The following is a 407,786-nucleotide window of genomic DNA, read 5'->3' as shown; positions in this document are numbered from 1 at the left end:
CATCTAAATAAGCTTGAATGACTTTTAATTTTAACTCTTTTGAATGCTTCGGAATTGGCATAGGGCACACCTCATAAGTTTAAAAAGTCTAACTTATGGGGTGCAGTTCAGGACGGGAGAGGGACACCTTCGGGTGTGCTGGTTGTTGTACCAGTCCGCGAACCCTTTCTCGTTCTGCCACCATAATTTCTATTCATGTCGGCAGAACTCCCAATAAAAAGGAGTTGGCTTTGTACATCCATTATTTCTTGGCTCTCAATGCCAAAAGCTATAACGACACGGCTTAAAAATTAAAGCAGCTTGAATGCCTTAAGGTTTTCAGGCTTAAAGTCATTTTTACTTAAAACATAGCAACAACAAAACTTGAGATGTGCCAAGCACAGTCTTTACGGCTTTGCTGTGCCTTTTTTTCTCCCAAAAAGGGCACAGGCTTTTTTATCTCTACATACAACAAAAATTTTTATAACGGTAAAACTATGCCAAATTTAGTTCTCCCAACACGTACCTTATATGTTGTAAATAAAGCAATTGATCTGTTCCATCACCGTGGTTTTCACCTTATTGGCGTCGACAGAATAGTGAAAGAATCAGAAATTACGAAAGCGACTTTTTATAATTACTTTCAATCAAAAGAACGGCTTATTGAAATCTGCCTGATTGTGCAAAAAGAAAAGCTCCAAGAACAAGTGGTCGCAATGGTCGAGTATGACTTAAACACTGCTGCAATAGATAAACTTAAGAAGCTTTATTATTTACATACCGATTTAGAAGGGCCGTATTACTTATTATTTAAAGCCATATTTGAGATTAAAAATAGTTATCCCAAAGCCTATCAGACCGCAATGCGCTATAGAACATGGCTCAAAAATGAAATTTATAGTCAGCTTAGAGTGCTAAACGCGGATGCTTCTTTTACCGATGCCAAGCTATTTGTATATATGGTGGAGGGCACAATTATTCAGCTTTTAAGTTCAGATGGGGCAATCGAGCGGGAAAAGATGTTGGATTGTTTTTTAAACTCTTTTGTTAGAAATTTTAGTCCGTGATTGGGGAAGCATATGTATGAACTGAATTGTGAGAGTTTTATGATGTTATTCCATAATCAGCTTTTAATACTCAGTAAATTAATTTAGATTTGATTTTAACTTGGTAAGTTTAAGCTTTTGATAATATTTTATTTATCAGAATCATAGGCGAGAAATATAAAATTTTTATAATTCTATATATTTATTATAGCGTTATGAGTTTCAAGTTATAAGATGGGTCATCTGTAGTGCATATAGAAAATATTATTCGTAAATTGGATTTGGTCACCTTAACGATTTTCCAGTCTGTTTGTGATGAAAAATCTCTGAGCAAGGCCGCTGAAAAAAATATGATTGCGCTGTCTGCGGCAAGTAAGCGTTTGACTGATTTGGAGCATTTGATTGGAACCAAACTGTTTATTCGTGATGGTAAGGGCATGCAAATTACACCTGCTGGTGAAAGCCTGCTTTATCATTGCAGAACCATCTTAGACTCGGTTTATAAAGCTTCGGTTGAGTTAGAAGAATACAAAATAGGCATTAAAGGTTTTGTACGATTACAGGCAAATTTATCAACGATCATTCAGTTTTTACCCGAAAGTCTACATCCTTTTATTGTTGAAAACCCCCAAATTAAGATTGAGCTTGAAGAACGCCCTAGTATAGAAATTATTCAAAATGTAAGTAATAAAATTGCCGACTTAGGCATCTGCATTGCCGAGAATTTGTCAGAAGATCTGGATTATTATCATTATCGTAGCGATCGGCTGGTCGCGGTCATACAAAACCAGCAATATTTAAGTGAACAGAAAATCATTTCCTTTGAAGATGCATTAGATTACGACTTTATTGGTTTGCATACTCAAAGTGCGATTAATCGGATTTTGCAGCAAAAGTCTGAAGCGTTAGGAAAGCAGCTCAAACTCAGAATATTGGTGACAAGTTTTGATGCTGTTTGCCGTATGGTACAGGCGGGTATGGGGATTGGGATTTTGCCACATAAGGTATTTGAAATCTTTGGTAAACCATTAGGACTGGCAAGTGTAGAGTTAACCGATGATTGGGCAAAAAGAGACTTATATCTTGTGTCCAAGCGTGATGAGTTTTTAAATCCAGTAACTTTGCTTTTAAAACAATATTTTATGCATCCACATAAAGAAATTATACCTAAATGATTTTTATAGGTTTCGCAAAACACGAAGACTTGTTGATCTTTTAAGAATTGTATTACTGCTCATTGCGCCATAAATTTAATTCTATCGGAAGTAGATATAATATGGATTGCTATGAGTCTAGCCCTTGAAAAAATAAAAGTCCTAGAAATAGGAACGCTAATTGCAGCTCCTTTTGCAACACGTATTCTTGCTGAGTTCGGTGCTGAAGTCATAAAAATTGAACCTATTGGCAAAGGCGATCCACTTCGTAAATGGCGTAAGTTACATCACGGAACATCTTTGTGGTGGTATTTACAGTCACGTAATAAGAAATCTTTAGCTCTTAATCTTAAGTCACCGGAAGCAATTGCTTTAATCAAAAAGATGATTGTCGATACCGACATTCTGGTCGAAAACATGCGTCCCGGTGCGCTTGAAAAGCTGGGGTTAGATTGGGAAACCCTAAAATCAATTAATCCTAAACTAACTTTTGTTCGCATATCTGGTTATGGTCAATCTGGCCCTTATAAAGACAAGCCGGGCTTTGGTGCAATTGGTGAGGCAATGGGTGGAATTCGTTATACAACGGGTTCTCAAGATTCTGCGCCTGCACGAGTTGGCGTGAGTTTGGGTGACTCACTTGCTTCATTACATGCAGTGATTGGCGCTTTAATGTCGATTGTGAATATTAAAACCAATAATGGTAACGGACAGATTGTTGATGTGTCACTCGCAGAGAGTGTCTTCAATATTATGGAAAGTGTTGTCCCGGAATACGACTTGCATGGTTTTATTCGGGAGCGTTCTGGAGGTTCATTACCGGGTATTGCACCTTCAAATACCTATCGAACCAAAGACAATGCTTTTGTGGTGATTGCAGGAAACAGTGACCCAATTTTTAAGCGCTTAATGCATGTAATTGGTCGTGAAGATTTGGCAAATCGACCTGAGTTTGAACACAACGATGGGCGTGCGCAGCAAAGTGATTTACTCGATGCTGCAATTGAATCATGGAGTCGACAGCATTCAATTGATGAAGTCTTACAACAGCTTGAACAGGCTGAGGTTCCATCTGGGCGTATTTATTCTGTAGCCGATATGGTCAATGATCCGCACTTTAATGCACGTGATATGTTGCTTTCAACCGAGTTGCCTGATGGTCAGGTGGTAAAAATGCCGGGTATTGTTCCGAAGCTTTCCGAAACACCGGGGCAGGTCAAATGGCGTGGTCCTGAGCTGGGTGAGCATACCGAATCTGTTTTAAAACAATACGGATATCAAGCTGAAGAAATTGAAAGCCTACGTGTATCGGGAGTAGTGCAATGACAGCATTTTCCGACTTACTTGTTGTACAAGAAGTTTCTCCACGAGATGGTTTGCAAATTGAGCCAACTTGGGTACCTACCGATAAGAAAATTGATTTGATTAATCAATTGTCGACAATGGGTTTCTCTCGAATTGAGGCAGGGTCTTTTGTCTCGCCAAAAGCGATTCCGAATCTGAGAGATGGTGAGGAGGTTTTTACAGGAATTACACGCCATAAAGATATTATTTATGTTGGGCTAATTCCAAATTTAAAAGGCGCGCTTCGGGCAGTGGAAGCCAATGCAAATGAGTTAAATCTTGTCCTCTCTGCTAGCCAAACCCACAACCTTGCCAATATGCGTATGACTAAAGCTCAATCGTTTGCGGGATTTACCGAAATTGTGGAGCAACTACAGGGAAAAACACAGTTTAACGGAACTGTTGCGACAACGTTTGGCTGTCCATTTGAAGGTAAGATTAGTGAAAGGGAAGTGTTTAGCCTAGTTGAGCATTATTTAGAACTAGGTATTCATAACATTACACTGGCAGATACCACTGGTATGGCGAACCCAGTGCAAGTGAAAAGAATTGTCTCTCACGTTTTATCGTTAATTTCGCCTGAGCAGTTGACCCTACATTTTCATAATACACGTGGATTGGGATTAACTAATGCTCTTGCAGCTTATGAGGTTGGAGCAAGACGGTTTGATGCTGCATTGGGTGGTTTAGGTGGGTGCCCGTTTGCACCAGGGGCTTCTGGAAATATCTGTACTGAAGATTTGGTCAATATGTGCGAGGAAATGGGAATACCCACCACTATTGATTTAGATGCTCTCATTCAACTTTCCAGAACCTTACCAGCTCTTTTAGGGCATGACACGCCAAGTCAGCTTGCCAAGGCGGGGAGAAATACAGACTTGCATCCTATACCGGATTATATCAAATCACTTAATTAAGATACGTTACTCAAGTTAGTTCGAGATAAGACGATATTCGTATCGTCATCGGTCAACTCGTCTTTAAAATCTTGATAGGACGCGTCTTAAGGCTCATTTTCAGGAGAAAATAAATGAGTTTAACGCAAAGCATGGAATTATCGGCTGAAGCAATTGCCGAAAAGCAATTAATAAAAAAAGTAGCATGGAAAATCATGCCATTAATTATGGTGTGTTACTTATTTGCTTTTTTTGATCGTATCAACATTAGTTTTGCCAAGTTTCAGTTACAAGCTGATTTATCTCTAAGCAATACAGCTTATGGCCTTGGTGCCAGTTTGTTTGTAATTGGGTATGTAATATTTGAAGTACCGAGTAATTTATTGCTACATAAATTTGGTGCAAGAAAATGGATTGCACGCATCATGATTTCTTGGGGTGTTGCAACGGCCTTAATGGTATTTGTGACCACAGAGTGGCAATTTTATGTATTGCGTTTCTTGATTGGTGCAATGGAGGCTGGCTTTGCTCCGGGTGTGCTGTATTACATGACGCTTTGGTTTCCTCAAAGCTATCGTGGTCGAATTATTTCATTATTTTTCCTTGCTTCTGCTTTTTCAGGCATCTTTGGAGGACCAATCTCAGGGGTGTTATTGTCATCACTTGATGGTGTGATGAACATGCGTGGCTGGCATTGGTTATTTTTAGTCGGTGGCGTGCCTTGTGTTTTACTGGGTCTTTGTGTTCTTACTTATTTAAAAGATCGTATTGATGATGCGCAATGGCTATCATCCTCAGAAAAAGCTCACTTAAAACGTTTGGTTGAACCTAAACAACCAGAAAAGGCTTCTCATTCATTATGGGCTGCCATTAAAACCCCGGGATTATTAATTTTAGGTGCTATCTATTTTCTGATTCAGATTGCATCTTATGGTTTAAATTTCTGGGGGCCACAGTTAATAAAAAGCTCAGGTATTGATGATACCCAAATGATTGGTTTTCTTAGTGCCATTCCATACCTCATGGGAGCAATTACAATGGTAATTGTCGGACGTTTAGCAGATAAATCTGGGGAGCGTTTAAAATTTACTGCTGGTTTACTCTCTTTAGGTGCTATTGGTTTCTTTACAGCAGGTTTCTTTGATGCGAACCCCGTTGTTGTAGTCATTTCGCTTGCTTTATTAGGGGCAGGTATTGTTGCTGCAATTCCTTCTTTCTGGAATTTACCACCTAAAGTCTTGGTCGGAGCTGGGGCGGGGGCTGCGGGTGGTACAGCGCTCATTAATACATTAGGGCAAGTAGGGGGAATTGTTAGTCCTATTATGGTTGGCCATATTAAAGACATAACAGGTAGTACAACGCCTGCGCTGTATATTATTGCAAGCTTATGTGTTGTGTGTATTGCACTACTAATATGGGCTACGCCAAAACGGTTAAAAGAGAAAGGTTAAACGATTCACTCATGCTCAAAGCCAGTTGGTTGGCTGGGGCATGAGTGTATTTAATATGAAAATGACCTAATAGTTAAAATATAAAATTTATAGCCAACTTATAAAACTAAAAGCCAATGTGACTTTTCAAAATGTGGGAACTTTTACTTTTTTCGTTCCCATGCTTTATTTATCTCCATTCAAATGTTAATAAACTTAATAATAACCTCACGGTACGTAACTTATATGGCCCACAAATAAATATTATATTAAGGTTTATCACTATTGGATCCAGAAATTTCGGGATTTTATTTACTTAGCTAATCTTGAACATAATTCCATCAATATAAGTAATACTCTTTTTATAGGATCAAACTTTTCTTTATAAATGCAGCTATATAATTTACACAGGATGAAGAATGAATAATTTGAATTTTAAAACTCTAAAGAAGTACTGGCTGCGATTCGTAGGTATTGCTGTAATTGCAGGCGCTTTAGTATTGGCATTTGCTTGGACCGCTGGTCTATTTGGACATCGAACAACATCCAAAACTTTTTTGGGTGACACATTAAATAACTTTGATCCCGGATATCGGCGTGCACACGGAAAGGGTATTTGTTTTGATGGCACTTACCACAGTAATGGTGCGGCAGCAGCACTCTCTAAAGCCACTGTATTTGCCAAGTCTGATATACCAGCAATTGGCCGATTTTCTATTGGAAGCGGTAATCCGCATGCGGCAGATAATTCTACCGCAACAGTAAGTATGGCTTTATTACTTTCCGCAGCTGATCATTCACAATGGCGCATGAAATTAAATAACTTTCCCTATTTCCCGACGCGAAATGCTGAAGGTTTTTTGGCGCAGCAAAAAGCATTTAAACCAGTTCCAGCTACTGGCAAACCTGATCCAGCTCTTGTTGAGGCTTTCTTAAAAGAATATCCCGAAGCGCGTAAGTCTATTGAGCAAAAGGCCAAGATGCCATTAACCGGTAGTTTTAGCGGTGCAGAATTTTATGTTGTAAATGCCTTTATATTGCGGGCAGCCAATGGACAAGAACAGCCCGTCCGTTGGTCTATGCGTCCTCATTCAAAATTTATTAGTCTGACGAAAGAGCAACGTGATCAAGCTGATCATGATTTCTTATTTAAAGACATCAAAAAACGTTTGGCTGAAGGGCCGCTCTATTGGGACTTAGTTTTGCAACTAGCCGAGCCAGGAGACCCGGTGAATGACCCATCTCAGCCTTGGCCAAAAGACCGTAAAGAAGTTATAGCCGGAACATTAGAAGTCAAAAATGTAACTGATCAGGTAAATGGCGCTTGTCGTGATATTAACTTTGACCCAACTTTGGTGCCACCGGGAATTGAGTTATCAGATGACCCAGTACTCGCAGCACGAGCGGCTATCTATTCACAGTCTTACAATGCTCGATTACGTGAAATTGGATTTGGCAAAGCAACGGATGCCGTGGGCAAATAGGAGAGATGAACAATGCAAAATAAATCTAACGATAATGCTCCACGTCATTTTAATTTGACTGCTCGAATATTGCATTGGCTTATGGCGGCAGCAATTCTGGCTATGCTATTTATTGGGGTAGGAATGACCACCTCAATTACTTGGCGTCCGTGGTTAATTGATATTCACCGTCCTTTAGGAATCGCAATCTTACTATTGGTCATCATAAGATTAATAAATCGAGTCTGTTACCCAATTCCACCTTTGCCGCCGACTGTACCGCGCTGGCAGGCATTTCTTGCCCATGCATCACATTGGCTACTATATATTTTGATGTTTAGTTTGCCATTGCTCGGATGGGCAACACTATCGGCAGGTAATTGGCCTGTCACTTTATTTCCGGGTTGGGATCTTCCACCTATAGCACCAACCAACTCTACGCTTTACGCTTGGTTCCGTACTCTACACGGAATTTTGGCTTGGTTATTATTTGCTGTCGTTATTGGTCATCTGTCTGCTGCATTATTACATGCGTGGATTTATCGCGATGGCGTATTTTCGAGTATGGCTTTGGGGTCTTCTTCTAAAAAAGAAGAAGCTGATTAGTTTGCTTGAAATTTTTTCGATTGAACGATGAGTTAATGGTGAGGTTTTTATAAGGTTTATTTAAAACATATAAATAAGCTCGCCGATATAACAACTTAAAATAGAATTGATTTCTCAAGTTGAGAAATCAATTCAGCAATTTAGATCCCTTCAACAAAACTCACCATGACATCACAGCAGCCTTGGCGTTTACTTTTGGCAAGCTGATATTCAGGTGAAAAATAACATTCACGTGCAGTTTCCATATCTGGAAACTCAATCACCACGTGGCGTTCAAACTCTTGTCCTTCTAAGACTTCAGAGGCACCGCCACGCGCAAGAAACTTGGCACCATACTTTTGAAAAGCTTGCGGAGCAGTGGCCATATATTGTTTATATTGTTCCATATCATGAATGGTGACATGAGCAATCCAGTACGCAGACATATCGTATTTCCCTATAACTTATTCAATAAAGGTCTATTTACCTTTTCCTAAAATTTGTGATTTCAAGCATCTAAAATATTTTTTGCGACAGCAGCAGCTTCAGCAATATGTTCAGCAACAGCTTGTTTTGCCTTTTCAGGGTCTTTGTGAAGATAAATGGCCTCACACATATTTTTAATACGTTGATAACCTGAAATTTCACGCTTTGTCGATTTCATGGTCATGGCACGAAGACGGCTAATTCGACCGTTTAAACGTTGAACCACTTCCCAAGCAATATGGTGATTGGCTGTAGTAAAAATAGTTTCATAAAGCCGGGTAGAGGTCGCAATAATGAGATTGATGTCATCGGCGGCAAACGCAGCTTTAAGATCTTCTAATAGAAGTTTTAATTTTTCAGCAGTTTTTTCATCTAGATTTTTAGTGCAGTCGACCACAGCACTTTGCTCTAACAAAAGACGAATTTCATAAATTTGTGAAGCGATGTCCCAGTTAAGTAGCGAAACAATAGGGCCTTTGTTTGGCAAAATCTCGACTAAACCTTCTGCTTCCAAATAACGAATCACTTCACGAACTACAGAACGGCTTACGCCAAGTTCTTCACATAACGTTCTTTCAACCAATCTTTTTCCTGAAGGAAAATAGCCCGTAATAATGGCATTACGCACTTTATCTAAACACAGCTCTCGTAAAGTTACGGGCGGGTTTTCAATTTTAAGATTCATAGGTAATTAAATTTTCCTGTTTTTTAACATGTTGAGTTTCATTACATGTTTTTCAATAAAAATTAGCATAGCAAACTCTTGCTTTTTTTTCAGTATGTATTATGGTATACCATAATACGAATGACAAGATAATTTACTTGCAAGGAAGAGCAATGGAACTCATACGTAAAACTGTGCTTCATGTAGAAACCACTTATGTAGATGGCGGCAAAGAAGCAGCCAAGCCTTTAAAAATGGTGGCAGCAGCAGCGGTGATTAAAAATCCGTGGGCAGGGCAAGGTTATGTAGAAAACCTAACACCGGAAATTCGTCGTATCGCTCCAATCTTAAGCGAGCATTTAACCAAGCTTATTCTTGATGAAGTCGGTTCGGGCGAGGCTGTTGAAGCTTTTGGTAAAAGTGCAGTGGTTGGCTTAAATGGTGAACTTGAGCATGCATCAGCTTTAATTCACACCTTACATTTTGGTAATACTTACCGTAGTGCTGTTGGCGCGAAGTCTTATTTGGCATTTAACAATACCCGTGGCCCAGCAAATGCGCCGATTTTAATTCCAATGATGGATAAAAATGACGAAGGCCGCCGTTCTCATTACTTAACATTGCAATTTGCAATTCCAGATGCACCTGCTGCTGACGAACTGGTTGTTGTGATTGGTGCAGCAACAGGTGGTCGACCACATCATCGTATTGGTGATCGTTATAAAGATTTGGAAGAGTTAGGTCATGATGTCAAAAACCCTGCAGCTGTCAAATAACCGTATTGCTCACTATTTTGAGCAAGGCGAAGGAGAGCCTCTGGTTCTGATCCATGGAGTGGGAATGCAAGCTGCGGCATGGTATCCACAAATTGAATATTTTTCTAAACATTATCATGTGATTTCAGTAGATATGCCGGGACATGGTCAAAGCACCAAATTACCGGCAGAAGCAAAATTACAAGATTTTGTTGAATGGACCATCGAATTTATTACAGCCTTAAATTTAGGCCCGGTAAATTTAGCAGGGCATTCAATGGGATCACTCATTACGACAGGCGTCAGTGTTACCCGTCCTGATTTAGTTAAACGGATGGCTGTACTCAATGGTGTGTATAAACGGACACCACAGGCGCGTCATGCAGTCATCCAAAGAGCTGAAGAGTTAAAAACAGGCCGTATTGATGTTGAAACTCCGCTACAACGCTGGTTTGGTGAAAGTGAAGTCGAGCGTATAGCAGCTGCCAAAGTGAAAACTTGGCTCGAAAATGTCGACTTATCTGGTTATACCACTGCGTATTCTGCGTTTGCACAAGGCGATGAAACTTATGCAGATGACTGGTCAAAGATCACTTGTCCTGCTTTGGTGTTGACCGGTACGGATGATCCGAACTCAACAGCGGAAATGGCAATACAAATGGCAAAACAGGCAAAGCATGGCACTGCAATTGTCATTGAAAATGAACGTCATATGGTGAATTTAACTGCACCTGACAAAGTGAATAATGCAATGCAAGCGTGGTTGGAAACCAGCGTTTAATTTGCCACACATTGCTGAAGGAATATAACAATGAGTGAAATGGATACTATCAATAAAATGCGTGAACTACGTGATGCCTTCGGGTCATTTATGACGGGCGTTACGGTGGTCACAACCTGTAAAGAAGATGGAACGCCACTTGGCTTTACAGCGAACTCTTTTGCTTCGGTGTCTTTGGACCCAGCTTTACTTCTAGTGAGTATTGCCAAGACATCAAGCAATTATCATAACTTTGCAAATACCACTCATTTCGCAATCAATATTTTGGCAGAAGAGCAAAAGGATGTTTCAAATACCTTTGCTCGTCCAAGCGAAGACCGTTTTGCAAATCTTTCATGGTCAAAAAGCGCTTGCCAGAACCCGCTGATTGATCATGTCAGTGCTTGGTTTGACTGTACAACCTACCAAGTTGTCGATGCAGGTGACCATGCCATTTTAATTGGTAAAGTTGAAGATTTTGCTTCAACCGGTTTTGCAGGGCTTGGTTATTATCGTGGTGGATACTTCACACCAGCGAAACTTTCTGCCGAGGTGATCTCTGGCCCTAAAGTGGTGATGAGTGCCATTATTGGACATGAAAATACCATTTTGCTTGAAGAAACTGCCGATCATAAATGGACTATTCCGCATGTCATGGTCGATAAAGACGGTGCCGATAAAGCACTTGAGAAAATCTTTGCACAATATCAGCCAGATGCTTCTGCCAACTTCATTTACTCTGTATATGAAAACGTTGAAAACCAGCAGCAATATATTTCATTTTTATGCAACACACCCGTAGCTCAAGCCACTAAAGGTCAGTTTGTCGATTTAAATGATCTTGAGAAACTTGAGTTTGTAGACAGTGCTTTAGAAAGTATGCTGATGCGCTATCGCAAAGAAAACCATTTGAAAACTTATGGTGTTTATTACGGAAATCAGACAACAGGTACAGTTCGTCAAATCGTTAAAGAGGAAGTTTAATCATGCGTTTTTCATTATTTGTGCATATGGAACGTGTTTCTGATCAGCAAACCCAGAAGCAGCTTTATGATGAAATGATTGAGCTTTGTCAAATTGCAGATCGTGGTGGTATGCATGCGGTTTGGACAGGTGAGCACCACGCCATGAACTTTACCATTGCACCAAACCCATTTTTAAATCTGGTCGATTTAGCGAATAAGACTCAAAATGTTCGTTTAGGTACGGGTACGGTAGTAGCGCCATTCTGGCACCCGATTAAACTTGCAGGCGAAGCTGCAATGACCGACATTATTACCAACGGCCGTTTAGATATTGGTATTGCTCGTGGTGCTTATTCGTTTGAATATGAACGTATGGTTCCGGGCATGGATGCATGGAGTGCAGGTCAGCGTTTACGTGAAATGATTCCCGCAATTAAAAACCTTTGGAAAGGCGATTATGAGCATAACGGGGAATTTTGGCAGTTTCCAAAAACGACTTCGGCGCCTCAACCGCTTCAACAACCGCATCCACCAATTTGGGTTGCTGCCCGTGATCCAAATAGCCACGAATTTGCTGTGCAAAATGGCTGTAATGTACAGGTAACGCCGTTACATTTAGGTGATGAAGAAGTTGAAAAGCTCATGGGGCATTTCAATGCAGCTTGTGAAAAGTTCAGTGATGTACCGCGTCCGGAAATTATGTTGCTCCGACATACCTATGTGGCAGATAGTGAAGAAGATGCTCAACTGGCAGCAGATGAAATCAATACCTTCTATAACTACTTCGGCGCTTGGTTTAAAAATGAGCGTGAAATTAAACAAGGTTTAATTGCACCTTTAAGCCCTGAAGAAATTGCAGCACATCCTTTTTATACACCTGAGGCGATGCGCAAAAATAACGTGATTGGGCAAGCCCAAGAAGTCATTGATCGCTTAAAAGCCTATGAAGCGATGGGCTATAACGAATATTCTTTCTGGATTGATACAGGCATGAGCTTTGAACGTAAAAAAGCCTCATTAGAACGTATGATCAATGAAGTTATGCCGGCATTTGCATAGAGGCGAATATCATGACAGCAGATTTTCAGCTTTATATTAATGGTCAGTTTGAATCTGGTGCAGCGACGTTTGAAAGTATTAACCCTGCAACAGGTGAAGTCTGGGCATACATGCCGGAAGCGAGAACCGATGAAGTCAATCGAGCAGTTCAGGCGGCATCTAGTGCGTTAATAGCACCGGAGTGGGCAGGTTTAACGGCCTCCCAGCGCGGTAAATTGCTCTATAAACTGGCTGATTTAATTGAAAAAGCTGCACCGCAACTGGCTCAAATTGAAACCAGTGACACGGGCAAAATTATTCGTGAAACATCGAGCCAGATTGCCTATGTCGCTGAATATTATCGCTACTATGCAGGTATTGCCGACAAATTAGAGGGCAGTTTTCTACCGATTGATAAGGCAGACATGCAAGCATGGATTGTTCGTGAACCTGTGGGTGTGGTTGCTGCAATTGTTCCTTGGAACAGTCAGTTATTTTTATCGGCAGTGAAGGTAGGTCCAGCTTTAGCGGCAGGTTGTACCGTCGTGCTAAAAGCCTCTGAAGACGGCCCTGGACCATTGTTAGCCTTTGCTAAATTGGTCCATGAAGCGGGTTTTCCGGCAGGAGTGGTCAATGTGATTACCGGTTTCGGGCCTGAATGTGGCGCCGTGTTGAGTAGTCATCCTGATGTTGCCCATGTTGCGTTTACCGGTGGACCAGAAACCGCACGGCACATTGTGCGTAACTCGGCTGAAAATCTTGCAAAAGTTTCACTCGAATTAGGTGGCAAATCACCATTTATTGTATTTGCTGATGCAGATATTCAAAGTGCGGTAAATGCTCAGGTCGCTGCTATTTTTGCGGCCACAGGGCAGAGTTGTGTAGCAGGTTCACGTTTACTGGTTGAAGAAAGCATTAAAGATGAATTTGTTCAGCGTTTGGTTGAGCGTGTACAAACCATAAAAATTGGTTTACCTCATGAGATGGCAACCGAGTTTGGACCACTTTGTACCTTACGCCAACGCCAAAAAATTGAGCAAGTCATTGCAAGTTCAATCCAGCAAGGTGCAAAACTGCTTACCGGTGGTAAAAGCATTGAGCGAGCAGGTTATTACTATCCACCGACCATTTTAGATTGTACCGATGCACCTCAAGCAGATTGCATTACCACAGAACTATTTGGTCCGGTGTTATCGGTAGATAGCTTCAAAGATGAAGCGGAAGCTGTGCAAAAAGCCAATAGTACGCCTTACGGGCTGGCAGCAGGCGTTTTTACCACCAATTTAAGCCGTGCGCACCGTATGACAAAAGTCATTGGGTCGGGAATTGTTTGGTTAAACACTTACCGAGCGGTTTCTCCACTTGCGCCTTTTGGTGGACATGGGCTTTCGGGACATGGGAGGGAAGGTGGCGCAAATGCGGTTCTAGATTACACCACCACCAAAACAGTTTGGTTACGTACCTCAGATGAGCCAATTGATGACCCATTTGTCATGAGATAAATCATGACTTGAGGTATGAAAATATAACGGGATTTTAATTTCAAGGATGAAAAAATGAATCAGTCAAACTCAGCAATCGCCTAAAGCTTTAAATAGTTGAAAACGTAAAACTAGATGTATCGATGCTTAATCAAGTATTGATCGGACTGGCTTTACCTTTTTCTTGGCAAAAACAACACAAACAGAGAAATGAGCTGTTTGTAAAAGGAAATAAAAAGATGAAGCCGAGTCATATTGAAATGGCTTTGGCTGGGCAGATTTTTTGATGTTGAGGAAATGAATTCCTCAAAGAGAGATTAAGGATATGAGCCAAAACGAAAATAGCAATAATGCTTTCGCTATCGAAAGTCATTCCATTGATTATGTTGCTCCCTCTGAACGTAATGGGAAAGTTCGCGATCTATTCACATTATGGTTTTGTACCAATATTGCACCGCTCGCCGTGATTACGGGTGCAATGTCAATTTTAACCTTTAACCTCAATATTGTAAGTGCATTGCTTGCGATCTGCTGCGGACATTTTTTTGGTGCAGCGATTTTAGCTTTAACCTCTGCACAAGGTCCGCAGGTCGGCATTCCTCAAATGATTCAAAGCCGCGCACAGTTCGGACGTTATGGGGCATTGCTGGTTGTACTGTTTACCACCCTCATTTATTTAGGTTTTTTCATCTCTAACATTATTTTGTCAGGCAAAACACTTCATACCGTTGTTCCTGCCATTCCTGTGCCGACCGCAACCGTGATTGGTGCAATTGCAGCAACCACAATAGGCGTGATTGGTTATCACTTTATTCATAAGTTCAATAAAATTGGAACTTGGTTTATGGGTGGTTCGTTGCTCATTGGCCTCATGATTATGGTGCCGCATATTAATGCAGATGTACTTGCTAAAGGCTCTTTCAATATGAAAGGCTGGTTTGCCATGTTTGGTTTGTGTGCGGTATGGCAAATTAGTTTCTCGCCTTATACCTCAGACTATTCACGATATTTGCCGAAGTCGATTGGTATTTATAAGCCATTTATCTTTACCTATTTAGGCGCATCGTTAGGAACAATTTTTGCGATGGCATTTGGGACGATTGCGGTCAGTATTGGCTCAACCACAGATGCCATGGAAGCAGTAAAGTCAGGTACTGGACTGTTCGGTTATGTTCTTATGATTTTGTTCTTATGCAATATCATTGGTCATAATGCCATGAACCTATACGGCGCGGTTCTTTCTTGTATTACCTCTATTCAGACTTTTGCAGGGCAGTGGATGCCAAGCCGAAATATCCGAGTCGTGTTATCAATCATTGTGTTAGTTCTAGCGACTTTAACGGCGCTTTGGGCATCAAGTAACTTTATTAGTTTCTTCTTGAATGTGATTTTTGCTCTGTTATTTATTTTGGTGCCATGGGTGTCTATTAATTTACTAGATTTCTATGTGGTAAATAAAAAGTCTTATGACATTCAATCCATCTTTGCACGTGATGGTGGTATTTACGGCAAATTTAATGCAAAAGCGCTTACGGCTTATTTCATTGGGATTGCGGTACAAATTCCGTTCTTAAAAAATGCGTTTTTCACAGGTGCATTGGCTGATGTAATTCCGGATGCGGATATTTCATGGGTCATTGGATTGGTGGTGAGTCTGGTGGTGTATTACGTCTTTAATCTAGGAAAGATTAAATGTTCTGCACCTGCATTAAACGCAAAATTACCTCAATAAGCATTGTAGTGAAAGGAATCCGACAATGAAAAAAAGCTATTTACAAGTGGCTCTAAGCACAGCATTGATGGCTGTAATCTATCCGAGTTACGCAGGTATAAGTTTTGGAAACACCGATGATGAATACGGCAAGCTCACCGTATCCGGCTATGTTCGCGCTAACTATCAAGATAAACACTATGGAGAGTCTGCTTCTGATCAAAAAATTCGTTTTGATGCTGCGCAGTTAAAACTGGACTACGAGCGTGGACCGTTATTTGGTCATGCGGAATATCGTTGTTATCAATATGACCGTTTATGTGATTTTTCAACCTTAATTGATGGTTATGTAGGGTACAAATTAAATAAAACAGATCAAGTGGTGGCAGGTGTTCAGCCGATTCCATTTGGACCGGGACGTTTTTGGGGCAATAGCCTATATGGAAGTATGAGCACAACCGCAGGTTTAGAAGACGTTCATAATCTTGGTTTGAATTATCATTTTGAATTGCCGACAGCAACCAAGTTTGATGTGGGGTATTTTGCGGTAGATGGTGGAAGTTACACAGGCTCTACCCAAGATTCAGGTCGCTACACTGCAAATTATGTGAGTTCAGACGATCCGAATAAAACCGATTTGCAAGAAAAGAACATGTGGGTAGGCCGAGTGACTCAAGATATAAATCTTGGAATTAATGGTTTAACCACACAGCTGGGTGGCTCATATTGGACATCCGATATTGAAAATAAAGCTGCTTCGAGTGATGGGCGCCGTCATGCATGGGCACTTTTTGGTAAAGCCAATTATGGCAATTTTAATGTGACCCTTACTGGCGGTAAAAATGATGTAACTAATCAGGACCAGCTTAATCCTAATCAGTCGCTCATGGGCTCTTACGACAGTGAATATTATGTAGCTAACAAAGGAACTTTCTATACGGCAGATGTGGGCTACTCTTTCAAAAATGTTAAGCAGATTGGAAACATTACGCCGTACTTTATGTACAGTCAGTACGATAAAGATCAGGACAGTATGAAAGATTCGATTCGTAATATTATTGGTGTGTCTATTGACCATAAACAGCTATCTTTGGTGGCTGAATACATCATGAGTAAAAATGATCCATTCATTGGTGGGACTCAAGATTCATTGGCAAAAGGAGATGATAACCAGTGGAATAAGTTGCTTAACTTAACGCTGTTTTATTATTTCTAAATACATTTAAACATTCGGGCATACCGAAAATTTTTTAAATTAATTTTTGGTATGCCATAATACAAAGTTGATGGTGAGCTATTTAATTTATGTATCGCTCGACTATCAATGCAGAAGATCTTAATAGGATAATGATCATGCAGCTTAATGAACTCGCTTTATTTCGTCAGCAAGCTTTTGTTGCTGGAAAGTGGTGCGATGCAGACCATCAACAAACATCCGAAATTTTAAATCCGGCGACATTAGAGGTTATTGGTACTGTCCCAAATATGGGCAAGGCTGAAGCCGAGCGTGCCATTGAAGCTGCCAAAGAAGCTTGGCCGCTATGGAAAAATAAAACAGCAAAAGATCGATCAATTATTTTAAAAAAATGGTTCGATTTAATTATTTCAAATGCAGATGAATTGGCTTTTATTTTAACGAGTGAGCAAGGAAAGCCCTTAGCTGAAGCCAAGGGTGAAATTTTATATGCTGCCAGTTTTATTGAATGGTTTGCCGAAGAAGCAAAACGAGTGTATGGAGATATTATTCCAAGCCCATATCCAGATGCTCGTATTGTTGTAAATAAACAGCCTATTGGCGTCGTTGCAGCTATTACGCCGTGGAATTTTCCCGCTGCCATGATTACGCGTAAGGTTGCTCCAGCCTTGGCGGCAGGTTGTCCTTGTATTGTAAAACCGGCACCAGAAACGCCTTTTACTGCTTTGGCTTTAGTGGACTTAGCTGTGCAAGCGGGCGTGCCTGCTGAAATTTTTAGTGTGATTACAGGTGATGCAGTTCATATTGGTGATGCAATTTTTGAAAGTGATATTGTACGCAAGTTTACTTTTACGGGTTCAACACCAGTTGGCAAAATGTTGCTTGAGCGTTCAGCAAAAACCTTAAAAAAAGTTTCCTTAGAATTGGGTGGCAATGCACCGTTTATTGTATTTGATGATGCCGATTTAGATGCAGCAATTGAGGGAGCACTCATCGCCAAATTTAGAAATGCAGGGCAAACCTGTGTCTGCGTCAATCGATTCTTAGTGCAGGCGGGTATTTATGAAAAATTTATTGCTGCCTTAAGCCAAAAAATCCAAAACTTTAATATTGGTAATGGATTAGAAGCTGGGCATGACATTGGGCCATTAATTAATGCCAATGCGGTGAAAAAAGTTGAAGCTCATATTCAAGATGCATTAGATAAAAATGGTCGTCTTGTGATTGGTGGTAAAAGGCATACTGCGGGTGAATTATTTTTTGAACCGACACTAATTGCAGATGTTACCGCTGATATGGATGTGGCAACCCAAGAAACGTTTGGTCCGCTAGCAGCTGTATTTAAATTTGAAACCGAGCAACAAGCAGTTGAAATGGCAAATGCAACTGAATTTGGTTTAGCCGCATATTGTTATACCAAAGATTTAGGCCGTGCTTGGCGAATGAGTGAACAGCTTGAGTATGGCATGGTCGGAATTAATAAAGGCCTTATTTCAAATGAAGTTGCGCCTTTTGGTGGAATTAAACAGTCTGGTTTGGGGCGTGAAGGTTCTAAATACGGTATTGAAGATTATCTGGAAATTAAATACACCTTGTTTGGAGGATTGAATATATGAGTAATGAAAAATTTGAAAAGGGTTTAGCAATCCGCAAACAAGTTCTTGGTGAAGAATATGTAAATAATTCAATCAACAATGCCGATGAATTTAGCCTTCCTCTTCAAGAATTAGTCACTGAATATTGCTGGGGAGCTGTTTGGGGGCGTGAAGAGTTAAGTAAGCCTGAGCGCAGTTTAATTAACTTGGCAATGATCTCAGCTTTAAATCGTCCGCATGAATTAAAACTACATGTTAAAGGTGCACTTCGAAATGGTGTACCTAAAGAGAAAATTCGTGAAGTGCTTTTGCAGGTTGCAATTTACTGTGGCGTCCCTGCTGCTGTAGATAGCTTTCGAATTGCTAAAGAGGCAATTAAAGAATTTGAATCTGAGCAATAAACGTTGCCTTTAAATAATTAAAAAAGGCCTTGTTCAAGTGGACGAGGCCTTATTTATTTTAAGCTTGTTTGTTAAGTTTAGAGGGTAAATGCTGCGCCAAATAATCAATTGCAAGGCGGGTTTTTAGTGGCATAAAAGGCAGTGTAGGCCATACCAAATGAATCGGAAAAGCAATGCTAGACATGGTGTCTAACACTTGTACCAGCTTACCGTCCTGTAATTCATTTTGACTGAGCCAGTCGGGTAGCCAAGCGATACCAGCTCCAGCAAGCGCTGCATTTTTAATAGCTTGTAGATCATTTAAAAGAAGTTTTGCTTTCGGTTTAATAAATAAAGGCTCGTCATTTTCCTTTTGAAGTCGCCATTTCTGCATTTGACCAAAATGCGGATCGGCAATCGTGGCGTGATGCTCTAAGTCTTCAATATGTTCTAAAGGACCTGTTTTATTTAAATAGTCAGGTGAGGCACAAAGTAGCATTCGATGCTCACCAATCGGTTTGGCAACGAGCTGAGTGGTGTCAGGCAATGCCCCGATTCTTATACATAAATCAAAACCTTCTTCGATCAAGTCTACATTTCGGTCATTAAATGAAATTTCTAACTGTAAGTCCGAATGGTGCTGAGCAAATTTAACCATGAGCGGGGCAGCAAAAAGTTGCCCGAACAGAACTGGCACAGACATTCTTAATCGGCCTGTTGCGTTAATTTTGCCTTGGTCTAATAAAGCCGCCGCATTTTGTATTTCACTTAACGCTCGACGGCTATGTTCATAAAACAAAGCGCCTTCGTCAGTCATGCTCAGTGAACGTGTTGTTCTTTTAAATAGAGCCACACCAAGCTGTTCTTCCAGCCGAGCAATATTTTTACTTATAGCTGAGCGAGTTAAATGCAATTGCTCGGCAGCTTTAACAAAACTTCCAGCTTCAGCCACAGTCACAAATATAGAAATTGCACTTAGCTCATGTTGCATGATTGTTGCCTAAAAGGAACCAATATAAAGAAATAATATCATCACTGTTGAATTTATTGTGGAGTTAATATGGCTTCATCAAAAACGTGGAGACAGTCATGGCTAAAATATTGGTATTAAAATCCAGCATTATGGGTGAGGGTTCACAAACCAATCGTCTAATCGATGTAATGCTTGAACACCGTAAAGACCAAGGTTTGCAAGATGACATTACCATACGCAATTTAGCTGAAATGAACTTGCCTGTATTAGATTTAGAAATCTTTCAGGCGCTTCGTGGGGCTGAAAATGTAAATCAAGACATTCAACGAATCGTTGCTTTGTCTGATGAATTAATTGCTGAATTAAAAAGCGCTGATTTATTGGTCATTGGCGCACCCATGTACAACTTAAATGTCCCGACTCAACTTAAAAACTGGTTTGATTTGGTGGCACGAGCAAGACAAACATTCCGCTACACCGAAACTTATCCTCAAGGTTTGGTTGAAGGCGTAAAAGCGGTGGTGGTAAGTAGTCGGGGTGGTATTCATGTCGGCCAAGAAACTGAGGCAGTCACGCCTTATCTCAAAGCAGTGTTAGGGCTAATGGGCATTCATGACGTCGATTTTATCTATGCAGAAGGCTTAGACATGCAGGCCTATCGCAGCAATGCTTTAGATTTGGCAAGCCAGCAAGTTAAAGAATTCGCTATTTAAAATTATGAGTTAAAACTCTTGTACCTCTAATTGATGACAAGAGTTTCTAAGTCTATTTAAATTACATTTCTAAGTTCATTTGCCGTGTTGCGTAGCAATGGCAAAATTTGCTGAACCAAATAATCTTCTTGTATGCGGTTGGTTTGAGACATGCAGTTAAGTGCTGCCACTGCTTGACCTTGTGCATTAAAAACGGGCACGGCAATCGCAATTACACCAAGTTCATGTTCTTCTTTAGAAAGACAATAATCCGATAACGAAATACCCTTAAGCACTTCAAAAAACTTTGACTCATCTACTATGGTAAAAGGCGTTAAGCGTTTTAAACCGTAATTTTTTACCCACGTATGTTGGGCTTCTTCAGGTAGTGCTGCCAGCAATACTTTACCCGTGGAAGTGGCATGGGCAGGGAGACGGTTTCCTAAGTGCATGCCATAAGGACTAACGCGCAAATTATCTTGCTGTGGTAAATAACTACGGGCAATCGGCACCACTTCGTTATCGTCTAACACCACAATCGAAAAAGTCAGCGACGTCTGCGCGCACAAAAGATTTAAAAATGATTGAGCAACTTTAGGCAGGTGGGCAGAGCTTAGATAAGAACTCGAAAAGCGCAGCACGCGATGAGTGAGCCAAAAGTAATGTTCATCGGTTTCTAAATAGCCTAAGTATTTTAAAGTTTTTAGGTAACGCCTTGCCGCTGTACGACTAATACCTGTTCGTTCTGCCACTTGAGTGACATTAAGCCGCTGGCGATCTGTTCCAAAAGCTTCCAGTAAAGCCAAGCCTTTTGCTAATCCTGCAATGTAGTCATCTTGACGAATTTTCTCATGCGAGTTCGGGTGCTCTAGAAAAGCATCGAGAGAAGGCATCCTTTCATTCCTGTTATTTTGGTTGTTTCTGTCCGCTATTCGGACAAACTAAATGATAAACGGTTATTTTCGTCTTGAATACATAGTGAACAAAACTTAAAGCCAGTAATTTAAAAGTCAGGATGAAACAAGGATGAAGTTATGGATATTTTAAAGACACAGGTTGCAATTATTGGTTCTGGACCAGCAGGGTTATTGCTTGGGCAACTTCTATATAAAGCTGGAATTGATCATATTATTGTTGAGCAACGTAGTGCTGAATATGTGGCTTCACGGATTCGCGCAGGAATTTTAGAGCAAGTTTCAGTCGACTTACTAAAACAAGCAGGCGTTGACCAAAACTTAAAAGAAAAAGGATTACCGCATTCAGGCATCGAAATCTTAACCAATGGTGAATTGCATCGAGTTGATTTGGCTGCACTCACAGGTGGTAAACAAGTGACTGTATATGGTCAGACCGAAGTCACCAAAGATTTAATGACTGCGCGTGAAGCAGAGCAGCTCACTTCATATTATGAAGCTCACAATGTACAAGTGAAAGATTTCTACACTGCACCAAAAGTTGAGTTTGAGTACCAAGGTAAAGCCTTTCAAATTCAGTGTGACTTTATAGCAGGTTGTGATGGCTATCATGGTGTCTGCCGTGCCAGTGTGCCTGAAGATAAAATTAAGACCTTTGAAAAAGTTTATCCGTTTGGCTGGTTAGGGGTGTTGGCCGATGTGCCACCTGTAGCTGATGAACTCATTTACGTACAGTCAGAGCGGGGATTTGCTTTATGTAGTATGCGCTCAGAAACACGTAGCCGTTATTATTTACAAGTCCCTTTAACAGATCACGTCGAAGACTGGTCGGATGAAAAGTTTTGGGATGAGTTAAAAAACCGCCTAGACCCTGAAAGCCGTGAAAAGTTAGTGACAGGACCTTCTATTGAAAAAAGTATCGCGCCGTTACGTAGCTTTGTGACCGAGCCAATGCGTTTCGGAAAACTATTTTTAGCAGGCGATGCTGCGCATATTGTTCCACCGACAGGAGCAAAAGGCCTCAATCTCGCGGCTTCCGATATTGCATATTTATCAAGCGCACTCATTGAATATTACGCCGAAGGTTCCGAACAAGGGATAAATGAATACTCTGAAAAATGCCTACAACGCGTATGGAAAGCAGAGCGTTTTTCTTGGTGGATGACTCATTTATTGCATCGTTTTGAAACTGAAAGTGAGTTTGATCACAAGATTAAACAAGCCGAGTTAAGTTATGTACTTGGCTCGATCGCAGGTAAAACAACCTTGGCTGAAAACTATGTCGGGTTGCCTTATGAAATTAAGCAAATTGATAGTTTTAAGCACGCCAGCTAAAGACTAAGTAAAAATAAAAAGGGCATAAAAATGCTCTTTTTTTATAGAAAAATTTAAGTGGGCCGTACTAGCTTAAGAGATTGTTTTGCTTAAAAGATCAGCATTAATAAAAGCTTTTGTCATATTTTTTCAGTATATTGCTATTAATTTCTTTATTTATAAATTCTAAGTTTGTATGGAACAGGACCAAGCACGCATACCTAAATATATTCCTATTCGCGATGCAATTGCCCATGATATTGAATCTGGCGTATTAGAAGCCCACGCAAAACTCCCTTCGGAAAGAGTACTTTCGGAACAATTCCAAACCACACGAGTGGCTGCACGTGAAGCTTTACTGGCTTTGGAAACTGATGGTCTGATTTATCGACTAGACCGCCGTGGTTGGTATGTTCGTTCTCCTCGTATTATTTATCACCCACAGTCGACTAAAAACTTTAATCAGTTCGTGATTGAACAAGGTTATGAACCTTCGACAGAAGTGATTTCGAGTGAGCTAACGACAGCTACTTCTTGGGATGCCAAACATTTAAAAGTTGAAAAAGGGCATCCGATTTATTCAGTTTGGCGACGTCGTTGTATTAATGGTCGACCTGTTTTGGTTGAACATTTACGTGTGAATGCCGAGCTTTTTCCCGAGTTTTTAACTCATGATCTCAAGCAATCCATTACTTTACTGATGGCAAATCAATATAACTGCCATATCACCAGAGCTGACATTAACCTCTATCCAACGGCTTTATCGGAACAGCAGGCCAAAGCACTGCATGTGAATGTTGGCGCGCTCGGTTTATATATTTGCCGTAGCAACAGAAATGAAGAGGGCGTGATTACCGATGTTGACCAAGAATATTGGCTACACGATGTTTTAGATTTACATTTCGAAGCGCGAGCATAAAAATGCAATCTGGTTTAAACCAGATTAATTAAACTGTCATATAAAGCTGTTGAAATACGATCATCAAATAATTGCATTCGATGGTTTGCAGATGAAAAAGTATATTCAACAGACAATTAAACTCGGCACTGCATCAATTTTAGGTGTAGTAGTTACTATTCAAATGGGATGTTCATCAGCAACATCAAAACAATCAGAAGAAATTACAGTCTATACGGCAGTGGAAGCCGATCAGCTTAAGCAATACCAAGAAGAATTACACAAAGCCTATCCAGAACTCAAAGTAAAATGGGTACGTGATTCAACTGGTGTAATCACCGCGAAACTTTTGGCAGAGCAGAAAAACCCACAAGCGGATGTGGTTTTTGGTGTGGCTTTAACCAGTTTGCTGGTCATGGAAAAAAAAGACATGCTCGAGCCTTTTAAACCTGAAGGCGTGCAAAATCTAAAATCGGAATTTGTAAGTCAAAAATCTGTACCAACGTGGACGGGTATGGATGCATGGGAATCTGCAATCTGTGTCAATAAAGTCGAATTAGAAAAACGTAAGTTACCGATTCCAAAAACTTGGAAAGATTTAACCAACCCAATTTATAAAAACCTGATTGTGATGCCAAATCCGGCTTCGAGTGGCACAGGCTATTTGGATGTCACGGCTTGGATGCAAATTTGGGGTGAAAAGCAGGCATGGGATTATATGCAGGCTTTGGATAAAAACATTTCACAATATCCTCACTCGGGTTCAAAACCTTGCAAGATGGCAGCACAAGGTGAAATTCCAATTGGGGTTTCTTTTGGTTATCCGGCATTTAAATTAAAAGCAGAGGGTGCGCCTTTAGAAGTGGTTTATCCAACTGAAGGTTTAGGCTGGGAAATGGAAGCCTCAGCAATTGTGAAAGGAACCAAGAAATTAAGCAGCGCACAGAAATTTATAAATTGGTCGGTAAGCAAAGCGGCAAATGAAGCCTATGCCCATAACTTTTCAATGGTAGCTTATAAAGGCATTGAAAATACCACTATGGACTTCCCGAAAAATCTTCCTCAAATGCTCGTAAAAAATGATTTTTATTGGGCGGCCGAGCAGCGTGAACGTATTTTGGCTGAATGGTCAAAGCGTTTTGAAAAGTGATCTTTTGGATAAGGGCCTCATTATGCAAATACCTTCGTTATTGCAATCATCGCTGCTAGGTCAAAACCAAAAGGGCGAGTTCGCAGGGCATTTATTGTCGACATTAACGACTTATAAATATCCTGAACATGGCCCTTCGGTTTTAGAAGTGGTGGATATTCAAAAAAAGTTCCAACACTTTCAGGCCCTAAGTCATATTAACTTAGACCTGAAAGCAGGCGAATTCGTGAGCTTTTTGGGCCCTTCAGGGTGCGGTAAAACCACATTGCTACGCATCATTGCGGGTCTAGAAAAGCCTGATTATGGAAAAGTCATAAAAAAGGGCACGGACATTACGTTGCTGAGCGCTGAAAAGCGTCACTGCGGCATTGTGTTTCAGAACTATGCGTTATTTCCAAACTTAAATGTAGAAGAAAATATTGCTTTTGGCTTAGACAAAAAGAAGTGGGATAAGGCACAGCGTAGCCAACGGGTTCAACAGTTATTAGAGCTGATTGAATTACCCGATATTGCTAAAAAATATCCAAACCAATTGTCGGGTGGGCAGCAGCAACGTGTTGCGCTTGCTCGGGCAATTGCACCGAAGCCTGATATTTTACTGTTGGATGAACCATTGTCTGCACTCGATGCTCAGGTACGTCTAAACCTTAGACAAAAGATCCGTTCGATTCAATCGCAGCTTAATTTACCAACCATTATGGTCACACACGATCAAGAAGAAGCATTAAGCATTTCTGATCGTGTGGTGGTGATGAATCATGGCGTCATTGAGCAAATTGATACACCGCATAATATTTATTACAAGCCACAAACCCAATTCGTTGCTAAGTTTATTGGCACCATGAACTTTTTAAAAGCCACTTGTTCGGTCGTTAATCAGCTCGAGGTTTTGGGTTTTATTCCTCTAAATTTGGAGCAGCAAAAACTTAAAGCAGGGGAAAACTACAGTATTGGTTTTAGACCGGAAGCTGTTGAGTTGGTTGATGATTTTGGTAGTGATAAAGAGTCGTTGTATTTGCCGGTTAAAGTATTAAGCACTGAATTTTTAGGTGCCAAGCGTCGTTTATTTTGCGCTATTCATATCGATGGAATTGAGCAGGAAAAACACCTTTTGCAAATTGAAATTGAAAATACCAAGTTCAAAACTTTGCAAGAACTGATGTTTATAAAAGTGCCTAATCAGCTCATTCATGTCTTTGACGAACAAGGGTACGCACTATGTTAAATGAAGCTGCTTCAGCGGTTTTAAAAACACAGCCGCGTCGAAAAACTGAATATTCATTAAGATCAAATGTTGCTTTAGCAGCCGTTGCAATCGCTTTAACTTTAGCGATTATTGCTCCTTTAATGATGTTGTTTGAAACTGCATTTTTTGATGAAAATCAAAATTTTGTTGGTCTTGAAAATTTTTATAACTATTTTGTAAGTCCAGCTTTACTCAGCTCTGTATTTAACTCGGTGTGGGTTGCTTGTGCTGCTACTGTCATTACAGTATTTCTTGCCAGTATTTATGCTTTTGCACTCACCAATGTGAATATAAAAGGCAAAGGCTTCTTTAAATTGGTTGCTTTCTTACCGATTTTAGCACCGTCACTTTTGCCTTCTTTGGCATTGGTTTATTTGTTTGGTAAGCAAGGTGTGTTTAAACCTTTGCTGGGCGATATACAAATTTATGGTCCAATCGGCATTTTAATCAGTTACTGCTTTTGGCTATTTCCGGCAATTTTAATGTTGATGATGGTGTCTTTTCGCAGTGTCGATCAGCGTTTAATTGAGGCATCTTTGTCACTGGGTAAAAATATCTGGAAGACGCATTACCATGTCACACTACCAGCAATTCGGTATGGACTCATCAGCGCAAGTCTGGTGGCTTTTATTTATGTGCTGACCGATTTCGGAATTCCGAAAGTCATTGGCGGGTCATTTAACATGATGGCGCTTGATGTCTATAAGCAGATTATTGGTCAGCAAAACATGAGCATGGGTGCGGTGATTTCCATCTTGTTATTGCTACCAGCAGTGTTCGTCTTTATTTTCGATCGTATTCAAAGCAAACGTCATGCACGTTTTCAAGCCTTTCAGGCTAAACCTTATATTGCGACATCGAATAAAAAACTTGAAATGGTTTTGAGTCTATTTTGTGGTTTGGTTTCAGGGGCGATTTTACTGATTATCTTTACGGCAGTGCTGGCTTCATTCATTCAGTCTTGGCCTTATGATTTGTCTTTGACCTTAGCGCATTACAGTTTTGAATATGTCGATGGTGGCGGTTGGGCAGCGTACTTTAACTCGGTTCGCATGGCACTCTTTAGTACGGTTTTTGGAACAGCACTGATTTTTATGGTGGCACTATTAACCGAACGTTTTAAGGCACATCCATTCATTAAAAACTATGTGCAAGCTTTGGTTTTATTACCACTTGCTGTGCCGGGGCTGGTTCTAGGTATTGCTTATATTTTGTTTTTTAACCAGCAGAGTAATCCGTTAAACGTGCTGTATGGAACCATGACCATTTTGGTGATTTCAACCATTGTGCATTATTACACCGTGCCACATCTGACTTTAACCAATGCGATTAAACAAATTCCGCTACAGCTCGACCAAGCAGCACAAACTTTAGGAACATCGAAGTGGAAAACCTTATGGAAAGTGTATTTGCCCATGTGCTTTCCAGCGCTATGCGATGTATCGGTCTATATTTTTGTCAATGCCATGACCACTGTGTCGGCTGCCATTTTCCTTTATTCACCAGACACTAGTTTAGCTGCGGTGGCCGTTTTAAATATGGATGATGCAGGAGATACTGTTGCTGCTGTTGCGATGAGCATTCTCATTTTAACCACTTCATGTGTTGTAAAACTCATTCACTGGTTATTTACCAGAAAAATTATGGCAAGAAGTCAGCAATGGCATGAAAGCGCTCACTAAGTTTTAGCTAAACACAATTTTTATTTAACCGATTGAAACGAAATGCTTTGTTCAACAAGGCAAGGGTTTGTTCATCCTAAATTTCGCAAATTGGAAGTCTTATGAATAACGCACAGTTTGATTTAATTGTTGTCGGAGCCGGTATTTTAGGTTTGTCCGCTGCAATACAGGCACAAGAACAAGGCTTGAAAGTCTGTATCTTCGAGAAAAATGCCAAACCTGTAGGGGCTACTCGCCGTAATTTTGGCATGGTCGGAACTTCGACCTTAACCCATCCAGAGCAACAGTGGCGAAAGTACGCGCTTGAAACGCGTTCTTTTTATCAGCGTATTCAAACTGAAACCGATATTTCGTTTGCTCAACGCCAAGGTGTCTATCTGGCAAACACGGCACTTGAATGGCAGGTTTTAAATGAGTTTGCCGAGCGTGCAAATGATTACCAAATTCCAGTTCATTTGTTTAGCCATGAGGAATTGGTCACCCAATTTTCTTATTTAAATCCTTCGCAGCAGTTTCAAGGCGGTTTGGTTTTTGAAGAAGATTATTCGGTCGAACCGCATGTGATTGGGCAGCGACTATTGGCATATGCCGAAAGAAACGGTGTAGAGATTTATACCAATGCCTGTGTTGTTCAAACCCAATATCAGCAGGAAAGTTGTCAGGTTCGTTTGGCAAGTGGCGAGGCATATCGGGCAAATAAAGTTTTGATCTGTCACGGCGAAGTCATCGATGTTTTATATCCAGATATCTTACAAAGCTTAAATCTGAAACGTTGTGGCTTACAAATGGCCCTGACTCAACGGTTTCACCAAAAACTAAATGCTTCTCTTTATTCAGGCTTATCTATTTCACGCTATCCAGCTTTTGAAATTTGCCCAAGTCATGCCGAGTTAGTTAAAGCGTCACAAAAAGGCTTCATTAAAGAATTCGGTATTCATATTCTGATTAAACAAAACGAATTTGGCCAACTGATCATAGGGGATAGCCACGAATACCATTCAATTAATGAAGCGCCTCAGTTCGAGCAGCGTGAAGAGATTAATGAGTTTATTCAAACGTACTGCCACGAAAAACTAGGGCTGACTTTACCTCCAATTCAAAAACGCTGGAATGGTTATTACCTGACCCATGAACATGAGTTGGCCTGTTTCACTGAAGCTGAAAAAAATATCTTTCTGGTGAGTGCAATAGCTGGCAAAGGCATGACTACAGGGGCTGGCTTTATGAAAGAAATATTAGAACAAAATATTTACTAGTTTGTCATCTGGTTTAAACCAGATTGATGTATATTGAAATGAACGCGAAAGAAATGAGTAACATTATGAACATGCAACCCCAACTCGATATGGATTTAGAGAACAAGTATTTGCTTCTTACTCCAGGACCATTATCAACATCGGTAACAGTACGCCGTGCAATGCAAAAAGATTGGTGTACTTGGGACCAAGAATACAACTCGCTGGTACAAGATATTCGCTCTCGTCTAGTCAACTTAGCAACCAGCCAACCTGAAAAATATACGGCTGTGTTAATGCAAGGCAGTGGAAGTTTTGCTGTGGAGTCTGTACTTGGTTCAGCTATTCCGCGTGATGGCAAAATCTTGATCATTAATAACGGCGCATATGGTGCACGTATGGTGCAAATGGCGCGTTGCTTAAATATTGAAGTTGTAGAGCTGAACTATTTAGAAACTCAAACACCAGATTTACAAGAGATTGAGCGCGTTTTAGAAGATAAAACCATTAGCCATGTTGCTTGTGTGCACTGTGAAACCACCACTGGTATTTTAAATCCGATTCAAGACATTGGCCGTTTAGTTAAAGCAGCAGGAAAAATCTGGATTGTGGATGCCATGAGTTCATTTGGTGGAGTACCTATGGATATGGCTGAGCTTGAAATTGATTTTCTAATTTCAAGTGCAAATAAATGTATTCAAGGTGTTCCGGGCTTTGGCTTTATTTTGGCAAAGCGTGATTGCCTAGAAGCATGTAAAGGCTTGGCACGTTCGGTCAGTCTCGATTTGTATGACCAGTGGAATACGATGGAGCAGCATAACGGTAAATGGCGTTTTACCTCGCCAACCCATGTGGTACGTGCATTTTATCAAGCATTACTTGAGCTTGAGACAGAAGGCGGTGTTGCTGCACGTTATCAACGTTATTTACAAAACCAACAAACCTTATCTAAAGGTATGCAACAACTTGGCTTTGAATTGGTGCTCGGTGAAGAGTGCCCACAATCACCCATCATTACCACTTTTCTTTACCCAACAGCCGAGAAATTTAGCTTTCAGTCATTCTATGAAACGCTAAAAAAATCAGGCTATGTAATTTATCCGGGCAAAGTCACAGATCTCAACTGCTTCCGTATAGGCAATATTGGCGAAGTTTATATTCAAGATATTGAAGGGCTTCTTGCTGCAATTGCGAGCTACTGCGAAAACCACCTAAACCAAGCTGTAACAGCATAATTTTTATTAAATTAAGGGGATACATCATGACAACCAACAACACACAAATTCAGGCTGTGGTTTTTGACTGGGCTGGTACAACAGTAGATTTTGGCTCACGCGCACCAATTTTAGCTTTTATGGCTTTATTTAAAGACAATAAAGTTGAAATTACGGTTGAAGAAGCGCGTGCCCCAATGGGGTTAGAAAAACGTGACCATATTGCAGCTGTTTTAAAAATGCCGCGTGTAGCAGCGGCATGGCAGGAAGTATACGGGCAGGCGGCAACTGAAGCAGATATTGACCGTTTATATAAAGACTTTATTCCGTACCAGTTAAATTCTATTCCGAAATGTTCTGCTTTAATTCCGGGTGCATTGGAAACGTTTGAAAATATTAAAAAGCGTGGTGCAAAAATTGGTAGTAATACGGGCTATGCATCCATGATGATTGGCCGCTTGGTCAAAGATGCTGCCGATCAGGGCTACCGTCCAGACTGTATCGTTACTGCCAGTGACGTGAAATATGGCCGTCCATATCCTGAAATGTTATGGAAGAACTTAATTCAACTCGACGTATCGGACATCAAAACTGTTGTAAAAGTAGATGATACCGTGGTGGGTATCGATGAAGGTTTAAATGCTGGATGCTGGACCGTCGGACTTGCGATTAGTGGCAATGAAGTCGGTTTAAGCTATGAAGAGTGGAGTGCATTATCGGCCGATGAACAGATTGTTCTAAAAGATAAGGCATACCAAAAAATGAATGCGTCGGGCGCTCACTATGTGATTGATAGTGTCGCTGATTTGCCAAATGTACTCGATGATATTGAACGCCGTTTGGAGCAGGGTGAACGTCCTTAAAGATAGTTTAGGCCAATATATTTTTAAGCTTAGCTCCCTTGGGAGCTAAGCTTACCTAAAAAATTAAAATGAAGAGTAATAAACTCTACATACGTGGAAATAAGGAATAACTTTGAAACGTCAATTCCTTATTTCTTGCTAACGATCCAAACCATGTGTTTAGTTCGTTAGACCATCAATCCTATAGTCATAGGACCTATAGGATTTTTTGTGATGGATCTTTTACGACTTTTGAGGGTCGTATATTTTTTCTTTAATGAATAGGGCTGGTATCACACCACAAATCAGGTAGGCAGCGCCCATGACGACAAAACCTAAACCAATTGAGCCGCCAGAGGCTAAGAAACCAATCGTTGCAGGGGCTAATGCAGCGCCTAAACGTCCGACGTTATAAGCACCACCAATAGCTGTACCGCGAATAGCAGTCGCAAAACTTTCGGTCATATAGGTTGCATTTACACCATAAGGGATGCCGTATAGAAAACCAAAGGTCACCAGTAAATATAGAATGTTGCTTGGCGAGTTATAAAAGACAATCAGAGGTAGGAAAATAGCAGTACCGATTGCACCAAAGGCATAGGTAAAACGACGCCCTAATTTATCGGCCATCATACCCGCAAGAACTTTACCTAAAATCATAGCGGTATATGTACCTACCATATAGGCGGTCATTTCCTTAAATTTCATACCCAGTTCGCTTTCTAGATATGACGGCATCCAGTTATTTACGCCATAGTAGCCAAACTGTAAAAAGCCTGCCGTTAACGCCCATAAGATAAACATATTACGGTTTCGTTTATCTTGGAAAATAAGCTTAAATGCCGAGGTTTTCGATGCGTTTTGAGCCATGACTGGTTGTTGTAGTCGAGACTTTTGCCATGCTTCTGGTTCTGGTACAAGCACATGCATGAGAACAGCAATAATGACCGGAATAATCGCAACATAAAACAGCATGCGCCAGCCATGATCAGGAATAATCCAGCCTGCAAGCAAGGTCGCAACAATATAGCCGACGGTCCAGCCAGCTTGTAGCGTGCCTAGTACTGTGGTGCGATAACGGGTTGGGACATATTCGGCCATGAGGGTATTACAGGCAATATAAAGTGAACCCAAACCCAGTGATGCAAAAAATCTTAAAATACCAAACTGAAGAAAGCTCTGGGTAAAACCTAAACCACAGGTGAGGAGCGAGAAAGTTAAAATAGAAATAACCACAATGCGCACGCGACCAAATTTATCGCACGCCCATCCCCCAAAAATTCCACCAACAGCCATACCTGCCAATGTAAAACTGCCAAGCATACCTGCTTGTACTGAACTTAATCCAAAATCTGCCTTAATACTATTTAAGCTATAAGACAGCAGCATCAAATCTGTCCCATCTACCAATAGTGCTAGAAATGCAAAAATAAATGCTATTTTCCACGTATGAGGCTGTATACGAGAAAGACCTTCTTTGTAATTTGTAGCCATAATCCATTACCTACATTTGATAAAAAGCACTCCAAGTCGTTTTAAAGTGCTTAAAATTTAATTAAGACGCAGCGCGAATCATGTTTCGGGCAATAATCACTTGTTGAATTTGAGTGGTCCCTTCATAAAGACGGAACAGACGAACATCTCGATAAAAACGTTCAATGGCATATTCACTGATATAACCTGCACCGCCGTGAATTTGTACGCAGCGATCAGCAACGCGGCCACACATTTCGGTTGCAAACATTTTTGCGCAAGAAGCTTCGGTGCTAACGTTTTGCCCTGCATCGCGTAGGCGTGCAGCGTCTAAGACCATACATTTGGCGGCATAAATTTCAGCTTTCGAGTCAGCAAGCATGGCTTGAATGAGTTGGAATTCGGCAATTGGTTGTCCAAATTGCTTGCGTTCGATGGCGTAATTTAAAGAATCATCTAGCATTCGTGTTGCTGCGCCGACACTCAAGGCAGCAATATGCAAACGGCCTTTATCGAGCACTTTCATGGCAGTTTTAAAACCAACCCCTTCAACACCACCAATGAGTGCTGAAGCTGGAATGCGACAATTTTCAAAAATAACGTCACAGGTATGGGCGCCTTTTTGCCCCATTTTTTTATCGCGCTTGCCAAGAAAAATACCGGGAGTTTGGCTATCAACAATAAAGGCAGAAATGCCGCCAGCACCTTTAATGTCAAAGTTTGTGCGTGCCATGACTGTAAATACACCAGCATGAGGTGCATTGGTAATAAAGCGTTTGGTGCCATTTAAAATATAAAAATCACCATCTTTTACTGCACTGGTTTTTAAAGATGCCGCATCAGAACCTGCATCCGGTTCGGTTAAGCAAAAAGAGCTGATCACTTCACCACGTGCTAAACGCGGTAAGAAAAAGGATTTCTGTGCTTCGGTCCCATCAATAATCAGGCCACTTGAACCAATGCCATTATTGGTTCCAATCAGAGAGCGAAAAGCAGGAGAAGTACGACCCAATTCAAAAGCGACATAGACTTCTTCTTCCATCGTTAAGCCAAGACCTTCGTACTCTTCAGGAATGGTTAAACCAAATAAGCCGAGAGCTTTCATTTGCTCAACGATATCTTGAGGAATTTCATCTGTTTCAGCGACTTCATTCTCATGAGGAATTAATACACCTTCAACAAATTGTCGAATCATATCAACAAGTTGATTTAAGGTTTCCTGATCTCGAATCATAGTCTCGTCCTTTTACTACATGCAGAAAACATCAATGTGATGTTCGTAAAATCACCAATATTTGAAGTGATAGTAATCAAAGGACGAACGCAAAACAATATATTTTGAAAATTAATTTCGCAATGCGATACTCTGTTGTTGATTTATATTTGGCTAATTTGTTGATTTATTTAAGCTATATTTTCTTGTAAAAAATCATTATTTTTAGTGGAAAATTAAAGTTTGATTTTTCAAAAGAGGTGTGTATATTAAAAATATATATCGCTATGCGAAATTTTAAATGGATAAGTTTTCCTATAGGAAATAAGTCACAAAATATAGTGGGATAAAGATGGGTGCTTTAAATGGAATTCGGGTGCTTGACTTAAGTCGGGTATTGGCTGGGCCTTGGTGTGGGCAGATTCTTGCCGATTTAGGCGCAGAAGTAATCAAGATTGAACGGCCGAAAGTTGGTGACGATACCCGTTCTTGGGGACCACCTTGGATGAAAGATGACTCAGGCCAAGATACTCAAGAAGCCGCTTATTATCAGTCAACCAACCGCAATAAACTATCGGTTGCCATCGACATTGCCAATCCTGATGGCCAAGAATTGATTAAAGCGCTTATTCAAGATACCGATGTCGTGATTGAAAACTACAAAGCGGGTTCTTTAAAGAAGTACGGTTTGGATTACGAGTCTTTATCTGCGATTAACCCTAAACTGGTGTATTGCTCGATTACTGGTTTTGGTCAAACTGGCCCAAGAGCAGAAGAGCCCGGTTATGACTTTATTATTCAGGGCATGGGCGGACTCATGTCAGTTACAGGTGAGCGTGATGATTTGCCGGGTGGTGGTCCACAAAAAGTAGGCGTTGCATTTTCTGACTTAGCCACGGGACTTTATTCTACGATTGCCATACAGGCTGCTTTACTCAACCGCCATGTGACGGGTTTAGGCCAATATATTGATATGGCTTTGCTTGATGTTCAAATTGCCACAATGGCAAATCAGGGAATGAATTATTTGTCATCAGGAAATATCCCTAAGCGTTATGGCAATGCACACGCTAATATTGTGCCTTATCAAGTGTTCAAAGCTTCTGACCGTGATTTTATTATCGCGTGTGGAAATGACACTCAGTTTATTCAACTCTGTCGTAGTATTGGTTTACCCGATTTACCAAATGATGCACGTTTTGCCCGAAATGCAGACCGAATTAAGCATCGCGATGAAATTATCGGAATTTTACAAACTCACTTTTTAACAAAAACAGCAGATGAATGGGTAGATGCAATTTATGCTGCTAAAGTTCCCGTAGGTGTAATCAATAACTTGGAACAAGCTTTTCAAGAACCGCAAGTGATTGCCCGTGAAATGTTAGTCGAGATGAACCATCCTCAACGTGAAAAACTGAAGGTAATTGGGTCACCAATCAAACTTTCTAGAACGCCAGTTGAGTACAAAACAGCACCTCCGCTGTTGGGTGAGCATACGCAGGCCGTTTTGGGGCGAATAGTTTCTTCAGAAAAACTAGCAGAGCTTAAAGAAAAGGGCGTAATTGGGTAGGTGGCTTAGAAGCGGAAGATTAAAATTATATTTAAAATCAGAAAATAAAATATTTAATCTTTCGCTTTAATAAGTTAAATGAAGTTATCTTTAAAATGCAGACTAGGATGTTTGCTCTTTTGCTATTTATAGAAAAAATAGATTATAATTTTCGCAGTGCGAAACAAAATATGGATTGGTATGACAATGAATGATGCAGTTGATGCAGAACAGACAGAAAAATTATTAGCGCCTTTAAGGCATGAATTATTACATCCGATTGAAGACATGCAGGATGAAAATGATCGTCAATTTATTACTGCATTAGCACGTGGTTTAGAGCTATTACGTTGTTTTACGCCTAAACATCAGCATTTGGGCAATCAAGAGCTTGCTCAGATGACAGGTTTGCCAAAACCAACCATTACTCGCCTCACACATACCTTGTCGCGTTTGGGTTATATCAAACAAGTACCTAACTCAAGCAAATTTCAGCTTTCAGTTGGAGTTCTTGCGTTTGGTTATTCGATGCTGTCTAACGTATCGATTCGCTCTATTGCTCATCCATATATGAAAAATTTGGCAGACTATGCTGGCGCTGCTGTAGCCATGGCAACACGTGATCGACTGAACATGATTTATCTTGATGTGGTGCAAGGCAAAGGCAATATGACCATGCGCCGTCAAGTTGGAACCTATTTACCGATTCATTTAAGTTCGATGGGACGTGCGTGTTTAGCTGCAATGCCTGAAGATGAAAGAGAGTTCTTACTTAATGCCATTCGTAACAAGCACAAAGAAGACTGGATCAAAATTAACCGTGATTTAGACAAAGCCTTTAAAGATTACCAAGATTTTGGATACTGTTTTTCTATTGGCGAATGGCATAAAGATGTCAATTCGGTTGCGGTTCCACTCATTCATGAACAACATGGTTTATTGGTGTTTAACTGTGGTGGTCCAAGCTTTATTATGAACCGTGAAAAACTCGAAGAAGATATTGCACCACGTCTTTTACATATGGTGAATAATATTCGTACCGAGATTAGCTAAACCTATTTGATCCATTTATAAGAGCCAGCTTTGTTTTTTTCAAGGCTGGCTTTTTATTGGGTAAGCTTTAGGCTGTTTGCTTATGAAAGTTCGGTTTCCGTTTTTCTTTGAAAGCACTTAATGCTTCTTTAAACTCGGAACCTTGTAAACAATGCGAGAAAATAGTCGACTCATGGTCAATACGATTGAGTAGATCATCAATTGGCATATCTCTTAGTAACTTTTTACTGAGCTGTAAGGCTTGGCTTGGTTTGTGAGCAAGTTTAATTGCCACATCTTCAACCACTTGATCCAGCTCATTGGCTTCAAATATTTCATTTACCAGACCATAATTTTTTGCTTGTTCCACCGAAAACTTTTCACCGAGTAAAATAATTTCCGAAGCTCGAGCAAAGCCCAATAATCTTGGCAAGATGTAACTTGAACCCGCTTCAGGTACAAGCCCTAAATTCACAAAGGGGAACTGAAAAATAGAGTTTTGGCTTGCATATACAAGGTCGCAATGTAGAAGCATAGTGCTGCCAATGCCAATTGCCACACCATTTACTTTAGCAATAATCGGTTTTGGAAAAGTTGCTAAGCTTTTTAAGAAAACAATCGAAGCGGGTGGTTCTGAAGTGGTGGTATCTCGTTTTTCAAATGCGTTTACATCATTGCCGCTGGTAAATGCGGAGTCTTCACCAGTAAGCACAACCACATGAATGTCTTGATTGGTTGCAGCTTGATCTAATGCCTGACTTAAAGCTGCATACATTTCATAATTAATTGCATTCTTTTTAGTGGCATTACTCATGGTGAGCGTTAGTATATTTCTATCAAAATACTTATGAATTGTGCCTGTTTTAAGCTCGCTTTGGGTTTTGTTGTTCTGCTGCATCGTTCATTCCTTTAAATAATTTTCCGTCTAAAATTTAAACTGATGCTATCGAAAAATAATTCCGTTATCAATTATTTTGTTTTATATTGTGGTATAAAATTTTGTATTGTGAAATTTTTAACTTAAATTACTTTAAATACTGATAGGATTTATGTGTAAATAAGCATCTAGCCCTGCTAGGGAAATAAGAGGCTGGCTATAGAACAGTGAGTGGAAAGAATATGAAGACCAAAATTACAGAACTATTTGAAATTGAGCATCCAATTATTCAAGGCGGTATGCATTATGTTGGTTTTGCAGAGCTTGCTGCTGCGGTTTCGAACGCGGGCGGGTTAGGTATTATCACTGGCCTGACTCAGCGTACACCTGAAAATCTGGCAAAAGAAATTGCACGTTGCCGAGAAATGACCGATAAACCTTTTGGGGTAAATTTAACCTTTTTACCTACCGTAAATACTCCTGATTATCCGGGTTTTGTAGAGGCAATTATTAAAGGTGGCGTAAAGATTGTAGAAACAGCAGGGCGTAATCCTGAACAGGTGATGCCATATTTAAAGGCTGCTGGTATTAAAGTAATTCACAAATGTACTTCGGTTCGACATAGCTTAAAAGCTCAGCAAATTGGATGTGATGCGGTTTCTGTAGATGGTTTTGAGTGTGGTGGGCATCCTGGTGAAGATGACGTGCCAAATATGATTTTATTGCCCTTAGCAGCCGATGCATTAGACATCCCGTTTGTTGCCTCAGGTGGTATGGCAGATGGGCGCTCACTCGCGGCTGCTTTAGCGATGGGAGCTGATGGAATTAATATGGGCACGCGTTTTATTGCGACTCAGGAAGCTCCCGTACATGAAAATGTGAAACAGGCGATTTTAAATGCAACCGAACGAGATACGCGTTTAATTATGCGTGCTTTGCGAAATACTGAACGTGTCATGAATAATGCGGCCGTAGAAAAAATCGTGGCAAAAGAAAAAGCACTCGGCGATAACATTAAATTTGAAGATATTATTGAAGAAGTTGCAGGGGTTTATCCAAAAGTCATGATTAATGGTGATGTTAATGCAGGTGCATGGTCATGCGGTTTAGTCGCAAGCTTAATCCATGATATTCCGACATGCGATGAACTGGTTAGCCGGATTGTCAAAGAGGCAGAAGATATTATTCGTGGTCGGTTATTAGGGGTTCTATAACGAACTATTGCCTACTTTATATAAGATCAGCACAAGCTTTAATTGTGCTGATTTTTTGCATCAAGCACACAATAATAAAGACATAGCACGGCAAAAATTAAGCCTAAAATACAGACACCTGTCCATCCGAAGTGTTTCCAAGCATAACTTCCTGCCGTTGTGCCTAAAGCGCCGCCAGCAAAGTAACCTGTCATATAAATGGCATTAAACCGCGAACGTAGTTCTTGATTAAGTTTAAATACAATACTTTGATTGGTGACATGTACCGCAGAAAGAGAAGCGTAGAGAATAAGTAAGGCTATAATATAAAAAGCAAAATGGTAGGGTAAAAGTGAAAAAAGAATCCAACTTACAATAAGCCCAATGCCGCAATAAATTGAAATTTTATGGATATAGCCTTAGTCAATAAATTTACCTGAAAAATTGGCAACGAACGTTCCTAACACGCCAACAAAACTGAAAAGCCCAATGGTAAAGTCACTAAAAAAATAAGGTGCTGGAGCCAGAAGCAACGACATGGTGGTAAAGGTTAAACTTACACAAGCAAATGTAAAACCACCAATATAAGTTCTGGTTCTTAACCGCCAATTTTGAATAAAAATCTGCGGTAAAGAGCGAATAGTTTTTACATAGTTTTCAGATTTGGTTGATGGAAATAACCCGATATTACGATGCAAAATAAAGGCAATAACAAGTAATAGAAAACCACTGACCAGATAAATAATATTCCAAGCGAAAAGCGTAGACATCAGTCCAGAAAGGGAGCGGGCGAGTAAAACCCCCATCATCAGTCCACTCAGTAAAAAGCCTACGACACGGCCACTTTGTTGAATTGGAACCAGACTTGCAGCAAGCGGTAACAACAGTTGGGCTGCGCTGGAAAATAAACCAGTAATGATAGTGCCAAGCAGTAAAAGATAAATATTGTGCGAAAAACCGCTAATAATTAATCCACTTGAAGCCAATAACATAAAGATAAATAGTAGCTTGCGCTTTTCTATTATGTCCCCTAATGGCATTAAAAAGAGTAAGCCACATGCGTAGGTGATTTGGGCTAGAGTGGGCACCCACGCTGTGGTTGTTTCGGTTAAATTTAGGCTTACACTAATTGAGTGAATAAGTGGCTGATTAAAATAATTTCCACCTGTACAAATGCCTGCGGCAATCGCCATTAAAATAATGGTTGGGGTATAGAGTGCGTTTTTCATCATGCCTATCGTCATAATGAAAGTGGAACCTTAATCAACACAACCATGACTGTCTAAGCACGATTGTTAGTGCGTTTCATTCAAAGCATCTTGAATATTGTGCACCATGTGGATTAAACGTGGTCCAATTTCACCTTCAAGTTTTTCTGGATTTAAATGAAAACTTGGCGCACCACAGTTAAAAACATAAAGACCGTGTTTAGAACTAACCAAAGGTACAGCCACCGAGTTCACTTCTTTATGCCACTCACCTAACGACAAACAATATCCATAATCTTGATAATCACGGAAAGCTCGTTCTAATGAGCGTTTTATGGCTGGCCAGTTTTCTGGATTTTTTTGTTTCAATGCATCAAGTAGAAAGTTGCGCTCACGTTCAGGAGTCGCAGCCAAGCATGCTCGTCCCATCGAACTGCTATGCAGTGGTAAAGTCGAACCAATTGGACGGCGCATATTTAAGGCTGTTTCAATTTGCACAACATCGATATACACCATATTTAAGCGATCACGCGTTGCCATCGCCACAGGCGCTTGAACATACTGGCTCATCTCTTCCATATATTGATGAGCAATATTACGAATCGAGATGTTAGATAAAGCTGCATATCCTAAAGATAAGACACCAATATCTAGTGTGTATTTGGTCGAGTTAGGCAATTGTTTTAAATAACCTAATGAAACAAGGGTATTGGTAATACGTGCAATGGTCGGTTTAGGTAAACCTGTCATTTTTGCTAATTCTTGGTTGCCAAGCACCTGATTATTTGCAGAAAAGCATCTTAAAAGTTCTAAACCGCGCGCTAAAGAAGCAATAAATTGCGGGTTATTTTCCCGATGTATATGCGAAATAGGATCTAAACGTATCTCATCAAAATTTATTGGTTTTTCAGTTTCCGTGTTTTGAGACATTCGATCCTCAAATATAATTAAAGCAATAGTTTTGCCATTATATTTCGCTCTGCAAAATAAATCCATTCATCACTGCGCTGTTGTGATGAATGGATATCGGGTTCAATGGTTATGAAGCGTTTTCAATCACCATCGCAAGACCTTGACCTACACCAATACATAGGCTCACCACGGCATATTTCTTCTTACGGCGAATTAACTCGCGCGCTACTGTTAACGCAAGACGAGCGCCTGAAGCACCAAGTGGATGACCAACAGCAATCGCGCCACCGTTCGGGTTCACACGTGGGTCATTAAAATCAACATTTAAACCTTTTAAACAAGATAAAACTTGTGAAGCAAAGGCTTCATTAATTTCGATAATGTCCATGTCATCTAAAGTAAGGCCAGCACGTGCAACCGCTTTTTTAATGGCTTCGATCGGACCTGCACCCATAATGCGTGGCTCAATACCAGCCGCCGCAGCAGACAAGATTTTTGCCATTGGTTTTAGGCCATATTTTTGACCCGCTGCTTCTGAACCAATCAACAGGGCTGCTGCACCATCATTAATACCTGACGCATTACCAGCTGTAACCACGCCACCTTCAAACAGTGGTTTTAACTTTGTGAGTGCTTCAACAGTTGAGCTTGGGCGAGGGTGTTCATCTTCTGAAACGAGTTTAGGGGGCAATTTTTTGCCTTGGAAAACCTCAATTGGTGTAATTTCATCGGCAAAGAAACCTTCTTCTTTGGCTTTTTGATATTTGGCTTGTGATTGAGCTGCAAAAAAATCAGCTTGTTCGCGGCTAATCCCAAACTCGGCTGCAACGTTATCGCCCGTTTCAGGCATTGAATGTCCGCCGTACTGAGCAATAATTTTTTTATTTGGAAAGCGAGAGCCAATGGTAGTGTCATAAATTTTTGCATCACGGCTATAAGCACTTTCCGCTTTACCCATCACGAAGGGAGCACGTGACATACTTTCTACACCACCTGCAATATACAGTTCGCCTTCACCACAAGTAATGGCACGTGCTGAGTCAATCACAGCGCCTAAACCACTAGCACATAGGCGGTTTACTGTCTGGCCCGGTACAGTAACAGGTAAACCAGCAAGTAATAATGCATTTCGTGCCACATTACGACTATCTTCTCCAGCTTGGTTGGTGTCGCCTAAGATCACATCTTCAATATCCGCACCCGGCACACCAGTTTTTTCTAGTAGTTTTTGAATGACAGTTGCGGCTAAATCATCAGGGCGAATTGAGGCAAGTTCACCTGCATGACGACCAAATGGACTACGTAAACCATCATAAATATATGCATTTAACATTGAGAAATTCCTTTTCAAGACTCATGAGTAAAAGTAAGAGGTAAGTGAAGTGCGACTCGACGCTGTAACCATGGACTAGGGCGGTAACGCGGGTCATACGTAAGCGCTGTTATACGGTTCAGAATGAGTAAAATTTTTTCGCTGCCGACTTGATCGCCCCATTCAATTGGGCCAAATGGATAGCCTAAGCCAAGACGCACTGCGGCATTAATGTCATCTACAGTGGCAATATTTTGCTGGGCAATATCACAGCCTAAATTAATGACCATTGCTAAAACGCGCTGCGCAACAAAGCCAATACTTTCAGCAATCATGCTCACCACATTTCCATCTAGATTGAAAATAGAGTGAGCTGCTTGACGATATTCAGGTTTGGTAACAAGTGAAGGCATTAAGGTACGGTGCTTTGCAATGCCATAAAGCATGTCTATAGCAACAGCATGTTCTGGATTAACCCCAAGGCGAGTAGCCGCTTGAGTGGTATCTTCACCGTAACAAGCAAGTAAACATAAGCTATCTGTTTGTGGTTCAGAATTGGTGTCTAGGGTAATATTTTGCTGAGTTAAATAATCTTCGAGCTGTTTCTTATCATCTAAAAAATCGGCAGCGATCCAAACTTTTGGATATTGTGCTAAACGCTCTACAAACTTCGCAGGTTGTTCACCTGTTTTTGAACCAGTTTCATAGTTATAAAAACCCTGATTAACTTTACGTCCAAGTTGTTTAGCATCTAGCATTTGTTTGGTGAGCGGGTTTGGTTTGTAGCGGGCTTCTTCATAGTACTGATGATAAATCGACTCCATAACTGGATGCGAAACATCAAGGCCTGTTAAATCGAGTAATTCAAAAGGACCCATTCTAAATCCTACGCCGTCACGTAAAATTCGATCAATTTCACTGATATCACAGACATTCTCATTTAAAATTTTGAGCGCTTCGGTGCCATAAGCTCGGCCCGCGTGATTAATAATAAATCCAGGGGTGTCCTTCGCTACAACAGGGCGGTGACCAAATGCACGAGACAGATCGTTTAAAGCATCAATAATAAGTGGATCTGTTTTTAAACCACGAATGACTTCGACCACTTTCATAAGTGGAACTGGGTTAAAAAAGTGATAACCCACAACACGCTCAGGCTTTTTGCAATTTGCAGCAATGGCTGTAATAGAAAGAGAAGAAGTGTTTGAGGCTAAAATAGTAATATCCGAAACAATATCTTCAAGCTGCTGCATCAAGCTTTGTTTGATATCAAGACGTTCAACAATTGCTTCTACAATGAGGTCGCAATTTTTTAAATCTTCAATTTGATGAGCAACAATTAAATGGTTATTTGCCGCTGCTGCTTGCTCAGATGTAATCTTATTTTTATCGACTAACTTTTGAAATGTAGCAGCCAGTTTTTCTTTAGCCTGTTCTGCTGCACCTGCTTTGGCATCATATAAATAAGTGGTATGACCTGACTGTGCAGCAATTTGAGCAATACCACTGCCCATAACACCTACACCAATCACAGCCATGCTTTTAATATCATAAGTCATGTCGATCATCCTGGTTATTGATCTATATTTGAAATTAAACGGAAAAATAGGGTTAGGTGATTTAGCTTAAGCATTGTTTATCACCATCAATGGGTAAGATTTGTCCTGAAATTGAGCGGCCACTATCTGATGCTAAAAATAGGCATAAATCTGCAATATGCTTTGGATTGACAAAATATTTGAGCGACTGATTTTTCAGTGCATTTTGAGTGACTTCTTCAAGTGAGGTATGCGCTACATCGGCACGGGCCTGTAATACACGTTGAACTCGATCACCATCGACTGCACCCGGAAGAATGGCGTTAACTCGAATATTATCTGCACCGAGTTCCATAGAAAGCGTTTTGGTAAAACCAATCAGTCCCCATTTTGAAGTGGAATAGGCCAATCGATATGGATAGCCTAAGCGTCCGGCAATAGATGACATATTTATAATCACGCCTGCCTGTGCTTGCTTTAAATAGGGAATGGCTAACTGGGTAATTAAAAAAGTGCTATTCAGGTTTAAATTAATCACCGTGTTCCAATCTTCAAAACTTAACTCATCTGCTGCAACGGTCGGACCTGAGATGCCTGTGTTATTGACTAAAATATCAATACCGCCAAGTTTCTGAATGGCTTGACTAAACATCAGTTCAATTTGTTTATGATCAGCCAAATCACAGGTATATATATGTAGCTTTGGATAATCTTGTTGAAATTGTTCTAGGCTTTTAGCATTAATATCGCAAACAAAAACTTCATCCTGATTGTTTAAAAATACCTCGGCAATGCATCGTCCAATCCCTGAACCACCTGCACTAATCAATACTTTTCTGGCCATTTTCATTCCTTTGTTATTATGGTTTTAAATTATTTACCTTGATACGACGGCTTACGCTTTTCGATAAAAGCTTGAACGCCTTCATTTTTATCTTCCGTAGAAAACAACAACTGGAATGCTTTTCGTTCTAGAGTTAAGCCTGCATTTAATGGAACATCTTCGCTCATAAGCGCAACTTCTTTAATTTGTTGCAGGGCAATCGGCGGCATTTTGGCTAGGCTTTGTGCCATTTGAATTGCAGTTGAAATGGTTTGGTCATCTTCTGTGACTTGTGTAACAAGACCAATCAAATAAGCTTCTTCGGCTTTAACCATGGCGCCTGTCATAATCATGCGCATGGCATGGAATTTACCCACAGCACGGAATAAACGTTGTGTACCGCCAGCACCAGGCATTAAACCAACTTTAATTTCCGGCTGGCCAAATGTTGCGCCTTTACCTGCAATAATAATGTCAGCGTGCATTGCAAGTTCGCAGCCACCCCCTAATGCATAACCATTTACGGCAGCAATCACGGGTTTAGGGCACTGGGCAATCGCATTCCAATAACGTTCTGTATGACGCAATAACATTTCTGTGGAAGTTGCGGTTGCCATTTCTTTTAGATCTGCACCTGCAGCAAAGACTTCTTCACCGCCTGTGAGCACAACCGCATTGATCTCATCGTTAAAACTTAACTCGGTAAAAACTTGTGCGAGTTGTTTACGAACTTCACCGTTTAAAGCATTTTTTGCTTCTGGGCGGTTAATTTTAACAACCGCTATTTTTTGAATAGAAAAGTCGACTTCTACGAAATTATTCCCTGTTGACACACTCATTTTTGAATTCCTTGTTTCGCATATCAAAACTATATTCCTTTTATGATGCTTATTTTGGAATTTATTTCAAGTCTTATTTCTTTTAAGAGCGTAGTTGTTATCTTTTAAAAGATCTAAGTTATTGATATTACGTAGTGGTCTAATTTTAAATTTCGTTAAACGAAATTAATTTTCAAAAAAGCTTGAAATTTGTATTTTTGTTCTCGTACTATGAAACACATCCGCAGTAAACAAGATTTAAAACATGGTATCCAGATTAGCTGGAGATGGCTGATGGGTACGATGGAAATATATAAAAAGGGAGATCACAGATGATCCGTGATGAAGGGATGTTGGAGCAGTTACTTTCAACAATTCGAGATTTTGTAAAAAATGAATTGATCCCTCGTGAAAACGAAGTGGTAGAGAAAGACAAAATTCCGGATGACATTGTGCAGCAAATGCGTGAGCTTGGTTTGTTCGGTCTTACAATTCCCGAAGAATATGGTGGCTTAGGCATCACTATGGAAGAGGAAGTCAGAGTTGCATTTGAACTTGGACAAACTTCACCGGCTTTTCGTTCTTTAATTGGTACTAATAACGGTATTGGCTCAAGTGCAATTTTGATTGATGGCACAGAAGAGCAAAAGCAGAAATATTTACCACGTTACGCAAGTGGCGAAATTATTGGTTCATTTTGTTTAACCGAGCCTGAATCTGGTTCTGATGCTGCCTCTTTAAAAACCAGTGCAGTAAAAGACGGCGATTTTTATGTGTTAAACGGCACCAAACGTTTTATTACCAATGCACCCCATGCTGCAACTTTTACCGTAATGGCTCGAACGAATCCTGAAATTAAAGGGTCGGGTGGCATTTCAGCTTTTTTAGTCGAGGCCAATACACCAGGCATTACATTAGGCAAAATTGACCAAAAAATGGGGCAAAAGGGTTCACATACCTGTGATGTGATTTTTGAAAATTGCCGTGTACCTGCTTCTGCACTCATTGGTGGCGTAGAAGGTGTCGGTTTTAAAACGGCCATGAAAGTGCTGGATAAAGGACGTTTGCATATTGGTGCCTATAGCGTAGGTGTTGCCGAACGCATGTTAAACGACGCACTGCACTATGCGATTGAGCGTAAGCAGTTTGGTCAACCTATTGCAAACTTCCAGCTTATTCAAGCCATGCTTGCCGACTCAAAAGCCGAGATTTATGCAGCTAAATGTATGGTCCTAGATGCAGCTCGCCGCCGTGATAATGGTGAAAACATTAGCACGGAAGCTTCTTGCGCAAAAATGTTTGCGACCGAAATGTGTGGTCGTGTTGCTGACCGCTGTGTACAGATTCACGGTGGTGCGGGCTATATCAGTGAATATGCCATCGAGCGTTTTTATCGAGATGTGCGTTTGTTCCGTTTATATGAAGGAACCACGCAAGTTCAACAACTTATTATTGCCAAAAACATGATTAGGGAAGCTACAGCCTAATAAAAAATCAAATGCCATGAGGCATGGGATGCCTCATGTTCCTTCTGAGGATATGGACATGACAACAAAGACTGTTACAGAGAATATGAGTAGCACTGAAGCTATTCAAACACCAAAAAAGATTTGGATTACAGCTTTTATATTCGCTTTTTTTACACTTTTATGTGACGGGGCCGACTTAGGTTTTTTGGCATTAAGTCTCACTAGTCTTAAAGCAGAGTTTCATTTAACTGGTGTGCAAGCCGGAACATTAGGAAGCTTGACACTATTTGGTTCGGCCGTGGGTGGTCTTATTGGTGGTTGGGCTTGCGACCGTTTTGGTCGGGTTCGCATTATTGTTTTCTTTATTGCTTTTTCTTCGATATTAACCTGCGCACTCGGCTTTACACATTCTTATATGCAATTTGCAGTTTTAAGAACAATAGGCGCCATGGGCTTAGGTGCATTATATATTGCCTGTAACATTCTTATGTCTGAAATGGTGCCAACCAAACACCGTTCTACCGTTTTAGCAACGCTGATGACAGGTTATACACTAGGTTCTTTATTAGCGACCTTATTAGCTGGACATATTATTCCTGAACATGGCTGGCGTTTCCTATACTGGATTGCAATTACGCCTGTGGTTTTGTCAGTTTTGATGCACTTTTGCGTACCTGAACCTGAGTCATGGAAAAAAGCCCGTCAACTAAAAGCGCTAGAAGTCGCTCAAAGTAACCAACCTAAAAAACGCCAAAATCCATATCTTGAGATTTTAAGAGATAAGAAACATGGCACCATGTTTGTTCTTTGGATTATTAGTACGGGTGCATTGCAGTTTGGTTATTACGGCGTAAGTAACTGGTTACCTGCTTATTTAGAGTCTGACCTTGGCATCAAGTTTAAAGAAATGGCGATGTATATGGTCGGTACATTCCTAATTATGATGTTTGCCAAAGTAATTGCAGGTATTGTTGCCGATAAATTAGGACGCCGCGCTGTATTTGCTTTCGGAACCATTGGTACAGCCTTATTTATTCCGGTCATTGTCTACTTAAATACACCAACCAACATTTTATGGATGATGCTGTTCTTCGGTTTCCTTTACGGTATGCCTTACGCAATTAATGCCACCTATATGACAGAAAGCTTCCCGACTTCTATTCGAGGCTCGGCAGTGGGCGGTGCTTATAACATTGGCAAAGTACTTTCAATTTTCTCTCCATTAACAATTGGTTATCTATCGCAAAACGGTTCTATTGGTTTAGGGCTCTTGGTGATGGCTGCAGCTTATTTTATCTGCGGTGTAATTCCATTGTTATTTATTAAAGACCGATTATTTAACCCGCAAAAGGCAGAGTGACAGATCAATCTGTCACCTTAAATTAAGGATGAAAAGGGACAAGTGAGATGATAAATAAAATCACCAGTGACATTGAACCGATTTTAAAAGCTATTCCTGATGGGGCAACCATCATGACAGGCGGGTTTGGTGTGACGGGGCAACCTGCTGAATTAATTGAAGCCTTAATCGATTTAGGAAAAAAAGAACTCACCATTGTAAATAACAATGCGGCCTCTGGTGATCGTGGTTTAACAAATCTGATTATTGCCGGTTGTGTTAAAAAAATGATTTGTTCATTTCCGAAATCTGCTGGATCAACCGTTTTTCAAGACTTATATAGAGCGGGAAAAATTGAGTTAGAACTGGTTCCACAAGGTAATTTGGCTTGTCGTATTCAGGCCGCAGGTGCTGGTCTCGGGGCTATTTTTACTCCGACTGGTTATGGCACTAAAGTTGCCGAGGGTAAAGAGACCCGAACCATTAACGGTAAAAACTATGTGCTTGAATACCCACTTGAAGCTGATTTTGCACTGATTTATGCCGATAAAGCTGACCGCTGGGGCAATTTAACTTACCGCAAAGCGGCCCGCAATTTTGGCCCAATTATGGCAAAAGCCGCCAAGACCACGATTGTTCAAGTGAATGACACCGTAGAGCTAGGAACGCTTGACCCTGAGTGCATTATTACACCGGGAATTTTTGTTCAGCACGTTGTAAAAGTAGGAGATATCTAATGTCAGTTCAAAAGCGTTCTCGTGAAGATATTGCCAAACTCATTGCCAATGACATTCCGGAAGGTTCTTATGTCAATTTAGGGATTGGCTTACCGACCAACGTTGCTAAATTTTTGCCAAAAGACAAAGAAATCTTTTTACATTCGGAAAATGGTGTTTTGGCTTTTGGGCCGCCGCCACAACCTGGTGAAGAAGATCAAGATTTGGTTAATGCCGGAAAAGAACTTGTTACTTTGTTAGACGGTGGATGCTTTATGCATCATGGCGACTCATTTGACATTATGCGTGGCGGTCATCTGGACATTTGTGTGATTGGTGCATTCCAAGTTGCGGTAAATGGAGACTTGGCAAACTGGCATACTGGTAAAGCAGATGATGTGCCGGCAGTTGGCGGTGCTATGGATTTGGCAGTTGGTGCAAAAACGATTTATGTCTATATGGAGCATGTCACTAAAAAAGGTGAGCCCAAAATTGTAAAAGAACTGAGCTATCCAATAACGGGTGAGCAGTGTGTAAACCGTATTTATACCGATTTATGCATTATTGAACTCAAAGACCAAAAAGCTTACGTCAAGGAAATGGTAGACGGCTTAACTTTTGATGAATTACAGGCAGTCACTGACTGTGAACTAATCGATGCACGTGTAGCCTAAATACACACGGAAAAACGCTTCTTTAAGGATTAAAAGATGAAAAAATTAATTTTAGCTGCAGCTTGTGCTGCGGCTTCAGGGACTATTTTTGCAAATTCTTCAGATACCACAGAACAAAGAATTAATTTGCTAGAAACCGAGCTGCAAAAATTAAAAGCAGAACTTGCTGCTCAGAAACAAACTCAAAATAATTTACAGGTCAAACAGGTTAAGATCGAAGAGAACATTGAAAAAACTAAAGCAACGGTAACAGAAAAGCCTGTTGCTCCTTCGTGGGTCACTTGGACGGATAACGTTAAGGTTTACGGTATTGCCCGTATTGATGCAGCGGTCGATTTTAAATCATCACCTGACTCGGGTGGTAGAACGACCAGCAGCCTGTACCGAACACCTTTTGAAAGTGAAAAACGTTCAAACCATGCACGTTCTGATGCCATGATTAATGCAAGCCGATTAGGTGTTTATTTTAATAGCCCAAATAAAGCGGTTACAGGGAATATCGAAGCCGATTTCTTTGATAGTTCTAACATGGGAACGGGAGATGGTAAATTCCGTATCCGTCATGCATTTTTTACCTATAAAGACTGGACCTTTGGTCAAACATGGTCACTCATGTCTAACATGGAAACCCGTACAGAAGCTGTTGATTACACCCAATTTGTGGGAACCTCTTATACGCGTACTCCTCAAATTCGCTATGACTGGAAAATTGATACCAATAATGATTTAAAAGTAGCTTTGGAATATACAGGTTCGAGAGTCTCGGCATTTCCAACTTTAACGGGGCGCTATACCTTTAAACAAGGGCCTTTAACAGCTCTTGCTCAAGGCTTTATTAATGAAAAGTCTACAGATGTCGCAACTGCCACGGTGAAAAAAGTAAGTTGGGGTGCTGGCGGCGGTTTAAAATATCAACTCACGCCACAACAATCGGTACAAGCAAATTATCAATATATTGTCGGTGATCAAAAATTTATGCCGTATACCACCCAAAGTGGGTTGGCAAATTCAGCAAGTTTAAATGCCGCGGGTGATTTCTCTTTAAACGAAGATAAAACAGATTTGGTTATGAATAAGTTGAATAGCATCAATATTGGCTATTCATATAAATTTAATGAGCAATGGCGTGCAAACTTATCGGCTTCAATGTTTGATTATGATGACGACACGGCTTATGCCAAACTCAACCCAGATGCCAACAAACGCTTAACTGACTATGCCGCGAACGTCTTTTATTCACCCATTGAGCAAATGGATATTGGTATGGAATATCATCAAGGTAAACGAGAAGTGTTTGATGGCAGAACTGCTGATGTATCACGTGTAAACTTTGTTTCGATGTATAAATTTTAAAATAGGGCGTAGTTAAAAATGGAAAAAATAGTTGAGCCCAATGCAGAAAATATACTGTCAAAAAGCTTTATTTTTATCATGGCAATGACATGTGGAATTTGTGCGGGTTCAAACTATTATAACCAGCCCTTAATCTATTCGATTGCTGAAGCATTAAAAGTTAATGCCGATCAAGTCGCTTTAACTATTGTGATTAGCCAACTGTCCTACGCAGTTGGCCTTTTTATATTGGTTCCCTTAGGCGACTTTTTTGAAAAGCGCAGTTATATTTGCTTGCTCATGTGCTGTACGGGGCTTGCACAAGTAGGGCTATCCTTAAGTCAAACCTTGCCAGCTTTATACGGTTTTACCTTTTTAGCCACATTCTTTTCGATTGCGACTCAAGTTTTGGTTCCTTTTGCCGCAGGTTTAGCCAGCCCGAAAAAAAGCCCTCAAGTTGTAGGTACTCTCATGAGTGGTTTGTTTTTGGGAATATTATTGGCGCGCTCTATTGCAGGCTTACTTTCTACAGTTTGGTCTTGGCATGCGGTTTATTTAATTAGTGGAATCGTCATTTTGGTGTTTGCATGGGTAATGTGGGTGAAGTTACCAGTTGCGCGCAAATCCCACCAACTCAATATTCTACAGATTTATGGTTCACTATTTTCATTAGCAGCTCACCAGCCGCATTTATTACGCCGTGGTTTTGCTGGTGGAATTGGCTTTGGAATTTTGGCTCTTATTTTTACCACCATGACTTTTATTTTGGCGAATGAGCCTTATCACTTTAACGATTTCCAGATTGGTTTATTTGGAATTGTGGGCTTGGCTGGCGTATTTGCGACTCCTTGGGCAGGTAAGAAAATTGCGGCAGGGCTTGAGAATAAAATTGCAGTGATTTGCATGGGGTTATTAATGAGTGCATGGATACCACTATTTTTTGCGCAGCAGTCTCTGGTTGCCTACGCTGTTGGTGTGATTATGGCGTACTTCGGTTTGTCAGCATTTCATGTGCTTAACCAAAATTTGGTCTACCGAATTTCGGCCGAGGCACGTTCTCGTATTAATTCAATTTATATGACTTTATATTTTGGCGGAGCCGCCTTAGGTTCTTTTATTGCAGTGTATGCTTGGAAACACTGGGGATGGGAAGCATGTGCAGCCTTAGGTTTAGCGATGGCAATGCTGAGTTTTATGATTGATCGCTTAGATTTTTATGAAATGAACAAGATAGCAAAGCAAGAAAAAGCTCCATAAATAGGAGCTTAGATATTTTATTATTTGCGAATAATCATTAAGGTTGCCGAAGCAAAAGCATACACTTTGCCGTTCTCATCTACGATTTTACCTTGGGTACTAATAATATTGCGGCCCGCATTGATCAACTCGGCCGTCGCATAGTAAGACGTATCAACCTGCATGGGGCGGATCATTTTTACATTTAAATCAATGGTTCCATAGCCAACACCATGTTCAAGTAGGGTATGGGCCGCACTGCCTGTCGCCGTATCTAAAGCTGTGGCACAAAAGCCGCCGTGTACACCGCCTTGTATATTTCTATGTTCTTTGCGAGGAGTAACTTTATAAGTTGCTTTACCTTCGGAAACTTCAACGAGTTCCATCGGTATGGTGTGAGCCATAGGTGATGGAGAAACTTCACCATTTTTTAAAGCGGTTAAAAACTCAAGACCTGTGTATTTCGGGCTTTCCATAAATCGTCCTTGCATGATTAAGCAGTCTAATTACCATACTATAAATTGATTTTTTACGGAATAAAATTTTGCAATACAAAATAAAAATTTATTCTAGTTAAACAAGACTAATTAATTTTTATCTTATATTTGTATTTAAAAACATATGTTTATATTTTATCTCTATAACTAAGTTAGGATAATTTTATTAAATTAGTGAAAATATATTTTGCTATAAGAAATTTTTTGATATTTTGGTGAGATTGAAACAATAAAAGTCCATTTTAAGGAAAAACGATATCTGCCCATGACACAGGCAGTGAAGTGAAAGGAAAAAAACGATGCCTTTATACAAAGCTCCATTACGTGATATGCAATTTGTACTGCATGAAATGCTTCAAACAGAACAAAACTATCAAGGTTTAAGAAAATATCAGGAAAGCGTAAATCGAGAATTAATTGATCAATACTTAGAGGCAGGAGCAGATTTTTGTGAAAATGAATTAGCGCCTATTAATCAAAATGGCGATCAGGAAGGCTGTCATTTAAATCAAGGCGTAGTCACAACACCGAAAGGTTTTAAAGAAGCCTACCAAAAATATGCCGAGCTTGGGTTTACTTCATTAACCGCCGATCCAGAATATGGTGGGCAAGGTTTACCGACTTTACTGCGGATTGCGATTTCTGAAATGTTATGTGGTTCTAATTGGGCTTGGGCAATGTATCCGGGATTGTCACATGGCGCAATGAGAACGATTGAGCATCATGGGACCGAGCAACAAAAACAAAAGTTTTTGACTAAACTCATTAGTGGGGCTTGGACCGGAACCATGTGTTTAACCGAATCCCATGCAGGCTCAGACCTTGGGTTAATTAGAACGAAAGCAGAACCAAATCCGGACGGTAGCTACTCCATTACAGGTGAAAAGATTTTTATCTCGGCGGGTGAGCATGATCTTTCTGAAAATATTATTCATATTGTTTTAGCCCGTTTGCCTCAGGCACCTGCAGGGACTAAAGGCATTTCTTTATTTATTGTGCCTAAATTTAATGTAGACGATGAAGGTAATTTAGAAGACCGTAATAAAGTCGTTTGTAGTGCGATTGAACATAAAATGGGGATTCATGGTAATGCTACCTGCGTACTTAATTTTGATGGTGCCAAAGGTTATTTGATTGGTCCGGAAAATCGCGGGCTTAATTGTATGTTTACCTTTATGAATACCGCACGTATTGGAACAGCTGTACAAGGGCTTGCTGCTTCTGAAATTTCATTTCAAGGCGCATTAAGTTATGCCAAAGAGCGCCTCGCTATGCGTTCGTTATCCGGTCCTAAATATCCTGACAAAAATGCCGATCCAATTATTGTGCATCCCGCTGTACGTTCGATGTTAATGACCCAAAAAGCATTTTCTGAAGGTGGTCGTGCACTGGCTTACTTTTTAGCCCAGCATGTCGATATTGTCGAAAGCTCAAACGATCAGGAACAGCAAAAACACTCTGACGAATTACTGGCTTTTTTAACGCCAATTGCTAAAGCTTTTTTAACAGAGTCGGGTAATGAGTCTGCAAAGCATGGCGTTCAAGTATTTGGCGGCCACGGCTTTATTGTTGAGCATGGTATGGAGCAAATTGTACGTGATGCGCGTATCTCAACCTTGTATGAAGGAACGACCGAAATTCAGTCTCTAGATCTGCTGGCACGTAAAGTCCTCAAGTCGGAAGGCAAACTTTTAAAGAACATGACTGATTTAATTGATCAGTTTATTAGCCAGCACCAATCCAATGAAGTGCTGAAACCTTATTTAGAAAAATTAGCTGAGCTTAAGCAGCAATGGCTGTCACTGACCAAATCGATTGCAGAGAAAGCCAAGCACAACCCTGAAGAAATAGGAGCCGCTTCAGTAGATTATCTTTATTTTTCCAGTTACGTTGTGTTCGCGTATTTGTGGGCTCGAATGGCACAAGTTGCCCATGAAAAATTAGAATCGGGTACACAAGAGGAAGATTTTTATAAAGCAAAATTAACGACAGCTAAGTTTTTCTATCAAAAGCTTTTGCATCGTACACAGAGCCATGCCGCTTCTATTGAGTCAGGAGCTGAATCTGTGATGGAGCTCGATCAAGATGCTTTTGCATTTTAGTGAATGATAAGTTCTAGAATCACTGGGTGAAATTGACATGCGAAATTTTACCTAGTGATTAAATTTGTAATTTTAGACTCATCAGTTTTTGGTAGGAAAAACCAGTTGAGCCAATGAAATAGAGGGTTAACATAAGCATTAAAACGTGAATTTTCATCAAATATTGAAGTTGTATAAGGACTAAGGAAAGAAAATCATGAATGCTTATTATCAATTACTGAATAGAACAATTGGTCCTCAAGGTGAAGTGATTGCTCATTATTGCTCAACTGTTCATGCGCAAGGTGCTTGGAACCCTCATGAACAGCATATGGCGCCTGCAAGTGGCGTGATCGCAGTAGAGTTAGAACAGTTTTCACCGCGACAAGATATGCGAATTGGCCGAATTAGTTTTGATATTTTTGGATTAATTGCATTTGGTGAATTTACGATTAAGACCCATGTGATTCGTGCCGGTAAAACGATTGAATTGATTGAAGCAGAACTACAAGCACAAGGTAAAACTTGTATTGTGGCTAGAGCATGGCGCATGTGCACTCAAGACAGTTCCGAGATTGCGGGGCTTGAAGATCAACCAATTCATCATCCCGATACCTTTACCGAATGGACGGGCATGAAAAGATGGCCGGGTGGTTTTATCCAGACATTAGTCACTAAAACTAATGATCAGCACCGCGCGGGCAAAGGCATTGTGTGGCTAAACAATGACAAAGAAATGGTTGAAGGGCAGCCGACCACAGATTTTGCGCATTTAATTGGCATGGTAGATGCGGCAAACGGCATTGTACCAAGACAAGAAGGAGAATTTACTTGGGGCTTTCCAAATCTTGATTTACAAATCCACATGCACCGTTATCCGCAAGGGAAATGGCTGGGTTTGGAAACCGTTCAGCAATATGGTTCGGATGGCATTGGTTTAACCAGTGCAGTTTTACATGATGTATATGGCCCATTTGGACGAAGCGAGCAGATTTTGACTTTGCGTAAAATGATTAAATAAATTTTTGAGCCAATAAAAAAGTCATCCCTAAGGATGACTTTTTTATTTTGATATTTAATTTTAGTTACGGACTTTTAGCAGTGTTGGGGTAAGTTCATCCCAACGTTGTTTTGCAGCGTCCATTGCTTTCATTTTGATATGACCATAACCGCGGACTTCTGCTGGTAATTTTGCAATTTGCTCAGCAACTGCCAAGTTATGATTGTCTGGTGCTTCAACAAGTGCTTCAACAAATGCGATATAACGGTCACGCCAAGCTTGTTCGTGTTGACGTTCTTCTTGACGTGCAAATGGGTCAAGGAAAGTTTCACGAAGCCATTGTAAGCGAGCAAGCATCATCATTGGGAAGCGCATCCAGTAACCAAACGCACGTTTACGGACATTTTTCAGGCCACCAAGTAACGCTGGCGGAGCAAGATGATACGTTAAACGTAAGCCTTTACCGAATTGGGTTTCGATCGATTCTTTGAAGCTTTTACCTGTTAGTAGACGTGCAACTTCATATTCATCTTTATAAGCCATAACTCTATAAAGCTGAGTTGCAATCGTACCTGTTAACTCTTCTGGTAACTTTTTAGCTGCCAATTCTACAAGTGTGCGGTATTTAGCTGCATAAGCTTCATTCCAGTAGTCTGTTAGACGAGCAGAACGGTCTTCAACAAGTTCAGCCAAAGTTTGCGGAGTTTTAGTTTTTGGCATTGCTGCAAGTAAACGAGCAGCTAAAGTCGGGTCACTTGCAAGATGACAACCCACGCGGAAAGCTTCAATGTTCTTTTCAACAGCCGTACCATTTAGGCGAATTGCTTTTTCAATGCTTTCACGTAATAGTGGAATGCGACCAGATTGCCATGCCATACCGAGTAATAACTGGTTGGTATAAATTGAATCACCTAAGAGTAGTGTGGCAATGCGAGCCGCTGGTAGAGAAACCAGTTGACCTTGACGAACACGACCACGAAGACGGTCAATTAAATCGGTAATAGGCGCATACCAGTCACGAGATTTAATAAACTCAGAAGTAGGAGTGCTGTCTTCATTCACAATCACTAAGGCATCTTCTTTTAAGCGCGAAAGGGCTGCACCACTACCAGCAACTACCGCATCTGCACCAATGAGTAATTCACATTGACCTGCTGGAATTTTGGTTGAAGAAATTTGCTCATCACTTGCTGCAAGTTGTACGTATGAATAAACCGTACCACCTTTTTGCGCAAGACCTGCCATATCCATAACACGTGTTGCTTTGCCTTCTAGGTGAGCTGCCATACCAAGAAGTGCACCAATAGTCACAACACCCGTACCACCAATACCACCAACCATAATACGACTTGGAACGTCATATAACTGAGGAATAATTGGGGATGTTGGCCATCCTGCGCTAATACCTTCAAATTTAGCAGGACGTTTCATATCACGTGTATGAACAGTTACAAAGCTTGGGCAGAACCCTTCAGCACAAGTGAAGTCCTTATTACAGCTACTTTGGTTAATTTGACGTTTAGTGCCTAAAGCTGTTTCTACTGGCTCAATAGATAAACAGTTTGATTTTTTAGAACAGTCGCCACAGCCTTCGCAAATATCGGTATTAATGAATAAACGTTCAGCTGGGTCAGGATAAGCATCGCGTTTACGGCGACGGCGTTTTTCACTGGCACAGGTTTGTACATAAATTAAAGCAGTTACACCTGAAATTTCACGCAGCTCACGTTGAACTGCATCAAGTTCATTACGGTGGCGAATTTCTACACCTGGTGCAATACCGTCTTCTTCATTTAACAGTTTGATTTCATCAGTCACAATAACTTGTTTTTTAATACCTTCGGCATCGAGCTGACGAGTTAATTGTGCAACACTCAAATGACCATCTACATGCTGACCGCCTGTCATAGCGACTGCGTCGTTGTAGAGGATTTTATAGGTGATATTGGTTTTTGCGGCAATAGACTGACGAATTGCCAAGTAACCTGAGTGGAAGTAAGTCCCATCACCAAGGTTAGCAAAAATGTGTTTTTCATTGGTAAAAGGTGATGCACCGACCCAGCTTACACCTTCACCACCCATTTGAGAGAATGTTTCCGTGCCACGGTCAAGCGAAACGGCAATATAGTGACAACCAATACCACCTAATGCACGGCTACCTTCAGGAACGACTGTTGATGAGTTATGTGGGCAACCACTGCAGAAATAAGGTTTACGTTCAGCAAGGTCAATAACACGTTTTGATTCTTGCTCTGCTTTTAGCAGTAAGTCGATTCTGCCTTGAATTTGTACTTTTAAGCTTTCTGGAATATCTAGTTTTAAGAAGCGAGCAGCCAGCATTTTTGCAATCGGTTCAGGCTGGTACTCATAGTGACCAATGAGTGGTGCTTCTTCAATAGAGGTACTCCATTCACCTTTGCCGTCAGTTGCTTTACCAATGACACGAGGACGTTGGTCATCAGGAAGTGAGTAAAGCTCATCTTTAATTTGTGTTTCAAGAATTGGACGTTTTTCTTCAATAACGATCAACTCTTCTAAACCTTTGGCGAATTCACGAATACCTTGTGGTTCTAAAGGCCAGATTAGACCAACTTGATAAACACGTAGCCCAAGCTGTTGGGCTGTTTCATCTTCAATTCCTAAAATACGTAGGGCTTCAATGGTATCTAAATAACCTTTACCACTTGCAGCAATACCAATACGGGCATTTTCACAAGGCCATGTTACGGTATTGATTTTATTGGCACGGGCATAGGCCAAAACAGCAGGTAAGCGATATTTATAAAGGCGTTCTTCTTGTTGGATACCATGATCGGGCCAACGAATGTTAACGCCACCCTCTGGGAAATTAACATCTTCTGGTATAACCGGGGTAACACGGTCTAGGTCGACATGAACTGAAGCGGAAGTTTCTACAATTTCACTAACCAGCTTCATGGAAGTCCAAAGACCAGAAAAACGTGAAACTGCAATGGCGTGAACACCAAAGTCTAAAATTTGTTGAACGGATGTTGGGTAGAAAATTGGAATACCACAACCAATCATGACATGTTCAGACTGGTGGGGAACTGTAGAAGATTTACATGAGTGGTCATCACCAAATAAAGCAACGACACCACCACGTTCAGAGGTACCAGCTAAGTTAGCATGGCGGAGTACATCGCCTGAACGGTCAACACCCGGGCCTTTACCATACCACCATGAAGACACTCCATCATATTTGCCTTGACCTGAAAGATTTGCTTGTTGTGTACCCCAGATTGCGGTAGCAGCCAAGTCTTCGTTTACACCAGGTTGAAATACGACATTATGGGATTTAAGTAATCCTTCAACTTGCCAAAGGAAATTATCATAGTTACCAATAGGGGAGCCACGATAACCAGAAATAAAACCAGCAGTATGATAACCATTGATCGCGTCACGGCGAGTTTGGGCAAGAGGCAACCGAACAAGTGCCTGAATGCCGGTCATAAATGCTGTACCGTTATCACTTACATATTTATCTTCAAGTGACACATCCTTTGTTGCAATAATATTTGGAGTGACTTTTGTAGCTATATTCATTTATATCTCCTTAGAATTTTTAGTAGCTCGGACTACTTTCTTTTTTCAACATCCAGTTGAATATTTGGAGCAAGTGACATACGAAATAAAAAAGATCGGTTCCTCTTCTTAAAAAAAGAATTAGTGCCAATGTATGTACATTTAGTCATTGTGGTTGATCTAAACTGGTGCAACAATCCGTAATTTAGGAAAAGATATTTACGTTATGCGCAAAAATCTCGATGGTGGACTTTTGCATGCAATGCATGCATTCCTGAAAGTGATTGATAGCGGGAGTTTCACAGCAGCAGCTGAGCAGATGGATCTGACCACAGCACAGGTTTCACGTCTTATCAGCGAGCTAGAAACACGCTTAGGTACAAAATTAATACAACGCTCAACGCGCCAGCAGGCACTGACTGATATTGGTGCAACTTATGCAGAGCGTTGTCGGCAAGTTATTTCAATGGTGGATGAAGCAGAGGCAGAAGTCACCGGAACGGCATCTAAACCTAAAGGTCGTTTACGTGTATTAAGTATGGGAAGCTTTGGGCATCATTATGTTTTCCCTGTCATGGCCGAGTTTTGTAAGCATTATCCCGAATTAACCGTGGAATATACGACCTCACAATACGTTCCAGACCTGTTAGCAAAAGGGGTGGATGTCAGTCTTTATCTCACTGAATCATTAACAGACTCTCGTTTTGTTGCACGCAGAATTGGCACTATTTTTTCTGTTTTATGTGCTTCACCTGCGTACCTAGAAAAACATGGCGTTCCTAAGTCTCCAGAAGACTTAAAAAATCATGCCTGTTTACGCTTGGTAAACCCGTCTATTACGCCAGATTGGCATTTGTTAAATGCCAATGGTGAGTCTTGTCAAATCGACATTGGAGGGCAACTCATTGCAGATAACCCCGAGTTATTGTTAGATGTGGTGCAACAGGATATGGGGGTTGCGTTATTGCCAATGTTTTCGGCTTTAGACGCGGTTCAAAATGGAAGATTATGTCATATCTTGCCAGAGTGGCGTTCGCCTGATATTGGGGTTTATACCTTATTGCCTTCACGCCATTTTATTGATGCCAAAACACGCGCATGGTTGGATTGGGTAGAAGAATATATTTCTCCAAGAATTGAAATGGATGCATCTTATTTTTATAAATAATGAGTTAAATTTTTTAAGGATTACAATTGAAAAAGGATGAAGAATAATACGGATTAGAATAAAAATAGGGTAGAAAATGCTTCTTTTTAAAGAGGCATTTAATACAGAGATGAACGGTAAATTTTAAAAAAATTGTATGAGGAATTGAGTCCCAATTCCTGAACAGAATGAGATAAAGATGAGATAGGATGATCTGGTACTTTGCCTAATATTCAGCTTTATACCAGATGCTGAGCTATTTTAATTGATTACTATGCACACTTGGTCTGCCAATACGCATTTGCATAATTCGACAAGCTTTTTCGGTTTAATACATTGCTAATATTTTGGCTGGCTTGCATCAGTTTCTCTAAGTCAATGCCAGTTTCAAAGCCCATGTGTGACAGCAAATAAAACAAATCTTCGGTTGATACATTGCCAGAGGCGCCTTTGGCATAAGGGCAACCGCCAAGTCCTGCAAGAGACGAGTCAAAAACACGAATGCCTTGCTGTAAAGACTGATAAATATTGGCAATAGCCATGCCATAGGTGTTGTGGAAATGCCCAGCTAAAACCTTGCTGTCGAGTTCAGCAAGACAGGCTTGCCATACCTTTTGAACGCGATCTGGTGTTGCGGTGCCAATGGTTTCACCTAAAGAGACTTCATAGCAGCCCATGTCATAGAGTCGTTTAACCACTTTCACCACTTGCTCAGGTGCAATTGCGCCTTCATAAGGACAATCGACAATACAAGAGACATAGCCGCGTACACGGATGTTATGTGCTTTTGCTGCGTTCAGGACATCGCTAAACTTTTCAAAGCTTTCGTCGATTGAACAGTTGATATTTTTACGGGTAAAACTTTCAGAAGCTGCGGTAAACACCGCAACCTCTTTGCATCCTACCGCTTGAGCCGTTTCAAAACCTTTGATATTAGGGGTAAGCAAGCTAAATTGCATATCGGTTGTTTGGGGTAATAATTTAAATAGCTCGTCACTTTGGGCCATTTGCGGTACCCATTTTGCCGAAACGCATGAACCGACTTCAATGGATTTTAAGCCCGCACTGATTAGGTCATTAATAAAGTTTAAGCGTTGTTCGACAGTTAAAGCCTGTTTTTCATTTTGGAGGCCGTCTCTGGGACCGACCTCCACGATTTTGACAAATTCACTCATGCAACTTCCTCCTGAGCAGGCTGAAATTCCACAAGCTCATCGCCAGCTTTGACCTGATCGCCCACTTGGAAATAGGAGTCTACAATCACGCCGTCTTTAGGGGCACGGATGGTGTATTCCATTTTCATTGCTTCAAGCGTCATTAAAATATCGTCTTTCTTCACGCTATGATTTGCACTGACTAGCACTTGAGTGACCACACCCGGCATTGGGGCTTTTAAATGACCTTCATCGGCTTGGCTATCTGCCTGATTAAAATCTTGGCAAATATAAGCAAACTTATAGCTTTGTCCATTTTGGAACAAGGTAATGCCTTGCTGACTTTGGTTAAAAGATAGCTTTTGCTGAGTCCCACCAATTTGAACAGAGGCAGTATGAGCATCAATCAATTGACCTGAAATTGGGTAGCTTTGACCGTTATATTCTGCGGTGAAGCCATCTTCATTTGAGGCAAATTTGATTTGAATATTTTGGTTTAAATAATTCAGTTTAATGCTGTGCTGATAAGCAATATTTAAACGCCAAAGTGGCTGAGCTTGCCAAAGCTGTTTTTGGCTTGAGCTGTTGTTATTCAGTTTGCTTAAAAACTCAATAAATGCCGCTGCTACCACCAGTTCCGGTTTAATTTCTTCAGGACTAAACAAGAAGTTTTGTTCACGTTGAATCAGGTTGGTATCAAGCTTGGCTTGTTTAAAAGACTCACTGCGTACAATTTTTTCAAGAAAGGCAATGTTGTTACCTAAGCCATCCACATGGAATTGGCTTAAAGCATTTTGCATTTGAATAAGCGCAGCTTCACGGTTTTTACCCCATACGATGAGTTTGGCAATCATTGGGTCGTAATAGGTCGTGATTTCATCGCCTTCAACAATACCGCTATCTACACGCACATATTGGTTTTGCGTTGGGTAGTGCAGATAGTCAATTTTACCAATTGCGGGTAAAAAGCCTTTTTCTGGTTCTTCTGCGTAGATCCGTGCTTCAAGCGCATGTCCATGAATCTGCAATTCGTTTTGTAGTTTAGGCAAAGGTTCGCCATAAGCCACACGAAGTTGCCACTCGACCAAGTCTTCACCTGTAATCATTTCAGTAACAGGATGCTCGACTTGTAGACGGGTATTCATTTCCATGAAATACGCCGTACCGTCTTGTTCTACAATAAACTCGACCGTACCTGCACCAACATAATTTACCGCGCGTGCAGCATCAATTGCCGCTTGGCGCATTGCATCGAGCTTCTCGCTTGGCATTTGTGGAGCAGGGGCTTCTTCTAACACTTTTTGGTGACGGCGTTGTACAGAACAGTCGCGTTCAAACAAATGTACATAGTTGCCATGTGTATCGCCAAACACTTGCACTTCAATATGGCGCGGTTGAATCACATAACGCTCAATCAAGACATCATCATTACCAAAGCTCGATTTGGCTTCACGTTTACAAGAGGCTAAAGCATGCAGAAAATCTTCACTACGTTCAACCAGACTCATGCCTTTACCACCGCCGCCCGCACTGGCTTTAATTAAAACAGGATAGCCAATTCGGTCTGCCTGTTGCTTTAAAAAATCAGCATCTTGGTTGGTTCCGTGATAGCCCGGTGTTAAAGGGACACCTGCTTTTTCCATTAAAGCTTTCGAGGTCGCTTTTAAACCCATCGCTAAAATGGCATCCACTGGTGGCCCAATAAAGCAAATGTTGTGTTGTTGGCAAGCGAGTGCAAACTGGTCATTTTCAGAAAGGAAGCCATAGCCCGGATGAACCGCTTGGCTGCCTGTATCAATGGCAGCTTGAATAATACGGTCAACCTGTAAATAACTTTGTGTTGCAGGGGACTGACCAATATAAACCGCTTCATCTGCAAGTTTGACGTGTTGTGCATTTGCGTCTGCATCTGAGTAAACGGCAACCGTTCTAATACCTAATTTTTTAGCTGTACGAATTACGCGGCAGGCAATCTCGCCACGGTTCGCAATTAAAATCTTTTCAAACATGATGATCGTCCTTAATTGTTGTTATTCGAGTTAGAAACCCAAGCAGGCTGTTGTTTATTTAAAAAGGCACTTAGACCTTCTTTTGCCTCACTGCCTTGACGAACTTGAGCAATATGATGTGCTGTCTGTTGCAGCAAGTCATTGCTCATGGTCTGGTTGCTCACCATTTGAATGAGTTGTTTTGAAGCCGCTTGAGCGTGCGGGCCACCGAGTAATAGAGCATCAACAATTTCTTGAACTTTTTTATCTAAGTCTTCAGCATCTGCTACTTCGTGTGCTAAACCAATTTGTTTGGCTTCACGAGCTGAAATCCGCTCGGCAGTTAAGAAGTAACGAGAGGCTTGTCTTGCACCAATCGCACGAATCACATAAGGACTAATGGTAGATGCAGCAAGACCTAAACGAACTTCAGAGGTTGCAAACTTGGCATCCGTGCTGGCAATGCAAATATCACATGCCGACGCTAAGCCCATACCGCCGCCAAAGGCAATGCCATGCACGCGGGCAATAGTCGGTTGTTTAAGTGTTGCAAGTGCATCAAGCATTTGCGCAAGTTTTAATGCATCTGCTTCATTTTCTGCTGAAGATGCCTGACCTGCCTGTTTCATCCAGTTGAGGTCGGCACCTGCTGAAAAGCTTTTACCGCGACCCGCTAGAACCACAACACGTATATCATCACGTGTATTGATTTGCTTAAAGCAAGTATGCAGCTCTTCAATGACTGTAGTATTGAATGCATTGTGCAATTCAGGGCGGTTCAGCCATACATAGGCAACCTGACCTTGTTGTTCGAGTTGTAAAAATTGATAGCTCATATACACCTCTTACATGCGGAACACGCCAAATTTGGTTGGCTGGATTGGGGCATTCATGGCCGCAGCAAGGCTTAAACCAAGTACCTGACGAGTTTGAGCTGGATCAATTACACCGTCGTCCCAAAGGCGGGCAGAAGCATAGTATGGATGGCCTTGGCGCTCGTATTGTTCACGAATCGGCTGTTTAAATTCGTCTTCTTCTTGCGCTGACCACTCGGCACCTTTTTGCTCAATTTGATCTCGTTTTAAAGTCGAAAGTACGCTCGCTGCTTGTTCGCCGCCCATCACTGAAATACGAGAGTTCGGCCATGTCCATAAAAAGCGTGGTGAATAAGCGCGGCCGCACATACCGTAGTTACCTGCGCCAAACGAACCACCAATAATCAGGGTAAGTTTTGGTACATTTGCGGTTGCAACTGCCATCACCAGTTTAGCGCCGTGTTTGGCAATCCCTTCATTTTCATACTGGCGACCGACCATAAAGCCGGTGATGTTTTGTATAAATAACAATGGAATATTGCGCTGTGTGCACAGTTCAATAAAGTGAGCACCTTTTTGAGCAGACTCGGAAAATAAAATTCCGTTATTGGCAATAATGCCGACTGGCATGCCGTAGAGAGAAGCGAAACCCGTTACAAGTGTTGAGCCAAAGCGGGCTTTAAACTCGTCAAAACGAGAGCCGTCTACAATACGTGCAATGACTTCACGCACATCGAAAGGTTTACGCGCATCACTTGGCACCACGCCATAGAGTTCTGAGGCATCAAATAAGGGTTCATCAATTTGCTTATTTAACTCATTTGGCTTTTTATTTAAGTTGGCAACAATGTTTCGTGCAATCGCAATGGCATGTTCATCATTTTCAGCTAAGTGGTCAGCTACACCTGAAAGTCGTGTGTGAACATCGCCACCGCCTAAATCTTCACTGCTCACCACTTCGCCTGTTGCAGCTTTTACCAGAGGAGGGCCACCTAAGAAAATCGTACCTTGATTACGTACAATAATGGTTTCATCAGACATCGCTGGTACATAAGCACCACCTGCGGTACAGCTACCCATTACCACGGCAATTTGAGCAATACCTAGGCTCGACATGCGTGCCTGATTATAGAAAATACGCCCGAAGTGATCGCGGTCTGGGAAAACTTCATCTTGCATTGGTAAATAGGCACCGCCTGAATCTACTAAATAAATACAAGGCAAGTGATTTTGTTCAGCAATTTCTTGTGCGCGTAAATGCTTTTTAACCGTAAGTGGGTAATACGTTCCACCTTTAACCGTTGCATCGTTGGCAACGATCATGCAAGTTACGCCGTTGACTTGACCAATACCTGCAATCACACCCGCAGCAGGAACATCATCTTCATAAACGTTGTACGCTGCCAACTGACCAATTTCTAAAAATGCCGTGCCGACATCAATCAGTTGATCAATACGTTCACGGGGTAAAAGCTTACCTCGAGACAAATGTTTCTGACGGGCATTTTCACCACCGCCTAACGCAATACGCTGGGCAACTTGTTTGAGATCTGTGACCAATGTTTGCATGGCTTGCTGGTTTGTTTTGAAGTCTTCACTTCGAACATTAATCTTGCTTTGTAATTGGTTCATAAGATGCGTCCTTATTTATAATTATTATTTGGTTTCATTGAAAAGTTCGCGGCCAATCAGCATGCGGCGAATTTCAGAAGTTCCCGCGCCAATTTCATAAAGTTTGGCATCGCGCCATAAACGGCCAGCCGGGAATTCATTGATATAACCGTTGCCACCTAAAGTTTGAATTGCTTCACCCGCCATCCATGTTGCTTTTTCAGCAGCATATAAAATGGCACTTGCAGCATCTTTACGTAGGCTGCGGTCATGATCCGCTTTGTCACAGGCAGCACCAACAGCATAAACGAGAGCTTTACATGCCAACCATGTTGAATACATATCGGCAAGTTTGCCTTGCATAAGTTGGAATTCACCTAAAGCCTGCCCAAACTGTTCACGTTGATGCAAGTATGGAATTACTACATCTAAACAAGCATCCATAATGCCTAAAGGTCCGGCACTTAAAACTGCTCGTTCATAGTCCAAGCCACTCATGAGTACTTTAACCCCGTTACCAACACCACCGAGTACGTTTTCAGCAGGGACTTCTACATTGTCAAAGAAAAGGGGGTAAGTGTTAGAGCCGCGCATACCGAGTTTGTCTAAGTGGTTGCCGTGACTAAAGCCTTTCATGCCTTTTTCAATCAAGAATGCGGTCATGCCTTTAGGGCCAGCTTGTGGATCAGTTTTAGCGTAAACGACCAGTACATCTGCATCACCGCCGTTGGTAATCCACATTTTTGAACCGTTTAAAACAAAGTGATCACCTTTTTGCTCGGCGCGTAATTTCATGCTGACGACATCGGAACCGGCATTCGGCTCAGACATGGCAAGGGCACCCACATATTCACCGGAAATTAATTTTGGTAAATACTTTTGTTTCTGCTGCTCGTTACCGTTACGGTTAATTTGGTTTACACATAAATTAGAATGAGCACCATAAGAAAGACCAATGGCTGCCGAAGCACGGGAAATTTCTTGCATGGCAATAATATGAGCTAAATAACCCATATTGGCACCGCCATATTCTTCAGAAACCGTCATACCTAAAAGGCCCATATCTCCGAATTTTTTCCAGAGATGTGCAGGGAATTTGTTGTCTTGATCAACTTGTTGGGCAATTGGTGCAATTTCCTTTGCACAAAATGCGGCTACCGAATCTTGAAGCGCAATTAAAGTTTCATCTAGACCGAAATTCAAGCTGCGTAGGTTCATGATATTTTCATCCTATTGGTTATATTTGTTGTCCATAAAATATTTTGTGGGTATTTGATAATTACCATACAATGATTTTTTGAAAAAGTGAATACAGATTCATAAAATGATTTACAATTCATTTTATTTGTTAGAGAATAAATTATGAGCTATAAACGATCATCTTTAATGCAAGAGCGGATGGAACAAAATCGAAAATCGATTTTGAGTTCAGCCAGAAAAATAATTTCAGAGGGAGGGTTCAAAGACGCACAAATACAAACAATTGCAGAGCAAGCGGGTGTATCTAGTGGACTGGTTTATCGCTACTTCGATAATAAAAGCCAAGTGCTAATAGAAGTTTTGTCTGATGCCATTAATACAGAACTATTGGTGATTGAATCGATTACCGAAAGTGACTTATCGGCAAAGCAGAAATTACACAAGGCGGTGGCAACCTTTGTAAAACGGGCACTGAATAGTCCTCAGCTTGCATATTCACTCATGTTTGAACCCGTCGATTCAACGGTTGAACATGAGCGTTTTCGTGTGAAGCAATTGATTAAACAAAGTATTAAAAAAATACTTGCGGATGGAAATGCAAGTGGTGAGTTTGTCTTGGATGATTTAAACACAGCAGCACTTTGTGTAGTCGGTGCTATGACTTATGTGGTGGTTGAACCCCTAGACCCAGCTCAAAATACAAAGTTTGATCATGCGCATAAAGACTATTTTTCAAAACAGATTGCTGACTTTTGTGTGGATGCTGTGCAGAAAAAAATAGGGCATATAAAGGATAAAACAACACAAAATAAGTAGTTTGGAAAAGTAGTTGCAGTAACAACAATTAGATCAGGTAAGAAGAGAATTAGAAGAATCAAGGAGAATGTTTCAATGCAACAAGAACGGTTAAGCTACGCCTCGGGACCAAGTACACAACCCTTATTGGGTATGACCATTGGTGAACAATTTGATCAGGCCTGTCAGCAATATGCTGAAAAGGAAGCGATTGTCAGTTTTCATCAAAACAGACGATTAACCTATAAAGCTTTACAGGATGAAGTAAACGCTTTTGCTTGTAGCCTATTAAAATTGGGATTAAAAAAAGGAGACCGATTAGCGATTTGGTCACCTAACTGTGTGGAATGGACCATTACGCAGTTTGCAGCTTTTAAAGCAGGGATTATTTTAGTCAATCTAAATACAGCTTATAAAAGTCATGAGCTTGAATATGTGTTGAATAAGGTCTCATGCAAAGGATTGATTATTGCTTCTCAATTTAAAACGACGGATTACCAAGAATTACTCACAAAAATTGCCCCTGAGTTAACCACCTGTACAGATAAAGTGCTCAGTTCAGAGCGACTGCCACATTTAAAATTTGTCATTAAAATTGATGACCAACAACATACTGGTATTTATCGTTTTAGTGATTTACTAACTACACCAACTTCTGAACAGCTAGAACAATTAAAACAATTAGCCAGACAGCTCCAGTTTGATGAAACTATTAATATCCAATTTACCTCAGGTACAACAGGTAACCCGAAAGGGACCATGTTAACCCATCATAATATTTTAAATAATGGTTATTTTGTCGGTGAAGGCATTCGTTTAACCCCCCAAGATAAAGTCTGTATTTCTGTACCATTGTTCCATTGTTTTGGCATGGTGATGGGGAATCTGGCGTGTGTGACGCATGGGGCAACCATGGTCTATCCATCGGCTGTATTTAATCCTTTGGAAACTTTAAAAGCGATTCATCAAGAACGTTGTACGGCAGCTTATGGCGTACCAACCATGTTTATTGCAACCTTAGAGCATGAACAGTTTAATGAGTTTGATCTGTCGAGCTTAAGAACAGGCATTATGGCAGGTAGTCCTTGTCCACGTGAAATTATGCAACGTGTTATAGACCGAATGCATATGTCTGAAATCACCATTTGTTATGGCATGACCGAAACCTCGCCAGTGAGTGTACAAAGCTCGGTAAACGATTCGATTGATAAGCGAGTAAGCACAGTTGGGCATGTTCATCCACATGTTGAAATTAAAATTGTTGATCTAGAAGGGCAAATTGTTCCGCAAGGGACTTTGGGTGAGCTATGCGTCCGTGGTTATTCAGTGATGGCTGGTTATTGGGGTGAAGAGGAAAAGACCCGTGAAGTGATTGACGCGGCTGGCTGGATGCATACGGGTGACATTGCCGAGATGGATCAAGACGGTTTTATTAAAATTAAAGGCCGTATTAAAGATGTCGTGATCCGTGGTGGGGAAAACCTCTTTCCAAAAGAGATTGAAGACTTTTTATATACTCATCCAGATGTAAGCGATGTACAGGTGATTGGCTTGCCAGATGCGAAATATGGTGAAGAACTTTGTGCATGTATTATCCTGCATGAGCATCACCAAGTCGATGAAGACAGCATCCGCCAATTTTGTAAAGAACACATTTCACATAACAAAGTGCCGCGTTATGTCCGATTCTTTAATGAGTTTCCAATGACTGCTTCTGGCAAAGCCCAAAAGTTTAAATTGCAGGAAATTATGCGAGCTGAACTTAATTTAACAGGAAATGTCTTTGACTAAATAAGTCAAAAGCTCGGTCAAAGTGCAGCAAAGGAAAATCGAAATACGGTTTAAATAGAGGACACGCAAAATGGCAAAAGACTTTAATAGCCCTAAAGTAGTCGAAGGATATGATGCGCATATTCGTAAATTAATTCCGGGCTATGAAGTGATCCACCAACAGGTGGATGCCATTTTGCAGTCGGTGTTGCCATCAGATGCTCATATCTTAATTGTGGGTTGTGGTACGGGTTACGAACTCGAATATTTACTTAAAAGACATCCAAACTGGCAATTTACAGCGGTTGATCCATCTTTAACCATGCTACAAAAAGCTCAGGAGCAGGTGGAGATTTTAGGTAAGTCTACCCAAGTCACTTTTGTTCACGGTGAAACTTCAGCTTTACCTCTCGAGAGTTGCTTTGATGCTGCACTTTCTATTCTCGTGGCTCATTTTATTGCAGATGACATAAAACCAGCCTTCTTTAAGGATATTTATAAGCGCTTAAAAGAAAAGGCGCCTTTACTTACCTATGACCTCATGACTTATGTAAATCCACAACAGCTTCAAGCATTGCGTTATTTGTGCTTGGCTCAAGGGTTAACAGAAGAACAATGTCAAAAAATGTTGGAGCGTATGGCGGAGGACTTTTTTAGTTTAACGACTGAAGGATATATAAAACTTTTGGAAAAGACAGGCTTTGAAAGCGTACAACCATATACGCAAATTTTGACTTATCAGGGGTTTATGGCAAAAAAATAATACTATTGGGGAATATAAATAAGGGTTTAAAACCGAATATTCTCAATGTGGAAGAGAATATAAAAAATGAAAAATTAAAAAGTTGCTTTTGCTGCACTAGGGAGGGTGGATCTAAAAAATATGAGGGAACGTTTTTCTTGTGAAAGAAAGGCAAATTTTCAAGGATCTATTTTAGATAGGTACATAACAAAAAGGATGTCGAGACTTTTAAGACTACTTAAAGGTCTAAAGGAAAATTTCATGATGAAAATTTTAAATACAACGGTTCAAAAAAGCTTGTTGGCAGTTTCTGTGACTCTGCTTATGTCTTCTGCTTTTGCAGGCCAAGTAAACCCTGAAATAGAGCAACTTCGCCAAGAAATAAAAGAACTACGAGCTATGCTACAAACTAATATGGAGGCTCAAAAATCTTTAGCTCAAAAAAGAGTAGAACAAGCTGCTCCTCTAGTTACTCAAGCTCCACAACCTATACAGCAAACATTAACTAAATCTGGTGCAGAATTTAACTTATACGGTTATATACGAGCAGATGCTTCTTATCAAATTAAGGGTGCATCTAGCATGTATAACAATATTAGCGGCGTTCCTCTTGAAAATACGCCAGAAGAATCTGCACAGAAAGACCAGTTGCACAGTACGGTTTATGTGACCCGTTTCGGATTGAATTTTAAAACGCCTACAGCCGTTGGTGATGTGGGCGGAAAGTTAGAAATGGACTTTTTTGGGGCGGCTACTCGTGATCAGTTTCGCATACGTCATGCCTATTTAACTTTTGATAAATGGCTTATTGGTCAAACATGGTCGACATTTATTGCCCCTGAATATTACCCAGAAACGATTGATGCGGGTACATTTGTAGGCAGTGCATTATTAAGATCACCGCTTGTTCGCTATAGCGATAACTTAACGGCAAATACAAGTTTTGCAGTATCAGTTGAAGACCCGAAATATACTGCGGCAACAGATCCAGATAATAAAATGCGTTTACCTGCTTTAGTCGGACGTCTAAATCATAAATTTGCCAATGGTTCGATGCTTTCAGGCCGTAGTTTTGTTGCAGAAAAAAGAACTAACAATGATAGCGAGTGGGCGTGGGGGGTAGGCTTGGGCGGTAAATATCAAATTACCCCTGATACATTACTTAAAGCCGATTATTACCATGTTAAGGGTGATGGACGTTTCTTGCTATGGAGTAACAGTGGCTATGCAATAGACGATCAAAACAATATGCATAGCAATGAATTTGACACGGTTTCTTTGGGTATCACTCATCAATTTACACCGCAAATTCGCTCGACTTTAGGCTATGGCTATATGAAGGCTAAAGATGATAACCGTTTTGCCGAATTACAGCGTACTAGTACCACCCAAAACAAACAGCTTTGGCAAGGTTGGGTGAATGCACTTTATAACCCGTATAAGCCGATTACTTTGGGTATCGAATATGTTTATGGGGAACGTGAAACATTCGATAATCGTAACGGGATTGATAACCGCTTCAACATGATAGCGAGTTATGATTTTTAAATAAGCAGCCCCATCATGTGAAGATTTCACCTGATGGGGGAATCATTATTTTTAATAATTTGATCTAAATCTACCAATTCTGCCATATGCTGATTGCCGCGATCATTAGGATGTAAATGATCTCCAGAATCATAAATTGGATTTAATCGATTGGGATGTTTTGGATCTTTTAAGCCTTCATCAAGATCAAGCACACCATCAAAGGTATGACTGGTTCTCATCCAGTGGTTAATGCGCTGACGTAATTGATCTTTGTTGGGTTGATAATAATTATCTAAAGGGGTATTAGGCAAAGCACCAGAGAACGGAAGTAAGGTTGCACCAATCACCTGAATATTATGTTTATGGGCCTCACTTACAACACGTCGATAACCTTGAGTGAGCGCCTCAAAATAGGGTATTTGCTGTTTAGGTGCAAAAGCTGTACCGGGCCATGAAATGTCATTGATACCAACCAAAACAATTAAAGTTTTAACACCTGAATATTGAAATATCTCACTGTTTAAACGTTTTAAAACGCTATCACCCATACCATCGGTAAGTAATCGATTTCCTGAAATACCACTATTAATCACTGCTACTTGGTGTGCTGATAAACGCTTCGCTAAAAAATCGGTCCATCTTGTATTTGCATCTAAGGTTGCAGTCGCCCCATCGGTAATTGAATCTCCAACAACTGCAACTACATGAGCCTTTTGTTTGGGTTTTACCTCTATTGCAGACAGTAATAACCGTGCCGTCGTTGTTTTGGCATCGGTTGGCGTAGTGAAATTTGTTGTCTGATTTCCACTAATCAGCCAACTGGTTTGTTTGGCATCCCAATGAAATGTTTTAAACATTGTAGGCTTTTGAATAAAGCTATTCACCACTAATTGAGTATGATCGGGTACAGGCAACTGAATTGGATCACTTATGAGTTGTTTGCCAGGTAAAATTCTTGCTTTAAGTTGACCAGAAAAATAAACGGGATAGGTGCTCTTAGATTTTAGAGTTACTGCGTTCGCTAAACCAATCGTTGTTTGATCGATATAAAGTGGCTGTTCACCATATTGATTGGTAAAAACGAGCCGAACAGCTTCACCGCCCAAACTAATTTTGCTCATTTGTCTAATAGTCTGATTAGATACTTGCTCTGGAATGAGTGTTGGAAAAACGAAGTCTTTATTCCAGACTTTTTGAGGGCTCGCAGACCAAGTGGTAATCCATTGACTGTTTTCTACATCAGCTTGTGCAAAGCTCGTAATTAAAACCAAAGAAAATAGGGTAGCTTGATAAAGTTTCATTTCAAGAACTCTTTAAAACGAATTAAAGGTATCTTGAAACAAATTGATGCCTTGTTATAGCGGTCTAAGCGGAATAAGATTTGTGAATACAATTCATAAATAAATTTTGCTATGTCTTATTTTGATATCAATCGTTCTGGCGAGTTGGCAATTTTTATACGGGTGGTCGAGCTTGGAAGTTTTTCAGCGGTAGCAAGAGCATGTAACATGACGCCGTCTGCCGTAAGCAAGTTAATTTCTCGTCTAGAAAAAAGACTGGGTGTGAGGTTACTCAACCGTTCAACACGTCAGTTTCAGCTTACCAGTGAAGGATGCCAGTTTTATGAGCAAGGCATTCAAATACTCAATGACTTAGACGAACTGGAACAATCGGTTACCGCAAATCATACACCGAAAGGGCGAATTAGAATCCATACCAGTTTTTCATATTGGACACACTTTTTATTGCCATGCATTAGTTTGTTTAATCAACGTTACCCGGAAATTGAATTAGAAGCTCATTTGAGTGATGAAGTAATTAATTTGGTTGAACAAAGAATTGATGTTGCGGTTCGAACAGGACCTTTGAAAAGTTCCAATTTGGTGGCCCGCTCGCTTGGCAGTACTTATAAACAGTATGTTTGCTCACCTGTATATATTGAAAAGTACGGTTGTCCTGAGCATCCAGATGAACTACATGAACATCAGCTTTTAGATGTAAGTTATCAACGCCAGAACAAAACCTGGCTATTCAAAAAAGCAACTCAGGAAATCAGCCTAACCCCCTCTAAAGTTTTAAAAGTAAACCATGGCGAAGCAATTTTACAGTTGGCACTGGCAGGTGCTGGCATTGCTCAACTAAATGAATTCCAGATTCGAAATGCGTTACAGCAAAAACAACTCGTCAAAATTCTTGAAGATTGGAATATTCATGCTTCTGAAGAATTTCATACTGTCTGGATTGGCCACGACAAGTATGTTCCTAATCGCGTACGTACATTCTTGGATTTTTTGGTAGAGCATGCCTCTATAAATTAGTTTAGTGTTTGCTCGCACTCAATTGGCACTGCTGCATTGTTTGATTCATGGTTTCTACAAAGTTCATTTTTGCATCAATATTTTGCAAACTTAATTTTGGTAAACTTTCTACAAATTGGGGTGAATAATGCTGCTCTAAAGAATTATAAATACAATTACACGCTGAAAGGTCATGTCCGGCCCATACACAACGCGTATTAAATTCATTTTTACTCATTGGCCTGCACCCCATCAAATTTAAAACACCTATTGTCAGAAGGCTCACCAAAACAAAACGATAGAGAAAAAACATTCTTGTTACTCTTCATAGGTTGTTGTTATCGTTAAGTGATGTTGATAGAAGTTTTAATCTTTATGTGATTTTGAATACATAAAACTTCTGCCCCAATCTTGTATATCAAGATGGGTACACAAAAAGATTAAGTAAAAATTTTTCGAACTCTATAGTGTGTAGTTCTTTTAAACAGAGGATGAGAAAGAACTCTAAGAAATGACTGCTTGAGTAAAAGAGGTTGAATGTAAGTAGGTTTAATAAAGGAATTTAAAAAATATAGAATAATAGTCATGAGTGACTCCTTGGTTAAAAGAAGTTATGCCCACTCATTGCTCATCATTATGGTGGCGAAACGAAAGAGGGTTAGCAGACTGATACCTAAGAAACCAGCACACCCAAGGGTGTCCCACTCCCGTTCCTCCATCAAAGGCACGAGGGGCGTCACACCAAAAAACGTGTTTTTAGTGCACTTAGGTAGACGGTCTGCTAAAACCGACTGACAAAATTGGTCAGCGCGAGCATCATAAGCTGAGCATTGGGGTGGGTCAATTGCAAAAATAAAAGATTGATTTATATAACTTGATATAAATATTTCACTGTTTTTATTTAGAAAATAGAAAAATTAAAAAATATAATATGAGTATAAATAATTTGAATATAAGTCACACTATTATTTTTTAATCTTATATATCAAATATTTATTAATTGTTTATTTGTATAGTATATCAATATCTCTAATTAGGTGTGTTGTTTGGCTAAACTATTTAATAATTCGAATTTTATAACATGACCAGAGTCTCCTAAACATTGCTTGCCAAAAAATAACCAAAATATCAATTGCAAGAAATATAATTTTATTAATCATAATTTTTGGTTTTTACAAAAGCTTGCATAATCTACAAAAGTTAAGAGAACCACTGCGGTAGCCCAACATAAGATAATGTTATTCATAAACCTACATTTTAATATTTATAAAGGTGTTTTAAATGGTAAGAATCTTTTGTGCAGTAAGTATGGTGTTGGCAATTGCTATGGGTATGAGTGCTTGCCAAGATCGTAATTCAAGAAATGACGGCATGCATGAAGCAAGTGATCCAGCTACATCTCATGACATGAATAAAAACTCGTAATAGATTAGCTTCTTTCAAAAGCCTACTTTATTAGTAGGCTTTTTTAATCGTTATTTTATATAAAAAATATAATTTAATAATAATGAAATATATAAAAATATAAAATTAATCAAATATTTATTTTGTTTTTACAATTTGGAGAATTTGTTGTTACCGTTTTGTTGCAATCTTAAGTTACCGTTTCAAAAAGTTAATAAAACAAACACAATAGCTTACTTATATTCATCCAAAATTCATTTTAGTAAGAGTGAACTATAAAAGGTAAGGATATGCCCCAATATTTAAAAATAGCTGAGAAAATATATCAAAATGTTAAAGAAAAAAAAGGCTTTACGGATGATCCGATGGAAGATCTTAATAATTTGATGATTGAACTCAGACAAGAAATAAAGGGGACAAAATTAAAGCTTTTATATAATTATATTGATTTTGCCGAAATACTCATTAAACCTTTGCAAGAGTCAAAAATTAAATTGGATTTAAGTCTTATTCCTAAAAGTAAAAATACTCAGGAGTTTGTACTTTGGCTTGCTGGTTTTATTGAGCGAATTACCACAGGTGGACAAGAAAAATTACCTCCAATTCGAGCTAAAATTACTTTACCCGCCTATGCCTATGAAGAAACTTACCCTTCGCAGAAAAAGCCTGTAAATAATGGGGAAGAAATAATTGAATATTTTAAGAAAAATCAAAGTTAATTTTGATGAAAGGCCTGACCTGATTATCTAGTCAGGCTTTATTTTTGATAAGACCGCTATGATGAGTAATATTTAAGGTAGTATGTATGTTTGTATATTTTACAGATGGAACTTGCATTAATGATTCTGAGATTTATGGTGTAAAAGCCAAATATGAGCAAAATAAGTATGTAGTGGAAGTTACTATTAAGCCGACACATGTACTCGCTACAACACCGAGTGTACAATTTAAAAAAGAAATTTTTGATGATCCAATTTTAGCAAATCAATATCTTAGTCATAATTTTAATATGCCACCATTTTTTTAATGCTCACAATTTTAGGACAATAAAAAAGCCTATTTCCCAGGGCCAATAGGAAATAAGCTTATAGCTATGGACCTTTTGAGGATGTTACATATCATCCCATGCATCTTTAATCGCTTGTTTAGCGTGTTCCCATTTTAGGCGGGACTCAGCTTTTAGCTCTTCCCATTTTTGCTGCAAGCTGCCTTCCATATCTTCAAACTGAGTTCCTTCTTTAGATTCAGAACGAGCTCGATGACCAAGTTCATAAGCCGCAGAGAAATCACGATCATAATCTAGATCTGGTGTAGTTAATTGCGCTTCTTGATAATAAGGTCGAGTAAGATAGCTTTCGCGCCAGCGAGAGTCAGAATAGTTATGATCGCCAGCTACCAATTGAGCATGATCTGTATTTTGATCTGTCATCAGAATTCCCTCATATTTTATTGAATTTTATGCTTATATTTTGATTTAGGAAGGTGAGGTCACCTTCCTAAATGATCGACCGCATCAAAGAACAACTACAAACGATTAACGTTGTTGGTTGTTATTTGAGTTTTGTTGGCCAGAATCTTTTTGGTTAGATCCTTGTTGTTGGCCGCGGTTATCATTTTGCTGTTGTTGCTGGTTATTTTGTTGCTGTTGATCGTTTTGCTGTTGGTTACCGTGTTGCTGTTGATTACGGTTGTCATTTTGCTGTTGTTGTTGCTGCTGATTATTGCGTTGATTTGCTTGATTATTAGTAGTGCTCATTTTTAATACCTCATATCAATTATGACGATGTGTTTTATCTGAGAGCTTCAGATAGGGTTATTAAAACATGTAGATTTTAAATGTGTAGGGTAGGGGTGTTACCCTATATTTAACTGTAAACTTAAAATTTATAAATTTTAAATAACTTGCTGATTTTTAATGTATGTAATTTTAAGTCATAAACATTATTAATATGAACATTTAAAAAATTACATTTCAGCACATAATATTTAAGAAAGATAATAAATATTTCTAAATGTATATTTGTTAACTTTTATATAAAATTAACGCCTTTTGTCTTCTAATATAATAAGTTTTATATCTTGAGTAACATAGTAAATCAACTTTCTTAGTTTTAAAAAGGCAGGACCCCTTAAAACACGTCTAAAATTATAAAAATTATTTTTATAATATATTGAGTAAAAGAAAGTACCTACAGGTTTTTCTGGTGTTTCAGAGCCGCCTTTTTTCAAAAGACCTGTGCAGGCAACATACAGGTCAGCATGTAAAAGTTCTTTACCTTTATTAATCATTTCAACAGTTACTTGCATTGATTCTGCAGTATATTTTTCAATAAGCTCTTCTGAAATATGCAAGGTATTTTCCTTTACGCGAAGGTCGTAACTCACAAGGCTTCCAATCAGAATATCGCCTGAATAAGGACTTAAAGAGAAACGATAAGCAAGGTAGCCCGCAGAGGCACTTTCAAAAAATGCAATTTTAATTTTTTCCTTTGCTAATAATTCGCAACATTTATTGAACATTTTAATTCTCCCTACAATTGTTTTTAAAATGTTATAAAACTATTTAATTGTTTGCTTTGTTATTTTTTTAATGTTTATAATTTTGATGGTGAAGTTAATGTAAAATTGGATTAAGATTTGCAAATTTTATATAAAAACAGCAGCTTAAATAATACTAAAAGTTTAAATGTAATTTTGCGTTATTTTATATGTCTATGAATTTTTTAGATTTATTGTATTTACCCTGTTTTTTAATAACGCAAAATAACAAACTTAAAACTCGATTATAGTTAGGGTGACGTATGGTAATTGATATCTCACAAACGGAGAATGAAAATGCCTGTTGTAGTGAAAAAACGATTATTAGACTTATTACAAGATAATCAACAAAATTATTATGAATTGTTTGTTTTTTTCCTTGATCCTGATGTTTCTAGCTTTGAGAAAGAGAAAAAGGCTAGAGATTTTCTTGTTAAAGAGATAGATAAACTAGAGATGAAGGAAATAGATTTTCCTTCGGATATCAATTTGATTAAGGCATGGTGTGAAAACGATAATAAAAAAAATTGTCAGGAATTTCAGGCATATTTAAATCGTAGACAATCTGGTCAAGATAGAGAGTATTTTAAGAACGTCGCTCAGGCATTTGAGTTTTTAATAAAGGTGTCTCCAACCAAAAAAGTAGACGGTGCATGGCTATATAGCTCAGTGCATTATTGGAATGATCCTATTTTTCATGAATTAATTATTACTTATCTCGAAGAGCTTGGGTTAGGTGAGCCAAAAGCAAACCATGTCTGTATCTATGATGACCTTTTACGCAGTCTAGGGCTAGACAGTTTCGATCTGCTTTTAGAAGACGAGTATTATCATCAAGCAGTTGTGCAGCTTGCTCTGGGTTATGCACCTCCTGAGTTTATTCCCGAGATTGTGGGTTTTAATTTAGGCTATGAGCAGTTACCACTGCATCTTTTAATTTCGAATTATGAGCTTGCTGAATTAGGTATTGATTCTAAATACTTTAATCTTCATATCACTATCGACAATATTGACAATGGTCATGCCTATAAAGCCATTAAAGTTATTGAAGATATTTATAATAAATATAGAGATAAAGAACTCTTCTTGACCAAGCTAAAACATGGTTTTGCCCTTAATAATCATGGGGTATCCTCTTCAAAAATTATAAAAAATTTAAATACTGAAGACTTTGTCCATAGAATTTTCAAAAGAAAGGCGCTTGTCGGTCAGTTAATCCATAACGAAACCAGACAGTTTGGGTGCAAGACCATTAATCAATGGTTATCAAATCCCGATGACATTGCAGGTTTAATCACTCATTTAACTGAACACAAATGGATTAAGTTTAATACCGACCCTGAACAGAGCGTATTCTGGCGAATGATTAATGAAGAAAATGGAAAAATGTTTGGGGTGTTTAACCCTGTAGAGCGCCAAATTATTCATGACTGGATTGCTGGTAGTGATCATTCTTCTAACTTCTTGGCATACAGCAGAGAACTAAAGAATAGCCAGCGTATTCAGGATTATTTATTTAGTTATATCTCGGATGGCGAACTTGATGCACTACAAGAGCGCGTCCAACAATCAAATGACCTTGCCATAAAAATTTGTAAACTTACTCCGTTTCTTGCCCCAGATTCTCATCATAAAAGTATTGGTCTTTGGAGTACTCGTAAATACGTAGAACTCCTTTTTCCTTATTTAGGTACGTTTAAAAACTAGTTTTATAAACGTTTTCTACTTCAACCCCAAGTTTAACTTTCAAAAACATAGGTAATGGACATGAACGACAATACTAAATCAACCAATAAAACAAGTGAAATGGCTGGTGCCGATGCAGCAAATAAAGCCAATACTACCCAGAAAACTGAACAGTTAGACACAGTTAGAGATGATGCAACTAATGAAGCTTTAACCACAAATCAGGGGGTTAAAATAGCGGATAACCAAAATAGCTTAAGAGCGGGTATTCGTGGCTCGACTTTATTGGAAGATTTCATTTTAAGAGAAAAAATCACCCACTTTGACCATGAGCGTATACCTGAGCGTATTGTGCATGCGCGTGGTGTAGGGGCACATGGTTATTTTCAGGCATATGAAGGAAACGAACGTTTAACCAAAGCTGGATTCTTGACAGACCCAACTATTCAGACGCCTATTTTTGTACGTTTTTCAACAGTGCAAGGGCCTCGTGGTTCTGCCGACACTGTTCGTGATATCCGCGGTTTTGCCATTAAGTTTTATACCCAAGAAGGTAACTTCGACTTGGTAGGAAATAACGCACCTGTCTTTTTTGTGCAAGACGGGATTAAATTTCCAGACTTTGTACATGCGGTAAAACCTGAACCGGACACAGAAATCCCAACGGGTGCAACTGCGCATGATACTTTCTGGGATTTTGTATCTTTAGTGCCCGAGTCAGCACATGCGGTAATTTGGGCGATGTCAGACCGTGCGATTCCTCGTAACTTACGTTCAATCCAAGGTTTTGGTGTGCATACGTTCCGTTTAATTAATGCTGAAGGTAAATCACATTTTGTGAAATTTCACTGGACACCAAAACAAGGTTTGAGTGCGCTGGTATGGGATGAAGCTCAAAAACTTGCAGGTAAAGACCCGGATTTCCACCGTCGTGATCTTTATGAAGCAATTGAGCAAGGTTTTTATCCAGAATGGGAACTCGGTGTGCAGATTGTCGAAGAAGAAGATGAAATGAACTTTGACTTCGATTTGCTGGACCCAACAAAAATTATTCCTGAAGAATTAGTTCCTGTTACACCAATTGGCCGATTTGTTTTAAATAGAAATGTAGATAACTTCTTTGCTGAAACAGAGCAGGTAGCTTTCTGTCCGGGTCATGTAGTACCTGGTATTGATTTTACTGATGACCCACTTTTACAAGCACGTCTATTTTCATACACAGATACCCAGTTAAGCCGTTTAGGTGGACCAAACTTCCACCAAATTCCGATTAACAAACCTGTGTGTCCATTCCATAACAATCAACGTGATGGTATTCATCAGCATACCATTCATAAAGGACAGGCTGCATATCAACCAAACTCAATTGATGGAAATTGGCCAGTAGAAACACCGCCAGCGGCATCAAATGGTGGTTTTGAAAGTTATCCTGAAAAAATTAGTGGACATAAACTTCGTCAAAGAAGTGAGACGTTCTCAGATTACTTCTCTCAACCGCGACTATATTACAAAAGCCTTGCACCCCATGAACAAAAACATGTAGTCGATGCCTATACTTTTGAATTAAGTAAAGTTCAAAGAAAGCATATTCGTGAGCGTCAAGTTCAACAAATTTTGGCTAATATCGACTTAGATTTGGCACGTCAAGTAGGAGCAAATTTAGGTATTGAAGTGCCTGACTTAACCCTAAACTATAAGAAAACAGCAGTTGAAAAATCTGCCAAGTTATCTTTTTTAGCTTTCCCGCCTGAAGATATTCAAGGTAGAAAAGTTGCTGTACTTATCCATAACATGGTGAAGTCTGATGCATTGGAGGCTATTAAAAACTGGGCAATTAAAGAAGGCGTAATCCTTCATTTACTAGCGCCGAGCTTGGCTCCAGTCAAAGATCATAAAGATAACGTTATTGTGGCTGATGGCATGCAAATGTCTGAGCCTTCAATTGCCTATGATGCGGTAATTATTCCGGATGGCGATAACCTAAATACGGTTATGCAAGACGGGGTAGCTCGCCATTACTTACTCGAAGCTTATAAGCACTTAAAGCCAATCGTATTTTTAGGTAATAAATCTGATTTGCTTGAACCATTAGGTTTAGTGGCAGATGAAGGAACTTTAATTGAAGATGAGTTCCAGCATGTTGCGGAAAAATTTAAGAACCTGATTAAAGCACACCGGGTTTGGTCACGAGAACAAATAGCCGCACATGTACCGGCTTAAATAAAAAAAGCCCTGAAAGTTTAAACGCTTTCAGGGCTTTTTCTAAATTATGTTATTAGCCATTAACAATTTGGCCGCCATTTACATGAATAACCTGACCAGTAATATAACTTGCATCATCTGAGGCAAGGAAAAGGTAAGCAGGGGCGACTTCACTTGGCTGACCCATTCTACCCATTGGGGTATCTTTACCAAACTTTTCGACAGTCTCGGCATCGAAACTACTTGGAATAAGGGGAGTCCAGATTGGGCCTGGTGCAACACCATTTACACGAATACCTTTTTTCTGCTTCATTAAATTGTTGGATAGACTACGAGTAAAAGAGGTAATTGCACCTTTAGTACTTGCATAGTCAATCAACTCATCATGACCTTGGTAACTGGTAATACTGGTGGTGTTAATAATGCTATCGCCTTCCTCCATATAAGGAATGGCTTCTTTGGTTAAATAAAACATGGCAAAAATATTTGTTTTAAATGTTTTTTCTAATTGTTCATTACTAATACTTTCAATTTCTTTTTGTTGATATTGCACACCCGCATTATTCACTAAAATATTAATTTTTCCAAAATGCTGTAAAACCTTATCAATATTTTGTTTTGCAAGGTCTGGATCGGAAATATCACCTTTTAATAAAAGACATTGTTGTCCTTCCTTTTCAATAAGCTGTTTAGTAATTTCGGCATCTTGGTCTTCTTCAAGGTACAGTACAGCAATATCGGCACCTTCACGGGCAAATAGTACGGCAACTGAACGGCCTATACCGCTATCACCACCGCTAATGACGGCAACTTTGCCTTTTAGTTTTTCACTGCCTTTATGGGATGCTTTAATAATTTCTGGTTCAGGATGCATTTTCTCCTGATCACCTGGCTGATGAGGTTGAACTTGTGCAGGAACTTCTGATGGATACTGATTCGTTGTATTTTCCATGTCTAGACTACCTCTATTTAATTTTCAGTCCCTCTATATTGGTTAATCTGCACGTGAATATGAGTAAATAGTCTTTTTTAAAAAGTTGTCTTTGTTATTTTATATATAAGGATGTAAAAAAATATAACATATCAAGTTAGGTTAGATAATATCCAATAACTTAACCTTGTTTTTATCAATCATACTTTCAACAATTGATCGGTTACCTGTATCATTTAGCCAATTTTCTATAGATATATAATTAGATAAATCTAAAATTTCTTTTATTACTGTTTCCGCTTCAACTATATTTTTTAAGTCATCTTTATTTTTAATGTTTTTAACAACTATATTATCTAGTAATTTTTTTATATCTTCCGTTTCAATATTTTTTGATTTAATAATATACAAGTCTCTCTGAAAAGGATGGCTTGCGTGAGGCGGGTCTAATCTATAGCTCCATTCTTGGTTATAATCTTGCCAAGAATTTTTTATTTCAATATTACTGAGTAAAATTTCAGGTACAGAAATATGAATATATTGTAGTGTTGAGTGTGTATGAGTAGGTTGCATCATTCTTTTCTCACAAATATTATATGTTAATTTTAAATCTTGATTTTAATCACTCAAGTAAAGTTTTTATGCAAAATTAATAGTTTATGTTATTGTTTTTAAATAATTTTAATTATATTTTATGTTTGTTTCTTCAATAGTGAAGATGTTTTTGTTTTTTATTGATTTGTACGTTATGAAAGTTTGTGTTATTTAGCCTGAATTTTTAAATGCATTTGTAAAAATATATTGTTATGTAGGTTTGAGTAATAATAAGTATGGTGAGTATTTAAAAAGTAAAATTAGCTAATAATTGATAAATATTTTAACTAAGAAAATCTTCATTTAAATAATGATGTTAGAGTTTTTGTTTGAAATTTAAATTATATACATTTAAAAAGATTGAAACATAGCATGGGTATAAAAATATTTTAAATCTCTTATCTTAAATTTATCCGTTCAATAAAAGCGGTAGCGACTTATAATTTTAATATAGGAAGATATAACTATGGCTAATACTAGATATGAAGATGATAACAATAGTTCAGGTACTTCAAATCGTGGATTTGCAAGTATGGATCCTGAAAGAGTCAGAGAAATAGCCAGTAAAGGTGGGCGAGCTGCACATGCCAGTGGCAATGCGCATGAATTTACTTCAGAAGAAGCTCGTGAAGCTGGCCGTGCTGCACATGCCAGTGGTAACGCACATGAATTTACCTCAGAAGAGGCTCGTGAAGCTGGTGCTTTAAGTCATAAAAACGATGATCGTAATGGTCGTGGTCGCAGCCGTTATGATGACGACGAAGATGATGACCGCGGCCGTTCAAGCGGTCGAGGCCGTGGCCGCAGTCGTTATGATGATGACGACGAAGATGATGATCGCGGTCGCTCAGGCGGTCGAGGCCGTGGCCGCAGTCGTGATGACGACGATGAAGATGATGATCGCGGTCGCTCAGGTGGCCGAGGTCGTGGTCGCAGCCGCCGTGATGATGACGATGAAGATGATGATCGCGGTCGTTCAGGCGGTCGAGGTCGTGGCCGCAGCCGCCGTGATGACGACGATGAAGATGATGATCGCGGTCGCTCAGGTGGCCGAGGTCGTGGTCGCAGCCGTTATGATGACGACGATGAAGATGATGACCGTGGCCGTTCAGGTGGCCGAGGTCGTGGTCGCAGCCGTCGTGATGACGACGATGAAGATGATGATCGCGGTCGCTCAGGTGGCCGAGGTCGTGGTCGCAGCCGTTATGATGACGACGATGAAGATGATGACCGTGGCCGTTCAGGCGGTCGAGGTCGTGGTCGCAGCCGTCGTGACGATGATGACGAAGATGATGACCGTGGTCGTTCAGGTGGCCGAGGCCGTGGCCGCAGTCGTTATGATGACGACGATGAAGATGATGATCGCGGTCGTTCAGGTGGCCGAGGCCGTGGTCGCAGCCGTCGTGATGACGATGACGACGACGATGACCGCCGTGGCCGTTCAGATGGGCGTGGTCAGAACTCTCGTAATCAAAAACGCGATGCTTATGGACGCTTTACGTCTTAAGCAAATAGTTTTTGAGAATAAAGGAGGCATTATGCCTCCTTTATTTTTATTATTTTAAACTTATGAGTGGGTAAGGGGGTGTAAGCCTTTTACAATATCTGTGAATTCTGAGCCATTTAACCAAAATGATTTCTTTAAAAATAGTGTCGTCATAATACTTTCGGCTGCTTCACTTTCCGGATTTTCACAGAAAATTCCATAGCTTTCGCCTAATACCGCATCATTTTCAATAAGACGGATATAGTAGGCATGTTGTTCATCTGCATAACCTAAAACTGCATCACGTTGATTTTTCATTTCGCATGTCTCCATACCAAAAACTGAATCTAACTCATATTTAAGTGTTCAGAATTTCATTGATAAAAATCAAAACAGTCAGTAATAAGAACTATTTCACAATAGGTTTTGATTCTCTTCAAATTACCATTTCCGTTTTAACATCCCTGTTAAAAGCAAAATGGATTAAAATCTGATCATGAAATTTATTGTTATGCAAAAAAAATATTTCGTCAACTTGAAAATGTAACTTTTTCAAGTTACATTGTTTGTGTAGGATTTGAACGGTGAAATGGAGGCGATATGCCAAAGAAGAAAGAATTCGAGCATGGCGGTGCACGGGAAAACGCCGGCCGTAAAGCACAGTTCAATGAACCCACCAAAGTGATTCGTGTTCCTGAATCTCAAGTCAACTTTATCAAAAATTGGTTACTGAATAATGTCAAAACCGATAACCAGACAGATTTCACTTCAAAACTAAAGATACAGCAGGTTCATCCGAACAACGATAAAATTTACCACATTCCTTTGGCGACAGAACGTGTTGCTGCGGGTTTCCCATCACCAGCGCAAGACGATATTGAGAAAGCACTCGATTTAAATGAATATTTAATTAGAAATGAAAATGCCACGTTTATTGTGAAAGCCAATTCGTTGTCCATGTTAGATGCCGGAATTGATATTGATGATCCGCTTATTGTGGACCGTAGTATTCCTGCTAAATCGGGCGATATTGTGATTGCACTTATCGACAATGATTTTACTGTTAAGCGCTTAATGATTGATACCCAATTTCAACCCCCTAAAGTGTGGCTGAAAGCAGAAAACCCTGATTATCAAAATATTTATATTGAAGAGGGGCAAGAACTGGTGATTTGGGGAGTCGTGACCTATAACCTTAAACGTATGAGATAAATTTTTTCCCGTATTTATTATTTAAGTTACTGACCTGAAATCGAGGCCAGTAACTTTTTGCTGAATGACTTTTAAATTTGCCCAATCAATAAGCACGTTGCGATAACGACCATTAAACCACCTGAAAAACGGCCGACTAACTGTGCTGCTTGTGGTCTGGTTTTCAAAATAGCCTCTGAACCATAACCCACCATTAAGTAAATAATTGCACAGCTAATCATGTGGACAACACCAAAGGCAAGAATTTGTGTCGTCACTGACCATGAAGCAGTGGTGTCAATAAATTGAGGAAGCAGGGCTAAAAAGAGCAAAAAAACTTTCGGGTTTAAGCCACTTACGTAAACGCCTTTGGTTGCCCAGCTCAACCATGACTGAGCCTTTTCAGAACCAGCCTGATTCGGAGTAGGAGGGGTAATGAGTAAATTTATTCCCATCCATAATAAATAGGCAGAACCCGCAACAGTAAGAATCATAAGCGCAGTTGGGTTATTTGCTACAAGCAGACCAACACCAGCCGCTACCAATAAAATCGTAATAAAGTGCCCAAATAGCATACCTGCAACAGCGGGTACGACAACTTTACCCTTAATACCTGCGGAAATAGCGTAGGCCCAGTCTGCCCCTGGCGTAATAATAAAAAGAATGGAGACACTCCAAAATGCAATAAAAATGTTAAAAGCCATATGTTTATCTCGGCAAACAATTTTCCAAAGGTTTCGCCCGTGGTTTAGAAAAAATCCCTATTTATTCGAGCTTGTTGAAAATAATATGCTCATGTATTTAGAATGTGCTTTTAAATATTTGCTCATATCACATACATTTGGGGTAAATTTTTCTAAATGGATCGCATAGATAAAAAGATTCTTGCTGAATTGCAATTAAATGGCCGATTATCTATCACTGAATTGGCAGAAAAAGTTGGTTTGAGCATTTCACCTTGTCACAGACGAGTGAAGGCTTTAGAAGAGTCGGGAGCTATCAAAGGCTATCGGGCAGAACTCGACCCAAACTTAGTCGGTTTTGAGTTTTCAGCGATTGTTTTTATTACGCTTAAAGAAGGCGATAAACAGGCGGTTGAGAAGTTTGAAAATGCCGTGATTGAGATTCCGCAAATTATTCAGGCACAGCGTTTGTTTGGTGAACCTGACTATTTACTCCATGTTGTTGCTAGAGATTTACCGGCTTTTCAGCGTTTGTACGATGAAAAACTATCTGCTATTCCAAGTGTGCAGCGGCTCATCTCAACCATTGTGATGAAAGATGTGGTACCTGAGCGCTTATTTCCGATTGGCTAAATCATCAGATATAAAAAAAGAAGCTTTAAAGCTTCTTTTTTAATTGGTAAGGGAGTTAAGCATCGAGTGTTTTACACAAAGAACAAATTGTACCGTTATGTTTGTGAGAGAACATAATATCTGGACGCTCATAGCCTTGCTCACATACGCGGCAGTGATAAACAGTTGCTACTGGTGTACCTTCAGCATCGTAACGTGGTTCTTTAACACCGTCATCGTGTGACTTGATGTAGTATTTTCCTTTGGTTAATAGACCCATGATTGGTGTTAATACAAAAGCAAGTACAAGTGCAATAATTGGAGAGTAAGGCGCCAAGAAACTACCAAGTAATCCGAAGAATGCTGCAATCGATAAACCTGCTGATACAAGGAAAGCAACCATACCGACAGGGTTTACGTTGTAGAGCATGTCACGGCGATATTCCGGTTCTTTAGGTGAAAGTTTTAAAACATATTTGTTGATTGAAATGTCTGTTGCAACCACCACCACCCAAGCAATCGCAAAGTTTGAATAGAACCCTAAGATTTTACCCAATACCGCAAACATGTTGCCTTCCATTAAAGCAAGTGCAATTGCCAAGTTTACGATCACAAAGACAATACGACCCGGATAATGTTTGCTAATACGAGTGTAGGCACTTGTCCATGCAAGGGAACCAGAGTAAGCATTGGTCACATTAATTTTAATTTGAGAAATAACCACCAAAATAACTGCAAGTGTTAAAGCAGCCCAGCCCGGAAGCATGTCATGAAACGCTGCATTAAATTGTTGAACAGGTTCAGTGCTGTTTACGCCCGGTATTTTAGTGAGTAAATAGAAACCTAAAAATGCCCCAATAATTTGTTTAATCGCCCCTAAAATCACCCAGCCCGGACCCGCTGAAATAACTGCAGCCCACCATGCTTTGCTATTTTCTTTTGTTTTTGCAGGCATGAAGCGTAGGTAGTCAATTTGCTCACCGATTTGCATGATGAGGGATAAGCATATACCCGCACCAAGCATAATCGCTGCCATATCTACAGGTGCAAAACCTTCATGACCTGTAAACGTTGCAAACTGGCTAACTAAGGTAGGTTCTTGGTAAATCAGATAGGCTACAGGACCAATCATTAGAACGAGCCAAAGTGGGGTAGTCCAGACTTGTAATTTACTTAAAGCTTTCATGCCGTAAATGACGAGTGGAATGACCATAACGGTTGAGATGAGGTAACCTGCCCAAAGCGGAATGCCTAAACCGAGCAATAACCCTTGCGCCATGATTGAACCTTCAAGGGCAAAGAAAATAAAGGTGAAACTGGCGAAAATGATACTGGTAAGAACCGAACCGATGTAACCGAAACCTGCACCGCGGGTAATCAAGTCAAGGTCGATGTTATAGCGAGCTGCGTAGTAGGCTAAAGGAATGCCGGTTAAGAAGATAATAATCGCTGCAAATAAAATGGAGAAAACAGCATTGGTTGTTCCATAAGACATACCAATACTGGCACCAATAGAAAAGTCAGCAAGATAGGCAATACCACCAAGTGCAGTAATAGCAACAACTTTGGGACTCCAGCGCCGAAAGCTGTGTGGAGCATAACGTAAAGTATAATCTTCTAAGGTTTCATTCACTGCTTTTTGTGAATCTGCACCTTGCACAGTGTCCAGATTTGGATGTTCAGATACACTCATAACATCAATCTCCCAATCATTTTCGGTCAATCAACACAAATATTGATCATTGTTTTTTGATGGTTTTGAGTGTGTGATTTTTGGGAAAAATTGAAAATACGTTATTTTGCGTATATGTGCGTATTAGAAAAAATCGCCATGATAAATGACTTTTGGCATAAGGATTGCTGGGTTTAATGCAGCCACATGCCAAACATGAGTGTTATGCCAGATTCTTCACGCCCCCAACAAGCGCCACAACGTGTGATCAAAACACGCCGTGAATATAATATTTGGGTGGCAGATGAAAGTATCGAAGATTATGCGCTCCGCTACGCACCCACTTCAGTAAGAAAATGGTCACCTTGGACGGTGACCAACACCGCAATTTCGACCGTTAGCTTTTTGGCGATGGAAGCCATTGGGGCGACCATGCTTTGGCAATATGGCTTTAGCAATGCGTTATGGGCAGCAATTGTCGTATGCGCCATCATATTTTTGACCAGTTGGCCGATCAGTTACTACGCCGCAAAATATAATGTAGACGTTGATCTGCTTACTCGTGGTGCAGGTTTCGGCTACATTGGCTCGACCATTACATCTCTAATTTATGCCAGCTTTACCTTTATTTTGCTTGCGTTTGAAGCCGCAATTATGGCAATGGCACTTGATCTGGCTTTAGGCATTCCGCAAGTTATTGGTTACTTAATTTCTGCCTTAGTGATTTTGCCTTTAGTGGTCAAAGGCATTGGTTTTATTAATAAAGTTCAGGCAATCACTCAGCCAATCTGGCTTTTATTGCTGTTGTTACCGTGGTTTTTTGTACTTTGGAAACAACCACAAATTTTAAGTAGTAGCCTGCATTTTGTTGGAGCAGTTTCAAACTCAACTGACTTTAATCTGTATTACTTTGGTGCGGCGTGCACTCTTATTTTTTCATTTGTGATCCAAATTGGTGAGCAAGCTGACTATCTACGCTTTTTACCACAAAAAGAACAGAACAGAACCGCGTGGCGTTTTGCCGTTTTTTTAGGTGGTCCGTCATGGATTATTTTCGGATTTCTAAAAGTTTTGATGGGCATGCTACTGATGGTGTTAGCTTTTCAGCTGTTTATTCCTGTCTCTGAACTAGACAATCCGACTTATCTATATTGGGTCGCCTATCAACAATTTATTCCAAACCCTCAGCTTGCTCTAATCTTGACTCTGGCACTGGTTTGCTTGGCACAAATTAAAATTAATATGACCAATGCCTACGCTGGCTCATTGGCATGGTCCAACTTTTTTGCTCGCTTGACTCATAGCCATCCGGGGCGAATTGTCTGGCTTCTTTTTAATATTTTTATTGCTATCGTTTTGATGGAAATGGGGATTAGCCATGCGGTTGAACGCATTTTGGGACTATATAGTAATATCGCTTTGGCATGGATTGGTGCCGTTGTTGCCGATTTAATTATCTGTAAGCCTTTAGGTCTAAGCCCGAAAGGAATTGAATTTCGCCGTGCTTACTTATATGACATTAACCCCGTAGGTGTGGGCGCTTTACTGATTGCTTCAGTGTTATCTATGCTGAGTTATTTGGGCTTTTTCGGACTCATGGCAAAAGGATTGGCGAGTTTTATTGCTCTAGGGAGTGCTATATTATGCGTTCCTGTCATTGCTTACCTAACCAAAGGCAAATATTACATTGCACGCCAGCCTGAAAAAATTCAGGCGACGTCGGTTGCTAACTGTGTGGTATGTGAACGGGATTATGAGCTTGCTGATATGGCGGGCTGCCCAGCCTATAACGGTACGATTTGTTCTCTATGCTGTTCACTTGAAGCCCGCTGTCACGATTTATGTAAACCCGATGCACGTTGGTCAGTTCAGCTCAAAAAAGCCATCTGGCACTATTTACCAGAGCGTTGGGCCAGCCGTTTAAATAGCAGGGTCAGTTTGTATCTATTGCTGACTCTAGGATTGTCTATTGTTTTGGCAGTGAGTTTGAGTCTGGTTTATATCCAAGAAAAAACCTACTTAGAAACCATTAATGCCGCAGCTGTTCCTCAACTATTTACGCTGTTTGTCAAAATTTATACCATTTTATTTTTATTAATGAGCGTTGCTGCATGGTGGTTAGTGTTAAACGATGAAAGCCGTCGTAATGCTGAAATCGAAACGCATCAGCAAACAGCATTATTGATTGATGAAATTGCTGCCCATGAAGTCACTTCAAAAGACTTACAAGATGCCAGAATAGCAGCAGAACGGGCCAATGATGCAAAAAGCCGTTATGTCATTGGCATTAGCCACGAACTACGGACACCCTTAAATAGTATTTTGGGCTATAGCCAATTACTTCAAAAACAAGAACAACTCTCTGAACAAGGCAAAATGGCACTCGGAGTGATTAGCCGTAGTGGGCAGCATTTGACTTCACTCATTGACGGTTTACTAGATTTAGCACGCATTGAAACAGGCAAAATTTCTTTAAATGTAGTGGATGTGCATTTCCCCAATTTTATTGAACAGATTATTCAAATGTTTCAGCCTCAGTTTGAACAGAAGAATTTACAGTTTGTTTATGAAATTGGAGAGAACCTACCGCACTATGTTCGTACCGACAAAAAACGCTTAGAGCAAGTGCTCATCAATTTGCTGGGCAATGCATTAAAGTTTACAACGAGTGGCACAATTACTTTAAAAGTCGAGTACCGTTTTCAAACGGCTTATTTTGAAATTAGAGATACGGGCTGTGGTATTGCCGAGGCAGATTTAGAGCGAATCTTTAACCCGTTTGAACGGGGCAGTAATGTGGTTCAAGGCGGATTTACTGGAACAGGACTCGGACTACCAATTGTAAAATTATTAGTCGATTTACTTGGTGGGCAGTTATCTGTGACTAGTCAGCTCAATCAGGGTTCACAATTTAAGATTAAGTTTTACTTACCTTCAAAAGAAGTGGTTCATCCGATTTCTAATGTTTACTCCAACCAGATTACGGGTTATCAAGGCGAGCGAAAACGAATTTTAGTTGTCGATAATGAAGCTGTGGATCGAGGTTTAGTTGCTAATTTTCTCAAACCTTTGGGATTTATGATTGAAGAAGCCGAGTCGGGCATTGACTGTTTAAGACGTGTACCTATTTTCCAACCTAATCTGATTTTGATGGATTTAAATATGCCTTTGATGGGCGGGTGGGAAACAGCACGATTATTGCGTCAGAATAATATTACCAATGTGCCGATCTTAATTATTTCAGCCAATGCAGGCGAGCGTGAAGTCAATCCACAAGACGCCGTCTTAAGTGAAGACTTTATGTTAAAACCAATCGACCTGAATTTGTTGCTGAGTAAAATTGGAGATAAGTTGGGCTTGGTGTGGATTGATTCCAAATCAGAGACACTCCTTGAAAATAATGAAGTTCAAGTACTCGATTTAAATATATATAAGCAAGAGCAAGTTGCTGTTCATACACCAATTCAACAACCAGAAAATAATGATCTGCTTGATTTACCGCAAAGCTTGCAACAGTTAAATGATTTAATTGGACAGGGTTATATTCGAGGAATTCAACAGACTTTAATGCAATGCCGTCAAAATTTTCCGGAGCATAATGAGTTATGGGAACAGCTTGAACAGGCTATTCAAAAGTTTGATTTAAAACACGCGCAACGATTGATTCAGGATAAGCAATGAGTACGCAACATGTTTCTTTTCAGCAAGCTTCGCCAAACGAGCAGGCTGTTATTCTGATTGTGGATGATGTGCCGGAAAATTTAGGCTTGTTACATGAAAGTCTGGATCAGGCAGGTTATCGCGTGCTTGTCACAACCGATGGGTTAAGTGCAATTGAAATTGCACACCGATGCTTACCAGATATGATTTTACTTGATGGCAATATGCCACATATGGACGGTTTTGAAAGTTGTATACAGCTTAAAGCGAGTCCAATTACGCAGTTTATTCCCGTTATTTTTATGACAGGTTTGTCTGAGACAGAACATATTGTGCGTGGTTTTCAGGTCGGCGGGGTGGACTATGTAACCAAGCCTCTGAATATTGAAGAAGTATTGGCAAGGGTAAAAACACATTTGGCACATGCCAAACTATTGCAACAACAAAAACAGGTCATTGATGCAACGGAAACAGCAATTCTTGCACTAGATGTTCACGGTAAAATTGTTTGGAAAACTCAAAAAGCCAGTGATTTACTGAATCAATATTTACCTGAATTAGAAGGTTTTGAAGCAGGCTTAAAAGCTTGGTTTTCAGATTTGGAACATGAAAAAGACCCAAAAAAATTAACCAGCTGTTCTTATTCGACACCATCTCAGCAATTACAGCTTTTATTGCTCACGCCGTGGGAAAGTGAGCCAAGTGTGGCAAAAAATTATCTTATCCAGATCAAGACAACTACGCCAGCTTTAGAAATGGCTGATATTTTGAAATATTGCCCGCAGTTGACTCAACGTGAGGCAGAAGTCATGCACTGGTTGTTGTTAGGAAAAACCAATAAAGACATTGCAGAAATTTTGGAGCTGAGTCCACGGACAGTGAATAAACATTTAGAGCATGTTTTTGAAAAACTTTGCGTTGAAAACCGAACTGCTGCGGTGGCGCATATTAATAGTCTGGTGCAAGAGTTTCACTAATTTAAGTGAAGATTGTATTTAAAAAGCATACAGACTCACTGCTAAAAATAGGCTATTTTTTTACAGTTAAATTTGTTCTTATAGATAAAGATTATACAAAGTCATTTTTAAATAAATACGATTTGTAATATGAGGAATTCATTGTGAATATTCAACAAAAAGATGATACAAAACACGGCAGCTTTAGCTTACTTGATGGTGAAACCGTTGCAGGTGAAATGACTTATACATGGGCAGGCGAAAGCATGCTAATTATTGATGCCACAGATGTAAACGAAAATTATCGTGGACAAGGTGTAGGTCGCCAATTACTTGATGCTTTGGTAGCTTTTGTTCGTGAAAAAGACGTAAAAGTAATTCCGCTTTGCCCATATGCTAAATCGGTTTTTGATAAAGACCCAAGTATTGGTGATGTACTTAGAAAATAAGCAATAAATTGAAAATCATTTAATAAAAATCGGGCATTGGTGTCCGATTTTTTATTGATTTTATTATTCATCTTTGTTTTAGTGAATATGTTTTAAGCAGTTGTATCCAACTGATTTGAAGGTTTTCGATTGCCAGATCGAATTTATCAAACTTATAGAAAAGCTTATCTAATAAAAATAGTTTTAGACCAATTGGGAAAAAAATAAACTTGTTACACAAATATTTAATGGCTGACGAAAGCTAAATATTTATAACGTTTTAATATTATTTGTTGGAATTTTCCTTGAACTGGCAGTATATCCATAGTGTGTTGCCGCAATTTTTCTCTGCAACTTTGACCACGCTGAAAATTTCAATTATCAGCATTATTTTGGCAATTATTGTAGGGTTGATTTGCAGCATTTTAATCACATATCGCGTGCGGGTGCTAAATAGAATTGCCCAGTTCTATATTGAGTTATCTCGAAATACCCCTTTATTAATTCAACTGTTCTTTTTGTATTACGGTTTGCCAAAGCTGGGTATCAAAATTGATGGTTTTACCTGTGGTGTGATCGGACTGACCTTTTTAGGCGGAAGCTATATGGCCGAAGCTTTCCGAGCAGGTTTGCAGTCTGTTGCTAAAGGGCAGATTGACTCTGCAAAAAGTATTGGTCTGCAACCGACTCAAATTTTTAGATATGTCATTTTCCCTCAAGCACTGGCTATTTCAATTCCAGCAATAGGGGCAAATTGTCTATTTCTAATTAAAGAAAGTTCTGTGGTTAGTGCCATTGCTGTCGTTGAACTGCTTTTTGTCACCAAAGACTTAATTGGCATGGACTATAAAACCACAGAAGCTTTGTTTTTACTCATCATGGCCTATCTCATTATTTTATTGCCCGTGTCCATTTTAACCAGCTATCTGGAGCACAGAAGTCGGAAGGTGAGCCATGGAACTTGATTATCTATTTCAAGCGAGTCACCTCGAACGTTTAATGTGGGGACTTTGGGCAACTGCAAAAATTGCATTTATTTCAGTGTTTTTCTCTGCAATTTTTGGCACAGTTTTCGGCGTCATTATGACTTCTAAAAACATAGTCGTTAAAGCGCTGTGCCGTCTGTACTTAGAAGCCATTCGAATCATTCCAATTTTAGTTTTGCTGTTCGTGTTTTATTTCGGCTTTGCGACATGGTTTAACTGGCAGTTTTCTGCAATGTGGGTGTGCATTGTTGTGTTTGTTTTATGGGGTACGGCTGAAATGGGCGATTTGGTTCGTGCTGCCATTACTTCAATTGACCAGCATCAACGCGATTCGGCCTATGCTCTTGGACTAACTCATGTCCAAGCTTTGATCTACGTCATTTTTCCGCAAAGTCTAAAACGAGTAACACCAGGCGCGATTAATTTATTTACCCGAATGGTGAAAACCAGCTCTTTGGCAGTCCTGATTGGTGTGGTTGAAGTCATTAAAGTTGGCCAGCAAATTATTGAAAATTCGCTGCTTACCGTGCCGAGCGCTTCTCTTTGGATTTATGGCTTTATTTTTATTTTGTATTTTCTGATTTGCTATCCCTTATCTCGTTTGGCGGCACATTTGGAAAAGGTCTGGGAGTAATTATGCCTTTGTTATCGATACAACAATTACAGAAATCATTTGCACAAAGTCATATTTTACAGGGCATTGATCTAGATGTAGAACAAGGAGAGGTGGTTGTTATTTTAGGCCCATCGGGCTGCGGTAAAAGTACTTTATTGCGCTGTATTAACGGCTTAGAACCGATTCAGGGTGGCGAGATTCGTTTAACAGGGTCAGGTGTTTTGGGTAAAGACGTGGACTGGACGAATGCTCGTCAAAAAATTGGCATGGTTTTTCAGAACTATGAGTTATTTGGGCATATGAACGTCATTGACAATATTTTGCTCGGGCCACTTAAAGTACAAAAACGTCACCGCGATGAAGCAGAACAAGTAGCAGATGAGTTGCTAAAGCGAGTCGGGCTATATGAGCGAAAACTTGATTATCCGCGACAACTTTCTGGCGGACAAAAACAGCGTATAGCCATTGTCCGTTCACTGGTCATGCAACCTCAGGTGATTTTACTTGATGAAATTACTGCTGCGCTTGATCCGGAAATGGTTAGGGAAGTGCTTGATGTGGTACTCAAGTTAGCGAATGAAGGAATGACTATGTTGATTGTGACACATGAGATGTCCTTTGCCCGTAAGGTTGCTGACCGCATTATTTTTATGGATAAGGGCAAGATTATTGAACAGGCTTCACCAGAAGAATTTTTTGAACAGCCAAAAACAGAACGAGCGAAAGCTTTCTTAAATATTTTGTCGTACTAAATTTTTATTATTTGAATCATGAGGAAGTGAATGTTTAAACGTAATTCAATAAAAATATTAAGCAGTCTTGCCGTTGCTGGGGTTTTATTAACTGCATGTAGTAAAACACCATCAACTGAACAGGCAAGTAATGCTCAAGAAGACCATTCTTTAGAACAAGTCAAAAAAAATGGGGTTTTACGCGTTGCCGTTTTTGCTGATGATCCGCCGTTTGGTTATGTAGATAGTGCGGGGAATAATCAGGGCTTTGATGTGGCTCTAGCAAAACGGGTGACTAAAGATTTGCTTGGTGATGAAAAGAAAGTTGAGTTTATTGTGACTGAAGCTTCAAATCGGGTGGAGTTTTTAAAATCAAATCGTGCCGATGTGGTGTTCGCGACATTTACAGTAACCCCTGAACGTAAGGAAGTTGTCGATTTTGCCGAGCCTTATTTAAAAGGGGCTTTTGGGATTGTCTCGCCTAAAGCCAAGCCGATTACTGACATTGCCCAATTAGAAGGTAAAACCTTAATCGTAAATAAAGGCACAAGTTCGGATACTTACTTTACCAAGCATTATCCGAAAGTGAATTTACTCAAGTTTGAAAGAAACTCGGATGCTTTTAAAGCCTTAACCGACGGTCGTGGTGACGCAATTTCACAAGATAGTACGTATGCTTTGGCATGGGCCGCGAAGAACCCAAATTATGTTGCAGGTATTCAGTCTATTGGTGATCAAGAGTTTATTGCACCAGCAGTTAAAAAGGGCAATACCCAATTATTGAATTGGCTCAATACTGAAATCAAGCAGCTCAGAACAAGCGGTGAAATTAAGAAAATTTATGATGAAACCTTGAAACCAATTTACGGTGACTCGGTCAATCCGAATGTGTTTTTAGACGTAGGCCAATAATTTTCGATATCGCTAGAGCAGTGCCTAAAAGTAGGCGCTGTGATTCTAAATAAGACTTTTACAAGAACGATAGGGTGAAATAATGACAACATTAACATTTCAAAACGTGAAGCATATTTTGGCTGCATCTTTACTGAGTTTGGGTTTGGTTGCATGTGATAAAGGAACTCAGTCTACTGAAAAATCGGCCGATACCACACAAACTACGTCAAGTATTGAACAGATCAAAAAGAATGGTGTGGTACGAATTGGCGTATTTAGTGATAAACCGCCGTTTGGATATTTAGATGCACAAGGTAAAAACCAAGGCTTTGATGTAGAGATTGCCAAGCATGTCGCTAAAGATCTGCTCGGTGATGAAAACAAAGTTGAGTTTGTTTTAACTGAAGCTGCGAACCGTGTCGAATATTTAAAAGCCAATAAAGTAGATATTATTTTTGCAAACTTTACCGTTACCCCAGAACGTAAAGAGGTGGTCGATTTTGCTAAGCCTTACCTAAAAGTGGCACTAGGTGTGGTCTCTCCTAAAAGCCATCCGATTACCGATGTAGCTCAACTGAAAGATAAAACTTTGTTGGTAAACAAAGGTACAACGGCTGATTCATTCTTCACCAAGACTCATCCTGAAATTAAACTACAAAAGTATGAGCAAAACACTGAAACTTTTGATGCTTTAAAAGATGGTCGTGGTGCTGCGCTTGCACATGATAACTTGCTGGTTTTAGCTTGGGCTAAAGAAAATCCAAATTACACCGTTGGCATTACCAATTTAGGTGAGCAGGACTTAATTGCACCAGCAGTGAAAAAAGGCGATAAAGAGTTACTGGACTGGTTGAACCAAGACTTAGAGAAACTGGCAAAAGAAGGTGTGATTCATCAGGCTTATGAAAAAACGTTAAAACCAGTTTATGGCGATACGATTAATCCAAAAGATCTATTGGTTGAGTAATTCTAACAAAGAGGACTCTAGATAGGATTTGCTCGAGCTAGGAGTCGACTAGATTTTTAAAGTCGGCTCTGCTGCTAATTTATCTGCCAAATATTGAATCAATACACTCAATTTAGGTGGGACATGCCGTGTCGGTGGGTAAAGTAACCACAGCCCACCACTGTAATAGGTTTTAAAATCCCAGTCTGGTAAAACCTGAACTAAGGTGCCTTGTTGTAGAGCATGGCGTGCAACGAAGTACGGCAAGCTCGCAATACCTAAATGCTGTAATGCAGCACTCAAACGCACACCCGTATGATTTGCAGCATAACGACCACGCACGGCAACACTTATCGATTTATTTCCTTGTTGAAATTTCCACTTTGAGTCACTGGCTTGTTCACCCAAGTAAATGCATTCATGCTGCTTTAAATCATGAGGATGGTTCGGTGTGCCATGCTTGGACAAATACTCAGGTGTGGCACAAACCAAGTGATCAATATCAATCAGCTTTCGACCCATAAGGCCACCCGGTGGTTGCTCTGTAATTCGAAGCGCTAAATCGACGCCATCATCAATGAGATCTACATAGCGATCTTCTAAAAGCATTTGAATATCAATTTTTGGATAACGTCCTAAAAATTCGGGTAAATGCGGATGAATCATAAAATGTCCCACAGCTTTCGGAACACTCATACGAATAATACCTTCGGGTTCGACATGAAATTGGCCCGAACTTTCCATGACTGCTTGTGCAGCATTCACCATATCTAAGCAACGTTGATAGACCTGTTGTCCGCTTTCACTTAAGCGAAGTTTCCGCGTAGTTCGATAGAGTAAGCGGGTGCCTAAAGCACGTTCTAATCGAGCAATCGCGCGGCTCACAGCAGAAGGTGTTGTACCAAGCTGGCGTGCAGTTTCAGAAAAGCTTTCCGACTCGACAACCTTAACGAAAGTCGCCATTTCATTTAACAGAACCAGACTTTGATTTGTGCTCATGAGGCAAAAGTTATTTGGATTTTGACTGGATTATCGCGTCTAAAAAATCGCAATACAATCTTTTAAGTGATTTTCAGGAAACTAAATTGTTATGTGGCAGTTGTATGGGCATGAGTTTTTAACGCTAGCTCTTATTCACTTTATGGCGGTGATTTTACCGGGACCAGATTTTGTGATTACGGTAAGACAAAGTGTACGTTATGGTTATTTGATTGGATGTCTGACTGCAATTGGTATTGGTGTCGGAATTTCAGTCCATGTGTTTTATACACTTGTTGGTATTGGCTTTTTGATTCAGCAAAGCGAATGGCTCATGTCACTGATCAGAACAGCGGGGGCAGCTTACTTAGTGTATTTAGGATGGCAGTGTTTACGTAGCCAGCCGAATACCACTATTGATATTAATGGCCAAGCAGGCAGTGATACGTCGAGTTTATTTAAAGCTTTTACAATGGGTTTTCTCACTAATGCATTGAACCCAAAAGCCACTATCTTTTTTCTGGCAATTTTTACGACGATTGTAAGTACGACCACACCAATGAAAGTTCAGGTTTTTTATGGGGCCTGGATGTGTATGGTCAATGCCATCTGGTTTATGGTGGTGAGTGTACTGTTTGCACAGCCTATCGTACGTAAAAGATTTTTGGAGTTTGGGATTTATTTTGAAAGGGTGATGGGAGTGTTGTTGATTGGGATTGCGTTGAGATTGATTTGGAGTTTGTTTAATTAAGTTGGATATCTATTGATATTTCCTCAGGTTAAAGTCATCTGCAAGTTTTTAGACTAGCACAACGGAGCCCATACTTGCATTTGCTAGTGCTAAATTTCATCCACAGCCTGCCCATAATTTATAAAGATAATGTATTTGCAATATTTTTTGAAAAATGAAAACAGAGAACAGGTTCTGTGGATGAGAAAGTTTTTGGTTACTTTTTTAAAAAAGTAATGGAATTAGCTACTTTCTTTGGAGACAAAAACGGTAAGACTCCGCCGTGATAACCACTAATAATTTTTAGCTCAACCTAAAGTCATCTGCGAACTATTGCATAGCACGACAGAGTATTATCGCTTAAAGTTTTAATTTCTTCAGTCGCCTTCGGCTGGACTTACTTTGGTTTCGCTCAAAGTAAGCAAAAGCATTGTCATCTGCAAAACCTGTCGACTTATTTCATTTAACTAGTGTTTCACAGAAACAGAATCTTTTTGATGCTACGCAGGTTGCAGACGACTTTTGCTCGAGTAAATGTGGTGCTAAGACTATTTGAGTTTTAATAGTTTCCTCATTGAAAAATTGAATTTTAATGATGGCAAATTAATTATAAAAAAGACCGCTCGAAAGCAGTCTTTTTTAATAAATTTAACTCGTACGTCGATTACGCGTTAGTTGATGTAACACCGACACCAATAAATCAATTTCTTCAGTTGTATTATAAAAAGCCAAAGACGGACGCACGGTCTGTTCTACACCAAAACGACGTAAAATTGGCTGTGCACAGTGGTGGCCAGAACGTACGGCAATGCCATGTTGATTTAAAGCTTTACCGACTTGTTCAGTTGAATAGCCTTGTAAGGTAAAGGACATCACACTGGCTTTGTGATGTGCCGTTCCGATCAGACGTAAACCAGACACACTGCTCAGCGCATTTTGACCATACTCGAGTAGATCATGTTCATAGCGAGCAATGTTATGAATGCCTAGACTTTCAACATATTCAAGTGCAGCACCTAAACCAACGGCATCGGCAATGTTTCCAGTTCCAGCTTCAAACTTGTTGGGTGCAGGTTGGTAAACTACCTGTTCGAAGGTCACATCCTGAATCATGTTACCGCCGCCCTCCCAAACAGGCATGCTTTCTAGCAACTCTGGTTTTGCATAGACCGCACCAATACCCGTCGGCCCAAACACTTTATGTCCAGAAAACACAAAAAAGTCTGCATCGAGAGCTTGAACATCGGTAGGGATGTGCGAAACAGATTGCGCACCGTCAACTAAAACGCGTACACCTTTGGCATGGGCAATTTTAATGACTTCAGCAACAGGTGTGACTGTTCCTAAAGCATTCGAAACTTGAGTAATCGACAGCAGTTTAGTGCGTTCATTAATCAGTTTTGGTAACTCTTCTAAAATAATCTGGCCCGTGTCATCCACAGGAATGACTCTTAATTTCGCTCCAGTTTTTTTAGTGAGTTGATACCAAGGCACAATATTGGCATGGTGTTCTAAGTGCGAAACAATAATTTCATCACCTTCACCAATATTTTGCTCACCCCATGTTTTTGCAATCAGGTTAATCCCTTCGGTTGTTCCTCGAACAAAGATAATTTCTTTAGAAGAGGGTGCACCAATAAATCGGGCAACTACATTTCTTGCATGCTCATAGGCGTCGGTTGCACGAGCCGCTAACTCATGGGCAGCACGGTGAATATTTGAGTTTTCATGCTGATAAAAATAAGCAATCCGGTCAATCACACGCTGCGGTTTTTGTGTGGTCGCTGCATTATCAAACCAGACCAAAGGTCGACCGTTGACGCGTTCTTGCAAAATTGGAAAATCGCGACGGATGGCATGCACATCGAGTGGTTGCGCACTGCTTGCCACAAAGGTTGGTTGTGATGGTTGATAATGGCTATAACTTTGTCCAGTTTGAGGCAAGTCTAAAAAGTAAAATGAAGAAGAACTTGCAGATGTTTGTGTAGGTGTATCAGCTGCAAAGCGGTCTTCAATCAATAAAGATTTGAGCTGATCACCATGTGGTAATTGAAATGACTGTGCAACCGAATAATTATCTTCAACACCTTTAACAGATGGTTCTGTTGCATTGGGGGCAGAAAAATCATTTAAAAAATAATAAGGTGATTCATCTGCACCAGTGGGTAAGTTTGGTTCAATGCGTGGCACATTTAGTTCACTATGAGCAGCTTGTGGCAAATGTGGTTCAAATGGTGGGCGTGGCAAATTAGCTCCACCCACCACAGGCGCAGACGCTACAATTCGGCGTTCAGGGTAGTCTGGCAAATTTGGAATATGCTCAGGATATTCCGGATTGAGACTTTTCTGAAAGGCGATATTGGGCGCACGACCACTGAGTGCAGAAAATGGTTCACCCGGTTGTGGTGGGTGCGGTGGTGCTCCGACAGGTAAATCCAAGTTAAGGCCCGATGGAGAAGTCGAACTGCTTGAGCTTGGCACTGCTGAAAAAAACTCATTAGCAAGTCGAGCAATGGTGGACTCATCGGGGAAGTTGGCTGGTGGGTTAACACCAGTCACTTCAGGCCCCGTTGGACTACCTTGCAGATTACTTGTAGTTAACTGGGTAGTCATGATATTTGTCCACCTCCACATCATCTAACACTGCCAAAGCATCGTCTGTTAATACTGCAAGTGAGCAATATAATGAGATTAGATATGAGGCAATCGCGTTACGGTTGATTCCCATAAAACGTACTGAAAGCCCCGGTGACTGTTCACCCGCAAGACCCGGTTGGAACAAACCAACAATCCCTTGACGCTTTTCACCAACACGAAGCAGTAAGATTTTAGTTTTGCCATCTTCTACAGGAATTTTATTTGATGGAATAAGTGGAATTCCGCGCCATGTAATGAACTGCGAACCAAACAGACTAACCGTTGGAGGCGGTACACCACGGCGTGTACATTCACGGCCAAATGCTGCAATCGCATCAGGGTGTGCTAGGAAAAATCCCGGTTCTTTCCAGACTTTACGTAGCAAATCATCAAGATCATCAGGAGTGGGTGGGCCATTTAAAGTCGAAATACGTTGGTCATCTGTCACACTTGCTAGTAAACCGTATTCAGGGTTATTGATAAGCTCGCTTTCTTGACGTTCTTTAATGGTTTCAATGGTTAAGCGAAGTTGTTCTTTAATTTGGTCATGTGGGCTGCTGTAAAGGTCGGCAACACGTGTATGCACATCTAAAACAGTAGATACACCATTTAAAAAGTATTCGCGTGGCTCTGGGTCATAATCAACAAAAGTTTGAGGTAAAGTTGCTTCATCACGTTGTGTGCAAGCCACCTGAATATCATCGGTATTATTGACACGGTTTAGGCGATAAATACCTGCTTCAACAGGAATCCACTGAAGTAAGTGAGTCAGCCAGCGGGGAGTAATTGTAGAAAGCTGGGGAGCTGTCTTGGTTGCATTGGCCAGTTGACGGGCCGCATGGTCCCCAAGTGCAAGTTGGGCTTTGTCTGTATTTTTCGCCATGAATCATTTTTCCTTATTACATTGGCTTTTTGAAAATAAAAATTCTAGGATGCATATAAACTAGAATTAGTTCTGGTTTTAAAATTAAAATCGCGTTATAAGTTTTTTAAATACTGAGCTTATTAATGAGTTATCTATTTCCTAAGTAAAAATATATTTAAACTAGAAATAAGCATTTTATTAATCTGCACGTTCTTTGTTTATTTATCTCCTTATCTATTTATTTCACATCTATAGTTTTTAACCGGCAATATGATTTTTTTGATAAGACTCATTCGGTGACTGTAAAATCTGACTACCTGCTGCCACACTATGGGTTAGCCAAACATTTCCCCCAATAATTGACCCTCGACCAATGGTAATACGGCCTAAAATGGTTGCACCTGCATAGATCACGACGTCATCTTCAACAATTGGATGGCGTGTATAGTCTTTTTTCAAAGCGCCATCATCATTGGTTTCAAAGCGTTTTGCTCCAAGAGTCACTGCTTGATAAATACGAACACGTTCCCCAATGACACTAGTTTCACCAATCACTACACCCGTACCATGATCGATGAAGAATCCTTTGCCAATTTGCGCACCCGGATGAATATCAATACCCGTTGCAGAGTGAGCCAACTCGGAAATAATGCGAGACAATAAAGGCACTTGGGCATAGAGTTGATGCGCAATTCGGTGATAAATAATCGCAAATATGCCCGGATAGCAGAGTAATACTTCATCTACACTATGTGCTGCTGGATCACCTTCATAAGCAGCACGCACATCGCCGTCTAAAAGACGTCGTATAGAGGGCAAGGTGTTGGCAAAATCCTGCACAATTGTTTGAGCAAATTCTTGTGGGTGCTGCACTGGGCTTGAATGACCTAAATGACGTTTTGCTTCATAATTCAAAGCCAGTTGCACTTGAGCATGTAAGGCTGTCAGCACCCGATTTAAAGTATAGGCAATATAAGAATCTTCAGTTTCTTGACGTAAGTCAGCAGGGCCTAAACGCATTGGAAATAAAATTCCACACAAGTCATCTAAAATGACTTTTAAAGCTTCTTTAGATGGAAGTTCACGGCCTCCAAATTCTTTTGTTCTGTGCTGTTGCTGACGCCAGTCATGCCTTGCTTGTTGTAAACCTTGTACAACCGCATTAATGTTCCATTGAGTCACAAGCTTTCCTTGATTCACTGAAAATTGATTGAAGTATTAGTCTTGTTGCCAAGGAAGTTGATGGATGCGCCAGCCATTTTTCTGATTACGCTTTTGCTGATCATTTAGATCGCCTTCGAAGCCTTCAAGAACGTTATAAATGTGCTCAAAACCTGCATTAAATGCGGCTTCAGCAGCTTGTGCTGAACGGTTGCCACTACGGCATAACAAAAGAATGGTTTTATCTTTACCAACTTTTGATTCGAGTTCTTTTAAAAAGCGTGGATTACGGTTAAACGATGTGCCTGTTGCCCAAGCGACATGAACACTTTCAGGGACATAACCCACAAATTTACGTTCTTCATTGGTACGCACATCAACTAAAACAGCTTCGCCTTGTTGTACGAGCTGCCATGCATCAGTAGGTGATAAACTGCCACTAAAATTAAGTTCATGGTCCTGTGCGTATTGCTGTGCTTTAGCAAGAATTTCTTCGGCTGAAAAGGATGTATTTGAACCATTTGAGATAAAACTTTGTGGAGTTTCAGTATTTAATTTAGCGTTCATTGAATATATCCTTATCTTTGATTCAGATTGTTAAGGTTCAATTTACGCGTTTTTAAATATAAGCAAAAATAAGGAATATCTATTTATATATATTATTTTGATAAATAAGAGCGGTGAATATTTTATATAAAAAAGTATTAGTTAATCTTATAAAGTTATTAAAATAAAATAGATTTAAGAAATTTTATTATTTAGTAAAAAACCGTACAGATTAAAATAATCCGCACGGTTTTTAAAATTAAGCAAATCCACCATTTACACGAATGACTTGAGAATTTACCCAGCCCCCATCTGGGCCAGCCAGCATGGCCACTACGCCAGCAATTTCGTCAGGTGTCCCGATTCGTTCCAATGGAGCAAGTTTTGCAATAGCTGCCACTTGCTCTTCAGTTTTTCCATTGTAAAAAAGGTCAGTGCCTGTCGGGCCGGGCGCAACGGCGTTTACAGTAATATTGCGTCCGCGTAACTCATTTGCTAACACATGTACCAAACCTTCGACACCTGCTTTTGAAGCAATATAAGGACCATAAGCCGGAAAAGATTTGGCAATTACACTGGTTGAAAGCGCAATAATCCGGCCACCATCTGGCACCGTTTCGGCCGCATGCGCCAATATTAAAAACGCGCCACGTAAATTGGTATGAATCACTTTATCGAAATCTGGCAGGCTTTCAGGTGTAATTTTTGCCATAGGCATAATACCGGCACTATGAACTACCACATCTAACCGACCGTTAATGGCCTTTGCTTCTTGAAACAAACGGCTCACCTCATGTTCATTTGCAACGTCCGCTTGAATAGCTGAGGCTTGACCACCTTGCTCAATAATATGTTCTACAATGGTTTGAGCATGCACTTTATTACCAGCATAGTTAACAATCACATAAAAACCATCTTGAGCTAAACGTTCTGCAATAGCACGGCCAATACCACGTGATGCGCCAGTAACCAGAGCTGTTTTTCTTGAAATATTCATTTTTAGATTGCCTGTTTGAGTAAGTATGGCTTATTTTAATAATATAGAAATATGGGATAAATCATTAAAATTGGATAAGATAATTCCATATAGATTAATAATAGGTAGGGTTAAAAGCGAGCACCATGGATAAATTTGATACCTTGCAACTTTTTACCCGCATCGTAGAGCTGGGTAGTTTTAGTCAGGCAGCCGATCAGCTAAATATCCCACGTGCTACAGCAAGTAATGCCATTAAGGAGTTAGAGAGCAATTTACAGTGCCGCTTACTAGAGCGGACGACTCGGCATGTAAGACCATCACTAGATGGACAGGCATTTTATGAACGCTGCACACAAATATTATCGGAACTTGATGATGCCGAATCATCTTTACGCAATGTAATTGCTCAGCCCCGTGGTTTATTACGTGTCGATTTATCCGGTGCACATGCGACTAAAATTGTTTTACCCAATATAGATCAATTTCACGAGTTATACCCCGACATTGAACTGGTAATCAGTACGGGTGACCGTTTGGTTGATCTGATCAGGGAAGGCATAGACTGCGTGGTGAGGGCGGGGCGTTTAGATGATTCCACTTTAATTGCCAGACATTTGGTCGATATGCCACAAGTCATTTGTGCAAGTCCTGACTATTTAAATAAACATGGAACGCCAGAGCAACCAGAAGATTTGTTATCACATTATTGTGTCAATTTCTTTTCGACATCAGGCGGGCGGAATTATCCATTTGAATTGATGGTGAATGGCAAAAAACAAGATTATTTTTTGAAAAGCTGGATCGCGGTAAATGATGCTGAAAACTATGTATTATCTGCCTTACAAGGGGCTGGCTTAATTCAAGTACCGCACTACCATGTGGCAAATGAATTAAAAAATGGGCGTCTGGTTCAGGTTTTATCTGAGTGGGAAATCCCGAAGATGTCAGTTTCTGCATTATATCCGCAGCATCGGCAGCTCTCGCCACGCGTACGAGTTTTTGTCGCTTGGCTGAGTGAGTTATACACGGGCTATTTTGCCAACTTTGAATACCCGCAAAAATGAAATATCTTGCGGGTAAGTCAAAAACTAAATGATATTTTTAAGACTGATTCTGCAATTTATCTTGAGTCTTGGTCTCAAAATCACTCGCATCATGGCGTTCATGCAACTGCGTAGCTAAATCACCAAAAGTACGATTGACCATACGGCCACGTTGTACCGCAGGGCGCGCTAAAATCGCATCTGCCCAACGTTGAACATTTTTATATTGATCGACACCTAAAAACTCCGCGCCGTTATACACCCAGTTTTTAACAAGACCGCCATACCAAGGGAACGCTGCAATATCAGCAATGCTATATTCAGAACCAGCCAAATATTCGTTTTTTGCCAGATGCTGGTCTAATACATCAAGTAAGCGTTTTGTTTCCATTGCAAAGCGGTTAATTGCATATTCAATTTTAACAGGGGCATAAGCATAAAAATGTCCAAAACCACCACCTAAGTAAGGTGCACTGCCCATTTGCCAGAATAACCAATTGAGGCATTCAGTACGTGCAGCAATATCAGTCGGAATAAACGCTTTAAACTTTTCAGCTAGGTAAAGCAAAATTGAGCCAGATTCAAATATTCTTAATGGCGGGTTTTGGCTATGATCAACCAATGCTGGAATTTTAGAGTTGGGATTAATTTCTACAAAGCCACTACCAAATTGCTGTCCTTCACCAATTTTAATCAGCCAAGCATCATATTCAGCATCTTTATGTCCTAACGTTAAAAGCTCTTCTAGCAAAATAGTGACTTTTTGACCATTAGGCGTTGCTAAAGAATAGAGCTGGAGCGGATGTTTCCCTACTGGAAGTGTATGCTCGTAACGCGCACCTGAGGTAGGTTGGTTTAAATCGGTTTTCTCTCCAGTCCATTGCCAAACTTGTGGAGGAATATAGTTTGAATCGCTCATTTTTTATCTCATGTTTGGTGTAAATATAAGGATTTATTTATGTCGCAAGGCAAGCCATTTTTGTACGGTCGGACGTTGCCATTGCTGTAATGCATAGGTTTTTAAAAGCTGTGGTACAGCATCACCATTTTGAATAAGGCGTTGCAACATCAGGGCAAGTTCAGCATCTACAATGCTCCATGAACCAAAAAGAAATTCCGCATCAGACCCAAGAAGTTTTTCTGCAACAAAGAAAAGTTTCTCGGCTGCTTTTTTGCCTTCTTCTGAAAGTGGAGTGGACTTGGGCTGAATAAAAATGACATCGGTTGGTCGTTCAGTTCTTAATGCCACTAAGTCCGATCTGAGCCATGCTTGAATTTGTCTTGCTCTTGCGCGAGCTTGAATATCTTTTGGATAAATAGCTGTGTCTGGATAAAGCTCTTCAAGATATTCCAAAATGGCGGAGGATTCTGATAAGGCAAAATCATTATGCTCAAGTACAGGCACTTTGGCAGTTAATGACTTTTCTACAAAAGATGTTTCAAACTGGCCTTGCTGACCTAAGTCGATGGTTGCTATTTCAAATGGAATTTGTTTTTCGTGTAGTCCTACAAAAACTGTAAATGCATAGGGACTTAGAAATTGTGAATCTGTATACAGCTTAAAATGCTCGTTATTCATTGTTATTGTCCGTGTGATAAACAGATGGGTCTAGTCTAAGTGAGCTAAGCCAAGATTGGGTAGCTTTTTTGTGGAAAAGCTTTATCGGTTTTTGAACTAAGCTATTTCGGTGGTCAACGTTAGGGTTTAATGTGCTGAAAATGTTGACGAACAATGCTAAGCCAAGCTTGTACCGCTGGTGAGGCAGGAAGATTCTTTTTCCAAGCCATGACTAAGTGCCACTGAATATTTGGTTTTTCGAGTGGCACTGCTGCAAATAAACTAGGGTCAAGCATGTCGGTATAATATTGAGGGAGAAGCGCAATTCCCATACGTTGTAACACCATGTCTGCCAAGAGGTGCCATTGGCTGGTACGGCAAGCAATGGTTGGGTAAAAACCATGCTGCTTACAAGCATCGAGAATAATACTGTTTAAAGAGAAATTTTCAGGAAACATTAAAAATGATTGGTGTTGTAGCTCTTCTAGATTTATTTTTTTGCGGGTTGCCCAAGTTGCATCACGACGTAAAAGTACCATTAAAGGGTAGTTACATAACTCGATGCTATTAAAAGTTTGTTCATCAAAAGGCTGCAATAAAACACCAACGTCTAGCTCATTATTGAGTAAAGCCTGTTCAATACCGCGTGAACCCACTTCCATAAAAGCCAATTCAATATCTGGCCATTGACGATGAAAGTCAAACAGCGCTGTTGTTAGGAGCTGTGAACCTAAAGGTGGAACGCCAAGTTTTAAAGTACCTGTTTTTAATTGTTGATAGTTTTCTATTTCAAGAAAGATGTTTTGCTCTGCCTGAAGAAGCTCGACCGCATGTTGATAAATACGCTCTCCAATTTCGGTTAATTCAATTTGTCTTTTTCGTCCATGATCGGGTTTAACTAAAAGCTGTACCTGAAGCTGCTCTTCGAGTTGTTGTAATATTTTACTAATGGTGGGCTGAGTCAGATATAACTCTTCAGCAGTACGGGTAAAACTTTTAGTTTTAACCAGAGTAACAAAGCACTGTAATGATTTTAGAGAAAGCATAATAAAGAATAGATTATTCCATTTTAGAATAATATTAACATGAATAATTCATATTTAGCAGGTTTAACCAAGCTAGCATAATAGTGTAGTTAACCATTTAATTTCGAAAAATGAGTACTGAATCTGCTTCTGGAACATCCTCACAACCATCACTGTTCGTGTTAGTTAAACAAATTCTCATTTTGGCTGGATTTTGGTGGATCGGATATCTCTTACACCAAAAACTCGGTGTGCCTGTCTCGGCAGGTATTTTAGGTATGTTTTTATTGCTTTTATGCCTGTTCTTTAAAATTATCAAAATGGATCAGGTGGCAATGGGAGCAACTGTGGTTTTAGGTGAGCTATTACTGTTTTTTGTGCCTGTAGTCGTTGCCGTTGTCCAGTATAAAAACCTGTTTATGACCGAAGGATGGCAAATCGTCTTAAGCATTGCGGTTGGAACCATTTTAGTCATGTTAAGCACTTCACTGACTATTCATTATTACAATCGTTTGAAGGCTTACTTACAGGCTAGAAAACGTCTTCAACATAAGCATATCTAAAGAGCATAATGACATGAATATCTGGTCAATTCTTTGTCTCATCTGGACTTTGGTCGCTTATGTTGTGGCAAAGCGAATCTATCAAAAACATCCAAAACTTTGGTTATCACCCGCAATTAGTGTGCCTGTACTTACCATCATTTTGATGACGATTTTTGGAATTTCATACCAAACTTATTCAAAAGATACCCAGTGGATTGTTAATTTATTAGGCCCTGCAACGGTAGCTTTCGCTATACCGATTTATCGCTATCGGGAAACGATTCGTAAAAACCTCGGAGTTCTTACGATTGCGATTATTGTCGGCATGAGTGTAGGCGTGATGACTGCTTATAAAATGGCGCAGTGGTTTCACTTTAGCCCTGAAGTCACCAACAGTTTGATGGCACGTTCTATTTCAACACCTTTTGCCATGATTTTAGCTGAAGATATTCATGGTTCGGCAGCATTGGTTTCCCTATTTACTGTTATTACCGGTTTGGTCGGTATGATTTGCGGCGATGCAATTTTAGCGATTACTAAAATCCGTTCTAATGTAGCAAATGGGGCAGCTTTCGGAAATGCAGCCCACGGTTTTGGTACAGTTAGAGCACAGCAGCGCAATAGTGAAGAAGGGGTGATTGCCAGTTTAACCATGGTTATTGCTGGTATTTTAATGGTACTCATTGGACCATTTGCGATTCATCTATGGTTGCTGTTGTAAGGTTTACCTACATTGACTTGGCGTGCTGTTGAATAATCTTTGATAATTTTTTGATAGCTTGTTGCATTAGTTCGGGTTCAAAATCGCCTAAGCCGACAATTAAACCCGAACGTCGCCGCTCTTTTGAAAATGTCGGTGAAATTGCTTTGATGGCAATACCTGCATCGACTGCCGAGCTTGCAACGTCAATATCATTAATATGTTGAGCAAGCCATAACACCATATGCATGCCTTGATCGCCCGGTTGTAACCAAGCAAGCTCTTGAGGTATGTATTTTTCAATCAAGCCAATAATGTATTCTCGAACTTCTGCATAGACATTTCGAGTACGTCGAATATGTCGCTCTAAATAACCCTCTTGAATAAAAGCAGCCAAAACGTGTTGGTCGGCAGCAGGCGGGTGTCTATCAATTAAGACTCTAAGCCCACAAAAAGGAGCTACCAGTTCTTTAGGCAACACTGCATAGCCAAGCCTAAGCGATGGAAATAAGACTTTGCTGAAAGTCCCAAGATAAATGACTTGGTCAGGTGCCATGCCTTGCAAAGATGGGAAGGGCTGACCGTTATAGCGAAGTTCACTGTCGTAGTCATCTTCAATGATCCATGCTTTTTGCTGTTTTGCCCAAGCTAATAAAGCTGTACGTCTTGCTAGACTCATTGGCATACCCAGTGGATATTGGTGAGACGGTGTCACAAAAGCAGCACGTGCATGTTTAGAAAGCTTAATTCCGGTTTCAACTTGAATACCTTCTTCATCGACAGGAACACGCACCATCCGAATGTTTTGTACAGCATGTTCAAAAATGGCTGTTGTACCCCGATAAGCTGGATCTTCTATCCAGACTTCATCTTTTGCTTCAAATAAAATTTGGCTGCAAATATAAAGGGATTGTTGAATGCCGGGTGTAATTACGATTTGGTCAGGTTCACAATGGACAGAACGGGATCGACGTACATAGTCGGCTATAGCAATTCGTAGTGATAACAGGCCTTGGGGTTCACCATATCCTGAAGGAACACCTGCACCCCGTGATCTATATTTATTACCAAATTTACGCCAGATATCACTTGGTTGAGTACGACCGACGGGGACAGATACTGCAAAAGGAACATGGGGAAGTGGCTTAAATTCATCAAGCACTTTGGCATAAGAACGTGCCGATTTGGTCAAAGATATCGAGTTAGGTTTATTTTCTTTTGATGAGTGTTGTATTGCAGATGTTTTAACCAAAGCATGAGACACATAAGTGCCAGTTCGTGGTTGAGAGTCAAACACACCTTCAGCTAAAAGCTGATCATAAGCTTCAATAATGGTTCCGCGAGCGACACCTAGGGTTAAAGCCAGTTCACGAGAAGAAGGCAACGGATCGCCGGGTTGTAAATCACCACTTTGTACAGCTTCACGTAAAGCTTGAGTCAGTTGAGCACTTATCTTTCCTTTGCTTTTATCAATCTTTGCAATAGACGGAAGTTCCACAACTTTTGCCATTCTTGCCATAATTCTGGTCTACTTAAAAAAATACAAAGTGGTTCTTTTTAATAAACCACATAAACCAGAAAATTTACAACACAAAATATAAATAGCCCTGATATTTACAGCGAGGTTTTTAGCCATGTATATCCCTGATGATTTTGCAGAAAACCGTTTGGATGTATTGCATTCTCTTATTACAGAACATCCATTTGGGGTGCTTTTTACGCATGGAAGTAATGGCTTAGATGCAAATCATCTTCCATTCGAGTTGCAAACAAATGAAGGGAAATTTGGCATGCTACATGCCCATGTGTCACGAAATAATTCTGTTTGGCAGGATATTAAAAATGGAGATGAGGTATTGGTCGTTTTTCAAGCAGGCGATGCTTATATTTCACCAAACTGGTATCCATCTAAACATGAACAGCACAGACAAGTACCCACATGGAACTATAGGGTTGTGCATGCTTATGGCAAAGTGACGATTCGAGATGATGAGCGTTATGTTCGTGGTGTGGTGGCTCGCTTAACCCGCACCCATGAAGCTTCTCAACCTGAACCATGGAAAATGTCAGATGCACCAAAAGACTATCTTGAACCGATGTTAAAAGCCATTGTAGGTATTGAGATTGAAATTACCAAGCTGCAAGGAAAATCAAAACTTGGGCAAAACAAAGAACGCCGAGACATTTTAGGCGTGGCAGATGGCCTATCGAAATCTGGTCATCAAACTATAGCGAATGCCATGTACAGTGTGGCTGATTTAAATAAATAATTTTGAAAATATAAAAGCTTAATATCAATTGAGGAGATAAAGATGTCTTTGACTACACCTGTTGAGTTATTGGGTGAACACGTTATTTTAAAGCCGCTAGATGTAACTCAAGCTGAAGTGCTCAAAGAGGCCGTTTGTGATGGGGAGCTTTACAATCTTTGGTATACCCGTGTGCCAAGACCTGAACAGATGACTGCTGAAATTGAAAGACGTCTTGATTTGCAAAAATCCGGCTCTATGTTGCCTTTTTATATTGAAGACCGAAAAACGGGGCGAGCGCTGGGCATGACAACTCTCATGCATATTGAAGAAGCACATCGCCGTGTAGAAATTGGTTCAACGTGGTACCGCAAATCTGCACAGCGTACCCCTGTAAATACTGAATGTAAAAAGCTATTGTTGGCTCATGCATTTGAGACTTTAAACTGTATTGCGGTTGAGTTACGCACATCTTCTTTAAATGTTCAAAGCCAAGCCGCGATTGTACGCTTAGGTGCAAAGCTCGATGGTGTGCTAAGAAGCCATCAAATTGTGAAAGATGATATTTTGCGGGACACTCATGTTTACAGTATTTTAAAACATGAGTGGCCTGCGGTTCGCCAGAATTTGGAATGGATGTTGAATAAACCGCGTTAGGAATTAATGCATAAGTCTATATTCTTGTGGAGTATTACCCGTCCAGTTTTTAAATGCTCTGCTAAAAGAATTGTGCTCTTGAAAGCCCAATAGAAATGAAATTTCACCTGTACTCATTGATGACTTTTCTAAGTAATGTTGGGCAAGAGATTGACGTGTTGTATCCAAAAGCGTTTTAAAATTAGTTTGCTCTTCTAAAAGTAGCCGTTGTAGCGTACGTTTGCTCATCGCGAGTCGTTGAGCAACATCTTCTATTGTACATAGTCCAGCAGGTAGGTTTTCTAAAAGTATAGCTTTAACTTTTTCGCTAACTGTTGCATCTTCATCAAGCTGTATAAGACTACGTTGCAAGTTTGGCTCGAAAAAAGACCACATGATCGGGTTGGCTGTTAAAAAAGGACGTTCAGCATCTTGGCGTGAAAAGACAATTGAAATGTGTTCACTTTTTTGTGGAAGTACGCCAAAAAATGTTTTGTACTCCGCCAGATTATTAGGTAAATCGGGCAGTGTAACTTTCAAAGGTATAACCTGATGTCTTGTACATATTCTTGCTAATTGAGCAAAGAAGACCAGTTCTGACATGGCAAGACTTTGCGGCGTTGGCGTAGATACATTATAAAATTTGAGTTCTAGCGTTGTTGTGTCGTTATCAATTGCTACTTGTAACTGCATTGGCCCAATCAGTCTTTTAAATTCAGATAGACGCTGTATCGCAATATTGAAGTTGGGACTACAAATACAGGCAAAAATCGCTGGGTCAAAAAGCTCAACTGTAATCATTTGACCGATTTTTAAAGGTAAGTCATTTATTCCTGCAAGTTGTTCAATTGCGTGCCAAAAATTGAAATATTGAACGGGCGTAAGGCTTGCATCTTTACGGTTGAACAAATCAAGCGGTAGAGATGCCAAACGTAATGCATCTTCAAGATTTATGCCTAGGTCATTCAGTAATAACTTCCAGTTGGTATTTAGGGCAAAATTTGAAGCATATTTCATTTGAGCATCTCAACATTAAACTTATACGGGTCACTTCATTTATTTAATAACTGACATCACCATACGATCAAATACACGGTCACCAAACCATTTACGTACAAATATCATCAGTTTGGCATATTTGCCACCCACATAGCGTGTTTTAGGTGAGGATGCATGAACAGCTTTCATCAGCATATCGACGACAACTTGCACGTCTGAAAGTTCACCTTTTTCTACTGTAGTTTTTGTTGAGTTAGCAACTGCGGCTGCCATATGGCTATACGCACTTTGCCCTGAACGTTCCAGCATAGGTTGGATCATTACATCTGCAAATTCAGTTGCGATAGCACCGGGTTCAATGACAACAACATCAATATTAAATGATTTTAACTCTAAACGTAGACAGTCAGACCAACCTTCAACAGCATGTTTACTCGCATGATACCAGCTACCAAGTGGTGTATAAATTTTCCCACCCATTGATGAAATATTGATAATTCGACCCTGCATTTTTTTACGCATACTAGGCAGAACCTTTTGGGTTAAATAGGCCATACCAAATAGATTCACTTCAAATTGATAGCGTGCATCGGCAAGTGTCGTATCTTCCATAGCGCCATACATACCAAAGCCTGCGCAGTTAACTAAAATATCAACACCATGGGTTTCTTTTTCAATAGTTTTCACAACTTGGTCGATATCATCCTGATTGGTAATATCCATTTTTAATGTATGAGCACCGAGTGTTTTTAGTTCTTGCATAGCATCAACGCGACGGGCAACGGCATAAACAGTTGCGCCTTCTTTGAGTAATGCTTTGGTAAATGCTTTTCCCATACCAGATGATGCGCCTGTGATGAGAACGATTTTTTCTTTAACTGTGTTCATATTCTGTCTCTCAACTAAAGTTTTAAGGAACTAGCTTTTCGATAGAGACATCATAGAAATTTGAATGATATTCATCCAAATCGAATGGCGACAATGTGTAATCAAAGTGCGCCAAATTTTAGTAAAGATCATTTATTAGAAATAGAAAAATAAACTCTGCATAAAGCGAAAGCTTATTTTTTGTTTAATCATGATGAACATAGGGCAATTAATAACCACGGGATTAAGCCATACTTAAATCATTAACCTGAAGTTAATAACTAACGAAGTAGGTTGATTGATCGAAATTCCATAAAGCGTTTTTATAGATTCAGAACAAAACTGCGATCTATAGGTAAGTACATGGAAGGATCAGTTCAGAATAAAGAACGATTATGGACAAAGCGGCGTCATGCCAAACAACTAAAACTAGAGATGGCAAACCAATATACCGATGGTGTGGTGATTCCAACTCAAGACATTATTAAAGTTTTGGAAACCTTAATTACACCGGGTGACAAAGTTGTACTCGAAGGGAATAACCAAAAGCAGGCTGATTTTTTATCGCGCTCTTTGGCTCAAACCAATCCAGATATTTTGCATGATTTGCATATGATCATGCCAAGCGTAGGGCGTTCAGAACATCTTGATCTGTTTGAAAAAGGCATTGCGCGTAAACTCGATTTTTCTTTTGCTGGCCCACAAAGTTTGCGTATTAGTCAGTTAATTGAAGATGGTTTACTAGAGATTGGTGCGATTCATACCTATATCGAACTATATTCACGTTTGGTAGTCGACCTCATTCCAAATGTGGTGCTCTCAGCGGGCTTTATGGCAGACCGCCAAGGCAATATCTATACAGGTCCAAGTACCGAAGATTCTCCAGCACTTATTGAACCTGCTGCTTTTAGTGACGGTATCGTGATTGTTCAGGTCAATGAACTGGTCGATGACGTCTCAGAGTTACCCCGTGTCGATATTCCTGCTTCTTGGGTGGATTATGTGGTGGTCGCAGACCAGCCTTTTTATATCGAACCGTTATTTACTCGAGACCCGAAACATATCAAGCCAGTGCATGTGCTCATGGCGATGATGGCAATTCGCGGAATTTATGAAAAGCATAATGTGCAATCATTAAACCATGGTATTGGTTTTAACACTGCGGCAATTGAACTGATTTTACCGACCTATGGTGAATCTTTAGGTTTAAAAGGAAAAATCTGCCGAAATTGGACACTAAATCCGCATCCAACCTTAATTCCTGCTATTGAAACAGGTTGGGTTGAAAGCGTGCATTGCTTTGGTACCGAACTCGGTATGGAAAAATATGTTGCTGCTCGTCCCGACGTTTTCTTTACAGGCCGTGATGGCGCTTTACGTTCTAACCGCATGATGTGTCAGCTCGCAGGTCAGTATGCCGTTGATTTGTTTATTGGCGCAACGTTGCAAGTTGATGGCATGGGCCATTCTTCGACTGTTACCAAAGGCCGTTTAGCTGGTTTCGGTGGTGCACCAAACATGGGGCATGATCCGCGTGGTCGTCGTCACGATACGCCAGCATGGTTAGATATGCGTTTGCAAGGTGCCAATGAAACCGAAACTTATTTGGCACGTGGTAAAAAGTTAGTTGTTCAAATGGTGGAAACCTTCCAAGAGGGTGGCAAGCCAACTTTTGTAGAACGTCTTGATGCGATTGATGTGGCCAAAACCGCAGGCTTGCCTTTAGCCCCGATCATGATTTATGGCGATGATGTGACCCATTTACTGACCGAAGAAGGCATCGCTTATCTATATAAAGCAAACAGCCAAGAAGAACGTCAAGCCATGATTGCTGCGGTGGCAGGTGTGACCAGTATTGGTTTAACTCAAGACCCAAAAACAACAGCACGTTTAAGAAGTGAAGGCTTGGTGGTATTCCCTGAAGATTTAGGTATTCGTCGCACCGATGCAACACGTGAACTTTTAGCTGCAAAAAATATTGCCGACTTGGTGACATGGTCAGATGGCTTATATCAACCACCTGCAAAATTCAGGAGTTGGTAATGATGGCACAAGTTCAATATCAAACGCTCAGCGATAATCAGCTTTTGGCAGATATGGCAGTCGAAGCGTTAATTGATGAAGTTAATCTGACACCGAAACCAGCTTTGGTAGATCGCCGTGGCAGTGGTGCACATGATGATCTGACTTTGGAGTTAATGGAGCGCTCTGCGAAAAGTTTAGGGCCTATGTTTGAGGAAATGGCTCAAGTTGCAAAACATCATGGAAAAGTCTGTTTAGCTTTGCGTGAAGACATTGGAGAAATCGGTCGCCAAGGTGAAAAGACCATGATGTTGGCAACAGATGGTGTAAATACACATCGCGGTGCAATTTGGGCATTAGGGTTAATGGTTACCGCAGCAGCATTGGCGCGCAGTAATCAGCAATATTTATCGGCTGTTGAGCTATGCCACTTAGCAGGTCAGATTGCTCAGCTTGAAGATCGCTTTATTCCAAAGCAGGCTTTGAGTCATGGTCAGCAAGTACAAAAGAAATTAGGCATCTTAGGTGCCAAAGAACAGGCACAACAAGGCTTTCCAACTATTGTGAATTTTGGATTAAAGCAACTTTATCAAAGTCGTAGTAAACCCATGAAAGAAGAGTTTGCTCGCTTAGATGCCTTACTTGCCATGATGACAGATTTGACCGATACCTGCGTGCTTTATCGCTCTGGCACATCTGGTTTAAAGCGTATGCAACAAGGTGCTCAGCAAGTATTGGATTTGGGCGGTAGCTCAAGCTTAGAAGGTCGACGTGCTTTGCATCTTTTAGAGATTGATCTGCTTCGGATGAAAGCTTCTGCTGGTGGTGCCGCAGACTTATTAGCAGCAACACTATTTATAGATCGTGTTGAGCAGACATCTGTGAAAAATAAAAAGGGATTTTGATTATGGAAACACTTCATTTTGAATTTGTGGCGACAGAGCCACCTGTAAAAAAAGCACTAGTAGGATGTGTAGGCTCTGGCGATTTAGAAATTTTGATGGAACCTGGTGAAAAGGGAAAGACCTCTATTCAGGTAGTGACTTCGGTAGATGGCAGTGCAGCACGTTGGCACAATCTTTTTGAACGGATTTTTACTGCTCAAATACCGCCAGCGGTCAATATTGATATTCATGACTTTGGTGCAACTCCCGGTGTCGTTCGCTTACGTCTGGAACAAGCATTGGAGGAGATTGCTCATGACTGATATTCAGAGTTTGTTAAATAAACAAGATTTTATTGAGCTGAGTGCGAGAGAGCGTGCTAAAGCATTATTAGATGAAGGGACTTTTCGAGAGTTATTGGACCCATTTGCCCGTGTTATGTCGCCTTGGTTGGTTCAGCAAAATATTGTGCCGCAAGCCGATGATGGTGTAGTGATTGCAAAGGGAACTATTCAAGAACAGCCAGTAGTTTTAATTTCTATTGAAGGTTTATTTCAAGGTGGCAGTTTAGGCGAGGTGGGCGGTGCCAAAATTGCGGGTGCCTTAGAACTTGCGGTTGAAGACAATCTAAAAGGCATTCCAACAGCTGCAATTTTATTGTTGGAAACGGGTGGCGTTCGCTTACAAGAAGCAAATCTGGGTTTGGCTGCAATTGCTGAAATTCAGGCTGCAATTGTGAACTTACGGCAGTATCAACCCGTAATTGCTGTGGTCGCAGGCAGTGTAGGGTGCTTCGGCGGTATGTCAATTGCAGCTGGACTATGTAGCTATATTGTAATGACACAAGAAGGACGTTTGGGTCTAAATGGCCCACAAGTGATAGAACAAGAAGCTGGTGTACAAGAATATAACGCTAAAGATCGTCCATTTATATGGAGTATTACGGGTGGTAATCAGCGCTTCACTAGTGGTTTGGCAGATGCTTATGTAGACGATGATCGCCAGAAAATTCGTCAGCAAGTCATCGATTATTTAACTCAAGGCGTGCCTCATCAGCATCGTAGTTCAAATTACTCATTCTATTTAGAAAAGCTACAACAAGTTGATACTGCTGAGCAGATTACCCCAGCACAAGTTCAAGCTTTGTATCAAGGAGAGCAAGCATGAATATCGCCGTTGATACATTAAAAACATCTACTCGTGGTGCACATTGGTTTAAAGCACTTACGCAGGATTTTAAGACAGTTGAAGGTTTTCCAGCTTCGATTTGGGTGGCTGATGGTCAGATTGATCAGCAAGTGGTGCGCGTGATTGCAGTTGTGCAAGATACCAATAATCTGTTCCCACGGGCAAAACAAGGAGAAGTTGGATTATTAGAAGGCTGGAGTTTGGCAAAAGTAGTCGATGATGTGATCCAAGCCGATGCACAGGCTGAAACTAAAAGCGCTATTTTATGTCTGGTTGATGTTCCAAGTCAGGCCTATGGGCGTCGTGAAGAATTATTAGGCATTCATCAAGCTTTAGCGGGTGCAGTAGATAGCTATGCTAGAGCCAGATTGGCAGGTCATCCAATTGTGAGTTTATTGGTTGGTAAGTCGATGTCTGGTGCTTTCTTGGCGCATGGATACCAAGCCAATCGTATTATTGCCTTAAAAGATTCGGGTGTTATGGTGCATGCAATGGGTAAGGAATCTGCTGCACGCGTTACCTTGCGCTCGGTTGATGAGTTAGAGCAATTGGCATCAAGCATTCCTCCAATGGCTTATGACATTGAAAGTTATGCCACGCTTGGTTTGTTATCTGAACTGTTATCTGTTGAAAACCCTGAACAACCGACAAACGATGATCTTTTGTTAGCGAAGCAGGTGATTGCTCGAGCATTTAAAGAAATTAATGCTGATCAATCTAGAGGATTGGAACAAAGACTTCACGGCCAAAACCGTCAAATGTCTAAAAAAGTCCGTGAATTATTGCGTGAGCAATGGTCATGAAACTTAGGCTCGAAGCCCATGATTTGTTATGGGGTATGACGGTCGATTGCTTGGCTGATGATGCTCCGCATTGGGTGAAAGAAGTATTGCAACGAGGTGATCCTGTTGTAGTTCGACGGGCAATTACTCCTGTAGATCAGGTGGCTGTGGGTGTAAGAGGACAACTTCGCTATCAACGATATGCAGCGCAAATGCCAAGATCTTTAATTAGCAGACAGCTTAAACCCGAAGCACTAGCTGAAGTAAATCCAAGTCACTTTAAACACTTGGCAGAACGTTTACAGAGCATTTCTAGCATTATGAAAAACTTTTCAGGATGTTGGGGATATACAGGAAGTTTCGGGTTTGAGCTAGCAACGGGCATTAAAACAGTAACCCCGCAAAGTGACATAGATTTGTTGATTCGAGCTGAACAACCTTTTGTTAAAAAGCAGGCGATTGAGCTACTCGAAAATTTTCACCAAGCTGGACTCAATGTGGATATACAGCTTCAACTTCCACAAGGTGGTTTGGCGTTAAAAGAATGGGCTAGGGATAGCGGAAAAGTTCTATTGAAACGTTCCGATGGTGCTGTCTTATTAGAAAACCCATGGAATTAGGGAATAGATATGATGGCTTCAATTTGGGTATATCCAGGACAAGGTGTGCAACGAAGCAATATGTTGCACGACTTACCTCAAACCGCTCTGGTTAAAGAATACCTTGAGCGTGCATCGGATGCACTCAATGAAGATGTCTTGATGCTGGACAGTTCGACAGCATTACAGTCAACACGTTCAGTACAGCTTTGCTTACTGATTTCAGGTGTGGTGAGTTCAGCCTTATTAACAGCGGAAAACTTAACACCAGATTATGTAGCAGGTTTATCAATTGGTGCATGGTCGGCTGCGGTTGTAGCGGGAGTTTTAGCCTTTGAGGATGCCGTTCGTTTGGTTGCCTACAGAGGTGAACTCATGCAAAACGCTTACCCCACTGGATATGGCATGACAGCTCTGATTGGTACAGACCGTGCAGCTGTTGAAACATGGGTCAAACAGATTTATGAAATAAAGCCAGAGGTGTTTGTCGCAAATATTAATGCACATAACCAGATTGTTATTTCAGGAAGTTTTGAAGCCATGAACCAAGTTGCTGTTTTAGCAAAGCAACAAGGCGTGGTGGCAAAAAAATTAGATGTATCGGTGCCATCGCACTGTGAATTATTAAGTCAGCAAGCAAAGCAACTTGCAGCGTCTATGGAGGGAGTGACTTTAAAGCAGCCTAAAATACGTTATTTAAGTGGTACAACGGCTCGTACGCTTAGCAGGCCAGAACAGATTGGTGATGACTTGGCTTTTAATATGAGTCGAACTGTAGATTGGGAAAGTACCATCCAAGCTGCATGGGAGCGAGGTGTGAGGTTACAGATCGAAGCTTTGCCGGGAACGGTGCTTACTACACTTGCACGTCGAACATTTAAAGAAGGAACTGTATTGTCATTTCAGGGAACACGTTTAGACAGCATTCAGATGGCAATGCAAAAAGAACAGGCAAATAGTTTTTCTTTTTGAGTCAGATTTTACAAAAGCATAAATGATCCAAGGATATGAGGGATTGTCATGATTATATATGGAGTTGGTTTACTCGCACTTTGCACCTTGGTTGGTGTAATTGCTGGTGATCTATTAGGCGTTTTATTGGGTGTAAAGTCCAATGTTGGTGGCGTGGGTATCGCCATGATTTTACTCATTTGTATACGGTTATGGATGGAAAAACGTGGAATGATGACAGTTGAAACTGAAAAAGGAGTTTCATTCTGGGGCACCATGTATATCCCGGTTGTTGTTGCTATGGCAGCCCAACAAAATGTAGTGGCAGCATTATCGAGTGGCCATATGGCACTCTTTGCGGCTGTAGTCTCAGTTGCAGTTTGTACGCTCACTATTGCTGGTCTAAGTCGATATAACAAAGCCAGCCCTTTACCTAAAGAAGAAGAGGACACAGCCTTAAACCGAATCGGAGGTAAAGTTCATGGTTGAATTATTATTAAAAGACTTAACACATTTAGGTTTAATTACAGCTTTTGCTTTAATTGCCTTAATTATGTGGTTGTCGACCAAGCTCTCTAAATATTTAACCAATGGACGTGTGCATGCTTCAGCAATTGCGATTGTAATTGGTTTGATTTTGGCATGGTTTGGCGGAAAAATGACAGGTGGTGAAAAAGGCTTGACCGACCTTGCACTTTTTACAGGTGTAGGACTCATGGGCGGTGCAATGCTTCGTGACTTTACTATTGTAGCCACAGCATTTGAAGTACAAGCGACTGAGGCCAAAAAAGCTGGATTTATTGGTGCCTTCTCTTTATTTCTCGGGACCATTTTGCCATTTATTGTCGGTTGTATGTTTGCGTGGATTTTTGGCTATCGCGATGCGGTAAGTATTACCACAATTGGCGCAGGTGCAGTGACTTACATTGTTGGGCCTGTTACGGGTGCGGCCATTGGTGCGAGTTCTGAGGTCATGGCGTTATCAATTGCAACGGGCTTGGTGAAAGCAATCTGTGTAATGGTCTCAACACCACTCACTGCGAAATTTATGGGATTAGACAATCCACGTTCTGCGATGATTTTTGGTGGTTTGGCAGGAACGGTAAGTGGTGTGTCAGCTGGTTTAGCTGCTACAGACCGCCGTTTAGTGCCTTACGGTGCACTTACAGCAACTTTTCACACGGGCCTTGGCTGTTTAATGGGTCCAACTATTCTGTTCTTTGCGGTTAAAGCTTTGGTGGGTTAATACGTATTTTATAATCAGGCAAAAGAGCTGTTGTTATTCGCAGCAGCTTCTATCTTTTAAAATTAGAGGCAAACATACGACATTCAGCAATCAGAGCAAGTAAGTTTGGGTCTCGTTCTTTGCTTTTTAGAAAGACCAAACCGATTTCTTGCTGCATATGATATTGCTGTTTTAGCGGAATGAGTTTGACTGAGCTTTCATAAACTGCAGAAATACGGCCGGGTAGTAGAGCAAAACCGACACCTGAGCTGACCATACTAATTAAGGTAAAAATATCATTGACCTGCAAAGCAACTTTAGGTGAAAAACCAGCTTTTTTAAAAATGATGTCGCTGTCGTTATGAGTTGCAAAACCCTTGGTTAAAGTTAAAAAAGTTTCTTCTTTTAAAAGGCTTAAATCAATATCTTTAAACTCAGCATATTTTGAATCTTTATTGACGGCCAAAAAAATGTCGTCTGAAAACATCGGCAAAATTTCAAAGTCATCATCTTGAGTGGTTTCATTTAAAGCTACAATGATTGCATCCAGCTCAGTTGCTTTGAGCTTTTTCACCAAATCCTGATTTGAACTCAGCAACAGTTGTATATCAAGCTCACTACGTCTGAGTTTGAGACCGCTAATCACATTTGGAATCGTATTTACAGTCAAAGAATAAAGAGACCCTAAATGTAAAACCTTGGCTGCAAAGCCAGCGGCTTCTCTGGTTTTATTTACGGTGATAAAAATGTCTTGTACGATTTTTTGCGCCCGTTCTTCAAATACATAAGCACTTTTTAAAGGAATGAGGTTACGGCCTTCATTTTTAAAAAGAGGACAACGTAAAGCGCTTTCTAAAGAGTGTAGTGCTTTATGAACACTGACATTACTCAGTTGCATTTCTGCCGCGGTTTTAGACAAGTTGCCACAGCGCATAAAGGCCAAAAAAATCTGTATTTTTTTAAGAGTCAGTTCTTCATCTATTTCCATATTAACATCCAGATATTCTTACCCTTAAAATCGCGCTTTAAGATGAAACTATCATAAATTAAATACTTTAAAATTGTGCTTAGGTCGAAGCATCACTTTACAGGCTTGCTTCGACCCTTTGTTGAATAGTTTTGATGACCTGATCTAAAGCAGCTTGAATTTTTTCGTTCCACTCAAAAGAACAATTGATTCTTAAATAATGTTGCTGTGCGGGTAAAACACTAAAGAGTGGACTTGGCGCAACACCAATATCTTGTTGGATGAGTTCTTCATAAATTTGCATGCTATCGAGTTTATGAGGCAATTTAACCCATAGAAAATAACCGCTTGGGTAATAATAAATCTCGCAGGTAGCGGGCAGATGTTGATTCAAATAGTGGTAAAACTGCTTTTTATAACGTTCAAGTGAAAGTCTAAGTGTGCGTAGGTGTTTTTCATAATGATGATGAGACAAGAACTCAACCAAGGCATTTTGGATGAGTGCATTCACTGAAATAGTACTCATGAGCTGCAAGTGTTGGATATGGTCCGAAAATTTACCCGCATAGACCCAACCTACCCGAAAACCTGCACCTAAAGTTTTAGAAAATGAAGAGCAGTGCAGTACCAGATTTTGTTGGTCAAAGTACTTCATCGAAAGTGGTTTTTGCCCGCCATAATAAAGCTCTTCATACACATCATCTTCAATTAAGTAAATTTGGTGTTCATGAAGCAGTTTGGCAATTTTATATTTAATCTCATCACTGACCGTAAACCCAATCGGGTTGTGGCTATTTAACATGAGCCAACATACTTTAATTGGATATGTATGAATAACCTGCTCAAAAGCCTCTAGGTCAAAACCATGTTGTGGATGTTCGGGAATGGTAATGACCTTAAGCCCTAAACGTTCAGCAGCCTGCCAAGCACCGTAAAACACGGTTTGTTGCAATAGAATATAGTCACCCGGTTTGGCTACTGCTTGTAAAGAAAGATTGAGTGCATCTAATCCTCCGGATGTAATGACAATGTCATCTGGATCGGTCTGTATGCCTTGCATACAGTAGCGCTGAGCAATTAGTTTTCTTAACGCTAAATTACCGGGAGGTAGGCTTGCTGTCTGGTCATAGCTTTGCCTTTGCCGTGCAAGTTGCCCCATAATTTGAATAAGTTTGGGAGCAGCTAAAAGTTGACTATCAGGGAAAGCTGAACCAAAAGGCACAACAGACTCATGTTGAATCGATTTAAGATATTTAAAAACTAAAGAATTAATTTCAATTTTAGAATTGAGTGAAACGACCGAATATTGTTCCAGTGGCTTTAGTGCAATTTGCTCGGCAACAAAATATCCCGATTTTTCTTTTGAATAGATCAGACCTTGTGATTCAAGCTCCTGATAAGCATTCATCACAGTCATTAAACTAAAACCAGAACGATGGACCTGATCTCTTAATGAAGGTAATTTCTCATGTGCATTTAAAGTGCCGCTTTCAATAAGTTGGCGAATGCTATGGGCGAGTTGTTCTGATTTATACATGTATGGGCTGCACGAAATAACAAAATAAAAGATGCACTGAACCAATAATAAATGCCGCTTGCAGAATCTACAAACGGCATTTGTTTATAAGGATGGGTTTACTTTAAGTAAGGGGCAGCATAAATCAATATCACTTTAAACAAACCCGCAATCACAGCTAAGGCTAAAAAACCGCCAAGCCATAACAGAATAAACCATTGGGTTTGACTGAGTTTAACTGACGACTTTTTCATAACACCCCCGTACCTTAATGATAACCTTCATCACCTACACGAACTTTGTCACGGAATACCCAGTAAGACACAATGGTGTAAGTAATAATGATTGGAATCAGAATAAGCGCACCCACTAAAGCAAACATTTGACTGGAATGAGGCGCTGCCGCTTGCCAAATCGTAACTGATGGTGGAATGATATTTGGCCACAAACTAATTACAAAACCAGTAAAGGCAAGGAAGACCAATGCCAAGGTATATATAAATGGTTTGTGATCTTGTTGTTTTTTACATGCCGATAAAATCAGGCCAACAAACAATAAGACCAAAATAGGCACTGGACTAAAATAAAACAGATTTGGTAAAGAGAACCAACGATCTGCAATTTCGGGGTGTGTTAACGGCGTATATAAGCTGACGGCACCAAAGATAATGAGCAGCGCAATAATTAACTTTGGCATCAGCTCATACATACGTTGCTGCAAGCCTTTTTCAGTTTTTAAAATGAGCCAACCACAGCCTAAAGTGGCATACATGGCAACTACACCAATACCTGTGAAAATGGAGAATGCAGTAAGCCAGTCAAAAGGGCCACCGGCAAAAATACCGTTTTCGGTTTTAATCCCTTGAATATAGGCACCTAAAATAATCCCTTGGAGGAAGCTCGTTAAAACCGAACCCCAAATAAAAGCTAAGTCCCAAAGGTGTTTGGTTCGATGAGCTTTAAAACGGAATTCAAAAGCAACCCCACGGAAAATCAAGGCAATCACCATGAAAATAATAGGCAGGTAGAGCGCAGATAAAACCGTTGAATAGACCAGCGGGAAGGCTGCATACAGGCCAGCACCCCCAAGTACCATCCAGGTTTCATTACCATCCCAGACAGGAGCGACGGTATTCATCATCACGTCACGTTCTTGGCTATTCTTAATGAAGGGGAACATAATCCCGATTCCTAAGTCAAAGCCATCCATGACCACGTAAATTAAAACACCTAAACCGATAATACCGACCCATATTAAAGAAAGATCAATCATGACGGTTCTCCCCAGAGTTTTGTTTGCTGTCAATATTTTCATCAACTGCACTAAGTGGACGCATCGGTGTTTTAAAGTGTCCTACGCCGCCTGCTTCCATATTTGGCGTGTCGATAAATACAGGGCCTTTATTAATGAGTTTTAAGGTGTAGTAAATTCCACTACCAAAAACGATGGTGTAAACCACCACAAAAATAAAGAGACTTAGGCCCACCTGATCTGCCGAAACAGTATGCGATAAACCATCTTTGGTTCGCATAATGCCATATACCACCCAAGGTTGACGGCCTACTTCGGTAGTAATCCACCCAGCCAGCATTGCCACATAACCTGCAGGCCCCATCACTACAGCAAATTTATGAAACCATGATGTTTCATAGAGTTTTCCTCTTTTACGTAACCAAAGAGCAATGAGTGATAAGGTGACCATAAGGACGCCAAGACCCACCATGACACGGAAACTCCAGAAAATAATGGTCGAGTTTGGACGGTCTTCAGGTGCGAATTCTTTTAAGCCAGTCACTTGCCCATCTAAACTGTGAGTCAAAATTAAGCTACCCAAATATGGAACGCCCACTTCAAAGTGATTTCGTTCTTCTTTCATATCCGGAATGGCAAATAACAGTAGTGGCATAGGCTCATTGTGATTGGTTTCCCAGTGGCCTTCCATAGCAGCAAGTTTGGCAGGTTGATGCTCACGAGTATTTAAACCGTGGTTATCACCAATCACCACTTGTAAACAAGAAGTCACAAGCACCATCCATAAACCCATCGAGAATGATTTTTTCACCAATTCATCACGACGGCCTTTCACCAAGTGCCAAGCAGATGTTCCGACCACCAATAAAGATGAAACCAAGAAGGCAGCAGCACCCATATGTGCAAAGCGGTAAGGGAAGGACGGGTTGAAGACAATAGCTAGCCAGTCTTTTGGCACAATAATGCCATTTTCGATGGCAAAACCTTGCGGCGTTTGCATCCAGCTATTGGACGATAAAATCCAGAACATCGAAATACATGTTCCGATGGCAACCATAAGCGTTGCAAAGAAATGGGCTCTAGGACCAACACGACCCCAACCAAACAGCATGATTCCTAAGAAACCCGCTTCTAAGAAGAAGGCACTCAAGACTTCATAGGTAAGTAAAGGACCAGTAATGCTTCCTGCTACTCGTGAAAACTCACTCCAGTTGGTACCAAACTGATAGCTCATCACGACACCGGAAACAACTCCCATACCAAACGCAACGGCAAAGATCTTAATCCAGTATTTAAATAGATCTTTATAGATAGGGTTTTGCGTTCTTAACCATTTCCATTCTAAAACTGCCAAAAAACAGGCAAGTCCAATAGAGGTGGCCGGAAAAATAATATGGAAGGATACTGTAAAAGCAAATTGTATTCGTGCTAATTCTAAAGCGGTTAGACCGAGGCTCATAAACTTTCCCCCTGTGAACTAGCTGATGATGATTAAATGATTTAAATACTTAATTTCAGGCAAAAAAGTACTTTGGCAATTAGGCTTACTTCTGTGATAAATGTTCTTAGCAAGTAAAGTGCCAACAGGGTAAATCAACATAATTGCTTGATATTTCAAGAGAATAGAACGATTGATTGTTCTCAATCTGTTAACAAAGTTTAGGCTTGATGTTGCATTTGTAAAAATACATGTTGCATTGAAACATTGAAGAAATATCTGGCGATATGCAATAGATCGTTTCATGAAAACTACCTACCTTAAGAAGTTTTCTTAATCATGCACTCACTGTATTTGTATATGTAGATACAGAAATTTTTTATAAAACTATAACAGTTAAACCGTGTTTTGATGGCGTGCTATAGTTTTTTTTCAATCATCTGTAGCTATATAACCAGTCCTCTAAAGTTCAAAATAAAAATGAACAGGATTTACGCCAACCTAAATCAACTTTCAAGACATAATGTGAACGCTGTTTTAGATTTTATATAAGTACATGATAGTGTTCTTCTTTTTTGTTCCATTGTTGTTTCGTGTAGGGCCTGGTTGTTGCGTGTTTCTTAAAGACCTAAGTGTAAGTGTAGCGCTTCTAAAATAGCTTGGATGTTAAAAAATGTTTATCACTTCTCAACTGAACATTATTCATAAAATTATTAAAAATCAGTCTATTTCCACCTTGGTAATAGATCAGTTGGAACAGACGTATGTGAACCTTGAAGCAACCTTACTTAGAGCGAAAGTACTCAGGGATTTTTCTAAAACTCAAACCGTGTATTTAATTCAGTCTCACATTGAGCCACATCAAAGTAGTTTGGCTTATCTATTCTCGCCATTTATTTTTGCGAACTTAAACAAAGCAGCCATTTATACAACACCGGCGACTCCACCTGTGCTAACTATCCTTAATAAATACTATCAAGCTGACAAGAAGGTCGTATTTAAGGTAGACGAAGTTTTAGAAAGCCTAAAAATATATCTAGATTTAGAATTAATAGAGATGGGAGAAGCTGAATTTATTTATTTAAATTTAATTAAAGCATTATGTCGAAGTGATATCTCTACAGTTTTTTTAATTACCCATTTAGAGCTTGATGTAGAAGCGTTAAAGCAACTTGAACAGTTCTTAAAAATAAAAATTCATTGGGTAAAAGTCGTAAAATATGAGGGTCTAAAAGACTTGGATCAGTTGGATATGCGTAAATTATTATTTAAAAATAAAGATGAAGTGTATGTTCAATTATGCGCTCTGTTTGCTCAAATGAATGCAGCACTGGTCGGCCTATGCGATACCTTTACTGTCAATCAAATGACACACTTAATTGATGATATGTTTTACTCAGAGCATATTTTCGAAAAACTTTCTGTTTATTCAGAATATATGCAAACCTTATTGCAAAGTCAGCATAGTCTTCACAAAAAACAAATTACTTAGCAATGCCATGCTTTTGGTTGGTGTTATATCAAGATTGAATACTGTTATAAAAAAATAATCGTTTTCATGTGAAATAAATATTTTATGGTAAAAGCAAAGCAATATTGGTTTTACTTACATGACAAATTTAAATTTTGAGCATCATCTCGGTTCATTAACTCACGCTGCACTGAGTCAGGCTTCAATCATTTCGCGGGTATGGGGTGAAGGACCTTCTGAACGGTATGATGAATTGGCAAGTAACTTCAGACCGACTTTTGCCCGTATTAAAGAAGGGGCTTTAATCCGTGAGCAGCAGCATATTTTGCCCTATGAACAACTTCAATGGCTTAAGGATATTGGTTTTACACGGTTAAGACTTCCTAAAGCTCATGGTGGTTTTGATGCAACTATTCCTGAACTATTTGCATTGCTCATTGAACTTGCAGAGGCCGACTCAAACTTACCGCAAGCTTTGCGTGTGCATTTTGGTTTTACTGAAGATGTGTTGGTAAGTAAAGACAAAACGTTTCAACAGCGTTGGCTTAGCCGAATTGCCAATGGGGAAACAGTGGGTAGTGCATGGTCTGAAGGCGGGAAAGAGTCAATCGATCAGTTTGAAACGCACTTATATCGAGATAGTGACGGAAAAATTCGCGTTAAAGGCAAAAAATACTACACCACAGGGAGCCTATATGCAGACTGGGTGGATGTTGGGGTAACAGATTTAAAAGGAGAGTCTGGCTCAGTTGTTGTTCGCCGTGAAGATGAAGGTGTCGAAATTGTCGATGACTGGAATGGCTTTGGACAGCAGCTTACTGCAAGTGGTACGGCATATTTCCATGATGTAGTGGTCGATGAAACTGAAATTTTACCTGACGATGACCGTTTTAAATATTCGGCTGCTTACTATCAACTGGTCCAACTGGCAATCATTACAGGTTTAGGGCGTGCCGCAACCTATGAGGTTTCTCAAGCTGTTGCTAAACGTACCCGAAACTATACGCATGCGAATGCCCAATTTGTAAAACAGGATCCGCAAATTTTACAAGTAGTAGGACAAATTCGTGGCGCGGCTTATAGTGCAGGAGCGATTGTTGAAAAAGTTGCACAAAGCTTACAACGTGCTTACTTAACTGCATTTAAAAATAATGAGCAGCTTGAAGAAGAGCAAAATGCACTTGCCGAGCTTGAAAGTGCACAGTCTCAAACGGTCATTACCGATCTAATTTTAAATGCTTCTACGATTTTATTTGACGCTTTAGGTGCTTCTGCAACTGACAAAGATTTAGGCCTAGATCGATACTGGCGTAACGTACGAACTTTAGCTTCACATAACCCGAGAGTATTTAAAAATCGAATTATTGGTGATTTTAGTGTAAACGGCACATTACCACCTTATCAATGGCGTATTGGTGAAGTTTCTAAACAATAAATTATAGTTTTAGATGTTAAGCTGCTATTTTTAGCGGCTTAACGTTATTTATATTTTTTAAAATAAATTATAAAAAAACTATTAGAATAAAATCATATTTTGTTTGGGGTATATATTATAAAGAAAATATAAAAATTGCTTTAGTATAAAATTAAATAAAATGCTGGTTGATATTTTATGACTAAGAGAATTAGTTTTAACGCTTTTGAAATGAATTGTATAGCCCATCAATCTCCTGGATTATGGCGACATCCTCAAGATCGATCTGTTGAATATAAAGATTTAGAATATTGGACGGATTTAGCCCAAATTCTTGAGCGTGGTTTTTTTGACGGTATTTTTATTGCAGATGTGCTTGGTATTTATGACGTTTATCATCAAAGTGCTGAACATGCCTTAACAGGTGCAGTTCAAGTTCCGGTCAATGATCCACTACAGATTGTACCAGCGATGGCCGCAGTCACAAAGCATTTGGGCTTTGGTGTCACGACCTCTATTTCCTTTGAACATCCTTATCCTTTCGCTAGACGTATTAGTACGCTAGACCATTTAACCAAAGGGCGAGTTGGTTGGAATATCGTGACGTCTTATTTGGAAAGCGGTTCAAAAAACTTGGGTTTAAAAACTCAGGTTAACCATGATAATCGTTATGATATTGCTGATGAGTATTTAGAAGTCCTTTACAAACTTTGGGAAGGTTCTTGGGAAGAAGGCTCAGTACTTCGCGACCGTGAAAATGGTATCTTTGCTGACCATAAAAAAGTGCATCCAATTCAGCATGAGGGTAAATACTTCACTGTACCGGGCATCCATATTTGTGAACCATCACCACAGCGAACGCCAGTACTTTACCAAGCAGGCGCATCTTCACGCGGGCAGAAGTTTGCCAGTCAAAATGCTGAGTGTGTATTTATTGCGGCGCCGTCTAAAATTGCCACTAAAAAAGTGGTACAGGGTATTCGTCAAAAGTTGGTTCAAGAAGGCCGCGACCCGTACTCAGTTAAAATTTATGCACTTTTGTCGATTGTCACTGATGAAACCGATGCAAAAGCACAGGCTAAGTTTAAAGAATATCAAAGCTATGGAAGCTATGATGGCGCTTTAACATTGCTGTCAGGCTGGTCGGGTGTGGATTTTTCACAATATCAACCCACCGATAAAGTTGAATATATTCAAACCAACGCGATTCAATCTTTATTAGATTCTTATGTAAATGCAGATCCGGAACGTGTCTGGACCATTGAAGAAATTGCAAACTGGAACAGCTTAGGTGGTAATGGACCTGTACTTGTAGGTTCGGCAGAAACCGTTTCGGATGCTCTACAGCAATGGGTTGAAGATACCGATGTCGATGGTTTTAACTTAGCCTACATTTTGGCGCATCAAACCTTTGCCGATGTAGTTGAGTTTATTGTGCCAGAGTTGCAAAAACGTGGGGTATATCAAACCTCATATGCACAAGGAACATTAAGAGAAAAACTATTTGGTGCTGGGCCATATTTGCCTGAAAATCACCGAGGTGCAAAATATCGTAATCTAAAAGAGTTAAAACTTGCTGAGGCTAGTTAAATATTTTGGAAAGTCTTTAAATAAATAGCTGGTTAAATGCCAGCTTTTATTTTGTCTTTTTATATCGATTTTATTGCTGAGTTAATAATGAAAAGATAATTCTATAATTTAGATTAAAACATCAGATTAATTTGTTTTTGTATGGTGTGAATAATCATTATTTTGTTTCTGTGATTAAAATACAGGAATTATTAAGTGAGCACACAAGAACTCGATCATAACCATCGTTATGAAATTAAATCTCCTGATGATGTTTCACAATTAATTTCCAAATTTGCAGGGAAGGGTAAATCGAATAAAGTTATTTGGTTGGCACTAATTGGGGTGTTTATTGATGCCTATGATCTAACAACGCTCTCTTTCGGTATTGAGCAAGTCATCTCAGAGTTTTCCTTAAGCCCTGTCATGACTGGTGTGGTGGCTTCAGCAATTGTCTGCGGAACCATTGTGGGTAACCTGATTGGTGGTTGGCTGACAGATAAAATTGGCCGTTATCGGGTCTTCATGGCGGACATGGTGCTGTTTGTTATTGCGGCAATTGTTGCAGGCTTTGCACCGAATGTATGGGTTTTGATTTTAGCCAGATTTATTATGGGAATTAGTGTTGGTATTGATTTGCCTGTGGCAATGTCATACTTATCTGAGTTTTCCAAATTTAACGGTAGTAGCAATAAGGCAGCGCGTTTAGCCGCATGGTGCCCAATGTGGTATGCCGCTTCTTCGGTGTGTTTTGGCCTAGTTTTGGCGCTTTATTTTCTTTTACCACCAGAGCATAGCAACTGGTTATGGCGAGCATCTTTAATTTTCGGAGCAGTGCCAGCGTTACTCATTATTTTTATTCGCGGTAAATATTTAACTGAATCACCAATCTGGCTTGCAAACCAAGGCGATTTAAAGGGGGCAGCTCGAGTTCTACAAGAATCCTATGCAATTAATGCAGTCGCTACAGTTGAAAAAGTAGAAAGAACTGCTGAAAAGAAAAAGCGCGAGGGGTTTGCGGTTTTATTTAATAAAACCTATTTGCCAAGAACTATTGTGGCCATTGTGATTCACATTTCGGTGGCATTTCAGTACACGACCATTGCCTTCTTTTTACCTTCTATTTTAACGCGTTTCTTTCATACCGATGTCTTGACGACCATTACTACCACACTCGGACTCAATTTGCTGTTTGCATTTACGGGCGGGCTGTTAGGTGTATTTGTTGCCAGCAGATTTAAATCTCGTCATGTGTTGCTTACAGGCTTTTTATTCCAGTTTATAGCCCTCATTGCGTTAGCATTAATTGGTGAACCCGGTAATAGCTTTTTACTTTACACAGCAATTGGCATGCTGGGTTTGTGGCTTTTTGCTGAAGGTTTTGGGCCTGGGGCACAAATGATGGTTTATCCAACTATGGCTTATCCAGCTTCGATTCGTGGTGTTGGGGTTGGCTTTAACCGTGCGGTAACAGGTGTTGCTCAAGCCATTGCTTTGTTTGTTTTACCGATCTGGATGGCGGGATATAAAACAGATGTTTACCTGATTATTTCTATCTTTGCGTTTATTCCTTTAATTGTGATTGGACTACTAATTAAGTTTGAGCCTACCGCTCAAGATGTCGATGTTGTCGATGAAGATAAAGCAGAACTTCCTCTCAATAATTCACCAGTAATCGACTAGAGTAAAAATAAATATCTAGATAAAAACAAAGGCCAACATCTGTTGGCCTTTGTTTTAAGAATTAGAAGTAATAAGCAAAAATTACAAATGCTTTTTTGTTCCATTTATCATTGCTTCCGCCAGCCGCAAGACCTTCACTGTCTCCTAGATATGGATCGTGTTTACCCATCAGCAACTCGGCTTGTACTGTCAATTTTTGATAGTTAAACGCAATGCCGGGAATAAAACGGGTGGAGTCTTTAAAGCCATCTTGCTCTTTTCGATAAGAACTATAGTTCAAGTACGGACGAACAGAGGTAATTGGGCCAAACTGCTGAGGAAATAAATAGCTGAGCTCGGCTGAATAAATCTGACCTTTGGTTGCCGAGTTAAATGAATAATCGAAACCGCCCAAAGTCAGATGATCTTTATATTCAGTGTCGGCATTATCAATGTCTTGATAACCAGCCAAAAGCTGTAAATTCCATTGGTTGTAATTGGTATTGCTAAAAACCGAATAAACTTGGCGATCGCCATCTTGCCCTGAACGTTTATTTTCAATGGTGGAATACCATGCGGAGGCGCCAAGTTGAGTAGAGAAATTTTCTTGGCCTAAGATATTCTTAAAGGTATGAGCACCGCGAACAACAATTGAGTTCTTTTCTTTGGTACTGGTACCTTGTGATACTGAGTCATCTGCATTGACAGGGTTGATACTAAATCGACTCGAGTCTTTGCTTTTACCTCTATAAGTGCCACCATCGGTAGGATAAAAGGCGAGTTGTGCTTCATTGATTCCATCATTGAAATCATATTTCACCCCAAGGTTATGTACATCTTCCCAACCTGCACTATTGGCAATGCCTAAATAATAAGTATTTCCCCAAAAGCGGCCCAAGCCAAAAGGAACTGGGTTTAAGCCAGCAATAATTTTACTGTTGTCATTAATTTTATAACCTAACCACGCATCGGTAAGCCAATTGGCATCTCCTAAATGCCCGTAATATTCATAAACCCGATAATCTAGGCGGCCAATCCATTTAGGGGAGTTGTAATCTAGCCATAAGACCGCGTCATTAAAAGAAAATTTACTGGTAGAGGGTTCAGAGTCAAAATCATAAATATATTTAGCCCGAACAGTACCACTTACTTTAAGTTCACCTTCTTCAACATTGCCAAAGGTAAGCGCTGCATGACTTGAGAGGCTGAATGTAAGCAAAGACGTTGTAATTAATGTTTTTGTCAAAATTTGAGAATGCTTAAACAAAAGAATTTTTCTCCTCTTAAAAATAAAAAGTAAATTTGCGTCATGTATAAACCAGAAAAAGATTTGTCCAAATCTCAATATTTGCAGAAGTTTTAAGATAAAAAGATAATAAAAATCTGACCGTTATAAAAAATCTCGAAAATTAATTAGATGCAAAAATCTGGGTATAGAGACAAAAATAAAAATGATGAAATATGAGTAGGATAAAATAATTAAAAGGGGGATGTCAGGGTCTTCTAATCATATGATTTGGGAATATCGTTTTTAATTATTGATATATAAGTAATTTAATTTTACCACTAATCTGTAAGTTTGCTTGAAATTTGCTTTTTACCAAAAGATAAAAACTTATGAAGAAAAGTTATTTATAAAAACCAGATAAGCAACTCATATTTTTTTATTTTTCATTATAAGGCCAGCTGCATACCATGAGCTTATATTATTGAAAGATCATGAAATTATGAGCACGAAGACCAAACCGTTGATTATCACGGCAATTGTTATAGTCGCAATTGTTGCATTTATCGTATGGCAAAATAAAAAAGACAATAATACAAGTGCTTCAGTTCGTGACAACAAACCTGTTGTGATTGCTTATCAAACTGGGGTTGACCCAAGCAAAGTTGCACAGGCGAATGGAGACTATGAAAAACATAGTCAACGTACTATTCAATGGAAAAAATTTGATGCGGGTTCAGATGTTGTCAATGCTCTGGCTTCAGGTGATGTGGTACTTGGTAATATTGGTTCAAGCCCACTTGCTGCCGCGGCAAGCCGTAATTTACCGATTGAAGTATTCTTAATTACTTCAAAACTTGGTGCATCTGAAGCACTCGTGGTGAGTAATAAATCAGGCATTAAAACTCCTCAAGATTTAATTGGCAAAACCATTGCTGTACCGTTTGTTTCGACAACCCATTACAGCCTTTTGTCTGCACTTAAACATTGGAACATTCCAGAAGACAAAGTAAAAATTATTAACTTGCGTCCACCTGAAATTTCAGCTGCTTGGGAACGTGGTGATATTGATGCTGCCTATGTGTGGGAACCTGCTTTAAGTAAAGCCAAAGCATCTGGTACGGTTTTAACCGACTCAAAACAAGTCGGTGAATGGGGTGCTCCAACTTATGACTTATGGGTTGTACGTAAAGACTTTGCAGAGAAAAATCCTGACTTTTTGAAAGCTTTTGTCCAAACCACACTTGAGCAACTCGAAAAATATAACCAAGACCCAGCCGCTTACGTTAAAGATGCTGATAACGTGCAAAAAATTGCGCAGCTCACAGGTTCCGATGCAAAAGATATCCCGCTTTTATTAAGTGGAAATATTTACCTTGACCACGCTCAGCAAAAACAAACGTTAGATGGTGAATTTGCGCAAAATATTTTTGATACAGCGAAATTCTTAAAAGGTCAGGGCAAAGTCGATCAACTTAAAGCCGATTATAAAGGCAATGTGAATTCTTCATTTTTGCAGCCTTAAGGAGTTGTCATGAGTGTACTTGAAGCCAAACATATTCATCTGACTTTTCCTAAACAGCAAAAGCCAGTTTTACAAGACATTAACCTAACCATTGAAGAAGGTTCTTTAACGGTGATTTTAGGTGAGTCGGGTTGTGGCAAAACAACTTTGCTTAATATCTTGGCAGGGTTTCAAAAGCCGAGTTCTGGTGATGTGCTTGTAAATCATGAAGTCGTAACTGGACCAGATGTAACTCGTGCTGTTGTATTTCAAGATCACGCCTTACTTCCTTGGTTGAATGTTGCAGATAATGTTGGCTTCGCTTTGCAGTTAAAAGGTTTAAAGCGTGCAGAGATCGAAGCACAAGTAAACGCAATTTTAAAAATTGTGGGTTTAAGTCACGTTGAAAAAGCCAATATCTGGGAACTTTCCGGTGGTATGAAACAACGTGTTGGTATTGCCAGAGCTTTGATCAGTCACGCGCCGTTTATTTTATTAGATGAACCTTTTGCCGCATTAGATGCTTTTACGCGTGAAAACATGCAGCAGTTAGTGCTCGATTTATGGATTCAACAAAATAAAAGCTTCTTTTTGATTACTCATGACATTGAAGAAGCATTATTACTCAGCAATCAGCTGGTACTAATGACAGCGCATCCAGGCAAGATTGTAGAAACTCTACACCTCGATTTTGCCCAACGGTACCGTCAGGGTGAGTCTATTCGCTCAATTAAATCGGATTCTCAATTTATTCAGCTCAGAGAACAGCTATTTGAAAGTTTAAGGGCACAAAAACAAAGCGGTAAGGAGGCGTTACCTACATGAACACTAAAGATAACGTCTATGAATATGACAAAGCAGAGCTTAAACCTGAGTTAAATGTGCAAACAGAAAATGCTTCATTTCTATCATCATTTTTTGAGAAGCATCGTACTTTGGCGGTCAGCATAATCAGTGTGGGAAGTGTAGTTGCACTCTGGTTCCTCATTACTGCTTTGCATGTTGTACCTGAACTGTTTTTACCGAGTCCACAGGCAGTCTGGCAAAAATTTATATCGGTCAGCCAAGAAGGCTTTATGAAAGCAACTTTGTGGCAACATTTGGCAGCCAGCATTTCTCGTGTATTTTTAGCTTTGATTGCTGCCGTGGTGATTGGTGTTCCGCTGGGTTTGTGGATGGGGCTGAACAAATGGGTTCGTGCTGTTCTAGATCCTTTGGTTGAATTATTACGTCCAATTCCGCCGTTAGCTTATTTGCCTTTACTTGTTATTTGGTTCGGTATTGGCGAGACCACAAAAGTACTTTTGATTTTCTTCTCGATTTTGGCACCTGTCATTATTAGTAGTGCGCATGGTGTGTTAAGCCATCAGCTTAATCGTGAACGTGCGGCATTGTCATTAGGGGCAAGCCAGTCACAAGTCTTTTGGCATGTCATTTTACCAACGGCTTTGCCTCATATTATTACCGGTATTCGTATTGGTCTTGGGGTGGGCTGGTCAACATTAGTTGCAGCTGAGTTGGTTGCAGCGGACCGTGGTATTGGTTTTATGGTGCAATCGGCAGCACAGTTCTTAATTACCGATATGGTGATTCTGGGCATTATTGTGATTGCGATTGTCGCAGTTAGTTTTGAGCTGTTTTTACGTTGGTTACAAAAACAGTTTTCTCCTTGGTATGGTCAGCAGTTGTAGTAAAGAAGATGAATACAGTAGTAGCAAACTTAAATATAGAAGTGATCAAGCCTACCATTGGCGCAATTATTCACGATATTGATTTGAATGCGTTAAATGAACAGACAACGCAACAAATCCAGCAGGCTTTGCTTGATCATCAAGTCATTTTTTTTCGAAAGCAACAATTAGCTCCGCAAGCACAAGCAGACTTGGCCCGTAGTTTTGGCACGTTGCATGTGCACCCGATTTATCCTTCAATTGAAGATGTACCTGAGGTGATGGTACTCGACAGTTGGAAACAAGATTTGCGTGACAATGAACTTTGGCACACAGACGTGACTTTTAGTAAAACTCCACCTTTAGGTTGTGTGTTGCAAGCCATTAAAATTCCACCTGTAGGCGGTGACACGTTGTGGTCGAGTAATACAGCAGCTTTTAAAGGGCTTCCGCTTGAGTTACAGCAAAAATTGCGTGGCTTAACTGCAACACACGATATTCGTAAGTCTTTTCCACTTGAGCGTTTTGCCCATAACGAAGAAGAGCGTGAAAAGCTTTTACAAACCTTTAAGCGTAACCCACCAGTGGTTCACCCAGTGGTACGTACTCATCCGGTTACAGGTGAGCCTTTGTTATTTGTAAGCGAGGGTTTTACCACACACATTAATGAGTTACCCGAGCAAGAAAGTGAGCAATTACTTAACTTCTTGTTTGAACATGCGACCCAAGAGCAATTTCATTTACGCTGGAAATGGCAAGACGGTGACGTCGCGATTTGGGATAACCGTTGCACACAACATAAAGCATTATTTGATTATGGCGACGCCCATCGAATTATGCACCGCGCAACTATTAATGGCGATGTGCCATTTTATAAAGAAGAACAACAACCAGTGTTAGCAGAGGCTTAATTCCTTTAATTATTCTTTGTTTCAATTCCAACGCAGCGTTTTGAGTTGGAATTGAAATATTAACTCTTTAGTGCATTCCAAATCCTGACAATATGCCTGTGTAATTTTTTACAGGAGGTGAGGCCCAATCACCAACTTTGCTGGTTTTTAAATTTAACTGAACTAACATTTCAACTTGTTTAACTGCTGCTGCAACGCCGTCAATAACAATCACTCCCAATTCGTTTTGTAGTTTTAGGCATAAATCACTCATACCTGCACAGCCCAAAACAATCGCATCGCTTTTATCTTCTGTGAGTACTTTTTTGCACTCATCTCGTATTGTTCGATAAGCATCTGAGTCAGGAAGCTCCAACTCTTCAACTGCAATGTCACAAGCTCGAACATTTTTGCAAAATGGTGTAGCCCCGTAGCGATGAGCCAGATGCCAACTCATATTCACTGTGCGTTGTAAGGTCGTGACCACACTAAAACCAGTACTTACATAACTTGCAGTTCGCATAGCTGCTTCGGCAATCCCAATCACAGGTGCCGAACTGATTTCACGTGCGGCATAAAGCGCAGGATCACCAAAACAGGCAATAACATAAGCATCTACATCTAGAAGTTCACCTTGGCGAATTTCCTCTAGCACACCTACGGCACTTAGGGCTTCATCATAATAACTTTCAATTGTTGCAGGGCCCATTTGAGGACTCACAGCAATAATTTGAGTATCAGAATTTGCGACTATCTTTGCTGATGCAGCAATTTTGTCAGTCATGCTTTGGGTGGTATTAGGATTAATAATTTTAATTTTCATTGTGCTTTTACCTTAGTCATTGCTGATTTAGCATGGGCAAGCGGTTGGTTAAGAAATCGGTAAATGACAAAACCGAATCCCATCCCAATAAACCATGTGAAATTAGCCAGCCCAGACAGTTGTGGTAAAAGTACGCAGAGAATAGGAATTAATGAAGCTGGAATTAACGCATAAAAGGCAGAGTGGTTATAACCATTTTTGTACCAATACGAGCCTTGAGTATCTAAAGTATATAAATCATCTACCACGATTTTTTGTTTTTTAACGAGGTAAAAATCGGCGAGCAATACACCAAAAAGTGGACCGATAAATGCACCTAAAATATCAATGGTGTAATGGATCACTTGAGGGTTATTAAACAAATTCCATGGGGTAATGAAAATTGAACCTACTGCTGCAATCATTCCACCCATACGCCAGCTAATTTTGCTCGGTGAAACGTTGGAAAAATCAAATGCAGGTGAAACAAAGTTAGCAACAATATTAATTCCGATAGTGGCAATCATTAAGGTCAAACTACCTAAAATGACTACAAATGTGTTATCCAGTTTTCCAACCATCTCGACAGGGTCTGTAATAAGTTTTCCATATACTGGAAGCGTTGCCGCAATACACACCACAGTAAGTAAAGAAAAGCCTAAGAAGTTAATTGGTAAGCCAAGAAAGTTCCCCATTTTAATCGCGTTAAAGCTTTTACCATAACGAGAGAAGTCGCCAAAATTCAGCATCGGTCCTGAAAAATATGAGACAACGAGCGCAATAGCACCAATCATGACTGGTACAACTGCAAAACCGTCGTATTGAACCCCACTTAAATTTAAATCAATATTCTGCCAGCCAGCTTTCCAGATCAGCCAGACTGCCATTGCAAACATCACAACGTAGACAGCCGGACCTGCCCAGTCAATAAATTTACGTATGCTGTCCATGCCAGACCAAAAAACAATCGCTTGTAGTAGCCAAAGCAGCATGAAGCCAACCCATCCTAAATAGGAAAGCCCAAGAAAGCCGTAAGTTGAAACATCAGCATAGACTGACCATTCTGGAGAGAACTTTAAAATGACCAATAAGAATGCACTTGAGGCCAAATATGTTTGAATGCCATACCATGCGACAGCAATAAGACCACGGATAACGGCAGGAATATTTGCACCAAGCACACCGAAAGTGGCACGACAAATCACAGGATAGGGCGTGCCTGTTTGTTGGCTAGACTTGGCAATTAGATTTGTAAAAAACTGAACTATGGCAATGCCGATGAGTAAAGATAGAAGTACCTGCCAGCTGTTCAGCCCGAGTGCAAAAAGGCTCCCAGCCATGACATAACCGCCGACGCTATGAACATCCGACATCCAGAAGGCAAAAATATTATAAGCGCCCCAAGTTTGCTTTTTTAAAGGAGCTAAGTCTTGATTTGTTAGTTTTGCATTATAAGAAGGTTTAATTATCGCTTCGGTATTATTCATCTTGAACACTCACTTCCCTATGTTGGGCGGGCACGTTCTTCAGCAGCTTGAAATACTGACTAAAAGAATGAAATTAAAATTGTGCACAATGTAATATTTGGATTGTGCACAATTTATTGAGCAAAAGTTATGCCAAACTTGAGATGTAGTATTGATGAGTGATTTCGCTTGATATGATTTTTGAATATAAAGAGAGAGATTTATAAACGGAGACGTGCTTAATTTTTTATAAAAAGCAAATAAATTTAGGTATATAAGTGGGTATTTATAGATTTAATATTGAATTATTCAGCTCAGCATAGATAGTGTGAAAATGAGAGAAATATTTCCAAACGCTTAAGTTAAACTTACACTATTCAAAATAGATGAAGTTCTAAAAAGAGGAGACATTAATAAAAATGGAGAAATCAATGTCATCGAATGCACCAAAAAAAGCCGTAGAAATGAGCAATGATGAAATTGATGACCATATATATAACGCAATTGTAGATGCTATTTTAAATCGACAACTCGCTCCGGGCGCACGTTTAGTTGAAGCACCTTTATGTGAAGCATTTGGTGTAACGCGAGGAGTGTTAAGACGTGTTTTCGTTAAACTTGCACATGATAAGGTTATTGAAATTCAGCCCAATCGTGGGGCACTCATCGCAAAACATAGTGCAAATGAAACAAAAGAAGTCTTTGAAGCACGCAGCATGCTTGAAATCGCCACTGTAAAAAAACTAGCACAAAAGTCTCATCACCTAGATTTTAGTGAGCTTCGGACTTTAGTAGAACAAGAGTCGGATGAGCGTTTAGCTGGAAATTGGGCCGAGTGGATTAAGCTATCAGGTCAATTTCATTTAAAGCTGATTGAAGCTAATCAAAATTCGATCATGTCCAGTTATTTGCAGACGCTTATTGCGAGGACTTCGTTATTAATTGGATTGTATGAAATTCCAAAACATAATAATTGTTCGGCAGATGAACACCGTGCAATTTTAGATGCCATTGAACAAGGTGATGAAAAACGAGCAACTCAATTGATGGAAGAACATTTAGAACACTACGCGACGACATTTATTGAAGAAAACAGTACAGTATCTGCCGAGCAAAATTTAATAAATTTATTTAAAAATAAGAAAATTGAAACACCTCAAACTAATTAAAAATCTGGGCCAATTCCTATAGAAAAGGCCCGGATTGGTTATTTTATGGGAATGATTTGACGTGTTAAAAAATCAATAAATAGTTTTACTTTCTTCGATAGAATCTTACGGTTTGGCCATGTGACATATAGGTGAAGCGGCTGACTGGTGTAGTCCTCCAAACATTTCTGTAACTTACCCTCTTTGTAATAAGGTTCTGCAATAAACTCTGGAAGAAAAACAATACCGTGATCTTTTAAACACATATCCAATAATAGTTCACCATTATTACACGTCATCACAGGGAAACAATTAAAAGACACTTCTTTCTGATCTTTTTGAAAAATCAATTTTTTATGTCGGCTATCTTGATAGTAAATTAGAAACTTATGTTCTTTAAGTTCTTCTAAAGAAGTAGGTAATCCATGTTGATTGAAATATTCAGGTGTTGCATATAAATAACGTTGATAGGTATTTAAAATTTTACTATTTGCCAAACTTGGCGCAGATCCATCTAAGCGTATGGTCAGATCAAATTTGTGTTGATTCACATCTAATAGCTGATCTGTCATAAACAAATCAATTTTAATACTGGGATATTTCTCAATAAAGTCTGAAATGATATGTTGAAGGAAGATGTTGCTAAAAGACATGGGCGTATTGAGCTTGAGTTCGCCTTCGGGATATTGCTGGTTATAGCTAATCTCGTAAGTTGCCCATTCAAATTCACTCAATATAACCTTGCAATGTTGGTAAAATTTTTCCCCACAACTGGTCAGATTCATTTGTCTGGTTGTTCGATTTAATAGCGTTGTTTTTAAATCATTTTCGAGGTAGCAAACACGTTTGGCTACCAAATCACGAGAAATATCGAGTGCTCTAGCTGCGCTACTAAAATTCCCATGTTCTACGACACTTACAAAAGTGGAAATACAGTCTAATCGATCCATGGATAACTAAAAATTAAAAAATATATATCCATGATTAAACTATAAAAATTAAAAAGCAATCATTGATTTGATTGTATCCATACAGGATACAGATTCGAGCTGTTTTGCTGTCTATGTTTTTACATTTTTATTTGTTTTGATAATAACCAGTAGGCAATTTTAAAAGCCTTATATAATGAATAATGGAGTTTAGACGTGAATAAATCACTTTTAGAACAACTATCACCAACCAATTGTCAGGTTATTTTTATTGATCACCAGCCGCAAATGGCTTTTGGGGTACAGTCAATAGATCGCCAAGTATTAAAGAATAATACTGTAGGGTTAGCAAAAGCAGCTAAAACATTCAATATTCCTGTCACCATTACCACGGTTGAAACTGAAAGCTTCTCTGGTCATACCTACCCAGAACTTTTAGATGTATTTCCAGATGCTCCTTTACTAGAACGTACTTCAATGAATTCATGGGATGATCAAAAAGTACGGGATTCGCTTGCAAGAAATAATCGTAAAAAAGTGATTGTTTCAGGTTTGTGGACTGAAGTGTGCAATAACACCTTTGCTTTTGGCGCCATGCTTGAAGGCAATTATGAGATTTATATGGTCGCAGATGCTTCAGGCGGTACATCGAAAGAAGCACATGACTACGCCATGCAGCGCATGATTCAGGCAGGTGTGGTTCCAGTAACTTGGCAACAAGTATTACTCGAATGGCAGCGTGATTGGGCACACCGTGATACATACGATGCAGTTATGGCGATTGTACGTGAGCATTCTGGTGCTTACGGTATGGGTGTGGACTATGCCTATACGATGGTACATAAGGCACCTGAGCGTACAACATCAAAACATGAAGTACTTGCACCCGTTCCTGCAAAATAAAACAGTACTGATTTAGATAAAGGTATGTCTAGTATTCAATATTTAAGTGATATTAATACAGATATATCTTTATTTTTTTAGAACGATAATTCACAAGAATGGAGTTCAGAATGACCGAAATAAACCTCATACTTAAAAACGGTAAAATCACAACACTAGATCCTCAAAACCCCGAAGTACAAGCAATTGCGATTGCAGATGGTAAAGTCGTCCACACGGGTACAACTGATGAGGTTATGAAACTCGCAACTCCAACAAGTAAAGTTGTAGACTTAAATGGTCGACGCGTTATACCGGGTCTAAATGACAGTCATCTGCATATTATTCGTGGGGGCCTCAATTACAATATGGAGCTGCGCTGGGAAGGTGTGCCATCCGTTGCCGATGCATTACGCTTACTCAAGGAACAAGCAGACGATACGCCAGCTCCACAATGGGTTCGTGTCGTAGGCGGTTGGACTGAATTCCAGTTTGCCGAAAAGCGTTTACCGACTTTAGAAGAAATTAATAAAGCTGCGCCAGATACTCCAGTATTCGTTTTACATCTATATGCCAGTGCCATGCTCAACCGAGCTGCCCTTGATGTATTAGGTTTTAATAAAGACACACCGGACCCGCCGGGTGGCAAGATTGCAAGAGATGAAAAAGGTGAGCCAACAGGACTGTTGCTCGCAACGCCATCCGCTATGATTTTATATTCGACCTTAGGTAAAGCACCGAAATTGCCAGTTGAAGACCAAATCAACTCAACTCGTCATTTCATGCGTGAATTAAACCGATTAGGTATTACTTCAGCAATTGATGCAGGTGGTGGCGGTCAAAACTATCCTGAAGATTATGATGTGATTAAGCAATTGCACGATCAAAATCAAATGACAGTGCGAATTGCTTATAACCTATTTGCTCAAAAGGCAGGCCAAGAGCTTGATGATTATCGCCGTTGGACAGAAATGACATTCCCGGGCGATGGTGATGAATTATTTAGAATGAATGGAGCAGGTGAGAACCTGACGTGGTCAGCGGGTGACTTTGAAGATTTCTATGAGCCACGTCCAGATTTACCAGAAAAAATGGAAGGTGAACTCGAAGCTATTGTAGAGCACTTGGCTGAAAAGAAATGGCCATTCCGTATTCATGCAACCTATGATGAAAGTATTAATCGTTTGCTCAATGTCTTTGAGCGCGTCAATTCAAAACAGCCATTTGCAACTCGATTTATTATTGACCATGCCGAAACTGTATCTGAGCGTAATATCGAACGTATTGGTGCGTTGGGCGGTGGTATCGCCATTCAACACCGTATGGCATATCAAGGTGAGATTTTCGTAAAACGCTATGGTGCCGAAGCTGCCCAAGCAACGCCACCAGTCAAGAAAATGTTAGAACTCGGTGTACCTGTGGGTGCGGGAACGGATGCGACTCGTGTTGCATCTTATAACCCTTGGGTGTGTTTGTATTGGCTGACTACAGGTAAAACAGTTGGTGGGTTACCTTTGTATGATGAAAAAAATTTATTAGACCGTCAAACAGCACTTAAACTTTGGACTAAAGGTTCAGCTTGGTTCTCTGGTGAAAAAGATGTCAAAGGTTCACTCACAGCAGGGGAACTTGCCGACTTAGTTGTGCTGTCAGATGACTACTTTAAAGTTGAAGCAGAAGATATCCAGTGGATTGAGTCTGTACTCACTGTTTTAGGCGGAAAAGTGGTATATGCAGGTGCAGAGTTTAAGCAAGATGATCTGCCGTTACCGCCTGCATCTCCAACATGGTCGCCAGTAAAACGTTTTGGCGGTCAGTGGCGTTTATCCGAAAACCGTAATGCACCATCGAATCAATCATTACAGTCACAAAGTGCATTGTGTGAATGTGCTAGCAGCTGTGGAATGCATGGACACAGCCACGCTTGGATGCTTGATGTTCCTGTAAATGATAAGGACAAAAAATCTTTCTGGGGCGCACTCGGGTGCTCGTGTTTTGCATTTTAAATAAACCAGTATGGGACCTGCCTCATTAAATGGCTTGTTTCCTTAAGGTATGTACGATGAAAATGTACTTGTTATCTTTGGCTGTAGGATTGCTTGTTGGTGTCTTATATTATGTTTTAAATGTTAAGTCACCAGCTCCACCTCTTGTTGCATTAGTCGGTTTATTAGGCATGGTAATAGGAGAGCAATTGCTTCCTTTTATCAAATCTTATTTTTAATCCGTTTCATTCAAAAAAAGCTAAACGGTGCCATGCCATTTAGCTTTTTATATTAATAAGTATCTTCAATTACTTTATACGACGGCCTTGCTCATCAATAATGATTTCACCATCTTCTTTTGCAAAATAGCCTAAGTTTTGTGAATCTAAAATGTCCAGTACAATCTCAGAAGGGCGGCAAAGTCGAGTACCTTTTTGTGTAACTACAAATGGGCGATTAATTAAAATTGGATATTGCACCATAAAATCAATTAACTGTTCATCAGTCCAATGGCCTTGTTCTAACTCTAAATCTTTATAGGGTTCAACATTTTTACGAATTGCTTCACGTACAGTTAGGTTTGAGTCCTTAATGAGTTGGATTAGTTCATCTGTACTTGGTGGTGTTTGCAAATATTCAATAACGATAGGTTCAATTCCTGCATGACGAATAAGCGCCAATGTATTGCGTGAGGTTCCGCAAGCAGGGTTATGGTAAATCTTCACTAGCTCAGTCATGACAAATTTATCGATGAATTAAGATATTGCATTTATATATGGATATCCGTATATTTGCAATAACGAATATATTCTGTTGAAGATATGATCAACCAAGTCGATTTCTTTAAATGTCTATCTGACCAAACTCGGTTAAATATTCTTAAATTAGTTCTAAATAAACAAAATATTTGTGTCTGTGAGCTAACCGAACAGCTTGAGTTGAGCCAACCGAAAATTTCTAGACACTTAGCTTTGTTACGAACTCATGGCGTATTATTGGATGAAAGAAAAGGCCAGTGGGTCTATTACAGCTTAAATCCTGATTTACCTGTTTGGGCTTTAGATATTTTAAAGGTGATAGAAAATGACGAGAGTGAGACGAGAGGAAAACAACAAGGTCAGCCTTTCATCACGACAACGTGTTGTGATTAATCTTCCTAGATTTCCGTCTTTAAAATTCAGATTTTCTTAGCATAAGTGCATAAGTCATTTGTGTGTATTGAGCAAAATTAATCAATTCTTTCTTCGAGTAGAACATGACTAAACAAGGGCTTTCCTTTTTAGATCGAAACCTGACGCTATGGATTTTTATAGCAATGGCTTTAGGTTTAGCGATTGGAGTTTTCTTTCCTCAGGCATCTGTGTCTTTAAATGAATTAAGTGTAGATAACGTTAATATTCCAATCGCAATCGGTTTGGTTTTAATGATGTATCCGCCATTGGCAAAAGTGGACTATGCGGCTTTACCAGAAGTATTTAAGGATAAGAAAACCTTAACTTTATCTTTGGTACAAAACTGGATTATTGCTCCAGTTTTAATGTTTATCCTTGCGATTGTTTTTTTGCATAGCTACCCGGAGTATATGACGGGCCTTATTTTGATAGGCTTGGCACGTTGTATTGCAATGGTTTTGGTTTGGAATGGTCTTGCTTGTGGTGACAATCAATATGTTGCAGCTTTGGTCGCCTTTAACAGTTTTTTTCAGATTTTATTTTTTAGTACCTATGCATGGTTGTTCTTAACTTTCTTGCCGCCATATTTTGGTGTGGCAGGACAAGTGATTGATGTCAATTTCTGGACCATCACACATGCTGTTTTGGTGTATTTGGGTATTCCATTTTTAATGGGGTTTTTAACTCGTTTGATTTTAGTTAAATCAAAAGGGTTAAATTGGTATCAAACCAAGTTTTTACCAAAAATTAGTCCATTAAGTTTAGTCGCGTTACTCTTTACCATTGTGGCGATGTTTAGTCTAAAAGGTGGCGATGTGGTGAGTTTACCTTTAGATGTATTACGTATTGCGATTCCACTCACGATTTACTTTGTCGTAATGTTCTTTATTAGCTTCTTTATGAGTAAACGGATGGGGAATAACTACCCACGTACCGCTGCTATTTCATTTACCGCGGCAGGTAATAACTTTGAGTTGGCTTTAGCTGTAGCTATTGCAACTTTTGGTTTAGCATCACCTGTAGCATTTACCACAGTGATTGGACCATTGGTTGAAGTACCCGTTTTAATTTCACTCGTCACCGTTTCGCTTTGGTTAAAGAAAAAGTATTACTCTTAAAATCGTAAAATTTATTTGAACTATTTTTTGCTAAAAATGACTTTAAAAAGTACCTTTATATAGGCATTTTTATTGCCTAGCTTTTACACTTAGGTCATTGTAGGTAATAGTTTTTGCATGAGTTCAATGAAGTTTGACACTTTAGCTGAGTTTTCATTTTCTCGTGTAATTAAGTAAATAGGCGCATTTAGTTTTATCGAATCATCAAACTCGCGATAGACGATTTCATGGTCCCAAAAGTTATGCATTGAAGCGGGCACAATACTAATTCCAATACCGGCAGCCACTAAATTGAGGGTCGCAGTAGGGCGCGGCGCTTCTTGAATAATACGCGGACTAAAACCTGCCTGATAGCAGCTATATAAAATATTGTCATATAAACCTTGCCCAGAAGAGCGACGGTATAAAACAAAATTTTCCTCTGACAAGTTACTTAAACTAATTTTTTTCTTCTGTGTAAGCGGATGGCCGATAGGTAAGGCCACCACCATTGGCTCATCTAATATATGAAGATGCTTCAAACCAATATCTCGGCTAATCGGCGCTCTTAAAAAAGCAATATCAAGTTTTTCTGAAATTAACCAGTCCAGTTGCTTTTGACTGCCTGCTTCTTCAAGTTTGGTTTGCACAGCAGGATACATTTCCCGATATGAACGTAATACGAGTGAAATGAGCGGATGCAAACCTGCGGAACTTGTAAAGCCAATATTGAGTTGTCCAGTTTTACCTTGGCTAACATCTTGGACCAATTTAGGAATATGGCGGGCATGTTCTAATAAAAGTTGTGCTTCTTTAAATAATGCTAAACCTGCTTCCGTCGGTTCAATCCCGCGCGGTTGACGAATAAGTAACTGTGTACCGAGTTCTTGTTCAAGTTTTTTAAGTAAACGCGTTAAAGGTGGCTGTTGAATAAACAAACGGTTTGCTGCATGAGTAATATTTCTTTCTTCAACCACCACTACAAAGGCATGAAGCTTATATAAATCGAGCATAGGAATACCTTTAGGGTATGGTTAATGAAAATAAAAGCATTTGTAGATATATCATAAAAGTATCATTCTATCTTGGTCGGATAAAGTGAAAAGTAACGAAAATGAACCATGTTGAGATTGCCGTGCAGAAGGATACCGTTCCTACTTGCACAGAGTTATTTTTAGGTTTTTTAACATTAGGTTTAATTGGATTTGGTGGTGTGCTGCCTTTAGCCCGTAAAGTTATTGTAGAGCAAAGGCATTGGTTAAGCCCTGAAAAATTCACTGAGTTACTTGGTCTGTGCCAATTTTTACCGGGCGGCAATATTATTAATTTATCGGTTGCGATTGGCATGGAGTTTCGCGGTGTCCGTGGAGCAGTGAGCTCACTGATTGGTTTAATCTTCGCACCTACCGTAATTGTTGTACTTTTACATTATGTCTATGAGCAGTTCCAAGACAACTTAATGGTTAAGCACCTTTTTGAAGGTTTAGGAGCAGCAGCAGCAGGGCTTCTGGTTGCCACAGGTCTGAAAATGCTTAAGCCTTTATTACGTAATCCATTAGCAATCTGTGTTGTAGTGGCGGCAATTGTCAGCATTGCCTTTCTAAAAATTCCTTTACTTTTGACTATGCTGATTTTACTTGCGTTTTATTCAGCCATCATTTGGAGACGTGTGTAATGGGTGCCGTACTACTTACTTTAGCAATCATTTTTACTCAGTTGTCTCTTATCGCATTTGGTGGTGGGAATACGATTTTGCCCGAAATGCAACGTCAAGTGGTTGATATCCATCACTGGATGACGGCACAAGAATTTAGCGCGTTGTTTGCCATGGCACAAGCTGCACCTGGTCCAAATATGATGATTGTACCGTTGGTAGGGTGGCATGTAGCAGGGTTGTCTGGCCTACTTGTGACGTCTACTGCTAAATTTTTACCATCATCTCTTATTACTGTATTTGTGATGAGAGGCTGGTCAAAATTCAAAGATAAGAAATGGCGCCGTGTTTTACAGCTTGCTTTACAACCTGTCACTGTGGGGACTGTGCTTGCCAGTGCATGGATTATTTCTGAAGCAGCGGCAATAAATACTTTACTTATCATTATGGTAGTCATTGCAACTTTATTATCTTTAATTAAAAAAGTTCATCCATTGCATGTTTTGATTGCTGGGGCTGTATTTGGTGTGGTCTTACTCTAGTTTAACCAGTTTGCCGACCTGCGCTGGGATGAGTTCAGGTTGGCTTTTTTTATTGAAGAAATAATAAAATCTAAAAAACCGATTAAATATATAAAAACATACTGTTTTACCTATTCATTGTTTTAACGTACTATGCATCTATTGAAAGAATTTGGATGTATTGGAGTAAAAAACAGATGTTAGATCAAAACATTAAAACTCAATTAAAAGCTTACCTAGAACGTTTAGAAAGTCCAATCGAATTAGTTGCTGCTTTAGATGAATCAGATAAAGCTGCTCAAATTAAAGAATTAGTAACTGAAATCGCTGAGCTTTCTGACAAGGTAACAGCCCGTTTTGATGGTAACAATACACGTCGTCCAAGCTTTGGTGTGGCTAAAGCAGGTGAACAGCCTCGTGTATTCTTTGCAGGCTTACCAATGGGCCATGAGTTTACCTCTTTGATCTTGGCTTTGTTACAAGTGTCTGGCTATGCACCTAAAGTGTCGGATGAAGTTTTAAATCAGATTAAAGGCTTAAACCTCAAAGCCAACTTTGATGTATTCGTATCATTAAGCTGTCATAACTGTCCGGATGTGGTACAGGCGCTTAACCTGATTGCCATTTATAATCCGAACACCACTGCAACCATGATTGATGGTGCATTCTTCCAAGACGAAGTGGAACAACGCAAAATCATGGCTGTACCGATGGTATTCCAGGACAATGAACACATTGGTCAAGGTCGTATGACGCTTGAAGAGATTGTGGCAAAACTTGATACCAACTCTGCTGAAAAAGACGCAGCAGCACTCAATGCCAAAGATGCGTTTGATGTATTGGTGATTGGTGGTGGACCTGCGGGTGCAACAGCTGCAATCTATGCGGCACGTAAAGGCATTAACACAGGTATCGTCGCTGAACGCTTTGGTGGTCAGGTCATGGACACCATGGACATTGAAAACTTCACTTCTGTGCAAAAGACTCAAGGTCCTAAGTTTGCTGCCGAGATGGAAGCACATGTTCGTGAATACGATGTGGATATCATGAACCTGCAACGTGTCAGCAAAATCACTGGTGCAGACCAAACAGCAAATGGCTTGGTTGAAGTTGAACTTGAAAACGGTGCAAAACTTGAATCGAAAACTGTAATCCTTTCAACAGGTGCACGTTGGAGAGAAATGAATGTACCGGGTGAAGCTGAATACCGTACCCGTGGTGTAGCGTACTGCCCACACTGTGATGGTCCATTGTTCAAAGGCAAACGTGTTGCCGTGATTGGTGGCGGTAACTCAGGTGTTGAAGCAGCGATTGACCTTGCAGGTATTGTTGAGCATGTGACTTTAGTTGAGTTTGACACTAAACTTCGTGCTGACCAAGTCTTGCAAAACAAGTTAAACAGCTTGCCAAACACCACTGTGATTATGAATGCATTAAGCACAGAAGTGTTAGGCGACGGTTCACAAGTAACCGGTCTTAAATATAAAGACCGTGCAACTGATGAAGAGCATGTGGTAGAGCTTGCAGGGATCTTTGTACAGATTGGTTTACTTCCAAACACTGACTTCTTAAAAGACAGTGAGGTTGAATTAACCAACCGTGGAGAGATCATTGTCAATGACCGCAACGAAACCAATGTAAAAGGTGTATTTGCTGCGGGTGACTGTACGACTGTACCGTACAAGCAGATCATTATTGCTACAGGTGAAGGCGCTAAAGCATCACTCTCTGCGTTTGATTACATTATTCGTTCTGGGCAGTAAAATCTAACCTAAAACAAAAGAGCCAAAGGATATCCTTTGGCTCTTTTTATTTTTTATGGTTTATACAAACCATGTTCAACTAAATGCTCTCGTAAAATACGACGTAGTTCTAATACGGCTTGTGGTGTTAACTGAATAGAGTGTCCACCCGGTAGAACTTTCTCAGATTTAGCACCTTCTAAGTGAGCACTTTTATAAGGAACAATACCATCGGTAATTACATTTGGATCATCACTTTTGGTAATGTTGCCCATAATTGAGTGGAAGATTAACCCTTGATGTGGATTAATATTCTCAGTGAGTTCAATAAATTTAGATTGATGGCTTAAGTCGCTTGGTCCATTTTGAATCAGGCCATTATCAATATTATTCAAGAAATCTTTAATATCTAAATTTTCTGTGGTGAGTGAAGTTGCAACAGCTGATAAAAAAGCACCCGGTAAGCGGATAATTTTACGCGCAGCTAATGTGAACCAACGATCGGCATAATCTGTACCTCGGTGTGGCGATGCCAAGAAAATTGCACGATCAAAGTTACTAATTGAATGCATTTGCAACCGTTCCGTCACCATAGGGTGTTTCTTAAAACGGTTTTGCTGACGGATCGTCATCATCTCCAAGGCAGGTTTAGTAATATCAGCATCACTTACAAGTAAACGGCTAATAATTCCTCCCATACTATGACCCACAAGCACAGCATCATGCGCAGCAGGATCACTTGGGTTTAACGAACCGAACGCTTGTTTTAAGAGTGCATAAATCTGGAACCGGCTTTCCAGAATTGGCATATTGGTCGAGTAGAAAACTTGCCAAACTTGATAGTTATCTCTTAAAACAGTATCGCCCATGACATCGTTAGTGAGTGCAATCCATGCCTCAGGACTACTTGCCAAACCATGGACCAACACAATAATTTTTTTGTTTGGATTATAAGGTTCAAGCATATATAAATGCGGCATGGTTAAGTGCTGATCACGATCAATCAAGCTTAAATAAGCCGCTACACCTAGGTTGTTTTCAGCTAACCACAGACCATAAGGAGCTGAGAAGTTTGCAGCTAAAGGATATTGCTTACCAGCGACATTAATATTATCGGTTCGATAAGGATCATAAACCCGAATTACAAATTCTGGGTCATTAATAATTTCTTGAACGGTTTTGGCATGTTTAGGCTCTGCAACAATAGTTGCCGCTAAATAACGTGCATGGTGAATATTAGGATTTACACCATTTTTATAGCTGTAATTAAGTGGATCTAAAATGTATTCATTAATGTCTTCTTTGCCTGAACTTGGGAAGACAGCTACAAATTCGGAACCGAAACCATCACGACGGTTGATTGTTCTTAAACCTGAGAAATTTAAGTTATAACTTGAAATTAATTTTTCTAATTTTTGGCCAGATAATTGTCTATGAAACTCAAAATCAATTGAATATACACTCTTACCAATATGGATTTGTGGCTCTACCACATTTTTTTGTGGATACCTTAAATCATACACACTGACCATTTTGGCAATCGCTTGATTATAGAAGTCGCGTATCTGAACTTGTCTATTATCAAAAATACGATCAGTTGGCTGACGTTTTGTAGAAAACAGATAAGCATAGCTATAACGGATACTCTTATCGAGTAGACTTAACTGTTGATCTAAGCATTCATCATATTTATTTTGAATAACTTTTTGTTCTTCAGTTGGCTTATGTTTAGTGAAACGACTAATTTTACATTCAGAAGAATCTGACAAAGCCATTGCTTTCGCCAGATACATTTCACTTGCAGCCGATAACAGCTGTTCATCTAAAATTTGGGGCAGATTTTTAAGTTGATTAACACAAGTATCTGGGGAGTCTGTACAGGCCTTAGCTTCTTGCCCTGACATGGACAAAACATTAAGACTTGCTTCACTTAGTTTATCTTGGGTAAGAATACTATTACGCTCATTTGCAATAGTAACGTTGAGAGCTTGTTGCTTAACATTGACGACCTGACATCCACTCAGGATTGAACCGAGGAGTATGACCGTGAAGAGCGCTGAGTTTCTTTTTCTAACAAACATTATGGTCAAATATGTGGATCAGTAATATGCTGATCATACAAATTTTAAAGTATTTTTCAATTGATCAAACATAAAAAAAGGGCTGTCAAATCAGCCCTTTTTTAAAGTTTAAGTGCTTACTTTTTTGTAGCTGCGCTTGGGGTAGCAGAAGACATAGCAGGGTTTGTTAAAACTTGCCATACATTCCAGCGACCTTGTTTTTCAATTTCTTGAATTAAACGGTCTGCTACTTCAGCTTCATCAGGGTATTTAACCTTGTAATTTTTTAAAGTCTGAATCGCATTTTTCTTTTGTTCCATTGCTATATAGTTATTTGCAGCGGCTAAATATGCTTCCTGAACATTACCTTTAATAGCTTTATCTAAATACGGAATAGCCTCACGTTGACCACCGCCTTCAGACAAACCAAAACCAAACCAGAAATTCGCTTCAGCATCATCTGGATTAATTTTTAAAAGTCTTTGTGCATATTCTAAAGACTTAGTGGTATGAGCAGTACCTAAATCAAGGTTACGGGCAAGTACACTTGCTTTAAAAGCACGAATAAGAATATCAAATGAAGCATCTGGATTAGCAGCTAAAGTATCTAAGCGCTGAGTAACTTCCTTAAGTTTGCTTTCAAAGCCTTTACGTTCTTGACGATCAGTAAAACGAGGTGGATAGTGACGCGCTTTACCTTCAACAAGTTGTAAGAAGTCATCAATTTCAGTTACATCAATTTCATTATCGCCCGCTAAAACTGCGTACTTCATTGAACGTTGTGAGTTGTTGACTGTAGGTACAATCAGTTTATTCGTATCTAATGTAAGTGTTTTGGTTGGATCGTCCTGACGAGTTACAACCATTTTGGTTACAGGCTGTGCAGCAGCTTCTTTTAAAGCAACTTCAAATGCAGGCGGAGCATCATAATTAAATGGGTTTAATGCATAAAATGGAGGTGTAAGCTCTGGTTCCTTAAAAACAAACGGCTCAATTTTTTGTTCTTTTACAGGTGCCATGGTACACGCTGTTAAACTTGAGGTCGCAAGAAGGATATATGCCAAAGGCTTAAAATTCATAGGATCTTCCGTTCATTTTATAAAGTTAAATAAGGTACAACAAGTCTAGGAAAACCTAAACCGACATGCAAGGGTAAGCGTGTTACATTATGAATCAAGAATATTACGTTTTTGATGTCTTGTTCTGCGCACCGCATTCACGGCGAACTTCTTCAAGAATTTTTAGCTCTTCATCACTAAAAGGCTGTTCATCTTGACTTTCTTTTTTGAAAGTTGGGTCAAGTTCGGACAAACGCTGGCACAAATTATTCATACGCGTTTCATTGTGCTGAATACGGTCAAGTAAAACTCGCATTCCTTCTAAAATTGGGTCAGATTGATCAGCAGTAGTCGCATACGGAGCAAAACCAATACTTTGTGCATAATCACGGCGACGTTCTTCATCTTTATCTTTAGTTTTGTCGGCATCTTTATAGATATAACGTGCAGGGTTACCAACAGCTGTTACACCAGCAGGAACTGCTTTTGTGACTACCGCATTTGAACCAACTTTGGCGCCTTTACCTACCGTAAATGGACCTAAGATTTTCGCACCAGCACCGACAACCACGCCATCTTCTAAAGTTGGGTGACGCTTACCTTTATTCCAAGTCGTACCACCTAAGGTAACACCGTGGTATAGCGTTACATCATCACCAATTTCAGCAGTTTCACCAATTACAACGCCCATGCCATGATCGATAAAGAAGCGTTTGCCGATTTTAGCACCAGGGTGAATTTCAATACCCGTTGCAAAACGACTAAATGACGAAACAAAACGGGCGGTACCTTTACAATCTTTTTTCCACAATTCATGTGCAAGCCTATGCAAAAGTAAAGCATGTATACCTGGGTAAGTGGTAAGTACTTCGAGTGTATTTCGTGCAGCAGGATCTCGCGCGAATACAGCCTGTATATCTTCTTTAAGCTGTTTAAGCATTGGATTGATCCTCCTTGTCCGATGATGCTTTTTTCCATTTGCCGCTTGTGAGGGCTTGGACTCGACTAAAAATACCGCGAAGTAAATGATATTCCATACGATCTAATTGTATACGACCAAATAAACGACGCAAGCGTAAAGGTAGTAAACGTGGATTTTCTGGATCTAAAAATTCAATTTCGGTGAGCATTTTTTCCAAATGAGGGTAGAACTCTTCCATTTGCTGCTGAGTCACTAACGGCTCATCCCATTGCATGCTTTGACCTTGAGCAAGCGGCATTTGCCCAGCATCAGAAGCAACTTCTTTTTGCTCTAATACCGACATACGAAGTTCATAACAAACTACTTGAATCGCTTGAGCAACGTTAAGTACACCATAGTCCGAGTTTACAGGAATAGTAAGGTGATAATTTGCCAAAGCCAATTCTTCATTGGTTAAACCGCGGTCTTCACGTCCAAAAACGATCGCAATTTGTTGTCCTTGAGCAGCTGCCTTGATTGCTTCTTTGGAAGCAGGGCGAACATCTAACAAAGGCCATGGAATAGTACGGCTTCTTGCACTTGTTCCGAAAACTAAATGGCAATCTTTAATTGCTTCTTCGAGTGTTTCAACAATTTCAACCTGTTCTAATAAATCTTGTGCACCAGCAGCAAGCGCCTGAATATCTGAATGTGGATAGGTTTTTGGTGAAACCAGAACCAACTTACTCAAGCCCATCGTTTTCATTGCGCGTAAAGCACTGCCAATATTAGCCGGTAAAGTGGTATTGACCATAACAATACGCACTTGTGCTAATTGTTTTGACACGGCGGTGTCGTCAAACAAACTCATAAGATTTCCAGAAATTACGAATATTGAGAAACTTCGCTTTGGTATGAATCCAATGCATCATCAATAGTCATGTCCACAGGAGGTGAGGCAACAGGTTGTGGACGAACAGGTTCTGCTGCTTTAGCTGCCTTAGATTTTACCTGATATTCAATATGAATATTATCCTTACCAAAGTAATCTCTTAGTTTGGCAAGAAGTTCATCTAAAGGAGCGACTTTCCATTGTGGGCCAAGCTGAAGCTCAGCCTGAGCATATGGTTGGTCAATCTGTAACTGTATTGCAATATGCTGATGCATATCGACATTACAATACGGCAATAATATATTTTGTAGATCTTTTGCCAAACTTGGTTGCAATAGATCATGGGTTAATTTGATTTGAATACTATTGGCACGTTTTTGTCTGATTTCATTTAAGCTAAACGCTTTGTTCAAGCGTCCCATTGGACGATCAAAACCTTCACGCTCATAGATCTCGCCTTCAAAGACGACTACGCGCTCAACTTGAATAATATCTTTAAAGCGTTGGAAACGTTCGTGGTTACAGCTGACTTCAATACGCGCTGTTCCGTCGTCAAGTACAATAACAACACGGTTTGGGAAATTCGCTACATCAAGGACAAGTCCTGCATAAACAGTCGTTACACCGCGACGAGTTGCGGTAATTTCATTAAGTTTTGCAGGAATAAACGCTTTGAGTTCTTGACGATAAACATCAATTGGGTGACCTGTTAAATATAGTCCAAGTGTATCTTTTTCGCCTTTGAGACGAACTTCATCACTCCATGGCTTAACAGGTTTAGCTGGTTTACGTTGAACTTCTTCAACTTCACCAAATAAGTCCATAATACCGCTTTCACGGTTACTACGTGCCTGTTCGGCAGCTTGCACAGCTTCTGGCAATTGAGCCATTAAACTTGAACGTTCAATACCTAAACAATCAAGCGCACCAGCACGGATAAGTGCTTCTAAGGTTCGTTTATTGATTTTTTTCAAATCAATACGATGGCAGAAATCGAATAGGTCAGTATAAGGTCCTTGTTGGCGACGTGAGTCAATAACAGACTGCATTGCCTGTTCACCAACACCTTTAATTGCCCCTAAACCATAGACAATGGTTTTATCATCGCTCGCATGGAAATGATAAGTCGACATATTGACTGATGGCGGTAAGACCTCGAGACCGTTATTTCGGCAGTCATCAATCAAAAATACGACACTGTCAGTGTTCTGCATTTCCGATGACATTACTGCTGCCATAAATTCGGCAGGATAGTGGGCTTTTAACCATGCTGTATGGTATGCAACAAGCGCATAGGCTGCGGCATGTGATTTGTTAAAACCATAGCCTGCGAACTTTTCCATATAGTCGAAGATATGGTTGGCTGTGCTTTCATCAATGCCTTTTTGTCCAGCACCCTCAAGGAAGATTTGGCGCTGTTTCACCATTTCTTCAGGTTTCTTTTTACCCATTGCACGGCGGAGCAAGTCAGCGCCACCGAGTGTGTAACCTGCACAAATCTGTGCAGTTTGCATTACCTGTTCTTGGTAAACCATAATCCCGTAGGTTGGTTCTAATACACCTTCAAGCAATGGATGAAGATACTCAAATTCTCCACCATGCATACGGTGAATAAAGTCTGGGATCAGATCCATCGGACCCGGACGATATAAAGATACGAACGCGATAATTTCTTCGAATTTACTTGGACGCGCTTCTTTAAGCATTCGTTTCATACCGACGGATTCAAACTGGAATACCGCGGTTGTATTTGCATCAGCAAAGACAGAATAAGCTTTAGGGTCGTCAAGAGGGACGTGCGAAATGTTTAAAGGGTCATTGCTATCGCGGTTTTTATTAATATTTTGGATAGCATCTTCAATAACGGTTAAGTTACGTAAGCCCAAGAAGTCGAATTTTACGAGACCTGCAGCTTCTACATCATCTTTATCGTACTGTGCTACACGGTTAGTACCGTCTGCGTCACAAAGCACAGCAGAGAAGTCGGTAATTTTACCGGGTGCAATAACAACACCACCGGCATGTTTACCTGTATTTCTGGTAATACCTTCTAACTTTAATGCCATTTCCCAAATTTCGCTGGCATCATCATTATCTGGGTTGGAAGGGTTGGTAACAATATCTTTAAGCTGAGGTTCCATTTCAATCGCAGTTGCCAAATCCACACCAAGTGGCTTAGTTGGAACCATTTTTGAAATACGGTCAGCTAGACCATAAGACTTCCCTAAAACGCGGGCAACGTCACGAATCGCACCTTTCGCAGCCATCGTACCGAACGTTGCAATCTGAGACACCGCTTCACGGCCATAAGTACGTGATACATAATCGATCACACGGTCACGACCTGCGATACAGAAATCGACGTCAAAGTCGGGCATCGATACACGTTCCGGGTTTAAGAAACGTTCGAAGAGTAGGTCATAACGAAGTGGATCAAGATCTGTAATTTTTAAGCTATAAGCTACTAATGAACCTGCACCTGAACCACGGCCCGGTCCAACAGGGACACCATTGTTTTTCGCCCATTGAATGAAGTCCATGACAATCAGGAAGTAACCAGGGAATCCCATTTTCAGGATGATTCCGACTTCATAATCTATTCGTTCATCATATGGTTTACGAATTTCAGGCCAGTCTTCACCACGCTTTTCGACAGGGTAAAGGTAATTTAAGCGCTCTTCCAAACCTTCTTTTGATAAGTGCTCAAAATAGGTATCGATGGTAAAACCATCAGGAATTGGATACTCAGGTAAAAAGTAAGTACCGAGCTTTAAAGTGACATTACAGCGTTTAGCGATTTGATAGGTGTTTTCAATAGCACTAGGAATATCTGAGAACAGTTCAATCATTTCATCAGAAGTTTTGAAATATTGCTCTGGGCTATATAAGCGTGGACGTCGATCATCTGCTAAAACGTAACCATCTGCAATACATACACGAGCTTCGTGCGCTTCGAAATCTTCTTTTTCAATAAAGTGCACATCGTTGTGTGCAACAACACCAATATTATATTTAGCTGCAAGTTTGGCAGCTTCTTGAATAAAGTCTTCTTCGCCAGGACGATCAGTACGTGTTAAGGCTAGATAAACACGATTACCAAACTTTTCGATCCACTCTTCAAGTAAAGGTTCTGCTTTTTGCGGGTTAGATGAGCAAAGCATTTGCCCAACATCACTATGTTGGCCAAGTAAAACAATAATATCTTGATGCTGCTCTAGGACCCATTCTTTTTGTACACAAGGGATACTGAGTTGTTGACCTTCAATAAAGCCACGCGAAACAATTTCGGTCAGTCCTTTCCATCCAATATCACTCATTGCAAGCAAAGTTGCACGATGTTGGGCATCATTAAGACGGATTGTACTACCCAAAATTGGCTTAATGCCTTTCTTAAGGCAAGAGTTATAAAACTTTACAGCAGCATGAAGGTTAGATAAGTCGGTAAGTGCCAGCGCAGGCATTTCATCCTTTACCGCAGTCTTGACCAAGTCGGGTATGCGAACAATCGACTCTGTAATCGAAAATTCTGTGTAAATACCGAGATGAACAAACTGCATAAACCAATCCTTAATGCGACCGCAGCATAGTTTAACACGCAAAGTTCAAACGAAATGCTTAATATTTTGGCAACTGTTATGGATTTTAGTATTTAAACAGAAGGTTGAGAACACGAAAGTGAAGGATTGATCAAAGTTGTTCTTTTATTTTTAAATAGAAAATTAAAGCGAATAAAAAGAACCAGCCCAAATTGATTTGGGCTGGTTAGAAATTTTAGTACTGCCAGAACATGCGTTGAATTTCTTTCGCATCGTTGGTTTTGGTAAGTGCCAGCGCTGCAAGAAGACGCGCTTTTTGAGGATTCAAATCATGAGCTGCTACCCAACCATATTTAGAGTCAGGTTGTTCTGCATCACGTAATACAAAACCTTGTGGAACGCGCGATGAGCGGATAATTTGAATACCGTTTTTGTCATGAAGGTTTTGTAATGTTGGAACGATATATTTCGCTACAGAACCATTACCTGTACCTGCATGAATAATCGCTTTAGCGCCAGCTTTTGCATATGCTTCATAAGCATCAGGAAGCATAGAGTCAGAACCATAAACGATTTGTACTGTTGGAAGAGCATCACCTTTAATATTTTCAATATTAAATTCTGAAGCATTGGTATGACGTTTAACAGATTGTCTAAACCAATATGGTTTGCCTTCAACAAGTGTACCCAAAGCACCCCATTGGCTTACAAAAGCATTTGTATGAATGTTGATGCCTTTAGTTACATCACGAGCAGCAAAAATAGAGTCGTTCATGAGAACCATAACGCCTTTATTTTTTGCATCATCAGAAGCGGCCAATGCAACAGCACTATAAAGGTTAAGTGGACCATCTGCTGAAAGAGCAGTTGATGGGCGCATTGAGCCAACAAGTACGATTGGTTTATCAGTATGAACAACAAGATTTAAGAAAAATGCTGTTTCTTCTAAAGTATCTGTACCGTGTGTAATCACAACGCCATTTACAGTTGGCTTTTTAACAAGTTCATTTACTTGACGAGCAATTTGTAATAATTCCTTGTCAGTAATACTTTCAGAAGCTACTTGTAATGCTTGGATACCAGATACATTTGCCAAATCTTGAATTTGAGGAACTGCATTGATTAAAGCATCAACTGGAACTTTTGCTGCTGTATAAGTTGCACTATTTGCTGAGCTTGCGCCAGCACCAGCAATGGTACCGCCAGTAGCGACAACAACAACATTGTTTTTTGCGTAAAGTGGGAGAGAGCAGGCTAATAAGCCCATCGCTAAACCGAAAGATTTAACAGTTTTAGTCAACATCGAAAATATCCTTATGAAGTGACGAAGTATAAAGTTTGCCGAATACGCCTGCTTTTCCTAAGCAAAATACATACCATGTAAAACATATCCGTAACTTGTTTGAATAAAAGCATCCTTGAATATCATTTTGTTTCGACAACAATCATTTAAACATTGCTTTTATTCAGCGCTAATAAATATCATGAAAAAAATAAAAAATCTATTAAGTTTTTCTAATTTATCTGAATTTATTTACTTTTTAATATAATTCACGCAAATGATTTTTTAGTCTTTATAAAATTAAAAAATAATAGGTTGGGTTGGGCCTTTATTTAACATTTGGTGGATTTATTGAATTGATTTTTAAAACTATTTTTATTAAGAATATAAAATAAAATTTTTCATGTTCGAATTAAATAATAATCTTAGTTGTTTAATATTATGAATCAATCATAAATTGAATTAAAAAATAATCATTTAGTATGTGTTTCTAAATATATAAATTTTTGAATGATGGTTTTTTATTCTGTTTTTAAGGTTTACTTTTAAGAAATTTAATAGGAAATAAAATCCATAATTTGGCCTATTATTTAATATAGAAATACTGATAACTTTTTATTGTTTAGTTTTGAAGAAAAAAAGAGCAATTTTATAAGGTCGTATAAAATTGCTCTTAAGTTGGGAGAGTGGGAGAAAAAGGAAACTTAAGCGATTGTTTGTTCTTGAGTTGATTTAATTAATACAGGCTCTGGTAATTCTTCAGTATCAGCAACTTTATCGCCTTCAAGTTTGGCAACAACTGCAGTCGCAATACTATTACCTACTACGTTTGTTGCAGTACGGCCCATATCAAGGAACTGATCAATACCAAGCAATAATAGAATGCCGGCTTCAGGCAAATGGAACATTGTGAGTGTTGCCGAGATAACTACAATAGAAGCTCTTGAAACACCCGCAATACCTTTACTTGTCACCATAAGCGTTAACAAAATCAAGATTTGTTGAGTGAAGCTCAGATCAATATTGTAAGCTTGAGCGATAAAGAGTACTGCAAAGGTGGTGTACATCATCGAACCATCAAGGTTAAATGAATAACCCAAAGGTAAAACGAAGCTAGTCACTTTTTTAGGCACGCCGAACTTATTTAAAGCATCCATAACTTTAGGATAGGCTGATTCACTTGAAGCTGTAGCAAAAGCAAGTGTTACAGGTTCACGAATCAATTTACCTAAACGGAAGATATCTTTTTTAAGTACGATTGCGCCAACAGAGAACAAAATGACCCAAAGTAATAGCAGACCGAAGTAGAATTCTGCGATTAAAATGCCATAATCAACAATTAAGCCTAAGCCTTGTACTGTAATTGCTGAAGCGATTGCAGCAAATACTGCAAAAGGTGCGAACATCATTACGTAGTCAGTAATGCGAAACATGATTTTACTGAGTTCATCAGTTAAGCGAATGATAACTGAGTCTTTTTCTTTGCCCTGATTTACAAAAGCAAGAGCTGAACCAAAGAAAATAGAGAAAACAAGGACTTGTAAAATATCATTGTTCGCCATTGCTTCTGCAATGCTGCGTGGGAACACGTGACTCAAGAATGATTGCAGGGTAAAACCAGTAGTTGTTGGGAGAGAAGAACTACTAAGTTGTTGAGCTGTTGGTAATGCTAGATCTAGTGCCGCGCCAGGTTGGAAAAAGTTTGCTAAACCCATACCGATGGCAAGTGAGACAAACGAAGCGGTAATAAACCAAGTCATTGACTTAAGTGTAATGCTACCAATTGAAGTTGATTTGCCCATTGACACAATGCCACACACAATTGTAGCAAATACCAATGGGGCAATAATCATTTTGATGAGACGTAAAAAGATATCTGTGACGATGTTGAAATAAGAAGCGATTTGCTTCAGTTGCTCGCCTTCATTAAAGAAGTGATGACAGATCCAACCCGTCAATACTCCTAGTAAAATAGCAACTACAATATACTTGAGCAATTTCTTTTGCTTCATAGGAACCTCTATCCTTTGGGTTCAATCATCTTTTAGATGGGATAACGATGATTGAAAGCTTTCCTTGTAGTTCAGTTCGGTCCTGTAACTGATTTCATCTTCCTAAATTTGCATCAGTATTAACCGAATCGAATATGGTGATGTTGTTATGGGAAGGGATTGTTGCTCGATTTTGAAGCAGTGTGAAATGCAAAAAAATATCAACTTATGCATTTTTTGCATAATAACGAAAGGAGGAATAGGGGATAAATATAGTAATTCAAACGTTTGGTAAAAAAATATGGATGAGGTTTTTTGAGAAAATAAGTCTTATATATTATTTTTAAAAGTTTATATTATTCAGTATATTAATTTGGTTTATTGATCTAATTAAAATAGGTGATATTAGTTATTAAATAATTATTTAAATGATATAAAAATAAAAAAAGGCACCTAATTTAAGATGCCTTTTTAGTATGCATTTTTTTAACGGCGATTGGCCAAGAAACGACCTAAACGGCCAATTGCTTCACGTAATTCGTTTTCTGCCGGTAAGAAAACAACACGGAAATGGTCTGGTGTTGGCCAGTTAAAACCTGTTCCTTGAACTAATAGTACTTTTTCAGCACGAAGTAAATCTAACATTAACTTTTCATCATCTTCGATTGGGTAAATGTTAGGGTCAAGACGCGGGAAACAATACATTGCGCCTTCTGGTTTAACACAGCTTACACCAGGAATTTCATTTAACATTTCCCATGCGATATTACGCTGTTCATATAAACGTCCACCTGGTCGGATCAAGTCATTAATAGACTGATAGCCACCAAGCGCCGTTTGAATTGCATACTGAGCTTGTACGTTTGCACATAAACGCATTGAAGCTAACATATCCAGACCTTCGATATAGTCTGCTGCACGGCTCTTATCGCCTGTGATTGCCATCCAGCCTGAACGGAAACCAGCAATACGATATGCTTTTGATAGCCCATTGAAAGAAATACATAATTGGTCGCCTGCTAAAGAAGCAACAGCAACATGTTCAATGCCATCGTAAACGATTTTGTCGTAAATTTCGTCAGCAAATAAAATCAGATCATGTTTCTTTGCAAGTGCCACAATTTGCTCAAGCACATGACGTGGATATACCGAACCAGTTGGGTTGTTCGGATTGATAATGACAATACCACGTGTGTTTGAAGTAATTTTACTTTCAATATCGGCAATATCAGGATACCAACTGTTTTCTTCATCACACTTATAATGAATGGCTGTACCGCCTGACAGGTTAACGGCAGCTGTCCATAGCGGATAGTCCGGCATCGGAATGAGCATTTCATCACCATCATCGAGTAGGCCTTGCATAGCCATGACAATGAGTTCAGATACACCATTACCGATATACACGTCATTAACGTGCATATTTAAGATGCCTTTTTGCTGGTAGTACTGGCAGATTGCTTTACGTGCCGGAAAAATACCTTTTGAATCTACATAACCAATTGCATTTGGTAGGTTTAAAGCAACGTCATTAATAATTTCTTGTGGTGCTTCAAAACCAAATGGGGCAGGGTTGCCGATATTCAGCTTAATGATTTTATGTCCTTGCTCTTCCATTTCATTGGCGGCTCGTAATACTGGTCCGCGAATGTCATAACAAACATGCTCAAGCTTCGATGATTTTTTAATTTCTCGGGAAGTTGGCATGGATTGGAGAGTAGCAGTATTTTTAGACATAGCTGGATTCACTTTTGCATATCGGTATAAATAACTTTTAAATGTTTTGACTGTCACCAAATTCAGATCATGTTGATCTTTAAGTAATTCAACAATTTTTTCATGGGTAAAGCCCGATTGCTGATACTGTTTGATAACTGGTAATAGTTGCTGGAAAAGCACACTTTTTTTCTGAGACATGTTTTGTCCTATACAACCGTGCCACACAAGAATAGCACCATCTTTGCTTCCTTAAAAGGAAATAAAATAAAAAATTGCTTTCTTTTGTTTTTATATTTTGCTTACTTTTTGCTTTCTGTTACTTAGATGTTTAAAATCCAACAAATTTTACGTTCAGAGACTAGTGTTTTTTTGATGAATGGCGTAAATATAAAATACGATTATCAATTTATGTTTACATCAGAATAAAAGGTGCAGGTCATGGGAAAAGTTAATAAAACAGACCGAGAATGGCAAAGAGAGTTATCACCTGAAGAATATCGGATAACGCGACAAAAGGGCACTGAACCAGCATTTACGGGGCAATACTGGAATACTAAGCAACATGGCACTTATGTTTGTCGTTGTTGTGGCGCGGAATTGTTTTCGTCAGATGCAAAATACGATAGCGGTTGTGGTTGGCCAAGTTTCTTTCGCCCTCTGAATGGAAGCGTTATTGATGAACATGAAGATTTAACGCATGGTATGGTCAGAACGGAAATTGTTTGTCATGATTGCGAAGCTCATCTTGGGCATGTTTTTGAAGATGGACCACAGCCGACAGGTTTGCGCTACTGTGTGAACTCGGCATCATTACAACTGAAAACACAAGAAAAAAATGATGAGGAAACCTATCCATGAGTAACATTTATCAGTTTGAAGCTGAATTGTTAGAGGGAGATATTAAACAATTCGCTGATTACAAAGGTAAAGTTTTATTAATTGTAAATACTGCAAGTAAATGTGGTTTTACTCCACAGTTTGCGGGCCTCGAAAAACTTTATGAAAAATATAAAGACCAAGGTTTAGAAGTTTTAGGTTTTCCCTGCAATCAGTTTGGTGGGCAAGATCCCGGAAGCAATAAAGAGATAGGTACATTCTGCCAGCGTAACTATGGAGTGAAATTCCCTATGTTTGCCAAAGTAGATGTAAAAGGTCCTGAAGCTCATGTGATCTTTAGATATTTAACCCGTGAAGCAAAAGGAATTTTAGGAAGCAGTACTATTAAATGGAACTTTACCAAGTTTTTAGTGGGTAAAGATGGTTCGGTTTTAAATCGTTATGCGCCAACAACCAAGCCTGAAGCATTGGAAGCTGATATTGAAAAAGCATTAGCGAGTTAATGGGTTCAATGAACGCTATTCCTCAAACTTTCGAGTTTTGGCAAGATCGGCGAATGCCTTATGTGGAAACCCGAAGGTCATGTTTTGGCAGAACATGTTATAAGTCTCATAGCCATCCAACATTTTCAATTGGTGCTATAGATGAGGGGAATAGTGTTTTTCAAAGTTCTTTTGGCACTGCACAAAAGATCTCGGCGGGTACATTGGTCATTGTGCCCGCACATGTTGAGCATTCATGTAATCCTATGCCAAATCAGGCATGGAGTTACCAGATGCTTCATTTAGATCTAGCATGGTTAAATCAACTGTATTCAGAATTTCAAGAGCAAGGTCTTGATTTACATATACCTCAGCATAAGCCGCTCATTATAAAAGACGAATCTTTATATGAAGCTTTTACTGAAATGAATGAGACATTATTTGATGCGCAAAAATTAATTTTTGAAAAAGAGCAGTCTCTTCTCCATTGCCTGATTCATTTGTTATTACCTCATTTTATTTTAGAAGAAATACAAAAGCCTCAATATTTATATAAAGACTTTTTAAACCTGATCGATGTGATTTCATCCTCAGAGGGTTTTATTTCTTTAGAAGAACTTGCTCAACGAGTAGGTTTAAGCAGATATGCAATCATACGTCTATTCAAAGCAAATGTAGGTTTAACTCCACATGCATTTCAAATTAATTTAAAGATTAATCAGGCTCGAGAGCAGCTCAAGCAAGGCGTGCCACTTGCCGAATTGGCTGTAAATTTAGGTTTTAGTGATCAAAGTCATTTCCATAAAGCTTTTAAAGCACATACAGGGGTAACTCCTCGGCAGTTCCAGCTCGCAGCCGCGCAATAATTTACAAGAAATTGTTTAGCTCTATTTTTAAGATTTTCCAGACTGTTTTACAGATGAAGCTGTTATGGAAGTTTTTTTAGTTATTGCATTTACTCATTTTTTAGCACTCTTATCACCGGGTCCAGATTTCTTTCTTATTCTCACTAGTCTTCTACAAAAAGGACGCCGTTATACATATGGTATTGTTCTAGGAATCACTTTGGGAAATGCTTTAATTCTGGCTGGATGCCTGTTTAGTTTTATGTTGCTTGGAAATCTAAGTAGTATCTTACTTTTAATATTTAAATGGCTTGGCGCTTTGTATTTGGCTTATTTGAGTTTTCTTTGTTTTAATGCAGCCCGATCTACAGTTCTAAATTTCTCAACCGATGTAAATAATTTAAGTGACCAAGCAGAAGATAAGCACAACAAAATTAAAAGCTTGGTATTAGGTTTGCAATCGAGTCTTCTAAATCCAAAAAATATTATGTTTTATAGTAGCTTAATGCTGCTTATACAACATAAATTTAGTTTATTTCAAAAACTGCTTATGAGTGTATGGATGGTCGGTGTGGTTTTAATCTGGAATATCTTATTGGTTAAACTACTGGCCTACGATCGAATTCTAATCAAAATTAAGCGCTCTGCAACAGGTTTATATTATTGTTCTGCGCTAGCTTTTATTCTTTTTGCTGTGCTTTTGATTACATATAAATAGTGTTATAGCCCAGTTGTACAACCTGAGTAATAGGCTGTACAACTGCTAAGAAGAGGCTTACAGAATCGCTTTTAAACGCTTAACTACTTCTTCACATTGAGCTAAATCTGCCACTAACGCCATACGTACATGGTTAGCTCCAGGGTTACCTTGTTCGGTATCACGAGATAAATAACGGCCCGGTAAGACTTTAATATGTGCTTTTTCCATCAGCATTTTGGCAAAAGTTTCATCATTATCCACTTTTAACCAATAGTAAAAACCAGCATCTGGTTTTTGTAATGGAAGCAAATGACCTAGCTCAGATTGAAATAAGTCAAATTTTGCACGATATTGCTTACGGTTTTCTTCAACATGGCTTTCATCATTCCATGCTGCAATTGAGGCCAGCTGATGTTGTACTGGCATTGCTGCGCCGTGATAGGTACGGTATTGCAAATATGGCTTTAATAAAGCAGCATCACCCGCTACAAAACCTGAACGCATACCTGGTAAGTTTGAGCGTTTTGAAAGTGAATGAAAAACGATGCAGTTTTTGTAGTCATCACGGCCAAGTTCCGCACATACTTCTAATAAACCCGTAGGAGCTTGGTCAAACCAAAGTTCTGAATAGCATTCATCAGACGCAATAACAAAATTATATTGATCAGATAAGGCAATCAGCTTTTTAAATTGTTCTTTAGAAAGCACAGTACCTGTTGGGTTACCCGGTGTACATACAAAAAGAAGGGCTGTCTTTTCCCAAACTTCTGCTGGTACAGCATCAAAATCACCTAAATAGCCATTTTCTTCTGTGCAATTAATAAAGTATGGCTTTGCACCTGCAAGTAAAGCCGCACCTTCGTAAATTTGATAAAACGGATTTGGCATCACCACATAAGGTGCATCTTCACGATTAATTAATGCCTGTACAAAAGAGAAAATGCCTTCACGTGTACCAGAGACAGGCAAGATGTGGTTTTCAGCACTAATACTGTTGAGTTTAAAGCGCTTAGTTAACCAATCTGCAATGCTTTGGCGAAGCTCTGGTAAGCCTTTGCTGTTTGGATAAGTTGATAAATGGTTAAAGTTATCAATAATAGCCTGTTTAACAAACTCTGGTGCTGGATGCTTAGGTTCGCCAATTGATAGAGGAATCAAGGGAAGGTTAGCAGGAGTAGTATCCTTAAAAAGTTGGTTTAACTTTTCAAATGGATACGGGTGTAATAACGACAAGCTAGAGTTCATTAAACAGTTACCAAGTAGTTGAGTTTCAGTGCTGACAAATTTGATTAGATGCTTCATCTAATGCAGCTTTCAGTTTTTCCGAGAAGAGTTTGACCTCTTCGTGATTCAGCGGTTTCCCATCTTTTTTGGTGACAAAGAAAATATCTTCGGCACGTTCACCTAAAGTTGCAATTCGGGCTGAATGGATGTCTAAACCTTGCATCATAAATAAACCACCCACGCGTGCAAGTAGGCCAGGATGATCGAGTGTTGAAATTTCGACCATATTTTGCTGTAAGGCTTCGTTTAATGTTACGTCGACTGTATTTTCGATATCGAAGTGACGTAATTGACGCGGAATACGGCGTTGCATGAGTCCCGGGTATTGGTCTGGTTGGCTAAGCGCCTTCACTAATGCATTTTTAACGGTTTCTTCACGTTCTGGGTCGGTAAGCAATGTACCGAAACGATCGAGTACAACATAAGTGTCTAAGCTAAATGCGGTACTTGCTGTGATAATTTTTGCGTCCTGAACGTCTAGGTTCATGCGGTCTAAAACAGCAACAGTAGTAGCAAACAGGTTAGGTTGGTCACGTGTATAAATAAAGATTTGCACCGCATCTTGAGCTGCTTTACGGTGAGCACGCAAGAGGACTAATGGCTCTGGATTATCACCATGTTTTAAAATTGCTTGTGTGTGCCATGCAATTTCATCTGCCGACTCTTTAATGAAGTATTCATCACCAAGTTCTTGCCATACTTTTTCGACATCAGCCAATGCAAAGTTATTTACCAGTAATTCACTTGCTGCAAATTTGGTGTCTTCAATTAACATTTGGTAGTCAACAGGGCGACCTAAACCTGTACGGATTACATCACGAGCATGCGTATAAAGCTGACGCATAAGCGATGCGCGCCATGTGTTCCAAAGTTTTGGATTTGTGGCGTTAATATCTGCAACTGTTAAAGTGTAGAGATAATCAAGATGCTCCATGTCGCCAAGTTTTTCTGCAAAATCTTTCACGACATCAGGATCAGAAATATCTTTTTTCTGAGCGGTCAAAGACATGAGCAAATGGTTTTGAATAAGCCATGCAATTAATTTACATTCACGCTCTGTAAAGCCATGTGCACGGCCAAACTCAATCGCGTCTTCTGCGCCAAGTTCGCTATGATCACCACCGCGACCTTTTGCGATGTCATGGAATAAAGCAGCAATAAAGACAATATCTTGACGAGCAAGACGTTGGAAAACTGAACTTACTACAGGGAATTCTTTGGCAAATTCAGGTTCTCTAAAACGATTTAAATTACGCAGCAATAATAAGGTGTGAGCATCGACTGTATAGATATGGAATAGGTCATATTGCATAAGACCCATAATTTGGCCAAAAGCAGGAATATAGTTTCCTAACACACCATAACGTTTCATCGCGACCAAGGTATCGTATAGTCGATATGGTGAGCGAATAATCGACATAAATAGTGCTTGATGCTCTGGGTTATCACGATAACTTTGGTTAATTCGTTTTGCAGCAAGAATGAGTAAGCGCAAAGTTCGAGCGCGAATACCTTCAATATCTGGTCGATTCGCTAAAATATAAAATAGCTCTAAGATCGCGCTCGGATGCTCTGCAAAAATTTTATGATGCTGTACTGCAAGTTTATTGTCGACAATCTTAAAGTGATCGTTCACAACTTCAATTTTGCGTTCATAGTTGGGGAGTCGAGGAGTAATGACAGACTCACTAAAATACGCCAGCAACATTTCATTGAGTGTTGAAACCTGCTGCGCCGTACGGTAGTAGCGTTTCATGAATTGCTCAACGCCATAATTTACAGGTTGGCCTTCTTGACGAACGTAACCAAATTTAGCAGCAATTTCTCTTTGGTGGTCAAAGAGTAAACGGTTTTCATCACGTTTGGCTAAACGGTGTAAATGATGTCGAATTTCCCAAAGAAAGCTTTCAGCTTCTTCTAAAACAGCCAATTCAAACTCTGAAATGAAACCTAAATGCACTAAGTCATAGATACGGTTCACTCGGAAGTGGCGTTTGGCAATCCAACCAATTTGATTAATGTCACGAATACCGCCCGGTGCATTTTTAATGTCAGGTTCTAAATTACTTTCAGTATTGTTGTGTTGGTGATAACGCTTGGCTTGTTCAGCCATTTTTGCGTCATAAAATGTTTTGTCTGTCCATGTCTGTGAAACAATACGGCGAGGCCATTTCGCAAGTTGCGTATTGCCCGTGATTAAACGCGCTTCAATTAATGTAGTGGCAACAGTTAAATCGGTAGCGGCTTGTTCAACACAGCTTTGAATGGTGCGAACACTAATACCTGGTTTGAAATTTCCTACATCCCATAAAGAGGAAATAAATGTAGAGATACGTTTTTCATTTTCTTCACTGATTTCATCCTCAGACAAAATCATGATATCTACATCAGAATAGGGTAGCATTTCACGGCGCCCGTAACCACCTACTGCAAAAAGACCTAGTTTTGACTGGTCAAGTTCTGCATGTTTCCATAAAAAGACGAGCGCTTCATCTACTAAATCTGAACGAGCTTTAATGATTTCTCGAATAGATTGCCCATTTTCATATGAATCTTGCAATTGCTTTTCTACATCCGTTCGCCACTGATTAATGGCTTTAATATCATGATGACTTGAGACATAGTTCAGCAATGGCGATGTATTGATCATGAAAATGGGTCTACCAATAAGTAAAAATTAAGAGTTAGTTTGAACGCTTACTTGATCAGCGGTTTCTTTCGCTAAAGTACGGGCAAGATCAGTATTTTCAGCGCGAGCAGTTGCGACACCCATACGACGACGTTTGAAACCTTCTGGTTTACCAAACAAACGTAAGTCGGTATCTGGATGAGCTAAAGCCACATTCAGATTGCTATAACTTAAATTGTTAGCATCAACTCCAGCATAAATTACCGCACTTGCGGCAACACTGTGACGTGCTGTATTTACAGGTAAGCCTAAAATTGCACGTGCATGTAATTCAAATTCACTTTGAAATTGCGATGCTAAAGTGACGAGGCCTGTATCATGTGGACGAGGTGAAACCTCACTAAACCAAACCTTGTCGCCTTTAATAAACAGTTCTACACCAAAAATACCACAGCCACCAAGTGCTGTAGTCACTTTATTTGCAATACGTTTGGCTTCCTCGAGTGCTGCAGGAGTCATTGGTTGAGGTTGCCAGCTTTCTACATAATCCCCGGCATCTTGGCGGTGACCAATTGGGTCACAGTAATGAGTTTCAATTTCACCTGTTTCAGGGTTTTTAGCGCGAACGGTAAGGAGTGTAATTTCAAAGTCAAAATCAATTTGAGACTCGATAATAACAGTGCCTTGGTTAACACGGCCACCTTGCATTGCATATTCCCATGCAGCATCGACTTCATCGAAACTTTTTACACGAGACTGTCCTTTACCAGAAGAAGACATGACCGGTTTTACAAAGTTTGGATAACCAATGTCATCACAAGCAGCGCGGAAGCTTTCGAGCGTATCAGCAAAACGATAAGCAGATGTAGGTAAACCAAGTTCTTCAGCCGCAAGACGGCGAATACCTTCACGGTTCATGGTCAGGTTTACAGCTTTAGCAGATGGGATGACTGTTGCAGTTTTATTTGCTTCAGTTTCCAGTAAAACTTCTGTCGCAATCGCTTCAATTTCTGGAACAATTAAATTTGGTTTAACTTTTTCAATGAGTTGTTTTAATTGGGCTGGATCTGCCATGTTTAACACATAAGAAAAATGTGCTACTTGCATAGCTGGAGCATGATCATAACGGTCGGCTGCATGTACTTCTACACCAAGGCGTTGTAAGGAAATTACAACTTCTTTGCCAAGCTCTCCTGAACCTAACAATAAAACTTTAAATGCAGAAGATTGAAGTGGGGTACCGAGTGTCACGCTCATGCGAATCATCCTGACAAAATTATTTTTTTAAGCATAGCAGAACTTAGGGTGGAGTTAAGCCTTATCATGCATAAAAAAGTAATTTTGTCGGACAATTAGAAATGTAGTTTTTAGATATTAACCTGATAGTTTAAAAGCAATTCATCTGCATTTTTACCACGGATGCCCCAATTTTCTTTAGGTGTTTCAAAAATGGTAATTTCAATGTCCTGAGGTGCAATTTTGCATTGCTCTTCAATATTGCGAAATAAGGTTTGAATAAGTTGCTTTTTAGTGGCTGGACTGCGGCCTGCAAACATTGAAAGTTCGATGATAATGTAATGTTGGCTTCTGTCAGATGGATAAATAAAATTCTCAGGTTTAAGACTAATGAAGCGTTGAAATCTTTTCTCGACGGGATACTTCAATTCTTCAATAAGTGCTTGATGGATCGCATGAGAGAGCAGTTCGCGATACTGAATAATGGTTCGTTCATTTGCATAAATTTTAACTTGTGACATTTTTATCTCTAATCGCTAGATGGATTTATCTTTTAATAAATTTCAAAAATGAGTTTTTATGCTAGAAGTTATTATTCTTAATCACTTCTAGCATTTATATATTATATAAGGTTGATCAGTTTATCTATTTATAAAGGTAAATAAGTATAGATAAGGCCATAAACGATTGCGGCTGTTAAGGTGGCAGGAACAATTTTCTTAAATTTAAAATAAAGACCAGCTAGAACCATAAAACCGATAAGCATTGCTAAGCTCTTATTTGGGGTTTCAAGTAAAGGTGGAAGGGTTGCAACCACAAGCATGGCGCTAATTGCAGATATACCAATACTTCCTAAAGCGATTTTTAACCAGATTGAGCCGCGTCTTTGTTGGTTGCCCTGTAGTTTTTGTATTACGAAAAATGGTCCGAAGCGTGAAGCAAAATTAGCGATACCCACAATAATGCCGACCAAAATAATTTCTAGGTTCATATTAAGTTTCAACCTCATCAAATTGTTTCAGCACATAATGTTTAAATAGACCTGCTAAAATGCCTGAAAGAATGCCAATAAAGATAGCTGCTGATAAGTTAATCCAATAACATGCTAAAGCTGAAACCACTAACGATACAGCAACTACAAGGCTATGCTTTCGTTCAAATGCCGCTAATAAAAAACTTAAAAATAAAGCAGGTAATAAGAAATCTAAAGCTGCTTGTAAAAACTTTGGAAGGTGTGCGACTTGATCTGCAAATAACCCGCCTAATAATGAACCACTTGCCCAAGACATCCAGCTAAATAGACTTAAGCCCAACATCCAAGACTCGGACCATTGTTGTCTGCGCTGTGAAAGTTGGATCATACCACTGGCAAAAACTTCGTCCGTTAAACCCCAAGCCCAAACGGCTGTCTTCTTTAAATTTAATTTAGTGGGAATTAAATTATAAAGAGCAGGCCCATAAAGTACATGTCGTATATCAAGTGCAATGACTGTTAAGGCGGTTAACCATATAGAAGAACCACTTGCTAAAAGTGCGACCACTAAAAATTGGCTTGCCCCTGCATACATGGAACAAGAAAGAAAAAATGCTTCCCATGGGCTAAAACCAAATTGAGATGCAGAAACGCCAAAGGCAAAAGAAACTGGTAAGTAGGTGAGAACGATGGCTTGACTATCTTTGGCACCTTGCCAAAAAGTTGCTGTTTGAGCAGCCATCTGTTGTTGATTTGACACAATACACCTTGGCAGTAAACCAATTATAAAAACTTGAAAGATTGAGTATTGTAGCCGAATTTAATAGCATAGTGCCGAAATGTTTAATTCGGCAGTTTGATATGTTCAAATCAAAGACTCGTTTAGTTTATATCGCCATCCTGAGTGCGAGCGTATTTATATTGCAAGGTTGTGATAATGGCAATCAGAGCTCAGATAAAAAAGTAGAAATTAAACCAGCGCCGAAACTAACGAATGATGCGACAGTTTATGCAAAAAAGGCATGGACATTAATCAATACTGTTGATCATTTAGTCTATGAAAAACAGCTCAGTCAAATTAATGATAATGTTCGTAAACCACTACGTCAGCTCAGTACAGACTGGCGTATCAATGTAAAAATGACAGATTCAGTCACTGAAGGAAAATATGCGCTTTGTCGTAAAGCTTTAACAAGTCTAGATGTATGGGCGCGCGAAACGCTTGAAAATAATAGTTCGGTTGCTCAAAAACAGGCAGATTATGAGCGCGATAAACAACAGTGTAAGGAAGCGATTGAAAATCCGAATTTAGGAAACACATCTCCTAAATAAAGCCTATACATATAAAAAAGCGAGATGATCAATCTCGCTTTTTTGCTTTAAACGATAATGGGTGAATGATAATTAAGGTTTTGTCGCTGCTTTAGCTGTGTTGGCAGTTTTTACAGCATCTTGCTTCATTTGGCGAGTCATTTGATGTGATTCATGTTGTGCATGAGTCGCACTGGTCATTGCATCATGCTTTTGCATGGTTAAGTCTTTTTTAACTTCCTGTTTAGTTTTAGTTGCCTCTTTCTTTGCTTTTTGAGCTGTAGCTTTTCCATGTACTGCTACACATTTTCCACCTTTGTGATTTGGTCCAGTACCGCCTTGTAGTTGAGTTCCTTTTGGACATGCAAATGCCGAAACACTTAACATAGCCAATACACCTGCTGTAAGAATTGTTGATAATTTTTTCATGTTAATCAGCGCCTTGTTGAGTATTATTGCTCAGCTTGAGTGTAAGGTGAAAAATTCTGCTTTAAAACATCTATTTTGTGGAAATAGAGTTTGAACAATGTTTTGATTTGCAGTGTTATCTAATTTTTTAATTTAATTTTAAGTTTTTATTATATAGCGGCACTTGGTACAATTATGAATGAACTTGAGCAATTACTTTTAATTTTTCAATATCTAAAATCTCAATTTTTCTAAAAGCAATTTTAATAATATTCTGTTTTTCAAGTTGGCTCAGTTCATGGTTGATCGTCTGCCTAGATGTAGTCAACATGTTGGCTAATTGCTCTTGAGAAATCTGAATGTGATGATCTTGAATAAGAATATGGTTACCGTATCCTTCTAGAATGAACAGAAGACGTTGTGCCAGCCTTTGAGAAATACTGCGTGTTTGTATCGCAATTTGTTCTAAGAAAACGTACCTGAGTTTTTGGCTGGTTAAACGTGCAAAATAATACCAATAATATGGATGTTCTTTTAGTAGCTCATTTAATGGTTTTGCGGGAATATGCAGAACTATACTTTTTTTCAAAGCAATCGCGTCGTGTGACCGTGGCTCATGATCAATTAAAGATATTTCACCGAACCACATAATCGGCTCAGCAATCGCAGAAAGTGCTTCATTACCATTTACATCGACATAACCCAAGCTAATTGAGCCTTCAAGGACGGTATAAATGCCATCAAATTCATCTTGAGCGTGGAAAACATAGCTGTTTTTCTCAAAAGTAATTTGCTTGCCATGTTCTAAAATAAACTTTTGGAATACTTCCGGAAGCACACTAAACCATGTGTTTTCTTTTAATCGGTTAATATAAATTAGGTCCAATATTTAGTCATCCATGAAAAAATTCATTACTTTGTCAAATAGCTGACAACTTTAAATTTTCCTTATTTGTACAGTATGACTATAGTTAGGTGAATAGGGAATAACTCATGTCAAATCTGGAGCAGAAACTGAGCCAATATGCGGCTTATCATTTAAATCATCAAAATATTTTGACGCATTTTATAGGCATTCCACTCATCGTGTTTTCAATTTTATGTTTAACAGCGAGGGCAGGAATCGATATTGGTAATTTTAAAGTTACTTTAGCTATGGTACTGATTGCAGCTAGTACGATCTATTATTTATTTCTAGATAAAGTTTTTGGCTTAATCATGCTCATGATATTGGTGGCTGTGTATCCATTAGCGAGCCAAATTGCCGAACTTTCTTTAGGACAATGGTTGGCTGCAAGTATTGGTTTCTTTGTTGTGGGATGGGCTTTTCAGTTTGTGGGGCATTATTTTGAAAAGAAAAAACCTGCTTTTGTTGATGATGCGATAGGACTCGCGATAGGACCGTTATTTGTATTGGCAGAATTTATATTTATGTTAGGTTTTAGAAAGCCTTTGCATGAGCGAATTTTACACGAGGCGCGCAGTAAACGAGAGATGATGGATTTAAGCCATTAAATATAAAAAAGCCCCAATCTAGTGGGGCTTTTTTAAGCTTTAACTTAAACGTTAAAACGGAAATGCATTACATCGCCGTCTTGAACAACGTAAGTTTTACCTTCTAAACGCCATTTACCTGCTTCTTTAGCGCCGTTTTCACCGTTGTATTGTACGAAGTCATCATATGCAACAACTTCAGCACGGATAAAGCCTTTTTCGAAATCAGTATGGATAACACCAGCTGCTTGAGGAGCCGTTGCACCAACTTTTACTGTCCATGCACGAACTTCTTGTACACCAGCAGTGAAATAAGTTTGTAAACCTAAAAGTTTATAGCCTGCACGAATAACTACGTTTAAGCCCGGTTCTTCCATGCCCATTGCTTCTAGGAATTCAGCACGATCTTCATCTTCTAATAATGAAATTTCAGCTTCGATTTGGTTGCAAAGCGGCACAACAATTGCGTTTTCTTCGGCAGCAAGTTTTTTAACAGCTTCTAAATGTGGGTTGTTTTCAAAACCGTCTTCTGCAACGTTTGCGATGTACATGGTTGGTTTCAAAGTCATTAAACCAAAACCACGAATTAATTTGCGTTCGTCATCAGACAAATCAGCCGCGCGAGCTGGTTTACCTTCGTCAAGTAACGGTTGAATTTTTTCTAAAACTGCTTTAGTTGCTACAGCTTCTTTATCGCCGCCTTTAGCAACTTTAGTTAAACGTAAAATTGCTTTAGCAACAGTCTCAAGGTCTGCAAGTGCAAGTTCAGTATTGATAGTTGCAATGTCATCTAATGGATCAATTTTACCATTTACGTGAATGACGTTTTCGTCTTCGAAACAACGTACCACATGAGCGATTGCATCAGTTTCACGAATGTTAGCAAGGAACTGGTTACCCAAACCTTCACCTTTTGATGCACCAGCAACAAGACCTGCAATGTCCACAAATTCCATAGTGGTCGGTAAAACACGCTGAGGGTTAACAATCGCAGCAAGTTTATCTAAACGTGGATCTGGAACAGGAACAATACCTGTGTTTGGCTCAATGGTACAGAACGGGAAGTTTTCCGCTGCAATCGCTGCTTTAGTTAATGCATTGAAAAGGGTAGATTTCCCTACATTTGGCAGACCAACAATACCGCAATTAAAACCCATGAAAACCACTCACAAATGTGTAAATTAAAAATTGTGGCTGATTTTACATGAAAGCCATGACAAAGTCATGGCTAGAGCAGGGTTCTGTTGTGTTTAAACTTTACGTTTATCGAGTTGCTGGGCTAATGCATCACCAGTCGCTTGTACTAACATGACTAAAACAATCAATACTAAAATAACAGCCAACATAATTTGCATATCAAAACGTTGATAACCATATCGATAAGCAATGTCTCCTAAGCCACCTGCACCAATAGCACCAGCAATCGCAGATGAGTTAATCATTGTCACAATAGTCACTGTAAAGCCTGCCACAATACCCGGCAAAGCCTCTGGTAAAAGTACGTGCCAGATAATTTGTTTGCGGTTACAACCCATGGCTTGTGCAGCTTCAATTAAGCCTTGATCGACTTCACGTAAGCTGACTTCTGCAATACGGGCAAAAAACGGAATGGCCGCAATCGTTAAGGGAACAACCGCTGCCCATACGCCATAACTTGTACCCACAATCCAGCGAGTAAGCGGAATAAGTGCAACCATTAAAATTAGAAAGGGTACAGATCGAGTAATGTTGATGACCCAACCCAAAGCTTGATTAATCTTTTGTGATGGGTGAATGCCATGTTCAGAAGTGCTGACTAAAATAACAGCGATAGGTAAGCCAATTAAAAAGGCAATGAATGCAGATGCGCCTACCATGAGCAAGGTATCTACAGTTCCAGTAATTAATAAATCAATGAGCTGGTCTTGCATAGCCAAGTACCTCAAATTGTGCAATTGCTGTTAATGTATCTTGTTGTATAGATGAAAGATCAATTTTTACGTTAGGAATACCGACTAAAAGTGAGCCAATAATGTGCCCTTGAATGGTATCGACCTGACTTTGATATAAATTGACTGGTGCTTTGAATCTGGCAAGTAGTTCTTGAATATCTGGAACCTGATGTGCTTCAGCCTCATATTTCAGTTTTACAATAATATGAGTCGAATCTTCATCGGGTAGACGGCTGATTTTAAAAGGCAGGGTAATTTGCTCAAGGTTTAATAGTTCTTGAGTAATTTGTTGCTCTGGTCGTGAAAATACCGACCAAACTTGCCCAGCCTCTACAATCTCACCTTGGTCAATCACCACGACTTGATCACAAATTTCTCGAATCACTTGCATTTCATGAGTGATTAATACAATGGTGAGACCAAGTTCCTGATTAATCTTTTTAAGCAAAGCCAAAATAGTGGCAGTACTTTCAGGATCAAGTGCCGAGGTGGCTTCGTCACACAGTAAAATTTCTGGGTGGTGAACAAGTGCACGTGCAATACCGACACGTTGCTTTTGTCCGCCAGAAAGTTGTGATGGATAATAGTTAGATTTATCTGCAAGACCTACGAGAGCTAGAACCTCATTTACGCGTTGGTCGATATCTGCTTTGTTGTAATTGGAAACTTTTAAGGGCAATGCCACATTTTCCCAAACTGTTTTTGCAGACATTAAATTGAAATGTTGAAAAATCATTCCAATTCGTTGACGGGTTTGAATAAGCTCGGAATGGCTCAATTCAGCAATGTTTTGTTGATGAATATGAATGCTGCCAGTATTTACTTGTTCTAAACCATTTAATGTACGAAGTAAGGAAGATTTTCCTGCACCACTTTTACCAATAATGCCTAAAATCTTACCTTGAGGAATATCAAGGTTAATCTCTTTTAACGCATGCAGTTTTTGACCTTGAGATTGGTAAAACTTATTTAAACCACGAATTTTGATGTGGGGTAGAGAAAAATCAACTTGTGATCCAAAACTCACCATTGTCATTCTCCTTATTTCCAGCCTTGAAACCACATACCTTGGCCAAAGTCTTTATCCAGAATATCTTGTGCTTGTTTTGAGTTCTGGAATGCTTTAACAAAGGTTGCAAGTTTTTGGTTTTTATCTTGGTAATCGCGACGGGTCACAAACAAAATTGCATATTTTTTATCGATTGGATCTAAAAATAATGCGCTATGTGGGTCGGTTACCTTTGCCATTTTTAAGTAGTGAGGGAAGCCGAAAATTAAATCGACATCGTTATATGCATGTGCTGTCTGTGGGCCTTCAACTTCAACAAAGCTCAGCTGTTTAGGATTAGCTATAATGTCTTGGGTTGTTGAAAGTTCATTATTTATATCTTTAAGCTGAATTAAACCTGCACGGTGCAATAAAATTAAAGCACGGGCTAAATTGACCGGATCGTTTGGAATAGCTACACGTGCTTTTGAAGGCAACTCTTCAAGTGATTTATATTTTTTTGAATATAAACCCACATGACTTCCTGAACCCACACCAAATGCATGTAAGTCATAACCCGTTTCTTTAACAGCATTACGTAGAAATACGCTTTGCTGGAAAAAGTTTGCATCAATATCACCGTTTTGTACGGCAACATTGGGTGCTCGCCAATCAGAAAATTCAACGAGTTTGACATGAACGCCTTGCTTTTCTACTTCATTGGCAACGCTTTGTAATAGCTCTGCATAAGGCGGGCTAATGCCAATCGTTAAAACATCATCGGCTTGTTTATTTTTAATATAACGGTAACCGACAAGGCCCAGAACTACGATTAAAATCGTAATTCCGAGTAACCAAGGCTTATGCTGTTTGAACTGAATCGCCATAATCTTTCCGTTATTACTTCCAGCCAGGGAACCAAAGTTTTGGCCCAATTTCAGCGTCTAACACAGCTTTAACTTTTGGCGAGTTTTGATAGATCTCAACAAATTTCTTTAATTTGTCGCCCTTATCCTCATAGTCATCACGCACTACAAACAAAATGGCATAACGTTTATTGGTATTGTCATCCAGTAAAAGAGCACTATTAGGGTCAGCTGTTTTTGCTAAGCGCAAGTAATGTGGATAGCCAAAAGCCAAGTCAACATCATCAATTGCACGAGCAGTCTGTGGTCCTTCAACCTCAATAAATTGCAAATTTTTAGGGTTTGAAACAACATCTTTGAGTGCAGATAAGTGATTATTTGAATCTTTAAGCGTAATTAACTTAGCTTGTTGTAAAAGAAGTAGGGCACGACCTTGGTTCACCGGATCATTTGGAATGACTACGCGTGCGTTTTGTGGCAATTCATCAAGACTTTTATATTTCTTTGAATACAGTCCCACATGTGAGGCTGCACCTACTGCAAATGCCTTTAACTTAAAGCCAGTTTCTTTAATTGCATTGTCTAAGAAAGGTTGATGCTGGAAAAAGTTCGCATCAATATCCCCATGATTTAAAGTAATATTTGGGGTATTCCAGTCAGAAAATTCGACCAGTTTTACATTTAAACCTTGTTTCTTTGCTTCATCGGCAGCAGCTTGTAAAGGTTTTGCAAATGGTGGACTAATGCCAATCACAAGTTCATTTGAGCCACTTTGACGATGTTTATTCCATAAGAACAAAGCAACAAAAAGGACTACAACGACTAAGCCTATGCCTAGCCATTTTTTAGAGGCTGTTTGAGCCATGTCTATCTCCAAATTTAAGCGGTTATTTCTTCAATTTTTGTTAAGTTTTTGCTGTTGTTATAGGGACTACATCGGAACGCTTGAACAGGGTGCTGTTCTGGTAAGTGATCACCCCGATTAAAAATTTTGTTCCGTAGTGAACCCGTTTTATATGCAGTTTTATAGCGACCACGTTGTTGTAGCTCAGGAATGACCAAGCGAATAAAGTCGTGGTGAGACTCTGGTGCAACTGTACGTGTCAAATTAAAGCCATCAATATCAGTCTCATCTAAAAGATGAATTAAGTATTCAGCAACTTCTTCGCCACTACCCACGATGAGGGGATAACGACCACCTAAAACATGCTGAGCTTTTAAGTCATTTTTCGTGATTTGCTGTTCTTTAAATTTTTCGGTAATCGAAACAATACTGTTACTTTTTTGGTAAGGAATCGCTTCATCGTCGGCAAATTTACTTAAGTCGATACCAGTTGAACTCGCATAATGCGCTAAGCCTGCTTCAGGGCTCGCATACTGACGATATTCATTAAGTTTTTGTACAGCCAGATCATGTGTTTCGGCAACAACAACGGTGATGCCAACGAAGACTTTAATGTCATTCGCTGAGCGTCCTTGCTGTTCAGCAAGAGTACGAATCTTTTTCACTTGTTCGCGTATCTTTTCGGGTTTATCCCCGCCAATAAATACACATTCAGCATGACGTGTTGCAAACTGCATACCTTTAGGTGAAGCACCTGCTTGAAATAGGGTTGGAGTGCGTTGCACAGAAGGAGATACCTGAAACACGCCTTCACTCTGGTAATACTTTCCATGGTGGTAAATGGTATACACCTTAGATGGGTCTGTAAAAACACGCCGTGTTTTATCTTTTTTAACTGCGTCGTTTTCCCAAGAACCTTCCCAATATTTGTAGCAAAGTTCTAAAAACTCTTCGGCTTGCTCATAGCGGGCATCGTGGTCTTTTAAACCTTTTTGACCAATTAAGCGTTCTGCACTATCTAGGTAACCTGTAACAATATTCCAGCCAATACGACCTTGAGTTAAATGGTCAAGACTCGCAAAGCGGCGAGCAAATTGATATGGATGCTCATAGCTTAAGTTCACAGTGACCCCAAAACTTAAGTTTTGAGTGACTGCCGCCATTGCTGAAATGAGTGTAGACGGGTCATGGCTCGGAAGCTGAATGGACTCTTTTAAAGTGAGATCTATACTGTTTTGATAGACGTCATACACACCGGTAATATCAGCGATAAACAAACCATCAAATAAACCACTTTCTAGAGTTTTGGCCTGTTCTGTCCAATAGCTCAGTTCATTAAAGCGGTGTGATTCATCACGTGGATGTGTCCATAAGCCATGATTGATATGCCCAACACAGTTCATATCAAAAGCATTTAGTAAAATTTCTTTTGCTTTGAAATCTGCCATTACAATGTCCCCCTCCGAGGTGGTAGAACACCGTTAAGAACATAGTTCCCAATAAAGTAATATTTCCATCGTGCAGCATCATGTAAGGTATGTACTCGCGCATTACGCCAGAAACGGTCTAGGCCATCTTGAGACTGACTACCACGGCTACCAGCAAGTTCAATCAGCTTAGACGATGCTTTGAGTGCGATATCGCTACTATGAGCACGCACTTTTGCAACATCGATGGATGCTTTAGCAATGCTTTCAGGTGTGGTTTCAATTTTTGCGGCATCAATTGATTGAGCTGCCTGTTTTAATAGGACTTCACTAGCTCGTACATCTACCGCAATGCGACCTAGTTCATAAATCGTTAAAGGATCTTGGTTGGCTGTTTCTACATTTGAATCAATCCATGGGCGAGCTTGATGCACTCTTTGCAAGCTTTCTTCAAAGGCTGCACGTGCAATGCCTACCTCAATCGATGCATGCATGATTTGGGCAAAAGGTCCGACTAAGGTTGGTTGTAAAAATGCAGTATCAAAAGGAATGATATCATCTGCATCGACAAAAACCTGATCAAATTTAACTGTACCGCTGCCTGTGGTTTTTTGCCCAAAGCCAGACCAGTCATCTACAAGTTTTAATCCTTGTGAACCACTTTTTACAAATGCCAGATACTCACGTCCTGCATCGTCTAAAACTAAGGTTGGGATACGGTGAGCAAATAAACTTCCTGTGCAGTAAAACTTTTCACCTTGAATGAGATAACCATTTTCATGCGGACGAATGTTAGTTTGTTTATGGGTTGAAGTTTTAGTTTTAAACTCAGCAAGTGCATTACCAAAGCGGGTGCCATTTAACACTTCGCCGTATAAACGTTGTTTCTGAGTTTCTGTACCTGTATTGCGTAACACTTCTAATGCATAGAAGTGGTTTTGTGGAATTTGCCCGATTGAACCATCTGCACCGCTTAAAAGTGCAATCACTTTAGCAACAGTATGACTTGAAACTTCGGCACCGCCATATTGCTTTGGTACTGTAATTGCCCAAAGTCCAGACTGGCTCAAAGCATCAATTTCGGTATACGGTAAAATTCGCTTAGCGTCTCGCTCAACTGCGGTTTTTTTAAATTGCTCAGCAAACTGTTTGGCAATTTCTAATGCTTCAGCATCATTTTGAATAATGTGCGCTTGGCCAGATGCCGATGTTTGTTTAGTTTGAACCGATTGATATGAAGTCATGACAATTGCTCCTTAAATCCAGGCATGGCGGGCAGGGAAATGACCATTAAGGTAATAATTGCCAATGGCATGTAATTTCCAGCGAACAGGGTCGTGTAAGGTATGTACACGGGCATTTCGCCAATGTTGATCTAAATTATGTTGGCTTAAGCTTGAGCGGCTACCGCCTAGCTCTAGTAGTTTTTCAGAGATTTGTAGAGCCGCATCATTGGCATAGACTTTTGCTTCTGCGACCAAAATTGAAGCTTTTGCTACTTGTTCGTCAGTCACCGTTTGAAGTTGATCAAGTTCATCTAAATATTCAGCAGCTTCATCAAGCAGTAAAATTGCTGCGTCGAGTAAAATATTTAACTTACCCACCTCTTGTAGGGTGTAATGTTCAAAGCTGGCTTTTTCAACATTTGCATCAATAATTGGGCGCGCTTTGTGTATAGTCGATAAAGTATCTTCAAAAGCAGCTTCCGCAATACCGACATCAATTGCCACTTGTAATAACTGCGAATACGCACCGCGATAGGTTGGAACTTGTGTTAATAAACGCTCATCAAAAATAAGTTCAGGATTAATTTCAACTTGATTTAATTTAACTGTACCACTCGCTGTAGTACGTTGACCAAACCCATTCCAGTCATTAATAATTTCAATGCCTTGAGCATCTCGATTCACAATGACTAAAACCACATGACCTTCAGGATGAACCGCTTTAATTGCGAGCCAATGCGCAAAACTTGTTCCCGTCGAATAAAACTTTTCGCCGTTTAAAAAATATTTGCCGTTTTCAATAGTAAGCGTGGTTTTTAAGGTTTTTGAGTCATGGGTATTTCGTTCGGGACCACCGTTGGCAAGACGTTTACCGGCTAATATTTCTGAAAAGATAAATTGTTTTTGTTGTTCTGTACCCATGATTTCAATCAGGTTTAACAGGCTAATCTGATTTTGTGGAATCTGACCAACATTTGCATCACCTTTACTTAAAATACGGAAAACTTGTGCCAGTGTTTTATTGGAAACGAAAGCACCGCCGTATTTTTTTGCAATACGAATTCCGCCTAAGCCTTTTTGGCTAAAGCTTTCGATTTGCTCATGCGGTAATAAGCGTTGTTGATCACGTGTATTACGACCCTCTAAAGCAAAATCAGCCACTTGATAAGCAGCATTAATTGCTTGTTGATCATTTTGAATGACTTGGACGTATGCCGTCGTTTTAGATAGAGAATTAGACATAATGACACCTTGTATTGCTGTCATTACCTTACAAAAGAAATATTTTTCCACTAAACGAGGACTTATGCTCAGCTTATGAATAAAAATGCAAAGCACTTTTTTTGATTTTTAATAGATAAATATAGATATAGAAATATATTAAAAATCAATAAATTATAATTTTTATTTGTAAAATGAATAACTAAAAAGTTTTTAATATGAAAAACAGCTATAAGTACGGTAAAAAAAGATATAAAAAATATAGACCTAACTGTCAGTGAAAAATGAGCACAATATCCATTGTTTTCATTAAAAATAGCTTCTAAAGTATCTACTTACCGAAGACGATTTTTGTACGAATAGTCAAATAAAAATAAACGTGGAGATTTTATGCGGGTTTTGTATCAGTTTCCTTTGTCTCATTATTGTGAAAAAGCTCGCTGGTTGTTAGACCATAAAGAACTTGATTACGTTGCACATAATTTGATTCCTGGATTTCACCGTGCTTTTGCACAACTTAAAACAGGTCAAAATTTGTTGCCGATTTTAAAAGATGACCATCGCTGGATTGCTGAGTCGACTAAAATTGCGCTTTATCTGGATGATACTTATCCGGAACATGCACTTTTACGCCGTGATGAACAACTTAGACAGCAAACTCTTAAAATTGATAGTTTGGCAGATGAACTTGGGGTGCATGTACGTCGTTGGGCACTTGCTCATACTTTAGCTCAAGGTGATCATGCTCTAGAGATTATGATGGGCGAACAAGGCTACTTACGACAGTTTGAGAAAATATCAAAACCGTTTCTCAAGACTCTAGTCAAGAAGAATTATAAGCTTGAAGAAGAGCTCGTAAGTCAGTCAAAAGGACGCATGGATGAACTCATTAATGAGTTAAACCACTATTTAATTGAAAACCAAGCACGTTATATGGTTGGTGACCGCTTAAGCCTCGCTGATATTTCAGTATGTTCTATGCTTGCACCTTTATTAGAAATAAAAGGTACACCATGGGAAAGGGAAGAAGATGGGGAAGTATCGCCTGATTGGAGTAATTATCAGAAATATTTACTTGATTTGCCGCTTGGACAGTATGTTTTAAGAATATATCAAACTGAACGTAATGCACGGGTTGACTGGCGAGGAATTTAAATTTTAGTTTTTAAAAAGCTCCGATAAAATCGGGGCTTTTTTATTTTTTAACTTTAAAGATACTTAAAAAATATTACTATCAATTTTATAAATGATTTTTAATAAAACATTTATGTACATTATTTTGATACTTAATTTAATATTTATTACTGTTTATTTAACTTAAGTATAAGCTACTAATAAATTTGATCTTTTATTTTGGGGATAAAAGTTACTTTTGCTAAAAACAGTTTTTAGAAAAATTTAAGCCACTTTATTGTGCATGTGTTTACATTGTAATCAATAATTGCCACATTTAAGTGTAAATAGATGAGCTTAATAATAGACAGAAGATTAAAACATAGATTAAAGTAGAAACATGTGAGCAGTTTTAAAGGTATTAATTCTGCGAAACAGATAAATAATAAGTGAAGCAAATGGACGTGTCCTACTTGGAAAAGTTGGCTCGATAATTGCAATTTAATAATAAATCACTCTATTTCTCTATATGAATGATTCTGTAGACAAATAGAGGGAATGATCATCAAGGAGTTCTTATGAAACGTTCTGCAACCTCTCTCATTGTTTCAACAGTTATGCTTTGTACGGTTGGTGCTACTTCTCAAATTCAGGCAGCAGATACATTAGCTAAGATTAAAAGTACTGGGAAAATCGTTATTGGCCACCGAGAATCGTCTGACCCGATTTCATATGTTGTTGCAGGTAAACCAGTAGGTTATGCAGTCGACATTTGTAACCAGTTTGCAAATGATATTAAAAAAGAATTGAAAATGCCTGGTTTAAAAGTTGAATACAAGGCAGTAACTTCATCAACACGTATTCCTGAGCTTTTAGCGGGCAATATTGATATGGAATGTGGTACCACCACAAACTCTAAACAGCGTCAGCAACAAGTGGGTTTCTCAACTAACTACTATGCAACAGAAGTACGCATGGCTGTTAAAGCAAACTCTGGTATTAAAAGTTTGGCAGACTTAAATGGTAAAGCAGTTGTTACTACTCAAGGTACTACATCTGACAAGTACATTAAGATGAATGAAAAAGGCCAAGCAATTAATGTACAAAATATTTATGGTAAAGACCATGCTGACTCTTTTGCCATGATGGCATCTGGACGCGCTGCTGCATTTGTAATGGATGATAATATTTTAGCAGGCTTAATTGCTAAGTCTTCTACACCTAAAGCATTTGCAATTGTTGGTCCAGTACTTTCATCAGAACCTTATGGCATTATGATTGCAAAAGATGATCCAAAATTTAAAGCAATTGCTGACCGTACTGTAAATAACTTATGGAAAACTGGTCAAATGGATGTTTTATATAAAAAATGGTTCTTATCGCCAATTCCACCGAAAAATACTAATTTGAATATGCAACAAAGTTCATCTTATAAAAAACTCAAAGCTCACCCAACAGATGCAGGAATCTAACTGGATCTTTTTGTCCTAAATTTACTTGTGCAGGTGTAAAAATTCATTTGCACAAGTGGTCTATTTTCTAAAGATATTAATTTAAGGGGCAAACATGTCAGTCGGCTCACTAAACTGGACTATATTCTGTGCGGAGTCTAATGAATATGGTGTCGATAAAGCCGCATGGGCAGAATCAGTTTGTAAGGTTATTGGTAGTTCTAGCTACAATGCCTATGCTGAGGCGCCCACATGGTTACAAATGTTAGGTTCTGGTGTCTTTACTATGGTTTGGACTGCCATTGTAGCCTTTCTTATCGCATTTTTATTAGGTTCTCTCCTCGGGGTAATTCGTACTTTACCCAATAAACCACTTGCTTTTATCGGCAACTGCTATGTCGAAATATTCCGTAATATTCCATTAATTGTACAGTTATTCTTCTGGGCTTTTGTTTTTCCGGAGTTCTTACCGGACAGTTTAAGTGCAGGAAGTGGAGATGTTGTAGCAGGGGGATGGTGGAAAAACATTTTAAATCAACAACCCGCTGTTATCGGTGTTTTTGCTTTAGGTCTTTATACTGCGGCACGTGTTTCGGAGCATGTCAGAGCCGGAATTAACACGGTTTCTCGTGGTCAAAAGTTTGCGGCATCGGCTATGGGTTTTACCACCGCTCAAAGTTATCGTTATGTGATTTTGCCAGTTGCATACCGTACGGTATGGCCAACGATTACGTCAGAAGCAATGAACGTCTTTAAAAACTCGGCAGTTTTATATGCCTTAAGTGTTTTAAATTTCTTTGCTTATACCAAAACCATGCGTGAAGAGACTTCACAGGACATTATTATTCTTATTCTGTCTACACCTGTCTATTTAATCATTACATACACCATTAAATTTATAATGGCATGGATTGAAAAACGCATGGCTGTACCAGGTTTAGGCTCGGGAGGAAAATAATTATGGATTTTTCTCTATTGCATAATCCTGATGTTATTGCGGCATTAAAAGAAGGATTTATTTTTACACTTACCGTAACCGTGCTTGCAATGATGGGGGGTATCCTCATTGGAACTCCTTTGGCAATGATGCGTTTATCCAACAACGCCCTTGCAAGTAACTTTGCCAAGTTCTATGTAGATTTATTGCGTGGTATCCCATTAATTCAAGTTATTTTTATTTTTTATTTCTTGTTGCCAAAGATATTTGAGTTTCAATCAGATACGTATTGGGGGCCATTATTTTCCAGCGTTGTGACTTTTGCCATTTTTGAAGCTGCGTTTTTCTCGGAAATTGTACGTTCGGGTATTCAGTCTATTTCAAAAGGGCAAGTCAATGCAGGCTACGCTTTAGGTTTTACCTATGGACAATCCATGCGTTATGTGGTGTTACCGCAGGCCTTTCGCAATATGCTTCCGGTATTACTTACTCAAACCATCATTTTATTTCAGGATGTGTCATTAGTTTATGTCATTAGTGCACCAGACTTCTTAGGTCGTGCAGATACTTTGGCTAATACCTATGGTCCTGAAACGAAAGCAACATTCTATTTAATCGTCGCTGTGGTGTATTTCTGTAGCTCGTTTGTGCTATCGCAATTAGTCAAACGTTTGCAGAAAAAAATTGCCATCATTCGCTAATTGGAGATTTTAAATGCCAATGATAGACATCCAACATATCTCTAAATGGTATGGTGATTTTCAGGTTTTAACAGATTGCACGACGAGTATTGAAAAAGGTGATGTCGTTGTTGTTTGTGGGCCATCCGGTTCAGGCAAATCAACGCTCATTAAAACTGTAAATGCTTTAGAGCCGTTTCAGCAAGGCGACATTATTGTTGATGGGGTTTCACTAAAAGATCCGAAAACTGATCTTGCAAAGTTCCGTTCTCGGGTAGGAATGGTGTTCCAGCATTTTGAACTTTTTCCTCACATGACTGTTTTGGAAAATTTAACCATTGCCCAAGTAAAAGTTTTAAAACGTTCAGTTGCAGAAGCACGTGAAAAAGGTCTTAAATATTTAGAACGTGTAGGTCTGCTTGCCCATAAGGATAAATTTCCAGGGCAACTTTCTGGTGGCCAGCAACAGCGTGTTGCTATTGCCCGTGGCTTATCAATGGACCCAATCTGTATGTTGTTTGATGAACCTACTTCGGCACTCGACCCTGAAATGGTAGGTGAGGTTCTTGAAGTGATGGTGCAACTTGCTCATGAAGGTATGACCATGATGTGTGTGACACATGAAATGGGCTTTGCAAAACGCGTATCTAACCGTTTAATTTTTATGGATGAAGGTAAAATTCTTGAAGATTGCCCAACCCATGAATTCTTTGATAATTTAGAGGCACGTCATGAGCGCGCTAAAATTTTCTTGGAAAAAATTCAGGCAATGCACTAATTGTGACAATAAAAAAGAGCCATGAGTGGCTCTTTTTTTACATCTAAATTTTAGAAATTATATTTTGCTAATAAATTTATGCGGGAGTAATCACCTTTATCACCTGCAAAAGTTTCACGCTGGCCGTAAGTATATTCTGCACCTAAATCAATATTTTTAACCGGATTCCAGATTAAGTTGACCAAAGCGTTATAAATTTCTTTGTTATAGCTAGTATTGGTTAAATTGCTATTTGCATAGACGTTATCATCTTTATATTGAATACCGCCTATTGCGAAAGTAGAGCGGAGAATAGGGCTCCATTTCCGTTGGTAGCCGATTACCGCACTATCAAATTCACCTAAGTTGATATCTTGAGTAGTTGTATCGTATGCATATGCAGAGTTGCTATAAGATAAATAGCGGCCATCACCTTTAACATGATAATAGTTGGCAACGACACTATCCTGAGGCGTGATATCGTACTTGCCGCCGATGCCTACACCCCAGCCAAATTTTTCTTCAGATGAACTATCTTTAGGCGCTACTCGATTTTCATGGGCAAGACCATGAAGCTGTAATAAGCCTTTATTATCTGCGGTTTTGAAATCATAACGAGTTGTTAGAGCAGGGAAACGGCTTCCTCCAGCAGCATTACTCACTTTTTCAACATCACCACCTTCTAAGGCAACTAATATTTTTTGTTGAGCATTAATTGGTTGAGTATAGCGAACCTGTACAGTACGTGTGGTTCCTGTACCTACTGCACCAGTAAAGTCTAGTGTTTCCGGAGAAGTATCTGTATTGACGAAAGGTGAAGTGGTTTGACCAACTAACCATTTACCTAAAGACATATAGGCATGGCGTACACGGAAAGTTCCACTGCCATTATCGCCATTGCCACCCATAAAATCGGCTTCAATTTTGCCTGTTAAATCGCCATATTGTGTAGGTCGAGTAAGATCTAACCCAATGCGTGTAGTCGCTGCAGATACATTTAAGGAGTCCTGTCTTGGGTCATCTTTATTTAAAGGGTAGTTAGCACCATTTGAAATGCTGCCATTTGACCCCTTAAAGTCATAGGTTGCATCTACACGTACATTCCCATAAAGCTTGACTTGCGTTTGACCATCAGGCATTTGCATCCAACCCGGTTTGCTCTGAGGAACGGGTGAGCTTGCTGTAATTGTGGTTGGCGGCACTGTTGGAGTATTTACTACAGCTACCGCTTTTTGCTGATTTGATAATTGCTGGACCAGTTGCTTTAACTCACTGACTTCTTTACGTAAAGCATCTACTTCTGCATCAGTAGCAGCATGAGCTGGCATAACTACACCAGTTAAGCTGATAGTGCTCATTGCAAGAATTAATGTTTTGATATTTTTCACAGGCATTCCCCACATTGGATATAAAAGATTTCCAATATGTGCATAACAAAAAGAGTGCCAACTTTTTAAAATTATTTAAACTCATTGATTTTAATTAAGAAATTATAAAATTTTTAAAAATTAAATATATTTTTATGCATATACTAATTAAATCATTGAATAGTTATAAGCTATAAGTAATTGAAAATGCGCTATGAACGTTATACTACTGCACAGTTAACAAGCAAAAGTTTAGATTAAGAGGGTGGTAAAGCTTAATTCTCTCTTTTAATGGTATTTGATTTCCAAAGTAGGCTTAGCTTTAGGATATACTGTGATTTATAAAGCGTGTTAATTGGAGCAAAGAATGGAGTTGGACCGTTTTGATAAACAAATTCTGGAAATTTTGTCTCATGAAGACCTGAATTTGAATGAGCTTTCAGAACGGATTAATCTTTCAGTTAGTTCTGTTCATCGCCGAATTAAACACTTGATTGAAGCTAATATCATGGGGCAACTCAAAAGAGAAATTAATTTTAGCAAATTGGGTTTTACCTTGCATATTTTGCTACAAGTCTCTTTAAGCAAGCATGATAGTGAGACATTTGATAAATTTCTTTCTGAAATTGAAGCTATTCCTGAAGTAACAAATGCTTTTTTGGTAACTGGTCAAAGCGCCGATTTTATTCTTGAATTAGTTGCACGTAATATGGACGACTATAGCGAAATTTTATTAAGACGGATTGGTAAAATTGATAATGTCGTTGCTCTGCATTCGAGCTTTGTCATTAAAGAATACAATGTATTTAACTGTTATAACTTATTAAATAAAGTATAAAAAAACGCACCAGTTGGTGCGTTTTCTCGTCTTAGGCATCAAGTTGCGCTAAAACTTCATCACTAAACTCAACGTTTGTATAAACGTTTTGTACATCGTCTAAATCTTCAAGCATATCAATGAGTTTCATCACTTGTTTAGCTTGATCAATATCAGTGATTTCTGCTTTAGTAGAAGGGCTCATCACTACTTCAGCATTGTCTGATTTTAAACCAGCAGCTGCAAGAGCATCTTGAACCTCACCAAAAGTCTCTGGAGAAGTGATTACTAAAATTTCATCTTCTGAAACTTCAATATCTTCTGCACCAGCTTCTAAAGCAACGTCCATGATCTTATCTTCTAAAGAAACATCGTCAAAAGTAATCTCACCACGTTTGGTAAATAGGTAAGCAACAGAACCTGCGGTACCTAAGTTACCATTAGTTTTGCTGAAACAATGGCGAACATCTGGAACTGTACGGTTCAGGTTGTCTGTCATTGTTTCAACAAGAACCGCAACACCACCTACACCATAACCTTCGTAGGTTACTTCTTTTAAATCATCATTATCTTCACCACCCACACCGCGTTGAATTGCACGGTTAATGGTATCTCGTGTCATGTTGACAGAAAGCGCTTTTTCGACAACAGCACGAAGGCGAGGGTTACTGGCAGGATCTGCACCACCAAGTTTTGCAGCAGTGACAATTTCACGAATATATTTAGTAAAAACTTTACCGCGACTGGCATCTTGTTTCGCTTTACGATGCTTAATATTGGCCCATTTAGAATGACCCGCCATGGAAGTGAACTCCAAAAATTAAAAAATGCAAAAGTGACAGAATATTAGCATAGGCATGGTTTTCTTGAAAACTGTTGCCTTACGTTTTGTTAGTCAATTAAATAAGCTTAGAGAGCCTAAATTTACATAAAAATATAGGCTCAAATTTCATGAGAGAGTTAGCTAGTTAATTTTCACATCAATATCATATTGCGCATAAAGTTCTTTAATCGTTTCAAGATCTTTCTGTAAATCGGTAGGATAAATCTTACCTAAAATACCGCCTTTTTTGGTTCTTGCATTTGCATACATCAGCACAATTGGAACATTTGCTGCCTTAGCAATATGCCAAAAACCGGTACGAATAGGTTTGCGTTCCGATCCATCTTTGGCACGCGTTGCTTCAGGTGCAATCACTAGGTTAAATGTATCGCTACTTTGGAATTTTTCGACCATTTGAGAGACGATATCTTTGCTTGCTTTTCGGTCAACGGGAATGCCACCTAGCTTTTCAAGGATAGGCTTCATTGGACCTTTGAAAAGTTCTTTTTTTATTAGTGTATGAATTTTTAAATCTAATATTTGAAACAAAGCAATTGATAAGATCGCATCAAGGTTAGAAGTATGTTCAAAACCGATAATAACTTGTTTTTTCTCAAGAATTGTAGGATCTGCATCATAGGTCCAACCAACTGCTTTGAAGATAGAATTGCCTAAAAACTTTTTCATAGAGATGTGGGAGACAATAAGGTTGCAGAATTCTAATATGAGTTTGTCTAAAAAGGTAGAAAATTATCTTCCAAACAAATTTTATTTATTTTAATTTAAAAATATTTTTAAATATTATATTCTAATTTTATAATAGAAAAATATATAATTGAATTTTTAAAATATTATTGTATATATTAGAAGTATTAAGGATTTTCAGTTTTAATCAAATACTCAATATATTGCCATTTCTTAGAGGGATCAATCAGATCTTTATCAATTGTCCCATCAATAATAATACCATCAATAATTGAAATGATGATATGAGTAAGTGGAGTAGGGTCTTTAATATCTAGCTCTACTAATAAACTATTTAATAAATTTATAAGCCAGTTTGTATATTCTTGAAATGGTTCACGAATTGAGGTGTATTGTTTAGACACTTCAATAAAAGCCTTTTTGAATAAGCAACCATTAAAATTCTTACTATTAATCCAGTCAATATACCAATTAAAAATTAGATGTATTTTCTCAATTGGACTCACATCTGGATGTAAGCTTAATTTTTCATAAATTGAATTTTGTATATTAATATTTCGATGATGTAGGCACTCCATGATTAAACTTTCTTTAGAGGGAAAATATTTGTAGAAAGTCATCTTGGCTACATTTGATTCAGCAATAATTTTGTCTACCCCTGTAGCATTGTAACCAATTTGGTTAAAAAGTTCTAAAGCAGTATTTATAATATCTTCTTTTTTTGACATTACATTTCCATATAATTGAAACTAATTATTACTTGATATAGATTTTAAAATTTTAATCAAATTAATCATAATCAAAAACATAATTTTATTCAAGTGAATATTATAAATGCTACTCAAGATTATTTTTAAATTTTTAAAATATTCTATTTGATTTAGTAGAATTTTAATTCTAATATGAATTTTCGATAAAAGGAGTCTTATTTTTATCTTAACTATTTGTTTTTAAAATAGAATATGGAAATTTAAAAAATTAATAAGTTTAATGAGAGTGGATTATGCCTAAAAAATTTGAGGACTTTAATAATCCTAGGAAAAAAGCACTTGCAGGGATGAAACAAAGCATTTCAGCTGAACTTTGGGACAAAAATCTTAATTTTTTAAATCAATTAAGAGCCAAGATCGCGAAACATCCAGTATCTCATCATCCTGCAATAGAAACTTTAAATAACGGTGAAATTAATAAAGAAAACTTAAAGCGTATTCATTTAGAGTATCGCCATGCAATCGTACAAACTTTTACAGATGCTTTATTAATGGCTCAATACCAGACAAAGCAGTTAGAACCTAGGTTGCATGCAGGTGCAAAGATGTTTCCGCGCTGTCTTTTGAGTCTTAACATATTTGATGAGTTTGGGTTTCGGCCTGGGACCGACAAAGACGGTTATTATCAAGGTAACCCAGAATATGCACATTATCCTTTATTTGAAGATGTCCTTGATGATTTTGGAGTGACGGAGGAAGAGCGCCGGAGTTATCAACCAACAGAAATTGCACATCAGGTGAGAGAGTTTCTAGAAAATTCCTATAAAGACTATAAAGCCGTTTCTGCTTTATTAGCTGTAGCTGAAGAAGAAGTTATTTTGTACAGTCCACCTTTACGAAAAGCAACCAGTGCTGTAGGTATAGCGGTCGAGGGTGGTGGCTATTACCATGTGCATGGAGTATCTGAAGATGAAACTGCTGAGGCAGCAGATGACGACCATGAAGAAGATCTATGGTTTATTTTAATGCAAGCTTGTACAGAAGAAGACTACACTTATTTAGAAAACCTATGCCTCGAATATTGTGATTTATGGGAAAAGTTTTGGGATGTTCAAATGGAAAACTCGAAATCAATCCTGAAACAAAATTTAGCTTAAGAACAGGTCAAATAATCAACTCAAACATTTATAACAGTCCTAAAGGTTGAAAAGGAATGCTCAACAATATGGAAATTGGAAAAGACTTTTAATGTTTAATTGAACAATTTTTGAATAATGAAGTGATATTTGGCTATATTTTAAAAATATCTAAAGTTAAAAAACCCCAAAAACTTAAAGTTTTTTGGGGTTTGTATTTGGTGGGCCCACACAGACTCGAACTGTGGACCAACGGATTATGAGTCCGCTGCTCTAACCGACTGAGCTATAGGCCCTATAATCAGAAAAGCTTTTAATCTCAAGGCTTTTCAGTGCCTGCAATACTAATCAATTTTTTTATTAAACACAAGTATTTTTCAAAAGTAGCAGCAGTAGACCTGAAAAATATTTTGCTATATTGTTAATTATCACAAGCGATAGGGATTCTAGCTTATGAGCACTTCACGAGTAAAGCTAACGAAGTCATTTATCGATCAACTTGAACTCACACCGGCTATTTATCGTGACAGTGAGATTATTGGCTTTGCTATTCGTGTAAATAACTCTTATAAAACTTACATTGTGGAGAAGAAAGTAAAGGGAAAATCAATTCGTTGTAAATTAGGGGATTATGAAAAAATTACTGTTGAAGACGCCCGTGTACTTGCACAGCAGAAGTTAAAAGAGTTAACTGACTCAAACCCTTTAAGCATTAAAAATAATAAAATATTAAAAAATAGTTTAAATGAGAAAATTGATCAGCCTTATCTTAAAGAAGCTTTCCAAGTATATATAAATCACCACGAGTTAAAAGAAAGGACATTAGCCGACTATAGAGAAGTTATAGAAAAATATTTAATAGACTTAAGTGAACTTAAACTGATTGATATTACTGAACAGAGGATTGAAGAAAAGTATATTCAGCTATCTCAGTATAGTTATGCAAAAGCTAATTTATCTATGCGTGTACTTAGAGCAGTCTATCGTTTTTCAATTATGTATTATCAAAATAAAAATTGTGAAGTAATTATACCAAGGATAAACCCGGTTAATTTGTTAAAGAAGAAACAGCTCTGGGAAGAAATTCCACCTCGAAGAAACTATATCGATGTGGATAATCTAACCAAGTGGGTGCAAGCAATTATTGAATATAAAGGTAGGGGACAGGAAAATGAAACAAATAAGGATTTTTTATTAACACTTATATTAACAGGGCTTTTTAGGAATGAGTGTGAATCTTTACATTGGAAAAATATAGATTTAGAGGAAGGAACTCTGTCTTTTATAAATCCATACAATAATGTGTACTATAAAATTTATATGGGAAACTTTCTTTGGCATCTGATGAAAAAACGAAGAATACAAAATAAAGGAGAGTGGGTTTTTCCATCTGTAAAATCTGAATCTGGTCATATTATTAATATTTCGAAATTTAGAAAAAAAATTAATGAGCAATGTAATCTTTCTTTTACTTTTCAAGATCTACGTAGAACATTTTATTTTGTGTTAAATCATTTAACTAATAAACCATTAGCTAGCAAAAGAACAGATCAGTATGAAGAAAAGCTGGACGTTAAGAATATTGCTCATGTTCAGGATATGCGTAATAGAATGAACAAGGTTGAGCAAATTATTCTTGGTCCCTATCGAGATGAACTTATTAAATCTATCAATATTAACCTATAAAATTTTGTCCTTTCAAAGCTAGAAATAGAAGCCGTACTGGGTCAAAAATAGTATAAATTTAAAGTAAGTTTTATGGATAAAACCTAGAATGAAGATTGTTTCTCATTTTCTACAACCTTTTGTAATTGATCAATTTTATACTTGACTAAAACACTTGGAATTTATACAGTAGTAGAGTATTTTTGATAATTATTATTATTGCTTAGTCCTGAAATACAGTAAGAAGCCTATTCATCATGAATAGGCTTTTTGCTTTCTTTAATTTAATCATAGAGTTCTCGTTTTTTATAAAAATTAATATAATAAAATCAATAAAATAAGTGTTTTTAATAAATTGAAAAAGATTGTCACGTAATTTTTCATTATGAACAAAACTGATTTAAATATTATTCAAAGTGAAACATGGCTAAATGCTAAGTTTAACTTTCAATCAATAAGGCATAGGAGTGTCATCATGTTTAAAGCAATGTTTTTCTTCAGTGCAGGTGCGATGTTTGGCTATTGTTATAAGCATTATGATGAAAAAGTTATAGAGTCTAATAAATCTAAATAGCTCCTAAAAAAACCGTCTAAATGGCGGTTTTTTAACGTCAATTTTGAGATAAGTTTGCTTGAACAATCTGGACAAGCTCTCTGGCTGCTTTCGATAACGGTTTATCTTGAAGCCAAATAAGATAAATAGATAAAGGCAAATGATTTTTCGTATTTTTAAAATCTAATTGAACTAAGTGGCCTTGTTCAATCTTTTCTTTTACCAAAGATAAGGGAAAATTTCCCCATCCTAAGCCAGCTTCGACCATATTAATTGCTGTTTGTAAGCTATTCGTTTTCCAGTACATTGCTCCAATGATTGAACGTGAGTCTTCCATATCCAGCTCACTACTTGCGACCACAATTTGCCGAATATTAATTAACTCTTCAATCGTGTTTAACTTATTCTGTTCTTTTAAAAACGGATGATGAGCAGAGATAGTAGCAACAACTGTTTCTGTCATTACTAATTGTAAGCTTTCACGCATTTTTATATTGAGGTTTGAACCTGCAAGGCAAAGGCTAATATTTTCTGTATAAAGTAAATTTAGAATATCATCTTGAGGAGCTGTAATAATTTCTAGGTTAAGAAGAGGAAACTTCTCTGCTAGTTGCTTTATGGCTTTAAAAAGTAATCCAGTATTCGCATCTGAAACCACACCTATTTTTAATTTACTTTCAAGACCAAGTGAAAGTTCATAAGCATGCGTAGCTAATAGCCTAAGCTGTTCAGCAATAATACGGGCTTGAGGTTCCAATGCTAAAGCCGCCGCGGTAGGAATAACTTTGCGGTGTGTACGTTCAAATAAGTGATAACCAAGTTCTGCTTCAATATTGGCAATTGCCATACTCACTGCTGATGGCACTCGATTTAACTTTCGTGCCGCGGCCGAGAAAGATCCAGTATCTAATACGGTTAAGAAAAGTTCGATATTTTCACTATTAAAATTCATTTTGATATCAGTAGAACTGAAAGCTGTTAACTTTATATGTGATTTTAACTGAAACTAAAATAAAAAGAAGTGATAAAAGTTGAAAGATTATGCAAGGTTTAAAACGTCGTATTGTTTATGTTTCTTCATATGAAATTATTGGAATGGTGATTTCATCAGTAGGTTTGGCTCTTTTGGCCGGAGATAGTGTAGAGCACACTGGGCCACTTTCAGTGATGATTACTACTATTGCGGTAACGTGGAACTTTATCTACAACATTCTTTATGAAAAATGGGAGGCTCGCCAAGAAAGTAAGTCGCGTACGGTTAAACGAAGAATTGCGCATGCGATCGGATTTCAAATTACTTTAGTAATGTTCTTAATTCCGCTTATTGCGTGGTGGATGAATATTTCTCTTGTTGCTGCATTTTGGTTAGATGTTGCATTTATTATTATCATTCCAATTTATACATTCATATTTAATTGGACATTCGACAAGTTATTTGGATTACCTGCCTCTGCACAACCAAGTACTGCTCAACAGTAGAAAATATTAATGAGATATCAAAGTGTTATTTTAGACTTTGATATCTCGTCTTAACATTATTTTATTCGTTCAAGTTGAAGAGCTTTTGAAATTTTTATTTGAGCTCTTTTGGCAAGTACATAATATAAAACTGCAGTGGATAACAATCCCACTAACCAAGATAAATCGACTCCACCCAACATTTCGGCAATTTGTCCTTTATAGAATTTACTATCAATAAAGGGCAACTGAAGTAAGATACCAATACAATAACAAGCGATTCCAATCGTGTTCCAGCGGCCATATTTACCATTTGGGTCATATAAGGCATCTACATCGCATTCTTCTTTAGAAATAAAATAGTAATCAACTAAATTAATTGCACTCCAAGGAATGAAAAATGTAAGAAGAAACAAAATAAAAGATTTGAATGCGCTTAAAAAAGTATGTTCACCTACAACTGCAATAAATGTTGAGATAATTACCATTGCAAGAACAATTGTAAGTCGCGTTAATTTTGAAATTTGAGCACTTGGCTTAAAACTGTTCCAAATGGTCGCAATACACATAAAACTGCCATAAGCATTGAGTGTAGATAACGTGACCTTTCCGAATGCAATACTAAAATATAAAAAAGTAATCACAAGAGCGATTGGATTCATGCCTACAACGTACTGAACTTCATTGCCAACAAAACCACCATTCGAGACTTGAGCAATGAATACACCGAGCATCATTGAAATTTGGGAGCCTATTAAAGACCCAAGCCCAACTGCCCAAAATACGCGTGTTGAAGATGTTTTTGTAGGAAGATAACGAGAATAATCTGCTACATAAGGTCCAAATGAAATTTGCCAAGAAGCAGAAAGAGAAACTGCTAATAAAAATGATGACCAGCTAAAATGCCGTACAGCAAGCAATTCTGAAATATTAGAGAGAGCTAAAATTTGAGTTAAAATAATAACAAAAGCAATTAAACCAATAACACTTGCAACTTTGCCTACCCAATGAATTAAACGATAGCCAATTGTCGCAAATATAATAATAAAACAAGCATAGATTAAAATACCTGTTGTATTACTCACCTGTGCTAGATGAGCAATTGCTTTACCAGCGAGTACCTCACCAGTGGCCGTAAAGCCAATATACATAAGACAAACAAGAATGATGGGGATACAGGCACCATATACCCCAAATTGGACTCGACTCGAAATCATTTGTGGGAGGCCGAGTTTTGGACCTTGAGCTGCGTGTAAAGCCATGACGGCAGCACCAAAGCATTGTCCAATAAAGAGGCCAATGATTGACCAAAATACATCACCACCTAATACGACGGCTAATGCACCTGTAACAATAGCTGTAATCTGTAAATTGGCCCCGAACCAAAGCGTAAATTGGGCAAATATACTGCCATGCCTTTCATTTTCAGGAATAAAGTCAATACTTCGGTTTTCAACAAATCCGCTTTTCGATTTCCCAGCTGATGAGTCCATAACACTCTCCTTATCCTTTAAGAGCTTTTCTATTATTAGATCCATTTATGTATAAACAAATACAAACATGTATATACAAGTTATTTGAAAAAGAAGCAAATGGTTTTTTGAGCCGAGATCTTAATTTTTTGTTTGTAAATTAAAACGAGTTGAGAAAACGAAACTGATGTTATGACTATTTTTATAAAGATGAGTCTGTTTGATCCGTAAATTCAGTTTATAAAAAAGCCCTCCATTGAGGGCAGATAATCAGACTTCTGCATCAAGGATTGCTTGAAAAAATACAGGTAACTCCGAAAATTGAACTAATTGTGTTTTATCAGCGTGTTTGTAATAGTACTGATAGTGGGGTGTTTCAAAACCACTATCAAGATATTGGGTTGCATCAGAAAATTGGGCTTTTGCAACGGGCTTATCCTTTTTAAATTTAACAATAATAGGATTAACGGAATTTAATTTAACAGGAACACCATTCTCGAATTTGGCTGTTTCAATGAGTAGAGATATTTTAAAATCACCAAATACTACACAAAACTGTCCTCCATTTTCTGTTTTAATTTCTCGATCATGAAAAAGTTCTTTAAATAAATTTTTTAAAGATTCTCTATGCTTGTCTAAAGCTAACTGAAAATCATGATCTTGCTGTTCTAGTTTCTCTTGCTCTTCTTTGAGCAATTTGGCCTGTTTTTCGATAGTTGTAAAATCCAAATTCATCTTAATTCTCCTTGTTGTGCTTTAAAACTATATATGGCAACCATTTGTTAAGTTTTAAAGAAACATACATTCTTTGTTACAACGCAATAATTAAGATGAATTTGTGTGATTATTACTTTGTGCAAGGCTTAGCTATAAGTGCAGGACGTTTAATCTGAATAAATCCTCCACTACTCATCACGCCAAGCATGACTAAAGCTGTGCCTATAAGTTGCCAGATATTAAGTGATTGACCAGCTAACAAGGCAACTAACATACTAAAAACCGGAACAAAGTTAAAAAAGATTGATGCTCGGCCTGCACCTAGTTTTTGAATACCATTAAACCAAAATAAATAAGCAATCATGGTAGAACAAATAATGACGTATCCCATAGCTAAGTGTGCAGTGATAGGCGCCATAGCAATTGCTTGAGAAGGGTGCTCAAAAATTACACTTAATATAATTAAAGTCAAAGCACCGAACATCATGGAAAAGGTTGTGGTCTCTAAAGGTGTAGCATTTTTTACATAACGGCGTGATAGCACATTCGCTAAACAAAAACTGACACCACCTAGTAAGATGAATAAGTCACCGATTGCTATTTTTAAGTGTAGTAGCGTTGAAATATGGCCATGACTAATAACAAAAAGTACACCACTTAAGCCAAATACAACACCAATAGACTTATTAAGCGTCAGTTTTTCTCCATCAAGTAAAATTGTTAACAGTAAAGTAATTAAAGGTGTTGTGGCCATGATTAAAGCGCCATTGACTGCTGAGGTGGTTTGTAAACCATAGAAACAGCCTAGGTTAAAACCGGCAATACCTATAATTCCAATAATAAGATAGATAGCTAAATTTTGCCGTAATGCGGCCCAACGTAGCTTTCCTATAGCTGCAAAAAGAATAAATAGACCAAGGCTTGCAATTGTAAAACGTTCAGCTGCTGCTGAAAGAGGTGGCATATATTGAATCACATAAGACATCGCATTAAATGCCGAGCCCCAAAACAGCATTGTGATTACAACACCAGTATAGGCATACACCATTGATTTATTCATGATTGGGCTCCGAAAAAGAATGTCTTTATTCTGAGTAATCACATAAAGGTGTACAATTCCATATTAATTCATCTCTGATGTGAAAATTTGCACAATGATTGATTGGGAAAATTTACATTACTTTTCAGTTTTTTCTGAAGAGAAGACACTTTCAGCTGCTGCAAGAAAGTTAGGTGTTGACCATGCTACTGTTGCAAGAAGAATTGCCCAGTTAGAAGATAATTTAAAACTAAAATTAGTGGACCGTAGACCTCGTACTTATATTTTAACTTCAGAGGGGGAGCGTCTGGCCAAAATCGTGACACGTATGATGGAAGAAACATTTTCTATTGAACGTCTGGCTCAGGCAGGACAACAGGAAATTAGTGGAGTAGTTTCGGTAAGTCTACCGCCAGCTACGGCTGCACATTTGGTAATGCCTCATCTTGGTAAGTTTTATCGTCAATATCCTGAGCTACAATTGAGAATACTTGGTGATGTTCATTATGCCTCCTTACAGCATCGCGAAGCAGATATCGCAGTTCGCTTTGGACGCCCTAAAGATGATTATCTAATTGCGCGTAAAGCTGGTGAAGTTCCTTTTGGCATATATGCAGCCCAAGAATATTTGGATGCTATACAAGAAGAAAACTATGAATGGATTAGCGTTGAAGTTGGTGGAGTTCAAGGACAAAAACAACAAAAGCTAAAACAACGGTTAAATTATAAAGAGCCGGTTATGGTTACGAATCATCCTGAGCTTCAATGGCGGGCTACTTGTGGAGCAGTTGGCTTAGCTGTACTACCTGATTTTTTAGGCCAGCAAGGTCATTTAGTAAAATTACCTGATGATGACCCAATGAGTGCTGAAATTTGGCTAGTAATTCATGAAGATCTGCGGAGTAGTCCTGCAGTAAGGGTAGTGATGGATTTTCTTTTAGATTGTTTTGAATCTTTTCGTGTTTAATATTGCTTAAGCCTTGACTTCAATTAGCTTAATTAATTTTTATTCATCAGGAAAACTTCCTGCATCTTCTCTTGCTTGCTTCAAGGCTAGAAAAAAACACAGCAAAAAAAGTAAGCCAATAAAAAATAAGAAAAAATCTAAATAACTAATACCTAAACCAACTCCGAAAGCCCCTAAACTTAATAATAAAATACAAAATATTTTCCAAATAATGAGCATGTGGTTTTGTAATAAAAACTTGAAGTTAGGCTGTAATTGAAAAATATTTCCAGATATGTGTTTGTTTTTTTTCTTATAGGTTGTGTAAAGCTTTATAATTTATCGAATTACATAATATTTACTTCTAACTAAACCCTCCTAATTGAGCACTTTTTAATTTTACTATACATTCGTATATATAAAATTTATGTTTTTTGAATTAATAGAATGATAATTCTTTAGAAAGCCTGTAAAATAGAAATTGCAAACTTTATTTTTAATTTATTTTTATTTAAAATTAAGGGGTTAAATAAATTTATCAAACTTTTGTTAAAAAAAAGACTTGATATTTAAGCTAAATTTTGAAATTATAGTCATGCAAATTGTGATCTATTTCCCACAATTTGTATTTCAGGTTAAGTGGTTATCACTAATGCTCATTAGCTTTTTTCGCTTATGAGCATTTTTTTAATTTATTTATTAGTAAAATTTAAAAAATAATGTGTGTGATCATTTGACTTTTTTAGTATTAATTAAAAATTATTCATTCTATAAAGCCTACTACTTACTACTAAGATCTAGTGTTTAGAAGAAATACTAATCATATTGGATCGTTACCGTTGCATTAGCTTTGACTTCACCAGCTGTTACATACGAAGCAGTTTGATAATAACGCGCCGTTAAAGGAATATCGTACTGTACTGTCTGGTTAGAACTTACTGTACCAATATCTAGTTTGTTTCCTTTTCGAATAGGATTGTTCGCGCCATTCATATTCCATAACAATTCCACACCAACTCCGTTCGCTTTAGTTGAGTCAGCAGCACTGTTATTAATAACCTGACTATTTGAAGTATCAGAATTGTAGTCAAAGCTTAAACTCAGTGTATTACTCGTTGGTACACCCGAGTTATTTTCCCCACCATTACAAAGAATCGATAAATTAAAGTTTTTCTCACCTTGAGTTGATCCAATGGCTCTAAAACCTGACTTCATCACAGTGGGAAGCTGAACAACCGTATCTATACCGTTTTGAATTTCACAAGAAGATGATGCAATAAGAATAGGGGAGCTGCTCAATACTGTAGTTGTTAAGAAAGGACGATTTTGTTGTCCTGTTACATAATAGGTACTGTAACGACCAGCAACTAATGCACCTGAACCTGTAGTTGCAGCAGTTTTAATCACTTCCATGACAAAATATCCTGGTGAAAGCGTATATGTTGTATTAGGAGTCAAGGTACGTTTATAAGGGTAATATCCAGAAAAATCTGTAGAGTCGAATGCCTCTCTATAAAGTCGAATACCTATACCCGGAATATTGGTTGCATACACATTATTTCCAATCGAGCTAACAGGATAGTTTAATGGAAGTGCCGCTGTAATTTGGTCACTGGCACGGTTGCAAGTTGCAGTAGAATTATTGGGTGAAATAGTAAAAGTATTCTTTTGGAGAACTGTTCCGATTGGATCGGTCGGGCGTACTACAATAGTCCCAATCGTCATTGGAATATCGACTGTGGTAAAGCCCTTGCTTAAAGTACAGTTGGCATAGGTTTGGTTATAAATAAAAAAACTAGTAATGAGTAAACCGCTCTTTATAAGCATTTTTTTCATTTGCAGACTGCCTCTGTCATAATAATTAATTGTTTTTCCTGTAAGATTTTTGATTGAATGTCATAATCAAGTTGACATTCTTCACTATTACTTTGTCCCCATTTCACATAAAGATGATCTTGAGTTAGGGGAGTACGTAAATAAATCCGGCTACCTTGGGCTACCATTCCGACTATTTCATTGTTTTGATTAAAAACTTGTGCTGCAAATGGCAAATGGCCGCCATTAGGTGTTTGGGTGCTAATAAAAACTGCATATCCCGTTTTTGTTGAAAAGTTAACTTTAGTGATTGATCCTGCATACGGGGCAATACGATGACTTGTTTCCGTAAGTTCAACAGTTGATGGCATCCCTTGAGGGTCAAGGCTAATGTCATTTAAGCGATAGGGGGTTACATAAGGAATGACAGCATAACCTTGTTTATTAATGCTTAGACCAGAGGTATTGCCGACTCGAGCACCAGTTGCTTGAGGCGCATATACCAATACCATGGTCTGTACTTGGTCTGGGCCAAATAAAATACCTTGTGAGTGAGCGACCAAGCTTCCATTTAAATTGATCATTTCTTGTTGGTATGTATCGGACTGACCAAAAGAAGCGCCTATAGTTGTATAGTTAGTACGGTAGGTGCCATTAATATTTAGGCTTGTCTGTCCTTGATCTTGATATGAAATTGATGAGCCATAATCAAAGCGGTTTCCGATATAACCACTCATTCCTAAAGTTCGGCTATCTTCTGAAATAGAACTATTAAAATTAACGGTATTTTTTTTAAATTGAAGTGGAAAAGATAAAGACAACAAATATTGAGTTTCATGACCAGAATTTTGATTTTCTTGGTCAAGCTCATGAGTAATTGCAGAAATACTGTAAGTCAGATCTTTAAATTGATTGCTATATCCAAATTGGAATTGTTGATTACGATTAGGCTGGTTCCAATAATTAATCCACGAGCCTACTAAATAAAAATTACCCCATTGATTTGGAAGGCCTTGGTTTAATGTGATCTGAAATTCACTTTTTTGTTTCCCCACGGAAAAGCTATCAATATCTTGTTGTTGCAAGTCTCGAATTAAAATTGAATCGCGTAATTTCAAATAATTTTCTGTGGAATATTTATACGTAGCTAAAGTTAAATTGGTGTTGGTTGAAGTAAATAGTCGGTTATAACTTAAACGATAACTTCGTCCTTTAAGGGTGGGCTTTTGTTCGAACTCAGCTGACGACTGAGTTGCATCAAATGAAATTGCACCGATTGGGGTTGCAAATGCGCTACCTATTAAAAAAGACTGGTAGTTTTCAGTTGCCTGAAAGCCTGTATAGCTTGTTAAATAGTTATTGATACCTCTTTGATATTTACCTTGCACTAGCCATGGTTTTAGATTGATATTGGCATCTCTAAAATGTCCCAAAGTAAAAGAATATCGGCTCATTTTAGGTCTTAGCATCTCAATGACAGAAGCATAAGGAATAGAAAACTTTTGAATTTCTCCATTTGTTTCATATATAGAGACTTGTAATTCGCCACCGAAGCCTGTGGGATAAAGATCATTAATTTCAAAACTTCCGGGTGTAACAGTCGTTTGATAAATTAAATTTCCTTGCTGACGTACCTCTACTTTTGCATTGGTTTTGGCATAACCTCGAATTTGGGGAGCATATCCGAGCATACTGTTAGGAAGCATGCGGTCATCACTTGATATGTTAATCCCACGATAAGGTAGGGCATCAAAAAAATTATTATTGGTAAAATAATCACCTAAAGTAACAACACTATTGAGCTTGGGAAAAGCCTTTTGGGCATATGTATTATTTGATGTGTAGGAAGAAACCTTTTCTTGTATTTCATTATGATCTTGCCATTTCCACTGCCCAGTATGGCGTAATTGCCAATCATAGAGATTTAGACCAACATTTGTACCCATAAACGCATGATTTGTTTCATGGTTATTATTTACAATACGATAGGCAGAAGCATTGTATGCAAAAAAAGCTGCATTTATACCACGGTCCCATAAACGTGGGTCGACATACCCTTGAGCATTCTTTTGTAAAGCAACTTGTGGTATTGAAATATCAAGTCTCAGACGAGAAGTATCAAATTGATAAAAAGCATCGTTAACCCACTTGTCTAAGTCATTACAGGTAAGGGTACTACTTACTTCATGATGAAGAATTTCTGGTTTAACTCCATATTCTAAAAGCATATCTGGGGTAAAACAGGTCTTTGCATTCTCATTCGAATGAGTGCTTTTAAAAACAAACTTTCGTTTTCCTAACCACTGCCCATTAATATAGACGTCAAGACTATATTCACCCGGTAAAATAGGATTGCCGTACTTAAATCGACCAATATCAATTTTCTGTGCATTTCCCACTAAAAAATTAGTATCAAAGTCAGCTTTTAAAATATTTTCCCTATTCATATTGTCTGATGCATATACAGTTAAGGGGATATTAATTGCGAGACTCAATACTAAATAATATGTAGTGCGCTTTTTAAAGCATATACTGGATATGAACCATTCTGACATCGTCTTTATGCCTGTTCATGAGTAGGTGTTTAAATTAAAAAGTAGGTAAGCTTAGAACCTTATTACTTGTTCAATTCTTCCACCATAATCATTTATATAAACAAAGCTCATATTTGTTATATTGCTATTTTTAAGTTTTATTTGATCTTCTGAAAAAGGAGAAAGCATTAAACCCTGTTTTAATAAATCTGTTTTTTGATGATTTATTTCTTGAAAAACTGAGCTTATTGTAATGTAAAAGGGAGTAGGGTTTTTAATAAGCAAGTTTTCACCATTTTTTACCCACTGAATTTTTTCACTTAATGTATTAATATTTTCTTCTAGACTTACTGGTCGATAAAAGAACTTAATTCGTGAACGTATCGCTAATTGAAGAAAATTATTGGTTAATACTTCATTATTTTCTTGTTTTTTACCTTCCGGCCTTGGTGGTATATCTAATACATTAAGCCAAAATACACTTTCTTTATTTTGGTTTAATTGAGAAGCATTAGGTAGTGCAGTAATTCGTAAAGTTTGCCCTTTAGAGGGTTCTACTCTTGAAATAGGTGGTGTAATGATAAAAGGGACATTCGCTTCATCGGGAGTTGATTTAGCGTTTCCATCATCAATCCAAGCTTGAACCAAGGAAGGTGCTGTACCGTTATTGCTGAGTTGTAAGTTTACTTCTCGAGCATCTGATGGATAGATTACACGTGTACCATGAAGTACTATTTCGGCATGCCCTATAGTAGCAATTAATGCTTGAAGACAAGCCATTCCCCAAAAAAATTTACGACCACGAAAAAGCATGAGTCATATTCTCAATAATAAATAATAGATGAGATATAGCTTCTATTTAAAAATAGAAGCTGGTTTTAATTTATTGATAAATAATCGTGTATTTCACTTGTGACGTTACAGTACCTGCTGTAGATGCTCCAGTTGCATAATATTCAGCATAATAGTTAAGATCGGCATTCCCCCCAGCAGAAACATTTACCCATTGTGAGTTATCTTGTGCACCAGAAGCACCTTTCGCAATTACAGGAATTACTGCATTGTTGCTACCCAATAATTGGATGTTGACATTGGCAGCTGCACCAGAGGTAGCTTGGTTCAATAGTCGACCAGTATTAAAATCAACTGTTGCGCCTGGTTCAAAATAAGTCGCGACTTTACCAACTGAAGCACAATTCGTTAAATTGATTTGAAAAGGTGTACGACCAGCAACATCGCCCGCATTTTTCAAAGATTGAGATGATACTGTTGGTAAATTTACAGTAAGATTTTTATCACCAGTATCAATCGTACACGTATTATCAGTTACTAAACCATTAATAGTGATCGTACCATCAGCTGCTTGTGCTGCTGCAATATTAAAAAGAGAACTAGCCGCAATAAAAATAAATTTTTTCATAAAATCCCCAGAATATTCAATAAATATCGCTTTATTACTCTTCAGTGCTTTTATTCTGATCAAGTAATGCGGTTGAAATATAGCACCTTTCAAGTAAAAAACAAGAATAACATTATATTTTTATGTATTTTGATTGGTTATTTTTTATTGATAAATGCGGTTTTTATTTTAATTTATACCATATGGTAAAATATCATGAAATTATTTTATTTGAATTAATTTGATAATAATTTTCATTTAAGTTTTTTAATTTTTAAGAATTGATTTTTTTATTGTAATTTTATATAAATTATATATTTTTGGATAAATTAACTGGTTGATTTTTATTATTAAAATTAATTTTTATATATCGTGTAAATATATTTATTTTTTTAAGAAAATTTTAAGGTTTAATTCCTAGTGTTTTAGTTGTAATTCAATAAAAGATCATCTGGAGTTTGGTTCCATGAACAACATGAAATACACGTATAAACCGAATTATTTTTTCTTTGCTCATAAATTAGTCTTGTTTTTAAAAGACTATTTACTCAAACATCCTACTGAACAGAACACGACGTTTAATTTACAAACAATTTATGATGTCTTTAGCCACGATCTAGCCTCTAGCACAACAAATCTAGAAGGTATTCTAAACATTGCGGATGAGTATGTTTTAGAAACAGAAGAGGGCCTTTTACCATTGATTAGTAGCCACTCAATCAATTTAAAGAATCATGTACTTTCTTTAGAGTTTTCACCTAAAGCGTTAACAAGCTTATTGTCGGGGCGTTCATTAGTGAATCCGAAGGCTGCTTAGATTTTCTTTTAAGGTAGAATGAACTCATATAAAATTCATAAAATTTATTTTTAAGAGTTATTTATGAGTAAAGACTTTAAAGCCTTAACTTATATTGCAGATGATAATATAGCAGATACAGTGACTTGGCTCTTACACCATCAAGATGTTTTTGAAACTTTTCACTTTGATGTATTGAGCCAAGAATTATCGGTTACCCATGCGGCAGGTAGGGATATTATTCGAGTTGGAACCTTTCTGAATGCTACTTATGGAATATTAGTCACTTCTGTATAAATGAAAAAAGCCCTGAATGATCAGGGCTTTTCAATTTTTATGAGGTTAAGCACTCATCGCATCTACTGATAAATCAGAAACAGTTGGTTTTGGCTTTTCAGCTGTTAACCCTAATTTATTAAATAACGCTTGGTCTTTACCTTCACCTGTATTTGGCGTCGTAAGTAATTTATCACCAGAGAACAGAGAATTTGCACCCGCCATAAATGCTAAAGCTTGATCTGAGTCACTTAATGATTCACGACCAGCAGATAAACGAATATAACTATGCGGCATAATGATACGTGCTACCGCAATAGTACGAATCCATTCAATAACATCTAGTTTTTCAACATCAGCTAATGGTGTACCTTCAATTGGAACAAGCATGTTGATTGGCACAGATTCTGGATGAATAGGCAAGGTTGCTAATTCATGTAACAAACCAATGCGATCTTCACGGCTTTCACCTAAACCAACAATACCGCCACTACATACTTTCATACCAGCTTGACGTACATAATCTAAAGTATTCAAACGATCATCAAAAGTACGTGTGCTGATGATGTGGGAATAATACTCGCGAGATGTATCAAGGTTATGGTTGTAATAGTCTAAACCAGCATCTTTTAGGCGTTCTGCTTGTGATTGATTAAGCATACCTAAAGTCATACAGGTTTCCATACCTAGTGCTTTAACTTCACGTACCATTTCTAAAACATAAGGCATATCACGCTCATGAGGGTTACGCCAAGCAGCACCCATACAAAAACGAGATGAACCTGAATCTTTTGCAGCTTTTGCTTCGCTAATTACTTTTTCAACAGCAATACGTTTTTCTGCTTCTAATTTTGAATCGTAATGTGCAGATTGAGAGCAATATTTGCAATCTTCAGGACATTTACCCGTTTTAATAGATAAAAGGGTGCTGACCTGAATTGTATTGGCAGTGAAGTGCTCACGGTGTACTTGTTGAGCCTTAAAAACTAAATCCAAAAAAGGTTGTTCATATAGAGCTTGGATTTCTTCACGAGTCCAATCATTACGTAGAGTCATTGTCATATCCATGATGATGGCATTAATTCACTGTACATAATCATACAGAATTCGTATTAAAGCTATAGGGCAAAAAACATCATTTTTTTAATTTGATAGCTAAAGTTGATTAAGTTGCTGTTCAATTGCCCAATCAATATGCACATTGACGATTTCGTCATGTAAACTTTTGCCTTTGTTTAGCTGATCTACAATTTCTTTTGAGTACGGTGCGTTACCTAAACCGATAGCAATATTACGTTTGAAGGATTGATAACCTGTACGTCGTATTGGGCTGCCTTCTGTATTGGCTAAAAAAGTAGCTTCGTCCCACTGCCAAATATCAAGCAGACTAATATTATCTAAACCATGTCTAGGATTGAAATCGGGAATAGACGCTGTTTTAGCAAAACTATTCCACGGGCAAATTAATTGGCAGTCATCACAACCAAATATCCGGTTACCAATGCCTGCACGTAATTCTTCTGCAATGATTCCTTTATATTCGATGGTGAGATAAGCGATACAGCGTCTAGCATCTAACATATAAGGTTCGACAATCGCTTGTGTCGGGCAAATATCAATACACGCACTACAAGAACCGCAGTGAGAAGTAGCAGGTTCATCAAAAGGTAAGTCAAGTGATGTAAATAGTTCACCTAAGACAAAGAATGAACCTGACTTTTTATGAATGAGTAAAGTATGTTTACCTGTCCAGCCCATCCCAGCACTTTCAGCTAATGATTTCTCAAAAATAGGTGCCGAGTCTGCAAAAGGGCGAGATTCAAAATCTCCCACTTTTTCACGGATACGTGTGGCTAACGTTTTTAATCTGCCACGCATCACCTTATGGTAATCACGACCACGAGCATAACGGGCAATAATCGCAGAGTTTGGTTCGAAAGGTACATATCGTGGTTTTGGCGATTCCACCAAATAATTCATACGTACGCAAATAATACTTTTTGTTCCTGGCACCAATAAAGTTGGATCTGCTCGCTTTTCCAGATTTTCTTCTAAATAGATCATATCTGCATGATAACCACGTTCAAGGTATTCTAAAAAACGTGGCATTTGCTCTTGAGCATCTGGTTTGGCAATGACACAATCAGCAAAACCCAAGTCTAATGCTTGAGCTTTGATCCATGCTTTTAATTCATGTGGATCAATTTGTTGCACTGCAATGCGTGATGTGTTGGAAGATGTCATAAACCGAAAAATGCAAGAGGATAAGAATATGCAGGCGGTAGTTTACCATAGCCAAGATATCCAGGCATGGGAGCAACGTTGGTTTGCTGCGCAAAACTCCTCATTAGGCTTAATGCAACAAGCAGCTTGGTCAATCACTCAACAACTTATTGTACTTTTTCAAAAACAAAATTTTAAGAATATTGCTGTTTGGTGCGGACAGAGCAATAACGCTGGTGATGGCTATTTTATAGCAAGCTATCTCAAAAAAGCTGGGTTTCAGGTTGAAATATTTGCGGCTGATTTGGGTGAATCAACTGATTTACACCATGCTGTCGATTTTGCGAAAAAAAATGATGTTCAGGTTCACCAAGGTTTTGAGGTGAGTAAAACCTTTGATTGCCATATTGATGCGTTGTTTGGGATTGGTTTAAACCGTGAATTAAACGGTTATTGGCAACACGCTATTCAACAATTTAATGGGCAAGCTGGGCTAAAAATTTCGATTGATATACCAAGTGGTTTACATGCAAATACTGGCTCTACCTTATCTTGTGCAATACGGGCTGATCATACATTTACTGTTTTAGGGCTTAAAGCAGGATTATTTACAGGCCAAGGCAAAGAATATGCAGGACAAATTCATTTAATTAATTTAATACCAATAGACCAAGAGCTGAAACCTCTTGCTTACTTGACGCCAACACATATCAAACTTCCTAAACGTTTGGCTTTTGGACATAAAGGAAGTTATGGGCATGTTTTGGTGATAGGTGGACATGAGCAAATGGGTGGGGCTGTTATTATGGCTGCTGAAGCTGCTTTTCATGCGGGTGCAGGCAAAGTGACAGTGGTTTGTCATAGCAACCACCATCAGGCTATTTTGTCGCGAGCTCCTAATATTATGCTTCGTGATATTAATGATTTCGATGAAAACGGTATTAAAGAAATTTTATCTCAGGTTGATGCAGTATGTTTCGGAATGGGATTAGGCCGTGATGAGTGGGCACACCAAATCTATCAACAGTGGTTTAATTATTTAAATCAGACTTCACATTTAGAAGTTGTATTAGATGCAGATGCCCTATGGTTTCTCGCAAAGCAGCCTGAAAAATTGAGTTTACATATTTATGCAACACCTCATCCGGGGGAGGCCGCTACATTACTTGGTTGTTCTACTTGGCAAATTGAAAATGACAGAATTGCTGCGATTTATGCGTTGCAGCAAAAATATGCAGGCCAGTGGGTGCTTAAAGGAGCAGGCAGCTTAATTTTAGAAGATAACTTGTATATTTGTACGCAAGGTAATGCAGGTATGGGAACTGGTGGAATGGGAGATGTGTTGGCGGGCATGATTGCAAGCTTAAAAGCCCAGTTCCACAAAGCAGTTACCCTACATGAGATCGTAACTCTCCATGCTCAGGCAGGTGACCAACTTGCCAAACAAGGCATGCGCGGTTTACAAGCTTATGAGATGAATCAAGCAATTACTCAAGTAGTAAATCAATAAACAATAAAACTTTAGCGTCTACGGCTACTAGAGCGACTTCGTCCACGAGCCATACCACCTAAGGCATTCAAGACGGTTAGTTTGCTCATACTTCCTGAAGCGTGGGCATGACAAATTGCAGCAGCAAGAGCATCGGCTGCATCGGCTTGAGGTTTAATGGTCAGGTTAAGTAAACGCATCACCATCATTTGTACTTGTTCTTTATCGGCAGCACCATATCCCACTACAGACTGTTTAATCTGGCGTGCAGTATATTCTGCAACTTGTAAATCTAAATTCACTAAAGCGGCTATAGCAGCTCCACGGGCTTGACCAAGTTTTAAGGCAGAGTCGGGGTTCTGTGCCATAAAGACTTGCTCGACCGCAGCTTCAGTAGGACCATGAAATTTCACAATTCGTTCAACACCAGCAAAAATACGCTTCAAGCGCTCTGGCATCTCTTGAGTTTCCGTTCGGATTGTACCGGCATCAACAAAACGTAGTTTACTACCATCTTTTTCAATGATTCCGTAACCTGTTAAGCGTGAACCTGGATCAATTCCAATAATCAATGGCATGTGAAGACTTACTTAAATAGTTTAGAGGGTATTGTTACATAGCCAAATCGGTTCTGCATGAGTAATTTAAAGAATGCTGCTATGAATGGTTATTTTTCGGTTTTTAATCCTAAAGATTTATATTGTCCACCTAATTTTCCATATATTCACAAGGAAGAGTTTGAAATCATTTGATGTAATTCTATTTTAATGGAATACTTATCTATAATGATGGAATTGAGCTTCTTTAATGGATGATATCAATATAAGGATTGCGCATCGAATACGAGAGCTGCGTTTAGCACGTGGATATACTTTAGATGTGTTAGCTGCCCGTTGCCAAGTTAGCCGTTCAGCTATTTCTTTAATTGAAAGAGGAGAAACGAGCCCTACGGCAGTTGTTCTTGAAAAACTAGCAAATGGTCTTGAAGTACCTTTAACTCAAATTTTTACGAATGAAGTAGGGAATTCATCATCTCAACCGCTTATTCGTCGGAATGAACAAGCTGAGTGGCGAGATCCGGAAACTGGCTATATACGCCGTACAGTTTCACCTCCGAACTTAAAATTACCCTTTCAGATGGTTGAAATTGAATTTCCGCCTCATTCTCGAATTACTTATGAAACTAATGAAAGCTCTAGAGTGGTACAGCAGCAGCTTTGGGTCGTTGAAGGGAAAATTGAAATTCAATTAGGTGAAACTTCTTATGCATTAGGTCAAGGGGATTGCTTGGCAATGCAATTAGATCAACCTGTCATATACAGTAATCATTCAGCTCAAGTTGCTCGTTATATTTTAGTCGTTTCTAATCAACTGGTGCCCGCTCTTAAGGAATCTTTATGAACTATTCCCTCGATTCTAATTTCCGTTTAATTGATTGTAATGAAGCAGAGCATGCGGTAGCAATATTAGAAATTCTAAATGATGCGATTGTTAACTCTACCGCATTGTATGACTATGTTCCCCGTTCACTTGATTCAATGAAAACATGGTTTTCGGTAAAAAGAGAAAATGGTTTCCCTGTCATTGGGGTAGTAGATGAGTCAGGTAAGTTATTAGGATTTGCCAGTTGGGGAACATTTAGAGCGTTTCCAGCTTATAAATATACGGTTGAGCATAGTATCTATATTCATCATGAACATCGCGGCTGTGGTCTAAGTAAAGTTTTAATGCAAGCGTTAATTCAACGAGCTCAACAGGCTCAATTTCATGTGCTCATTGGTTGTATTGATGCGACAAATCAAGCCAGTATAGGCCTTCATGAGAAAATGGGCTTTACCCACGCTGGTACTTTTAAACAAGTGGGCTTTAAATTTGGGCAATGGCTTGACGCTGCTTTTTACCAATTAATTTTGAATACTCCATTTGAACCAGTGGATGGATAGATTATCAGTTTTGAAAATAGGCAATGGCCCAGATCAAAATGGTAAAAGTGAACCGGGCTATAAACTAACTCTATAAAATACCTAATTGTTCTAAACTTTTATAAGTAATCTCTTTTCGAACAGAGCTAGGTATTCCTTTTTTCATTTCTAAGTTAAGGGAGAACGCTACAATATTCCCTTGAGGCTGAACAACCCATCCAGTTAACCAGCCTACTTGTGGGTCTACATCCCATCCCCAACCACTTTTTGCGTATATTTTATTTCCATTCTTTTCTTCTATGAATAACATGGATTGCACTTCATCTTGGACTTTTGGGCTAAATGGAAGCGTTTTATTAGCTAGCTTGTAAGCAAACTGTGCCTCTTGCTGAGGAGTAATTTTTAAAGGACCCACCAGCCAAAAATTATCGACTTGGGTACCGATATCTGCATTGCCATAACCAACACGCTTCACTTCCTTAGACATGAGTTCAAGTCCAATACGACGAGCTAAATCTTGATAAACCGGAATAGCGGAAGCTTTTATAGCATCACCTAGGGTCATGTCCTTTTCCCATTCTGGGAACAGCCTTTTTTGCCCGTCCCACTTAAATATTTCTGTGGTGGTTGCCTTATGGTGCTCAAGGCCGATCAAAGCATTAAGCATTTTGAAGGTCGAAGCAGGTACATACTCGGTCGAAGCACGAGCAAGATCATTACCATAGCTTTGTTGAGTTTGGCCTTGTTGGATAACTAAAACACCCGTAGTGTGTGCTTCGTTAAATAAATTTTTAATTTTCTCTGCTTTTTCATCAGATTTTGAAGCACTGTGATTTGGATTAGCAGACACTATATAAGGTGAGCAGGCTGAAATAAAAATAGCGCTTGTTATAAGTAAGAGGGCTTTAATGTTCATAAGACTTATAAGATTGAATTTGAAGTTTAGCTAATTAATGTAACTTGAGTAGATCAATTATTAGATATCAAAAATGTAAGTTAAATTTTATAGAAAAGCTGCTAATAGATAAAAGCATCGGCCAATTCATGAAAAAATTGCAATCTTGTAGAAAAAACACTTGATAAAGTTGATATAGCACTCATTAATAATAGAGTATGACTGTTTTATTAAGTTAGAATCAGTCTTATTTATAGTATTGCAGAACCTTAGTTTAGCTATGATTTTAGGTTACAACAAAAACATTGTCTAAGCTTCGCAACTAAATTTAATCCATGATTTCAAATGAAAAATGGATAAGTTTAGTTAAGTAGTAACAACTGCAATGAATTTTCTTTTTGAGATAGATAAAGTTTTACATGAATTTACTTCTTATTGTGGTTCTGGGCGCGATTGTTGAAATTGCCGTATGGATTGGCGTAGCACAGTTCATCAGTGGATGGTATGTGTTTTTCTGGTTCATTATTGCTTTCTTTATTGGTCTAACGCTTATTCGTAATAGTACGGCTGGTATTATGCCGCAACTACAACAAATGCAGATGACTGGACAATTGGGTAATGATCCGACTGTGACTAAAAAATTAGCTTATGCTTTTGCTGGTTTTTTATTAATGTTGCCAGGTTTGGTATCGGATGTATTAGCGCTCTTAATTCTTATTCCGGGCGTGCAAACTGCGTTTCGTAATATTGCAATGAGAACACTCGCAAAACGTCAGCAAGCCATGATGAACAAAATGATGGGCGGCATGGGTGGTGCAGGTGCTGGTCAAAACCCATTTGCAGATTTAATGCGTCAAATGCAGGATATGCAGAATCAACAAGGTGGTGGTAGCCAATATCATGATTCTAGTATTATTGATGGCGAAGCGAGAGAAGTTACTCCAGACCACAAGAAAATTGAGCATAAAAATAAAGATTAATTAATCTATTATACAAAAAGGGTCTAAATCTAAAAGAATTAGGCCCTTTTTAATTTATAACAATTAATCATCTGAAGTTTCAGAAATATCTGCTTTTGCTTGAATCATCTCATTTTGATTATCTTGGAGCTTAGTTTGAGGTTGATACTTGTTTGAAGGCAGAGCTACTTGCTTGTTTTCAGATTGTTGATATTTTCGGCTTCTATTGGCTCTTTCACGAAAGCCACCTTTATTAATGAGCTGTGTCATAAATTCGCCTAGAAAATAAAATATATTCCTATTTTAACAAATTCAACAAAATATCAAAATAAGAAAAATAGTGCTAAAAAAATAATATTTAGTCTATCTCTTTGTATAAATTAAATATTTGAAATTTGAACGGATTGTTCATTCAGATTGAATTATCTTTTCATTTCACATAGGATAAATATAAAGGATGTATAAATTTAAAAATGTAGCAAACCTATTAAAACAACAACGGTTGAAGTGAGGGAAGGAGGGTTACCTATGCTATATCAATATCATTGTGCTTGTTGCGACAAAGTTGTGGCATCAACTGATAAATCATGTCCATATTGCGGTTCACACCATATTCGTAGTCCATATGGCCTATGGATGTTTTGTGTGATGGCTTGTCTAGCAGTTGTTGTCGTATTCAAAGTTGTTCATCTTTATATCCAGAATCATCAAGATACACCTGTGCAATCGACTCTGTTAGATGTATTAAATGAAGGTGATAAGAGCACAAAACAATAATATTGCTTAATACTCACTACATGCCTTTAATAATGTATGTTGAAGGGGCTGTTGTTTAATTTTAATCAAATACAAAAATAATAAAAAAGCCCGCTGAAGAGCGGGCTTTTAATATAATCAGCTTAAAGGCCTGCGGCATCTTTAAGTGCTTCAACTTTATCGGCTTTTTCCCATGTAAATGCAGTATTTGAACCTTCACGACCAAAGTGGCCGTAAGCAGCTGTTTGTTTATACATAGGTTGAATTAAGTTAAGCATGCGAGTAATACCAAACGGACGTAAATCGAAATGTTCACGTACTAACTGGATAATTAACTCATCAGAAACTTTTGCAGTACCAAAAGTATTGATCGAAATAGAAGTTGGCTCTGCAACACCAATTGCATAACTCACCTGAATTTCACATTTGTCCGCAAGACCAGCAGCAACAATATTTTTAGCTACATAACGACCAGCATACGCAGCTGAGCGGTCTACTTTAGATGGATCTTTACCAGAGAATGCACCACCGCCGTGACGAGCCATACCGCCATAAGTATCAACGATGATTTTACGGCCAGTTAAACCACAGTCACCCACAGGTCCACCAATAACAAACATACCAGTCGGGTTAATGTGGAATTTAGTTGCTGCATGGAACATTTCAGCAGGAATGATCGGTTTAATGATTTCTTCAATTACAGCTTCTTTAAGCTGAGTTTGAGTAATTTCAGGATCATGCTGTGTAGAAAGTACTACTGCGTCTAAACGTACAGGTTTGCCATTTTCATAAGCAAAAGTTACCTGACTTTTTGCATCTGGACGTAACCATGGTAATGCGCCTGAACGACGAAGTTCAGCTTGGCGTTCCATTAAACGGTGAGCATAAGAAATAGGGGCTGGCATAAGCACGTCGGTTTCACGACTTGCATAACCAAACATTAAACCTTGGTCTCCAGCACCTTGATCTTCAGGTTTTTGTCGGTCTACACCTTGTGCAATCTCTGGTGATTGTTTACCAATCATGTTGATTACAGCACAAGTTGAACCATCAAAGCCTAAATCTGAATGGTGATAGCCGATACCGTTAACAGTTTGGCGAACAACAGCTTCTACATCAATATTCGCAGTTGTTGTGATTTCACCTGCAAGTACAACAGCGCCTGTTTTTACCAGTGTTTCACAAGCAACACGTGCGTATGGGTCTTCTTTTAAGATTGCATCCAAAATAGCGTCGCTAATTTGGTCGGCCATTTTATCGGGATGACCTTCGCTTACAGATTCCGAGGTAAAAACAGCGTACTCGCGCATGAAAGTCCTATCTTGGTTATTTCAAAAAGACATAATATGTTACATCGACTTGAGCTTGAGGACCAGTTCATACTGACTAAAAAGCATGAATTTCTTTCATTTCTACTATGTTTTAATTGATATGTGTATCAGGGAAATTGATATAGATAGATGAAAATTAATCATTTTTATATTAGAGTTTTAATAAAGTGTTTAAATTTTAAGCATTTGATTTTGTTAAATATTAACCAAGAAAATTTAGACTATGAAGTGAAAAGCTATAAATAAAGAAAATAAATACAACTCTATATGCTGATTAAGAGGAAGAAGCTTACAATCGTTGAGCATAGAAATAAGCATAAATACTATTGTTTTACACAGCTTAAGAATCTAAATGTTTTTTGAGTAACCAAGAAATAGTTAAAAATAAAGAAATATACAGTGTTGGGGTTTACCCCTAGGCGTTTTTTTAAGACAATATAGCGGCATTGAATGGTTATTCATCTTCTTCTTTTCATCAATCTATTAAAATTGGATTCTGATCTATGACGACCCCTTTAAACGAACGTCGTATTGCAAACGCAATTCGTGTATTGGCAATGGATGCTGTGCAACAGGCAAACTCAGGGCATCCGGGTGCTCCAATGGGGATGGCAGATATTGCTGATGTCGTCTGGCGCGAGTTTTTAAATCACAACCCAAATAATCCACAATGGGCAAACCGTGACCGTTTTGTTTTATCAAATGGCCATGGTTCAATGTTGCAATATGCTTTGCTTCATTTAACAGGTTATGATCTTTCAATTGAAGATTTAAAACAATTCCGTCAATTGCACTCAAAAACTCCTGGTCATCCTGAATATGGTTACGCTCCAGGGATTGAAACAACGACAGGTCCTTTGGGTCAAGGTATTGCGAACGCTGTTGGTTTTGCATTAGCAGAAAAAACTTTAGCTGCTCAGTTCAATAAAGATGACTTAAAAGTAGTTGATCACTTCACCTATTGTTTCTTAGGTGATGGCTGTTTAATGGAAGGTATTTCTCATGAAGTATGTTCTTTAGCAGGTACTTTACAGCTTGGTAAATTGATTGCTTATTATGATGACAACGGCATTTCGATTGATGGTGAAGTAGAAGGCTGGTTCAGTGATGACACTGAAGAGCGTTTCAAGTCTTATGGTTGGCAAGTTCTTCGTGTAGATGGCCACGATGCTGATGCGATTCGTCAAGCAACAGTTGAAGCTAAAGCAGAAACTCAAAAACCAACGATTATTATTTGTAAAACAATTATTGGCTTAGGTTCTCCAAACAAGCAAGGTAAAGAAGACTGTCACGGTGCACCACTTGGTAAAGATGAAATTACCTTAACTCGTGAAGCTTTAGGTTGGACTGAAGAAGCATTTGTTATTCCTGCTGATGTATATGCTGCATGGGATGCTAAAGCAAAAGGTAATGAAGCTGAAGCAGCTTGGAATGAAGTATTTGCTCAATACCAAGCAAAATATCCAACGGAAGCAGCTGAGTTACTTCGTCGTATTAGCGGTGACTTACCAGCAGAATTTTCAGCTCAAGCAGATGCATTTATTCGTGAAACAAATGCTAAAGCTGAAACTGTAGCAACTCGTAAAGCGAGCCAAAACACATTACAAGCATTTGGTCCTTTATTACCTGAATTATTAGGTGGTTCTGCGGACTTGGCAGGTTCTAACTTAACACTTTGGAAAGGTTGCCAAGGCGTTCAAGAAAACCCGGCTGGTAACTACGTGTATTATGGTGTACGCGAGTTCGGTATGACTGCAATCGCTAACGGTGTTGCATTGCATGGCGGCTTCATTCCTTACGTTGCAACGTTCTTAATGTTTATGGAATATGCACGTAATGCGGTACGTATGTCTGCATTAATGAAACAGCGCGTGATTCATGTGTATACACATGACTCAATCGGTTTAGGTGAAGATGGTCCAACACACCAACCAATTGAACAAATTGCTTCTTTACGTGGCACACCAAACTTAAATACTTGGCGTCCTGCTGATACTGTAGAAACAGCGATTGCGTGGAAATCTGCTTTAGAGCGTAAAGATGGACCTACAGCACTTATTTTCTCTCGTCAAAACTTACCATTCCAAACGCGTACTGAAGAGCAAATCCAGAATGCAGCAAAAGGTGGTTATGTTCTTGCTCAAGAGAAAGGTGAGTTGAAAGCAATTATTATTGCTACTGGTTCAGAAGTTTCTTTAGCAATGGAAGCTTATGCTCAACTTGAAGGTGTTCGTGTTGTTTCTATGCCATGTGCAGAAGAGTTCATGAAACAAGATGCTGCATATCGTGAAGCAGTATTACCAGCTCACATTCGTGCACGTGTTGCTGTAGAAGCTGCTCACGTTGACTACTGGTGGAAGTTTGTTGGTCTTGATGGCAAAGTAATTGGTATGACAACTTATGGTGAGTCAGCACCAGCAAAAGACTTGTTCCAATTCTTCGGTATTACAACTGAGGCTGTAGTTGCTGCGGTAAAAGAGTTAACTGCTTAATCTTTTGAGCAGAATAAAAAGCGTCCCGATTGGGGCGCTTTTTTATGGGCTATTTAAATGTTAAGTTCAGTTTGGATCGTAATATTAGAAGTTAAAAGCTTATGAATAGGGCAGTTTTCAGCAACTTTTAATAATCTTTTATGCTGATCCTCAGTAAATTCACCTTTTAGAGTAATTTTACGCTCAATATTATTTTGACCTGCTTCTGGATCACCATTTGGATTTAATGCTAAATCAACTTGTACATGCTCAATTTTGATGCCTTTGTGATTTGCATACATTTCTAGTGTAATTGTAGTGCAAGCTCCTAAAGCCGATAATAAAAGCTGAACCGGATTTGGAGCTGTATCTTGTCCACCTTTGTCGGTGGGTTCATCTGCAAACCATTGATGACCCGAAGGATCGGTAAGTGTTACTCGATAAGGAATTGAAGTACTTTGTGCTTGGGCAGTGTTAACCATGTTTTACCTTGTTATTTATCAATAAAATCGTAGTAAAAATTAATAGATCTGAAAGCTTCGAATAGAAGAATACCTATACTTTATAATATGGTTTTTGAATAACAACTGTAACGCTTTTATTGTTGCATGGATGAAACATATCGTTTTATAAAGAATAGTGAATTAAATTACTTGATGTATACACTAACGACTATATCAATAAAGGATACGAAAAATGCATCTTAAAACATTAAGCTTCGGTTTAGCAGTAACATTGGCAAGTACAGTTACATTAGCTGCACCAGTGGACTATAAAATTGATCCAACACACACAGCTACTGTTTTCTCGTGGAATCACTTCGGCTTTTCAACTCCAAGTGCTAACTTCTCGGACATCCAAGGTGTAATTAAAGTTGATAATGCTAAACCAGCAAACTCATCTGTAAATGTGACCATTCCTTTAAGCAGTGTGAATACAAACGTACCTGCTTTAGATAAAGAGTTCCAAGAAGAAGCTTGGTTTAATGCGGCTAAATACCCAAACATTACTTTCAAAAGTACGAAAGTAGAAACTAAAGATAAAAAACATTTTAAAATTACTGGTGATTTGACTGTTAAAGGTATCACTAAGCCAGTTGTACTTGATGCTGTCTTAAATAAGCAAGGCGAGCACCCAATGGCAAAAGTTCCAGCGATTGGTTTTAACGCGACAACTTCGTTCAATCGCTCTGACTTTGGTTTAGGTAACTATGTACCAAACGTGGGTGATAAGATCACTGTAAACATTACAACTGAAGCAACTGCGGCTAGTGCAGCTAAAAAATAAGTTGTAAGTTTTCTAAAAAAGTCCTCAACTTGAGGACTTTTTTAATTAGATAGTTTCTTTTTTATCTGGTTCTATAAAGACTAAAGGTGAGGTTGGGGCTATATTTCTTTTTTCGGCTTTTTCTCTTAGAAATTGATAAGTCGGAATATTCATTTTTGCCTGATCACGTAATTTCTTTTTAATATAAAGAACAAGAGCAAAGCAGGTGGTTGCTACGGTTAGCATCATGCCATTCATATAGCTCATGATTGAACTCACGTAACCAATGGTGGTTAAACGATGCATCATACGCTCAACTTGAGTACTACTTTCGATACCAGTAATCGCCCAACTGCATAAATGCTCACAATTATTAATAATCAAATGATAATGGTTTTCATGCATACGTGAACGCATACGTCGTACAACAACTTTTCCTCTGTAGCGTGGTGCATCGTAAGAACGTACATGAATTTTCTTGCCATGAGAAAAGGCATCTAGGGAAGTGATTTCAATGGGCCGTTTTTTGATGAAATGTGCGAGGCCCGAATAATGAATAACTCGACCTCTCCCAGCATAGATACCATGATGGCTATAGCCGAGATGTTTTACAATAAGATGAGCCCCTAAAGGGTAGCGTTTATTTGTTTGTTGCATATTCACGCTGATCCAATAAAGTTTAATCACTTTTATACAAAGCTGTGACTATTATAACGAATATAGTTGTGTTCTAGTGTATTGATTAGGTGGAATAAGCGACTTTCGGGTATATATCACTTCAAACATTTTTTATTTAATAAAGTGTGTTTATGAAAATAAAATGACATCTAAGGTTTGGCATTAATGAAAATACTAGTACTGTGTATCGTGAACTTCATAATCTTTACACAATCCGCTTTAGCACTAGAGTATCGACAGATTAGAAATACTACTGATGATCAGTTTGAGGTAATTGAAATTTCTAATTTAGAACAATTACGCTTATTTTTGAAAAATCCGCAAACTCATCAATATTATAAAAGTTTCGACAATATTCAATATCAACTTAAAGCATGTGAACAGCTTACTTTTGCGATGAATGGAGGCATGTTCCATTCCGGTTTTTCTCCAGTAGGACTATATATTGAAAACGGACGAGAGAACCAACCTTTAAATGAAGATAAAGGCTGGGGAAACTTCTTTTTGCAGCCTAATGGAGTTTTAGCATGGAATGACAAACAAGCCGTTATATTGACAACTGAACAATATAAAGCAAAAGTTTTTCAACCCGATTATGCTACGCAGTCCGGCCCTATGTTAGTGATTAATGGCAAAATAAATCCCTTATTCCTAGCAAATAGTGATTCAAAGAAAATACGTAATGGGGTAGGTATAAAAAATAATAAATTGTATTTTGTGATATCTAAAAATAGAGTGAATTTCTATAGTTTTGCTCAGTTCTTCCAAAAAAATCTTGAAGTCGAGCAAGCTCTATACCTTGACGGTTCTATCTCTAGTTTATATTTGCACAAGAATAATCGAAATGATAAAAGATTTAATATGGGGCCTATTATTGGATGGGTGGATCAGGCAGATTGTAGACCCAAGTAAAATATAAAAAAGCCAGTACAAGACTGGCTTTTTAATTAATGAATAGATGGTTTTTGAGTGAGTTCATTTAACTCTTTTCGGCTATAACCACGGGAAATAAGAACTTTCTTGATTCCCTTAATGACATCTTCATCAGTCGCTTGCGCAAGCGCACTTAGAAGTTGTTCATTAGTTTTACATGAGCAGTCATTTTCAACACAAGCAGTTTGGTTTTTATGCTCGTTATGCTGTTGATCTGCCAAGAACAGCTTTTGCCAAAAACTCATAGAGCCTTCATATACAACCTAACATAGCTCGAAATATAGCCAATATAAATTAAAATACAAGACTCTATATGTGATAAATCCACCAGTTGAACTAGAGAATTTTCGATAGTAATGGTCGAGTTAAACGAAATTATGACGAATAGATGACTTGATATTTTTTTTAAATTTAAATACTTAATTAAAAGACTTTGAAAAATAAGGAGATATTTTATCTCCTTATAAAATAGGGTTACATTGAAAAATTTTGTTTAAATCTTCTCAAGTAAGACACCAGACTCTACATGATGCGTATAAGGGAACTGATCAAATAAAGCAAACTTAGTAACGCGATGAGTTTGAGTGAGCGTTTTTAAATTTTCATATAAAGTGTCGGGGTTGCATGAAATGTAGATAATACGTTCAAAGCCCTGCAATAGTTTTAAAGTTTCATCGTCAATTCCTGCGCGTGGAGGATCAACGAATACCGTACCGAAGTCGTAGCTTTGAATATCAATATCTGCTTCTTGTAGACGGCGGAATTCACGTTCACCTTGATAGGCTTGAGTGAACTCTTCAGCCGATAGGCGAGCTACTTGAATATTATCAATCTGGTTCTGTTCGATATTCCACTGCGCCGCATAAACTGATGATTTTGCAAGTTCAGTCGCAAGTACTCTTTCAAATTTTAAAGAGAGTGGAAGCGTGAAATTACCATTACCACAATAAAGTTCTAATAGGTGTTTTTTTGATCCTTCAGCTGCATCACATGCCCATTGCAGCATTTTTTTGCAAACTTGTGCATTAGGCTGCGTAAAGCTACTTTCGATTTGTTTGTATTTAAATGAACGGTTTAAAAGTTCAAATTCTTCTACAACAAAGTCATCGCCAATAACAATTTTCTGGCCGCGGCTACGGCCCATAATTTTAATATTTAATTTTTCAGCAAGTGCTTTAGCTGCTTGTTCCCATTCCTGATTAAGCTTACGGTGATAAATCAAGGTAACTAACATTTCTCCGCTTAAAGTTGCGAGAAAGTCAACTTCAAATAAACGCTGAGAAAGTAAAGAGTTGGCCTTAAGTTCTGCTAAAAGAAGTGGCATTAAGTCATTAATGCTTTTATCTGCAATAGGAAACTCACCTATGCGTACAACGGTTTTTTGCTTGCCATCGTCATTACGTTCAAACATGGCATAAAACATATCATTTTCTGTATGCCAGATACGAAATTCAGCACGCATACGGAAATGTTGTTCAGGCGATTCAAACACTTCTAATGTAGGCGGTGTAAATTCAGAAAATTGAGTAGTAATGCGATCAATTTTAGCTTGAAGTTGTTGACGATAAGAAGAAGTCATAGACAAAGAAAATTTAGACAGAATCAAATGGTGAATGGTACCAAAAAATTGAGCTTAAAGGAGCCAATTTTAGTTAGTTATTCATAAAGAAAAAATACTTACACTAGGAGTGACTTAAAACGCGTTCAATAAAATTAGATTTTACTGCTCTATATTGGTCATGATCTAAGTGGGTGGACTGTAACTTTAATTGATTATATTCATTAACTAATGTTGGAGAAGCTATAAGCTTATCTCTAAAGGTTAAGAAAAATGTGAATATTGAACCGGTTACTACAACTTGAAAGGCAACATCATCGTTGTTGAGTGACTCGAGCATACAAAGCTCATTTGTTCTTAATGTATTTTGCTTTTCTATAAAATTAAGCGTTTTTAACTGTTCTATTGCAAACTCAAATTGATCGGGTAGAACCTCAATATAAATGTCTAAATCACCTTTTGAGAATGCATTAGGTATTGCAGATGAACCTATATGCTCAATTTGGGCAGATGGTAGCAGAGCGGAAATTTGTTTTCGGTATAAGCTAAAAAGCTGAGTGCATCTTTGTTGGTATTGTTCTGGTTCAAAAAAAATCATTATTAAAAACTCAAATTGATAAAATTTATATATTTAAGAATAGATTATTTTATTAAACAAAAAAGCCCAAATATCGTAATTTGGGCTTTTTAGAAAATTACTTAATTATTCAGACATTGTCATTAAGCTTGCATTACCGCCAGCCGCAGCTGTATTTACGCTAATTGCACGTTCAATTACCAAACGTTCAAGTGGAATCGACTCATTTGGTTCAACATGAGTAATACCAACAATTGCGCCAGAACGGCTAGCAATTTCTTGCTGTAATGAGAAGATCTCTTCGCGGTTGCCATGATGTAAAACTGCATCAAAATCATCTGTAGTGATGTTTTTAATGGTTGTAATCGCATCAAGTACATCTTTTGGCAACGTTTGTTTATGTTTTGCCAATAATGGACTATTTGGCATTACAGCAGCTTGGCTGCCAACTGCAAAGATTGCAAGTAACTGATGCAATTGATCTTGTTCTGTATCAGCAATTGAAAGAACACGATGACGCGGCAAAATAATATATTGGTTACTTTCCCCAGTAGGGCCTTGTAACTCATAAAACTTACCAACACCAAAAGGTTCAATTTCACGGTTTGCTTGTGGTAAATGTTGTTTTGCCCAGTTTTGTAAGCTTTGATAAACCTCACGGTTAAAGCCTTCAAAAACGGTTTGCTCATTTTTTACCGCAAATGGAGTTGCTAATACTTTGTTAGAACAATGCTGCATTAAGCGATACATATAAAGAGGGCCACCCGCTTTAGGACCTGTACCAGATAAACCTTCACCACCGAATGGTTGTACGCCAACAACAGCACCAACAATATTACGGTTGATATAAAGATTACCCACTTCAGCATGTTGAATTACGGTTTGGATGGTTTCATCAATACGGGTATGCAGACCCATGGTTAAACCATAACCTTTCGTATTAATTCTTGAGATGAGTTGCTCAAGTTCACCATACTTATAGGTAATGATGTGTAAAACCGGACCAAAAACTTCACGTTGTAAGTCATCAAGGTTAGGAAGTTCAATTGCTGTTGGCACAACAAAAGTTCCTTTATCTAATTCTGTTTGGCTTGTTGCACCAAACATCAATTGATGTACCGGATAACCCTTCGATTTCATTTTCTGGATGTGTTGGTCAATCGTCTGTTTTGCTTCATTATCAATAACAGGACCAATGTCAGTTTTTAAAATTGCAGGGTTACCTACGATCAACTGTTGCATTGCACCTTTAAGCATTTTAATAACGGTTGCAGCGCTGTCTTCTTGTACACATAAAATACGTAAAGCAGAGCAGCGTTGACCTGCGCTATCAAAAGCAGAACTTACAACATCTAATACAACTTGTTCAGTTAAAGCAGATGAGTCAACGATCATTGCATTTTGACCGCCAGTCTCTGCAATGAGTGGAATAGATTGACCATTTTCAGATAAACGTTTTGCAACGGTCTTCTGTAAAATTTTTGCAACTTCAGTCGAGCCAGTAAACATAATGCCATCGATACGGCTATCTTGGCTGAGCTGAGCACCTACTGTTTCACCGCGGCCAGGAAGTAGCTGTACAGCACCATGTGGAATACCAGCTTCCCATAAAATCTGAACTGCTTGGGCTGCGATCAATGGAGTTTGTTCAGCTGGTTTAGCAATAACACAGTTACCACTGACTAATGCCGCAGCAATTTGACCTGAGAAAATTGCAAGAGGGAAGTTCCATGGGCTAATGCAAAGTACAGTACCTAAAGGCTGAATAACTGTATTTGCAGGAAGATTTTCAACTTGGGTTGCATAGTAACGTAGGAAATCTACAGCCTCACGAACTTCTGCAATCGCATTGGCATAAGTTTTACCACTTTCACGGCAAAGTAATACCATCAACTCTTGAATACGGCTTTCCATGAGGTCAGCTGCGTGTTTTAAGTATTGAGCGCGTTGATCCTTAGGCGTATTTGACCATTCTGATTGGGTTTGTTCAGCTGCAGTAAGAGCGATTTCGACATGCTTAAGATCAGCTTCTTGTACATAACCAACAATTTCATCATTTTGTGCTGGGTTTGTAATTGCAACAGAATGACCTTGTTCTAAAGAATCAGCATTAGCCAACAACGGATGGCTTTGCCAAATACGATTACGTAATTCTTGAGCTGTGCTATCTAAAGCTGCAAGTGGGGTGTCATTTGCTAAGTCATAACCTGTAGAGTTTTTACGAAGCGTTCCGTACATATCTAAAGGTAGTGGAATTGATGGATGTTTTAAACCAACCGAACCTTCAAGTTTAGCTGCATTACGAATATCATAAATTGGAGACTGGATAAGATCTTCAACTTTAAGAGTTTTATCGGCAATACGGTTAACAAATGAAGTATTCGCGCCATTTTCAAGTAAACGACGGACTAAATAAGCTAACAATGTTTCGTGGTTACCAACCGGAGCATAAATACGGCATGGCACGCCTAATTTATTTTGTTCACGTGGACCAACAACTTGTTCATAAAGCGGCTCGCCCATACCATGTAAGCATTGGAACTCATATTGACCAGCGTAATATTTGCTTGGATCTGCTAAATGATAGATCGTTGCTAAAGTTTGAGCATTATGCGTCGCAAATTGCGGATAAATAAATTCTGGTGCTGCAAGTAATTTTTTAGCACAAGCGATATAAGACAAATCAGTATGAACTTTACGCGTGAAGACAGGGTAGTCATCCATACCTTCGATTTGTGCTTTCTTAATTTCGCTATCCCAATATGCGCCTTTTACAAGACGGATCATCAGACGCTTTTGGCTACGCTTAGCAAGGTCAATAATATAATCAACCACAAAGAAGCAGCGTTTTTGGTAAGCTTGAATTACGAAACCAATGCCTTTCCAGTTCGCAAGTTCTGGCTCAAAACAGAGACGCTCAAGTAACTCAAGAGAAATTTCTAAACGCTCTGATTCTTCTGCATCGATATTTAAACCAATATTGTACTGTTTAGCTAAACGAGCGAGCTCAAATACTTTGCCGTAGAGTTCTTTGTGAACACGTTCAATTTGCGCACGTTGGTAACGTGGATGCAAAGCAGAAAGCTTAATTGAGATACCTGGGCCATCATATACGCCTTTACCATTAGACGCTTTACCAATTGCATGAATAGCTTGTGTGTAATCATTAAAGTAGCGTTCAGCGTCATGGTCGGTTAAGGCAGCTTCACCTAACATGTCATAAGAATAGCGGAAACCTTTATCCTCAAGTACTTTTGCGTGGTCGACAGCTTCTTCGATGGTTTCACCAGTCACAAACTGTTCACCCATCATACGCATTGCAACGTCAACTGCTTTACGGATAATGCCACGGCCACTACGTGCTAAAAGGCCAGTAAGTACACTTGAAAGACTGGTTTGCTTTGGTGTTTCCATAAGCTTACCAGTTAACATGAGACCCCATGCAGCAGCATTCACAAACATTAAGCTGCTTTGGCCAACATGTTCTTTCCAGTTACCTTGATTGATTTTATCGCGAATGAGCAAATCACGTGTTGCTGTGTCTGGAATACGAAGCAAAGCTTCAGCAAGACACATCAAAGCCACGCCTTCTTGTGAAGAAAGAGAAAATTCTTGTAATAACCCTTGAACAATACCTGCTTTACCTGAAGAGGTCTTGCGTTCACGTAAATTATGGGCAAGGTTAAATGCAAGGTCATAAATTTTATGATCTAAATCATCAGATACCGCAGCAGCTTGTAATAGCTCTTCTACAGCTTCAGGTTCGGCACGTCGCCAAGCTGTATTAATGCGTTGTTCAAACTCACTTTTATCGTTGAATTCGGTGATATAGCCTTGGTGAGATTTATCCATTTGATGAAAAGTATCCATTGTGTTCATATCTATTTCCGCCAACCAGCTCTCGTAAACTCATCTTGAGTAGAGAGGTTTAGATAATTTATCATTACAGAAGAAACACCGAATAACTCACTATATTTTGCCCATTTTTTAGAGGAAAATTCAGATGAATGGCCCATTATTAAGCCTTGATCGCACCGATTTAAAAATTTTGGATATTCTTCAAACAGATGGGCGTATTTCCAACAGCAAATTAGCTGAACTCGTCAATTTGTCTCCAACAGCAGTTATGGCACGAGTGCAGAAGCTCACCAAAGATGAATTCATCTTAGGTTATGAAGCTAAATTAAATCCGGTTAAGTTAAATGCAAATTTTTTGGTTTTTGTTGAAGTCTTACTCGATAAAACCACACCTAATGTTTTAGATGAGTTTATTGACGCAGTCGTGCACTATCCAGAAATCGTTGAATGCCATATGGTCAGTGGGGGATTTGATTTTTTAATTAAATTACGCAGTGGAAGTATGGAAGAGTTTCGACGTATCGCAGGGCAAGTGCTATGGCAATTACCCGGTGTAAAAGAGACTCGTAGTTATCCCGTGATGCAAGTTGTGAAAGATAGTTCAAAAATTAAAATCAAAACTAAAAATAAATAAGGGGCCGAAGCCCCTTTATTTATTTCAATGAGTTATGTACTTTCTTTATAGAGTTTATCTGCTTGCTCAAAGCGACCAGTCACATCAGAGTTTGGCGCTTTGCTGATCAAGCTTACTACGATGATGCTGATAAATGCACAGATAAAGCCTGGAATAATTTCGTAAACACCAGTGCTTGCGAAAAGGTTTTTCCAACCGATTACAACAACAGCACCTACGATCATACCTGCTAAAGCACCTTCTAAAGTCATACGTTTCCAGAACAATGACAAGATGATGAGTGGTCCAAATGCAGCACCAAAACCAGCCCAAGCATAAGCAACAAGGCCAAGAACTTTACTGTCAGGGTTACCCGCAAGCACAATTGCTAGAACGGCAATTGCAAGAACCATGATACGCCCAACCCATACAAGCTCTTTTTGAGATGCATTTTTACGAATGAAGCCTTTGTACAAATCTTCAGTTAGTGCACTTGAACATACCAAAAGCTGACAGCTTAATGTACTCATAACCGCAGCTAAAATAGCAGCTAGAATGATACCGACAATCCATGGATTGAATAAAATTTTAGTCAATTCCATAAATACAGTTTCAGGGTTTTTGCTTACCACACCTGCAAGTTCAGGGTGTTGCTGGAAGTAAGCAATACCAAAGAAACCGGCACCGACAGCACCGACTAGACATAAAATCATCCAGGTCATACCAATACGGCGAGCAGCAGGAATTGATTTTACAGAGTCAGCAGCCATGAAACGTACAAGGATATGCGGTTGACCAAAATAGCCTAAACCCCAAGCCATGGAAGATAAAACGGCCACCACACTTAAATCAGAAATGATGTTAAATGCATGTGGACGAGCAGTTTCAATAAGCGTCACAAACTGAGTTGTGTCACCAATTGCGAGGTAAGTCACGATTGGGGTGAGCAAGAGGGCAAAAATCATTAAGCCAGCTTGGAAAGTATCAGTCCAGCTAATTGCTAAGAAACCACCAATACAAACATAACTGATTGTTGCAATAGCACTTAACCAGATTGCGGTGGTATATGACATACCGAATAAATTTTCAAATAAACGGGCACCAGCTACCATACCTGAAGCACAGTAAATAGCGAAGAAAACCAAGATAATAACGGCAGAGAAAATACGAAGTATCTTTTTCTGGTCATCAAATCGACTTGTAAAATAGTCTGGCAGAGTGAGTGCATTATTTTGGATTTCAGTATGAACGCGTAATCGACCAGCAACCAGTAACCAGTTAAGCCAAGCACCGATAATTAGACCAATTGCAATCCACGCTTCAGATAAACCAGAAAGATAAATCGCTCCTGGTAAGCCCATGAGTAACCAACCACTCATGTCCGATGCGCCTGCGGATAATGCAGTAACGAAACTGCCTAAACTACGACCACCAAGAATATAATCAGAGAAGTCGCTTGTAGCACGGTAGGCAAATAAGCCGATAAGTACCATTGCTACGATGTACACCATAAACATGATGAGGGTGGGATCAAAATAACTCATAATGGATGTGTGTCCTTATATCCATAATCCGTGATTGTAACCTAATCCAGGTCGCTGTTTTCTTGTACGGCATTTCAAGAGGTTGAGATTCAACCATAAAAGAATTTTTTTGCTCTGTTATCTTTGTGATGTATTTTATGTATCTTTGTGTAAACAAGTGTAAATTTGATTACATATTATATTTATTTTAATGAAATCAATTAATTATAAATTTAAAATAATATCAAAACTTATTAAAAAACTAATAATATAAAAAAACTAAGAGCTAAATTCAGTTTTTTAGTTACAAAAATAGTAATGACAGGGTGCCTTTTAAGAAAAGTTATTATTTAGATGAATAATTTCTCATCAATTTTACGCGAAAAAATGGTTTTAATAAGAAAAAAGAATATCAAAAGAGGAAATATTAACTCGTCAATTGATGAAATAACTCGTGCATACCTTCTGTAGCCGTCATATTTAATAATTTATATTGAGGTGGAACACGAGAATGATCTGCTTGGGGATCTATATAATACGCTTTGGCATAATGAGGAATCTCATGGACCAAGGCGGCAACTGGATATACGCTTAATGTCGACCCGATTACAATAAAAATATCAGCACTTTGTACTAAATGAATTGCTTCTTCATAAGCAGGTACAGCTTCACCAAACCAAATGACATGAGGTCGAAGCGGGTAGCCATTTGGACAAAAGTCCTGTTCTAAATCGAGCTTCCAACCATTAACTTCATAAAATTGAGTTGTATATTGTGCATCTGGCCCAGAACTTTTCGCTAGTCGAATATTGCCATGTAGATGTAAGACATTTTGGCTCCCAGCACGCTCATGTAAATCATCAATATTTTGTGTAATGACTTGTACATCATAATGGTCTTGTAGCTTAGCAATATATTGATGAGCTTCGTTTGGCTGGGCTTCTAAAATATTTTTACGACGTTCGTTATAAAAGCGTTGAACTAAAGCTGGATTTCTTTCCCATGCTTCGGGAGTCGCAACTTGTTGTATATCATAATTTTCCCAGAGACCATTACTATCGCGGAAAGTACGAATTCCACTTTCTGCACTCATACCGGCGCCGGAAAATACCACAAGTTTTGTCATATGAATGATCCATTATGAATTTGGTTTTTAAATCTGATCTATACATATATAAAAAAACCAGTTAAATCTAAACTGGTTTTTTTATTAAAAACTATATCTATATTATAGACCAGCTTCATACTCTGCATTTGTTAAAAGTTTTTCAACATCTGCAATATTGTCTGGTTTGATTTTATAAATCCAGCCTTTGCCATATGGATCTTCATTTACAAAATCCGGGTCATCTTCAAGATCAGTATTAACTTCTACTACTGTACCAGAGACAGGGGCATGAATATCAGAAGCAGTTTTAACTGATTCAACAACTCCGGCTTGTTCGCCAGCGGTTACTTGGCTACCCACTTCAGGAGTTTCAACATAGACCAAATCTCCAAGCTCATCTTGTGCATGGTCGGTAATCCCTGTAATAACAAGGTCTCCTTCAATTTTTACCCACTCATGTGTACGTGCATACTTCAATTCTGAAGGATGGTTCATGACAACTCCTTAAGCTTGTGTCCAATATTTTAATAACATTATAAATAGGGGTCTTTGCGCCAGTTGCTCGGACTACGACCGCTCCAGCGTTTAAAAGCGCGACTGAAATTTGCGACATCCGAGTAACCAAGTTCATCTGCAATTTGTTCAAGACTATAATCTGTACGCGAAAGCAGAGAGGTCGCATGACGATATCGAACTTCATCTACTAAAGTAGAAAATGAAGTACCTTCGGCTGCCAATTGTCGCTTTAAGGTACGATCTGACATATGTAAATATTCTGCTACACTTTCTATGCTTAAGTAATGTTGTTCCGAATTACTTAAAATATCACGTACACGCATGGCTAGACGTCGGCGTTCACCTAAAGCAGAGAGTTCAGCCTCGCATTGGTTAATAGCAATTTGACTTGCGATTGGATCGGCATTAACTAACTTAAAACCTAAATATTTTTTGTCAAAGCTAGAGATTAGATGAGGCTGGTTAAAGCGGATGGTGCTGCTTAGCTTGCTTCTATACTTATCAAAACCTTCCGGTTCTGGAAAGTCTAAATCAACATCGCCCGCTAAATCTTCAATACCCGTAATCGCTTTAGCCATGGTCATAATACCAATAGTTAAACCTAAAACGATCTCAGTACGAAGAGGTTCTAACTCAATATCACATTGCAATTGTAATGTGGCTTTTGGTCCGAAAGTAGAAAAATATAATTGTAAAAAAGGTAAGCGTAATTGGATAAAACGGGCAGCGAGAGCAATCGCTTCTGTAATATCTTTTGCTGTCATTATCGCGTAGCCAATAAATCCGTGAATGGAAATACGCATTTGAGTGCCAATGTGGTAACCCAGTGTACTTTCACCGGTAAGATTTAAGGCGTGTTTAACCAGCTCATTTGCTACGGGTGTTGAAATACGATACTCAGGATCGGCCAATTGCTCACTAGTAAGATGAAAAGGAGCAAATAATGTTTCATCGTTGTATCCCCAACGTGAAACTACATCTAATAGCAATAAGCCATAGACTCCTGGAATACCTTGATCTTGACGAGCTGAGGTAATTTTCATATGCGTTCCGTTGCTCTCATCAATTTTCTACGTGCATTTCTTACACATCTTGTCATGAAATATAATTTGAGTTTATAAAAACTGTTAGACAATCATATCAACGATTCATTAAACATTCTTTTTAAAGACAACGATTTTTGTCGTTGAAATAAGTAAAACATCCCCATGCTGATTTAAGGCTTGCGTAACGTAGCTTACAATACCACGATCCAATTTTGTTTTGGATGGCGTAATGGCGGAAATTTCAGCTTCAACATGAATACGGTCACCAGGCCGAGTAGGGCGTGGCCAACGTAGACTAGATTCTGAGCCTACTAGTCCACCATGAATCGGCATGCATTCAGTCCATAAGCGCATAGTAATTGCCGAGGTATGCCATCCGCTAGCGGCAATACCTTTAAAGATTGGATCTTCTTTGGCTAACTCTTCATCTGTATGGAAAGGTTGAGGGTCATAGTGGCTTGCAAATTGTTTAATTTCATCAAGTGTAATTTCATACTCACGACTGATAAAACGATCACCAATTTTTAAATCTTCTAAATAAAGCATTAATCTTGACCCTGTACTACTTTTTGCTCAATAAGAAAACCGCCCGTTTGACGTTTCCATAATTGTGCATATATACCATTTTTAGCAATTAATTCTTCATGAGTACCTTGCTCTGCAATTTTACCTTCATCAAGAACAATTAAACGGTCCATTTGAGCAATGGTAGACAAACGGTGAGCAATTGCAATAACTGTTTTATCTACCATTAGGTCATTTAAACTAGACTGAATAGCTGCTTCAACTTCTGAGTCTAAAGCGCTAGTTGCTTCATCTAAGATTAAAATTGGTGCATCTTTTAAGAAAACACGCGCAATAGCGATACGTTGTCTTTGACCACCTGACAGTTTGACACCACGTTCACCCACTTGTGCTTCATAACCTGAACGTCCTTTTAAGTCGACAAGTTGAGGAATAAATTCAGCTGCTTTTGCCTTATGCACGGCACTTTGCATATCTTGATCAGTTGCATCTGGACGGCCATATTTAATATTTTCGGCAACTGAGCGATGTAGTAGAGAAGTGTCTTGAGTAACTAAAGCAATATTTGCTCTCAAACTATCTTGTGTAACATCTTCAATATTCTGCCCATCAATTAAAATTGCACCTTCTTTAAGATGGTAAAAGTGTAGAAGTAATTGGATGAGGGTAGATTTACCCGCACCTGAACGGCCAACGATACCAATCTTTTCACCTGCTTTAATGTGTAAGTTAAAGTGATCGATGACATTTTTATTGTTATAAGCAAAGGTCACATCTTTAAATACAATCTCACCTTGTGTGACTGCAAGTGGTTTTGCATCTGGCTTGTCTTGAATATTGATTTTCTTACCAAGTGTTTGCATGCCATCTTGAATGGTACCAACATTTTCAAATAATGCTGACATATGCCACATCATAAACTCAGCCATGCTATTAAGTTTTAAAATCATGGCAGTAGTGGCTGCAATTACACCTAACGCTGCTAAGCCTTGAGTCCATAACCAAACTGCGGTACCAATTACCCCAACAAATAAAACAGCAGACAGTAAATTAATGCTAACTTCAAAAAGAGTGCCTAGACGCATTTGCGCATAGACTGTGGTCATAAACTCTTTCATTGACGCTTTTGCATATTGGCTTTCACGCCCAGCATGTGCAAAGAGTTTTACAGTTTGAATATTAGTGTAGGCGTCAGTTACACGACCAGTCATTACAGCGCGTGCATCGGCTTGTTGTTGTGATACTTTGCTTAAACGTGGAATAAAGAACCATGCGCTTAATAAAAATAACCCTAACCAAACCATAAGTGGAATAAGTAATGTGGGTGAGATTGCACCAAGAACAATACTTACGGTAATAAAGTAAATGCTGACGTAAGCCAACATGTCGCCTAAAATAATCCAGAATTCACGGACTGCTAAAGCTGTTTGCATGACCTTTGCAGAAAGTCGACCAGCAAAATCATTATGAAAAAAGTCTAGGCTTTGTTTTAATAAAAGGTTATGGAAGCGCCAACGCAAGCGCATTGGAAAAGTACTATATAAAATTTGATGTTTTATAATAGATTGAATATTAACAAATAAAATATTAGCAAATAACACGCTAATGAGAATAAGGATGTTTGAAGCATGTTGGCTCAAGAAACTTTCAGGCTGACTATTACTAAGCCAATCTACAAGTTGCCCAATTTTTGAAAAGAGCAGGGCTTCAAAGCTAGCTGCACCAGCTGTACATATAATAAGTAGCAATAAATATGGACGCACACCTTCAGTAGCTTGCCAAACAAATGGGAAAAAGCGTGTTGGTAAGGGCTCATCCAAGCCTTTGGTTGGATAAGGATCTACAAGTTTTTCAAACCACTTCAGCATGAATGACTACCTTTATACATCAGCTACTTTAGTAAAATTTCGCAATTTAATTTGCAATAAAGTCAGTTAGATCAAACTTAATTAAGGTATTGATCTGTTGGGTGTGTGGATACACGTCAAAGTTTATGTTGTATATCTTTGGCTAAAACTGACATGATTTAGTCAAGACATAAATTTGGAATCGGGAAGAAGCCTAAAAGGCATCGTAAAGACAAAAAAATGTTTTATTCATTATATCGATAATAATAGATGAAGTGGTGAATGAATTTGGCTTGAATGTAATTTTTAAAAATTTTTTTAATAAATGATAAAATATTAATATTTATTTTAAGCAGTATGAGCCTTTATCCGAATATTGATAAAGGCTCATAACAGTTACCACATTAAGTCATCCGGAATTACATATGCTGCATATGGATCTTCTTCATCAGTAGTTTGTTCATTTTTCTCAGCATTATTGATCAAAATAAATCCTTTCATTTTTTGATCAATTTTTTCAGCTAAGGCTTTAGGAAGGTAAGCATATTGATCTTGATCTTTAGCAATCACTAAACTGCCTGTAACAAGTGCATTATAAACTTGCTGAGATAGGTAAACCTTTTTAATCTTATTCTCGTCAATAAATTGATAAGCCACATCTCCGGCAAAATCTACAATTTTGTGTTGCTTGATCATTTGAATGATTGAAGCCTTTAATGCTTTTTCTTCGAGTTGCTGCTGCTTTTCTAGATTCAAAGCTTGATCTTTTGCTTGTTTCTCTTTTTGAGCTTTTTCAATATTAGCTTTAATTTCTGCTTCGTTGCTTTGACCAGTACGCTGCTCATGCTGAGCTTGTTTGGTAAGTTTTTTCGCTTTTTTATTGTCAACTAAACCAGCTTTGAGTAACTGAGCTTGTAAGGCATTTTTAACCATGACTTAATCCGAATTTGAAGAGGAAGAACTATGAAAGTAAACTGCCCAATACGAAATACTGAGAGTTAAGCTTAAAATTGCTGGAAGCAAAAATGATTGCAATTTTAAATAAGGGTGAACTAAAGCAGCAATTATACCGCCAGATAGAAAACCTATAAAAATAAGTAGATGCAAAATAATGCGGCGATTTTCTACTTTTAAACCTCGTGCTATATAACCAAGTGCAAGCCCAAGATCTGTTAAGACACCCGATAAGTGAGTAGTCCTAATAATGGTTCCTTTATAGTGGCTTACCATTGCATTTTGTAGCCCCATGGCGACACAGGCCCATAATAGTCCATATTTTGGAAAATAAGGCAGTAATAACCAACAGAGAAAAATAAATAGTGAAACTAGACTTAAAGGAAGGCCATACCGGCGGCCTAATTTGAAATGGCTATTGCCTAAAATAAAACCACTGTAAAATGACCCACATACATAACATAGTATAACTAGTACTAAATATATGATGTGTTCAAACTGCCAGTTTACCAAACTCATGGCTAGCATACTGACATTACCAGTCATATGCGACACCGATTGATGTAAAAGGGTGATAAGCCCTAATACATTAATCATTCCGGCATTTATTGCCAGTAAAAAGGCGCCAAGTTGGAACCAGTTTGGTAAACTTTGAAATGGCATGTTCTCTATGAGTTTTGTCTTGAGCGAATATCAACTGCGGCTGTAAATAAAACATCAGTAGATGAGTTAAGCGCCGTTTCTGTTGAATCTTGTAATACACTAATAATCATACCCACTGCAACAACTTGCATTGCAATTTCTGATGAAATACCAAATAAGCTACATGCAACTGGAATTAGAAGTAGGGAACCACCTGCAACACCAGATGCACCACATGCTGAAACAGTCGCAACTACAGATAAAATAATCATTGTTGCCAAATCAACATGAATTCCTAACGTATGCACAGTTGCTAAAGTAAGTACAGTAATCGTAACTGCTGCACCAGCCATGTTAACAGTAGCACCTAAAGGAATTGAAACGCTCGCAGTTGAAGGATTTACGCCTAAACGTTCAGCTAAATCAAGGTTTACAGGAATATTAGCTGCTGAGCTGCGTGTAAAGAACGCTGTGATACCACTTTCTTTTAAGCATTTAAATACTAATGGGTAGGGATTACCGCGAATTGTTAAACCTACCAGAATTGGGTTAATTACTAGAGCAACAAACAGCATTGTTCCTAATAGAACAGCAAGTAATTGGGCATAACTTTCAAGTGTTGCTAGTCCAGCGTCTGCAAAAGTTACTGCAACTAGACCGAAAATACCAACAGGTGCAAATGCAATAACTTTATGAATAATAGCGCTTACAGCATGTGAAACATCCTGCATTACTTGTTTGGTTGTATCCGAGCTATGGCGCATTGCTAAGCCGAGACCAATCGCCCACGCAAGAATACCAATAAAGTTCGCTTCACTGATTGCTTGAACAGGGTTTGCAATAAAACTTAAAAGCAGATTTTTTAATATATCAGCGAGACTACCAGGCGCTTGCAAATTATTATGTGAAACAGTGTTGAGATAAAGCGTACTAGGAAAAGATAAGCTAGCGATCACAGCACTAAAAGCAGCTAATAACATACCTACTACATAGAGTAGTAATACTGGGCGTAAATTTGCACTATGACCGACTTGGAAGTTGGCAATAGATGAGAGAACCAGTACAAAGACTAAAATAGGAGCAACCGATTTTAATGCTTTAATAAATAGTTCACCAAACAAGCTTAAGTACGGCGTAACGGTTGGAAATAATAGTGCGACGCCTATCCCTAAAATAATGGCGATAATAATTTTAGTGACTAAGCTTAATCGAGAAAAGAATTCAAGCATATAAAGGCCTTATTAACCTATTCATGGCTAAAGGTTGAACAAGCTGAGTATTTTATACGTAAGTGATGTGAATCTTAAGCTTTTTTATATCAAGTCATCAGTTTTATAAGGTTTGGTAATATTAAGTATTTGTTTTTAAATAAAGAAAATTGATTGGTTAAAGTTTGGCATCTGATGTTTTGCTTATATTACAGCCAGTAACCTTAAGTTCTTATTATTTGCCATAAAAATTAGTGAAGAGGGAGAAAAGATATAAAAAGAAATAGGAGAGGTTATTTTTGTTTTTTAATAGATTGGAATGCTAGAAAAACTACGCGAATTTTCAATCCTCTTTGCTTGGATAATTACCAGCTACCAAGTTGAAAAATCGCATATTTCAGGAATACATTAATATTATTATAATTTTATAAGTTTAGAGCAGTTATTCTATGCAGTATAACTGGTAAAGCATATTTAAAATTGAATGCATCTTATCATCCTTGATCGAATAGAAGATTTGCTTGCCATCACGTCGTGTTGAAACGACATCACTTTTACGTAGCATCATCAATTGTTGTGAAAGGGTGGGTTGGGTGATTTGTGTTTTCTCTTCAATTTGAGAGACATTTAACTCCTCATGGGCTAAGTGACATAAAATTAATAAACGGTCAGTGTTAGCTAAAGATTTTAATGTTCCTACGACTGAATCCGCCGCATTTTTCATTTCTTCAATTTGGAGTCCATCTTTCATACTTTATACCTATATCAATATGGCCGGCATAGTATAGATTGATCTTAAGAAAATGAATGTAGCAAAACTAATCAATCCAATTGTTTTTGTTGAAAAGGTTTATAAGTGTAATTGATAAATATATAACATTATTAAGGTAAAACAAGAATTTGTATTTGTTTTGTGTCAAAAGTGTTGCTTTGTGTGAGAAGCGTAATTGTTAAGTATAAATGAAACAAAGTCAAAGAAAATAAATTCTATTTTTCTCTCTATCAATAGTTAAATCTGATTTATATATAAAAGGGCAAGAAAAAAAGATTGTGTTTTTATTTTCTAAAGTTATAATCGACTATGTACAGACAGGTCTGTATATTCTAGTTTGGGATGATAATTTAAAAAAATGTCAAACTCTAAGCTAGAATGACTTTCAGACGCAGCGTGATGAATAAGAAGAAGATTCAACAAGATAAGAAGAATAATATCACGCTTTATTTTTTAATGTGCAATTTTTTCAAATTCAATGAGTTTCTCTACACGCTTCCAATAGTCATCAATTTTTACTGAACCATGCTCAACTTGAGCTTGAATGGTCATACCCTCTAAAATATTGACTAAAAGCAATGCCAAAGGTCGAGACTCTTCAATTTTATATTGAATAAGAAGATCTTGCATTAATTGTGTTAACCAGATTTTGTATAAAGTTGCTGGTTGATGTGTTGACGGGTATTGTTTTAATACTTCTTCTAAGGCTTTTTGGAACATGCAACCATTAAAGTCTTCACTATTAAACCAATCTGAATACCATAAAAAGATGGCTTTAATACGAGCTAGTGGGTTGGTTTCGTCTTCTTTAGAGATTGCTGCAGTAAGAGAATTTTGTAAAAGTGAGTTTCTTAATAATAAACACTCTTCAATAAGTTTCTCTTTTGAAGGAAAGTATTTATAAAATGTCATTTTCGCTACACCAGATTCACTGATGATACGATCTACCCCTATAGAATTATAACTATATGAATTAAAAAGTCTTAAAGCAGTGGTAATAATGTCATCTTTTTTTGACATATTTTAGTAGCCTCACACAAATATTTTGCTATTAGCCTAAAGGTCGAGTGTACAAATAAAAAGCACGAACGCGAAATTTTACATTGTATTGACTGTTATTGATAGAAAAAAATAGGTTTTTTAAAAATAATAAAAGGACAAAACTCAATGCTAAGCATTAATTTTTTTATAATTGAATAGCTATGTTTAGTAGTTAATTTTTTGATTTGGTAAGGTGGTTTTTACTATAAGTGGGCCTTTATAACTTTGATTTAAAGATTGGTATATTTAAACATGTATTTATAAAAGAAAAAAGGAGAAATTTTATAATTTCTCCTTTTATATATTTAGTTAGTATTACTCTGCAGGAGGTAACAACATAAGAATTGAATTATTCAATAATTGAACAATGTTTTCTAAAATATCTGTATTGTTAAGCTCACTATTGAAAGGAATGCTTTTCCCATCGGCAATCGATTTGAGTTGGGTGGCAAAAGATTCCACAATCGGTAATTCTTCTCCATTACCCCAAAACTTTAAAACGCCATTTTGTTCTGTATAAAGTAGACGCGAAGCAGGTTCGAGTAGCAGCTCATAGCCATCTGACAAAATAGCATTTAGGTCTTCAACCTCTATTTCATCTGGTTCTGGAATATTGTCTGGATATTTAGGCTCGCTCATGTACGACATGAGGGCAGCATCAAGTACTGTTGAATTTTTCAATTGAGCTAGCACTAAATCTCTTAAATAAGCCAACTCTTCCGTGTTTATTTCCCCAATTTGAGGAGGATTCTTACGGGTAATATCGACAACAGGATTTTGAAGTAATTCATCAGTAGCAAATTGATCGCTAATTCTATCGATCATGCCTGAAATATTAGGCATACGGAAACCAAAGGAGAAAGTTAAACAATCATCTTCGGCAACGCCATAATGTGATAATCCAGGTGGAACATATAATAAGTCGCCAGGAGCTAATACTTCATCAAAATGAACATCTATTTCTGGTAGCAACTTTAAAGGTTGATTAGGTACAAATTCAGTGCTTGCATCACACATTTGGCCGAGTTGCCAGCGACGATGACCATATCCTTGAACAAGAAAAACATCATAAAAGTCAAAATGTTTTCCTACTGAACCACCTTTTGGGGCATAAGAGACCATAATGTCATCACGGCGCCATTGCGGAATAAAAGGAAATTTCTTCCACAATTCAGCTATATCAAATGAATAATGGTCTACTGCTTGAACCAAAAGTGTCCATAACTTTGGTAGTTTTTGAAAATCACCTTTAGTTAAGGGAGATGATTTTACATGCCATTCATTTGGATTTTTATCTTTTTGACGGATAAGACGAGCAGTTACATGGTCTTCTAAAGCGAGTTCTTTTACATCATTCGGCTCTAACATACCCACAATTTCAGGCATAGCATTACGTACAAGTAATGGTTTTTTCTGCCAATACTCTGTTAAAAACTGTTCAGCAGTAATACCGCCTAAAACGGTTAAAGCTTCTGTCATGGAAATAACCTATAAATAAGCTAATAAATATTAAGGAATTTGAAGATTGAGTTGTCTTAAAATCTGACAAAGCTGAATCATGGGTAAACCCATCAGCGTGGTTTGGTCTTGGCCTATCATTTTTTCAAATAAACTAATGCCGAGACTTTCACACTTAAAACTTCCTGCGCATTGTAAGGGCAGATCTAAGTCGACGTATCTTTCGATTTCAGGCGCGCTTAAATTGCGAAACTTAACTTGATAATGCTCAACAAGCGTATGTTCAAAACTTCTTTCAAGGCACTGTACACTTAAAGCAGTACTAAAAAAGACTGTTCGGCCAGAGTTTGCTGCTAATTGAGCTTTGGCATTTTCAATTGTTAAGGGTTTGCCAATAAAATTATGAGGAGCATGCTCTCGCCATGCAACTTGATCTGAACCAATTACAATTGCTTCAGGATTTTTTTGTGCAATTACCTGTGCTTTAGTAAATGCCAGTCTTTTTGCTAAATCATCGGCATGCGTTTCACCACAAGGACTCTCGTCAATATCTGGGCTAATACAGATATATTCGATTCCTAAACGATTCATTAAATCTTTACGTGTCTGACTGCTTGATGCCAAAATAATTTTGGGTTGTTTCATTACACTGCAAATTCCATTAATACATCTAATGGAACATAGCTCAATACAGCCTGATGACAAGCATGAAGTTTAACAGGGGGTGCTTGACCAGCTTGATAAGCTTCTACCCAACGAGTTACACAAATGCACCAGAAGTCTCCCGGTTGTAGGCCAGGGAAGCCTGCTTCAGGTAGAGGAGTGATCAGATCGTTTCCGACTTTTTGTGAAAAATTTAAAAACTCAGAAGTCATTTGGGCGCACACCGTATGTTGACCAAGATCTGTTACGGCTGTATGGCAAAAACCATTCCGGAAGTAGCCAGTAATAGGGTCAAAACAACAGCTTGCTAAGGGTTCACCTAAAACATTTAAACGATTGATTTGTGGATCTGGATGAATAGACATAATGGATGAAATATTAGATGACTACCTCTATCATAATCAAAAGTTTGGCTTTCTACAGCTTTTATGCAAAAAAACTAACCTTTTTTGATGTAATCATTTAAAATTGGCGCGTTTTTAAAATCATAAAGAGAGCTTTACATGAATTTTCAGCGCATGACTGACCTTAATTTAGCAGGTAAACGTGTCCTTATTCGTGAAGATTTAAACGTTCCTGTTAAGAATGGTGTGATTACCAGCGATGCTCGTTTACGTGCCGCACTTCCAACAATAAAAGCTGCTTTAGAAAAAGGCGCTGCTGTAATGGTATTTTCACATTTAGGTCGTCCTGTGGAAGGTGAGCCAAAGCCTGAACAATCACTTGCACCAGTGGCTGCATATTTAACTGAAGCATTAGGTCAAGAAGTTAAATTATTTACTGATTATTTAAATGGGGTTGAAGTTGAAGCAGGACAAGTTGTTTTGCTTGAAAATGTTCGTTTTAATCCGGGTGAAAAGAAAAATAATCCTGAACTTGCACAAAAATATGCAGCTCTATGTGATGTGTTTGTAATGGATGCTTTTGGTACTGCTCACCGTGCAGAAGCTTCTACAGAAGGTGTAGCACGTTTTGCACCTGTTGCAGCGGCAGGCCCATTATTGGCTGCTGAATTAGATGCACTTGGCCGTGCAATGCAAACACCTGAAAAACCAATGGTGGCAATTGTCGCTGGTTCTAAAGTTTCAACAAAACTTGATGTGTTAAATTCATTATCTGGTATTTGTGACCAACTGATTGTAGGCGGTGGTATTGCAAATACTTTCTTGGCGGCTGCTGGTTACAATGTTGGTAAATCTTTATATGAAGCTGACTTGGTTGAAACTGCAAAACAAATTGCTGCTAAAGTAAGTGTTCCACTTCCTACAGATGTAGTTGTAGCTGATGCTTCACAAATTAACTTCGAAGATTTCTTAGGTTCTTTGGCAGCAGCGCAAGCAGTAATTAAGAAAGTTGAAGATGTCACAGCAAATGATATGATTTTGGATGTTGGTCCTGAAACAGCTAAAGCATTTGCAAATATTTTAACAACTTCAAAAACGATTCTTTGGAATGGTCCTGTTGGTGTATTTGAAGTTGATCAATTTGGTGAAGGTACTAAAGCACTTTCTCTTGCAGTTGCACAATCTGATGCATTCTCAATTGCTGGTGGTGGTGATACCTTAGCTGCGATTGATAAATATAATGTAGCTGATCAAATTGGTTATATTTCAACAGGTGGTGGTGCATTCCTTGAATTTGTTGAAGGAAAAACATTGCCAGCAGTTGCCGTTTTACTTGAACGTGCTTAAAAACTGTTATATTGAAATAAGAAGGGATTGAGTTATCAATCCCTTTTTCATTGATAAGTCATTAAATTGTCATATTCCTGAAATAATATAATGAGTACTAAATCACCAATTGTGGAAAATAGTGATGAATTTAAAACTTACCTTTGTTGCTTTGTTAATTGTCCCAATGATGTTGACTGCTTGTGCGAAAAAAGAAGAGGCGGCTCAAGCAGGCCAAGATGCGGCATCTACAGCTGTTGCTGACAAAGTAACTCCGGAACAACAAGCTGCAATCGATGCGCTTGATAAGCCAGTTTTAGATGAAAAGAATACAGATGTGGTTGAAGGTAGTGCATCTAGCGAGACGGCTGCTTCAGAAACGCATTAATTTGTTGTTTTTTGTTAAAAATTCCCTGCAAATGCAGGGATTTTTTTTGAAATACTGTGATTTGTTGCTGAATTGAAATAAATGACAAGGTAGAATAAGCCGCACTACCTGGGAGGATATTATGGCACTCATTTCAATGCGCCAGCTCTTGGATCACGCTGCGGAACATAACTACGGCGTACCAGCATTTAACGTAAATAACTTAGAACAAATGCGTGCAATTATGCTTGCCGCAGATGCTACCAATTCACCTGTAATTGTTCAGGCATCTGCTGGAGCTCGCAAATATGCAGGCGCTCCATTCTTACGCCATCTTATTTTGGCTGCAATTGAAGAATGGCCACACATTCCAGTGGTAATGCACCAAGACCATGGTACAAGCCCTGATGTATGCCAACGTTCTATTCAACTTGGTTTTAGCTCAGTGATGATGGACGGTTCATTAGGCGCTGATGGTAAAACTCCTACAACTTACGATTACAACGTAGATGTAACTCGTCAAGTGGTAGCAATGGCTCATGCTTGTGGTGTATCTGTTGAAGGTGAGATCGGTTGCTTAGGTAGCCTTGAAACAGGTATGGCTGGAGAAGAAGACGGTGTGGGTGCAGAAGGTGTACTAGACCATTCTCAGCTTTTAACCTCTGTTGAAGAAGCAAAACAATTCGTTGCTGATACAAATGTTGATGCTTTAGCAATTGCTGTAGGTACTTCACACGGTGCTTATAAATTTACACGTCCACCTACAGGGGATATTTTAGCAATTGACCGTATTAAAGAAATTCATGCGGCATTGCCAAATACTCACCTTGTAATGCACGGTTCAAGCTCTGTACCACAAGAATGGTTAAAAGTAATTAACGAGTTTGGTGGTAATATTGGTGAGACTTATGGTGTACCAGTTGAACAGCTTGTAGAAGCGATTAAACATGGTGTACGTAAAATCAATATCGATACTGACTTGCGTTTAGCTTCAACAGGTGCAATTCGTCGTTTCATGGCGGAAAACCCAGCTGAATTTGACCCACGTAAGTATTTCGCTAAAACTGTCGATTCAATGAAACAAATTTGTATCGATCGTTATGAAGCTTTCGGTACAGCTGGTAATGCTGACAAGATTCGCCCAATTTCTTTAGAGAAAATGGTTGATCGTTATAAATAATTCCCGTTAGGGTCTGATTTATAGAAACCGGTTATTCATATAACCGGTTTTTTAATGGCTGGGTTTTGTTTATAAAAAAACCTGTGATCAACACAGGTTTTAACGACAAAAGATTAACTTATTTTTGTAAGTTCTTTTTGTCGAGGCTTGGATCTTTAATTTCTACATAAGCATTTGCACGTACTTCACGCAACCAGCTATCAATTTCAGTGTTAAATTGACGCTCACCTAAAATTTGACGTGCCATACGCTCTTGATATTCATGTGTCATATCTTTTTCGCGTTTGTCTGTCACTTGTAAGATATGCCAGCCGAATTGAGTTTGGAAAGGTTCACTAATTTCACCTACAGGAATTTCCTGCATTTTTTTATCAAACTCAGGAACCATCATACCTGGCGTAACCCAACCTAGACTGCCGCCATCACGTGCTGAACCTGTATCGTTTGAATAAGTTGCAGCAAGAGTAGCGAAATCTTCACCCGCTTTTAATCGCTTGTAAATGCTATCAATAATTTGTTTCGCATTTTCAGGGCTTACCACTTCGGAAGGTTGAATAAGAATATGGCGTGTTTGATATTGTGGTACTAATGCTTTCTGTTCATTTTGCTTACGTTCTAAAAGTTTTAGAACATGTACACCATCGCGTACAGAAATTAAGTCAGTTGTTTGACCGTCTTGCAGTGGAGTAATACGAGCAGCAAGTTCAGCCGGTATATCAGAAAGAGGACGGAATCCCATATCTGCACCTTCAACTTTTACAGTTGCAGTTGAAAGTTTTTTAAGAGCGTTTAAATCATTGTTTTGAGCAAGTTGTGAACGAACTTCTTTTGCTACATTTTGAACTTCTTGAGGGTTATCTCCGGAAATTCGCATATGAATCACATGAGCTTGATTACCTAAAGCAGCTTGCCCTTGTGGTGACTTCAAGAAGTTATCTACATCTTGATCACTGATTTTAATGCGAGACATAACTTGCTGTTGACGCAGGCGATTAATTGCTAAATCTTCAGCAATACGGCTACGTAAGTTTTCATAAGTTCCAGGTGCAATCGCATCTAATTTTTGTTGAAAGGCTTCTAGGCTTTTGCTACCTGATTGACTTGCAACTTTAAGTACAGCCTCATTTAGACTTTTCTCATCAGGTTTGATGCCATATTTTTTAACTTGTTCAAGTTGTGCTTGACGTAAGATGAGTTGGTCTAATACTTGAAATTGTAAGTATTGTTGAGGTGGAACTTCTTTTTTTTGTGCTTGCAATTCATGAGCTGCTTCAGCCATTCCTTGTTCAAGGTCACTTTTTAAAATTACGCTATTGTCCACAATTGCCACAACTTCATCAGTAGGTTGGGCAAAACTATGCATTGATGAAGATATTAATACAGCAAGGGTCGTCGCTTTAAAAAACTGTTTAAGATGTTTTGTCTTCATTAACGTTGTGTCCAAGATTGATTAATTTTGTTAAAACCTAAAACGCGATTTTCAAGTAAAGACGCGAGTTTATTGTTTAAACCACCTAAACCTTTGAGTGTAATTTCGGCCATGATCGCGCGCTTTTCACTAACATCTGGAGATTTTGGATCGTCTAGATCGTTATAGTATGAGCGGCCATAGACAGAAATGCCCCAGCAACACGATTCATAATTAACACCTAGTAATAATTCACGGGCAACATCATTGTCCATGTCATATTGTACGTGCCCCATAATACGCCAATTGTCTTTAATTGGTTGTATAAACGATGCAACAACTTGGTCGTATGTATCTTGGTGACCAGGAATATCTTTACGGTAGAAATAGCCTAAATTATAGAGATTTCCTTTATCGCCTGTATAGTAAAGTTGAAAATCACGCTGTGCATTATCGCCATTTGACATCCATGCCGAATTGGCGGCAATGGTGAAGTTTTGATTAAGTTGGCTTGATAAGCTAACAACAGGACCTGTATTGCGTTCAGTATCAATTTCATCTTGTTGTTTCAAGGTGACGCGGCGATCTTCAAAATAATAGCTTTGGCCCACACTTGCGCGTAAACGCTCTAAGCCTACTGTGTCAAAAAGACTATAGCTTACACCTAACGATAAAAAGTTATTGTCTTCAAGGCGGTCATGTCCATAGAAGCGGTAAGGGTTAAATAACTGATCGTAACTAATTGACGCAGTGGTTGAGTCAAAGTTTGGGTAGCCATCTTGATTTTTGTATGGCGCATAGGCATAGAAGGCGCGTGGTGTAAGTGTTTGTAAATATTTACCCTCACGTTCAAAATTCAATCCAGTGTCCAATGTAAATTGTGGCACAACGACTGATTTGTTTTCAGAACCGCCATCTAAACCTTGAGAGGCGATACTGTCTTTGTCATAGAAGGTTTGAATAGAACGTACAGAAACCTCAGGAATTACAAAGGCTGCTGGTGTTCGATAGTTATAACGTGTTGCAAACTGGTTATAAATACGCGTACCGCTACTTTCTTGTGCAGAATCATCGTTAATTGATTTCTTAAAATAAGCAGTATCGTTATTAAATTCGTATTGTAGTCCTAGTGGATTACCAGTGACATAATTTAATAAAAATTGAGGTAAGCGGGCATATGGTTTATTGACGTCTTTTACTTCTGGGTCAAGGGTCTGGAAGTCTTCGACCTTAAGCTGAGCTTTTAACCCTGGTATACCATGCTGATAGTTAAGTTCCCAAGCTCTACGCAAGTTAAGATCTGTTTTAGAGTTAGGGCTACTATCTAAATCAGAGAAATAGTCTTTATCTGATGCGTAGTTATATTCAAGGTTGGTAGACCATTGGTCGTTGATATCCCAATTATGTAAAAAATGGAAATCTTTACGGTCTTTATCATCATATTCTTTATCAGATGGCAAAATGCCGCCCCAAATCTGTCCGGCACCAAACCCATCCGTCAAATATCGGAATTCACCTTGTAACATTGCCCCACGATCTGCTAAGTAACGTGGCGTAATTGTTGCATCGTAATTAGGCGCAAGGTTTAAATAAACAGGAACCGAAAGTTCAATACCACCATCGTTTGAGAAACCAAATTGTGGGTTGAGGATACCTGTAGTACGGCGGTCATCAATCGGGAAGTTAAAGTAGGGAACTGCTAGAACTGGAACATCTTTTACATATAGTTTTGTTCCGCGCGTAACACCGCGCCCAGTTTCTTGGTTCAACTCAATTTTGTTGGCTTGAATTTTCCAACCTGGTTTCTGGCCTGGCGGACAGGTTGTGTAAGTCGCATCATTGAGAACCATTACATTCGGAGAGGTTCTCTCGATCTTCCCAGCATGACCATGGGCATGTTGTTGTTCAGAAATATAAAAACTATTATCTAAATTTCCGGTTTGAGTCTTTAGATTGTAATCAATTTCATCACTTTGAGAGAGTAAGCCGCCTTGAGCTAACTGTACTCGGCCTTGTGCATGTGCAAATGTTTGAGTTTTATCGATGGTGACTTTATCGGCACGAACTGTACGGCCTTCCTGATCTATCACCACGTTTCCTTCCAACACAGAGTCGCCGGCAGGGTTGTAGTGCCCATAATCAGCCGTTACAACTGAAGTAGCCTTATCTGCATCTAACGCTTTAGTTTCAGGATTAATTGGTGTAATCCAAGTTCCTTGGCAGAATGCTGAACTCAAATATTTATTATTGCGCAATTGCGCCTCAGGAGCAGATTTATCAACATAATATTGTTGAAAGAATTCCTGCCCTGGATAGGCTTCCTTAATACTCGCCTTAAGTTGATTATTGTCTATGTTGGAGACAACACCAGCTGACTCAGCATAACTTGATTGTATGGAGCCACTACATAAGAGCGTAAAAATAGCGGTCGCTAAAGGATTAAATTTAAACTGATGCTTCATTGTCTCATTAACCAAGTATGCTAATTCACAATTAATTATTGTCGCATCATAGAGAAAAAGTTTATAAGTGGCTACACTTAACCCTTCAAAAATCTCAGCTTGTTTTAGATTTTATTGCAAATGAATACACAACGTGAACAATTGATACATACATGGCTTACATCTGTTCTTGAAAATGATCAATTTCAGATCGCTTATTTAGCAGGGGATGCAAGCTTTCGACGTTATGCTCGCATCCAGTTACAAAATAAAACGTATATGCTTATGGATGCGCCTCCTGAAAAAGAAGACTGTGTTCCGTTTGTGACCATTGACGAGTTTTTTGCAGGGCATGGAGTTCGGGTACCTCAGATCGTTGCAAAAGATTTAAATCAAGGTTTTTTATTGTTAGAAGACTTTGGTGATGTGCTGCTGTCTACATTGTTAAACGATGAAACAGTTGATCAATATTATGAACAGAGCTTTAAACAGCTTATTCATTTGCAATCGATTAATGGCGTTGAACATTTCCCGGTTTATTCTTATGAAAAGCTCTTATCGGAAATGCAGTTATTAACAGATTGGATGTTACCGTCACTTGATATCCATCCAACAGCTGAGCAAAAGAAAACTATTGATGATGCATTTGATTTCTTGGCTCAGGCAGCATTAGCTCAACCGCAAGTTATTGTACATCGTGATTTTCATAGCCGTAATTTAATGAAAATTGCTAATGAAGAAGAATTAGGAGTAATTGACTTCCAAGACGCAGTTATTGGTGCTGATACGTATGATTTGATCTCGATTACACGTGATGCATACGTGCAGTGGAATGCTGAGCGTGTTTATCAATGGTTTAAAGTGTTCTATGAGCTTTTACCAGCATCTTCTAAACAAAACCGAAGCTTTGACCAATTTAAACGTGATGCTGATTTAATGGCAATTCAACGCCATATCAAAATTTTAGGTATCTTTGTCCGTTTGTTTGAGCGAGATGGTAAGTCTGGTTATTTGAAGGATTTACCACGAGTCATGTGGTATTTACTTGAAGAGAGCCGTGGCTATCATGAGCTTGATGACTTCATGGCGTTTATTCACAGTTCAGTAATGCCTAAATTTATTGAAAAATATGGCCCTTATGAGGTTGCAGCATAATGAAAGCAATGATTCTAGCTGCTGGCTTGGGCAATCGTATGCGTCCACTCACACTATATACACCAAAGCCTCTGCTTGAGGTAGGTGGTAAGCCACTTATTGTGTGGCATATTGAAAAACTTAAGAAAATTGGTGTGACCGAAATAGTCATCAATTCTGCGTGGTTAGCCGACAAACTCATCAGTAGCTTGGGAGATGGTTCTCAATTTGGTGTGGAGATCCGTTGGACACGAGAAGAAGAAGGACTGGAAACCGCTGGTGGAATTATTAATGCTTTGCCACTGCTTGGAACCGATCCTTTCATTCTGGTGAATGGAGATGTATGGACTACAATGGATTTTGAAGCTCTACGCCATATTAAGTTAAATGATGATTTGGCACATCTTGTATTAGTTGATAATCCTAAACAGCATCCTGAAGGCGACTTTACATTATTAAATGGACGCGCTTTTACATTCGATCAAGATGTGAAGGGCGAGAACCTCACTTTTAGTGGTGTATCTGTTATCCATCCTAAGCTTTTTGATGGATTGGAAGCTGGTAAACGTCCGTTAGCCCCATTGTTGAAGCAAGCCATGCACAATCAAAAAATATCTGGTGAAAAGCTTAAAGGTGCATGGGTAGATGTGGGAACGCCTGAGCGTTTAATGGAGCTAGATTTGCAAATTCGTGAAGGCTTCTACGATTAACTGCGTAATCGCTAATCGTTAACTAGTGTTCCACGATGCATAAATGGGTATACTTTGTTTTAAATTTTACTTAGATGTTATCTGTTTATGCATCCGTTTTTTCAAGAGTTACAACAGGGTAGTCAAAAATTAGGTTTATCGCTTAGCGATGAAGCTTTGACATTATTGTTGAAGTATCAAGATGCTTTGGTACTTTGGAACAAAGCTTATAATCTAACAGCGATTCGTGATCCGAAAGAAATGTTAGTGAAGCATTTGTTAGATAGCCTAAGTATTTTGAAAGATTTGCCAGCAGGTCGTTTGCTCGATGTAGGTACAGGTGGTGGCATGCCAGGCATGATCATTGCTTTATGTCAGCCAGAACGCTCTTGTGTATTGCTTGATTCAAATGGTAAGAAAATTCGTTTTTTGAAACAGTTTATTGCTGACCTTAAGCTTAAAAACGTAATAGCTGTGCAAACGCGTGTTGAAAATCAAGATACAATTGATGAACTTGGCCAATTTGATGTAATAACAAGTCGTGCATTTGCATCATTAACAGATTTTGTTGAGGCTGCGCGTCCATATTTACATGAGCAGAGTATAATTGCCGCGATGAAAGGACTGATTCCAGTTGAAGAAATGGAAGAGCTTAAGCAGGAATTTTCATGTAAAGTGATTGAACTGCATGTACCGAGACTTGATGAACAACGTCATTTACTTTTACTTCAACGAATTTAAATAAAAAGTATTAGGGTTACCATGGCTCAAATTATTGCGATTGCAAACCAAAAGGGTGGTGTTGGTAAAACAACGACTGCAGTAAATCTTGCAGCGTCACTAGCTGTATTGAAAAAACGTGTGCTACTTGTTGATATAGATTCGCAAGGTAATGCTACGATGGGGTCTGGTATTCAAAAGAATGATCTACTTTATTCAATTACGGATGTGTTATTGGGTGAAGTGCCAATCGAAACGGCAATTCAAAAAGCTGAGGTTGGATATAAAGTTTTGGGTTCAAACCGTGAACTTTCTGGTGTCGAGCTTGCCATTGCCGAGCAAGAAGGTCGTGAGTTCATTTTAAAGAATGCTTTGAATGAAATTCGGGACTCATTCGATTACATTATTGTTGATTGTGCGCCTAGCTTAAGTTTAATTACCGTGAATGCTTTAGCTGCAGTAGATGGTGTAATCATTCCAATGCAATGCGAGTACTATGCATTAGAAGGTTTGGCAGATTTAACTCAAACGATCGATCGTATTCAAAAAGCGTTAAATCCAGATTTGGAAATTATTGGTGTTTTACGCACCATGTATGATGCGCGTAATGCCTTAACTCGCGATGTATCTGCTGAGTTGGAACAATATTTTGGTAAGAAACTCTACGACACTGTGATTCCACGTAATGTTCGTTTGGCTGAAGCTCCAGCACATGGTTTGCCAGTAATTTATTTTGAAAAAAGTTCGAAAGGTGCAGTTGCATACTTAAATCTTGCGGCTGAGATGTTAAAGAAAAGTAAAGTGAAGAAAGGAAGTAAAGTATGAGCATCAAAAAACGCGGATTGGCGAAAGGTCGTGGTTTAGATGCATTACTTGGTTCAATTCAAAAAGAAAAATTACAACTAGAAGCTCAAGCGCTTGATCATGGTCAGTTAAAGCAAATTGATGTGAAGTTGTTGAAACGAGGTGAATATCAACCACGTCGTTTTATCCATGAGCATGATTTGCAAGAGTTGGCATCCTCTATTGAAAAACATGGGGTAATGCAGCCAATTGTTATTCGTCCTGTAGATGATGAAGCTCATCCTTACGAAATTATTGCAGGTGAGCGTCGTTGGCGCGCAGCTCAAATTGCTGGCTTAACGGAAATCCCTGCAATTGTTCGTGATTTAAATGATCAGGTTGCTATTGCTTTAGCACTTATTGAAAATATTCAACGTCAAGATTTAAACCCGATTGATCAAGCGTTGGCGCTACAACGATTCCATGATGAATTCGGTTTAAGCCATCAAGAAATTGCTGATACAGTCGGTAAAGCAAGAACAACGGTAAGTAATCTATTACGTCTGTTGAGCTTGGCTGATGACATTAAAGAATTTATGCAGCAAGGCCAGCTTGATATGGGGCATGCTCGTGCCATCTTAACTTTAAAGGGCAAAGAACAACTTGAAGTTGCAAAAATTGTAATTGAAAAAGGATTATCTGTTCGTCAGACTGAGCAGTTAGTACGCGATTGGAACGAGCCTAAACAGGAAAAGGAAAAAGCTCCTGTTGCACCAGACATTGAGCAACTAACTCAGAAATTATCAGAACGTTTTGGTGCCAATGTTAAAATTGATCATAACCAGAAAGGTAAAGGTAAGCTTGTTATTCACTATCATTCACTCGATGAGTTAGATGGTATTTTGAATATTTGTTTACCAGATTAATTCTAAGTTAGGTCATATATTTCTAATTTATATTCTTGGGGAAGAAAATATGTGGGAACTTGTGAAAGCGGGCGGCTGGTTAATGCTGCCTTTAATTTTGTGTTCAATTTTAACCGTCGCAATTAGTATTGAGCGTTTTGTACGTTTAAGACGTTCACAAGTTTTACCTAAAGTACTAATGAATGATGGCAGTGCAGATATTTCTGTTGTTATAACAAATTTGGAGCAGGATACTAATGCGCAAAGCACGGCATTGGGCAATATTCTAAAAGCTGGTTTTGAGTATCAGGAACATGGCGAACAATTTGCGCGAGCACAAATGGAAGCTATGGCTTCTCAAGAAATTTCTTATTTAGAGAAAAATATTAACTTCTTAGGAACCTTAAGTGCTATTGCGCCTTTACTAGGACTGCTTGGAACAGTTGTGGGAATTATTGAGTCTTTTTTGGTTATTGATTTTGGTTCGGCAGGTAGTCCTAGTTTAATGATTCCCGGTATTTCCAAGGCTTTGATCACAACAGCAGTTGGTATGCTCATTGCAATTCCTGCGCTTATTTCCTATCGATATTTTCAAAGAGTAGTGCAAGATTATATTGCTGAGTTAGAGCAACAATCTACGCTATTTCATGCCTCATTGTTTTACAAACGTTCTTCAGTCATGCAAGAACATCGCCGCGTTGGTTGATGGGTAGATCGCAATATGAAGTTTAAACGTTCTCATGTTGAAGATATTCATATCAATCTAACACCTATGATTGACTGTTTATTGTTCATTCTAGTGTTTTTATTGTTATCTACCACTTTTAATCAGCCTAGTCGCATCAATTTAACTTTACCAGATGCACAAGGTGTTCCACCAAAACAGTACGATCATAAAATTGAAGTCGTGGTAGACTCTAGCGGACATTACGCCGTGAATGGTCAGGCGCTATCTAGCAAAGATGTGGCTGATTTGAGCACTGCAATTAAGCAGATTGCTCAAGAGCGACGTGACTTTATGTTTATCATTGCTGCTGATGCAAAAGCATCCCATCAGGATGTTATTCGTGTTATGGATGTAGCAGGACAACTCGGTTTTGTTAACATCAATATTAGTACCAAAGTTCCTTCTAGAGGTTTTTCTGAGTGAATCAAGATTTTAAGGTTTATTTGCGTCTCCTATCCTATTTAAAACCTTATTGGGGCGTGGCCTTATTAGTTCTTATCGGGTTCGGTATGAACTCAGCAACGGAGGTTTCTGTTGCTAAGCTCATTAAATTTATTATTGATGCAATTCAAAATGCGAGTAGAGCGGATCTAGATTGGTTCCCTTTATTAATCATTTTATTGGTATTCTTCCGTGGCCTTGGCCTATTTATGGGGGGGTACTATACGGCTGTAATCTCGCGTAGTTTGGTTTTTAGTATTCGCCAAGAAGTTTATGCAAAACTTCTAAGGTTACCGGCTCAATATTATCTCGATAACTCTTCGGGACATATTACTGCCAAAATTATGTATAACGTCGAGCAACTTACAGCTGCTTCATCTGAATCATTAAAGACCATTGTTCGGGATGGCATGATTACTTTGGGGTTATTAGGTTATTTGTTCTATACCAATTGGCGTTTAACAATTTGTATTATGGTGTTCTTACCTGTGATTGGGATTTTGGTGCGTAAAGCTTCAAAAAGAATGCGCAAGCTTTCGATGCAAGTTCAGGACACTATGGGTGATGTTAACCATGTAGTGCAAGAAAGTATTAATGGTAATGCAGTTGTTAAAAGTTTCGCTGGTGAAGAGTCAGAACAAGAGCGTTTTTATAAGTCATCGGAAGAAAACTTAAAACGTGGTTTAAAAATGGTGATTGTGCAAAACCTAAATAGTCCTGTTGTTCAAGTGGTGATGGCTTGTGCAATGGCTCTAATCGTATGGTTAGCATTAAGACCACAAATTTTAGGGAATACAACTGCTGGTGAGTTTGTTGCATATATTACGGCAGCAGGATTACTTTCAAAGCCTGTTAAAAACTTAACTGATATTAATGAGAAGTTACAACGTGGTTTGGCTGCAGCACATTCAGTTTTTGAATTATTAGATTTACCTGAAGAAGAAAATAGTGGTCAGCTTAAACCTCAGTTGCATGGTGCAATTCGTTTTGACCATGTTGTACTTAACTATGCTGACGGTACGCAAGCGATTAAAGACTTTTCTTTAGATATTCGTCCAGGCGAAACTGTTGCATTGGTAGGGCGCTCTGGTGCTGGTAAAACTTCTTTAGTGAACATGTTGGTACGTTTCCAAGAAGTCTCAAGTGGTCAAATTTATTTAGATGATTTACCAATACGTGATATTGAGCTTTCAAGTTTGCGTACACAAATTGCGATGGTAAATCAGCAAGTTGTTTTGTTTAACCGAACTGTACGTGAAAATATCGCTTATGGTCAGCTACATGATGCGAGCGATGAAGAAGTTATCGCAGCGGCAAAGGCTGCTTATGCCCATGACTTTATTATGAACTTACCAGATGGCTACGATACTGTTTTAGGTGCCCAAGGTCTAAACTTATCCGGTGGTCAACGTCAACGTATCGCAATTGCTCGTGCAATTTTGAAAAATGCGCCTATTCTCGTTTTAGATGAAGCTACAAGTGCGCTTGATAATGAATCTGAACACTTTATTCAACAAGCATTTGATGAGGCTATGCAAGATCGTACAACGATTGTGATTGCTCACCGTCTATCAACCATTGAAAATGCGGATCGTATTGTTGTGATGGACCGCGGACAAATTGTTGAACAAGGTACTCATCAAGAATTACTTGCTAAACATGGTGCTTATTATCAATTACATCAGCGTAATTTTGAGGACCATTAAGTATGTCTTTAGCCCAGCTGATCCAAAATGCATGGAATAAGCAATCAAGTTGGTTGATTGTTTTACGTCCTTTGTCTTGCTTGTATCGTGCTGGGTTTTTACTAAATCGTGGTTTTTATAGTTCAGGCTTTAAAAAAGTTTATACCGCACCTGTGCCAGTCATGGTAATTGGCAATATTACGGTGGGGGGAAGTGGAAAAACGCCATTATTAATAGAGCTCGTCAATTATCTAAAGCAGCATAATGTAAAGGTAGGGGTAATTAGTAGAGGCTATGGTGGAGCTGGCCCTTTTCCTGTGTTGGTAACATCGGCCAGTCAAGCAGCTGAAGCAGGAGATGAACCTGCTTTGATTGTACAGTCAACTGGCGTACCTATGGCAGTAGGACCCAATAGACAAGCTGCAATCGAGTTATTATTAGCATCGACTAAACTAGATTTAATTATTAGTGATGATGGATTGCAACATTGGGCATTAGATCGTCAGCTAGAATGGATCGTACTTGATCAAAATCGTGGCCTTGGAAATAGAAAGTTATTACCAGAAGGATATTTACGTGAACCTGCGGAACGTTTAAAAACTAGTACGGTAATCGAGCATACTTTCACACCAACAACTACATTGCATATGCATCTTGATGCAGGGCAACCTTACTTGTTGAATCCTTCTTCGGCAACTGAATTATCATTCAATATTCAAAATAATTACCATGCAGTAGTCGGTATTGGTTTTCCTCAGCGCTTTTACCAAACACTTAAAGGTTTAGGGGTGACACAACTTCAAGAGCATGCTTTTCGTGATCATCATGATTATGTTATTGATGACCTTCTATTTAATGATGACCAATCTATCATTACAACTGAAAAAGATGCAGTTAAGTTGTTACCATTACTTGAAAAGCATCCAGAATTTAAACGACCTATTTGGGTTGTGCCAGTTAAAGCTGTTTTGTCTGAAGAGTGCTATCAGGTTTTAAATCAGCAATTGCAAAAGCTTGATATTCAAATATCTTAGGAAGAAAAAAATGAAACACATCGTTATTCCAGCACGCTTCTCAAGTTCGCGTTTGCCAGGTAAGCCATTGTTACTTATTCATGATCGTCCTATGATTTTACGAGTAGTGGATCAAGCAAAAAAAGTTGAAGGTTTCGATGACCTATGTGTAGCAACGGACGATGAACGTATCGCTGAAATATGTCGTGCAGAGGGCGTTGATGTTGTTTTAACAAGTGCAGACCATCCATCGGGAACAGATCGTTTAAGTGAAGTTGCTCGTATTAAAGGATGGGATGCTGATGACATTATTGTAAACGTACAAGGCGATGAGCCATTACTGCCAGCCCAGCTTGTTCAGCAAGTTGCAAAGCTTTTGGTTGATAAGCCAAACTGTTCAATGTCTACATTATGTGAGCCTATTCATTCGTTGGATGAATTTCAGCGTGATAGTATCGTAAAAGTAGTCATGTCTAAACAAAATGAAGCATTATATTTTAGTCGTGCAACTATTCCTTATGATCGAGATAGTGCTAAACAAGCTGAACCAACTTTACATAGCCAAGCATTTCGTCATTTAGGTTTATATGCTTATCGTGTGAGCTTATTACAAGAATATGTTACATGGGAAATGGGTAAACTTGAAAAGCTCGAGAGTCTTGAGCAATTGCGTGTTTTAGAAAATGGACACCGTATTGCTATTGCTGTAGCAGAAGCGAATTTACCACCAGGTGTTGACACTCAAGCAGATCTTGATCGTTTAAATAATATGCCTGTTGAGTCTTTTGAGTAAGCGTTAATTTAATGAATCAGAATGTGACTTCTAAGGTTTATCCGTGGCAACAGACAATGTGGGAAACGTTAACAACACGTTTTCCTAATATTGGGCATGGCTTATTATTTTATGGTAAACAAGGTTGTGGTAAACATGCTTTTGCGAAGCATTTCTTAGCGTGGGTACTTTGTTTAAATAAACAACCTCAAGGTGCTTGTGGTGAATGTAGTAGCTGTCAATGGTTAAAATCAGATACGCATCCAAACTATGTTCATATCACGACAGATGAAGAAAATAAAAAACAGAATGCAAAAATTAAAATAGAAAAAATTCGAGATTTATTGCCATTTGTACAACAAACTGGTGAGGGATGGCGTGTTGTTGTTATTGAGCCAGCTGAAGCTTTAAATCTTGCGTCATCAAATGCGCTGCTAAAAACCTTAGAAGAGCCAGGTGAACGCGTCGTTTTAATCTTGTTGGCCGATCATTATTTGAAATTACCGGCAACCATTCGAAGTCGCTTACAGCATTTTGCTTTAGACCGTATTTCATATACAGAAGCCACATCTTATCTAAATGAACATTTAGCGGAAACAGCATCTGTACCACCTGAATTATTGCTAGGCCTTTCTAATGATATGCCGTTGCAAGCAGTTGAAATTGCGACTAGTGATTGGTTTGCTAAAAGACAGTCTTTTTTAGAAGATTGGACTAAAGTTGTAAATCAAAAAAATATGCCTTTATTTTATTCGGCTAAATGGCAAAAAGAACTCAACTTTAGTGATTTTATGATGCTTCTTGAATACTTGTTAGGGGATTTAATTTGTGTCAAGCTCAATCAACCACAGAAAAATATTGATTTACAGTTCGATCAATTAGCGCAAAACTATAATTTAGAAAGCTTATTCAGTCTTTATGAGGAATTACAGCAATCTAAAAGATTAGTTGAACAGAATGTACAAACACAACTCATCATAGATCAACTTTTTATAAAATTAATGAACGTTTAAGGGGAACACTAATGCAACCACAAATGGGTGGAATTATTCAGGTCAATATTCCAGATAGAGCAACATTGCAAGCAAGTTATATGGGATATGTACAAGGTGGGGGCTTGTTTGTACCATCGAAGCAAAAAGTGAAGATGGGTCAGGAAATTTTTATTTTAGCTACGTTACCAGAACAATCACAAAAAATTCCTTTAACTGGTAAAGTAGTTTGGATTTCACATAAGCAAAGTGGATTTAAACCGCAAGGTTTCGCAATTCAATTGAGTGGTGATAAAGGAATTTACTATAAAGCTGAAGCTGAGCGGATTTTAGCTGGTAGTATGTCTTTAGATCGCCCAAGTTATACCATGTAAGCAGATAGGAAAGAACAGTGTTTGTTGATACCCATTGCCATTTAACAATGTTAGATTTAACGCCTTATAACGGTGATTTAGATCTAGCACTTGCTGCTGCGCGAGCAGAAGGTGTTTCTAAGTTTATGGCAATTTCAGTTGACCTTGATGATTATATTGCTTTAGCTGAAATCGCAAAGCGTCATGAAGATGTGGGGTATACGGTAGGCGTACATCCGTGTGAGGATGTTGATACTATGGCTCGAGCAACGACTGAGTATTTGACTGAATTGGCTCAATCAGAAAAGGTGTGGGCTTTAGGTGAAACAGGTTTAGACTATTACCACAGCACTGACTTTATTAATGAGCAAAAAGATTGTTTTGCTCGTCATATTCAAGCCTCTAAAAATGTTAAAAAACCAGTAGTTGTTCATACACGTTCAGCAAAACATGATACGGTGGATATTATTCGAGCTGAACAATCTACACATGGTATTTTGCACTGTTTTACTGAGGACTGGGAAACAGCAAAAGCTGTATTGGACTGTGGTTACTATATTTCCTTTTCAGGAATTGTTTCATTTAAAAATGCTCAAGATCTACGAGATGTAGCCAAGCAAGTTCCTTTAGATCGGCTTTTGATTGAGACAGATAGCCCTTATTTGGCTCCCGTACCATATCGTGGTAAAACGAATGAACCAAAATATGTACCTTATGTAGCGAAAGCACTAAGTGAGGTATATGATAAGCCAGTTGAGGAAATTGCAAGAATCACCTCGCAGAATTTTGAAAATTTACTTAAAGCGATTTAACTTATAGAAACTATATAAAGAGAGTAATTGCGTGAAGATGGACCGTCAAGCTCAGTTCCGAGCAAGAGAAGCATTAATATTTCAAGTTGCGGAACAGTTGTTGTTAGAAAATGGCGAAGCCGGAATGACACTTGATGTGCTGGCTGCTGAGCTTGATTTGGCAAAAGGTACTTTGTACAAGCACTTTCAAAGTAAAGACGAATTGTACATGCTATTAATTATTCGTAATGAGCGCATGTTACTGGAAATGGTTCAAGATACTGAAAAGGCTTTTCCAGAACATTTAGCTTTCTTTATGTTGCATCATTTGCACCATCCGGAAAGAACAGTGCTGTTTCACCAAATTGAAGAAAAGCTTTCAATTACTGCCCAAGGTGTACACCATCTTTTTAATGAACTCTACCAAGTGAGAAAGCAACGCTTACGTATTATTATTCGTATGACTGATCACTATTTAGAGTCAATCCAGAGTCATATGACTACACGAGATTACTTGGCTTCAATCTGGTCACTCACTCATGGAGCTGCTGCAATTCTGAATTCAAGCTTTTATCAACGTTATTTGGGTTCAAGAGATACTTTGCGAGTAGCATACATTGACCAGGCATTAGCCTTACCCAAACAAGCAGTTGAGCAGTACGCTTAATAGGTCGATATGAAATCGAATCTACCATTTCAATCACAAAAAGGCTTTACCCTCATAGAAGTGATGGTAGTCATTGTGATTATGACAATTATGACTTCTCTGGTTGTATTAAATATAGGTGGCGTCGACCAAAAAAAGGCAATGCAGGCGAGAGAGTTATTTTTACTCGATTTGCAGAAAATTAATAAAGAATCGCTCGATCAATCACGTGTATTGGCTTTAGAAACTCATGGTGAGACAGATGTCTCACCATTTTCTTATGAACTTTATGAATATCACGATCAAAGCACTTTGCAAGTACAAGATATAAAAAACCGTTGGCAGAAATATACTGAGTTTAAAACACGGCAACTTCCTGCCCATGTTTCTTTTTCAGTACAACCCTTGGATGACCAGAATTATTCTAAAGCTAAAAATACAGATTTGATTGGAGGACAAACGCCTCAACTCATCTGGTTTGGCAATGGAGAAGCTAAAACCGTTAAAATACAATTTTATTTAGAACAAAAACCGATTGGTTCAGAAATACAAATAGATCACTTGGGTAAAATAAATGAAATCTAAAGGCTTTACCCTCTTAGAAGTTATGGTTGCTTTGGCAATCTTTGCAGTCGCAGCTGTCGCTTTAACTAAAGTGGCAATGCAGTACACGCAGTCCACTTCAAATGCAATTTTGCGAACCAAAGCTCAGTTTGTGGCAATGAATGAAGTTGCTATGATGGAGATTAATCAAGAATGGTTGCAAGGAACTCAAAGTAAGCAGGTAACTTCCCAAGGTGAAACTTGGCAAATTGATAAGTCAGCTCAATCTACAATTAGCCCAAATGTTCAAAAAATTGATTTACAAGTGAGTTTGTATGATCCGGATAAGGGAAAAGTACAAAATGGCATTACTCATATGGTTTTTTTTAATTATCCAGTGAAAGCAAAATAATGATAAAAAATAAATATATTCATATCCGCAGCTTTGCTTCTCGCCTTGCAGCACGATCGAGCAGTGCTCGATTAACTCGCGCCTCAGGATTTACTTTGGTTGAATTGTTAGTCGCGATCGCTATCTTTGCGGTTTTATCTTTATTGGGGTGGAAAATTTTCGATTACTTGCTCAAAGTTCGTGATCGTAATGCCGAACATGAAGTGCATTTATTTGAATTACAAGATGCTTATCAACAAATTCTTCGTGATACTTTGCAGATTATCCCTTTATCCGCAAACCAAGGTGGGCAACTTCATCCAGCTTTAGAAATCGATAATCAAATTCTACGTTTTAGTAAAGCTGGGGTAACAGATCCTTTAAAACAAGGCTTATCACCATTTGAACGAATTGAATATCGTTATGATGCAGATCAAAAAAAACTATATCGTCTTAAATATACAAATTTAAATACTTCGAACAGAGAGCAACCTTTATCGAGTACTTTGTTAAGTCAAGTCGACCAATATCAGATTATGGTTTTGACTCCGCAAGAAGTCACAAAATGGCCCGAGGTTAATATTGATCCAACGAAACCTAATGAGTTAAAAAAATTACCGAAAGGGATGAAAATCCAACTTACAGTCGCTGGTGTAAATTATGAGTGGATTTATAGCTTAAATCAGGGTGACTTATCGCTTTCACAGGAAGGTAATTCATAATGGCCGTTAGTTACAAACACCAACAGGGTGTCGCTTTACTGACAATACTTATTATGGTTGCCTTGGCTACAATTTTAGCGGCTTCTATTGCCAAGCATCAAAATAATACTATGGAAAATACAGCCTACTTAATGCGCCAAAATCAATCTTTGCTTTATGCAAAAAGTGCAGAAGCCTTTTTTTCAGAATTATTAATTCAAGATACAAATAATGCAGGTGGAGTAGATCATTTAAAAGAGACATGGGCACAACCTATGCCTCCGTTTCCTATTGAAGATGGTTTGGTATCTGGACGTTTGCTTGATGAGTCTGGTAAATTTAATTTAAATAATCTAACTAATGGGGAAGGCATTGTAAATGAAGATGCTAAAAGTTGGTTTGAACGTTTATTGGTACGTGTGGGATTACCAGCCGAATTAAGCCAAGCTGTGATTGATTGGCAAGATCCAAATGATGAGCCAACTGGGCCAATGGGGGCAGAAAGTAGTTATTATGAAGGCTTGGATCCAGGTTACATGGCTGCGAATACTAAATTCCACCGTATTGAAGAGTTAAAGCTAGTGAGAGGCTTTGATGGAAAAAAATTTGATCTAATCGCTCCATATATTTCTGCTTTACCAGAAAATTCGAAGTTAAATATTAATACTGCTTCGCCATTGGTTTTAGCAAGTATGGATGAAAAATTAGATATAGGGGCTATCGAAAGAGAATTACAGACACGCCAACAAAATTTAAAGTTCTTCCAAAATGTAGATGAATTATGGCAATTGAATGCTTTTTCAGCGGTTGATAGTCAAAAGAAAAATCAAGTAAATAGCCTTATTGATGTTAAATCCAGCTTCTTTCAAGCTCAGATTGAAGTTGTTCTAAATAATAGGAAGCGACAGTTTACTAGTGCTTTAATGAAAAAAGATAAACAAGTATATGTTTATTCAAGAAGCATGGCTCCATTTAACTAAATAAATTTATTGATATTTTTTCTGAGTCTGTAATACTTGAAACTTATTAATAAAAGGGATGAGGTCATACTTCTGTATAGGCAGTATTTAAAGTAAAAATCAATATCTTCAAAATTTCTTCACATCTCTTATCATACTTTTTGCTAATTGTTTCTATTTGAAAAGTGGTGCGAAGTTTTTATCTTTTGCTTTATAATAATGTTCTTAGAAGGAATGATCGATTTGGCACATGTTAATTCGTAAGTTATTTAAGTTTGAAAATGCACACGTTGTACGTAACTGTACATCGGATCGTTGTAAGCGATCCATTCATGGGCATAGTTATAAAGTCGAGTTATTACTTAAAGCTTCGAAATTAGATCATGGACAAATGGTATATGATTTTGGGCTGTTAAAAGGCGTAATTAAAGACCTTTTTGATAGCTTTGATCATGCGATTTGTTTCTGGGAAAAAGATGATCCTCAATATATTGATGCTTGTAAGACTTTTAGCGCGCGTTGGATCTCTTTACCAGTTTCGCCATCTGCTGAGCAATTTTCTCGAATCTTCTTCTATTTAGCTCAGCAAGTATTACAATCTACTGTTACCCAAAATGGGGAAGGTGATGTTGAAGTCTATTCAGTGATTGTTCATGAAACCGATACAGGTTATGCCCAAAGTTTTCTTGAAGATATTCAAAATGAACAAATGGGGCTGTTAAACCTTGAGGGAATTATTTTTTCAGAACAAGTCCAATCCGAATGGGCTGATCCAAATATGTATGAAAATTTAAAACAAGGGATTAAGTTTCATAATCCGCATGTTAACTTACAAGTAGAAGTGTAAGTTAACTTCCTTTTGTTTGTAGAAATGAAAATTGATCTAGGATGACATTAATGCAATTAACTGAGCAACAGCAAGACAAACTCAGTAAAGTTCAATTAGAAGAAAGCTGGAAAAGATCATTAACTCCATTTTTACTGAGTCCTTATATGGATAGTTTAAGAGACTTTTTGTTTCAACAAAAACAGGCTCAAAAAACCATATATCCACCAAGTAAACAAATATTTAATGCTTTAAATATTACGCCGTTAGATCATGTGAAAGTCGTTATATTAGGGCAAGATCCATATCATGGTCCAAATCAGGCAAATGGCTTAAGTTTCTCGGTTCAAAGAGGGGTTGCATTACCACCATCTTTACGTAATATTTTTCATGAACTACATACAGATTTAGGGGTGCCGGTTTCTCGTCATGGTGATTTAACCAAATGGGCTGAGCAAGGCGTACTTTTATTAAACAGTGTACTTACTGTAGAAGCAGGGCAACCCACATCACATCAAAAACAAGGTTGGGAAGAGTTTACTGACGCAGTAATTGATGTTTTAAATGAACAACGTGAACACATTGTTTTTATTTTATGGGGTGCTTATGCACAACGTAAAGGACAACGTATAAATAGAGAAAAACACTTGGTTTTAACTGCTGCACATCCATCGCCACTTGCGGCTAATCGTGGTGGTTTCTTTGGATGTAAAGTGTTTTCCAAAACAAATCAATATTTGAAACAACATGGCATTGAGCCCATAGACTGGCAATTGGACGCATGATGAACTCTCCCAATGTAAATAGCTATCATCCGGATTTGGTAGTTGAAGAAGCGAAAAATGGTTGGCGTATTGTACGTTTGAATCGACCTAAATCATTACACGCTTTAGATGAATCAATCGTAACGGCTCTATTACGAGTATTTGAAGACTTCCGTGATGATGAGCAAGTAAAAGCAATTTGGTTGGACTCGACTACACCAAAAGCATTTTGTGCGGGTGGAGATGTACGCAAATTACGTCAGCTGGTAATTAATCAGGAAGTAGAAACCGCAAATAAATTTTTCCAGCAAGAATATGCTTTGGATTTATTGTTACATAACTATGCTAAACCGGTTGTTGTTTGGGGCGAAGGCTATGTAATGGGTGGTGGTTTAGGCTTGTTTATGGCTGCACCTTTCCGTTTGGTTACACCATATTCACGTTTGGCTATGCCTGAAATTAATATTGGTTTATACCCTGATGTTGGAGCAAGCCGTTTCCTTGCTGACCGTGGGCAAATTGGTTTATTTACTGGTTTGACAGGTTCTATTATGACGGCTGCTGGGGCATATAGCATTGGTTGGGCGACGCATATTTGTGAAGCACAACGTGATAATGTTCTACAGAAAGTACTCAATATTAATTGGGCTCACTATCCGGCAGGTGATTTCCGTGCGATCGATGATACTTTAAATAGTTTACATCGCCCGGTTGCCGCAGGGCCATTACAAAATTCGTTAGACGTTATACATAGTGTTTGCCGTGGTTCAAGCTTTGAACAAGACTATCAAGCGATCGTCAGCTTGCGAGATGCAAGCAGTGACTGGTTGCGTCAAGCGAGTGAAAACTTACAAAAGGGTTCGCCTAGTACAGCAGCAATTACTTGGTTGTTATGGCAATGGGGTAAACAAGTTCATTCTTGGGATGAAGTTTTTGATTTAGAAGCGCAAATCTCTGAATGGAAAATTCGCCATCCTGACTTTGTAGAAGGTGTTCGCGCACGCTTAGTTGATAAAGATTTATCACCTGAATGGAAAGCATGTGAAGACCTTACATTACGAGGTATTTTGGCCGATGATCCACCGATCACGACGATTGATAGCTGGAATGCATTACTTAGACAATATGGTGTAGTGTCATAATCAATAATGTCTAAATTTAGTGATGAGTATTGGATGCAGCTTGCTTACGAGCAAGCTGAATTAGCAGCCGAGCAGGGGGAAATTCCTGTAGGAGCTGTAATCGTGAGCCAAAATAAGTTAATTGGAGCTGGTTTTAATGCTCCAATTGGTTTATCTGATCCTACAGCTCATGCAGAAATTCAAGCTATTCGTGCGGCTTGTGAGTCATTGAAAAATTATCGTTTACCTGAAGATGCGACTTTGTATGTTACGCTTGAGCCGTGCACAATGTGTGTGGGAGCATTAGTACATGCAAGAATTAAACATGTCGTATTTGGAACAACAGAACCTAAAGCTGGCTCACTCGTGAGTGCACGTCAATTATTAGAAAATGGTTATTACAACCATAAATTTACTTTTGAGCATGGATGTTTACATGAAAAATGTGCTCAACAGTTAAGTCTTTTTTTTAAGCAAAGACGTGAACAAAAGAAACAAGAGAAACAACAAAAAACGTCCTTAAATGATTAAAAAATGTCATGAGGTTATGGCACACTAACGCCGTTTCATTGACATGATTTATTTAAATAAGGAACTTTCATGCGTAATGTAATTACTATACAAAAAGAATTTAATGCTCCTCTTAGTGATGTCTTTAACCTGCTTTCTAAACATGCAGCTTACAACACTGCATTTGCTCCACTACAAGTTGTGCGTGTTAAAGATTCGGCAGATCCTGAAAGACCTGATGGAGTGGGTTCTGTTCGTCGTATGGGGTTTGGCGTGATTAAACCACTTAAAGAAGAAATCACGCATCTCGAAGAAAACAAACGTATTGAATATAAACTGATTGATAATCCTCTAGTGAAACACCATTTAGGTCGAATCGAGTTCTCAGAAATTACCCCTTATATTACTTTGGTTACGTATCGTATCGAATTAACCGCAAAAGCTCCTGTTGTAAGTAAATTAATTCTTGCACAGCTAAAACTAGCGATTACACTAGGCTTTTCGAGATTAGCTAAAGCATTTGCTTCTTCGTGAGAGTTCAATGACAGTTCAAATTATTACTATTGATGGTCCGAGTGGTTCGGGTAAAGGAACATTAGCGGCGAAACTTGCTGCGTATTATCAATTTCATTTACTTGATTCGGGTGCCTTATATCGTTTGTTAGGGTTGTCATTACATAAACATGATTTATTGGAAAAATTAGATAGCCATTTAGATGAGTGTGTTAACTATGCTCGTCAGCTTAATATTAAGTTTGAAACCTCGGCAGAGGGAACATTAGTTTTCCTCGATGGGGAAGATGTAACCCAAACTATCCGTACAGAGCGTGTTGGAGAATACGCATCTAAAGTTGCAGCAATACCAGAGCTCAGACAAGCACTCTTTGAACGCCAAAGAGCATTTGCACAAACTCCGGGATTAGTTGCAGATGGTCGAGATATGGCAACATCAATTTTCCCGGAAGCTAATGCTAAAATTTATTTGACTGCTTCAGCTGAGTCGCGTGCTGAGCGAAGAGTAAAACAGTTGCAGGGTATGGGGCTAGATGCTAAAATAAACGACATTTTAGCTAATATACAAGCGCGTGACAAAAGAGACATGGAGCGAGAAGTAGCTCCTCTCAAGCCAGCCGCAGATGCTTATATTATTGATAGTTCGGAATTAACGATCGATCAAGTATTTAAGTTGATGGTTGATTACGTCAATAGCCGTACTGTTAGCAACTAAGATTATCAGTTGACGCATAGCTTGATCAGTCTATAAAGACTATGTTGATACTTAACTAAACCGGCCTTGTCTGATCCAAGACCGCTGACTTTATCAGGTATATCATGACCGAATCTTTTGCAGCCCTCTTTGAAGAAAGTGAATTAAACCTCAACGTTGAAAAGGGTGCAGTCATCCAAGGTGTTGTTGTAAACATCGATAGTGACTGGGTTACTGTTGACACTGGCCTTAAATCTGAAGGCATTGTTGACCGTGCTGAATTTTTAAATGAACAACGTGAACTTGAAGTTCAGGTTGGCGATACTGTTGACGTAGTTGTTGAAGCTCTTGACAACGGTATGGGTCAAACAGTTTTATCACGTGAAAAAGCTAAACGTGCTGAAACTTGGACTAAACTTGAAAAAATCTTTGAAGATGGCGAAATCGTTACTGGTGTTATCTCTGGTAAAGTTAAAGGCGGTTTCACTGTTGACATCGGTCCTGTTCGTGCGTTCTTACCAGGCTCATTAGTTGACACTCGTCCTATCCGTGACACAACTCACCTTGAAGGTAAAGAGTTAGAGTTTAAAGTAATCAAGCTTGATGCTAAACGTAACAACGTTGTTGTATCTCGTCGTGCTGTTATGGAAGCTGAATCTTCTGCTGACCGTGAAGCATTACTTGCTCAACTTGAAGAAGGTCAAACAGTTACAGGTACTATCAAAAACCTTACTGATTACGGTGCATTCGTTGATCTTGGCGGTATTGATGGTCTTCTTCATATCACAGATATGGCTTGGAAGCGTATCAAGCACCCTTCAGAAGTTGTTGAAGTTGGTCAAGAAGTTACTGTTAAAGTACTTAAGTTTGACCGTGAACGTAACCGCGTATCTTTAGGTCTTAAACAATTAGGCGAAGATCCATGGTTAGCGATCATGAGCCGTTACCCTAAAGGTTCTATCGTTAAAGCACGTGTTACTAACTTAACTGACTACGGCTGTTTCGCTGAAATCGCTGAAGGCGTTGAAGGTTTAGTACACGTTTCTGAAATGGACCACACTAACAAAAACATCCACCCATCTAAAGTTGTTCAGATCGGTGACGAAGTTGATGTTATGGTTCTTGAAGTTGACGAAGAACGTCGTCGTATCAGCCTTGGTATCAAACAAACTCGTGCTAACCCATGGGAAGAGTTTGCTAAGTCTCATGAGAAAGGCGAAAAAGTTTCAGGTACAATCAAGTCTATCACTGACTTTGGTATCTTCATTGGTTTAAATGGCGGTATTGACGGTCTAGTTCACTTGTCTGATATTTCTTGGAACGAACAAGGCGAAGAAGCTATCCGTCGTTACAAGAAAGGTGACACTGTTGAAGCAGTTATCTTGTCTGTAGACGCTGAAGGTAACCGTATCAGCCTTGGTATCAAGCAATTGAACAGCGATCCGTTCAATGATTTCTTAGCTGCTAACGAACGTGGTGCTTTAGTTAAAGGTACTGTAACTGCAGTTGATGCTCGTGGCGCAACTGTTAAGTTAGCTGACGAAGTAGAAGCTACTCTTAAAGCTTCTGAAATCAACCGTGACCGCGTTGAAGACGCAACTAAATTCTTAGAAGTTGGTCAAGAAGTTGAAGCGAAAATTATCAACGTTGACCGTAAATCTCGCTCTATCAACTTGTCTATCAAAGCGAAAGACGAAGCTGAAGAGAAAGAAGCAGTTGCTAACTTGCGTACAGCATCAGCTTCTCAAGACAATGGTCCTAAGACTATTGGTGACTTGATCAAAGCACAAATGAAGTAATAAGTTAACAAAGTACAGTTTCATGTAACGAAATTGTACTTTTTATACAAATTACTGTAAACGGTAGCGTAGTATTCAACATACTGCGCTACCGTTTTGTATTTAAACAGGTTATTATCAAACGACTTAGAGTAGTAATAAATAACGAGGTCGTAGATGACTACTGAAGCTCTTAATAAGTCTGATTTGATTGAACGCATTGCGCTAAAAAATCCACACTTGGCTGAACCATTGGTGGAAGAAGCGGTTAAGATTATGATTGACCAAATGATCGAAGCTCTTTCGTCTGACAATCGTATTGAAATCCGTGGTTTTGGTAGCTTTGCATTACACCACCGTGAACCTAGAGTTGGTCGTAACCCTAAAACAGGTAAGTCAGTAGATGTTGCAGCGAAGGCTGTTCCACATTTTAAACCAGGTAAAGCACTTCGTGATGCAGTGAATGAATCTGGAAAATAAATAAAACTCATAAGTGGGGTGCCTATGCGTTATATTCTAATTGCATTACTCATTATTGTATTTGGCTATTCTTTAGCACTTGTTTTGCAGAACCCAACAGAACTTCCTGTTGATTTATTATTTACTCAAGTTCCTGCAATGCGTTTAGGTTTATTATTGTTGCTTACCTTAGCGCTTGGAATTGTAGTTGGGCTTTTATTAGGTGTACAAGTTTTCCGAGTTTTCCAAAAAAGCTGGGAAATCAAACGTCTTCGCAAAGATATTGACCATTTGAGAAAAGAACAAATTCAAAGTGCTCAATTGGCTGCAGCAGAAGCAGCTGCAAATGTAAGACATGAAAAAACTGTTGTAGATATTTATCCGCAAGATAAAAACTCTACTCCTTTATAATTTTTGGTACTACTCTTTATCTCGTCATAAAGAGTAGTATTTTCCCTTCTATATTCCTCATTATCCTTCTAGTAATCACTATTTCCTCATTTAAGAACTTGGTTCAATAGATTTCTTTATTACTGGCTGACTTGTCTATTATAATAGCGCTGATTTTATGTGATGGAAGAAAGTCTCTTGAGTATCATTGTTGCGTTGGACGCTAAAAGCCAATATGACGCTTTAAAAATTGTTGAACAACTTGATCCTACTTTATGTCGCGTAAAAGTAGGTAAAGAGCTTTTTACTCATGAAGGCCCATCTGTTGTAAAAAAACTTCAAGAAGAAAATTTCGAAGTTTTCCTAGATTTAAAATTCCATGATATTCCAAATACGACAGCTCAAGCTGTATGTGCTGCCGCAGACTTAGGTGTATGGATGGTTAACGTACATGCATCAGGTGGCCGTAAAATGATGGAAACCTGTGTAGAGCGTTTAAAAGCAGGTAATTATCAAACACAATTAATTGCGGTAACAGTTTTAACTTCAATGGGCCGTGAAGATTTAAAAGATATCGGGTTAGATATTGAACCTGTAGAACAAGTTAAAAGATTGGCGAAACTTACTAAAGAAAGTGGTTTAGATGGTGTAGTTTGTTCTGCTCAAGAAGCTAAAATTCTTCGTGAGTTAATCGGACAAGATTTCTCTTTAGTTACTCCGGGAATACGTCCTGAGGGTAGTAATGCAGATGACCAAAAACGTATTGTAACTCCGAAACAGGCAATGCTTGATGGGTCTACACATTTAGTTATTGGTCGTCCGATTACTAAAGCAGAAAATCCAACTGAAATGTTGAAGTCAATTCTTGCTTCAATTGCTTAAAAGTTTAAAAACACAGTAATTAAAAGTGGAGCGAGTAGACTTAAGAGTAAGCCGCTCATCATGGCATGTGGTACATAATGTGTACCACATGACTGTTTTACCATTGCTAATGTTACATCCATTGAGGTAGCGCCAGCACTTGAAATTGCTGGACGTGGAAACCGCCAACCCATGGTATACATGAGTAAAATTGCAACTATCTCTCTAAATAGATCTGTGAGCAAGGCAATCCCACCTAACTCAGCTGAATGTAGCTGTGTAAATAAAATACCTGACATTGAATACCAACCATAGCCTTGGCCCAAAGCTAATATTTCATTAAGTGTAAACTCATGACCAAGTAAGGAATAGTTGAGAAACCCAGCTAAGCACGAGCCTATAAAGGCGGCTAAAGGTACAATAAGAATTTTCCAGCTTAACCATGTGCGATTAAAATGAGTAAAAGCAAGTTCGATTCCGATTAAAAAAATAAAAAGTAATAGTAAATACCAGCTATTAAAGGGAATATGTGTATGTAATTGGGTAAGAAGAATTCCTAAAATCACGCCTATTGTTAAAGCTAAAAATGCCTTGGCAATATTTTTTAATGCATTCATAAAAAGTTGAAGTGAAATTTTCCCTTTAACACTCTCTTTATCAAAAATTGTATAGGCGAATAAGCAAGTAAAAAAAGAACCAAGAGAAGTGGTTAATGCAATTAATAGAGCAGGTGGAAGTATAGTAGAAGGATTATCAATTTGATCAAGGGCGAGTGTTAGTTCTAAAGCTACACTGGTTAGTAAAATATAAGAAAAATAAGGCAGGATTTTAAAAATAAAATGCCGAATATTTAGTGAGAGTTTAGGACCTAGAAAATAACCAAATGCTAATACAAGAAAAATTTGAATAATGAGACTAATGGACTGCATATAATAATAGATAGATTGTTATCAACCTATCTATTATGTATTGAACATTTTATGCTGCATAGCTCTGTGAGCATTTATTTAATAACAAATAATCTTTAGGATTAACTTTACGAGTGTCTAGCCAATATTTCCATGTATAAGTTGGCCATAAAGAAAAGTTCTTTCCATCGGCAGCTTGATACCAGCTGCTACATCCGCCAGCTTGCCATACAGTACCTTGAAGTTGTGTTTGTATTCTTTTATTGAAGGAATCCTGAACTTCCGGTTTAACTTCTATAGCGTGCTGTCCAGATTTTTCAATCAGATCAATAAGCTGTAAAATATAATTAACTTGTGACTCAATCATAAATATAATCGAGTTATGGCCTAAAACGGTATTTGGCCCGACCAGTTGAAATAGGTTAGGAAAATTCTTGGTCATAATTCCATAATAACTTTCTGCACCATTTTTCCAAGCCTGTTTCAATTCAATTTGATTGCGACCAATACAAGTAAAATGTTTTAAATAAATACGCGGATCGGTAACAAAACCAGTTCCATAGATTAAACAGTCAATTGGTCTTTCTTTTCCATCCTTTGTAATAATACTGTTCTCTTTAATTTCTTGAATACCCTCGGTCACTAATTCAACATTTTTTCGGTTAAATGTAGGGAAGTATTTATTTGAAATAAGAATGCGTTTACAGCCCATCACAAAGTCTGGTGTAAGTTTCTTGGCTAAATCTTTATCTTTAACTTGGAAACGTATAAATGCCTCAGCTAATTTTTGCCCATATTTCATGATTTGCGGCTGAACTATAGGAACAACGCGAGATTCATTACTCCAATAAAGGCGGCTGCGATGAATTTGTCGATAGAAGTTTGATTTTTTAAATAGAGCTTTGCTCAAATTAGAGTATTTACGCTCATCTCGTGGGATAACCCAAGCTGCTGTACGTTGGAATACATATAATTGCTTAACGTCTTTTGCGATTTCTGGAATATATTGAATTGCACTACCACCAGTACCGATGGAAGCAACTGATTTACCTTCTAGACTGTAGTCATGTTCCCATTGGGAAGAGTGAAAAACTTTACCCTTGAACTTTTCAATACCTTGAATATGAGGGATTTGTGGAATATGTAGCGGACCTGATGCAAAAACTACAAATTGTGCTTCGAGAGAAGGTTGGTTTGCAAAATCTAGTGTCCATATATGGCGCACTTCATCATACTGTACATGAGTAACCTCATGGTTAAACTTACAGTAGTTTTTAATTTGATATTGATCGGTTATATCTTGGATATAATCAAAAATTTCAGGAGCTTCTGCATAACGTTTTGACCAGTCAGTTTTAGGTGCAAAAGACAAAGAGTACATATGTGATTGAACATCACACGCAGCTCCTGGATAGCGGTTTTCACGCCAAGTTCCACCGACATCATTAGATTTTTCTAAAATAAAAAAATCTGATTGTTGGCTTTGTAACAGACGAATAGCCATGGCAAGGCCACCGAATCCAGCACCAATAATTGCGATTTTAGTTTTTTGAATAGCATGTTGTTTTGCGTTTAGCATTGGAAACCCTGCATATGCGGTAAAGAGGATTGCAGGCAAGACTAACGTTTTTTAAACAGTTTAAACATGATTGTATCGACGTGAAAATTGATAGATTCGGCAATTAATTTTATCACTTCTTTATAGTAAAACATTTCAGTCTAGGGAAATTGATAAAAGAATGAAACGATCGGCACTTGGTTTAATCTATTTAATTCAAGGAATGCGCAATGCGGGCATTGATGTCGACTCACGTTTGGCAGATATAGGTATTAAAGTAGATTCCCTGGACCCAAGCTCAACAATTCATGACAGTTTGGAATGGGATATACAGCAAATTATTAGTGAGAATGTTGACCCAGAGAAAGGATTATTTATTGGACAACATTACGCATTGGCAGGTTATGGTCCTTTGCTCATGTTACTTGTGACCAGCCATGATATACAAACAGCCTTAAAAAAAGGCATACAGTATCAAAAACTTACTCATTTATTTGGTACTTTGAGCTTACAAGAAACTGAAAATCACATCATTTTGAACTATTTACCGGTCGATTTAAAAACAGAAATCGGTTTACTCCGTGCCCAATGCGAAATTTCGGGTACTTATAAGTTTATTCAGGATATTTATATCATGATGGGCTTAAAAATGCCTGACATGCGTATAGATTTACCATTTCCGGAACCCTCTGATCCAGATACCGTTGCTCAATATTACGCATATTATGGAGATGATCTACATTTTAATTCTACACATGCAGCATTTAGCCTAAGTAAGAATGTGCTGGAAATAAAAATTCCTTCAGCAGATATTATTACTCATCGTATCTATGAGGCTAAATGTATTAAAGAAATAGAAAGATTAAATGAACAAGATCATCAAATACCGCCTATTATTCAATATGTGCAAGATTATTTAGAGCTACAACAAGGAATTATTCCGAGCATGGCGGAAACCGCTTTTGCTTTGAAAATGCCTGAAAGGACATTAAGGCATCAATTGCAGCAGCTTAATACGAGTTATAAACAGATTCGTGAACAGATTATTAAGAATAAGGCGCTTAAACTTATGGAATATAAAGAGTATTCAATAGAAGTTATTGCAGAAGCACTTGGTTATTCTGAACCTGCCGCTTTTAATCATGCATTTAAAAGATGGTTTGGGCAGAGTCCTCGGCAATATGGAAAAGAGTTTTACTGAGTATAACTCTTGATGCTAAAAGCTAATGTGGTCGGACAAAATGTTCGCTATACTCTCTTCAGTTAAAATTGAAATAAAATGATATGTTAAATTTAAAATCTTCTCATAGTACTGCATTTACTCCGTCTTCCCCAGCAGAGCGCTATGCTGAGGCATTGGCTTCAGGCCAGTTTATGGCAGATGAGGCACAAGCACAGGCAGTGCAAGAATTAGATCGTGTATGGAAAGAACTTTTAAATCGTTATAAGGCTTCTAAAAAAGCTTTCCGTCGTTTCCGCCGCCAAACTTCTCCAAAAGGTGTATATATGTGGGGCGGTGTAGGACGTGGCAAAACTTGGCTTATGGACCAATTTTATGAGTCTGTACCATTTCGCCGTAAAACACGTATGCATTTTCATCACTTTATGCAACATGTTCATAAAGAGTTAAATAAACTTTCGGGTCAACGTAATCCACTCGATATCGTAGCTGATCAAATTTATAAAGATGCTGTCGTTATTTGTTTCGATGAGTTTTTTGTCTCGAACGTAACTGATGCAATGATTTTGAGTGACTTATTCCAAAAGTTATTTGTTCGTGGTGTAACACTCATTGCAACCTCAAACATTGCACCAGACGGTTTATATAAAAACGGGATTCACCGTGATCGTTTTATTCCTACAATTGAAATGGTTAAAAAGAACTGTGTCGTTTTAAATGTAGATGCAGGAGTGGATTACCGTTTACGTGTTTTAAAACAGGCTCAATTGTTTAAATCACCATTAGGTAATGAAGCTCAAAGTTGGATATCAGAGCGTTATACTGCTTTAACTCATACTCAAACCAATTCTCATGAACCGATTGTGATCAATAACCGTGTTGTTGAAACCCTAGGGCATACGGAAGATGTTTTATGGTGTGAGTTTTCTGAACTTTGCTTAAAGCCCCGTAGTCCAGCAGACTTTATTGAAATTGCCAATATTTATAATACGGTTTTGGTCAGCAATGTTCCTCACTTAACAGACTTCTTGTCTGAAGGCACACGTCGTTTTATTTATCTAGTCGATGAATTTTATGATCGTGGAGTGAAACTACTTTTAACCTCTCAAGATAGTATTATTGATATCTATCAAGGCGAGAAATTGGCTTTTGAAATTGAGCGTACTCGTTCACGTTTATTAGAAATGCAGTCAGATGAGTATTTGCATTCTGAACATCGACATATTGATGCGACTAAAACTTCTTAAGAAATCAGATATGAAGAGCGCTCTAAATTGAGCGCTTTTTTTACAACAAAAAAAGATAAATTTAGCGAAATAGTACTTTTTCATTGTGCAAAGTTTGATATAACTAAATACGCTTTAGAAAAAACAAGATAGTGAAATTTTTTGTCTGTTAACAAAAAGTCTAGTTTCAGTATCTTTAAATATTGAATAAATTGTTGGGAATCCTAGTTAGAATTTTAATATTTTCCTAAATAGAAAAATTTATCTTTGTCAATAGTTATGCAAGGGAAAATGCTTACTATTTAGGAATGTGATATTAGTATTCAGCTTAATTTAAATCGGTATACTAGGATTCTCTTGGTATAAAAAGTAGCAACTTCAGGAAAGACAATGACTGCACGTATTCAAAAAGGCAAGTTAGCGATTGCTAAAGAACTTTACGATTTTATCGAAAATGAAGCTTTACCAGGTTCTGGTTTAGATAGTGAAACTTACTGGAAGAACTTTGAGCAAGTTGTTGTCGACCTTAGTCCAAAGAATAAAGCATTATTGGCTAAGCGTGATGAATTACAAGCAAAAATTGATGAATGGCACCGCAACAATAAATTTGAATTAGGTGCTTACAAAGCATTTTTAACTGAAATTGGTTATTTATTACCAGAAGTTGAAGACTTCCAAATTACTACTGAAAACGTAGATGAAGAAATTGCATTGTTAGCAGGCCCACAATTAGTAGTGCCTGTACGTAATGCACGTTATTGCTTAAATGCAGCAAATGCGCGTTGGGGTTCTTTATATGATGCACTTTACGGTTTTGATGTAATTTCAGAAGAAGGCGGTGCAGAAAAAGGAAAAGGATATAACCCTGTACGTGGTGCGAAAGTTATTGAGTTTGCTAAAAACTTCTTAAATGAAATTTTCCCGCTTGCGCAAGGCTCACATGCTGATGCAACTAAATATGCAATCGAGCAGAATAAACTCGTTGTGACTTTAAAAGATGGTACTAAAACTGGCTTAGCTCATGAAGCTCAGTTTGTGGGTTTCAATGGTGAAGAAGCGAACCCTTCAGAAGTTGTTCTTTTGAGTAATGGCTTACATGTCATTATTGAAATTGATGCGAATAGCCCAATTGGCCAAACTGATTTAGCGGGTGTTAAAGATCTAACACTTGAAGCTGCGGTTACAACAATTCAGGATCTTGAAGACTCTGTAGCAGCTGTTGATGCAGAAGAAAAGGTTGAAGGTTATCGTAACTGGTTAGGTTTGATGAAGGGTACTCTTCAAGAATCTATCGAAAAAAATGGTAAAACAATTGTCCGCGCTTTGAATAAAGACCGTGAAATTAAAAATTTGATCGGTGGCACAACAAAACTTCATGGTCGTTCACTTATGTTACTTCGTAACGTAGGTCATTTAATGACGAATCCAGCCATTTTAGTTGATGGTGAAGAAATTTTCGAAGGTATTATGGATGCGTTGGTAACGCCATTGTTATCAATTGCTGACATCCGTAGTGAAAACGAAAATAAAAACTCTCGTAAAGGGTCTATGTATATTGTTAAACCAAAAATGCATGGTCCTGAAGAAGTTGCTTTTGCTGTTGAGTTATTTGAGCGTGCTGAGCAAGCCCTAGGATTACCACCTAAATCGTTAAAAATCGGTATTATGGATGAAGAACGCCGTACATCTGTAAACCTGAAAAACTGTATTGCTGCTGCTAAAGATCGCACAATCTTTATTAACACTGGGTTCATGGATCGTACTGGTGATGAAATCCATACTTCTATGGAAGCTGCTCCAGTTGTTCGTAAAGAAGCGGTTAAAACACAAAAATGGATTGCTGCATACGAAAACCGTAACGTTGCAATTGGTTTGAAATGTGGTTTACAAGGTAAAGCTCAAATTGGTAAAGGCATGTGGCCAAAACCAGATAGCATGAAAGATATGTTGGCAACTAAAGCTGCTCATCCAAATGCTGGTGCTTCATGTGCTTGGGTTCCATCACCAACTGGTGCTGTACTTCATGCGATGCATTACCATCAAGTAAATGTAAAAGCACGTCAAGATCAGTTAAAAGCTGAAGAAATGTTGTCATTAGATGACTTGTTAACTCCTCCATTTGCAACTGATACAAACTGGTCAGCAGAAGAAATTAATAACGAACTTGAAAATAACTGCCAAGGTATTTTAGGTTACGTTGTTCGTTGGGTTGACTTAGGTGTAGGTTGTTCAAAAGTTCCTGATATTAACAATGTGGGCTTAATGGAAGACCGTGCAACATTACGTATTTCTTCTCAACATGTTGCCAACTGGTTACGTCACGGTATCGTGACTCGTGAACAAGTTGAAGAAGTGCTTAAACGCATGGCAAAAATTGTTGATGAACAAAATGCGAATGATCCATTGTATAAACCAATGGCAGCTAACTTTGAAACTAATATTGCTTTCCAAGCAGCTTCAGATCTTATCTTTAAAGGTTGTGAACAGCCTTCTGGTTATACTGAGCCATTACTACATGCGGCTCGTTTAAAATTAAAAGGTTATACAGGTGACTGATTTTAACCTGTTATAAAAAAAGCCTCTTCGGAGGCTTTTTTATTTTCGGTATATTTTGTGCTTATAGATAAGGCGTGAATTTATAAATAAAGGATTTCAAGTTTGATTAACTTAAAAACTCTCGATCGTGAGAATTGGCTTCTATGCGCAAAATTATCATTAGATAATTCTCAAAAGGACTACATCGCACCAAATGTATATTCTACTGCTGAGTCTAAAGTTGAGGAACACTTTAAAAAAAACGCTAACTGAGAATTCAAGTTAGCGTTGAAGGAAATGGAATTAACTAAAGTTAAAAGCGATATTAATTGCTACTCACAATCCCAATTTTAGTTACACCTAAACGCTGCGCCGTAGCCATGACCATCGCTACATTTTTATATTCAGCCATTTGGTCTGGTTTAAGTTTGATTTGGTCTTGATCTTTTTTGGCGACAACACCTTGAAATAAAGTCTCTAGTGCCTTGCGGTCAGAAACCTGTTGGTTATTCCAAAATACTTTGCCTGCTGCATCAATTCTTACATCAATGATTTCAGGTGGTTTTTCATTTGTTGGTGGCGGTGTGCCATTTGGCAAATTAATATTAATCGCATTGTTTGGTGCAGGTATAGTAATAATAAACATAATAATGAGTACCAGCATGACATCAATAAGCGGTGTCATGTTCACCTCTAGCATTACATCGTCATCATTATTTGAGCCAACATTCATACCCATAAAATTCTCCTTAAAATCATTACGGGGAAGCTGGAGGGGTAGTAACAAAGGCAATTTTGCCAATACCAGCTTGTTTGGTCGTACTAATGACCTGATCTATCGCTTCAAAATGGGTAAGCTGATCTCCTCGAATATGTACTTCCGGCTGCGGTCTTTTTTGTGCCACAGCTTGTAATTTTGCTAACAATATTTCTTTATTTGGTACATAACTCTCGTTCCAGAAAATATCGCCTTTCTTATTAACTGAAAGTTGAATATTTTCAGGCGTGGTCGCGTACGGAGTATTTTTTTCTTCTGGTAGTTTCACCGGAACTGTGTGTGTAACTACCGGAATAGTAATAAGAAAAATAATAAGTAAAACCAACATGACATCTACGAGAGGTGTCGTGTTAATCGTTCCAATCATTTCGTCATCATCTTCAGAACCAACACTCATACCCATAATGTCTGCTCCTGATTATTTAATGCTGCGATTAATTGAATTGTTGGTATTAATTTCTCCGCTTAATAAAACTGCATGTAAATCTGAACCAAATGAACGAACATTTTCCATCACTGCTTTATTACGACGAGTCAACCAGTTGTAACCCAATACAGCCGGTACTGCGACTGCAAGACCAATAGCTGTCATAATGAGAGCTTCACCAACTGGGCCTGCAACTTTATCAATAGATGCCTGACCTGAAATCCCGATTGCAGTTAAAGCGTGATAGATTCCCCATACTGTTCCGAAAAGACCTACGAAAGGTGCTGTAGAGCCAACTGTTGCTAAAAAAGCGAGACCGCCGCCTAAATGGTTTTGTACTTTTTCGATGGCACGTTGTATTGAAATGCTCACCCAAGTATTAAAGTCAATGCGTTCAAGTAGAGAGCCGCCGTGTGATTTAGTCGAGTTAATGCCTTTTTCTGCAATAAAACGGTATGCGCTACTTTGTTCTAAACCTTCTGCAGCATTATCAAGCGAAGTTGCCTCCCAGAAATGTTTTTCAGCTTCTTTACCTTGGCGTTTGACTTTACCTTGTTGTAATAATTTAGAGATGATGATGTACCAAGTACCAATCGACATGAGTACTAAAATAAATAAGGTAGACTTAGCGACTAAGTCACCTTCACGCCAAAGGGCTTCTAGACCATATGGATTTTTAACAGTTTCACTTGTTGCAGGCTTTGGTGGTGGAGTTGGAGTAGTTGTATTTGAAGTAGCTTCAGTAGTTGCTGTTGCCACAGGAGCATTGCTCGTTTCTTCTGCGAAAACTGAGCTTAATGGAAGTAACGAGCAAGCTGCGATTAAACTTGCAGAAGCGAAATGTACTAGTGGTTGAGTTGATTTTTTCATCATATATCTCCAATATTTTTTAATTTCTTGCTAATTCAATTGTTTATTCAATTACGAATGGATATTCAATTTCATACCAGTCTTGCTGAGGCACGCCATCTTTCATTGCTGGTTTGAACGTACATAAGCTGTAGGCTTTAGTTGCTGCTTTATCTAAAATTTTGCTGCCACTCGATTTTTTTACTTTGGCATCAATGACTTTGCCGGATGTATCAACCAAAACACGTATACGCACCGTTCCTTGCTCTTCGTTCATGAGTGCTTCGCGTGGATATTCTGGTTTTTCACAGCCCGCAGAGCCTTCTGAAACACCACGAGTTACACCAGCGGGTTTAGGTGCTGGTGCAGCAGCTGCCACTGGAGCTGGTGCAGCAACAGGACTCGGAGAAGGAGTACTAGGTGCAGCAGGAGCCGGAGTAGCGACTTTAGTCGGTTGAGCTACTGGCGTCGTTTTTTGTACTGGTGTTGCTACTTTCTCTACTTCTTTTGGTGGCTCAGGAACCTTGGCAACTTTTTCTACCATTTTTGGTGGCTCAGGTGGTTTTTCCTTTGGTTTCGGCTCTTCCGGTTTTGGTGGAGGAGGTGGCTTAATATCCTGAATAATTTGTAATTCCACAGGTTTTTCTGCTGGTTTTTGAATATTGTTTGCTAAACCTGACATCAGAATATAGGCAACAAGAAGATGCAGAAAAATGACTGCAGCAATACCAATTAGGCGTTTGGCAGATTTATTTTCTATGTCTGTAAAAGTCATGCCCATAGTTACTCCTGAAACTGTAGACAAACAATTTATATTGAAATGCTTGGTTAAAGATTTATGCATTTCTTGTTTGGCTAAGTGAGAATTTTATTCTGCAAATATGGTCCATCAACGTTATGGAGCCATATTTGCAAAAACACCCATTTAGAATTTGTAAGTACCACGTAAAAAGTACGTACGGCCTGTAGGGTCGCTATAACGGGGGTCATAACCCATTTGAAAGTTGTCCTCAACATTAGTTGCAGCGGGTTCTTCATCAAAGATGTTCTTGATACCAGCAGTTAACTCTAAATTTTTAAAGCCTTTGTATGTGCCCGAAACGTTGTAGAGTGTGTAGTCACTGACTTTATGGTTTTGATCATTGGCGTTTTGATCGTCATAACCACGAGTGAACTGTTGTTGGAAATTGAGAGCCCAGTCTTGGTAATTCCAGTTTAGATTGGCCACATGTTTCCATCGAATGATTGGACCAGTACCTTCGTAGCTGCCTACGTTGTGAATCCATTCGCCATCTTTTTCATTTTGGTAGTCATATTTGATGACATAAGTACCATCAATACCAAAGCTATAACGGCCTGTTGCTGTCATTGGTGTAGCATAGTTTAAGCTGACATCAATCCCGGAAGTTTTTAAATCTCCCATATTTTGTTGAGTAGTGATGATATATGCGAGTGAACCATCAGAATTACGTACAAACTTATCTGCATATTTAGTTGGATTGTTAAAAATATCGCTTTCTGGCAGAGCTGAAATTTGTTTTTCAACTTCGATATTGTAATAGTCTAAAGTTAAGACTAGGTTTTTGATTGGTTCTAACACGAAGCCGGCTGTGAATGATTTTGATTCCTCTGCATCTAAATCTTTGTTACCACCATTTTTACGGTCAAATTGCATATTACAATCGCGGCTTTTATCACCGCCAGCGGCTTCGTTTACTTTTCCACCTGGGCAGAGAATCGGATCATCATAGCTGGCAGATGTATTAGTTACAGAGTTTGGTGCATTCATTTCCCAAAGAGTAGGGGCACGGAAACCTGTACTATAAGAAGTACGGAACATTAATTGTTTGATTGGTTCCCAACGAAGTGCAAATTTAGGATTAAAAGTATCGCCAAAGTCACTGTAATCATCATAACGTGCGGCAAGTTGAGCTTCTAATGTTCTATGAAGTGGAATGTGCAGCTCGGTAAAAGCAGCTTTGATTTCACGTTTCCCTTTGTTGACTGGTTCATCTGGATCTACACCAGTACTTGGTGCGAGACTTGCGATTTCTGAATTTACTTTCGATGTCCAGTCATCACGACGGTAACTAGCCCCGACTGCGAAGCCAACGTCGCCTGCTGGTAATGTATAAATTGGTCTGCTTGCTGTGAAATCAACTGTGGTTGAATCAACATCGGCATCCATATATTTACCAGTTACGCCTAAAGTCCCCCATAAACCAGCATCTTCAGGTTGTTGTGCACCAAAAGGGTTAAGTTTCCCTGCAAGTAGTGCTTCAGAAGTCTTACCGTAGTTTAAGTAGCCGCTGTCTAATGCATCTGAGGCTTTACTTTTCGCATAGGTAATGCCTGTATTGATATCCCAACCATAAGCTTCGCCTTCTAAACCACCAAAGATACGATGGGATTCATTGACACTTGTACTTACACGATTGCCAGCTTGCGAGCGTAGAGATAGGGTAATGTCTTGTCCATTGACGCCTGCTAATGCAGGAGTAATGCCGTTACCTGGATAGTATTTACTATTTCCTTCAAGTGGTAAGTCAAAGAATACATCTGGAGCAACCGAGGTAGTTACTTCATTACGTGCATATACATATTCAGCTATAGCATTAAAATTATCATTGAGTTTGAAGGTTGCACGTCCCATTGCTGAGATGTCTTCTGTTTTTGGAACAATACCGATTACCGCTTGGCTATTGAAGCGGCAGGTATTTTCATCAACGTAAACAAGAGGATTATCTCCACAACCTGTTGCAGCGTAAGGATTTCCTAAATTTTTTGAAATATTTGCAGGAAATGCACCGCTACTACTTCTTTTAACACCTAGCTCAGGTAGTAAGCCACCACGTTCACTGACTTTACGGTCTTTTGCCATGATGTCATTACCATGACGATAATCTACAACACCAAAAACGTTGAAACCATTTTCATCAAGATCACCAAAACCACCAAAAACGCTAATATCTTGCGTATCTCCACCAGTCTGTTCTGGCTGAGTTAACCCGGCACTAATATTTAAACCAGTGAATTGTTTTTTGGTAATAAAGTTAATAACACCACCAATCGCATCTGTACCATAAATTGCTGATGCTCCATCTCGTAAGACCTCAATGCGATCTAACATAGCGAGTGGAATAATATTTAAATTAGTGACACCACTATCATAAGCATTAGCAGCTAAACGACGACCATTAAGTAAGATTAAGGTTTTATTGGCGCCAATACCACGTAGGTTTGCTGTTGAACCAGCTGTACCGCTTGCTCCTACATTTTGTGCCGTAACAAATCCTGCTTGGTTTGCGGTGATTTTAGATAATGCTTCCTCTGTTGTTGTTACCCCTTGTTTTAATATTTCATCAACTTTCACCACGGTAATTGGCGAAGCACTTTGTGCCGCAACCCCTTTAATTGAAGAACCTGTAACGGCAACTTTTACGACTTTTGTTGGTTTTTCATCGGTACTTGATTGTTCGGTTTCTGCTGCTTGTGCCATGGTAAGACACATCATGCTTAAACTAAGGGTGCTTAATTTAAGAATTGTTTTGCCAATCTTGGGGGTTGCCTGAGATCGAACATTGTATTTTTTTTTCATCGTGGACTTGATCCCTTTTTGTTGTCGTTAGCGATATTGCTGGAAAGTTTTTAAGCAAAGCAAGTGCCAACTATATATTTTTCTTTTTTTAGTTTATGCAAAATATTGATAAATATTGATTTTATTATGATTGAGTATGATGCTTTAGCTTTTTTGATATAAAAATAAATTTTCCATTTGGAAAATTTTTTTCATGTTGGCGAAAAGTTTCAAATTTATTTGTATAAAAAATATACATTACTGGACTCTTCACATGCTTATTAAATAAAAATGTATCGTTTTAGAGCCTTTTAATATGTAATGTTATAATATTTATCACTCCATGGTTGAATTATATTTTTATTATTAATCAATATATTGTTTTAAAATATCTATAATTTAGGCTTGATCTAATGTGGATCATAATTAATTTTTAATGTATTTTATTTGTGCATTTAAGGTATTAGATGATTAACTTATATGAATATAATATTTGGCAAAAAGTTACTTTTATTTATATAGTTCAAACGTTTTTAAGTATCTAATAAAAATATGAATTTTTAATGTTTTTAAATATTTTAAGATGGATATTAATAAATGGCATGAAATTCGCTTTATATTCAATGGTTACAAAACACTAGGTATTTGAGTTTATTTTTTCCATTTGATCAAAACGAAAGAGGATAAAGGAAAGTAAATTTTAAATCCTAAATAGGCCTATCTGTTGAAAAAGAACTTTTCTTATGCAGATTTAGATGTTACTCAAAAGGATAATATCTTTTAAAAAAACTAATTACGTGGGTATGAACTTGAAATTAAAATTTTTTAAGCTCGCCATTTTAAGTCTGGCTATTACATCAGTTCCTTGTGCTTACGCAATTACGCCAGCGCAACCAAACAAAATTTTGCATGTTGCCTATGAGGCCCCAGATGATGGCTTCGATATGGTCAAAACCACCAATTTCTATAGTGCTAATATTGCTGAGGCAATTTTTGAGCCTTTACTCAAATATGACTATCTAGCGCGTCCACTACAGTTAGTTCCCAATACTGTAGAAAGCCTGCCCAAAGTGGAACAAGACGGTAAAGTTTATATATTTAAGATTAAGCCGGGTATCTATTTTACCAATGATCCAGCTTTTAAAGGTAAACGCCGTGAGTTGGTGGCTGAAGACTACGTCTATACAATTAAACGTATTTTAGACCCTAAAAATAGAGCGCCTTCTGTTTCTTTTATTGATGGTAAGTTACAAGGTGCCGATGCGGTTGTAGCTCAAGCAAAGAAAACTGGAAAATTTGATTATGCTACTCCAATTGCTGGAGTTAAAGCTCTTGATCGATATACTCTACAATTTACTTTGACTCGCCAAGACTATAATTTTCCTTATATTCTTGCCTATATTGCATTTGGTGGTGTTGCTAAAGAGGTTGTTGATTATTACGGTGATCGTATTGGCATGCATCCAGTAGGTACTGGTCCTTATATGTTAAGTAAATATGTACCGAGAAGTAAGGTCGAGTTGGTTGCTAATCCTGATTATCGTGGTTTTGTCTGGAATTTTAAGTCAACAGGAACACCTTGGGATAACCAACTTGTTAAGGAAATGTCTGGAAAGAAAATGCCACAAGTTGGCAAGGTGGTGGTCAGTATTATTGAAGAAGAGCAGTCACGATGGTTAGCTTTTCAGTCTGGACAACTAGACTTTGATAAACTCACAGCGAATGCTGTTCCTCAAGCTTTAGATGGAAATCAGCTTAAAGCTTCTTTTAAGAAGAGAGGAATTAAGCACTATCCAAATAAGGATCCTGAGATTACCTATACGATGATGAATATGCGTGATCCGGTGATCGGTGGTTTTAGCCCAGAAAAAATAGCGCTTCGTAGAGCAATTACTCTGTCATACAATCAAAAAGAAAGCATACAACAAGCTTATAAAAATCAGGCTGTTAGAGCACAAATGTTTATACCTGAAGGTGTAAACGGATATAACCCTAAATATAGAAGTAGTGTAGGATATAATCCGCTGTTAGCAAATAAACTACTTGATTATTATGGTTATAAAAAAGCAGCTGATGGCTATCGGACTTTACCAAATGGCAAACCTTTAATTTTAAAAATCAATACAGAAAATAGCTCAGCATCGGTTATTCATTCAGAACTCTGGAAAAAAAATCTAGATGCGATTGGCATTCGAGCTGACTTTAAGGTAAGTAACTTTGCAGATAACTTAAAAGCCGCTACTCAATGTAAATATATGATCTGGAGCGGTGCATGGATTGCTGACTATCCTGAAGGAGATAATTTTGCACAATTATTATATGGACCAAATGCTGGGCAGGGAAACCATGCTTGTTATCAGTCTAAAACCTATGATGCTCTTTATACTCAGGCCATTCATTTACCACCTCAACAACGTCTACCATATTACGAAAAACTTAACCGTCAGATAGAAGCTGATAACCCTTGGATTATTCATGTAACACGAATTCGTAATTGGTTGATACAGCCTCAAGTTCAGGGGTTTAAAGCTCACCCAATGATGAATACAAACTGGCAATATCTTGATATTACCCCTATTAAAAAATAATTTTAGATAAAGATCATCATGACCGAAAATTTAAAACAAAAGCTTAAGCACTGTAGTGTCGGCCTATTCTTTGCCGGAATGGCTTTAACGGGTTCTATATCTATTTTTGCGAAAAGCCCAGCCGATCCAAATAAAGTTTTGCGTTATGTATTCCCAACAGCTGAAACAGGCTTCGACCCAGCTTATGTACATGACTTATATTCAGCGCATGTACTCACATCTATATTTGAAACTTTATATACCTATGACTATTTGGCAAGACCAGCAAAATTAATCCCACACGTGGCTACGGCTATGCCAGAAGTGAGTGCAGATGGTCTGACTTATACCATTCATATTAAGAAGGGTATTTACTTTACAGCCGACCCAGCGTTTAAAGGTAAACCTAGAGAGTTAACAGCTTACGATTATGCATATTCTTTTAAGCGGTTATTGGACCCAAATTTACGCTCACCCAATAGTTGGTTATTGGAAGATAAAATTGAAGGTATGAATGCTTTAGTCAAAGCAGCCAATAAATCCGGAAAATTTAATTACGATCAAAATGTAAGTGGTTTACAAACACCTGATAAGTACACTTTGGTGATTCGGTTAGTAAAACCAGACTATAACTTTCCTTTATTACTGGCCCATGATCCGACAGGTGCGGTGGCACGTGAAGTCATCGAGAAATATAAAGATAAAGCTGGTTTTGTTATGGGGCATCCAGTAGGAACCGGACCTTATATGCTCAGTAAGTGGATACCTGCCTCACGTATTGTTTTAAAAGCAAATCCTGAATATCGAGGTTTTACCTGGAACTTTAATGCCAGTAGCCCCGGGGATGAAGCAATTGTAAAGCGCCTTAAAGGTAAACAAATGCCTCAAATCGGCACAATTGATATTCAGGTGATGGAAGAAAACCAGTCACGATGGTTAGCATTCCAGCGTGGTGAGGTAGATATCATTCAGCTTGAAGGACAATTAGTTTCAAAAGCGATTAAAGACGGTAAATTAAGACCCGAGCTTGCAAAAGAAGGCGTGCAATTATCTCGTATTGTTGATCCAGAAATTAGTTATATCTATTGGAATCTCAAAGATCCCGTTGTTGGAGGAATGAGTAAAGAAAAAATTGCCTTACGCCGTGCTATTGCGATGTCCCGTTCAATAGATCAAGAGATTAAATTGGTAAGGAATAGTGATGCAGAACGTCTTCATTTCCCAGTTCCACCTGGTGTAGTGGGATATGACCCACAGTATAGAAGCAGTACACCATATTCAGTAAAAGCAGCCAATCTGCTGTTGGATCGATATCACTACAAAAAAGATGCTTCTGGTTGGCGTACACAACCAAACGGCAAGCCGCTCGTGGTCGAATATAAAGCGCGCAATGACAGTATTGGCCAACAAAGTGCTGAACTTTGGAAGAAAAACTTCGATAGCCTACATATTCGCATGGTGTATAAGCCAATGCTTTTTTCAGACTTACTTCGATCACAAAAACAATGTGAGGGAATGTTTGGTTCTTCTGCTTGGATCGCTGATTATCCGGATGGGGATAATTTTATGCAGAATTTTTATGGCCCAAATACTCATATGACTAACTGGTCTTGTGGTTCGATACCAGAGTTCGATGAGTTGTACCGCCAGTCTCAACAAGTGAAGCCAGGCCCAGAAAGAGATGCGTTATATCGAAAAATGACGCGTTTGTTAGAGGTTTATATGCCTGTGCAAATGTCTTATGCACGCTATCGCAATATGTTGGCCCAACCACGAATTATTGGATATAAGAAGCATCCGATTTTACATGCTGAATGGATGTACTTCGATATTGATACAAATACGAAATCTAATCATTAAATGAAAAAAATTGGAGATACGATGAAAAATAATACACTGAAAATGACTACATTATGTATGTTGACCATAGGTATAAGTCAATTTGCATCGGCTGAAGCGACGCGTGCGACATTACCATTACTCAAAGCAGAGCAACTCCCAGCATGGTGTGATTCTAATTTAAAAAAAATTCAGCAAGAGATTTCTAGTTTTGAAAAAACGCCTGTTAAAAACGATGCTGCCGCTGCTCCGATATTAGCCAAGTGGGATAAAATTTTTGCTCATCTTGAAGATTTTTCGGGACCCATAGGTCTATATAGTAATGTAGACCCAGATGCGAAATTACGTAAGGCAGCAGAAGACTGCGAAATCAAAATTAATCAATTTCATACGGATATATTCCAAAACTCAAAACTGTATAACGTAATTAAAAATACAAAAGCGACTGATCCGATTGACCAGAAATACCGTCAAGATATTCTGGATCAATTTGAAGACACAGGGGTTCAGTTAGAACCAGCAAAACGCGCAAGAATGAAGGCTATTCTGGATGAGTTGACTAAACTTGAACAAGAATATAACCGTAATATTCGTGATAACCCGGAAAAACTTGAATTTACTCCTGAAGAGATGAAAGGCTTACCGGAAAGTTATATTTCGGGGTTAAAGAAAAATACGAAAGGAAATTATCTATTAGGTTTTGAGTATCCGGAATATCGCCCATTCATGGAGCTAGCGGATAATGATGATGCTCGAAAAAGATATCAAATCGCTTTTACGCGACGTGGGACTGAACAAAATTTAAAACTACTCAAACAGGCAATAGATTTACGTTATGAACTTGCACAGTTATTTGGAAAAGCAAGTTATGCAGATTGGGCTTTAAAAGACCGAATGGCAAAAACACCAGAAGCTGTAAACAAGTTTTTGGCAGAAGTACAAAAAACTGTAGCACCACTTGAACGTAAAGAAGTAGAAGAGCTTCGTGCCTTTAAAGCACAAACTTTAAAAACACCACTAGATAAAACCGAGATAACGCGCTGGAGTGAAGCTTACTGGAGTGAAAAACTTCGTAAGAGTAAATATCAAATTGATCAGGAAAAGCTTCGTGATTATTTTCCGACTTTAGCCGCACAAAAATGGTTATTTGCTATTTCATCTGATCTTTACGGTATTGATTTTAAACCTGTCAAAGTTAAAGCATGGCAGGATGAAGTTGAATATTACGATGTAGTTGATAAAAAGACAGGAAAACTCCTTGGTGGCTTATATATGGATAAATTCCCTCGTGAAGGGAAATATGGCCATGCAGCAGTTTGGGGAGTATATGGTGGAAGCACTTTAACCAACCGATTACCGATTTCAGTATTGGTGACCAACTTTAACCGTAAAGGTTTAAATAGTGATGAGCTTGAAACTTTTGTACATGAGTTCGGTCATGCTTTACATGGCATCTTATCAAATACCCGCTATACCAGTCAGTCCGGAACTTCTGTAGAGCGTGATTTTGTAGAAGCACCTTCTCAAATGTATGAAGAGTGGGCACGCCGTAAAGAAACCTTATCTAAAGTGGCCGATTATTGTGATCCAGCTTGTCCACGTGTTGACGATGAATTAATTGCCCGTTTAAAAGCAGTACATAATTATGGCCGTGGCTTGCGTTATGCCCGTCAGACGCTTTATGCACAATATGACATGGCACTTCATACGGCAGATGCCTTAAAAGTAAAACCTTTAGAAACTTGGCAAAAAATGGAAGCTGCTACAGCCTTAGGATATGTGCCAACAACTGAATTCCCCGGGCAATTCGGGCATTTAATGGGTGGTTATCAGGCAGGTTATTACGGTTATATGTGGTCTGAGGTTTTAGCGCTAGACATGCTTTCTGCTTATGGTGACAACCTGAACAACCCACAAGTGGGACAACGTTATCGTCAGACGATTTTATCGCAGGGTAGCCAAAAACCGGCAGCTGAATTGGTTAAAGATTTCCTTGGTCGTGATCCTGACAATAAAGCATTCTTTAACGAAATTACCGGACAACGGGTTAAATAAGGAATTATCACTATGCTGGCATATGTTATTCGGCGTTTATGGCAGATGATTCCGACCATGTTGGGAGTAGTGCTGCTTATTTTTATCTTATTTAATTGGGTCGGTGGAGATCCTGCCTATATTCTGGCAGGTAAGATGTCTAACCCTGAGCAGATTGAAAATATCCGTAAACAGTTAGGTGTTGATCAACCTTATTATGTTCAACTTTGGATTTTTATTAAGCAAATTCTTACTTTTGACTATGGCGCAAGTTGGAGCACAGGTGAATCCGTTTCACAAATTATCTTAACCCGATTAGGACCGTCGCTCACACTTTTAATTCCACTCACCATTTTACAAACAGTTATTTCAATTATTTTAGCATTGGCTGTAGCGGCGGTACGTGGCTCTCTAACTGATCGTATGGTCATGATGTTATGTACCATCGGGATGTCGATTAGTATTTTGGTTTACATTATTGTTTTTCAATATGTTCTGGCTTATCAACTGAGCTGGTTTCCAGTACAGGGATGGAGCGATAGTTTTACCGAAAATTTATTTAAGTTTTCCTTACTACCAATTCTAATCATGCTGGTGGTGAGTATTGCACCTACTTTACGTTTATATCGTAGCTTTGTGCTTGATGAAGTAAATCAGGATTATGTGAGAACCGCACGTGCTAAAGGTGTAGGGGAAAGCCGAATTTTAAGTGTGCATGTTCTACGGAATGCCTCAATTCCGATTATTACTGATGTGATGTCAAATTTACCGGCATTATTGATAGGTGCATTTTTAATTGAACGCTTTTTTGGTATTCCCGGTATTGGTCGTGAAGTGATTATTGCTGTAGAGCGTAGTGATTTTCCTGTCATCAAAGCCATTACTGTATATATTGCAGCTGCAACCATGATTTTTAATTTGATTGCGGACTTGGTCTACAAAGTGGTTGATCCACGTGTACAGTTGAAGTAGGTGGGTTATGCTGAGTGTTTTACCAAAAAGAAAGTTAGAAACCCAGACCGCTCCTGCTTCAGCGGGGCTATGGCGACTTGCCATGCGTCGCCTTCGGGCCGATAAAATTGCAATGGCATCGCTCATTGTTGTGTTGTTCTATTTGATCGTATTAATACTATCTCTAACGGGTGTGATTGCATCTGATTGGAATAAAGAAGTTGCTGTCAGTTATGCGCCTCCTACATTTATAGGTGCAGATAAGACAACGGAAGCTTTGAAAAGTACAGCCGCTGTAGATGAGGAATTACCGGAAAATCCAGTCGATCCCTTAAAAGATGTAATTCACCAACTCAAGGCTGAAATCAAACAAGAAAAGAGCTCTGGAAGTGCAATTGATTATTATGGTGTAGTTGATCCATTAGCTGATGATATGAAAGCAATTGATCAGCAACTCGGTGGACATTTACTTGATCAGCAAAGTGAACTAAAAAGTACCCTAATTTTTGGTGCTGACAAATGGGGGCAAGACGTCCTTAAAAAAACCATTAAAGGCGCTGAAACTTCAATTATTGTAGGGCTTGTTTCTGCCTTACTGGCAGTCACATTAGGAACGCTTTTAGGGGCAATTTCAGGTTATTTTGGTGGTTGGGTCGATGATATTCTCAACTGGTTTTATAATATTTTTACTTCTATTCCATATTTATTATTAGTTCTTGCGATTGCTGCTGTACTACAACAAAAGGGCATTTTATCTATTGTTCTGATTTTAGGTTTAACGGGCTGGACAGGTGTCTATCGGTTAATTCGTGCTGAATATATGAAACATACGGCACGCGAATATGTACTTGCAGCTAAAGCCATTGGTGTCGGGCATTTTCGCCGTATGTTTATTCATATTTTTCCTAACGTCAGCCATATTGCATTGGTCCAAATGTCTATTTTGGTGGTTTCTTTTATTAAATCGGAAGTGATTTTGAGTTTCTTAGGGTTCGGTGTGCCAGTAGGTGTAGTGTCTTGGGGCAGTATGTTAAATGAAGCACAAAGTGAACTTCTTTTAGGTAAGTGGTGGCAGCTTGTCGCAGCCTCTGTCGCAATGGCGGTTTTGGTTACGGCATTTTCAATGTTTACTGATGCGCTACGCGATGCATTAGACCCGAAACTAAAATAAAAGGAAATCCAAATGACAGAACAAGAAAAAAAGACGCCATTACTCCACATTGAAAACTTACGTGTAAGCTTTAAAGGTGAAGATAAACAATATATCGAAACTGTGAAAGGAATTTCCTTTGATATTCCGATCAATACGACTGTAGCTTTGGTTGGTGAATCGGGTAGTGGTAAGTCTGTTACTTCTTTAGCAACTATGGGTTTATTACCTGTGGGCCAAAGCAAGATTGATGAGAAAAGTAAGATTATTTTTGAAGGTAAAGACTTGCTTGGCTTATCGCGTACAGAGATGCGTAAAATCTGTGGTAAAGATATCGCCATGATTTTTCAGGAACCGATGTCATCATTAAATCCGGTTTTTACGGTTGGCAATCAAATTGCAGAAGTGTTGTGTTTACATATGGGTATGAGCCGAAAACAGGCGCGGCAACGTGTTTTAGAGTTGCTTAAAGAGGTCGGTATACCTTCACCAGAAACGAAAATTGATGCTTATCCTAACCAGCTTTCGGGTGGTCAGCAGCAACGTGTCATGATTGCAATGGCAATTGCTTGTGAACCTAAGCTACTGATTGCCGATGAACCGACTACAGCGCTTGATGTTACCATTCAAAAGCAAATTATTGATTTACTTGAATCACTACGTCAGCGCCGTCAAATGTCGATGCTTTTTATTACTCACGATTTGGCTTTGGTTGGTGAAATTGCAGATCAAGTGATTGTGATGCGACATGGTGAAATTAGAGAGCAAGGTACCGCTGAACAAGTTTTGGAACAGCCTAAAGATGTATATACCCGAGCCTTACTTTACTGTCGTCCTCAAATGTCACAAAGACCTTATCGTTTGCCTGTAACCAGTGATTTTATGCGACAAGAAAACAATATATTGGTAGAGCAAAGCTTTGATGTTTCAGAAATTCCTGAGCGTAAACGTGGTTTAAATGGCGATGAGCAAATTATTTTAGAAGTAAAAGATCTGAAAAAAAGTTTTTATAGTCGTAAAGGATTGTTTGGCAAAGAAGAATTTCAGGCGGTAAAAGGCGTTTCTTTTAAATTGGCTAAAGGGAAAACGCTTGGTTTGGTAGGAGAGTCGGGCTCTGGTAAAACGACTGTCGGGTTATTACTCATGCGCTTACATCAAGCCTCTGGGGGGCAGGCTTTAATTGAAGGTAAAGATATTCTTTCTTTAACTGAAAAAGAGTTTGCCAAATATCAAAGGAAGATCCAAATCATCTTTCAAAATCCATATGCTTCACTAAATCCACGCTTTACGATTGGGCAGATCTTATTGGAACCTATGCAAATTCATGGAATTGGTAAAGATGATGCGGAACGTAAGCAAATTGCGCTTGGTTTACTTGAGAGAGTGAATCTGCCTGAACAAGCTTATTATCGATATCCGCATGAGTTCTCGGGCGGTCAACGCCAACGTATTGCGATTGCGCGCTGCTTAACGCTAAAGCCTGAAATTCTAATCTGTGATGAATCTGTTTCGGCGTTAGATGTTTCAGTTCAGGCACAAGTACTTAATTTATTACAAGACTTACAAGATGAGTTTGGGCTTAGTTATATTTTTATTTCACATGATTTGTCGGTTGTGAAATATATCTCCGATCAGGTTATGGTCATGAATCATGGTGAAGTTGTTGAAATCGCCAACTCGGATGAGCTCTATGCACATCCGCAACATGACTACACCAAACGACTATTGCAGGCCATTCCACAAGGAATTCAGCACGTTTCGTAAGCGTAAAGTTATGTCGTTAAAGGTACTTTCGAGTGCCTTTTTATTTGGTTTATAGAATAAATACTTATAAAATAAGAGATGTAAAAGTACAGTATTTTATTCCTGCTATGTGTGCCAACTTTAAGCCTTTAACTCTTGCCCAATTGCAGCAACTCCAGTTGCCTGTGGTCGGCTTTAGCTATGCCGATGAGGTTTATCCGGGGGGGACAATGCCATTACTATTCAAATCACCGCAAGGTTTTGAGTGGCGTGAAGTCATGTTCGGTTTGGTTCCTAAATGGGCAGAAGATACGAACATAGCAAAACATACTTATAATGCCCGTCATGAAACGATTTTCCAAAAACCGAGTTTTCAAGAAGCTGCTCTTAAATGTAAGTTCGGTGTAATACCCGTCACGGAGTTTTATGAGAGTAAATATATAAATGATAAACCTGAGCGGTGGGGCGTACGCCGTAAAGATGGGCAGGCTTTTTTTATCGCAGCAATCTATGAAATTTGCAAAATGAATGAAACGATTGTGCGTTCTGCGAGTATGTTAACCATGGATGCGATTGATCATCCCATGATGAAAGACTTCCATGAACCGGGTGATGTTAAAAGATCAGTCATTGTGATTCCACATGACCGCTTAGATGAATGGTTAAGTTTAGAAACACCAGATATTTCAAGCTTTATTGAAGGTTTTCCTGTTGAGGAATTTGAATGTTTACATGTTCCTAAAGAGAAGATTATAAAACCTACACCTCAATTAAGTATGTTTGAATAACTGCATTGGAGTTAGGTTATTGGCTTAATTTTTAAGTCAATAACCTTTGATACTTAATCAATATTCTTACTTAAAGTTTGTACCTGCTCATCTTGCGCCAGATAAGCCAATTCAATCGGTGAGATTACAAAAGTTGAGTTATCTGAGGTTTGTTTAAAAACAAATCCATATTCAAAAGATTGCGTATTTTTACTTGGTAACCAAAATAAATAAGGACAGCCTGTATAGCTGCCATCCCAACCCATTTCTTTAGCTAAGGCCAAAGCTGTATCGGATTTAGCAATGATTTCTTTAAGTGATTCTTTATCTCTTTGGGAGACATCACCATCATCATCTGCAAATGTTTGTAAAAACTCATTTAATGGAGTTAAGTCTTCCCAGTTATTTTCAATTGTTGAGAAGTGATATCCATATAGCATCATATTTAGTCTTCCATTTTGTTATTGTGCTATTGAACATAGCAAGAAATGCGTGAAAAAGAAATGGTTGAATTTACTTTAAGTTGTTTATTTTTCATAAGTTATAGCATATTTTCTATACAAAAATTAACTGAGCTTTCTCTTGAGTAATAAGCGTCTAATCAAGTTAAAATATAAAGATTCAGCTGTTGAAGGAATAATAGTGCTCTTAATAAAAAGTTAAGTCTTTTTGTAAGGATACTAGACTGTTGGTGAATATTGAATTTGTCATAATTCACTTATAATGAAAAGGAAAGTAAATAGAGCTTATTTATGTTTATAACAACAACTCGCCCCAATGATGCTTTAATTGAACAGTTACTACCAATCTTGGAAGAAGCTAGCCAAATCTTATTACAAGAATATCAAAATTATTCGGCTGGATATGAATTTACGATTGAAGAAAAACATGATGATTCACCTGTAACGCAAGCAGATTTAAAGGTAAATCGTTTTTTATTAAAGCATCTTGCAGAAATTACACCTGAGTTACCAGTTTTATCGGAAGAAAGTGACTATAGCGCTCGCCATGCTTGGTCTTCTTGCTGGATGCTAGATCCACTTGATGGTACGAAAGAGTTTATACATGAGCGAGATGAGTTCACGATAAACTTGAGTTTGATTGAAGGGCGTGAAACAATTTTTTCGGTGATTGTTGTGCCATGTGAGCAAGTTGTTTATTTAGGTTATTTAAAAGATTTACCTTTTAAATATAGCTTTAGCCAACAACAATGGTATCAATATCAAAAAACACCTTATTCAACACAAGCACCTGTACAAATCGGTTTAAGTCATAGTAGTAAAAATCCAAAATATCAGAAATTCATTGAACCTATTGAAAAGATTCGTACCGTAATTCGACGTGAAGCAGGTAGCGCTTATAAGTTTTGTATGATGTTAGAAGGCGAGATCGATATTTATCCTAGATTTCATCCGACATCAGAATGGGATACCAGCTCAGGTCAAGGATTATTAGAAAGTATAGGTGGAGGTTTACTCACTCTAACAGGTAAACCCTTTGAATATAACCAGCGTGATACCGTATTAAATGGGGGCTTTATCGCATTTCGTGATCAGGAAAGCAAAAAAATAGCATTTGAAGCTTTAGCTCAATCAGGTGTTTTGGATTGAGAGTTATTGTAGACATGCTATAGTGGCAAAATATTGAGAAAAGATGACAAGATAAAAATGGCACTCGATTTATTGCCTAAAAGCATGTTTGAAGCAATTGATTTATTGCCTGATGCTTCGACCCCTGTAACCCTTTTTACACGTCACTCCTTAAGAGAGTTGGTAGATGGGCAAGGCTTGGCAGGATATGATCTTCAGCTTACACCGCAAGGACGTGAGCTTGCTCAGGAATGGGGTAGCTATTTAATTAAAAACACGGATCGTGTAATTCAACATTGCATTTCTAGCCCAATTCAACGTTGTGTAGACACTGCTGCACTTATGATTGAAGGAGCAGATGGGGTGAGTCCTGAGCCGAATACACATACAATTGAAATAGTTGAACAAGGTTTGTTGGTTGAACCTGGTAGCTTTGTACTGGATATTCAACAGGCGGCGCCTTATTTCCGTAAACAAGGGGCACTTGGTTTTATTAATAGCTTTGTGAACAATGCCTTGCCAGGTATGAAACATCCAATTACTGGCGTATTAGATGTATTAGAGCTGATTTATCAAACTCATCCTAAAACAAAAAGTGGTCTAAGTTTAGCTGTAAGTCACGACACAATTATTGCAGCGATTGTTGCGGTAATTTCAGGCAATAACCAAATACAAAAAGCAGATTGGCCTGCCATGATGGAAGGGCTGTTTGTATGGTTTGAAGGTGATGAATTTCCAAATTGTAAATTAAAGTGGATTTGGAGAGGCAAAACTTACGAGTTAGATGTTTCTGAGTTCCATAAAGTACAGTAAACACAAAAACATAGACAATAAAAAAAGCCCTGTTGGGCTTTTTTTACATGCTTCAATTAGTTAGCTAAAGCTTTAACTTGAGCATTTAAACGGCTCTTATGACGAGCAGCTTTATTTTTGTGGATGATGCCTTTATCAGCCATGCGGTCGATTACAGGAACAGCTTTTTTGTAAGCTTCTGTAGCAACAGCATAATCACCACCAGCGATTGCACTTAAAGTACGTTTGATGTAAGTACGAACCATAGAACGCAAGCTTGCGTTGTGTTTACGCGCTTTAACGTTTTGGCGCGCACGTTTTTTAGCTTGAGCAGAGTTTGCCACTCTTGCACTCCTTGAAAATAAGTTGGTCTGGGCGGGCTGTGGTCAATCCAGTAAACTGGTGTAACCATCACCAGCCCGTAAACAAGTGCCATATTGTGATGAATCAATACCGTGAAGTCAAGCCTTGAGAGCATTTTAAGCGGTTTTAGGGGCTGCTAAAACCGTAAGAAAAGGTTAAATTTGATACAAACTTAAAGAGGGTTGGATAAAAAATGACTATAAGTACGAAAAAAGCAATTGTAGTAGGTGCTACAGGACTCGTTGGTTTAGCGCTTGTTGAACAACTTGAGCAAACACCAGAATTTGAGGCCATTACCGTTGTAGTAAGAAAAGAATCACAACTACTTAATACATATAAGAAAGTTACTCAGCTCGTTATAGACGATTTTTTATTGCTCAATGATGAAGATGTGAATGGTCATACTCATGCATTTAGTTGCTTAGGTACAACTTTAAAAATAGCGGGCTCAAAACAAGGCTTTTATGCAGTTGATTATGAGATAAATGCTCACTTTGCAGACTTAATCCAAGATAAACATATTCATTTTTTAATTGTTAGTGCACTTGGGGCAAATGCTAATTCACCAATTTTCTACAATAAAGTAAAAGGCGAATTAGAGAATTATATTCAAAGTTTAGGAATCGAAAAATTGTCTATTTTTAGACCTTCTCTATTGATTGGTAAGCGTAGCGATGTGCGTTTTATTGAAGATTTAGGACAAAGTCTATTTAAACTTATTGAAAATAAATGGACTAGGCCTTTCAAATATAAACCAGTTACAGCAGAGCAATTGGCTCATACCATGGTCGTAGCGGCACTAACGCAAATTGAAGCTTTTAAACGATATGATAATCTCAGCATACAACAAACTCGATAAGGGAGAATAAAAGTGTCGACAGTACCATTTGTGACATGTGATTTATTAGATGACAATCCGGAAAAAGATTTGCAAGTAGTCACGCCATCAATGGACGGTAAGTTCTTTAAAAGCTATGGTGCACGTCAAACTTTTGGCGGACAAGTTGTGACTGTAAAGTGTTTTGAAGATAACTCGCGTGTAAAAGAGTTATTGGCTACAGATGGTACAGGGAAGGTATTGGTTGTGGATGGTGGTGCTTCAATGCGCTGTGCACTTATGGGAGATATGATTGCTGAATCGGCAGTTAAAAATAACTGGAATGGTGTGGTTATTTATGGCTGTGTACGTGATGTTGATGCACTTGCAACCTTAGATTTAGGTGTACATGCATTGGCTGCAATTCCGCAAAAAAGTAACCGTAAGGGCATTGGTGAAGTAGATATTCCTTTGTATTTTGGTGGAGTCACAATTCAATCTGGTGATTTTATCTATGCAGATAATAATGGAATTGTGATTGCTAAAGAAAAACTAGTCTAGCTCCACAATTAAAGGAATGCATAATGGTGAATCATCAAATTAAAGTACTGCAAGCATTAGCGTCTGCAATTGCTGAAGGTGGTAGAGGGGTTACAGGTACAGCATTTCCTAAACAGCCTGTTAGAGCTCTTAAACTTTATGAATTTGAGGGTTCACCATTTTGTCGCCGCGTTCGTGAAGTAATTACACTTTTAAATTTGGATGTCGAAATTTATCCATGCCCGAAAGGTGGATTAAAATATCGCTCCATCGTTAAAGAAATTGGCGGTAAATTACAGTTTCCTTTTCTTATTGATGAAAATACTGGCGATCAACTATATGAATCACAAGATATTATTCATCACTTATTTAAGTACTATGGCAAGACAGGCCAAACTCCTGATAAGTTTTCAAATTATCCAAAAATGCCATATCTGGCGTTTGCCGGAACATTATTAAATGGTGCTCGTGGGGTCTGGATTAATAAAAAAATAGTAAATAGAGCTGCGCCTGAGCATAAACTTGAACTATGGAGCTTTGAAGCAAGTCCGTATTCAAGAGTAGTAAGAAGTGTATTAAGTGAGCTTGAGCTACCTTACATTTTACATAGTGTTGCCAAAGAAAGATGGCAAGATATGGGGCCTGCGATTCTTCGGTTAAAACCGGGCAAATATGAACCTTTAAAAGAGGGAAAGCGAGAAAAATTGTTGCCGGTCATGCAAGGTAAAATGCAAGTGCCTTATTTAGTGGACCCAAATACAGGTGTTAAAATGTTTGAATCTGCGGAAATTGTAAAGTACCTAAAAAAACAATATGGCAGTTAAAATATAAATGAGAAAAACACGCTAGAGCGCTAGAGATTGAGATAACTCAGTCTCTTTTAAGAAGCGACAACAATAAGAAATCATACGATAAAAACATGAATATGCTAAATTACTACCTTAAATTACCAAAATAAGGCCTGTTTTATGGAATGTATGAGAATTCAGCCTGTAACGAGTCATCCTGGAGAAAATGCTTTATTTATTGTATTAGGATTAGCTCAAGGTGATTCTGTTGTAGAAAAAGTAAAAGATTTTGCTGGTAAATTCTCTGCGTTAACCAGAAGTTTGTCTAACCGTTATCCTGAAACTAAATTTAATGCCATATTAGGTTTTAGCTCAAACGCGTGGGATATTTTATTTCCACAGCAAGCAAAGCCTCAAGAATTAGAAACATTTCAAGAAATCAAAGGCCCAAAATACACAGCCGTTTCAACACCCGGGGATTTATTCTTTCATATTCGTGCTGATCGACAAGCTTTATGTTATGAGTTAGGAAGTATCATCAATGAACAGTTAGGTAAAGTAACTTACCCAATTGATGAAGTGCATGGTTTTCGTTATTTCGATGGTCGTGCGATTATTGGCTTTGTAGATGGAACAGAAAATCCTGAACCTGTAATTGCTGCACAATGGGCATTAGTGGGTAACGAAGATCCTGACTTTACTGGGGGAAGTTATGCATTTATCCAAAAATATACCCATGATATGGAAAAATGGCGTGCATTAAGCGATGAGGAACAAGAAAAAGTTATCGGGCGTAAAAAGTTCAACGATATTGAGCTTGATGATGACGAGAAGCCTTTAACAGCACATAATGTAGTAAGTAAAGCGCATGATGCAGAAGGCAATGAACTAAAAATTATGCGTGCAAATATGCCTTTTTCGAATCCATCCAAAAATGAATATGGTACTTTTTTTATTGGTTACTCACGTAAATTTAGTACGACACGTCAAATGCTTGAAAATATGTTCTTAGGAAATGAGCAAGGTAATCTTGACCGATTACTTGACTTTAGTACTGCCCAAACAGGTACTCTATTTTTCGTACCGACAGTAGATTTTCTAGATGGCTTGGGTGACGAGTAGGCATTAAAAATAAACTTAGATGGTAGAGGTGAGTAGATTACCTCTACTATATAAATTGAAATTAATATGATGTGATGAGATGTTTAAAAAATTAACCCAACTTTTTCAAGGTTCGAAAGAGACACCAGAACAAATTTATTTACAAGAGAATCAGCTCAGTTTTGATTCAGAGCGTGGTCCAGTTATTAAAGATGTCGTGATTAATGAAAAGTGGTCAGAGCACCTTGAGTATTTTTCAAATCGTAAATTACAGAATTTTGATAACTTACCTAAGCTATTTCAAATTACACCACAAATTAATGAAAAGATTGATTTAGAGATTGCAACGCAACGATATGTGGAAAGGTTAGGTAATACACAAGAAAAGTTACTTGAGCTTAAAGCAATCATACAGGTATTAAACCAATATTATGTGATGTTTTTACGAGACAAATAACTTCAAATGATTGTTTAAGAACTATAAAAAAGTATCACAAAGTAGTAGCTTGATTGCAGAAAAATAACTCAATTCACTAAAAACATCATGCTACTATTAACCTCATATCTTTTTAGCTCATAAAAGCCATATACATGTTTCAACAAGAAATCTCTCAATTGAATTTGCAACAGCTCAAGGCCGGTGAAAAGCGTTGGGTGGGGTCATTATTAGGTTCATCAGCAGCTTTATTACTTAAAGAAATTGCCACTCAGCATTCTTCTTTATTGGTATTAGTTGCTAGAAACAACCAACATGTTGCTCAATTAGAAAGTGAACTTGAGTTTTATGGAGTTAAGCCGACAATTTTTCCGGATTGGGAAATTTTGCCTTATGACCGTTTATCTCCCCATCAAGATATTGTGTCAGAACGTCTTGCTATTTTATCTAATATGCCTCAGCAAGGCGTATTACTGATTTCAGCAAGTACCTTGGCTCAACGGGTTGCACCTTACTCATGGGTATTGGGAGAACACTTTGATATAAAAGTGGGTCAAAAATTTGATTTAGAACAACAAAAATTAAGGTTAGTTCAGGCGGGCTACCACTTAGTAGATACAGTTTATGACCATGGTGAGTTTGCTGTACGCGGCAGTATTATGGATATTTTTGCATCTGGGCAAGAATCTCCAATCCGCATAGATTTATTTGACGATGAAATTGATTCTTTAAAATTCTTTGACCCAGAAACTCAAAGAACAACAACCACGCTAAAAAGTTTTACGGTTTTACCCGCGAAAGAATTCCCTTTAAAAGAAGGACGTTCAGTTTTTAGAGACCGTTATTCTGAGTTTTTTCCTACTGCCAATCCTAAGAAAAATCCAATTTATCAGGACGTTTTAGATGGTATAGCATCGCCTGGTATTGAATTTTATTTACCGCTATTTTTTGATAAAGAACAAATGCAGACACAAAGTATGTTTACAACATACTTACCAAAGAATTGCATTGTAATTACAACTAATGATATTGACACTGATTTAACAAACTTCTGGAAAGAAGTTATGCGTCGTTATGAAGACCGACGCCATAATATGGATCAACCTATTCTTGCTCCAGAAGAGCTATTTATTTCTCCAAATCATTTGTTAAGTGCTTTAAACCAGTTTCCACGAATGCTTGTAAGCGCAGAAACTATTGAAGAAAAAGCTGGTGCACTTAATCTTAAAACTGAACAACCACCCAAGTTGCCAGTCGATCCGAAAAAAGAAAAACCATTTAGTGCCGTAAAAAAATATATTGATGAAGCAAATCATCCTGTTCTATTGGTTGCGGAAAGTGCAGGACGTCGCGAAAGCTTAAAAGATGCGTTGCGTTCAAGTTTAGGTGAGATTCCGAATGTAGAGAATTTTGAGCAATTCCAAATTAGTCAGTTCGCAATTGCTATTACTAATGCACCTTTAGATCGTGGTTTACTTTTAACTGATCAATTAACGGTTATTTCAGAAAATCAGCTTTACGAGCACCGAGTTGTACAGCGTCGTCGCAAGCGTCAACAGGAAGTTTCAGAAGAGTTTCTGATTCGAAGCTTAACTGAGCTAAGCATTGGTGCTCCTGTTGTACATATCGATCATGGTGTGGGGCGTTATGCTGGTTTAATTACACTCGCGATTGAAGGACAAGACTATGAGTTCTTACAACTAGATTATGCCGAAGATGCAAAAGTCTATGTTCCAGTAACGAACTTGCATCTAATTAGCCGTTATAGTGGTGGCGACCCGGATTTAGCACCGTTACATAAAATCGGAACTGATGCTTGGAGTAAAGCTAAGCGTAAAGCATTAGAACAAATTCATGACGTTGCAGCCGAGCTTTTACATATTCAGGCACGTCGTCAGTCAAAACCTGGCTTTGCTTTTGAACTGGATCAGTCGCTCTATATGCAATTTGCGAGTGGCTTTGCGTATGAAGAAACCCTTGATCAGGCTAATGCAATTGAAGCCACACTCTATGATATGCAGCAAGCAAAACCAATGGATAGGTTGGTGTGTGGTGACGTAGGTTTTGGTAAAACCGAAGTGGCCATGCGTGCAGCATTTGTAGCGGTACAAAATGGCAAACAGGTCGCTGTTTTAGTTCCTACGACTTTACTAGCTCAACAACATTATGAGTCTTTTAAAGACCGTTTTGCTGATTGGCCAGTACGTATTGAAGTGCTCTCACGTTTTGGTTCAAACAAAACACATTTGAAAAATATTGAAGACTTGGCAAATGGTAAAGTCGATATTGTGGTAGGTACACATAAGCTTCTACAAGAGAATGTTCAGTTTAAAGATTTAGGCTTAATGGTTGTAGACGAGGAGCATCGCTTTGGTGTGCGTGATAAGGAGCGTATCAAAGCTTTACGTGCCGATGTTGATATGTTGACACTTACAGCAACGCCAATTCCTCGTACGCTTAATATGGCTTTTTCGGGTATGCGTGATTTGTCGATTATTGCGACTCCGCCAGCCCGTCGATTAGCAGTAAAAACCTTTGTGCAAGAGCATACAGATGCTTCAATCAAGGAAGCGATTTTGCGTGAGTTACTTCGTGGTGGACAAGTTTATTTCTTACATAATGAAGTAGAGACCATTGAGCGAGCTGCCGAAAATATTCGTGTGCTTGTACCCGAAGCACGTGTAGCGGTAGCACATGGACAAATGCGTGAACGCGAACTTGAGCAAGTTATGCAGCAGTTCTATCACAAAGAATATAATGTGCTGGTATGCTCAACCATTATTGAGACAGGTATCGATGTTCCAAATGCCAATACAATTTTAATTGAACGTGCGGATAAACTTGGTTTAGCGCAATTACACCAGTTACGTGGCCGTGTAGGTCGTTCGCATCACCAAGCATACGCCTATTTGTTAGTACCTTCGATTAAACACTTAAAAGGTGATGCCGAAAAACGCCTTGATGCGATTCAACGTGCTTCGACATTAGGTGCAGGCTTTATGCTCGCTACGGAAGATTTGGAAATTCGTGGGGCAGGCGAATTGTTAGGCGAGCAACAAAGTGGCTCAATGCAGGCGATAGGATATAGCTTGTATATGGAAATGCTTGAGAAAGCGACTAAAGCAATTCAACAAGGTAAAACCCCGAATTTTGATGCTCCATTGTCGTTAACTGCCGAAATTAACTTACATATTCCTGCACTTATTCCAGATGATTACCTAGGTGATGTTCATCAGCGTCTATTATTCTATAAACGTATTAGTAATACCGATACACAGGAAAAACTAGATAACATCCGTATGGAGCTTATTGACCGTTTCGGTATTCCACCGCAGTCGGTTAAGCACTTATTTAGCGTGCATCAAATCCGTTTGAAAGCAGAACATTTAGGTATTACGAAAATTGATATTAATACTCAAGGTGGAAATATTGAGTTTTCACCAGATACGCCAGTTCAGGCCATTAGTATTATTCAGTTAATGCAAAAAAATCCGACCTATTACCGTATGGAAGGCGGACAACGTTTGAAGGTGATGGTGCAGCTTGAAGAGTATGAAAAACGAATTCAATTTATCAATGATTTATTGCAAAAATTGATGAGTGAACTACATGCCTGAGACCTGTTTTTCTAACCAGCGCTAGCTAATTAGGACATTTGTTTTGATGTAATCGGATTTTATGTACTATTTATACCTTGAGATATGAATAAGTGCATAAAATCATTGTTATTTGTAAGCAAACGGGCTACTAATAATATTCACATCAAAACTGATGTGATAGTATTAGCCATTATTGTTTATTGTCATTTATAAAAGATATGTTTAGTTTGCATCCACAACTTGCTCAAGATACTTTTTTTGTAGGCGATTTCCCGCTTTCAACATGTCGTTTAATGAATGATATGCAATTTCCTTGGTTGATTTTAGTACCACGCGTACCAGGAATCACGGAACTATACGAATTGAGTCAAGCTGACCAAGAACAGTTTCTACGTGAATCAAGCTGGTTATCTAGCCAGTTATCTCGCGTTTTCCGTGCTGATAAAATGAATGTAGCAGCTTTAGGTAATATGGTGCCTCAATTGCATTTTCATCATGTTGTCCGCTATCAAAATGATGTAGCTTGGCCGAAACCTGTATGGGGTACACCAGCGGTGCCATATACAAGTGATGTTTTAGCTCATATGCGTCAGACTCTTATGCTTGCTCTACGTGGCCAAGGTGATATGCCTTTTGATTGGCGCATGGATTAAATCAATGTAATGCCACATATCAATGTGGCAACATTGAAATGTGGAGGATAGGGTGCAATTAGAGAGGTTTATAGATCGGGAACCTAAGCAGTTTGCATATTTTCATCGTTTGATGGGATATTCAATTCTGTCATTAATTTTAGTGATCTATGCCTTTACCTCACCGAATACTAATTATCAAATCTATATTCCTCCTTTTTTTCTTTTTTTACTTTTTGTCAGTTCTAAACTAGAACACTGGTTGCAGTACCAGTTTGATAAGAAAACTCAAAAAAGTGTTTTTTTCGCAATAGATGCGATTGTAGTGGCTGTTACTCTGGCAGGAGTGCACCTTAATCTCGTTCCAACATTTATTGCACTTTTTGCATTGTTTTACTCAGCAATTAATAGTCGTATTTCCTTTGCAGTTATTTGTTTAACGAGTCTGCTTGGGGCGATTATTTTTTATTTAAGTACATTTTTCCTATTTGGTTTTCATCCATATTTCGAAGCCACAAGCCAAGAATTAACAGTAATTACCTTACTTGGTTTGGTAATGTTTATCACTATCGGAAATTATTACCAACACCGCTGGGTTAAAAAAATTAGTCAGCAACGTCAGCATTATTATGACCAGATGACACGTTATATTGCTTTTGCTAATCAGTTAAGCCGCTATGCTCCATTACAATTATGGCAGTCGATTATGCGTGGGGAAGCTGAAGCAAAAATCGAATATAAACGTAAAAAAATGACCGTATTCTTTTCTGATATTCAGGGGTTCACCGAACTATCAGAAACTTTAATTCCTGATGACTTAGCTTTCTTGCTTAACGATTATTTAAGTCATATGACTGAAATTGCAAAGCAATATGAAGCGACGGTCGACAAATTTATGGGAGATGCGATTCTCATATTTTTTGGAGATCCGAATTCACAAGGAGTTGAGCAAGATGCCAAATCGTGTGTAGAAATGGCAATTGCTATGCGACAGCAAATGAAGTTATTGCGCGAACGATGGAAGAAAATGGGATATTCAGCCTTACATATCCGTATGGGTATTAGTACAGGTTATTGCCACGTAGGGAATTATGGTGCAACCCATCGTATGGCTTATACGATTGTAGGTCGTGACGTAAATTTAGCGGCACGTTTACAGTATGCTGCTGAAATTGATGAAATACTCATTTCTGATGATACTTATCAATTGATCAAAAGTGATTTTCTATGTGCGCCTAAGACCCCAATTTATTTAAAGGGTATTCAAGGGGCAGTAAAAACATGGCAAGTCATGGAAAAATACACAGGAAATAAGTCAGACCATCAACAATGGTTTGATTATGAATATAAAGGTTTCCATTTAGTTTTAAATTTAGAAGAAGTACAAAACTACGAATACCCTGAGTTGGTTGAAGTGCTTGAAAAAATGATTCAGCGCATTAAAGTTCAACAAACTTTGGTCAATACTCAAGGTGTTGCTCAGCTTAGACTTGAGGATGAAGTTAAGCCTATAAATATCGATGAAGAACAAGATCAGGTATAAATTATATAAATAAAAAAAAGCTGCCTAAGCAGCTTTTTTTATTATTTATTAATGATTTTCCGAAGCGTGGTTAATTGTGTATTTCGGAATCTCAATTTCAAGATCTTCATCTACAACTTTAACCTGACATGAAAGACGTGAGTCAGGCTCCAACCCCCAAGCACGGTCTAGAAGATCGGCTTCAACATCATTCATTTCTTCTAAGCTATCAAAGCCTTTACGAACGATCACATGACAAGTTGTACATGCACAAGACATATCACAAGCATGTTCAATTTTGATTCCTTTGTTGAGCAAACTTTGGCAAAGATTTGCATTTTGTTCAACCTCAAATTCTGCCCCTTCTGGGCAAAATTGAGCGTGAGGAAGTACTTTAATACGTGGCATATTGATCACCTATACCTTTTAATTTGATTTTGACCAATCATCGAGCTTCGTGCCTTTTAAGGCATGGTCAATATGTCGATTCATCCGTAGTGCTGCAAAAGCATCACTATGTACTTTAAGTTGTTGAACTGCGTGCTCAATTGCTTGAATATCACTGCCTTCAAGCTGAGCTTTTAATGATTCCTTAGCAGAGTTGAGTGCGTCAAGCTGCTTTTCATCAAGTAAATCCGCATCTACTTTTAATGCTTGCTCAAGAGCCTCAAGCTCACGTTCTGCTTCAACTTTAGTTTCTTTTAAATGACGAAGATTTTTGTCCTCTTCGGCATGTTGGAAACCTTCAATTAATAAGCGTTCCGTATCTGCCTCAGATAAACCATAAGATGGTTTGATATCAATATGAGCTTGCACGCCAGAAGTTGCTTCACGAGCAGAAACGGTGAGTAAGCCATCTGCATCAACTTGGAAAGTGACTTCAATACGAGCTTGGCCTGCAGTCATTGGTGGAATGCCATGAAGTACAAATCTACCTAATGAACGGCAATGTTCAACTAAATCACGTTCGCCTTGAACTACATGAATTAACATAGCAGTTTGACCATCTTGATAAGTGGTGAACTCTTGACGACGTGCAACAGGAATCGCTGTATTACGAGATATCAGGCGCTCAACGAGTCCTCCCATAGTCTCTAGACCAAGAGAAAGAGGAGTTACATCTAAAAGAAGAGAGCCATCTTGGCTATTACCGATTAACTGGTTGGCTGTAATAGAAGCGCCAATTGCCACCACTTCATCTGGGTTGATCGTGCAAAGAGGTTCTTGGGCAAAAACTTCCCGTACTGCTTTTTGAACAGCATAAGAGCGAGTAGAACCACCTACCAAAACAACATTTTGAATATCGGTTAACTCGAGTTTTGCATCACGCAGTACACGCTTACAAACACTAATCGTTTTGTCTAATGCTACTTGAATAATGCTTTCAAATGTAGGGCGATCTAGTGTGAGAGTTGCTTCGAGTAACTTTAATTCAACTGAATCTTGAGTTGATAATTGTTCTTTAGCTTGACGTGCTGCCACAATAAATACGGCATAATCTTCATCACTTAATACATCAATATTAAGTTGTTTTTTAGCCCATTTTACGATTAGACGGTCTAAGTCATCACCACCTAAAGCAGTGTGACCACCAGTCGCTAAAACTTCGAATACGCCTTGTGAAAAACGTAAGATAGATACGTCAAAAGTACCGCCACCCAAGTCATAAATTACATAATTACGGTCGGTCGCTAAATTACTTTCTTGATCTAATCCATAAGCTACAGCGGCAGCTGTAGGCTCATTTAATAAACGTAATACATTTAAACCTGCAAGTTGAGCTGCATCGCGAGTTGCTTGACGCTGAGCTTCATCGAAATATGCAGGAACGGTAATTACTGCTCCATTAACAGGATTTTGTAAGCTGTCTTCAGCGCGATCTTTTAATTGTTTTAAAATTTCAGCTGAGATTTCTACTGGTGTTTTGCGTCCAGCACGGGTTTCAAAAGCAGGCATTTCATTTTCTGAGCCTACTAACTCATAAGGGTGTTGAAATTTAATATCTGCCTTTGATCGGCCCATAAATCGTTTAACAGAAACAATTGTATTTTTTGGATCTGCAATGATAAAGGGTTTAGCTTCTTCACCGTAATGAGTTGTATTGTCCCCGTAATGAACGATAGAAGGAAGTAATCTTCTATTTTGAACATCATTGAGTACTTTAGGTTTGCCTGATAACACTGTCGCAACTAATGAGTGTGTTGTTCCTAGGTCAATACCAATCGCAATGCGATGTTGGTGTGGGGCACTGGATTGACCCGGTTCAGCAATTTGCAAAAGTGCCATGAGTTAAATCCCTTGAAAATAAAGTAGAGAAAGCAAAATTAAAAATCGTCGTCTAAATCAAAACTGTCTTCATCATCTAACAGTTGATCTTCTGCTTTATCAATATCGTTTAAAACACGTTGAAAGAAACGTAACTTACGTACGGTATCGCGTGCTTCTGCCCAATCTTCTTCACTGTAATCAATTTTGAATTCACGGACCAAACCATCAATCCATTGTTGTACTTCTAATCTTAAAGTACGTAAATGTTCAGATGATGTCGCTTCATCAAGTTGTTCACGAAGTTCTAAAGCGGATTGTAGAAATTCGAAATCACTAATAGATTGATCAAGATGATGATCTTGCTTTTTAAGAGCTAAAAGATAAGCAGCGCGGCTATCAACTTGAGAAAGCGTTTTAAAAGCTTGATTGATTTCACTTGATTTGATCAATGCTTGATCTTTATCTGCGGCTTTATCTGGATGATATTGTTGTTGCAAACTTAAGAAATTTGATTTCAAGCTTGCCAAATCGATATCGAGTGCCACAGGTAAATTGAACAACTCAAAATGATTCATTAGAAATGAGGTCCACATTAATTAAATACATTAAAACAGTGCTGTTAAAAGGCACTGTTTTAATGAGAAAAAGGAAAGGAGAGGATTAAACAGTGAATGACTCACCACAACCACATTCACCCTTTTTATTAGGATTGTTAAATTCGAACCCTTCATTAAGGCCATTTTTAACATAGTCCATTTCTAAGCCGTCTAAGTAAACTAAGCTTTTAGGATCTACAAAAACCTTAACGCCGAATTGTTCGAAAATTTGATCATGTTCATCGATATCATCTACAAATTCGAGAACATAAGCCAACCCAGAACAACCAGAAGTTTTCACACCAACGCGAATGCCTTCACCCTTACCTCGGTTTTTAAGGTAATTACTAATATGAGTCGCAGCATTTTCAGTTAAATGAATCATGAAAACTCCAACGTTTATAATGGTAACAAATTAAGCTTTTGATTTTTTACTACGATAATCTTCAATCGCAGCTTTAATTGCATCTTCAGCTAATACAGAACAGTGAACTTTTACTGGCGGAAGAGCTAGCTCAGTTGCAATATCAATGTTTTTGATTGCTTGAGCTTCATCAAGAGTCTTGCCTTTTAACCATTCTGTTACAAGTGAACTTGATGCAATTGCAGAACCGCAACCATAAGTCTTGAAACGTGCTTCTTCGATTACACCGTTGTCATTTACTTGAATCTGTAAACGCATTACGTCGCCACATGCAGGTGCACCCACCATACCTGTACCAACATTCTCAGAGTTTTTGTCTAAAACACCAACATTACGTGGATTTTCGTAATGATCAATTACCTTTTCGCTATAAGCCATTTCGCTTCTCCAAACCTCGGGGTCAGCCTAATATTAATATGAGGGTTAAAACACTAATTTCAATAATTAGTGTTCTGCCCATTCAACTGTAGAAAGATCGATACCTTCTTTGTACATATCCCAAAGCGGAGAAAGTTCACGTAATTTCTCAACAGCGGCTTTGGTAATTGTAAGCACGTGGTCAATATCTTCTTCAGTCGTGTATTTACCAAAACTAAAGCGAATTGAGCTGTGTGCTAGCTCATCAGATAAACCTAATGCGCGAAGAACATATGAAGGCTCTAAAGTAGCAGAAGTACAAGCAGAACCACTTGATACAGCAGCGTCTTTAAGCGACATCATTAAAGATTCACCTTCAACAAAGTTGAAGCTGACATTTAAATAGTTAGCAACGTTTTGAGTTGGGTGGCCATTTAAGAACACTTGTTCAAGGTCTTGTAAACCGTTCCAAAGTTTGTCACGAAGTTTACGAATACGTTCTTGTTCTGCATGCATTGTTTTGCCTGCAAGTTCAAAAGCTTCACCCATACCAACAATTTGGTGAGTCGCTAAAGTACCAGAACGCATACCACGTTCATGTCCACCGCCATGAATTTGTGCTTTTAGACGAACACGTGGGCTACGACGTACATATAATGCGCCGATACCTTTTGGACCATAAATTTTATGAGCAGAGAAACTCATTAGGTCAATTTTCATTGTAGATAAGTCGATATCGACTTTACCAGCTGCTTGTGCTGCATCTACATGGAAAAACGTTTTATTTGCACGTGTTAATTCACCGATCGCTGCTACATCTGTAACTGTACCAATTTCATTGTTTACCATCATAAGAGAAACAAGAATAGTATCTGGGCGAAGGGCAGCCTTAACCATTTCAGGAGTAATTAAACCTGTTTGTGGTTCTGGCTCTAAATAAGTGATTTCAAAACCTTGTTCTTCCAATTCACGGCAAGGATCTAGAACAGCTTTATGTTCAATTTTACTTGTAATGATATGTTTGCCTTTAGATGCATAGAATTGAGCAACACCTTTAAGAGCAAGGTTGTCTGATTCAGTTGCACCAGAAGTCCAAACGATTTCACGTGGGTCAGCTTTAATTAAGTTTGCGACTTGCTCACGTGCATATTCAACTTTTTCTTCTGCCTGCCAGCCATAAGCGTGGGAACGAGATGCAGCATTACCAAAGGTACCGTCGAAAGTTAAACACTCCATCATACGTTCTGCAACTTGCGGATCTACTGGAGTGGTTGCTGCGTAATCAAGATAAATTGGACGTTTCATATCAAATACCTGTACCCGATAAAAGAGCTGAATCTGTGCCAGTTACATTTTGGCGTAATGCAACAGTTTGAACGTTGTCTCGGCTAATGAGGTTGGCAAGAGTGATTTTAGCTAAATAGTCGGCAATATGATGAGAGAGTTCTTGCCATAAATCGTGAGTAAGACACATTGCACCATTTTGGCAGTTGCCTTTATGGTCACAACGCGTTGCATCAACAGTTTCATTTACGGCTTCAATGATTTCTAACACAGTAATTTCATCAGCGTTTCGAGCCAAATGGTAACCACCATTTGCACCGCGAACACTAGAAACTAACCCATGACGCTTAAGTTTTGCGAACAACTGCTCTAAATAAGCAACTGAAATAGATTGACGTGCGGCAATTTCGGCGAGCGTGATCGTTTGTTCAGTTGGCTGCAAAGCTAAATCAAGTAGAGCAGTCACTGCGTAGCGACCGCGAGTTGTAAGGCGCATGATTCGATACACATGTTAAGACTAGATAATAGGATTTTATGAATCCCGACTAAAATAGTCAAGTTTTTTTATTTTTAATTCAAGTGCAGGATCAAGTTAGAAAAAATAAGTTAAGCTACCCACAAATTATATATGAAATAAACAATAAATATTAGGCTAATTATACCAAAGCACAAGTTAATGTTCCGTTGGCGCTGTTGTAAACGTGCAATTCGGTTTTGATACTGTTTAATTTCGACATGCAACGAATTTATTTCTGAGCGTTGTTGGTCGATTTTTTCAAGTAATGGAGCAATTTTTTTGCGAGAGGCTAGGGCTTCGGCTTCATCATCTGGTGCGTTGAACCACTGTTTCCAGTCTGCTAGAAGCTTAGGTAAAGTGAGATGCGAAATTAAATCGATAAGTTCTTTTTTAGTCTCTGCATCCCCATCAATTCGCATGTTATTCAGGCTACGTTGGTTTGAAAAAACAAAAATTTTGATAAGGTCAACGAGAGTACTATTAATTTCTAAATCAATCCGACGGTCATATGAGTGAATATCAAATAGCAATCCTTTTTCCGTAAACTGCACATAGAAATCGAAAAATGGCAAATAGCTATTAATACGGATTGTTATTTTATTGGCGATAAACTTTTTCGCTTGCAAGCGAAGAACACCATCGTGGGTGAGAATAAATGAGAAAAAAGTTTCTAAAATAATTAGAACAATATTCAGCAACAGACGTGGATGTTTTTGTCTTTGTTGCGTTTCACTCATAAAAGTTTATCCTTAAATATTAGAGATTAATTGAGAGAATGAGACATCCTATCTCAAACTTAACACAATGTCCTGTTAAATATATTTACATGACATGATTGTTTTGTAGAACAGTTTCATAAATGTATCAAGTCTTGACTTTGTTATTATAAGAATATTTTGTGGTTAAATAACACTTCGTCTCTCTCATCCGATCAGGAGCTTAGATCAATGGATAATGCAAACATAGAAACACAAGCAGAAGAGCAAGGAGAAAAAAATAAATCAAAATCAAAAAGTTCTAGAAAATCTGCATTAGATTTTAGAAAGTATACTAAACAAATCTGGTTGGCAGGTTTGGGTGCTTTTTCTCGTGCCGAAGAAGAAGGGAATAAACTATTTGACTCATTAGTCAAAGTAGGAGAAGAGTTAGAATCTAAAACAGGTGATTTAGCAGATACAACTGTTGGTAAAGTAACCGAAAAAGCAAAAGAGTCGGTTTCTGATACAAAAGACAAGGTCGAGAAAATTTTAGATACGAGTGTAAACCACTCTTTAAATAGAATTGGCTTGGTCACTCCGAAGGATTTACAGCACATTGAACAACTCCTAGTTCAACTGCATATAAAGGTAGATGCTTTAATTGAAGAAAATCAGAAATTGAAGGCAAAATTGAATGAAAAGTAAAAAAATGTAGGGATTTAGCAAATATATAACAGTTTTTTAGCATTTATTTTTGCTAAAAGCTCTGCTCTAGTATTGCGTTTTCCCCCAAAGCATTGCTATAAAGGCGTCATGGCCTTTTAAACTATAGCCTTGGACCTTAAACAAACGATATTAAGAGGATGTTTTATTCATGAATAAATCAGAATTAATCGATGCAATTGCTGAAAAAGGGGGAGTATCTAAGACTGATGCAGGCAAGGCACTCGATGCGACAATTGCGTCAATTACTGAAGCACTTAAAAAAGGTGACACAGTAACTTTAGTTGGTTTTGGTACTTTCAGTGTTAAAGAACGTGCTGCACGTACTGGTCGTAACCCTAAAACTGGTGAAGAGCTTCAAATTAAAGCAACAAAAGTACCTAGCTTTAAAGCTGGTAAAGGTCTTAAAGATTCAGTTGCTTAATCTTTTAAGATGATTAAACGCGCCAATATAGGCGCGTTTTTTATTAAAAATCTGAATTGACCAATATTGCTCATTCATTCATTGTGGTTTTTCAGTTAAAATTCTCCTCGAAATAAAATATTGGAATACTTATGGAATCGTTTCGTACAGTCATTAAGGGTTGGCTCGGCAAAGTCCTTTTAGTTTTGTTTTTGACCCCTTTAGCGCTTGTAGGTATTGAAGGATATTTTAATAGGGGAAACAAGGCAGATGTCGCAAAAACTGTAAATGGACAGGACATATCAAAAAAAGACCTTGAAACTTTAACGCAAAGGTACAAAGAACAATATTTAGCTGCTGTAAAGGGTGATGAAAGTTTACTTAATTTACCGGTAATTCAAGCCAAAGCTCTTGATATATTGGTATCCCGTAATTTGCTCATTCAACAAGCTGAAAAATTAGGTATTTCTTTAAGCGATGCTCAAATCGAGCAAATGTTAGCTCAGCAGCCAAGTTTGCAAGAAAATGGCCAGTTTTCACAAAAATTATATGAAAATTATTTGCGTTCGATTGGTATGACAAGCGAAGGCTTAATCGCTAGCTTACGTCAAGATCACGCTTTAAAAATGTTGACTTCAACTTTTGCAGATTATTCTTTAGTGAGTAAAGTTGATTTAATGCAAATTGCGAATTTGCAAACTGAACAGCGTACATTGCATTTGGCTAGTATTAAGTTAGACCCTTATAAAGCTGGTTTAACTGCATCGAACCAAGAGGCTACTGATTACTACAACAAACATCAGAATGAGTTTAAACAGCCTGCTTCTGTTGATGTAGATTATGTTGTTTTATCTCCGTCTTTAATGGCTAAGCCAGCTCCAGCCACAGATGCCGAGCTTAAACAAGCTTATGCAAAGTTCGTAGAAACTCAGCAAAAAGATGCTAAACGCATAGTGAAACATATCCTTATTACGACAGACGCTCGTGATGATGCGGCAGCTCAAAAACTTGCTAAAGATGTATATGCAAAAATTCAGGGTGGACTTTCATTTGCTCAAGCAGCAGCTCAGTTCTCTGAAGATCCAACTTCTAAAACGAAAGGTGGATTAGTTGAAGCATATGCACCTGGTGTTTTCTCTGATGCATTTGATAAAACTGTTTTAAGCTTGAAAAATGGTCAAATTTCTCAGCCAGTAAAAACACAATATGGCTATCATATTATTGAAGCGGAGACTCAGGCGAACCAAATTCCTTCATTTGAAGCTGAGAAACCACGTTTAATTGCAGAAGTTGAAAAGAATAAAGTTGCATCTGTTTATTCAGATACCGTAAATAGCTTGAATGAAACGATTGTTGGTAATGATTCTTTAGACGCTGTTGCACAGCAGGTTAAAGGTACAAAAATCGAATCATTAAATGGTGTAACTTTAGCCACTCAAAATCCATATTTAAGTGATCCTAACGTAAAAATTAAATTGTTTAATGATGATGTGAAAAATGGCGATCGTAATGCTTCATCTAATATTCAATTAGCGAACGGAGATACTGTTTGGGTTAAAGTACGTGACTATCATGCGGCTGGTGTTAAACCACTTGCCCAAGCAATGAATGAAGTAAAAGCTAAAGTAATTGATGAGAAAGCACGTAAAGCAGCTCAAGCGAAAATCGCTACAATGCTGACAGAATTCAAAACTCAGCCAGCTGAACAAGTTGTCGCGAAAAATAAAGTTGCTTTTGAATCAGCGGGTGTATTTACTCGTTCACAAGGTTTAAAACGTGCAATTGAGCGTGCAGCATTTAGTGTTCCTGCGCCAAAACCAGGTATGTGGTCTGTAACTACCGCGAACTTACCAAATGAGTTAGTGGTTGTGGCTGTTTCTAATGTAAATTCAGCTGCTGTTAACGCTATGCCTGCTGATCAGTTGCAACAATTAAAACAGCTTTACCGCCAATCTCGTGGTCAACAGATACTTGAAGATTACAGCGAATACTTAAAGTCACACGCTAAAATCAAATAAAATCTATGTAATAAAAAAGCGCTTCGGCGCTTTTTTTATTATTCATCGAGATTAGTACCAATATAATTTTGTCTATATTGTTTAGGTGATAAATCAAATACTCTTTTAAATGCCTGACTAAATGCGGTTTCGGAAGAATAGCCCACTTTATTTGAAATTTGTTGTATTGATAAATTACTTGTGCGTAGATATTGGCTAGCTAAGCGGAAGCGATAATGCTGCAAATAAGTAAGAGGTGGTTCACCAATAATACTATTAAAAAGATTGGCAAACTTAGATCGTGACATGCAGCATTGTTCAGCTAATGATTCAACAGTCCAGCTTATTTCAGGTTGACTATGAATTGCGGATAAAGCATTACTTAATTCAGGATGTGTGAGGGCACCTAACCAATTTTGTTGATCTGACATTTGTTGAATATGATCACGAATACATTCTATTAAAAGAATACTGACTAAGTGATCAATAATTTTGTCATGACCTGGTTGGATTTTTTGTGTTTCGACCGCTAAAAAGTAGAGACCTATTTGCAACCATTCAGGAGGAGTGGCCTGGTTCTCATGTTGAATATGCATAATAGAGGGTAATGCATTAATAAGTGGCCCTGCCATATAAGTATCGACTTGACAGCGTAAGCAGAGTAATAGGGTATTTTCAGATGTTGATGAGCCTAATTCAATTGGATCGTGGCGATGTCCATTAAATAATGGAGTAATATCGACTGGATCTACAAGTTTACTTGCAGTAGCTTTTGAGTCTGTAGCATGATGCGCTTTTCCAGAAGGAATTAAAATAATATCTCCAGCTCTTGCTGTTATTTTCTCTGAGACATTTAATTGGATATATACAGAACCCGTTAAAACGATATAAGCCAGTAAAGCAGATTGATCTTGTGTTTTAAAAGCCCATTCACCTTGTGCTTTTATATAAATATATTCAGACTTATTTAAGTGGATATCATCAAAAAATTTACTTAGTGCATCCATGTTTACGTGATCAATCATTATTTTAATAAAATTATAGTGAGCTATAAGAATAGATCAACATGTGTTTTTAGGACAAAAAAGTGGAAGAAAATGCCAAAGACTTTGAAATAGGTTTTTTGGACGGTTACAACTGTTAAGAAAATAGTATTTCTTTAACTATATAGATATATAGAAAAAGGAAATATGACTATGAATGCACCAGTAAATGTTCAGCAAGAACTTATGCCAGTGCCAGCGTCTATGCGTGAGATAGATCGTAAGCGTTATTTATGGATGATTAGTCCGGCTCTACCTGTAATTGGTTTAGGTATTTTAGCTGGATACCATTTTGGTCCACGCCCATTAAAGAAAGTATTTGCTTTAGGTGGCCCACTTTTATTACACGTTGTGATTCCTGCAATTGATACAATTATTGGTAAAGATGCGCGTAATCCAACCGATGAAGAAATTAAACTTCTTGAGAAAGATCCATATTATTCGCGTTTGGTAAAAAGTTTTATTCCATTGCAGTATGCGGCAAATATTTATGCATGTTATTTAACAAGCCGTAAAGATACTTCATTTATTGACAAAATTTTGCTTGGTATTTCGATGGGTGCCATTAATGGTATTGCAATTAATACAGCCCATGAATTAAGCCATAAACATGATCGTATAGACCATATTTTATCTCATCTTGCTTTAGTGCCTACAGGTTACAACCATTTCCGTATTGAGCATCCATATGGCCATCATAAGCGTGCAGCTACTCCTGAAGATCCTGCATCTTCACGTATGGGTGAAACATTCTATGAATTTTGGCCACGTACTGTTATCGGTTCTTTTAAATCAGCAATTGAAATTGAGAAAAATCGTTTAAAACGTAAAGGTAAAGAGTTTTGGTCACTCGATAATGAATTGCTGCAAGGCTGGGGTATGAGTGCTGCTTTCCATGCTTCTATGGTAGGAATTTTTGGTAAAGGTACGATTCCTTATTTAGCAACACAAGCATTTTACGGAATTAGTCTATTCGAAATTATTAACTATATTGAACATTATGGCTTATTGCGTCAGAAAAAAGAAAATGGTCAATATGAACGTACAATGCCAGAGCATAGCTGGAATAATAACAATGTAGTGACCAACTTATTCTTATATCAGTTACAGCGTCACTCAGATCATCATGCTTATCCAACTCGTCCATTCCAAGCGTTACGTCATTTTGATGAAGCACCAGAGTTGCCAAGTGGCTATGCAAGTATGCTGCTACCAGCCATGATTCCCTCATGGTGGTTTAAAATGATGGATAAGCGTGTATTTGATCACTACAAAGGGGATTTAAATAAAGCAAATATTTCTCCAAAGCGTCGTGCAAAAATCTTCAAAAAATTTGGTGTAGTCGATAAGTCCTTAGAAGCTACACAGGCTGAATAATTAAAAAATATATTCCTGAAATACCGAACCCTCTAATCATGTGTTTAGAGGGTTTTATTTTACCCATAAGTTATAATGCTAAGGAGCAAGTAGGCTAAATCCCCTTGCAATATCTTTATTTTAGTTCGCTTGAAGATTTCCCAAGCTCACGTCGAGCAATAATAAGTTGCTGGATTTGTTGAGTACCTTCAAAAATATCAAGAATTTTTGAATCACGTGCCCACTTCTCAAGTAGTTCATCTTCGTTATAGCCAACACTTGCTGCTAATTCGACACACTTCAAAGTGATTTCATTGCCTACACGACCTGCTTTTGCTTTAGCGATGGAAGCTTCTTTTGAGTTTGGTTTCTTATTGTCCGCCATCCAAGTGGCTTTCAGCATAAGTAACCGTGCAGCTTCCCATTCGGCTTCCATTCGGTAAATTTGTGCAGCAAGGTTAGAAGTTTGTAAATATGGAGTAGAGTAATTGGTGTCTAACTGGTCTTTAAAAATTTCTTTAATACGCTCTAAAGAAGCCTTGGCACAGCCAATTGCCATTGCTGCGACTAATGGACGTGTATTATCAAAGGTTTCCATTACACCGGCAAAACCTTTTGCAACATCAATTTCAGGGTTACCGAGCAAGTTTTCAGCTGGAACACGACAGTCAGTAAAACTAATAACGGCTGTGTCAGAGGCTTTAATTCCTAACTTATGTTCAAGTCGTTCAACCTTCATTCCGGGTGTACCCTCAGGCACCACAAATGATTTGATTGCTGCGCGTCCAAGTTTTCGGTCAAGTGTAGCCCACACAACCACCGAGTCCGCACGTTCACCAGAGGTTACGAAAATCTTTTCACCATTTAAAATGTAGTCATTACCATCTTTAGTTGCAGTAGTACGGATCGCAGCAGAATCAGAACCACAACCTGGCTCGGTAATGGCCATAGCCGCCCAAGTACCTTTAAAACGTTCTAGTTGCTCATCATTTGCGACCGCGGCAATTGCAGAGTTTCCTAAACCTTGACGTGGCATGCTGAGTAATAGCCCAGTATCGCCATAACACATTTCAATGATGCCTAACGCTGTTGACATGTTGGTTCCATTACGGACTCCTTCATTATCAGTTTCACCACGTTTTCCTGCACCGGCAGCACCTGCATTAATTCCTTCACCACCTTCATTCATGCCATCAATGAGTGAAGCGAGCATATCGAGTTCTTTCGGATAAGCATGTTCTGCTTTATCGTATTTACGGGAAATAGGGCGTAATACATTGATCGCCACATCATGTGCCTGATCAATCATCATTTTGAATTTTTTTGGATTTTGTAAATTCATGAAAATATCCTCTGATTGATCTTAAGCATGTAGGCCAGAATGTAAAATTGCGGTTGCACGTAAATCACGATACCAACGTTCAACAGGGTGTTCTTTTGTAAACCCATGACCACCTAAAATTTGTACGCCATCTGTTCCTATTTTCATGGATTTTTCTGCGCAAAGAAGACGAGCTAAATATGCTTCACGATGGAAAGGTTTACCTGCTTCGGCAAGACTTGCGGCATTTAGAATTAGCATGCGCATAGCATCAATTTCAATTGCCATATCTGCAATCATGAATGCGACACTTTGACGATGTGAAATTGGTTCTCCGAAAGCAGTTCGCTCATTGGCATATTTAATACAATATGCTTTTACAGCTTCACAGGTTCCTACAGCCATTGCACACCACATTAAGTTGCCTAAATCTAAAAAGGCGGTGTAATCAAAATCTGTTGTACCTAGTCGTAGAGCGGGTGTATGGCTGAATTTTAAAGTAGCTGTCTCTGTTGCTTTGAGACCCATTGCTGGAGTGTTCTTAATGGAAATAGTGTCACCCACTTGCACTACAAATACATCTGGTTTGCCATTAAAGTCAGCACTCACTAAGAACACATCAGCCAGATCACCTAAAATGACTAAGGTTTTTTCACCATCTATAAGATATTGATCATTTTCAAGAGAGGCTTTTGTTTTTAAAACATAAGGGTTGAATGCTGGAGTTGCTTCTTGTACTGCAAATGTTGCGGTAATGTCTGAGTCTTCAGCAAAGCAAGGCAGATACATTGACTGAACTTCAGTAGAACCCCAACGTGTAATGGCATTAATAACACTAAACGTACTTAAGAGCCCTGCTGTAAGACTAAAATCACCTTCAGCTAGTTTTTCAGCAATCAATAAGTTACTTACAATATTTTGTTCAGCGGCGACACCACCTAGTGCTTCTGGAAGAGCGTAATAGTTTAATCCTAAATCTTCTACATATTGCCAAAGGCTTTCTGGAAATTGAGCTGTCTGATCAGCATCATGAGCTAATCCCAATAAAACTTCTTGAGCAAATTGAGACATTGCCTCTGAAGTCATCTGTTGTTCTTCAGTTAGGCTTAAATCAAACAGGTTTTTCTTCTGTTGAGGCAGCCGTTGTTGGGGAATTTGCTTAGGTTTAAATGCTTTCTGAGTCTGACTTAATGCTCTAAAACCAGCTTTTGAACCTTGGTAAAGAGACCTTTCAAGAAATTTACGTAGTTTGAGTTGATCAAGTACATCGCTTCCAGCTAGTTTTGTGATCAGCGATAAACCCAACCCTTGGGCTTTATTGATCATATTTGTCATGATTATGGTGTCCTAACACATTGTTATTGTTTTATGCTGACACGCTGTATAAGAAAAAACTATGTCGTTGCTGACATTCAAAAAATGAGTAGATAAATGGTAAAAGCAAAATAGGTTTTGGTCTATATTTTTGATTTTATAAAATAAAATAAATTTTAAAAAAGAACTCTTTTGTTGGAATTGACTAGAATGACACGGAATCATTCTAGTCTTAATAATATTAAGCAAAGTTACGGATCATACGTCGTACATTTGTTTTGGCATCAATAACAGTCATAAATGTATATGCGCCAATAAACTTACGGCTAATAAACATAAATTCTTTTGGAGGAACCGAGAAATATCGAGACGCCATTGATTTGCTTGCTTGCTGCATAACACGACTATGTAACTGGCTCTTTTTCCAGTCATAACGTTCATGTTCATCCATCAGCCCAGCTGGCATATCTGGATTATTTGCAGGGGTACTGAATGCTTCTGTCGCAAGTAAAAAGACATCGGCCATGCCGGGTTTAATACTTTCAGGCATTGCATCGAAAAACTCATATCCAGTCATTGCTTGAACCATCGCATGTTTATCATGCTGATAACCCGCTTGTATAAGATTGCGTGCAACTGAGAGTAAATGTTCATCGAACTGACGGATCGCACCAAAGTCTAATAGTACAATTTTATCCTGAATGTCTTGGCCATTACCTAAACGAACAAGGTAGTTACCAAAGTTAGGGTCAGTTTGCATTTCACCCCATTCAAAAATCTCACGAACTGCAATCTCTAGTGAAGCTTCACCGAGTTGATTGCGACGTTCTTGAGGAAGGGAAAGCATGACTGGACTATTAATTGGCACGCCACGTTCAAAGGTCATACATAAGACTTGATCGGTACAGTATTCATCTACAATTGTAGGGACGATATAGCGCTCATCATCTTTTAAACGCTCAGCAAAGCGACGTGTTGTGGCTGCCTCTACGTGATAATTGACTTCACGATGCATCATTTCACGTACTTCATCGAACCACTGATCAAACTCACGAGTTTGAGGAACCATACGTGTAAGCTTAAGCATGTTTTTAAACAGGCTCATATCGGAGTCAATTGCATTCGCAACACCAGGGTATTGAATTTTTAAAACTAACTCTAAACCGTCTGACTTACGTGTTGCGCGATGAACTTGTGCCAGAGAAGCCGTACCAATAGGCTCATGGTCAATTGTTAGATCATTTAACTTAGAACCTAGTTGTTCTTGTAAATGAGGTTTAATTGCTGGCCAGTCTAAAGCAACAGTTTGGTTATTTAAGGTATTTAAAGCTTGAGTAATTTCTTCAGGTAAAAAATGTTCACCATAAAGCGCCATCATTTGGCCAATCTTGACAATAGAACCTTTTAGTTTGCCAATTTCAGAAACAAGATAATTAGCTTGCTCGCTCATTGCCTTTTTACGCTTCTTCTCTTTTTCTTCTTCACTAGAAAAGAGGGAAGAGGCACTTGCAGTAGCCCAACGTGTTCCTGCCAGTAAAGAAGCTTTCGCGATTGATAAGCGTCGATCCATGGAAGAAGTTTTTAAACTCTTAAGCTTATCGTTCTGATTTGACATGAAAATAGAATCCTATGCGCATCATGCAGCCAAACGCTGGTGATCTAAAATTGTAACGAATATTACATGTTTTGAACGTATTAAAATAGTTCCCTCAGACTGAATGGTGAGTTGAAAGTCTCATTTTAGATTTTAATTTTCTAAAAATAGCCTAAGCGTTAGTGAGAAAATTAAAATATCTGCCATTCAGAAAAATAAACTACTACAAAACGTCGTATCAGATGCTAACCGTAAAATTACATTTTAAACTGAATTTTCAATTCAGCCTTTTGCATTAAATGCATACGATTAGCTTGAATATGTTGAATAACCATTTGCTTGACGGAATCATGCATAAAACCAAGCGCATGAGCCTTTACAATAATGATGCTAGGCAGTGTATAGAAAAAGTACTTAACATCATCAAAAGTCGCATTATTAAAAATGCCTTGTTCGATTAAGGTCTGCTGTAAAAATTGCTTTTCATTTAATACATGATCTGAAGACTCATCCCAAAAACGGTGACGCATTGCCATCAGATTATTGTGTTTGTAACTCATAAATTCGCCAGTTCAGACTTTAAATCTCAACCAAATATATTGGAGTCATCTACTCAATATCAAGTTTAGATTGTTTTTTGTTCGGTGTTCGTTTGATTTTTCATGTAAATGATGTAAATAGCCTAAGCAAATTTTAAACTTTCTTTAAAATAAATATAATCAATATTATTTCATTAAAATTTAAACTCCTATGACTCCTGCATGTAGACTGTTAAAAAGCAACAAAATCGAATTTTCTATCCATGAATATGAACATGACGCAAATGCTAAAAGTTTTGGCTTAGAGGCTGCTGAAAAATTAAACCTTAATGTAAATGAAGTGTTTAAAACACTTCTGGTTACCGATGAGAAAAATTATTTTGTTGCGGTTATACCAGTTAACCATCAACTCAATTTAAAAAAAGTAGCTACGGCAGTGGGATGTAAAAAACTACAGATGGCAAATCCTAAAGATGCCGAACGTTTAACAGGGTACTTAGTGGGTGGAATTAGTCCTTTAGGCCAAAAGAAACGTTTGAAGACAGTAATTGATGCCTCTGCACAAGAGCTCAGCAAAATTTATGTAAGTGGTGGTAAGAGAGGGTTAGATATTGGTGTAAATCCTAAAGATTTAGCACAAATATTAACGGCGCAATTTGTAGACGTACTTGATTAAATTTATGAAAAGAGGACTACTTATTAATTTAAGTAGGAGTGGGTTGGCTCAAATCGGGTTTTATAATGAAAACCTATTGTAAATGAGAAGATTATCATTTAATACTATTGTTAAATTTAGTGAAGAAATTTACATTAAGTAATCACTCTTAGAATAAACATATTTAATTTCAAAAAGTTATTAAAAAAATAAAAATTATTCAGTATGTTGAATAATGAAATGATAATAATTATCATTAAGATTATTCTTAGCCTTACATTGGCTGAGTAGAAAAATCATAAACTAAATATGATTAAGCAGTTGTTTTTAACAAATTGTTAAAAAGAAATTTTTTTAAAACAAAAGCTTAAGATTCTGAATAGGATGTAGTCAGATGCAAGAACTTGCCAACCGATTGGCGATACAAAATTTCGTCAACGCTTATATGCAAGAGACTGGCAAAGGATATTTACTTTCTTTTGACCAACAAAGTTCAACTCAACAAGCGTTTAGCTCTGGTTTGACGCTGTTAACTCTTCCTCTTCCTTCTATACAAGCAGAATGTTCTGTACCTTTATCTTATGTAAGTCGTGTAGGACGCCATCGTCTCGCTGCTTTACCGAAAATGTGTATTGATGGTCAATGGCAAAAAATCAGTGCAGGAACCATTGTTAGTCTTTTACTTGAAGAGTTGGTTATTGAATCTCAATTCAAATTAGATGCTGCTTCATTGTTAGAAAAATGGATACAAAGCCGGGACGCGCTACTACAATTCTTAAAACAACGCCATAATGATTTCGATGATTTATTAAAGGCTGGACAGAATTTTATTGAAAGCGAACAGGCATTAATTTTGGGTCATAGTATGCACCCAGCGCCTAAAAGCCGGAATGGTTTTGTTCATGAAGATTGGTTGAAGTTTTCACCTGAACATGCTGGAAAAACTCAGTTACATTATTGGCTTGTTCATCAGAATTATATTGCTGAAGGTTGTGCAACTGAGCAGCCAATTTCAGATCAAGTTAAAGACGCAATCCGTTGGTATTTGTCCGAAAGCGATTTAAACCTGTTAAAGACTCATGTTGAATTTAAATTATTGCCACTACATCCTTGGCAAGCTCGTTATTTACAAGGTAAACCTTGGTTTGAGCAATTAAAACAAACAGGACAGTTAATTGATATCGGTTTACGTGGATGGCAATTTTCACCGACTACATCAATTCGGACCTTAGCAAGTTTTAACGCCCCTTGGATGGTTAAAACTTCACTATCAGTCATGATCACTAATTCAATTCGAGTGAATTTGGCAAAAGAGTGTCATCGTGGCGAAATTTCTTATCGTTTATGGCACAGTGATTTAGGTAAAAAAATATTAAAACAATGCCCAACATTGAAAGCAGTTAATGATCCAGCCTGGATAGCTCTGCAAATAGACGGCGAGATTATTAACGAGACAATTTGTATTTTCCGTGATCAACCATTTGCAGTACAGCAACAAGTCACTTGTATTGCATCTTTATGTCAAGACCATCCAAATAAAGAGTTAAATCGTTTTAATGCTTTATTTGACCAAATTGCTCAGAAAAATCAACAAACGAATTTTAAAGAAATTGCTTTGGATTGGTTTGATCATTTCTTGAAGATTGGCTTGGCTCCGTTAATGTATGTTTATCATAAATACGGTATGGCTTTTGAATCGCATCAACAAAATGTATTGCTTGAGCTAGAAGATGGTTTACCGAAAAATCTCTGGTTACGTGACAACCAAGGCTTTTATTATATTGAAGAGTTTGCAACTGAAATTGTAGAAGCATTACCAGATTTACTAGAAAAAGCTCATGCGGTTGGTCCTAAAGATTTTGTGGATGAACGCTTTAGTTATTATTTCTTTGGCAACACTTTATTTGGTTTGATTAATGCAATTGGAGCAACTGGCTATATCTCTGAAGATGAACTGTTAATCCATTTACAACAAAATTTACTTCAATTATTAGAGCAATATCCAGATAGCACATTATTACAGGGTTTATTGTTTAACGATTCTTTACCGTATAAAGGCAATTTACTTACACGTTTACATGAATTAGATGAGCTTATTGCACCATTAGAACATCAGTCCGTGTATGTGCAGCTACCAAATCCACTGTACGTTGAACAGAAGGATGTGAGTTATGCTTGATTTTATTGGAATTGGACTGGGGCCGTTTAATTTAAGTCTGGCTAGTCTGTTACATGATAAAAGCGGGCTGCAATATCGCTTTTTTGATCAGCGTGAGAAATTTGACTGGCATGCTGGTATGCAATTGCCAAACGCGATGTTACAAGTTCCTTTTATGGCTGATTTGGTTAGTATGGTTGAGCCAACCAGCCCTTTTAGTTTTTTAAACTATTTAAAACACCATCAACGTTTATATAAATTCTATTTTAGAGAAAATTTGTATATACCGCGTCAGGAATATAATCATTATTGTCAATGGGTTGTAGAACAACTTAACCATATTGAGTTTAGTAGCCATGTGCTGGATATTAAACCGATTAAAGGTGGATTTGATGTGGAGGTAGTGTGTAATGGGCACCACCAACATTATCGTACTCGACAATTGGTATTGGGAGTGGGTACAACTCCACATTTACCAGAAAGCTTACAACAGATTTACTCAAAATCAGGAACCTGCCTGCATTCATCAGAATATTTACAGTACAGCTCCCAGAAGTTATCAGGAAATGTAGTTTTAATTGGTTCTGGACAGTCCGCAGCAGAGATTTTTTTAGATCTATTTGATCGTCAGTATATGAATGGTCGAACTACACCAGACTTTCATCTTTATTGGTTAACCCGTTCTGCTGGTTTCTTTCCAATGGAAAATACACCATTCGGTTTAGAACATTTTAGTCCGGATTACATGCATTACTTTTACAATTTACCATCAGGTTTAAAGGCAGAGTTACCAGCGCAACAAGCAAATTTATATAAAGGTATTAGCAGTAAAACGATACGTGATATTTATGAGCGTTTATATCATCGTAGTATCGGTGGAATGCCTACAGATGTTACGTTGGCTGGACATCATCAACTGCAATATGCAGAGCTCTTAGAAAACCAGAAAACAAAGTTGTGTTTTGAACATCGTCAGCAAAATAAGAATTATATTCTGGAGGCTGATTGTATTATTGCAGCAACGGGTTATCGTTATCCAAACCCTAAGTTTCTACAAAATTTACAATCTTTGATCATACGAGATCAGGCCGACCATTGGCAGGTGGCTTCAAACTTTAAAGTCAATTATCAAGGTGAGGGATCTATATTTATTCAAAATATGGAAGTTTATCACCACGGCGTAGGTACACCTGATTTAGGCTTAGGAGCATATAGGGCAGCCACAATTGCAAATCAATTGGTTGGTGAAGAGTTATTCAAACTTGATCATTCTCAGTCGTTCCAACAATTTGGAGTGAATGCATCAGCGCAAGAAGAAGTTTCTATTCGCAATATTGCAGCCTCAAAAATAACCGAGTTTTCAAGACCCTTAAATAAATCAGGGCCAATGCATCATTCTGCTTTGGGAGCGTATGCACGAAGTAAATTATCTGAGCATATTGAATAAGCTGAACAGAGGATATGTGTATGGAACGTTCTTCTGTGTCCGCGGCTCAACCTCATGAGCAAAGTTTACAACGCTACGTACTTCTGACGGTTATGCTTGGTACAGGTACGGTTAGTTTAAATAACAGTAGTTTCAACCCTGCAATACCTCATTTAATGTCCTATTTTCAGGTAGGTGAGGTATGGGCAAGTTGGGTAGTTGTTGCCTTTTTATTAGCAATGAGTATCAGTTTGCCTTTAGCTGGATTCCTAAGCCAGCGTTTTGGTAAGCGGTCAATTTATTTAATTGCCTTATTGGGATTTGCTTTGGCTTCTACAGCAGGTGGTTTATTTAATCAGTTTGAATCGGTGTTGATTGCTAGAGCTCTGCAAGGCTTTTGTAGCGGATTAATGATTCCATTATCTCTTGGACTAATTTTTTCAGTTACACCAAGTGAACAACGGGGAAGTACAACAGGATTATGGGGTGCCGTGATCATGCTAACCTTAGCAGTTGGGCCTATGCTCGGAGCACTGGTTTTGGTATGGCTTAATTGGAAGGCCTTATTTTTTATAAATTTACCTGTTGCTTGTCTAGCATTAATTTTAGGCTATGTTTTTCTACCTAAAGAGCAAGGGGACAATAAGCAAGAGTTTGACTGGGCAGGATTCTTTTTTCTCGGCTCAAGCATAGTTTTATTACTTGGGACACTGAGCCAAATCCATCAAATTCAGGACTTATTTCAACCTCTATATGGTGTGCTTTTAGTTCTAAGTGTGCTGCTTTTTATAAGATTTATTTTTGTACAAAAGAATAAGTCTATGCCATTAATCGAGCCAGCTTTGTTTGCTACAAAGGGTTTCTGTTACAGCTTAGTCATTTGTGTGGCACAAACAGTAGGCTTATTCATTGGCATGTTGCTCATTCCACTATGGATACAGCACCTTCTAAAGTTAAGCCCGCTTTGGACTGGTTTTGCGCTAATGAGCAGTGCAGTAGTTACCGGTATTTGTAGTCAACCTGCCGGAAAATATCTAGATCGTTACGGTGCTGCAAAAATCATGTCTCTTGGACTAATGATTACCGTGGCTTCTTTTCTTTTGCTTGCTTGGGCACCTATACAAAATGTCTGGTTCATTGTGTTTTGTATGATATTACATGGCTTAGGAATGGGACTTTCTTATATGCCATCGACTACGGCAGGTTTGAACAGCTTACGCCAGCAGCAACAGCATCTAGTTACTCAAGCGGCCGCTCTAAATAATTTATTCCGACGTATTTTTGCTGCAGTGGCAGTCGTTATTGCCGCGTTATATCTTCAGCTAAGACAACAATCATTGCCGTTAAATACTCAAGCAATATTTACATCATTTCACACTATGCAGGAAATCTTTGTGTGTTGTGCAATTCTTATACTTTGCACTTTGCCTTTCGCATGGCGTTTTCCTGAACAGTACAGAATCGACCAATTAAAGAAATAGGATTAATAAAAATGGGACAATTACATCCAGTTTTATCAAATACACATGTGATTCAAAATGCTTTACAGGCTTGGCAGCATCCAAATTCGGATCAGGCAAAATATGTTGAGCAACGTGTTATTAAACAATTACTTCAAGCTTTAATTTTTGAAGATATTATTCATTCAGAATATGATGGAAAAAATTTTATTATAGAAGTACAAAATAGTCAGGGCCAAACCATTCGTTATGTCGCTGCAGGGCAAAGACAATATAGTTACAAGCTGGTACGTCTCGTCCGCAATCAGGATGTATTTCGTCAAGATGAAAACGGTCATTATCAGATTGCTACTTTAAATTTAGTTATTGATGAAATTCTTAGAACCATAACCGATGCAGCAAAAGTTGAAGATTTTATTTTTGAATTAAAACGAACATTTATTCATGATTTACAGTCTCAAGCATGTTTTGATCACTATGCTTTGCCGGCAATTCAATATCCATATGATATTTTAGAATCATATTTAATGGATGGTCATCCATATCATCCGTGTTACAAGTCACGTGTAGGTTTTAGTTTACAAGACAATGTACGCTATGGGGTAGAGTTCGCCCAACCAATCGCCTTGGTCTGGTTGGCTGTGCATCAGGACATTGTTGCAAAAAAACATTCAGAAGATATAGAACCAGATTCATTTTTTAAGGAGCAATTGAATTCACAAGAACAAGAGCTATTCCTGCAACATCTCTCAGATCGTGATTTGAAGGCTGATGAATATATTTGGATTCCGGTTCATCCTTGGCAATGGGAAAACCATTTAATTTCTATTTTTGCTGAAGAAATTCTAAATGGCAAAATTGTTTATTTAGGGCAAAGTCAGGATCGCTATTTAGCCCAACAATCTCTACGCACTATGACTAACTTGCAGCATCCGGAAAAGCCTTATATCAAACTGTCGATGAGTCTAACTAACACATCAAGCTCACGTGTTCTGGCTAAACATACAGTAATGAATGGGCCAATTATTACAGACTGGTTGCAACGCTTAATTAAACAGAGCAAAACCGCCCAAGAGCTTGATTTTGCTGTATTACGTGAAGTGTATGGTTTAAGCGTGGATTTTACTAAATTGCCAAAATCACATGCTCAACAGGCCTACGGCACAATTGGATGTCTATGGCGTGAGAGTGTGCATCAATATTTACGTGAAGGTGAAGATGCAATACCGTTAAATGGCGTGAGTCATATCCAAAAAGATGGGCAAGCATTAATTGCGCCATGGTTACAGCAATATGGTGTTGAATCATGGACACGTCAACTTTTGAAAGTTGTGATTACTCCTTTGATTCATTTACTTTTTGCGGAGGGAATTGCAACTGAATCACATGGCCAAAATATTATTCTTGTACATAAACAAGGTTGGCCAACACGAGTTCTTTTAAAAGACTTTCATGATGGTGTGCGCTATAGTCCAGCACATTTAGCACACCCTGAATTGGCTCCTGAACTCGATCAGTTGCCGCCTGAGCATGCAAAAACCAACAGTATGTCATTTATTTTGACAGATGATTTAAATGGTATTCGTGATTTTAGCTGTGCCTGTCTGTTTTTTGTCGCTTTAACCGATATTGCAATATTTTTAAATCAAAACTTTGATCTTCCAGAAAAAAATTTTTGGCAATGGGCAGCGGAAGTCATCCAAAATTACCAGCAGCAACATCCAGAGCATGCTTCACGTTACCAATTATTTGATGTTTTTGCCGAAAAATTGCGCATTGAGTCATTAACTAAACGGCGTTTATTTGGTGATCGTAGTATACAAATTAAATTTGTAGATAACCCGTTAGCTCTTTTTAAATTGCAGGTGAAGTGAGATTTATCTATGAATGCACTTCAGCCCGTTTATCAAGTAATGGACCAAGGAATCTTACAGGATTTTATCAATAGTCTTCTGGTTGAAACGATTATCCCTGAACAGTTTATTTTTGATTTTGCGACTGCCCAAACTGCGCTAAATCAACATGGCAAAAATCTTCAAGAAGTATTTAAAAACACGTCTGAACAATTTTCTTTTGTGCTATTACACGAAGAGAGTCGGCAAGGCTTGGTCATGTTTACGGTACAAAAAGGTATTACTCAAGCCTGGAAGCTTGCTAATGAAACAGAAGTTTTTCTATTGGAGCGCACAAATGATCATGTTCAGATCAATGTGATTGGGATAATAGAACTTTTTGAGTTTATTCAAGCGATAGGTCTTTTTAATCATTGTAGTGCTGATAAAGTTCAAGCCTTTTATGAGCAGCTGCAAAAATGTTTAAAGCAATATCATTTATTACAACAGCATCGGGTAAATGCACATGATTTATTGAATCAAAGCTTGGCACATAGATTCCGCATTTTAGAGCAATATGCAGGTTATCGGGACCGCCCATATCATCCTTTAGCCAAATTAAAAGAAGGCCTCAGTCAGCAAGAGTATATGCAATATTGTCCGGAATTTGCTCAAGAATTATCTATTCATTGGGTGGCTGTACATAAGGATAAAATGATGTTTGGTGAAGGGGTAGAAAATATTTTCAAACAACAGCCAAGCGAAATTTTTATTCCTCGTTCTGAGCGATATCAATTAAAACAGGAAATGTTTCAACGTGGGTTAAATGAAACCCACATTGCAATGCCAATTCATCCTTGGCAATTTGAGCATTTATTTCCCAAATTCTATGCGGATGATATTGCCGAAGGCATTTGTCATCCTTTGAATTTTATCTCTAAAGGAATGTATGCCAGTGCGTCTATGCGTAGCCTCTTATCAAAAAATGTTTTAGAAGAAAGTCTAAAATTACCGATAGGAATTAAAGCTCTTGGTTCATTAAGATTTTTGCCTATTGTGAAAATGATTAATGGTGAAAAAAATCAGAAATTATTACAGCAAGCCAAGGCAAAAGATGCTGTCTTAAAACAAAAATTATGGCTTTGTGAAGAAACACAATGGTGGTCATACTTACCCGAGAAGCAAAATGACCGGACAGCAGACAATGAGTGGTTATTTGTAGAGAAACCTACCCATTTGGCAGCTCAGCGCCGTCATATTCCAGCTGAATTATTGCAAGAACCTTATCAACTTATACCAATGGCAAGTCTTGGACATACAATTATGGATCAGCCTGCCATTTTTGATTATATTTTGCAGCTTCAACACAAGGACATAAATTCCAAGCAGATACTTATCGAGTTTGAGAAACTGTGTACATGTTTCTTTGATGTAAATTTGCGATTATTCCGCTTAGGGCTTATGGGTGAAATTCATGGGCAAAACATATGTCTTGTGTTGAAAAATGGCGAATTTGATGGATTGATGTTCCGTGATCATGATTCATTACGTATTTATTTACCTTGGGTAGAGCAAAACGGATTAAAAGATCCTAATTATTTGAGTCCACATGATTTTAAAAATACGCTTTATCATGAATCGGTAGAGGCTCTGTTATTTTATATTCAAACTTTAGGTATTCAGGTTAATCTAGGGTGTATTGTTGATAATTTAGCGAGTCATTATCAAATTGAAGTTAAGAATCTATGGTCTGTACTTGCTCATGCGTTACAGCAAGTTATTCAAAATCTAAACTTCCAGCCAGAGATTTTGGCCCAGCTCCAACATTTACTATTTGAAGTGCCTGAATGGCCATATAAGCAGTTACTTCGACCTTTGCTAGAACAAGATACACGGATTGGTAGTATGCCATCGGGAATTGGGAAAACCCGAAACCCACTTTGGTATGCCTTAAATTGTTAGTGATATCTGACGATGAATACGTCTTTTAAAATACAGGCAGAGAAGTGTGCAACTCTGCCTATATTGCAACAGCGTCTGAAATTAAATGTTCAAATACTACCTGAAAGTTCAACAACCTTAGATTGTCTGTTGAATGATGATGTATGTCGACAGGTGTTACAGGATTTTGCAACACGTATTCATGCTAAAAATCTAACTTGTGCGACCTCATTATTTGTCAAATATTGGTGTACAAGTTGGATCTTACCTTTTTTATATTGCCATGTGGCTGTTTTGCCATTTGTAAAATGGGATAGTTCAGCATTAGTTATAGACTTGCCGGAACAATGGTATTGGGATAGGACTTTACAGTTAAACCAAACAAGTTTTTATTCTTTTCAGATTATACATTTGCAAGAGTTTAATGACTTGATAGAACAACTGAATGTGCTATTTAAGCAGTTAGCGAAAATAGGTCGCGTACCTTATGTATTACTCTGGGAAAATGTAGCTGTTCGAGTAGTACAGTTTTATCATTCTTTTACAAATCAAAATCTAAATCCGGATATACAGTCTCGGTTAGAACAGCAAAAACAATTCTTTAAGTCAAAAGCTGCCGAAAGTTTTTATTTAACTGAAAATCCATTTGTGCGTTTATGGAATGGATGGCATCCAGAATTTAATACTTTTATGAGACAAAAATGCTGTTTTTATTTTCAGCTCGAAGAGGCTGAGCAGACCTTATGCCGTAATTGTCCCTTACGTTTAAAAGAAATCGGAAAATTTAAAGATGAATCAAATTGATACTAAAGCACTTGTTACAGCATATAAAGAAATAGCAACCTCTACTATTGGTCATGTACTTGATCAGGGATATATTCCTCAGGTATTCCCCTTAAGACCTGAAGATAAGGTGGTGGGGATTGTACGTACAGTTCGGATTGAATCGATCAATGCGAGTGGTTTAAGACAAGTCTTGATGAGTTGTCAACCAAATGAAGTTCTCGTTATTGATGCAAGATATGATCTACAACGTGCTTGCTGGGGAGAGCAAAGGAGCGTAGCCGCTATACACTGTGGTCTGGCTGGGGTTGTGGTCTTAGGTGCTATTACAGATCGGCAGGCTTTACTTAAACTCAAACTTCCTATATTTGCTCATACAACCAGTTGTTTAACCACTCGTAATGAAGGGGAAAGTCTCGTTGAAATAGATGCCAAGATTCATATTAATCATACCATCGTACAAACTGGAGATCTGATTGTAGGGGATGCAGATGGAATATTTATAATAAAAATGGATGTGGCACAGCAATATTTAAAAGAATTTCAAATGCTTGAGCAAAATGAACAAAATAAGAAAAATGAATTCTTTTTAAAAAATAACAGAGATGACTATTATTTTTAATAAAAATCATTCTCATTAATGTTCGTATTTAGTATGATGTCATGCCTCTTGAAAAATCGTTGAGTAACATTTGGGCTAGGGAGAAATGGAAAAAATGAATGTAAACAATAAGATTGGGGTTAAAGCACGTAATCACATATGTTCAAAACAAGTACTTTTTAAGATGACACCTTGTTGTCTTGCCATATCGGCTATTTTTGCACAGCAGGCTTATGCAGAAACCGTAACTCAAACGGCTGAGGTAAGCGAAAATGCAACACAAAAACCAGTAACCCAATTGCAAAAGATTGTAGTAACTGCGACTCGTACACCAAAAAATATTGCAGAGATTGCAGGTACAGTTCAATCTATTGATCAGAAACAAATTATCCAGCAAGCTACGGCGGGTCGTAAAGTTGCTGATATTCTTGCTCAACTTGTACCATCTCTTGCATCAAGTAGTGGAACAACAAGTAATTATGGTCAGACAATGCGTGGACGAAACGTATTAGTCATGATCGATGGCGTTTCGCAAACAGGTTCTCGCGATGTTTCTCGTCAATTAAATAGTATTAGTCCCGGTATGATTGAACGCATTGAAGTAATTTCAGGTGCGACTAGTATTTATGGGTCAGGTGCTACTGGCGGTATTATTAATATTATTACTAAAAGAGCAGATACATCTAAACCACTTAGCTTTGAAACAAAAGTAGGCATTACATCTTCAGATACATTCCGTAGTGACGGCTTAGCTTATGAAGTCGGACAATCTGTCTCATTTAATAAAGGCAATATGGATGGTTTCTTAGGAGCTAATTTTACAAGTAGAGGGTCTCAATTTGATGGAAATGGCGATAGAATTTCCTTAAGCCCTTGGCAAGGTAGTACGATGGACACTGATACTATCGATGTAAATGGGCGTTTAAATTTCAATTTAAATGATACTCAGACATTGAGCTTTGGTGCCCAGTATTATAAAGATAAGCAGGATACTGACTACGGACCGGATTACTCTTATTTACCGACAACCTCTAAGAGTAATGATGCTACAACGCCAACTTATAAGGCAATTAAAGGTTTAAAGCTTAGTAATCCATTATTTACCGAGCGTTATACTGTTAATTCACAGTATCAAAATCAAGACTTTTTAGGCCAAATACTAAATGTTGAAGCATATTATAGAAATGAAAAATCACGTTTCTTCCCATATGGCCTATCAAATAAATCCGTGACTTCTGTAAACCAGTCTCAATCAGAAATTGAAGTAGCTGGATTACGTTCAACTATGCAAACCGATCTTAATATTGCCAATCGGGATATGAAAATAACCTATGGCCTTGATTATGATTGGGAAAAAGATAAGCAATTTGTTGATATTTTAGCAACTCAATATCCTTATTTAGTGTATACGCCAACAGGCCAACGTAAAGGTTATGGACCAAACACTGAAATTCAAAATATTGGAGCATTTGTTCAAAGCGATTATGCAGTTACGGATAAATTGAACTTGCAAGCAGGTATTCGTTATCAATATATTCAAGCGGATACTGATGCTTATATTCCTAGCCGAGAGACAACAATGGTTCCGGCAGGATCAACACATGATGATAAGCCGTTATTTAATTTAGGTGCAGTTTATAAACTTACAGATGCACAACAGCTATATGCTAATTTCTCTCAGGGCTTCAGTTTCCCCGACGTACAACGTATGTTGCGCGACGTTTCTACTTATACCGTTTCAACAGCAAATCTACAGCCAATTACAGTAAATAGTTATGAACTAGGTTGGCGTTTGAATCAGGATGATGGCTTAAATCTGGGATTGACTGGTTTTTACAATACTTCGGATAAAACTGTCCAATTCAACAATCGTGCAGCAAAGGTTGTAGATACAGATCAAAGAGTATACGGGGCGGAAGCAACTATTAGTTATCCATTTATGGAAAATTATAAGGTCGGTGGCACTTTAGGATATACCCGTGGTCAGTATAAAGACGTGGCGAATAAATGGCATGAATTAAACTCATTTACGGTTGCTCCAGTGAAAGGAACCCTTTTTGCTGAATGGGATAATAATGAAGGGTATGGTGTTCGTGTTCAGATGCAAGCTATTAAAGGAACAAATAAAGCTTATAAAGATGACCGTGAATTAGCCGCATTTGCAACAACTCAAGATGAAGCTTTCAGAAAAGCTGTAGAGAATGACGCAAATAGTGCTGCGCAAATCAAAGGTTATACCACTATGGATGTATTAGCACATTTCCCGGCTTGGAAAGGTCGTGTAGATTTTGGCGTCTATAATGTGTGGAACCGTCAGTATCGAACAGTATTTGCTCAGCAAGCAGCCGTCTCTAATGCTAATCCATTGTTAGCAATCCCTGCAGAAGGCCGTACTTATGGTTTAAGTTATACTTTTAACTATTAATGCAACTAACGAAAGAGATGCCTGTATAGAGCAGGTATTTCTTTCAATCAAATCTGGCATATTTAAATTTTTAAGGCCATTTAAATGAGTCATCTAAAAAAACAAGAAAATTTTAATTTTACCTATAGCAGGATCTTTTTTATCTGTTTAGCCGCTTATTGCTACAGTTCATGGCTCAGCCTTGTTTTGGCCAAATGGTTACCTTTTGCTAAAGCAGAGAATGTTTATTTTTCGGTATTTATCAGTTTTATCTTTTTTATTTTTTATATTGTCTTTACGAGTTCCATTTTATCAAAACTATGGTTTTGGATGATCAATAGCTTAGGCGTAGCGTTACTAGTGAGCTATTGGCTATTAGCTAAATGGGGAGTGGCTTAAATGAATTTTCGTCAAATTCAGGCAATACTACATAGTTGGTTTGGAATTATTGTCCTTTGGGTTATCTTTTTCATTTTTTTTACGGGCTCTATTGCTTATTTTCGGACGGAAATTAATGTTTGGGCACAGCCAGAAGCAATCAGCCATATTCAAACAATCCCTTCTGCACAACATTCTGCGCAAACTGCGTTTAACTATCTCAACCAACATGCACCAAATGCTAAAAGGTGGCGAGTCACAGTAGCCAATGAGCGGATGCCTGTGAACCTACTTCAATGGCAGGATAAAGAGGGGAAACATCAAGAGTTACAAAACCCTAATACTGGAGAGCTATTGGGGCCTGTACGGAAGACTTTGGGTGGAGATTTCTTTTTCAAACTACATTACACGCTTTATCCTTTGCCAAGTACGTTCGGTAGTTTAGTTGTAGCAGTTGTTGCCTTAATTCTATTAATTAGTTTAATCACTGGTGTGATTACGCATAAGAAAATTATTAAAGAGTTTTTTACATTTAGGGCTTTTAAAGGACAGCGTTCTTTATTAGATCTTCATCACATAACAGGAGTTATCACTTTTCCTTTTTATTTGGTGATGGCCTTTACTGGACTGTTGATTTTATTTTATCTAGTTTTACCATGGGGGTTATCGGAACAATATGGTAAAGCTGGTATACCTAAGTTCTATAATGAAATGCAGTTTACTGAGGTGGCAAAACCTCGAGAACCTTCCTTAACAGAAGCGATGCAACCTTTTAATCAATTCATGGCACAAATGCCTAAGCGAACAGAATCTGGAGCTATTTTAGATAAATTTGAAGTTCAAAAGCCTAATACAGCCGATGGCATGATTACATTTGACTATAACTATAAAAATATTATTACCTTAAATACTCCTCAATATATTTTTGCAACAAATACGGCTGAACGGCTCAATCAGCCACGAAATTTAAGTGCAATTGCACAATTAGGTTCATCAAGTTATGGGATTCATTTAGGTTACTTTGCTTCTATCTGGATGCGTTTTATTTTGGCTTGTTTAGGAATAATAGGATGCGTCATGTTGGTTGCAGGCGCATTACTATGGCAAAAAAAGCGCATCAAAGAACAAAAGAAATTTGGATATAGATTAGTACAGCATTTGAACTTTTTTACTTTCTTAGGGCTGCCTTTTGCCTCAGCCTTTTATTTAATGGTTGGTCGGATTATACCTGCTTCATTTGAGCCGAGGGAGCTATACGAGGTTTCAACATTTTATATAGCATGGCTATTAAGCTTATTGATTAGCTTTAGCTGCTCAATAAGGAAGGGAATAATCATCATGCTATATAGTACGGCTGCTGTTTTATTGCTTATTCCAGTTATTAGTGTCGTTCTGGTACCAGAAGCCTCTTTATTAAATAGTTTAAAGTCTGTGCATTGGTCTCTTGCCAGTGTTGATCTGGCGCTCATACCGCTCGGGCTATTCTATTTAATAGTACTACGCTTCTACCAAACCAAATTTATTATGTTAGGAGAGGCTAAATGAGCTTTGCATCATTATTTTGGGCTATTGCTGCCATGATGCAAGCATGCATGCTCAGCCAATTTGGTCAGAAAAAGCTTCAATATAGCTGGCTTAAAAGTACATCTAGACGAATTTTATATGGAACAACCATATTATTTTTGCTTAGTTCATTATTTTTGAATTGCTCCTTTGAAGGAAGCTCAGTAGGAGTCTTATCATGGTTTTTTGCCATCATCACAACCGCTTTCTTTTTGCAAATTATTGTTTTTTATTTTTTTAGAAAATATTTTATTCCTATTTGGTTAATGGTAATCGTCGTTGCAATTATTTTCTCGATTGTTGAGTGGGTACCTTAAATATTAGTAGGGGGAAAACTGAATTTTTTGTCCATGATTTATGCAATAAAAAAAATAGTAAAAATAAGCTTGCATCTTAAATAAAAATGATTATCATTATCAATTATAGGTTATGTCATAGCAAGGACCGTTATAATGCTTACGCTTTCACAAAAGCTCCCAGATTATTTTGAATATATTGAAAATGATGTTAGCTACTCATTACGTCAGGTTCAGTATCCTCAAGATATACCACTATTACACCGCTGGATGCATGAGCCACACGTTATTCCTCAGTGGCAATTAAATAAAAGCGAAATAGAACTCAAAGTTTATTTTGAAAAAATGCTAGCTGATGATCATCAACGTTTAATGATTGTAGGAATCAATGGTCAAGACGTGGGTTATGCCGAAATTTATGAAGGGAAGCGTGATCGCCTAGCTCGTTATTATAAAGGTGAAGACAATGATTTAGGTTGGCATTTACTATTTGGGGAGAAATCTGCTTTTGGTCAAGGCTTTTTGCGCCCAACAATTCGTTTATTGAATTTCTATATTTTTGAAAATTCCCCAACAAATAGAATTGTAGGAGAGCCAGATCATACAGTGAAGCCTTATGCGGCTGTAGTAGAAGACATGTGCTATGAAGAGCAGGGCTTAATTCCAATGCCGGAAAAAACGGCAATGTTGTATTACTGTTTCCGTAAAAAGTTCTATGACAGATTTTTTGAGTTATACCAGGCATCGCAACAAAAATTACAGCAAAAAGCGAGTTAATTTCTGGTATGGGTAGACCTGCAAGACATAATAAAAACAATGCAGGTTTGTTTAGCAGTAAATGGACCTAAGAAAAATAAACATGATCAGCGCATAAAAAGAAGAAGCAAAAGTAGCAAGCGAGGAAGGCTTGCTACTTTTGTGTTTAAACTCAGTTTCAGAATTATCTATATTGTTCAACCTTTTTGAGTGATTAACTCTTCTCAGTAACAGATTACTTATATTTTTGATTAAAAAATAGCCACTAATGTTTCATTTATTATCATCCTGCCTTTTTTAGCAATTTTTTGTATACCCTGAATAAAACATGATCAAAAAAGAGGTAAAAACGTGCTTATTTTTCATGGAAAACCTGTTCATGGAGCTATCTTCGATATGGATGGGACAATGTTTGATACTGAACGGTTGCGGTTTCAAACATTGCAACAGGCATCTCAAGAACTCATTGGGCAGGAGTTTTCACACGAATATTTAATGCAATGTTTGGGGTTAAGTGCGACTACAGCGGAAAAGCTTGCACAACGTTTATACGGAGTAGATGTTCCATATAAGGAAATTCGAAAACGTGCCGATGAGATGGAACTAGAACATATTCGAAAACACGGCGTACCTATTAAAAAAGGTTTGGTTCAAGTTCTAGAGCGTTTAAGAAAATCTGGTTTAAGAATGGCGGTGGCTACTTCAAGCCGTAGAGCAATTGCTGAAGAATATTTAATTAATGCAAATGTTTATAAATTTTTTGATGTCATTACTTGTGGGGATGAAGTAGAACAAGGGAAGCCACATCCAGAAATCTTTTTAAAAGCGGCTAGTCAACTTCATTTAGACGCTAACCAGTGTCTTATGTTTGAAGATTCGGAAAATGGTTTAACTTCAGCACATACATCGAAAGGTTTAACGATTTTATTAAAAGATATTAAAGAACCCAATGATGAAATGCTGGAAAAAGCGCATTTTTATTATGACCAGATGTACGACTTTTTAACTGATCTTAACCAATTTATTCCCGTTATGGATATGCCAGAGATACAGGAACCTTTTCCGCAAAGTCTGAATCAGCTTACTGTTGGAATACATGGTTTCGGTGCTATTGGCGGTGGTTATATAGCGCAGATCTTGTCGCATTGGGATGGTTATACGAAACCAAAACGTATAATTGCGTCAACACGAAATAGTCTTTTCCGCGAAGCTGTAAATGCGTTTGGAACCTATAGTATTCGCTATGGGCAATTTTCTTATGATGAACGTATTGAGAATATGACCATTGTTGATTCTGACAATGAACAACAAATGTTAGAGATGTATACTCATTCAAGTTTGATTGCATTATGTTTGCCTGAGCAAGCGATCGAATCTGAATCAAAGATAATTGCAAAAGGGTTATATGCGCGTTTTAATTCGCAACTTGAAACATGTATAGAACCTTTAACCTTTCTAATTATTTTAAATAAGGTTGGTGCGAAATATTTGGTTATGAAGCATCTTAAAGAAGCTCTACTAGAGTTAACCAACGATGAAGATGTAACCGAGCATATTTTAAAAGAGCATTACTTTTGCGACACCGTAGTTAATCGCATGGTTTCAAAACTTTCTAATCAGAATTTATATCGTCAACTTCGTATTAAACATAATTTTCTTGAACAGCATTTAGAAGATGTGGAGCAAGAAGACCAAATTGAAATTGAAGACTGTAATAAACTGAATCAAGATCAACTAAATCAGGCTTCTGTCTATGTTGATAACATGCGCCGTAATTTCCAGCCGGGACATATCTTACAAAGCATGGATTTAATCTTGTTCCATAGTGAAACTGATATGCCAATCTATGTAGAGAAAGGCAGTCCTTTACTTGAAAAGTTGCGTCAGGTGGTATTGGTTGACCAAATTACTGACATTCAACTCATTAAAAATCGTTTATGGAATGGTGTACATGCGATGCTTGCTTGGTATGCATCTTTAATGGGTTATGAATCTATTGGTGTTGCCATGGGTGATCATTCAGTTAAAGCATTTGCAGAGAACTTAATTGCAGAAGTGAAGCAGGGACTTGCTATTGTATTACCTAACTATGCAAAAGATCTGGATCGAATGTCACAAAGTTTTCTAGACTCATGTGAATATGCATTTAAAGATCCTTGTCAACGCGTAGCTAGAGATCCACTACGCAAACTCAATCATAATGAACGTGTCATGGCTTCAATTGCTGTGAATATTCGTCATGATTTGCCTTATAAAAACTTATTAAAAGGCGCTGCTTTAGGTTATGCCTATGCGATTCAATTTTTAGAAATTGAAGAGACTAAAGCTGTTGAACATCTGCAGCAGCAAATTCAGAACCTAGACTTGAGTACAACTCAAAGAAGACAGTTTGAAGCTGAATTGGTTCAACTTATCCAATATTTGTTTTCTGAACAAGGTAAACAACCTTTGGACATTAAGCTGAACAATACCAAAACTACATCAAATCAATATGTTTGAGTTTGCTTATTGAATTAACCTCAACAATTGAAAGGCAAACATGTTTTAATACAAAACTTGAATGATTTTGAATTAAAACTGTGCTATTAAAACCCTCTACACTCATGGTGCCAACACCTATACGGGATTATCCCGAATGGCACCTTGGGCGTCAAAATTACGCATTGTGGTATCTAGAAATTAATGATCAGAAATTAGTTCATTATCTAGATCAATTGCGTGCGCATTTTTCAGAATATCTAGTAGAACCTAATCACCGTCAATATCATGTCACGCTGTTTATATGTGGATTCTTGACCCATGAAAATAAAGTTCATGATGATGACTTTTGTTTTAGTGGCCTTGTGCAGCAAAGGGAAATTTTAAGAAAAGAAGATATTGCACCATTTCAATTAAAAATTGGTTCAGTTGATAGCTTTAGTAGTGCTTTATTTGTAGAAGTCCAAGACACCGAAAATAACTTATCTCTCATACGGCAAAAATTAGGTATAGTTTCTAATGAAATTGCCGCTTTAGATTATTGCCCGCACATTACATTGGGTTTGTATAAGAAAGACTATAGTAGTAATTTGATTTTACAAAAAATTTCTCAATTACCTGTACAATACACACAGGCTGAATTTGATCTTAAAGTTGAGCATTTAAGCTTTGGCTATTATCAAGCTCAAATTTTACAAGGTCAGCTGTATCCGTATCAGCATTTGTTTTTAGGTGATTCATGTTGCAATTGATTTTAGGTGGTGCCCGTTCGGGCAAAAGCCGATTGGCTGAACAAACGGCCATATCTATGCAATTAGCTGTCACTTATGTGGCTACGGCGCAAGCGCTTGATCCAGAAATGCAAAGCCGAATCGTCCATCATCAAAATCAGCGTCCTGCTCACTGGTCTTTGGTTGAAGAACCATTATTTTTAGCAAAAACTCTGCAAGAAATTGATCGACCTAACCAAATTATTCTGGTGGATTGTTTAACACTTTGGCTAACCAATTTGTTACTTTTAGAAGATCAAAACATTCAACAATTTGAGTGTGAGCAGCTGTTAAAAGTTTTACCCACACTCGAGTCAGAAATTATTTTAGTAAGTAATGAAACGGGGTTAGGCGTTGTGCCACTCGGTGAGATCAGTCGTCGGTTTGTCGATGAAGCAGGCAGACTACATCAAGCTCTAGGGCAAATTGCAAATAAGGTTGTGTTTTGTGTGGCTGGTTTTCCAATGATTTTAAAAGGTGAGAAATAAAAATGAACTGGTGGTTACAATCTGTGCAGCAACCTAATTTAGATACAAAACAACAAGCTGAGCAACATCAACTCCAACTTACCAAACCTACAGGTGCTTTAGGGGATCTAGAGCAGATTGCAATCACACTTGCCAGTTTACAGTCAAATACGCATCCACAAGTTAACCATCCATGGATCACAATTTTTGCAGGTGATCATGGCGTAGTTGAAGAAAATATCTCTGCATATCCCCAAGCTGTTACCCGTCAAATGTTGCAAAACTTCACAACTGGCGGTGCGGCAATTAGTGTCATTGCCAAATATCATCAAGCTCATTTGCAAGTGATTGACTGCGGTACAGCAGGCGAAGCATACGAATATGCAGGTGTTGAACGTCATTGTATTCGTGCCGGCACAGCAAATTTTGCCAAACAAGCTGCAATGAATCTAGATGAATGTCGTGCTGCCTTAGAGTTAGGGAAAAAAAGTGTAGATACTGCTAAAGCGAATGGAGCAGATATTTATATTGCGGGTGAAATGGGGATTGGAAATACCTGTTCTGCCTCTGCTTTAGCATGCCTTTTATTAAATGATACTGCCGAGCAATTGACTGGAGTAGGTACAGGAATTGGTGCTGATCAGTTAAGACATAAAATTGAAGTAATTGAAAAAGCAATTGAACTTCATCACAAACATGTCATTGGTGATGTCTTCAAAACACTTTGTGCTGTAGGTGGTTTGGAAATTGCGGCAATTGTCGGTGCTTATATCCGCTGTGCGCAAGTGGGTTTACCTGTGATTGTAGACGGTTTTATTAGTTCTGTAGCCGCTTTATGTGCTGTGCGGATGAATCTTCAAGTGCGTGGCTGGATGCTTTTTGGCCATCAATCGGCTGAATATGGACACCGCCGTATTTTACAAGAACTCAATGCTGAGCCGATTTTAAATATGAATTTGCGTTTAGGTGAAGGTAGTGGTGCTGGCGCTGCTTTGGCATTGGTTAAAATGGCCTGCGCTTTACATAACCAAATGGCTACCTTCGCTCAAGCGGCTGTAAGCGGGAATAAAATTGGCTAAATTTAGGATTGATTTGCTCAGACATGGCGAAAGCCAGTATAGCCATACTTTACGTGGCCATTTAGATGATGAGTTAACAGCAAAAGGTTGGCAGCAAATGCAGTCAACCATTGAGCAAGTTACAGACCAGACATGGGATGTCATTGTAAGTTCTTCATTAAAACGTTGTGCTTGTTTTGCCGAGCAACTGGCCAAAACAGCAGAACTCCCTTTACTTGTAAATCATGACTTAAAAGAAATGTATTTTGGTGAATGGGAAGGCGTCTCAACTCAGCAAATTTATGAAACCTCACCCGAATTATTGGCAAACTTTTGGCAAAAACCAAGTCAATATTGTCCACCTCGCGCAGAAACATTAAACCAGTTTCAAACAAGAGTTCTTAAAGGTTTTCAGGATTTGCTGGGGTATATGCAAAAGCAAAACTTACAGCATGCTTTAGTTGTTACTCATGGCGGTGTGATTAAGCTATTGGCTTGTTTAGCCAGACAACAGCCTCTAGATGACTTACTTAAAATGCCGGCAGAGCTTGGAAAATTATATTCACTCGAATTTTCTGAAACAGATGGTCAAGTAACTTTTAAGTTAAGATAGTAGTTTTATATTTTTATACACTTGTAAGTTATTATTTTTAAAATGTTATTTTAGCCTGTGTAATAGAACTGTCATTGCTAGTATCTAAGCTATTGGCATTTCTTATTAATCACACATCTGGCTTATGAATATTTTATTTAAAACAACTGTGCTTGCAGCATCATTATTGCTCGCGGCTTGTAATAACAATGATGATCAAGAAGCTCAAACTACGCCATCCACAAACCTATCAAAATATTATCAAACCAAAACGCCTTACCAACCTCAACAAGACTTAAAAAGCTATGAACAAGCGCCGACTGGGTTCCAGCCAGTTTTTACAGAGTTAGTGGCACGTCACGGTTCGAGAGGTTTATCAAGTCTGAAATATGATTTAGCACTTTATAATTTATGGAAACAGGCGAAAGCTGAAAATGCCTTAACACCATTAGGTGAGCAATTAGGTGCTGATTTAGAAGCAATGATGAAAGCGAATATTTTGTTAGGTTATGGTGTTGAAGGGATCCGTCAGTACGGTTATGGAAATGAAACCATGACTGGTATTTTAGAACACCGCGGTATTGCCGATCGATTATTACAGCGCTTACCAACTCTTTTAAATGCTCAGGCGTCTATATTGGTACAAAGTTCTGGAGTAGACCGTGCGGTAGATAGTGCTAAATTTTTCACTGCTGAACTCATTAAACAACAACCCCAACTGAAAGATAAAATTGTTCCATTGTCTTATACCAATTTATCGAGTGAAAGCGTGCCAAGTATTGAAGATGGTGGCGTTGATCGTTTTAAACTTTATTTTCATAGTTTGAATGCAGACGAAGACTTAGCTCAACCACTGAGTGTTAGCCAACAAAAAATTTATGATGCAAGTCAGGCTTATCAAGATTTTGAAGAAAATAATAAAGATTTAGCTCAAAAGTTAGATGAGTTAACAAAAAATACTCAGGCTGAAAAAACTGCCCAAATGGTACTCAGCCCGATTTTTAAAGCTGACTTCATTAAAAAGCTCGGTACCACTGGTTATAGCTTTAGCAATACCGGATCATTTACAGTAACTTCGCCGAAAGGTGAGAAAATTACAGAAAAAGGTAAGGGGAAAAATACAATTGCCAGCGCAGTTGATGCAGCGGCTTATATTTATGAACTCTATTCAATTTCTGGTGGTATGAAAGATGAGTTAAAAGGTATTGATTTTGATAAATATATGCCTTCTGAAGCCGCAAAATTTTATGCTGAATTTAATGATGCCAATGATTTTTACGAAAAAGGTCCAAGCTTTACAGAATCAAATCAAGTCACCAGTGAAATCGCCCAAGGACTTAAACAAGACCTGTTCCAACAAGTTGATGCTGTTGTGAATAAAGCCCAACCTTATAAAGCAGTTTTACGGTTTGCCCATGCTGAAATTATTATTCCTCTGGCAACTAGCTTAGATTTGCATAATATGATGCAGCCGTTACCACTACGCCAGACTTATAATTACTCGACAAGTGCATGGCGTGGTGAAGTAGTTTCACCTATGGCGGCAAATGTACAGTGGGATATTTACCAAAATAACCAAGGCTCTACTTTGGTAAAAATGCTTTATAACGAAAAAGAAACTTTATTTAAACCTGCATGTAATTATGCACGTTATACACCAACCAGTTTTTACTATGACTACATCAAATTGAAACAGTGCTATCAAATGCAATAGATTTTCAGTTTTTGAAGTCTTTAATGGGAATAGGGATTGCTATTCCCATTTTTATTTCTTCATAATTCAATTTGTTTTTAAATATAGACCAGTTAGAGACTTGGATATGACACCTTTTTGGATAGCATTGCAATTTTTAACTGTTCTGCCTATTGAACTAAAAACAATACCAACGGCGCAACAAAATGGTCGAGCTATTCTGTTTTATCCTCTAGTTGGTCTGATTATTGGGAGCATACTTTTTCTTGTTACCTGTCTTTTTGTTAAATTACCCGCTCTTTTACTTGCGGCAATCGTACTCGCTTTATGGATTTGGCTGACAGGTGGATTGCATTTAGATGGGCTAGCAGATACTGCCGATGCGTGGGTAGGTGGTTTTGGAGATAAACTACGTACTTTACAAATCATGAAAGATCCAAGTTGTGGTCCAATTGGAGTTCTCAGCTTAGTTATCATATGTTTGCTCAAATTTGCACTGATTTATGTATTAATTGAACAGCATCAATCTTTATTTTTAATATGCATTCCTATCCTTGGGCGTGTGGTGCCATCTATTTTGTTTTTAACTACACCATATGTCCGCGAAAAAGGCTTAGGCCGTTCTTTGACAGACTATTTACCCAAAACTGCTTCATGGATAATAACTGGGTTCGTTCTGCTATTACCTTTGTATTGGGAGTGGCAAGGGCTTATTGCCGTCATTAGTTTTTTAATCAGTCTTGTTTATTTAAGACATGTGTTTATAAAAAGGATTGGCGGTATTACAGGGGATACCGTCGGAGCAGCGATTGAAATAGGTGAAACTGTACTGATTTTTACTTTTGTCGTAAGTTATTTTTATTTAGTTTGATGTTAAATTCCACCTCAATAAAATAAAAAAGCCCTCAAAAAATGAGGGCTTAATTTTTCAATCTTAAAAAGATGAATTAGCGGTTTGGTAAAACTTCTTTTAAAGCTTCATGCATTTCAAGCAAGGTCTTTTCAGTAGTTTCCCAGTCAATACAACCATCAGTTACTGATTTACCATATTCAAGGTCACAAAGATTGTCAGGAATATCTTGGCGACCACCTTTTAGATGACTTTCAACCATAATACCTACAATTGACTTATTGCCGTCTAAAATCTGTTCAGTAATGTTTTTAAGAACAAGCGGCTGTAAGTACGGGTCTTTATTCGAGTTAGCGTGGCTTGCATCAATCATAATTTTGTTGCTCACTTTTGCTTTCGCTAAAGCGTTTTCTGCTTCTGCAACAGAGCCAGCATCGTAGTTTGGTTTACCATTACCGCCACGCAATACCACATGTGCGTAAGGGTTACCTTTTGTATTAATGATTGAAACCTGACCGTCTTCATTTAAGCCTAAGAAACTATGGCCATATTTAACAGACTGCATGGCATTGGTTGCGACAGTTAAACCGCCGTCTGTACCATTTTTAAAACCGACTGGTGAAGATAGACCAGAAGACATTTCACGGTGAGTTTGACTTTCGGTTGTACGTGCACCAATCGCAGACCATGAAATTAAGTCTTGATAGTACTGTGGTGAGTTAGGGTCGAGTGCTTCAGTTGCGCATGGTAAACCTTTTTCATTTAATTCAAGCAACAGCTTCCGACCAATACGTAAACCTTTTTCGATGTTAAATGAGTCATTCATATCTGGGTCATTGATTAGACCTTTCCAACCAATTGTTGTACGTGGTTTTTCAAAATAAACACGCATAACTAGATATAGAGTATCTTTAACCTTTTCGCTTAGCGCTTTTAAGCGATCAGCATATTCGTGAGCAGCTTTTGGATCATGAATAGAGCAAGGACCGATAACGACAAACAAACGTTTATCTGAACCATCTAAAATATTACGAATAGTTTCGCGGCCTTTTAGAACAGTTTGTGAAGCAACATCAGATAACGGAAGTTCTGATTTAAGCTCAGCTGGTGTTACAAGAGTTTGGATGCTTTTAATGTTAACGTCGTCGATATCTGGCTTGGAAACGGAATTTGAATGTGTAGTCATTGCTGTCACTGGTTCGATCATACTAAAGGTTGTTTTGTGTACTGAATATACCATGAAATAATTATGAAAATACTACATCTCATGGCAATTCAGTTTGGAAAAATCCCATTGATTTTACTATCTTTCGGTCGAGTTGCCTGTTTTTTCAGCAACTACTGCTTGTTGTTGTACCACAGCTGCTTTTGGTTTGGCTTTGACTGGGTGGACCATAAAGTTAACACCAAGAGCAAATAGTGTAATACCCAAAATTTTACGGATTAAACGTTCCGGCATACGTGAGCTAATTAATGTGCCAATAATAATTGCCGGAATAGAACCTACCAACAACCACATAAGTAGCATAAAGTCGACGTTACCGGCACTCATATGTCCAAGACCTGCGACTAGGGTCAAGAGTACGGCGTGTACGACATCGGAACCAATAATACGAATCATTGGTAAGTTAGGGAACATGATTACAAGTGCCATAATTCCAAAGGCACCAGCGCCGACTGATGATAGTGTTACGAATACACCCAAAATAATACCCATAATCACAATATAGGTACGCTTATTTTGAACAGCTAATTGCTCATTTTCAGTTTGAGTATTCTCTTTATTTCGGAATTTATTAAAGAACTTTTCAATCCGAGTACGGAAAATGATGGAAACACCAGTTAAGGTCAACATAAAGCCTAATACCATGGTTAATACAGCTTTATAATGAGTTGACTGACTTAAATAATGCTCAAGTACCCACGCAGTACCAAAAGATGCAGGAATACTGCCGACGGCTAGCCATAAAACAATCGGCCACACGATATTAAGTTTTTTTGCGTGAACCATCGATCCACAGAACTTAGAGATCGCGGCGTAAAGTAGATCAGTACCAATTGCGATATGCGGTTCAATCCTAAAAAGACCAATTAAAATTGGTGTCATTAATGATCCACCACCAACTCCTGTAATACCTACACAGAAGCCAACTAACATACCCGCTAAGATAAATTCAAAAGCACCAGACATCTTTATCGCCACTTATCACGAAACGCAGATATCTTATTCCTTTTAGAGATAAACAGTTGTCATGAATAATGATTTACTTATGCAAAAAAAAGCTAAGCAATCAAAATCATGCTTAGCTTGAGGAAATTTTATTCAAATTGATGACTTAGATGAAGTTTTTGCTGGCTTGAGTGGGTTAAGCCAAAGTATCAGTAAAAAGGTTAGGGGTGTTGCAAAGATCCACCAACTGACAAAACCAATTGAAAAACCATATTTCTTGATGAGAATAAACCCGCTCAACGCAAATAATAAAAAGGCCAATATCCTCAACAATGAATAATATTTTTGAGCTAAAGGTTTGAAATGACCAGTTGATTTCAGTGAGCGATATTTTTCAGTCGATATGAATAGTAAATACATGCCTAGTAAAGTCAGGATAAACACAAAGAACATCATGAATTCACCTCAATATTTAACTTACTCAGCTTTTTTTGAATTTTATTTGAAGCTTTATGTTGAATAGGCTTAATTTTAAGAAATATAAAAAAGGCTAAAGCTGCAAATAACCAGAAAAATATATCTATACGTGCGAAATCCCAATAAACACTAAAGTTTTGAATATAATTGTTTTTTAGTAAATAACTTATATTCAAGACAGGGAGTGCAATACTAAGCAGAATAAAAATACCTAGCTGAGTTTGCCATAAATATTGTTTTTTAGTGATGAGCGCAATAATAAAGCTCATGAGCCACACGAAGAAGAAACTATAAATTTCATAATTAACAGTGGTGGCCGTGACAGTAAACAATCGATTCGCATACAAATAAGCAAGAGTTGCACAAGGCAAACCTACAAAGGTAGCAACATTTAAACGGTCAACTAAATAGTGCCCGAAATGAAACTTACTATTTTTATTTTGAAGTTGACGTTTAAGGCTCCAAAGCAACAAGCCAGAGGCAATCATCACACACCCTAAAATGCCAGAGAAAAACAATCCTAAGCGAAGTAGAGGCTGAGCAAAAGTTGCCATATGGAGGCCATATACTCCTGCATAAAGTGTGGCAATAGGACTATGATTACGTGTATCACCCAAGACTTTAGCATTTGTAGCATCTAATGTGATTTGTGCTTGATTACGGGTAATAGAATGGTCTTCTTGCTGAATAAACGTAATTTGAGCCTGATTCGTATTTGGATTTTTAACACTAATAGTTGCTAAAGTTTGATTTCCCCAACGCTGTTTAAGTTGAGCTAATAGCTTTTCAACTGGTAAATTCTGTGCAGAATGCGGTGTTGTACTTTCTGTGACTGTTTTTGTACGTATATCATTGAAATATTGATATGGATTCTCTGGATAGAGTTTTTGCATTCCCCAAGGCAAATATAGATAGAAGAAAATAGCCAAGCCAGTAAAAGTAACTGTTAAAAAGAAGGGCAGTGCAATAACAGATGAAACATTATGAAAATCTAACCATGAGCGCTGCGATTTAAAGGTACGCAAGGTAAAAAAATCGGTGAAGATTTTTTTATGAGTAATAATGCCTGAGATTAAGGCAATCAACATAATAAAAGCTGCTAAAGATACGACCAACCGCCCAATTAATATCGGGACACCAAAAAGTTGATAATGGAAACGGTAGAAAAAGTCACCGCCTTCAGTCGCAGAAAGTTTTAATTCTTGACCAGTGTTTGCATCGAGGGTTGCATTTCCATAACTACCATCTGGTTTTTCCCAATACATCGTATTTACCGGACTTTCAGGTGTAGCAACAGTTAAATACCAAGATTTAGCATCTGAAGCATGTTTTTGTAAGTATTGATATGCCGTTTTAATTGCCACATCTTGTTTTATTTCAAATTGTGCAAGGGGTGGTTGCATCCACAAATTAATTTCATGGCGGTAATAAGACAAGCTTCCCATTAAAAAAATAGCAAATACGAGCCATCCAAAAATTAAACCAGTCCACGAGTGGAGCCATGCCATAGATTGACGTATACCTTTATGCATAACCTACCGTCCGTGTCACAATAAAGAAAAGGGCAAATAGTGCGATTGATAAAATGGTCAGTCGCAATAATGATTGGATGCAGAAACCAACAATCACGAAAAATACATAAAACAAAATAGAAATAAAGGCCGCCAAATAGATAGCTTCTGGTTTGTCTAAGTTCAAATGGAAAATTTCAGTTAGTCCAAGACTTAAGTACGCCATACAGGCATAACCCATACCGAAAACAATTAAGAATCGATAGAAAACTTTTATGCGATATAACATCGGAAGATTTAAAGTTCTGGACATATTTACTGACACATAAAAAATAAAAAGAAAGCCAACCCCAAAATTGGGATTGGCTACGCTATTAATATTTAAACTTTACAGCAACTGTATAGTTGGCTGGGGCACCATAAAAAGCCTGCCCATCTGGGAAACTATTTAAATATTTCTTGTCAAAAATATTATTACCATTTGCTTGAATCGTAATATGATCATTGACTTCATAGCTTGCCATTAAATTGACTAAAGCATATGCATCTTGTTTGATCGTACCGTTTACATTTGAGTCATATAACTTTATCCCATCTTGCCACTGTAAACCTGCACCAACTTTAAGCTTAGGTAAAACTGGCGGAGTATAGGTAGTTAGCAAGTTAAGTGTCTGGTTTGGATTGTATGTTCTTGCTTCGCCACCATTTTTAGTGTCTTTAATACTAAATTGAGCATAGCCGAAAGAAAGATTTACGTTATCAGTAATTTGACCTGATAGACCGACTTCTACACCTTGCGATTCTAGATCACTCGTTGGTACTTTTCGGTTAAGTGGGTTTCCATCCGAGTTACGTAAAGGGTAATTGTTTTGTTCAGTTTTAAATACTGAAAGTGTGCCTGTTAAACGGTCATCTAGCCATGAGCTTTTTACACCCATTTCATAGCTTTTACCCTCAATAGGTTTTAAAGCTTGATTGGTATCTTTATCAATACCAGTTTGTGGACGGAAAATAGAGGTATAACTCATGTAACCCGTATATTCAGGTGTAAAATTATAGGTTAATCCGACATATGGAGAAACTTTACTCTCACTATATGACATGGGTGAACCATAACTTTCGCCTTTACTTTCAGCTTGTACATAATTTGCACCAAGTAAAAGTTTTAAATCTTCATTAAGATGTAAGCGTGTCGCGGCATAAATTGAGTTAATATTTTGTTTATAGTTAGCCGCTTCTGTGAAATCTGACCAAGTTATAGATTGCGGTGTCCAACTTGCCCAATCGGTAGTAGTTGACTTTATAACATTACTATCGTTAATCGTTCCTGTAGATTGTTTATCTTGTTGATGATTACGTACATAGCTGTAGCCTAGAGTTGCTTCATGTTCTCGGTTAAATAGCTTATAGGTCCCTTCGAGATTAAAATCTACAGCATGTTTTTCTTGATGTTCTTGTCCACCCCAAGGCGTTAGAGAAACACCGGACCCATCAGCTTTTGGGTAACCATAGTAATAGAGAAGACGGCTATTATGCTTCGTATCAAGATAGTTGTAAGTCAGCTTAGCATTCCATTGATCATTAATTTTTTGTTTTAATTCAACAAAAGCATTTTGTGTCTCATTATCCCAGTGTGCCCAGTCAGGGTTAGGGTTATATGAGCGATCATATGAAATTTGTTTACCGTTGGCATCTAATAAAGGTAGTGCACCCCAGTTATTTGCATTAGGTTTATTTTGTTCTTGGCTATAACCTGCGGTAAGTAAAGTGCTATCTGTTAAATCGGCTTCAACAATACCAGCAAAGCCGTTTTTTTCCGCAGAATATCGGTCTAGGTAAGAATCACCAGTTTGTTCATAGCCCATAATACGGCCACGTACTTTTCCACTTGGTAGAATTGAGCCAGATACGTCAGCTTCATAGCGCTGCGTATCCCATGAACCGTAACTTACACCACCGCTTGCTTGAAATTCTTGGGTTGGACGTTTTCGAATATTATTGATGGTTGCACTCGGATCGCCAAAGGCATTAGTTAACGAGTCAGCTCCTTTAACTACTTCTACACGATCATAAAAGTAAGTATCAGGATTCGTATTATTATAGTTATAACCTGAAAGAGGGAAGCCTACGCCATCCGTTAAGATATTTGAAATCTCAAAACCACGAGCCATATAAGTGGTTCGCTCAGTTTCTTGATTAGAGACTGTTACACCAGGGGTATTTCTTAAAACATCACGAGTACTGGTAAGGCCAAAATCTTCAATTTGCTGACGAGTAACGACATTAATGGTTTGGGGTGTTTCCTTAGCCTCAATATTAAGCTTGGTTGCACTACTTGAGTTTTTAACATTATATGCCTTGGTCTGTTCAGAAGACTGCTCTGCATCTGATGCTTTGACTTGAATCGTTTGCAAAGCTTGTACCTGTGCATCTTGGGCATAGGTGAGGTTGGCATAACAAATCGCGCAGGCGATTACAGACAACTTAAATGGTCGAGGTGGGATATTCATAAGATTAAAGATAATGTAAATAATTCTCATTTATTTTATTGTTTGTAAATGTAAGCTACAATTCAAATAACATTGTTAATTTAGATTAAAAGATAGTGCATGAATGTAATTTTAGATAGTGATGTGCTAGGGCTAGGTTTAGCTGGGATTGATTAGGTAAGTTCAAGATTAATAAGTCTCTATGCTAGAATGCGTTATTTCAAATTCTTGGGTAAATCGCCTTGGCAAACCGAAAACTTAAAATAGGCATTGTAGTTGGAGAAGTTTCTGGAGATACGCTCGGCGTAAAACTCATGCGTAGTTTTCGTGAGCAGGGAATCGATGCCGAATTTGAGGGAATCGGTGGCCCTCAAATGATTGCGGAAGGTTTTAACAATTATTACCCAATGGAAACTCTGTCTGTGATGGGCATTGTTGAGGTATTAAAAGACTTAAAAAAACTATTCGCCGTACGTGATGGCTTAATTAATCAATGGACTCAGCATCCAGTTGATATTTTTATTGGTATTGATGCACCAGACTTTAACCTCAGACTTTCGAAAAGTATCAAAGAAAAGAATCTTCCAATAAAAACAGTTCAATATGTGAGTCCATCAGTTTGGGCATGGCGCCAAGGGCGAGTACATGGCATCAAACAAAGTATAGATTTAGTACTTTGCTTATTTCCTTTTGAAAAAGTTTTTTATGAACAATATGAAGTTCCAGCGGCATTTGTAGGCCATCCATTAGCTAAACAATTACCGCTTGAGAACCCTATTCAAATTGCTAAACAAGAATTGGGTGTTGATGAAAATCAAAAACATATTGCTTTGTTGCCTGGTAGCCGCAAGGGTGAAGTAGAAAGGCTTCTTCCTATGCTATTGGGGGCAGCCAATATTTTGCATACAAAATATCCAGATATTCAGTTTTTAATTCCGGCAATTAATGATGCGCGCAAACAGCAGATTGAGCAGGGGATTGAACAATTAGCACCGCAGTTAAAAGCAAAAATTCATATTTTAGAAAATACGGATAGCGAATCGAAAATTGGTCGTATGGCCATGAACGCGAGTGACATTATTGCCTTAGCATCTGGAACGGCGACATTAGAAGCCATGCTCATGCATAGACCAATGGTCACTTTCTATAAACTGCATTGGTTAACTTATTTAATTGCTAAATTCTTGGTGAAAATACCTTATTACTCTTTGCCAAATATCATCGCGGGTAAAAAAGTAATTGAAGAGCTGATTCAGGCAGATACAACACCTGAAAATTTAGCGGCTGAAATAGAAAAACTAATGAATGTAGAAACCGCTCAAATTCAAGTAATGCAACATTTAACTATGCATAAACAGCTTATTTCTGGAAATACAGAAGATCCGGTTCAAGCCATTTTGCAATGTTTGAATAGCTAATTTTTAAGATTTGATTGGCTAATTGCTTTTAATCCAGCTAATGAAAATTTTTTAAAGTGTTCAACTAAATCATGTAATGGCATCTGAGCAATATTTTTAAGTGGCTCAGGTGCTTGAGCATTAGGCCCGGCAATAATAAGCATCATGCACGGGGTCATCACGCTTAAAATACAAGGTAAAACGGCCGGATCATTTTCATCTAAGTTCGCCACTTGACTAATCAACTTTCGAATAAGAAAAAATTTTCTCATTCCAGTTAATTCAATAAAACTTAATAAATGCTCAGACGGTGAAAACAGTTCGCGAATAAAAACTTTGCCATGCCAAACATCTTTTTCCGTCAACTTATGTAATAAAGTTTCAAGTAATAAACTCAATTTTTCTTCGGGAGAGTAAGTACTTTCAACAAGTTCTAGTAAGTATTGTTCATCTAGATAATGGGCATGAGCTTCCATTAACACTGCTTGGTATAGCCCATCTCGGCCATCAAAGTGATAATTAATTGCTGCTAAATCGACATTTGCTACTTTGGCAATTGTTTTGTTTGCTGTTTTTGCAAAACCATATTGGGCGATTAAGGGTCCTGCTGCCTCAATAATTTTAGTCTTTGTCAAATCACCATCACTTCGTCTAGATCTGGACATGTTTAAACCTAATTTTATTTCATCATAAAAGTATATCTTTTATTCAAAGATTAAGGTAATTTAAATTTAAATTGAATTTAAACTATGTAAATTTGAATTTAATAAGAAGGCCAAAAAGATGAATAAAAAAGTGATTGCCGGCATTTTAGTTGTTATAGCTGTAGTTGCCATCGGCTTTTGGGTATGGGGATATAATCATAAAAAACAATTAGATAATGATGTATTAACTTTATATGGAAATGTGGATATCCGCCAAGTTTCACTTGCATTTGAACAGTCTGGCCGTATTCAGAAACTTTTAGTTCAAGAGGGCGATAAAGTTCAAGCAGGTCAAGTACTGGCGACTCTTAATACCAATGCATTACAAATTCAGGCAAAGCAAGCTCAAGCACAACTTAAAGCTCAACAAGAGGCAATTGTTAAACAAGAGGTTGGAGCTCGTCCTGAAGAAATCACCCAAGCAAAAGCTCAACTTGCGTCTGCCCAAGCTGAGCTTGATAAAACCAATAAAAACTTGCAACGCTTACAAGTTTTGGTAAGCAGTACGGATGGTCGAGCAATTAGCCAACAAGAACTCGACTATGCCAAAAGTAATCAACATAGTGCTGAGGCAGCGGTCCGTGAAAGACAAGCCAATTTAGAATTATTAATTAAAGGTGCACGAAAAGAAGATCGTGAAGCAACCAGGGCACAATATGAAGTGACTAAGGCTAATTTAGATTTAATTAATTATAACCTTACTCAAGCAGAACTAAGGTCTCCTGTAAATGCAGTGGTACGAGCTCGGTTGCAAGAAGTTGGCGACATGACAACTGCTCAAAAGGCCGTTTATACATTAGCCTTGACCAATCCAAAATGGATTCGTGTGTATGTAAATGAACAAGATTTAAGTTCAATTAAAATGGGAGGCACGGCTCAAGTTATTCGTGATGCTTATCCCAATCAGCCTATTAATGGAAAAATTGGCTATATATCTTCAGTGGCTGAGTTCACACCTAAAACAGTACAGACAGAAGAGATTAGAACAACACTTGTTTACGAAGTTCGGGTGTATGTAAATGATCCGAATGATCAATTAAAAATGGGTCAACCTGTGACAGTAAAAGTCCCACTTGCTTTCAGTGAGAAAACCCATGATTGATAGTAAAGCAGTGGTTCAAGCCCATAATTTATTCATGAATTTTAAAGCTGAAAATAAAAAGTCAGCAGATATTAGTGCAATTATTGATTTGAATATGCAAATCAAAAAAGGAGAGCTTACCGCTTTAGTCGGTCCAGATGGTGCGGGTAAAACAACTTTATTAAGGTTAATTGCAGGACTATATAAAGCGAGTTCAGGTTCTCTTCATGTGCTCGGGTTTGATATTGAAAAACATCCTCAAGTTGTCCAAGACCGTATTAGTTATATGCCACAACGTTTTGGACTCTATGAAGACTTAAGTGTACAAGAGAATCTAAATTTATATGCCGACTTACACGGCGTTCCAAAAAATGTACGTAACCAAAGATTTAAACGTTTATTGGAAATAACGGATCTTACTCAGTTTACTCAACGTCTAGCAGGGCAACTTTCTGGTGGAATGAAGCAAAAGCTAGGATTGGCATGTACTCTAGTTCGTTCCCCAGAGTTACTGTTGCTCGATGAACCTAGTGTTGGAGTAGACCCTTTATCACGACGGGATTTATGGATCATTATTGAACAACTTGTTCAGGAAGAAAATTTAAGCGTAATTATGAGTACCGCTTATATGGATGAAGCAGAAAAGTGTGCTTACGTGTATATCATGCATGAAGGCAAAATTTTAAGACAAGGTTCACCTGAACAATTAAAAGCGTTAGTACATGAGCAAACATGGCAAATAAAACCTTCAGAGCAGATTAAGACTCGGATTGTACAAGCCCAGTTGCTTGGAAATTCTGGAGAGATTATTGATGCAGTGCCAAGAGGAGAGCAAGTAAACTTTATTAGTCGCCAAAAAGAACTATCAATAGATATTTTACCTCTGGGATTAGCCGCAAATAGGCGACCACCTGAACTCGAAGATGCTTTTATGATGTTGTTACAACAAAATCAAAAACAACAAATCTCTATTTCTGAGCAGGCTTTTCGATCCGAACAAAACAATAATTCGCAATCCGACCAAGCGGTCATTGTAGTTAAAGATTTAGTCAGAACTTTTGGAGATTTTACTGCTGTTGCCAATACGTCATTTACTGTACAGCGTGGAGAGATCTTTGGGTTACTGGGGCCAAATGGAGCTGGTAAAACCACGACATTTCGCATGTTATGTGGGTTACTACCGGCAAGTAGCGGTTACCTAGAAGTTGCAGGTAAAAACTTACGGACGGCCCGTGCTGAAGCAAGAGCTAAAGTAGGCTACGTCTCTCAAAAATTTGCACTGTATAGCAATTTAACTGTGTTGGAAAACTTAAAGTTTTTTGGTGGAGCCTATGGTTTATCGGGCAAAAAACTAGATCAACAAATTGATAAAGCTTTACAGCAATATGATTTAAAGCCGCAAATTAAAAGTGGTGATTTACCTGGTGGTTATAAACAGCGCTTATCTATGGCGGCTGCATTATTACATGAACCAGAAATTTTATTTTTAGACGAACCTACGAGTGGAATAGACCCGCTTGCACGGCGTTCATTTTGGTACAGCATTGGTAAACTCGCAAATCAAGGCATTACCATCATTATTACCACCCATTTTATGGAGGAAGCAGAATATTGTGACCGCATTGCCATACAAGATGCAGGAAAGTTATTAGCCCTAGGTTCTCCTCAACAGGTCCGCGAATTGGCAAGTAAAGATAAACATATTGTTGATATGAATGAGGCTTTTATTGCAATTGTGGAACAAGCACGTGCATTAAGGCATGCGGGTTAGGAGACCTACAATGAGCTTTGCATTTTGGAGTCGCTTGAAAGCCTTAGTTCGGAAAGAAACTAAACAGCTTCTTCGTGACAAAAGCAGTCTCGGAATTGGCCTAGTTTTGCCTGTTATCTTAATTTTACTGTTTGGTTATGGACTTTCTTTTGACTTGAACCAAGCACGAGTTGGTGTTGTAGTTGATCAGTCCTCGCCGCAGGTCAATCAGGTCTTAGCTGGCTTAAATGGATCGCGATATTTAACCAGTCTAGAATTTCATAATTTGCCTGAAGCAGAACAGGCCATTCGAAATGGCAAAATTGATGCGATTTTGCATTTGCCTTCCGATTTTGCAAATCAGGCCCAACAAGGTAACGCAAAGGTTCAATTGCTATTAAATGGTAGATCGACCACCATAGCAACTGCTTTAGAGGGGTATGTCGCGGGTGCTTTGGCTACCGCGCCATCAATACAAATTGATCGTAGCCCCATATTAGCATCTGCAAGCGCCGTTAAAATTGAACAAAGAATATGGTTTAACGAATCTGGTAATAGTACTTGGTTTTTAGTGCCGGGTTTAATGGTACTCATTTTAACTTTAATTGGCGCATTTTTAACGGGTCTGCTTATTGCGCGTGAAAGGGAAAGGGGAACATTAGAAGCCTTATTTGTCACGCCAGTACGACCATTTGAAATTGTGTTGGCAAAACTCATTCCGTACGTTGTTGTCGGCATGATTGATATCGTTATTTGTATTGTTGCTGCACATTTTATTTTTGAAGTACCTATGCGCGGTTCATTATTCTCAATTTTATTTGCTTCATTTCTATATTTAATCGTTTCATTATTACTTGGTTTAACTATATCTGGCTTTGCCCAAAGTCAGTTTCAGGCGAGTCAAATTGCTTTGTTGGCAAGTTTTATGCCAGCGCTGATGCTTTCCGGATTTGTTTTTGATACACGCAATTTGCCTTTGGTTGTGCAAATTATTAGCCAGTTACTTCCAGCGACGCATTTTATGGTTTTAATTAAAACTTTATTTATGGGAGGTGATGATTGGAAGCTATGGTTTAAAGAGTGCGGTATTTTATTGGGATATATCGTTGTTTTGATATGTGCTGTGAACTTTTCACTGAAAAAACGGTTGAGATAAAGTTATGTGGCAGCAATTAATCACGTGGCTGAAACAATTAAGTTTTTTAGTCAAAAAAGAATTCTTAACCATTTTTAGTGATCCTGCAAATAGGGCTATTCTATTTGTACCCGCCCTGATGCAAGCACTTTTATTTGGCTATGCGGCTACTTATGACGTTAACCATGTAGATTATGCAATTTTAGATCAGAGCAACGGGCAGATTTCACATGAGCTGATCTCGAAGCTCGATGGCTCTGGTATTTTTAAGCGTGTTGCAACACTGGAATATACCGAACAAATCAAACAGGTCATTGATAACCGTCAGGCATTGCTCATAATTGCGATCCCTAATGATTTCGAGAGTAAATTAAACAATAACCAAAGCGCTCCTATACAGGTCATTGTTGATGGTAGAAATTCATCTACAGCTATGGTTGCAGGATCATATCTAAATAAAATTATTGGTCAGTTCAATCAGCAAAAGTTTAATTCAGCTTTACCGATTAGCCTTGAAACAAGAACATGGTACAACCCAAATCAGGAGTCTCGTTGGAGCTTAATGCCTGCATTAATTGCAGCATTAAGTATGATGCAGACATTACTTTTATCTGCTTTATCAGTTGCGCGTGAACGTGAGCAGGGTACGTTTGATCAATTATTAGTGACGCCCTATACGCCATTACAAATTATGATTGGTAAGGCTTTGCCGCCGATTTTTGTAGGTTTGATGCAATCGACCATTATTTTATTAATTATTTTGTTCTGGTTTAAAATTCCAATGAATGGCTCTATTGGACTGCTTTATTTTGGATTATTCAGCTTTAACGTGGCTGTAGTTGGTGTGGGCTTATCAATTTCAGCTTTATCTTTAAATATGCAACAAGCTATGCTTTTTACATTTTTATTGATTATGCCTTTAATGTTACTTTCAGGCTTACTGACACCTGTAGAAAACATGCCAAAAGCATTACAAGTAGCAACTTATGCAAATCCATTAAGATTTGGAATTAACTTGGTACAGCGGGTTTATTTGGAAGGTGCAAGCTTTGCCCAAGTCAAATTGAACTTTTTACCAATGATTGTGCTGGGAATAGTAACTTTACCTTTAGCAGCTTGGTTATTTAGAAATAGATTATCTTAGTTATATTGATTAAAAAGCCCCATTTTTATGGGGCTTTTTTAAATCGACTTTTATGCACGTACAATCAGCTCGTAACCTGTATATTTACGGATATTAATAACGCCAATATCAAAAATTAAATATTGGCCCTTAATACCTTGCAATACTCCACGAATTTTTGGTGTTTTATCTAAGTTTAAAGACTTAATTTTTTCAGGATATTGTTCAACCGGGTAAACAAACTCACGTGGCAATTCATTTTCTAGTAATTCAACCGTTTCGTTAAATTCAAGATTTTGGCTAAATTCTTCACGAATAGTTTGAATTTTAGGAGCGAATTCTTCAATTAACTGATCACGTTGTTCAATCAAATTTAGAGGCTCAGCTTCGCCTTTGAGAAGTTTACGCCAATCTGTCTTATCTGCAATTAAGGAACCAAACATGGTTTCAAGCTGACCGGATAAACGACGTGAACCAACTTTTAAAATAGGTAAGGCTTGAGTTGCCCCTTGATCTAACCAACGACCAGGCATATGGCTAACGCGAGTAATACCTACTTTTAAAGCACTTGAATTTGCTAAGTAGACAATATGAGGCTGGAAACATACGCTGTGGGCAAAATCATCTTCACGACATGTACCCAAATGGTAGTGGCATGTTTCAGGTTTCATAATGCAAAGGTCACATTCCGCTTTCGTTTTAAAGCATCTAAAGCAGTGGCCTTGAGAATAAGACTTTGGTGTTTTAGCACCACAAGAGGTGCAATAAATATTACCTGTCCATTCGATTTCTAGTTCTTGTCCTAAATTAAAAGGAAGATCAATTTCTGAACGGTCTAATACAAATTTGTATTCAACATTTGCCTTGGTTGTCTGTTGATCAGTTACACTAGCATCTTTTAGGCCTGCATGCATTTTATGGCAAATGCCTTGTAGTTCCATAAAGTTTAAACTCACATCTTTCAATTAAGGGTTGCAGTTATGGCTGAACAAAATGTCATCACTTCTATGCTAGACGATTTATCAAACGAACAGCCTATTCATACTGCACTTTGTATTGGCCAGAAAATTGACCAGAATAACGCAATTCAATGGCACTATTTTACCGTAACTGAGCTGTTAAGTCTGCCTTTTACTCAGCGTTATGATTTGGGTTTTGTATTGTTTGATACTGATGAAATGCAGGACATCAGCGATGTGCAGAAATCACAATTATTAGTAAAGCTAAGAGATTTATTAGCAAAACGAATTGTTGTCGTGAGCAAACGCAGTGATGAACAGCTTCTGCGTTCTTTAGGTTTTACCCAACTTATTGATAAGACTTCACATGATAGTGATTTTGCTTTATGGCAATTTAATATTTTGACCTATAAGCATGTACCAGACTGGTTTAATTCAAAATTTTGGGCAAATCCAGAAAATTGGAATAAATTCCGTTGGTAAAAGACCTTGCAATCTCTTTCAAAATTTAACAATTTGATTTTTGCTGTCTTAACAAAAAAACGCGTATGCTCATGTATAAACCATACATAAGAGTTACTCATGACAAATTTAAGCAACATTGTAGAAGTTTTGGCTAAGCAAGCTTTAGGTGGGAATCAGCAAGCGTCAGGTCAAGGTGGTTTAGGTGGAATTTTAGGTTCTGTATTAGGACAAATGGGTGGTAATACTTCATCTGGTGCCCAAGGTGGTCTTGGTGGAGTATTGGGTTCTGTATTAGGACAAGTCACTGGTAATAACAACACACCTCAAGCTGGTGGTGGTGTACAAAGTTTATTAATTGCAGTAGTACCTTTAATCTTAGGTTGGGTTCAGCAACAAGGTGGTTTACAAGCTGCTCTTGAGAAGTTAAAAGGCGCTGGCTTAGGTAGCCAAGTTCAAAGTTGGGTTGATCCAAATCAAAGTAATAGTGAAGTTCCGACCCAGCAATTACAAAGTCTGTTTAATCCAGCAGACATTGAACAAGTTGCTCAGCAAGCTCAAGCACCAAAAGAACAAGTTTATGGTGCAATCGCTTCTGTCTTACCTCAGGTCATTGATTCTTTAACACCTCAAGGTGAGAGTACAGATCATCAAGAAGCTAACCAAGATATTCAAAATGTGATGAACCTTGTAAGTGGTTTCTTAAAATAAGATATAAATTTTCAAAGCCGATATAAAAATATCGGCTTTTTTGTTGGCATAACAAAATAAAAGGGCATAAGCCCTTTTATTTCAGATCTGAATCAAACATAACTGATTAGAAGTTATATTCAATACCAGTACCTACAACAGTTTGTTTGTCGTCGTCGTTCAACCAGTCACGTTTTTGTTGAGCAACGATACCGTAGAAGCGAGCTTGTTTATTGATTTGATAATCAAGACCTAAACCATACAAGTCAATTTTACGATCTGCCTGACCATTTACTTGTGTTTCAGCAGAAGCATATTCTGCTTTTACTTTAAGTTTAGTGTTAGGAATTTTATAAGCAGCAGTTACCGCGTATGCTTCTTCTTCTAAACCACGGTAAGCTTTACCAGCTTTATCGATTGAACCATCTGATTTATATGTTTGACCATATGCAGTCAAGTCATCAGTAGGTTCAGCATGTTGCCATAAAGCACCTACTACAAAACCAGATTTAGCAATGTCATAAGAACCAGTTACGCGGTAAGCGTCTGTATAAACATCTTTCAAACCGTAAGCAGCATATTTACCTTTAATACCGAAGTCACCAGCAGCAGCGATTGCTAAACCTAAGTCTTTATTTTCATAACCTAGAGAAGTCGAAACTGAATCGAAGCTATCATTTTTGCTGTCTTTACCAGTTTCGCCTTTTTTGCTATCAGAAGTGCTTTCACCAGTTTGAGCCATGATATTGAATGTTAAACCAGCTAATAATTTAGGGTCTAATTCAAAACCAACTACGTTATCTAAACGGTTTTCACCGTACATAATATTTGTAATATCTAAACGTGTGTCATCGTTAAAGATGTCTTGGTTGCTACCAGCAGAGGTTTTGAAGTAAGAGTCATATTTACCTACTTTTAACGTACCGACGCCTTCAGTTTTTAAACCAATAAAACGGTTACGGGCGCTAAGGTCAGTATCTGAACCAGAACCGTCAGTAGAAATTGCCCATTCAGCTAAATAAACAGCAGATAGCTTATCAGTCAACTTTTCTTCGCCTTTTACCCCAATACGAGAAGAGTTTGAGTTAACTTCGGTAACGTCACTTTTACCATCGAAATTTTTGTTGTCAACTTGGTTAATGGAAACGTTTAGTTTGCCGTACAAAGTTGGCGCTGCTTGCACCGCGTTTACGCTCAAAGTTGCAACTGCGGCAGCGAGAAGCAATTTCTTCATTGAGATTTCTCCAAAAGGTATTTTTAAATGGCGTATGCCTAGCTAACTTTTATTTTTTAGTTGGCTTATGTACAAAAAGTTACAGAAGCTCACCAACTTGCTAAGAAGTATCTGTAAACTTTGTGACAATGGAGTGAAGAAGAAATGACAGTTTTATGACAATTAAAAATTGGAAATACTTTATTTTCTTTTGATTTTATTACACTTTTTAAATAAAAAAAGCGGAGTTTAAACTCCGCTTTTATCTCTTAAAATCAAAGTGCTGCTTTAATTTTCTCAGCCAAAGCTTTGATTTTATCTTGGTCTCCTAATTGCGCCGCATGTTTGCCAAGTTGGTGAACATTTGTCGGAATTAGGTGAAAATGAACATGATGGACTGTTTGTCCGGCAGCTGCTCCTGATAACTGCATGAGCACAATTCCATCCAAATTTAATGCAGTTTCCATTGCCTTAGCAATTTTTTGCACGATCTGGATGGTATAAGCTGCCGCTTCAGGAGGTAAATCAAGTAAAGTTACTGCAGGAGTTTTTGGAATAACTAATGCATGACCATCGGCTTGGGGCATAATATCCATAAAAGCTAGAACTTGATCATCTTCATAGAGTTTTATCGCTGGAAGTTCACCACGTAAAATTTTTGCGAAGATATTTTGATCATCATATGCCATGTATTATTCCTTTAAATACTATTTACACTTCAATTCTTTTTGACGTTCTTTAATTGCGTCTAGACGTTGCTGCTCTTTATCAGAGAATTTTGGCTTAGTCGTATGACAGTTTTCATTACCATATTTTTCTTTAGCATCTTGGTCTTTAAAACAAAAGCCTTTTGACGCATAAATCAAATTGTAATCATCTTGCAATTTTTGACATTCTTGCTCAGGTGTTGCAGCTTGAGCACTGAAACCGGCAAGGGTCACCATTCCAGCGAATACCGCAACCATTAATTTATTCATGAGCTTTTCCTCAGTTAAAGGTATGAACCTGTACTCAATATAAGGTTTATTCCCAATATTTCAATGACTATTAATTACTCAAGTGTTATTTAAAGTCACATTTCACCTTATAATATAAAAAAGCTTTATATATCAAGATCTTTTTTATAATCTGTTTTAAATCAAAAGATTAGATATATTTTATATTAAACAATTAAAATATATACTTAACCAATATTTAAAGTCATGATTAAAATTTTTATAGTAATGAAATAAGTACGTTATATGATTAACATCGGTTCTTGTTTATGCCATAAAGTAAAATTCTCTGTACCTTGTGAAATCAAAACGGTTTATCACTGCCATTGCAGCTTATGCCGAAAACAAACAGGTACTGGAGCGAATGCCGCTACTTTAGTAAAAGAAAATCAGTTTAATTGGTTGATGGGTAAGGAATATGTGGCTACCTATAAAAAAGAAACTGGTTTTACTTCATCATTTTGTAATAGATGTGGTTCGCCTGTCCCTAATAAAATTAATGGTACAAACTATATGTGGATACCGTTGGGGCTTCTCGAACAACCGTTTAAACCAGATTTAAAACTTAATTTTTGTATAGAGTCAAAACATGATTGGGTTGTGTTAGGGGATGCTCATAAAAACTTTGCACATTTACCTGAGTTAGAAGAGTTTTTAAAATATTTTGAATAACACTATTTAACTTTTTATATATTTTAATAATTTTTAAGTATTCTTTACATAAATGATGTGTGTTCACTGTTGAATATATCCGATATTTATTTGAGCATGAAATCACATAGCTTAAAAAAGGATGGTTCACATGATAGATGAAGAAAAGCCTTTAAATTTTGAAGATGATGACGAGCCTCTTGATTTTGAAGATGAAGAATTCATAGACGATAAAAAAGAGGACGAAATGTATAACTCGATTACTAAGGATGGCTCTAGTGTCGATCCTGCTGATGATGGGACACGGTATATTCGTCCTGAAGACGGCGATCCGATTGAAATTGATGAGTAAATGCATCAGTTTAAAAAAGATTAGTCTTTTTAATCTTTAAGTATAAGTGTAATATCCGAGCGCTGTCACAAACAGCAAAAAGTCCTGAATGATCAGCGCAAAAAATCAAAAAGGGTAAAGCCTGCTTACAAAGCGGGCTTTTTTTGTATTTATAAAAATCTAGACTAAAGAAAGTAAGTAAACGCTTTTAAGAAAATATTTAATTTTTCAAAAAATATTTAACAGAAGAGAAGAACAGATACAAATACCTAGTGTTTGTAATGTGCATTTAAGAGGAGTACAAAGGTAAATAACAAAAATAAGAAAAGTAAAAAGATCATAAGTTAAAACATATCATTAAATTATTTAGGTATTTTACACAATTTAACACTTTATGCAAATTACTTTACATTTCATTGAGTTTTTGTAAAGAATTGGCTTAGTCTCAATCGTTTTAAAAATGTGACAATCAGTGGATAATTTGTTAGATTGTTTGATTTTTATAATAACAGGTGAGACAGATGAAGAGATTGTTACTTGTATTGGCTACAGGATTTGGTTTAGAAGGGTGTGCATCGCTAACACAAAAAGCAGATGAAAATTATATTACTAAATCACCTGTTACTCCGGTTAATACTGCCTTTAATGGCACTAAAGTACTTGAACATGGAATTTTTACTGAGCAGGATATTGCTGATATGCCTGAACACTCAAGTATAAATTCACGTTATAAAATATCTTTTTAAAACGATGCTGAAAATTATAATTAAATAGTTAAACTAAATAATCCTGGTAAATTAGCTAAAATCTAGAATTTGCTAAGAACATATTTAGTAGTAGCTATTTAGTATAAAACCACCATTTAGGTGGTTTTTAAAAAGATAAAATGTTAAATTTTAATCGTTGAAAAAATTGGTTTTATAAATGAAAAACGTCATTATTTTAACTTCTATATTGTTATTAAGTGGGTGCACAATTAATTCTAAGTTATTATCACCAGCAAAAAGTGATGATGACAAAATTATTGTAGAAGCAGAAAAGTACAAGCAACAATATCAAAAAAAGATCTTTAAAATTTGGAATGTTCCGCCTTCTTCAGTGGGAATGAGTGCTAGCGTTAAAGTCTTTTTAAGTGATACTGGTGAGATTGAGCAAATTATTTTTCTAGATAAAGAAGACCAAAAGTTTAAGTCGAGTATTGAAAAGGCGATATGGCGTGCAAGTCCCTTTGTTTTACCTTCTAATCCGGAAGTTAGAAAACAAGTAAGAAAGTTCAATATTAAATTTACTGCAAAGTAATTTTTAAATATGAACTTGGCCTTACATTAAAAAACCACCATATGGTGGTTTTTTTATTAAGAATTGATAGAGATACAAACTATAACTTTATTTTATTAATTATTGAAAAACTAATCATTATTTTTTATCTACTTTTTCTTTTATGGTTAACTCATCAAAGAAGAGGAATAAGCCATGTTGAATCAACATGAGATAAATTTAAAACAGTATCAAAATAAATCTTTAAGTTATTTGAATAGCACAGCTCACTCTGAAGGGGTCGAGTTTGATAAATTCATTAAAGAAATTGATGAATATCCAAATGCCGTTGTTTTAGATTTAGGTTGCGGTGGTGGTCATGTAGCTTATAACGTTGCTCGCCATGCAGATCTGGTTTTTGCTTATGATTTATCTCATGAAATGCTCGATACAGTTTCAAAAGCTGCCAATGCTCGAAAAATAAAAAATATTTTTGTACAACAAGGCATTGCTGAAGATATGCCTTTTACTGATGAACAATTTGATGTAATCATTAGTCGATATTCTGCCCATCATTGGCAGCATGTCCCAACAGCAATGAAAGAAATAAATCGTGTATTAAAGCCAAATGGCACTGTTATTTTTGTTGATATTATTAGCTCAAGTTTCCCTATTTTAGATACATTTTTACAGACTATAGAAGTGATTCGAGACCCTAGTCATGTAAGAAATTACAGTATTAAAGACTGGGTTCACTTTATTGAAGATGCTGGGTTTGAATTAACAACTTTAGAGAAACAAACCCTCAAACTAGATTTTGATAGTTGGGTACAGCGCATGAAGACACCTGAAGATCAAATAAAAACGCTTAGGTATCTCCAAGAAAATGCAGCAGATGTTGTTAAAAAGTATTTTAATATTCAAAAAGATGGAAGTTTTGAAAGTAAGGTCGGGTACTTTGTATTTAAAAAACTATCCTTCTAGTGAGTTTTAGCTTAGATTTGTGTTCATAGAGAAAATGTTAGATAAAAGCCCTCATATAGAGGGCTTTTTTATGTCTAAATTTAGATTTTTGTTGAACGCTCACTCAGCCATGTTGCTAGCTTTGGCCAGAATTCCTGCGCACTTGCTTGGCTTGACATTAGACCTAAATGACCGCCAGGAATAAGAGTAAATGTAACATCTTGGCTACTGGTTAACTGACTTAATGGCTGAGCTGCATCTGCCGTCACTAATTGATCACTACGACCAGCTCCAACTAAGAGTGAACAGTCGATATTTTTTAATTCGATTTTTTTATCTTTTAACTGAATAGAACCTTGTCTTAATGGATTTTGCAGCCAAACATTAAATAACATGTCCTGATTAATACCTCCCGGATAATCAATCATATTGTTTAAAAAACTGCTTAATGTGGCATGTTCTTGTACGAACTGAAGGTCATTAAGGTTCTTAAGTAATTGAATATGACCATCGAACCAGCCTTTAGGGTCAAGAATTTTAAAGCCTAAAGAATTTAAAATGCCCAGAGTATGAATCAAACGCTTCGGTAAACCTGAGTAAATACGTTCCTGAAGCTTTTTATTGCGGGCAATAGTGTTGTTTATGGTTCGGTAGAGTTTTCCAATATAACCAGAAGCATAGCTATCGATTGGGCTACCTAAGACTATAAGGTTTTTGACATAATTCGGATGATTATGCGCTGTATATAAAGTAACGAATATGCCAGCCATACTCCATCCGTGTAGAGAAATTTGATCACTGCCTGAATGTGTGCGAACAAGTTCTATAGCTTTAGGAATAAAATCTTCAATAAACGATAAAAAGTTAAGACGTCTATCTTTAAAGCCTAAACGCCCCCAATCGACAAGGTATACGTCAAAACCTGCATTTTGGAAGTATTTGATAAGAGAACGATATGGATATAAATCATAAATCGCCATATTAATGGCTAAAGGTGCCACAAATATTAATGGTTCTCTAAAGCTTTTTTCTGTAGCTGCATAATAACGAACGCGGGTTTGATTGAATTCACCAATCACTTCAAACGGAGTGCTTTGTGACAATACTAATGTTTGAGGACGAAATAGTCGGGTAGAGAGGTGCTTGATTTGACTTTGTTCTGAGACAAGGGACTTTAAGCGTTTCATCTTGTTTTACCAACTATACTAAAGATTGATTGAAGTCTAAGCGATAATTTTCAGGTTTACCTTGACCTTAAATACCTTAGGCACTCAAAATGATGATAGTTTTTAGTACATGACCAGTAAAGGCGAACATTTAATGAACCAGTCTGATGATTTAGAATACCAACTTGATACTTTAGCCATTCGTACCGGACACACTCGTAGTTTTGAAGGTGAGCATGGTGAACCAATTTTTTTGACTTCATCTTTTGTATATGAAAACGCTGCTGAAGCAGCTGCAAAATTTTCTGGTCAGGTTCAAGGAAATATCTATTCTCGTTTTACTAATCCGACTGTATCGATGTTCGAAAAACGTTTAGCGGCTTTAGATGGGGCTGAACGTGCCGTGGCTACAAGCTCAGGTATGGGAGCAATTCTATCGATTGCTATGGCGTATCTAAAAGCAGGTGATCATGTTATTTGCTCAAGAGCAGTTTTCGGTTCTATTGTCGCTTTATTTGAAAAATATATTGCCAAATTTGGTGTAGATATCACATTTGTTGATCTACGCGATTTAGATGCATGGAAAAATGCAGTACGTCCAGAAACTAAACTATTATTTGTTGAGTCACCGTCTAATCCATTAGCTGAAATCGCAGATATCCAAGCGCTTGCAGATATTGCGCATGCAAATGGCGCATTACTTGCTGTTGACAATAGTTTCTGTACACCTGTTTTACAGCAACCGTTAAAGTTGGGTGCAGATCTCGTGATTTACTCTGCGACTAAATATTTAGATGGTCAAGGCCGTGCGTTAGGTGGCGCAGTGGTAGGTAAACATCAACTCCTAGAAGAAGTTTTTAGCGTGGTGCGTACTTTAGGGCCATCTATGAGTCCGTTTAATGCATGGATTTTCTTAAAAGGATTAGAAACCTTACGTTTACGTATGAAAGCGCACTGTGAAAATGCTCAAAAACTTGCCGAATGGTTGTCTACACATGAAAAAGTAGAAAAGGTCTATTATGGCGGGCTTCCAACTCATGAAGGTCATGAACTTGCAGCAAAACAGCAAAATGGCTTTGGCGGGATTGTTTCTTTTGTAGTTAAAGGTGAGCGTGAAGGCGCATGGAAGGTTATTGATAACACCAAATTTATTTCTATCACGGGTAATTTAGGTGATGTGAAATCAACAATTACGCATCCTGCTACAACCACACACGGCAAACTTTCTGCTGAAGCAAAACAAGCTGCTGGTATTCAAGAAGGCTTAATCCGCGTTTCGGTTGGCTTAGAAGATATTAACGATATTATTGGTGATATCTCACGTGGATTAGATTTGATCTAATAAAATTTATATATTTAAGAATTAAGCCACACTCATTTTAGTGTGGCTTTACTTTAAGGTAAGTTACTCACAAACAACGATTGAAATAAAAAAGCTACATTTTGTTGTAAATGAATTAAAAATCACAACGTATAAAAGTTCTAAATTTAATAAAAATAACAAAGTGAGTTTTTAACCATGCTTAAGCCTATAATTATTTTAGTTGCTATAGGGGCAATTGGTTTGGTTGGATACAAAGTATTTGCCCAAAAGGATGAACCGACTCAAATTAACGAAACTGTTCTATTGATTAATGATGCAAATAAATCAGTTGAAGAAGCTGATCATACAATAGAAAAAGCGAATGCCTCTTTTCAGAAAATTCCTTTGAATGAATACAAACCTGACAATAGCACCCTCCAAGCCTCGCAGTAGTTTAACTTAAATTTTAGAACTGGCCTTCGCAGTAAAAAGTTTCGTATAGAAAGCTTTAAATGGATGAGTTACCTAAAAGAGTTTCATAGATACCAATAGAAAACATTAATTTATTGTGTCAGAATTGCGGATTAATTTTGATTTAAACGTACTGACCTCAATGATCTTACTGATCGATAGGGGCGTTCAAAGAGTTTAAGTTCCGAAGTGTTATATGACTATCAATAATACTTGAAATATTTGATAGAGATACGGAGTTAGGTTTATGAATATCAATATGCTCATGCAGCAAGCGCAGCGCATGCAAAAAGATATGGAATCAAATATAAAAAAGGCTAAAGAAGAGCTTGCTCAAACTGAAGTACACGCTGAAGCGGGTGGTGGTTTAGTTAAAGTAACAATGACTGGCCGTTATATCGTAAAACGTATCGAAATTAATCCAGAATTACTTCAAGACGAACCAGACATGATTGAAGACTTAATCGCAGCTGCGGTGAATGATGCTGTGCGTCAAGCTGAAGTAGTTTCTGAAGAAAAAATGCAAAAAGCTAACTCAGGTATGGGTTTACCTCCTGGTTTAGCAGGCATGTTCTAAGGAAAATCAGTGTTTAGTGATAGATTTGAACAACTCGTTCAAGCTTTACGTATTTTGCCTAGCGTTGGACCGAAGTCGGCCCAACGTATGGCTTTACATCTTTTGATGAAAAATCGTGAAGGTGCATTTGCTTTAGCACATGCTCTACATGAAGCATCAAGTTATATTCATGAATGTAGTGTTTGCCACTCTTTAACAGAGCACGAAATTTGTGATATTTGCGCTTCAACAGAAAGAGATGATCAATTGCTTTGTGTAGTTGAGTCTCCGGCAGATGTTATGGCAATCGAGCAAAGTGGTAGTTTTCGTGGCAAATACCATGTGTTGGGTGGACACCTTTCTCCATTAGATGGAATCGGGCCAGAAGAAATAGGCATTCCTTATCTAATCCAACGTTTAAGCCAAGGTACGATCGAAGAAGTCATTTTGGCAACTAATGCTACTGTGGAAGGTCAGGCGACAGCACATTATTTGGTTGAAGCGACGAAGCATTTACCTATTCACATGACACGTATTGCTCAAGGCGTACCACAAGGTGGCGAGCTTGAATATGTGGATAGTCATACCTTAAGTCAGGCTGTTCATAACCGTATGCGTATGAAATAAGTACCTCGGTGCTTATTTCAAAGATTTTTTGAATAATATCGTATTATCAAAAAATCTTTTAAAAGACAAAAACATATTTTTAAAAACTACTCAGTGAATATATAAATTAAAAAAAGCTTTTGTAAAAAATAAACATTTAGAAGGACATTAAATTTGAAAAATTTAAAATAATGATCAAAAAATTATCTCTTTTTTGGAAAATTGTTCAAAAATAGATTATTCATCAAGGATTCAGTAGCATTTTTCTAATCCTATGTTATATATACCAGAGTTTAAAGCACTCTTTGCATTTACTTGAGAAAGCATGTTTCAGTTTATCCAACAGCAAACCGAATTGGTTGATGTTCTTCAACAAATGGATCAATGTTCAACTTATGGGCTTGATACAGAATTTATTAAGGTTGATACCCTTTGGCCTAAACTTGGAGTATGTCAAGTCAATGTCAACGGAAATGTATATTTGCTGGATGGAGTGTCTTTAGATTTAAGCGAGTTTTGGAAAAAAATCTTTCTTGCTCAACAAAATATTTTTCATGCATGTGGTGAAGATATTGATTTAATCTATCACTATGCCGATGAACAAAACCTATTAAATGTTTTTGATACTCAAGTTGGATTATCCTTTTTGGGACATGGTTTACAAGTAAGTTATCAAGGTGCTTTAAAGCTTTGTTTAGAGATTGATATTGAAAAGGACCAGACTAGATCAGACTGGTTGGCACGTCCTTTATCTCCGCAACAGCTATGCTATGCGGCAAATGATGTTTTATACCTTATGCAATTGGCTAACCATATTAAAGATCAGCTCAAACAAAAAGGGCTTTATGAGTATGTTCTTGAGGATTGTAGTAGTTTAACCAAAGAAATTATTAGTGAAACACCAACCCCGTTGTTATATACAGATGTGGGCAATTATCGTCATTCACGCCGTCAATTAATGCAATTGCAAAATTTAAGTGAGTGGCGTGAAGAGGTGGTTAGAGCAACAAACCAGCCACGTAGTTTTATCCTTAGAAATTCGACGATGATTGATTTAGTCGAAAAAAATCCACGCAATAGTTTCCAATTATCTCAAGTAAAAGATATTCGTCCGAATGTTGTTCGTGAATACGGCAAGGTTATTCTTGATCTTTTAAAAGACTTACCTGTTGAAGGGCACTGGCCAGCTAAAATTGCTAAACCTTTTAAAATTACATCCAAAGAAACCCTGAATAAAATGGATGCATTGATTGCTAAAGCGATAGAACAAACCTCTATACCTAAAGAAGTTTTACTACGTAAGAAATGGTTAAATGCGATTCATCAGCATGTGCTTACTAAAGGTGATGAACAGGATCTCCCAGATTATTTATTGGGTTGGCGCTATGAGCTTTTAACTAAGCCGCTTATTCAGTTATTTAAAGAAGAGAAAGCCAGCCTTTTATTTTAGGTTTAGGTATTAAGAAAAATTTTCAGTTAAATTGAATTTTAAGATTCAAAATAACTTATCTGATTAATAACTGATCAGTTGGTGTTCATTAATATAACTTTAAAATAAAGTCATTTAATAAGTTAGTCTTTATAAGATTAACTTTTTGTTTAGTTTGAGTTTACATTTTACTGATTTTATAAAGTTTAAATTATAAAAAGATAATTTAATCTTAATTATAGAAAGTCATGCTGAATTAAATTAACTTTATTAGTGAGAAAAATTCAATTGTGTATATATACAGGTCTGTATATTCTTGGTAGCAAGAAAAACAATTTCAAAATAAACAATATATAACTATAAGTTTGTTTCGGTGCAGAAATATAGAGGCCTTCTCGGGGAGAGGAGGCCTCTAATTTTATATATGGAGGAGTAAAAAGTTTTTAAAATCAATAATAAGCTAATATTGAGATCAATTTTTTTATGTTATAAATGAAAACTACTAATAATTAGAGATATAAATATGACGAATAATTTTAATGCTGAACAGGCAAGAAAAAATGCGAAAGACGTAAAAATAGATCAAGCACTATTGTTAGAAAAAATTTTATCTGGAACCGAGGAAATCTCGAAAGAAGGTAAGCGACGGGCAGTTTTTCAATTTCCAATAGATGCTTTGCATCCTGAACATATCACACAGGTAGAGGAAGAGTTAAAAACACGAGGTTTTAATGTCTCAACCAATATTGAGCAATCAGGTACAACAGTCAATATTGAAGTCAGTTTCTAAGCTTTTGTTCAATGAAAACGCCCATAATTTTGGGCGTTTTTTATAATTTTTTACAATCTAAATTCATAATAATCAACATATTGTTTGACAGGTTTATCCTTCTTCTGTAGCTTTACTTTTTGAGTGGAATATGGATATGAACTTTCAAACAATACTTTCATCTTTCAAAAATCAATCTACTGGTACAGATGCATTTAAGAATTTAAAAAGTGCCTGTGAACACCATCTCAAACACTCATCAGACCTAAACGAAAAAGCTGTAATTTATCTCATTTATGGGTTTGCCCGTAGTTATGTCATCTTATATGAAGATGAAGCGGTAACTACCGAGTTCGCTCAAGCTTCGAAAGAAATGTTAGTGAATTACATGAATCGCTTAAATGAAGCCTTACGTACTCAAGATGACCATATAATCTTAAATACTTTAAATCAGGTAAGTAATGATTATATGCAAGGCTCAAGAATCTTTTAATGCTAGCGTTAACATGTTGATAAGATACTTCTTTAGTCATAGAGCTAACTAAAGAAGTATCCAGTGGTAGTTTTAATGTGATTTTTTCTTGCCGCCGCCATCTTGTTTATTGACGGTAGACCATGCAATACGTTCAGCTTCTTCTTGAGAGTGACCTCTATCTACTTCACTCTCAACAATATGTTTCGCCTGACGTTTTTGTTTTGCTGTATAAGATGATTTGTCGCCACGAGACATAGCATAGACCTCCATATTTTCTTTTAAGATCTTCTATTATTGAATCATATTAAAAATCAAAAACGGTTAAATAATGTCTTATCCTGTATACATAAGTTGAATCTTATTTAGAGCTTATTTAACTTTATACTTAACCGTAAATTTATAAAATTCAATAGATTAAATCAAAGCTAGTCTGCTTTAGTTCAAATTTTATTGTTTTTAAAATGTAAAATTTTTATTTTATAAAAGTCGACAAAAAGATTTTTTATGTAAAATTAAAGAGTTAATGAAGGTTGAAAATTTAAAACTTTGGAAAATTAAAAGTTATTTATCGACCTTAATGATTGTTGTAGGTTAATATTTCGCAAGAAAAGAAAAAACGACTGATGCGTAAACAAACCTGCGTGTGTCTGTCGTTTTTTTTCATGTATGCTGTCCTTAGTTCAAGAGTTGATTTGAAATGCACTGTGATATTTATAGATCGAGCAAAAAAGATGAAATGTACATTTATATTGCTCGTCCAAACTATCCTGATGAGACGGAGCAAACCGATCCGTTTGAAAAAGTTCCAGAAGCTGTTTTACAAGCCTTTGGTCGCGCAACGTTTGTCATGCATTTAGAATTGGCTCCAACACGTAAATTAGCGCGTGTAAATGTTTTACATGTTCTAGACTCATTACAAACAAAAGGCTTCTTTATTCAGATGCCGCCAGAAGGGTTAATTAACCCAAATGCAGTTGAACCAGAGGGCTTACGTGGTGCGTGAAGATCAAGCTGGAATTTTAAATCAATTACTTTCTTCTCTCGATGCAATTCCTGAAGAGATTATTGCTTTAACAGCTTATGGCGTTGGCGCTATTATTGCCTTGTGGTGCTGGTGGCGTTTAATGCGCCGCTTACCTACCACTTTGGGCGCAATAAGCTGGTTAGTTGTTTTTGCTATTTTGGTGACACCGACTGTTTCGGAAGGGCCTAATGCATCTGTAGCGCCAGCTATTTTTGGACTACTATTTGGTGTTTTAACTAAAGACAGTCCTTTAATCTGGTCAAATTTATCCTTAATTCTGTTTGTAATCGGTCTAGGTTTGGTTATTGGCTATTGTTGGTCAAAATATATAACAAACAAAAGCATGCGTTCCATCTAACCATTGAAATAGAAAAATAAGGTCTCTACATGTCTGCTGATACCCAACATTTTACCGGTACAGATCAATATATCGCGACTGATAGTCTTAAACTTGCTGTAAAAGCAGCTCGTGCTTTGCAAAAGCCTTTATTGGTTAAAGGTGAGCCGGGTACAGGTAAGACTTTACTTGCCGAGCAAGTGGCAGAAAGTCTTGGTTTAAAACTCATTACTTGGCACATCAAGTCAACGACTAAGGCACAGCAAGGCTTATATGAATACGATGCTGTGTCTCGTTTACGTGATAGCCAACTTGGTGATGATCGTGTTTACGATATTAAGAACTATATTAAGCCCGGTAAATTGTGGGAAGCTTTCACCAGTGAAGAGCGCTGTGTGCTTTTAATTGATGAAATTGATAAGGCAGACATTGAGTTTCCAAATGACCTGTTACATGAACTTGATAAAATGTCTTTTTATGTTTATGAAACAGGCGAAACAATTACGGCTACTCAACGTCCAATCGTAATTATTACTTCAAATAATGAAAAAGAATTACCAGATGCTTTTTTGCGTCGCTGTTTCTTCCATTACATTGAGTTCCCAGATGAAGCAACGATGCGCGAAATTATCTCGGTACATTTCCCGAATATCTCTGCAACTTTGGTAAATGAAGCGCTTCAAGTTTTCTTTAAGCTCCGTGAAATTCCTAACTTGAAGAAACCACCATCTACATCTGAACTGATCGATTGGTTGAGTCTGCTTATGGCAGATGATATGCCTGAAGATGTACTACGTAATCGAGATACATCAAAAGCTATTCCACCTTTGTATGGCGCACTCATTAAAAACGAACAAGATGTGCAACTGCTTGAACGTTTGGCTTTCATGTCGCGACGTTAAAGGAGGGAATAACCCATGTTTGTGCGGTTATTTTACACCTTACGAAAATATGGTGTTCCAGTCACGACTCGTGAACTGATTGACTTAAATCGTGCAGTAAGCGAAGGGCTAGTTTTTGCCGATCAAGAAGATTTCTATCAACTTGCTAAAACCATTTTAGTTAAAGATGAACGTTTTTTTGATAAGTTCGATCGTGCCATGAAAGATTACTTTGATGGCATAGAAACCTTTGATATTGATGAGTTACTCAAGCAAGTCCATAAACTTCCAAAAGACTGGTTCGACTTAGAACTTCTAGAAAAGCATTTAACACCAGAGCAAAGAGCTGAACTTCAAAAAGCAGATTCTTTAGAAGAACTGATGAAAATGCTAGAAGAGCGTTTACGTGAACAGCATAAAAAACACCAAGGTGGTAACCGTATGGTTGGCACGGGTGGTACTTCACCCTTTGGCGCTTTTGGTGACCATCCGGAAGGTGTCAGAATTGGTGGGCCAGGTCGTAAACGCTCGGCGGTTAAAGTCTGGGAACAGCGGAAATACCAAAATCTAGATGATGACCAAGTTCTTGGTACTCGTCAGATGCAAATTGCTTTGCGACGGTTACGTAAATTTGCTCGCCAAGGCGCAGCTGAAGAGTTAGACGTTGATGGAACTATTCGAGAAACGGCCAAGCAGGGTATTCTTGACGTTCAAATGGTGCCAGAGCGTCGAAATCGAATCAAAGTGCTCATGTTGTTTGATGTAGGTGGTTCGATGGATGCACACATTGCCCAATGTGAAAAGTTATTCAGCGCAGCTAAAACAGAATTTAAAACGCTTGAATACTTTTATTTCCATAATTGTCTTTATGACTATGTTTGGAAAGATAACTACCGAAGAACAGCTACTCGCATGAATACGTGGGATTTGTTTCATACTTACGGACGTGACTATCGTGTAATTGTCGTAGGTGATGCCAGTATGGCACCGTATGAGCTGAAATCAGTAGGTGGCTCGGTTGAATATATGAATGATGAAGCAGGTGAAGTTTGGTTACGTCGCCTACGTCAGCATTTTGATAAAACAGCATGGTTAAACCCTGAAACAGAAGGGTATTGGCATTACACTCAAACAATTGGTTGGATTAAAGAGATTTTTGAAAACCATATGTATCCAATGACCCTAAAAGGCATTGAGGATTTGACGCGTTACCTTTCTCGATAAACTTGATAACTTTAATAATTTAAAAAGAGGGATGATATGCAACATCAAATTAATGGTATTGCTTTACCGAATGAACAAGGATTTTTTGGTGAATATGGAGGGCAATTTATTCCTCCACATTTAAAAGAAGCAATGGATGAAATTAATGTTGCTTATGAAGAAATTCGCCATACACCAGAATTTCAAAATGAATTAGCAGACCTCTTTGCAAATTATGTCGGCCGTCCAAGTCCTTTATTTCATGCAAAACGCCTTTCAGAACAGTTAGGTGGCGCGCAAATTTATTTAAAGCGTGAAGACTTAAATCATACCGGTGCCCATAAAATTAATCACTGTTTAGGTGAGGCTTTACTTGCTAAATATATGGGCAAAAAGAAAGTCATTGCCGAAACGGGTGCGGGTCAGCATGGGGTGGCTTTAGCAACGGCTTGTGCTTTAGTTGGTATTCCATGTGAGATCCACATGGGGCAAGTAGATATTGAAAAAGAGCATCCAAATGTGGTCAAAATGAAAATTTTGGGCGCTCATTTGGTGTCAGTAACTCGCGGTACAGCAACCTTAAAAGATGCTGTAGATAGCGCGTTTGAAGAATATTTAAAAGATCCTAAAAACTTTATTTATGCGATTGGTTCTGTGGTTGGACCCCATCCATTTCCTAAAATGGTTCGAGATTTTCAATCAATTATTGGTAGGGAAATTAAAGAGCAGACGCATCAACGATTTGGTAAAAACCCAGATTATGTTGTCGCATGTGTCGGTGGCGGTTCAAATGCAATCGGTGCCTTTACAGCTTTTTTAAACGATTCGGATGTAAAACTTGTAGGAGTTGAACCTGCTGGGCATGGGCTAGATACAAATATGCATTCGGCAACCCTAACATTAGGTAAACCAGGCCAAATTCATGGTATGGCATGTTATGTTCTTGAAAATGAGGCTGGTGAACCTTTACCTGTGCATTCTATCGCTTCAGGATTGGACTATCCTGGTGTTGGGCCACAACATAGTTTCTTAAAAGATTTAGGCCGTGTGGAATATAGCACTGCAACTGACCAAGAATGTTTAGATGCGTTTATGACCTTATCACGAGTTGAAGGTATTGTTCCTGCGCTTGAAAGCTCACATGCTGTCGCATGGACAATACGTGAAGCGCCAAAACTGCCGAAAGAAACCATGATCGTGGTGAATTTATCGGGCCGTGGAGATAAAGACTCTGATTATATTGCCGAAAAGCTTAAGCTTTAAGTCGACTAAACTCGAAAAGCGGTCAGTATTTAAGGGCCGCTTTTTGTTTCAAAGACTACATCTAAAGCTACTTATAAAGTTCATTATTTCTTAATTAAAACAAAGTATTTTGATTTTGAGCCGTGACTGTTCGAGATAGATATGTAAAACACTGGTTCACAAGGCAAAGCGTTGCTTTGCACTACCTCACTCAGTAGAATAGTCACTTTGCAAAATTTGCCTTTGGAGACGCCTAAGTGGAGCGACCGACGATTAGCCCTGAACATTTACAGGAAGCTGCTGAAAATTTATCAACAATTCGAGATTTTATTCGTTTTGGGGTGTCAGCATTACGTCAATATGATGCACATTTAGGACAAGGTACTGAAGATTATTTCGCAGAAAGCTCTGCATTAGTTTTACAAACCTTATCTCTTGAATGGTCAGCAGATTCAGAGATTTTAGATGCAAAGCTTTTACCAAGTGAAAAAGCAGAATTCTTAAGCTTGTTGGAACGCCGTATTAATGAGCGTATTCCGACTTCTTATTTATTAAATTTAGCTTATTTCTTTAATAAGCCATTTTATGTGGATGAGCGCGTACTTATTCCTCGCTCACCAATTGCAGAGTTAATTGAGCAACGTTTTGCGCCATATTGTTTAGATGAAAATGGCCAAATGCGTGAAGCGCTTAATAACTTACCAGAAAATACCAAGCCTAAAACGCCACAACGTATTTTAGATATGTGTACAGGTTCTGGCTGTATTGCGGTAGCTTTAGCTTATGCTTATCCAGATGCAGAAGTAGATGCAACAGACATCTCTAAAGAAGCTTTAGAAGTAGCATCAATTAACGTTGAACATCACAATAAACAATACCAAGTTGCATTACTTGAGTCGGATTTATTTGAAAAAATTCCAGCTGAAAACCAGTACGATTTAATTGTAAGTAACCCTCCGTATGTTGATGCCGAAGACATGGCTGACTTGCCGGAAGAGTTTTTACATGAACCTGAACTTGCATTAGCAGCAGGTCAGGATGGTTTAGACCTGGTTCGTAAAATGCTTGCTCAAGCGGCAGATTACTTAACGGAAGATGGTCTTATTGTTATTGAAGTCGGTAACTCTGAATGGGCAATGCGCCAAAACTTTAATACAGTTGATTTCAATTGGCTTACTTTCCAAAAAGGTGGTTCAGGTATTTTTGCTTTGACTGCTGAACAATGTCGTCGTTATAGAAAATTATTTGAAGAACAAGTTTAAGGAGTTGGACATATGGCAGGGAACAGTATTGGACAACTCTTTCGTGTGACTACATGCGGTGAATCGCATGGGGTTGGTTTAATGGCAATTGTTGATGGAGTGCCACCAGGCCTTGCATTAACTGAAGAAGATTTGCAAAAAGATTTGGATCGCCGTAAGCCGGGAACCTCGAAATTTGCGACTCAGCGTAAAGAGCCTGATCAGGTTGAAATCATTTCTGGTGTGTTTGAGGGTAAAACTACTGGTACGCCAATTGGTTTACTCATTCGCAATACAGACCAAAAATCGAAAGATTATGGAAATATTGCACAAACTTTTAGACCGGGTCACGCAGATTACACTTATACGCAAAAGTATGGTTTCCGCGACTATCGTGGTGGTGGCCGTTCAAGTGCTCGTGAAACTGCTATGCGTGTTGCAGCTGGTGCTATTGCGAAGAAATATTTAGCAGAAAAATTTGGTGTTCTGATCCGCGGTCATGTGACTCAAATTGGTAATGAAGTTGCTGAAAAACTAGATTGGAATGAAGTTCCAAATAATCCATTTTTCTGTGGCGATGTAGATGCTGTTCCTCGTTTTGAAGCATTAGTTACATCTTTACGTGAGCAAGGTACAAGTTGCGGTGCTAAGTTAGAAATTTTAGCCGAAAAAGTTCCTGTAGGTTGGGGGGAGCCTGTCTTTGACCGTTTAGATGCTGATATTGCACATGCAATGATGAGTATTAATGCAGTTAAAGGCGTTGAAATTGGTGATGGTTTTGCTGTAGCAGGACAGTTCGGACATGAAACACGTGACGAATTGACTAGTCATGGTTTTCTAGCAAATCATGCTGGTGGTATCTTGGGTGGTATTTCAAGTGGCCAGACCATTCGTGTGGCGATTGCACTAAAACCAACAGCAAGTATTACTACTCCGGGTAAAACGATTAACTTAAATCGTGAAGATACTGATGTGTTAACTAAAGGCCGTCATGACCCGTGCGTAGGCGTTCGAGCAACTCCAATTGCGGAAGCAATGTTAGCAATAGTTCTAATGGATCATTTCTTACGCCACCGTGCTCAAAACGCGGATGTTGTTCCTCCATTTGCGCCAATTGAACCATAGTTAGTTCTAATCAGCGTATTAAAAAAGCCACATAATGAAAATTATGTGGCTTTTCTATTTTTATTGAAATCACATGATTACCTTAAAAATAAATCATTAAGTTAGATCTACAATTTGTTCTTCATTCAAAGCAATTTGATATTGATTGCGGCCATTTGTTTTTGCCTGATAGAGCGCATGATCAGCACGACTAACAAAAGCAGAAATTGAATCATTTAAACGTGGAATTGTGGTCGCCACGCCAACACTAATGGTTACGTATGGTGAAACACTACTACATGGATGAACAATAGCAATTTTCTTAATTGCATTCATTAATCTTTCGGCCTGAATTTTGGCTTGTTGTGCATTTGTCATTGGGAATAGAAGTAAGAATTCTTCACCGCCATAACGGGCTACCAAATCGCCACTACGAGCAGCAATTGAGGAAATTGCAGTCGCAATATCTTTTAAACACTGATCACCCTTGAGATGGCCTAAGCTATCGTTATATGGTTTAAAGAAGTCGATATCAACCATCATAATAGTAAGAGGAGTCTCATGGCGTAATGCGCGTCGCCATTCATTATCAAGTGTTTCATCAAGATAACGTCGGTTAGCAAGCCCGGTTAAAGCATCTTGTTGAGAAAGCAGTGACAGTTGTTGAGCTTGTTGCATGAGTTCAATACGGTTAAGCTCAATCATACAGTTTTGTAAATAGTTTTCACGGTGCTGACGATCCGTAGCATAGGCAAGGGTCATGCCTAAGAAACTACTAAACGTATATGTACGGTTCAGGAAGGTCCAGTCTATGTCTCCGTTCAAATAGGTACTTACCAAAATACCAATAAGACCGCCGACCCATCCTGCAATAATGGCAGTATAAAAACGCATGCCTACCGCACCATAGATAATCACAATGGCATACATCATTGCAGCATGAAAAAGTACATTATCTTGGCCATTTTCTAAAACGTTAATTAAGATAAATGTTATGGCAACGGCAGCGGAAGAACCAATTCCTACATAATAATCAAACCACTGATTTAATTTTTTAATAAATGATAAAATCCAGGCGATTAAAACAATTATGCCTACCCAAGAATAATAGCTTAACCAGGATAAAACTTGTTCGGTTGGTAAAACTTGGTATATACCAAAGCTTAAAAATAAATATAATATTAAAATAATAGGTGCTCTATAGCGAAACTCATAGGCTGCACCATTTTGATATTGAAAACGATATATCGTTTCAAGTTGCTTTGGAAACCATACGAAATTTAATCCGCGTGTGGTTAATAAATCTATTTGTTCCTGTCCCAATATATTGGAACCTTGCAACTTCATAATTAATGCTCTCTATATTGGAAGTTGGCATAAAATGAGACTTGTTTTATTAAAGTTCCATCTAAAAGTATTGGTTATATAATGTGTGGTTTATTTAAAATAATAATACAGATTTTTTAAAAAAGTAATGATTTTTACGCCCCCTAATTGTGATAAAAATCACGACATTTCAATGATTAGCGTCACAATTATCTAAAGATTCGAAACCTTTGAGAAAAAATTACAAATGGTCGATTAAAGATTGTATCTTTATCATTTTCGGATAGACTTATAGCCGTGAAGTACAGATGATTGCTGTCATATAAATAGGAAAATTAGCAATGACTGCTCTAAATCAATATGGAATGAGTTTAGAAATTACGCCGCATAATGGATGGTCTCAGCGGTTTTGGGAGGATCTTTTACCAGTGAAGGAGCGGGTGAGTAAACATCCGTTTTTTACTGAAATGGCCAATGGGGGATTGAGCCTAGAAAGTTTCCGTTATGCTTTACTTAACTTCTATCCATTGGTAGCGCATTTCCCGTCATATATGGCTGGTGCGTTAGCTAAAGCAACTGCTTTTGCAGAACCTGGCGTTACTGAAACAAGAGATTGGTTAATTCAAAATATTAAGGTCGAAGAGCGCCATTTACAGTGGTATCGAGATTGGGCTAGAGGTTTTGGATTAACGGTAGAACAACTCGATAGTGTTCGCCCACCAGCTTCGATGAATGCGGTGAATCATTTTCTTTGGAATATGAGTCATCGTGGCAACTTGGCTGAATGTCTGGCTGCGACTAATTTGGCAATTGAATGGGCGACAGGTGACTGGTCTATTCAAGTCTATAAAGGCATACACGCTTATACGGATCATCCGGAAGTTACTATTGATAAGCGTTCTTTAGCTTGGTTACGTGCACATGCTCATTATGATGATTTACATCCTTATGAAGCCATGGAGCTGATTAAACGTTTGTGTAATGAACGTCCTGATTGGCAGCAAAAAGCATTTCATGCGGCGGAAGAAGGGCTGCGGTATTATGAATTAGCTTTAGACGATTGCTATAGAGTACAGCTTCAAGCCTCTGCTTGATCTCAACTTAAAAAGGGAGAATATTCTACATATTCTCCCTTTTATTTTATTCAAGCAATTTTAAGAGCTTTGCCCGATACGGTGTTTCTTCGGGCAGAAGTTCAAGTAAGCGTTCAACGGCATCAACACGGTCGGGAACACGGCTAACCACACGTAATAGTTGGTCTACATCATCAATTTGATAGATAACATGACTCAAGCGGGCGTCAAAGCAATCTCTCCAAGCACACAAAAACGGACTTTCTGACTTGGCTAAAAAACTACCTCTATACAGTGTTAAAGTGGTTGCAGTAAAACCTAAGTTTAGTGCTTGCTCAGCCATGAGAAAGTCACATTGTATTTCACAGTTAAGTCTATATGGTCGTGACTCGATCACATCGGGAATCAGGTTTCGAAGCTGTGAGAGCTCAGCTTTTAGTGTAGTGGTACTCACTGGTCGATCGCCATATAAGGCATAGTGAAGCTCTTCTAAGTTTATGCCTTCCGGACATAAAGCAAGAATACATAAAATTTCGATTTGGCGCTGCGTGAGTGTCAAGCCATGTTGATTGTATTGAACCTTAGGCGTGCCTAGCGCCTTAATATATAAAATGTTCTTTTGATGAAGTTGAATGGCTTGTTTTACAATATCAGCACAGCGTTCAACAGCTAAAATTCCAAGTGAGTTATGCTTTTGATATTTAGTTGATAAGTTCATAATGCCGTAAAACTGGCCTGTGTTTGCATCGGTGATAGGCGCTGCATAACATACCCAGTCTCTAACGCTGTTCATCTGATTTTCATGTGAATAAACACAACTTGCAGAATGTGTATTTAGTGCAAGACCAATTGCATTTTGACCAACTGCTTGGGTTGACCATTGTCCACCTTCAACAAAATGGACTTGTTCGGCAGATGAACGCATAGGCGTACTACTCCATGTCCAGAGTAAAGTACCGTGAGGGTCAGTCACCCCAATTGCCATATCCGCATCTTCAGCAATATGCATCAAATTTCTATGGCACTCTTGGATTGAACGACCAAATAAGGAATGTTGCCATTCCTGATCTAGATCAAATATAGGAGCCGCATCTAGATCGAGTGACGGCTTTTTTCCTAAACAAGGTGTTTCAGAGATTGTTTCCGGTCTAAAGAAAGACGGAAGGTTGTCTGTAGAAGGCAATAATAATTGTTTTGACATATCCATATCGAAATTCCTTTATCGTTGAAATGGCGTATCCGTAGCCGCTCAACAGGTTTAGCTTTCTTATTGTGACTATTTCCTCGTTATTTCATTTACCTTAAATAATTTTAAACGATTTGACTATTATCCTATTGGGTAAGTTTTGTTATTTCGCCTCGCCCTATGACAAAACATCCTCTCTTGAAAATGGCTTTGGTGCAGATTCACCGAAATATTGCCGATCGGCAAAATAGCTAGAACGGACCATTGGCGCACTCCAGATATTTTTAAAGCCTAAACGCTGGCCATGCTGAGTGTATCTTTCAAATTCTTGTAAATTCACAAACCGGTGAATAGGGGCATGTGATTTAGAGGGCTGTAAATATTGTCCAATAGTCACTAAATCTACATCATGATCTTTTAAATCATTGAGTAGAGCAATAACCTCAGCTTCAATTTCTCCTAACCCTACCATTAGGCCACATTTAGTTTTGATATCAGGACAGTATTTTTTAAAACGTTTTAATAAATTTAACGAATGCTGATAGTCCGAACCGGGGCGCATTGCTTTATATAAACGCGGTACTGTCTCAATATTATGATTAAACACATCGGGTGGTGATAAGCTTAATGTAGAGAGTGCTGTTTCTAATCGGCCACGAAAGTCCGGAACTAAAATTTCAATTAGCGTATCTGGACAACGGTTTCTGATTTCTTCAATACACTTCACAAAATGTGCTGCACCACCATCGTGTAGATCATCACGGTCTACAGAGGTAATGACTACATATTTTAAGTTTAGGTTAGCGACCGTCTCAGCTAGATGTTTAGGTTCATTTTCATCTAAAGGCATTGGACGACCATGTGCTACATCGCAGAAAGGGCAACGTCTTGTACAAATATCTCCCATAATCATAAATGTTGCCGTACCACCACCAAAACATTCAGGTAGATTTGGACATGCGGCTTCTTCGCAAACACTATGTAGCTTTTGTTGGCGTAATAAATTTTTGATACGTTGAATTTCTTCGAAATCAGTTATTTTTGCTCGAATCCATTCAGGCTTTTTAGGTAATTCTTCGGTAGGTAAAATTTTAATGGGAATACGAGAAACTTTATCTATTCCTCTTAACTTAATACCTGTTTCTATTTGCCTTTTTAAGTCCATATATAAAATTCCATTTTATATTAAATTAATTTGCAACTAGACTGGTTATAATAAAAAACCTTATTTCTATAAATAAGAAATAAAGAATTTATTAATGCGTATAGTGCACAGCAAATATTATAAATTAATAAAGGTTGGTTAAAGGTTTGTTTCACAAGTGCATGAAATGAATTAAAATTTTTTAATTTTATTTTTGCGATGTAAGTTTGTGATAAATAAAAATTAATAGCTAAAAAACTTATTTAAAACTTTTTAGTCTAATAGCATATTAAATTAAATTGAGTTTTATTATTTATAGCGAAATATATAACACTCGCTGAAACTTGGTTGATTTTTAATAATCAAGATAATAAAGGAAAAGGATATGCAATTAACGGAAGAGCAATTACTCGCAGCATATAAACGCATGCGTGATATTCGTGAATTTGAAGATCGACTTCATGAAGAAAATACCAATGGTGATATTCCAGGCTTTATTCACTTATATAGCGGAGAAGAAGCTGTAGCAGTCGGGATTTGCGAAAACTTAACCGACAAAGACTATATCACTTCAACACACCGTGGACATGGACACTGTATTGCAAAAGGCTGTGATATTCACGCCATGATGCTGGAAATTTTCGGTAAAGATGACGGGCTATGCCGTGGAAAAGGCGGTTCTATGCATATTGCCGATTTAGATAAAGGTATGCTCGGTGCCAACGGGATTGTGGGTGGTGGGCCTCCTTTAGCAATTGGTGCAGCGTTGACAGCGAAAACTTTAAAGACTGGTGGAGTCGGACTGTCTTTTACAGGTGATGGTGGTTCAAACCAAGGCCTTACTTTTGAAGCGATGAACATGGCTGTTGTTCTTAAACTTCCCGTGATTTTCGTTTTTGAAAATAACGGTTTTGGTGAGGGGACTGGTCATGATTACGCTGTAGGAAGCAAAGACATTGCTGGTCGTGCAGCAGGCTTTGGTTTACCGGCAGTTAAAGTTGATGGTACAGACTTCTTTGCAGTCTATGAAGCCGCTCAAACTGCCATTGAACGCGCGCGCCGTGGTGAAGGTCCAAGCGTGATTGAAACCATCACAAACCGTTTTTATGGCCACTTCGAAGGTGATCCTGGCTTGATTCGTTCTAAAGAAGAAGTCGAGTTCATCAAAGAAAATAAAGATCCTTTGAAAATTTTCCGTGAGAAAGTCAAAGGCAAAATTGATGAAGCCAAACTAGACGAGATTGATGCAGCTTCAAAGGCAAATGTTGATGATGCCGTTGCTAAAGCCCGTGCTGCGGCATATCCGAAACCAGAACAACTCCTTACTGACGTCTATGTCTCTTACTAAAGGAATAGTAAAGATGCCAAATAAAAGTTTTCGTAATGCAATTAAAGAAGCCATTGAATCAGAAATGCGCCGTGATCCAACCGTATTTGTTGTTGGTGAAGATGTTCGTGGTGGACACGGCGGTAAAAACACTGAAGAAAACCAGTTAGAAGGTTTCGGTGGTGTACTGGGCGTAACCAAAGGTTTATGGACAGAATTTGGTTCGGAACGTGTTATTGATACCCCAATTACCGAGTCTGCAATTATCGGTATGGCTGCTGGTGCTGCAGCAACAGGTTTACGTCCTGTTGCCGATTTAATGTTTATGGATTTCTATGGCGTGTGTCATGACATGCTCTATAACCAAGCCGCTAAATTCCGTTATATGTTTGGCGGAAAAGCAAAAGCGCCAATGGTTGTACGTGGCATGATTGGCGCAGGTTTCTCTGCGGCAGCTCAGCATTCTCAGTCACCGTATAACGTATTTGCTGCGGTTCCGGGCTTAAAAGTTGTGGTTCCATCTAGCCCATATGATGTGAAAGGGCTATTAATTCAGGCTATTAGAGATGATGACCCTGTAGTGTTCTGTGAACATAAAATGCTTTATGACATTAAAGGCGAAGTTCCAGATGATGCATATACCATTCCTTTTGGTGTAGCAAATTACACCCGTGAAGGAACAGACGTGACCATTATTGCTTTAGGTTTGATGGTACATCGCGCTAATGAAGTGGCAGACAAACTTGCAAAAGATGGTATTTCAGTTGAAGTGGTCGACCCTCGAACAATTTCACCTCTGGATGAAGAAGGAATTTTAGAGTCTGTTGCATCGACTGGGCGTGTGGTTATTGTGGATGAATCAGCAGCACGCTGTGGCTTTGGTCATGATGTGGCTGCACTGATCGCCCAAAAAGGTTTCCACTATTTGAAAGCACCTGTTGAACTCGTAACGCCACCACATACGCCTGTTCCATTCTCTCCAGTTTTAGAAAAAGAATGGATTCCAAGTGTAGAGCGTATTGAGCAAGCTGTGCGAAAAACATTGGAGGCTTAGGATGAGCGAAATTAAAACGCTGGAGATCCCGAAATGGGGATTATCCATGGAAGAAGGCACGATCGCCCAATGGTTGATTAAAGAGGGTGATAGCTTTAATAAGGGCGATGAAATTTGTGAAATTGAAACCACAAAAATCGTTAATGTGTTAGAAGCGCCTTTTGCTGGAACGCTCCGTAAAATTTTAGCGAAAGATGGTGATACTTTACCTGTTGGTGGTCTTATTGCCGTATGTGCTGATAGTGAAGTTTCTGATGCAGAAATTGAAAAGTTTATCGCATCACTAGGTGGTTCAGCAGCTCAAGCACCTGAAGCACCTTCGGAGCAAAGTAAAGCGGAAACATCTGCACCTGTTGCTGAAAAAGCAGAACAACCACAGACTGTAGCAGCTAGTGCTTCAGCTCCTGCAAAAGTAGCGAAAGATGACTACGCTGTACCAGAGTCATTACAAGGCTATCAAACATCTAATGAGTTGTTTGCAACACCACATGCATTAAAGCTTGCAGAAAAGCACAATGTGAACTTAGCGAAAGTTACAGGTTCTGGCCGTGAAGGACGTATTAGTGTTCAGGACATCCAAAAAGCTGTGCAAGCTGCTGGTGGTCAATGGTCTGATATTAAGCAGCAAACTCAAGCTAAAGTGGTTAAATCTACAGCCGATGATAGCCAAGTTTTAGCGACACCTGTGGCACGTCGTTTAGCAAAGCAGTGGGGCATTAACCTAAATGACTGCCGTGTTTCAGGTACTCGTGGCCGTGTCTGTAAAGAAGATGTTGAGGCAGTTTACTATCGTAATAACCCAACGTCGGTAAATGAACAATCTGCTCAATGTGCTGTTGCTCAACCACAATCTACAATTACGACTGTGGCGATGAATGGGATGCGTAAAGCGATTGCTTCACGCTTACAGACTGCAAAACGTAATGCACCGCATTTCCGCTTAGTAGTCGATCTCAACGTAGAGGCTTTGCAAAAACTACGTAAGCAGATTAATGAGACTGTTCCACAAGTGAAACTTTCTATTAATGACATGCTAATTAAAGCAGCTGCTGCGGCACTGATTAAAGTACCTGAGGTAAACGTTCAATTTGATGAGGCTACTCAATCAATTTTACAGTTCTCTCAAGCGGATATTTCCGTGGCCGTAGCGATTCCAAACGGTTTAATTACACCCATTGTGAAAGCTGCGAATCAAAAATCGTTGGCACAAATTTCCGATGACATGCGTGATTTGGCAACTCGTGCTAAGACTGGCAAGTTACAACCTGACGAGTTTCAGGGAGGCAGCTTTAGCATTTCAAATTTAGGAATGTTAGGCATTAAACAGTTCGATGCCATTATTAACCCACCGCAAGGTGCAATTATGGCATTAGGTGCTTCGGAATCTCGCGCTGTTGTCGAAAATGGCAATGTAGTGGTTCGTGAGATTGTCACAGCGACGTTGTCATGCGATCACCGAGTTATTGATGGCGCAGTTGGGGCGAAATTCTTGGCCAGCTTTAAGCAGTTTGTTGAAAACCCTGCTTTAATTTTGGTGTAGGAGAACCCGCATGTCAGCAGCTCAATTTGATTTAATTGTGATTGGCGCGGGACCGGGTGGGTATGTGGCTGCAATTCGTGCAGCCCAGCTCGGGTTAAAAACCGCAATTGTAGAAGAGCAACATTTAGGCGGAATTTGTCTAAATTGGGGCTGTATTCCAACTAAAGCTTTGCTTGCAGGCGCAGAGCTTGCAACTCAGTTTAAACATGCTGGACAGTTTGGTTTTCATGTATCCCAACTCGATTTTGATATTCAAAAGCTTGTGCAACATAGCCGACAAGTGTCAGCTCAATTAGTACAAGGCATCGATTACTTGTTGAAAAAGAATCAGGTCACTGTTTTTAGTGGTCGCGCTCAACTTACAGCGAAAGAAAAAATTGAAGTGACCGATGCTCAAGGTCATAGTCAGGCTTTGAGTGCACCACATATCATTTTGGCAACTGGAGCTAAAGCCCGACATGTTCCTCAACTTCCTGTCGATGGAACATATGTCTGGAGCTATAAAGAAGCGCTTGTTCCAGAGCAGTTACCAAAAAGTTTACTGGTTGTAGGTTCAGGTGCAATTGGTAGTGAGTTTGCCAGTCTTTATCAAGATTTGGGATGTCAGGTGACCCTTATTGATTTGGCTAAACAAATTTTACCGACCGAAGATGCAGAAGTTGCTCAATTTGTTAGAAAACAATTTGAACAAAAAGGTATGAAAGTCTTAACCGATGCTGTCGTTCAAAGTATTCAGATTGAAAATGAGCAAGTCCACTGTGTGGTTGAAACGGCAAATGATGTTCAAACGCTTGTTTTTGATCGCGTGCTTTCGGCAATTGGTGTACAGCCGAATACCACAGGGCTGGGACTAGAACGTTTAGGTGTAGAACTCAATCCACAAGGTTTTGTGGCAATTGATGACTATTGTAAAACCAACGTAGCAGGGCTTTATGCCATTGGGGATGTTGCTGGAGCACCTTGTCTCGCTCATAAAGCAAGCCATGAAGCCATAATATGTGTCGAGAAAATCGCTGGTGTGGCAAACGTCCATTCACTCGACCGTAGCCAGATACCTGGTTGTATTTTTACACATCCACAAGTGGCGAGTATTGGTTTAACGGAAAATGCAGCAAAAGCTAAGAATCTACCTATACGTATTGGCAAGTTTTCTTTAACTGCAAATGGTAAAGCTTTAGCAATTGGAGATGCGTCAGGTTTCGTTAAAACGGTGGTACATGCAGAAACGGGTGAATTACTTGGTGCACATATGGTGGGTCATGAAGTGACCGAACATATCCAAGGATTTGCCATTGCGAAATATCTAGAAGCAACTGATGAAAGTTTAGCTCAAGTGATTTTCCCGCATCCAACATTATCAGAAGCCATGCATGAATCTATTTTGGCTTCAATGCAACGAGCGATTCATATGTAGAAATTCTACATTTACAGGAGTTGAACATGGTTAAGGGATTAAAAAATAAAGTTGCTTTAGTGACTGGGGCAGCCCAAGGCATTGGCCGTGGGATTGCCCTGCGCTTGGCGCAAGAAGGGGCACATATTGCATTAGTTGATATGAAACAAGATCGACTGAACGATGTGCAGCAGGAAATTCAAGCTTTAGGTGTAAATGCGAGCACATTTATTGCTGATGTAAGTGACCGCGAGCAAGTGTATGCTGCTATAAATCATGCTGAGCAGACACTTGGTGGGTTTGATGTCATGATTAATAACGCTGGAATTGCACAAGTTCAAGCGATTGCTGATATCACACCTGATGAATTCCAAAATATTGTTGATATTAATATTGGCGGCGTGCTGTGGGGAATACAGGCTGCTGCTGCAAAATTTAAACAACGCCAACATAAAGGTAAAATCATTAATGCTTGCTCAATTGCAGGCCATGATGGGTTTGCTTTACTCGGTATTTACTCGGCAACTAAATTTGCGGTACGAGCACTTACCCAAGCCGCGGCAAAAGAATATGCCAGTCACGGTATTACGGTAAATGGATATTGTCCCGGAATTGTCGGAACGGACATGTGGGTTGAAATTGATAAACGTTTTGCTGAAATTACCGGTGCTGCAATTGGTGAAACTTATAAAAAATATGTGGAAGGCATTGCTTTAGGTAGAGCCCAAACACCAGACGATGTAGCCGCATTAGTTGCTTTTCTGGCAAGTGAAGATTCAGACTATATTACGGGTCAATCCATTTTAACGGACGGCGGAATAGTCTATCGCTAAAACAACATCCTGATTTGAGGGAGATAATAATGAAAGCAGCGCGTTTTTATGACAGAGGCGATATTCGTATTGAAGATATCCCTGAACCAGAAGTCACTCCTGGCACTGTAGGTATCAAGGTGGCTTGGTGTGGAATTTGTGGTACAGATTTGCACGAATTTATGGAAGGACCAATTTTTATTCCACCTTGTGGACATCCGCATCCTATTTCAGGTGAATCTGCACCGATTACCATGGGACATGAATTTTCAGGTGTAGTCTATGCCGTAGGTAAAGGTGTGGATGACATTGAAATTGGCCAGCATGTAGTCGTAGAGCCTTATATTGTGGCGGATGATGTACCGACTGGACCGGGCGATAATTATCATCTTTCCAAAAATATGAACTTTATTGGTTTAGGTGGTCGTGGTGGTGGTTTATCGGAAAAAATTGCGGTTAAACGCCGTTGGGTGCATCCAATTTCTAATAAAATTCCACTGGATCAGGCAGCCTTAATTGAACCGTTATCGGTGGGTCATCATGCTTTCGTACGTAGTGGTGCAAAGGCCGGTGATATTGCACTGGTTGGCGGTGCGGGGCCAATTGGTTTGTTGCTTTCGGCAATTTTAAAAGCGAAAGGGCTTAAGGTCATCATTACCGAACTAAGTGCCAAACGTAAAGAAAAAGCCAAAGAGTCGGGTGTTGCAGATTATATTTTAGACCCGTCAGAAGTTGATGTTGTTTCTGAGGTTATGAAAATTACCAATGGCGATGGTGTTGATGTTGCGTTTGAATGTAGTAGCGTTAACAAGGTATTAGATACTTTGGTTGCGGCAGTGAAACCAACAGGCGTTATAGTTATTGTTTCGATTTGGAGCCATCCAGCATCAATTAATGTGCATAGTGTGGTGATGAAAGAGCTTGATGTACGAGGCACAATTGCCTATGTAAATGACCATCAAGAAACTATTAAACTGGTCGAAGAAGGTAAAATAAATCTGGAACCTTTTATTACGCAGCGCATTCAACTTGATGATTTGATTTCACAAGGTTTTGAAACCTTAATTCATAACAATGAATCAGCCGTTAAGATTATCGTACATCCCTAAATAGACACTCAAGCCTTAAAAAAGAGCGATGATTCGCTCTTTTTTATTAAAGTAAGTTGTTGTTTTGAGCTTCAATAATAGGGGGTAATGGCTGTCCTAAAGAACTTAGAGACTCACGTTCAATCAAACGCACAATAGAATCGAGCGGTAAATCATTTTCTTGCAAACCAAAAGGTTCTTCAATTTGAGCGCTTAAGGCATCTAAACCTAAAAACATATAAGCGATTAAGCCGACAATAAGCGGTGTCCAAATACCTAAAGCTGCTTCAAGGCTAAATGGTAGAATGAAACAGAAACAGTAAACGGCGCGGTGCAAAAGTACTGAATATGAGTAGGGTAAAGGTGTCCCAGCAATACGGTCACAACCCGCTTGAATATTACCTAGCTCAACAATATGGCGTGTCAGAGTGCCATAGATAATGTCACTAATTTCGCCGTCTTTTAGAGCTTTGACTAAATCTTTTTGAATATTTTCGAGTACAAATTGAGGTGCATTAATATGCTCATTTAAATAATTAAGTGAAGAGTTATTTAAATAGGCATGCTCAAGAAATTTGGTGGGTTCGACTGTTTGTTGACGTAGTCGATCACGCAACAAGTTACTAAAAATTAAGACCTGATGAATTAAATGTTCACGTTGTTCATTAGATAAAACATGGCTATCTCTAACAATATGTCTGGCATTGGCAATTAAAGCACCCCAGAGCTTGCGGCCTTCCCACCAACGGTCATAACATGCGTTATTTCTAAAGCCTGTACAAATGGACAGAATCACACCAAAGATGGTAAATCCGATCGCGGGTACGGTAGGAATTTGAATCCAATGATAATAAGAGAGCCAGACCACACATGCTGAAATAAAGACAACAAAACTCAGTGCTGGCAAGACCTTCGGTAAAATTGTTCCTTTCCAAGCAAATAATAATTTAAATACATTGCTTTTATCACGGACAATCATATAAAGCCTTTGAACTAGAACCTAACCAAGTGCAATATGATACGCCTTAGATGAGCTAAATACCTAGCTAAAGCTTATGCTTTTGTCTGTATCGCCAAAGAGTAGTGCGGCTAATTCCAAAAATATTCGCGACCATATTCAGGTTATGGTTATATTTTTCTAAAGCGGCTTGCACATTTTCTGGACTAAGCTCTGTATTTGTCTCAGGTAATTTAACGTAATCCTCCGCATTTAAGAGCTCATTTGGTAAGTCTTCAACTTCAATTTCGTCCTTACCATTTGCCATGGTTAACGCATAAAGCAGGGTGTTTTTAAGCTCACGAACATTTCCCGGCCAGTCATAGTTCAATAAAACTTGCATGGCTTTTTGATTGACGTGACGAGGCATTGTGTCGAGTTGAGTGGAGCTTTCTTTTAAAATCTGATCGACAATGAGAGGAATATCGACTTTTCTCTCTCTGAGTGGTGGTATGAAAATTGGAATTACGCGTAGACGGTAGAGTAGATCATGACGGAAACGCCCAGCCTTAGCTTCTTCGCGTAAAGCTTTATGTGTTGCTGTAATAATGCGGACATTGGCCTGAATTGGTTTTTCACCGCCTACAGGAGTAAATTCACCTGTTTCTAACACCCGTAATAATTTAGCTTGAAGCTCTAAAGGAATCTCGGCAATTTCATCCAGAAACAGCGTTCCACCAGCGGCACGTTCAAACACACCTTTATGGTCACGAATTGCTCCCGTAAAAGCACCTTTCACATGCCCAAAGAGTTCACTTTCTAAAATATTAGAATTTAAAGCTGCACAGTTAATGGCAACAAAGATCTTATTTTTACGCTGGCTATAATCATGAATTGCTTTTGCCACTAGCTCTTTACCGCTACCAGATTCACCGCGTACGAGCACTGGAAACTCAGTAATTGCCACTCTTTGAATAATTGAAAACATACGAGTCATTTCTGGTGAACAGCTATTAAAGATCTTGCTTAACTCTTGTAATTGTTCTGTTAGCTCTACTTGATCAGCGATATCATTCTCTATGCTAACGGGCTGTAGAATATGCAATTTCCCGATAATTCGATGCTCTGTGAGGTAAATATCATGTTCTTGATAGATAAATCGCTTTCTCATTTTAGGAGTATTGATCTCAAGATATTGATTGTGATGGTCTTGAGTAAGCGCTGCCATGCTCTCTACAGAAATGTCATCTGTATTAAATTTATAGTGAATTGCTTGAGTCGTTGTGTCTGCTAAAAACAGGCTCGCATTTGGGAAGAGAGCCTTAAGCTGCTCAAATAAAATATAAAAATTCTGTTCTGACTCAAAATTTAGCTTTGCCATTTTATATGTTTCACAATCGTTTCATTGAAACATACTTGAGTTTCATAGGAACATCAAGCTGAGTTCATTTTCTAAGTTTAGTTTTACTTATTATTTTAAGTTTTTGATTTTTATATTTATTATTTAATTTTAAATAATTGGCATTTTATTTGCAAAATATAGGAAAGAAATAAATTATTAGGGTATAAATCATGTTCTTTAAGCAGTTTTTTGAGCAGGAAAGTTCGACTTATACATATATGCTTGGGTGTGAAGAAACACGAGAGGCTGTTTTAATTGACCCAGTCGCATCAGATATAGAGATTTATACAAAAGAATTAGAGCAGCATCAATTTACGCTCATCTATACCTTAGATACTCATGTTCATGCAGACCATATTACCGCTGCAAATTTACTTCGTGAACGTTTCCATTGCAAATCGGTTTTACACCGAAACTCAGAAGTAAGTTGCGGAGATATTTTAATTACTGATGGTTGCATGCTTAAAGTTGGCAACCTCAGTATTGAAGCGCGTTACACACCAGGTCATACCAATGCTTGTACCAGTTATTTGGTAGGTAATATGGTTTTCACTGGTGATGCATTATTAATTGATGGGTGCGGTCGAACTGACTTCCAGCAAGGTAATGCAGGTACACTTTATGACAGTATTCATAAACAACTTTTTAGCCTGCCTGACGAGACTATTGTGTATCCGGGACACGATTATAAAGGTCGTCTGTCTTCAACAATTGGTTATGAACGCTTAAATAATTCACGTCTAGGTCAGAATCGCTCGCGTGAAGATTTTATTAAATTAATGAATAACTTAAATCTGCCATATCCAAAACAAATCGATAAAGCACTTCCTGCTAATCAGGCTTGCGGCTCAATTTCACAATTATAAGGTGGCAATATGGAACTTAAACGAGTTAATCAAGATTTTTATATTGCTGGCCAGATTACTGCCAACGATATTGCGAAAATTGCAGACCAAGGAATAAAAACTCTGATATGTAACCGTCCAGATGGAGAAGGTGCAGATCAACCTAATGTGATTGAAATTGAAGAAGCAGCTCAACAATATGGTCTAAAGGTAATTTATCAGCCTGTGACCAGTGGCAAAATTACTGATCAACAAGTTACCGAGTTTAAGCAGCTTTATCAGAATGCTCAGAAGCCCGTTTTAGCATATTGTCGCTCTGGTATGCGTGCAATCAGTTTGTGGGCTTTGGCTGAAGTTGCTCCACAAGATGCAGCACTGTTAGTTGAGTCGGGTAATAAGCTTGGGTTTAACTTAAAAGGCTTGGTGCCACGTATTTTAAAACGTGATCATGCACCAGCGACAATTCCTTGTTATAGCGTTGTGATTGTGGGCGCTGGGGCAGCAGGAATTTCTGTAGCGTCTAGTCTTTTATGTCGTGAACCTCATTTAGATATTGTCATTATTGATCCCGCAGATACACATTATTATCAACCGGGCTGGACCATGGTTGGCGGCGGTATTTTCAAACCACAAGTAACCGCACGCTCAATGGTAAGTGTGATTCCTTCAAAAGTGAAATGGATGAAAGCTGCGGTTGCCGGATTCGACCCTGAGCATAATCAGGTTATTTTGGAAGGATGCCAACCCATTCAATATAAAGCTTTGGTCGTGTGTCCCGGTTTAAAACTGAATTGGCATGGCATTGAAGGCTTAGTCGAAACCTTAGGGAAAAATGGGGTGACGTCTAACTATCGTTATGATTTAGCGCCGTATACATGGGAACTGGTGCAACAGCTAAAGGGTGGAAAAGCAATCTTTACCCAACCGCCTATGCCGATTAAATGTGCCGGTGCTCCTCAAAAAGCGATGTACCTTTCAGCCGACTACTGGTTAAAGCAAGGCAAACTTAAAGATATCTCTATCCATTTTTATAACACTGGTGCTGTTTTATTTGGTGTGAAGGAATATGTACCTGCACTAATGCAATATGTCGAAAAATATGGCACTGAACTGCATTTTAACCATCAACTTGTCAAAGTAGACGGGTCTGCAAAGAAAGCATGGTTCAAAGTGGTGAATGATGAAAATGCAGCATTGGTCGAAACAGATTTCGATATGTTGCATGTTGTTCCACCGCAACAAGCGCCTGATTTTATTCGTGCAAGTACTCTTACTGATGAAGCCGGCTGGGTGAGTGTGAATCCTCAAACCCTACAACACACACAGCACGCCAATATTTTTGCTTTAGGTGATGTGATGAATGCACCTAATGCCAAAACTGCTGCTGCGGCACGGGCACAAGCTCCGATCGTTGCGGTTAATGTTATAGCCCAGCTCAAAGGTGAGCAAAACTTTTGTGAATACAACGGTTATGGCTCATGTCCACTCACAGTAGAGCGTGGAAAAATCGTTCTGGCTGAGTTTGGCTACGGCGGCAAATTACTTCCAAGTTTTCCAAAATGGGTGATTGATGGACAAAAACCATCTCGTTTGGCATGGCTACTTAAAGAGCAAATTTTACCGCCAATTTACTGGCAAGGCATGCTTAAAGGCCGTGAGTGGATGGTCAAACCTGAGCGAGGATAAGTAAAGCAACGCTTTACCCGAGCGCAAGACGAGAGCTGTGCTTGAGCGGAAGAGGATAAACAAAGCAATGCTTTGTCCTGAGAAGCGACTAAAGCTTCGCAAGAAGACGAGAGCTGTGCTCGAGTGGAAGAGGATAAACAAAGCAACGCTTTGTCCTGAGAAGCGGTTAAAGCTTCGCAAGAAGACAATATCTACTCACTCATTAACCAGCAGTCTACTGCAAACGATGTATATGCAATTTTAGGCTTTTAATATGTTATTACTTGTCGTTGAAGGCATTGTGATTGGCTTTTTACTTGGTCTTACTGGTGCGGGTGGTGGCATTCTTGCTGTACCCGCGCTTATGACCAGTCAAGGCTGGAGCGTGGCACAAGCTGCGCCAATTGGGTTATTGGCAGTTGCGCTATCTACACTCATTGGAACTATTGAAGGCTTATTTAAAAAGATAGTTCGTTATCGTGCTGCAATCTGGATTGCCTTAATTGGTGCTCCTATGGCACATATCGGCATTTTAATAGCTAACACGATTTCACCTATTTGGCTCATGTTAATGTTTAGCTTGGTCATGTTTACAGTGGGCTATCGACTTATCAGTAACCGAGTTTCAGATTTTCATAACCCGCCGTGTCAGGTCAACCCAAGTACGGGACGCTTTATCTGGAATTTTAAAACTGGTGGTGTGCTTGCAAGCATCGGGATTATTGCTGGGCTTTTAACGGGGATGTTAGGGGTTGGAGGCGGCTTTGTAATTGTACCCGCGCTTAGAAAAGTCACAAATTTGGATATGCATAGCATCGTTGCAACCTCACTTATGATTATTTTCCTGATTAGTGGCATGAGTATTGTGATGCATATTGCAGAGGGCTTTCACTATCCAGTCGCCATTACTAGTGCGTTCGCGCTCGCATGTGCATTCGGTATGTTATTAGGACGCCGAGCTATTCGGTTTATTCCGTCTGCAATTGTACAAAAGGTCTTTGCTTTAATGGTTTTTGCTGTCGCAATTTATATGGTTATTAAGATTGTTAATCTAACAAATATCTGAGCGATATAGTATTTTAACCTTCTCTATAAATAGCAATTTTTCCAAGATGAGATATTAAAATTATCTTTGGAAAATTGATTTAAACCATTTAAATTTTTGAGAAAGCGATATGAAGCGAGTTAACGTAGCAATTTGTGGTTTTGGACGGATTGGGCAACAAATTGCAGAGCTTCTTTTAAATCGATCGACATACTATAAACAAAAATATCAAATTGATGCCCGTTTAGTGGGTGTCTGTAACTCATCATCAGGCTTAATTGATCAAGAAGGTTTACAAGCTTCAAAGTGGCTAGATAAAACACAATATCAAGCAGGCCTAACAGAGCAAAAGTTTTTAGAACAGGTTCAAGCAGATGTCATTATTGAAACTGGACCAAGTGATTATGTTACCGGTGGGAAAGGCCTATTTTATTTAAATTATGCTTTAACACATAGTATGAATGCGATAGCAGTATCTAAAGGTGCTTTAGTCGTAGAAGGTAAAAAACTAATTAACTTGGCACATCAGCACAATAAAAAACTATTTTTTAGCGGTGCCACTGCTGCAGCTTTACCGACTGTTGATTTGTTTGAATATAACTTGGCTGGCTGTCAAATTTTAGAAATAGAAGGTGTGTTTACAGGCACCACGAATTTTGTTTTGAATGATATGTTGCAACATGAATGTGCATTTACAGAATCTCTTGAAAAAGCTCAAGCAAGAGGTATTGCTGAACCGAATAGTTCTTTCGATGTAGATGGGTGGGATACTGCTGCAAAAATTACGATACTAGCCAATACTGTTTTAGGAGCTGATGTAAAAATTCAGGATATTCCACGGCAAGGAATCAGCCATGTTACGACTGAACATATTCGTGATTGGAAAAAAGAAAATATAATTCCTCGTCTGGTTGGTTTTATCAATATTAAAAATCAGCAAATTCAAACAGGTGTTGAATTAAGGTTAGTCCCAGCAAATCATCCGTTTGCTCATCTGCAAGGTTCTAATAAATGTATTCGGGTGTTAACGCAAGAAATGGGGGAATTTGTTGTCAGTGGAGGGGCATCTGCGCCCTTAGCCACAGCAGCCGCGGCTTTAAAAGATTTTGAGTTGATGCTTAAAACGGGCTGCTAAAATTAATTATGATTTATAAAAAAAGCAGGCTGTTATGCCTGCTTCTCACAATTTTTTTGACTGCTAAATAACTTCTTTCCAATTTCAA

General features: G+C 38.4%; 388 protein-coding genes, 1 tRNA gene and 3 pseudogenes (1 of these 392 cut by a window edge). 231 read left to right on the top strand and 161 right to left on the bottom strand.

The genetic code is table 11. The features are described 5' to 3' along the window. The first annotated feature begins 476 nt into the window (after positions 1 to 476). The 7 genes from KNQ97_RS02485 (at position 477) to KNQ97_RS02455 (ending at position 7,918) form a co-directional block, all read left to right on the top strand. Positions 477 to 1,046, top strand: coding sequence for a TetR/AcrR family transcriptional regulator (locus tag KNQ97_RS02485; protein WP_253611757.1), 570 nt, complete (start codon positions 477 to 479; stop codon positions 1,044 to 1,046). 227 nt (positions 1,047 to 1,273) lie between these two features. After that, the gene (locus KNQ97_RS02480; RefSeq protein ID WP_000546789.1) at positions 1,274 to 2,200 is read left to right on the top strand and encodes a LysR family transcriptional regulator; all 927 of its coding nucleotides are present in this window, start codon (positions 1,274 to 1,276) and stop codon (positions 2,198 to 2,200) included. 111 nt (positions 2,201 to 2,311) lie between these two features. After that, positions 2,312 to 3,505 (top strand): CaiB/BaiF CoA-transferase family protein, encoded by a 1,194-nt coding sequence (locus KNQ97_RS02475; RefSeq protein WP_000050378.1) that lies wholly within the window; start codon positions 2,312 to 2,314, stop codon positions 3,503 to 3,505. Next, positions 3,502 to 4,440 (top strand): hydroxymethylglutaryl-CoA lyase, encoded by a 939-nt coding sequence (locus KNQ97_RS02470; protein WP_253611756.1) that lies wholly within the window; start codon positions 3,502 to 3,504, stop codon positions 4,438 to 4,440. Before KNQ97_RS02475 ends, KNQ97_RS02470 begins: the two co-directional genes overlap by 4 nt. 113 nt (positions 4,441 to 4,553) lie before the next feature. Next, positions 4,554 to 5,870, top strand: coding sequence for an MFS transporter (locus KNQ97_RS02465; RefSeq protein WP_039244920.1), 1,317 nt, complete (start codon positions 4,554 to 4,556; stop codon positions 5,868 to 5,870). 398 nt (positions 5,871 to 6,268) lie between these two features. Further along, complete coding sequence (locus KNQ97_RS02460; RefSeq protein ID WP_001061488.1) at positions 6,269 to 7,333, top strand: catalase family peroxidase; 1,065 nt, start codon at positions 6,269 to 6,271, stop codon at positions 7,331 to 7,333. A gap of 12 nt (positions 7,334 to 7,345) precedes the next feature. Continuing rightward, complete coding sequence (locus tag KNQ97_RS02455; RefSeq protein WP_253611755.1) at positions 7,346 to 7,918, top strand: cytochrome b; 573 nt, start codon at positions 7,346 to 7,348, stop codon at positions 7,916 to 7,918. A gap of 140 nt (positions 7,919 to 8,058) precedes the next feature. On the opposite strand, the gene KNQ97_RS02450 is transcribed toward KNQ97_RS02455, so the two are convergent. Together KNQ97_RS02450 and KNQ97_RS02445 are read right to left on the bottom strand one after the other, a co-directional pair. Then, positions 8,059 to 8,343, bottom strand: a complete 285-nt coding sequence (locus KNQ97_RS02450; protein ID WP_001277471.1) for a DUF1330 domain-containing protein — start codon at positions 8,341 to 8,343, stop codon at positions 8,059 to 8,061. Between the two features lie 62 nt (positions 8,344 to 8,405). After that, positions 8,406 to 9,068: a GntR family transcriptional regulator gene (locus tag KNQ97_RS02445; protein ID WP_001049495.1), complete on the bottom strand. Its 663-nt coding sequence runs from the start codon at positions 9,066 to 9,068 to the stop codon at positions 8,406 to 8,408. A 152-nt stretch (positions 9,069 to 9,220) separates the two neighbouring features. Here KNQ97_RS02445 and KNQ97_RS02440 point away from each other — a divergent pair, with 152 nt between their 5' ends. The 10 genes from KNQ97_RS02440 (at position 9,221) to KNQ97_RS02395 (ending at position 18,948) form a co-directional block, all read left to right on the top strand. Then, on the top strand, positions 9,221 to 9,823 hold the full coding sequence (locus KNQ97_RS02440; RefSeq protein WP_000420415.1) for an amino acid synthesis family protein: 603 nt from the start codon (positions 9,221 to 9,223) through the stop codon (positions 9,821 to 9,823). Beyond that, positions 9,792 to 10,583 carry an alpha/beta fold hydrolase gene (locus KNQ97_RS02435; protein ID WP_000987218.1) on the top strand — a complete coding sequence of 264 codons (792 nt, stop codon included), beginning with the start codon at positions 9,792 to 9,794 and terminating at the stop codon, positions 10,581 to 10,583. Before KNQ97_RS02440 ends, KNQ97_RS02435 begins: the two co-directional genes overlap by 32 nt. Positions 10,584 to 10,613: 30 nt before the next feature. Beyond that, a complete protein-coding gene (tgnA, locus tag KNQ97_RS02430) occupies positions 10,614 to 11,546 on the top strand; it encodes a flavin-dependent trigonelline monooxygenase reductase component (RefSeq protein WP_001293253.1) in 933 nt (310 codons plus the stop codon). A 2-nt stretch (positions 11,547 to 11,548) separates the two neighbouring features. Then, on the top strand, positions 11,549 to 12,586 hold the full coding sequence (gene tgnB / locus KNQ97_RS02425) for a flavin-dependent trigonelline monooxygenase oxygenase component (protein WP_031997389.1): 1,038 nt from the start codon (positions 11,549 to 11,551) through the stop codon (positions 12,584 to 12,586). An 11-nt stretch (positions 12,587 to 12,597) separates the two neighbouring features. After that, a complete protein-coding gene (tgnC, locus tag KNQ97_RS02420) occupies positions 12,598 to 14,067 on the top strand; it encodes a (Z)-2-((N-methylformamido)methylene)-5-hydroxybutyrolactone dehydrogenase (RefSeq protein WP_253611754.1) in 1,470 nt (489 codons plus the stop codon). 122 nt (positions 14,068 to 14,189) lie between these two features. Further along, positions 14,190 to 14,333, top strand: a complete 144-nt coding sequence (locus KNQ97_RS02415; protein WP_218663872.1) for a hypothetical protein — start codon at positions 14,190 to 14,192, stop codon at positions 14,331 to 14,333. 38 nt (positions 14,334 to 14,371) lie between these two features. Beyond that, on the top strand, positions 14,372 to 15,778 hold the full coding sequence (locus tag KNQ97_RS02410) for a cytosine permease (RefSeq protein ID WP_000081163.1): 1,407 nt from the start codon (positions 14,372 to 14,374) through the stop codon (positions 15,776 to 15,778). A 25-nt stretch (positions 15,779 to 15,803) separates the two neighbouring features. Beyond that, the gene (locus tag KNQ97_RS02405) at positions 15,804 to 16,973 is read left to right on the top strand and encodes a hypothetical protein (RefSeq protein ID WP_253611753.1); all 1,170 of its coding nucleotides are present in this window, start codon (positions 15,804 to 15,806) and stop codon (positions 16,971 to 16,973) included. A gap of 137 nt (positions 16,974 to 17,110) precedes the next feature. Further along, positions 17,111 to 18,568 (top strand): NAD-dependent succinate-semialdehyde dehydrogenase, encoded by a 1,458-nt coding sequence (locus tag KNQ97_RS02400; protein WP_253611752.1) that lies wholly within the window; start codon positions 17,111 to 17,113, stop codon positions 18,566 to 18,568. Next, a complete protein-coding gene (locus KNQ97_RS02395; RefSeq protein ID WP_021510307.1) occupies positions 18,565 to 18,948 on the top strand; it encodes a carboxymuconolactone decarboxylase family protein in 384 nt (127 codons plus the stop codon). The genes KNQ97_RS02400 and KNQ97_RS02395 overlap by 4 nt, the downstream gene beginning before the upstream one ends. A gap of 58 nt (positions 18,949 to 19,006) precedes the next feature. Here the strand turns inward: KNQ97_RS02395 and KNQ97_RS02390 are convergent, their stop codons facing one another. Continuing rightward, on the bottom strand, positions 19,007 to 19,918 hold the full coding sequence (locus tag KNQ97_RS02390) for a LysR family transcriptional regulator (RefSeq protein WP_021510308.1): 912 nt from the start codon (positions 19,916 to 19,918) through the stop codon (positions 19,007 to 19,009). 98 nt (positions 19,919 to 20,016) lie between these two features. On the opposite strand from KNQ97_RS02390, the gene KNQ97_RS02385 reads away from it, so the two are divergent. After that, on the top strand, positions 20,017 to 20,613 hold the full coding sequence (locus KNQ97_RS02385) for an NAD(P)H-dependent oxidoreductase (protein WP_001062882.1): 597 nt from the start codon (positions 20,017 to 20,019) through the stop codon (positions 20,611 to 20,613). A 56-nt stretch (positions 20,614 to 20,669) separates the two neighbouring features. Here KNQ97_RS02385 and pobR read toward each other — a convergent pair whose 3' ends face one another. Then, on the bottom strand, positions 20,670 to 21,485 hold the full coding sequence (pobR, locus tag KNQ97_RS02380) for an IclR family transcriptional regulator PobR (protein ID WP_001139492.1): 816 nt from the start codon (positions 21,483 to 21,485) through the stop codon (positions 20,670 to 20,672). A 141-nt stretch (positions 21,486 to 21,626) separates the two neighbouring features. On the opposite strand from pobR, the gene pobA reads away from it, so the two are divergent. From pobA to phnX, 8 genes are all read left to right on the top strand, one after another. After that, on the top strand, positions 21,627 to 22,841 hold the full coding sequence (gene pobA / locus KNQ97_RS02375; RefSeq protein ID WP_253611751.1) for a 4-hydroxybenzoate 3-monooxygenase: 1,215 nt from the start codon (positions 21,627 to 21,629) through the stop codon (positions 22,839 to 22,841). 175 nt (positions 22,842 to 23,016) lie between these two features. Continuing rightward, positions 23,017 to 23,739: a UTRA domain-containing protein gene (locus tag KNQ97_RS02370; RefSeq protein ID WP_000434324.1), complete on the top strand. Its 723-nt coding sequence runs from the start codon at positions 23,017 to 23,019 to the stop codon at positions 23,737 to 23,739. A gap of 91 nt (positions 23,740 to 23,830) precedes the next feature. Beyond that, positions 23,831 to 24,868 carry a putative 2-aminoethylphosphonate ABC transporter substrate-binding protein gene (locus KNQ97_RS02365; RefSeq protein ID WP_253611750.1) on the top strand — a complete coding sequence of 346 codons (1,038 nt, stop codon included), beginning with the start codon at positions 23,831 to 23,833 and terminating at the stop codon, positions 24,866 to 24,868. Between the two features lie 22 nt (positions 24,869 to 24,890). Then, the gene (locus KNQ97_RS02360) at positions 24,891 to 26,093 is read left to right on the top strand and encodes an ABC transporter ATP-binding protein (RefSeq protein ID WP_253611749.1); all 1,203 of its coding nucleotides are present in this window, start codon (positions 24,891 to 24,893) and stop codon (positions 26,091 to 26,093) included. Then, entirely contained in the window at positions 26,087 to 27,796 is a 1,710-nt protein-coding gene (locus tag KNQ97_RS02355) for a putative 2-aminoethylphosphonate ABC transporter permease subunit (protein WP_253611748.1), read from the top strand. The genes KNQ97_RS02360 and KNQ97_RS02355 overlap by 7 nt, the downstream gene beginning before the upstream one ends. A 101-nt stretch (positions 27,797 to 27,897) precedes the next feature. Further along, on the top strand, positions 27,898 to 29,052 hold the full coding sequence (locus tag KNQ97_RS02350) for a TIGR03364 family FAD-dependent oxidoreductase (RefSeq protein WP_253611747.1): 1,155 nt from the start codon (positions 27,898 to 27,900) through the stop codon (positions 29,050 to 29,052). Positions 29,053 to 29,078: 26 nt separating this feature from the next. After that, positions 29,079 to 30,266, top strand: coding sequence for a 2-aminoethylphosphonate--pyruvate transaminase (gene phnW, locus KNQ97_RS02345; protein ID WP_005132327.1), 1,188 nt, complete (start codon positions 29,079 to 29,081; stop codon positions 30,264 to 30,266). A 26-nt stretch (positions 30,267 to 30,292) separates the two neighbouring features. After that, a complete protein-coding gene (gene phnX, locus KNQ97_RS02340) occupies positions 30,293 to 31,108 on the top strand; it encodes a phosphonoacetaldehyde hydrolase (RefSeq protein WP_000210529.1) in 816 nt (271 codons plus the stop codon). Between the two features lie 222 nt (positions 31,109 to 31,330). On the opposite strand, the gene KNQ97_RS02335 is transcribed toward phnX, so the two are convergent. Both KNQ97_RS02335 and KNQ97_RS02330 read right to left on the bottom strand, forming a co-directional pair. Beyond that, positions 31,331 to 32,581: an MFS transporter gene (locus tag KNQ97_RS02335; protein WP_253611746.1), complete on the bottom strand. Its 1,251-nt coding sequence runs from the start codon at positions 32,579 to 32,581 to the stop codon at positions 31,331 to 31,333. 61 nt (positions 32,582 to 32,642) lie between these two features. Continuing rightward, on the bottom strand, positions 32,643 to 33,794 hold the full coding sequence (locus tag KNQ97_RS02330; RefSeq protein ID WP_109267375.1) for an acyl-CoA dehydrogenase family protein: 1,152 nt from the start codon (positions 33,792 to 33,794) through the stop codon (positions 32,643 to 32,645). Positions 33,795 to 34,125: 331 nt separating this feature from the next. Here KNQ97_RS02330 and KNQ97_RS02325 point away from each other — a divergent pair, with 331 nt between their 5' ends. Together KNQ97_RS02325 and KNQ97_RS02320 are read left to right on the top strand one after the other, a co-directional pair. Beyond that, positions 34,126 to 35,343, top strand: a complete 1,218-nt coding sequence (locus KNQ97_RS02325) for a CaiB/BaiF CoA-transferase family protein (RefSeq protein ID WP_110957994.1) — start codon at positions 34,126 to 34,128, stop codon at positions 35,341 to 35,343. A 186-nt stretch (positions 35,344 to 35,529) separates the two neighbouring features. Then, positions 35,530 to 36,375: an IclR family transcriptional regulator gene (locus KNQ97_RS02320; protein ID WP_000996083.1), complete on the top strand. Its 846-nt coding sequence runs from the start codon at positions 35,530 to 35,532 to the stop codon at positions 36,373 to 36,375. Between the two features lie 67 nt (positions 36,376 to 36,442). Here KNQ97_RS02320 and KNQ97_RS02315 read toward each other — a convergent pair whose 3' ends face one another. Continuing rightward, on the bottom strand, positions 36,443 to 37,252 hold the full coding sequence (locus KNQ97_RS02315; RefSeq protein ID WP_001186963.1) for an enoyl-CoA hydratase: 810 nt from the start codon (positions 37,250 to 37,252) through the stop codon (positions 36,443 to 36,445). A 221-nt stretch (positions 37,253 to 37,473) separates the two neighbouring features. On the opposite strand from KNQ97_RS02315, the gene KNQ97_RS02310 reads away from it, so the two are divergent. Then, positions 37,474 to 38,445: a nitronate monooxygenase family protein gene (locus KNQ97_RS02310; RefSeq protein WP_000850357.1), complete on the top strand. Its 972-nt coding sequence runs from the start codon at positions 37,474 to 37,476 to the stop codon at positions 38,443 to 38,445. Between the two features lie 38 nt (positions 38,446 to 38,483). Here the strand turns inward: KNQ97_RS02310 and KNQ97_RS02305 are convergent. The 6 genes and pseudogenes from KNQ97_RS02305 to KNQ97_RS02280 all read right to left on the bottom strand — a co-directional run bounded on the left by KNQ97_RS02305 (position 38,484) and on the right by KNQ97_RS02280 (position 45,056). Further along, positions 38,484 to 39,656: pseudogene (locus KNQ97_RS02305) on the bottom strand (MFS transporter). 63 nt (positions 39,657 to 39,719) lie between these two features. Continuing rightward, entirely contained in the window at positions 39,720 to 40,562 is an 843-nt protein-coding gene (locus KNQ97_RS02300) for an IclR family transcriptional regulator (RefSeq protein ID WP_000081482.1), read from the bottom strand. A 109-nt stretch (positions 40,563 to 40,671) separates the two neighbouring features. Next, a complete protein-coding gene (locus KNQ97_RS02295) occupies positions 40,672 to 41,877 on the bottom strand; it encodes a 3-oxoadipyl-CoA thiolase (RefSeq protein WP_253611745.1) in 1,206 nt (401 codons plus the stop codon). Positions 41,878 to 41,891: 14 nt separating this feature from the next. Next, complete coding sequence (locus tag KNQ97_RS02290) at positions 41,892 to 43,415, bottom strand: 3-hydroxyacyl-CoA dehydrogenase (protein ID WP_253611744.1); 1,524 nt, start codon at positions 43,413 to 43,415, stop codon at positions 41,892 to 41,894. A gap of 61 nt (positions 43,416 to 43,476) precedes the next feature. Next, entirely contained in the window at positions 43,477 to 44,238 is a 762-nt protein-coding gene (locus tag KNQ97_RS02285; protein WP_253611743.1) for an SDR family oxidoreductase, read from the bottom strand. A gap of 29 nt (positions 44,239 to 44,267) precedes the next feature. Continuing rightward, on the bottom strand, positions 44,268 to 45,056 hold the full coding sequence (locus KNQ97_RS02280; protein WP_253611742.1) for an enoyl-CoA hydratase: 789 nt from the start codon (positions 45,054 to 45,056) through the stop codon (positions 44,268 to 44,270). Between the two features lie 311 nt (positions 45,057 to 45,367). On the opposite strand from KNQ97_RS02280, the gene KNQ97_RS02275 reads away from it, so the two are divergent. The 6 genes from KNQ97_RS02275 to KNQ97_RS02250 are packed head-to-tail and all read left to right on the top strand — an operon-like array spanning position 45,368 to position 51,822. Next, a complete protein-coding gene (locus tag KNQ97_RS02275; RefSeq protein ID WP_000617392.1) occupies positions 45,368 to 46,522 on the top strand; it encodes an acyl-CoA dehydrogenase family protein in 1,155 nt (384 codons plus the stop codon). A 58-nt stretch (positions 46,523 to 46,580) separates the two neighbouring features. After that, entirely contained in the window at positions 46,581 to 47,864 is a 1,284-nt protein-coding gene (locus KNQ97_RS02270) for an MFS transporter (RefSeq protein WP_002041103.1), read from the top strand. A gap of 47 nt (positions 47,865 to 47,911) precedes the next feature. After that, a complete protein-coding gene (locus tag KNQ97_RS02265; RefSeq protein ID WP_000608703.1) occupies positions 47,912 to 48,580 on the top strand; it encodes a 3-oxoacid CoA-transferase subunit A in 669 nt (222 codons plus the stop codon). Beyond that, positions 48,580 to 49,233, top strand: a complete 654-nt coding sequence (locus KNQ97_RS02260) for a 3-oxoacid CoA-transferase subunit B (protein WP_000116039.1) — start codon at positions 48,580 to 48,582, stop codon at positions 49,231 to 49,233. Before KNQ97_RS02265 ends, KNQ97_RS02260 begins: the two co-directional genes overlap by 1 nt. Positions 49,234 to 49,269: 36 nt before the next feature. Continuing rightward, positions 49,270 to 50,586, top strand: a complete 1,317-nt coding sequence (dcaP, locus tag KNQ97_RS02255; RefSeq protein ID WP_253611741.1) for an outer membrane trimeric porin-like protein DcaP — start codon at positions 49,270 to 49,272, stop codon at positions 50,584 to 50,586. An 18-nt stretch (positions 50,587 to 50,604) separates the two neighbouring features. Continuing rightward, positions 50,605 to 51,822: an MFS transporter gene (locus KNQ97_RS02250; RefSeq protein WP_253611740.1), complete on the top strand. Its 1,218-nt coding sequence runs from the start codon at positions 50,605 to 50,607 to the stop codon at positions 51,820 to 51,822. Between the two features lie 20 nt (positions 51,823 to 51,842). On the opposite strand, the gene KNQ97_RS02245 is transcribed toward KNQ97_RS02250, so the two are convergent. Then, complete coding sequence (locus tag KNQ97_RS02245; protein WP_001984007.1) at positions 51,843 to 52,292, bottom strand: PaaI family thioesterase; 450 nt, start codon at positions 52,290 to 52,292, stop codon at positions 51,843 to 51,845. Positions 52,293 to 52,597: 305 nt separating this feature from the next. Between KNQ97_RS02245 and KNQ97_RS02240 the strand changes: the two genes are divergently transcribed. After that, positions 52,598 to 54,400 (top strand): acyl-CoA dehydrogenase C-terminal domain-containing protein, encoded by a 1,803-nt coding sequence (locus KNQ97_RS02240; protein ID WP_253611739.1) that lies wholly within the window; start codon positions 52,598 to 52,600, stop codon positions 54,398 to 54,400. 196 nt (positions 54,401 to 54,596) lie between these two features. Further along, on the top strand, positions 54,597 to 55,400 hold the full coding sequence (locus tag KNQ97_RS02235; RefSeq protein ID WP_109267382.1) for a thioesterase family protein: 804 nt from the start codon (positions 54,597 to 54,599) through the stop codon (positions 55,398 to 55,400). A 60-nt stretch (positions 55,401 to 55,460) separates the two neighbouring features. Here the strand turns inward: KNQ97_RS02235 and KNQ97_RS02230 are convergent, their stop codons facing one another. Further along, positions 55,461 to 58,943: an indolepyruvate ferredoxin oxidoreductase family protein gene (locus KNQ97_RS02230; protein WP_005132307.1), complete on the bottom strand. Its 3,483-nt coding sequence runs from the start codon at positions 58,941 to 58,943 to the stop codon at positions 55,461 to 55,463. A gap of 205 nt (positions 58,944 to 59,148) precedes the next feature. On the opposite strand from KNQ97_RS02230, the gene KNQ97_RS02225 reads away from it, so the two are divergent. Beyond that, positions 59,149 to 60,090, top strand: coding sequence for a LysR family transcriptional regulator (locus KNQ97_RS02225; RefSeq protein ID WP_001230724.1), 942 nt, complete (start codon positions 59,149 to 59,151; stop codon positions 60,088 to 60,090). 251 nt (positions 60,091 to 60,341) lie between these two features. Here KNQ97_RS02225 and KNQ97_RS02220 read toward each other — a convergent pair whose 3' ends face one another. Genes KNQ97_RS02220 through KNQ97_RS02200 form a run of 5 tightly spaced genes read right to left on the bottom strand, consistent with a single transcriptional unit; the run spans position 60,342 to position 66,855 of the window. Next, positions 60,342 to 61,244 carry a hydroxymethylglutaryl-CoA lyase gene (locus tag KNQ97_RS02220; protein WP_253611738.1) on the bottom strand — a complete coding sequence of 301 codons (903 nt, stop codon included), beginning with the start codon at positions 61,242 to 61,244 and terminating at the stop codon, positions 60,342 to 60,344. Further along, complete coding sequence (locus KNQ97_RS02215) at positions 61,241 to 63,232, bottom strand: acetyl/propionyl/methylcrotonyl-CoA carboxylase subunit alpha (RefSeq protein WP_000461810.1); 1,992 nt, start codon at positions 63,230 to 63,232, stop codon at positions 61,241 to 61,243. Before KNQ97_RS02215 ends, KNQ97_RS02220 begins: the two co-directional genes overlap by 4 nt. Before the next feature lie 11 nt (positions 63,233 to 63,243). Beyond that, positions 63,244 to 64,047, bottom strand: coding sequence for an enoyl-CoA hydratase/isomerase family protein (locus KNQ97_RS02210; protein WP_253611737.1), 804 nt, complete (start codon positions 64,045 to 64,047; stop codon positions 63,244 to 63,246). Positions 64,048 to 64,056: 9 nt separating this feature from the next. Continuing rightward, positions 64,057 to 65,658, bottom strand: coding sequence for a carboxyl transferase domain-containing protein (locus tag KNQ97_RS02205; protein ID WP_001072776.1), 1,602 nt, complete (start codon positions 65,656 to 65,658; stop codon positions 64,057 to 64,059). Between the two features lie 24 nt (positions 65,659 to 65,682). Beyond that, the gene (locus KNQ97_RS02200) at positions 65,683 to 66,855 is read right to left on the bottom strand and encodes an isovaleryl-CoA dehydrogenase (protein WP_001053639.1); all 1,173 of its coding nucleotides are present in this window, start codon (positions 66,853 to 66,855) and stop codon (positions 65,683 to 65,685) included. Between the two features lie 144 nt (positions 66,856 to 66,999). On the opposite strand from KNQ97_RS02200, the gene KNQ97_RS02195 reads away from it, so the two are divergent. From KNQ97_RS02195 to KNQ97_RS02180, 4 genes are all read left to right on the top strand, one after another. Continuing rightward, positions 67,000 to 67,653 (top strand): TetR/AcrR family transcriptional regulator, encoded by a 654-nt coding sequence (locus tag KNQ97_RS02195; RefSeq protein ID WP_075400401.1) that lies wholly within the window; start codon positions 67,000 to 67,002, stop codon positions 67,651 to 67,653. A gap of 75 nt (positions 67,654 to 67,728) precedes the next feature. Continuing rightward, positions 67,729 to 69,423, top strand: coding sequence for an AMP-binding protein (locus KNQ97_RS02190; protein ID WP_065712205.1), 1,695 nt, complete (start codon positions 67,729 to 67,731; stop codon positions 69,421 to 69,423). A 70-nt stretch (positions 69,424 to 69,493) separates the two neighbouring features. Beyond that, positions 69,494 to 70,165, top strand: coding sequence for a class I SAM-dependent methyltransferase (locus tag KNQ97_RS02185; RefSeq protein WP_253611736.1), 672 nt, complete (start codon positions 69,494 to 69,496; stop codon positions 70,163 to 70,165). A gap of 243 nt (positions 70,166 to 70,408) precedes the next feature. After that, a complete protein-coding gene (locus tag KNQ97_RS02180) occupies positions 70,409 to 71,692 on the top strand; it encodes a DcaP family trimeric outer membrane transporter (protein ID WP_118978473.1) in 1,284 nt (427 codons plus the stop codon). Positions 71,693 to 71,718: 26 nt separating this feature from the next. On the opposite strand, the gene KNQ97_RS02175 is transcribed toward KNQ97_RS02180, so the two are convergent. After that, complete coding sequence (locus KNQ97_RS02175) at positions 71,719 to 72,975, bottom strand: SGNH/GDSL hydrolase family protein (protein ID WP_253611735.1); 1,257 nt, start codon at positions 72,973 to 72,975, stop codon at positions 71,719 to 71,721. Positions 72,976 to 73,086: 111 nt separating this feature from the next. Between KNQ97_RS02175 and KNQ97_RS02170 the strand changes: the two genes are divergently transcribed. Continuing rightward, positions 73,087 to 73,992 (top strand): LysR family transcriptional regulator, encoded by a 906-nt coding sequence (locus KNQ97_RS02170; protein ID WP_193329724.1) that lies wholly within the window; start codon positions 73,087 to 73,089, stop codon positions 73,990 to 73,992. A gap of 1 nt (position 73,993) precedes the next feature. Here KNQ97_RS02170 and KNQ97_RS02165 read toward each other — a convergent pair whose 3' ends face one another. Then, positions 73,994 to 74,284, bottom strand: a complete 291-nt coding sequence (locus KNQ97_RS02165; protein ID WP_001984002.1) for a hypothetical protein — start codon at positions 74,282 to 74,284, stop codon at positions 73,994 to 73,996. A gap of 968 nt (positions 74,285 to 75,252) precedes the next feature. Here KNQ97_RS02165 and KNQ97_RS02160 point away from each other — a divergent pair. The 3 genes from KNQ97_RS02160 to KNQ97_RS02150 all read left to right on the top strand — a co-directional run bounded on the left by KNQ97_RS02160 (position 75,253) and on the right by KNQ97_RS02150 (position 76,402). Further along, positions 75,253 to 75,396, top strand: coding sequence for a hypothetical protein (locus tag KNQ97_RS02160; protein WP_000251637.1), 144 nt, complete (start codon positions 75,253 to 75,255; stop codon positions 75,394 to 75,396). Between the two features lie 269 nt (positions 75,397 to 75,665). Then, positions 75,666 to 76,094, top strand: a complete 429-nt coding sequence (locus KNQ97_RS02155) for a hypothetical protein (RefSeq protein WP_001136759.1) — start codon at positions 75,666 to 75,668, stop codon at positions 76,092 to 76,094. 86 nt (positions 76,095 to 76,180) lie between these two features. Continuing rightward, positions 76,181 to 76,402, top strand: a complete 222-nt coding sequence (locus KNQ97_RS02150) for a hypothetical protein (protein WP_000498474.1) — start codon at positions 76,181 to 76,183, stop codon at positions 76,400 to 76,402. An 84-nt stretch (positions 76,403 to 76,486) separates the two neighbouring features. On the opposite strand, the gene surA1 is transcribed toward KNQ97_RS02150, so the two are convergent. The 3 genes from surA1 to KNQ97_RS02135 form a co-directional block, all read right to left on the bottom strand. Further along, positions 76,487 to 76,804, bottom strand: coding sequence for a surface antigen protein 1 (gene surA1 / locus KNQ97_RS02145; protein WP_000132045.1), 318 nt, complete (start codon positions 76,802 to 76,804; stop codon positions 76,487 to 76,489). Positions 76,805 to 76,909: 105 nt separating this feature from the next. Next, positions 76,910 to 77,131 carry a hypothetical protein gene (locus tag KNQ97_RS02140; protein ID WP_000108365.1) on the bottom strand — a complete coding sequence of 74 codons (222 nt, stop codon included), beginning with the start codon at positions 77,129 to 77,131 and terminating at the stop codon, positions 76,910 to 76,912. A 284-nt stretch (positions 77,132 to 77,415) separates the two neighbouring features. Beyond that, positions 77,416 to 77,895, bottom strand: a complete 480-nt coding sequence (locus KNQ97_RS02135; RefSeq protein WP_000482091.1) for a CinA family protein — start codon at positions 77,893 to 77,895, stop codon at positions 77,416 to 77,418. A gap of 315 nt (positions 77,896 to 78,210) precedes the next feature. Between KNQ97_RS02135 and KNQ97_RS02130 the strand changes: the two genes are divergently transcribed. Both KNQ97_RS02130 and katE read left to right on the top strand, forming a co-directional pair. After that, positions 78,211 to 79,620, top strand: a complete 1,410-nt coding sequence (locus tag KNQ97_RS02130; protein ID WP_253611734.1) for an iron-containing redox enzyme family protein — start codon at positions 78,211 to 78,213, stop codon at positions 79,618 to 79,620. A 54-nt stretch (positions 79,621 to 79,674) separates the two neighbouring features. Further along, positions 79,675 to 81,819, top strand: a complete 2,145-nt coding sequence (gene katE / locus KNQ97_RS02125) for a catalase HPII (RefSeq protein WP_085941324.1) — start codon at positions 79,675 to 79,677, stop codon at positions 81,817 to 81,819. Positions 81,820 to 81,874: 55 nt separating this feature from the next. Here the strand turns inward: katE and KNQ97_RS02120 are convergent, their stop codons facing one another. Together KNQ97_RS02120 and KNQ97_RS02115 are read right to left on the bottom strand one after the other, a co-directional pair. After that, on the bottom strand, positions 81,875 to 82,753 hold the full coding sequence (locus tag KNQ97_RS02120; RefSeq protein WP_000432325.1) for an SDR family oxidoreductase: 879 nt from the start codon (positions 82,751 to 82,753) through the stop codon (positions 81,875 to 81,877). A 141-nt stretch (positions 82,754 to 82,894) separates the two neighbouring features. Continuing rightward, positions 82,895 to 83,308: a DUF6367 family protein gene (locus tag KNQ97_RS02115; RefSeq protein WP_253611733.1), complete on the bottom strand. Its 414-nt coding sequence runs from the start codon at positions 83,306 to 83,308 to the stop codon at positions 82,895 to 82,897. A gap of 484 nt (positions 83,309 to 83,792) precedes the next feature. Between KNQ97_RS02115 and KNQ97_RS02110 the strand changes: the two genes are divergently transcribed. Next, positions 83,793 to 84,833, top strand: coding sequence for a KGG domain-containing protein (locus KNQ97_RS02110; protein WP_301273682.1), 1,041 nt, complete (start codon positions 83,793 to 83,795; stop codon positions 84,831 to 84,833). Between the two features lie 60 nt (positions 84,834 to 84,893). On the opposite strand, the gene KNQ97_RS02105 is transcribed toward KNQ97_RS02110, so the two are convergent. Then, positions 84,894 to 85,130 carry a hypothetical protein gene (locus tag KNQ97_RS02105; RefSeq protein WP_000795915.1) on the bottom strand — a complete coding sequence of 79 codons (237 nt, stop codon included), beginning with the start codon at positions 85,128 to 85,130 and terminating at the stop codon, positions 84,894 to 84,896. Between the two features lie 282 nt (positions 85,131 to 85,412). On the opposite strand from KNQ97_RS02105, the gene KNQ97_RS02100 reads away from it, so the two are divergent. Continuing rightward, positions 85,413 to 86,024, top strand: coding sequence for a LexA family transcriptional regulator (locus KNQ97_RS02100; protein ID WP_253611732.1), 612 nt, complete (start codon positions 85,413 to 85,415; stop codon positions 86,022 to 86,024). Between the two features lie 71 nt (positions 86,025 to 86,095). On the opposite strand, the gene KNQ97_RS02095 is transcribed toward KNQ97_RS02100, so the two are convergent. Further along, the gene (locus KNQ97_RS02095) at positions 86,096 to 86,707 is read right to left on the bottom strand and encodes a LysE family translocator (RefSeq protein WP_253611731.1); all 612 of its coding nucleotides are present in this window, start codon (positions 86,705 to 86,707) and stop codon (positions 86,096 to 86,098) included. A 156-nt stretch (positions 86,708 to 86,863) separates the two neighbouring features. On the opposite strand from KNQ97_RS02095, the gene KNQ97_RS02090 reads away from it, so the two are divergent. Beyond that, positions 86,864 to 87,319, top strand: coding sequence for an Lrp/AsnC family transcriptional regulator (locus KNQ97_RS02090; protein ID WP_032059229.1), 456 nt, complete (start codon positions 86,864 to 86,866; stop codon positions 87,317 to 87,319). A 55-nt stretch (positions 87,320 to 87,374) separates the two neighbouring features. Here the strand turns inward: KNQ97_RS02090 and KNQ97_RS02085 are convergent, their stop codons facing one another. Continuing rightward, positions 87,375 to 88,991: a cytosine permease gene (locus KNQ97_RS02085; protein ID WP_000116422.1), complete on the bottom strand. Its 1,617-nt coding sequence runs from the start codon at positions 88,989 to 88,991 to the stop codon at positions 87,375 to 87,377. 195 nt (positions 88,992 to 89,186) lie between these two features. On the opposite strand from KNQ97_RS02085, the gene KNQ97_RS02080 reads away from it, so the two are divergent. The 3 genes from KNQ97_RS02080 to KNQ97_RS02070 all read left to right on the top strand — a co-directional run bounded on the left by KNQ97_RS02080 (position 89,187) and on the right by KNQ97_RS02070 (position 94,035). After that, complete coding sequence (locus KNQ97_RS02080) at positions 89,187 to 92,651, top strand: ATP-binding protein (protein WP_253611765.1); 3,465 nt, start codon at positions 89,187 to 89,189, stop codon at positions 92,649 to 92,651. Continuing rightward, positions 92,648 to 93,607, top strand: a complete 960-nt coding sequence (locus tag KNQ97_RS02075) for a response regulator transcription factor (protein WP_000107126.1) — start codon at positions 92,648 to 92,650, stop codon at positions 93,605 to 93,607. Before KNQ97_RS02080 ends, KNQ97_RS02075 begins: the two co-directional genes overlap by 4 nt. 143 nt (positions 93,608 to 93,750) lie before the next feature. Then, positions 93,751 to 94,035 (top strand): GNAT family N-acetyltransferase, encoded by a 285-nt coding sequence (locus KNQ97_RS02070; protein ID WP_001025680.1) that lies wholly within the window; start codon positions 93,751 to 93,753, stop codon positions 94,033 to 94,035. Between the two features lie 109 nt (positions 94,036 to 94,144). Here KNQ97_RS02070 and KNQ97_RS02065 read toward each other — a convergent pair. Beyond that, positions 94,145 to 94,255: pseudogene (locus tag KNQ97_RS02065) on the bottom strand (hypothetical protein); the annotation flags it as partial. Positions 94,256 to 94,319: 64 nt separating this feature from the next. Between KNQ97_RS02065 and KNQ97_RS02060 the strand changes: the two are divergent. The 5 genes from KNQ97_RS02060 (at position 94,320) to KNQ97_RS02040 (ending at position 98,208) form a co-directional block, all read left to right on the top strand. Then, positions 94,320 to 94,979 carry an amino acid ABC transporter permease gene (locus KNQ97_RS02060; protein ID WP_001104474.1) on the top strand — a complete coding sequence of 220 codons (660 nt, stop codon included), beginning with the start codon at positions 94,320 to 94,322 and terminating at the stop codon, positions 94,977 to 94,979. Next, the gene (locus KNQ97_RS02055) at positions 94,969 to 95,634 is read left to right on the top strand and encodes an amino acid ABC transporter permease (protein WP_000418064.1); all 666 of its coding nucleotides are present in this window, start codon (positions 94,969 to 94,971) and stop codon (positions 95,632 to 95,634) included. Before KNQ97_RS02060 ends, KNQ97_RS02055 begins: the two co-directional genes overlap by 11 nt. 2 nt (positions 95,635 to 95,636) lie before the next feature. Then, positions 95,637 to 96,368, top strand: coding sequence for an amino acid ABC transporter ATP-binding protein (locus tag KNQ97_RS02050; RefSeq protein ID WP_001130362.1), 732 nt, complete (start codon positions 95,637 to 95,639; stop codon positions 96,366 to 96,368). Between the two features lie 30 nt (positions 96,369 to 96,398). After that, complete coding sequence (locus KNQ97_RS02045; RefSeq protein ID WP_103236641.1) at positions 96,399 to 97,259, top strand: transporter substrate-binding domain-containing protein; 861 nt, start codon at positions 96,399 to 96,401, stop codon at positions 97,257 to 97,259. An 82-nt stretch (positions 97,260 to 97,341) separates the two neighbouring features. Beyond that, positions 97,342 to 98,208 (top strand): cysteine ABC transporter substrate-binding protein, encoded by an 867-nt coding sequence (locus KNQ97_RS02040; RefSeq protein WP_000209980.1) that lies wholly within the window; start codon positions 97,342 to 97,344, stop codon positions 98,206 to 98,208. Positions 98,209 to 98,256: 48 nt separating this feature from the next. Here the strand turns inward: KNQ97_RS02040 and KNQ97_RS02035 are convergent, their stop codons facing one another. Further along, a complete protein-coding gene (locus KNQ97_RS02035) occupies positions 98,257 to 99,186 on the bottom strand; it encodes a LysR family transcriptional regulator (RefSeq protein ID WP_021510696.1) in 930 nt (309 codons plus the stop codon). A gap of 91 nt (positions 99,187 to 99,277) precedes the next feature. On the opposite strand from KNQ97_RS02035, the gene KNQ97_RS02030 reads away from it, so the two are divergent. Further along, positions 99,278 to 99,916: a LysE family translocator gene (locus tag KNQ97_RS02030; protein WP_253611730.1), complete on the top strand. Its 639-nt coding sequence runs from the start codon at positions 99,278 to 99,280 to the stop codon at positions 99,914 to 99,916. A gap of 627 nt (positions 99,917 to 100,543) precedes the next feature. On the opposite strand, the gene KNQ97_RS02025 is transcribed toward KNQ97_RS02030, so the two are convergent. The 5 genes from KNQ97_RS02025 to KNQ97_RS02005 all read right to left on the bottom strand — a co-directional run bounded on the left by KNQ97_RS02025 (position 100,544) and on the right by KNQ97_RS02005 (position 106,101). Next, a complete protein-coding gene (locus KNQ97_RS02025) occupies positions 100,544 to 102,508 on the bottom strand; it encodes a family 2A encapsulin nanocompartment cargo protein cysteine desulfurase (protein ID WP_253611729.1) in 1,965 nt (654 codons plus the stop codon). Next, entirely contained in the window at positions 102,483 to 103,415 is a 933-nt protein-coding gene (locus KNQ97_RS02020; protein WP_001107594.1) for a family 2A encapsulin nanocompartment shell protein, read from the bottom strand. Before KNQ97_RS02020 ends, KNQ97_RS02025 begins: the two co-directional genes overlap by 26 nt. Before the next feature lie 240 nt (positions 103,416 to 103,655). Next, complete coding sequence (epsC, locus tag KNQ97_RS02015) at positions 103,656 to 104,597, bottom strand: serine O-acetyltransferase EpsC (RefSeq protein ID WP_080631121.1); 942 nt, start codon at positions 104,595 to 104,597, stop codon at positions 103,656 to 103,658. 18 nt (positions 104,598 to 104,615) lie between these two features. Then, entirely contained in the window at positions 104,616 to 105,125 is a 510-nt protein-coding gene (locus KNQ97_RS02010; protein WP_253611728.1) for a rhodanese-like domain-containing protein, read from the bottom strand. Positions 105,126 to 105,363: 238 nt separating this feature from the next. Beyond that, positions 105,364 to 106,101, bottom strand: coding sequence for an SDR family oxidoreductase (locus KNQ97_RS02005; RefSeq protein ID WP_253611727.1), 738 nt, complete (start codon positions 106,099 to 106,101; stop codon positions 105,364 to 105,366). Between the two features lie 125 nt (positions 106,102 to 106,226). Here KNQ97_RS02005 and KNQ97_RS02000 point away from each other — a divergent pair, with 125 nt between their 5' ends. Next, positions 106,227 to 107,147: a LysR family transcriptional regulator gene (locus KNQ97_RS02000; protein ID WP_253611726.1), complete on the top strand. Its 921-nt coding sequence runs from the start codon at positions 106,227 to 106,229 to the stop codon at positions 107,145 to 107,147. Between the two features lie 37 nt (positions 107,148 to 107,184). Here the strand turns inward: KNQ97_RS02000 and yghU are convergent, their stop codons facing one another. The 3 genes from yghU to KNQ97_RS01985 form a co-directional block, all read right to left on the bottom strand. Next, positions 107,185 to 108,045 carry a glutathione-dependent disulfide-bond oxidoreductase gene (gene yghU, locus KNQ97_RS01995; RefSeq protein WP_001285227.1) on the bottom strand — a complete coding sequence of 287 codons (861 nt, stop codon included), beginning with the start codon at positions 108,043 to 108,045 and terminating at the stop codon, positions 107,185 to 107,187. 33 nt (positions 108,046 to 108,078) lie between these two features. Further along, positions 108,079 to 108,705 carry a glutathione transferase gene (gene yfcF / locus KNQ97_RS01990; RefSeq protein WP_253611725.1) on the bottom strand — a complete coding sequence of 209 codons (627 nt, stop codon included), beginning with the start codon at positions 108,703 to 108,705 and terminating at the stop codon, positions 108,079 to 108,081. Between the two features lie 119 nt (positions 108,706 to 108,824). Next, entirely contained in the window at positions 108,825 to 109,730 is a 906-nt protein-coding gene (locus KNQ97_RS01985; protein ID WP_000949916.1) for a LysR family transcriptional regulator, read from the bottom strand. A gap of 110 nt (positions 109,731 to 109,840) precedes the next feature. Here KNQ97_RS01985 and KNQ97_RS01980 point away from each other — a divergent pair, with 110 nt between their 5' ends. Further along, the gene (locus tag KNQ97_RS01980) at positions 109,841 to 110,272 is read left to right on the top strand and encodes a CidA/LrgA family protein (RefSeq protein WP_032030727.1); all 432 of its coding nucleotides are present in this window, start codon (positions 109,841 to 109,843) and stop codon (positions 110,270 to 110,272) included. A gap of 13 nt (positions 110,273 to 110,285) precedes the next feature. Beyond that, the gene (locus tag KNQ97_RS01975; protein WP_253611724.1) at positions 110,286 to 110,975 is read left to right on the top strand and encodes an LrgB family protein; all 690 of its coding nucleotides are present in this window, start codon (positions 110,286 to 110,288) and stop codon (positions 110,973 to 110,975) included. 7 nt (positions 110,976 to 110,982) lie between these two features. On the opposite strand, the gene KNQ97_RS01970 is transcribed toward KNQ97_RS01975, so the two are convergent. Further along, entirely contained in the window at positions 110,983 to 112,473 is a 1,491-nt protein-coding gene (locus tag KNQ97_RS01970) for a PLP-dependent aminotransferase family protein (protein ID WP_253611723.1), read from the bottom strand. Between the two features lie 115 nt (positions 112,474 to 112,588). Between KNQ97_RS01970 and KNQ97_RS01965 the strand changes: the two genes are divergently transcribed. Continuing rightward, the gene (locus KNQ97_RS01965; RefSeq protein ID WP_000275764.1) at positions 112,589 to 113,224 is read left to right on the top strand and encodes an FMN-binding negative transcriptional regulator; all 636 of its coding nucleotides are present in this window, start codon (positions 112,589 to 112,591) and stop codon (positions 113,222 to 113,224) included. Between the two features lie 42 nt (positions 113,225 to 113,266). Next, the gene (locus KNQ97_RS01960; RefSeq protein ID WP_002057740.1) at positions 113,267 to 113,860 is read left to right on the top strand and encodes a GNAT family N-acetyltransferase; all 594 of its coding nucleotides are present in this window, start codon (positions 113,267 to 113,269) and stop codon (positions 113,858 to 113,860) included. A 3-nt stretch (positions 113,861 to 113,863) separates the two neighbouring features. Here KNQ97_RS01960 and KNQ97_RS01955 read toward each other — a convergent pair whose 3' ends face one another. Beyond that, positions 113,864 to 114,856 (bottom strand): AraC family transcriptional regulator, encoded by a 993-nt coding sequence (locus tag KNQ97_RS01955; protein ID WP_253611722.1) that lies wholly within the window; start codon positions 114,854 to 114,856, stop codon positions 113,864 to 113,866. A gap of 39 nt (positions 114,857 to 114,895) precedes the next feature. Then, on the bottom strand, positions 114,896 to 115,726 hold the full coding sequence (locus KNQ97_RS01950; RefSeq protein ID WP_001098856.1) for an oxidoreductase: 831 nt from the start codon (positions 115,724 to 115,726) through the stop codon (positions 114,896 to 114,898). A gap of 342 nt (positions 115,727 to 116,068) precedes the next feature. Between KNQ97_RS01950 and mdcA the strand changes: the two genes are divergently transcribed. Genes mdcA through madM form a run of 9 tightly spaced genes read left to right on the top strand, consistent with a single transcriptional unit; the run spans position 116,069 to position 123,377 of the window. Next, positions 116,069 to 117,748, top strand: coding sequence for a malonate decarboxylase subunit alpha (gene mdcA, locus KNQ97_RS01945; RefSeq protein ID WP_253611721.1), 1,680 nt, complete (start codon positions 116,069 to 116,071; stop codon positions 117,746 to 117,748). Next, positions 117,748 to 118,632 carry a triphosphoribosyl-dephospho-CoA synthase gene (locus KNQ97_RS01940; protein ID WP_253611720.1) on the top strand — a complete coding sequence of 295 codons (885 nt, stop codon included), beginning with the start codon at positions 117,748 to 117,750 and terminating at the stop codon, positions 118,630 to 118,632. The genes mdcA and KNQ97_RS01940 overlap by 1 nt, the downstream gene beginning before the upstream one ends. 2 nt (positions 118,633 to 118,634) lie before the next feature. Further along, positions 118,635 to 118,934 carry a malonate decarboxylase subunit delta gene (locus KNQ97_RS01935; RefSeq protein WP_000448953.1) on the top strand — a complete coding sequence of 100 codons (300 nt, stop codon included), beginning with the start codon at positions 118,635 to 118,637 and terminating at the stop codon, positions 118,932 to 118,934. Next, positions 118,927 to 119,778: a biotin-independent malonate decarboxylase subunit beta gene (locus KNQ97_RS01930; protein WP_000129858.1), complete on the top strand. Its 852-nt coding sequence runs from the start codon at positions 118,927 to 118,929 to the stop codon at positions 119,776 to 119,778. Before KNQ97_RS01935 ends, KNQ97_RS01930 begins: the two co-directional genes overlap by 8 nt. Further along, positions 119,775 to 120,602, top strand: a complete 828-nt coding sequence (gene mdcE, locus KNQ97_RS01925) for a biotin-independent malonate decarboxylase subunit gamma (protein WP_062937108.1) — start codon at positions 119,775 to 119,777, stop codon at positions 120,600 to 120,602. The genes KNQ97_RS01930 and mdcE overlap by 4 nt, the downstream gene beginning before the upstream one ends. Then, positions 120,593 to 121,201, top strand: a complete 609-nt coding sequence (locus KNQ97_RS01920) for a malonate decarboxylase holo-ACP synthase (protein WP_253611719.1) — start codon at positions 120,593 to 120,595, stop codon at positions 121,199 to 121,201. Before mdcE ends, KNQ97_RS01920 begins: the two co-directional genes overlap by 10 nt. Before the next feature lie 12 nt (positions 121,202 to 121,213). Next, positions 121,214 to 122,152, top strand: coding sequence for a malonate decarboxylase subunit epsilon (mdcH, locus tag KNQ97_RS01915; RefSeq protein WP_253611764.1), 939 nt, complete (start codon positions 121,214 to 121,216; stop codon positions 122,150 to 122,152). A gap of 48 nt (positions 122,153 to 122,200) precedes the next feature. Next, positions 122,201 to 122,620: a malonate transporter subunit MadL gene (madL, locus tag KNQ97_RS01910; protein ID WP_000587906.1), complete on the top strand. Its 420-nt coding sequence runs from the start codon at positions 122,201 to 122,203 to the stop codon at positions 122,618 to 122,620. Beyond that, a complete protein-coding gene (gene madM / locus KNQ97_RS01905) occupies positions 122,613 to 123,377 on the top strand; it encodes a malonate transporter subunit MadM (RefSeq protein WP_000229914.1) in 765 nt (254 codons plus the stop codon). The genes madL and madM overlap by 8 nt, the downstream gene beginning before the upstream one ends. Before the next feature lie 49 nt (positions 123,378 to 123,426). Here the strand turns inward: madM and KNQ97_RS01900 are convergent, their stop codons facing one another. The 5 genes from KNQ97_RS01900 to KNQ97_RS01880 form a co-directional block, all read right to left on the bottom strand. Further along, a complete protein-coding gene (locus tag KNQ97_RS01900) occupies positions 123,427 to 124,344 on the bottom strand; it encodes a LysR family transcriptional regulator (RefSeq protein WP_000401807.1) in 918 nt (305 codons plus the stop codon). Positions 124,345 to 124,441: 97 nt separating this feature from the next. Next, on the bottom strand, positions 124,442 to 125,860 hold the full coding sequence (locus KNQ97_RS01895; protein ID WP_253611718.1) for a PLP-dependent aminotransferase family protein: 1,419 nt from the start codon (positions 125,858 to 125,860) through the stop codon (positions 124,442 to 124,444). A 98-nt stretch (positions 125,861 to 125,958) separates the two neighbouring features. Next, the gene (locus tag KNQ97_RS01890; RefSeq protein ID WP_000749814.1) at positions 125,959 to 126,093 is read right to left on the bottom strand and encodes a hypothetical protein; all 135 of its coding nucleotides are present in this window, start codon (positions 126,091 to 126,093) and stop codon (positions 125,959 to 125,961) included. Positions 126,094 to 126,107: 14 nt separating this feature from the next. Then, positions 126,108 to 127,112 carry a cytochrome d ubiquinol oxidase subunit II gene (gene cydB / locus KNQ97_RS01885; protein WP_000566431.1) on the bottom strand — a complete coding sequence of 335 codons (1,005 nt, stop codon included), beginning with the start codon at positions 127,110 to 127,112 and terminating at the stop codon, positions 126,108 to 126,110. Beyond that, the gene (locus KNQ97_RS01880; protein WP_000052002.1) at positions 127,105 to 128,550 is read right to left on the bottom strand and encodes a cytochrome ubiquinol oxidase subunit I; all 1,446 of its coding nucleotides are present in this window, start codon (positions 128,548 to 128,550) and stop codon (positions 127,105 to 127,107) included. The genes cydB and KNQ97_RS01880 overlap by 8 nt, the downstream gene beginning before the upstream one ends. Before the next feature lie 652 nt (positions 128,551 to 129,202). Here KNQ97_RS01880 and KNQ97_RS01875 point away from each other — a divergent pair. From KNQ97_RS01875 to KNQ97_RS01860, 4 genes are all read left to right on the top strand, one after another. After that, positions 129,203 to 130,021, top strand: coding sequence for a hypothetical protein (locus tag KNQ97_RS01875; RefSeq protein WP_253611717.1), 819 nt, complete (start codon positions 129,203 to 129,205; stop codon positions 130,019 to 130,021). A gap of 118 nt (positions 130,022 to 130,139) precedes the next feature. Next, positions 130,140 to 131,435 (top strand): acyl-CoA dehydrogenase family protein, encoded by a 1,296-nt coding sequence (locus KNQ97_RS01870; protein WP_253611716.1) that lies wholly within the window; start codon positions 130,140 to 130,142, stop codon positions 131,433 to 131,435. Between the two features lie 177 nt (positions 131,436 to 131,612). Beyond that, positions 131,613 to 133,004, top strand: a complete 1,392-nt coding sequence (locus KNQ97_RS01865) for an LLM class flavin-dependent oxidoreductase (RefSeq protein ID WP_015451501.1) — start codon at positions 131,613 to 131,615, stop codon at positions 133,002 to 133,004. A 195-nt stretch (positions 133,005 to 133,199) separates the two neighbouring features. Continuing rightward, entirely contained in the window at positions 133,200 to 134,666 is a 1,467-nt protein-coding gene (locus KNQ97_RS01860; protein WP_253611715.1) for an MFS transporter, read from the top strand. A 61-nt stretch (positions 134,667 to 134,727) separates the two neighbouring features. Here KNQ97_RS01860 and KNQ97_RS01855 read toward each other — a convergent pair whose 3' ends face one another. Next, positions 134,728 to 135,912 (bottom strand): hypothetical protein, encoded by a 1,185-nt coding sequence (locus KNQ97_RS01855; protein ID WP_253611714.1) that lies wholly within the window; start codon positions 135,910 to 135,912, stop codon positions 134,728 to 134,730. A gap of 442 nt (positions 135,913 to 136,354) precedes the next feature. Here KNQ97_RS01855 and tauA point away from each other — a divergent pair, with 442 nt between their 5' ends. The 4 genes from tauA to tauD are packed head-to-tail and all read left to right on the top strand — an operon-like array spanning position 136,355 to position 139,955. Further along, positions 136,355 to 137,395, top strand: coding sequence for a taurine ABC transporter substrate-binding protein (tauA, locus tag KNQ97_RS01850; RefSeq protein ID WP_000651495.1), 1,041 nt, complete (start codon positions 136,355 to 136,357; stop codon positions 137,393 to 137,395). Between the two features lie 9 nt (positions 137,396 to 137,404). Continuing rightward, complete coding sequence (locus tag KNQ97_RS01845; RefSeq protein ID WP_000114463.1) at positions 137,405 to 138,199, top strand: taurine ABC transporter ATP-binding protein; 795 nt, start codon at positions 137,405 to 137,407, stop codon at positions 138,197 to 138,199. Beyond that, on the top strand, positions 138,196 to 139,065 hold the full coding sequence (gene tauC, locus KNQ97_RS01840) for a taurine ABC transporter permease TauC (RefSeq protein WP_253611713.1): 870 nt from the start codon (positions 138,196 to 138,198) through the stop codon (positions 139,063 to 139,065). The genes KNQ97_RS01845 and tauC overlap by 4 nt, the downstream gene beginning before the upstream one ends. Positions 139,066 to 139,073: 8 nt before the next feature. Continuing rightward, positions 139,074 to 139,955: a taurine dioxygenase gene (tauD, locus tag KNQ97_RS01835; RefSeq protein WP_253611712.1), complete on the top strand. Its 882-nt coding sequence runs from the start codon at positions 139,074 to 139,076 to the stop codon at positions 139,953 to 139,955. A gap of 67 nt (positions 139,956 to 140,022) precedes the next feature. Here tauD and KNQ97_RS01830 read toward each other — a convergent pair whose 3' ends face one another. Continuing rightward, a complete protein-coding gene (locus KNQ97_RS01830) occupies positions 140,023 to 140,757 on the bottom strand; it encodes an aspartate/glutamate racemase family protein (RefSeq protein WP_253611711.1) in 735 nt (244 codons plus the stop codon). After that, positions 140,754 to 142,223: an NCS1 family nucleobase:cation symporter-1 gene (locus KNQ97_RS01825; RefSeq protein WP_253611710.1), complete on the bottom strand. Its 1,470-nt coding sequence runs from the start codon at positions 142,221 to 142,223 to the stop codon at positions 140,754 to 140,756. The genes KNQ97_RS01830 and KNQ97_RS01825 overlap by 4 nt, the downstream gene beginning before the upstream one ends. Before the next feature lie 398 nt (positions 142,224 to 142,621). Here KNQ97_RS01825 and KNQ97_RS01820 point away from each other — a divergent pair, with 398 nt between their 5' ends. Then, complete coding sequence (locus tag KNQ97_RS01820; protein ID WP_253611709.1) at positions 142,622 to 143,371, top strand: GntR family transcriptional regulator; 750 nt, start codon at positions 142,622 to 142,624, stop codon at positions 143,369 to 143,371. Between the two features lie 38 nt (positions 143,372 to 143,409). Here KNQ97_RS01820 and KNQ97_RS01815 read toward each other — a convergent pair whose 3' ends face one another. Beyond that, positions 143,410 to 144,300, bottom strand: coding sequence for a LysR family transcriptional regulator (locus tag KNQ97_RS01815; RefSeq protein ID WP_000375417.1), 891 nt, complete (start codon positions 144,298 to 144,300; stop codon positions 143,410 to 143,412). Positions 144,301 to 144,495: 195 nt separating this feature from the next. Here KNQ97_RS01815 and KNQ97_RS01810 point away from each other — a divergent pair, with 195 nt between their 5' ends. The 3 genes from KNQ97_RS01810 (at position 144,496) to KNQ97_RS01800 (ending at position 147,385) form a co-directional block, all read left to right on the top strand. Continuing rightward, positions 144,496 to 145,182 (top strand): hydrolase, encoded by a 687-nt coding sequence (locus KNQ97_RS01810; RefSeq protein WP_002049459.1) that lies wholly within the window; start codon positions 144,496 to 144,498, stop codon positions 145,180 to 145,182. Between the two features lie 110 nt (positions 145,183 to 145,292). Next, entirely contained in the window at positions 145,293 to 147,167 is a 1,875-nt protein-coding gene (locus tag KNQ97_RS01805; RefSeq protein WP_253611708.1) for an amidohydrolase, read from the top strand. Positions 147,168 to 147,223: 56 nt separating this feature from the next. Continuing rightward, positions 147,224 to 147,385: a DUF1427 family protein gene (locus KNQ97_RS01800; RefSeq protein ID WP_000784879.1), complete on the top strand. Its 162-nt coding sequence runs from the start codon at positions 147,224 to 147,226 to the stop codon at positions 147,383 to 147,385. Between the two features lie 69 nt (positions 147,386 to 147,454). On the opposite strand, the gene arsC is transcribed toward KNQ97_RS01800, so the two are convergent. Continuing rightward, a complete protein-coding gene (gene arsC, locus KNQ97_RS01795) occupies positions 147,455 to 147,883 on the bottom strand; it encodes an arsenate reductase (glutaredoxin) (protein ID WP_002061368.1) in 429 nt (142 codons plus the stop codon). An 84-nt stretch (positions 147,884 to 147,967) separates the two neighbouring features. Between arsC and KNQ97_RS01790 the strand changes: the two genes are divergently transcribed. Together KNQ97_RS01790 and arsB are read left to right on the top strand one after the other, a co-directional pair. Continuing rightward, the gene (locus KNQ97_RS01790; protein WP_071226309.1) at positions 147,968 to 148,297 is read left to right on the top strand and encodes a metalloregulator ArsR/SmtB family transcription factor; all 330 of its coding nucleotides are present in this window, start codon (positions 147,968 to 147,970) and stop codon (positions 148,295 to 148,297) included. Between the two features lie 104 nt (positions 148,298 to 148,401). After that, entirely contained in the window at positions 148,402 to 149,436 is a 1,035-nt protein-coding gene (gene arsB / locus KNQ97_RS01785) for an ACR3 family arsenite efflux transporter (protein ID WP_253611707.1), read from the top strand. An 89-nt stretch (positions 149,437 to 149,525) separates the two neighbouring features. On the opposite strand, the gene KNQ97_RS01780 is transcribed toward arsB, so the two are convergent. Beyond that, positions 149,526 to 150,428: a LysR family transcriptional regulator gene (locus tag KNQ97_RS01780; protein WP_000886379.1), complete on the bottom strand. Its 903-nt coding sequence runs from the start codon at positions 150,426 to 150,428 to the stop codon at positions 149,526 to 149,528. A gap of 101 nt (positions 150,429 to 150,529) precedes the next feature. On the opposite strand from KNQ97_RS01780, the gene KNQ97_RS01775 reads away from it, so the two are divergent. The 3 genes from KNQ97_RS01775 to ahpF all read left to right on the top strand — a co-directional run bounded on the left by KNQ97_RS01775 (position 150,530) and on the right by ahpF (position 153,353). Further along, the gene (locus tag KNQ97_RS01775; protein WP_001017021.1) at positions 150,530 to 151,090 is read left to right on the top strand and encodes a chromate transporter; all 561 of its coding nucleotides are present in this window, start codon (positions 150,530 to 150,532) and stop codon (positions 151,088 to 151,090) included. Next, entirely contained in the window at positions 151,090 to 151,611 is a 522-nt protein-coding gene (locus tag KNQ97_RS01770; protein ID WP_000501457.1) for a chromate transporter, read from the top strand. Before KNQ97_RS01775 ends, KNQ97_RS01770 begins: the two co-directional genes overlap by 1 nt. Before the next feature lie 176 nt (positions 151,612 to 151,787). Further along, positions 151,788 to 153,353 carry an alkyl hydroperoxide reductase subunit F gene (gene ahpF / locus KNQ97_RS01765; protein WP_000886807.1) on the top strand — a complete coding sequence of 522 codons (1,566 nt, stop codon included), beginning with the start codon at positions 151,788 to 151,790 and terminating at the stop codon, positions 153,351 to 153,353. 53 nt (positions 153,354 to 153,406) lie between these two features. Here the strand turns inward: ahpF and KNQ97_RS01760 are convergent, their stop codons facing one another. From KNQ97_RS01760 to KNQ97_RS01725, 8 genes are all read right to left on the bottom strand, one after another. Then, entirely contained in the window at positions 153,407 to 155,413 is a 2,007-nt protein-coding gene (locus KNQ97_RS01760) for a triacylglycerol lipase (protein ID WP_253611706.1), read from the bottom strand. A 116-nt stretch (positions 155,414 to 155,529) separates the two neighbouring features. Further along, a complete protein-coding gene (locus tag KNQ97_RS01755) occupies positions 155,530 to 156,471 on the bottom strand; it encodes an ABUW_2363 family tetratricopeptide repeat lipoprotein (protein WP_001009738.1) in 942 nt (313 codons plus the stop codon). Between the two features lie 103 nt (positions 156,472 to 156,574). Next, positions 156,575 to 157,390 carry a serine O-acetyltransferase gene (gene cysE / locus KNQ97_RS01750; RefSeq protein WP_000917698.1) on the bottom strand — a complete coding sequence of 272 codons (816 nt, stop codon included), beginning with the start codon at positions 157,388 to 157,390 and terminating at the stop codon, positions 156,575 to 156,577. Beyond that, on the bottom strand, positions 157,383 to 158,222 hold the full coding sequence (locus KNQ97_RS01745; RefSeq protein WP_253611705.1) for an RNA methyltransferase: 840 nt from the start codon (positions 158,220 to 158,222) through the stop codon (positions 157,383 to 157,385). The genes cysE and KNQ97_RS01745 overlap by 8 nt, the downstream gene beginning before the upstream one ends. Positions 158,223 to 158,236: 14 nt before the next feature. Next, positions 158,237 to 161,800 carry a DNA polymerase III subunit alpha gene (gene dnaE / locus KNQ97_RS01740; protein WP_001160984.1) on the bottom strand — a complete coding sequence of 1,188 codons (3,564 nt, stop codon included), beginning with the start codon at positions 161,798 to 161,800 and terminating at the stop codon, positions 158,237 to 158,239. Between the two features lie 214 nt (positions 161,801 to 162,014). Beyond that, on the bottom strand, positions 162,015 to 163,082 hold the full coding sequence (locus KNQ97_RS01735; RefSeq protein ID WP_000956445.1) for a type II asparaginase: 1,068 nt from the start codon (positions 163,080 to 163,082) through the stop codon (positions 162,015 to 162,017). Between the two features lie 683 nt (positions 163,083 to 163,765). Continuing rightward, the gene (locus KNQ97_RS01730; protein ID WP_000810598.1) at positions 163,766 to 165,073 is read right to left on the bottom strand and encodes a dicarboxylate/amino acid:cation symporter; all 1,308 of its coding nucleotides are present in this window, start codon (positions 165,071 to 165,073) and stop codon (positions 163,766 to 163,768) included. A gap of 465 nt (positions 165,074 to 165,538) precedes the next feature. Next, on the bottom strand, positions 165,539 to 166,969 hold the full coding sequence (locus KNQ97_RS01725) for a pyridoxal phosphate-dependent aminotransferase (protein WP_000078703.1): 1,431 nt from the start codon (positions 166,967 to 166,969) through the stop codon (positions 165,539 to 165,541). 240 nt (positions 166,970 to 167,209) lie between these two features. On the opposite strand from KNQ97_RS01725, the gene msrB reads away from it, so the two are divergent. The 4 genes from msrB to KNQ97_RS01705 all read left to right on the top strand — a co-directional run bounded on the left by msrB (position 167,210) and on the right by KNQ97_RS01705 (position 169,653). Further along, a complete protein-coding gene (gene msrB, locus KNQ97_RS01720) occupies positions 167,210 to 167,629 on the top strand; it encodes a peptide-methionine (R)-S-oxide reductase MsrB (RefSeq protein WP_000521160.1) in 420 nt (139 codons plus the stop codon). Further along, the gene (locus tag KNQ97_RS01715) at positions 167,626 to 168,111 is read left to right on the top strand and encodes a glutathione peroxidase (RefSeq protein ID WP_000066032.1); all 486 of its coding nucleotides are present in this window, start codon (positions 167,626 to 167,628) and stop codon (positions 168,109 to 168,111) included. Before msrB ends, KNQ97_RS01715 begins: the two co-directional genes overlap by 4 nt. Continuing rightward, the gene (locus KNQ97_RS01710) at positions 168,111 to 168,956 is read left to right on the top strand and encodes an AraC family transcriptional regulator (RefSeq protein ID WP_000535310.1); all 846 of its coding nucleotides are present in this window, start codon (positions 168,111 to 168,113) and stop codon (positions 168,954 to 168,956) included. The genes KNQ97_RS01715 and KNQ97_RS01710 overlap by 1 nt, the downstream gene beginning before the upstream one ends. 64 nt (positions 168,957 to 169,020) lie before the next feature. Beyond that, positions 169,021 to 169,653 carry a LysE family translocator gene (locus KNQ97_RS01705; RefSeq protein ID WP_002058450.1) on the top strand — a complete coding sequence of 211 codons (633 nt, stop codon included), beginning with the start codon at positions 169,021 to 169,023 and terminating at the stop codon, positions 169,651 to 169,653. 57 nt (positions 169,654 to 169,710) lie between these two features. Here the strand turns inward: KNQ97_RS01705 and dapC are convergent, their stop codons facing one another. The 6 genes from dapC to KNQ97_RS01675 all read right to left on the bottom strand — a co-directional run bounded on the left by dapC (position 169,711) and on the right by KNQ97_RS01675 (position 176,499). Next, positions 169,711 to 170,880: a succinyldiaminopimelate transaminase gene (gene dapC / locus KNQ97_RS01700; protein ID WP_002041015.1), complete on the bottom strand. Its 1,170-nt coding sequence runs from the start codon at positions 170,878 to 170,880 to the stop codon at positions 169,711 to 169,713. Positions 170,881 to 170,905: 25 nt separating this feature from the next. After that, the gene (gene glnD / locus KNQ97_RS01695) at positions 170,906 to 173,569 is read right to left on the bottom strand and encodes a [protein-PII] uridylyltransferase (protein ID WP_000611177.1); all 2,664 of its coding nucleotides are present in this window, start codon (positions 173,567 to 173,569) and stop codon (positions 170,906 to 170,908) included. A 27-nt stretch (positions 173,570 to 173,596) separates the two neighbouring features. After that, positions 173,597 to 174,814: a formate-dependent phosphoribosylglycinamide formyltransferase gene (gene purT, locus KNQ97_RS01690; RefSeq protein ID WP_253611704.1), complete on the bottom strand. Its 1,218-nt coding sequence runs from the start codon at positions 174,812 to 174,814 to the stop codon at positions 173,597 to 173,599. Positions 174,815 to 174,915: 101 nt separating this feature from the next. Then, the gene (locus KNQ97_RS01685; protein WP_000084509.1) at positions 174,916 to 175,305 is read right to left on the bottom strand and encodes a tautomerase family protein; all 390 of its coding nucleotides are present in this window, start codon (positions 175,303 to 175,305) and stop codon (positions 174,916 to 174,918) included. A gap of 128 nt (positions 175,306 to 175,433) precedes the next feature. Beyond that, positions 175,434 to 175,775 (bottom strand): L-valine transporter subunit YgaH, encoded by a 342-nt coding sequence (gene ygaH, locus KNQ97_RS01680; protein ID WP_001047284.1) that lies wholly within the window; start codon positions 175,773 to 175,775, stop codon positions 175,434 to 175,436. A 1-nt stretch (position 175,776) separates the two neighbouring features. After that, positions 175,777 to 176,499: an AzlC family ABC transporter permease gene (locus tag KNQ97_RS01675; RefSeq protein WP_000741226.1), complete on the bottom strand. Its 723-nt coding sequence runs from the start codon at positions 176,497 to 176,499 to the stop codon at positions 175,777 to 175,779. Positions 176,500 to 176,618: 119 nt separating this feature from the next. Here KNQ97_RS01675 and KNQ97_RS01670 point away from each other — a divergent pair, with 119 nt between their 5' ends. Then, positions 176,619 to 177,089, top strand: coding sequence for a hypothetical protein (locus KNQ97_RS01670; protein WP_000477056.1), 471 nt, complete (start codon positions 176,619 to 176,621; stop codon positions 177,087 to 177,089). 72 nt (positions 177,090 to 177,161) lie between these two features. Here KNQ97_RS01670 and KNQ97_RS01665 read toward each other — a convergent pair whose 3' ends face one another. Next, positions 177,162 to 177,497, bottom strand: a complete 336-nt coding sequence (locus tag KNQ97_RS01665) for a hypothetical protein (RefSeq protein ID WP_253611703.1) — start codon at positions 177,495 to 177,497, stop codon at positions 177,162 to 177,164. Between the two features lie 172 nt (positions 177,498 to 177,669). Continuing rightward, positions 177,670 to 178,365 (bottom strand): Crp/Fnr family transcriptional regulator, encoded by a 696-nt coding sequence (locus KNQ97_RS01660; protein WP_253611763.1) that lies wholly within the window; start codon positions 178,363 to 178,365, stop codon positions 177,670 to 177,672. A gap of 104 nt (positions 178,366 to 178,469) precedes the next feature. Between KNQ97_RS01660 and KNQ97_RS01655 the strand changes: the two genes are divergently transcribed. Further along, positions 178,470 to 178,991, top strand: coding sequence for a DUF962 domain-containing protein (locus tag KNQ97_RS01655; protein ID WP_253611702.1), 522 nt, complete (start codon positions 178,470 to 178,472; stop codon positions 178,989 to 178,991). Positions 178,992 to 179,035: 44 nt separating this feature from the next. On the opposite strand, the gene ychF is transcribed toward KNQ97_RS01655, so the two are convergent. The 8 genes from ychF to KNQ97_RS01615 form a co-directional block, all read right to left on the bottom strand. Then, positions 179,036 to 180,127 (bottom strand): redox-regulated ATPase YchF, encoded by a 1,092-nt coding sequence (gene ychF, locus KNQ97_RS01650; RefSeq protein ID WP_000506572.1) that lies wholly within the window; start codon positions 180,125 to 180,127, stop codon positions 179,036 to 179,038. A 93-nt stretch (positions 180,128 to 180,220) separates the two neighbouring features. Continuing rightward, complete coding sequence (locus KNQ97_RS01645; protein ID WP_001153960.1) at positions 180,221 to 180,880, bottom strand: methionine ABC transporter permease; 660 nt, start codon at positions 180,878 to 180,880, stop codon at positions 180,221 to 180,223. Beyond that, a complete protein-coding gene (locus KNQ97_RS01640) occupies positions 180,861 to 181,937 on the bottom strand; it encodes a methionine ABC transporter ATP-binding protein (RefSeq protein WP_153308934.1) in 1,077 nt (358 codons plus the stop codon). The genes KNQ97_RS01645 and KNQ97_RS01640 overlap by 20 nt, the downstream gene beginning before the upstream one ends. A gap of 5 nt (positions 181,938 to 181,942) precedes the next feature. Continuing rightward, entirely contained in the window at positions 181,943 to 182,776 is an 834-nt protein-coding gene (locus tag KNQ97_RS01635; protein ID WP_039760681.1) for a MetQ/NlpA family ABC transporter substrate-binding protein, read from the bottom strand. Between the two features lie 13 nt (positions 182,777 to 182,789). Next, on the bottom strand, positions 182,790 to 183,620 hold the full coding sequence (locus tag KNQ97_RS01630) for a MetQ/NlpA family ABC transporter substrate-binding protein (RefSeq protein ID WP_000079412.1): 831 nt from the start codon (positions 183,618 to 183,620) through the stop codon (positions 182,790 to 182,792). A gap of 14 nt (positions 183,621 to 183,634) precedes the next feature. Further along, positions 183,635 to 185,047, bottom strand: a complete 1,413-nt coding sequence (locus KNQ97_RS01625; protein ID WP_253611701.1) for an LLM class flavin-dependent oxidoreductase — start codon at positions 185,045 to 185,047, stop codon at positions 183,635 to 183,637. Further along, complete coding sequence (locus KNQ97_RS01620; RefSeq protein ID WP_253611700.1) at positions 185,047 to 186,270, bottom strand: SfnB family sulfur acquisition oxidoreductase; 1,224 nt, start codon at positions 186,268 to 186,270, stop codon at positions 185,047 to 185,049. The genes KNQ97_RS01625 and KNQ97_RS01620 overlap by 1 nt, the downstream gene beginning before the upstream one ends. Positions 186,271 to 186,282: 12 nt before the next feature. Further along, positions 186,283 to 187,518: an SfnB family sulfur acquisition oxidoreductase gene (locus KNQ97_RS01615; protein ID WP_098714616.1), complete on the bottom strand. Its 1,236-nt coding sequence runs from the start codon at positions 187,516 to 187,518 to the stop codon at positions 186,283 to 186,285. A 345-nt stretch (positions 187,519 to 187,863) separates the two neighbouring features. On the opposite strand from KNQ97_RS01615, the gene KNQ97_RS01610 reads away from it, so the two are divergent. The 5 genes from KNQ97_RS01610 (at position 187,864) to KNQ97_RS01590 (ending at position 192,432) form a co-directional block, all read left to right on the top strand. Beyond that, positions 187,864 to 188,628, top strand: a complete 765-nt coding sequence (locus KNQ97_RS01610) for a glutathione S-transferase family protein (protein WP_001265503.1) — start codon at positions 187,864 to 187,866, stop codon at positions 188,626 to 188,628. A gap of 536 nt (positions 188,629 to 189,164) precedes the next feature. After that, on the top strand, positions 189,165 to 190,058 hold the full coding sequence (locus KNQ97_RS01605) for an amino acid ABC transporter substrate-binding protein (RefSeq protein WP_253611699.1): 894 nt from the start codon (positions 189,165 to 189,167) through the stop codon (positions 190,056 to 190,058). A 94-nt stretch (positions 190,059 to 190,152) separates the two neighbouring features. Continuing rightward, positions 190,153 to 190,995 (top strand): amino acid ABC transporter permease, encoded by an 843-nt coding sequence (locus KNQ97_RS01600; protein ID WP_000110649.1) that lies wholly within the window; start codon positions 190,153 to 190,155, stop codon positions 190,993 to 190,995. A 2-nt stretch (positions 190,996 to 190,997) separates the two neighbouring features. Then, on the top strand, positions 190,998 to 191,675 hold the full coding sequence (locus KNQ97_RS01595; protein WP_253611698.1) for an amino acid ABC transporter permease: 678 nt from the start codon (positions 190,998 to 191,000) through the stop codon (positions 191,673 to 191,675). Positions 191,676 to 191,688: 13 nt separating this feature from the next. Beyond that, a complete protein-coding gene (locus tag KNQ97_RS01590) occupies positions 191,689 to 192,432 on the top strand; it encodes an amino acid ABC transporter ATP-binding protein (RefSeq protein ID WP_001132006.1) in 744 nt (247 codons plus the stop codon). A 50-nt stretch (positions 192,433 to 192,482) separates the two neighbouring features. Here KNQ97_RS01590 and KNQ97_RS01585 read toward each other — a convergent pair whose 3' ends face one another. Next, positions 192,483 to 193,799, bottom strand: a complete 1,317-nt coding sequence (locus KNQ97_RS01585) for a DcaP family trimeric outer membrane transporter (RefSeq protein ID WP_193789712.1) — start codon at positions 193,797 to 193,799, stop codon at positions 192,483 to 192,485. A gap of 346 nt (positions 193,800 to 194,145) precedes the next feature. Between KNQ97_RS01585 and KNQ97_RS01580 the strand changes: the two genes are divergently transcribed. Further along, positions 194,146 to 194,616: an Lrp/AsnC family transcriptional regulator gene (locus KNQ97_RS01580; protein ID WP_000418050.1), complete on the top strand. Its 471-nt coding sequence runs from the start codon at positions 194,146 to 194,148 to the stop codon at positions 194,614 to 194,616. Between the two features lie 31 nt (positions 194,617 to 194,647). On the opposite strand, the gene KNQ97_RS01575 is transcribed toward KNQ97_RS01580, so the two are convergent. The 3 genes from KNQ97_RS01575 to KNQ97_RS01565 form a co-directional block, all read right to left on the bottom strand. Further along, complete coding sequence (locus tag KNQ97_RS01575) at positions 194,648 to 195,397, bottom strand: YebC/PmpR family DNA-binding transcriptional regulator (protein ID WP_000907230.1); 750 nt, start codon at positions 195,395 to 195,397, stop codon at positions 194,648 to 194,650. Between the two features lie 162 nt (positions 195,398 to 195,559). Beyond that, on the bottom strand, positions 195,560 to 196,105 hold the full coding sequence (locus KNQ97_RS01570; protein WP_000713973.1) for a 1-acyl-sn-glycerol-3-phosphate acyltransferase: 546 nt from the start codon (positions 196,103 to 196,105) through the stop codon (positions 195,560 to 195,562). Positions 196,106 to 196,290: 185 nt separating this feature from the next. Further along, positions 196,291 to 196,851, bottom strand: a complete 561-nt coding sequence (locus KNQ97_RS01565) for a TetR/AcrR family transcriptional regulator (protein WP_000037166.1) — start codon at positions 196,849 to 196,851, stop codon at positions 196,291 to 196,293. A 275-nt stretch (positions 196,852 to 197,126) separates the two neighbouring features. On the opposite strand from KNQ97_RS01565, the gene KNQ97_RS01560 reads away from it, so the two are divergent. Further along, on the top strand, positions 197,127 to 197,990 hold the full coding sequence (locus KNQ97_RS01560; RefSeq protein ID WP_031998586.1) for a hypothetical protein: 864 nt from the start codon (positions 197,127 to 197,129) through the stop codon (positions 197,988 to 197,990). Between the two features lie 198 nt (positions 197,991 to 198,188). Here the strand turns inward: KNQ97_RS01560 and KNQ97_RS01555 are convergent. Further along, positions 198,189 to 198,265: transfer RNA gene (locus KNQ97_RS01555), tRNA-Ile, on the bottom strand. Between the two features lie 157 nt (positions 198,266 to 198,422). Between KNQ97_RS01555 and KNQ97_RS01550 the strand changes: the two genes are divergently transcribed. Next, positions 198,423 to 199,655: an integrase family protein gene (locus KNQ97_RS01550; RefSeq protein WP_253611697.1), complete on the top strand. Its 1,233-nt coding sequence runs from the start codon at positions 198,423 to 198,425 to the stop codon at positions 199,653 to 199,655. A 590-nt stretch (positions 199,656 to 200,245) separates the two neighbouring features. Here the strand turns inward: KNQ97_RS01550 and KNQ97_RS01545 are convergent. Then, positions 200,246 to 201,139 (bottom strand): LysR family transcriptional regulator, encoded by an 894-nt coding sequence (locus tag KNQ97_RS01545; protein ID WP_065709671.1) that lies wholly within the window; start codon positions 201,137 to 201,139, stop codon positions 200,246 to 200,248. A gap of 89 nt (positions 201,140 to 201,228) precedes the next feature. Between KNQ97_RS01545 and KNQ97_RS01540 the strand changes: the two genes are divergently transcribed. Beyond that, positions 201,229 to 201,666: a PACE efflux transporter gene (locus KNQ97_RS01540; RefSeq protein ID WP_001161759.1), complete on the top strand. Its 438-nt coding sequence runs from the start codon at positions 201,229 to 201,231 to the stop codon at positions 201,664 to 201,666. A 56-nt stretch (positions 201,667 to 201,722) separates the two neighbouring features. Here KNQ97_RS01540 and KNQ97_RS01535 read toward each other — a convergent pair whose 3' ends face one another. The 3 genes from KNQ97_RS01535 to KNQ97_RS01525 all read right to left on the bottom strand — a co-directional run bounded on the left by KNQ97_RS01535 (position 201,723) and on the right by KNQ97_RS01525 (position 204,894). Beyond that, complete coding sequence (locus tag KNQ97_RS01535; RefSeq protein WP_004747423.1) at positions 201,723 to 203,138, bottom strand: cytosine permease; 1,416 nt, start codon at positions 203,136 to 203,138, stop codon at positions 201,723 to 201,725. A gap of 249 nt (positions 203,139 to 203,387) precedes the next feature. Further along, positions 203,388 to 203,852 carry a hypothetical protein gene (locus tag KNQ97_RS01530; protein ID WP_001046931.1) on the bottom strand — a complete coding sequence of 155 codons (465 nt, stop codon included), beginning with the start codon at positions 203,850 to 203,852 and terminating at the stop codon, positions 203,388 to 203,390. A gap of 112 nt (positions 203,853 to 203,964) precedes the next feature. Then, the gene (locus KNQ97_RS01525) at positions 203,965 to 204,894 is read right to left on the bottom strand and encodes a DMT family transporter (protein ID WP_001043467.1); all 930 of its coding nucleotides are present in this window, start codon (positions 204,892 to 204,894) and stop codon (positions 203,965 to 203,967) included. 94 nt (positions 204,895 to 204,988) lie between these two features. Between KNQ97_RS01525 and KNQ97_RS01520 the strand changes: the two genes are divergently transcribed. Continuing rightward, positions 204,989 to 205,840 (top strand): LysR family transcriptional regulator, encoded by an 852-nt coding sequence (locus KNQ97_RS01520; protein WP_000568093.1) that lies wholly within the window; start codon positions 204,989 to 204,991, stop codon positions 205,838 to 205,840. Between the two features lie 39 nt (positions 205,841 to 205,879). On the opposite strand, the gene KNQ97_RS01515 is transcribed toward KNQ97_RS01520, so the two are convergent. The 5 genes from KNQ97_RS01515 to KNQ97_RS01495 all read right to left on the bottom strand — a co-directional run bounded on the left by KNQ97_RS01515 (position 205,880) and on the right by KNQ97_RS01495 (position 211,588). Next, entirely contained in the window at positions 205,880 to 206,059 is a 180-nt protein-coding gene (locus tag KNQ97_RS01515) for a hypothetical protein (RefSeq protein WP_000905609.1), read from the bottom strand. A gap of 576 nt (positions 206,060 to 206,635) precedes the next feature. Next, complete coding sequence (locus KNQ97_RS01510; protein ID WP_031963698.1) at positions 206,636 to 207,655, bottom strand: fimbrial protein; 1,020 nt, start codon at positions 207,653 to 207,655, stop codon at positions 206,636 to 206,638. Then, positions 207,652 to 210,189 (bottom strand): fimbria/pilus outer membrane usher protein, encoded by a 2,538-nt coding sequence (locus tag KNQ97_RS01505; protein WP_168650283.1) that lies wholly within the window; start codon positions 210,187 to 210,189, stop codon positions 207,652 to 207,654. The genes KNQ97_RS01510 and KNQ97_RS01505 overlap by 4 nt, the downstream gene beginning before the upstream one ends. 51 nt (positions 210,190 to 210,240) lie before the next feature. Next, positions 210,241 to 210,981 (bottom strand): molecular chaperone, encoded by a 741-nt coding sequence (locus KNQ97_RS01500; RefSeq protein ID WP_032034499.1) that lies wholly within the window; start codon positions 210,979 to 210,981, stop codon positions 210,241 to 210,243. A 70-nt stretch (positions 210,982 to 211,051) separates the two neighbouring features. Further along, entirely contained in the window at positions 211,052 to 211,588 is a 537-nt protein-coding gene (locus tag KNQ97_RS01495; RefSeq protein WP_000713424.1) for a fimbrial protein, read from the bottom strand. Between the two features lie 445 nt (positions 211,589 to 212,033). Between KNQ97_RS01495 and KNQ97_RS01490 the strand changes: the two genes are divergently transcribed. Then, a complete protein-coding gene (locus KNQ97_RS01490; protein ID WP_001061891.1) occupies positions 212,034 to 212,384 on the top strand; it encodes a hypothetical protein in 351 nt (116 codons plus the stop codon). 63 nt (positions 212,385 to 212,447) lie between these two features. Further along, positions 212,448 to 212,660 (top strand): hypothetical protein, encoded by a 213-nt coding sequence (locus KNQ97_RS01485; protein ID WP_000030993.1) that lies wholly within the window; start codon positions 212,448 to 212,450, stop codon positions 212,658 to 212,660. 45 nt (positions 212,661 to 212,705) lie between these two features. On the opposite strand, the gene bioB is transcribed toward KNQ97_RS01485, so the two are convergent. Both bioB and queG read right to left on the bottom strand, forming a co-directional pair. Beyond that, a complete protein-coding gene (bioB, locus tag KNQ97_RS01480; RefSeq protein ID WP_000175362.1) occupies positions 212,706 to 213,695 on the bottom strand; it encodes a biotin synthase BioB in 990 nt (329 codons plus the stop codon). Positions 213,696 to 213,794: 99 nt separating this feature from the next. Then, positions 213,795 to 214,883 (bottom strand): tRNA epoxyqueuosine(34) reductase QueG, encoded by a 1,089-nt coding sequence (queG, locus tag KNQ97_RS01475; protein ID WP_253611696.1) that lies wholly within the window; start codon positions 214,881 to 214,883, stop codon positions 213,795 to 213,797. A 28-nt stretch (positions 214,884 to 214,911) separates the two neighbouring features. Between queG and KNQ97_RS01470 the strand changes: the two genes are divergently transcribed. Next, positions 214,912 to 216,372 (top strand): NAD(P)H-hydrate dehydratase, encoded by a 1,461-nt coding sequence (locus KNQ97_RS01470; protein ID WP_253611695.1) that lies wholly within the window; start codon positions 214,912 to 214,914, stop codon positions 216,370 to 216,372. Positions 216,373 to 216,383: 11 nt separating this feature from the next. Here the strand turns inward: KNQ97_RS01470 and ruvC are convergent, their stop codons facing one another. Then, positions 216,384 to 216,929, bottom strand: coding sequence for a crossover junction endodeoxyribonuclease RuvC (gene ruvC / locus KNQ97_RS01465; protein ID WP_001128330.1), 546 nt, complete (start codon positions 216,927 to 216,929; stop codon positions 216,384 to 216,386). A 229-nt stretch (positions 216,930 to 217,158) separates the two neighbouring features. Here ruvC and KNQ97_RS01460 point away from each other — a divergent pair, with 229 nt between their 5' ends. Beyond that, the gene (locus tag KNQ97_RS01460) at positions 217,159 to 217,752 is read left to right on the top strand and encodes a helix-turn-helix domain-containing protein (protein WP_000340967.1); all 594 of its coding nucleotides are present in this window, start codon (positions 217,159 to 217,161) and stop codon (positions 217,750 to 217,752) included. After that, positions 217,749 to 218,294: a GNAT family N-acetyltransferase gene (locus KNQ97_RS01455; RefSeq protein WP_001109745.1), complete on the top strand. Its 546-nt coding sequence runs from the start codon at positions 217,749 to 217,751 to the stop codon at positions 218,292 to 218,294. Before KNQ97_RS01460 ends, KNQ97_RS01455 begins: the two co-directional genes overlap by 4 nt. Positions 218,295 to 218,364: 70 nt before the next feature. Here KNQ97_RS01455 and blaOXA read toward each other — a convergent pair whose 3' ends face one another. Further along, complete coding sequence (gene blaOXA, locus KNQ97_RS01450; RefSeq protein ID WP_253611694.1) at positions 218,365 to 219,189, bottom strand: OXA-51 family carbapenem-hydrolyzing class D beta-lactamase; 825 nt, start codon at positions 219,187 to 219,189, stop codon at positions 218,365 to 218,367. A gap of 398 nt (positions 219,190 to 219,587) precedes the next feature. On the opposite strand from blaOXA, the gene KNQ97_RS01445 reads away from it, so the two are divergent. After that, positions 219,588 to 220,148: an FxsA family protein gene (locus tag KNQ97_RS01445; RefSeq protein WP_001050729.1), complete on the top strand. Its 561-nt coding sequence runs from the start codon at positions 219,588 to 219,590 to the stop codon at positions 220,146 to 220,148. Positions 220,149 to 220,211: 63 nt separating this feature from the next. Here the strand turns inward: KNQ97_RS01445 and KNQ97_RS01440 are convergent, their stop codons facing one another. Continuing rightward, on the bottom strand, positions 220,212 to 220,397 hold the full coding sequence (locus KNQ97_RS01440; RefSeq protein WP_000192619.1) for a hypothetical protein: 186 nt from the start codon (positions 220,395 to 220,397) through the stop codon (positions 220,212 to 220,214). A gap of 258 nt (positions 220,398 to 220,655) precedes the next feature. Between KNQ97_RS01440 and KNQ97_RS01435 the strand changes: the two genes are divergently transcribed. Continuing rightward, positions 220,656 to 220,904 (top strand): hypothetical protein, encoded by a 249-nt coding sequence (locus KNQ97_RS01435; protein ID WP_000966850.1) that lies wholly within the window; start codon positions 220,656 to 220,658, stop codon positions 220,902 to 220,904. Between the two features lie 122 nt (positions 220,905 to 221,026). On the opposite strand, the gene metK is transcribed toward KNQ97_RS01435, so the two are convergent. Beyond that, positions 221,027 to 222,193, bottom strand: coding sequence for a methionine adenosyltransferase (metK, locus tag KNQ97_RS01430; protein ID WP_253611693.1), 1,167 nt, complete (start codon positions 222,191 to 222,193; stop codon positions 221,027 to 221,029). Between the two features lie 524 nt (positions 222,194 to 222,717). On the opposite strand from metK, the gene tkt reads away from it, so the two are divergent. Beyond that, positions 222,718 to 224,706, top strand: coding sequence for a transketolase (tkt, locus tag KNQ97_RS01425; protein WP_000211068.1), 1,989 nt, complete (start codon positions 222,718 to 222,720; stop codon positions 224,704 to 224,706). A gap of 53 nt (positions 224,707 to 224,759) precedes the next feature. On the opposite strand, the gene KNQ97_RS01420 is transcribed toward tkt, so the two are convergent. Then, positions 224,760 to 225,167 carry an OsmC family protein gene (locus KNQ97_RS01420; protein WP_000248280.1) on the bottom strand — a complete coding sequence of 136 codons (408 nt, stop codon included), beginning with the start codon at positions 225,165 to 225,167 and terminating at the stop codon, positions 224,760 to 224,762. 214 nt (positions 225,168 to 225,381) lie between these two features. Here KNQ97_RS01420 and KNQ97_RS01415 point away from each other — a divergent pair, with 214 nt between their 5' ends. Next, positions 225,382 to 225,972 (top strand): YceI family protein, encoded by a 591-nt coding sequence (locus tag KNQ97_RS01415; protein WP_253611692.1) that lies wholly within the window; start codon positions 225,382 to 225,384, stop codon positions 225,970 to 225,972. A 45-nt stretch (positions 225,973 to 226,017) separates the two neighbouring features. Here the strand turns inward: KNQ97_RS01415 and KNQ97_RS01410 are convergent, their stop codons facing one another. Continuing rightward, positions 226,018 to 226,608 carry a lecithin retinol acyltransferase family protein gene (locus KNQ97_RS01410; protein WP_114225345.1) on the bottom strand — a complete coding sequence of 197 codons (591 nt, stop codon included), beginning with the start codon at positions 226,606 to 226,608 and terminating at the stop codon, positions 226,018 to 226,020. Positions 226,609 to 226,794: 186 nt separating this feature from the next. On the opposite strand from KNQ97_RS01410, the gene KNQ97_RS01405 reads away from it, so the two are divergent. After that, positions 226,795 to 227,541: a phosphodiester glycosidase family protein gene (locus KNQ97_RS01405; protein ID WP_000699319.1), complete on the top strand. Its 747-nt coding sequence runs from the start codon at positions 226,795 to 226,797 to the stop codon at positions 227,539 to 227,541. A 35-nt stretch (positions 227,542 to 227,576) separates the two neighbouring features. Here the strand turns inward: KNQ97_RS01405 and KNQ97_RS01400 are convergent, their stop codons facing one another. The 4 genes from KNQ97_RS01400 to putA form a co-directional block, all read right to left on the bottom strand. After that, the gene (locus KNQ97_RS01400) at positions 227,577 to 227,807 is read right to left on the bottom strand and encodes a hypothetical protein (protein ID WP_000011679.1); all 231 of its coding nucleotides are present in this window, start codon (positions 227,805 to 227,807) and stop codon (positions 227,577 to 227,579) included. 248 nt (positions 227,808 to 228,055) lie between these two features. After that, a complete protein-coding gene (gene trmA / locus KNQ97_RS01395) occupies positions 228,056 to 229,141 on the bottom strand; it encodes a tRNA (uridine(54)-C5)-methyltransferase TrmA (RefSeq protein WP_253611691.1) in 1,086 nt (361 codons plus the stop codon). A 103-nt stretch (positions 229,142 to 229,244) separates the two neighbouring features. Beyond that, positions 229,245 to 229,718, bottom strand: a complete 474-nt coding sequence (locus KNQ97_RS01390; RefSeq protein WP_023896846.1) for a GrpB family protein — start codon at positions 229,716 to 229,718, stop codon at positions 229,245 to 229,247. Between the two features lie 105 nt (positions 229,719 to 229,823). Then, positions 229,824 to 233,576 (bottom strand): trifunctional transcriptional regulator/proline dehydrogenase/L-glutamate gamma-semialdehyde dehydrogenase, encoded by a 3,753-nt coding sequence (putA, locus tag KNQ97_RS01385; protein ID WP_253611690.1) that lies wholly within the window; start codon positions 233,574 to 233,576, stop codon positions 229,824 to 229,826. Between the two features lie 124 nt (positions 233,577 to 233,700). Between putA and KNQ97_RS01380 the strand changes: the two genes are divergently transcribed. Further along, positions 233,701 to 234,189, top strand: a complete 489-nt coding sequence (locus KNQ97_RS01380; RefSeq protein ID WP_001014233.1) for an Lrp/AsnC ligand binding domain-containing protein — start codon at positions 233,701 to 233,703, stop codon at positions 234,187 to 234,189. Between the two features lie 32 nt (positions 234,190 to 234,221). Here KNQ97_RS01380 and putP read toward each other — a convergent pair whose 3' ends face one another. The 14 genes from putP to KNQ97_RS01310 form a co-directional block, all read right to left on the bottom strand. Next, the gene (putP, locus tag KNQ97_RS01375; RefSeq protein ID WP_000119795.1) at positions 234,222 to 235,712 is read right to left on the bottom strand and encodes a sodium/proline symporter PutP; all 1,491 of its coding nucleotides are present in this window, start codon (positions 235,710 to 235,712) and stop codon (positions 234,222 to 234,224) included. A gap of 406 nt (positions 235,713 to 236,118) precedes the next feature. Then, positions 236,119 to 236,826 carry a Sir2 family NAD-dependent protein deacetylase gene (locus tag KNQ97_RS01370; RefSeq protein ID WP_109090480.1) on the bottom strand — a complete coding sequence of 236 codons (708 nt, stop codon included), beginning with the start codon at positions 236,824 to 236,826 and terminating at the stop codon, positions 236,119 to 236,121. Positions 236,827 to 236,919: 93 nt separating this feature from the next. Then, complete coding sequence (gene gcvH, locus KNQ97_RS01365; protein WP_001016343.1) at positions 236,920 to 237,294, bottom strand: glycine cleavage system protein GcvH; 375 nt, start codon at positions 237,292 to 237,294, stop codon at positions 236,920 to 236,922. Between the two features lie 38 nt (positions 237,295 to 237,332). Beyond that, positions 237,333 to 238,358: an AraC family transcriptional regulator gene (locus KNQ97_RS01360; protein WP_000705525.1), complete on the bottom strand. Its 1,026-nt coding sequence runs from the start codon at positions 238,356 to 238,358 to the stop codon at positions 237,333 to 237,335. A 108-nt stretch (positions 238,359 to 238,466) separates the two neighbouring features. Continuing rightward, positions 238,467 to 238,907 carry a MaoC family dehydratase gene (locus KNQ97_RS01355; protein ID WP_000966086.1) on the bottom strand — a complete coding sequence of 147 codons (441 nt, stop codon included), beginning with the start codon at positions 238,905 to 238,907 and terminating at the stop codon, positions 238,467 to 238,469. Further along, complete coding sequence (locus KNQ97_RS01350; protein WP_000922240.1) at positions 238,907 to 240,754, bottom strand: ABC transporter ATP-binding protein; 1,848 nt, start codon at positions 240,752 to 240,754, stop codon at positions 238,907 to 238,909. Before KNQ97_RS01350 ends, KNQ97_RS01355 begins: the two co-directional genes overlap by 1 nt. 375 nt (positions 240,755 to 241,129) lie before the next feature. Further along, complete coding sequence (locus KNQ97_RS01345) at positions 241,130 to 241,666, bottom strand: DUF2058 domain-containing protein (RefSeq protein WP_000240310.1); 537 nt, start codon at positions 241,664 to 241,666, stop codon at positions 241,130 to 241,132. Positions 241,667 to 241,669: 3 nt separating this feature from the next. Continuing rightward, entirely contained in the window at positions 241,670 to 242,350 is a 681-nt protein-coding gene (locus tag KNQ97_RS01340; protein ID WP_001116532.1) for a YoaK family protein, read from the bottom strand. A gap of 5 nt (positions 242,351 to 242,355) precedes the next feature. Continuing rightward, positions 242,356 to 243,558 (bottom strand): serine/threonine transporter SstT, encoded by a 1,203-nt coding sequence (gene sstT / locus KNQ97_RS01335; protein ID WP_000889008.1) that lies wholly within the window; start codon positions 243,556 to 243,558, stop codon positions 242,356 to 242,358. Positions 243,559 to 243,979: 421 nt separating this feature from the next. Further along, entirely contained in the window at positions 243,980 to 244,288 is a 309-nt protein-coding gene (locus tag KNQ97_RS01330) for a metalloregulator ArsR/SmtB family transcription factor (protein WP_000651464.1), read from the bottom strand. Positions 244,289 to 244,762: 474 nt separating this feature from the next. Further along, the gene (locus KNQ97_RS01325) at positions 244,763 to 245,329 is read right to left on the bottom strand and encodes a TetR/AcrR family transcriptional regulator (RefSeq protein ID WP_004747396.1); all 567 of its coding nucleotides are present in this window, start codon (positions 245,327 to 245,329) and stop codon (positions 244,763 to 244,765) included. Between the two features lie 336 nt (positions 245,330 to 245,665). Then, positions 245,666 to 246,829 carry a cupin domain-containing protein gene (locus KNQ97_RS01320; RefSeq protein WP_000133514.1) on the bottom strand — a complete coding sequence of 388 codons (1,164 nt, stop codon included), beginning with the start codon at positions 246,827 to 246,829 and terminating at the stop codon, positions 245,666 to 245,668. A 30-nt stretch (positions 246,830 to 246,859) separates the two neighbouring features. Continuing rightward, positions 246,860 to 247,453, bottom strand: coding sequence for a nucleoside triphosphate pyrophosphatase (locus tag KNQ97_RS01315; protein ID WP_000812876.1), 594 nt, complete (start codon positions 247,451 to 247,453; stop codon positions 246,860 to 246,862). After that, positions 247,453 to 247,836: a DUF2237 family protein gene (locus tag KNQ97_RS01310; protein WP_000022187.1), complete on the bottom strand. Its 384-nt coding sequence runs from the start codon at positions 247,834 to 247,836 to the stop codon at positions 247,453 to 247,455. The genes KNQ97_RS01315 and KNQ97_RS01310 overlap by 1 nt, the downstream gene beginning before the upstream one ends. Positions 247,837 to 247,974: 138 nt before the next feature. Between KNQ97_RS01310 and KNQ97_RS01305 the strand changes: the two genes are divergently transcribed. From KNQ97_RS01305 to fba, 3 genes are all read left to right on the top strand, one after another. After that, entirely contained in the window at positions 247,975 to 249,162 is a 1,188-nt protein-coding gene (locus KNQ97_RS01305; RefSeq protein WP_001011094.1) for a phosphoglycerate kinase, read from the top strand. 124 nt (positions 249,163 to 249,286) lie between these two features. Beyond that, the gene (locus KNQ97_RS01300; protein ID WP_253611689.1) at positions 249,287 to 249,529 is read left to right on the top strand and encodes a hypothetical protein; all 243 of its coding nucleotides are present in this window, start codon (positions 249,287 to 249,289) and stop codon (positions 249,527 to 249,529) included. Between the two features lie 121 nt (positions 249,530 to 249,650). Then, on the top strand, positions 249,651 to 250,688 hold the full coding sequence (fba, locus tag KNQ97_RS01295; protein ID WP_001174011.1) for a class II fructose-bisphosphate aldolase: 1,038 nt from the start codon (positions 249,651 to 249,653) through the stop codon (positions 250,686 to 250,688). Between the two features lie 118 nt (positions 250,689 to 250,806). Here the strand turns inward: fba and KNQ97_RS01290 are convergent, their stop codons facing one another. Continuing rightward, positions 250,807 to 252,117 (bottom strand): peptidylprolyl isomerase, encoded by a 1,311-nt coding sequence (locus KNQ97_RS01290; protein ID WP_000850087.1) that lies wholly within the window; start codon positions 252,115 to 252,117, stop codon positions 250,807 to 250,809. Next, entirely contained in the window at positions 252,117 to 254,558 is a 2,442-nt protein-coding gene (locus tag KNQ97_RS01285) for an LPS-assembly protein LptD (RefSeq protein ID WP_253611688.1), read from the bottom strand. The genes KNQ97_RS01290 and KNQ97_RS01285 overlap by 1 nt, the downstream gene beginning before the upstream one ends. Before the next feature lie 120 nt (positions 254,559 to 254,678). Between KNQ97_RS01285 and KNQ97_RS01280 the strand changes: the two genes are divergently transcribed. The 28 genes from KNQ97_RS01280 to pyrF all read left to right on the top strand — a co-directional run bounded on the left by KNQ97_RS01280 (position 254,679) and on the right by pyrF (position 276,719). Beyond that, the gene (locus KNQ97_RS01280) at positions 254,679 to 255,692 is read left to right on the top strand and encodes an aminoglycoside phosphotransferase family protein (RefSeq protein ID WP_253611687.1); all 1,014 of its coding nucleotides are present in this window, start codon (positions 254,679 to 254,681) and stop codon (positions 255,690 to 255,692) included. Next, entirely contained in the window at positions 255,692 to 256,381 is a 690-nt protein-coding gene (gene murU, locus KNQ97_RS01275) for an N-acetylmuramate alpha-1-phosphate uridylyltransferase MurU (protein WP_000646466.1), read from the top strand. The genes KNQ97_RS01280 and murU overlap by 1 nt, the downstream gene beginning before the upstream one ends. Before the next feature lie 87 nt (positions 256,382 to 256,468). After that, on the top strand, positions 256,469 to 257,101 hold the full coding sequence (rsmG, locus tag KNQ97_RS01270) for a 16S rRNA (guanine(527)-N(7))-methyltransferase RsmG (protein ID WP_000553193.1): 633 nt from the start codon (positions 256,469 to 256,471) through the stop codon (positions 257,099 to 257,101). Positions 257,102 to 257,122: 21 nt separating this feature from the next. After that, complete coding sequence (locus KNQ97_RS01265; RefSeq protein WP_000057212.1) at positions 257,123 to 257,905, top strand: ParA family protein; 783 nt, start codon at positions 257,123 to 257,125, stop codon at positions 257,903 to 257,905. Further along, positions 257,902 to 258,789, top strand: a complete 888-nt coding sequence (locus KNQ97_RS01260) for a ParB/RepB/Spo0J family partition protein (RefSeq protein WP_000023429.1) — start codon at positions 257,902 to 257,904, stop codon at positions 258,787 to 258,789. The genes KNQ97_RS01265 and KNQ97_RS01260 overlap by 4 nt, the downstream gene beginning before the upstream one ends. Positions 258,790 to 258,838: 49 nt before the next feature. Beyond that, positions 258,839 to 259,474, top strand: a complete 636-nt coding sequence (locus tag KNQ97_RS01255) for a MotA/TolQ/ExbB proton channel family protein (protein WP_000264042.1) — start codon at positions 258,839 to 258,841, stop codon at positions 259,472 to 259,474. Between the two features lie 15 nt (positions 259,475 to 259,489). Continuing rightward, positions 259,490 to 259,918: a biopolymer transporter ExbD gene (locus KNQ97_RS01250; RefSeq protein WP_000669680.1), complete on the top strand. Its 429-nt coding sequence runs from the start codon at positions 259,490 to 259,492 to the stop codon at positions 259,916 to 259,918. Next, positions 259,915 to 261,642, top strand: coding sequence for a lipid A export permease/ATP-binding protein MsbA (msbA, locus tag KNQ97_RS01245; RefSeq protein WP_253611686.1), 1,728 nt, complete (start codon positions 259,915 to 259,917; stop codon positions 261,640 to 261,642). Before KNQ97_RS01250 ends, msbA begins: the two co-directional genes overlap by 4 nt. Before the next feature lie 2 nt (positions 261,643 to 261,644). Then, positions 261,645 to 262,655: a tetraacyldisaccharide 4'-kinase gene (gene lpxK / locus KNQ97_RS01240; RefSeq protein ID WP_103236480.1), complete on the top strand. Its 1,011-nt coding sequence runs from the start codon at positions 261,645 to 261,647 to the stop codon at positions 262,653 to 262,655. A 10-nt stretch (positions 262,656 to 262,665) separates the two neighbouring features. Then, positions 262,666 to 263,427: a 3-deoxy-manno-octulosonate cytidylyltransferase gene (gene kdsB, locus KNQ97_RS01235; protein ID WP_000680702.1), complete on the top strand. Its 762-nt coding sequence runs from the start codon at positions 262,666 to 262,668 to the stop codon at positions 263,425 to 263,427. An 11-nt stretch (positions 263,428 to 263,438) separates the two neighbouring features. Next, positions 263,439 to 264,419, top strand: a complete 981-nt coding sequence (locus tag KNQ97_RS01230; protein ID WP_001075416.1) for a DNA polymerase III subunit delta' — start codon at positions 263,439 to 263,441, stop codon at positions 264,417 to 264,419. An 11-nt stretch (positions 264,420 to 264,430) separates the two neighbouring features. Further along, positions 264,431 to 264,772 (top strand): PilZ domain-containing protein, encoded by a 342-nt coding sequence (locus KNQ97_RS01225; RefSeq protein WP_001183024.1) that lies wholly within the window; start codon positions 264,431 to 264,433, stop codon positions 264,770 to 264,772. Between the two features lie 17 nt (positions 264,773 to 264,789). Next, entirely contained in the window at positions 264,790 to 265,563 is a 774-nt protein-coding gene (locus tag KNQ97_RS01220) for a TatD family hydrolase (protein WP_000497302.1), read from the top strand. A 37-nt stretch (positions 265,564 to 265,600) separates the two neighbouring features. After that, positions 265,601 to 266,209 carry a TetR/AcrR family transcriptional regulator gene (locus tag KNQ97_RS01215; RefSeq protein WP_000375838.1) on the top strand — a complete coding sequence of 203 codons (609 nt, stop codon included), beginning with the start codon at positions 265,601 to 265,603 and terminating at the stop codon, positions 266,207 to 266,209. 9 nt (positions 266,210 to 266,218) lie between these two features. Beyond that, positions 266,219 to 266,773 (top strand): type II secretion system protein, encoded by a 555-nt coding sequence (locus KNQ97_RS01210; RefSeq protein WP_000841373.1) that lies wholly within the window; start codon positions 266,219 to 266,221, stop codon positions 266,771 to 266,773. After that, entirely contained in the window at positions 266,763 to 267,143 is a 381-nt protein-coding gene (gene gspI, locus KNQ97_RS01205; RefSeq protein ID WP_000836911.1) for a type II secretion system minor pseudopilin GspI, read from the top strand. The genes KNQ97_RS01210 and gspI overlap by 11 nt, the downstream gene beginning before the upstream one ends. Further along, a complete protein-coding gene (gspJ, locus tag KNQ97_RS01200) occupies positions 267,143 to 267,844 on the top strand; it encodes a type II secretion system minor pseudopilin GspJ (RefSeq protein WP_253611685.1) in 702 nt (233 codons plus the stop codon). Before gspI ends, gspJ begins: the two co-directional genes overlap by 1 nt. Next, positions 267,844 to 268,803, top strand: coding sequence for a type II secretion system minor pseudopilin GspK (gene gspK, locus KNQ97_RS01195; protein WP_253611684.1), 960 nt, complete (start codon positions 267,844 to 267,846; stop codon positions 268,801 to 268,803). Before gspJ ends, gspK begins: the two co-directional genes overlap by 1 nt. Before the next feature lie 229 nt (positions 268,804 to 269,032). Next, complete coding sequence (locus KNQ97_RS01190) at positions 269,033 to 269,629, top strand: 6-carboxytetrahydropterin synthase (RefSeq protein ID WP_000908453.1); 597 nt, start codon at positions 269,033 to 269,035, stop codon at positions 269,627 to 269,629. 50 nt (positions 269,630 to 269,679) lie between these two features. Next, positions 269,680 to 270,393 (top strand): uracil-DNA glycosylase, encoded by a 714-nt coding sequence (gene ung, locus KNQ97_RS01185; protein WP_001177528.1) that lies wholly within the window; start codon positions 269,680 to 269,682, stop codon positions 270,391 to 270,393. Further along, entirely contained in the window at positions 270,390 to 271,514 is a 1,125-nt protein-coding gene (locus tag KNQ97_RS01180) for an enoyl-CoA hydratase/isomerase family protein (protein ID WP_001983908.1), read from the top strand. The genes ung and KNQ97_RS01180 overlap by 4 nt, the downstream gene beginning before the upstream one ends. Positions 271,515 to 271,520: 6 nt before the next feature. After that, positions 271,521 to 272,024: a tRNA adenosine(34) deaminase TadA gene (tadA, locus tag KNQ97_RS01175; RefSeq protein WP_000033177.1), complete on the top strand. Its 504-nt coding sequence runs from the start codon at positions 271,521 to 271,523 to the stop codon at positions 272,022 to 272,024. A gap of 69 nt (positions 272,025 to 272,093) precedes the next feature. Then, positions 272,094 to 272,537, top strand: a complete 444-nt coding sequence (locus KNQ97_RS01170) for an SRPBCC family protein (protein ID WP_001246675.1) — start codon at positions 272,094 to 272,096, stop codon at positions 272,535 to 272,537. A gap of 7 nt (positions 272,538 to 272,544) precedes the next feature. Further along, positions 272,545 to 273,231 carry a (d)CMP kinase gene (gene cmk / locus KNQ97_RS01165; RefSeq protein WP_000218018.1) on the top strand — a complete coding sequence of 229 codons (687 nt, stop codon included), beginning with the start codon at positions 272,545 to 272,547 and terminating at the stop codon, positions 273,229 to 273,231. Between the two features lie 104 nt (positions 273,232 to 273,335). Further along, positions 273,336 to 275,009 (top strand): 30S ribosomal protein S1, encoded by a 1,674-nt coding sequence (rpsA, locus tag KNQ97_RS01160; RefSeq protein WP_000140309.1) that lies wholly within the window; start codon positions 273,336 to 273,338, stop codon positions 275,007 to 275,009. A 156-nt stretch (positions 275,010 to 275,165) separates the two neighbouring features. Next, positions 275,166 to 275,468 (top strand): integration host factor subunit beta, encoded by a 303-nt coding sequence (locus KNQ97_RS01155; RefSeq protein ID WP_000205997.1) that lies wholly within the window; start codon positions 275,166 to 275,168, stop codon positions 275,466 to 275,468. Positions 275,469 to 275,492: 24 nt separating this feature from the next. Further along, the gene (locus KNQ97_RS01150) at positions 275,493 to 275,858 is read left to right on the top strand and encodes a lipopolysaccharide assembly protein LapA domain-containing protein (protein ID WP_001269278.1); all 366 of its coding nucleotides are present in this window, start codon (positions 275,493 to 275,495) and stop codon (positions 275,856 to 275,858) included. Between the two features lie 162 nt (positions 275,859 to 276,020). Then, positions 276,021 to 276,719 (top strand): orotidine-5'-phosphate decarboxylase, encoded by a 699-nt coding sequence (gene pyrF, locus KNQ97_RS01145; protein ID WP_000392928.1) that lies wholly within the window; start codon positions 276,021 to 276,023, stop codon positions 276,717 to 276,719. Here the strand turns inward: pyrF and KNQ97_RS01140 are convergent. Next, the gene (locus KNQ97_RS01140; RefSeq protein WP_001190745.1) at positions 276,716 to 277,627 is read right to left on the bottom strand and encodes a lysine exporter LysO family protein; all 912 of its coding nucleotides are present in this window, start codon (positions 277,625 to 277,627) and stop codon (positions 276,716 to 276,718) included. The genes pyrF and KNQ97_RS01140 overlap by 4 nt on opposite strands. Before the next feature lie 49 nt (positions 277,628 to 277,676). Continuing rightward, complete coding sequence (locus KNQ97_RS01135) at positions 277,677 to 279,224, bottom strand: NAD(P)/FAD-dependent oxidoreductase (RefSeq protein ID WP_253611683.1); 1,548 nt, start codon at positions 279,222 to 279,224, stop codon at positions 277,677 to 277,679. Between the two features lie 121 nt (positions 279,225 to 279,345). Between KNQ97_RS01135 and KNQ97_RS01130 the strand changes: the two genes are divergently transcribed. From KNQ97_RS01130 to KNQ97_RS01115, 4 genes and pseudogenes are all read left to right on the top strand, one after another. Beyond that, positions 279,346 to 280,365, top strand: a complete 1,020-nt coding sequence (locus tag KNQ97_RS01130; RefSeq protein ID WP_253611682.1) for an AraC family transcriptional regulator — start codon at positions 279,346 to 279,348, stop codon at positions 280,363 to 280,365. An 83-nt stretch (positions 280,366 to 280,448) separates the two neighbouring features. Then, positions 280,449 to 281,591 carry a cell division protein ZapE gene (zapE, locus tag KNQ97_RS01125; RefSeq protein ID WP_000933387.1) on the top strand — a complete coding sequence of 381 codons (1,143 nt, stop codon included), beginning with the start codon at positions 280,449 to 280,451 and terminating at the stop codon, positions 281,589 to 281,591. Positions 281,592 to 281,960: 369 nt separating this feature from the next. Next, positions 281,961 to 284,126, top strand: coding sequence for a malate synthase G (locus KNQ97_RS01120; protein WP_005128784.1), 2,166 nt, complete (start codon positions 281,961 to 281,963; stop codon positions 284,124 to 284,126). Between the two features lie 102 nt (positions 284,127 to 284,228). Beyond that, positions 284,229 to 284,360: pseudogene (locus KNQ97_RS01115) on the top strand (GNAT family N-acetyltransferase); the annotation flags it as partial. A gap of 70 nt (positions 284,361 to 284,430) precedes the next feature. Here KNQ97_RS01115 and KNQ97_RS01110 read toward each other — a convergent pair. The 5 genes from KNQ97_RS01110 to KNQ97_RS01090 form a co-directional block, all read right to left on the bottom strand. Then, positions 284,431 to 284,844, bottom strand: coding sequence for a biopolymer transporter ExbD (locus tag KNQ97_RS01110; protein WP_000525666.1), 414 nt, complete (start codon positions 284,842 to 284,844; stop codon positions 284,431 to 284,433). 19 nt (positions 284,845 to 284,863) lie between these two features. Beyond that, positions 284,864 to 285,286 (bottom strand): biopolymer transporter ExbD, encoded by a 423-nt coding sequence (locus tag KNQ97_RS01105; RefSeq protein WP_000525862.1) that lies wholly within the window; start codon positions 285,284 to 285,286, stop codon positions 284,864 to 284,866. 15 nt (positions 285,287 to 285,301) lie between these two features. Next, a complete protein-coding gene (locus KNQ97_RS01100) occupies positions 285,302 to 286,183 on the bottom strand; it encodes a MotA/TolQ/ExbB proton channel family protein (protein WP_002009183.1) in 882 nt (293 codons plus the stop codon). A 40-nt stretch (positions 286,184 to 286,223) separates the two neighbouring features. Then, complete coding sequence (locus KNQ97_RS01095; RefSeq protein ID WP_000525879.1) at positions 286,224 to 286,940, bottom strand: energy transducer TonB; 717 nt, start codon at positions 286,938 to 286,940, stop codon at positions 286,224 to 286,226. A gap of 144 nt (positions 286,941 to 287,084) precedes the next feature. Continuing rightward, the gene (locus KNQ97_RS01090) at positions 287,085 to 289,757 is read right to left on the bottom strand and encodes a TonB-dependent receptor (RefSeq protein WP_000731497.1); all 2,673 of its coding nucleotides are present in this window, start codon (positions 289,755 to 289,757) and stop codon (positions 287,085 to 287,087) included. A 776-nt stretch (positions 289,758 to 290,533) separates the two neighbouring features. On the opposite strand from KNQ97_RS01090, the gene KNQ97_RS01085 reads away from it, so the two are divergent. From KNQ97_RS01085 to KNQ97_RS01055, 7 genes are all read left to right on the top strand, one after another. Beyond that, the gene (locus KNQ97_RS01085) at positions 290,534 to 292,324 is read left to right on the top strand and encodes an ABC transporter substrate-binding protein (protein ID WP_253611681.1); all 1,791 of its coding nucleotides are present in this window, start codon (positions 290,534 to 290,536) and stop codon (positions 292,322 to 292,324) included. A 15-nt stretch (positions 292,325 to 292,339) separates the two neighbouring features. Beyond that, on the top strand, positions 292,340 to 294,163 hold the full coding sequence (locus KNQ97_RS01080) for an ABC transporter substrate-binding protein (protein WP_085941292.1): 1,824 nt from the start codon (positions 292,340 to 292,342) through the stop codon (positions 294,161 to 294,163). Then, a complete protein-coding gene (locus tag KNQ97_RS01075; RefSeq protein ID WP_002033086.1) occupies positions 294,164 to 296,197 on the top strand; it encodes a M3 family metallopeptidase in 2,034 nt (677 codons plus the stop codon). A 12-nt stretch (positions 296,198 to 296,209) separates the two neighbouring features. After that, positions 296,210 to 297,148: an ABC transporter permease gene (locus KNQ97_RS01070; protein ID WP_000881926.1), complete on the top strand. Its 939-nt coding sequence runs from the start codon at positions 296,210 to 296,212 to the stop codon at positions 297,146 to 297,148. Between the two features lie 7 nt (positions 297,149 to 297,155). After that, complete coding sequence (locus KNQ97_RS01065) at positions 297,156 to 298,298, top strand: ABC transporter permease (RefSeq protein WP_000953817.1); 1,143 nt, start codon at positions 297,156 to 297,158, stop codon at positions 298,296 to 298,298. 12 nt (positions 298,299 to 298,310) lie between these two features. Then, positions 298,311 to 300,041 (top strand): ABC transporter ATP-binding protein, encoded by a 1,731-nt coding sequence (locus tag KNQ97_RS01060; RefSeq protein WP_114183129.1) that lies wholly within the window; start codon positions 298,311 to 298,313, stop codon positions 300,039 to 300,041. Positions 300,042 to 300,148: 107 nt separating this feature from the next. Next, positions 300,149 to 300,808 carry an SOS response-associated peptidase family protein gene (locus KNQ97_RS01055; protein WP_000332555.1) on the top strand — a complete coding sequence of 220 codons (660 nt, stop codon included), beginning with the start codon at positions 300,149 to 300,151 and terminating at the stop codon, positions 300,806 to 300,808. Between the two features lie 53 nt (positions 300,809 to 300,861). Here the strand turns inward: KNQ97_RS01055 and KNQ97_RS01050 are convergent, their stop codons facing one another. Beyond that, on the bottom strand, positions 300,862 to 301,230 hold the full coding sequence (locus KNQ97_RS01050; RefSeq protein WP_000979740.1) for a hypothetical protein: 369 nt from the start codon (positions 301,228 to 301,230) through the stop codon (positions 300,862 to 300,864). Positions 301,231 to 301,539: 309 nt separating this feature from the next. Between KNQ97_RS01050 and KNQ97_RS01045 the strand changes: the two genes are divergently transcribed. Together KNQ97_RS01045 and KNQ97_RS01040 are read left to right on the top strand one after the other, a co-directional pair. After that, the gene (locus KNQ97_RS01045) at positions 301,540 to 302,397 is read left to right on the top strand and encodes a 3'(2'),5'-bisphosphate nucleotidase CysQ (RefSeq protein ID WP_000471053.1); all 858 of its coding nucleotides are present in this window, start codon (positions 301,540 to 301,542) and stop codon (positions 302,395 to 302,397) included. A gap of 57 nt (positions 302,398 to 302,454) precedes the next feature. Beyond that, positions 302,455 to 303,189 (top strand): histidine phosphatase family protein, encoded by a 735-nt coding sequence (locus KNQ97_RS01040; protein WP_001162376.1) that lies wholly within the window; start codon positions 302,455 to 302,457, stop codon positions 303,187 to 303,189. A gap of 56 nt (positions 303,190 to 303,245) precedes the next feature. Here KNQ97_RS01040 and rpsT read toward each other — a convergent pair whose 3' ends face one another. Further along, on the bottom strand, positions 303,246 to 303,512 hold the full coding sequence (gene rpsT / locus KNQ97_RS01035) for a 30S ribosomal protein S20 (protein WP_000013652.1): 267 nt from the start codon (positions 303,510 to 303,512) through the stop codon (positions 303,246 to 303,248). A 212-nt stretch (positions 303,513 to 303,724) separates the two neighbouring features. Between rpsT and KNQ97_RS01030 the strand changes: the two genes are divergently transcribed. The 8 genes from KNQ97_RS01030 (at position 303,725) to KNQ97_RS00995 (ending at position 312,987) form a co-directional block, all read left to right on the top strand. Next, positions 303,725 to 304,390: an NAD(P)H-binding protein gene (locus KNQ97_RS01030; RefSeq protein ID WP_000156078.1), complete on the top strand. Its 666-nt coding sequence runs from the start codon at positions 303,725 to 303,727 to the stop codon at positions 304,388 to 304,390. Positions 304,391 to 304,402: 12 nt separating this feature from the next. Beyond that, complete coding sequence (rraA, locus tag KNQ97_RS01025; RefSeq protein ID WP_000108826.1) at positions 304,403 to 304,909, top strand: ribonuclease E activity regulator RraA; 507 nt, start codon at positions 304,403 to 304,405, stop codon at positions 304,907 to 304,909. Positions 304,910 to 304,929: 20 nt separating this feature from the next. Next, on the top strand, positions 304,930 to 305,712 hold the full coding sequence (locus KNQ97_RS01020) for a glutathione S-transferase N-terminal domain-containing protein (protein ID WP_086222293.1): 783 nt from the start codon (positions 304,930 to 304,932) through the stop codon (positions 305,710 to 305,712). A 153-nt stretch (positions 305,713 to 305,865) separates the two neighbouring features. After that, positions 305,866 to 306,798 (top strand): Dyp-type peroxidase, encoded by a 933-nt coding sequence (locus tag KNQ97_RS01015; RefSeq protein ID WP_001222570.1) that lies wholly within the window; start codon positions 305,866 to 305,868, stop codon positions 306,796 to 306,798. A gap of 79 nt (positions 306,799 to 306,877) precedes the next feature. After that, on the top strand, positions 306,878 to 307,234 hold the full coding sequence (locus KNQ97_RS01010) for a hypothetical protein (RefSeq protein WP_000473795.1): 357 nt from the start codon (positions 306,878 to 306,880) through the stop codon (positions 307,232 to 307,234). Between the two features lie 134 nt (positions 307,235 to 307,368). Then, positions 307,369 to 310,830, top strand: coding sequence for a transcription-repair coupling factor (gene mfd / locus KNQ97_RS01005; protein ID WP_000487581.1), 3,462 nt, complete (start codon positions 307,369 to 307,371; stop codon positions 310,828 to 310,830). A 200-nt stretch (positions 310,831 to 311,030) separates the two neighbouring features. Then, positions 311,031 to 311,465: an HIT domain-containing protein gene (locus tag KNQ97_RS01000; RefSeq protein WP_000492048.1), complete on the top strand. Its 435-nt coding sequence runs from the start codon at positions 311,031 to 311,033 to the stop codon at positions 311,463 to 311,465. Positions 311,466 to 311,517: 52 nt separating this feature from the next. Then, positions 311,518 to 312,987 carry an adenylate/guanylate cyclase domain-containing protein gene (locus KNQ97_RS00995; protein ID WP_001175670.1) on the top strand — a complete coding sequence of 490 codons (1,470 nt, stop codon included), beginning with the start codon at positions 311,518 to 311,520 and terminating at the stop codon, positions 312,985 to 312,987. A 48-nt stretch (positions 312,988 to 313,035) separates the two neighbouring features. On the opposite strand, the gene fdx is transcribed toward KNQ97_RS00995, so the two are convergent. The 8 genes from fdx to KNQ97_RS00955 all read right to left on the bottom strand — a co-directional run bounded on the left by fdx (position 313,036) and on the right by KNQ97_RS00955 (position 319,149). Further along, positions 313,036 to 313,374, bottom strand: coding sequence for an ISC system 2Fe-2S type ferredoxin (gene fdx, locus KNQ97_RS00990; protein WP_001137383.1), 339 nt, complete (start codon positions 313,372 to 313,374; stop codon positions 313,036 to 313,038). Between the two features lie 18 nt (positions 313,375 to 313,392). After that, positions 313,393 to 315,252 carry a Fe-S protein assembly chaperone HscA gene (gene hscA / locus KNQ97_RS00985; protein WP_001196572.1) on the bottom strand — a complete coding sequence of 620 codons (1,860 nt, stop codon included), beginning with the start codon at positions 315,250 to 315,252 and terminating at the stop codon, positions 313,393 to 313,395. Between the two features lie 38 nt (positions 315,253 to 315,290). Further along, complete coding sequence (gene hscB / locus KNQ97_RS00980) at positions 315,291 to 315,809, bottom strand: Fe-S protein assembly co-chaperone HscB (protein WP_001015254.1); 519 nt, start codon at positions 315,807 to 315,809, stop codon at positions 315,291 to 315,293. An 85-nt stretch (positions 315,810 to 315,894) separates the two neighbouring features. Beyond that, positions 315,895 to 316,215, bottom strand: a complete 321-nt coding sequence (gene iscA, locus KNQ97_RS00975) for an iron-sulfur cluster assembly protein IscA (RefSeq protein ID WP_000581597.1) — start codon at positions 316,213 to 316,215, stop codon at positions 315,895 to 315,897. A 30-nt stretch (positions 316,216 to 316,245) separates the two neighbouring features. Continuing rightward, positions 316,246 to 316,632: a Fe-S cluster assembly scaffold IscU gene (iscU, locus tag KNQ97_RS00970; RefSeq protein ID WP_000331712.1), complete on the bottom strand. Its 387-nt coding sequence runs from the start codon at positions 316,630 to 316,632 to the stop codon at positions 316,246 to 316,248. Positions 316,633 to 316,698: 66 nt separating this feature from the next. Continuing rightward, entirely contained in the window at positions 316,699 to 317,916 is a 1,218-nt protein-coding gene (locus KNQ97_RS00965) for an IscS subfamily cysteine desulfurase (protein WP_000828390.1), read from the bottom strand. 1 nt (position 317,917) lies between these two features. Further along, positions 317,918 to 318,391: an Rrf2 family transcriptional regulator gene (locus tag KNQ97_RS00960; RefSeq protein ID WP_001241480.1), complete on the bottom strand. Its 474-nt coding sequence runs from the start codon at positions 318,389 to 318,391 to the stop codon at positions 317,918 to 317,920. Between the two features lie 110 nt (positions 318,392 to 318,501). After that, a complete protein-coding gene (locus tag KNQ97_RS00955) occupies positions 318,502 to 319,149 on the bottom strand; it encodes a hypothetical protein (RefSeq protein ID WP_000005343.1) in 648 nt (215 codons plus the stop codon). A 210-nt stretch (positions 319,150 to 319,359) separates the two neighbouring features. Between KNQ97_RS00955 and KNQ97_RS00950 the strand changes: the two genes are divergently transcribed. From KNQ97_RS00950 to KNQ97_RS00940, 3 genes are all read left to right on the top strand, one after another. Beyond that, entirely contained in the window at positions 319,360 to 319,815 is a 456-nt protein-coding gene (locus KNQ97_RS00950) for a phasin family protein (RefSeq protein ID WP_000368000.1), read from the top strand. Between the two features lie 169 nt (positions 319,816 to 319,984). Continuing rightward, positions 319,985 to 320,257 carry an HU family DNA-binding protein gene (locus KNQ97_RS00945; RefSeq protein WP_001043034.1) on the top strand — a complete coding sequence of 91 codons (273 nt, stop codon included), beginning with the start codon at positions 319,985 to 319,987 and terminating at the stop codon, positions 320,255 to 320,257. Between the two features lie 131 nt (positions 320,258 to 320,388). Then, entirely contained in the window at positions 320,389 to 322,254 is a 1,866-nt protein-coding gene (locus KNQ97_RS00940) for a SurA N-terminal domain-containing protein (protein WP_223069175.1), read from the top strand. 38 nt (positions 322,255 to 322,292) lie between these two features. Here the strand turns inward: KNQ97_RS00940 and KNQ97_RS00935 are convergent, their stop codons facing one another. Next, positions 322,293 to 323,258, bottom strand: coding sequence for an AraC family transcriptional regulator (locus KNQ97_RS00935; protein ID WP_000565267.1), 966 nt, complete (start codon positions 323,256 to 323,258; stop codon positions 322,293 to 322,295). 171 nt (positions 323,259 to 323,429) lie between these two features. Between KNQ97_RS00935 and KNQ97_RS00930 the strand changes: the two genes are divergently transcribed. Continuing rightward, complete coding sequence (locus KNQ97_RS00930; protein WP_000993544.1) at positions 323,430 to 324,653, top strand: alkane 1-monooxygenase; 1,224 nt, start codon at positions 323,430 to 323,432, stop codon at positions 324,651 to 324,653. Positions 324,654 to 324,768: 115 nt separating this feature from the next. Here the strand turns inward: KNQ97_RS00930 and KNQ97_RS00925 are convergent, their stop codons facing one another. From KNQ97_RS00925 to KNQ97_RS00910, 4 genes are all read right to left on the bottom strand, one after another. After that, positions 324,769 to 325,974, bottom strand: coding sequence for an acyl-CoA dehydrogenase family protein (locus KNQ97_RS00925; protein ID WP_253611680.1), 1,206 nt, complete (start codon positions 325,972 to 325,974; stop codon positions 324,769 to 324,771). Between the two features lie 21 nt (positions 325,975 to 325,995). Then, positions 325,996 to 327,279, bottom strand: a complete 1,284-nt coding sequence (locus KNQ97_RS00920; RefSeq protein ID WP_220525894.1) for an acyl-CoA dehydrogenase family protein — start codon at positions 327,277 to 327,279, stop codon at positions 325,996 to 325,998. A gap of 229 nt (positions 327,280 to 327,508) precedes the next feature. Further along, positions 327,509 to 328,882, bottom strand: coding sequence for an AarF/ABC1/UbiB kinase family protein (locus tag KNQ97_RS00915; protein WP_000070798.1), 1,374 nt, complete (start codon positions 328,880 to 328,882; stop codon positions 327,509 to 327,511). Between the two features lie 236 nt (positions 328,883 to 329,118). Then, complete coding sequence (locus KNQ97_RS00910; RefSeq protein ID WP_000120630.1) at positions 329,119 to 329,421, bottom strand: hypothetical protein; 303 nt, start codon at positions 329,419 to 329,421, stop codon at positions 329,119 to 329,121. A 190-nt stretch (positions 329,422 to 329,611) separates the two neighbouring features. On the opposite strand from KNQ97_RS00910, the gene ybaK reads away from it, so the two are divergent. From ybaK to KNQ97_RS00810, 20 genes are all read left to right on the top strand, one after another. Beyond that, positions 329,612 to 330,076 (top strand): Cys-tRNA(Pro) deacylase, encoded by a 465-nt coding sequence (ybaK, locus tag KNQ97_RS00905; protein ID WP_000186520.1) that lies wholly within the window; start codon positions 329,612 to 329,614, stop codon positions 330,074 to 330,076. Positions 330,077 to 330,449: 373 nt separating this feature from the next. Further along, a complete protein-coding gene (locus KNQ97_RS00900) occupies positions 330,450 to 332,234 on the top strand; it encodes an IucA/IucC family siderophore biosynthesis protein (protein ID WP_253611679.1) in 1,785 nt (594 codons plus the stop codon). Then, a complete protein-coding gene (locus tag KNQ97_RS00895; RefSeq protein WP_002047435.1) occupies positions 332,227 to 333,660 on the top strand; it encodes a lysine N(6)-hydroxylase/L-ornithine N(5)-oxygenase family protein in 1,434 nt (477 codons plus the stop codon). Before KNQ97_RS00900 ends, KNQ97_RS00895 begins: the two co-directional genes overlap by 8 nt. A 20-nt stretch (positions 333,661 to 333,680) precedes the next feature. Continuing rightward, entirely contained in the window at positions 333,681 to 335,120 is a 1,440-nt protein-coding gene (locus KNQ97_RS00890) for a DHA2 family efflux MFS transporter permease subunit (RefSeq protein WP_253611678.1), read from the top strand. Positions 335,121 to 335,131: 11 nt separating this feature from the next. Then, complete coding sequence (locus tag KNQ97_RS00885) at positions 335,132 to 336,973, top strand: IucA/IucC family siderophore biosynthesis protein (protein ID WP_253611677.1); 1,842 nt, start codon at positions 335,132 to 335,134, stop codon at positions 336,971 to 336,973. Positions 336,974 to 336,982: 9 nt separating this feature from the next. Beyond that, positions 336,983 to 338,893 (top strand): IucA/IucC family siderophore biosynthesis protein, encoded by a 1,911-nt coding sequence (locus KNQ97_RS00880; protein WP_253611676.1) that lies wholly within the window; start codon positions 336,983 to 336,985, stop codon positions 338,891 to 338,893. Between the two features lie 12 nt (positions 338,894 to 338,905). Further along, positions 338,906 to 339,676 (top strand): (2Fe-2S)-binding protein, encoded by a 771-nt coding sequence (locus KNQ97_RS00875; protein ID WP_001097748.1) that lies wholly within the window; start codon positions 338,906 to 338,908, stop codon positions 339,674 to 339,676. Beyond that, a complete protein-coding gene (locus KNQ97_RS00870; RefSeq protein ID WP_039207686.1) occupies positions 339,663 to 340,277 on the top strand; it encodes an RraA family protein in 615 nt (204 codons plus the stop codon). The genes KNQ97_RS00875 and KNQ97_RS00870 overlap by 14 nt, the downstream gene beginning before the upstream one ends. Positions 340,278 to 340,362: 85 nt before the next feature. Then, entirely contained in the window at positions 340,363 to 342,681 is a 2,319-nt protein-coding gene (locus KNQ97_RS00865; protein ID WP_253611675.1) for a TonB-dependent receptor, read from the top strand. Positions 342,682 to 342,765: 84 nt separating this feature from the next. Next, positions 342,766 to 343,059 (top strand): hypothetical protein, encoded by a 294-nt coding sequence (locus tag KNQ97_RS00860; protein WP_000018790.1) that lies wholly within the window; start codon positions 342,766 to 342,768, stop codon positions 343,057 to 343,059. Continuing rightward, positions 343,060 to 344,583, top strand: coding sequence for a PepSY domain-containing protein (locus KNQ97_RS00855; RefSeq protein WP_253611674.1), 1,524 nt, complete (start codon positions 343,060 to 343,062; stop codon positions 344,581 to 344,583). After that, complete coding sequence (locus KNQ97_RS00850; protein WP_000006584.1) at positions 344,580 to 344,918, top strand: hypothetical protein; 339 nt, start codon at positions 344,580 to 344,582, stop codon at positions 344,916 to 344,918. The genes KNQ97_RS00855 and KNQ97_RS00850 overlap by 4 nt, the downstream gene beginning before the upstream one ends. A 135-nt stretch (positions 344,919 to 345,053) precedes the next feature. Next, entirely contained in the window at positions 345,054 to 345,674 is a 621-nt protein-coding gene (locus tag KNQ97_RS00845) for a GNAT family N-acetyltransferase (protein ID WP_002047395.1), read from the top strand. 330 nt (positions 345,675 to 346,004) lie between these two features. Next, positions 346,005 to 348,152, top strand: a complete 2,148-nt coding sequence (gene mtlD, locus KNQ97_RS00840; RefSeq protein WP_253611673.1) for a bifunctional mannitol-1-phosphate dehydrogenase/phosphatase — start codon at positions 346,005 to 346,007, stop codon at positions 348,150 to 348,152. A 104-nt stretch (positions 348,153 to 348,256) separates the two neighbouring features. Then, positions 348,257 to 348,883, top strand: coding sequence for a 2'-5' RNA ligase family protein (locus KNQ97_RS00835; RefSeq protein WP_253611762.1), 627 nt, complete (start codon positions 348,257 to 348,259; stop codon positions 348,881 to 348,883). After that, positions 348,871 to 349,389, top strand: coding sequence for a bifunctional adenosylcobinamide kinase/adenosylcobinamide-phosphate guanylyltransferase (gene cobU, locus KNQ97_RS00830; protein WP_000939710.1), 519 nt, complete (start codon positions 348,871 to 348,873; stop codon positions 349,387 to 349,389). The genes KNQ97_RS00835 and cobU overlap by 13 nt, the downstream gene beginning before the upstream one ends. 2 nt (positions 349,390 to 349,391) lie before the next feature. Continuing rightward, positions 349,392 to 350,447: a nicotinate-nucleotide--dimethylbenzimidazole phosphoribosyltransferase gene (gene cobT, locus KNQ97_RS00825; RefSeq protein ID WP_114197542.1), complete on the top strand. Its 1,056-nt coding sequence runs from the start codon at positions 349,392 to 349,394 to the stop codon at positions 350,445 to 350,447. Beyond that, a complete protein-coding gene (locus KNQ97_RS00820) occupies positions 350,440 to 351,039 on the top strand; it encodes a histidine phosphatase family protein (RefSeq protein WP_049068207.1) in 600 nt (199 codons plus the stop codon). Before cobT ends, KNQ97_RS00820 begins: the two co-directional genes overlap by 8 nt. Positions 351,040 to 351,163: 124 nt before the next feature. After that, positions 351,164 to 352,732, top strand: a complete 1,569-nt coding sequence (locus KNQ97_RS00815) for a histidine-type phosphatase (RefSeq protein WP_253611672.1) — start codon at positions 351,164 to 351,166, stop codon at positions 352,730 to 352,732. A gap of 106 nt (positions 352,733 to 352,838) precedes the next feature. Then, a complete protein-coding gene (locus KNQ97_RS00810; protein WP_253611671.1) occupies positions 352,839 to 353,582 on the top strand; it encodes an adenosylcobinamide-GDP ribazoletransferase in 744 nt (247 codons plus the stop codon). A gap of 76 nt (positions 353,583 to 353,658) precedes the next feature. Here KNQ97_RS00810 and KNQ97_RS00805 read toward each other — a convergent pair whose 3' ends face one another. The 6 genes from KNQ97_RS00805 to KNQ97_RS00780 form a co-directional block, all read right to left on the bottom strand. Beyond that, positions 353,659 to 354,768, bottom strand: a complete 1,110-nt coding sequence (locus KNQ97_RS00805) for a 3-deoxy-7-phosphoheptulonate synthase (protein ID WP_000572397.1) — start codon at positions 354,766 to 354,768, stop codon at positions 353,659 to 353,661. Positions 354,769 to 354,864: 96 nt separating this feature from the next. Then, entirely contained in the window at positions 354,865 to 355,752 is an 888-nt protein-coding gene (locus KNQ97_RS00800; RefSeq protein WP_000011873.1) for a sulfite exporter TauE/SafE family protein, read from the bottom strand. A gap of 132 nt (positions 355,753 to 355,884) precedes the next feature. Next, the gene (locus KNQ97_RS00795; protein WP_020753114.1) at positions 355,885 to 356,187 is read right to left on the bottom strand and encodes a hypothetical protein; all 303 of its coding nucleotides are present in this window, start codon (positions 356,185 to 356,187) and stop codon (positions 355,885 to 355,887) included. Next, the gene (locus tag KNQ97_RS00790; RefSeq protein ID WP_199970579.1) at positions 356,184 to 357,740 is read right to left on the bottom strand and encodes a PepSY domain-containing protein; all 1,557 of its coding nucleotides are present in this window, start codon (positions 357,738 to 357,740) and stop codon (positions 356,184 to 356,186) included. The genes KNQ97_RS00795 and KNQ97_RS00790 overlap by 4 nt, the downstream gene beginning before the upstream one ends. Further along, entirely contained in the window at positions 357,733 to 358,032 is a 300-nt protein-coding gene (locus KNQ97_RS00785) for a hypothetical protein (protein WP_000091759.1), read from the bottom strand. The genes KNQ97_RS00790 and KNQ97_RS00785 overlap by 8 nt, the downstream gene beginning before the upstream one ends. 61 nt (positions 358,033 to 358,093) lie before the next feature. Further along, positions 358,094 to 360,229 carry a TonB-dependent siderophore receptor gene (locus KNQ97_RS00780; protein ID WP_253611670.1) on the bottom strand — a complete coding sequence of 712 codons (2,136 nt, stop codon included), beginning with the start codon at positions 360,227 to 360,229 and terminating at the stop codon, positions 358,094 to 358,096. A 221-nt stretch (positions 360,230 to 360,450) separates the two neighbouring features. Between KNQ97_RS00780 and lpxB the strand changes: the two genes are divergently transcribed. Further along, the gene (lpxB, locus tag KNQ97_RS00775; protein WP_253611669.1) at positions 360,451 to 361,626 is read left to right on the top strand and encodes a lipid-A-disaccharide synthase; all 1,176 of its coding nucleotides are present in this window, start codon (positions 360,451 to 360,453) and stop codon (positions 361,624 to 361,626) included. Here the strand turns inward: lpxB and KNQ97_RS00770 are convergent. Beyond that, on the bottom strand, positions 361,623 to 362,270 hold the full coding sequence (locus KNQ97_RS00770; protein WP_000091623.1) for a CerR family C-terminal domain-containing protein: 648 nt from the start codon (positions 362,268 to 362,270) through the stop codon (positions 361,623 to 361,625). The two genes, lpxB and KNQ97_RS00770, sit on opposite strands and share 4 nt — an antisense overlap. Before the next feature lie 118 nt (positions 362,271 to 362,388). Between KNQ97_RS00770 and KNQ97_RS00765 the strand changes: the two genes are divergently transcribed. The 4 genes from KNQ97_RS00765 to KNQ97_RS00750 are packed head-to-tail and all read left to right on the top strand — an operon-like array spanning position 362,389 to position 367,419. After that, positions 362,389 to 363,411: an HlyD family efflux transporter periplasmic adaptor subunit gene (locus tag KNQ97_RS00765; protein WP_253611668.1), complete on the top strand. Its 1,023-nt coding sequence runs from the start codon at positions 362,389 to 362,391 to the stop codon at positions 363,409 to 363,411. Next, complete coding sequence (locus tag KNQ97_RS00760) at positions 363,404 to 365,161, top strand: ATP-binding cassette domain-containing protein (protein ID WP_000567274.1); 1,758 nt, start codon at positions 363,404 to 363,406, stop codon at positions 365,159 to 365,161. Before KNQ97_RS00765 ends, KNQ97_RS00760 begins: the two co-directional genes overlap by 8 nt. A gap of 10 nt (positions 365,162 to 365,171) precedes the next feature. Beyond that, the gene (locus KNQ97_RS00755) at positions 365,172 to 366,296 is read left to right on the top strand and encodes an ABC transporter permease (protein ID WP_005124109.1); all 1,125 of its coding nucleotides are present in this window, start codon (positions 365,172 to 365,174) and stop codon (positions 366,294 to 366,296) included. Positions 366,297 to 366,300: 4 nt separating this feature from the next. After that, positions 366,301 to 367,419, top strand: a complete 1,119-nt coding sequence (locus KNQ97_RS00750) for an ABC transporter permease (protein WP_000267845.1) — start codon at positions 366,301 to 366,303, stop codon at positions 367,417 to 367,419. 50 nt (positions 367,420 to 367,469) lie between these two features. On the opposite strand, the gene KNQ97_RS00745 is transcribed toward KNQ97_RS00750, so the two are convergent. After that, positions 367,470 to 368,339, bottom strand: coding sequence for a DUF2797 domain-containing protein (locus KNQ97_RS00745; RefSeq protein ID WP_002133536.1), 870 nt, complete (start codon positions 368,337 to 368,339; stop codon positions 367,470 to 367,472). A 39-nt stretch (positions 368,340 to 368,378) separates the two neighbouring features. On the opposite strand from KNQ97_RS00745, the gene KNQ97_RS00740 reads away from it, so the two are divergent. Then, the gene (locus KNQ97_RS00740) at positions 368,379 to 368,840 is read left to right on the top strand and encodes a DUF6231 family protein (protein WP_000840537.1); all 462 of its coding nucleotides are present in this window, start codon (positions 368,379 to 368,381) and stop codon (positions 368,838 to 368,840) included. A 99-nt stretch (positions 368,841 to 368,939) separates the two neighbouring features. Beyond that, positions 368,940 to 369,530, top strand: a complete 591-nt coding sequence (locus KNQ97_RS00735; protein ID WP_000183448.1) for a YidB family protein — start codon at positions 368,940 to 368,942, stop codon at positions 369,528 to 369,530. Between the two features lie 106 nt (positions 369,531 to 369,636). On the opposite strand, the gene KNQ97_RS00730 is transcribed toward KNQ97_RS00735, so the two are convergent. From KNQ97_RS00730 to KNQ97_RS00720, 3 genes are all read right to left on the bottom strand, one after another. Further along, positions 369,637 to 370,743 carry a porin gene (locus KNQ97_RS00730; protein ID WP_000734916.1) on the bottom strand — a complete coding sequence of 369 codons (1,107 nt, stop codon included), beginning with the start codon at positions 370,741 to 370,743 and terminating at the stop codon, positions 369,637 to 369,639. 254 nt (positions 370,744 to 370,997) lie between these two features. Beyond that, positions 370,998 to 371,411 carry an HIT family protein gene (locus KNQ97_RS00725; protein WP_253611667.1) on the bottom strand — a complete coding sequence of 138 codons (414 nt, stop codon included), beginning with the start codon at positions 371,409 to 371,411 and terminating at the stop codon, positions 370,998 to 371,000. A gap of 18 nt (positions 371,412 to 371,429) precedes the next feature. Then, on the bottom strand, positions 371,430 to 371,699 hold the full coding sequence (locus tag KNQ97_RS00720) for a YARHG domain-containing protein (RefSeq protein ID WP_001037927.1): 270 nt from the start codon (positions 371,697 to 371,699) through the stop codon (positions 371,430 to 371,432). A 264-nt stretch (positions 371,700 to 371,963) separates the two neighbouring features. Between KNQ97_RS00720 and KNQ97_RS00715 the strand changes: the two genes are divergently transcribed. The 5 genes from KNQ97_RS00715 to KNQ97_RS00695 all read left to right on the top strand — a co-directional run bounded on the left by KNQ97_RS00715 (position 371,964) and on the right by KNQ97_RS00695 (position 374,940). After that, positions 371,964 to 372,389, top strand: a complete 426-nt coding sequence (locus KNQ97_RS00715) for a GFA family protein (RefSeq protein WP_000608152.1) — start codon at positions 371,964 to 371,966, stop codon at positions 372,387 to 372,389. A 130-nt stretch (positions 372,390 to 372,519) separates the two neighbouring features. Then, positions 372,520 to 372,720, top strand: coding sequence for a hypothetical protein (locus KNQ97_RS00710; protein WP_253611666.1), 201 nt, complete (start codon positions 372,520 to 372,522; stop codon positions 372,718 to 372,720). A 500-nt stretch (positions 372,721 to 373,220) separates the two neighbouring features. Then, positions 373,221 to 373,445 carry a hypothetical protein gene (locus KNQ97_RS00705; protein WP_253611665.1) on the top strand — a complete coding sequence of 75 codons (225 nt, stop codon included), beginning with the start codon at positions 373,221 to 373,223 and terminating at the stop codon, positions 373,443 to 373,445. Between the two features lie 178 nt (positions 373,446 to 373,623). After that, entirely contained in the window at positions 373,624 to 373,998 is a 375-nt protein-coding gene (locus KNQ97_RS00700; protein WP_000800035.1) for a TonB C-terminal domain-containing protein, read from the top strand. A gap of 174 nt (positions 373,999 to 374,172) precedes the next feature. Continuing rightward, positions 374,173 to 374,940: a class I SAM-dependent methyltransferase gene (locus tag KNQ97_RS00695; protein WP_000934177.1), complete on the top strand. Its 768-nt coding sequence runs from the start codon at positions 374,173 to 374,175 to the stop codon at positions 374,938 to 374,940. A gap of 80 nt (positions 374,941 to 375,020) precedes the next feature. On the opposite strand, the gene KNQ97_RS00690 is transcribed toward KNQ97_RS00695, so the two are convergent. Then, positions 375,021 to 376,106, bottom strand: coding sequence for an alpha/beta fold hydrolase (locus KNQ97_RS00690; RefSeq protein WP_253611664.1), 1,086 nt, complete (start codon positions 376,104 to 376,106; stop codon positions 375,021 to 375,023). A 133-nt stretch (positions 376,107 to 376,239) separates the two neighbouring features. Here KNQ97_RS00690 and KNQ97_RS00685 point away from each other — a divergent pair, with 133 nt between their 5' ends. From KNQ97_RS00685 to KNQ97_RS00655, 7 genes are all read left to right on the top strand, one after another. Next, on the top strand, positions 376,240 to 377,427 hold the full coding sequence (locus tag KNQ97_RS00685) for an O-succinylhomoserine sulfhydrylase (RefSeq protein ID WP_005128729.1): 1,188 nt from the start codon (positions 376,240 to 376,242) through the stop codon (positions 377,425 to 377,427). Positions 377,428 to 377,604: 177 nt separating this feature from the next. Beyond that, positions 377,605 to 377,841, top strand: coding sequence for a hypothetical protein (locus tag KNQ97_RS00680; RefSeq protein ID WP_000917295.1), 237 nt, complete (start codon positions 377,605 to 377,607; stop codon positions 377,839 to 377,841). Between the two features lie 265 nt (positions 377,842 to 378,106). Then, positions 378,107 to 378,436: a YbaB/EbfC family nucleoid-associated protein gene (locus tag KNQ97_RS00675; RefSeq protein ID WP_001024697.1), complete on the top strand. Its 330-nt coding sequence runs from the start codon at positions 378,107 to 378,109 to the stop codon at positions 378,434 to 378,436. A gap of 9 nt (positions 378,437 to 378,445) precedes the next feature. Next, a complete protein-coding gene (gene recR, locus KNQ97_RS00670; protein WP_000490551.1) occupies positions 378,446 to 379,042 on the top strand; it encodes a recombination mediator RecR in 597 nt (198 codons plus the stop codon). Between the two features lie 304 nt (positions 379,043 to 379,346). After that, entirely contained in the window at positions 379,347 to 380,471 is a 1,125-nt protein-coding gene (locus tag KNQ97_RS00665; protein WP_002133477.1) for an HRDC domain-containing protein, read from the top strand. A gap of 502 nt (positions 380,472 to 380,973) precedes the next feature. Beyond that, complete coding sequence (locus tag KNQ97_RS00660) at positions 380,974 to 381,240, top strand: hypothetical protein (protein WP_000183704.1); 267 nt, start codon at positions 380,974 to 380,976, stop codon at positions 381,238 to 381,240. A gap of 130 nt (positions 381,241 to 381,370) precedes the next feature. Continuing rightward, entirely contained in the window at positions 381,371 to 381,712 is a 342-nt protein-coding gene (locus KNQ97_RS00655; protein WP_000367436.1) for a hypothetical protein, read from the top strand. 72 nt (positions 381,713 to 381,784) lie between these two features. Here KNQ97_RS00655 and KNQ97_RS00650 read toward each other — a convergent pair whose 3' ends face one another. Next, entirely contained in the window at positions 381,785 to 381,949 is a 165-nt protein-coding gene (locus KNQ97_RS00650) for a hypothetical protein (RefSeq protein ID WP_000086293.1), read from the bottom strand. A gap of 487 nt (positions 381,950 to 382,436) precedes the next feature. Between KNQ97_RS00650 and KNQ97_RS00645 the strand changes: the two genes are divergently transcribed. From KNQ97_RS00645 to aroC, 7 genes are all read left to right on the top strand, one after another. Beyond that, positions 382,437 to 382,697 carry a YcgL domain-containing protein gene (locus tag KNQ97_RS00645; RefSeq protein WP_253611761.1) on the top strand — a complete coding sequence of 87 codons (261 nt, stop codon included), beginning with the start codon at positions 382,437 to 382,439 and terminating at the stop codon, positions 382,695 to 382,697. Continuing rightward, complete coding sequence (locus KNQ97_RS00640) at positions 382,690 to 383,076, top strand: hypothetical protein (RefSeq protein WP_001206390.1); 387 nt, start codon at positions 382,690 to 382,692, stop codon at positions 383,074 to 383,076. The genes KNQ97_RS00645 and KNQ97_RS00640 overlap by 8 nt, the downstream gene beginning before the upstream one ends. Positions 383,077 to 383,105: 29 nt before the next feature. Then, positions 383,106 to 383,957: a MoxR family ATPase gene (locus KNQ97_RS00635; protein WP_001271636.1), complete on the top strand. Its 852-nt coding sequence runs from the start codon at positions 383,106 to 383,108 to the stop codon at positions 383,955 to 383,957. 15 nt (positions 383,958 to 383,972) lie between these two features. Beyond that, positions 383,973 to 385,160: a VWA domain-containing protein gene (locus KNQ97_RS00630; protein ID WP_253611663.1), complete on the top strand. Its 1,188-nt coding sequence runs from the start codon at positions 383,973 to 383,975 to the stop codon at positions 385,158 to 385,160. A 36-nt stretch (positions 385,161 to 385,196) separates the two neighbouring features. Continuing rightward, complete coding sequence (trpB, locus tag KNQ97_RS00625) at positions 385,197 to 386,402, top strand: tryptophan synthase subunit beta (RefSeq protein ID WP_253611662.1); 1,206 nt, start codon at positions 385,197 to 385,199, stop codon at positions 386,400 to 386,402. A 236-nt stretch (positions 386,403 to 386,638) separates the two neighbouring features. Beyond that, on the top strand, positions 386,639 to 387,643 hold the full coding sequence (gene prmB, locus KNQ97_RS00620) for a 50S ribosomal protein L3 N(5)-glutamine methyltransferase (RefSeq protein WP_000441019.1): 1,005 nt from the start codon (positions 386,639 to 386,641) through the stop codon (positions 387,641 to 387,643). A 12-nt stretch (positions 387,644 to 387,655) separates the two neighbouring features. Next, positions 387,656 to 388,747: a chorismate synthase gene (gene aroC / locus KNQ97_RS00615; RefSeq protein ID WP_000918444.1), complete on the top strand. Its 1,092-nt coding sequence runs from the start codon at positions 387,656 to 387,658 to the stop codon at positions 388,745 to 388,747. A gap of 96 nt (positions 388,748 to 388,843) precedes the next feature. Here the strand turns inward: aroC and KNQ97_RS00610 are convergent, their stop codons facing one another. Beyond that, entirely contained in the window at positions 388,844 to 390,073 is a 1,230-nt protein-coding gene (locus KNQ97_RS00610; RefSeq protein ID WP_000775755.1) for a GGDEF domain-containing protein, read from the bottom strand. Between the two features lie 320 nt (positions 390,074 to 390,393). Between KNQ97_RS00610 and KNQ97_RS00605 the strand changes: the two genes are divergently transcribed. Continuing rightward, on the top strand, positions 390,394 to 391,146 hold the full coding sequence (locus tag KNQ97_RS00605; RefSeq protein WP_000126114.1) for a TenA family transcriptional regulator: 753 nt from the start codon (positions 390,394 to 390,396) through the stop codon (positions 391,144 to 391,146). A gap of 46 nt (positions 391,147 to 391,192) precedes the next feature. Here the strand turns inward: KNQ97_RS00605 and KNQ97_RS00600 are convergent, their stop codons facing one another. Both KNQ97_RS00600 and lipA read right to left on the bottom strand, forming a co-directional pair. Next, positions 391,193 to 392,332 carry a helix-turn-helix domain-containing protein gene (locus KNQ97_RS00600; protein ID WP_000367591.1) on the bottom strand — a complete coding sequence of 380 codons (1,140 nt, stop codon included), beginning with the start codon at positions 392,330 to 392,332 and terminating at the stop codon, positions 391,193 to 391,195. Positions 392,333 to 392,489: 157 nt separating this feature from the next. Continuing rightward, positions 392,490 to 393,476 (bottom strand): lipoyl synthase, encoded by a 987-nt coding sequence (gene lipA / locus KNQ97_RS00595; RefSeq protein ID WP_000364555.1) that lies wholly within the window; start codon positions 393,474 to 393,476, stop codon positions 392,490 to 392,492. A gap of 364 nt (positions 393,477 to 393,840) precedes the next feature. Here lipA and KNQ97_RS00590 point away from each other — a divergent pair, with 364 nt between their 5' ends. The 6 genes from KNQ97_RS00590 to KNQ97_RS00565 are packed head-to-tail and all read left to right on the top strand — an operon-like array spanning position 393,841 to position 400,690. Beyond that, positions 393,841 to 394,803: a thiamine pyrophosphate-dependent dehydrogenase E1 component subunit alpha gene (locus KNQ97_RS00590; protein WP_001177517.1), complete on the top strand. Its 963-nt coding sequence runs from the start codon at positions 393,841 to 393,843 to the stop codon at positions 394,801 to 394,803. Between the two features lie 13 nt (positions 394,804 to 394,816). Beyond that, positions 394,817 to 395,836, top strand: a complete 1,020-nt coding sequence (locus KNQ97_RS00585; protein WP_001133053.1) for an alpha-ketoacid dehydrogenase subunit beta — start codon at positions 394,817 to 394,819, stop codon at positions 395,834 to 395,836. A 1-nt stretch (position 395,837) separates the two neighbouring features. Next, positions 395,838 to 397,376, top strand: coding sequence for a 2-oxo acid dehydrogenase subunit E2 (locus KNQ97_RS00580; protein ID WP_253611661.1), 1,539 nt, complete (start codon positions 395,838 to 395,840; stop codon positions 397,374 to 397,376). A 10-nt stretch (positions 397,377 to 397,386) separates the two neighbouring features. Continuing rightward, positions 397,387 to 398,790, top strand: coding sequence for a dihydrolipoyl dehydrogenase (gene lpdA / locus KNQ97_RS00575; protein WP_253611660.1), 1,404 nt, complete (start codon positions 397,387 to 397,389; stop codon positions 398,788 to 398,790). A gap of 26 nt (positions 398,791 to 398,816) precedes the next feature. Further along, positions 398,817 to 399,602, top strand: a complete 786-nt coding sequence (locus KNQ97_RS00570; RefSeq protein ID WP_253611659.1) for an acetoin reductase — start codon at positions 398,817 to 398,819, stop codon at positions 399,600 to 399,602. A gap of 29 nt (positions 399,603 to 399,631) precedes the next feature. Further along, positions 399,632 to 400,690 (top strand): 2,3-butanediol dehydrogenase, encoded by a 1,059-nt coding sequence (locus tag KNQ97_RS00565; RefSeq protein ID WP_005110937.1) that lies wholly within the window; start codon positions 399,632 to 399,634, stop codon positions 400,688 to 400,690. A 46-nt stretch (positions 400,691 to 400,736) separates the two neighbouring features. Here KNQ97_RS00565 and KNQ97_RS00560 read toward each other — a convergent pair whose 3' ends face one another. Then, on the bottom strand, positions 400,737 to 401,648 hold the full coding sequence (locus KNQ97_RS00560; protein WP_000636996.1) for a bestrophin family protein: 912 nt from the start codon (positions 401,646 to 401,648) through the stop codon (positions 400,737 to 400,739). A 67-nt stretch (positions 401,649 to 401,715) separates the two neighbouring features. Further along, on the bottom strand, positions 401,716 to 402,987 hold the full coding sequence (locus KNQ97_RS00555; RefSeq protein ID WP_253611658.1) for a sigma-54-dependent Fis family transcriptional regulator: 1,272 nt from the start codon (positions 402,985 to 402,987) through the stop codon (positions 401,716 to 401,718). A 191-nt stretch (positions 402,988 to 403,178) separates the two neighbouring features. On the opposite strand from KNQ97_RS00555, the gene KNQ97_RS00550 reads away from it, so the two are divergent. From KNQ97_RS00550 to KNQ97_RS00530, 4 genes are all read left to right on the top strand, one after another. Then, the gene (locus KNQ97_RS00550; protein ID WP_253611657.1) at positions 403,179 to 403,874 is read left to right on the top strand and encodes an MBL fold metallo-hydrolase; all 696 of its coding nucleotides are present in this window, start codon (positions 403,179 to 403,181) and stop codon (positions 403,872 to 403,874) included. Positions 403,875 to 403,883: 9 nt separating this feature from the next. Next, positions 403,884 to 405,539: a TIGR01244 family sulfur transferase gene (locus KNQ97_RS00540; protein WP_367398812.1), complete on the top strand. Its 1,656-nt coding sequence runs from the start codon at positions 403,884 to 403,886 to the stop codon at positions 405,537 to 405,539. Positions 405,540 to 405,792: 253 nt separating this feature from the next. Further along, positions 405,793 to 406,584, top strand: coding sequence for a sulfite exporter TauE/SafE family protein (locus KNQ97_RS00535; protein WP_000925653.1), 792 nt, complete (start codon positions 405,793 to 405,795; stop codon positions 406,582 to 406,584). A gap of 109 nt (positions 406,585 to 406,693) precedes the next feature. Then, a complete protein-coding gene (locus tag KNQ97_RS00530) occupies positions 406,694 to 407,698 on the top strand; it encodes a homoserine dehydrogenase (protein ID WP_057065609.1) in 1,005 nt (334 codons plus the stop codon). A gap of 32 nt (positions 407,699 to 407,730) precedes the next feature. On the opposite strand, the gene KNQ97_RS00525 is transcribed toward KNQ97_RS00530, so the two are convergent. Beyond that, on the bottom strand, positions 407,731 to 407,786 hold the 3' end of the coding sequence (locus KNQ97_RS00525; protein WP_071225910.1) for a DMT family transporter. It continues 862 nt past the right edge of the window; the window shows 56 of its 918 coding nt (coding positions 863-918); the start codon falls outside the window, past its right edge; it ends in the stop codon at positions 407,731 to 407,733.

Origin of the sequence: Acinetobacter sp. UC24323, assembly GCF_024151445.1 — a bacterium.
In the GTDB taxonomy this organism is placed as follows: Bacteria; Pseudomonadota; Gammaproteobacteria; order Pseudomonadales; family Moraxellaceae; genus Acinetobacter; species Acinetobacter baumannii.
Note: the sequence above shows the minus strand (reverse complement) of the source record. Positions and strands in the feature narration are given on the sequence as shown.

Excerpts from the sequence above, each read along its gene's own strand:
- KNQ97_RS01655 (WP_253611702.1), top strand. The coding sequence starts at position 178,470 with ATGTCAAATCTGGAGCAGAAACTGAGCCAATATGCGGCTTATCATTTA.
- KNQ97_RS02320 (WP_000996083.1), top strand. The coding sequence starts at position 35,530 with ATGAATGATGCAGTTGATGCAGAACAGACAGAAAAATTATTAGCGCCT.
- KNQ97_RS00715 (WP_000608152.1), top strand. The coding sequence starts at position 371,964 with ATGATTAACATCGGTTCTTGTTTATGCCATAAAGTAAAATTCTCTGTA.
- KNQ97_RS00695 (WP_000934177.1), top strand. The coding sequence starts at position 374,173 with ATGTTGAATCAACATGAGATAAATTTAAAACAGTATCAAAATAAATCT.
- KNQ97_RS02330 (WP_109267375.1), bottom strand. The coding sequence starts at position 33,794 with ATGATTCGAGATCAGGAAACCTTAAATCAACTTGTTGATATGATTCGA.
- KNQ97_RS01030 (WP_000156078.1), top strand. The coding sequence starts at position 303,725 with ATGACTATAAGTACGAAAAAAGCAATTGTAGTAGGTGCTACAGGACTC.
- mdcH (WP_253611764.1), top strand. The coding sequence starts at position 121,214 with ATGGCTTCAATTTGGGTATATCCAGGACAAGGTGTGCAACGAAGCAAT.
- KNQ97_RS01330 (WP_000651464.1), bottom strand. The coding sequence starts at position 244,288 with ATGAAAGATGGACTCCAAATTGAAGAAATGAAAAATGCGGCGGATTCA.
- KNQ97_RS01320 (WP_000133514.1), bottom strand. The coding sequence starts at position 246,829 with ATGACAGAAGCTTTAACCGTTTTAGGCGGTATTACTGCTGAACAGTTT.
- msrB (WP_000521160.1), top strand. The coding sequence starts at position 167,210 with ATGGGAAAAGTTAATAAAACAGACCGAGAATGGCAAAGAGAGTTATCA.
- KNQ97_RS01760 (WP_253611706.1), bottom strand. The coding sequence starts at position 155,413 with ATGTTTGTTAGAAAAAGAAACTCAGCGCTCTTCACGGTCATACTCCTC.
- KNQ97_RS01120 (WP_005128784.1), top strand. The coding sequence starts at position 281,961 with ATGACTGCACGTATTCAAAAAGGCAAGTTAGCGATTGCTAAAGAACTT.
- KNQ97_RS02350 (WP_253611747.1), top strand. The coding sequence starts at position 27,898 with ATGAATAACGCACAGTTTGATTTAATTGTTGTCGGAGCCGGTATTTTA.
- KNQ97_RS01560 (WP_031998586.1), top strand. The coding sequence starts at position 197,127 with ATGCCTAAAAAATTTGAGGACTTTAATAATCCTAGGAAAAAAGCACTT.
- KNQ97_RS02370 (WP_000434324.1), top strand. The coding sequence starts at position 23,017 with ATGGAACAGGACCAAGCACGCATACCTAAATATATTCCTATTCGCGAT.
- KNQ97_RS02335 (WP_253611746.1), bottom strand. The coding sequence starts at position 32,581 with ATGGCTACAAATTACAAAGAAGGTCTTTCTCGTATACAGCCTCATACG.
- fba (WP_001174011.1), top strand. The coding sequence starts at position 249,651 with ATGGCACTCATTTCAATGCGCCAGCTCTTGGATCACGCTGCGGAACAT.
- KNQ97_RS00935 (WP_000565267.1), bottom strand. The coding sequence starts at position 323,258 with ATGATTGATCACGTAAACATGGATGCACTAAGTAAATTTTTTGATGAT.
- KNQ97_RS02005 (WP_253611727.1), bottom strand. The coding sequence starts at position 106,101 with ATGAATATTTCAAGAAAAACAGCTCTGGTTACTGGCGCATCACGTGGT.
- KNQ97_RS00535 (WP_000925653.1), top strand. The coding sequence starts at position 405,793 with ATGTTATTACTTGTCGTTGAAGGCATTGTGATTGGCTTTTTACTTGGT.
- KNQ97_RS02245 (WP_001984007.1), bottom strand. The coding sequence starts at position 52,292 with ATGCAAGGACGATTTATGGAAAGCCCGAAATACACAGGTCTTGAGTTT.
- KNQ97_RS01000 (WP_000492048.1), top strand. The coding sequence starts at position 311,031 with ATGTTTAGTTTGCATCCACAACTTGCTCAAGATACTTTTTTTGTAGGC.
- KNQ97_RS02020 (WP_001107594.1), bottom strand. The coding sequence starts at position 103,415 with ATGGCGAAAAATACAGACAAAGCCCAACTTGCACTTGGGGACCATGCG.
- mdcE (WP_062937108.1), top strand. The coding sequence starts at position 119,775 with ATGAATATCGCCGTTGATACATTAAAAACATCTACTCGTGGTGCACAT.
- KNQ97_RS02315 (WP_001186963.1), bottom strand. The coding sequence starts at position 37,252 with ATGCAGCAGAACAACAAAACCCAAAGCGAGCTTAAAACAGGCACAATT.
- KNQ97_RS00930 (WP_000993544.1), top strand. The coding sequence starts at position 323,430 with ATGAATGCACCAGTAAATGTTCAGCAAGAACTTATGCCAGTGCCAGCG.
- KNQ97_RS01215 (WP_000375838.1), top strand. The coding sequence starts at position 265,601 with ATGGACCGTCAAGCTCAGTTCCGAGCAAGAGAAGCATTAATATTTCAA.
- KNQ97_RS00700 (WP_000800035.1), top strand. The coding sequence starts at position 373,624 with ATGAAAAACGTCATTATTTTAACTTCTATATTGTTATTAAGTGGGTGC.
- KNQ97_RS01875 (WP_253611717.1), top strand. The coding sequence starts at position 129,203 with ATGTTTATCACTTCTCAACTGAACATTATTCATAAAATTATTAAAAAT.
- KNQ97_RS00735 (WP_000183448.1), top strand. The coding sequence starts at position 368,940 with ATGACAAATTTAAGCAACATTGTAGAAGTTTTGGCTAAGCAAGCTTTA.
- KNQ97_RS02225 (WP_001230724.1), top strand. The coding sequence starts at position 59,149 with ATGCGCAAAAATCTCGATGGTGGACTTTTGCATGCAATGCATGCATTC.
- KNQ97_RS00550 (WP_253611657.1), top strand. The coding sequence starts at position 403,179 with ATGTTCTTTAAGCAGTTTTTTGAGCAGGAAAGTTCGACTTATACATAT.
- KNQ97_RS01470 (WP_253611695.1), top strand. The coding sequence starts at position 214,912 with ATGCAGGCGGTAGTTTACCATAGCCAAGATATCCAGGCATGGGAGCAA.
- KNQ97_RS01345 (WP_000240310.1), bottom strand. The coding sequence starts at position 241,666 with ATGGTTAAAAATGCCTTACAAGCTCAGTTACTCAAAGCTGGTTTAGTT.
- KNQ97_RS02235 (WP_109267382.1), top strand. The coding sequence starts at position 54,597 with ATGAATGCTTATTATCAATTACTGAATAGAACAATTGGTCCTCAAGGT.
- KNQ97_RS01770 (WP_000501457.1), top strand. The coding sequence starts at position 151,090 with ATGGGTGCCGTACTACTTACTTTAGCAATCATTTTTACTCAGTTGTCT.
- KNQ97_RS01595 (WP_253611698.1), top strand. The coding sequence starts at position 190,998 with ATGGATTTTTCTCTATTGCATAATCCTGATGTTATTGCGGCATTAAAA.
- KNQ97_RS00940 (WP_223069175.1), top strand. The coding sequence starts at position 320,389 with ATGGAATCGTTTCGTACAGTCATTAAGGGTTGGCTCGGCAAAGTCCTT.
- zapE (WP_000933387.1), top strand. The coding sequence starts at position 280,449 with ATGTTAAATTTAAAATCTTCTCATAGTACTGCATTTACTCCGTCTTCC.
- KNQ97_RS02215 (WP_000461810.1), bottom strand. The coding sequence starts at position 63,232 with ATGTTTGAAAAGATTTTAATTGCGAACCGTGGCGAGATTGCCTGCCGC.
- KNQ97_RS01230 (WP_001075416.1), top strand. The coding sequence starts at position 263,439 with ATGAATCAGAATGTGACTTCTAAGGTTTATCCGTGGCAACAGACAATG.
- KNQ97_RS02150 (WP_000498474.1), top strand. The coding sequence starts at position 76,181 with ATGTTTGTATATTTTACAGATGGAACTTGCATTAATGATTCTGAGATT.
- KNQ97_RS01775 (WP_001017021.1), top strand. The coding sequence starts at position 150,530 with ATGAACCATGTTGAGATTGCCGTGCAGAAGGATACCGTTCCTACTTGC.
- KNQ97_RS01410 (WP_114225345.1), bottom strand. The coding sequence starts at position 226,608 with ATGCAACAAACAAATAAACGCTACCCTTTAGGGGCTCATCTTATTGTA.
- KNQ97_RS01510 (WP_031963698.1), bottom strand. The coding sequence starts at position 207,655 with ATGAAAAAAATGCTTATAAAGAGCGGTTTACTCATTACTAGTTTTTTT.
- rsmG (WP_000553193.1), top strand. The coding sequence starts at position 256,469 with ATGCATCCGTTTTTTCAAGAGTTACAACAGGGTAGTCAAAAATTAGGT.
- KNQ97_RS02310 (WP_000850357.1), top strand. The coding sequence starts at position 37,474 with ATGAAGACCAAAATTACAGAACTATTTGAAATTGAGCATCCAATTATT.
- KNQ97_RS01900 (WP_000401807.1), bottom strand. The coding sequence starts at position 124,344 with ATGGAAATAGATGAAGAACTGACTCTTAAAAAAATACAGATTTTTTTG.
- KNQ97_RS01630 (WP_000079412.1), bottom strand. The coding sequence starts at position 183,620 with ATGGCTCAAACAGCCTCTAAAAAATGGCTAGGCATAGGCTTAGTCGTT.
- arsB (WP_253611707.1), top strand. The coding sequence starts at position 148,402 with ATGACTAAACAAGGGCTTTCCTTTTTAGATCGAAACCTGACGCTATGG.
- KNQ97_RS01635 (WP_039760681.1), bottom strand. The coding sequence starts at position 182,776 with ATGGCGATTCAGTTCAAACAGCATAAGCCTTGGTTACTCGGAATTACG.
- KNQ97_RS02455 (WP_253611755.1), top strand. The coding sequence starts at position 7,346 with ATGCAAAATAAATCTAACGATAATGCTCCACGTCATTTTAATTTGACT.
- KNQ97_RS01895 (WP_253611718.1), bottom strand. The coding sequence starts at position 125,860 with ATGTATAAATCAGAACAACTCGCCCATAGCATTCGCCAACTTATTGAA.
- KNQ97_RS00815 (WP_253611672.1), top strand. The coding sequence starts at position 351,164 with ATGAATATTTTATTTAAAACAACTGTGCTTGCAGCATCATTATTGCTC.
- KNQ97_RS02200 (WP_001053639.1), bottom strand. The coding sequence starts at position 66,855 with ATGAACCTACGCAGCTTGAATTTCGGTCTAGATGAAACTTTAATTGCG.
- KNQ97_RS00665 (WP_002133477.1), top strand. The coding sequence starts at position 379,347 with ATGTTTCAGTTTATCCAACAGCAAACCGAATTGGTTGATGTTCTTCAA.
- KNQ97_RS02360 (WP_253611749.1), top strand. The coding sequence starts at position 24,891 with ATGCAAATACCTTCGTTATTGCAATCATCGCTGCTAGGTCAAAACCAA.
- KNQ97_RS02085 (WP_000116422.1), bottom strand. The coding sequence starts at position 88,991 with ATGAGTGTATCTGAACATCCAAATCTGGACACTGTGCAAGGTGCAGAT.
- KNQ97_RS01600 (WP_000110649.1), top strand. The coding sequence starts at position 190,153 with ATGTCAGTCGGCTCACTAAACTGGACTATATTCTGTGCGGAGTCTAAT.
- KNQ97_RS02010 (WP_253611728.1), bottom strand. The coding sequence starts at position 105,125 with ATGAACGCTAAATTAAATACTGAAACTCCACAAAGTTTTATCTCAAAT.
- KNQ97_RS01745 (WP_253611705.1), bottom strand. The coding sequence starts at position 158,222 with ATGAGTTTGTTTGACGACACCGCCGTGTCAAAACAATTAGCACAAGTG.
- KNQ97_RS02160 (WP_000251637.1), top strand. The coding sequence starts at position 75,253 with ATGGTAAGAATCTTTTGTGCAGTAAGTATGGTGTTGGCAATTGCTATG.
- KNQ97_RS02365 (WP_253611750.1), top strand. The coding sequence starts at position 23,831 with ATGAAAAAGTATATTCAACAGACAATTAAACTCGGCACTGCATCAATT.
- KNQ97_RS00795 (WP_020753114.1), bottom strand. The coding sequence starts at position 356,187 with ATGATGTTCTTTGTGTTTATCCTGACTTTACTAGGCATGTATTTACTA.
- KNQ97_RS00745 (WP_002133536.1), bottom strand. The coding sequence starts at position 368,339 with ATGGAACTACAAGGCATTTGCCATAAAATGCATGCAGGCCTAAAAGAT.
- KNQ97_RS01210 (WP_000841373.1), top strand. The coding sequence starts at position 266,219 with ATGAAATCGAATCTACCATTTCAATCACAAAAAGGCTTTACCCTCATA.
- KNQ97_RS02075 (WP_000107126.1), top strand. The coding sequence starts at position 92,648 with ATGAGTACGCAACATGTTTCTTTTCAGCAAGCTTCGCCAAACGAGCAG.
- KNQ97_RS00885 (WP_253611677.1), top strand. The coding sequence starts at position 335,132 with ATGGGACAATTACATCCAGTTTTATCAAATACACATGTGATTCAAAAT.
- KNQ97_RS02460 (WP_001061488.1), top strand. The coding sequence starts at position 6,269 with ATGAATAATTTGAATTTTAAAACTCTAAAGAAGTACTGGCTGCGATTC.
- cobT (WP_114197542.1), top strand. The coding sequence starts at position 349,392 with ATGAACTGGTGGTTACAATCTGTGCAGCAACCTAATTTAGATACAAAA.
- KNQ97_RS02090 (WP_032059229.1), top strand. The coding sequence starts at position 86,864 with ATGGATCGCATAGATAAAAAGATTCTTGCTGAATTGCAATTAAATGGC.
- KNQ97_RS02300 (WP_000081482.1), bottom strand. The coding sequence starts at position 40,562 with ATGTCTCAAAACACGGAAACTGAAAAACCAATAAATTTTGATGAGATA.
- KNQ97_RS01965 (WP_000275764.1), top strand. The coding sequence starts at position 112,589 with ATGTATATCCCTGATGATTTTGCAGAAAACCGTTTGGATGTATTGCAT.
- bioB (WP_000175362.1), bottom strand. The coding sequence starts at position 213,695 with ATGACTCTACGTAATGATTGGACTCGTGAAGAAATCCAAGCTCTATAT.
- KNQ97_RS00895 (WP_002047435.1), top strand. The coding sequence starts at position 332,227 with ATGCTTGATTTTATTGGAATTGGACTGGGGCCGTTTAATTTAAGTCTG.
- KNQ97_RS02205 (WP_001072776.1), bottom strand. The coding sequence starts at position 65,658 with ATGAACCAATTACAAAGCAAGATTAATGTTCGAAGTGAAGACTTCAAA.
- KNQ97_RS01055 (WP_000332555.1), top strand. The coding sequence starts at position 300,149 with ATGTGTGCCAACTTTAAGCCTTTAACTCTTGCCCAATTGCAGCAACTC.
- cobU (WP_000939710.1), top strand. The coding sequence starts at position 348,871 with ATGTTGCAATTGATTTTAGGTGGTGCCCGTTCGGGCAAAAGCCGATTG.
- KNQ97_RS00915 (WP_000070798.1), bottom strand. The coding sequence starts at position 328,882 with ATGTCAAATCAGAACGATAAGCTTAAGAGTTTAAAAACTTCTTCCATG.
- KNQ97_RS01805 (WP_253611708.1), top strand. The coding sequence starts at position 145,293 with ATGACCGAAATAAACCTCATACTTAAAAACGGTAAAATCACAACACTA.
- KNQ97_RS02270 (WP_002041103.1), top strand. The coding sequence starts at position 46,581 with ATGACAACAAAGACTGTTACAGAGAATATGAGTAGCACTGAAGCTATT.
- KNQ97_RS00585 (WP_001133053.1), top strand. The coding sequence starts at position 394,817 with ATGCCAAATAAAAGTTTTCGTAATGCAATTAAAGAAGCCATTGAATCA.
- KNQ97_RS01340 (WP_001116532.1), bottom strand. The coding sequence starts at position 242,350 with ATGCCATTTCAAAGTTTACCAAACTGGTTCCAACTTGGCGCCTTTTTA.
- ygaH (WP_001047284.1), bottom strand. The coding sequence starts at position 175,775 with ATGAACCTAGAAATTATTTTGGTCGGCATTATTGTGGGTATCGCTAAT.
- KNQ97_RS01975 (WP_253611724.1), top strand. The coding sequence starts at position 110,286 with ATGAATATCTGGTCAATTCTTTGTCTCATCTGGACTTTGGTCGCTTAT.
- KNQ97_RS02115 (WP_253611733.1), bottom strand. The coding sequence starts at position 83,308 with ATGATGCAACCTACTCATACACACTCAACACTACAATATATTCATATT.
- KNQ97_RS00555 (WP_253611658.1), bottom strand. The coding sequence starts at position 402,987 with ATGGCAAAGCTAAATTTTGAGTCAGAACAGAATTTTTATATTTTATTT.
- KNQ97_RS00710 (WP_253611666.1), top strand. The coding sequence starts at position 372,520 with ATGATAGATGAAGAAAAGCCTTTAAATTTTGAAGATGATGACGAGCCT.
- KNQ97_RS01790 (WP_071226309.1), top strand. The coding sequence starts at position 147,968 with ATGATCAACCAAGTCGATTTCTTTAAATGTCTATCTGACCAAACTCGG.
- KNQ97_RS01155 (WP_000205997.1), top strand. The coding sequence starts at position 275,166 with ATGACTACTGAAGCTCTTAATAAGTCTGATTTGATTGAACGCATTGCG.
- KNQ97_RS01225 (WP_001183024.1), top strand. The coding sequence starts at position 264,431 with ATGCAACCACAAATGGGTGGAATTATTCAGGTCAATATTCCAGATAGA.
- KNQ97_RS00580 (WP_253611661.1), top strand. The coding sequence starts at position 395,838 with ATGAGCGAAATTAAAACGCTGGAGATCCCGAAATGGGGATTATCCATG.
- KNQ97_RS00790 (WP_199970579.1), bottom strand. The coding sequence starts at position 357,740 with ATGCATAAAGGTATACGTCAATCTATGGCATGGCTCCACTCGTGGACT.
- KNQ97_RS01960 (WP_002057740.1), top strand. The coding sequence starts at position 113,267 with ATGTCTTTGACTACACCTGTTGAGTTATTGGGTGAACACGTTATTTTA.
- mfd (WP_000487581.1), top strand. The coding sequence starts at position 307,369 with ATGTTTCAACAAGAAATCTCTCAATTGAATTTGCAACAGCTCAAGGCC.
- KNQ97_RS02395 (WP_021510307.1), top strand. The coding sequence starts at position 18,565 with ATGAGTAATGAAAAATTTGAAAAGGGTTTAGCAATCCGCAAACAAGTT.
- kdsB (WP_000680702.1), top strand. The coding sequence starts at position 262,666 with ATGAAACACATCGTTATTCCAGCACGCTTCTCAAGTTCGCGTTTGCCA.
- tgnA (WP_001293253.1), top strand. The coding sequence starts at position 10,614 with ATGAGTGAAATGGATACTATCAATAAAATGCGTGAACTACGTGATGCC.
- KNQ97_RS00560 (WP_000636996.1), bottom strand. The coding sequence starts at position 401,648 with ATGATTGTCCGTGATAAAAGCAATGTATTTAAATTATTATTTGCTTGG.
- KNQ97_RS01610 (WP_001265503.1), top strand. The coding sequence starts at position 187,864 with ATGCGGGTTTTGTATCAGTTTCCTTTGTCTCATTATTGTGAAAAAGCT.
- KNQ97_RS01300 (WP_253611689.1), top strand. The coding sequence starts at position 249,287 with ATGAATTTAAAACTTACCTTTGTTGCTTTGTTAATTGTCCCAATGATG.
- aroC (WP_000918444.1), top strand. The coding sequence starts at position 387,656 with ATGGCAGGGAACAGTATTGGACAACTCTTTCGTGTGACTACATGCGGT.
- glnD (WP_000611177.1), bottom strand. The coding sequence starts at position 173,569 with ATGATCAATACATCGCCATTGCTGAACTATGTCTCAAGTCATCATGAT.
- KNQ97_RS01380 (WP_001014233.1), top strand. The coding sequence starts at position 233,701 with ATGAATGGCCCATTATTAAGCCTTGATCGCACCGATTTAAAAATTTTG.
- gspI (WP_000836911.1), top strand. The coding sequence starts at position 266,763 with ATGAAATCTAAAGGCTTTACCCTCTTAGAAGTTATGGTTGCTTTGGCA.
- KNQ97_RS00660 (WP_000183704.1), top strand. The coding sequence starts at position 380,974 with ATGACGAATAATTTTAATGCTGAACAGGCAAGAAAAAATGCGAAAGAC.
- cmk (WP_000218018.1), top strand. The coding sequence starts at position 272,545 with ATGACAGTTCAAATTATTACTATTGATGGTCCGAGTGGTTCGGGTAAA.
- KNQ97_RS00630 (WP_253611663.1), top strand. The coding sequence starts at position 383,973 with ATGTTTGTGCGGTTATTTTACACCTTACGAAAATATGGTGTTCCAGTC.
- KNQ97_RS01920 (WP_253611719.1), top strand. The coding sequence starts at position 120,593 with ATGGTCATGAAACTTAGGCTCGAAGCCCATGATTTGTTATGGGGTATG.
- KNQ97_RS02155 (WP_001136759.1), top strand. The coding sequence starts at position 75,666 with ATGCCCCAATATTTAAAAATAGCTGAGAAAATATATCAAAATGTTAAA.
- KNQ97_RS02220 (WP_253611738.1), bottom strand. The coding sequence starts at position 61,244 with ATGAGTGAATTTGTCAAAATCGTGGAGGTCGGTCCCAGAGACGGCCTC.
- pyrF (WP_000392928.1), top strand. The coding sequence starts at position 276,021 with ATGGAAGAAAGTCTCTTGAGTATCATTGTTGCGTTGGACGCTAAAAGC.
- KNQ97_RS00835 (WP_253611762.1), top strand. The coding sequence starts at position 348,257 with ATGGTGCCAACACCTATACGGGATTATCCCGAATGGCACCTTGGGCGT.
- KNQ97_RS00635 (WP_001271636.1), top strand. The coding sequence starts at position 383,106 with ATGTCTGCTGATACCCAACATTTTACCGGTACAGATCAATATATCGCG.
- KNQ97_RS00800 (WP_000011873.1), bottom strand. The coding sequence starts at position 355,752 with ATGTCTGGTGCTTTTGAATTTATCTTAGCGGGTATGTTAGTTGGCTTC.
- KNQ97_RS00530 (WP_057065609.1), top strand. The coding sequence starts at position 406,694 with ATGAAGCGAGTTAACGTAGCAATTTGTGGTTTTGGACGGATTGGGCAA.
- KNQ97_RS01625 (WP_253611701.1), bottom strand. The coding sequence starts at position 185,047 with ATGGCAGATTTCAAAGCAAAAGAAATTTTACTAAATGCTTTTGATATG.
- KNQ97_RS02230 (WP_005132307.1), bottom strand. The coding sequence starts at position 58,943 with ATGAATATAGCTACAAAAGTCACTCCAAATATTATTGCAACAAAGGAT.
- KNQ97_RS02135 (WP_000482091.1), bottom strand. The coding sequence starts at position 77,895 with ATGTTCAATAAATGTTGCGAATTATTAGCAAAGGAAAAAATTAAAATT.
- KNQ97_RS01590 (WP_001132006.1), top strand. The coding sequence starts at position 191,689 with ATGCCAATGATAGACATCCAACATATCTCTAAATGGTATGGTGATTTT.
- KNQ97_RS01710 (WP_000535310.1), top strand. The coding sequence starts at position 168,111 with ATGGGTTCAATGAACGCTATTCCTCAAACTTTCGAGTTTTGGCAAGAT.
- KNQ97_RS02285 (WP_253611743.1), bottom strand. The coding sequence starts at position 44,238 with ATGGCCAGAAAAGTATTGATTAGTGCAGGTGGTTCAGGGATTGGACGA.
- KNQ97_RS02210 (WP_253611737.1), bottom strand. The coding sequence starts at position 64,047 with ATGAGCTATCAATTTTTACAACTCGAACAACAAGGTCAGGTTGCCTAT.
- KNQ97_RS01310 (WP_000022187.1), bottom strand. The coding sequence starts at position 247,836 with ATGTCTATTCATCCAGATCCACAAATCAATCGTTTAAATGTTTTAGGT.
- fdx (WP_001137383.1), bottom strand. The coding sequence starts at position 313,374 with ATGCCACGTATTAAAGTACTTCCTCACGCTCAATTTTGCCCAGAAGGG.
- KNQ97_RS01545 (WP_065709671.1), bottom strand. The coding sequence starts at position 201,139 with ATGAATTTTAATAGTGAAAATATCGAACTTTTCTTAACCGTATTAGAT.
- rpsA (WP_000140309.1), top strand. The coding sequence starts at position 273,336 with ATGACCGAATCTTTTGCAGCCCTCTTTGAAGAAAGTGAATTAAACCTC.
- KNQ97_RS01260 (WP_000023429.1), top strand. The coding sequence starts at position 257,902 with ATGAGCATCAAAAAACGCGGATTGGCGAAAGGTCGTGGTTTAGATGCA.
- KNQ97_RS01515 (WP_000905609.1), bottom strand. The coding sequence starts at position 206,059 with ATGCTCATTATTTGGAAAATATTTTGTATTTTATTATTAAGTTTAGGG.
- KNQ97_RS00785 (WP_000091759.1), bottom strand. The coding sequence starts at position 358,032 with ATGTCCAGAACTTTAAATCTTCCGATGTTATATCGCATAAAAGTTTTC.
- KNQ97_RS01170 (WP_001246675.1), top strand. The coding sequence starts at position 272,094 with ATGCGTAATGTAATTACTATACAAAAAGAATTTAATGCTCCTCTTAGT.
- KNQ97_RS02080 (WP_253611765.1), top strand. The coding sequence starts at position 89,187 with ATGAGTGTTATGCCAGATTCTTCACGCCCCCAACAAGCGCCACAACGT.
- dcaP (WP_253611741.1), top strand. The coding sequence starts at position 49,270 with ATGAAAAAATTAATTTTAGCTGCAGCTTGTGCTGCGGCTTCAGGGACT.
- yfcF (WP_253611725.1), bottom strand. The coding sequence starts at position 108,705 with ATGAATAACGAGCATTTTAAGCTGTATACAGATTCACAATTTCTAAGT.
- KNQ97_RS01615 (WP_098714616.1), bottom strand. The coding sequence starts at position 187,518 with ATGACAGCAATACAAGGTGTCATTATGTCTAATTCTCTATCTAAAACG.
- gcvH (WP_001016343.1), bottom strand. The coding sequence starts at position 237,294 with ATGAACCATCCTTCAGAATTGAAGTATGCACGTACACATGAGTGGGTA.
- KNQ97_RS00925 (WP_253611680.1), bottom strand. The coding sequence starts at position 325,974 with ATGAATTTACAAAATCCAAAAAAATTCAAAATGATGATTGATCAGGCA.
- KNQ97_RS01075 (WP_002033086.1), top strand. The coding sequence starts at position 294,164 with ATGAAAAAAATTGGAGATACGATGAAAAATAATACACTGAAAATGACT.
- KNQ97_RS01010 (WP_000473795.1), top strand. The coding sequence starts at position 306,878 with ATGTTTAAAAAATTAACCCAACTTTTTCAAGGTTCGAAAGAGACACCA.
- KNQ97_RS02440 (WP_000420415.1), top strand. The coding sequence starts at position 9,221 with ATGGAACTCATACGTAAAACTGTGCTTCATGTAGAAACCACTTATGTA.
- lpxK (WP_103236480.1), top strand. The coding sequence starts at position 261,645 with ATGTCTTTAGCCCAGCTGATCCAAAATGCATGGAATAAGCAATCAAGT.
- KNQ97_RS00880 (WP_253611676.1), top strand. The coding sequence starts at position 336,983 with ATGAATGCACTTCAGCCCGTTTATCAAGTAATGGACCAAGGAATCTTA.
- KNQ97_RS01110 (WP_000525666.1), bottom strand. The coding sequence starts at position 284,844 with ATGGGTATGAATGTTGGCTCAAATAATGATGACGATGTAATGCTAGAG.
- KNQ97_RS02120 (WP_000432325.1), bottom strand. The coding sequence starts at position 82,753 with ATGGAAAATACAACGAATCAGTATCCATCAGAAGTTCCTGCACAAGTT.
- ung (WP_001177528.1), top strand. The coding sequence starts at position 269,680 with ATGCAATTAACTGAGCAACAGCAAGACAAACTCAGTAAAGTTCAATTA.
- KNQ97_RS00870 (WP_039207686.1), top strand. The coding sequence starts at position 339,663 with ATGAATCAAATTGATACTAAAGCACTTGTTACAGCATATAAAGAAATA.
- KNQ97_RS01730 (WP_000810598.1), bottom strand. The coding sequence starts at position 165,073 with ATGAAGCAAAAGAAATTGCTCAAGTATATTGTAGTTGCTATTTTACTA.
- madM (WP_000229914.1), top strand. The coding sequence starts at position 122,613 with ATGGTTGAATTATTATTAAAAGACTTAACACATTTAGGTTTAATTACA.
- KNQ97_RS00890 (WP_253611678.1), top strand. The coding sequence starts at position 333,681 with ATGGAACGTTCTTCTGTGTCCGCGGCTCAACCTCATGAGCAAAGTTTA.
- KNQ97_RS00805 (WP_000572397.1), bottom strand. The coding sequence starts at position 354,768 with ATGATCGAACCAGTGACAGCAATGACTACACATTCAAATTCCGTTTCC.
- queG (WP_253611696.1), bottom strand. The coding sequence starts at position 214,883 with ATGACATCTTCCAACACATCACGCATTGCAGTGCAACAAATTGATCCA.
- KNQ97_RS01350 (WP_000922240.1), bottom strand. The coding sequence starts at position 240,754 with ATGCTGAAGTGGTTTGAAAAACTTGTAGATCCTTATCCAACCAAAGGC.
- lpdA (WP_253611660.1), top strand. The coding sequence starts at position 397,387 with ATGTCAGCAGCTCAATTTGATTTAATTGTGATTGGCGCGGGACCGGGT.
- katE (WP_085941324.1), top strand. The coding sequence starts at position 79,675 with ATGGACATGAACGACAATACTAAATCAACCAATAAAACAAGTGAAATG.
- KNQ97_RS01940 (WP_253611720.1), top strand. The coding sequence starts at position 117,748 with ATGATGGCACAAGTTCAATATCAAACGCTCAGCGATAATCAGCTTTTG.
- KNQ97_RS00945 (WP_001043034.1), top strand. The coding sequence starts at position 319,985 with ATGAATAAATCAGAATTAATCGATGCAATTGCTGAAAAAGGGGGAGTA.
- putP (WP_000119795.1), bottom strand. The coding sequence starts at position 235,712 with ATGAGTTATTTTGATCCCACCCTCATCATGTTTATGGTGTACATCGTA.
- KNQ97_RS00610 (WP_000775755.1), bottom strand. The coding sequence starts at position 390,073 with ATGAAGTTGCAAGGTTCCAATATATTGGGACAGGAACAAATAGATTTA.
- KNQ97_RS01820 (WP_253611709.1), top strand. The coding sequence starts at position 142,622 with ATGGAGAAATCAATGTCATCGAATGCACCAAAAAAAGCCGTAGAAATG.
- KNQ97_RS02110 (WP_301273682.1), top strand. The coding sequence starts at position 83,793 with ATGGCTAATACTAGATATGAAGATGATAACAATAGTTCAGGTACTTCA.
- KNQ97_RS01285 (WP_253611688.1), bottom strand. The coding sequence starts at position 254,558 with ATGAAGCATCAGTTTAAATTTAATCCTTTAGCGACCGCTATTTTTACG.
- KNQ97_RS01445 (WP_001050729.1), top strand. The coding sequence starts at position 219,588 with ATGAATTTACTTCTTATTGTGGTTCTGGGCGCGATTGTTGAAATTGCC.
- KNQ97_RS02190 (WP_065712205.1), top strand. The coding sequence starts at position 67,729 with ATGCAACAAGAACGGTTAAGCTACGCCTCGGGACCAAGTACACAACCC.
- KNQ97_RS01520 (WP_000568093.1), top strand. The coding sequence starts at position 204,989 with ATGATTGATTGGGAAAATTTACATTACTTTTCAGTTTTTTCTGAAGAG.
- KNQ97_RS00705 (WP_253611665.1), top strand. The coding sequence starts at position 373,221 with ATGAAGAGATTGTTACTTGTATTGGCTACAGGATTTGGTTTAGAAGGG.
- KNQ97_RS01535 (WP_004747423.1), bottom strand. The coding sequence starts at position 203,138 with ATGGACTCATCAGCTGGGAAATCGAAAAGCGGATTTGTTGAAAACCGA.
- ychF (WP_000506572.1), bottom strand. The coding sequence starts at position 180,127 with ATGGGTTTTAATTGCGGTATTGTTGGTCTGCCAAATGTAGGGAAATCT.
- KNQ97_RS02240 (WP_253611739.1), top strand. The coding sequence starts at position 52,598 with ATGCCTTTATACAAAGCTCCATTACGTGATATGCAATTTGTACTGCAT.
- KNQ97_RS02290 (WP_253611744.1), bottom strand. The coding sequence starts at position 43,415 with ATGACTTATGATATTAAAAGCATGGCTGTGATTGGTGTAGGTGTTATG.
- KNQ97_RS02400 (WP_253611752.1), top strand. The coding sequence starts at position 17,111 with ATGCAGCTTAATGAACTCGCTTTATTTCGTCAGCAAGCTTTTGTTGCT.
- KNQ97_RS01265 (WP_000057212.1), top strand. The coding sequence starts at position 257,123 with ATGGCTCAAATTATTGCGATTGCAAACCAAAAGGGTGGTGTTGGTAAA.
- KNQ97_RS01525 (WP_001043467.1), bottom strand. The coding sequence starts at position 204,894 with ATGAATAAATCAATGGTGTATGCCTATACTGGTGTTGTAATCACAATG.
- gspK (WP_253611684.1), top strand. The coding sequence starts at position 267,844 with ATGGCCGTTAGTTACAAACACCAACAGGGTGTCGCTTTACTGACAATA.
- KNQ97_RS00725 (WP_253611667.1), bottom strand. The coding sequence starts at position 371,411 with ATGGCATATGATGATCAAAATATCTTCGCAAAAATTTTACGTGGTGAA.
- KNQ97_RS01565 (WP_000037166.1), bottom strand. The coding sequence starts at position 196,851 with ATGTCAAAAAAAGAAGATATTATAAATACTGCTTTAGAACTTTTTAAC.
- KNQ97_RS01685 (WP_000084509.1), bottom strand. The coding sequence starts at position 175,305 with ATGTCACAAGTTAAAATTTATGCAAATGAACGAACCATTATTCAGTAT.
- KNQ97_RS00720 (WP_001037927.1), bottom strand. The coding sequence starts at position 371,699 with ATGAATAAATTAATGGTTGCGGTATTCGCTGGAATGGTGACCCTTGCC.
- KNQ97_RS01180 (WP_001983908.1), top strand. The coding sequence starts at position 270,390 with ATGATGAACTCTCCCAATGTAAATAGCTATCATCCGGATTTGGTAGTT.
- sstT (WP_000889008.1), bottom strand. The coding sequence starts at position 243,558 with ATGCTTGAATTCTTTTCTCGATTAAGCTTAGTCACTAAAATTATTATC.
- phnW (WP_005132327.1), top strand. The coding sequence starts at position 29,079 with ATGTATATTGAAATGAACGCGAAAGAAATGAGTAACATTATGAACATG.
- KNQ97_RS02445 (WP_001049495.1), bottom strand. The coding sequence starts at position 9,068 with ATGAATCTTAAAATTGAAAACCCGCCCGTAACTTTACGAGAGCTGTGT.
- KNQ97_RS02325 (WP_110957994.1), top strand. The coding sequence starts at position 34,126 with ATGGGTGCTTTAAATGGAATTCGGGTGCTTGACTTAAGTCGGGTATTG.
- KNQ97_RS00845 (WP_002047395.1), top strand. The coding sequence starts at position 345,054 with ATGCTTACGCTTTCACAAAAGCTCCCAGATTATTTTGAATATATTGAA.
- KNQ97_RS00650 (WP_000086293.1), bottom strand. The coding sequence starts at position 381,949 with ATGTCTCGTGGCGACAAATCATCTTATACAGCAAAACAAAAACGTCAG.
- KNQ97_RS01305 (WP_001011094.1), top strand. The coding sequence starts at position 247,975 with ATGAATTTTCAGCGCATGACTGACCTTAATTTAGCAGGTAAACGTGTC.
- KNQ97_RS00685 (WP_005128729.1), top strand. The coding sequence starts at position 376,240 with ATGAACCAGTCTGATGATTTAGAATACCAACTTGATACTTTAGCCATT.
- KNQ97_RS02385 (WP_001062882.1), top strand. The coding sequence starts at position 20,017 with ATGGCTAAAATATTGGTATTAAAATCCAGCATTATGGGTGAGGGTTCA.
- KNQ97_RS01435 (WP_000966850.1), top strand. The coding sequence starts at position 220,656 with ATGCTATATCAATATCATTGTGCTTGTTGCGACAAAGTTGTGGCATCA.
- KNQ97_RS01890 (WP_000749814.1), bottom strand. The coding sequence starts at position 126,093 with ATGAAAAAGTCGTCAGTTAAACTCAGTCAAACCCAATGGTTTATTCTG.
- KNQ97_RS01985 (WP_000949916.1), bottom strand. The coding sequence starts at position 109,730 with ATGCTTTCTCTAAAATCATTACAGTGCTTTGTTACTCTGGTTAAAACT.
- KNQ97_RS01725 (WP_000078703.1), bottom strand. The coding sequence starts at position 166,969 with ATGTCTCAGAAAAAAAGTGTGCTTTTCCAGCAACTATTACCAGTTATC.
- KNQ97_RS01970 (WP_253611723.1), bottom strand. The coding sequence starts at position 112,473 with ATGGCAAGAATGGCAAAAGTTGTGGAACTTCCGTCTATTGCAAAGATT.
- KNQ97_RS02355 (WP_253611748.1), top strand. The coding sequence starts at position 26,087 with ATGTTAAATGAAGCTGCTTCAGCGGTTTTAAAAACACAGCCGCGTCGA.
- KNQ97_RS00860 (WP_000018790.1), top strand. The coding sequence starts at position 342,766 with ATGAGTCATCTAAAAAAACAAGAAAATTTTAATTTTACCTATAGCAGG.
- pobR (WP_001139492.1), bottom strand. The coding sequence starts at position 21,485 with ATGCCTTCTCTCGATGCTTTTCTAGAGCACCCGAACTCGCATGAGAAA.
- tadA (WP_000033177.1), top strand. The coding sequence starts at position 271,521 with ATGTCTAAATTTAGTGATGAGTATTGGATGCAGCTTGCTTACGAGCAA.
- KNQ97_RS01100 (WP_002009183.1), bottom strand. The coding sequence starts at position 286,183 with ATGATGAAAAAATCAACTCAACCACTAGTACATTTCGCTTCTGCAAGT.
- KNQ97_RS01360 (WP_000705525.1), bottom strand. The coding sequence starts at position 238,358 with ATGAAAATTACCTCAGCTCGTCAAGATCAAGGTATTCCAGGAGTCTAT.
- KNQ97_RS01930 (WP_000129858.1), top strand. The coding sequence starts at position 118,927 with ATGACTGATATTCAGAGTTTGTTAAATAAACAAGATTTTATTGAGCTG.
- gspJ (WP_253611685.1), top strand. The coding sequence starts at position 267,143 with ATGATAAAAAATAAATATATTCATATCCGCAGCTTTGCTTCTCGCCTT.
- KNQ97_RS01880 (WP_000052002.1), bottom strand. The coding sequence starts at position 128,550 with ATGAGCCTCGGTCTAACCGCTTTAGAATTAGCACGAATACAATTTGCT.
- KNQ97_RS01755 (WP_001009738.1), bottom strand. The coding sequence starts at position 156,471 with ATGAATTTTAAGCCTTTGGCATATATCCTTCTTGCGACCTCAAGTTTA.
- hscA (WP_001196572.1), bottom strand. The coding sequence starts at position 315,252 with ATGGCACTTTTGCAAATTGCTGAACCGGGTCAATCCAGTGCCCCACAC.
- mdcA (WP_253611721.1), top strand. The coding sequence starts at position 116,069 with ATGGAAGGATCAGTTCAGAATAAAGAACGATTATGGACAAAGCGGCGT.
- blaOXA (WP_253611694.1), bottom strand. The coding sequence starts at position 219,189 with ATGAACATTAAAGCCCTCTTACTTATAACAAGCGCTATTTTTATTTCA.
- KNQ97_RS01090 (WP_000731497.1), bottom strand. The coding sequence starts at position 289,757 with ATGAAAAAAAAATACAATGTTCGATCTCAGGCAACCCCCAAGATTGGC.
- metK (WP_253611693.1), bottom strand. The coding sequence starts at position 222,193 with ATGCGCGAGTACGCTGTTTTTACCTCGGAATCTGTAAGCGAAGGTCAT.
- KNQ97_RS00855 (WP_253611674.1), top strand. The coding sequence starts at position 343,060 with ATGAATTTTCGTCAAATTCAGGCAATACTACATAGTTGGTTTGGAATT.
- KNQ97_RS02295 (WP_253611745.1), bottom strand. The coding sequence starts at position 41,877 with ATGTTAAATGCATATATTTATGATGGTTTACGTAGTCCATTTGGTCGT.
- KNQ97_RS00770 (WP_000091623.1), bottom strand. The coding sequence starts at position 362,270 with ATGTCCAGATCTAGACGAAGTGATGGTGATTTGACAAAGACTAAAATT.
- KNQ97_RS02055 (WP_000418064.1), top strand. The coding sequence starts at position 94,969 with ATGGAACTTGATTATCTATTTCAAGCGAGTCACCTCGAACGTTTAATG.
- KNQ97_RS01150 (WP_001269278.1), top strand. The coding sequence starts at position 275,493 with ATGCGTTATATTCTAATTGCATTACTCATTATTGTATTTGGCTATTCT.
- ahpF (WP_000886807.1), top strand. The coding sequence starts at position 151,788 with ATGTTAGATCAAAACATTAAAACTCAATTAAAAGCTTACCTAGAACGT.
- KNQ97_RS01825 (WP_253611710.1), bottom strand. The coding sequence starts at position 142,223 with ATGAATAATACCGAAGCGATAATTAAACCTTCTTATAATGCAAAACTA.
- KNQ97_RS00960 (WP_001241480.1), bottom strand. The coding sequence starts at position 318,391 with ATGCGCCTTACAACTCGCGGTCGCTACGCAGTGACTGCTCTACTTGAT.
- KNQ97_RS02185 (WP_253611736.1), top strand. The coding sequence starts at position 69,494 with ATGGCAAAAGACTTTAATAGCCCTAAAGTAGTCGAAGGATATGATGCG.
- KNQ97_RS01105 (WP_000525862.1), bottom strand. The coding sequence starts at position 285,286 with ATGGGTATGAGTGTTGGTTCTGAAGATGATGACGAAATGATTGGAACG.
- pobA (WP_253611751.1), top strand. The coding sequence starts at position 21,627 with ATGGATATTTTAAAGACACAGGTTGCAATTATTGGTTCTGGACCAGCA.
- KNQ97_RS02170 (WP_193329724.1), top strand. The coding sequence starts at position 73,087 with ATGTCTTATTTTGATATCAATCGTTCTGGCGAGTTGGCAATTTTTATA.
- KNQ97_RS00920 (WP_220525894.1), bottom strand. The coding sequence starts at position 327,279 with ATGATCAATAAAGCCCAAGGGTTGGGTTTATCGCTGATCACAAAACTA.
- KNQ97_RS02390 (WP_021510308.1), bottom strand. The coding sequence starts at position 19,918 with ATGCAACATGAGCTAAGTGCAATTTCTATATTTGTGACTGTGGCTGAA.
- ruvC (WP_001128330.1), bottom strand. The coding sequence starts at position 216,929 with ATGCCATTGATTATTGGAATTGATCCAGGTTCACGCTTAACAGGTTAC.
- KNQ97_RS01570 (WP_000713973.1), bottom strand. The coding sequence starts at position 196,105 with ATGAAAAAGTTTTTAGGCAATTCTATCTTCAAAGCAGTTGGTTGGACC.
- KNQ97_RS01640 (WP_153308934.1), bottom strand. The coding sequence starts at position 181,937 with ATGACAATGGTGAGTTTTGGATCACAAGTTGATTTTTCTCTACCCCAC.
- KNQ97_RS00875 (WP_001097748.1), top strand. The coding sequence starts at position 338,906 with ATGAATACGTCTTTTAAAATACAGGCAGAGAAGTGTGCAACTCTGCCT.
- KNQ97_RS00690 (WP_253611664.1), bottom strand. The coding sequence starts at position 376,106 with ATGAAACGCTTAAAGTCCCTTGTCTCAGAACAAAGTCAAATCAAGCAC.
- KNQ97_RS01845 (WP_000114463.1), top strand. The coding sequence starts at position 137,405 with ATGAGTGTACTTGAAGCCAAACATATTCATCTGACTTTTCCTAAACAG.
- KNQ97_RS01780 (WP_000886379.1), bottom strand. The coding sequence starts at position 150,428 with ATGCTCGATTTATATAAGCTTCATGCCTTTGTAGTGGTGGTTGAAGAA.
- KNQ97_RS01420 (WP_000248280.1), bottom strand. The coding sequence starts at position 225,167 with ATGGTTAACACTGCCCAAGCACAAAGTACTTCAATTCCTTATCGAGTA.
- tauD (WP_253611712.1), top strand. The coding sequence starts at position 139,074 with ATGAATACAGTAGTAGCAAACTTAAATATAGAAGTGATCAAGCCTACC.
- murU (WP_000646466.1), top strand. The coding sequence starts at position 255,692 with ATGAAAGCAATGATTCTAGCTGCTGGCTTGGGCAATCGTATGCGTCCA.
- KNQ97_RS00955 (WP_000005343.1), bottom strand. The coding sequence starts at position 319,149 with ATGAGTGAAACGCAACAAAGACAAAAACATCCACGTCTGTTGCTGAAT.
- KNQ97_RS01715 (WP_000066032.1), top strand. The coding sequence starts at position 167,626 with ATGAGTAACATTTATCAGTTTGAAGCTGAATTGTTAGAGGGAGATATT.
- KNQ97_RS02275 (WP_000617392.1), top strand. The coding sequence starts at position 45,368 with ATGATCCGTGATGAAGGGATGTTGGAGCAGTTACTTTCAACAATTCGA.
- KNQ97_RS02410 (WP_000081163.1), top strand. The coding sequence starts at position 14,372 with ATGAGCCAAAACGAAAATAGCAATAATGCTTTCGCTATCGAAAGTCAT.
- KNQ97_RS01015 (WP_001222570.1), top strand. The coding sequence starts at position 305,866 with ATGAGAATTCAGCCTGTAACGAGTCATCCTGGAGAAAATGCTTTATTT.
- KNQ97_RS00850 (WP_000006584.1), top strand. The coding sequence starts at position 344,580 with ATGAGCTTTGCATCATTATTTTGGGCTATTGCTGCCATGATGCAAGCA.
- purT (WP_253611704.1), bottom strand. The coding sequence starts at position 174,814 with ATGATTCGCATGAGCGTGACACTCGGTACCCCACTTCAATCTTCTGCA.
- KNQ97_RS01505 (WP_168650283.1), bottom strand. The coding sequence starts at position 210,189 with ATGTCAGAATGGTTCATATCCAGTATATGCTTTAAAAAGCGCACTACA.
- KNQ97_RS02030 (WP_253611730.1), top strand. The coding sequence starts at position 99,278 with ATGTGGCAGTTGTATGGGCATGAGTTTTTAACGCTAGCTCTTATTCAC.
- KNQ97_RS01315 (WP_000812876.1), bottom strand. The coding sequence starts at position 247,453 with ATGAAACAACCCAAAATTATTTTGGCATCAAGCAGTCAGACACGTAAA.
- KNQ97_RS01190 (WP_000908453.1), top strand. The coding sequence starts at position 269,033 with ATGTTAATTCGTAAGTTATTTAAGTTTGAAAATGCACACGTTGTACGT.
- dapC (WP_002041015.1), bottom strand. The coding sequence starts at position 170,880 with ATGAACTCTAGCTTGTCGTTATTACACCCGTATCCATTTGAAAAGTTA.
- KNQ97_RS01455 (WP_001109745.1), top strand. The coding sequence starts at position 217,749 with ATGAACTATTCCCTCGATTCTAATTTCCGTTTAATTGATTGTAATGAA.
- KNQ97_RS00780 (WP_253611670.1), bottom strand. The coding sequence starts at position 360,229 with ATGAATATCCCACCTCGACCATTTAAGTTGTCTGTAATCGCCTGCGCG.
- ybaK (WP_000186520.1), top strand. The coding sequence starts at position 329,612 with ATGACTCCTGCATGTAGACTGTTAAAAAGCAACAAAATCGAATTTTCT.
- KNQ97_RS02035 (WP_021510696.1), bottom strand. The coding sequence starts at position 99,186 with ATGAGCACAAATCAAAGTCTGGTTCTGTTAAATGAAATGGCGACTTTC.
- KNQ97_RS00740 (WP_000840537.1), top strand. The coding sequence starts at position 368,379 with ATGGCTGAACAAAATGTCATCACTTCTATGCTAGACGATTTATCAAAC.
- KNQ97_RS00600 (WP_000367591.1), bottom strand. The coding sequence starts at position 392,332 with ATGGATATGTCAAAACAATTATTATTGCCTTCTACAGACAACCTTCCG.
- KNQ97_RS01670 (WP_000477056.1), top strand. The coding sequence starts at position 176,619 with ATGTTCAAATCAAAGACTCGTTTAGTTTATATCGCCATCCTGAGTGCG.
- iscA (WP_000581597.1), bottom strand. The coding sequence starts at position 316,215 with ATGATTCATTTAACTGAAAATGCTGCGACTCATATTAGTAATTACCTT.
- KNQ97_RS02180 (WP_118978473.1), top strand. The coding sequence starts at position 70,409 with ATGAAAATTTTAAATACAACGGTTCAAAAAAGCTTGTTGGCAGTTTCT.
- KNQ97_RS00865 (WP_253611675.1), top strand. The coding sequence starts at position 340,363 with ATGGAAAAAATGAATGTAAACAATAAGATTGGGGTTAAAGCACGTAAT.
- KNQ97_RS02405 (WP_253611753.1), top strand. The coding sequence starts at position 15,804 with ATGAAAAAAAGCTATTTACAAGTGGCTCTAAGCACAGCATTGATGGCT.
- KNQ97_RS00910 (WP_000120630.1), bottom strand. The coding sequence starts at position 329,421 with ATGAGTTACAAACACAATAATCTGATGGCAATGCGTCACCGTTTTTGG.
- KNQ97_RS01540 (WP_001161759.1), top strand. The coding sequence starts at position 201,229 with ATGCAAGGTTTAAAACGTCGTATTGTTTATGTTTCTTCATATGAAATT.
- KNQ97_RS00655 (WP_000367436.1), top strand. The coding sequence starts at position 381,371 with ATGGATATGAACTTTCAAACAATACTTTCATCTTTCAAAAATCAATCT.
- KNQ97_RS00730 (WP_000734916.1), bottom strand. The coding sequence starts at position 370,743 with ATGAAGAAATTGCTTCTCGCTGCCGCAGTTGCAACTTTGAGCGTAAAC.
- tkt (WP_000211068.1), top strand. The coding sequence starts at position 222,718 with ATGACGACCCCTTTAAACGAACGTCGTATTGCAAACGCAATTCGTGTA.
- KNQ97_RS01950 (WP_001098856.1), bottom strand. The coding sequence starts at position 115,726 with ATGAACACAGTTAAAGAAAAAATCGTTCTCATCACAGGCGCATCATCT.
- KNQ97_RS00750 (WP_000267845.1), top strand. The coding sequence starts at position 366,301 with ATGTGGCAGCAATTAATCACGTGGCTGAAACAATTAAGTTTTTTAGTC.
- KNQ97_RS02095 (WP_253611731.1), bottom strand. The coding sequence starts at position 86,707 with ATGGCTTTTAACATTTTTATTGCATTTTGGAGTGTCTCCATTCTTTTT.
- KNQ97_RS00950 (WP_000368000.1), top strand. The coding sequence starts at position 319,360 with ATGGATAATGCAAACATAGAAACACAAGCAGAAGAGCAAGGAGAAAAA.
- iscU (WP_000331712.1), bottom strand. The coding sequence starts at position 316,632 with ATGGCTTATAGCGAAAAGGTAATTGATCATTACGAAAATCCACGTAAT.
- KNQ97_RS02050 (WP_001130362.1), top strand. The coding sequence starts at position 95,637 with ATGCCTTTGTTATCGATACAACAATTACAGAAATCATTTGCACAAAGT.
- KNQ97_RS01280 (WP_253611687.1), top strand. The coding sequence starts at position 254,679 with ATGAATACACAACGTGAACAATTGATACATACATGGCTTACATCTGTT.
- KNQ97_RS01290 (WP_000850087.1), bottom strand. The coding sequence starts at position 252,117 with ATGAAGACAAAACATCTTAAACAGTTTTTTAAAGCGACGACCCTTGCT.
- KNQ97_RS02475 (WP_000050378.1), top strand. The coding sequence starts at position 2,312 with ATGAGTCTAGCCCTTGAAAAAATAAAAGTCCTAGAAATAGGAACGCTA.
- KNQ97_RS02485 (WP_253611757.1), top strand. The coding sequence starts at position 477 with ATGCCAAATTTAGTTCTCCCAACACGTACCTTATATGTTGTAAATAAA.
- KNQ97_RS00590 (WP_001177517.1), top strand. The coding sequence starts at position 393,841 with ATGCAATTAACGGAAGAGCAATTACTCGCAGCATATAAACGCATGCGT.
- KNQ97_RS02000 (WP_253611726.1), top strand. The coding sequence starts at position 106,227 with ATGGATAAATTTGATACCTTGCAACTTTTTACCCGCATCGTAGAGCTG.
- tgnB (WP_031997389.1), top strand. The coding sequence starts at position 11,549 with ATGCGTTTTTCATTATTTGTGCATATGGAACGTGTTTCTGATCAGCAA.
- KNQ97_RS02130 (WP_253611734.1), top strand. The coding sequence starts at position 78,211 with ATGCCTGTTGTAGTGAAAAAACGATTATTAGACTTATTACAAGATAAT.
- KNQ97_RS01815 (WP_000375417.1), bottom strand. The coding sequence starts at position 144,300 with ATGGATCGATTAGACTGTATTTCCACTTTTGTAAGTGTCGTAGAACAT.
- trpB (WP_253611662.1), top strand. The coding sequence starts at position 385,197 with ATGCAACATCAAATTAATGGTATTGCTTTACCGAATGAACAAGGATTT.
- KNQ97_RS02140 (WP_000108365.1), bottom strand. The coding sequence starts at position 77,131 with ATGAGCACTACTAATAATCAAGCAAATCAACGCAATAATCAGCAGCAA.
- KNQ97_RS01050 (WP_000979740.1), bottom strand. The coding sequence starts at position 301,230 with ATGATGCTATATGGATATCACTTCTCAACAATTGAAAATAACTGGGAA.
- KNQ97_RS02265 (WP_000608703.1), top strand. The coding sequence starts at position 47,912 with ATGATAAATAAAATCACCAGTGACATTGAACCGATTTTAAAAGCTATT.
- KNQ97_RS02435 (WP_000987218.1), top strand. The coding sequence starts at position 9,792 with ATGATGTCAAAAACCCTGCAGCTGTCAAATAACCGTATTGCTCACTAT.
- KNQ97_RS00680 (WP_000917295.1), top strand. The coding sequence starts at position 377,605 with ATGCTTAAGCCTATAATTATTTTAGTTGCTATAGGGGCAATTGGTTTG.
- KNQ97_RS02165 (WP_001984002.1), bottom strand. The coding sequence starts at position 74,284 with ATGTTTTTTCTCTATCGTTTTGTTTTGGTGAGCCTTCTGACAATAGGT.
- KNQ97_RS01355 (WP_000966086.1), bottom strand. The coding sequence starts at position 238,907 with ATGCTTTATTTAGAAGATTTAAAAATTGGTGATCGTTTTATCAGTCGT.
- KNQ97_RS01250 (WP_000669680.1), top strand. The coding sequence starts at position 259,490 with ATGAAGTTTAAACGTTCTCATGTTGAAGATATTCATATCAATCTAACA.
- KNQ97_RS00675 (WP_001024697.1), top strand. The coding sequence starts at position 378,107 with ATGAATATCAATATGCTCATGCAGCAAGCGCAGCGCATGCAAAAAGAT.
- KNQ97_RS01060 (WP_114183129.1), top strand. The coding sequence starts at position 298,311 with ATGACAGAACAAGAAAAAAAGACGCCATTACTCCACATTGAAAACTTA.
- KNQ97_RS02250 (WP_253611740.1), top strand. The coding sequence starts at position 50,605 with ATGGAAAAAATAGTTGAGCCCAATGCAGAAAATATACTGTCAAAAAGC.
- KNQ97_RS01830 (WP_253611711.1), bottom strand. The coding sequence starts at position 140,757 with ATGAAAATTAAAATTATTAATCCTAATACCACCCAAAGCATGACTGAC.
- KNQ97_RS01550 (WP_253611697.1), top strand. The coding sequence starts at position 198,423 with ATGAGCACTTCACGAGTAAAGCTAACGAAGTCATTTATCGATCAACTT.
- KNQ97_RS02470 (WP_253611756.1), top strand. The coding sequence starts at position 3,502 with ATGACAGCATTTTCCGACTTACTTGTTGTACAAGAAGTTTCTCCACGA.
- KNQ97_RS01735 (WP_000956445.1), bottom strand. The coding sequence starts at position 163,082 with ATGTTGACTAAAACTGTTAAATCTTTCGGTTTAGCGATGGGCTTATTA.
- dnaE (WP_001160984.1), bottom strand. The coding sequence starts at position 161,800 with ATGCAGTTTGTTCATCTCGGTATTTACACAGAATTTTCGATTACAGAG.
- KNQ97_RS01045 (WP_000471053.1), top strand. The coding sequence starts at position 301,540 with ATGTTTATAACAACAACTCGCCCCAATGATGCTTTAATTGAACAGTTA.
- KNQ97_RS02280 (WP_253611742.1), bottom strand. The coding sequence starts at position 45,056 with ATGAGTGTGTCAACAGGGAATAATTTCGTAGAAGTCGACTTTTCTATT.
- KNQ97_RS01400 (WP_000011679.1), bottom strand. The coding sequence starts at position 227,807 with ATGAGTTTTTGGCAAAAGCTGTTCTTGGCAGATCAACAGCATAACGAG.
- KNQ97_RS01500 (WP_032034499.1), bottom strand. The coding sequence starts at position 210,981 with ATGCTTTTTCGTGGTCGTAAATTTTTTTGGGGAATGGCTTGTCTTCAA.
- KNQ97_RS01070 (WP_000881926.1), top strand. The coding sequence starts at position 296,210 with ATGCTGGCATATGTTATTCGGCGTTTATGGCAGATGATTCCGACCATG.
- KNQ97_RS02465 (WP_039244920.1), top strand. The coding sequence starts at position 4,554 with ATGAGTTTAACGCAAAGCATGGAATTATCGGCTGAAGCAATTGCCGAA.
- KNQ97_RS01040 (WP_001162376.1), top strand. The coding sequence starts at position 302,455 with ATGGCACTCGATTTATTGCCTAAAAGCATGTTTGAAGCAATTGATTTA.
- lipA (WP_000364555.1), bottom strand. The coding sequence starts at position 393,476 with ATGGACTTAAAAAGGCAAATAGAAACAGGTATTAAGTTAAGAGGAATA.
- KNQ97_RS01645 (WP_001153960.1), bottom strand. The coding sequence starts at position 180,880 with ATGCAAGACCAGCTCATTGATTTATTAATTACTGGAACTGTAGATACC.
- KNQ97_RS01580 (WP_000418050.1), top strand. The coding sequence starts at position 194,146 with ATGGAGTTGGACCGTTTTGATAAACAAATTCTGGAAATTTTGTCTCAT.
- KNQ97_RS02195 (WP_075400401.1), top strand. The coding sequence starts at position 67,000 with ATGAGCTATAAACGATCATCTTTAATGCAAGAGCGGATGGAACAAAAT.
- KNQ97_RS00755 (WP_005124109.1), top strand. The coding sequence starts at position 365,172 with ATGAGCTTTGCATTTTGGAGTCGCTTGAAAGCCTTAGTTCGGAAAGAA.
- KNQ97_RS01955 (WP_253611722.1), bottom strand. The coding sequence starts at position 114,856 with ATGAAATATGCTTCAAATTTTGCCCTAAATACCAACTGGAAGTTATTA.
- KNQ97_RS01405 (WP_000699319.1), top strand. The coding sequence starts at position 226,795 with ATGAAAATACTAGTACTGTGTATCGTGAACTTCATAATCTTTACACAA.
- KNQ97_RS01415 (WP_253611692.1), top strand. The coding sequence starts at position 225,382 with ATGCATCTTAAAACATTAAGCTTCGGTTTAGCAGTAACATTGGCAAGT.
- KNQ97_RS01935 (WP_000448953.1), top strand. The coding sequence starts at position 118,635 with ATGGAAACACTTCATTTTGAATTTGTGGCGACAGAGCCACCTGTAAAA.
- KNQ97_RS02105 (WP_000795915.1), bottom strand. The coding sequence starts at position 85,130 with ATGAAAAATCAACGTGATGCAGTTTTAGGTTATGCAGATGAACAACAT.
- KNQ97_RS01675 (WP_000741226.1), bottom strand. The coding sequence starts at position 176,499 with ATGGCTGCTCAAACAGCAACTTTTTGGCAAGGTGCCAAAGATAGTCAA.
- KNQ97_RS00900 (WP_253611679.1), top strand. The coding sequence starts at position 330,450 with ATGCAAGAACTTGCCAACCGATTGGCGATACAAAATTTCGTCAACGCT.
- KNQ97_RS01495 (WP_000713424.1), bottom strand. The coding sequence starts at position 211,588 with ATGAAAAAATTTATTTTTATTGCGGCTAGTTCTCTTTTTAATATTGCA.
- KNQ97_RS01485 (WP_000030993.1), top strand. The coding sequence starts at position 212,448 with ATGAGTAAAGACTTTAAAGCCTTAACTTATATTGCAGATGATAATATA.
- KNQ97_RS01325 (WP_004747396.1), bottom strand. The coding sequence starts at position 245,329 with ATGTCAAAAAAAGATGACATTATTACCACTGCTTTAAGACTTTTTAAT.
- KNQ97_RS02025 (WP_253611729.1), bottom strand. The coding sequence starts at position 102,508 with ATGACTACCCAGTTAACTACAAGTAATCTGCAAGGTAGTCCAACGGGG.
- KNQ97_RS01095 (WP_000525879.1), bottom strand. The coding sequence starts at position 286,940 with ATGGGCATGACTTTTACAGACATAGAAAATAAATCTGCCAAACGCCTA.
- KNQ97_RS01440 (WP_000192619.1), bottom strand. The coding sequence starts at position 220,397 with ATGACACAGCTCATTAATAAAGGTGGCTTTCGTGAAAGAGCCAATAGA.
- KNQ97_RS00760 (WP_000567274.1), top strand. The coding sequence starts at position 363,404 with ATGATTGATAGTAAAGCAGTGGTTCAAGCCCATAATTTATTCATGAAT.
- KNQ97_RS02415 (WP_218663872.1), top strand. The coding sequence starts at position 14,190 with ATGCTTAATCAAGTATTGATCGGACTGGCTTTACCTTTTTCTTGGCAA.
- KNQ97_RS01140 (WP_001190745.1), bottom strand. The coding sequence starts at position 277,627 with ATGCAGTCCATTAGTCTCATTATTCAAATTTTTCTTGTATTAGCATTT.
- tgnC (WP_253611754.1), top strand. The coding sequence starts at position 12,598 with ATGACAGCAGATTTTCAGCTTTATATTAATGGTCAGTTTGAATCTGGT.
- KNQ97_RS01530 (WP_001046931.1), bottom strand. The coding sequence starts at position 203,852 with ATGAATTTGGATTTTACAACTATCGAAAAACAGGCCAAATTGCTCAAA.
- KNQ97_RS02260 (WP_000116039.1), top strand. The coding sequence starts at position 48,580 with ATGTCAGTTCAAAAGCGTTCTCGTGAAGATATTGCCAAACTCATTGCC.
- KNQ97_RS01130 (WP_253611682.1), top strand. The coding sequence starts at position 279,346 with ATGAAACGATCGGCACTTGGTTTAATCTATTTAATTCAAGGAATGCGC.
- KNQ97_RS01255 (WP_000264042.1), top strand. The coding sequence starts at position 258,839 with ATGTGGGAACTTGTGAAAGCGGGCGGCTGGTTAATGCTGCCTTTAATT.
- KNQ97_RS00605 (WP_000126114.1), top strand. The coding sequence starts at position 390,394 with ATGACTGCTCTAAATCAATATGGAATGAGTTTAGAAATTACGCCGCAT.
- KNQ97_RS01460 (WP_000340967.1), top strand. The coding sequence starts at position 217,159 with ATGGATGATATCAATATAAGGATTGCGCATCGAATACGAGAGCTGCGT.
- KNQ97_RS00765 (WP_253611668.1), top strand. The coding sequence starts at position 362,389 with ATGAATAAAAAAGTGATTGCCGGCATTTTAGTTGTTATAGCTGTAGTT.
- KNQ97_RS00810 (WP_253611671.1), top strand. The coding sequence starts at position 352,839 with ATGACACCTTTTTGGATAGCATTGCAATTTTTAACTGTTCTGCCTATT.
- trmA (WP_253611691.1), bottom strand. The coding sequence starts at position 229,141 with ATGACTTCTTCTTATCGTCAACAACTTCAAGCTAAAATTGATCGCATT.
- KNQ97_RS00540 (WP_367398812.1), top strand. The coding sequence starts at position 403,884 with ATGGAACTTAAACGAGTTAATCAAGATTTTTATATTGCTGGCCAGATT.
- KNQ97_RS02040 (WP_000209980.1), top strand. The coding sequence starts at position 97,342 with ATGACAACATTAACATTTCAAAACGTGAAGCATATTTTGGCTGCATCT.
- KNQ97_RS00565 (WP_005110937.1), top strand. The coding sequence starts at position 399,632 with ATGAAAGCAGCGCGTTTTTATGACAGAGGCGATATTCGTATTGAAGAT.
- surA1 (WP_000132045.1), bottom strand. The coding sequence starts at position 76,804 with ATGACAGATCAAAATACAGATCATGCTCAATTGGTAGCTGGCGATCAT.
- KNQ97_RS01800 (WP_000784879.1), top strand. The coding sequence starts at position 147,224 with ATGAAAATGTACTTGTTATCTTTGGCTGTAGGATTGCTTGTTGGTGTC.
- KNQ97_RS00570 (WP_253611659.1), top strand. The coding sequence starts at position 398,817 with ATGGTTAAGGGATTAAAAAATAAAGTTGCTTTAGTGACTGGGGCAGCC.
- KNQ97_RS01490 (WP_001061891.1), top strand. The coding sequence starts at position 212,034 with ATGAACAACATGAAATACACGTATAAACCGAATTATTTTTTCTTTGCT.
- phnX (WP_000210529.1), top strand. The coding sequence starts at position 30,293 with ATGACAACCAACAACACACAAATTCAGGCTGTGGTTTTTGACTGGGCT.
- KNQ97_RS01665 (WP_253611703.1), bottom strand. The coding sequence starts at position 177,497 with ATGAAAAAATTATCAACAATTCTTACAGCAGGTGTATTGGCTATGTTA.
- madL (WP_000587906.1), top strand. The coding sequence starts at position 122,201 with ATGATTATATATGGAGTTGGTTTACTCGCACTTTGCACCTTGGTTGGT.
- KNQ97_RS01705 (WP_002058450.1), top strand. The coding sequence starts at position 169,021 with ATGGAAGTTTTTTTAGTTATTGCATTTACTCATTTTTTAGCACTCTTA.
- KNQ97_RS02175 (WP_253611735.1), bottom strand. The coding sequence starts at position 72,975 with ATGAAACTTTATCAAGCTACCCTATTTTCTTTGGTTTTAATTACGAGC.
- KNQ97_RS02045 (WP_103236641.1), top strand. The coding sequence starts at position 96,399 with ATGTTTAAACGTAATTCAATAAAAATATTAAGCAGTCTTGCCGTTGCT.
- cydB (WP_000566431.1), bottom strand. The coding sequence starts at position 127,112 with ATGATTGATCTTTCTTTAATATGGGTCGGTATTATCGGTTTAGGTGTT.
- KNQ97_RS01390 (WP_023896846.1), bottom strand. The coding sequence starts at position 229,718 with ATGATTTTTTTTGAACCAGAACAATACCAACAAAGATGCACTCAGCTT.
- yghU (WP_001285227.1), bottom strand. The coding sequence starts at position 108,045 with ATGAGCGATTCAAACTATATTCCTCCACAAGTTTGGCAATGGACTGGA.
- cysE (WP_000917698.1), bottom strand. The coding sequence starts at position 157,390 with ATGCTTAAACAGCTTAAAGAAGATATACAGGCTGTATTCGCGCGAGAT.
- KNQ97_RS01620 (WP_253611700.1), bottom strand. The coding sequence starts at position 186,270 with ATGACTTCATATCAATCGGTTCAAACTAAACAAACATCGGCATCTGGC.
- arsC (WP_002061368.1), bottom strand. The coding sequence starts at position 147,883 with ATGACTGAGCTAGTGAAGATTTACCATAACCCTGCTTGCGGAACCTCA.
- KNQ97_RS01065 (WP_000953817.1), top strand. The coding sequence starts at position 297,156 with ATGCTGAGTGTTTTACCAAAAAGAAAGTTAGAAACCCAGACCGCTCCT.
- KNQ97_RS02450 (WP_001277471.1), bottom strand. The coding sequence starts at position 8,343 with ATGTCTGCGTACTGGATTGCTCATGTCACCATTCATGATATGGAACAA.
- KNQ97_RS00965 (WP_000828390.1), bottom strand. The coding sequence starts at position 317,916 with ATGAAACGTCCAATTTATCTTGATTACGCAGCAACCACTCCAGTAGAT.
- KNQ97_RS01870 (WP_253611716.1), top strand. The coding sequence starts at position 130,140 with ATGACAAATTTAAATTTTGAGCATCATCTCGGTTCATTAACTCACGCT.
- KNQ97_RS01865 (WP_015451501.1), top strand. The coding sequence starts at position 131,613 with ATGACTAAGAGAATTAGTTTTAACGCTTTTGAAATGAATTGTATAGCC.
- tauC (WP_253611713.1), top strand. The coding sequence starts at position 138,196 with ATGAACACTAAAGATAACGTCTATGAATATGACAAAGCAGAGCTTAAA.
- KNQ97_RS01605 (WP_253611699.1), top strand. The coding sequence starts at position 189,165 with ATGAAACGTTCTGCAACCTCTCTCATTGTTTCAACAGTTATGCTTTGT.
- hscB (WP_001015254.1), bottom strand. The coding sequence starts at position 315,809 with ATGAATCATTTTGAGTTGTTCAATTTACCTGTGGCACTCGATATCGAT.
- putA (WP_253611690.1), bottom strand. The coding sequence starts at position 233,576 with ATGAACACAATGGATACTTTTCATCAAATGGATAAATCTCACCAAGGC.
- KNQ97_RS02100 (WP_253611732.1), top strand. The coding sequence starts at position 85,413 with ATGCCAAAGAAGAAAGAATTCGAGCATGGCGGTGCACGGGAAAACGCC.
- KNQ97_RS01980 (WP_032030727.1), top strand. The coding sequence starts at position 109,841 with ATGAGTACTGAATCTGCTTCTGGAACATCCTCACAACCATCACTGTTC.
- KNQ97_RS01575 (WP_000907230.1), bottom strand. The coding sequence starts at position 195,397 with ATGGCGGGTCATTCTAAATGGGCCAATATTAAGCATCGTAAAGCGAAA.